Source organism: Pedobacter sp. GR22-6 (assembly GCF_037402555.1).
Lineage (GTDB): Bacteria > Bacteroidota > Bacteroidia > Sphingobacteriales > Sphingobacteriaceae > Pedobacter.
In genome coordinates this window covers 518,458-979,830 of the sequence record NZ_JBBEUC010000002.1, presented here as the reverse complement: position 1 = coordinate 979,830, position 461,373 = coordinate 518,458, and the positions used below count along the sequence as shown (strand labels likewise).

Annotated in this window: 401 protein-coding genes, 5 tRNA genes and 1 other RNA gene (2 of these 407 cut by a window edge); 171 read left to right on the top strand and 236 right to left on the bottom strand. The window is 43.7% G+C overall.

Translation table 11 applies throughout. The features are described from left to right. The 8 genes from WAE59_RS11810 to WAE59_RS11775 form a co-directional block, all read left to right on the top strand. Nucleotides 1-2,943, top strand: the 3' portion of a protein-coding gene (locus tag WAE59_RS11810; RefSeq protein WP_337856164.1) for a SusC/RagA family TonB-linked outer membrane protein. The gene continues 438 nt to the left of window position 1, outside the view; only the last 2,943 of its 3,381 coding nucleotides appear in the window; the start codon falls outside the window, past its left edge; it ends in the stop codon at nucleotides 2,941-2,943. Nucleotides 2,944-2,953: 10 nt separating this feature from the next. Continuing rightward, a complete protein-coding gene (locus WAE59_RS11805) occupies nucleotides 2,954-4,441 on the top strand; it encodes a RagB/SusD family nutrient uptake outer membrane protein (RefSeq protein WP_337856163.1) in 1,488 nt (495 codons plus the stop codon). A gap of 13 nt (nucleotides 4,442-4,454) precedes the next feature. Continuing rightward, the gene (locus WAE59_RS11800; RefSeq protein WP_337856162.1) at nucleotides 4,455-5,309 is read left to right on the top strand and encodes a DUF4843 domain-containing protein; all 855 of its coding nucleotides are present in this window, start codon (nucleotides 4,455-4,457) and stop codon (nucleotides 5,307-5,309) included. 11 nt (nucleotides 5,310-5,320) lie between these two features. Further along, nucleotides 5,321-6,754 (top strand): PKD-like family lipoprotein, encoded by a 1,434-nt coding sequence (locus WAE59_RS11795; RefSeq protein ID WP_337856161.1) that lies wholly within the window; start codon nucleotides 5,321-5,323, stop codon nucleotides 6,752-6,754. A gap of 11 nt (nucleotides 6,755-6,765) precedes the next feature. Beyond that, nucleotides 6,766-7,902, top strand: coding sequence for a TlpA disulfide reductase family protein (locus tag WAE59_RS11790; RefSeq protein ID WP_337856160.1), 1,137 nt, complete (start codon nucleotides 6,766-6,768; stop codon nucleotides 7,900-7,902). Continuing rightward, nucleotides 7,902-9,764 (top strand): protein-disulfide reductase DsbD domain-containing protein, encoded by a 1,863-nt coding sequence (locus WAE59_RS11785; RefSeq protein WP_337856159.1) that lies wholly within the window; start codon nucleotides 7,902-7,904, stop codon nucleotides 9,762-9,764. Before WAE59_RS11790 ends, WAE59_RS11785 begins: the two co-directional genes overlap by 1 nt. 259 nt (nucleotides 9,765-10,023) lie before the next feature. Continuing rightward, nucleotides 10,024-10,335 carry a hypothetical protein gene (locus tag WAE59_RS11780; protein ID WP_337856158.1) on the top strand — a complete coding sequence of 104 codons (312 nt, stop codon included), beginning with the start codon at nucleotides 10,024-10,026 and terminating at the stop codon, nucleotides 10,333-10,335. A gap of 132 nt (nucleotides 10,336-10,467) precedes the next feature. After that, the gene (locus WAE59_RS11775; protein ID WP_337856157.1) at nucleotides 10,468-11,178 is read left to right on the top strand and encodes a hypothetical protein; all 711 of its coding nucleotides are present in this window, start codon (nucleotides 10,468-10,470) and stop codon (nucleotides 11,176-11,178) included. A gap of 38 nt (nucleotides 11,179-11,216) precedes the next feature. Here the strand turns inward: WAE59_RS11775 and guaB are convergent, their stop codons facing one another. The 3 genes from guaB to WAE59_RS11760 all read right to left on the bottom strand — a co-directional run bounded on the left by guaB (nucleotide 11,217) and on the right by WAE59_RS11760 (nucleotide 14,646). After that, the gene (guaB, locus tag WAE59_RS11770) at nucleotides 11,217-12,686 is read right to left on the bottom strand and encodes an IMP dehydrogenase (RefSeq protein ID WP_337856156.1); all 1,470 of its coding nucleotides are present in this window, start codon (nucleotides 12,684-12,686) and stop codon (nucleotides 11,217-11,219) included. A 143-nt stretch (nucleotides 12,687-12,829) separates the two neighbouring features. After that, entirely contained in the window at nucleotides 12,830-13,117 is a 288-nt protein-coding gene (locus WAE59_RS11765) for a SelT/SelW/SelH family protein (protein WP_337856155.1), read from the bottom strand. A gap of 23 nt (nucleotides 13,118-13,140) precedes the next feature. Next, on the bottom strand, nucleotides 13,141-14,646 hold the full coding sequence (locus tag WAE59_RS11760) for a glycoside hydrolase family 43 protein (RefSeq protein ID WP_337856154.1): 1,506 nt from the start codon (nucleotides 14,644-14,646) through the stop codon (nucleotides 13,141-13,143). 156 nt (nucleotides 14,647-14,802) lie between these two features. Between WAE59_RS11760 and WAE59_RS11755 the strand changes: the two genes are divergently transcribed. Beyond that, on the top strand, nucleotides 14,803-16,767 hold the full coding sequence (locus WAE59_RS11755; RefSeq protein ID WP_337856153.1) for a transglutaminase: 1,965 nt from the start codon (nucleotides 14,803-14,805) through the stop codon (nucleotides 16,765-16,767). A 1-nt stretch (nucleotide 16,768) separates the two neighbouring features. Further along, complete coding sequence (locus tag WAE59_RS11750; protein ID WP_337856152.1) at nucleotides 16,769-18,664, top strand: DUF3857 domain-containing protein; 1,896 nt, start codon at nucleotides 16,769-16,771, stop codon at nucleotides 18,662-18,664. A gap of 16 nt (nucleotides 18,665-18,680) precedes the next feature. Here WAE59_RS11750 and WAE59_RS11745 read toward each other — a convergent pair whose 3' ends face one another. Further along, a complete protein-coding gene (locus WAE59_RS11745; protein ID WP_337856151.1) occupies nucleotides 18,681-19,955 on the bottom strand; it encodes a M16 family metallopeptidase in 1,275 nt (424 codons plus the stop codon). Further along, complete coding sequence (locus tag WAE59_RS11740; RefSeq protein ID WP_337856150.1) at nucleotides 19,948-21,192, bottom strand: M16 family metallopeptidase; 1,245 nt, start codon at nucleotides 21,190-21,192, stop codon at nucleotides 19,948-19,950. The genes WAE59_RS11745 and WAE59_RS11740 overlap by 8 nt, the downstream gene beginning before the upstream one ends. A 123-nt stretch (nucleotides 21,193-21,315) precedes the next feature. Here WAE59_RS11740 and WAE59_RS11735 point away from each other — a divergent pair, with 123 nt between their 5' ends. After that, the gene (locus WAE59_RS11735; protein WP_337856149.1) at nucleotides 21,316-22,440 is read left to right on the top strand and encodes a CofH family radical SAM protein; all 1,125 of its coding nucleotides are present in this window, start codon (nucleotides 21,316-21,318) and stop codon (nucleotides 22,438-22,440) included. A 65-nt stretch (nucleotides 22,441-22,505) separates the two neighbouring features. On the opposite strand, the gene WAE59_RS11730 is transcribed toward WAE59_RS11735, so the two are convergent. Beyond that, a complete protein-coding gene (locus WAE59_RS11730) occupies nucleotides 22,506-23,366 on the bottom strand; it encodes a ferritin-like domain-containing protein (RefSeq protein WP_337856148.1) in 861 nt (286 codons plus the stop codon). 18 nt (nucleotides 23,367-23,384) lie between these two features. Continuing rightward, complete coding sequence (locus WAE59_RS11725) at nucleotides 23,385-24,113, bottom strand: ferritin-like domain-containing protein (RefSeq protein WP_337856147.1); 729 nt, start codon at nucleotides 24,111-24,113, stop codon at nucleotides 23,385-23,387. A 227-nt stretch (nucleotides 24,114-24,340) separates the two neighbouring features. Between WAE59_RS11725 and WAE59_RS11720 the strand changes: the two genes are divergently transcribed. From WAE59_RS11720 to WAE59_RS11705, 4 genes are all read left to right on the top strand, one after another. Beyond that, nucleotides 24,341-25,126, top strand: a complete 786-nt coding sequence (locus WAE59_RS11720; RefSeq protein ID WP_337856146.1) for a LytR/AlgR family response regulator transcription factor — start codon at nucleotides 24,341-24,343, stop codon at nucleotides 25,124-25,126. Then, nucleotides 25,107-28,046, top strand: a complete 2,940-nt coding sequence (locus tag WAE59_RS11715) for a ligand-binding sensor domain-containing protein (RefSeq protein ID WP_337856145.1) — start codon at nucleotides 25,107-25,109, stop codon at nucleotides 28,044-28,046. The genes WAE59_RS11720 and WAE59_RS11715 overlap by 20 nt, the downstream gene beginning before the upstream one ends. 421 nt (nucleotides 28,047-28,467) lie before the next feature. Then, nucleotides 28,468-28,653: a hypothetical protein gene (locus tag WAE59_RS11710; RefSeq protein ID WP_337856144.1), complete on the top strand. Its 186-nt coding sequence runs from the start codon at nucleotides 28,468-28,470 to the stop codon at nucleotides 28,651-28,653. Nucleotides 28,654-28,724: 71 nt separating this feature from the next. Then, nucleotides 28,725-29,846: a GNAT family N-acetyltransferase gene (locus WAE59_RS11705; RefSeq protein WP_337856143.1), complete on the top strand. Its 1,122-nt coding sequence runs from the start codon at nucleotides 28,725-28,727 to the stop codon at nucleotides 29,844-29,846. Between the two features lie 8 nt (nucleotides 29,847-29,854). Here the strand turns inward: WAE59_RS11705 and WAE59_RS11700 are convergent, their stop codons facing one another. The 7 genes from WAE59_RS11700 to mce form a co-directional block, all read right to left on the bottom strand. Continuing rightward, nucleotides 29,855-30,184, bottom strand: a complete 330-nt coding sequence (locus WAE59_RS11700) for a helix-turn-helix domain-containing protein (protein ID WP_337856142.1) — start codon at nucleotides 30,182-30,184, stop codon at nucleotides 29,855-29,857. A gap of 32 nt (nucleotides 30,185-30,216) precedes the next feature. Further along, nucleotides 30,217-31,575, bottom strand: a complete 1,359-nt coding sequence (locus tag WAE59_RS11695) for a UDP-N-acetylmuramate--L-alanine ligase (RefSeq protein WP_337856141.1) — start codon at nucleotides 31,573-31,575, stop codon at nucleotides 30,217-30,219. Nucleotide 31,576: 1 nt separating this feature from the next. After that, complete coding sequence (gene prmA / locus WAE59_RS11690) at nucleotides 31,577-32,416, bottom strand: 50S ribosomal protein L11 methyltransferase (protein WP_337856140.1); 840 nt, start codon at nucleotides 32,414-32,416, stop codon at nucleotides 31,577-31,579. Further along, complete coding sequence (gene tpiA / locus WAE59_RS11685) at nucleotides 32,417-33,178, bottom strand: triose-phosphate isomerase (protein ID WP_337856139.1); 762 nt, start codon at nucleotides 33,176-33,178, stop codon at nucleotides 32,417-32,419. A 29-nt stretch (nucleotides 33,179-33,207) separates the two neighbouring features. Beyond that, nucleotides 33,208-34,380, bottom strand: coding sequence for a putative sugar nucleotidyl transferase (locus tag WAE59_RS11680; protein ID WP_337856138.1), 1,173 nt, complete (start codon nucleotides 34,378-34,380; stop codon nucleotides 33,208-33,210). Between the two features lie 71 nt (nucleotides 34,381-34,451). Then, nucleotides 34,452-34,700, bottom strand: a complete 249-nt coding sequence (locus tag WAE59_RS11675; RefSeq protein ID WP_099437417.1) for a type B 50S ribosomal protein L31 — start codon at nucleotides 34,698-34,700, stop codon at nucleotides 34,452-34,454. A gap of 93 nt (nucleotides 34,701-34,793) precedes the next feature. Continuing rightward, the gene (mce, locus tag WAE59_RS11670; protein ID WP_337856137.1) at nucleotides 34,794-35,210 is read right to left on the bottom strand and encodes a methylmalonyl-CoA epimerase; all 417 of its coding nucleotides are present in this window, start codon (nucleotides 35,208-35,210) and stop codon (nucleotides 34,794-34,796) included. A 122-nt stretch (nucleotides 35,211-35,332) separates the two neighbouring features. On the opposite strand from mce, the gene WAE59_RS11665 reads away from it, so the two are divergent. The 6 genes from WAE59_RS11665 to WAE59_RS11640 all read left to right on the top strand — a co-directional run bounded on the left by WAE59_RS11665 (nucleotide 35,333) and on the right by WAE59_RS11640 (nucleotide 41,431). Beyond that, a complete protein-coding gene (locus WAE59_RS11665; protein ID WP_337856136.1) occupies nucleotides 35,333-36,544 on the top strand; it encodes an IscS subfamily cysteine desulfurase in 1,212 nt (403 codons plus the stop codon). A 34-nt stretch (nucleotides 36,545-36,578) separates the two neighbouring features. Continuing rightward, nucleotides 36,579-36,992 (top strand): Fe-S cluster assembly scaffold IscU, encoded by a 414-nt coding sequence (iscU, locus tag WAE59_RS11660; protein WP_337856135.1) that lies wholly within the window; start codon nucleotides 36,579-36,581, stop codon nucleotides 36,990-36,992. Nucleotides 36,993-37,027: 35 nt separating this feature from the next. Then, the gene (locus WAE59_RS11655) at nucleotides 37,028-37,354 is read left to right on the top strand and encodes a HesB/IscA family protein (RefSeq protein WP_337856134.1); all 327 of its coding nucleotides are present in this window, start codon (nucleotides 37,028-37,030) and stop codon (nucleotides 37,352-37,354) included. 71 nt (nucleotides 37,355-37,425) lie between these two features. Further along, nucleotides 37,426-39,327: an AMP-dependent synthetase/ligase gene (locus tag WAE59_RS11650; protein ID WP_337856133.1), complete on the top strand. Its 1,902-nt coding sequence runs from the start codon at nucleotides 37,426-37,428 to the stop codon at nucleotides 39,325-39,327. Nucleotides 39,328-39,406: 79 nt separating this feature from the next. Next, nucleotides 39,407-41,128, top strand: a complete 1,722-nt coding sequence (gene lysS / locus WAE59_RS11645; RefSeq protein WP_337856132.1) for a lysine--tRNA ligase — start codon at nucleotides 39,407-39,409, stop codon at nucleotides 41,126-41,128. Between the two features lie 87 nt (nucleotides 41,129-41,215). Continuing rightward, nucleotides 41,216-41,431 (top strand): hypothetical protein, encoded by a 216-nt coding sequence (locus WAE59_RS11640; protein ID WP_337856131.1) that lies wholly within the window; start codon nucleotides 41,216-41,218, stop codon nucleotides 41,429-41,431. Nucleotides 41,432-41,440: 9 nt separating this feature from the next. Here the strand turns inward: WAE59_RS11640 and WAE59_RS11635 are convergent, their stop codons facing one another. Continuing rightward, nucleotides 41,441-41,980, bottom strand: a complete 540-nt coding sequence (locus WAE59_RS11635; RefSeq protein ID WP_337856130.1) for a DUF2892 domain-containing protein — start codon at nucleotides 41,978-41,980, stop codon at nucleotides 41,441-41,443. A gap of 158 nt (nucleotides 41,981-42,138) precedes the next feature. Here WAE59_RS11635 and WAE59_RS11630 point away from each other — a divergent pair, with 158 nt between their 5' ends. Both WAE59_RS11630 and ung read left to right on the top strand, forming a co-directional pair. Continuing rightward, nucleotides 42,139-42,651 (top strand): thioredoxin family protein, encoded by a 513-nt coding sequence (locus WAE59_RS11630; protein WP_337856129.1) that lies wholly within the window; start codon nucleotides 42,139-42,141, stop codon nucleotides 42,649-42,651. Between the two features lies 1 nt (nucleotide 42,652). After that, nucleotides 42,653-43,333, top strand: a complete 681-nt coding sequence (gene ung, locus WAE59_RS11625) for a uracil-DNA glycosylase (RefSeq protein WP_337856128.1) — start codon at nucleotides 42,653-42,655, stop codon at nucleotides 43,331-43,333. On the opposite strand, the gene WAE59_RS11620 is transcribed toward ung, so the two are convergent. After that, complete coding sequence (locus WAE59_RS11620; RefSeq protein ID WP_337856127.1) at nucleotides 43,330-43,800, bottom strand: Lrp/AsnC family transcriptional regulator; 471 nt, start codon at nucleotides 43,798-43,800, stop codon at nucleotides 43,330-43,332. The genes ung and WAE59_RS11620 overlap by 4 nt on opposite strands. Before the next feature lie 139 nt (nucleotides 43,801-43,939). Between WAE59_RS11620 and WAE59_RS11615 the strand changes: the two genes are divergently transcribed. From WAE59_RS11615 to smpB, 3 genes are read left to right on the top strand one after another with little or no spacing between them, the layout of a single operon-like run. Next, a complete protein-coding gene (locus WAE59_RS11615; protein WP_337856126.1) occupies nucleotides 43,940-44,593 on the top strand; it encodes a metal-dependent transcriptional regulator in 654 nt (217 codons plus the stop codon). 34 nt (nucleotides 44,594-44,627) lie between these two features. Next, entirely contained in the window at nucleotides 44,628-46,505 is a 1,878-nt protein-coding gene (locus WAE59_RS11610) for an Nramp family divalent metal transporter (RefSeq protein WP_337856125.1), read from the top strand. A gap of 23 nt (nucleotides 46,506-46,528) precedes the next feature. Further along, nucleotides 46,529-46,978, top strand: coding sequence for an SsrA-binding protein SmpB (gene smpB, locus WAE59_RS11605; RefSeq protein ID WP_337856124.1), 450 nt, complete (start codon nucleotides 46,529-46,531; stop codon nucleotides 46,976-46,978). Between the two features lies 1 nt (nucleotide 46,979). On the opposite strand, the gene WAE59_RS11600 is transcribed toward smpB, so the two are convergent. The 3 genes from WAE59_RS11600 to WAE59_RS11590 all read right to left on the bottom strand — a co-directional run bounded on the left by WAE59_RS11600 (nucleotide 46,980) and on the right by WAE59_RS11590 (nucleotide 50,597). Beyond that, nucleotides 46,980-47,636, bottom strand: coding sequence for a protein-L-isoaspartate(D-aspartate) O-methyltransferase (locus WAE59_RS11600; RefSeq protein WP_337856123.1), 657 nt, complete (start codon nucleotides 47,634-47,636; stop codon nucleotides 46,980-46,982). Nucleotides 47,637-47,736: 100 nt separating this feature from the next. Next, a complete protein-coding gene (gene priA / locus WAE59_RS11595) occupies nucleotides 47,737-50,214 on the bottom strand; it encodes a replication restart helicase PriA (RefSeq protein WP_337856122.1) in 2,478 nt (825 codons plus the stop codon). After that, nucleotides 50,214-50,597, bottom strand: a complete 384-nt coding sequence (locus tag WAE59_RS11590) for a DUF423 domain-containing protein (protein ID WP_337856121.1) — start codon at nucleotides 50,595-50,597, stop codon at nucleotides 50,214-50,216. The genes priA and WAE59_RS11590 overlap by 1 nt, the downstream gene beginning before the upstream one ends. Nucleotides 50,598-50,668: 71 nt before the next feature. On the opposite strand from WAE59_RS11590, the gene WAE59_RS11585 reads away from it, so the two are divergent. Together WAE59_RS11585 and WAE59_RS11580 are read left to right on the top strand one after the other, a co-directional pair. Continuing rightward, complete coding sequence (locus WAE59_RS11585) at nucleotides 50,669-52,276, top strand: hypothetical protein (RefSeq protein WP_337856120.1); 1,608 nt, start codon at nucleotides 50,669-50,671, stop codon at nucleotides 52,274-52,276. 31 nt (nucleotides 52,277-52,307) lie between these two features. Beyond that, complete coding sequence (locus WAE59_RS11580) at nucleotides 52,308-53,738, top strand: DUF5723 family protein (RefSeq protein WP_337856119.1); 1,431 nt, start codon at nucleotides 52,308-52,310, stop codon at nucleotides 53,736-53,738. Here WAE59_RS11580 and tsaB read toward each other — a convergent pair whose 3' ends face one another. The 8 genes from tsaB to WAE59_RS11540 all read right to left on the bottom strand — a co-directional run bounded on the left by tsaB (nucleotide 53,739) and on the right by WAE59_RS11540 (nucleotide 58,309). After that, complete coding sequence (tsaB, locus tag WAE59_RS11575; RefSeq protein WP_337856118.1) at nucleotides 53,739-54,422, bottom strand: tRNA (adenosine(37)-N6)-threonylcarbamoyltransferase complex dimerization subunit type 1 TsaB; 684 nt, start codon at nucleotides 54,420-54,422, stop codon at nucleotides 53,739-53,741. Between the two features lie 37 nt (nucleotides 54,423-54,459). Then, nucleotides 54,460-54,690 (bottom strand): membrane protein insertion efficiency factor YidD, encoded by a 231-nt coding sequence (yidD, locus tag WAE59_RS11570; protein WP_337856117.1) that lies wholly within the window; start codon nucleotides 54,688-54,690, stop codon nucleotides 54,460-54,462. Then, nucleotides 54,677-55,084 (bottom strand): ribonuclease P protein component, encoded by a 408-nt coding sequence (locus WAE59_RS11565; protein WP_337856116.1) that lies wholly within the window; start codon nucleotides 55,082-55,084, stop codon nucleotides 54,677-54,679. Before WAE59_RS11565 ends, yidD begins: the two co-directional genes overlap by 14 nt. 61 nt (nucleotides 55,085-55,145) lie before the next feature. Next, nucleotides 55,146-55,304, bottom strand: coding sequence for a 50S ribosomal protein L34 (gene rpmH / locus WAE59_RS11560; RefSeq protein WP_055133745.1), 159 nt, complete (start codon nucleotides 55,302-55,304; stop codon nucleotides 55,146-55,148). 87 nt (nucleotides 55,305-55,391) lie between these two features. Next, entirely contained in the window at nucleotides 55,392-56,132 is a 741-nt protein-coding gene (locus WAE59_RS11555; RefSeq protein WP_337856115.1) for a LytR/AlgR family response regulator transcription factor, read from the bottom strand. After that, a complete protein-coding gene (locus tag WAE59_RS11550) occupies nucleotides 56,110-57,171 on the bottom strand; it encodes a sensor histidine kinase (RefSeq protein ID WP_337856114.1) in 1,062 nt (353 codons plus the stop codon). The genes WAE59_RS11555 and WAE59_RS11550 overlap by 23 nt, the downstream gene beginning before the upstream one ends. Further along, on the bottom strand, nucleotides 57,171-57,527 hold the full coding sequence (locus WAE59_RS11545; RefSeq protein WP_337856113.1) for a DUF4288 domain-containing protein: 357 nt from the start codon (nucleotides 57,525-57,527) through the stop codon (nucleotides 57,171-57,173). The genes WAE59_RS11550 and WAE59_RS11545 overlap by 1 nt, the downstream gene beginning before the upstream one ends. 11 nt (nucleotides 57,528-57,538) lie before the next feature. After that, entirely contained in the window at nucleotides 57,539-58,309 is a 771-nt protein-coding gene (locus tag WAE59_RS11540; protein ID WP_337856112.1) for a LiaF transmembrane domain-containing protein, read from the bottom strand. A 544-nt stretch (nucleotides 58,310-58,853) separates the two neighbouring features. Between WAE59_RS11540 and WAE59_RS11535 the strand changes: the two genes are divergently transcribed. Continuing rightward, on the top strand, nucleotides 58,854-59,210 hold the full coding sequence (locus WAE59_RS11535) for a response regulator transcription factor (protein ID WP_337856111.1): 357 nt from the start codon (nucleotides 58,854-58,856) through the stop codon (nucleotides 59,208-59,210). A 40-nt stretch (nucleotides 59,211-59,250) separates the two neighbouring features. Here WAE59_RS11535 and mscL read toward each other — a convergent pair whose 3' ends face one another. Next, nucleotides 59,251-59,694 (bottom strand): large conductance mechanosensitive channel protein MscL, encoded by a 444-nt coding sequence (mscL, locus tag WAE59_RS11530; RefSeq protein ID WP_337856110.1) that lies wholly within the window; start codon nucleotides 59,692-59,694, stop codon nucleotides 59,251-59,253. A 142-nt stretch (nucleotides 59,695-59,836) separates the two neighbouring features. Between mscL and rpoN the strand changes: the two genes are divergently transcribed. Then, on the top strand, nucleotides 59,837-61,309 hold the full coding sequence (gene rpoN / locus WAE59_RS11525; RefSeq protein WP_337856109.1) for an RNA polymerase factor sigma-54: 1,473 nt from the start codon (nucleotides 59,837-59,839) through the stop codon (nucleotides 61,307-61,309). 15 nt (nucleotides 61,310-61,324) lie between these two features. On the opposite strand, the gene WAE59_RS11520 is transcribed toward rpoN, so the two are convergent. Genes WAE59_RS11520 through WAE59_RS11510 form a run of 3 tightly spaced genes read right to left on the bottom strand, consistent with a single transcriptional unit; the run spans nucleotide 61,325 to nucleotide 66,362 of the window. Then, complete coding sequence (locus tag WAE59_RS11520; RefSeq protein ID WP_337856108.1) at nucleotides 61,325-62,338, bottom strand: PorP/SprF family type IX secretion system membrane protein; 1,014 nt, start codon at nucleotides 62,336-62,338, stop codon at nucleotides 61,325-61,327. Further along, nucleotides 62,339-65,872 (bottom strand): gliding motility-associated C-terminal domain-containing protein, encoded by a 3,534-nt coding sequence (locus WAE59_RS11515; protein ID WP_337856107.1) that lies wholly within the window; start codon nucleotides 65,870-65,872, stop codon nucleotides 62,339-62,341. 22 nt (nucleotides 65,873-65,894) lie between these two features. Beyond that, complete coding sequence (locus WAE59_RS11510; protein WP_337856106.1) at nucleotides 65,895-66,362, bottom strand: response regulator; 468 nt, start codon at nucleotides 66,360-66,362, stop codon at nucleotides 65,895-65,897. Nucleotides 66,363-66,638: 276 nt separating this feature from the next. Here WAE59_RS11510 and WAE59_RS11505 point away from each other — a divergent pair, with 276 nt between their 5' ends. The 5 genes from WAE59_RS11505 to WAE59_RS11485 are packed head-to-tail and all read left to right on the top strand — an operon-like array spanning nucleotide 66,639 to nucleotide 73,295. Next, nucleotides 66,639-68,951: an Rv1355c family protein gene (locus WAE59_RS11505; RefSeq protein ID WP_337856105.1), complete on the top strand. Its 2,313-nt coding sequence runs from the start codon at nucleotides 66,639-66,641 to the stop codon at nucleotides 68,949-68,951. Then, nucleotides 68,941-69,666 (top strand): hypothetical protein, encoded by a 726-nt coding sequence (locus WAE59_RS11500; RefSeq protein ID WP_337856104.1) that lies wholly within the window; start codon nucleotides 68,941-68,943, stop codon nucleotides 69,664-69,666. The genes WAE59_RS11505 and WAE59_RS11500 overlap by 11 nt, the downstream gene beginning before the upstream one ends. Continuing rightward, nucleotides 69,663-71,801, top strand: coding sequence for a 7TM diverse intracellular signaling domain-containing protein (locus tag WAE59_RS11495; protein ID WP_337856103.1), 2,139 nt, complete (start codon nucleotides 69,663-69,665; stop codon nucleotides 71,799-71,801). Before WAE59_RS11500 ends, WAE59_RS11495 begins: the two co-directional genes overlap by 4 nt. Before the next feature lie 14 nt (nucleotides 71,802-71,815). Further along, a complete protein-coding gene (locus WAE59_RS11490; protein WP_337856102.1) occupies nucleotides 71,816-72,895 on the top strand; it encodes a hybrid sensor histidine kinase/response regulator in 1,080 nt (359 codons plus the stop codon). Next, nucleotides 72,885-73,295, top strand: a complete 411-nt coding sequence (locus WAE59_RS11485) for a response regulator (protein WP_337856101.1) — start codon at nucleotides 72,885-72,887, stop codon at nucleotides 73,293-73,295. Before WAE59_RS11490 ends, WAE59_RS11485 begins: the two co-directional genes overlap by 11 nt. A gap of 70 nt (nucleotides 73,296-73,365) precedes the next feature. Here WAE59_RS11485 and WAE59_RS11480 read toward each other — a convergent pair. Further along, a tRNA-Ile gene (locus tag WAE59_RS11480) sits at nucleotides 73,366-73,442 on the bottom strand. 68 nt (nucleotides 73,443-73,510) lie between these two features. Here WAE59_RS11480 and WAE59_RS11475 point away from each other — a divergent pair. Both WAE59_RS11475 and WAE59_RS11470 read left to right on the top strand, forming a co-directional pair. Continuing rightward, on the top strand, nucleotides 73,511-74,146 hold the full coding sequence (locus WAE59_RS11475) for an HAD family hydrolase (protein ID WP_337856100.1): 636 nt from the start codon (nucleotides 73,511-73,513) through the stop codon (nucleotides 74,144-74,146). A gap of 98 nt (nucleotides 74,147-74,244) precedes the next feature. Next, nucleotides 74,245-75,753 carry a catalase gene (locus WAE59_RS11470; RefSeq protein WP_337856099.1) on the top strand — a complete coding sequence of 503 codons (1,509 nt, stop codon included), beginning with the start codon at nucleotides 74,245-74,247 and terminating at the stop codon, nucleotides 75,751-75,753. A gap of 45 nt (nucleotides 75,754-75,798) precedes the next feature. On the opposite strand, the gene WAE59_RS11465 is transcribed toward WAE59_RS11470, so the two are convergent. Further along, nucleotides 75,799-76,983 carry a proline dehydrogenase family protein gene (locus WAE59_RS11465; RefSeq protein ID WP_337856098.1) on the bottom strand — a complete coding sequence of 395 codons (1,185 nt, stop codon included), beginning with the start codon at nucleotides 76,981-76,983 and terminating at the stop codon, nucleotides 75,799-75,801. Between the two features lie 98 nt (nucleotides 76,984-77,081). Here WAE59_RS11465 and WAE59_RS11460 point away from each other — a divergent pair, with 98 nt between their 5' ends. From WAE59_RS11460 to aroC, 6 genes are all read left to right on the top strand, one after another. Then, the gene (locus WAE59_RS11460) at nucleotides 77,082-77,288 is read left to right on the top strand and encodes an RNA-binding S4 domain-containing protein (RefSeq protein ID WP_337856097.1); all 207 of its coding nucleotides are present in this window, start codon (nucleotides 77,082-77,084) and stop codon (nucleotides 77,286-77,288) included. Beyond that, nucleotides 77,288-78,352, top strand: a complete 1,065-nt coding sequence (gene aroB / locus WAE59_RS11455) for a 3-dehydroquinate synthase (protein WP_337856096.1) — start codon at nucleotides 77,288-77,290, stop codon at nucleotides 78,350-78,352. The genes WAE59_RS11460 and aroB overlap by 1 nt, the downstream gene beginning before the upstream one ends. A 265-nt stretch (nucleotides 78,353-78,617) precedes the next feature. Then, nucleotides 78,618-79,451: a prephenate dehydratase gene (locus WAE59_RS11450; protein WP_337856095.1), complete on the top strand. Its 834-nt coding sequence runs from the start codon at nucleotides 78,618-78,620 to the stop codon at nucleotides 79,449-79,451. Nucleotides 79,452-79,504: 53 nt separating this feature from the next. Then, on the top strand, nucleotides 79,505-80,644 hold the full coding sequence (locus WAE59_RS11445; protein WP_337856094.1) for a chorismate mutase: 1,140 nt from the start codon (nucleotides 79,505-79,507) through the stop codon (nucleotides 80,642-80,644). A 2-nt stretch (nucleotides 80,645-80,646) separates the two neighbouring features. Next, entirely contained in the window at nucleotides 80,647-81,900 is a 1,254-nt protein-coding gene (gene aroA, locus WAE59_RS11440) for a 3-phosphoshikimate 1-carboxyvinyltransferase (protein WP_337856093.1), read from the top strand. A 34-nt stretch (nucleotides 81,901-81,934) separates the two neighbouring features. Continuing rightward, the gene (aroC, locus tag WAE59_RS11435; protein WP_337856092.1) at nucleotides 81,935-83,023 is read left to right on the top strand and encodes a chorismate synthase; all 1,089 of its coding nucleotides are present in this window, start codon (nucleotides 81,935-81,937) and stop codon (nucleotides 83,021-83,023) included. Between the two features lie 63 nt (nucleotides 83,024-83,086). On the opposite strand, the gene WAE59_RS11430 is transcribed toward aroC, so the two are convergent. After that, complete coding sequence (locus tag WAE59_RS11430; RefSeq protein ID WP_337856091.1) at nucleotides 83,087-85,510, bottom strand: alpha-ketoacid dehydrogenase subunit alpha/beta; 2,424 nt, start codon at nucleotides 85,508-85,510, stop codon at nucleotides 83,087-83,089. Between the two features lie 132 nt (nucleotides 85,511-85,642). On the opposite strand from WAE59_RS11430, the gene WAE59_RS11425 reads away from it, so the two are divergent. From WAE59_RS11425 to ssrA, 3 genes are all read left to right on the top strand, one after another. Next, complete coding sequence (locus WAE59_RS11425) at nucleotides 85,643-86,035, top strand: DUF1573 domain-containing protein (RefSeq protein ID WP_337856090.1); 393 nt, start codon at nucleotides 85,643-85,645, stop codon at nucleotides 86,033-86,035. A 63-nt stretch (nucleotides 86,036-86,098) separates the two neighbouring features. Then, nucleotides 86,099-87,298, top strand: coding sequence for a pyridoxal phosphate-dependent aminotransferase (locus WAE59_RS11420; protein ID WP_337856089.1), 1,200 nt, complete (start codon nucleotides 86,099-86,101; stop codon nucleotides 87,296-87,298). A gap of 77 nt (nucleotides 87,299-87,375) precedes the next feature. Continuing rightward, nucleotides 87,376-87,742: a transfer-messenger RNA gene (gene ssrA / locus WAE59_RS11415) on the top strand. Between the two features lie 82 nt (nucleotides 87,743-87,824). Here ssrA and WAE59_RS11410 read toward each other — a convergent pair. Next, complete coding sequence (locus WAE59_RS11410) at nucleotides 87,825-90,515, bottom strand: family 78 glycoside hydrolase catalytic domain (protein ID WP_337856088.1); 2,691 nt, start codon at nucleotides 90,513-90,515, stop codon at nucleotides 87,825-87,827. A gap of 475 nt (nucleotides 90,516-90,990) precedes the next feature. On the opposite strand from WAE59_RS11410, the gene WAE59_RS11405 reads away from it, so the two are divergent. Together WAE59_RS11405 and WAE59_RS11400 are read left to right on the top strand one after the other, a co-directional pair. Then, nucleotides 90,991-91,809: an SDR family NAD(P)-dependent oxidoreductase gene (locus WAE59_RS11405; protein WP_337856087.1), complete on the top strand. Its 819-nt coding sequence runs from the start codon at nucleotides 90,991-90,993 to the stop codon at nucleotides 91,807-91,809. 77 nt (nucleotides 91,810-91,886) lie between these two features. Next, entirely contained in the window at nucleotides 91,887-92,777 is an 891-nt protein-coding gene (locus WAE59_RS11400; RefSeq protein ID WP_337856086.1) for a helix-turn-helix domain-containing protein, read from the top strand. A 72-nt stretch (nucleotides 92,778-92,849) separates the two neighbouring features. On the opposite strand, the gene WAE59_RS11395 is transcribed toward WAE59_RS11400, so the two are convergent. From WAE59_RS11395 to WAE59_RS11380, 4 genes are all read right to left on the bottom strand, one after another. Then, entirely contained in the window at nucleotides 92,850-94,478 is a 1,629-nt protein-coding gene (locus WAE59_RS11395; RefSeq protein ID WP_337856085.1) for a glycoside hydrolase family 43 protein, read from the bottom strand. A gap of 7 nt (nucleotides 94,479-94,485) precedes the next feature. Continuing rightward, nucleotides 94,486-95,442 carry a glycoside hydrolase family 43 protein gene (locus tag WAE59_RS11390; protein WP_337856084.1) on the bottom strand — a complete coding sequence of 319 codons (957 nt, stop codon included), beginning with the start codon at nucleotides 95,440-95,442 and terminating at the stop codon, nucleotides 94,486-94,488. 89 nt (nucleotides 95,443-95,531) lie between these two features. Further along, nucleotides 95,532-96,827, bottom strand: a complete 1,296-nt coding sequence (locus WAE59_RS11385) for a gluconate:H+ symporter (RefSeq protein WP_337856083.1) — start codon at nucleotides 96,825-96,827, stop codon at nucleotides 95,532-95,534. After that, nucleotides 96,824-98,308: a gluconokinase gene (locus WAE59_RS11380; protein ID WP_337856082.1), complete on the bottom strand. Its 1,485-nt coding sequence runs from the start codon at nucleotides 98,306-98,308 to the stop codon at nucleotides 96,824-96,826. The genes WAE59_RS11385 and WAE59_RS11380 overlap by 4 nt, the downstream gene beginning before the upstream one ends. A 68-nt stretch (nucleotides 98,309-98,376) precedes the next feature. Between WAE59_RS11380 and WAE59_RS11375 the strand changes: the two genes are divergently transcribed. From WAE59_RS11375 to WAE59_RS11355, 5 genes are all read left to right on the top strand, one after another. Then, a complete protein-coding gene (locus tag WAE59_RS11375; RefSeq protein WP_337856081.1) occupies nucleotides 98,377-98,952 on the top strand; it encodes a Crp/Fnr family transcriptional regulator in 576 nt (191 codons plus the stop codon). A 75-nt stretch (nucleotides 98,953-99,027) separates the two neighbouring features. After that, on the top strand, nucleotides 99,028-99,447 hold the full coding sequence (locus WAE59_RS11370; RefSeq protein WP_337856080.1) for a VOC family protein: 420 nt from the start codon (nucleotides 99,028-99,030) through the stop codon (nucleotides 99,445-99,447). A gap of 26 nt (nucleotides 99,448-99,473) precedes the next feature. Further along, nucleotides 99,474-99,923: an SRPBCC domain-containing protein gene (locus WAE59_RS11365; RefSeq protein ID WP_337856079.1), complete on the top strand. Its 450-nt coding sequence runs from the start codon at nucleotides 99,474-99,476 to the stop codon at nucleotides 99,921-99,923. 4 nt (nucleotides 99,924-99,927) lie between these two features. After that, entirely contained in the window at nucleotides 99,928-100,776 is an 849-nt protein-coding gene (locus tag WAE59_RS11360; protein WP_337856078.1) for a VOC family protein, read from the top strand. 97 nt (nucleotides 100,777-100,873) lie between these two features. Further along, entirely contained in the window at nucleotides 100,874-101,608 is a 735-nt protein-coding gene (locus WAE59_RS11355; RefSeq protein ID WP_337856077.1) for a head GIN domain-containing protein, read from the top strand. On the opposite strand, the gene WAE59_RS11350 is transcribed toward WAE59_RS11355, so the two are convergent. Beyond that, on the bottom strand, nucleotides 101,609-102,667 hold the full coding sequence (locus tag WAE59_RS11350) for a carboxypeptidase-like regulatory domain-containing protein (protein WP_337856076.1): 1,059 nt from the start codon (nucleotides 102,665-102,667) through the stop codon (nucleotides 101,609-101,611). It lies immediately after the preceding gene. A gap of 63 nt (nucleotides 102,668-102,730) precedes the next feature. Between WAE59_RS11350 and WAE59_RS11345 the strand changes: the two genes are divergently transcribed. After that, nucleotides 102,731-104,629: an AAA domain-containing protein gene (locus tag WAE59_RS11345; protein WP_337856075.1), complete on the top strand. Its 1,899-nt coding sequence runs from the start codon at nucleotides 102,731-102,733 to the stop codon at nucleotides 104,627-104,629. Between the two features lie 294 nt (nucleotides 104,630-104,923). Here WAE59_RS11345 and WAE59_RS11340 read toward each other — a convergent pair whose 3' ends face one another. The 7 genes from WAE59_RS11340 to WAE59_RS11310 form a co-directional block, all read right to left on the bottom strand. Further along, complete coding sequence (locus WAE59_RS11340; protein WP_337856074.1) at nucleotides 104,924-106,807, bottom strand: alkaline phosphatase; 1,884 nt, start codon at nucleotides 106,805-106,807, stop codon at nucleotides 104,924-104,926. 47 nt (nucleotides 106,808-106,854) lie between these two features. Further along, nucleotides 106,855-107,037: a hypothetical protein gene (locus tag WAE59_RS11335; protein WP_337856073.1), complete on the bottom strand. Its 183-nt coding sequence runs from the start codon at nucleotides 107,035-107,037 to the stop codon at nucleotides 106,855-106,857. Then, nucleotides 107,021-108,094 carry a mechanosensitive ion channel family protein gene (locus WAE59_RS11330; protein WP_337856072.1) on the bottom strand — a complete coding sequence of 358 codons (1,074 nt, stop codon included), beginning with the start codon at nucleotides 108,092-108,094 and terminating at the stop codon, nucleotides 107,021-107,023. The genes WAE59_RS11335 and WAE59_RS11330 overlap by 17 nt, the downstream gene beginning before the upstream one ends. A 49-nt stretch (nucleotides 108,095-108,143) precedes the next feature. Next, the gene (locus tag WAE59_RS11325) at nucleotides 108,144-108,836 is read right to left on the bottom strand and encodes a DUF421 domain-containing protein (protein ID WP_337856071.1); all 693 of its coding nucleotides are present in this window, start codon (nucleotides 108,834-108,836) and stop codon (nucleotides 108,144-108,146) included. Next, the gene (gene ligD / locus WAE59_RS11320) at nucleotides 108,833-111,520 is read right to left on the bottom strand and encodes a DNA ligase D (protein WP_337856070.1); all 2,688 of its coding nucleotides are present in this window, start codon (nucleotides 111,518-111,520) and stop codon (nucleotides 108,833-108,835) included. Before ligD ends, WAE59_RS11325 begins: the two co-directional genes overlap by 4 nt. A gap of 78 nt (nucleotides 111,521-111,598) precedes the next feature. After that, nucleotides 111,599-111,928: a DMT family transporter gene (locus WAE59_RS11315; RefSeq protein ID WP_337856069.1), complete on the bottom strand. Its 330-nt coding sequence runs from the start codon at nucleotides 111,926-111,928 to the stop codon at nucleotides 111,599-111,601. A gap of 71 nt (nucleotides 111,929-111,999) precedes the next feature. Beyond that, complete coding sequence (locus WAE59_RS11310; RefSeq protein ID WP_337856068.1) at nucleotides 112,000-112,563, bottom strand: Crp/Fnr family transcriptional regulator; 564 nt, start codon at nucleotides 112,561-112,563, stop codon at nucleotides 112,000-112,002. 135 nt (nucleotides 112,564-112,698) lie between these two features. Here WAE59_RS11310 and WAE59_RS11305 point away from each other — a divergent pair, with 135 nt between their 5' ends. Next, nucleotides 112,699-112,827 carry a hypothetical protein gene (locus WAE59_RS11305; RefSeq protein WP_337856067.1) on the top strand — a complete coding sequence of 43 codons (129 nt, stop codon included), beginning with the start codon at nucleotides 112,699-112,701 and terminating at the stop codon, nucleotides 112,825-112,827. Between the two features lie 12 nt (nucleotides 112,828-112,839). After that, nucleotides 112,840-113,211 carry a DinB family protein gene (locus tag WAE59_RS11300; RefSeq protein ID WP_337856553.1) on the top strand — a complete coding sequence of 124 codons (372 nt, stop codon included), beginning with the start codon at nucleotides 112,840-112,842 and terminating at the stop codon, nucleotides 113,209-113,211. Here WAE59_RS11300 and WAE59_RS11295 read toward each other — a convergent pair. From WAE59_RS11295 to WAE59_RS11225, 15 genes are all read right to left on the bottom strand, one after another. Then, complete coding sequence (locus tag WAE59_RS11295; protein ID WP_337856066.1) at nucleotides 113,195-113,812, bottom strand: peptidoglycan-binding protein; 618 nt, start codon at nucleotides 113,810-113,812, stop codon at nucleotides 113,195-113,197. The genes WAE59_RS11300 and WAE59_RS11295 overlap by 17 nt on opposite strands. Next, the gene (locus WAE59_RS11290) at nucleotides 113,731-114,258 is read right to left on the bottom strand and encodes a hypothetical protein (RefSeq protein ID WP_337856065.1); all 528 of its coding nucleotides are present in this window, start codon (nucleotides 114,256-114,258) and stop codon (nucleotides 113,731-113,733) included. Before WAE59_RS11290 ends, WAE59_RS11295 begins: the two co-directional genes overlap by 82 nt. 15 nt (nucleotides 114,259-114,273) lie before the next feature. Then, a complete protein-coding gene (locus WAE59_RS11285) occupies nucleotides 114,274-114,918 on the bottom strand; it encodes a DUF6266 family protein (protein WP_337856064.1) in 645 nt (214 codons plus the stop codon). A gap of 115 nt (nucleotides 114,919-115,033) precedes the next feature. Continuing rightward, the gene (locus WAE59_RS11280) at nucleotides 115,034-115,294 is read right to left on the bottom strand and encodes a hypothetical protein (RefSeq protein WP_337856063.1); all 261 of its coding nucleotides are present in this window, start codon (nucleotides 115,292-115,294) and stop codon (nucleotides 115,034-115,036) included. Nucleotides 115,295-115,386: 92 nt separating this feature from the next. Beyond that, nucleotides 115,387-115,800 (bottom strand): type II toxin-antitoxin system VapC family toxin, encoded by a 414-nt coding sequence (locus WAE59_RS11275; protein ID WP_337856062.1) that lies wholly within the window; start codon nucleotides 115,798-115,800, stop codon nucleotides 115,387-115,389. After that, nucleotides 115,797-116,042, bottom strand: a complete 246-nt coding sequence (locus tag WAE59_RS11270) for a DUF6364 family protein (protein ID WP_337856061.1) — start codon at nucleotides 116,040-116,042, stop codon at nucleotides 115,797-115,799. Before WAE59_RS11270 ends, WAE59_RS11275 begins: the two co-directional genes overlap by 4 nt. Nucleotides 116,043-116,110: 68 nt before the next feature. After that, nucleotides 116,111-116,689, bottom strand: a complete 579-nt coding sequence (locus tag WAE59_RS11265) for an RNA polymerase sigma factor (protein ID WP_337856060.1) — start codon at nucleotides 116,687-116,689, stop codon at nucleotides 116,111-116,113. 261 nt (nucleotides 116,690-116,950) lie between these two features. Then, nucleotides 116,951-118,276, bottom strand: coding sequence for a serine hydrolase domain-containing protein (locus tag WAE59_RS11260; protein ID WP_337856059.1), 1,326 nt, complete (start codon nucleotides 118,274-118,276; stop codon nucleotides 116,951-116,953). A gap of 157 nt (nucleotides 118,277-118,433) precedes the next feature. Continuing rightward, entirely contained in the window at nucleotides 118,434-118,652 is a 219-nt protein-coding gene (locus WAE59_RS11255) for a hypothetical protein (protein WP_337856058.1), read from the bottom strand. Between the two features lie 106 nt (nucleotides 118,653-118,758). Next, nucleotides 118,759-118,971 (bottom strand): hypothetical protein, encoded by a 213-nt coding sequence (locus WAE59_RS11250; RefSeq protein WP_337856057.1) that lies wholly within the window; start codon nucleotides 118,969-118,971, stop codon nucleotides 118,759-118,761. A 65-nt stretch (nucleotides 118,972-119,036) separates the two neighbouring features. After that, entirely contained in the window at nucleotides 119,037-119,993 is a 957-nt protein-coding gene (locus WAE59_RS11245; protein ID WP_337856056.1) for a bifunctional helix-turn-helix transcriptional regulator/GNAT family N-acetyltransferase, read from the bottom strand. Nucleotides 119,994-120,236: 243 nt separating this feature from the next. Continuing rightward, nucleotides 120,237-120,320 (bottom strand) — tRNA-Leu (locus tag WAE59_RS11240). Nucleotides 120,321-120,341: 21 nt separating this feature from the next. Beyond that, nucleotides 120,342-121,106 (bottom strand): MBL fold metallo-hydrolase, encoded by a 765-nt coding sequence (locus tag WAE59_RS11235; RefSeq protein ID WP_337856055.1) that lies wholly within the window; start codon nucleotides 121,104-121,106, stop codon nucleotides 120,342-120,344. 38 nt (nucleotides 121,107-121,144) lie between these two features. After that, a complete protein-coding gene (locus WAE59_RS11230) occupies nucleotides 121,145-121,792 on the bottom strand; it encodes a LolA family protein (RefSeq protein ID WP_337856054.1) in 648 nt (215 codons plus the stop codon). Between the two features lie 17 nt (nucleotides 121,793-121,809). After that, nucleotides 121,810-124,389: an FtsK/SpoIIIE family DNA translocase gene (locus tag WAE59_RS11225; protein ID WP_337856053.1), complete on the bottom strand. Its 2,580-nt coding sequence runs from the start codon at nucleotides 124,387-124,389 to the stop codon at nucleotides 121,810-121,812. Between the two features lie 105 nt (nucleotides 124,390-124,494). Between WAE59_RS11225 and WAE59_RS11220 the strand changes: the two genes are divergently transcribed. After that, complete coding sequence (locus WAE59_RS11220; protein ID WP_337856052.1) at nucleotides 124,495-125,145, top strand: ankyrin repeat domain-containing protein; 651 nt, start codon at nucleotides 124,495-124,497, stop codon at nucleotides 125,143-125,145. A 3-nt stretch (nucleotides 125,146-125,148) separates the two neighbouring features. On the opposite strand, the gene WAE59_RS11215 is transcribed toward WAE59_RS11220, so the two are convergent. Genes WAE59_RS11215 through pyrF form a run of 4 tightly spaced genes read right to left on the bottom strand, consistent with a single transcriptional unit; the run spans nucleotide 125,149 to nucleotide 128,421 of the window. Beyond that, nucleotides 125,149-125,370: a PspC domain-containing protein gene (locus tag WAE59_RS11215; RefSeq protein ID WP_337856051.1), complete on the bottom strand. Its 222-nt coding sequence runs from the start codon at nucleotides 125,368-125,370 to the stop codon at nucleotides 125,149-125,151. A gap of 1 nt (nucleotide 125,371) precedes the next feature. Then, nucleotides 125,372-126,652 (bottom strand): DUF2851 family protein, encoded by a 1,281-nt coding sequence (locus tag WAE59_RS11210; protein ID WP_337856050.1) that lies wholly within the window; start codon nucleotides 126,650-126,652, stop codon nucleotides 125,372-125,374. Between the two features lie 33 nt (nucleotides 126,653-126,685). Next, complete coding sequence (locus WAE59_RS11205; protein WP_337856049.1) at nucleotides 126,686-127,594, bottom strand: DMT family transporter; 909 nt, start codon at nucleotides 127,592-127,594, stop codon at nucleotides 126,686-126,688. After that, nucleotides 127,591-128,421, bottom strand: coding sequence for an orotidine-5'-phosphate decarboxylase (gene pyrF, locus WAE59_RS11200; RefSeq protein WP_337856048.1), 831 nt, complete (start codon nucleotides 128,419-128,421; stop codon nucleotides 127,591-127,593). The genes WAE59_RS11205 and pyrF overlap by 4 nt, the downstream gene beginning before the upstream one ends. A gap of 260 nt (nucleotides 128,422-128,681) precedes the next feature. Here pyrF and rho point away from each other — a divergent pair, with 260 nt between their 5' ends. Both rho and pssA read left to right on the top strand, forming a co-directional pair. Continuing rightward, nucleotides 128,682-130,370, top strand: coding sequence for a transcription termination factor Rho (gene rho / locus WAE59_RS11195; RefSeq protein WP_337856047.1), 1,689 nt, complete (start codon nucleotides 128,682-128,684; stop codon nucleotides 130,368-130,370). A gap of 15 nt (nucleotides 130,371-130,385) precedes the next feature. Then, nucleotides 130,386-131,069: a CDP-diacylglycerol--serine O-phosphatidyltransferase gene (gene pssA, locus WAE59_RS11190; protein WP_337856046.1), complete on the top strand. Its 684-nt coding sequence runs from the start codon at nucleotides 130,386-130,388 to the stop codon at nucleotides 131,067-131,069. A 1-nt stretch (nucleotide 131,070) separates the two neighbouring features. Here the strand turns inward: pssA and WAE59_RS11185 are convergent, their stop codons facing one another. Both WAE59_RS11185 and folK read right to left on the bottom strand, forming a co-directional pair. Next, entirely contained in the window at nucleotides 131,071-131,448 is a 378-nt protein-coding gene (locus WAE59_RS11185; RefSeq protein ID WP_337856045.1) for an Hpt domain-containing protein, read from the bottom strand. A gap of 10 nt (nucleotides 131,449-131,458) precedes the next feature. Then, nucleotides 131,459-131,959 carry a 2-amino-4-hydroxy-6-hydroxymethyldihydropteridine diphosphokinase gene (folK, locus tag WAE59_RS11180; RefSeq protein ID WP_337856044.1) on the bottom strand — a complete coding sequence of 167 codons (501 nt, stop codon included), beginning with the start codon at nucleotides 131,957-131,959 and terminating at the stop codon, nucleotides 131,459-131,461. A 65-nt stretch (nucleotides 131,960-132,024) separates the two neighbouring features. On the opposite strand from folK, the gene sppA reads away from it, so the two are divergent. From sppA to WAE59_RS11155, 5 genes are read left to right on the top strand one after another with little or no spacing between them, the layout of a single operon-like run. After that, complete coding sequence (gene sppA / locus WAE59_RS11175) at nucleotides 132,025-133,797, top strand: signal peptide peptidase SppA (protein ID WP_337856043.1); 1,773 nt, start codon at nucleotides 132,025-132,027, stop codon at nucleotides 133,795-133,797. A 19-nt stretch (nucleotides 133,798-133,816) separates the two neighbouring features. Then, nucleotides 133,817-135,493, top strand: a complete 1,677-nt coding sequence (locus WAE59_RS11170; RefSeq protein WP_337856042.1) for a DNA polymerase/3'-5' exonuclease PolX — start codon at nucleotides 133,817-133,819, stop codon at nucleotides 135,491-135,493. Nucleotides 135,494-135,506: 13 nt separating this feature from the next. Further along, nucleotides 135,507-136,109 (top strand): DUF4254 domain-containing protein, encoded by a 603-nt coding sequence (locus WAE59_RS11165; protein ID WP_337856041.1) that lies wholly within the window; start codon nucleotides 135,507-135,509, stop codon nucleotides 136,107-136,109. Between the two features lie 3 nt (nucleotides 136,110-136,112). Further along, a complete protein-coding gene (locus tag WAE59_RS11160) occupies nucleotides 136,113-137,120 on the top strand; it encodes a glycosyltransferase family 9 protein (RefSeq protein WP_337856040.1) in 1,008 nt (335 codons plus the stop codon). Further along, entirely contained in the window at nucleotides 137,113-137,616 is a 504-nt protein-coding gene (locus tag WAE59_RS11155) for a SixA phosphatase family protein (protein ID WP_337856039.1), read from the top strand. The genes WAE59_RS11160 and WAE59_RS11155 overlap by 8 nt, the downstream gene beginning before the upstream one ends. On the opposite strand, the gene WAE59_RS11150 is transcribed toward WAE59_RS11155, so the two are convergent. The 9 genes from WAE59_RS11150 to WAE59_RS11110 all read right to left on the bottom strand — a co-directional run bounded on the left by WAE59_RS11150 (nucleotide 137,613) and on the right by WAE59_RS11110 (nucleotide 145,065). Beyond that, nucleotides 137,613-138,476: an AMP nucleosidase gene (locus WAE59_RS11150; RefSeq protein ID WP_337856038.1), complete on the bottom strand. Its 864-nt coding sequence runs from the start codon at nucleotides 138,474-138,476 to the stop codon at nucleotides 137,613-137,615. The genes WAE59_RS11155 and WAE59_RS11150 overlap by 4 nt on opposite strands. Nucleotides 138,477-138,536: 60 nt before the next feature. After that, a complete protein-coding gene (clpX, locus tag WAE59_RS11145; protein WP_337856037.1) occupies nucleotides 138,537-139,778 on the bottom strand; it encodes an ATP-dependent Clp protease ATP-binding subunit ClpX in 1,242 nt (413 codons plus the stop codon). Nucleotides 139,779-139,781: 3 nt separating this feature from the next. Beyond that, nucleotides 139,782-140,474, bottom strand: coding sequence for an ATP-dependent Clp endopeptidase proteolytic subunit ClpP (gene clpP, locus WAE59_RS11140; protein WP_337856036.1), 693 nt, complete (start codon nucleotides 140,472-140,474; stop codon nucleotides 139,782-139,784). A 146-nt stretch (nucleotides 140,475-140,620) separates the two neighbouring features. Next, on the bottom strand, nucleotides 140,621-141,970 hold the full coding sequence (gene tig, locus WAE59_RS11135) for a trigger factor (protein ID WP_337856035.1): 1,350 nt from the start codon (nucleotides 141,968-141,970) through the stop codon (nucleotides 140,621-140,623). Nucleotides 141,971-142,152: 182 nt separating this feature from the next. Next, nucleotides 142,153-142,234, bottom strand: a tRNA-Leu gene (locus tag WAE59_RS11130). Between the two features lie 302 nt (nucleotides 142,235-142,536). Then, complete coding sequence (locus tag WAE59_RS11125; RefSeq protein ID WP_337856034.1) at nucleotides 142,537-142,725, bottom strand: hypothetical protein; 189 nt, start codon at nucleotides 142,723-142,725, stop codon at nucleotides 142,537-142,539. A 231-nt stretch (nucleotides 142,726-142,956) separates the two neighbouring features. Further along, the gene (trxA, locus tag WAE59_RS11120; RefSeq protein ID WP_337856033.1) at nucleotides 142,957-143,253 is read right to left on the bottom strand and encodes a thioredoxin; all 297 of its coding nucleotides are present in this window, start codon (nucleotides 143,251-143,253) and stop codon (nucleotides 142,957-142,959) included. Nucleotides 143,254-143,362: 109 nt separating this feature from the next. Beyond that, on the bottom strand, nucleotides 143,363-144,052 hold the full coding sequence (locus WAE59_RS11115) for a DUF4397 domain-containing protein (RefSeq protein ID WP_337856032.1): 690 nt from the start codon (nucleotides 144,050-144,052) through the stop codon (nucleotides 143,363-143,365). Nucleotides 144,053-144,264: 212 nt separating this feature from the next. After that, nucleotides 144,265-145,065: an ABC transporter substrate-binding protein gene (locus WAE59_RS11110; protein WP_337856031.1), complete on the bottom strand. Its 801-nt coding sequence runs from the start codon at nucleotides 145,063-145,065 to the stop codon at nucleotides 144,265-144,267. A gap of 277 nt (nucleotides 145,066-145,342) precedes the next feature. On the opposite strand from WAE59_RS11110, the gene WAE59_RS11105 reads away from it, so the two are divergent. Next, nucleotides 145,343-145,636 carry an ATP-binding protein gene (locus WAE59_RS11105; RefSeq protein ID WP_337856030.1) on the top strand — a complete coding sequence of 98 codons (294 nt, stop codon included), beginning with the start codon at nucleotides 145,343-145,345 and terminating at the stop codon, nucleotides 145,634-145,636. Nucleotides 145,637-145,668: 32 nt separating this feature from the next. On the opposite strand, the gene WAE59_RS11100 is transcribed toward WAE59_RS11105, so the two are convergent. The 8 genes from WAE59_RS11100 to WAE59_RS11065 all read right to left on the bottom strand — a co-directional run bounded on the left by WAE59_RS11100 (nucleotide 145,669) and on the right by WAE59_RS11065 (nucleotide 154,877). Further along, entirely contained in the window at nucleotides 145,669-146,943 is a 1,275-nt protein-coding gene (locus WAE59_RS11100; RefSeq protein WP_337856029.1) for a glucose-1-phosphate adenylyltransferase, read from the bottom strand. A gap of 12 nt (nucleotides 146,944-146,955) precedes the next feature. Beyond that, nucleotides 146,956-148,362, bottom strand: coding sequence for a glycogen synthase (locus WAE59_RS11095; protein ID WP_337856028.1), 1,407 nt, complete (start codon nucleotides 148,360-148,362; stop codon nucleotides 146,956-146,958). Nucleotides 148,363-148,504: 142 nt separating this feature from the next. Next, the gene (locus tag WAE59_RS11090) at nucleotides 148,505-149,755 is read right to left on the bottom strand and encodes a sulfate adenylyltransferase subunit 1 (protein WP_337856027.1); all 1,251 of its coding nucleotides are present in this window, start codon (nucleotides 149,753-149,755) and stop codon (nucleotides 148,505-148,507) included. Further along, complete coding sequence (gene cysD / locus WAE59_RS11085) at nucleotides 149,755-150,660, bottom strand: sulfate adenylyltransferase subunit CysD (protein WP_337856026.1); 906 nt, start codon at nucleotides 150,658-150,660, stop codon at nucleotides 149,755-149,757. The genes WAE59_RS11090 and cysD overlap by 1 nt, the downstream gene beginning before the upstream one ends. Nucleotides 150,661-150,672: 12 nt before the next feature. Further along, on the bottom strand, nucleotides 150,673-151,377 hold the full coding sequence (locus WAE59_RS11080) for a phosphoadenylyl-sulfate reductase (RefSeq protein WP_337856025.1): 705 nt from the start codon (nucleotides 151,375-151,377) through the stop codon (nucleotides 150,673-150,675). A gap of 1 nt (nucleotide 151,378) precedes the next feature. Then, nucleotides 151,379-151,966, bottom strand: coding sequence for a precorrin-2 dehydrogenase/sirohydrochlorin ferrochelatase family protein (locus tag WAE59_RS11075; protein ID WP_337856024.1), 588 nt, complete (start codon nucleotides 151,964-151,966; stop codon nucleotides 151,379-151,381). 32 nt (nucleotides 151,967-151,998) lie between these two features. Further along, nucleotides 151,999-152,790 carry a uroporphyrinogen-III C-methyltransferase gene (gene cobA, locus WAE59_RS11070; RefSeq protein ID WP_337856023.1) on the bottom strand — a complete coding sequence of 264 codons (792 nt, stop codon included), beginning with the start codon at nucleotides 152,788-152,790 and terminating at the stop codon, nucleotides 151,999-152,001. Continuing rightward, nucleotides 152,787-154,877, bottom strand: a complete 2,091-nt coding sequence (locus WAE59_RS11065; RefSeq protein WP_337856022.1) for a HEPN domain-containing protein — start codon at nucleotides 154,875-154,877, stop codon at nucleotides 152,787-152,789. Before WAE59_RS11065 ends, cobA begins: the two co-directional genes overlap by 4 nt. Nucleotides 154,878-155,265: 388 nt before the next feature. On the opposite strand from WAE59_RS11065, the gene WAE59_RS11060 reads away from it, so the two are divergent. The 3 genes from WAE59_RS11060 (at nucleotide 155,266) to WAE59_RS11050 (ending at nucleotide 157,624) form a co-directional block, all read left to right on the top strand. Continuing rightward, the gene (locus WAE59_RS11060) at nucleotides 155,266-156,462 is read left to right on the top strand and encodes a metallophosphoesterase (RefSeq protein ID WP_337856021.1); all 1,197 of its coding nucleotides are present in this window, start codon (nucleotides 155,266-155,268) and stop codon (nucleotides 156,460-156,462) included. A gap of 176 nt (nucleotides 156,463-156,638) precedes the next feature. Further along, nucleotides 156,639-157,220, top strand: a complete 582-nt coding sequence (locus WAE59_RS11055) for a CDP-alcohol phosphatidyltransferase (RefSeq protein ID WP_337856020.1) — start codon at nucleotides 156,639-156,641, stop codon at nucleotides 157,218-157,220. After that, a complete protein-coding gene (locus tag WAE59_RS11050; protein WP_337856019.1) occupies nucleotides 157,220-157,624 on the top strand; it encodes a GtrA family protein in 405 nt (134 codons plus the stop codon). The genes WAE59_RS11055 and WAE59_RS11050 overlap by 1 nt, the downstream gene beginning before the upstream one ends. Nucleotide 157,625: 1 nt before the next feature. Here WAE59_RS11050 and WAE59_RS11045 read toward each other — a convergent pair whose 3' ends face one another. From WAE59_RS11045 to WAE59_RS11035, 3 genes are all read right to left on the bottom strand, one after another. Continuing rightward, nucleotides 157,626-158,864: a cation:proton antiporter gene (locus WAE59_RS11045; protein ID WP_337856018.1), complete on the bottom strand. Its 1,239-nt coding sequence runs from the start codon at nucleotides 158,862-158,864 to the stop codon at nucleotides 157,626-157,628. A gap of 7 nt (nucleotides 158,865-158,871) precedes the next feature. After that, nucleotides 158,872-159,414: a hypothetical protein gene (locus tag WAE59_RS11040; protein ID WP_337856017.1), complete on the bottom strand. Its 543-nt coding sequence runs from the start codon at nucleotides 159,412-159,414 to the stop codon at nucleotides 158,872-158,874. A gap of 92 nt (nucleotides 159,415-159,506) precedes the next feature. Next, nucleotides 159,507-159,579, bottom strand: a tRNA-Gly gene (locus tag WAE59_RS11035). 298 nt (nucleotides 159,580-159,877) lie between these two features. On the opposite strand from WAE59_RS11035, the gene WAE59_RS11030 reads away from it, so the two are divergent. Next, nucleotides 159,878-160,537: an HAD family hydrolase gene (locus WAE59_RS11030; protein ID WP_337856016.1), complete on the top strand. Its 660-nt coding sequence runs from the start codon at nucleotides 159,878-159,880 to the stop codon at nucleotides 160,535-160,537. Between the two features lie 9 nt (nucleotides 160,538-160,546). Here WAE59_RS11030 and msrA (WAE59_RS11025) read toward each other — a convergent pair whose 3' ends face one another. From msrA (WAE59_RS11025) to WAE59_RS11015, 3 genes are all read right to left on the bottom strand, one after another. Continuing rightward, nucleotides 160,547-161,038, bottom strand: coding sequence for a peptide-methionine (S)-S-oxide reductase MsrA (gene msrA, locus WAE59_RS11025; protein WP_337856015.1), 492 nt, complete (start codon nucleotides 161,036-161,038; stop codon nucleotides 160,547-160,549). A gap of 443 nt (nucleotides 161,039-161,481) precedes the next feature. Then, complete coding sequence (locus WAE59_RS11020; protein ID WP_337856014.1) at nucleotides 161,482-162,243, bottom strand: LytR/AlgR family response regulator transcription factor; 762 nt, start codon at nucleotides 162,241-162,243, stop codon at nucleotides 161,482-161,484. Then, on the bottom strand, nucleotides 162,224-163,252 hold the full coding sequence (locus WAE59_RS11015; protein ID WP_337856013.1) for a sensor histidine kinase: 1,029 nt from the start codon (nucleotides 163,250-163,252) through the stop codon (nucleotides 162,224-162,226). The genes WAE59_RS11020 and WAE59_RS11015 overlap by 20 nt, the downstream gene beginning before the upstream one ends. A gap of 144 nt (nucleotides 163,253-163,396) precedes the next feature. On the opposite strand from WAE59_RS11015, the gene WAE59_RS11010 reads away from it, so the two are divergent. Further along, entirely contained in the window at nucleotides 163,397-166,231 is a 2,835-nt protein-coding gene (locus WAE59_RS11010; protein ID WP_337856012.1) for an outer membrane beta-barrel protein, read from the top strand. Here the strand turns inward: WAE59_RS11010 and WAE59_RS11005 are convergent. The 7 genes from WAE59_RS11005 to WAE59_RS10975 form a co-directional block, all read right to left on the bottom strand. Continuing rightward, nucleotides 166,169-166,459, bottom strand: coding sequence for a sensor histidine kinase (locus WAE59_RS11005; RefSeq protein WP_337856011.1), 291 nt, complete (start codon nucleotides 166,457-166,459; stop codon nucleotides 166,169-166,171). The two genes, WAE59_RS11010 and WAE59_RS11005, sit on opposite strands and share 63 nt — an antisense overlap. A 208-nt stretch (nucleotides 166,460-166,667) precedes the next feature. Continuing rightward, nucleotides 166,668-169,106, bottom strand: a complete 2,439-nt coding sequence (gene galB, locus WAE59_RS11000; protein ID WP_337856010.1) for a beta-galactosidase GalB — start codon at nucleotides 169,104-169,106, stop codon at nucleotides 166,668-166,670. Between the two features lie 25 nt (nucleotides 169,107-169,131). Next, nucleotides 169,132-171,252: a membrane or secreted protein gene (locus WAE59_RS10995; protein WP_337856009.1), complete on the bottom strand. Its 2,121-nt coding sequence runs from the start codon at nucleotides 171,250-171,252 to the stop codon at nucleotides 169,132-169,134. A gap of 12 nt (nucleotides 171,253-171,264) precedes the next feature. Continuing rightward, nucleotides 171,265-172,305 (bottom strand): glycoside hydrolase family 53 protein, encoded by a 1,041-nt coding sequence (locus WAE59_RS10990; protein ID WP_337856008.1) that lies wholly within the window; start codon nucleotides 172,303-172,305, stop codon nucleotides 171,265-171,267. Between the two features lie 17 nt (nucleotides 172,306-172,322). Then, nucleotides 172,323-173,450 (bottom strand): SusE domain-containing protein, encoded by a 1,128-nt coding sequence (locus WAE59_RS10985; protein ID WP_337856007.1) that lies wholly within the window; start codon nucleotides 173,448-173,450, stop codon nucleotides 172,323-172,325. Between the two features lie 12 nt (nucleotides 173,451-173,462). After that, on the bottom strand, nucleotides 173,463-175,085 hold the full coding sequence (locus tag WAE59_RS10980; protein WP_337856006.1) for a RagB/SusD family nutrient uptake outer membrane protein: 1,623 nt from the start codon (nucleotides 175,083-175,085) through the stop codon (nucleotides 173,463-173,465). Nucleotides 175,086-175,102: 17 nt separating this feature from the next. Beyond that, nucleotides 175,103-178,039 (bottom strand): SusC/RagA family TonB-linked outer membrane protein, encoded by a 2,937-nt coding sequence (locus WAE59_RS10975; RefSeq protein ID WP_337856005.1) that lies wholly within the window; start codon nucleotides 178,037-178,039, stop codon nucleotides 175,103-175,105. 239 nt (nucleotides 178,040-178,278) lie between these two features. Here WAE59_RS10975 and WAE59_RS10970 point away from each other — a divergent pair, with 239 nt between their 5' ends. Then, nucleotides 178,279-182,343 carry a hybrid sensor histidine kinase/response regulator transcription factor gene (locus WAE59_RS10970; RefSeq protein WP_337856004.1) on the top strand — a complete coding sequence of 1,355 codons (4,065 nt, stop codon included), beginning with the start codon at nucleotides 178,279-178,281 and terminating at the stop codon, nucleotides 182,341-182,343. A gap of 189 nt (nucleotides 182,344-182,532) precedes the next feature. Here the strand turns inward: WAE59_RS10970 and map are convergent, their stop codons facing one another. The 3 genes from map to WAE59_RS10955 all read right to left on the bottom strand — a co-directional run bounded on the left by map (nucleotide 182,533) and on the right by WAE59_RS10955 (nucleotide 186,216). Continuing rightward, entirely contained in the window at nucleotides 182,533-183,330 is a 798-nt protein-coding gene (map, locus tag WAE59_RS10965; RefSeq protein ID WP_337856003.1) for a type I methionyl aminopeptidase, read from the bottom strand. Nucleotides 183,331-183,385: 55 nt separating this feature from the next. Continuing rightward, nucleotides 183,386-185,068, bottom strand: coding sequence for a S1 family peptidase (locus WAE59_RS10960; RefSeq protein ID WP_337856002.1), 1,683 nt, complete (start codon nucleotides 185,066-185,068; stop codon nucleotides 183,386-183,388). 80 nt (nucleotides 185,069-185,148) lie between these two features. Then, nucleotides 185,149-186,216: a glycosyl hydrolase family 18 protein gene (locus WAE59_RS10955; RefSeq protein WP_337856001.1), complete on the bottom strand. Its 1,068-nt coding sequence runs from the start codon at nucleotides 186,214-186,216 to the stop codon at nucleotides 185,149-185,151. A 264-nt stretch (nucleotides 186,217-186,480) separates the two neighbouring features. Between WAE59_RS10955 and WAE59_RS10950 the strand changes: the two genes are divergently transcribed. Next, nucleotides 186,481-186,930 carry a DinB family protein gene (locus tag WAE59_RS10950; protein ID WP_337856000.1) on the top strand — a complete coding sequence of 150 codons (450 nt, stop codon included), beginning with the start codon at nucleotides 186,481-186,483 and terminating at the stop codon, nucleotides 186,928-186,930. Between the two features lie 19 nt (nucleotides 186,931-186,949). Here WAE59_RS10950 and WAE59_RS10945 read toward each other — a convergent pair whose 3' ends face one another. From WAE59_RS10945 to WAE59_RS10885, 13 genes are all read right to left on the bottom strand, one after another. Further along, a complete protein-coding gene (locus WAE59_RS10945; RefSeq protein ID WP_337855999.1) occupies nucleotides 186,950-187,645 on the bottom strand; it encodes a hypothetical protein in 696 nt (231 codons plus the stop codon). Between the two features lie 34 nt (nucleotides 187,646-187,679). After that, nucleotides 187,680-189,320, bottom strand: a complete 1,641-nt coding sequence (locus WAE59_RS10940) for an ABC-F family ATP-binding cassette domain-containing protein (protein WP_337855998.1) — start codon at nucleotides 189,318-189,320, stop codon at nucleotides 187,680-187,682. 118 nt (nucleotides 189,321-189,438) lie between these two features. Continuing rightward, nucleotides 189,439-190,830 (bottom strand): alkaline phosphatase, encoded by a 1,392-nt coding sequence (locus WAE59_RS10935; RefSeq protein WP_337855997.1) that lies wholly within the window; start codon nucleotides 190,828-190,830, stop codon nucleotides 189,439-189,441. 357 nt (nucleotides 190,831-191,187) lie between these two features. After that, a complete protein-coding gene (locus WAE59_RS10930) occupies nucleotides 191,188-194,532 on the bottom strand; it encodes a gliding motility-associated C-terminal domain-containing protein (RefSeq protein WP_337855996.1) in 3,345 nt (1,114 codons plus the stop codon). A gap of 372 nt (nucleotides 194,533-194,904) precedes the next feature. Then, nucleotides 194,905-194,984 (bottom strand) — tRNA-Leu (locus WAE59_RS10925). A gap of 54 nt (nucleotides 194,985-195,038) precedes the next feature. After that, on the bottom strand, nucleotides 195,039-195,329 hold the full coding sequence (locus tag WAE59_RS10920) for a DUF3817 domain-containing protein (RefSeq protein ID WP_337855995.1): 291 nt from the start codon (nucleotides 195,327-195,329) through the stop codon (nucleotides 195,039-195,041). 26 nt (nucleotides 195,330-195,355) lie between these two features. Beyond that, the gene (gene hscB, locus WAE59_RS10915) at nucleotides 195,356-195,889 is read right to left on the bottom strand and encodes a Fe-S protein assembly co-chaperone HscB (protein WP_337855994.1); all 534 of its coding nucleotides are present in this window, start codon (nucleotides 195,887-195,889) and stop codon (nucleotides 195,356-195,358) included. Nucleotides 195,890-195,894: 5 nt separating this feature from the next. Further along, nucleotides 195,895-197,223 carry an RIP metalloprotease RseP gene (rseP, locus tag WAE59_RS10910; protein ID WP_337855993.1) on the bottom strand — a complete coding sequence of 443 codons (1,329 nt, stop codon included), beginning with the start codon at nucleotides 197,221-197,223 and terminating at the stop codon, nucleotides 195,895-195,897. A gap of 8 nt (nucleotides 197,224-197,231) precedes the next feature. Beyond that, entirely contained in the window at nucleotides 197,232-198,413 is a 1,182-nt protein-coding gene (locus tag WAE59_RS10905; protein WP_337855992.1) for a 1-deoxy-D-xylulose-5-phosphate reductoisomerase, read from the bottom strand. Then, a complete protein-coding gene (locus WAE59_RS10900; RefSeq protein WP_337855991.1) occupies nucleotides 198,410-199,909 on the bottom strand; it encodes a GH3 auxin-responsive promoter family protein in 1,500 nt (499 codons plus the stop codon). The genes WAE59_RS10905 and WAE59_RS10900 overlap by 4 nt, the downstream gene beginning before the upstream one ends. A gap of 6 nt (nucleotides 199,910-199,915) precedes the next feature. Next, entirely contained in the window at nucleotides 199,916-200,704 is a 789-nt protein-coding gene (locus WAE59_RS10895; RefSeq protein ID WP_337855990.1) for a hypothetical protein, read from the bottom strand. Continuing rightward, nucleotides 200,701-201,669 carry a glycosyltransferase gene (locus tag WAE59_RS10890; protein ID WP_337855989.1) on the bottom strand — a complete coding sequence of 323 codons (969 nt, stop codon included), beginning with the start codon at nucleotides 201,667-201,669 and terminating at the stop codon, nucleotides 200,701-200,703. The genes WAE59_RS10895 and WAE59_RS10890 overlap by 4 nt, the downstream gene beginning before the upstream one ends. Before the next feature lie 3 nt (nucleotides 201,670-201,672). Then, nucleotides 201,673-202,623: a glycosyltransferase family 2 protein gene (locus WAE59_RS10885; RefSeq protein ID WP_337855988.1), complete on the bottom strand. Its 951-nt coding sequence runs from the start codon at nucleotides 202,621-202,623 to the stop codon at nucleotides 201,673-201,675. 80 nt (nucleotides 202,624-202,703) lie between these two features. On the opposite strand from WAE59_RS10885, the gene WAE59_RS10880 reads away from it, so the two are divergent. From WAE59_RS10880 to WAE59_RS10845, 8 genes are all read left to right on the top strand, one after another. Next, on the top strand, nucleotides 202,704-205,010 hold the full coding sequence (locus WAE59_RS10880) for a redoxin domain-containing protein (protein WP_337855987.1): 2,307 nt from the start codon (nucleotides 202,704-202,706) through the stop codon (nucleotides 205,008-205,010). Nucleotides 205,011-205,134: 124 nt separating this feature from the next. After that, entirely contained in the window at nucleotides 205,135-205,884 is a 750-nt protein-coding gene (locus WAE59_RS10875) for a LytR/AlgR family response regulator transcription factor (RefSeq protein ID WP_337855986.1), read from the top strand. Beyond that, nucleotides 205,884-207,818, top strand: coding sequence for a histidine kinase (locus WAE59_RS10870; protein WP_337855985.1), 1,935 nt, complete (start codon nucleotides 205,884-205,886; stop codon nucleotides 207,816-207,818). Before WAE59_RS10875 ends, WAE59_RS10870 begins: the two co-directional genes overlap by 1 nt. Nucleotides 207,819-208,161: 343 nt before the next feature. Beyond that, nucleotides 208,162-208,836 (top strand): DUF4397 domain-containing protein, encoded by a 675-nt coding sequence (locus tag WAE59_RS10865; RefSeq protein ID WP_337855984.1) that lies wholly within the window; start codon nucleotides 208,162-208,164, stop codon nucleotides 208,834-208,836. 9 nt (nucleotides 208,837-208,845) lie between these two features. After that, entirely contained in the window at nucleotides 208,846-211,644 is a 2,799-nt protein-coding gene (locus WAE59_RS10860; protein ID WP_337855983.1) for a TonB-dependent receptor, read from the top strand. Beyond that, nucleotides 211,635-212,441, top strand: a complete 807-nt coding sequence (locus tag WAE59_RS10855; RefSeq protein WP_337855982.1) for a DUF4249 family protein — start codon at nucleotides 211,635-211,637, stop codon at nucleotides 212,439-212,441. Before WAE59_RS10860 ends, WAE59_RS10855 begins: the two co-directional genes overlap by 10 nt. Nucleotides 212,442-212,462: 21 nt before the next feature. After that, on the top strand, nucleotides 212,463-213,533 hold the full coding sequence (locus WAE59_RS10850) for a sensor histidine kinase (protein WP_337855981.1): 1,071 nt from the start codon (nucleotides 212,463-212,465) through the stop codon (nucleotides 213,531-213,533). Then, nucleotides 213,530-214,237 (top strand): LytR/AlgR family response regulator transcription factor, encoded by a 708-nt coding sequence (locus WAE59_RS10845; RefSeq protein WP_337855980.1) that lies wholly within the window; start codon nucleotides 213,530-213,532, stop codon nucleotides 214,235-214,237. Before WAE59_RS10850 ends, WAE59_RS10845 begins: the two co-directional genes overlap by 4 nt. A gap of 8 nt (nucleotides 214,238-214,245) precedes the next feature. Here WAE59_RS10845 and WAE59_RS10840 read toward each other — a convergent pair whose 3' ends face one another. Genes WAE59_RS10840 through WAE59_RS10820 form a run of 5 tightly spaced genes read right to left on the bottom strand, consistent with a single transcriptional unit; the run spans nucleotide 214,246 to nucleotide 220,367 of the window. Further along, nucleotides 214,246-214,791: a DUF4199 domain-containing protein gene (locus tag WAE59_RS10840; protein ID WP_337855979.1), complete on the bottom strand. Its 546-nt coding sequence runs from the start codon at nucleotides 214,789-214,791 to the stop codon at nucleotides 214,246-214,248. A 2-nt stretch (nucleotides 214,792-214,793) separates the two neighbouring features. Further along, complete coding sequence (locus tag WAE59_RS10835; protein WP_337855978.1) at nucleotides 214,794-215,471, bottom strand: hypothetical protein; 678 nt, start codon at nucleotides 215,469-215,471, stop codon at nucleotides 214,794-214,796. After that, nucleotides 215,464-216,726 carry a dihydroorotase gene (locus WAE59_RS10830; RefSeq protein WP_337855977.1) on the bottom strand — a complete coding sequence of 421 codons (1,263 nt, stop codon included), beginning with the start codon at nucleotides 216,724-216,726 and terminating at the stop codon, nucleotides 215,464-215,466. Before WAE59_RS10830 ends, WAE59_RS10835 begins: the two co-directional genes overlap by 8 nt. Further along, the gene (locus WAE59_RS10825; protein ID WP_337855976.1) at nucleotides 216,723-218,768 is read right to left on the bottom strand and encodes a BatA domain-containing protein; all 2,046 of its coding nucleotides are present in this window, start codon (nucleotides 218,766-218,768) and stop codon (nucleotides 216,723-216,725) included. Before WAE59_RS10825 ends, WAE59_RS10830 begins: the two co-directional genes overlap by 4 nt. Nucleotides 218,769-218,789: 21 nt before the next feature. Beyond that, the gene (locus WAE59_RS10820) at nucleotides 218,790-220,367 is read right to left on the bottom strand and encodes a L,D-transpeptidase family protein (protein WP_337855975.1); all 1,578 of its coding nucleotides are present in this window, start codon (nucleotides 220,365-220,367) and stop codon (nucleotides 218,790-218,792) included. Between the two features lie 225 nt (nucleotides 220,368-220,592). On the opposite strand from WAE59_RS10820, the gene WAE59_RS10815 reads away from it, so the two are divergent. After that, nucleotides 220,593-221,705, top strand: coding sequence for an ATP-binding protein (locus WAE59_RS10815; RefSeq protein ID WP_337855974.1), 1,113 nt, complete (start codon nucleotides 220,593-220,595; stop codon nucleotides 221,703-221,705). Between the two features lie 306 nt (nucleotides 221,706-222,011). Here the strand turns inward: WAE59_RS10815 and WAE59_RS10810 are convergent, their stop codons facing one another. The 5 genes from WAE59_RS10810 to WAE59_RS10790 form a co-directional block, all read right to left on the bottom strand. After that, nucleotides 222,012-222,461, bottom strand: a complete 450-nt coding sequence (locus WAE59_RS10810; RefSeq protein WP_337855973.1) for a GNAT family N-acetyltransferase — start codon at nucleotides 222,459-222,461, stop codon at nucleotides 222,012-222,014. 146 nt (nucleotides 222,462-222,607) lie between these two features. Next, complete coding sequence (locus WAE59_RS10805; RefSeq protein WP_337855972.1) at nucleotides 222,608-223,000, bottom strand: hypothetical protein; 393 nt, start codon at nucleotides 222,998-223,000, stop codon at nucleotides 222,608-222,610. A gap of 9 nt (nucleotides 223,001-223,009) precedes the next feature. Continuing rightward, the gene (locus WAE59_RS10800; protein WP_337855971.1) at nucleotides 223,010-223,387 is read right to left on the bottom strand and encodes a hypothetical protein; all 378 of its coding nucleotides are present in this window, start codon (nucleotides 223,385-223,387) and stop codon (nucleotides 223,010-223,012) included. 531 nt (nucleotides 223,388-223,918) lie between these two features. Next, nucleotides 223,919-224,338: a hypothetical protein gene (locus tag WAE59_RS10795; protein WP_337855970.1), complete on the bottom strand. Its 420-nt coding sequence runs from the start codon at nucleotides 224,336-224,338 to the stop codon at nucleotides 223,919-223,921. A 250-nt stretch (nucleotides 224,339-224,588) separates the two neighbouring features. Beyond that, nucleotides 224,589-224,993, bottom strand: coding sequence for a hypothetical protein (locus tag WAE59_RS10790; protein WP_337855969.1), 405 nt, complete (start codon nucleotides 224,991-224,993; stop codon nucleotides 224,589-224,591). 368 nt (nucleotides 224,994-225,361) lie between these two features. Between WAE59_RS10790 and WAE59_RS10785 the strand changes: the two genes are divergently transcribed. Then, on the top strand, nucleotides 225,362-226,171 hold the full coding sequence (locus WAE59_RS10785) for a hypothetical protein (protein WP_337855968.1): 810 nt from the start codon (nucleotides 225,362-225,364) through the stop codon (nucleotides 226,169-226,171). 3 nt (nucleotides 226,172-226,174) lie between these two features. Here the strand turns inward: WAE59_RS10785 and WAE59_RS10780 are convergent, their stop codons facing one another. Then, nucleotides 226,175-226,993 carry an energy transducer TonB gene (locus tag WAE59_RS10780; RefSeq protein ID WP_337855967.1) on the bottom strand — a complete coding sequence of 273 codons (819 nt, stop codon included), beginning with the start codon at nucleotides 226,991-226,993 and terminating at the stop codon, nucleotides 226,175-226,177. Between the two features lie 461 nt (nucleotides 226,994-227,454). On the opposite strand from WAE59_RS10780, the gene hisG reads away from it, so the two are divergent. The 9 genes from hisG (at nucleotide 227,455) to WAE59_RS10735 (ending at nucleotide 235,981) form a co-directional block, all read left to right on the top strand. After that, a complete protein-coding gene (gene hisG / locus WAE59_RS10775) occupies nucleotides 227,455-228,306 on the top strand; it encodes an ATP phosphoribosyltransferase (RefSeq protein WP_337855966.1) in 852 nt (283 codons plus the stop codon). A 136-nt stretch (nucleotides 228,307-228,442) separates the two neighbouring features. Continuing rightward, nucleotides 228,443-229,726, top strand: a complete 1,284-nt coding sequence (hisD, locus tag WAE59_RS10770; protein WP_337855965.1) for a histidinol dehydrogenase — start codon at nucleotides 228,443-228,445, stop codon at nucleotides 229,724-229,726. Between the two features lie 201 nt (nucleotides 229,727-229,927). Beyond that, nucleotides 229,928-230,986 (top strand): histidinol-phosphate transaminase, encoded by a 1,059-nt coding sequence (gene hisC / locus WAE59_RS10765; RefSeq protein ID WP_337855964.1) that lies wholly within the window; start codon nucleotides 229,928-229,930, stop codon nucleotides 230,984-230,986. Further along, nucleotides 230,987-232,120 carry a bifunctional histidinol-phosphatase/imidazoleglycerol-phosphate dehydratase HisB gene (gene hisB, locus WAE59_RS10760; RefSeq protein WP_337855963.1) on the top strand — a complete coding sequence of 378 codons (1,134 nt, stop codon included), beginning with the start codon at nucleotides 230,987-230,989 and terminating at the stop codon, nucleotides 232,118-232,120. 16 nt (nucleotides 232,121-232,136) lie between these two features. Next, the gene (gene hisH / locus WAE59_RS10755; RefSeq protein ID WP_337855962.1) at nucleotides 232,137-232,730 is read left to right on the top strand and encodes an imidazole glycerol phosphate synthase subunit HisH; all 594 of its coding nucleotides are present in this window, start codon (nucleotides 232,137-232,139) and stop codon (nucleotides 232,728-232,730) included. 1 nt (nucleotide 232,731) lies between these two features. Continuing rightward, on the top strand, nucleotides 232,732-233,481 hold the full coding sequence (gene hisA / locus WAE59_RS10750) for a 1-(5-phosphoribosyl)-5-[(5-phosphoribosylamino)methylideneamino]imidazole-4-carboxamide isomerase (protein ID WP_337855961.1): 750 nt from the start codon (nucleotides 232,732-232,734) through the stop codon (nucleotides 233,479-233,481). A 4-nt stretch (nucleotides 233,482-233,485) separates the two neighbouring features. After that, nucleotides 233,486-234,241 carry an imidazole glycerol phosphate synthase subunit HisF gene (hisF, locus tag WAE59_RS10745; protein ID WP_337855960.1) on the top strand — a complete coding sequence of 252 codons (756 nt, stop codon included), beginning with the start codon at nucleotides 233,486-233,488 and terminating at the stop codon, nucleotides 234,239-234,241. Nucleotides 234,242-234,488: 247 nt separating this feature from the next. Next, complete coding sequence (gene hisIE, locus WAE59_RS10740) at nucleotides 234,489-235,082, top strand: bifunctional phosphoribosyl-AMP cyclohydrolase/phosphoribosyl-ATP diphosphatase HisIE (RefSeq protein WP_337855959.1); 594 nt, start codon at nucleotides 234,489-234,491, stop codon at nucleotides 235,080-235,082. Further along, nucleotides 235,079-235,981 carry a WD40 repeat domain-containing protein gene (locus WAE59_RS10735; protein WP_337855958.1) on the top strand — a complete coding sequence of 301 codons (903 nt, stop codon included), beginning with the start codon at nucleotides 235,079-235,081 and terminating at the stop codon, nucleotides 235,979-235,981. The genes hisIE and WAE59_RS10735 overlap by 4 nt, the downstream gene beginning before the upstream one ends. A gap of 5 nt (nucleotides 235,982-235,986) precedes the next feature. Here the strand turns inward: WAE59_RS10735 and WAE59_RS10730 are convergent, their stop codons facing one another. The 4 genes from WAE59_RS10730 to WAE59_RS10715 all read right to left on the bottom strand — a co-directional run bounded on the left by WAE59_RS10730 (nucleotide 235,987) and on the right by WAE59_RS10715 (nucleotide 240,935). Continuing rightward, nucleotides 235,987-238,800 (bottom strand): TonB-dependent receptor, encoded by a 2,814-nt coding sequence (locus WAE59_RS10730; RefSeq protein ID WP_337855957.1) that lies wholly within the window; start codon nucleotides 238,798-238,800, stop codon nucleotides 235,987-235,989. A 17-nt stretch (nucleotides 238,801-238,817) separates the two neighbouring features. After that, a complete protein-coding gene (locus WAE59_RS10725) occupies nucleotides 238,818-239,219 on the bottom strand; it encodes a hypothetical protein (RefSeq protein WP_337855956.1) in 402 nt (133 codons plus the stop codon). Further along, complete coding sequence (locus WAE59_RS10720) at nucleotides 239,198-240,079, bottom strand: 6-bladed beta-propeller (RefSeq protein WP_337855955.1); 882 nt, start codon at nucleotides 240,077-240,079, stop codon at nucleotides 239,198-239,200. Before WAE59_RS10720 ends, WAE59_RS10725 begins: the two co-directional genes overlap by 22 nt. A 76-nt stretch (nucleotides 240,080-240,155) precedes the next feature. Further along, entirely contained in the window at nucleotides 240,156-240,935 is a 780-nt protein-coding gene (locus WAE59_RS10715) for a C40 family peptidase (protein ID WP_337855954.1), read from the bottom strand. 79 nt (nucleotides 240,936-241,014) lie between these two features. Here WAE59_RS10715 and WAE59_RS10710 point away from each other — a divergent pair, with 79 nt between their 5' ends. Next, a complete protein-coding gene (locus tag WAE59_RS10710; protein WP_337855953.1) occupies nucleotides 241,015-241,470 on the top strand; it encodes a universal stress protein in 456 nt (151 codons plus the stop codon). A 61-nt stretch (nucleotides 241,471-241,531) separates the two neighbouring features. On the opposite strand, the gene WAE59_RS10705 is transcribed toward WAE59_RS10710, so the two are convergent. Continuing rightward, on the bottom strand, nucleotides 241,532-241,882 hold the full coding sequence (locus WAE59_RS10705) for a 4Fe-4S dicluster domain-containing protein (RefSeq protein WP_337855952.1): 351 nt from the start codon (nucleotides 241,880-241,882) through the stop codon (nucleotides 241,532-241,534). Between the two features lie 77 nt (nucleotides 241,883-241,959). Here WAE59_RS10705 and WAE59_RS10700 point away from each other — a divergent pair, with 77 nt between their 5' ends. The 8 genes from WAE59_RS10700 to WAE59_RS10665 all read left to right on the top strand — a co-directional run bounded on the left by WAE59_RS10700 (nucleotide 241,960) and on the right by WAE59_RS10665 (nucleotide 249,911). Beyond that, a complete protein-coding gene (locus WAE59_RS10700; protein ID WP_337855951.1) occupies nucleotides 241,960-242,982 on the top strand; it encodes an acyl-CoA reductase in 1,023 nt (340 codons plus the stop codon). A gap of 65 nt (nucleotides 242,983-243,047) precedes the next feature. Further along, nucleotides 243,048-244,964, top strand: a complete 1,917-nt coding sequence (locus WAE59_RS10695) for a gliding motility-associated C-terminal domain-containing protein (protein WP_337855950.1) — start codon at nucleotides 243,048-243,050, stop codon at nucleotides 244,962-244,964. Between the two features lie 48 nt (nucleotides 244,965-245,012). Beyond that, complete coding sequence (locus WAE59_RS10690) at nucleotides 245,013-245,216, top strand: fructose-6-phosphate aldolase (protein ID WP_337855949.1); 204 nt, start codon at nucleotides 245,013-245,015, stop codon at nucleotides 245,214-245,216. A 2-nt stretch (nucleotides 245,217-245,218) separates the two neighbouring features. Continuing rightward, nucleotides 245,219-245,902, top strand: coding sequence for a cell division ATP-binding protein FtsE (locus WAE59_RS10685; RefSeq protein WP_337855948.1), 684 nt, complete (start codon nucleotides 245,219-245,221; stop codon nucleotides 245,900-245,902). Between the two features lie 128 nt (nucleotides 245,903-246,030). Then, the gene (locus WAE59_RS10680; protein ID WP_337856552.1) at nucleotides 246,031-246,606 is read left to right on the top strand and encodes a nucleotide exchange factor GrpE; all 576 of its coding nucleotides are present in this window, start codon (nucleotides 246,031-246,033) and stop codon (nucleotides 246,604-246,606) included. Between the two features lie 4 nt (nucleotides 246,607-246,610). After that, a complete protein-coding gene (dnaJ, locus tag WAE59_RS10675; protein ID WP_337855947.1) occupies nucleotides 246,611-247,777 on the top strand; it encodes a molecular chaperone DnaJ in 1,167 nt (388 codons plus the stop codon). 85 nt (nucleotides 247,778-247,862) lie between these two features. Further along, nucleotides 247,863-248,948, top strand: a complete 1,086-nt coding sequence (locus WAE59_RS10670; RefSeq protein ID WP_337855946.1) for an AI-2E family transporter — start codon at nucleotides 247,863-247,865, stop codon at nucleotides 248,946-248,948. 51 nt (nucleotides 248,949-248,999) lie between these two features. Beyond that, on the top strand, nucleotides 249,000-249,911 hold the full coding sequence (locus tag WAE59_RS10665) for a Ppx/GppA phosphatase family protein (protein ID WP_337855945.1): 912 nt from the start codon (nucleotides 249,000-249,002) through the stop codon (nucleotides 249,909-249,911). Here WAE59_RS10665 and WAE59_RS10660 read toward each other — a convergent pair. The 14 genes from WAE59_RS10660 to WAE59_RS10595 all read right to left on the bottom strand — a co-directional run bounded on the left by WAE59_RS10660 (nucleotide 249,897) and on the right by WAE59_RS10595 (nucleotide 260,125). Continuing rightward, the gene (locus WAE59_RS10660) at nucleotides 249,897-250,466 is read right to left on the bottom strand and encodes a Maf family protein (RefSeq protein WP_337855944.1); all 570 of its coding nucleotides are present in this window, start codon (nucleotides 250,464-250,466) and stop codon (nucleotides 249,897-249,899) included. The genes WAE59_RS10665 and WAE59_RS10660 overlap by 15 nt on opposite strands. A gap of 61 nt (nucleotides 250,467-250,527) precedes the next feature. Then, entirely contained in the window at nucleotides 250,528-250,953 is a 426-nt protein-coding gene (locus tag WAE59_RS10655) for a hypothetical protein (protein WP_337855943.1), read from the bottom strand. A 90-nt stretch (nucleotides 250,954-251,043) separates the two neighbouring features. Then, a complete protein-coding gene (locus tag WAE59_RS10650; protein ID WP_337855942.1) occupies nucleotides 251,044-251,571 on the bottom strand; it encodes a KdsC family phosphatase in 528 nt (175 codons plus the stop codon). A gap of 5 nt (nucleotides 251,572-251,576) precedes the next feature. After that, nucleotides 251,577-251,822 (bottom strand): Fe-S cluster assembly protein IscX, encoded by a 246-nt coding sequence (gene iscX / locus WAE59_RS10645; RefSeq protein ID WP_337855941.1) that lies wholly within the window; start codon nucleotides 251,820-251,822, stop codon nucleotides 251,577-251,579. Nucleotides 251,823-251,841: 19 nt separating this feature from the next. Next, nucleotides 251,842-252,174, bottom strand: coding sequence for a 2Fe-2S iron-sulfur cluster-binding protein (locus WAE59_RS10640; RefSeq protein WP_337855940.1), 333 nt, complete (start codon nucleotides 252,172-252,174; stop codon nucleotides 251,842-251,844). A 39-nt stretch (nucleotides 252,175-252,213) separates the two neighbouring features. Further along, on the bottom strand, nucleotides 252,214-252,975 hold the full coding sequence (locus tag WAE59_RS10635) for a Rossmann-like and DUF2520 domain-containing protein (protein WP_337855939.1): 762 nt from the start codon (nucleotides 252,973-252,975) through the stop codon (nucleotides 252,214-252,216). Then, the gene (gene ccsA, locus WAE59_RS10630; RefSeq protein WP_337855938.1) at nucleotides 252,976-255,444 is read right to left on the bottom strand and encodes a cytochrome c biogenesis protein CcsA; all 2,469 of its coding nucleotides are present in this window, start codon (nucleotides 255,442-255,444) and stop codon (nucleotides 252,976-252,978) included. Between the two features lie 5 nt (nucleotides 255,445-255,449). After that, a complete protein-coding gene (locus tag WAE59_RS10625) occupies nucleotides 255,450-255,860 on the bottom strand; it encodes a cytochrome c maturation protein CcmE domain-containing protein (RefSeq protein ID WP_337855937.1) in 411 nt (136 codons plus the stop codon). A 117-nt stretch (nucleotides 255,861-255,977) separates the two neighbouring features. Beyond that, nucleotides 255,978-256,631: a peptide-methionine (S)-S-oxide reductase MsrA gene (msrA, locus tag WAE59_RS10620; protein WP_337855936.1), complete on the bottom strand. Its 654-nt coding sequence runs from the start codon at nucleotides 256,629-256,631 to the stop codon at nucleotides 255,978-255,980. A 74-nt stretch (nucleotides 256,632-256,705) separates the two neighbouring features. Further along, complete coding sequence (locus WAE59_RS10615; RefSeq protein ID WP_337855935.1) at nucleotides 256,706-258,127, bottom strand: Glu/Leu/Phe/Val family dehydrogenase; 1,422 nt, start codon at nucleotides 258,125-258,127, stop codon at nucleotides 256,706-256,708. Nucleotides 258,128-258,272: 145 nt separating this feature from the next. Beyond that, complete coding sequence (locus tag WAE59_RS10610) at nucleotides 258,273-258,491, bottom strand: CcmD family protein (RefSeq protein WP_337855934.1); 219 nt, start codon at nucleotides 258,489-258,491, stop codon at nucleotides 258,273-258,275. A 1-nt stretch (nucleotide 258,492) separates the two neighbouring features. Next, nucleotides 258,493-259,152, bottom strand: coding sequence for a cytochrome c biogenesis protein (locus WAE59_RS10605; protein WP_337855933.1), 660 nt, complete (start codon nucleotides 259,150-259,152; stop codon nucleotides 258,493-258,495). 17 nt (nucleotides 259,153-259,169) lie between these two features. Beyond that, a complete protein-coding gene (locus WAE59_RS10600; protein ID WP_337855932.1) occupies nucleotides 259,170-259,460 on the bottom strand; it encodes a hypothetical protein in 291 nt (96 codons plus the stop codon). A 2-nt stretch (nucleotides 259,461-259,462) separates the two neighbouring features. Then, a complete protein-coding gene (locus tag WAE59_RS10595; protein WP_337855931.1) occupies nucleotides 259,463-260,125 on the bottom strand; it encodes a heme exporter protein CcmB in 663 nt (220 codons plus the stop codon). Between the two features lie 111 nt (nucleotides 260,126-260,236). Here WAE59_RS10595 and WAE59_RS10590 point away from each other — a divergent pair, with 111 nt between their 5' ends. Then, the gene (locus WAE59_RS10590) at nucleotides 260,237-260,752 is read left to right on the top strand and encodes a DUF421 domain-containing protein (RefSeq protein WP_337855930.1); all 516 of its coding nucleotides are present in this window, start codon (nucleotides 260,237-260,239) and stop codon (nucleotides 260,750-260,752) included. Here the strand turns inward: WAE59_RS10590 and WAE59_RS10585 are convergent. From WAE59_RS10585 to WAE59_RS10570, 4 genes are read right to left on the bottom strand one after another with little or no spacing between them, the layout of a single operon-like run. After that, complete coding sequence (locus tag WAE59_RS10585; RefSeq protein ID WP_337855929.1) at nucleotides 260,749-261,150, bottom strand: hypothetical protein; 402 nt, start codon at nucleotides 261,148-261,150, stop codon at nucleotides 260,749-260,751. The genes WAE59_RS10590 and WAE59_RS10585 overlap by 4 nt on opposite strands. A 4-nt stretch (nucleotides 261,151-261,154) precedes the next feature. Then, nucleotides 261,155-261,490, bottom strand: coding sequence for a gliding motility protein GldC (gene gldC, locus WAE59_RS10580; RefSeq protein WP_337855928.1), 336 nt, complete (start codon nucleotides 261,488-261,490; stop codon nucleotides 261,155-261,157). Between the two features lie 5 nt (nucleotides 261,491-261,495). Next, nucleotides 261,496-261,771, bottom strand: coding sequence for a hypothetical protein (locus WAE59_RS10575; RefSeq protein ID WP_337855927.1), 276 nt, complete (start codon nucleotides 261,769-261,771; stop codon nucleotides 261,496-261,498). Nucleotides 261,772-261,775: 4 nt separating this feature from the next. Beyond that, nucleotides 261,776-263,098 (bottom strand): DEAD/DEAH box helicase, encoded by a 1,323-nt coding sequence (locus tag WAE59_RS10570; RefSeq protein ID WP_337855926.1) that lies wholly within the window; start codon nucleotides 263,096-263,098, stop codon nucleotides 261,776-261,778. A gap of 52 nt (nucleotides 263,099-263,150) precedes the next feature. Here WAE59_RS10570 and WAE59_RS10565 point away from each other — a divergent pair, with 52 nt between their 5' ends. Genes WAE59_RS10565 through WAE59_RS10550 form a run of 4 tightly spaced genes read left to right on the top strand, consistent with a single transcriptional unit; the run spans nucleotide 263,151 to nucleotide 268,432 of the window. Beyond that, nucleotides 263,151-264,485 carry a dihydroorotase gene (locus tag WAE59_RS10565; RefSeq protein WP_337855925.1) on the top strand — a complete coding sequence of 445 codons (1,335 nt, stop codon included), beginning with the start codon at nucleotides 263,151-263,153 and terminating at the stop codon, nucleotides 264,483-264,485. Next, nucleotides 264,485-265,561 (top strand): DUF3810 domain-containing protein, encoded by a 1,077-nt coding sequence (locus WAE59_RS10560; protein ID WP_337855924.1) that lies wholly within the window; start codon nucleotides 264,485-264,487, stop codon nucleotides 265,559-265,561. The genes WAE59_RS10565 and WAE59_RS10560 overlap by 1 nt, the downstream gene beginning before the upstream one ends. Before the next feature lie 33 nt (nucleotides 265,562-265,594). Continuing rightward, on the top strand, nucleotides 265,595-267,454 hold the full coding sequence (gene dnaK / locus WAE59_RS10555) for a molecular chaperone DnaK (RefSeq protein WP_337855923.1): 1,860 nt from the start codon (nucleotides 265,595-265,597) through the stop codon (nucleotides 267,452-267,454). 33 nt (nucleotides 267,455-267,487) lie between these two features. Then, complete coding sequence (locus WAE59_RS10550; RefSeq protein WP_337855922.1) at nucleotides 267,488-268,432, top strand: zinc dependent phospholipase C family protein; 945 nt, start codon at nucleotides 267,488-267,490, stop codon at nucleotides 268,430-268,432. Here the strand turns inward: WAE59_RS10550 and WAE59_RS10545 are convergent. The 5 genes from WAE59_RS10545 to gldF all read right to left on the bottom strand — a co-directional run bounded on the left by WAE59_RS10545 (nucleotide 268,429) and on the right by gldF (nucleotide 273,506). After that, nucleotides 268,429-269,112 (bottom strand): DedA family protein, encoded by a 684-nt coding sequence (locus tag WAE59_RS10545; RefSeq protein ID WP_337855921.1) that lies wholly within the window; start codon nucleotides 269,110-269,112, stop codon nucleotides 268,429-268,431. The genes WAE59_RS10550 and WAE59_RS10545 overlap by 4 nt on opposite strands. Nucleotides 269,113-269,186: 74 nt before the next feature. Beyond that, entirely contained in the window at nucleotides 269,187-269,840 is a 654-nt protein-coding gene (locus WAE59_RS10540; protein ID WP_337855920.1) for a DUF4397 domain-containing protein, read from the bottom strand. Nucleotides 269,841-269,930: 90 nt separating this feature from the next. Further along, entirely contained in the window at nucleotides 269,931-271,055 is a 1,125-nt protein-coding gene (dnaN, locus tag WAE59_RS10535) for a DNA polymerase III subunit beta (RefSeq protein WP_337855919.1), read from the bottom strand. 34 nt (nucleotides 271,056-271,089) lie between these two features. Next, the gene (gene gldG / locus WAE59_RS10530; RefSeq protein WP_337855918.1) at nucleotides 271,090-272,727 is read right to left on the bottom strand and encodes a gliding motility-associated ABC transporter substrate-binding protein GldG; all 1,638 of its coding nucleotides are present in this window, start codon (nucleotides 272,725-272,727) and stop codon (nucleotides 271,090-271,092) included. 50 nt (nucleotides 272,728-272,777) lie between these two features. Then, the gene (gene gldF / locus WAE59_RS10525) at nucleotides 272,778-273,506 is read right to left on the bottom strand and encodes a gliding motility-associated ABC transporter permease subunit GldF (RefSeq protein ID WP_337855917.1); all 729 of its coding nucleotides are present in this window, start codon (nucleotides 273,504-273,506) and stop codon (nucleotides 272,778-272,780) included. A 163-nt stretch (nucleotides 273,507-273,669) separates the two neighbouring features. Here gldF and WAE59_RS10520 point away from each other — a divergent pair, with 163 nt between their 5' ends. Further along, a complete protein-coding gene (locus WAE59_RS10520; RefSeq protein WP_337855916.1) occupies nucleotides 273,670-274,266 on the top strand; it encodes an NAD(P)H-dependent oxidoreductase in 597 nt (198 codons plus the stop codon). Nucleotides 274,267-274,272: 6 nt separating this feature from the next. Continuing rightward, nucleotides 274,273-274,563 (top strand): putative quinol monooxygenase, encoded by a 291-nt coding sequence (locus WAE59_RS10515; RefSeq protein WP_337855915.1) that lies wholly within the window; start codon nucleotides 274,273-274,275, stop codon nucleotides 274,561-274,563. A 68-nt stretch (nucleotides 274,564-274,631) separates the two neighbouring features. Here WAE59_RS10515 and WAE59_RS10510 read toward each other — a convergent pair whose 3' ends face one another. From WAE59_RS10510 to WAE59_RS10465, 10 genes are all read right to left on the bottom strand, one after another. Next, nucleotides 274,632-275,168, bottom strand: a complete 537-nt coding sequence (locus WAE59_RS10510) for a hypothetical protein (protein ID WP_337855914.1) — start codon at nucleotides 275,166-275,168, stop codon at nucleotides 274,632-274,634. A gap of 114 nt (nucleotides 275,169-275,282) precedes the next feature. Further along, nucleotides 275,283-275,990 (bottom strand): ATP-binding cassette domain-containing protein, encoded by a 708-nt coding sequence (locus WAE59_RS10505; protein WP_337855913.1) that lies wholly within the window; start codon nucleotides 275,988-275,990, stop codon nucleotides 275,283-275,285. A 74-nt stretch (nucleotides 275,991-276,064) separates the two neighbouring features. After that, nucleotides 276,065-277,135, bottom strand: coding sequence for an alpha/beta hydrolase family protein (locus tag WAE59_RS10500; protein ID WP_337855912.1), 1,071 nt, complete (start codon nucleotides 277,133-277,135; stop codon nucleotides 276,065-276,067). Between the two features lies 1 nt (nucleotide 277,136). Next, nucleotides 277,137-279,065, bottom strand: coding sequence for a TlpA family protein disulfide reductase (locus WAE59_RS10495; protein WP_337855911.1), 1,929 nt, complete (start codon nucleotides 279,063-279,065; stop codon nucleotides 277,137-277,139). 14 nt (nucleotides 279,066-279,079) lie between these two features. Beyond that, the gene (locus WAE59_RS10490; protein WP_337855910.1) at nucleotides 279,080-280,612 is read right to left on the bottom strand and encodes a PKD-like family lipoprotein; all 1,533 of its coding nucleotides are present in this window, start codon (nucleotides 280,610-280,612) and stop codon (nucleotides 279,080-279,082) included. 12 nt (nucleotides 280,613-280,624) lie between these two features. Next, nucleotides 280,625-281,383, bottom strand: a complete 759-nt coding sequence (locus tag WAE59_RS10485; protein WP_337855909.1) for a DUF4843 domain-containing protein — start codon at nucleotides 281,381-281,383, stop codon at nucleotides 280,625-280,627. Between the two features lie 10 nt (nucleotides 281,384-281,393). Then, entirely contained in the window at nucleotides 281,394-282,791 is a 1,398-nt protein-coding gene (locus WAE59_RS10480) for a RagB/SusD family nutrient uptake outer membrane protein (RefSeq protein WP_337855908.1), read from the bottom strand. 11 nt (nucleotides 282,792-282,802) lie between these two features. Beyond that, nucleotides 282,803-286,255 (bottom strand): SusC/RagA family TonB-linked outer membrane protein, encoded by a 3,453-nt coding sequence (locus tag WAE59_RS10475; protein WP_337855907.1) that lies wholly within the window; start codon nucleotides 286,253-286,255, stop codon nucleotides 282,803-282,805. Between the two features lie 164 nt (nucleotides 286,256-286,419). Beyond that, nucleotides 286,420-287,391 (bottom strand): FecR family protein, encoded by a 972-nt coding sequence (locus WAE59_RS10470; RefSeq protein WP_337855906.1) that lies wholly within the window; start codon nucleotides 287,389-287,391, stop codon nucleotides 286,420-286,422. A gap of 146 nt (nucleotides 287,392-287,537) precedes the next feature. After that, nucleotides 287,538-288,131, bottom strand: coding sequence for an RNA polymerase sigma-70 factor (locus WAE59_RS10465; RefSeq protein WP_337855905.1), 594 nt, complete (start codon nucleotides 288,129-288,131; stop codon nucleotides 287,538-287,540). Nucleotides 288,132-288,222: 91 nt separating this feature from the next. Here WAE59_RS10465 and WAE59_RS10460 point away from each other — a divergent pair, with 91 nt between their 5' ends. From WAE59_RS10460 to WAE59_RS10430, 7 genes are all read left to right on the top strand, one after another. Further along, nucleotides 288,223-289,704 carry a glycine--tRNA ligase gene (locus WAE59_RS10460; protein ID WP_337855904.1) on the top strand — a complete coding sequence of 494 codons (1,482 nt, stop codon included), beginning with the start codon at nucleotides 288,223-288,225 and terminating at the stop codon, nucleotides 289,702-289,704. Between the two features lie 307 nt (nucleotides 289,705-290,011). Next, nucleotides 290,012-290,695: a CAP domain-containing protein gene (locus tag WAE59_RS10455; RefSeq protein WP_337855903.1), complete on the top strand. Its 684-nt coding sequence runs from the start codon at nucleotides 290,012-290,014 to the stop codon at nucleotides 290,693-290,695. Between the two features lie 32 nt (nucleotides 290,696-290,727). Then, nucleotides 290,728-292,656 carry an LTA synthase family protein gene (locus WAE59_RS10450; protein WP_337855902.1) on the top strand — a complete coding sequence of 643 codons (1,929 nt, stop codon included), beginning with the start codon at nucleotides 290,728-290,730 and terminating at the stop codon, nucleotides 292,654-292,656. Between the two features lie 2 nt (nucleotides 292,657-292,658). Then, nucleotides 292,659-293,150: a GtrA family protein gene (locus tag WAE59_RS10445; protein ID WP_337855901.1), complete on the top strand. Its 492-nt coding sequence runs from the start codon at nucleotides 292,659-292,661 to the stop codon at nucleotides 293,148-293,150. A gap of 91 nt (nucleotides 293,151-293,241) precedes the next feature. After that, nucleotides 293,242-295,029, top strand: a complete 1,788-nt coding sequence (locus tag WAE59_RS10440) for an aromatic amino acid hydroxylase (RefSeq protein WP_337855900.1) — start codon at nucleotides 293,242-293,244, stop codon at nucleotides 295,027-295,029. Between the two features lie 7 nt (nucleotides 295,030-295,036). Further along, the gene (locus WAE59_RS10435) at nucleotides 295,037-295,738 is read left to right on the top strand and encodes an SDR family oxidoreductase (protein ID WP_337855899.1); all 702 of its coding nucleotides are present in this window, start codon (nucleotides 295,037-295,039) and stop codon (nucleotides 295,736-295,738) included. Between the two features lie 62 nt (nucleotides 295,739-295,800). Further along, nucleotides 295,801-296,346, top strand: a complete 546-nt coding sequence (locus WAE59_RS10430) for a C40 family peptidase (protein ID WP_337855898.1) — start codon at nucleotides 295,801-295,803, stop codon at nucleotides 296,344-296,346. A 12-nt stretch (nucleotides 296,347-296,358) separates the two neighbouring features. On the opposite strand, the gene WAE59_RS10425 is transcribed toward WAE59_RS10430, so the two are convergent. Both WAE59_RS10425 and WAE59_RS10420 read right to left on the bottom strand, forming a co-directional pair. Next, complete coding sequence (locus tag WAE59_RS10425) at nucleotides 296,359-297,246, bottom strand: flavin reductase family protein (protein WP_337855897.1); 888 nt, start codon at nucleotides 297,244-297,246, stop codon at nucleotides 296,359-296,361. Between the two features lie 25 nt (nucleotides 297,247-297,271). Continuing rightward, nucleotides 297,272-298,267: a fumarylacetoacetate hydrolase family protein gene (locus WAE59_RS10420; RefSeq protein WP_337855896.1), complete on the bottom strand. Its 996-nt coding sequence runs from the start codon at nucleotides 298,265-298,267 to the stop codon at nucleotides 297,272-297,274. Between the two features lie 337 nt (nucleotides 298,268-298,604). Here WAE59_RS10420 and WAE59_RS10415 point away from each other — a divergent pair, with 337 nt between their 5' ends. From WAE59_RS10415 to WAE59_RS10405, 3 genes are all read left to right on the top strand, one after another. Further along, a complete protein-coding gene (locus WAE59_RS10415; RefSeq protein ID WP_337855895.1) occupies nucleotides 298,605-299,771 on the top strand; it encodes a homogentisate 1,2-dioxygenase in 1,167 nt (388 codons plus the stop codon). A gap of 31 nt (nucleotides 299,772-299,802) precedes the next feature. Continuing rightward, complete coding sequence (hppD, locus tag WAE59_RS10410; protein ID WP_337855894.1) at nucleotides 299,803-300,933, top strand: 4-hydroxyphenylpyruvate dioxygenase; 1,131 nt, start codon at nucleotides 299,803-299,805, stop codon at nucleotides 300,931-300,933. A 163-nt stretch (nucleotides 300,934-301,096) separates the two neighbouring features. Then, nucleotides 301,097-302,017 carry a YihY/virulence factor BrkB family protein gene (locus WAE59_RS10405; RefSeq protein WP_337855893.1) on the top strand — a complete coding sequence of 307 codons (921 nt, stop codon included), beginning with the start codon at nucleotides 301,097-301,099 and terminating at the stop codon, nucleotides 302,015-302,017. Here WAE59_RS10405 and WAE59_RS10400 read toward each other — a convergent pair. Continuing rightward, a complete protein-coding gene (locus tag WAE59_RS10400) occupies nucleotides 302,014-302,295 on the bottom strand; it encodes a hypothetical protein (protein WP_337855892.1) in 282 nt (93 codons plus the stop codon). The genes WAE59_RS10405 and WAE59_RS10400 overlap by 4 nt on opposite strands. Nucleotides 302,296-302,409: 114 nt before the next feature. Then, the gene (locus WAE59_RS10395; protein ID WP_337855891.1) at nucleotides 302,410-302,997 is read right to left on the bottom strand and encodes a porin family protein; all 588 of its coding nucleotides are present in this window, start codon (nucleotides 302,995-302,997) and stop codon (nucleotides 302,410-302,412) included. Nucleotides 302,998-303,102: 105 nt separating this feature from the next. On the opposite strand from WAE59_RS10395, the gene WAE59_RS10390 reads away from it, so the two are divergent. Next, nucleotides 303,103-304,863, top strand: coding sequence for a sensor histidine kinase (locus WAE59_RS10390; RefSeq protein WP_337855890.1), 1,761 nt, complete (start codon nucleotides 303,103-303,105; stop codon nucleotides 304,861-304,863). A gap of 49 nt (nucleotides 304,864-304,912) precedes the next feature. Here the strand turns inward: WAE59_RS10390 and WAE59_RS10385 are convergent, their stop codons facing one another. Continuing rightward, nucleotides 304,913-305,212, bottom strand: a complete 300-nt coding sequence (locus WAE59_RS10385; RefSeq protein WP_337855889.1) for a hypothetical protein — start codon at nucleotides 305,210-305,212, stop codon at nucleotides 304,913-304,915. A 141-nt stretch (nucleotides 305,213-305,353) separates the two neighbouring features. Between WAE59_RS10385 and WAE59_RS10380 the strand changes: the two genes are divergently transcribed. Next, nucleotides 305,354-306,397 carry a tetratricopeptide repeat protein gene (locus WAE59_RS10380; protein ID WP_337855888.1) on the top strand — a complete coding sequence of 348 codons (1,044 nt, stop codon included), beginning with the start codon at nucleotides 305,354-305,356 and terminating at the stop codon, nucleotides 306,395-306,397. On the opposite strand, the gene WAE59_RS10375 is transcribed toward WAE59_RS10380, so the two are convergent. Genes WAE59_RS10375 through WAE59_RS10365 form a run of 3 tightly spaced genes read right to left on the bottom strand, consistent with a single transcriptional unit; the run spans nucleotide 306,398 to nucleotide 309,493 of the window. Continuing rightward, nucleotides 306,398-306,982: a riboflavin synthase gene (locus tag WAE59_RS10375; RefSeq protein ID WP_337855887.1), complete on the bottom strand. Its 585-nt coding sequence runs from the start codon at nucleotides 306,980-306,982 to the stop codon at nucleotides 306,398-306,400. A 2-nt stretch (nucleotides 306,983-306,984) separates the two neighbouring features. Continuing rightward, complete coding sequence (gene accC / locus WAE59_RS10370) at nucleotides 306,985-308,475, bottom strand: acetyl-CoA carboxylase biotin carboxylase subunit (RefSeq protein ID WP_337855886.1); 1,491 nt, start codon at nucleotides 308,473-308,475, stop codon at nucleotides 306,985-306,987. Beyond that, the gene (locus WAE59_RS10365; RefSeq protein WP_337855885.1) at nucleotides 308,468-309,493 is read right to left on the bottom strand and encodes a threonine aldolase family protein; all 1,026 of its coding nucleotides are present in this window, start codon (nucleotides 309,491-309,493) and stop codon (nucleotides 308,468-308,470) included. Before WAE59_RS10365 ends, accC begins: the two co-directional genes overlap by 8 nt. Nucleotides 309,494-309,804: 311 nt before the next feature. Between WAE59_RS10365 and WAE59_RS10360 the strand changes: the two genes are divergently transcribed. Next, nucleotides 309,805-310,665, top strand: a complete 861-nt coding sequence (locus tag WAE59_RS10360; RefSeq protein ID WP_337855884.1) for an N-acetylglucosamine kinase — start codon at nucleotides 309,805-309,807, stop codon at nucleotides 310,663-310,665. A gap of 74 nt (nucleotides 310,666-310,739) precedes the next feature. Here WAE59_RS10360 and WAE59_RS10355 read toward each other — a convergent pair whose 3' ends face one another. Then, the gene (locus WAE59_RS10355; RefSeq protein ID WP_337855883.1) at nucleotides 310,740-311,429 is read right to left on the bottom strand and encodes an NUDIX hydrolase; all 690 of its coding nucleotides are present in this window, start codon (nucleotides 311,427-311,429) and stop codon (nucleotides 310,740-310,742) included. A 117-nt stretch (nucleotides 311,430-311,546) separates the two neighbouring features. Between WAE59_RS10355 and pfkA the strand changes: the two genes are divergently transcribed. The 4 genes from pfkA to WAE59_RS10335 all read left to right on the top strand — a co-directional run bounded on the left by pfkA (nucleotide 311,547) and on the right by WAE59_RS10335 (nucleotide 315,342). Further along, nucleotides 311,547-312,533, top strand: a complete 987-nt coding sequence (gene pfkA / locus WAE59_RS10350; RefSeq protein WP_337855882.1) for a 6-phosphofructokinase — start codon at nucleotides 311,547-311,549, stop codon at nucleotides 312,531-312,533. Between the two features lie 3 nt (nucleotides 312,534-312,536). Further along, a complete protein-coding gene (locus WAE59_RS10345; protein WP_337855881.1) occupies nucleotides 312,537-313,379 on the top strand; it encodes a hypothetical protein in 843 nt (280 codons plus the stop codon). 4 nt (nucleotides 313,380-313,383) lie between these two features. Then, a complete protein-coding gene (gene gap / locus WAE59_RS10340; RefSeq protein ID WP_337855880.1) occupies nucleotides 313,384-314,382 on the top strand; it encodes a type I glyceraldehyde-3-phosphate dehydrogenase in 999 nt (332 codons plus the stop codon). A gap of 153 nt (nucleotides 314,383-314,535) precedes the next feature. Further along, a complete protein-coding gene (locus WAE59_RS10335; protein WP_337855879.1) occupies nucleotides 314,536-315,342 on the top strand; it encodes a hypothetical protein in 807 nt (268 codons plus the stop codon). Nucleotides 315,343-315,381: 39 nt separating this feature from the next. Here WAE59_RS10335 and WAE59_RS10330 read toward each other — a convergent pair whose 3' ends face one another. From WAE59_RS10330 to WAE59_RS10295, 8 genes are all read right to left on the bottom strand, one after another. Further along, nucleotides 315,382-317,340, bottom strand: coding sequence for a heavy metal translocating P-type ATPase (locus tag WAE59_RS10330; RefSeq protein WP_337855878.1), 1,959 nt, complete (start codon nucleotides 317,338-317,340; stop codon nucleotides 315,382-315,384). Between the two features lie 5 nt (nucleotides 317,341-317,345). Beyond that, the gene (locus WAE59_RS10325) at nucleotides 317,346-318,590 is read right to left on the bottom strand and encodes an efflux RND transporter periplasmic adaptor subunit (RefSeq protein WP_337855877.1); all 1,245 of its coding nucleotides are present in this window, start codon (nucleotides 318,588-318,590) and stop codon (nucleotides 317,346-317,348) included. Further along, entirely contained in the window at nucleotides 318,591-322,958 is a 4,368-nt protein-coding gene (locus tag WAE59_RS10320; protein ID WP_337855876.1) for a CusA/CzcA family heavy metal efflux RND transporter, read from the bottom strand. It lies immediately after the preceding gene. Between the two features lie 71 nt (nucleotides 322,959-323,029). Then, on the bottom strand, nucleotides 323,030-323,350 hold the full coding sequence (locus WAE59_RS10315) for a DUF6660 family protein (RefSeq protein WP_337855875.1): 321 nt from the start codon (nucleotides 323,348-323,350) through the stop codon (nucleotides 323,030-323,032). A 65-nt stretch (nucleotides 323,351-323,415) separates the two neighbouring features. Continuing rightward, complete coding sequence (locus WAE59_RS10310; protein WP_337855874.1) at nucleotides 323,416-323,874, bottom strand: VOC family protein; 459 nt, start codon at nucleotides 323,872-323,874, stop codon at nucleotides 323,416-323,418. A 10-nt stretch (nucleotides 323,875-323,884) separates the two neighbouring features. Next, nucleotides 323,885-324,511, bottom strand: coding sequence for a class I SAM-dependent methyltransferase (locus WAE59_RS10305; protein WP_337855873.1), 627 nt, complete (start codon nucleotides 324,509-324,511; stop codon nucleotides 323,885-323,887). A gap of 43 nt (nucleotides 324,512-324,554) precedes the next feature. Beyond that, complete coding sequence (locus tag WAE59_RS10300; protein ID WP_337855872.1) at nucleotides 324,555-325,481, bottom strand: TIGR01777 family oxidoreductase; 927 nt, start codon at nucleotides 325,479-325,481, stop codon at nucleotides 324,555-324,557. A 43-nt stretch (nucleotides 325,482-325,524) separates the two neighbouring features. After that, entirely contained in the window at nucleotides 325,525-326,346 is an 822-nt protein-coding gene (locus WAE59_RS10295; RefSeq protein WP_337855871.1) for a DUF393 domain-containing protein, read from the bottom strand. A gap of 109 nt (nucleotides 326,347-326,455) precedes the next feature. Between WAE59_RS10295 and WAE59_RS10290 the strand changes: the two genes are divergently transcribed. The 8 genes from WAE59_RS10290 to WAE59_RS10255 all read left to right on the top strand — a co-directional run bounded on the left by WAE59_RS10290 (nucleotide 326,456) and on the right by WAE59_RS10255 (nucleotide 335,991). Beyond that, nucleotides 326,456-326,926 carry an FKBP-type peptidyl-prolyl cis-trans isomerase gene (locus WAE59_RS10290; RefSeq protein WP_337855870.1) on the top strand — a complete coding sequence of 157 codons (471 nt, stop codon included), beginning with the start codon at nucleotides 326,456-326,458 and terminating at the stop codon, nucleotides 326,924-326,926. A gap of 570 nt (nucleotides 326,927-327,496) precedes the next feature. Beyond that, nucleotides 327,497-328,744 carry an efflux RND transporter periplasmic adaptor subunit gene (locus WAE59_RS10285; protein WP_337855869.1) on the top strand — a complete coding sequence of 416 codons (1,248 nt, stop codon included), beginning with the start codon at nucleotides 327,497-327,499 and terminating at the stop codon, nucleotides 328,742-328,744. A gap of 6 nt (nucleotides 328,745-328,750) precedes the next feature. Next, nucleotides 328,751-330,232, top strand: a complete 1,482-nt coding sequence (locus WAE59_RS10280; protein WP_337855868.1) for a TolC family protein — start codon at nucleotides 328,751-328,753, stop codon at nucleotides 330,230-330,232. A gap of 8 nt (nucleotides 330,233-330,240) precedes the next feature. Then, nucleotides 330,241-330,909: an ABC transporter ATP-binding protein gene (locus WAE59_RS10275; protein ID WP_337855867.1), complete on the top strand. Its 669-nt coding sequence runs from the start codon at nucleotides 330,241-330,243 to the stop codon at nucleotides 330,907-330,909. A gap of 5 nt (nucleotides 330,910-330,914) precedes the next feature. Further along, nucleotides 330,915-332,135, top strand: a complete 1,221-nt coding sequence (locus WAE59_RS10270) for an ABC transporter permease (RefSeq protein WP_337855866.1) — start codon at nucleotides 330,915-330,917, stop codon at nucleotides 332,133-332,135. Beyond that, the gene (locus WAE59_RS10265; protein WP_337855865.1) at nucleotides 332,132-333,277 is read left to right on the top strand and encodes an ABC transporter permease; all 1,146 of its coding nucleotides are present in this window, start codon (nucleotides 332,132-332,134) and stop codon (nucleotides 333,275-333,277) included. Before WAE59_RS10270 ends, WAE59_RS10265 begins: the two co-directional genes overlap by 4 nt. Nucleotides 333,278-333,311: 34 nt before the next feature. Then, nucleotides 333,312-334,694: a sigma-54-dependent transcriptional regulator gene (locus WAE59_RS10260; protein WP_337855864.1), complete on the top strand. Its 1,383-nt coding sequence runs from the start codon at nucleotides 333,312-333,314 to the stop codon at nucleotides 334,692-334,694. Then, a complete protein-coding gene (locus WAE59_RS10255) occupies nucleotides 334,678-335,991 on the top strand; it encodes a sensor histidine kinase (protein ID WP_337855863.1) in 1,314 nt (437 codons plus the stop codon). Before WAE59_RS10260 ends, WAE59_RS10255 begins: the two co-directional genes overlap by 17 nt. 13 nt (nucleotides 335,992-336,004) lie before the next feature. Here the strand turns inward: WAE59_RS10255 and WAE59_RS10250 are convergent, their stop codons facing one another. From WAE59_RS10250 to WAE59_RS10235, 4 genes are all read right to left on the bottom strand, one after another. Then, nucleotides 336,005-336,754, bottom strand: coding sequence for a LytR/AlgR family response regulator transcription factor (locus tag WAE59_RS10250; RefSeq protein WP_337855862.1), 750 nt, complete (start codon nucleotides 336,752-336,754; stop codon nucleotides 336,005-336,007). A gap of 4 nt (nucleotides 336,755-336,758) precedes the next feature. Continuing rightward, on the bottom strand, nucleotides 336,759-339,545 hold the full coding sequence (locus WAE59_RS10245; protein ID WP_337855861.1) for a sensor histidine kinase: 2,787 nt from the start codon (nucleotides 339,543-339,545) through the stop codon (nucleotides 336,759-336,761). Between the two features lie 94 nt (nucleotides 339,546-339,639). Then, complete coding sequence (locus WAE59_RS10240; protein WP_337855860.1) at nucleotides 339,640-340,392, bottom strand: hypothetical protein; 753 nt, start codon at nucleotides 340,390-340,392, stop codon at nucleotides 339,640-339,642. Next, nucleotides 340,389-340,958, bottom strand: a complete 570-nt coding sequence (locus WAE59_RS10235; protein WP_337855859.1) for an RNA polymerase sigma factor — start codon at nucleotides 340,956-340,958, stop codon at nucleotides 340,389-340,391. Before WAE59_RS10235 ends, WAE59_RS10240 begins: the two co-directional genes overlap by 4 nt. A gap of 156 nt (nucleotides 340,959-341,114) precedes the next feature. Here WAE59_RS10235 and WAE59_RS10230 point away from each other — a divergent pair, with 156 nt between their 5' ends. From WAE59_RS10230 to WAE59_RS10220, 3 genes are all read left to right on the top strand, one after another. Further along, nucleotides 341,115-342,101: a hypothetical protein gene (locus WAE59_RS10230; protein ID WP_337855858.1), complete on the top strand. Its 987-nt coding sequence runs from the start codon at nucleotides 341,115-341,117 to the stop codon at nucleotides 342,099-342,101. 108 nt (nucleotides 342,102-342,209) lie between these two features. Continuing rightward, nucleotides 342,210-344,258: a DUF7849 domain-containing protein gene (locus WAE59_RS10225; RefSeq protein WP_337855857.1), complete on the top strand. Its 2,049-nt coding sequence runs from the start codon at nucleotides 342,210-342,212 to the stop codon at nucleotides 344,256-344,258. After that, nucleotides 344,246-346,945, top strand: a complete 2,700-nt coding sequence (locus tag WAE59_RS10220) for a CHAT domain-containing protein (protein ID WP_337855856.1) — start codon at nucleotides 344,246-344,248, stop codon at nucleotides 346,943-346,945. The genes WAE59_RS10225 and WAE59_RS10220 overlap by 13 nt, the downstream gene beginning before the upstream one ends. On the opposite strand, the gene glgB is transcribed toward WAE59_RS10220, so the two are convergent. From glgB to WAE59_RS10205, 3 genes are all read right to left on the bottom strand, one after another. Further along, the gene (gene glgB / locus WAE59_RS10215) at nucleotides 346,899-348,806 is read right to left on the bottom strand and encodes a 1,4-alpha-glucan branching protein GlgB (RefSeq protein WP_337855855.1); all 1,908 of its coding nucleotides are present in this window, start codon (nucleotides 348,804-348,806) and stop codon (nucleotides 346,899-346,901) included. The genes WAE59_RS10220 and glgB overlap by 47 nt on opposite strands. Continuing rightward, complete coding sequence (locus WAE59_RS10210; RefSeq protein WP_337855854.1) at nucleotides 348,807-351,272, bottom strand: glycoside hydrolase family 31 protein; 2,466 nt, start codon at nucleotides 351,270-351,272, stop codon at nucleotides 348,807-348,809. A 143-nt stretch (nucleotides 351,273-351,415) separates the two neighbouring features. After that, complete coding sequence (locus WAE59_RS10205) at nucleotides 351,416-354,277, bottom strand: TonB-dependent receptor (protein ID WP_337855853.1); 2,862 nt, start codon at nucleotides 354,275-354,277, stop codon at nucleotides 351,416-351,418. Nucleotides 354,278-354,716: 439 nt separating this feature from the next. Here WAE59_RS10205 and WAE59_RS10200 point away from each other — a divergent pair, with 439 nt between their 5' ends. Genes WAE59_RS10200 through WAE59_RS10190 form a run of 3 tightly spaced genes read left to right on the top strand, consistent with a single transcriptional unit; the run spans nucleotide 354,717 to nucleotide 358,532 of the window. Then, nucleotides 354,717-357,158 (top strand): penicillin acylase family protein, encoded by a 2,442-nt coding sequence (locus WAE59_RS10200; RefSeq protein ID WP_337855852.1) that lies wholly within the window; start codon nucleotides 354,717-354,719, stop codon nucleotides 357,156-357,158. 4 nt (nucleotides 357,159-357,162) lie between these two features. After that, on the top strand, nucleotides 357,163-357,516 hold the full coding sequence (locus tag WAE59_RS10195; protein WP_337855851.1) for a hypothetical protein: 354 nt from the start codon (nucleotides 357,163-357,165) through the stop codon (nucleotides 357,514-357,516). A gap of 26 nt (nucleotides 357,517-357,542) precedes the next feature. Continuing rightward, complete coding sequence (locus WAE59_RS10190) at nucleotides 357,543-358,532, top strand: LuxE/PaaK family acyltransferase (protein ID WP_337855850.1); 990 nt, start codon at nucleotides 357,543-357,545, stop codon at nucleotides 358,530-358,532. Between the two features lie 36 nt (nucleotides 358,533-358,568). Here the strand turns inward: WAE59_RS10190 and tyrS are convergent, their stop codons facing one another. Next, the gene (tyrS, locus tag WAE59_RS10185) at nucleotides 358,569-359,855 is read right to left on the bottom strand and encodes a tyrosine--tRNA ligase (RefSeq protein ID WP_337855849.1); all 1,287 of its coding nucleotides are present in this window, start codon (nucleotides 359,853-359,855) and stop codon (nucleotides 358,569-358,571) included. Between the two features lie 62 nt (nucleotides 359,856-359,917). Between tyrS and WAE59_RS10180 the strand changes: the two genes are divergently transcribed. From WAE59_RS10180 to dapA, 3 genes are read left to right on the top strand one after another with little or no spacing between them, the layout of a single operon-like run. Next, nucleotides 359,918-360,604: an ACP phosphodiesterase gene (locus WAE59_RS10180; RefSeq protein WP_337855848.1), complete on the top strand. Its 687-nt coding sequence runs from the start codon at nucleotides 359,918-359,920 to the stop codon at nucleotides 360,602-360,604. 17 nt (nucleotides 360,605-360,621) lie between these two features. Beyond that, nucleotides 360,622-362,634, top strand: coding sequence for an NAD-dependent DNA ligase LigA (gene ligA, locus WAE59_RS10175; protein ID WP_337855847.1), 2,013 nt, complete (start codon nucleotides 360,622-360,624; stop codon nucleotides 362,632-362,634). Between the two features lie 8 nt (nucleotides 362,635-362,642). Further along, entirely contained in the window at nucleotides 362,643-363,524 is an 882-nt protein-coding gene (dapA, locus tag WAE59_RS10170) for a 4-hydroxy-tetrahydrodipicolinate synthase (protein WP_337855846.1), read from the top strand. Between the two features lie 52 nt (nucleotides 363,525-363,576). On the opposite strand, the gene WAE59_RS10165 is transcribed toward dapA, so the two are convergent. The 20 genes from WAE59_RS10165 to WAE59_RS10070 form a co-directional block, all read right to left on the bottom strand. Beyond that, complete coding sequence (locus tag WAE59_RS10165; RefSeq protein ID WP_337855845.1) at nucleotides 363,577-363,753, bottom strand: histone H1; 177 nt, start codon at nucleotides 363,751-363,753, stop codon at nucleotides 363,577-363,579. 254 nt (nucleotides 363,754-364,007) lie between these two features. Beyond that, nucleotides 364,008-365,249 carry an aminotransferase class I/II-fold pyridoxal phosphate-dependent enzyme gene (locus WAE59_RS10160; RefSeq protein WP_337855844.1) on the bottom strand — a complete coding sequence of 414 codons (1,242 nt, stop codon included), beginning with the start codon at nucleotides 365,247-365,249 and terminating at the stop codon, nucleotides 364,008-364,010. A gap of 145 nt (nucleotides 365,250-365,394) precedes the next feature. After that, nucleotides 365,395-367,029, bottom strand: coding sequence for a cell division protein FtsZ (gene ftsZ / locus WAE59_RS10155; RefSeq protein ID WP_337855843.1), 1,635 nt, complete (start codon nucleotides 367,027-367,029; stop codon nucleotides 365,395-365,397). Nucleotides 367,030-367,158: 129 nt separating this feature from the next. Then, nucleotides 367,159-368,517: a cell division protein FtsA gene (gene ftsA / locus WAE59_RS10150; RefSeq protein WP_337855842.1), complete on the bottom strand. Its 1,359-nt coding sequence runs from the start codon at nucleotides 368,515-368,517 to the stop codon at nucleotides 367,159-367,161. Nucleotides 368,518-368,542: 25 nt separating this feature from the next. Beyond that, nucleotides 368,543-369,439, bottom strand: a complete 897-nt coding sequence (locus WAE59_RS10145) for a cell division protein FtsQ/DivIB (protein ID WP_337855841.1) — start codon at nucleotides 369,437-369,439, stop codon at nucleotides 368,543-368,545. Then, a complete protein-coding gene (murC, locus tag WAE59_RS10140) occupies nucleotides 369,432-370,787 on the bottom strand; it encodes a UDP-N-acetylmuramate--L-alanine ligase (protein WP_337855840.1) in 1,356 nt (451 codons plus the stop codon). Before murC ends, WAE59_RS10145 begins: the two co-directional genes overlap by 8 nt. Continuing rightward, complete coding sequence (gene murG, locus WAE59_RS10135; RefSeq protein WP_337856551.1) at nucleotides 370,777-371,898, bottom strand: undecaprenyldiphospho-muramoylpentapeptide beta-N-acetylglucosaminyltransferase; 1,122 nt, start codon at nucleotides 371,896-371,898, stop codon at nucleotides 370,777-370,779. The genes murC and murG overlap by 11 nt, the downstream gene beginning before the upstream one ends. Nucleotides 371,899-371,908: 10 nt before the next feature. Further along, nucleotides 371,909-373,075 (bottom strand): FtsW/RodA/SpoVE family cell cycle protein, encoded by a 1,167-nt coding sequence (locus WAE59_RS10130; RefSeq protein ID WP_337856550.1) that lies wholly within the window; start codon nucleotides 373,073-373,075, stop codon nucleotides 371,909-371,911. 2 nt (nucleotides 373,076-373,077) lie between these two features. Continuing rightward, complete coding sequence (gene murD, locus WAE59_RS10125) at nucleotides 373,078-374,421, bottom strand: UDP-N-acetylmuramoyl-L-alanine--D-glutamate ligase (protein WP_337855839.1); 1,344 nt, start codon at nucleotides 374,419-374,421, stop codon at nucleotides 373,078-373,080. After that, the gene (gene mraY / locus WAE59_RS10120) at nucleotides 374,421-375,668 is read right to left on the bottom strand and encodes a phospho-N-acetylmuramoyl-pentapeptide-transferase (RefSeq protein ID WP_337855838.1); all 1,248 of its coding nucleotides are present in this window, start codon (nucleotides 375,666-375,668) and stop codon (nucleotides 374,421-374,423) included. The genes murD and mraY overlap by 1 nt, the downstream gene beginning before the upstream one ends. Further along, a complete protein-coding gene (locus tag WAE59_RS10115) occupies nucleotides 375,668-377,125 on the bottom strand; it encodes a UDP-N-acetylmuramoyl-L-alanyl-D-glutamate--2,6-diaminopimelate ligase (protein ID WP_337855837.1) in 1,458 nt (485 codons plus the stop codon). Before WAE59_RS10115 ends, mraY begins: the two co-directional genes overlap by 1 nt. After that, on the bottom strand, nucleotides 377,126-379,228 hold the full coding sequence (locus WAE59_RS10110) for a penicillin-binding protein (protein WP_337855836.1): 2,103 nt from the start codon (nucleotides 379,226-379,228) through the stop codon (nucleotides 377,126-377,128). It lies immediately after the preceding gene. Next, complete coding sequence (locus WAE59_RS10105) at nucleotides 379,218-379,625, bottom strand: FtsL-like putative cell division protein (protein WP_337855835.1); 408 nt, start codon at nucleotides 379,623-379,625, stop codon at nucleotides 379,218-379,220. Before WAE59_RS10105 ends, WAE59_RS10110 begins: the two co-directional genes overlap by 11 nt. Then, on the bottom strand, nucleotides 379,622-380,527 hold the full coding sequence (rsmH, locus tag WAE59_RS10100; protein ID WP_337855834.1) for a 16S rRNA (cytosine(1402)-N(4))-methyltransferase RsmH: 906 nt from the start codon (nucleotides 380,525-380,527) through the stop codon (nucleotides 379,622-379,624). The genes WAE59_RS10105 and rsmH overlap by 4 nt, the downstream gene beginning before the upstream one ends. Next, complete coding sequence (gene mraZ / locus WAE59_RS10095; protein WP_337855833.1) at nucleotides 380,517-380,990, bottom strand: division/cell wall cluster transcriptional repressor MraZ; 474 nt, start codon at nucleotides 380,988-380,990, stop codon at nucleotides 380,517-380,519. Before mraZ ends, rsmH begins: the two co-directional genes overlap by 11 nt. Nucleotides 380,991-381,202: 212 nt before the next feature. Next, a complete protein-coding gene (locus WAE59_RS10090; RefSeq protein WP_337855832.1) occupies nucleotides 381,203-382,396 on the bottom strand; it encodes a phosphoglycerate kinase in 1,194 nt (397 codons plus the stop codon). Nucleotides 382,397-382,437: 41 nt separating this feature from the next. After that, nucleotides 382,438-382,872 (bottom strand): GNAT family N-acetyltransferase, encoded by a 435-nt coding sequence (locus tag WAE59_RS10085; protein ID WP_337855831.1) that lies wholly within the window; start codon nucleotides 382,870-382,872, stop codon nucleotides 382,438-382,440. Continuing rightward, a complete protein-coding gene (gap, locus tag WAE59_RS10080; protein ID WP_337855830.1) occupies nucleotides 382,865-383,860 on the bottom strand; it encodes a type I glyceraldehyde-3-phosphate dehydrogenase in 996 nt (331 codons plus the stop codon). The genes WAE59_RS10085 and gap (WAE59_RS10080) overlap by 8 nt, the downstream gene beginning before the upstream one ends. A gap of 97 nt (nucleotides 383,861-383,957) precedes the next feature. Continuing rightward, nucleotides 383,958-385,025 carry an MraY family glycosyltransferase gene (locus WAE59_RS10075; protein WP_337855829.1) on the bottom strand — a complete coding sequence of 356 codons (1,068 nt, stop codon included), beginning with the start codon at nucleotides 385,023-385,025 and terminating at the stop codon, nucleotides 383,958-383,960. Beyond that, nucleotides 385,019-385,768, bottom strand: a complete 750-nt coding sequence (locus WAE59_RS10070) for a glycosyltransferase family 2 protein (protein WP_337855828.1) — start codon at nucleotides 385,766-385,768, stop codon at nucleotides 385,019-385,021. Before WAE59_RS10070 ends, WAE59_RS10075 begins: the two co-directional genes overlap by 7 nt. A gap of 166 nt (nucleotides 385,769-385,934) precedes the next feature. On the opposite strand from WAE59_RS10070, the gene WAE59_RS10065 reads away from it, so the two are divergent. The 12 genes from WAE59_RS10065 to WAE59_RS10010 all read left to right on the top strand — a co-directional run bounded on the left by WAE59_RS10065 (nucleotide 385,935) and on the right by WAE59_RS10010 (nucleotide 400,298). After that, complete coding sequence (locus WAE59_RS10065) at nucleotides 385,935-388,235, top strand: polysaccharide biosynthesis tyrosine autokinase (RefSeq protein WP_337855827.1); 2,301 nt, start codon at nucleotides 385,935-385,937, stop codon at nucleotides 388,233-388,235. A gap of 18 nt (nucleotides 388,236-388,253) precedes the next feature. After that, the gene (locus WAE59_RS10060) at nucleotides 388,254-389,381 is read left to right on the top strand and encodes a glycosyltransferase family 4 protein (RefSeq protein ID WP_337855826.1); all 1,128 of its coding nucleotides are present in this window, start codon (nucleotides 388,254-388,256) and stop codon (nucleotides 389,379-389,381) included. Beyond that, the gene (locus tag WAE59_RS10055) at nucleotides 389,378-390,223 is read left to right on the top strand and encodes an ABC transporter permease (RefSeq protein WP_337855825.1); all 846 of its coding nucleotides are present in this window, start codon (nucleotides 389,378-389,380) and stop codon (nucleotides 390,221-390,223) included. The genes WAE59_RS10060 and WAE59_RS10055 overlap by 4 nt, the downstream gene beginning before the upstream one ends. A 3-nt stretch (nucleotides 390,224-390,226) precedes the next feature. Further along, complete coding sequence (locus tag WAE59_RS10050; RefSeq protein WP_337855824.1) at nucleotides 390,227-390,892, top strand: ABC transporter ATP-binding protein; 666 nt, start codon at nucleotides 390,227-390,229, stop codon at nucleotides 390,890-390,892. A 9-nt stretch (nucleotides 390,893-390,901) separates the two neighbouring features. Next, nucleotides 390,902-392,002 carry a glycosyltransferase family 4 protein gene (locus WAE59_RS10045; protein WP_337855823.1) on the top strand — a complete coding sequence of 367 codons (1,101 nt, stop codon included), beginning with the start codon at nucleotides 390,902-390,904 and terminating at the stop codon, nucleotides 392,000-392,002. Beyond that, entirely contained in the window at nucleotides 391,983-393,398 is a 1,416-nt protein-coding gene (locus WAE59_RS10040; protein ID WP_337855822.1) for an exosortase Y-associated Wzy-like protein, read from the top strand. Before WAE59_RS10045 ends, WAE59_RS10040 begins: the two co-directional genes overlap by 20 nt. A 1-nt stretch (nucleotide 393,399) precedes the next feature. Continuing rightward, entirely contained in the window at nucleotides 393,400-394,548 is a 1,149-nt protein-coding gene (locus WAE59_RS10035; protein WP_337855821.1) for an XrtY-associated glycosyltransferase XYAG1, read from the top strand. Then, nucleotides 394,535-395,902 (top strand): exosortase Y, encoded by a 1,368-nt coding sequence (xrtY, locus tag WAE59_RS10030; protein WP_337855820.1) that lies wholly within the window; start codon nucleotides 394,535-394,537, stop codon nucleotides 395,900-395,902. Before WAE59_RS10035 ends, xrtY begins: the two co-directional genes overlap by 14 nt. Further along, nucleotides 395,881-396,441, top strand: a complete 561-nt coding sequence (locus tag WAE59_RS10025) for a WcaF family extracellular polysaccharide biosynthesis acetyltransferase (RefSeq protein WP_337855819.1) — start codon at nucleotides 395,881-395,883, stop codon at nucleotides 396,439-396,441. The genes xrtY and WAE59_RS10025 overlap by 22 nt, the downstream gene beginning before the upstream one ends. Before the next feature lie 231 nt (nucleotides 396,442-396,672). Further along, on the top strand, nucleotides 396,673-396,891 hold the full coding sequence (locus WAE59_RS10020) for a hypothetical protein (protein WP_337855818.1): 219 nt from the start codon (nucleotides 396,673-396,675) through the stop codon (nucleotides 396,889-396,891). A 64-nt stretch (nucleotides 396,892-396,955) separates the two neighbouring features. Next, a complete protein-coding gene (locus WAE59_RS10015) occupies nucleotides 396,956-398,125 on the top strand; it encodes an HlyD family secretion protein (protein WP_337855817.1) in 1,170 nt (389 codons plus the stop codon). A gap of 7 nt (nucleotides 398,126-398,132) precedes the next feature. Further along, complete coding sequence (locus tag WAE59_RS10010) at nucleotides 398,133-400,298, top strand: peptidase domain-containing ABC transporter (protein ID WP_337855816.1); 2,166 nt, start codon at nucleotides 398,133-398,135, stop codon at nucleotides 400,296-400,298. Nucleotides 400,299-400,300: 2 nt separating this feature from the next. Here WAE59_RS10010 and WAE59_RS10005 read toward each other — a convergent pair whose 3' ends face one another. After that, on the bottom strand, nucleotides 400,301-403,213 hold the full coding sequence (locus WAE59_RS10005) for an outer membrane beta-barrel protein (RefSeq protein WP_337855815.1): 2,913 nt from the start codon (nucleotides 403,211-403,213) through the stop codon (nucleotides 400,301-400,303). A gap of 194 nt (nucleotides 403,214-403,407) precedes the next feature. Here WAE59_RS10005 and WAE59_RS10000 point away from each other — a divergent pair, with 194 nt between their 5' ends. From WAE59_RS10000 to WAE59_RS09985, 4 genes are all read left to right on the top strand, one after another. Then, nucleotides 403,408-403,812: a hypothetical protein gene (locus WAE59_RS10000; RefSeq protein ID WP_337855814.1), complete on the top strand. Its 405-nt coding sequence runs from the start codon at nucleotides 403,408-403,410 to the stop codon at nucleotides 403,810-403,812. Between the two features lie 212 nt (nucleotides 403,813-404,024). Continuing rightward, nucleotides 404,025-406,919, top strand: coding sequence for a beta-L-arabinofuranosidase domain-containing protein (locus WAE59_RS09995; protein ID WP_337855813.1), 2,895 nt, complete (start codon nucleotides 404,025-404,027; stop codon nucleotides 406,917-406,919). A 250-nt stretch (nucleotides 406,920-407,169) separates the two neighbouring features. Further along, nucleotides 407,170-408,180 carry a sensor histidine kinase gene (locus WAE59_RS09990; RefSeq protein ID WP_337855812.1) on the top strand — a complete coding sequence of 337 codons (1,011 nt, stop codon included), beginning with the start codon at nucleotides 407,170-407,172 and terminating at the stop codon, nucleotides 408,178-408,180. A 10-nt stretch (nucleotides 408,181-408,190) separates the two neighbouring features. After that, entirely contained in the window at nucleotides 408,191-408,955 is a 765-nt protein-coding gene (locus WAE59_RS09985) for a LytR/AlgR family response regulator transcription factor (RefSeq protein ID WP_337855811.1), read from the top strand. Here the strand turns inward: WAE59_RS09985 and WAE59_RS09980 are convergent. Then, entirely contained in the window at nucleotides 408,952-409,785 is an 834-nt protein-coding gene (locus WAE59_RS09980; protein WP_337855810.1) for a universal stress protein, read from the bottom strand. The two genes, WAE59_RS09985 and WAE59_RS09980, sit on opposite strands and share 4 nt — an antisense overlap. Nucleotides 409,786-410,065: 280 nt before the next feature. Between WAE59_RS09980 and WAE59_RS09975 the strand changes: the two genes are divergently transcribed. Genes WAE59_RS09975 through WAE59_RS09960 form a run of 4 tightly spaced genes read left to right on the top strand, consistent with a single transcriptional unit; the run spans nucleotide 410,066 to nucleotide 416,068 of the window. Then, complete coding sequence (locus tag WAE59_RS09975) at nucleotides 410,066-411,205, top strand: efflux RND transporter periplasmic adaptor subunit (RefSeq protein ID WP_337855809.1); 1,140 nt, start codon at nucleotides 410,066-410,068, stop codon at nucleotides 411,203-411,205. Between the two features lie 2 nt (nucleotides 411,206-411,207). Continuing rightward, nucleotides 411,208-414,357 carry an efflux RND transporter permease subunit gene (locus WAE59_RS09970; protein ID WP_337855808.1) on the top strand — a complete coding sequence of 1,050 codons (3,150 nt, stop codon included), beginning with the start codon at nucleotides 411,208-411,210 and terminating at the stop codon, nucleotides 414,355-414,357. Nucleotides 414,358-414,359: 2 nt separating this feature from the next. Next, complete coding sequence (locus WAE59_RS09965) at nucleotides 414,360-415,772, top strand: efflux transporter outer membrane subunit (protein WP_337855807.1); 1,413 nt, start codon at nucleotides 414,360-414,362, stop codon at nucleotides 415,770-415,772. Nucleotides 415,773-415,783: 11 nt separating this feature from the next. Further along, the gene (locus WAE59_RS09960; protein ID WP_337855806.1) at nucleotides 415,784-416,068 is read left to right on the top strand and encodes a hypothetical protein; all 285 of its coding nucleotides are present in this window, start codon (nucleotides 415,784-415,786) and stop codon (nucleotides 416,066-416,068) included. Between the two features lie 391 nt (nucleotides 416,069-416,459). Here WAE59_RS09960 and WAE59_RS09955 read toward each other — a convergent pair whose 3' ends face one another. The 8 genes from WAE59_RS09955 to WAE59_RS09920 all read right to left on the bottom strand — a co-directional run bounded on the left by WAE59_RS09955 (nucleotide 416,460) and on the right by WAE59_RS09920 (nucleotide 428,096). Then, complete coding sequence (locus WAE59_RS09955) at nucleotides 416,460-417,893, bottom strand: TlpA family protein disulfide reductase (RefSeq protein WP_337855805.1); 1,434 nt, start codon at nucleotides 417,891-417,893, stop codon at nucleotides 416,460-416,462. A gap of 8 nt (nucleotides 417,894-417,901) precedes the next feature. Further along, on the bottom strand, nucleotides 417,902-418,936 hold the full coding sequence (locus WAE59_RS09950) for a TlpA family protein disulfide reductase (protein WP_337855804.1): 1,035 nt from the start codon (nucleotides 418,934-418,936) through the stop codon (nucleotides 417,902-417,904). A 17-nt stretch (nucleotides 418,937-418,953) separates the two neighbouring features. After that, on the bottom strand, nucleotides 418,954-420,465 hold the full coding sequence (locus WAE59_RS09945; protein WP_337855803.1) for a PKD-like family lipoprotein: 1,512 nt from the start codon (nucleotides 420,463-420,465) through the stop codon (nucleotides 418,954-418,956). A 37-nt stretch (nucleotides 420,466-420,502) separates the two neighbouring features. Next, nucleotides 420,503-421,234 (bottom strand): DUF4843 domain-containing protein, encoded by a 732-nt coding sequence (locus tag WAE59_RS09940; protein ID WP_337855802.1) that lies wholly within the window; start codon nucleotides 421,232-421,234, stop codon nucleotides 420,503-420,505. A gap of 39 nt (nucleotides 421,235-421,273) precedes the next feature. Continuing rightward, nucleotides 421,274-422,707 carry a RagB/SusD family nutrient uptake outer membrane protein gene (locus WAE59_RS09935; RefSeq protein WP_337855801.1) on the bottom strand — a complete coding sequence of 478 codons (1,434 nt, stop codon included), beginning with the start codon at nucleotides 422,705-422,707 and terminating at the stop codon, nucleotides 421,274-421,276. A 10-nt stretch (nucleotides 422,708-422,717) separates the two neighbouring features. Next, the gene (locus WAE59_RS09930) at nucleotides 422,718-426,053 is read right to left on the bottom strand and encodes a SusC/RagA family TonB-linked outer membrane protein (protein ID WP_337855800.1); all 3,336 of its coding nucleotides are present in this window, start codon (nucleotides 426,051-426,053) and stop codon (nucleotides 422,718-422,720) included. A gap of 216 nt (nucleotides 426,054-426,269) precedes the next feature. Further along, on the bottom strand, nucleotides 426,270-427,430 hold the full coding sequence (locus WAE59_RS09925; protein WP_337855799.1) for a FecR family protein: 1,161 nt from the start codon (nucleotides 427,428-427,430) through the stop codon (nucleotides 426,270-426,272). Nucleotides 427,431-427,502: 72 nt separating this feature from the next. Next, nucleotides 427,503-428,096 (bottom strand): RNA polymerase sigma factor, encoded by a 594-nt coding sequence (locus WAE59_RS09920; RefSeq protein ID WP_337855798.1) that lies wholly within the window; start codon nucleotides 428,094-428,096, stop codon nucleotides 427,503-427,505. Between the two features lie 139 nt (nucleotides 428,097-428,235). On the opposite strand from WAE59_RS09920, the gene WAE59_RS09915 reads away from it, so the two are divergent. Beyond that, entirely contained in the window at nucleotides 428,236-429,069 is an 834-nt protein-coding gene (locus tag WAE59_RS09915; RefSeq protein ID WP_337855797.1) for an alpha/beta hydrolase family esterase, read from the top strand. A gap of 1 nt (nucleotide 429,070) precedes the next feature. Here WAE59_RS09915 and WAE59_RS09910 read toward each other — a convergent pair whose 3' ends face one another. Further along, nucleotides 429,071-430,414, bottom strand: a complete 1,344-nt coding sequence (locus tag WAE59_RS09910; RefSeq protein WP_337855796.1) for a glycoside hydrolase family 27 protein — start codon at nucleotides 430,412-430,414, stop codon at nucleotides 429,071-429,073. Nucleotides 430,415-430,574: 160 nt separating this feature from the next. Between WAE59_RS09910 and WAE59_RS09905 the strand changes: the two genes are divergently transcribed. The 5 genes from WAE59_RS09905 (at nucleotide 430,575) to WAE59_RS09885 (ending at nucleotide 436,015) form a co-directional block, all read left to right on the top strand. Further along, the gene (locus tag WAE59_RS09905; RefSeq protein ID WP_337855795.1) at nucleotides 430,575-431,750 is read left to right on the top strand and encodes an MFS transporter; all 1,176 of its coding nucleotides are present in this window, start codon (nucleotides 430,575-430,577) and stop codon (nucleotides 431,748-431,750) included. Between the two features lie 231 nt (nucleotides 431,751-431,981). After that, nucleotides 431,982-433,268: a kynureninase gene (gene kynU / locus WAE59_RS09900; protein WP_337855794.1), complete on the top strand. Its 1,287-nt coding sequence runs from the start codon at nucleotides 431,982-431,984 to the stop codon at nucleotides 433,266-433,268. 32 nt (nucleotides 433,269-433,300) lie between these two features. Then, nucleotides 433,301-434,260, top strand: a complete 960-nt coding sequence (locus WAE59_RS09895) for a tryptophan 2,3-dioxygenase family protein (protein ID WP_337855793.1) — start codon at nucleotides 433,301-433,303, stop codon at nucleotides 434,258-434,260. Nucleotides 434,261-434,315: 55 nt separating this feature from the next. Then, nucleotides 434,316-434,747 (top strand): SRPBCC family protein, encoded by a 432-nt coding sequence (locus tag WAE59_RS09890; RefSeq protein WP_337855792.1) that lies wholly within the window; start codon nucleotides 434,316-434,318, stop codon nucleotides 434,745-434,747. A 38-nt stretch (nucleotides 434,748-434,785) separates the two neighbouring features. Beyond that, complete coding sequence (locus tag WAE59_RS09885) at nucleotides 434,786-436,015, top strand: TCR/Tet family MFS transporter (RefSeq protein WP_337855791.1); 1,230 nt, start codon at nucleotides 434,786-434,788, stop codon at nucleotides 436,013-436,015. Nucleotides 436,016-436,025: 10 nt separating this feature from the next. On the opposite strand, the gene obgE is transcribed toward WAE59_RS09885, so the two are convergent. The 8 genes from obgE to WAE59_RS09845 all read right to left on the bottom strand — a co-directional run bounded on the left by obgE (nucleotide 436,026) and on the right by WAE59_RS09845 (nucleotide 445,406). Further along, nucleotides 436,026-437,036, bottom strand: a complete 1,011-nt coding sequence (gene obgE, locus WAE59_RS09880) for a GTPase ObgE (RefSeq protein WP_337855790.1) — start codon at nucleotides 437,034-437,036, stop codon at nucleotides 436,026-436,028. Nucleotides 437,037-437,110: 74 nt separating this feature from the next. Next, nucleotides 437,111-437,680 carry an adenylate kinase gene (locus WAE59_RS09875; protein ID WP_337855789.1) on the bottom strand — a complete coding sequence of 190 codons (570 nt, stop codon included), beginning with the start codon at nucleotides 437,678-437,680 and terminating at the stop codon, nucleotides 437,111-437,113. 78 nt (nucleotides 437,681-437,758) lie between these two features. Continuing rightward, nucleotides 437,759-438,658 carry an AraC family transcriptional regulator gene (locus WAE59_RS09870; RefSeq protein ID WP_337855788.1) on the bottom strand — a complete coding sequence of 300 codons (900 nt, stop codon included), beginning with the start codon at nucleotides 438,656-438,658 and terminating at the stop codon, nucleotides 437,759-437,761. 220 nt (nucleotides 438,659-438,878) lie between these two features. Continuing rightward, complete coding sequence (locus WAE59_RS09865; protein ID WP_337855787.1) at nucleotides 438,879-440,120, bottom strand: NAD(P)/FAD-dependent oxidoreductase; 1,242 nt, start codon at nucleotides 440,118-440,120, stop codon at nucleotides 438,879-438,881. A gap of 12 nt (nucleotides 440,121-440,132) precedes the next feature. Continuing rightward, entirely contained in the window at nucleotides 440,133-441,149 is a 1,017-nt protein-coding gene (locus WAE59_RS09860) for a 4-hydroxyproline epimerase (RefSeq protein WP_337855786.1), read from the bottom strand. After that, a complete protein-coding gene (locus WAE59_RS09855; RefSeq protein ID WP_337855785.1) occupies nucleotides 441,134-442,675 on the bottom strand; it encodes an aldehyde dehydrogenase (NADP(+)) in 1,542 nt (513 codons plus the stop codon). The genes WAE59_RS09860 and WAE59_RS09855 overlap by 16 nt, the downstream gene beginning before the upstream one ends. Then, nucleotides 442,672-443,607, bottom strand: coding sequence for a dihydrodipicolinate synthase family protein (locus WAE59_RS09850; RefSeq protein ID WP_337855784.1), 936 nt, complete (start codon nucleotides 443,605-443,607; stop codon nucleotides 442,672-442,674). The genes WAE59_RS09855 and WAE59_RS09850 overlap by 4 nt, the downstream gene beginning before the upstream one ends. Before the next feature lie 92 nt (nucleotides 443,608-443,699). Next, nucleotides 443,700-445,406 carry a M1 family metallopeptidase gene (locus WAE59_RS09845; protein ID WP_337855783.1) on the bottom strand — a complete coding sequence of 569 codons (1,707 nt, stop codon included), beginning with the start codon at nucleotides 445,404-445,406 and terminating at the stop codon, nucleotides 443,700-443,702. A 215-nt stretch (nucleotides 445,407-445,621) separates the two neighbouring features. Between WAE59_RS09845 and WAE59_RS09840 the strand changes: the two genes are divergently transcribed. Genes WAE59_RS09840 through WAE59_RS09830 form a run of 3 tightly spaced genes read left to right on the top strand, consistent with a single transcriptional unit; the run spans nucleotide 445,622 to nucleotide 448,895 of the window. Beyond that, nucleotides 445,622-447,382 carry a sensor histidine kinase gene (locus WAE59_RS09840; protein ID WP_337855782.1) on the top strand — a complete coding sequence of 587 codons (1,761 nt, stop codon included), beginning with the start codon at nucleotides 445,622-445,624 and terminating at the stop codon, nucleotides 447,380-447,382. Further along, complete coding sequence (locus WAE59_RS09835) at nucleotides 447,379-448,137, top strand: LytR/AlgR family response regulator transcription factor (protein WP_337855781.1); 759 nt, start codon at nucleotides 447,379-447,381, stop codon at nucleotides 448,135-448,137. The genes WAE59_RS09840 and WAE59_RS09835 overlap by 4 nt, the downstream gene beginning before the upstream one ends. A gap of 5 nt (nucleotides 448,138-448,142) precedes the next feature. Further along, the gene (locus tag WAE59_RS09830) at nucleotides 448,143-448,895 is read left to right on the top strand and encodes a hypothetical protein (protein ID WP_337855780.1); all 753 of its coding nucleotides are present in this window, start codon (nucleotides 448,143-448,145) and stop codon (nucleotides 448,893-448,895) included. Nucleotides 448,896-449,305: 410 nt separating this feature from the next. On the opposite strand, the gene WAE59_RS09825 is transcribed toward WAE59_RS09830, so the two are convergent. Further along, nucleotides 449,306-449,869: an RNA polymerase sigma-70 factor gene (locus WAE59_RS09825; protein WP_337855779.1), complete on the bottom strand. Its 564-nt coding sequence runs from the start codon at nucleotides 449,867-449,869 to the stop codon at nucleotides 449,306-449,308. 114 nt (nucleotides 449,870-449,983) lie between these two features. Here WAE59_RS09825 and WAE59_RS25860 point away from each other — a divergent pair, with 114 nt between their 5' ends. Further along, nucleotides 449,984-450,526, top strand: coding sequence for an endonuclease domain-containing protein (locus tag WAE59_RS25860; RefSeq protein ID WP_443147262.1), 543 nt, complete (start codon nucleotides 449,984-449,986; stop codon nucleotides 450,524-450,526). On the opposite strand, the gene WAE59_RS09820 is transcribed toward WAE59_RS25860, so the two are convergent. The 8 genes from WAE59_RS09820 to WAE59_RS09785 all read right to left on the bottom strand — a co-directional run. Continuing rightward, a complete protein-coding gene (locus WAE59_RS09820) occupies nucleotides 450,494-452,314 on the bottom strand; it encodes an ATP-dependent nuclease (RefSeq protein ID WP_337855778.1) in 1,821 nt (606 codons plus the stop codon). The two genes, WAE59_RS25860 and WAE59_RS09820, sit on opposite strands and share 33 nt — an antisense overlap. Nucleotides 452,315-452,447: 133 nt before the next feature. Continuing rightward, a complete protein-coding gene (locus tag WAE59_RS09815) occupies nucleotides 452,448-452,762 on the bottom strand; it encodes a hypothetical protein (protein WP_337855777.1) in 315 nt (104 codons plus the stop codon). Between the two features lie 311 nt (nucleotides 452,763-453,073). Beyond that, the gene (locus tag WAE59_RS09810) at nucleotides 453,074-454,324 is read right to left on the bottom strand and encodes an amidohydrolase family protein (protein WP_337855776.1); all 1,251 of its coding nucleotides are present in this window, start codon (nucleotides 454,322-454,324) and stop codon (nucleotides 453,074-453,076) included. Between the two features lie 15 nt (nucleotides 454,325-454,339). After that, a complete protein-coding gene (locus WAE59_RS09805; protein WP_337855775.1) occupies nucleotides 454,340-456,616 on the bottom strand; it encodes a Gldg family protein in 2,277 nt (758 codons plus the stop codon). A 2-nt stretch (nucleotides 456,617-456,618) separates the two neighbouring features. Beyond that, nucleotides 456,619-457,545, bottom strand: coding sequence for an ABC transporter ATP-binding protein (locus tag WAE59_RS09800; RefSeq protein WP_337855774.1), 927 nt, complete (start codon nucleotides 457,543-457,545; stop codon nucleotides 456,619-456,621). 85 nt (nucleotides 457,546-457,630) lie between these two features. Further along, nucleotides 457,631-458,746, bottom strand: coding sequence for a TlpA disulfide reductase family protein (locus tag WAE59_RS09795; protein WP_337855773.1), 1,116 nt, complete (start codon nucleotides 458,744-458,746; stop codon nucleotides 457,631-457,633). A gap of 1 nt (nucleotide 458,747) precedes the next feature. Beyond that, nucleotides 458,748-461,312, bottom strand: coding sequence for a zinc-dependent metalloprotease (locus WAE59_RS09790; RefSeq protein ID WP_337855772.1), 2,565 nt, complete (start codon nucleotides 461,310-461,312; stop codon nucleotides 458,748-458,750). Nucleotides 461,313-461,315: 3 nt separating this feature from the next. Then, nucleotides 461,316-461,373, bottom strand: partial view of a RagB/SusD family nutrient uptake outer membrane protein gene (locus WAE59_RS09785; protein ID WP_337855771.1) — the end only. Its footprint extends 1,358 nt past the window's final position; only the last 58 of its 1,416 coding nucleotides appear in the window; the start codon falls outside the window, past its right edge; its stop codon occupies nucleotides 461,316-461,318.

The window sequence follows — 461,373 nt, the reverse complement described above, 5'->3', positions numbered from 1 at the left end:
AACGCTATTGCAAGCGACGTCATCGTTTTCAGTTTCATAGGTTATGCATCAAAAGAAATGCCCGTTGGCAACAAAAAAGCGATAAATATCAGTTTAGAGGAAGAAGTAAACCAGATGAATGACGTTGTGATCACTGGTTATCAGACAATCAAAAAAGAAAGTTATACAGGAAATGCAGTGACCGTGAAGGGGGATGATTTGAAAAGAACCAATCCTCAAAACGTACTGAAAGCAATTCAGACTTTTGACCCTTCCTTTAGATTGATGGACAACAATTTGGCGGGTTCTGATCCTAATGCTATGCCTAGAATCAATGTCCGCGGTGCAACTGCCCTTCCAGGTATGCCTCAAAATAAAGATGACGTATTAGATAGAAATAACTTATCAAGCTCTTTCAATCTACCAGCCTTCATTATGGATGGCTTTGAAGTATCCTTGCAAAAAGTTGTCGATTTGGATATCAACCGCATTGAGTCGATTACAATTTTGAAAGATGCTGCGGCAACTGCAGTATATGGTTCAAGGGCAGCCAATGGTGTAATGGTCATTACAACCAAAGCGCCAGTTTCAGGTAAACTGCAATTGTTTTACAATAGCGAGTTGACGCTATCGGCTCCAGACTTATCAGATTATCATGTGCTTGATGCAAAAGATAAGATGCGTTACGAGCAAATGGCTGGATTATACCGTACAGGTACTCCAGGTGTTGGGGCATCTAATCAAGAATTGTTAGATCAAGATTTGTTCAACAAACTTAAGAGTGTAGCGAGCGGTGTAAATACTTATTGGCTATCGCAACCTTTGAGAAATGCTTATGCCCAAAGACAGACCTTAAATGTACAAGGTGGGGATCAAAGTTTTAGATATGGAATTGACCTTCGTTACCAAACCCAGCCAGGAGTAATGAAAGGTGTGACGAGAGACAGATATAGCGGAGGTATGGATTTTACTTACATGCCATCAAAAAAGCTCATATTCAGAAACAATCTTTCACTAAACCAGACCAAGGGCGAAAACTCTCCTTATGGCAGTTTTTCTACCTATGCATTGATGAATCCATATTACCCAAAAGCAGACAGTTTAGGAAGGGTAGTACAGGAATTGGCTAGCTGGAGAGTAGACAGGATGTACAATGATCCTACTAAAGGACAATTTAGAACTGCATATGTTTTCAACCCACTATTTGAAGCTAGCTTAAACAATTTTAGTACGGATAGCTACCTTGAACTCATTGATGCATTTTCGGTGGATTATAAATTATCTGAGAGCTTCCGCCTACGAGGATTAGCTAGTTTTAACCAAACCACAATGAAATCGGATCGCTTTGTATCTCCACTAAGCAGTAATTTCTATGCAACAGAAACAGACAAGCTAAACAATAGAGGCTCATACGATTACAATACAACAAATCAGTTTGGGATCGACGGGAATATAACCTTAAGCTACAATAAACAGCTTGGAGAGAATTTCTTCAATCTAGTTCTAGGTGGTAACATTATTGCCAGAAGATCAGATTACAAATCTGTTTCCGCTCAAGGCTTCTCTAATGACAACTTCACCAACATCGGATTTGCACGTATTTATAAAGAAAATTCCGCTCCGGGAGGAAATGTATTGATCCAGCGAACACTAGGTTCATTTTTTTCAGGGAACTATTCTTACAAGAATAAATTTCTAGCAGATGCTTCCTTTAGATTAGATGGTTCCTCCTCATTTGGATCTAATAGACGCTTTGCTCCATTCTGGGCCGCTGGATTAGGATATAATTTACACAACGAAGAGTTCTTAAAAGACTCCAGAATCGTAAGTCAACTACGTTTAAAAGCGAGTACAGGACAACTGGGATCTGTAGGGTTTGAGCCATACATGTCTCGTTCCATGTATCAATATCAAACAGGAAACTGGTATTCGACAGGTGTAGGTGCTACACTTCTTGGTTACGGTAATAATAATCTGGAATGGCAAAAAACAACGACCTACGACGCAGGAATAGATTTAGGGTTATTGAAAGACAGAATTGTGATTTCCCCACGCTATTACTACAAATTGACCAAAGGGCTAATCACAGACATTACGCTTGCTCCATCAACCGGTTTTACCACTTATAAGGAAAACCTTGGAGACATGGCCAATAAAGGATTTGAGGTTTACCTAACTGCGAATGCGTTTAGGAATAATGATTGGAATGTAAATGTTACCGGTAATGCTGCACATAATACCAATACACTCGTAAAACTTTCCAACTCCTTACAAGCATTCAATAACAAAATCAATGATATACAGAATGATCCAAGTAATAATCCGGAAGGAGAATTGGGTCTTGCAACGATGCCTATAGTCAGGTATACTGAAGGTCAGTCTTTATATACCATTTATGGTGTAAAATCACTAGGAATAGACCCAGAGAATGGCAAGGAAATCTATGTAAAAAAAGACGGTAGCCTCACTTACAACTACGACATACGAGATACACAACCAATTGGAGACAACACCCCTAAATTGGCTGGTAACTTAGGAAGTAATGTGAGCTATAAGGGCTTTATGCTTAGCTTTAGTCTTTATTATAGATTTGGAGGTCAAAGCTACAACCAGACATTGGTAGATAGGATCGAAAATGCTGATCCACGCTTCAATGTAGACAGCAGGGCACTCTCACAAAGATGGGTTAACCCAGGCGACAAAGCCATGTACAAAAACATTACCGATCTAAATCCAACTCGTGTGAGTTCAAGGTTTGTGCAAAAGGAAAACCTGATTGAATTACAGTCTATTTATCTGGCTTATGATTTTAAAAAGAACTTCATTAAAAGAGCAGGACTGCAAACATTGCGGGCGACTACTACCATGAATGACATTTTTAGATCATCCACTGTTGGCATAGAGCGAGGAATTGATTCACCATTTGCGAGGAACGTAACGTTTGGTTTACAAGCTACATTTTAAAAATATTGAAATGAAAATAAAATTATTATACATCGTAGCCTGCATGTTTGCTTTTACTTCATGCAAGAATTTTTTGGATGTTCAGCCAGAGGCTGATGTAACTAAAGAACAACTATTCTCTACGGAAGAAGGGTTCAAAGAGGCGTTAAATGGAGCTTATACTTACTGTAGCAGTTTGGATTTATATGGTGGCAATTTGACGTTTAGCAACCTAGACATCATCGCTCAGAACTATGAGTTTACAGATGTCAACTCCATGAACATCGCTGCTTTTAAATATTCCGATCCTCAATGGATCAGCAAAGCAGATCAGATCTGGATCAATGCCTATAAAGCAATTGGCAACTGTAATGCCATCCTAGAAGCTGTAGACGCTAAGAAAACAGTATTTCAGGGAAAAAATTACGAGATCGTGAAGGGAGAAGCACTGACTTTACGCGCTTATTTACATTTCGATATTCTAAGGATGTATGCGCCGTCATTTAAAAGCAACCCAGCAGCAATGGCTATTCCTTTTGTGACAAAGGTATCTAATACTCCTACACCATTTTCAAATGTAACAGAAGTGCTGAACAAGATTATTGCCGATCTGACCGAAGCGAAATCACTGCTTAAAGTTTCAGATCCAATATTGGCAACCGATTACATTGTTGGCTTCGCTGATAAAACATATGCTGCTAATGTTGCACAAAACAAAAGATCTACTGAAACGAGCAACCCGTCGCTCTTTCTTCAGAACAGAAGACACCGTATGAATTATTTTACTACTTGCGGAGAATTAGCCAGAGTATATTTATACAAAGGGGATGCTGCGAATAGCCTAAGTAATGCAAAGGAAGTCATCGATTCTAAAAAGTTTCCCTGGGCGGAAAGTGCAGATGTTTTCAATTCTAATAAGGAACAGAGAGACAAAATGTTTTATACAGAGATAATCAGTGGTTGGTTTGGGTCACAGGCTGTTCGGGATCACGTAAATAATAGATTTTCTGATCAAAATGCAGCGTTCTCACCTACTACACTTCAAAAAGAGCTGATTTATGAATTGGCAAATCAAGGGCAGAATGACTGGAGATTTCTTGCCTGGTTCGTTGATGATGTTGCTACAAAGAAGTCTAGATTACAAAAATATACCTGGAACAGCAGCCCGCAGCGTAATATGCACCCGGTAGTCGCACCTGCTATTCGGCTTTCAGAAATGTATTACATCGCAGCTGAAGCCAGCTTTGATACCGACCCTATTAAAGGAACAGCGTACTTAGACAGTGTCCGCACGCATCGTGGACTTGGCACACCAATTCCAAAAACGATACTAAAACAAGATTTCATCAAGAAGTTAACAGAAGATGCGAGAAAAGAATTCTATGGCGAGAGTCAGATATTTTTCATGCACAAACGTCTAAACAGAGAGATCATAAATGTAAATGGAATGATCTATCCCGCATCTGACAGAATTTTCGTCTTCCCGATGCCCCTAGATGAAATTGGTTACAGAAATTAAAGTTAACAGGATTATGAAAAAGAATTTAAACTACATATTGTTTCTTTGCCTGGCACTATTAGCCTGCAAGAAAAATGAAATACCGCGGTATGAAACTGAAAAAGACAACATCCGGTTTAACTATTTAAACAGTGATGGAGGACTCGATAGTACGCTGATCACATTTTCTTTCGCGGATAAACCAGGCTTAGCTAGCGATACTGTTTGGATACCAGTAAGCGTAGCAGGTAAAAGAGTTTCGCAAGATAGAAAATTTAGTATTTCTATTGTGGATAGTTCCACTACCGCCAAAGTCGATTTACATTACGAAGCACTAAAACCATACTATGTATTGCCATCCGACTCAGGTAAAACCAGAGTACCACTAATATTGAAAAACATTGACCCTGCGCTAGCAAACTCTTCTGTCATCATAGGCCTGAGGGTAAATGGTGGCGAAGACTTCGGCGCCTCCCTTCCTGTGAACACCAGATCTAAGAGATTTATGTTTTCCAATAGGCTCGAAGAACCGTCCTGGTGGTCTAAATGGTTGGGTAACCTTGGTCCATATAGTAGAACAGCTCACAAGTTATACCTTATTTCCGGAGGAGGAGCATTAGCGGACCTTAGTCAACCTAATGCTTACATGGAAATTCCCCGGACATTATACTACTTGGAAAATGCCAAAAACTTTACAAGAAATCCATTTGCCTGGCTGGAAAGAAATGCCGATAAGGGATATGTGTTGACTAAAAGATCAGACGGGACAGAGGATTACGATTTTTATCACAAAGATTCTCCTACGATAAAGACCTATGTCAAGTTCTTTCCACAAGTAAACGGCTATTTCTTTATTAATGAGAATGGCAATCAAATTATCATGAATTAAGCACATCTATCATGAAACAGAAATTTTTATACTTACTGGCTTTTGCAGCCATTTTATATACTTCCTGCAAAAAGGACTTGGGTAATTATACCTATTCACCTCCTTCCGAACCGATAATTAAAGGTATTGAAGATCAAAACATTTCTGCACTGATCGGAGATTCATTGATCATCAAGCCAGATGTTAGCCTGGCAGGCGCAGACCCAATGAAAGACCTGAATTTCGAATGGCGCATAACCATCCTTGAAGAACTAAGGGAACTGAGCTACACTGGGTATCCTTTTAAAATGCTTTTCAATCTTGGAACGGGCGAACGTGCGGCAACTTTAACAGTTACAGACAAACGGAATGGATTGATTTATAAATACAAATTTAAAGTAACAGGCATCTCGCAATTTTCAGTGGGAACTGTCATTTTGAGCAATGATGGTGGAAATGCAAAACTATCTTTCGTAAAACCTGATAACACAATACTCGCCAATCTATACGAAAACCTTCAATCGCGAATATTACCAAAAAACCCAACTCAACTTTACTACTCTAAGCCACTTCCTTATCAGTTGCTTAGCAAAGAAGAATACTGGGTACTTTGTAATGATCCACAAACTGGTAGCGTGATTGTAAACCCAAGTACCTTTTTGTATAAGGACAATTTTAAATCACAATTCTTTCTGCCCCCAACCACCATCATTCCAGGAAAACTAGAAACTTTCCAGGGCACTATCTCTCAAGGAGTAGTAAACGGAAAATTGTATATTGGCGTGCAATCAACAGCACCCTTTGCCCCGGACTATGGAAAATATGCTAACGAACAAGCTGGTGATTACCTATTATCTCCATTCGTGACGCATGCTGGCCCATTCCATTTTGGTTACGACACAAAGTCTAAAGCCTTTGTGGGATTTGATGGAGGGGGTAACTATTTCGGAAAAACTTACGATATCTTAGGGACAGGAACACCGGCATTTGATCCCAAAAACGTTGGCCTTTCAAATCTGATCTACATGAAGACAAGTATCTCTGGTACAACATATGCCTTCTTTAGGGAAGCAGATGGCGTCACTACAGAAATTAGTCTTGATAACCAGTTTGCCGCTAATCCAAAAGGGATCAGACCAATCCATAAGCGAGTTTTTGCTGGTTCCTCATCAGTTCAAGCTGATTCAAAATGGGTTAGAAACAGCATAAACGTATTCTTCTTTTCATCGAATGATAAAATAACGCGTTACAATCCGATCACTCAAAGTTTGGAGCCATTAGAGGCCAACTTTGGTGGTAAAAAAATAACCATGATTAAAATCAGTGCAGATGACAACAGACTTTATGTTGGCGTAGAAGGGGCTTTACATACACTTGATATTTCTGTAGGTAAAAACGGAAATATTTTAAGCACAATTAATGGTGTACCAGGTGCTCCTGTTGATTTCTTAACCAGAACAAATTAAACATCCTATACATGAAACTTAAATTATTCATCCTTGCAGCCTTCGCCCCTATGGCGCTGGCTGCACAAACTCCCAATTTTACCATCACTGGTAAAATTGGGAATTATAATAAGCCAGCTAAGATCTATCTGGATTATGGGTCAGATGGAAACGGCAAATCAGATTCCTGTGAACTGGTTAATGGTACTTTCAAGTTTACCGGCTCCATCACCAACATTGCTTCCGGCCGCATGACGCTCTCGCGTGAGGGCATCCGTGATAAGGAAATTTATGGTGCAGGTGGTATAGGTGACGTGATTTATCCGAGTTTCGGAAAAGAAAACATCCACATCACTTCTGCAGATTCATTGTATAATGCGAAATGGACAGGTTCTAAAGCATATGACGAATCCATTGCCTTCATTAAGGCTGTAGGTCCGCCGGTGATGACGATCCATCATAATGCAAACATAGCATTGAACCGTGCTACCCCTGAACAAAAAAAGGATACCCTGTTTTTCAAGGCATTGGATAAAAAGGTAAATGAGATGCAGGCATCCAGAAGAACTAAGATCCTGGAATTTGCTGCTAAAAATCCAGATTCCTACTTTGCTATGCACAGTTTGGCAGAAGCGAACTACAAAACTAAACCAGAAGTGATTTTGGCCGTATTTAATAAGATGAGCGAAAAACTCCGTCTTTCTTACGACGGGCAAAGCCTTTATAAGATGCTGAACGCTGATAAGGTAACCGCGATGGGTGCTGCCGCGCCAAACTTCACACAAAAAGACCCAAATGGTAAGGCTATATCATTGTCGGATTATAAAGGTAAGTATGTACTCGTAGAATTTTGGGCAAGCTGGTGTGCCCCTTGTCGGGCGGAAAGTCCTAATCTGTTGAAACAATACGCAGCATTTAAAGATAAAGGGTTCGAAATTCTCGGAGTTTCCGTAGACAGTGATAAAGCCAAATGGCTGGATGCGATCAAGAAAGACGGACTAACCTGGACACAGGTCTCTGATCTAAAAGGATGGGAAAGTGAAGCGCGTAAAGTATACGGGATCTCAGGAGTTCCCGCGAACTTTCTAATTAGTCCGGAAGGAAAGATCATCGGTTCGCACCTGATGGGCGAAGCCCTGAATAAAAAGCTTGCTGAATTAATGAACTAATGAAAAAGATAATCATCATCCTGTCACTCCTGATCAGTAGTCAGGTTTTCGCGAAAGAAAAGATTTCGCTGAAGGTTTTGTATGTAGGCTACAATCCAGAAAAACCCATGCCAGCAGATGTGGTCTATTACAGTACCTCGGCTAAAGTGGTTGCCAAAATGTACCAAACAAGAATGGCAGATTTCAAAGCTTTTTTAGAAGCCCGCTTCCAGGAGGTTAAGGTGATGGATGTGCGCGATTACCTTGCTGAAATGTCTAACGAAGTGGATGTGACGATTATGGACGCCGGGCCAGTTAAATTACCTGCCGATTTCAGTCGGCCAATGATTTTGATGCATGCCATGGCACCAAACGTGGGCTTACCCAAGGGGTTGAAATTCGATTGGTACTGCCAGTGCCTGGACGACGATGCTTTGAACATAAGAACCACGCACGCAATCTTCAACACCCCTAATAAAGTCAAATTGACATTGGTAAACAAGCCAACACCCAGCTCATTCTTTAATGGGCACCAAGGCGCGAAAACGCCTAAAAGCATGCCTATGTGGTCTGTAGTAAAGGCCGAATTACCTGCCGGGGAAAAGTATCTGATCGGTATGGTTTCTCATGGCGAGGGTTTTGATGATTCTCCAGATGCAGAAATAATCTCTGGAGGTGTTTGCCTGAAAAATGCGGAAGCTGTAGCATTAGGCCGTCAGGGAAATTATTTCATGTGGGGCTTTTCCGGATCTCCTGATTATATGACTAATGAAGCTAAAGATGTTTTCATCAACACTGTTTGCTATATTAAGAAATACGATCACATGCCTGCCATAGTCAAAAAAGTACAGATTGAAACCCGCTCGGGCATCGATGAACAGATCTACAGGATTGATCGTCGCTTATATGACAAAGCCATTGTGTCACGCAAGGAAGGAAATGAAAGACTCTTGAGGGCGCAAAAAGAACTCAGAGATAAAAAAGATGCAGGAGAAGATATCGGAAAAGGAAATGAAATGTTCCTTAAAATGCCCGTTACGAATGCAATGGAAAGCTTTGAAGATTATTTAAAAAATCAGGCCGGGGAAAAACTTTTTGCAAAATTTGGCACAAATACCAAATTGTACCATCAGTATTTTCGGGACAACTATGAATACTTCTATCCTGCAGGGACGTATTCTTTGCAAGTAGATGATGATGCTGCGAGGTTGAAAAAATCCAACCGAAAACCGGAAATATTGGCACAATGTATCCTGATGCTAGAAAGAAAACAGGATGAACTTGTTGCGCAACGTTTACTTACCCGTTATACTACTGAAAATTTCAGCACCGCAGCTGAGTGGAGAAACTGGTTCGATACGAATAAAGACCATCTGTTCTTTACTGAAGCTGGTGGTTTTAAATTCATGGTCAATACATTTGGCAAATCTGTCCAGCAAGACAAAACCGCTGCAGTACAAAGCGTAGAAAAAAATTCGGGCACAAACAATGAACCGACCATGGATGATCCAGTTGCAGTATCAGCAAAACTGGTCTACGGAGACAGCAAAAATACGGCTCAGCTGTTCATTAACGCTAAAATTTTAAAAGGATGGCACACTTATGCGATGGTGCCACAAGATAGCCCATTCATCATTACGAAAGTGATATTTGAGTTGCCAGAGGGGGCAAGGTTGATTGATGATTGGGAAGCTTCAGCAGCGCTCCCATTTGCCGGAAATGAGGGTGTTTTTGTATTTGAAGAAAAAGCATCCTTCTCTATCAATGTAAATATGGAAAAGGTAAAGCCAGGCACTATAATTAAATGCGGCCTCTCCTATCAGACCTGTGATGAAAACAAATGTTTTCCACCAACTGAGAAAATGATTGAATTACCTATTTGATTAAACAAGCGCTCCTAATGACAGAAGCCGTCTCCTATTGGAAGACGGCTTTCCTTTTATCTATGAACACCTTTCTTCGATGCGTTGCCGACACGCTCAGCAAAGTGTGGAAATATTCCACAGCAAAAACACTCGAACAAAAACACAATGTATTGGTAATCAAATATATGCCAAAAGCACTCTGCTATGGCACTATTATGAAGTATAGACTAATCAGAATTAATATGAATTATTAACTGAAACAATTAAAATATCTATTATGAAAAAGATCATCTTATCAGCAGCATTTTTAGCAGTAGCAGGATTAACGACAGTAAAAGCAAGCGACATCAAAACCCCGATTATAGTTGCTGTACAACAAGATAGTACTACCAAAACTCCGGTTGAGTTGAAAGATCTTCCAGAACCGGTTCAAAAAACATTGCAATCTGAGCCTGTAAAAGCGTGGACACCAACTGAAGCATTTTTGGTGACCAACGCAGACAAAACCTCTTATTACCTGATCAACGTTAAAAAAGAGCAGGAAACTGGATCTCTTAAAGTTGACAAAGACGGTAAAATCGTTGAATAATCAATTTAAACAAGAATAGCTAATGCCAACAAGAGCCGGAGGATTCCGGCTCTTGTTGTTTAGGTTATATTGCCATCATAATTTCCAGCATCAATTCGATTGAAATAAATGCTGGCATTTACCGTTAATAGCATGATGAAGATAAAAATGATCTTGTTACTCCTGGTCGCCGGTGCCACTAGTCAAGCGCAGAGTTTCAAATATCCTACACTCATTCAGCAAGGTAAGACCATCAAATCTTTAGCCCCCACACAATGGAAAGCTGTAGATTCCGTATATGGTGACCTTAACAATGACCAGGTAGAAGATTTGGCTGTAATTTTCGAATTTTATGCAGCAGTTAAGGAAAACCGGGCCTATGGTGACAATACTACAGAACTCATTACCGAAATACAGCGACCAAGGATTTTAGCGATTTATTTTAAATCGGGTAAGAGCTACCGCCTGGCCACTCAAAATAACCATTTCATTTTACGTTCTGAGGAAGGAGGATCAATGGGTGATCCTTTGCGGCCGATGAGCATTAGAGACAATAAGCTAAATATCGGATTTGAAGGTGGCGGTAATTGGCGCTGGAAACTGAATTATTCATTCAGGTATCAGGGTAGCGACTGGTTACTCACCAATGCAAATAACTATGCCTACCATACCGCCTCAGGGGAAATGAATGATAAGCAGTACGATTTTGTCAAAGGCACAAGAAAAATGATAAGTGGTAAAACGGGATCGGGCGACACAGATCAAATCGCCTCGGAACGAGCCTTTCCCCTAAAAAAAATGAGGAGTTTGTCTAACTTTAAAAAACCCTGGACCTGGGAAATTGGTCCTGATGAGTACTTATAAAAATGGCTTCCCGATTTGGGAAGCCATTTCCATATATATTAACGTGAATAATTCGGTGCTTCTTTAGTGATGGAGATGTCATGCGGATGACTTTCCCTCATACCTGCTGCAGTAATGCGGACAAATTTCGCTTTTTGAAGCTGATCGATTGTAGAGGCACCGCAGTAGTGCATGCCTGCTCTCAATCCACCCACGTATTGATAAATCACTTCTGCCAGCGTGCCTTTGTAAGGTACACGGCCTACAATACCTTCAGGTACCAATTTGGTTACCACATCAGTTTCATCCTGGAAATAGCGGTCTTTTGATCCCTGCGCCATTGCTTCAACTGAACCCATACCACGGTAAGATTTGAACTTACGCCCTTCGTAAATGATGGTCTCACCTGGAGATTCTTCAACTCCGGCAAATAAAGAGCCTGCCATGATTGCACTTGCACCTGCGGCAATGGCTTTCACAATATCACCCGTTTGTTTGATACCACCATCGGCGATCACAGGAATTCCTGTTCCGATCAGCGCCTGTGCACATTCAAATACGGCGTACAATTGAGGAACCCCTACTCCCGCTATGATTCTGGTTGTACAAATAGAACCCGGACCAATGCCAACCTTTACAGCATCTGCGCCTGCAGCTGCCAAAGCTCTGGCTGCGTCGGCAGTCGCAATATTACCTGCGATCACCTGCAACTCTGGCCAGCGTTGTTTTATAGCGATAACCATATCAATTACCCCTTTTGAGTGTCCATGTGCAGTATCTACAGTAACGACATCTACACCGGCCTTAACAAGCGCCTCCACCCTGTCGATATTGTCGGCTGCTACACCAACAGCGGCTCCTACGCGCAACCGGCCTTGCTCGTCTTTACAAGCTTTGGGGTAGTTCTTGAATTTCTGAATATCCTTGAATGTGATCAGACCAGCCAAATGACCATCTTTGTCGACGACCGGTAGTTTTTCTATTTTATAATCCTGAAGGATCTCCTCTGCCTGCAGCAATGTGGTTCCCTCGGCTGCAGTGATCAGGTTTTCTCTGGTCATTACTTCCGAAACTCTGCGTTGCATATCTTTCTGGAAACGGAGATCCCTGTTGGTAATGATACCGACCAGTTTATTATCTGCATCGATTACCGGAATACCACCAATCCTGAACTCTCTCATGATTTGGAAAGCCTCTGCTACTTTTGCATCTTCACTCAAGGTAACCGGATCCTGAATCATTCCGCTTTCTGAGCGTTTTACTTTTCTTACTTCTGCGGCCTGGCGCTCAATGGTCATGTTTTTGTGCAAGATACCGATACCTCCAGCCTGGGCAATGGCAATAGCCAATCCGGCTTCGGTTACCGTATCCATTGCAGCGGAAACGATAGGTACATTGATGCGTATTTTTTTGGTGAGGAAGCTCCCTGTATCCACGTCACGTGGCAGAACTTCGGAATAAGCAGGTACTAATAAGACGTCGTCATAAGTTAGTCCTTCGGCAATAAATTTATTGGGATCAAGTTGCATAGCAAATAAGTTTACGAGTTACTATTTGCCGGGCAAAGATACGATTATTGTTCATATTACGCAATAGTGTTGCTGATTTACGCCATCAATAGCAAAAGATTACACTCAGATTAATAACGCTTCGAAGGACGTTAAACGTAGCCTCAGTTCCGGTCTGAATGTCCCAAATTCTTTTCAGGACTCACTACATCCCTAACCAACTGTTTGAGTTCCTTTACTTCAGGAAAACGTCCTTCAGCTTTCCGATCGAAAACGACAAGATCATCTATGCTGACAATATAAGCTCCCCCTGTTTCACTCGGAATGAGCAGTACTCCGTAAATTTCATCTGTAAAAGTACTGAGTAGTTCCTGTGCCATATAAGCTGCACGAAGCATCCAGCCACATTTTGGGCAATATTCGATGCTGATTCTGGGTTTTGATACTGACATAAATACTGTGTTGGCTCGGATATTTACTTTGTGTAGCTCAGTTCGAAGAAGGAGAAGAGCGCAGCCTGATTGGCCGTACCGTTGAAATTTAATCCAACACGGGGACTTCTATCCCAGGGTGGAAGGAAATCAATGCTCGGAGTTTTCTCTACTGGCAGTTCCTGCCACTTCATATCAGCCTGTTTCCAATAAGCTCTAATGCTTAAATCCGGCTTTACAGACAGTTTCAGTTCAACAGCCAAATCTGTGGCAAGGTCAGAACTGGACAACACCGAACGCCTGTTTTCTCTCACGATCCAAAATTCAACTTTGTTACCGATCGCAGCGATCCCAATTGCAGCATTGGCATCACCATAAACAACCAATCCTTTTTGAGCACTATTCTGATTCAGTACCTCAGTACTCATTTCATAATTGATTGCCTGAGGGCGTACAGTATATGCTATTCCGCTTGGATTGCGTGCATTGACCGTACCTGATAAATGCAGTTCTCCTTTCTGCTGATAGGCATTAGGTGTCGAGTTTCTGAAATCCCATTGCCAATAATTACCCAATACCTTACCGGAAAAATCATCCTTGATGTTTAAATTTTTCGTGTTATTACCGGATAGTTCTTTAAAAACCGGCCAGCCATTCTTTTGTGGCCAACTGAGTTCAGCCAACATTCCCTGCCTCCCCGTATACACTGTGCTTATTTTATGATAAGCATGATACAAATAATAGCATTTGCCATTTGGAGCAGTTACAAATGTGCCATGACCAGAACATTTCCAGTCGGAATTCTCCTGCAACACAGGATTGTTTTCATAGTTTTCATAAGGCCCCTGAAGACTTTTGGATCTTGCAATCCTTACGTTGTAATCACATTTACTTCCGCAACAGGCACCGGCAGAATAGAAGAGGTAATAGTAATCATCTTTTTTAAGTATGCTTTGTCCCTCGAGACCAATGCCTTTATCGTCTTTCAACATCGTAAACAGGTCGCCCTCCAACTTCCTACCATCAGCGGAAAGTTTGCTTCCAAGGATTTCAATTGGCCTTCCGTCCAGACCATATGCTTTGAAAGTAATGTAAAGTTGCCCATTATCGTTGAACACAAAAGCATCAATTGCTTCTTTTCCGTGTTCTATAATGATGCCATGATCTTCAAAATCTCTGTCTGGATATTTTGAAGTTGCCACACCGATGTAGGAAACGTTATCTTTCCTCCTTCTTGCCGTGTAATAAATGAAATATGTGCCGTTGTGGTAATAATATTCAGGCGCCCAGAAAGAACCGGAAGTCCAATCAGGTGCTTTGTCGAACACGTATCCAGTTTGCTGCCAGTCTTTAAGATTACTTGATTTAAAGATTGGAAAATGTGGTGCCCACTCTGACGAGGTACCAATTGCATAGTACTGGTTGCCGACTCTGATCACAGACGGGTCTGCAAAATCGCCTGGAATCACAGGCTTAATTTGTGCATTCAGACGAGAACTGGCATAAAACATTGTAAGGGCAACTAACAGATATTTAGAAAGAGCTTTCATAAGTTAAGGTTCTATTGATACAGTAATGCCGCAATATATAAAAAGCCTTGGTTTTAAATTTTATCCTGAAGATTTATTAAATAAATAATTGTGTGACTGACGCTTTCTTTTTGTTTGCAGATATATTATTATTGTAAAAATTTAATTACTCGCTCAATGACTAAATCTACAGCGCTCCTCTTCTGCCTGCTCGTGTTGGGCAGCTATGCTTCTTACGCTCAAAAAACTGAAGCAAAACCCAAAGTGTTTAAATATGGAAAAGTTGATCCAAAGGAATTCGACACAAAGGTATCCGGACCTGATTCCGCAGCCTCGGCCATTGCCCTGTTTGACATTGGAAAGGGATATTTTGAGTATGGAAATAAAGGCATGGCCTTCGTATTTGAATGCCATACACGTTTTAAAATCATTAACAAAAATGGATATGACCGTGCCAATTTCGAACTACAGCTATATCAGCACAACGGTGTAGGAACAACACTAATGTCTATGGACGGGGCAACTTATAACATGGAAAACGGACAAATGGTAATCAGCAAGATCGGTAAAGATGCGAAGTTTTCCGAAAAGCAAGATAGGTACTATACGCTTAAAAAATTCACCCTGCCCAATGTAAAAGAAGGAAGCATTATAGAATATAAATATAAAATAAAATCAGACTATATATTTCAACTCAGGCCCTGGTTTTTTCAGCGCGACATTCCTACAGTGTTCTCAGAGTATAGCCTAAGCATCCCGGAATTCTATCGATATCGTTCGAGTCCAGGAGGCTTTGTCAATATTCATCCCTATAACGAAGCGGTAAATGGCGGTACTTTTTACCATTATTACGCCAGTAATGTGCCTGGACTGAAGAATGAAAACTTCGTGACTACTATGGACGATTACAAAAGCAAGATATCTTTCGAACTTAGTTCCATTACGGTTCCTGGACAAGTTTATCAGGACTTCAGTTCTTCATGGCCAAAAGCTGTAAAAAGCCTGAAAGAAGAAACTAATTTTGGACAGTTCATAGCAAAAACAAGTTATCACAAAACGGTAGTAAGCGGAATTACAAAGGGAATTGAAAATCCGGATACCACATTGCTTTTGATTTTCAACCATGTTAAGAATAACATCAAATGGAATAAAGAGATGAGCTACTACACCTCGGAAACCAATCCGAAATCTATTTTTGAGAAAAAAACCGGAAGTTCAGCTGACATTAATCTTTGTCTTCTGGGGCTACTTAAAGAAGCAAAGATAGAGGCTTATCCCGTATTGCTCAGCACTAGAAGTAATGGCTCCCACCCTGGATTTCCAGTACTCACCGCGTTTGACAACGTAGTCGTTTTAGCTAAAATCGGAGAAAGAAATATTCTTCTTGATGCCACCGACAAAAACCACAGGCCCGGACTGATTGCTTATGAAAACCTCAATCATCAAGGTCTCATGATCGACTTTGCTTTGGAAAATGCCCAATGGATAGGTATGGATGATGACAGCAACATCAGCAGAAAAAACTATACCTATTCCCTGAAATTAGATGAAGAAAATAAATTAACCGGCAACGGCTTTATTGCAAGTACTGGTTATGAAGCACTCAAGCGCCGGGCAGAATATCTATCTGCCACCAATGAAGCAGATTTCCTTAAAAGCTATAAAAGTGATAAGCCAGGCCTGAACATACTTAAATATGCCATTAATAACTTAAATAGTCCGGAAGAAAATCTGGTTGAATCCTTGGAACTTTCCATAGAAGACAACGTAGAGGAAGCAGGAAACTTGGCATATTTTACCCCATTACTTTTTGAACGAACTAAAGAAAACCCCTTTAGACTGGAAGAACGCAAATTCCCTGTTGATTTTGCTTATCCACAGGAAGAAAATTACCGGATTACTGTAGAATTCCCCAAAGGCTATGTGATTGACAAAATGCCAAAAAATGAAAAAATAATCCTACCGGGTGAACGGGCTTCCTTTACTTTCCTTTCTGCCGTTGAGGGAAACAGGCTGATGTTAAACAGTAAGATTGCGATTAAAACATCTGTATTCAGTTCCGAAGAATACCATGAACTAAAAGAATTGTTTATGAATGTAGTGAGAAAGCAAGCAGAACAAATCGTATTTAAAAAGAGCTGACATGAGATTTTTTTTGATGTTGTTAAGCATATTGATGCTGGGACAACTGTTAAAGGCACAGGGCAACTACGATGTTGCTAAAATTCCTTCAGAACTGAGCAAAAATGCTTCAGTAGTGGTTAGAAATGAAGAAATGACCTATGAGCTAAAGAACCCAGGAACTGCGGTGTATACACACAAAATGGCCATTACCATTTTAACTAAAAACGGGGAGGAGGCTTCTGAAATGCATGAATTCTACGATCCATTTTCTAGTATCTCCAACCTGAGGGCAACATTGTATGATGCCAGGGGCATAAAGGTTAAAGATTATAAAAGCAGTGACTTTAAAGACCGGAGCGCAGTATCCGATGGTTCTATGTATGAAGACAGCCGAGTGAAGTTTATGTATTTCATCCACCCAGACTTCCCCTATACCATTGAATACAGTTATACGGTAGATTTTAAAGGGATACGCTCCTATCCAACCTGGTATCCCGCCAACACCTGGGGTTATGCAGTAGAAAAATCCAGCTATACGTTTAAGATACCCGAGAGCATGACGTTTAAATACCTGAAAAGCAATTTATTGAAAACGGACTCCCTCAAATTAAAAGACAAAACGGAATACAAATGGGCTTGTGAAAATGTGCAGGCACTGGAATACGAACAAATGAGTATGGGATTAAACAATGTTGTGCCCTGGGTGTACATCGCCCCTAACCAATTTGAATTTGACAATTCAAAAGCCAATATTGAAAATTGGAATAATATGGGGGCATGGCTCTATACCTTGAGCAACGGACTCCAGGTACTTCCAGAATCTGCAAAACTAAAAATTCAGGAGCTCGTTAAAGATGCCAAGAACCCGCAGGAAAAAATCAGGATATTGTATAAATATCTGCAGAACAATACGAGATATGTGGGTGTACAGCTGGGCATTGGCGGGTATAAACCGATTGCTGCAGAGAAAGTGGCTGCGGTAAACTACGGAGACTGCAAAGCATTATCCAATTACATGAAGGCCATGCTTCAGGAAGCTGGCATTAAATCGCATCTTGTTGTCATCGGCAATGATATGCCTTCCCTAAATCCATCTTATGCCAGTATGAATCAGGCGAACCATATGATCTTATGTGTGCCCCTTGGTAAAGATACAACCTGGCTGGAGTGCACTAGTCCTTACACACCTCCGGGTTTTATTGGCAATGGTAACTCAGACAAAACAGTGCTTTTAATCACAGATGAAGGCGGTAAGTTGGCACATACTCCCACATATACACCAGCGGACAATACGCAGAAAAGATTAACCAAGGTTGAACTGGATGCCAATGGATCGGCTAATATTCAAATAGAGACAAATTATGCGTATGCTCAATATGAAGACAATCTGGGTATGTTGCTTATGGAACCTGTAGATCAGCGCAAACGAATCATAAATTCATTGGGAATCCCCAACATGAAACTCAATACATTAAACTATAAGCAACCAGATCAAAATATCGCCTTATTGAATGAAAAACTGAACCTGACCTGCTCTGAGTTATTGACTAAGGGTGGGGACAAGTTATTCCTGACACTCAATTTGCTCAACCGTCAAGGAGGAACGGTAATTCCAATAGAAAGCAGGAAAACTTATTTTGCTGTTGACTACAGTTACAGCGATGAAGATGAAATTATCTATACCGTCCCTGCAGGCTACAAGGTCGAGTTTGTACCGAAGGATATCGTGATCGATTCTGAATTTGGAAAATATACTGCTAAAGCTGTTGTTAAGGACAATAAAATAATATATACCAGAACCAAAAGCATGACTAACAAAAAATATCCTCCAGAAAAATACAACGAGTATGTTGCTTTTTCCAAGAAGATATTTCAGGCTGACAAACAAAAAAGCATCCTGACCAAAGCAGAATAGCTTTAGTCAGGATATTTTATTTTTTTCCGACAACGACTTTGCTGAACTGCGCTGTATCCAAATATGTGTTGGCCAATATTTTTAATTCAGCAGCAGTGATGTTTTTTACAGTTTTAATGTAATTATCATAGTAGCTGTAGTCCAATCCTGAGAAATAAACATTCTTAAACTTATCTGCATGAGAAAAAGCATTTTCTAAGCTACCTAACATAGAACCTAACATATAACTGCGCACCAAGCTCAATTCCTCTTCTTCTACCAGTTCTGTTTTCAGGAGCGTGATTTCTTTTTCAATCTCGGCAAGGGCACTTCCGCAAACCTCTGCTCCCACTTCAGTAGCGATAAAGAAGTAACCTGCATCCTTCAAAGAAACAACCGCCGAACCGATACCATAGGTATACCCTTTATCTTCCCTAATGTTAGCCATAAGTCTGGAACCAAAGTAGCCCCCAAGCAAACAATTCAACACCTGAAAGCCAGGGAAGTCTGCATGATGCCGGGTAATTGCCAGAGTCCCCATCCGGATAGCAGATTGGAGGGCATCCGGACGTTCAATTACAATCTCCCCTTTAGTGGGATTGCTGAAAGTAAATTCATTAATACTAGCAGCATCCTGGTTATTCCAGGGTCTACCGATGATTTCGTTTAGGATATTAAATTCCGTTGCTTCAAACTTTCCTGCAACAATAATTGTACAATTTTCAGGTTTATAAGCGGCCCTGTAATAATCGAGTAAATCGTCTCTTCGAAGCGCGTCGTAGTCGGCAGCTTCAATGTTTGAACCATAAGTGGTATCGCCAAACAGCGCATTTGCAAAATGTTTTCGGGACAGAAAATCATTTTTCTGCAGGTTTACCTGCAGCGACTGCTTCTGGTTTTGTACGAAGATGGCCAACTCCTGATCGGGAAAAACACTTTCGTTAAGAATAGCATATAAAATTGGTAATACTGAAGACAGGTGCTTATTGAGTGTGTAAAGCTTTACGGTAAGTTGATCTGCACCATATTCAGTCTGCAAAAAAGCACCATAGTAATCTACCTGATCGGCAATAGCTTTAGCGCTTAGCTTTTCAGTGCCATTATTGACCAGGTGACTTACCCCGATTGCCTGCACTGGTTTCGCAGGATCCCAATTGACGTTTTGAAAAATAAACTCTATACGGACCAACTCCTGAGTACCAGCATTAATGGTAAACACTGGGATGCCATTATCCAATTGTTGTTTGAGCGGTTCAATAAATCTGATCTCATCCACCTGTTTAGATTCAGGTGCTAGTGTACGGTTAAGCATCTTGGGAAGTTAAATAATATAAAGTGGAACACTGTTCTTTAATGAATGTAGCCTTGGCGGCCTGCAAAATTCTCTGAGATGTAATTGCCAGATATTTGTCTATTTCGGTGTTGAGATCGGCAGCGTCACCAAGCAACTCATAATAGGCTAGATTCATGGCTTTATCGAGCAAGCTCATCTCGGCAAACACCATTATAGACTCTGACTTATTTTTCACTTTTGTGAGCTCCTCAGCGGTAACCTCTTCGTTGCACAATTGCTCTAACTCTTTCCATACTGCAGTCTCAGCAGAGGCAACACTCACTCCCTGCACCAGTTTACCTTCAATGATAAACAAACCTTCATCTATGCTGCTCGTGATATAAGCGTGAATGTCGCTAAAAAGCTGTTGTTCCTTAAGCAGACTATTATAGAGACGTGAGGACTGTCCCTGTGATAGCACATCAGCTATCAAATCATAGGTCTGATATTCTGGATGCTTTCTATCCGGCATTTTAAAAGCCATATAAAGTGCATTTAAGGGCACTTCAGCATATACAGTTTCTGATCGGGCCTCAATCTGCAATGGTTCTTCAGGTAAATCACGTTCGTATTTCTCACCAGCCGGGATTGGGCCAAACCATTTTTCGGTGAGGGCCTTTACTTCCTCTGTTTTCACCTGTCCGCCCACAACCATGATTGCATTTTGAGGATTATAATGTTTATGAAAAAATGCTTTTACATCTTCCATTTTTGCATTTTCTATCTGTTGTAGATCTTGCCCGATTGTTGCCCATTGGTATGGATGTACTTTATAAGCCAGCGGCCGCAATTTTAACCATACATCTCCATAGGGCTGATTAAGATAACGTTGCTTAAACTCTTCACATACTACGTTGCGCTGAGTCTCCAGACTTTTTTCCGAAAAGGCAAGGCTAAGCATACGGTCACTCTCCAGCCAAAAAGCTGTTTCGAGGTTAACTGCAGGAAGAGTAATGTAATAATTGGTGATATCGTTGCTGGTGAAAGCATTATTTTCACCCCCCACTCTTTGCAGAGGCTCATCATAACTTGGAATATTGACAGAGCCTCCAAACATAAGGTGTTCAAATAGATGCGCAAAACCGGTCTTATCCTGTTCCTCATCACGGGCCCCCACATCATATAGGATATTTAACACCGCCATAGGTGTAGTGTCATCTTCATGTACCAAAACACGAAGTCCATTCGCTAATGTAAAACGATTAAAATCTACCATAAATTTTATTAATAGCGCCAAATATAGGAATTATGGCAAGTCGGTTTGTGATAATTATGTCTTTTTAAAGTCCTCCTGCAATGGATCATTGCTCCTTATGTCAATTTTATCTAAGTTTGCGCTATGAATACGACGGATCTATTGCAAAGGGCTTTACAATTCGATTTCCTGACTAAGGAAGAGGGTGTTTTTCTGTACAACAATGCCGCTACTTCAGAACTGGCTTTTGTAGCAAATGAACTGAGGAAAAAGCAGGTACCGAGTGGAAAAGTGACCTGGCAGATCGACCGTAACGTAAACACTACTAATGTATGTATCGCAAATTGTAAATTCTGTAATTTCTTCCGCAGACCAGGACATGATGAAAGTTACATTACAGACATCGAAACCTACAAGGTAAAGATTGAAGAAACATTTAGACTGGGCGGTGACCAATTGCTGTTACAAGGCGGACATCACCCGGATCTCGGATTGGAATTTTATGCAAATCTTTTCAAGCAGCTCAAAGAACTATATCCAGATTTAAAGCTGCATGCTTTAGGCCCACCTGAAATCGCGCATGTGGCCAAACTGGAAGGCATTTCTCATACAGAAGTATTAAAAACACTAAAGGCTGCAGGTATGGATTCCTTGCCTGGTGCAGGTGCAGAAATACTTAATGACCGAGTACGCAGGCTAATCTCTAAAGGAAAATGTGGAGGCCAGGAATGGCTGGATGTCATGCGCGCTGCCCATCAGCTGGACATCACTACTTCTGCAACCATGATGTTTGGTCATGTTGAAACTATCGAAGAGCGTTTTGAACATCTGGTTTGGATCAGGGAAGTTCAAAGTGAAAAACCGGCAAATGCTAAGGGCTTTCTGGCTTTCATCCCCTGGCCTTTCCAGGATGATGGCACACTTTTGAAAAGATTAAGAGGGATCAGCAATAATGTCTCTGGTGATGAGTACATCAGAATGCTGGCGCTGAGCAGAATCATGCTGCCAAATGTGATCAATATACAGGCTTCATGGCTCACTGTAGGGAAAAATGTAGCAGAACTTTGTCTGCATGCCGGAGCAAATGATTTTGGTTCAATCATGATCGAAGAAAATGTAGTTTCTGCTGCAGGAGCTCCGCATCGCTTCACCGCAAAAGGTATTCAGGAGGCGATCAGGGAGGCTGGTTTCGAGCCGCAGTTACGTGGACAACAGTACAATTATCGAGACTTGCCGGAACATTTAGAAGAACAAGTGATCAATTACTAACATTTCGTATAAAAGAAAAAGGGGCATATCGCCCCCTTCCCATCTTAAACTTAAACAAACTGTTTTTATAATTTGAAACCGGTTCTGAGGAATTGGTTAGCAATCGGTACAACTTCATCTTTTGTTAATGCTTCATCAAACGATTCTACAGCTACTGCTTTAGATACACCCGTAGCGATGCCGGTAATGGTCACATTTGCTTGTACGTCAGTATTCTCACGTACATAAACTGCATCTACCTGGGATATACCGGTGTCATTAGAAACACCACCTGTTCCCAGACTGATCCATGGTTTTAAAGCAGAAGCTCCTGTTACAGATGCTGCCACCATCTGACGAATATGAGCAGCATGACGTGCTTCAACAGAATGGATCTGCAAAGCTGTAGTCAAAACATCCAAGCCTTTCAGTTTCGTAGCCTGACCTTTATAAGCCCTTACTCCGGTATCTTCGAATGCGAGTGCTACTTTCAGGAAAGTCTGATAATTTTCATAAACATTACCAAAAACACCTCCGGCTGTGAAATCAGTCATTGCATAAGTGATCTCAGCTCTCGCTGAGGCACCTAAAGCACCTTTAAGCAAATCTACGTGTGCTTTTTCATGATTACGGATGGTAGTGATCGCAGCTCGCGAAGCAGTTGTCGGGAAAATCAAAAGAGGGGCTGCCTCCAGTGCGTGGTTATAGTAGTGATACTCCAAATATTCCAATGAAAGCGCAAAGTTCAAAACCTCAGTAACTGCAGTTGGCAGGGTTTGTCCATATGCTTTTTGAAATACAGATCCCAAAGCCAATGGCATAGCAGCCAATGATATTTTTTTACCCATATTGAAGAAATCCTTCATGGCTGCACGTCTCGGGTTCAATCTTTCATAGACCTCACCATCAACTTTTTCTATTTCGTCTAATATATTTACAATATTCATGTTTTCTAGGTTTAGGGATTACAGATTGACTACGTTTACTTTTGTTTTAATATATTTACTGGCTGCAGTAAGTACTTTATCAGGAGTCAATGCCCCATCCAATCCACCTGCATTGTTAGATCCCAATCCGGCCAGATCGTTTAAGTCAGAGAAACTTCCAGGTGAGATCATATCCCTTACGTAAGCTGCGTGACGGGCCTCTACAGATACAATCTGCCCGGCAACTACAATATACGCATCTGTCGTCAGGCGTTTCCCTGCTCCATTATAAGCAGCAACACCAAGATCCTCAAAAGTTTTCGCTGCTCCGAGAACACCAGCACGTGTGGTAAAATTGATACTTGAAAAATCAACTTCCAAACTTCCTATTGCGGCTGTACTTAATGCTTTTTTGAAAAATTCTCTATGTGCAATTTCATGAAACTGAATATCCTGAAAATATGCTTTTTCAGATGCGCTAAAATCCGAAGGTGGATTCGAGGCAACCTGAATATAAAATGCTGCTTCAAGTTGCTCCAGGGCATATGCATAATTCAACACACCGAAATCGTTCTTAAAATCCAGTGTGACACCATCCATAGTTGGAATCGTTGGCCTGTCTTTTCTACAGCCAGCAGCTACTAGTGCAACACCTGCTGCACCAGCTCCCGCATACTGAAGGAATGAACGGCGTTGTAGAGGTGCAGTGAAGATGCTGCCTTTGTCCTGCAGTCCTTCTTGCTTTTCTTGTTCTTGTAAGTTTTTCATAGGTTTTTTAATTAAATTAAGCATTTGCGAAACCTGCTTTCACAAATTCCGAAGGTTTAAATTTTTTCAAGAGTTAAGGATCATTGGCAGAATGATGTGAACCTTGTTTTCACCCTTTACATGATGACGTACGAAAGAAAAAAATATATGGTTTTCGCCTTTCGGAAATTATATTCGCCTATCATTCATTTTTTTAATTAAATTCACCATAATAAAAAAACACCGCTGTGCTAAATGCTATTATTGTAGATGATGAAGAATTTGCCCGCTCTTCGCTGTATTTCTTATTACAGGAGAATTGCGAAAATATCCAGATTTCGGGGATAGCCAAGTCTGTGGCAGAGGCGCGCAATCTACTGTTAGCAAATAAGATAGATTTGATTTTTCTAGACATAGCAATGCCTGGTGAGAATGGTTTTGAACTCATTCCTCAAATACAGGAAAGTAAGGCTCACGTGATCTTCACTACTGCTTATGATCAATATGCGCTTAAAGCCATAAAGGCAAATGCGCTGGATTATTTGTTGAAACCTATTGATATTGATGAATTGAAAGCAGCGGTTGACAAAGCTTTCCGGCACATTGAGCTTAGTAAAACCAGCACAAGTAAAAATGAGAATCTGCAGAATTTAAGTGCCAACCTTTCCGATCGATCAGAAATCAGAAAAATTAGCTTACCAAATGGTCAAGGATACAGCCTGGTTAGTATTGACGACATTATACATATTGAAGCAGACAGTAACTATTCAGTTTTCTATCTGAATAACCGTGATAAAATCACTGTATCCAAAGTTTTAAAAGAATACGAAGAAATCCTTCCCGCAAACCAGTTTGTAAGGATTCATAAATCCAGCATTGTAAACCTAAACTACTTGAAAGAGTACAACTCCAGAAACGGTCTGGAAGTGATGCTTAAAAATGGAGCTAAAATTGCGGTTTCCCGAAGACGTGCAAGTGATTTTGTGGATAAGGTTAAACTGTATACGAGTTTTGATGGTGATAAATCCTATTAAAAAGCCCCTCCTCCTGCTGTTCTTCTTTTTTACGGCATTTACCGCCCAGGCGCAACGCAGCTACCTGCAGCACTTTAGCACAAAAGACGGGCTTCCAAGTAACAATTGCTTTTATACGTTACAGGATTCGAAGGGCTATATTTGGGTCGCATCTGACGCTGGAGTTAGCAGGTTCGATGGTAAACTATTCGAAAATTTCTCCGTAGATGATGGTTTGCCAGATAATCAGATCCTCCAGCTTAAAGAAGACAACAAAGGCAGAATCTGGTTTCTGACACTTAACGGTCAACTCAGTTATTTTTATAATGGTAAAATCTACAACGACACCAATAACAATCTCCTTAAACTACTTAAATTCAATGCAGTAGTAGTTTCATTTTTTCAGGATTCAAAGGGCAGGATTTGGCTGGGAACAAATAAAAATATATTGGTCATGTGGGATGGAAAATCCATTATGAAGTATATTTCCGCCAACGACGATCGACAGTTTATCAATACTTTCATCCATGAGGATAAACAAGGAAGAATATGGGCATATAGCAATCGGTGTGTAAGGCTTTTAAATGGGAATAAGTTCGAACAAGTCGCTCATGGTACGTTACCCATTTCTTATAAAACTGCCCTAAATAGCTACGACAGAACAATGGCCTATCTCGATAAAACCGGATTGGTTATCAGGAAAGGTGCTATTGAAAGCAGAGCTTATGCTATAGATACCTCTATCTTAAACGACAATCCTGGGTATTTTCATTTGGGACGTAAACAAGGCATTTGGCTAAGTACGGGTTCCGGAATTTATCATATCGACCAGGGAGGAAAACTTCAACGATATCTCGAAGGCATATCAAGCAGTCAAGTCATCCGGGATACGAAAGGAAACATGTGGTTTACGACCAATAATGGAATTTATATGCTGCCACAGAAAAATGAGCGCCTATATCAGGTTGGCGAAGCCGAAGGCCTCAGCAGTGATGTGGTAAAAAGTTTAACCAAAGACGACAAAAACAACCTCTGGCTGGGATTAAGTGAAGCAAGTATCAACAAGTTAAACCTCAACACCTTCAAAGTCGACAAGAACAACCTTCCCGACAAACGAAAATATAACACCATCAAGCAATTGAGCTTTGACAGCGCCAACCATTATATTTATTTTGCTTCAGATTATGGCTTAGGTCGTTTCAAATCCGACGAAAACCAACCGGGCATCAATTATCTGAGAGAATCCAACAACTCAATGTTTGTAATCAAAAGCTTTAGCATTGCAAAAAAGACAAGTCTTGCCATGGCTTTATCCTCAGGAGTTGTCATTTTACCTGACCGTTTGAAAAAATTTGAATTTAGCGCGCTCAATTTCAAACAGGGGCCAGATTTCTTCAACAACAGATCTTACTGTGTTTTTTATAGTCAGGACGAAAGTTTGTGGTTCTCCAATATTAATGGACTATCTCAATTGACAGATAAAATGCTCTTCAGTTATTATGAGAAAAGTCCGCTGCTCATAAGAAGGATCAACGACATTAAAGAACTGCCTAATGGAACTATCGCACTGGCGACTGACGGCTATGGGATCGTATTTATCAAGGATCAGAAAGTGATTAAAGTAGTCACCCAACGGGATGGACTCGCAGACAATATCTGCAAAAAACTCTTCATTAAGGACAATAGTGTATGGGTTGTCACCAATAATGGAATCAATAAAATTACCCTAAAAGATAAGACAGTTGAAGTAGAAACTTTTGAATACACAAATGCATTATTAAAAGATGATGTAAATGATCTCTATATTGATGCAGATTACGCCTATTTTGCCACAAGTAACGGCCTCGTTTACTTTCCTGTAAATGTGATTAGAACCACCAATGAAGCTCCAAAAGTATTGATTTCCTCAATTATTAATAACAAGGTTAAACTTGGCCTAAACGAAACACGCCATACCCTGGACCCTTCAAACAACAACATTAGTTTTTACTACAGTGCAATAGACTTTCAAAATAAAAACATTACTTACCGGTATAGACTAAAAGCCGATGCAAACTGGACCGAGACCAAAAATAGAAGACTGGAATTTTCTTCGCTGGAACCCGGCACATATATATTTGAATTAAGTGCAAAATCAAATAACAGCGTTTGGAGCAAACCAGCTACTGTAAATTTTGTGTTGGAGGAGCATTTTTGGCAAAACACCTGGTTTCTTGTTTTGATTTCCTTTGGAGTCGCAATCGCATTTTATAAATTGGCTGTTATTGTCACTAAAAACCAGAAGAATAAAGAACAGGAGCAATTGTTACTTAAGAACAAAATTCTAATGCTGGAACAGCGCGCTCTACAAGCCATGATGAACCCACATTTTGTATTTAATGTAATGAATTCCATACAGCACTACATCAATACAAAAGACCCTGCATCGGCAAATAAGATTCTTACAGGATTTGCGAGGTTGATCCGCAAAAACCTGGATATCTGTACAAGAAGTTACATTACACTCGAAGAAGAACTAGAATATCTCGAGCTCTATCTGAGCTTAGAAAAGAAAAGATTTGGAGAAAAATTCAGTTACGCTATTCATGTAAACAGCCACATTGACAAGGAAGAAACGATGATTCCGTCTATGCTACTTCAGCCCTACATAGAAAATGCAATCTGGCATGGCATTATGCCGAAAGAAGAAGGCGGTAAAATTGATATCGACATTAAGATGGCTACAGAACATCAACTACTGATTCGCATCATAGATGATGGCATCGGGATTGACAATTCATTACGTCAGAAAAAAGGACAACATATCAGTAAAGGAATGGATCTGACCAAAGAACGAATTAATTTACTCAATCAAGTTGAAGCAAATCCCATACAAATGGAGATCAGGCAAAATGGTCGTTCAGGAACATATGTGTCCATTTCTATACCATTAGTTCCTTAAAATACCGTTTACTCAAATTTTACTACCACTTACTAAGTAAAAAACAGAGTAAGTTAAAATTGCATTATACTTGTTATAGATATTAAAACAAACAGCAGTTTGTAAAAAGCGTTCTTATAGAATTGATCAAAGATATTTTACCTAACCTAAAACTATATCTCAATTCAGGTTTCATTTGTGTGTTAAAAAATGGTAAAGCTTCAACTTTACCATTTTTTTTTGCCTCTTTTTTTGCAGTTCGTCAACCAAGGTTAGCTTCTTTTAAAAAACATTATTTTGCAAATAAGTATTTCTGTAATTCCTTTTTTTCTTATTTTTGGTCTATCAAAAAAACATAAAAAAGACCACCAGTTCTATTTTAAAAAGATTTTTTGTAAATTTAAATCATAAATAAAAACCTCAGGGAATTATATTTTTTGTAATGAAAACTCCAAAGAAACCAACTAAGAAAAGTGAGTTCGTTGATCCAGAAGAAGAGATGGAAGATTCACAGGAACAAACAACTAAAAGTAAAAAATTCGACGATGATGATGACGATTTTGACATGCCATTAGACGACCTGGATACTTTTGATACCTTCGGAGACGATGATGATGATGATTATTAATAATTAAAAACATAAGAGTTACAAGCATCCCAATGGGATGCTTTTTATTTTAATAGCCCTAATACAAAAGCATGACCATATCACCCGTATCTGACCGAGTAAGCCGAAGAGATTTTTTAAATGTTGCACGTTCCATTTACAAAAACGACAAGAATTGGATCTGTCCGCTGGATCAGGACATTGAGGACATTTTTAGTGCCAATAAAAATCCATTTTTTAACCATGGCAAATGCGGCAGATGGGTATTAAAAAACGATCAGGGACAGCTAATTGGAAGAGTCGCAGCTTTCATTAACGAAAAAAAAGCCTATCAGTACAATCAACCAACCGGAGGCATGGGCTTCTTCGAATGCATCCACGATCAAAACGCGGCTTTCCTGCTATTTGAAACTGCTGAATCGTGGTTGAAAGAAAACGGAATGCAGGCTATGGATGGACCAATTAATTTCGGTGAAAATGATTCTTTTTGGGGCTTGCTTGTGGAAGGATTTACACCTCCATCTTATGGAATGAATTACAATCCACCCTACTACGCAGATTTCTTTAAAAATTATGGATTTGAAACCCAATATCAGCAGATTACAAACCATCTTGCGGTAAAAAAGCCATTTCCAGAGCGTTTTACAAAAATTGCCAATTGGGTGGCTGGTAAACCAGGCTACACTTTTGAACACTTCGAGATTAAAAATGCGGACAAATATGTATCAGATCTCATGGAAATTTACAATGATGGATGGAAAGACTTCGACAATTTTGTTCCTATAAAAAAAGAAACGCTGCAGGAAAGCTTTAAAAAAATGCAAACGATTATGGATGAAAAATTAATCTGGTTCGCTTATGTCAACGGCGAGCCTGCATCCTTTGTGGTGATCATCCCTGATGCCAATCAAATGATCAAAGACTTAAATGGCAAACTTGGCTTGATAGAAAAGCTAAAATTTGTATACAAACGCTGGAAAGGAGTCAACAGAATGCGTGCGATTGTTATGGGGACAAAACAAACTTATCAAAAGCATGGACTCGAATCTGCGTTATTTATCAAGTTAAAGGAATATGTTCTTCCACTTAATCAATATGAAGAACTGGAACTCTCCTGGGTAGGTGATTTTAATGATAAGATGCTATCTATTCACGAAGCAACAGGCGCCACTTTCGGAAAGAGGCACCTGACGCTACGTAAAATATTTTCTTAAGGGAGGACTTATTTTTCGCGAATCTCTTCGTAGAGATCAATGACCTTTTTTTGAAGTTTGATAATTTCCTCTTCCCTTTGAGCTAATTTTTCTTTCAAACTATTGATCTCTTCAAAATTAATGGACTGAGGATTCTCTCCCTCTTTTGAAATGATGTCCATCGTAGATACTTCAAATAAATTAGCGATTTGTGCCAGTCTTGAAATGTTTATATCGGTAATTCCCGTTTCTATTTTTGAAAATGCAGGAATCGAAATATTTAAACGTTTCGCAACCTCACCCTGACTCCATCCATTCTTCTGGCGCAATTGTCTAATGTTTTTACCAATGATATTCATATCGTAAATTTAGGTTTGTTATTCTGTTCTTTTTAGGATAGTGTATTCAACTCACGTGCCAATATACTAAGATCCAAGCCACCAAAGTTTCCAGAACTCATTAGTAACAGATTTGTTTCGTAAAAATTCATGCTTAATAAGTAATTCGACAACAACTCTGAATTATTAAAAAACAGTATCCGGTCACTATTGAAAGCAATCTGAACATCCGTTTTTGTAAAAGGTGTTAATTTTTTATGCTCAAATGTTTTCTCATCTATATAAACTATTGCCAGGTCAGCTTCCTTCATCGTATCGGCATATTGCTCAAGAAATTCCTTATTCAGACTGCTAAATGTATGCAACTCTATACACGCTACGAGCTTTCTTTCCCCAAATTGTGTTTTAACAGCATCAATAGTGGCCTTTAATTTTGAAGGAGAATGGGCGAAATCTTTGTATACATTAGTTCCAGGAACCGCATTCAAAAGTTCCAGACGCTTAGCTGCACCTGTAAACGACGATATGGCAATATCAAATGCATTACTGTCTATTCCTAATTTGGCACACACCAGTTTGGCTGCATTTAAATTCATCAGGTTATGATCTCCAAACACACGTAAGGGAGTACGCTCAGGCAATAAGTAAGTGATACCATCTTTTACTTCGTGTGTGGGGATTTCGTAACCTATCTTCTCCAGTTCCGGATGAGAATTAACAGCAATATCTGCTAAATCTTTGTCCACACTACAATAAATTAATGTACCACCTGGCTGTATGGTATCGATAAAAATCTCAAATTGCCGTGTATAATCCGCGTAGGTTGGAAACACGTTAATATGATCCCAGGCAATTCCACTTATTACGGCAACATTGGCTTTATACAAGTGAAATTTAGGTCTCCTGTCAATTGGAGAAGCTAAATACTCATCTCCTTCAATAATGATCAAAGGGGCCGATTCAGTGAGTTTTACCATCGTATCGAAGCCTGTTAGCTGCGCACCTACCAAATAGTCAAAGTTCTTCTCACAATAATTGAGGACATGTAAAATCATAGAAGTAATGGTTGTTTTCCCATGACTTCCTCCAATGACTACGCGAAGTTTGTTCTTCGTTTGCTCATATATATATTCCGGGTAAGAATATATCTTAAGTCCCAGTTCCTGTGCTTTAAGCAATTCAGGATTATCCTTAAGCGCATGCATACCAAGAATCACCGCATCTAAATCCATCGTAATTTTTGCCTCATCCCAACCCATTTTTTCCGGGAGAATTCCGTGCTTGGCTAATCTGCCGGCAGAGGGTTCAAAAATAACATCGTCTGATCCGCTAACCTGATAACCCTTCTTATGTAAAGCAATGGCCAGGTTATGCATAGCACTGCCCCCTACGGCTATAAAATGTATACGCATATTAATTCTTTTTAAAATGGGCCGCCACCCAATCGCCAATCTTAGAATGTCCGATATAGCTGATCCGATGTTTATTACATTCTGCTGTGATCATTTCTAAATCAGGATGCTCATAAAAACCACTAAAATAAATACTGCCAGCCGATTCTAATCTTCCTGCGTAATCGGAAATCTGATCCAACAGAATATTTCTATTGATGTTCGCAAGTATGACATCAAACGTAGTTTCTGGAATTATTTCTTTTCCTCCACACAACGCTGTAATATTGCTGATCCCGTTCAATGCTGAATTTTCAATCGTACTTAAATAACACACCTCATCATAATCGATAGCAACCAATTCCTTCGCTCCCTTCTTTGATGCCAGAATAGCCAGTATTCCTGTTCCACATCCCATGTCCAGCACTGTCTTACCTTCTAAGTCCGACAGCAGTACATATTGCATCATCATCGTAGTGGTCTGATGGTGGCCAGTACCAAAAGCCATCTTGGGATCAATAACAATTTCATACTTATACTCTGGTCGAGGTTGATGAAAAGTTGCTCTTACATAGCATTCATCTGAAATGATCAGAGGCTCGAAATTCTTTTCCCATTCTTCATTCCAGTTTTCCGCAGCAATCTCTTCCACTGTATAAATATATTCCAGTTCGTCCTCGAACTGGAATAATAATGCTTTCAACTCCTCTTCATTGTAATGATCAAAATCAACAAAGGCTGCGAACCCATCCTGAGTTTCTTCAAAGGTATTATAGCCAATCCCGGCTAATTGATCGATCAACAAATCCTTTTGAAAATCTTCTGCCCGGGTAAAACTGAAAGTAACCTGAATGTATTGCATCTATGAATTGAAAGTTTTAACAATGTCAACAAAATCTCTTGATTTCAATGACGCTCCGCCGATCAATCCGCCATCAATATCCTTTTGAGCAAATAGTTCAGCTGCATTCTTCGGATTACAACTTCCACCATACAGAATGGTTGTTGCTTCAGCTACTTCCAGATCATATTTTGTAGCGATCTCATTTCGGATAAATGCATGAACCTCTTGAGCTTGTTCTGATGTAGCCGTAAGACCTGTACCGATGGCCCATACTGGTTCATAAGCGATCACAATTTTACTAAAATCTCCAGCTGTTAAACCAAATACACCTTTCTCCAATTGCCCCTTCAATACGTCAAAATAACTTCCATTATTTCGCTCATCCAGGGTTTCACCGATGCAGAACAATGGGGTAAGGCCATTTTGCAAGGCAATTATTGTCTTCTCTGCAAGTAATTCATCACTTTCCGCGAAATATTGACGCCGCTCAGAATGGCCGATAATGACATACTCGCAACCAACGGATTTGATCATTTTAGCGGAAATCTCGCCAGTATAAGCTCCACTTTCCTTCTGATGGCAATTTTGAGCACCGATTGCAACAGTAGTACCGCCTAACTGAGCCAAGCTATTCAGGTGAATATAGGGTGCACAAACGATAGCCAATTGATCACCTTTTTTTTCGTCCTTCACCATATTTACAATTTCCGAAAACAGAGCTATACCTTCTGCATACTCGAGATTCATTTTCCAGTTTCCTGCTACTATTTTTTTTCTCATTTTTTTAATTGTGTTTTATAATTTAGGTTCTAAAAATGTCTATAAGTCTTTGTGTCTTCAAAGACCTGGGTTAATATCTTTCGTTCGACCTCGTCGAATATTAAATTTCTGCGTTCATAAACTTTGACTGCCGTTTCGAACATCTTGTTCAACGTGTAAACCTCAAATCCATGAGCCCCGCCCCAGGCAAAATCAGGAATAAAATTCCGTGGAAATCCTGGGCCAAAGATGTTTGCACTCACGCCGGCGACGGTACCAGTATTAAACATGGAATTAATCCCACACTTTGCATGGTCTGCCATAACCAAACCACAAAACTGTAATCCGGTCTTTCTAAAGCTTTCTTTTTTGTAATCCCAAAGCCTCACTTCTGCATAGTTGTTCTTCAAATTTGAATTATTGCTATCAGCTCCAATATTACACCACTGACCAAGGACTGCATTACCAAGGTAGCCATCGTGTCCTTTGGAGGAATATCCCCAAATTACTGCATTACTGATCTCTCCTCCCACCTTGCTAAAAGGACCAATTGTAGTTTCGCCATAAATCTTTGAACCCATCTTCACCTGGGAGTCATGACACAGCGCAAAAGAGCCTCTGATATGACATCCTTCCCATACCTGTGCGTTTCGACCAAGGTAGATGGGGCCGTTTAAGCTATTGAAACTGGAACATTCGGCACTTGCTCCCTCTTCAGCAAAAAACTGATTACCTATAAATGTATTCGTTGAACTGAGTGTTGCTGAAACCCTGCCTTTAGTGATCAGTTCAAAATCGAGCTTTAATTCAGCATCATTGAACTTGAAAAGATCCTCCGGAAAAACAATCTGATTAAAATTAGCTTCGTAAGCTATGATATCCAGGGATTCCGGCGTATTTGTAAATGTTTCAATATCTCCCAGACAGGCAATTATTAAATCGTCTTTTTTTAAACACTGACCCGGTTTTAGTTTTGAAACAGCCCCAGTTAGGTGATCTGTAGGGCATACAGACCCATTAATAATTAAACCAACAGCCCCATGAATAGGCGGATATTTCTCCGAAAGGTAATTTTGCGTAAGAAAACCTGCAGTAGCATTCAACCTCTTTTGCCATTTTTCAGCTATAGTAAGGATCCCAACTCTTAGATCAGCAACGGGTCTGGTAAAAGTCAAAGGACGCAAAGAAGCCCAGGCAGCGTCATCAAATAAATTGATAGTCATAAGCAGCAAAAATAAAAAAAGTCCCGTAGCAACAGCTACGGGACTTTAAATAATTTTCTATTTTGGTAGAATTACTTCTTAGCGTAACGAGTTTTGAATTTATCGATACGACCAGCAGTATCAACCAATTTCATTTTACCAGTATAAAAAGGGTGAGAAGTGTGTGATATCTCTAATTTATACAGAGGATATTCGTTACCATCTTCCCACTGAATAGTCTCTTTAGTATCTACACAAGATTTTGTTAAGAAAGAATACTCGTTAGACATATCTTTAAACACTACAAATCTATAGTTTGATGGATGCAGATCTTTTTTCATATTATTATATACTTATTTGTCGCTTATTTTGAGGATGCAAATATCAGAATTTTATTTTTCAATCGCAAACCTATGTGGAAAAGATTTTTTACATTAGCCGATTTGTGCCGTTGGAATCTGCTGACAAAGCTCTATCAGCACGCCATTTGTACCTTTTGGATGCACAAAACAAACCATTTTATCATCCGCCCCCCGCTTAGGTTGCTCATTAAGCAATTGAAATCCGGCAGCTTTCAAACGGCTCATCTCACTGAGAATATCATCTACATCAAAGGCAATATGGTGTATTCCCTCACCTTTCCTCTCTAAAAATTTAGCGATTGGACTCTCTTTTGTAATCGCAGCGAGTAACTCGACTTTGTTATCGCCAGCCTTGAAAAATGCGGTATGTACACCTTCTGAAAGCACATCTTCTGTCTTGTAACAGCTGACGCCAAGTAATTGCTCGTACAAAGCTGAAGCTGCGCTCATATCTCTCACCGCTATACCAATGTGTTCGATCTTCTTCATATACAAATAACGTTAAACAAATGTAAAAATGCGAGTTTTACCTATAGGATCATAGCGATTATTTATAACTCTTGGCGATCTTTTTTCGTATCTTTGTACCTTATTAAGCATAAACAAAAAAGATGGAACTTCCTATTTACTTAGATAATAATGCGACTACTCCCCTTGACCCAAGGGTTTTAGAAGCGATGTTACCTTATTTCACCAATAAATTCGGAAATGCTGCAAGCCGGAATCACGCATTCGGATGGGTAGCTGAAGAAGCTGTTGATTATTCACGTGAACAAGTAGCTAAACTGATTGGCTGTACTGAAAAAGAGATCATATTTACTTCTGGTGCTACGGAGGCAGACAATCTTGGCATCAAGGGCGTTTATGAAATGTATCAGGATAAAGGTAACCACATCATCACTGCGACCACTGAACACAAAGCTGTATTAGATACTTGCAAACACCTGGAAAAACTAGGTGCTAAAGTTACATACCTTAAAGTAAAAGAGGACGGACTGGTTGACCTTCAGGAATTGGAAGCAGCAATGACCGAACAAACGATCCTTGTAACCATCATGTACGGCAACAATGAAATCGGTGTAGTTCAGCCTATAAAAGAAATTTCCGCGATTGCACATAAATTTGGTGCGTTATTCATGACCGATGCGACACAGGCTGTGGGTAAAATACCAGTGAATGTAAATGAAGACGGCATTGACTTGATGGCATTTTCTGCTCATAAAATGTATGGACCAAAAGGTGTCGGAGCTTTGTATGTACGCCGCAAAAATCCAAGGGTTAAGGTGACAGCGCAAATGGATGGTGGTGGCCATGAGCGGGGAATGCGTTCAGGGACATTAAATGTACCCGGCATTGTTGGACTCGGAAAAGCATGTGAACTTTGCAGACTGGAAATGGATGAAGAAGCTAAGCGTCTTTCCGGTTTGAGAGATAAACTAGAAGGTGCATTGAGCCAGATGGAAGAAAGTTATGTAAATGGCAATATCGATCATCGCTTACCTCATGTAGCCAACATCTCTTTTAAATATGTAGAAGGAGAAGGTTTAATGATGGCAATGAAAGACCTCGCGGTATCTTCAGGCTCAGCTTGTACTTCTGCTTCTTTGGAACCATCTTATGTATTGAAGAACCTCGGACTTTCTGATGACCTGGCACATTCTTCAATTCGTTTCGGATTAGGCCGCTTCACTACCGAAGAAGAAATCGACTACGCCATCGAAAACACTAAAAGTGCAGTAAACCACTTAAGAAACCTTTCTCCACTTTGGGAAATGTTCAAAGAGGGAATTGACCTGAGTAAAATTGAGTGGGCGGAACATTAAGATAAACAAGAATCATATATTAATCTAAAATATCATGGCATACTCTGAAAAAGTAATGGAACACTATACCAACCCGAGAAACGTTGGTACTCTAAATAAAGACAGTAAATCAGTAGGAACAGGTTTAGTAGGCGCACCAGAGTGTGGAGACGTCATGCGTCTTCAGATCGAGGTCGATGAAAACAACGTAATTACTGATGCAAAATTTAAAACTTTCGGTTGTGGATCGGCAATTGCTTCGTCGTCCCTGGCTACTGAATGGTTAAAAGGTAAAACTGTAGATGAAGCATTGACCATCGACAATATGGATATTGTTGAGGAACTGGCTTTACCTCCAGTGAAGATCCACTGCTCAGTTTTGGCTGAAGATGCAATTAAATCTGCCATTAACGACTACCGTGTAAAAAATGGACTGGAGCCAATTGAATTACCTAAATCTCATCATTAAGGAGTTTAGAACAGTATATCCTAACACGTATAACAATGATCACGATAACAGATAAAGCAAAAAGTAAAATCGATAACCTGATGCAAGATTCGCAACTGGATGAAAGCTATTTTTTGCGCGTTTCGGTAAAAGGTGGCGGATGTTCGGGATTATCATATAATCTGGATTTTGACAATGAGGAGAAAACGGGAGATCAGTTTTTTGAAGACAGAGGTATTAAGATCGCATTAGATATGAAATCTTTCTTGTACCTGGCTGGTACTGAACTCGATTTTACGGATGGCCTCAACGGCAAAGGCTTTAGCTTCAATAACCCAAATGCCAGTCGTTCTTGCGGCTGCGGCGAAAGTTTTTCAGTTTAACAGACATTCACTATATTTGTAAAGGGCACCCAGGTGCCCTTTTTTAGTATAGCTATAAAACGACGCAACATATGGTATCATTCAATGAGTCTTCTACGGTTCCTAGCTTATTGCGGAATGTGGTCACCAATATCCATAAACCTGAAGAGATTTTTCTGATCGACAAAAAAAATACGGAATGGGAAGAAATCTCTTTTAAAACTACACTTGAAAACGCTGATGCTGTATCTGCGTTTTTTTTGGATAAAGGAGTTGGCAAAGGAGACAGAATGGGTTTAATGATCGAGAACTCTCCCGAATATGTTTATTACGATCAGGGCATTCAACAGATCGGTGCAATTAATGTTTCAATATATCCCACACTCTCAGAACACGAAGTAGAATACATCATCAATGATTCAGGCATCAAAGCAATCCTAATCGGCAATACTTTTCTTTTTAAAAAAATTCTTAAAGTTGCTGCAAACTGCAAAAACCTTGTATATATCATACCCGCATTTCCGGAGTATCTCAAGATACCCCTTCCAGATGACCTACAGGCAAAAGTATTTAGCTTCGCAGATATCCTCAACTCAAGAAATAGCATTACTCCCGAAAAAATTACGGAGATCAAAGTTATTAGAGAATCTCTACTGCCATCTGACATCTCCTCTCTGATATATACTTCAGGGACGACAGGTACTCCAAAAGGCGCCATGCTCTCTCATTACAATTTCGTGGAAAATGTAAAGGTATGCCTGGAACAAATACCAGTAATAGACGAAACAGAGACTTTCCTGTCTTTTTTACCACTTTCTCACGTTTTCGAGCGTACAGCAACCTATCATGTGTGCTGCGCACAAGGATGTAAAATTGCTTTTGCACAAAGTCTTGAACTATTGGCAAAAAACATGGGCGAAATCAGGCCGACCGTAATGAATTGTGTACCTCGTCTACTGGAGAAAATACATGATAAAGCGATTAAAAGTGGAACTGCTGCAGGTGGATTGAAAGCCAAAATCTTCCTTTGGGCGTTAGAAACCGGACAAGAATATCGTAGAAGCGAAAACCCGGGATTATTACTCTCCGCAAAAAAAGCTATCGCGGAAAAACTGGTCTTTAGTAAAATTAAGGAGAAAACCGGTGGCCGTCTGAAGTTCATGATCTCTGGCGGAGCTGCCTTACCTAAAAATGTAGGAGAATTCTTTGGTAATCTTGGCATCAAAATATTGGAAGGTTTTGGTCTTACGGAGACTTCGCCAGTGATGGCTGTTACCGAATATCACCGTCAGGTGTATGGCACTGTAGGCCGGGTCATACCTGGTATCGAAATCGGCATCCAGGATATTGAAACCAGAGAAATGATCAGCATACAAACGCACCATACTTTTCAAGAGAACTTTGAGTGCGTAGAGGGCGAGATCATTGTGAGGGGGCATTGTGTAATGCAGGGATATTTTAATAAACCGGCCGAAACTGCAGAGGCTATTGACAAAGATAATTGGTTCCACACCGGAGATATTGGCAGATTCTATCAGGGAAATCTTCAGATCACGGATCGTCTGAAGAATATGATTGTAAATGCATACGGTAAAAATGTCTACCCGACACCTGTTGAAAACGTTTATCTCAAAAGTCTAAAAATTGATCAGCTTTTCCTGATTGGGGACAAAAGGGAGTACCTAACTGCTATTGTCATACCAAATAAAGAAAATTTACAGGAAGCATTCGATCTACCAGAATCATTCTTTCAGGAGGAAGAAGTTTTTATTACTACTCCGGAGATCCTTGATTGGATCGGAAAAGACATTAAAAAATTTTCTAATGAGCTGGCCAAATTCGAACGCATTAAAAACTTTAAAGTAAAGCGCAATCCATTCAGTATGGAAGATGGGGAAATCACTCCCACACTCAAAGCGAAAAGGAAGGTGATCGAGAATAAATATGCGACAGTGATCAACGAAATGTATGCCGAATCAGTAGAGGCAGATTAAAAACAAATGCCTATTTTTGCCTAATTTTTAAATTATACACCAATCAGCTTATATGGCGACACGCCGTATATCACAAAATATGAGTACAGGACTATCAGAACTAGAGTTGTTGCGCAGAAATTCGCTCAACCAACTCCGTGAATTGGGTATTGACCCCTATCCTGCAGAAGCATTTGACATCAATGCCAATGCAGCAGATATTTTAGCAAACTACGAAAGGGATAAAACCGCCTATAAGAACATCAGCATTGCTGGACGAATCATGTCAAGGAGAATCATGGGAAGCGCAGCCTTTGTGGAACTTCAGGATTCAACCGGCCGTATACAAGTTTATCTGAAAAGAGATGACCTTTGCCCTGATGAGGACAAAACATTATACAATACTGTCTTCAAAAAGCTACTGGATTTGGGCGATTTTGTGGGCATTAAAGGTTATGTTTTCACCACACAAACTGGCGAAATCTCCATTCACGTCACTGAGTTTAAATTGCTCACCAAATCTTTAAAACCACTGCCCATCGTTAAACGCGATGAGGAAGGAAACATATTTGATGGCTTTACGGACCCTGAGCTTCGTTATAGACAAAGGTATGTAGACCTAACCGTCAACCCTAATTTCAAGCAAATCTTCATCAACCGATCAAAAGTGATCAACACGATGAGGAATTATTTTGACAATCAAGGTTGGATGGAAGTAGAAACACCTATTCTACAGCCGATCCATGGTGGAGCAGCGGCCCGTCCTTTCGCTACGCACCATAATACACTGGACATGCCATTGTACTTGCGTATCGCCAATGAGCTATACTTAAAAAGATTGATCGTTGCTGGTTTCGATGGTGTTTATGAGTTTGGAAAAATGTTCAGAAATGAAGGAATGGACCGCACTCATAATCCCGAATTTACCTCTATGGAAATCTATGTGGCTTATAAGGATTATATCTGGATGATGGCCATGGTAGAAGAATGCCTTGAAAAAATTGCATTAGCCATTCATGGCAGTCCAATCGTTGAGGTTGGCGGAGAAAAAATCAATTTCGAGGGGCCGTACGAGAAACTATCGATGTATGAATCCATTCAAAAGTATACTGGTATCGATGTTTCCAATATGACGGAAGCAGAGTTGCAAGCGACCTGCAAAAGCTTGAATATCGAGATTGACGATTCAATGGGCAGGGGTAAATTGGTGGATGAAATATTCAGCGAAAAGGTAGAAGCCAATTTGATCCAGCCAACTTACATCACTGATTATCCTATAGAAATGACGCCGCTGGCCAAAAAGCACAGAAGCAAGGAAGGACTCGTAGAACGTTTTGAACTCTTCGTCATGGGCAAAGAAATTGGCAATGCGTACTCAGAATTAAATGATCCGATTGATCAACGCGAACGCTTCGAAGATCAGTTGAAATTAGCCGAGAGAGGCGATGATGAGGCAATGGCTATGGATGAAGATTTTGTTCGTGCATTGGAATATGGCATGCCTCCTACCTCAGGCTTGGGGATCGGCATCGACCGTTTGGTGATGTTAATGACCAATCAGTCGACCATACAAGAAGTACTTTTCTTCCCGCAGATGCGACCAGAGAAAAAGGCTAAAGTTACCACTGATGAGCACTTTATCGAAGCAGGGGTGCCCGCAGAATGGGTTCAGGTGATCCGCAAGATGAACATCAATACAATAGAGGAATTGAAAGCAGCCAACCCTAATAAGGTATTTAATGATTTGGGGGGAATGCGTAAGAAACTGAAACTCGAACTTAACATGCCTTCCAAAGAGGAAGTAATGACCTGGTTTGCTTAACACAAACATAACAAAAGCTTAAAGGCCTGCTATATAAAAAGATAGCAGGCCTTCTTTATTTTTATGGCGTATTAAAATCTGAAAAATATGAATACGTCAAGCCTTGAAATAACCGAAAACGAATATTGCATCAAATTAAACAAAGAATCATTTGATCTAACACTTATTCGTCAATTGATCACCCGAATTCAATCAGAGCAAAAGTTCTTTAGTAGAAAGAAGGACTATATGGAAGATGACATCATCAGTCGCTCCTCAGACTTCGACCACAATGAAAATTTCGACAGATTGAGCGAAAAATAAAAAAGGTACTTATCTGTACCTTACTTGCTGCTGTCTGTCCATCATTCCCATCTGATCTTTCATTTGCTTAATCTGGTCAGCCAGTAATTTATTCTTATCAGCTTTCTTTGCTTCAGTCAGGTACATCTGTGCCTCACGTTTGTTGCGTTTAGCCATTGCGATTCCAGCAAGGCTCAATTTCGCAAGGGCCACGTTGTGGTCCATGTGCAAACCTAAAGTCAACGATTTCTTAAAATATTTCTCTGACTGCATAGGTGCTTTTCTCGATTCGATCAAACCAATCAGTAAGTTATAATAACCGTGTTGAACGCGGATCAATTGTTTTTCATAATTGGTAATCTTTCTCAGATATACCTCCGCTTTAGCCATATCGTCTTTTCTTAAAAACCATTGTGCAAGCAGCATGTTCTCATGAAAGAAAAAAGTCACAAAAACCAAAATGCTCAAAAGCACTCCCAAAATACCCCAGCCCCAAACATTGGTGAAAAATATAGCTATAGAAGCCCCCAGCAGCACACCACCTATAATCAGACGAACGAAATTTGGCATATCCTTATTTATTTTTTTTTGCAAATATCGTGTTTAAATACCAAAAAACAGACTTAAAACAAGAATTTTAGTAAAAAAAAGAGGGCACATTATTGCGCCTCACAAACATTTTTCCATTCATTAACTTATAAATTTGTAACGTACAAACCTTCATTTAAATGAGAAGAATCATTACACTTGCATTAATGTTATTTGCCATGAACTCTATTGCACAAGATTTAAATCAAAAGTTCGAAGACCCGGGCCGGAACAAAATGGTTCTGATCAACAGGTGTACCCGTAATGCAATAATTTCTTTTCCTGGTATGAAGGAAAGATACGAAGAGCAATATCCGGTATATCACCCCGACTCATCCTTCATTCGAAAGCTGCAACCTTTAATTTCCGGAAAAAATATTACCGTCGTTTTAGGGACATGGTGTGGAGACAGTCAACTTCAAGTTCCCCATTTTCTAAAAGTGCTGGACAAGTTAAACGTCCCAGAAAAAAACGTCACATTCATTTGCGTTGATGGCCATAAAAAAGCGGCTCCTGGATTAATAGATCGACTCCAAATCACCAATGTACCAACCTTCATTATCCTGGAAAAAGAAAATGAACTTGGCAGAATCACGGAACAACCTCAACTTAGTATAGAACAAGATTTATTCAATATCCTTCAAAAAAAATAAAATGTCTGTAAACCTGGAAGAAAGCTGGCTTAAAGCCATTGATGGTGAATTTGAAAAAGATTATATGAAAAATCTGAAGGCTTTTCTGCTGGAAGAGAAACAACGCGGCGCAACTATATATCCAAAAGGCACCGATATTTTCAATGCTTTGGCACATACTCCATTTGACAAAGTAGAAGTCGTAATTTTGGGCCAGGATCCATACCACGGAACAGGACAAGCTCATGGCCTGTCTTTTTCTGTACAGAAAGGCATGACTATCCCACCCTCACTAAAAAATATTTATAAGGAACTTGAAGCCGACATTCCTGGTTTCAAAACTCCCGGGCATGGCAACCTTACGAAGTGGGCAGACGAGGGAGTGCTACTTCTAAATGCAACTTTAACAGTCCGGGCACACGAAGCCGGTTCACATCAGGGAAAAGGTTGGGAAATCTTCACAGATAAACTCATTAGTACATTATCTGAACAGCGCAAAGGCATCGTTTTTCTGCTATGGGGCAGGTATGCACAAAACAAATCGGCACTCATAGACGAAAGTAAACATACTGTTTTAAAGGCGGCTCACCCATCACCCTTTTCTGCTTACAACGGCTTCTTTGGTTGTAAGCATTTTTCCCAGGCCAATGCTATCCTGATTAAAGAAGGTAAAAAGCCAATTGACTGGCAGATCACAGATTAATATTCTAAAGGAACAATTGGTTCTTTTTTGGTGGTCGACATGATCATCATGGTCTGAAAGGTTTTCACCACGGAAATCTTACTAATTTTATCCATGATTAAGCGTTCATACGCTTTGATGTCATTTACATAAACTTTCAGCAGAAAATCAGCCTGCCCAGTTACGTGATGGCATTCTGTTACTTCTTTGATCTGGTTTACTTCATCCAGAAAAATCTGTATGGTATTGTTCTTATGAAAATCCAATTGAACCTGTATAAAGGTTTTGATGCCAAGACCCAATTTTTCTTCATCTACAAGAGCATGATAGCTTTTTATAAAACCCGACATTTCCAGTTTCCTCACGCGTTCTAAGGTAGGAGCCGGTGACAGCCCTATCTCCTGAGATAATAGTAAATTGGTAATTCTACCATTTTCCTGCAATAACTTAAGGATCTTAAAATCGGTTTTATCTAATTCTGCTGCCATCTTTATTTTTGATATGCTGCAAAGGTAGAATAAGAAAACATTATTCACCAAATTTTATTCTAAAAATTATGTCATTATTTATAGTTTATTTCCTCTGATTTTTTTAGATTTGTCTAAACTAATAGTTAGGCAAACAAAAATGCAATCCTTTACAGAAGAGAACTACCTGAAAATCATCTACCATCTTTCACAACATACCGCTCAATCGGTACAAACAAATTCCATAGCGGAAAGAATACAGACTAAGGCCGCATCTGTGACCGATATGATGAGAAAACTCTCAGAAAAAAATTTGGTTGATTATAGAAAATATCAGGGTGTAAAACTGACGGAAAAAGGGAGGTCAGCGGCCATTAATATTGTTCGCAAACACCGGCTCTGGGAAGTATTCCTTGTAGAAAAGCTGAACTTCAAATGGGATGAAGTGCATGACATTGCTGAGGAACTGGAACACATCAACTCTCCTGAACTCGTGGACAGGTTAGACGAGTTTCTGGCTTTCCCAAAAAACGACCCTCATGGCGACCCTATCCCTGACAAAAACGGAAAATTTGACAACGATACCTTTATCAAACTAAGCAAATTAAAACAAGGTGATCAGGGTATCATCCTGGGAGTCAGTGAGCACTCCGCATCTTTCCTTCAACATTTGGAAAAGATGGGACTGACCTTAGGCAAAAAACTAAGCATCCTGGACACAATCGACTTTGATGGCTCTGTAGAACTTCTTCTCGAAAATAAGAAAATCAATGTAAGCAGGGAAATTGCCAAACACATTTTAGTCAAGTTATAACCGTGAAAAACCTAAATGCCTCAAAAAATAAAAAATGAAAAACCCAGAAGTTAAAAAAAATGCAGAGTCCTTAAGTGAAGTGCACCAGAGCGTAGACACGAGTAAACGTAAAGGCTGGCGGCGAATTCTGGCATTTATAGGTCCGGCTTACCTGGTAAGTGTTGGTTATATGGATCCCGGAAACTGGGCTACCGATATTGCCGGAGGTAGCAAATTCGGTTATCAGCTCATCTGGATCCTCCTCATGTCAAACCTCATTGCCTTATTGCTACAATCACTAAGTGCCAGACTAGGTATTGTAAGGGGGCTCGATCTGGCCCAGGCTTCCCGCAATGCTTACCCCAAATGGGTCAATATCCCCCTTTTTGGTTTGGCTCAAACTGCAATCATTGCCTGTGATCTCGCCGAAATCATCGGTATGGCCATCGGATTAAATCTATTATTTGGCTTACCCCTTATCTGGGGTATCAGCATCACTATCTTCGATACCGTTTTACTTTTGTTCCTGCTCAATAAAGGAATGCGAAAAATGGAAGCTTTCATTGTATCTATGGTATTCATCGTTGGCCTTTCATTCCTCGTTGAAATGTTCATTGTAGAACCTTCTTTAAAGGAAGTCATACGTGGATTTGAGCCCAGTATGCTTTCAGGGGAGGCACTATATATAGCCATTGGTATCATCGGAGCTACAGTGATGCCCCACAATTTATACCTTCATTCTTCACTCGTGCAAACCAGGAAATTCGAGCGTGACGAGACTGGCATTAAGGAGGCAATCAAATTTAATTTTATAGATACAGCAGTAGCGCTTAACCTGGCCTTCTTTGTCAATGCAGCCATATTGATCCTTGCAGCAACGGCCTTTTACAAAAACGGATTGCACGAAGTCGCTGAGATTCAGGATGCGCATATGCTTCTTCAGAATATTTTTGGGAACGTAGCCCCTGCCCTTTTTGCCATCGCGTTGATCGCTGCCGGACAAAGTTCTACGGTGACCGGAACGCTTGCAGGTCAGATTGTTATGGAAGGTCACCTAAAGCTGCGTATACAGCCCTGGCTTCGTCGGATGATCACCCGCCTGCTGGCTATTATTCCCGCCTTTTTCACCATTTTATGGTTTGGCGATGATGCACTGGGCGGCTTATTGATCTTAAGTCAGGTAGTGCTCAGTCTGCAACTTGGTTTTGCAGTGATTCCTTTGATTCATTTCACCTCCGACAAGACTGCGATGAAAGGCTTTGCCATTAAGCCATGGGTACAAGTATTGGCCTGGATCAGCTCTCTTGTGATTGTTTCCTTAAACGTAAAACTAGTTATTGAAGAAATAGCTACATGGGGTGCCGACGGCGGATGGTATGTATATGTGATCATTGTTCCTTTAGCTATACTGATAGGAGCACTTCTTCTTTTTGTATTTATTTACCCAATGCTGAAATCTCAACGTCTTGTTGGCATTGTTGCCCCTCATGGCGGCGCGCTGAACATTTCTGAAGTTGAAAAAATCAATTATACGCGTATTGGCATAACCGTCGATTTTTCAGAAAATGACCGAAATACCATTAGACATGCACTCATACAGGGAGGAAAAACAGCACATTACCACCTCATCCATGTAGTAGAAACAGCTGCTGCGCGTTATCATGGCGATTCAGCAATGGATCACGAAACCCAAAGCGATACAGAAAATCTTCAGAAATATCAATCAAACCTCGAAGAACTCGGATATCAATCTACCCCCCATATTGGTTATGGAGGCACCGTGAAGGCGATCGTGAAGATTAGTAATACTGCTCAACTGGAACTATTAGTCATGGGCGCGCATGGTCACAAGGGCCTGAAAGACCTGATACTAGGTACTACCGTGAATTCTGTGCGTCATAAAGTAGCTATACCTGTATTGATAGTAAGATAAAATTCAGATATTAGCCGCTTCTTATGAAGAATGATATCCAAATAAAAAATAAAAGGGCCTATTTTGATTACCACGTTGTAGAGAAATTTAATGCGGGTATTGCTTTATTAGGTACAGAAATCAAGGCTATCCGTCAGGGAAAAGCAAACATGACCGATGCTTTTTGTATGTTCATTGGCAATGTTCTATATGTACGTAACCTCCACATTTCCGAATACAGCCATAGCTCATTTCATCACCACGACATCAAGCGAGACAGAATATTACTTTTACAAAAACGTGAACTCAAAAAGCTAAAATTCAGAAGTGAAGAAAAAGGTTATACCATTGTTCCCTTGAGGATTTTCACCAATGAGCGTGGCTTTGCAAAGATAGAGATCGCACTGGCCCAAGGAAAGAAAGAGTTCGACAAACGTGATAGCATCAAGGACCGGGAATCCAAACGCGAGATGGACAGGGCCATGAAACTATAGGTTACCAGGCTTGATCTCCTACCAGCGGCACAAACCTAAAGGTATCCAGTTCAATTCGCTCGTAGTCCGTTTCACTCACTCTGATTACTGTAACCATTTTCTGAGAATGTTCATCACCAACGGGGATCACCAATATCCCTCCTATTTTTAGTTGCTTTAGCAAAACTTCAGGCACAAACGGTGCACCTGCAGTAACGATGATCTTATTGTAGGGAGCGTATTCGGCTATCCCCTTCGAACCATCTCCAAAAAAGAAATGTGCATTATACCCCATTCCCGGTAGCACCCTTATAGTATGCCTATAAATACTTTCCTGACGTTCAATGGTATATACGTTCGCACCGAGTTCCATCAAAATGCAGGTCTGATAACCGGATCCAGTTCCAATTTCCAACACTTTATCACCTTTCCTAATATGAAGAAGTTCGCTTTGGTAAGCCACCGTATAAGGCTGTGAGATAGTTTGACCATCCCCGATCGGGAAAGCAATATCTTTGTAGGCCTGATTCCAAAAAGTTTCATCAAAAAAGAAATGACGCGGCACTTTTCCAATTGCTGCCAGCACATTTTTATCTTCAATACCTCTTGACTCCAGATGAGCTACCAATTTCTTTCTCGCGCCCTGTTCTCTGTAGTTATCAACAAACTTATATGCCATACCACCTCAAAAATAGAATTTACCCCTCATTTTCGCGAATAAACTTATCCCCATTCAGGTGAAAACATCTTAATCTGCACAGAATCAATTGCTATAAAAACTAATAAGGATCTACATCAATCTGGAAGTTTACAGACCTAAACTCTTTTTCTGATTGAAATTGCAGCATCACTTCTTTCAATATCGATTTCACTTTAGGCAATGACGTACTCTTATCGCTTTTGATGATTATCTGTTTGATATAATAATTGCGCACCCGGGATACCAAAGGCTGTTCAGGTCCTAAAATGCGGTAACCCAGATGGGTCCGCAGGGAATTGGCAAATTCTTTGGAAGCAATATTGAGGAGATCCGCGTCCTTATGTCTGATATTGATAAAAATCAATCTGGTAAATGGGGGATACTTGAACTCACGCCTTTCATTAAGCTCCGCGCGGTACATCTCTTCATAATGATTGCCAATCACCTGGTTGATGATCCGATGATTATCATCATAGGCCTGAATGATGACCTTTCCTTGCTTATCCCGCCTGCCGGCTCTGCCTGCCACCTGTGCAAGCAACTGATAGCTCCTTTCAAAAGCCCTAAAATCCGGATAGTTCAGCAGCGTATCTGCATTGATTACGCCAATCAGTGTCACATTGTCGAAATCAAGTCCTTTTGCGACCATTTGAGTACCGATCAATATAGCTGTCTTCTTCTCCTGAAACTCTGAAATGATCTGCTGAAGTCCATTTTTCGTACGTGTACTATCTACATCCAGCCTGGAGATCTTCACATCTGGGAAGATCAGGCTCAGTTCTTCCTCAACCCGTTCCGTACCAAAGCCCTTTTGTTCCACATGCACCGAACCACAGGCCGGGCAAATGTTGATACTACTTTGATGATACCCGCAATAGTGGCAATGGAGTTTTCCACTGGTCTTGTGATAGGTCAGAGATACATCACAGTTCACACATTTCGGCGCATAGCCGCAGGTCGCACAGATCAGTATCGTAGCATAGCCTCTTCTGTTTTGAAAGAGGATCACTTGTTCGCCTTGTTCCAGCGTAGCCGAAATCTCTTCGATGAGCTTGCTGCTGAAATAAGAAACCATTTTCTTTCTCTTGGTCTCTTCGGAAATACTGATCACTTCCTGCTCAGGCAGCGCTACGCCACCGAAACGCTCAGTGATGGTCACCAGACCATACTTCCCTCCCAGGGCGTTGAAATAGCTTTCTATGGCAGGCGTTGCAGAACCCAGCACTACCTTTGCCTTGTGCAGATACGCCAGGTAGATTGCTGCATCGCGGGCCTGATAGCGGGGTGCAGGATCCTGCTGTTTATAAGACGACTCATGTTCTTCGTCCACTACAATCAGTTTCAATTCTTTAAAAGGCAAAAATACCGCAGACCTGGCTCCAAGCACCACCCGATATTTACCGTTCAACACTTTGTTCCAGATTTCTACCCGTTCATTATTATTGAATTTCGAATGGTACACACCAATGGCATCCCCAAAATAACGTTGGATCCTTTCTACGATCTGTGTAGTTAATGCGATTTCCGGCAGCAGGAATAAAACCTGTCCGCCCTTCTCTATCGCCTGCTCAATCAGTTTAATGTAAATCTGCGTTTTTCCCGAAGCCGTCACGCCATGTAGCAACACGACGTCCTTTTCCACAAATCCCTGCTCAATTTCCTTCAGCGCCTTATCCTGAGCTTCACTCAACTTGAAATTGAGGATAAAATCATCTGAATACTCTTTCAGCCTGCTTACCGGGCGTTTGTAGACAGTAAATATCTCTTTATCTATTAATGCCTTTAGTGCTCCGGCGCCACAGTTGCTCTCATCCAGCAACTGTTGTTTAGATACCATTTGCTGTTGCTTGGAGACTTTCAGATAGGCCATAAAAGCGTCCAGTTGTTTCGGAGCACGCTCCAGAACAGCAAACAATTGTTTCAAGTTTTCCTCGTCCTGGTAGAAAGGATTTAGGCTGACAAAAGACTTCATCAGCGGTTTGTATTTCTCCACTACTTCTTCAGCAATGTATACCATTCCTTTATCCAGCAGGGAATTGATGATTGGATAAACTGTTTTCTGTCCCAACAATGCTGAAACATCATCAATAGTCAGGCGTGGCCTGCTTCTCAATGCGTTTAATATGGCTTCCTCTTTATCTGTAAATACCTGTACTTCCTCTTCCTGTACTAATTCTTTCAGCGCAATGATCGTCTCACTGGCCAGTTTCAGTCCGGCAGGAAGCGCGGCAGACATCACATCCCCCTCATTGCAAACGTAATAAGCAGTCATCCAGTCCCACAGTTCCAGCTGTTCAAGCGTAATGATTGGATAGGCGTCCACCACGTCAATGATGTATTTCGCTTCATAAACGCCTGGAGCTTCCTTACTGACGGTCTTGATCAAGGCCGTATAAATCTTATTCTTGCCAAACTGAACCACCACACGCTTACCCACTGCAATCTGGCCATTGAGTTCAAAAGGCACCCTATAGATGTAGTTCTTGGCCAGCGATAAAGGCAAGATCACTTCTATAAAAAGTGTCTCACGCTCCGCAAATTCTTCATCCTCAAACATTATTTGCTCCTTACTGCAGCTAAAAATACCGACAGCCAGCCAAGAATAAACAGCAAGCCACCAATTGGCGTCACCGGACCGATAAAACCAGTGGAAATACCCAATAGTTCAGTGGTCGACAGTAAATAAAGTGAGCCTGAGAAAAACACGGTACCAATGGTAAAAAACCAATAGGCTAATCGTTGCAACTTAGTTTCTTCTGTTTTCCATTGTGAAAGGAACAATAAGGCAAAGGCATGATAAAACTGGTACTCCACTCCTTTGGCCCATATTTCCAGGTCCGCAGCATCTACTACTTTTTTTAAACCATGCGCTCCAAAAGCGCCAAACATGACCGCAATAGCGCCCAATAGAGATGCTGTTAATATTATACGTCTACTCATCGTTACCGGCTTTTTTACAAAACAAACTTAGATAAAATTGAGAACTTTCTCTAAGTTTGCCTACACAGCAAATGAAAAAGATTCTCGTACTGATAATTACACTTTTTATAGCCATAGTGTTGATGGCCTACCTCTATTTTAGCGGTCTTAATGCAGATCAGAAGAATAGCGATAGCAGTCTCTATGCCGCTACTTTTAATTCTGCCTTAGTGCTCTCTTTCGAAAATGACAAAAGCATTATAGACATCCTGTCCAGTCAGGGGATTTTCAGGGAAATCACCGGTGAAGAAAAATACGCGGAACTGGAATCCATCAAAAAGTACCTGATTGCAGTCCCTGTGCTCAACAAAGCGGTAGAAAAGCAGGCCATTTTTATAAGCCTCATTCCCAATGGTAAAAGAGAGATGGACTTTCTCTATAGTACTCAGCTCCATTCCGGAAGCAACAAAACCCAACTCAGTACTGCACTGAAGCTACGTGGACTGAAATTGAGTGAAGAGCAAGATTTCACGAGACTCACACTTCCTGATAGCACTGTGTTATATTTAGGCATTAAAGATCACGTACTATTGCTTTCATCCGGCAAAAAGACGATGGCAGATATAATGCAAGCAAAATTCAGCAACAATAAGTTTTCAGCGTATATCAAAGCCAACAATAGGGTCAAAAAAAGTAGTCTTGCAGAATTATACATCAATTTTGAAGCCCTCCCCGATTTACTCAAACAAACCATGCCTGCTAAACTGAGTGGCGAACTCGCAGCACTGGACGCACTACATGCTTTCGCCTCACTCAGTTACAATTTCAGTAAGGAAAAAATGTTGCTCACTGGCATCACCTCAGTGGAGGAAGGCAGTAACTACCAGAAGTTGTTCGACAAGATCAAACCTCAAAAGATCAGCATTACCAACATGCTTCCTTCAACCACTGCAAACCATGCAATTTTTGCCCTGGATAATTATTCCAATTGGCAAAGTGACCTTCAGGACTGGTTCCATAAGAACAAAGAAGATCTGCAAAGAAAAAATGCCATAGAAAACTACAATCAAAAATACCGCATTAACCTGGATCAGGTATTCCCCAAATATTTCAACAATCAGTTCGTCAGTTTCCAACTTAGCAGTTCAGAAAAACTAGGAGCCATTTCACTCGTTAATGGCGATAAACTTGGGCAATTGCTGCTTGACCTGAGTACCGACTACAGCCCGGAAATCAAATCATTACGGGAAGACAATCTACTCTATTATTATTTTGGTGCACCTTTTAAACAATTCAAACGTCCTTTTTATTGCATTATAGACAACTACATGGTCTTTGCAAATCATCCAAGCACCGTTCAGTTCTTCCTGAACAACTACAAAAACGATCAGCTGCTCATCAATGACAAAGATTATAGCGAAGCAGCCAATCAACTTGCCAATACTGCCAACATCAGTTATTATATAAGCTTTGAAAACTCAACTGACATCTTTAGAAAAAACCTCTATCTCCCTTATTACAGGCAACTGAGAAACGAAAAAGGTATGAAAGCTTATACTGCCTTCATCTACCAGTTGAGTGGCGACAATGGAAAATTTCAGACCAACATATTGATGAGCAAAAAATCAACTCCCCAGGAATCGGCAGATGTCCCTTTTACTGTTGATTCCTTAACAAGCATTCCTAAAACAGAGAATTAATTATTAGCTTTAGCCAAACATCTGGTACCACATGAACAGAATATATTACCTGTCCCTCTGCTTTTTACTTTTCACTTCACAACTAAATGCACAACAATATGGGCTGTTCAATACCGGAACAATGTTTGACGGCTTTGAGAATCCTGCACAGAAAACTTTTGTGCTTGATTATTCAAGGGAACTGGCGTCTAATTTCTTCATCCCTACATTCAGCATAAATGCAGCCAATAAAGGTAACAACGATTTTATCCGGTTGCTTGCCAGCGAGGGTAAATACACGGCAAGAGAAGTTCCTCTAGGCACTAAAAAGCTCAATTCCATCACGCAAAACTCCAATACCTATATCGCAACGTTAAAAATTTTTAGGTCCTGGAAATACCAAAAGGAAATTGGCCTGTCCTGGCAGGTACGGACGGACGCCCGCATGGATTATACAAACGAAACCCTTGCTCTTCTCGACACTTACAGGCGTTTTGAGGAAAGTGGGTTGACAGATTTTGATGAAGCCTTCAACAATAAAGGTTTGGTACAGAGCTATCATCAATTCAGCCTAAGTTATCGCGAAAACTACGATAAGAAATTGGCCTTCGGGGTCAAACTCAGCCTGCTGAGTGGAATATCCTATAACCGCCTGAACATCACAGAATCTAATTTTAGCCGCCAACCCGATCCTGCTCCGGATGTCAGTGGAGACATCGCCGTAAAACTCTCAGGTTATTACAAGGCCAGTTTCTTAAAATGGGACGAACTGAAACAAAAAGACGTCGCCCCTCTTTTTAAAAACCCTGGTGCCTCAATCACAATGGGAACAACTTATACCGCAAAAAATGGAACTTTCATCATGGCCAATATCAAAGACCTTGGTTTGATCAGATGGAGCAGTAAGTCCGCAGTAGCTAACTTCAATCGCAGTGTTGCCATCAGCAATCCAGATACAATGAGCAACAAAGAAGTAGAAAATAAAATCACCGATGTAGTGCTCCTTACTGCTAAAAGGCAGGGCTTTTTTGCTCCTACCAATGCTAAGGTAGATTTCATGATTTCTAAGCCTTTCAATCGATACACCCCAAGCCTGATCATTTCTAAAAATATATTTTATCAGGGTGGGGACGCGGCGTTCGTCAACCGCTATAATTTCGGCGAGTTCTCGCTGAGCGCCATTCCAGCATACAATTTCGACGGTCTGTTTCTTTTTGGTGCACAAGCCCTTTACAAGACACCTAATTTTGAATTCTTTCTCGGGTCCGACAATCTCTTTAAGACTATCACACAGACCAATGCTAGTACCAAACAAGATGCGACAATAGGAAGCGGTTATAATGGCATTTCTGCCTATATGGGACTGGGAATCAAGTTCGGAAGAACAGTGGAGCATCCACAAAACAGTAGTTTTATGCCTGGCATCAACGACAATGAAGGGAGCTTCTTCAAGCGCCTATTTGGTCGGAAGTCAAGAAGATAGTTACTTTTTCCTGGGTGTAGTCACTACAAAATCTTTCAGATAGAAAGGTTCAAAGTAAGCCAGGTCCTCAAATTGGGCATTCACATAAGCCTGCTGAGCTAAAGCACTCATATTTCCAGCTGAATTATAGTTACGCTCAGAAAATACGGCATTCACATGTTCAAGTGTTGTGCTGCATTTAGTTGCACCATCACCGATGAAAGTCACTAATCCCCTCTCCAGTTCATCATCATAACTTTGTCCGTCAATGATTTTTGCCGTAGTTTCCCCTATAGCATCACCTGAAGCATCAAACAAAGCAGTGAAGACTTCCATTCTCCGGGCATCAATCATCGCACACACAATGCCATTGTAACCGGGCTGTTCAGCAATAAAGCCAGCCGCCATCATCTGCAAGGTAGGAACAGCGATCAGCGGTTTCTCCAAAGCATAACACAAGCCTTTAGCAGTCGATACACCTATACGCAAACCAGTATATGAACCTGGCCCTATGCTCACGGCAATGGCATCCAGATCAGCATACGATAATTTAGCTTCATCCATTACATCTGCTATAAAAAGTGTCAGGCTGCCCGCGTGAATATTACTCGCCATCAATTCTTTTAATGCAATGGTATGACCATCACGCGATAACGCAGCGGAACAAACGGATGTAGCGGTTTCGATCTGGAGTATAGTAGCCATTTAAAATTAGTATTGAATCAACAAAAATAAAACAAATTCAGGGAACCGGGTCATGACCATGACTTCCCCAGGGGTGACAGCGACCGATACGTTTGAGCGTCAGCCAGCCGCCTTTAAAGGGGCCATGCTTTTTAATGGCCTCTATCCCATATTGCGAGCAAGTTGGCGTAAAACGGCAACTCGCGCCTAACAATGGCGACAAAAACCATTGGTACAACTTGATCAGCCCTAAAAACAACCAGCCAATTACCTGCTTAATGACTTTCATCCTGGCGTATTTTAGCTGACAGAACTGCCAATAGTTTTTTCAATACCGCATTAAGCTTTTTCTCAAAAAAATCATACTCATAAATCTGCTTGCCAACATACTGTAAAGACAGCAGCAATAAGGCTTCGGATTCTGGCAATAGTTCGTACAGTTGTTTTTGTTTTTGTAGCCGGTAAGCTTCCCGGCTCCTTCTTTTGATCAGGTTCCTGTCAACAGCCTTCTTAAAGCGCTTTTTGGATACATTGATCACTACCTGCACTGGGAATTGGTGCAAAGTATCTGTATATAAATACGATACTCGAAAGGGGTATAATAAAAAAGAAGAACCGTTCTTAAATAGCAGATCTAGTGATCTCCTGCTACATAACCGTTCTTCTTTGTGAAATGTGTTCATGTTTTTGATCGCAATTATGCAGATTTTCTGATCTGCAACAAAGAATTGCTGCAATCAAAAATTATGCTTTATGACGACGTTCGTCAGAAACTGATAATCTTTTTCTTCCTTTTGCACGACGAGAAGCTAATACTCTTCTACCGTTTGCTGTAGCCATTCTTTCGCGGAAGCCGTGTTTGTTTCTTCTCTTTCTTTGCGAAGGTTGGAATGTTCTTTTCATAACTGTATTATATCTTAACTATTTTTTTAAATAAGAGGTGCAAATATAGTTTGATTTTTTTCTAATTGCAAATAGAAAAACAAATTTCTACATGCCCAATGCGGCTTTTAGTTTTACATAGCCAGTTTTACTTACAGGCAACCAAATATCAGATTTTAAAAGTACAATATAATTGTCTTTTTCTTTCAATTCAATTTTAGTCACCTGAGCCAGATTTATAATATAAGAGCGGTGAATGCGTATAAACTGGCCCGGATCTAGCGTTCTCTCAAAAAAACTCATCGTCTTATTCTTATGGAACACTCCTTCTGTTGTGCTCAATTTCACATAGTCATCATCTGCCTCCAGATAATGAATATCATTCACAGAAATGATTTTGATCACCCCATTTGTTTTCACCACCACTCTGTTATTTTGCGCCGGACTTAGGGCGGCGCTATCCAACAGTTCTTGTGTTGCACTATTGTCACCGCTGTTTAGCCTGCCTGGCAGCTTCTGTATCGCCTGCTCAAATCTCGACTGTTCTATTGGTTTCAACAGGTAATCTACCGCATTCACCTCAAAAGCTTTTATCGCGTATTCGTCGAAGGCCGTAGTAAAGATCACTGCGGGTGGTTTTTCTACCAGTTCCAGCATCTCAAAACCATTGATTTTAGGCATTTGTATATCCAAAAAAATAAAATCTGGCTGATGTTGTGTAATGGCTTTCAATCCCTCAAATCCATCGCTGCATTCGGCCACCACTTCTATATCCGGAAAACTGCTCAGGTAGTGTTTTACAATGTCCCTGGCTAGCGATTCATCATCAATTAGTATCGTTCTCATCATTTGCTTGAGGTATTTTAAGCGTTGTTATGTAAATATTTTCAGGGGTCGAATGGGTATGTAGTAGTTTTTCATCAGCAAAAAGCAGGTATAACCTCCTCTTAATCGCCGTCAGGCCGAATCCCGTGCCCCCTGTAGCCTTCATTTCCGGATCAAAGGGATTTTGCACCTGTACCACAAGCGTCTGTTGAATTACTTTAACAGAAACGACAATAGTAATGGCTTTTGCAGTATTGTATAGTCCAAATTTGATTGCATTTTCCACAATCGGCTGTAGCAATGTACCTGGCAATTTCAACCCCAGCGTTTCATCAGCTATAGAAATATCTATATTGAGTCGATGACTGAACCTTACCTTCTCGATATCTAAATAGAGCTGGATGTATTCCATTTCTTCAGCTACACTTACCCATACATCATCGTCTCTCTTGAGTGTTCCCCTTAAAAAAGCAGCAAGCTTAGTAATCATTGTACCCGCTTCCTTGGGATTTACAATCGTTAGTGCATATACCGAATTGAGACTATTGAATAAAAAGTGAGGCTGTAACTGATGCCGTAGCTTATTCAGTTCTGCTTCTTTGGACAGATTCTGTGCAGTCAGTAAACGTTCTTGTGTGGCAGACTGTTCTTCCAGACGATACCATAAGATGTTGGCTAATGCGCACCAGGCCAGGAACACAAAGATTATGATAAAACGCAGCAACATAGAAAGATTCAGAAAACTCTTGTAAGTCAGCTCATCCACAAACATGACTTTTAGCATAAACTTGCTGATCAGCGTTACAATCAACGCCAGCACAAGGGTCAGCACCAGCACAAATAAGATCGTCTCATTTTTTGGCTGATAGTAGCCCAGCATATTACTCAAAATGATACATCCCAAGCCCATCAGGCCGTTGGTGATCAAACTATCGGAAATAGAGATCAGTAAGCTAAAGTTTAGTGTATAGTAAAATAAAAATACAAAAACGGCTACCCAGGCTATAAAAATAGTCCCGGCAACCCGCTGTATTCTCCCTATGGACAATGGACTTGTCGTCATTATTTTTGCAATTCCTGCATAGCCAAGCGGTTGATTAAAAATACCCTTCGCTGATCTACATAATTTAAAAATCCCTGAACATCGTTTGGTTCATGCACTACCGAACTCACTTCAGCGCCGTCTCCAGGATATTCTATTTCATACATGTCAGCTATCCCGACAAACTTCCACTGTACCGTTTCGCCCTTATAATTCGTAAAAGGCATATGAAAACCTTGTGCCAGCCCTTCTGCTTTTCCAAAAGCATCGCCAAAACTCAGGGCTTTGATCAATCTCAGCTGTTCATCAAATTGTGCTTTATAGGTACCTACTCCGCTAATAATCTCATAAATATACTTTACTAAAAACCATTTCATATGCATTGGGATTAAAAATTTCTAATATCTACTCCGCCAAATAAGGCAACACCTTTAATGATGATCATTTTGCGCGGCTCCTCAAATACCTGGCCCAATGCACGCTTGTCGTCTATTCCTCCAAATATTGCCGTCACCTCAGACTTCACTTCCCAGCTAGGGGGGATGATGATCTTGATACCTCCAAATATCGCTACCACATCCAGGATAATTGTACCGGTAAAGTCAGCCTGGGTCAGGTTGATATCCGCTCCGCCAAAAATTGCAATGGCATCTCCGCCCTTGAAATTTTTGGAATAAATGTTCTGGTGGCTGCCGCCAAATACATTAGTGGTGTCAAGAATATCATTTTTATCGATGTCATAGAAGGTCTTTTCTTCTTCTCCCACCTCTTCAGTAGCGTATTCATTAAAATCTACAGATTTCTTTCCAAATTTGCGTTTGAAACGCCTCTTATCAAACGAACTCTTGGGTTTCAAGATCAGGTACATACCAATCAGAATAAAGATCAATGCAAAATAATATTTTGACATGTCTATTTCCATAATGGATTCAACAGTAAAAAAGCCCCCTATCACCAGAAAAAATATCCAGGGTCCACCACTAAATTTTCGTTTAAAACCGATCAGTAAACCAATGGCAATCATCCCTGTAGGCCAACTGATCAACCAATCTGGAATATTCACACCAATGTTATCTAAAAAAAATACCAACCCCACTACAAGAATCACCAATCCTGTACACACTCTGCTGGAATTATTTGTCTTATTCAACTTATCCATTTCTAATCTTGTTATTTAGCAATTGTTATTTGCCTGACCAAATGTAACCAGCGCCGACCGATAAAAAAATGCATCTGATTCAGATAACGGATAAACCTCGGTAAACAGCTCCATTTTATCGGTAAAAAAATCGAATACAACTTAAAAGAGATCCTATTCTTATACACCACGACATCTTTTGGTCTGACTAAGCGCTATGGTCCAAACCCTCTCCGCTCCGTCTTTTCTCCGTCTCCTTTACGTCTTACATACGTCAGGAAGAGGAAATGAGACGGTCCTGGGAGGATGCTCCATCATAAGGATTTATGACTCATCTAAGGCTCAGGAATCGACAAACGAAAACGATCTGTCTCCTGAATCCGGAACCATACCGAACTCGTATCTTATAAAGGGTATTTAGGAGTGCGTATTTTTCAATAAAATTTAAACAAAGTTTGCAGTGCTTAGTTAATATTTAAATATTTGATATTAGCCTGCCCTGACGGTCAAGCCTTATCTGCTAATATCCCGACGGTAAATTGATAGAAAGAGAGGAATCTGGAAAATGAATAAAAAAGTGATGGTTTGTGACGACGACAAAAGTATCCTTGAAATGATGGAAATGATCATGCAGGAATTCGGATATCATGTATTCACAGAATCCAATAGCCTGAATGTATTGAAAGACCTGGAAGAAGAACAACCAGATCTTTTACTTTTGGATATATGGATGCCTGCCCGCTCCGGAGACCAGGTATTGAAAATGATTAAGACCGAACCAAAGTTTTCAGAATTGCCTGTAATCATGTACTCTGCAAGTGCAGAGGGTGTTGCTATTGCAAAAAATTCCGGAGCAGACGATTATATCGCAAAGCCTTTCGACCTGGATATGCTGGAGAGTAAGATCAAGGCGCTAATCTGATCTGTTGCCAGCTTATCAGACATCCAAAAGGCGCTATTGTTTACTTTGCCTTCAGCAAATCGCGAATCTCAGTCAGCAAAACTTGTTCTTTTGAAGGTGCTGGTGGTACCGATGGCGCTGCCTCCTCTTTGCGCTTCATCCGGTTGATTGCTTTTACCATCAGAAAAATAATGAAAGCAAGAATAAAAAAGTTGATCACCTCAGTTGCGAAATTGCCCCATGCAAACACGGGACCAGCTTTTTTTGCATCTTCCAGGGAAGCATTTGGGTTTGTAGCCACAAACGCTCTTACCTTATCATTCAATGGGACATAAAAATTAGTGAAACCCTTATCGCCGATCAAAAGGCTGATTGGCGGCATGATCAGATCGTTGACCAATGAGGTTACGATCTTACCAAAAGCCCCTCCAATGATGACACCGACAGCCAGGTCGATCACGTTACCTTTGATCGCAAATTCTTTAAATTCTTTTACAAATCCCATAGTGATATACGTATTGATGTACCTAAAAATAGAAAGTTTTTCGCAAAAAAAGGGCTTTTAAAGTAATATATTTGTGTGATTACTTTTATCAGCCCGAAATGTGTATTTTTGGACAGGTATAAAAATATCGTTCGTACTATCTATGCTAAAACAACATTTACAACAAAAACTCCTTCAAAAACTATCACCGCAGCAAATTCAATTCATCAAATTGCTGCAAGTACCTACCGTTGCATTAGATACACGTATCAAAGAAGAATTAGAAGAAAATCCTGCTTTGGAAGATCCCAGCCTTATGATTGCTGAAGAACCAAAAGGGGAATATGACGACCTGAATGATGGTCCCGATGATTTTGAATCATCTTCAAAAGAAGAAAGTACTGACGAATTTAATGTAGACGACTATTTACAGGATGATAGCGTCAATGACTACAGCACTTCGTATAACAATAGTGATGACGATGAAGAAAAGAAAGAAACACCAATAGCCATTGAAAGCACTTTCTTTGAGAGTCTGCAGGAACAACTCGACCTCGTCCCGCTTTCTGACCAGGACTTCATCATTGGTAAACAAATCATTGGAAGTCTGGACGACGATGGGTATCTGCGGAGACCAATTACATCGATGATAGACGATCTCGCTTTTTCTCAAAATGTAATGGTAGAAGAAGAAGATGTGTTGGAAATGCTGAAAGTGATCCAAAGCTTCGATCCTCCGGGAATTGCTGCGAGAGATCTACAGGAATGTCTTACACTTCAATTGAAACGTAAGGATACCGGCAATCCAATAGTCTTAAAGGCCATTGAAATTGTAGAAAACCACCTGGACGAGTTTACACGCAAACACTACGATAAGCTGGAAAAGTCACTGGGGCTGAACAGTGAAGATCTTAAAGAGATTATTGCAGAAATACTGCGTTTGAACCCTAAGCCTGGAGATTCCAATCAGGTAACGACCAAGCAATTGCAAATCATACCTGATTTCCATGTATCCAACAATGATGGAATATTAATCCTGACGCTAAATTCCAAAAATGCGCCAGAACTGCGGGTCAGTCGTTCTTATATCGATATGTTCGACCATTACGATAAAGCTTCGCAAAAAGATAAAAAACTGAAAGAAGCGGTTCAGTTTGTGAAGCAGAAACTGGATTCTGCAAAATGGTTTATTGATGCCATTAAGCAAAGGCAACAAACACTCCTCAAAACAATGAATGCGATCATGCAGTACCAATATGAGTACTTGTTGACAGGCGACGAGCGTAAAATGCGTCCGATGATCCTGAAAGATATTGCGGATAAGATCGACATGGATATTTCTACGGTGTCCAGGGTGGCAAATTCCAAATATGTACAGACTGAGTTTGGCACTTTCCTCCTGAAATCCTTTTTCTCCGAAGCCATACAAACGGAAAGTGGTGAGGAAGTTTCCAATAAAGAAGTTAAAAAAATTCTGGAAGATTGTATAGGGAATGAAGACAAACGCAAGCCATTGGCGGATGAAAAGTTAACCGAAATCCTGAAAGATCGGGGTTACAATATCGCCCGTAGAACTGTAGCCAAATACCGCGAGCAGATGAATATCCCTGTTGCGCGCCTTAGAAAAGAACTATAAGGATTTAGCAGAATTCTACCACATTTTCGCTTTGCTCATGACTTCGTACACGTTGTTCAATTGAATTCCAAGTACGATTTCATGAGTCCCATTGCTTACCCTGCTCAGATCCGAAGTAATAAAATCATACGAGTAGGTAAGGTTGAGCAGTTTACTAACATTGATCCCCGCAAGTGCAGAGAAAGAATCATTCCGGCGATAGCTCCCTCCTACCCAAACCCTGTCCTTAAATGCAATTTTTAGATTTGCGTCAATAGACAAAGGGGTTGGACTTACCTTTCTTACCATCACAGAAGGAAGAGCGGTGATTTCCTCATCCAGAAACAAACGGTAACCGAGGGTAAAGAAATAGTGAGGCACATCCTTTCCCGTATTATAAATGGGCTCACTCGTAAATTTCAGCTTCTGTGGCAGCACTTGTTGTACAGATGCCCCTGCAAAAAAACTTGCCCCGTACAACCATACACCCAAACCCAAATCTGGTTTGATCTGACTGAGGTATGCATTTTGAATCACCTGGTCCGGGCCTGTCTGAAATTCCAGGGCATTTACGTCGAGTCCTATCCTGCTGATGCCTGCTGCAACACCAACAGAAAAATTCAGCTGATCGGTCATTTGCAAATGGTAGGCGTAAGTAAGACTCGCATCCAGTCTGGAGATTGGCCCTGCCTCATCGAGCACAGCGATAACTCCCATACCATGATGAGCCGGCGAAGCGGTATAGTTCTGCATATAATTCCGGCTCATTGGATCATCTGTATTTTCCGGGAGTGAAAGTGCATTCTTCCAGAGATACTCGTCGCCAAGCTTCCAGTGAGCAGAGACAAAAGACGTTTTCGGCGCATCCTTGATGCCTGTCCATTGCTGCCGGTAACCTACTTTTATGTCAGTATAATTTTCTATACCACTTATCGCGGGATTGACCAGGTAATTATTGAATATATACTGAGTATACTGAGGTCTTTGCTGCGCGTGCAGAGCAACAACTGATAACATCAGGAGCCAGAATACATAAATTGAATATCTCATTTATCTAATAATCGTTAGAGAGCCTGTTATTCTTTTTCTACCGGTATAATTGGGATTGATGATGTAGTAGTAAACGCCTACCGGCAAAACCTCTCCTTTATAATTCCCATCAAAAGGTAGAGAATATCCACGACTAAAAAAAACAATTTCTCCGCTTCTGTTAAAAACCTGAACTGTAGGATCGGGATAATCGGTAAGGTAAGGAATCTGCCAGTTGTCATTTACACCGTCTCCGTTTGGAGAGAAGGCACTAGGCGGCTTGATTTCCTGCAGCACCCGGACCCAAACTTCGGTGGTAGCCGGGCAACCGTCGATCGTATAGACTGTGAGGGTATATTTGGTATCTTTCTGCGGAGTAGCGATTGGGTTAAGCACATTGTCTCTATCGAGCCCCAAAGCAGGACTCCATTTATAAGTAACCCCGGCTCCGGTTGTTGCTGTTGCATTGATCTTCGTACTCATACCTGAGAGAATATATACTGTCGGGCCTGCATCTGCTACTGGGGACCTCAGCACAGTGATGCTTTTCGTAATGGAAGCAGGACAACCGTTCAATCCAGTAAAAGTATAGGTTACCTGATGTATCCCTGCCTTTGCCAATTTAGCATTGAAACTTCCATTGCTGCTGACATACGGCCCGCTATAAATACCAGATGCCATCTGCATCCCCGAGGTTTCGCTGGCTTTTGCTACAGATATGGTCCCTTCATTTTCACAGACTGGCAACAAGTTATCAAAAAAAAGCTGGGGAGATGGATTTACTGTAATTACTTTAGAAACTTCTTTGAAACACGCTGTACCGGAATATGCGACAAGCCGAATCGTAAAATCCCTGGAACTGTTTCCACCGAAATCCTCATAATTAAGCGGAATATCCGCACCTGTTGGATATTGAACCGTTATAAATTCCGAAGGTTTACCCAGAAAATCTTTATAGATTTCAATTTTAGTGATTTTACCGAAGAAAACGGAAGAGGTGTTGTTGATTAAAACGGGAGCTTTGCTGCATAGGGATGTCAAATTTTTAACCGTAAAATCAGCCTTTTCTACACCTCCATTTACAGTAAATGTTTTCTGAACACTCACTTCGCAACCGTTTGAGTTTCGGACAATCAAGGTGACCTGATAATTTCCTGCGACTGAAAATTGATGTCTTCCATTTTTCAATATAGACCGATTGGCAGGCAATGCCGGATCACCATCAGCAAATCTCCATTCGTAACTTAAACCATTTTCTGTCTGGTCTACATTGAGGGATTTATTGGTAAATACGGCTACGGCATCTTCGAGGCAAACATCTGGCATATCAAAGTCGACCACAGGCAAGGCGGTTACCGTAATTGAAGTTATGTCAGATGTAATAGCGCAATCGTGGTCAGATACAGCAGTAAGCCGAACCTCATAAATGCCTTGCTTTTCAAATGAATGCAATACAGGACTGGGGTCTGTCTTTTCAATATCAGCACTGCCATCGCCGAAGCTCCAAATCCATTTTACGATATTTGCACCACTGGAGATGGTCGATCTATCTTCAAATTTGATACTTGTGTTGATACAGGTTAATGCTTTTGCAGCGATGAAACCGGTTTGAGGCACAGGATAGACAACAATTTTTTTCTCATATACATCCGAGAAACAACCTGTACCGGCTTTTACGGAAAGTTTCACGAGATACTCACCGGGATTTGAAAAAATATGCGCGGGATTCTGCTCAGTAGAGAGATTCGCGGGAGAACTGGGGTCATTAAAGTCCCATCTCCATTCTGTAATGGTAAAATCTTCAGCGTTTGGATTACTTTTATCCTTAAATGCAAAAGCTTGCCCAACACATCCTGTTGCCAGTTCCGTTTCAAAGTCGGCAATAGGGTGTTCATAGATATTAAAGACATAACCCGTGGTTACCTCCCCCGTAATGCAACTGTTGGTATTGGCACTGATACTGGACCTTACTTCAATTCGGTGTTCTCCTACTTCGGGAAAGGCAAGATCCGCGGGTAAGCTATAAACATAAGTCACTTCATTGCCCGCAACTTTTATTTCCGCCTGAGGAAAAGTGAGTATAATTGGCGGCCGGTTATCCAGAGTCCAAATCAATCTGTCTACAGGATAGGGGAGATTGATCTTAAAGTCAAGTTGATCGCCGATGCAGCCATCAGCGCTTTCAGTATTGCCATTATTTTTATTGACTACTGTTAGGTAATTGTTGGAAGACAGGTTGGTGCCTGCAGAATATGCATAGGACTCATGGTCGCCAAAGCCATAGGCAATGGCGTTAAATCCGTCTGAAGCGGTAAGCGTAAGGCTTTCGGCGAACACTGGCAGTTGTGCGTACACAAACAGCGGATTATCTGTCAGCGGCTGCCAGGTAACAGCAGGCTGATTGCCATTGATCCTAAAGCTCTGAGCGGCTGCCTTACGAATAAGAACATTGATGTATCTTGCGTTTTCGCTGATATTTTGTTTGGTAGAGGAAAATACGGTAATGCCCTTTATACTGAATTCGATCGGATTGAGCATTACCATTTCAGGATCTCCGATCAGGGATTGCCCGAAAGCCCCGGAACAGGACTGGGTAAGGGAGAATTGTGCAACGCTGATGACTTTGTCGGCACTTATATAAATGGCGTCGGTCAGTTTCCCCGTTTCAATAAACTGGCCCTTCCCGATCACTTTTGTCGTTCCATTAAAAGTAACGGAAGTGTTGTCATCCTGAGCCATGATCCGAAGGATATAATTGCGCTCAGCAAACGGAACAACACCATAATTCTTTCCCCAGCTGTTGACCGGATAGAGTTGTTGATACAGTGGATCATAGCTGTGGTTTGGAGGTGTTGGGCAATCTCCGATATCGATCATCGTACTTCCGGAAAAGACAGCGAATTTTTTGCAAGGTGTACTGGGGTCTATTTCTGTAAAAACACCCGTTAAGTCATCTCCGCGGTTCATATATTGATAGACATCGCCTGCCTTTGGCAGGTCTATGGTAAATTCCGGACCAGACTTGGGATGAACCCTGATCTTCGTGTCATCTTCCACTGCCATCAGAACCATAAAATTGTCACCAAAATTACCCTGGGTATAATTCATAGAATAATATTGTTGACCCATGGTCTCGAAAGGAAGGATAAGAGAGGCGGCGGAGCGTGCACCTGCATATATGTGCGCATATGCCGACACACTAGGCATTCCATCAGCTACTTTGACATGGATTCCGCGATTGCCAAGCGCTTTATTCGCATCAATCAGATCGATGTAGGCCTGGGCTCTGGGTATTTTAAATTCAACTGCAGTATTAGGCGCGATGTCTTGACTGCTGCTGTAGGTGCCGCAGGAAACGGTAACCCTGGTGTTTGCTTTTGCAGTTACGAAAACTGACAATTCCGCCAATTGAGGGCCATTATTACTGTTGCTTGGCACATGAGTCGGGAAAACCGCCCAAAAATCCGTTCCTTCACTGGATACAGTCTGAGCGTTGGTTTTTACTGCAGTCAGAGAAAGAATGAATACGCAAACGACTAATATCCATCTGTTCATCTTAAATCATCCCTTAGGATAACTAAGATAATAGATTTTGACGTAATAAAAATTCTAATTGTTTGTTTGCCAATAATAATTGTTCTGTGAGCTCCCTGTTCTCTTTCCTGAGCGCATAGATCTCGTAAGCTTTTTCGATATTAATCCTAAGGTCTTCATCCATCCATGGTTTTTGAATGTATTTATAAACCTGTCCTTTATTGATCGCATCGATAACTGCATTGATATCTGCATATCCGGTAAGCAGGATACGGATAGGGTCAGGGAAATCCGGAATGATAGATTCCAGAAATTCAATTCCCGTCATGACCGGCATTCTCTGATCTGTAATGATCACCTGAATGTTTTCAGCTTCAAGTATTTTTCTGCCCTCTGCCGCCGATTCTGCGACAAAGACGTTAAATAACCTTCTAAAGCCAGCTTTAAAAGAGTTCAAATTATGAACCTCGTCATCTACATATAGAACGTTTATTAATGCATCAGAACTCATACTTATCTAGAATTTTTTGTTAAATATATCGCTTTTATGAGTTTTAAAGAACTATTATCTATGAAAAAATATTTCTTCAAAAAATTTTGTATCATTTGAGCAAGTAGCTCTTAATCTGATATTGCTCATAATCAGGTCATAATTAGGAAATGATTAATTTAGCCAAAATAAAAGTTAAAGATACATTTTCATTATAGGCTTTAAAAGCATAATTTTATTAGATATTTAGCTTATTGCTAGATATACTTGCAAAAAGGGCCAACATTGATAAACAAAATGTATTTAAGTAAAGATAATTATAATTCCATTAAGGAATTAATTTCCGCAACGCAAAATTACAATGATATCTACCAGCCCACATTCTTCAGACTAAATAATCCGGACGATGTGGAAGCGCTAAACACATTATTACAGGCCAAACCCTATGTACAGGTATTTGACACCATCACCAGCCAGTTGAAAGACCTGATCAAAGGTCTAAATCCGACTAAGATCCTCAACGAGGAAGGCATTAGTGAAGCGATTGAAAGGCACCTAAACGGAAATGATCTTTTCAGTTATGGGGTTTGGGTCTACTACCCATGGCTCGAAAAATTGGTACATATCCTTGATGAAAGTGAATATATACAGGTACGCACCAACAGGAACAAGCATAAAATCACTCAACAAGAACAAGATTCGCTGGCCCAAAAAAAGATCGGTGTAATCGGTCTTTCAGTAGGACAGTCTGTTTCGCTTACCCTTGCGATAGAAAGAGGTTTTGGTGAATTAAGGATCGCCGATTTTGACACACTTGATCTGACCAACCTAAACCGTATCCGTTCCGGGGCGCACAACATAGACCTTAAAAAAACTGTAATAGTTGCCAGAGAGATTGCAGAAATTGATCCATTTCTCAAAGTAGTCCCTTTTCATGAAGGCATCACAGATGATAACCTGGAGCAATTTCTAACCGAAAATGGAAAACTGGATCTCCTGATCGACGAATGCGATAGCATTGACATTAAAATTACCTGCCGTGTAAAAGCCAAAGAACTACAAATCCCCGTGGTGATGGAGGCGAGTGACAGGGGAACCATCGACATCGAGCGATTTGATCTGGAACCTGAACGCCCAATACTACATGGTTCAGTAGCGCACCTCGACATCAGCAAGGTAAAGCACCTCAAGACCAGCGAAGAAAAACTGCCTTATATGGTTCCCATATCCGGATTGGAAACGTTATCTCCAAGGATGAAGGCGTCTGCTATCGAAATCATGCAGACCATTACCACCTGGCCGCAGTTGTCGAGTGCCGTAACGTATGGAGGTGGTATTACTGCAGATCTTTCACGCAAGATATTACTGGATCTCCTACATGTTTCCGGGAGGTTCTTCATCGACGTAGATGATCTGATCGGTGACCCTGCCGAAGACAGACCGATCCCTGAAAGTTCAGCGAAAGTGCTCAGCATTCCTGAGATGGACATTATGGCGTCAAAGACTACGCTTAGGGGAAGCGAAGCACTGACTACCACACAATTAAATTTTTTGGTAACAGCTGCCAACCTTGCTCCTTCCGGCGGAAACAGCCAGCCCTGGAAATGGCATTACAAAGATCGCATCCTTCACTTATTTTACGATAAAATCAGCTCAGAAGCTTTTCTTGATTACAACGATACGTCATCGCTCATTTCATTGGGTGCAGCAATAGAAAACCTGCTGCTAACTGCAGAACAGGAAGGTCTTTCTGTACATTGGACGTACTCGACATCGGATTTTCCGACACATATTGCTGCATTCAGCTTTGAAAAAGCAGAGATCAGGAAATCTGAACGCTCAAATACGCTGGCTGCCCAGATTTCTAACCGACATACCAACAGGAAAAAAAGTATAAGAACAGTGATGACACCTGAAGAGATCGGATATCTTTCAGGTGTAGTAAATGACATCCCCGGTACAACTATCGAATGGCTCTTTGATGAAGACAAACAACGGGTCATTGGGGAGATCATTGCCGAAACCGATCTTATGCGTTTCTTCACACCAGATGCACACTATGATTTCGTACATAAAGAAATGCGTTGGAGCCCTGCAGAGGTAGAAACAAGAAAGGATGGAATTGGTGTTCACACCCTGGATCTTGGGATGAATGACCTTATTGGACTTCGCCTGCTCAAAGATACCAAGGCAATCGATTTCCTGAAAAAAATCAATGGTGGAACGGTATTTAAAAAGGTATCCCTGACTCAAATGACAACAGCATCTGGAGTAGGCCTGGTGACTATGCCCGGTACCTCCGATAAAGATTATCTGGAAGGTGGGCGTGCCGTTGAGCGGCTTTGGCTGGCAGCAGCTAGCTTAGGTTATCAGATGCATCCCCTATCTGTGCCTTTAGCCTTCTTCTACAGAAACATCCATGGAAAAGGCATTGGATTGGACCAAAATACCTCGGTCCATCTGAATCAGCTCAGGGAAAAATTCACTGGCATATTTAATACTGACGATCGAAAAGGGGAAATATTTTTATTCCGGTTGTTCAAATCGACCGATTCGGAATTTAGAACGATACGTAAACCAACAAAAGAAACACTGAGCATTGGAAACTAACAAACCAAAAATAGATAAACTGTATTTCAAAGCTTTCAGAGCAGTTGATGACAGACAGGCCTGCCTCAGGTTCATTGAGGGACACACAAAAGTGCTCGAAATCTTTGGGATCACTCAGATTACTTCTGCAAAAATCGACTGGATGTTAAATCCCAACGTCTATTTGGTTGTCGTAACCACCGACAATGACGATAGAATCCTGGCCGGAGGAAGAATACAAATTGCTGGCGGGAACTTTCCGCTACCAATCGAAGATGCCGTTGGATATATGGACGACCGGATCTATCCGATGATCTCGGAGCAAAAAGAGCTTGTTACTGGCGAGTGCTGCGGACTGTGGAATTCATGGGAGGTGGCTGGACTTGGCATCGGAAGCATTTTTCTGGGACGAACTTGTGTCGCTATCACCGAACAACTAAAAATGAAGTCACTTTTCGCTCTTTGTGCACCTGCAACATATAGAAATTGCATTAGGACGGGTTTCCGGGTCATCGATTCGATTGGAAATAAAGGCAAATTTTATTATCCAAAAGAAGATTTGACAGCGACAGCGCTGGTCATTGACGATGTGATTACATTGGACAACACCTTTCCTGATGAAAAAACGGCCATTATGGAGCTCCGAAATAACCTAGTAATGAGTCAAATAGTAGATACTAAGCACGGTGCAATCGAGGTACACTTCGATTTGCGCATCAAAGGAATTACCTCGTGAGAAGAACCCTGTTCATAGCCTTTTTATTGGCTACATTGATTTCGGCAAAGAGCTTTGCCAACTATACTTATGCAGACCCTAATAGTGACCTGATTACCGATGTGGGGCAAAGCACCTGGCTGTTGAAACCATCCCCAGCCAACACTGACATAAAAGCGGTATTAAAATCAGATAAGTTCTACAAAAGCGAAACTAAGGTCATCAACTTTGGTATCTCTGAAGATGCCGGCTGGGCGAGAATGAACATTACCGCTCCAGCTACCGAAAATAGCTATTTACTCATAGAACAGTCCAGGTTGATCAATCCGGAATGTTATATTTTGTTCAACGATGGCATCTTAAAAAAAATACCCTTGGTCGCTATCAAGGACCTAAAAGACCAGCAATGGCCTGGAACTGGTTTCATAGCGAAACTTCCAAAAATGCTCCATACAGATTCTTACCAACTATTCGTAAAGCTGATGAGCCATGAACTATTGGTGACCACCTTAAAAATAGGCAAGAAGGATTCTTTTAGCGACGAACTGATTACTAAAGAGATGCTTTTTGGTCTCTATTCCGGAATTATGTTTGTAATGTTGATTTACAACTTGTTTCTTTATCTGTCTGTTCGTGACCGCAGCTACATTTACTATGTTTTTTATATCCTATCGATTTGGTTAACGCAGATATCTATTTCTGGATTTGCAGCCAAATACCTTTGGCCTGGAAGTGAGTGGCTGGGATTGAATTCAGTTAGCATATTCTCCTCGCTTACAGGAATCATGGCCTTTATCTTCATTAAAGAGTTCCTAAACATCAGTCGTGGAAGAAAGCCTTTGTCCGGTTATATTTATTTTAACCTGCTGACTTTCTCAATCAGCCTGCTGTTTACCTTTGCGGGAGCCAAACACCTGGGCTTCATTACCATGCAGCTCGCAACGTTTGTTGGTTCTCTTTTTGCGCTCTACATTGCATTTATCGTTTACAAGAGTGGCTTTGCCCCTGCCAAATACTTCCTGATTGCATGGTCATTGCTGCTGATCGGTGCCTGTCTGTTCATCATGAAGGACTACAACGTTATTCCTTATAATAACTTCACGGTATATATCCTACAGATAGCCTCAGCGACTGAAGTAACACTTCTTTCCTTTGCCCTTGCTGATAAGATCAATATCTTTAAAAAGGAAAAAGAGGAATCTCAGGCTGAAGCACTAAAGATATTGACGGAGAATGAGAAACTCGTAAGAGAACAAAACGTCCTTTTGGAAATCAAAGTAAAGGAACGTACAGAAGCTCTTGAAAACACAAATGAGACGCTGAATTCCACCCTGACCAATCTAAAAGAAGCACAGTCCCAATTGGTGGATGCGGAGAAAATGGCCGGACTGGGTCAGCTGACTGCGGGTATTGCCCATGAGATCAACAATCCGATCAATTTTGTGACCTCAAACATCAAACCGCTGGAACTGGACATCAACGAGCTCAATGATGTCATCAATATGTATGAGCAACTTGACTTAACGGGAGATGTACAACAACAACTTCAGGCTATAGAATCCTTCAAGAAAAGAATAGACATCTCCTTTGTGAGGGATGAGATCAAATCATTGCTCTCTGGTATAGGCGAAGGAGCCAAAAGAACTGCTGAGATCATCAGAAGTCTGAAAAACTTCAGCAGACTGGACGAGAACGACACCAAGCCAGTAGATTTAATCGAAGGTCTGGACTCCACACTGGTACTGATCAGAAGTACATTCCCTCAGAATCTTACCATTGTAAAAGACTATCAACAGATCTCAGAGGTTGAATGTATGCCAGGTAAGATCAACCAGGTATTCATGAACCTCATGACCAACGCTGTACAGGCGATCAAGTACAAGCAGAACCATGAAGATGAGCAGTTCATTACACTGAAGACCTGGCAGGAAGGGAATATGGTGAAGATCAGCATCAAGGATTCAGGAACCGGAATGACCGATGAGGTGAAACAAAAGATATTTGAACCCTTCTTCACGACCAAAGATGTTGGAGAAGGCACAGGGCTTGGATTATCCATTGTTTTCCGGATCATTGAAAATCATCACGGTACGATAGACGTAATTACAAAAGTAAATCAAGGTACCGAATTTATTATTACCTTGCCTGTAAACTAAAAACAATCTTTACTATGAATGCACCTACTATACGAGTGCTGTATATTGATGATGAGGAGAACAACTTAAACGCATTTAAGGCGGGTTTTAGGAGGCAATATGAAATTTACACCGCGATTTCTGCTGCAGATGGTTTAAAAATACTGGAAAATGTTCCAGTTCATGTCATTATAGCGGATCAGAAAATGCCCCAGACCACGGGGGTGGAATTTTTCAAGAGCATAGTAAAGACCTTTCCCGATCCGATCAGGATATTGTTGACAGGATATACCGATATAGAAGCGCTTGCAGATGCGATTAACCATGGGGATATCTATAGATACATTACCAAGCCCTGGAATGATCTTGAACTGCATAACTCCATTAAGAATGCCTATGATGCTTATAAAGCAAAAATAGACCTCCGTGATAAGGTTGCAGAACTTGAAAAGACAAATGATGAACTCAATAGGTTTATCTATAGCATATCTCATGAACTGAGAGCCCCACTGGTGTCGGCAATGGGTATCGTCAATGTGGTGAAAATGGAAAACCTTTTTCATTCCAGCGGAGAATACTGGGGTATGATTGAAACCTGCTCAAATAAACTGGATTATTATATCCAGAAAACCCTTCAGTACTACAAGAATAACAAATTAGTAAATGAAAATACACCGATTGATTTTAAATCACTGGTGGCAGAGCTGATCGAACTTTATTCCTATACAGACAGGGAAACTAATTTCAAGGTCAATATCGAACAAGATATTCCTTTCATTGGTGATGCCTTCAGAATTGAAGTGATTTTAGGGAATCTGATCTCTAATGCGATTACGTATCAAAAAGAAGATGAGCAACATAAAATAGTAGATATTCAAATTCAGGTTAAAAAAGATGTTGCTGAGATTTCTATCAGTGACAACGGGATGGGTATTTTAAATGAGCATTTGGAAAAAATCTTTACCCAATTCTTTAAAAGTAAGACCAATCATGGAAGCGGTCTAGGCCTTTTTATCGTAAAGGAAGCCTTGAATAAAATCAATGGAAAAATTTCAGTAAGCTCAAATCTACAAGACGGTACAACTTTTAAAATAAAAATCCCCAATGTTAAATAAACCCAGAAAAGTAATGCTGATAGATGACAACGAAGTTGATCTTAAAATCAATTCGAAAATCATCACGATATCTAAATTATTTGATGAAATTATTCTTTGCATGTCTGGCGAAGAAGCACTTACCTATCTAAATGATCATATAGACAACGACAGTGCTTTGCCTGATTTTATCCTGCTGGACATACAGATGCCGGAAATGGACGGCTTTGAATTTCTGGAATTCTATAAAAAACTTCCAAAATCAGTCACAGAAAAATGTCTGATCGCCATACTTTCATCCACCTTGGATTTTGGTGATATTAAAAAGGCAGAAGCCAGTCCTTATGTCATTAAACTATTGAAGAAACCTTTGTTCCCGAAGGAGCTGGAAGAAGTACTAAAAAAATATTTCATTCTGTAGGTAGTTATTAAACCCCTGAAACAGATGTTCACAAAAAAGCCATTTCTATTGCTAGAAATGGCTTTGTAGTTGGTGGGCCATGATGGGCTCGAACCATCGACCAAAAGATTATGAGTCTTCTACTCTAACCAACTGAGCTAATGGCCCCACTAAAATCTTATTAGATTTTGCGAGTGCAATGTTACATATTTGTATTCAATTTTAAAAACTGTTTCATGCAAAAAATTAAAAATATCATCTTCGACTACGGCAACGTCATCTTTGAGATCGACTTTAGAATCGCGCAAAAAGCTCTTTCACAATTAGGTATCCCAGATATTGAACACTTTTTTGGCCATAAAGGGCATGATCAATTATTTAGCGATTTGGAGACTGGAGCTATATCCGCGGCAAGCTTTAGAGAAGGAATTCGCAAATTTGCCTGCAATCCAGATTTAAAAGACGAAGATATTGATGCTGCCTGGAACAGCTTGCTCATCGGGGTTCCGGAAAAAGTCCACGATACTCTGCTTCGGGTGAAGGAAAAATACCGGACATTCCTACTCAGCAATACCAATGAAATTCACCTGGACTACATTCTGAAATATCTGAAGAAAGAATTTGAACTGGAAAATAACGACAGTCTCTTCGAAAAGGCCTACTATTCTCAGCAAATGCGTTTACGCAAACCTCATGTTGAAATCTTTGAGCGCGTTATCCAGGAGAATAACCTGATTCCGGAAGAGACACTTTTTATTGACGATAGCCCTCAACATCTTGAAGGAGCCAAACAAGCCGGACTTCACACCCTTTTAATGGATAGGCATCCCCGCGATCTCAGCCAGTTTTTGGCCGATCAGGGCCTGCTATAGCCTATAATAGAATCCCTCTATATTCATATAGAAAATAGCAGTTTGCGAGCGCTATCCTTTATCCATAGTTTTATCGAAATACTAAAAAAAGATAAACTATGACAGAGGATAGCCCAAACAAACAGAAGCTGACAACCGCTTCCGGAAGACCATACGTAGAACATGAGAATACACAATCTGTAGGCAACAGGGGGCCTCTCTTGCTGCAGGATTTCATCTTGCATGAGAAAATGGCACACTTCAATCGTGAACGCATTCCAGAACGTGTTGTTCATGCGAAGGGAACGGGCGCATATGGAACTTTTAAGGTAACACAGGACATTAGCCAATATACCAAGGCTAAGATCTTTAACCAGATTGGTAAAGAATGCAAAATCTTCTTACGGTTTTCCACAGTTGGCGGCGAAAAAGGAAGTGCTGACTCGGAGCGGGATCCACGCGGATTTGCGCTCAGGTTATATACAGAAGATGGCAATTGGGACATTGTAGGAAACAATACGCCTGTATTTTTCGTGAAAGACCCAAAAAAATTCAGCGATTTCATCCACACACAGAAACGGGATCCCAGAACCAATTTGAAAAGTCCGACCATGATGTGGGATTTCTGGTCACTAAATCCTGAAAGTCTGCATCAGGTCATGATCCTGATGAGTGACAGGGGAACTCCATATTCCTATCGTCATATGGATGGATTCGGAAGTCATACCTTCTCCATGATCAATGCAGCAAATGAGCGGGTATGGGTAAAGTTCCATTTCAAAACCCAACAAGGCATACAAAATTTTACAGGACCGGAAGCTGACGCAATGCGAAGCCAAGATATGGACCATGCACAGCGAGACCTGGTCGATGCCATCGATCGCAAAGAGTTTCCGAAATGGTCTGTCAAAATACAGGTGATGACTGCACAGGAGGCCAAAATCTTCCGCTGGAATCCCTTCGACCTGACTAAGGTTTGGCCACACGGAGAATTCCCTTTGATCGACGTTGGTGAAATAGAGCTCAATGAAATTCCAAAGAATTACTTCGCACATGTGGAACAGGCAGCTTTTGCTCCTACCAATCAAGTGGATGGCATCGGTTTCTCGCCCGACAGAATGTTGCAGGGCAGAATCCTGTCCTACCCCGATGCAGCAAGGCATCGTCTGGGGGTCAATTACGAACAGCTATCGGTAAATGCCTGCCCCTTCATCACCAACAATTTTCACAGGGACGGTGCTATGAGATTTGATGACAATGGGAACGACAGTCCGAACTACTTTCCAAATAGTTTTGGGGACGTAGCTCCTGATTTAGCTTATAAAGAGCCTGCACAGGAACTGGATTCCAGTCTAGCGGATTGGTACGACAGGAATCATGGAGAGGGCGATAATGACCATTACACCCAACCTGGAAACCTATACCGGAATGTCATGAATGAAGCTGAACGCAAAAATCTCGTCAACAATATTGTGACAGCCATGAGCGGTGTGAGCGGTCCTAAGCGGGATCAGATCATTAACCTACAGTTGTGCCACTGGTTTAGGGCAGACATTGCACTGGGTATGGCCATAGCGAAAGGACTGGGTGTAGATGTCGAAAGTGCAGTACCCAAACAGCACAGCTAGTCCCATAAAAAAAGCGATCCTTCAGTGGGATCGCTTTTTTTCCAATTATAATTTTCTTCTTTGCTTCTCTTTAATGATGAGGCCGAGCTCACGGCTGGTCTGCCCTGCGATAGATGTGTTTTCCTGAGCTCTTCTGAACAAATAAGGCATCACAGCCTTAACCGGTCCATAGGGCACGTACTTAGCTACATTGTATCCTGCATCAGAGAGGTTGAAACTCAGGTTATCACTCATACCCAATAACTGTGCAAAATATACATGCGGATGATTATGGTCTATATCGTATTCGTCAAGCAACTGTGCCAGAAGTCTGCTACTTTGCTCATTATGCGTCCCGCAGACAATGGCTATTTCATTGATGTGCTCCATTGAATATTTCAACGACTCATCGTAATCTCTGTCAGACGCCTCTTTAGTGGGCTGTATTGGGGATGGATAGCCCATTTCCTCAGCGCGTTTACGTTCTTTTTCCATATAAGCACCCCTAACCATCTTCACTCCAAGAATAAAACCTTCCGCTCTTGCAATCAGGTGATCGGCCTTCATATCTGCCAACTTATCATGACGGTACATCTGATAAGTATTGTACACAATGATCTCCTCCTTATTGAAAAGACGCATCATGTCCAGTGCCAACTGATCAATGGTATCCTGAATCCATGTCTCTTCTGCGTCGATCATTACCGGAACCTTTTTATCATACGCAGCCCTGCAAATCTTTTCACACCTGGCTTGTACCTTTTTGAATTCGTCCTGTTCTTCAGCATTTAAGGCTTTACCGGCATCCAATTTCTCCAACAAACCAAATCGTCCGATACCTGTAACTTTAAATACGGTGATCGGAATGCGGGTATCGCCTGCAGCCCGCTCTATTGTCCTGATGATCTCCTCGCAGGTAAAATCAAAAACGGCCTCTTCCTCTTCCCCCTCTACAGAATAATCCAGAATGGTTCCTACCTGTCCGGAATTCAGTTGTGCGACAGTACTTTCACATTCAGCGATCGTTTCCCCTCCACAAAAATGTTTAAAAATGGTGGCTTTAATGATCCCTTTGATCGGCATACCAATGTTCATGAAAAAATTGGTGATCGGTGGGCCTACTTTAGTCAGAAAATTACTGCTGATGATCTTGAAAAGCCAATAGGCCGCATTGAGTTCTCCATTGGATTTGCTGCGAAAAGCTACTTCTGTGTTGTCAAAATTAATTGACTTTCTGGGGGATATTTTCATTCCTAAATGATCTGTTTGATAAAATCGTTGGCAAAAATATATATTCCTTGGTTAGGAGTGATAAAACACTTTATAAATAATTGTAAGTTTGCCTTATAATGATAGAATTTAAATTAGAAGGCGAATTTATTCCCCTCATTCAGTTGTTAAAAGCGACCGGACTTGTACAAAGTGGCGGTGAAGCACAAACGGTTGTAGAAGACGGTCTGATCAAATACAATGGAGCGGTTGATTACCGCAAGCGCTTAAAAGTGCGTGTCGGAGATGTGATTGATTTCATGGGCCAGAAAATAAAAGTAATTTAATGAAGACATTAGACAGCGCAGGTCACAGCATCCATTTCGAAACGCAGCTTGCTTCTTTAGCCCAAGTATTCGAATCTGGAAAATACAGTAAGGTATTTGTTTTCGCGGACGGCAATACTGCTATACACTGTTTGCCGCTCTTTCAGGAAATGCTGGATGACTTCAGCGGCTTTGACCTGATAGAAACCGATCCGGGTGAAGAGAATAAGAATATTGATTTCTGTATAGGCATATGGAAAACTTTGTTGGATTTTGGAGCAGACAGAAAATGCCTGATGATCAATCTCGGTGGAGGTGTGGTGACCGATTTGGGGGGATTCGTTGCTTCCACTTACAAACGGGGGATTGATTTCATCAATATTCCAACTACCTTACTGTCACAAGTAGATGCTTCTGTAGGCGGTAAGACCGGCATAGATATCGACAATGTGAAAAATATGGTCGGTACATTTACACTCCCTCAGGCGGTGTTCATCGAAACTGCATTTTTAAAGACTGTACCTTCACGTGAATTGCTTTCCGGTTTCGCCGAGATGATCAAACACGGGCTGATTGTAGACGAAGTCTATTATCAGGAGCTGAAAAATGCGGACTACGAGCACATCACTGCTGAAGCGATCTACCGTTCTGTAGCAATTAAAAATGAGGTAGTCACCGAAGATCCTCACGAAAAAGGATTGAGAAAGATATTAAATTACGGGCACACCATCGGTCATGCGGTAGAAACTTATGCGCTGACCAATGATGCTAAACCGCTGACACATGGTGAAGCCATTGCGATAGGGATGATCTGCGAAGCCTATCTTTCCGTTAAAAATAACACGCTGAAAGAAACAGAACTACAAGATATATCCACCTACCTGTTGAGGCTATACCCCAAATACCATATCCAACAAGAGAGTTATGACCAACTGCTGGAACTGATGCAAAGCGATAAGAAGAATGAAAACGGGTTGATCATGTTTTCATTACTGAGCCGGATCGGTGCCTGCGACTTCAACTGCAGGGTTTCCGAATCGGACATCCGCGACAGTTTGAGCTATTACAATAGCCTGAATGCCTAATTAATTTGAGTGTCCGGAGGACGCAGAAGCAGACAATAAATTATTTTTTTAAAATAACTATTGACAAATTAAATTTTGTTGCTACATTTGGAAAAACAAAAAAAGAAATTTTGAACAACATCACTACATATTGGTTTGGTTACTTCTACTACTTTAGTAAGAGCCGGGACTGATATGCAATGAATCAAACAAGATAAATGTATACGAAAAGTCCCGGCCTAAAGCCGGGACTTTTTTCGTTTAAAGCAATAACGCAGAAAAACAAATGAAAAAAGGAGTAAGAGTAGCAATTCAGGGTATCAAAGCATCTTTCCACGAAGAGGCAGCCTTTAAATTTTTCGGAAAAGACATTCAAACCATTGAGTGTAATTCTTTTAAACTGACCTGCGAAAGTCTGGAGAATGATGAAGCTGATTTTGTGGTCATGGCAATAGAGAATTCGATTGCCGGAAGTTTGCTACCTAACTACACCCTAATCCGTGAATATAATTTCGCTATCGTAGGTGAAGTTTACCTACCCATCCAACTCCACCTGATGGCACTTCCCGGCGTAAAATTTGAAGATGTAAAATTCGCCACCTCCCACCCTATTGCCATCCGTCAATGTGTCGATTTCCTGGACGATTTCCCTAACATTCAAGTCATCGAAAGCAATGATACTGCAGCATGCGCCAAACGCATCAGAGATGAGCAGCTGAAAGATACCGTAGCTATCGCAAATGCACTTGCCGCGGAGTTATACGGCCTCAACATTATAGAAAGAAGGATCGAATCCAATAAGAAAAATTTCACCAGGTTTCTGATCCTGAAAAAAGATAAGACAGCAGAAGTCAATGACATCAACAAGGCTTCTATCTGTTTCCAGGTAGGCAACCACGTAGGTGCCTTGTCAAAAGTACTCAACATCTTCGCCGAACAGCAGGTCAACCTCACCAAAATCCAGAGTATGCCGGTATTGGGCAAAAGAAATGAATACTATTTCTATGTAGATATGGAATGGAAAAACATGGAAGATTACGACAAGGCCATTCGTCAGGCGCTAAAATATACGGTGAACTTCAACATCATGGGCGAATACCTGAAAAACGATAAAGTTTAATCCACAGAAAAAGAGAAAATTAAAATATTAACACAATATCAAACCCCAAAACAATGAAATTACAATTAAACATTCAGCCGATCAGCAGCTGGCTTGACATCAAAAATGAACCTCTGATCATCTCAGGACCATGCAGTGCAGAAACTGAAGAACAATTGCTCACTACAGCACATTTACTTGCAGCAACAGGTAAAGTATCTGTCCTGAGGGCAGGAATCTGGAAGCCGCGTACCCGTCCGGGAGAATTCGAAGGTATCGGCAGCATCGGTCTGGAGTGGTTGAAAAGAGCCAAAGCAGAAACAGGTTTACCAACTGCAGTAGAGGTAGCGAATGCAAAACACGTAGAAGAAGCTTTGGCAGCTGGCGTTGATATCCTTTGGATCGGCGCACGTTCCACTGTAAACCCATTTACCGTACAGGAAATTGCTGACGCCTTACAAGGTGTAGACGTCCCTGTATTGGTAAAAAATCCGGTAAACCCAGATCTTCAATTGTGGGCCGGTGCATTAGAACGCATTAACCGTGCTGGTATCACCAAATTGGGTGCAATCCACCGCGGGTTTTCTTCATTTGAAAAAAGCTCGTTCCGTAACGAACCAATGTGGGAACTCGCCATCCAATTGAAAACTTTATTACCTGACCTGCCTATCATCAATGATCCAAGTCACATTTGCGGTAACCGCGAACTGATTCCTTACATTGCTCAAAAAGCGTTGGATCTGGACATGCAGGGACTAATGATAGAATCACACGTAGATCCTTCCGTCGCCTGGACTGATGCAAAACAACAAGTAACTCCTGCTGCTTTGGGAGAACTGGCAGACCGTTTGACTGTACGTGAACCAGAATCTAAAAACGAAGCTTTCACTGATCAGCTGGCTGACCTTCGCAAGCAGATTGATAAAATCGACGACCTTCTGTTGCAAAAACTGGGAGAACGTATGGCTATTGTTGGTAAAATCGGTGAATTCAAACGCGATAATCAGGTTACTATTCTTCAGGTAAACCGCTGGGATGCCATCATTAAAAAAGGCATTTCATTTGCAAAAGCCCTTAAACTGGATGTAAACTTTACAGAGAAATTCCTCGAACTTGTTCACGGAGAATCTATCCGTAAGCAAACAGAGATCATGAACGCAGGTAAAGCAGAAAAAGGAATTGCTGCAGAAGCACACACTGAAGTTAAATCTTAATAATGAGTAAACATGCGCTTGTTTCCTTCAAAGGAAACAAACCTATTGAGACAGCGATTACCCTAACGGGTTCCAAAAGTGAATGTAACCGTGCATTGATCATCAGTGCATTGAGCAGGGGATCGGTGGAGATCGAAAACATGTCGAACGCAGCCGATACCGTCACTTTAAACCGCATACTCCAAAGCATTTCGCAGCAAAACCCACATCAGCAAACTGTTGATGTGGGACCTGCGGGTACCGCAATGCGTTTTCTGACAGCCTTTCTTTCTGTGCAGCAAGGTGATTTTTTATTGACAGGAACAGAAAGAATGAAACAAAGGCCAATCGGTATCCTGGCAGAAGCGCTCAGAGCAGTTGGGGCTTCCATTTCCTATGCCGGCGCGGAAGGTTTCCCTCCTCTTTCTATCCAGGGTCCCTTGCAGCAAAGTAATGACCGCGTAAGCATCAAAGGTGACGTAAGCAGCCAGTATATTTCAGCCCTGCTGATGGTTGCCCCCACACTTTCACAGGGTTTGACACTGGAGATTGAAGGTGAACTGACTTCGGTTCCTTATGTAAAAATGACTCTGGACATGCTGCAGGAAGCTGGTATCAGCCATACCTGGAGCGGCAACAGCATCAGTATTCAGGCGCAGGATTTTGGGACAGCCATTCTTGCAATAGAACCAGATTGGAGTGCAGCATCTTATTGGTATAGTATCGCCTGCTTAAGTGGTTCAGCTAATATCGAATTGCCCTACCTGAAAGAGAAAAGTCTTCAGGGCGATAGCCGGATCAGGGAAATCATGCAGGCTTTTGGTGTCAGCACCAGCAAAACAGAAAAAGGCATTTTAATCCAGTCTTCAGCAAAAGACTTCAACAAAGAAATACTAAATCTAAAGGATTGTCCGGACCTTGCGCAAACCATCATTGTATGTGCAGCGGCGCTAGGCAAAGACCTGGCATTTACCGGTCTGGAAACTTTGAAGATCAAAGAAACCGACCGCGTACAGGCATTGCAAAACGAACTCGCAAAGATTGGCGTATTGTTGAAGGAAGATAACCTGATTTATACCCTTGATTGCACAAACCTTCATTTCCCGGAGAAAGTTACTTTCGGAACCTATGAAGACCACAGAATGGCTATGGCTTTTGCACCACTGGCTTTGCTCATCAATGAAGTGGAACTGGAGGAAATGAATGTGGTAGAAAAATCCTATCCCGACTTCTGGAAGGATCTGGAAAAAGCAGGCTTTACCGTACAAGAAGTTTAAGCCCAATAAATCGTAAACCTAAAAACGTATATCAATGGCAGGCAATACATTTGGTCAATTATTTAGGATCAGCACTTTTGGAGAGTCACATGGAACTGCCATAGGTGTCATCCTGGATGGCTGTCCCGCACAGTTACCTATAGATCTGGACTTTATACAATCGGAACTGGATAAACGCAGGCCAGGGCAGTCTAAAATCACTACCCAACGCAAAGAAAGCGATACTGTACAGATCCTTTCAGGAACTTTTGAAGGGAAAAGTACAGGTACACCAATAGCGATGCTGATCCCAAATGAAGATCAGCGCAGTAAAGACTACAGTCACAATACAGATGTTTACCGCCCTTCCCACGCAGATTATACCTATGATGCGAAATACGGGATCAGGGATTACCGTGGGGGAGGCAGATCCTCTGCCAGGGAAACCGCAGCGCGGGTTGCCGCAGGAGCGATAGCTAAGCTCCTCCTTAAACATCATGGCATTGAGGTATTTGCACATGTTTCAGCCGTTGGGCAGATCCAGGCACCAAACCTCGCGCACGATGACATTGCCGAACTGCTGATCTCCAGGGAGGAAAATATCGTACGTTGCGCAGATCCGGCGACCGCCAACCAGATGATCGAATTTATTGATGGTGTGCGCAAAGATGGAGATACTGTGGGTGGAAAGGTAAGCTGCATCATCAAGAATTGTCCGGTTGGACTGGGAGAACCAGTATTCGACAAGCTCCATGCCGATCTGGGTAAGGCGATGCTTAGCATCAATGCCGTTCACGGCTTTGAATATGGCTCTGGCTTCCTCGGCAGTGAAATGCGCGGTTCAGAACACAATGATGTATTTCTGGTCAATGGAGGCCAACCCAAAACCCTTACCAATTTTTCCGGCGGGATACAGGGGGGGATTTCAAACGGGATGGAAATCAACTTCAGCGTTGCTTTTAAACCTGTTGCAACAATTATGCACAACCAGCAGACGATTAACGCTGCAGGAGAAGCTGCAGAAATCAAAGGAAAAGGCCGACACGATCCCTGTGTAGTACCAAGAGCAGTAGTAATTGTTGAGGCAATGGCAGCATTGGTACTTGCAGACCATTTACTGAGGAACAAGAGCAGTAAGCTTTAACCCGTTATTTCATTAAAAAGGGCTGGGAAAAAATTCGCAGCCCTTTTTAATGTATATCTTTCTTTAAAAAATAGATGGAAATTTCGTAGAATTATGGTCATGCATCATCTGGTAAACCAATTCTACAACATCATCTACAGACGGTTTGCTAAAATAGTCTCCGTCTGAGCCATAAGGCGGGCGGTGTGCCTTTGCAGTTAGCGTTCTTGGTTGTCCGTCCAGATGATAGTAGCCATTCTGTTCCTCCAAGATCTGCTGGAGGATGAATCCTGCTCCCCCGCCGGGTACATCCTCATCTACGACAAGCAGTTTATTCGTTTTGCTCAGCGAAGCAGCACAAATCTGATGTTTATCAAAAGGCAACAAGGTTTGGGGATCAATGATCTCTACCGAAATACCAAATTGGGCGAGTTCCTCTGCAGCTTCCTGCACCACCCTTAGTGTAGACCCATAGGAAACTATGGTCACATCTGTTCCCTCTTTAATCACCTCCGCCTCACCCAAAGCAACGGTATATTCACCGACATTATCGGGCAATTTCTCTTTTAAGCGATATCCGTTTAGGCATTCAATAACAAGCGCAGGTTCATCTGAGCGAAATAAAGTATTGTACATTCCGGCAGCCTGGGTCATATTTCTTGGCACACAGATGTGCAGACCTCTCAAAGAACCCAGGATCATCGCCATAGGAGAACCTGAATGCCATACACCTTCCAGCCGGTGCCCGCGGGTCCTGATGATCACAGGTGCCTTTTGCCCTGCCTTTGTGCGGTAAGACAAGCTTGCTAAGTCATCGCTAAGAATATTTAATGCGTAGAGAAGGTAATCCAGATACTGAATTTCAGCAATCGGCTTAAGGCCTCTTAGTGCCAGGCCTATGCCCTGTCCTACTATGGTCATTTCTCTGATTCCGGTATCCGTAATCCTTAACTCTCCATATTTTGCCTGAAGCCCTGCAAAACCCTGATTCACATCGCCTATCGCACCGAGATCTTCCCCGAAAGCAACTAAACGCTCATCACGCGAAAAATTAGCATCGAAACAGGCGTTCAACAGTTCCCTTCCGTCTACCATTTTACTTTCGTCCGTGTAAACGGCGCCTACGCGGTTCACTAAAAATGGGCTGTCTATGCCATCAGTAAATAATTTAGAGTTATAGCGTTCCTGATTCAGTTCACTTTGCTCAGCGTACCATTTTAGCAGTTCATCCCTCACAGCAGATGGTTCCGCGGCGCTTAAACGGAGTGCTTTTCTAGCTGCAGAAATGACTTCCTTACGCAAGGCATCCGGGGTACCGGAGAGTTGACTTGCAATTTTTGATATAGTTGAATTTCCTTTGGCAACTGAATTGATCAATGCGATCGCCTCATCTTTTTCTACCTTTATACTGGCCAAAAATTCGTTCCATGCTTCTATCTGTGTATCCTTAACCAGCTTTTTGGCTGCCGCTTCCAGGAGAATAAGCTCTTCTTCGGTAATGATTGCAGATTCCAGCATCCATTTACGCATTTGAAGGATGCAATCATATTCCTTTTCCCAATCCAGGCGGTCTTTATCTTTATAACGTTCATGCGAACCCGAAGTAGAGTGGCCCTGTGGCTGGGTTACTTCTGTCACATGGATCAGTACGGGCACGTGTTCCTCGCGACAAACATCTATCGCTTTCTGATAGATCTCGCAAAGTGCAGGATAATCCCAGCCCCTTACCTTATAAATTTCATAGCCGGCAGCATTTTCGTCACGCTGGAAACCTTTAAGAATCTCGGAGATGTCTTCTTTCGTAGTCTGAAATTTCGCGGGTACGGAGATCCCATAACCGTCGTCCCAAATGGACATTGCCATTGGAATCTGCAGCACACCAGCAGCATTAATGGCTTCAAAAAATACACCTTCTGAAGTAGAGGCATTTCCTATAGTACCAAAAGCTACCTCATTCCCGTTTACCGAAAAGTTCTTTAAATAACTGAGTTCAGGGTTTTGTCGGTATAATTTTGATGCATATGCCAGTCCAACAAGCCTGGCCATCTGCCCGCCTGTTGGCGCGATATCTGATGAACAGTTTTTGATCTCAGTAAGGTCTTTCCAGCTTCCATCTTCATTGATGGAACGCGAAGCGAAATGACAGTTCATCTGCCTTCCACCAGAAGCCGGATCAGCGGTTATGCTTGGATTTGCGTACAATTGCGCGAAAAACTCTTTGAGTGTACAAATGCCTGTAGCAAAAGCGAATGTCTGATCCCTGTAATAGCCAGATCTCCAGTCGCCATTCTTGAAAGCCTTTGCCATTGCAATCTGCGGAACCTCTTTACCATCGCCAAAAATACCAAATTTGGCTTTCCCTGTTAACACTTCCTTCCGGCCCAATAAACTCGCCTGTCTACTTTCAAAGGCGATTTTGTAGTCGTTGATCACAATTGTTTTGAAGTCGTCAAAACTTAACTCTGAAGCGTCAATAGGATTAGTCGTCAGTTTCACATTTGGCGTCATAAGCAAATCGGTTATGTGCCAAAGATACACAAAATATAAAGTATGACTTACGTGTGTAATGGAATTAATATGTTGGAATACTTTTTGAAATACCAATGAAAAGATTAAATTTGTTTTAAAACCCCATTACAAATGAAAAAGCTATTCTTATTATTTACACTGGTGATAGGCATTACCGCCGCTGCGAATGCTCAGTCTAAACCTGCGGAATTTAAATTCGATAAAGAGACTTACGATTTTGGTAAAATCCCATTGAACAAACCAGCTTCGGTAGAGTTTAAATTCACCAATATTGGTGATCAGCCACTCATCCTGAGCAAAGTAGAGACAACTTGCGGATGTACTGTACCTGAATATACGCAGACTCCTGTAAAAAAAGGTGAAACCGGTACCATTAAAGTAACCTATAACCCAACAGGTGCTGCATTGCCATTCAGCAAAAGCATTACGATCACTTCTAACGCAAAAACAACTACCAAAGTCCTTTACATCAAAGGAGAAACGGTGGCTGCAAGTACGAAGTAGAAATCCAGAAGATATTTTTAAATTAAAACCTCGTTAATCAACGAGGTTTTTTATTTTTGCGCCATGCCAAAAATATCAGAAAAAGGGATTCAAATGCCCGCTTCACCAATAAGAAAGTTAACGCCTTTTGCTGATCAGGCTAAAAGGTCAGGTAAAACTGTCTACCACCTGAATATCGGACAACCAGATATTGCCACTCCGGAAGGGATGCTCAATGCAATCAAGAACATCGATTTTGATGTATGGGCCTATACTCCATCAGAAGGAACACTGGCTTACCGGACTAAACTTGCTGAATATTACAACAAACTGGGCTACAACATTACGCCTGAAGATATACTCGTTACCGTAGGCGGATCTGAAGCCATCACCATAGCGATGCAAACTTGCGTGAATGAAGGTGATGAAATCATTATCCCAGAGCCTTTTTACGCAAACTACAATGGATTTGCCTGCATGAGCAATGTGGTGGTCAAACCGATTTTGTCTTATATAGAAAATGGCTTTGCATTACCACCGATTGCTGAATTTGAAAAACTGATCACAGATAAGACCAAAGCGATCATCATTTGCAATCCCAACAACCCTACTGGTTACCTGTATTCGAGAGAAGAACTGGATGCATTAAAGGCACTTTGCCTGAAATATGACCTGTTCCTGTTTTCCGATGAAGCTTACCGGGAATTCTGTTATGATGGCCGGGAGTTCATTTCACCAATGCACCTGGAAGGTTTAGATCAGAATGTGGTGGTGATGGATACAGTCTCCAAACGTTATAGTGCTTGCGGAGCACGGTTGGGCTGTTTAATCACGAAAAACAAAGAAGTGATCCAATCGGGTTTGAAATTTGCCCAAGCCAGGTTAAGCCCGGGTATGGTAGAACAAATTGCAGGTGCAGCAGCGGTAGATACCCCTGACAGTTATTTTGAAGCGGTAAATAAAGAATATACCCTCCGCAGAGATACTTTGGTGAAACGGCTAAATGCCATTGATGGCGTATTCTGCCCTAACCCGGGCGGTGCATTCTACGTGGTAGCCAAATTCCCGATAGATGATGCTGACAAATTCTGTCAGTGGATCCTGGAAAGTTTCGAACATGAAGGTGCTACTGTCATGATGGCACCAGCAACCGGATTTTATTCTACTGCGGGATCAGGAAAGAATGAAGTCAGGATGGCCTATGTTCTGAATACAAATGACCTTAACAAAGCCATGGACTGCCTTGAAGTTGCTTTGCAACAGTATCCGGGTAGGACAGTGTAAATCGGCATATTATTTGTATATTTGTATCCCGGTTGAAAATCTTATGAAGTTATGCATAGGTATTTAAACTTTAAAATGGGGCCGTTTTGGATTTGACAGGGTGGCGCTGAGTATGTTAGCATGCAGTGCGTTGTACGGAGAGCACTTAAAAGAGAACGTTCACACTATAATTGGCGAAAATAACTACGCCTTAGCTGCCTAATTTAGAATTAGCTTAGCTTTTGTCCCTCTAACTGCTGCGATGTTAGGTTAGAATATGGGGCATCGAAATAACAACGCTGGCAATTGTAAGGTGTGGTACAATTGTGAGATAAAGCACCTAAGGTGAACGGTTAGGTCGGTTTCCAGCCCGCCAGATCCCTACAATTAATTGGAAAATAAGCATGTAGAAGGCATAATTTATCACACAACTGGACAAGGGTTCGAACCCCTTCGGCTCCACAAAACACAGAAGCAGCTCAAATGAGCTGCTTTTTTAATTAATAGCCCTCAAAAAACTGTATCTATCTACCAATCCCCAATAGGCTCAATTGAGCTCAAGCTTATATACACCCGATGGAAAGGTAGCCTGAAATTTTCGCTTCAGTTTTTGAACAGGGACAGCCTGACCAGATTCATCTATGATGCTTGTTTTCCCGGCCGGCAAAACGAAAGTTGCTGAGGAATTTACCGGAATTTCAATCAGGATGTACATTTTGCCATTGCTTTCTTTTTTCCATTCCGAGCGAATTTTACCGTAAGGGCTATCATAGGAAGACTTACAGAAGCTGAGTTCTGCAACCGGTTTTGGTTCGATCCAAAAATGCTGCATACCCGGATATTTCTGATCTGGTTTTATTCCTCCGATCGCATAGTAGAACCACTCTACCACACTGCCAAACATAGGATGGCTTTTGGAGCCCTGCCCGTCCCAGGTTTCCCAAAGCGTGCTGTTCTTCGGATCCAGAAGGTAGCCAAAGCCGGGGAAACCTTTCTGATCCATGATCTGGTAGGCAAGATCATCCCTCCCCTGCTCAGAAAGTACTTTCAGTAGCAATGGGGTGCCCAAAATTCCGGTATCAAAATGATAATTGAGGCGCTTTAACTGAGCCAGTAAGGAATTGAAGACAAGTGTCCTGTCTTCGGCAGGAACCAGGCCAAATGCCAGTGCAAATACATCGGCTCCCTGTCTGCCTTGCCAGTAGCTTCCTTTCGAGCGGTCGTAATAGGCCTTATTGAAATCAACCCTGATCTTATCTGCAAGCTGCCTAAACTTAATCTGCTCTTCCTGTTTACCCAAAACAGCCGCTGCCTTGCTCATGATGTCGGTTACATGGTAGAAGTAGGCCGTATTTACGAAGGCTTCAGGAATTTCTATGTTGTTGGGCGTGCACCAGTCGCCCAAACACCATCCCTTTGGCTCCTCCCGGTCTACCAGTCCTGCTTGATTTGTCCTGGTTTGCAGATACCTTACCCATCCTTTCATGCCCGCATAGTGTTGTGCTAAAATGCTGCTGTCCCCGTAAAAAGAAAAATAAGACCAGGGCATGATTACATAGGCTGAGCCCCAGGCAGGGCCACCTCCCCCACCTCCAAATGGAGCAGTATGCGTTACGAATCCGGTTTTCTTGTTTCTGGCATCGCCCATATCGTCGAACCATTTACGATAAAACCGGCGCATGTCGTAACTAAATATGGAGCTCGCCACCAGTACTTGTCCATCGCCGGTATACCCTAGCCGTTCCCTATGCGGACAGTCGCTACTGATGCTTCCATGGAAATTGGCGTTCTGCGTCCTGATGTAGGCCGATTTTATTTTATTGAGGAAAGCATTGGAGCTCTCGAAAGTCCCATTAGACCGCACTTCTGTATGTACTTCCCTGATGATCAAGCTACTCTTATCCAGTACTATATCCCTTGAAATCACTTCAATACGTCTGAATGCATGCCAGGTAAATTTAGGCTCCCAGCTTTCCACTCCTGAACCCTTTACGATGTAAGTATCTACCTGACCATAATCATCTCCCTCCTCGCTGATATACCTGATTTTCAAAATGCTCCCCGCTTTACCTTTCAGGCAAATGGCCGCCCAGCCCGATACCGTTTCATCCAAATGGTAGGTATACAATGAATCCTTAGACCTGCCTTCAAAAATGGGACTAAGGGTACGTACAATTTGATCAAAAGGCGCATGCTGTGCCCTTAAAATACCTGTAGGAGGACTGACCAATACTGCGTCTTTCCATTTTGAGTCCTCAAAACCTACTTTGTTCCAGGGGCCAAACTCCAGGCGGGCATCATACTTTTCACCTGTAAAAATTCCGTCTTTAATCAATGGTCCATTTGCAGTCTTCCAACTTGGATCAGAAACAATTATTTCATTTGTACCATCTTCATATTGTATTTCCAGCTGGAAGATCAGTTTCGGGTCGTCATACCACATATCGCCCTCTACCCGCCGGTCCCTTTGGTTGTACCAGCCGTTGCCAAGCTGCATTCCAATCGCATTCTTCTTCGCGCTGAGCTGGGCAGTCACCTCAAAACTATTGTAAAAAACACGCTGTGTAGATTGGTCATCATATGGGTAGAGTAAGTTCTGAAGTGGCCTGTGGTCGTAATTCGTTACTGCCGGTGCCAAGACTTGATCCCCTATTTTATTCCCATTGAGCGAAAGTTCATAAAAGCCCAGACCACTGACATGTACAATGGCCTGCCTGACCTTCTTTGCAATCTGAAATTCTTTTCGAAAGAAAGGCGAGGGATAAGTAAAGGAGGGGTTCTCCCTGGGGGCATGCGCCGAACCGATCCATTTAGCTTTCCAGTCTGAGGCTTGCAATAAGCCCATAGACCAGGAAGAAACCCGGCTCCAGGGAGATGGCAGATCTTTTTCATCCCATACCATTACCTTCCAGTATACCCTGTCACGGGAAGATAGCGGCTTCCCCTGGTAAATAACCTGGCTCGAATTGTCAGAATTGATTTTACCCGTATCCCAATAGTCACCTTTGTTTTGTTTTAGTAAGGAAGCACTGCTTGCTACGATAATGCGGTAGGCTTTTTGGGACTTGGCTTTATGAGGGGAAATCAAATACCAGCCCAGGCTTGGATGTCCAGTTTCAATAGCTAAGGGGTCTGTCATGTGTTCGCATTCAAGACGTTCAATCTCAACCTCTCCCCTTGCAGCGGCGGGCAAAATTGAAAAAGAAAGGAACAAGGCAATCATGAGCATTAATTTCATGGCATACGTGGATTGAATAAAATAAATCCAAGCTACGAATATATTTACAGCTAAGCATAGAAGAAATAAATATGGAAAAAAAGACACCGCAGTTCCCATCCAAGACACTGCAATGTCCACCAAATAAATAACCCCTTGGGGATTAATTCTTAAACCGGCTTAGCCTCGCCTAAATTAAGCGATCCAGCGGCATCGCTTTGTTCATCCTTTTGCCGATCTGTCTCAATTTCCATATGCATTTCCAGGTAGAACGCTCAGGTATTTACTTTCTCATATGGCCTAACCGACAATTCACTCAGGAAAATTTTCAGCTTGTCCACTCTAAAACCGACCTGGATGGTTGGAATTGAACAACAACATTTTCAGGGATGGTGCTTCAGGGAGCTGTTCCTCCCTTTTGTATCAATATTACCCCTTTCTGTATAATTTTCGGAAAGTCAGCCACTATACCTTTGTGTTATCAATTACAAAGACAATGGCAAAAACAATTTTAATAACAGGTGCATCAAGGGGTTTTGGAAAACTCTGGGCAAAATCATTTCTAGAACGCGGAGATAAAGTAGCTGCAACAGCCCGCAAACTTTCAGATCTGGATGATCTGGTAGAAGAATTTGGCGATTTGGTCAGCCCCATCCAATTGGATGTGAACGACAGGACAGCAGTTTTTGAGGCTGTAAAGCATGCAAACTCTGCAATGGGCAGCATCGATGTTCTAATCAATAACGCGGGCTTTGGCCTTTTCGGCACTATAGAAGAAACTACCGAAGCGGAAGCCAGACAGCAAATAGAAACAAATGTATTTGGTCTGCTCTGGGCAACACAGGCTGTCCTGCCCATCATGAGGAAGCAGGGGAAAGGCCACATTATCCAGGTATCCAGTATACTAGGCATCACGACACTTCCAACCCTGGGCATTTACAACGCCTCTAAATTTGCAGTGGAGGGATTGAGCGAAACGCTGGCTTCTGAAGTTGCTGGATTTGGCATCAATGTCACCCTTGTGGAACCAAACGGTTTCTCTACCGATTGGGCCGGGGCTTCTGCTACCCAAAGTACGGCAATGGAAGAATATGCCGGGGTTCATGCCGCTTTCCAATCTGGGCTTACCGCGGAGAGCTTTGGCGATCCGGCAGCTACACCCGTGGCCATCCTGAAACTCGTCGATAGCGAGCAGCCCCCTCTGCGCTTATTCCTCGGAAAGGTTGCCTTCCCATGGGCCAAACAGGTGTACGAACAAAAACTCGCTACCTGGGAAGCATGGAATGATGTGGCAGCAGCGGCTCATGGTGCCTAGCAACCGGTCCATAAATTTAAATTCAACTGACATAATCTACGCCGCAAAGGGCGTAGATTTATTTATATTTTTTTGACATGAAACATTTTAAGTCCTTAAATGAACTGCATCGGACAAACGGTTTTACTTTACCCGAAAATCCCCTGATCAGTCTGGTCAAATGTGGGGGTCAGTGCAGCACGGCCGACATCGCATTCAGTACAGATTTCTACATGATCGGTTTTAAGAAACTGCAGTCGGGCATATTCAGTTACGGCAAGACGAAATATGACCACCAAAACGGCTCTATGTCCTATGTAAAACCGGGACAGGTTGTTTCGTTCCAGGATCTGAGGTTTGAGGAAAACGGCTTCCTGATCTTCTTCCACGAGGATTTCTTAATCGGCCATTCCCTTTACCAGGAAATCAAAAAATACAGTTTCTTCGATTATGATGTCAACGAAGCCCTGCACCTTTCCCCAAGCGAAGAGAAGATCATCTGGGAGCTTTACGACAAAATCCAAACGGAATACCTGAACAACCAGGATGAATACAGTCGCGAGATCATGATCGGGCATATCAGTTCGATTCTCAAATATTCACAGCGTTATTACAAAAGACAGTTCATCAACCGTAAAGAATTGACCGGTAAAATCGTTTCCAAATTCAATCAGTTGCTGACGAGCTATGCAGAAAGCGGCTCCTTAAGAGAAAACGGCTTTCCTTCGGTTAAGCATATGGCAGAACAACTGAACATCTCTGCACATTACCTGAGTGACCTGCTCAAACAGGAGTCCGGAAAGACGGCACTGGAATTGATCCATATCTTCCTGATCTCGGAAGCTAAAAATTTATTAAAGGGAACGGGCAACAACATTACAGAGACGGCTTATACCCTGGGTTTCGACAACCTGCCTTACTTCTCAAGACTTTTCAAAAAGGAAACCGGCATTAGTCCCAAGCAGTTTCAGAATCAGATCTGGAACTAGTTTACCTCGGCGAGCATAGCGATGCATTGTTTTATATAAATAGGGCCGACCACATCGGCCGGCCCTATTTTCTTAATTATTTTTCAGTTCGAAACTTTTAAAAAGTCCTTTCGCTGTTCCTTCGCCTTTGACAACGATACCAGCCCTGTATCCCATACCCCAAGGTACATATTTTGCGGCATTAAAGTCAAGGCTATGGAATTTCTGCCATTCCGATCCCTCGTTTTTATAAAGGAATTCGATCAGTTTCCCTCCGTTGCGGATCTGCATTTTCAGCGTTGCGGTACCTGACAGCGATTCCCCGGACTGCTTCAGGACTGTATATTTCCCATCAAAATTGTTGAAAACGGTATAGCCGCCTTTACTGGCTGCAATTCCGATCCCGCCCAGTTCTCCGGGCCATTTACTTTTGAAAATGGCACCGCCCAGGCAAATTCCTGTAGCAGCCGTGCCAGCTTCTACTTCCGCAACGATGTCAAAATCCACCGATTTAATGTACTGCCCCAGGAAAGTCCCCAATTCGTGATTTTCATTGGAAGCGGCCAGGTTCAGTCCTTTATCGAAGCTCATAGCAGGCTTTTGCAATTTTGAGGGCCATTGCCATGCCAGGTCCAGCTTTTTGTCTTTCTGGAAATCCTCGAAAAAATCGAGTTCTGCTTTCGGACGGTTGGCTACTGTCGCATTGTGCAGTACAGGCCAGCCATCTGCACCCATTTTCAATTCTTCGATGATGCCTTCGCGACCGACAAACACATCGTAATTTTTATTGAAGGCGTGGTACAGCATAAACAGCCTGTCGTCGGCAGAGCGGACCACGGTTCCGTGACCAGGACAGTTCCAGCGCTCATTGCTCACCATGATCGGATTCTTTTCGTATTTCTCCCAGGTACCGTTAGCCAGGCTCTTGGTCCTGGCAATCCCGGTCTTGTAATTGCACTGGGCATCGCAGCAGCCACCTACTGCGTAAAGGCTATAGATATAATCGCCCATCCTGAAAAAGCAGGCACCTTCCACCAGGGCAGTTTCCCATGGCTGACTGTTCGTATAGGCTTTCTTTTTCTGGCCCAGCAACTGTGTACGGCTTTCGTTGATTTCCTGCATCCAGATCCAGCTTTCTTTTCCACAGCCATTGCCGTCATTTTTCCAGAAGGCATAAATCTTGCCCCCATCCTGGAGTTCAAACGCATCGATCGCACCGCAGTCATCCTCTATGATCACCGGGCCATTGTCTGTAAATTTACCCGTTTCAATCTGATCTGCATCAATCCAGGCAATACCGCACTGCAGGCCTGGATTTCCTTTCACCTCACGGTTATGTGCGGTATAGTAAGCATAGATGCGGTTTTGTTTGGCATCGTAAGCAAGTTCAGATGCCCAGAAATTATTTTCTCCCCATTGATTTTTCATGTCCTTGAAACCTTCTGGAAATACATGATTGACCAGTTTCCAGTCTTTCAGGTTGGTAGATTTATAAATGGTGAAATAGGGTGCCCATTCATTGGTTGTAGAGGTCGCGTAATATACCTTTCCTACCCTGATGATGGATGGATCGGGATTATCTCCGGGCAAAGCGGGGTTGACAAGTGGGGATTCAACCGGACTGCCGGTCGTTCTTGAGGCATCTTTCTTCTTTACACCACAGGATAGCAGCGTAAGCGTCAGTAAAAAATATAGTAGTTTAGTGTTCATCAGTGAATTCATTCTGTATTTATTTTTCAGTCAAAAATCTCCAGCTCTTGCTGTCCATCTGTAATACTTCTGTCTGGTCTGCCTGTTTTACAAACTGCGCAGATATGAGGGCCGTTCTGCGCTTTCCTTTGGGCTGCTCATTGGATTCATGGGTATGGAAAATGTAGTTCAGTTTTCCTTCAGCATCTGTAAAAAAATCGCCATGTCCGGAACCGTTCTCTCCCGTCTGGGCTTTGCTCAGTACCGGGCTGCCCGCGTACTTTTTCCATGGACCTACAGGACTGTTGCTCGTGGCGTAACCTACTGCATAATCCGGATTGCGGAAGTCATTTGCAGAATAGAACAGGTAGTACAGCCCCCCTCTTTTTAAAACGGTAGGCCCTTCAGTAACCGGCCAATCCGTTTTAGCAGTATTTTCCCAATGTTCAGTACCGCTGATGCATTCTTTTGCTGTTTCTTCTTTGATGGAAGAAAGGTCATCATTCATCTCCGCTACAAAGATCCTGTTGCCATTTTGCAACCTCACATGGTAAAGGTAAATTTTATCACCATCGAAGAACACGAAGGGATCGATGAGCTTTACAGGCGCATCAATGGATTTTTTTACTTTTTGTGTAAAGGGTCCCAGGGGACTGTCACTTTCGGCAATTGCTATATTTTCATTGGCCACATAGGCCATGTAAAATTTATTCTTGTATTCGAAGACCTGTGGTGCCCAAAAACCTGCAGTACCAAAAGCATCTCCTTTCCTGAGTGCTTTTCCATGGTCAGTCCAGCTTTTTTTGTCCTTGGAAGTATAGACGCTAAATCCGCCGCCTGAACCCGCTTCCATGGTGCCGTAGAGGTAATAGGTCTGATCGTGGTAAAAAATGGTCGGATCAGCGAAAGTAATGGTCCGGGCTTTTTGGGCTTTGAGGGTTAAAGAAATGAGCGCGACAAATAAAGTGAGGCAAATTTTGAAACTGTTCTTGAGCATATGTGATAAATTGACTGCAATATAATAGTTAAACTAGATTATTGTGCAATTTATCCCAAAAGCAGGCAGGAAGGCCGAGGCAGAAAATCCTAAAATAACAAGTTCTGGAGCAACAGCACACCAAATAGTCCAAGCAGGGAAACAATCGTTTCCATAGCAGTCCAGGTGCGAAAGGTCTCCGGAAGACTCAAATTGAAGTACTCTTTAAACATCCAGAAACCGGTATCGTTGACATGGGAAAACATCAGACTACCGGCACCAACAGAAAGGACCATCAGTTCAGGAGAGGCTTGAGCTCCCAGCAGCGGCAGTACCAGTCCGGAGGCCGTTAGTGCCGCAACGGTAGCCGAACCCAGTGTCACACGCAGCGATGCGGTAATCAGCCAGGCCAAAAATAGGGGCGATAAGGCCAGGCCCGCTGTAATTGCCTTTACAGTCTCTCCCACCCCACTGTCGATCAGAATCTGTTTGAATGCACCGCCCGCCGCGATGATCAAAATGATCATTGAAATGCTCTTTACACCTTCTGTGCAGGATTCCATTGCTTCCGTGATGGAAAAGCGATAAGTGCTGATGCTGATCAGTACGGCCAGCAGCAATGCTGCAGCAGGATCCGCAAAAAAGACGAATACTGATCTTAGGGGTTCTGTGGCGATAAATGTGCTACCCAAAGTACCAGCGATGATCAGGAACACGGGCAGCAGTGCCGTGATAAAGCTCTTTACTGCGGAAGGGAGCCCGGCATCTTCTTCAGGCAGGATCAACAACTGGCCTACTGCCATTTTGCCTTTCAGGATAAACCGGGGAAAGACCACACCGGCGATGGTGGCTATGGGTACACTCAGCAACAGTCCATAAATCAGTGTTTTTCCGATGTCTGCTTTAAAGATCGCGGCCAGTGCTATAGGTCCCGGATGTGGCGGCAGAAAGCCATGTGTGACTGAAAGCGCCGCAGCCATAGGGATTCCCAGGTATAATGTGGGTAGCTTCGTGGCAGAAGCGATCGCAAAAACCAGGGGGATCAGCACCACAAAGCCTGCGTTGTAAAACAAGGGAATGCCCACAAGAAAGCCCGTGAGCAGTACCGCCCACTGGATATTTTTGGTTCCAAAAGCTTTCATCAGCACCAGGACGATCCTTTGAGCGGCGCCGCTATCTGCGATCAGCTTACCCAGCATCGCACCCAGTGCTAGCACCAGCACCATGCCCCCCAAAGTGCTTCCAATGCCGTTGCCGATCGAAGTCATCACTTTTTGTACCGGCATCCCCAGCAATAAACCTGTAGAGATGGAAACGACAACCAATGCGATCATTGGATTGAGCTTTTTAACCGTGAGGAAGATCAGCAGTAAAATGCCGAGCAAAACGATAAATAGGGACATCATGAATTGTTGAGTTGAGAAAGGTGGTGCATGCTGCTCTTCAGGTCGACATAGAGCTGTTTAAATAAGTTGAAATACCTGGAATAGCTGTGGTGATGGCCGGGGTTTGGATGCAGAACATTTTCAGTTGGTTCTGCGGGACAAGGAATTTCCATGCCCAGAGATTTGGCAGAAAAATAAGCTGCCCCGATTGCCGAAGCATCTTCGGTATGGACCAGCACGATCTTCTTACCGCTGATGTCGGCCAGGATCTGCAGCCATACTGCCGAACGCACAAAGCCCCCGCTCACCTGCAACTGGACGATGTCTCCGGAAATTTCTGCTAAGCCTTCCAGTACATCGTAAAGGGCAAAACAGATTCCCTCCAACAGGGCTCGTGCGAAATGGGCTTGCGTATGGATGAGCTTTAGGCCAAAAAAGGTTCCGGAACTTTCTTCGTCCCAGATGGGGGCACGCTCCCCCGTCAGGTAAGGCAGAAACAGCAGTCCATCGCTGCCCGGCTTCAGTTCTGACAGATCCGCGAATACTTTCTCATAGACCTCTGCGCTGACTTCTTTTACTGCGAATACTTCTTTCAATAGCCATTGCAGTGCCATTCCCCCGTTATTGATCGCCCCTCCACAGATATAAGTTTCTTCATCCAGGATATAGCTAAATGGCATCCGGGCCCTGTTGAGCAGCGGGCTTCTGCTGGCAATGCGAACCGCGGCACTGGTGCCAATCGTCAACGCAGCGACACCGGGCTGCAGGGCCTCGCTGCCGACATTGGCCAGGCAACCATCTGTAGCCCCGATGACAAATGAAGTCGCGGCGAGGGAAGCGGATAAGTGAGCGGCGGCGGCACCTTTTCTGCGGTAACTGGTGGAAACCGGTCCGGAAAGCTTTTCGGAACTGATCCCCGCCATGGCAAGGGCCGGAAGGTGCCATTCCGCGGAATGGATGTCAAACAAGCCGGTACAGGAAGCCATGGAATGCTCTATTTTAAATTCCTGAAAGAGCTGGTACCAGATGTACTCTTTTATGGAAATGAATTTGTGGGCAGCCGCAAAGACCTCCGCCTGGTTTTCCCGCATCCAGATCAGCTTGCAGAGCGGAGACATGGCATGCAGGGGTGTCCCTGTAGCCAGATAGATTGCAATACCTTCCGCTGTTTCTTTCAGGCGCCCGGCGATCGCTGCACTTCTGGAGTCTGCCCAGGTCATCATGTCGCCAAGCGGTCGGCATGCGGCATCAACGGCAATCAAGCTATGCATGGCCGCACTGAGGCCTACTAAATCAGGTGCAGTACCCATTTTGGAAATGACCTCATCAAGGCAGGCCAGGAACGCCTCCCAGATCAAGCGGGGGTCCTGCTCGCTGTAACCGGCTTGCCGCTGCTGCGTTGGGTAATGAAACTGCGCGGAGACCAGCGGTTTAAAGTCAGCCCCCAGGGCCACGGCTTTTGTACTTCCTGTACCAATATCTATCCCAAGTATGTATTTCATCAACATGAAGATACATCTTTTTAATATATTGATACATTTGTGTGAAACCAATAAATAAACACGAAAGTATGTCTTCCTTACGCGACGTCTACCAGCATCCGCTACTCAAACCTGATGAGCTTGAGGCCATTTATGCCGCCCATGAACCGCTTAGCTTTCAGAAAGGGGATTTTTTACTGAAAAAGGGCCAGGTGGCCAATTCCTATTTCTGCATCGAAGAGGGACTCATCCGTTCCTATGTGTACGACTATGATGGAAATGACATTACCACCGGTTTCATCGGGAAAAATGAGATTGCGATTGATGTGGTCTCTCTTTTTCACCAGGTCCCTACGGTAGAATATTTCCAGGCACTGACCGACTGCAAATGTCAGGTTATCGCCCTGGACCGTTTCCAGGTGCTCTACCATTCGATCAAAGGCTTCAACGAATGGGGCCGGGCATGGATGTCAGAAAGTCTGTTCCAGCTGAAACAGCGTACGATCGCCATGATTACCGATTCTGCCGCTGAACGCTACCAAAGACTACAGCGCCAGCACCCTCAAATCCTGCAGCAGGCACCTTTAAAATTCATTGCCAGTTACCTGGGCATTACAGACACATCGCTGAGCAGGATCAGGAAAGAACTGGTCAGGGAAAGCTGAGCCATTTCTTGCCTTATGGCAAGCCGACCAAACCGCTAATCTCTTAGTTTTGTTATAAACAAAATAACCAAAGCTATGAAAGTTAATCCGTATTTAAATTTTGAAGGGAAAGCAGAAGAAGCTTTCAAATTCTACCAGTCAGTTTTCGGCGGCGAACTGTTCATCCAGAAAATGAGCGATGCACCGGGCACAGAAAACCTCAGCGCCGAAGAAAAGGACTACGCACTGCATGTTTCCCTGCCCATTGGCGATGGGCAGTTCCTGATGGCCTCCGACTGTGTGTCTTCCATGGGTCAGGTGCTACAGCTGGGCAACAACAATTACATTTCTATTTCACCAGATAGCCGCGATGAAGCCACCAGGATCTTCAACGGACTGTCTGAAGGCGGAAAAATCGAAATGCCTTTGGATGACATGTTCTGGGGCGATTATTTCGGATCTTTCAAAGACAAATACGGCGTCTGCTGGATGATCAATTACGCGAACAAAAAATAGTATTTTTCATTTTTAAATCTGAGACTATGGAACGGGTACAATTTAAAACCAGTATCAATGCTGGTGTGAAAAAAGTATATGACACGATGTTGGGCCAGGACACATTCAAACAATGGACCGCTGCTTTCAACCCTACTTCCGACTTTGAAGGCAGCTGGAAAAAAGGCAGCAAAATCGCATTTACCGGCATCAGTAAAACCGGAAAACGGGAGGGAATGCTGGGCGTCATTGAGGAAAACATACCTGAACAATTTGTATCGATCAAATATTCAGGCCTGATAGACGGCGACCGGGAGATCACTGAGGGACCGGACGTGGCAGACTGGGCAGGAAGCCATGAGAACTACACTTTCGAAGAAAACAATGGCCTCACTGAGCTGACAGTAGACATAGACATCAACGACGAAATGCGAGAGTATTTTAAAAGCACCTACCCTAAGGCACTGGCCCTACTAAAAAACCTTTGTGAAGCATAAAACTATGAAACAAACCATATACCCCTGCATCTGGTTTAACGGGGATGCCAAGGAAGCAGCTGCACTATATAGTGCGGCATTTCCAGATGCCGAGATGAAAATTTGCAGCCCCATGGTGGTGACCTTTCAAATCAAAGGCAAAACCATCATGGGTCTGAACGGTGGTCCGCATTACAGGCCCAATCCCTCCATATCCTTTTTCAACAACTGCGAATCGGCGGCGGAAATCAATCAGGCCTGGGAAGTTTTGTCGGAAGGCGGAAAAATACTGATGCCATTGGACAGCTACCCCTGGAGCAACAGGTATGGCTGGTTGGAAGACAGGTACGGTGTCTCCTGGCAACTCTCTTTGGGAACAGGTACTGAACAACAGCCGGCAGCACTCTTTCCCAGCCTGATGTTTACCAATGAACAGAATGGTAAAGCGGAAAAAGCCATCAATTTTTACACCTCTCTTTTTGAAGATTCTGCGATAGAATTCATCGCCAGGTATGAAGCCGGCGAACAGGATGTGGAGGGACATGTCAAGTTTGGAAAATTCAATATCGGCGGTTACAGCCTTTCTGCCATGGACAGTTCGGGCGCTCATCAGTTTAATTTCAACCAGGGAGTTAGCCTGGTCGTCAATTGTGATACGCAGGAAGAAATTGATTTCTTTTGGCTCAACCTGAGCGAAGGAGGTGAGGAATCCATGTGCGGCTGGTGCAAGGATGCCTTTGGTGTTTGGTGGCAGATTGTGCCTTCCATCCTAGGCAGCCTCATGAGCGATCCGGAAAAAGCACCGAAAGTCATGGAAGCATTCCTTAAAATGAAAAAATTTGACATTGCAGCCCTGAAAAAAGCAGCAGAATAAATTCCATTTTATCATGTGCATGCAACAATCTGTCAATGTATGCGTCTTATAGGTACAAAATAAGATGATTTACTAATTTTACAGCATATTTATACACATGAAAACATTCCTGCCTTTTATATTCGCCTCTTTTGTCCTGATCAATCCCATAATGGCTGAAGAAGGGCGACCGATTACCATCAGCTCCTCGCGGCTTTCAGATGACGAACGCATCGTTAAGAATTTCAATGGAGTAGCTGCCGGCGGCCCAATCGATGTGGTGATCAAATTTGGCGATAAAGAAAGCATCCGTTTTGAAGGTGATCAGGAAGCCATCAGCACCCTGATCAGTGAGGTGAGAGGAAGCATCCTGATCATCAGGCCACAAAACAGCTGGAAAAGCTGGGCCAAAAAATACGAGAACAAAAAGATCACCGCATACGTGACAGCCAAACAGATCAGCAGCATTACCATGAGCGGAGATGGCACCATTACAGTAAATGGCACGGTCACAGCAGCCGAATTTGCGACGACACTCAGTGGTTCAGGTGCCATTAAAGCAAATGTAGAGGCCGACAAAATCACCGGCGTACTCAGTGGCTCTGGCAGTTTAAACCTAACCGGGAAGGCAGAAGAAGCCAGCGTGACCTTAAGCGGATCTGGTAGTTTCGGCAGTAAAAGCCTGGCCATAAACAGCATCTCCACACGCATCAGTGGTTCCGGAAATGTGAACGTACAGAGTAATGGAAAAATAAAAGCGGTAATCAGCGGTTCAGGACATGTGTACTACAGCGGAAATGCCGAAGTGAACGAGACTGTGCTGATCGGCTCAGGAAGGGTGAGCAAGCAGTAATCAATCCGGCAGTATATATTCAAAGGGCAGCTGATCTCCAATTCTTCTGCTGCCCCAATAACCCTGAATAAAAAAACTCTTATAGTCTACATAACTCCCCTTCTCGTCCAGAACCGCCTCGCTGAGGTAAAGCTTCAGGGTACTCCCGCCGGTAACTATAGATTTGGCAGGACGCTGCCCAATCGGCTGATAGGCCTTTAAGGCATTTTCTTTATCGTAGCGAACATAAATAGGATTGATGTAATGCAGGGAAACAAAATTACTGTCGATCCGGCTGACTACTTCCTCAACATACTTCAGTTTCAGACCTACGCCATTTTGATCGTACGTGATAAAACCTTCTTCCCTGCTGTTATTGTGATATACAGTCCTGAGGTAATGCATCAGGGAGCCGAGATATGCTTTTTTCCGGTTGACCAGCCACTGTGTTTCTGCTGAAGCTGAACCTTCCAGCTGTTCAAAGATCACCTCCCCGTCATAGCTCGCAACACGGGTCTGACGGTTATACCTAAAGGCCCTTAGCAGGTATTTGATCCTGAACCCCAGGTTCTTATTGATGATGATCAGAAAATCGTCGGATGTTGCCTCCAGAAGACCAGTCTTCTTGTCATTCACAAAGTCCAGTATTTCTGTGTTCAGGATCTCACAAGCAACAGCGTTTTCGGTATTGCCCAGAAAATTGCTGATAAAGAGCTCCAAAAATGCAGCACGTTCAGAATTGCTTTTGATCACGACTTCCTTCAGTGCAAATTCCTTTACTTTCAGCGTAATCATCAGTGCTTTGGAAGTTTTTTCGAGGTTGACCGTTTGCTTTACGGAATGGTACCCCACCATATTCACCACTACCTTATAAGTGCCGGGATTCAGTTCAGTAAACCTAAACTGTCCCAACTCATTGGTCGCGGTAATCTTTTTGGAGCCGTCGATAAAAACGGTAGCTGCAACAAGGGGCTTGCCCTGGGCATCGGAGACTACACCAGTGATGCTGAGAAATTCGGCTGCAGAGGTGGCCAGGGCACTACATATGAACAGGAAAAGAAACAGGGAGATGCGTTTCATAAAAATCACAGATATATTGGTTGGTACAATATATCGATTTTATATTATGATATCTTTGCGGCAATGGATTATTTCAACAAGCTGCAGGATCTGCTCAGGACAGAGCGCGAGGAAGATCTTCGTTCTTACACCCGATTGACCGCATCAGCCTCAGTGGCGGAACGCCGCAGCAATGGACTCAGTTGGTACCCCATAGCCATACGAGGTACGGAGATGAGCAAAGGCGACTACATTACAGTAGAGATAGAACGTACTACCCATCATGAGATTCCTCACCAGCTCCGTTTCGGTGCTTCCGTTGCCTTGTTTTCCAACCACGACCCTAAGGACCGGATCGAAGGGACAGTGACGCACCAGAGCGGGAATAAACTTAAGGTACTTTTCCGCACAGAAGAACTTCCGGACTGGAGCCGGGATGGTAAACTCGGTGTCGACGTATTGTTTGACAACAACAGTTACGATGAAATGCAGCAAGCCCTGAAACAGGCTGCCGCAGCTGAACCCAATAGTCCTGGCGGAAAATTCGTCCGGATCCTTACCGGTGCATTAAGTCCCTCCTTTCAGGAAATCCACCACTATCCCATCCCTGTGCTAAACGAGGTACAACAACTGGCAGTAGCGCAGGTCCTGGCTGCAAAAGAACTCGCTATAGTTCATGGTCCTCCCGGCACCGGAAAAACCACGACCCTGGTACAGGCGGTAAAAGCCTTACTGAAACAGGATAAACAACAGATCCTTGTGGTGGCACCTAGTAACACGGCCGTGGACCTGCTGAGTGAAAAGCTGGCGGAAGAAGGGCTGCAGGTATTGCGTGTCGGCAACCCATCCAGGGTTTCGGCAAGGCTCCAGGACCTGACCCTGGACAGTAAAATGGCCGCTCACCCGGAAATGAAATTGATTCGGGGACTAAAAAAGCAAGCGGCTGAATATAAAAATATGGCGCATAAGTATAAGCGCAATTTCGGAAGGGCAGAAAAGGAACAGCGGAAAGCACTTTTTGATGAGGCGCATAAACTGATGAAAGAAGTGTCGAAGGCAGAGCAGTACATCATAGACGACGTACTTGCGAAAGTCCAGATCGTCACGGCCACACTGGTCGGCGCTAACCACCATACCGTACGCAAACTGACTTACAAGACCCTGATCATAGATGAAGCAGGACAGGCGCTGGAACCCGCCTGCTGGATTCCCATCCTGAAGGCCGAAAAGGTGGTACTTGCCGGCGATCACTGTCAGCTTTCCCCGACCATCAAATCAAATGAAGCGGCGCTGAAAGGCTTACAAAACACCCTACTGGAAAAAGCGATACAACATCACCCTCAGGCAGTCACACTGCTCGAGGAGCAATACCGGATGCACCGGACCATCATGGGCTACTCTTCCAAAGTCTTCTATAATAACCAGCTGAAAGCACATCCTTCCGTAGCAGAGCACCTGTTATTTGAAGGTGATGCAGCACTTTCCTTCATCGACACGGCAGGCTGCAGCTTTGAAGAAAAACTGGAGGGTACCAGTCTCAGCAATCCCGACGAAGCGGCATTCTTATTTCGCCAGTTGAGCAAGCTCGTGTCTGAACTGCAACTCCGCTACAAAGCAGAAGATTTTCCCACGCTGTCTGTCATCTCCCCCTACAAACAGCAGGTCCTGTACCTGCAGGAGCTCCTGCTGAACAGCCCCGATCTGGAGCCCCTGCAGAAAAAGATCAGTATCAATACCATCGATAGTTTTCAAGGACAGGAGCGCGATGTGGTTTTCATCAGCATGACCAGGAGTAATGACGAAGGAAGCATTGGATTTCTTTCAGATATCAGGAGAATGAATGTGGCCATGACCAGGGCGAGAAAAAAACTGGTTGTCATTGGCGACAGTGCCACCCTATCACGTCTGCCCTTCTATGCGGACTTCATTTCCTATGCGGAACACCAGAATGCCTATCAAAGCGCCTGGGAATTTGTCGATTAGTGGGGAATATCCCACCTCAATATGGTGAATTATCTCCATTGTCTAAGAAAGACCATCCTGCCTGACAACCATTTTAAGGCCCTTTACGTATATGGCTATATGTTTGCATAAGTACATATAATGGCAGCAGCCTTTTAATAAGACTTCGTAAGAAAAATTAGTTATAGGGAGCTAAACGAAGAATTGAGGGGAGAAGAGGGGGAGTAAAGTGATGATGTGTGGCGCATCCATCACAATGAGCTTAAGGGCGGGTGTTGTTAGGGTTACATCCGCCCCGGCTCAATTTTCAAGATGCTATTTTTGACCAGTCATCGCATTTATGATTTTTCTGTAGATCTCTGTATTGTTATAGGTTCCTATGAAAGTACCGGACTGGGGACCATAAGCGAAGACGGGCACCATGATGTTGGTATGGTCATCGGTACTGAAATTGCCCCTGACCATTCCTTTTTTATAGTCGGCATCCAGGAGTGAAAGCCCGCCTGTTTCGTGATCCGCAGTGACAATTACCAATGTTTCTCCATCCCTGTCTGCAAAACGCAAAGCCTCAGCTACCAAACGGTCGAAATCATGCTGTTCCGTGACCACATAAGGGAGGTCATTGGCATGCCCGCCATGATCAATTTGAGCACCCTCCGCCATGATGAAAAACCTTCCTTTATTTGCAGAAAGCAGTTCAATGGTTTTCAACAGGGAGGTCTTCAGCATATCACCTCTCCCATCCAGCATGTGTCTTGTTACAGAATCGTCCAGCAGCACCAGTTGTTTGCCTCCTTTAGCGGCTTTAAATTCTTCCAGGCTTTTGGAATAGGCATAGCCCTTTTTCGCCAGCGCATCCATCAAGCTGGTATTTTTATTGGCCACAAAGCTTTTTCTGTTGGCCCCCACCAATATGTCTACATGGCTGTTGAGCAGATCTGCAGCAATTTCCTGAGACATCGTACGCTCCACCTGGTGTGCATAAAAGGCGGCAGGAGTAGCATCCGTGATGTCGCCACTGCTGATGATCCCGGTTTTTACCTGATGCAGGGCCAGGGCATCCGGAATTGCGCTCAGCGGCTTACCTGCAGTATCTGTACCGATATAACGGTTATTGGTTTTCTCTCCGCTGGCCATTGCGGTAGCTCCCGCGGCAGAATCTGTAAAATCGGAATTGACCGCTTCTGTCCGGGACAGCCCGATATATCGGATTTGCTGCAGGTTGGACTGACCAAAATTTGCACTAAGGCCAGCCTGGATCTGTGCCAAGCCCATTCCATCGCCGATCAGCAGAATTACATTTTTCACCTTAGCAGGCTTGCCATCGCTTTTGTAACTGGGCTGATAAGGTTGGTAAGCTTTAGGCTGGATGTATTCCAGTTTATCCCTGTGGCTGTAAAATTCCTTTAATTTCTCAGGATGGTCGGTGCCGATCCAGTCGGCCCCCATATTTTCCAGTTCCTTCCAGGTATTGGGATTGTCTTTTGTACCCCAAAAGCGGAAGGATTTCTTTAAAGCATGTGCTTTGGCCACTACTGCCCTTAATTTTTTAAGGTCGGGAGGTGTAGGTGTTCCTTTTCCGTTCCAGACTGTATAGGAACTGATGTCATCACTGATCATCCCGATCCGGCTCAGCTGATCGGGAGTATAAGTTTTGTACGGACGGCCGTCGAATAAAATGTAATCGGGATAATCCTTAAAGTTTTCTGCCGGGGGAACATCACCACTGATTAAAATGCTAACGGCATTTTTATTTTGCTGCTTACTAAATACATCAAGGTAAGGTTTTAGTTCCGTGACAAGTTGTGCGAGCACTTCCTTATGGTTTGCTTTGATGTCAATGAGGAGCTGGAGCGCTTTAGTGGTATCAGCATAGGCATGCCCTTTGTGTTCCCTGAAAACTTTAGCGATTGGCTTTAAGTACAGCGATTCCAGGGTCTTTTCCGGATCTGTGTCCTCTTCATTATGGGCCACCAGAAGTTTGCCATTCTTTAAAAAGACATCTGCCTCTACTGAACCCATACCGGAATAATAAGCCTGAAAAAAAGGAAAGTTCTGGTGATAGTCGTTATGACTATGACCAGAATTTCCTGTACGCTTCAGCTGCTGCGCCAGCGCAGACAGTTGAAGAAAACATACGAATAATGCTGTCCACAAAACTGAGGAATTGAATGCGATGCGATTTCCCTTGATCTCCATATTCTGCAAAGAACATCTGCTCCCATTAAGCTAAGATTACGCGAGTGTTACTTTTTGACCGTAATTGTTCTCCCCGTCACCAAATGAAAATGATATACCCGGTACAGACCATCGTCTGTGATCTCTATTTTTTCTACCAGGCCGGTTTTACTGAACGTATCTGTCACCAGATTTCCTTCTCGCACATCCTGTAACACACTGGAGGGGGTATCGTTATTCAATCTTATCATGATTTCTTAATTCTATTCTTGTCCGCGGCAAGCTTTCCGGGTAGTTTTCACGGATAAAGGTAATCATATGTTCCCTTACAAAGCAACGCAGGTCGAATGCTTCTCCGGATGTCCGGGCACTCATCAGGAAACGTACTTCGATGTGGTCTGCTTTATTGTCCGTCACCTGCACCACATTCACCCGCTGGTCCCAGAGCTGGTGTGCCTTCAATACTTTCCCCAGTTCTTCCCGGAGCACAGGAACCGGAATGGTATAGTCCAGGTAAAGGAATACCGTACCCAGGAGCTCTGCTGAGACCCTCGTCCAGTTCTGAAAAGGCTTTTCGATAAAATACGTGATGGGTAGGATCAATCTCCTCTGGTCCCAGATGTTGACGACCACATAGGTTAAAGTGATCTCCTCTATCCTGCCCCATTCGCCTTCTACGATCACCACATCATCAATACGGATGGGCTGGGTAAAAGCGATCTGGAAACCGGCCAGTAAATTCCCCAGCGATTTCTGCGCAGCAAAACCGATGATGATCCCACCGATCCCCACACCGGTCAGCAATCCAGCACCGATTTTGCGCATGCTTTCAAAGCTCAGGAGTACGATGGCTGCGGTTATGATGACGATCAATGAGATGGTAAATTTACGAACAAACTGCAACTGTGTCCTGATCTTTCGTTCCTTAAGGTTATCGGCTTTGTTGAGGTCATATTTATGGTAAAAATAATCTTCGCAGACCTTAATGATCCTGACGAGGATCAGGGCGACCAGAATGGTCAATGCAATTTCCAGTACCTTATCCAAAGACCGCAGGTATCTGGGGTCCATTCTCATGAAATTCAGGGCTCCGTTGAGCAACAACAATGGAATGAACACATTGATCGGACCCTGCAGCCTTCTGATGATCGAATGGATGACAAAAGTGAGCCAGATCTTAGAAAAGATCATAAAGATCTTTCGGCCAATATAACTGATGATCATGCCGATGATTATGGCGGCGATGGCAAGGATCACATTGTAAGCATAATCGTGAATTTCGTAGTTCAGGTACTTTTCTACATCCATGATTTAAGAACAATAGATCCTCTAAATGGTTTTCCCGAGGTTCTATCCCTTACTTAATCCTGCATGTCTTCAAAGCCTTTACCCATTTTTTACGTCCGCATCTATGACATTGATGGGATTTTACCGGCTGAAGCTGTTCTACATTCCCACAATGCGCGCAGGCAAATTTGCCCGCTTCCCGCAACTCTTCGCTGGCCTGGTCAAATAGCGCCGGCATGATCGGAAGACCATATTTAACCTGATCGTCCGGGTAATAAAAAATGCTCAGGTTTCCGGATGTTTCCAGAATAGCCGTTTCCACCTGACCAAGATGTGATACGCTCTGTTGTCTCAACTCAGAAAAGAACTCGTCCTGCGCAAGGCCTTCCTTATTGAACTGATCTATGGAAAACTCCCCATCGATAATAAAGTGAACACATTTCCCTTCTACCAGGTCATCTATTTTTTTACTTTTCGCCATCAGCATCGTCGTTAAACGGTATGCCGCAACGATGATCCCGAAAATGACCACGGGAAACAGAAGCCCGATCTCCTTGTAAAACATGGGATCACCTGCTGCGGAGCCCAAACTGATGATGACGACCAGTTCAAATACAGAGAGCTGCCGCACTCCCCGTTTCCCCAATAAGCGCAGGCCAATCAGGATGATAAAATACATGATCACGGTACGCAGGGAAATCTCCAGCAGAAATTCCCAGTCCTCTTCTCCTAAGAAAAACTTAGTCCAGTCTATCTGACTCATTGAAATACCTCCTTCGCTTTCTTCACTGCTTTTTCCAGGTCAATCCCCTTACCAAGCACCCCCTTGAAGAGGTCGCCGGTTTCTTTCAATCGGTCTACCGCATTGAAGATGTTAAAATCCTGCATCTTCATGCCAGGCTTCACTTCATCCCAGGATAAAGGCATGGAGACTGTAGCACCCGGCTTAGGCCGCAGAGAATAGGGTCCGGCAATGGTTGCCCCCGGCCTGTTCTGCAGGAAATCCAGGTACATTTTACCTTTGCGGTTGGACACGGTGCGTTCCAGACTGGTAAAATCGGGTACTTGCTGGTGTACGAGGTTCACAATCAGCCTGGCAAACATTTGGGACTGGTCATAGCTGTACTTCGCAGCCATGGGGATGTAAATGTGCATGCCGGTGGAACCAGAAGTTTTGACATAAGCAGGTACATCGATCTGGTCCAGCAACTCCTTAACCAGGCAGGCCACCTCGATCACCTGGTCGAAGGTATTTTTGTCGGGATCCAGGTCAATGACACAATAATCAGGATTGTCCGGACTTCCGGCTCTTGAAAACCAGGGGTTCATTTCTATACAGCCCAAAGAGGCCATCCAAAGCAATGCCGCTTCATCGTTGCCCAACAGGTATTCCTTGCGTTCGCCCTCACTGGTGGTATAAGGAAAGGTCTCTGCCCATTCCGGTGCCTTTCCCTTTACATCCTTTTGGTAAAATCCCTTGCCTTTGATGCCGCCGGGGAAGCGGTTCAGCGACATAGGCCTATCCTTGAGATAAGGCAGGATGTACTCCGCGACCTGGTAGTAATAGTTGAACATATCCCTTTTGCTCACTTTATCTTCCGGCCAGTATAACTTGCTCAGGTGCGTGAATTTGAGTTCATGCCCCTTTACCTTGCGCACCTGGGTTTCGTCCTTTGGGTTGAGCAGCGTTTTGCGGCTCCGGTTCTTCGGCGCAGCGATTGCCCCGGCATGCTGGTCTTTCTGCAGTGGCCTGGTATCTGCCTCCTCAGGCAGCTCTGCATGGACAATCGCCTTGATTTCCACTGCCGCCTCCCTTGTCACCTCTTTTGCCTTCTTGTCGATCCGCATGCCCTGGAAAGAAGGGTGCCTGAATACCCCATCGCTGGTCACTTCCGTAAAAGCCACTTCACAGACCAGTTCAGGCTTCAGCCAGGTGGCTTTGGCTTTCGGCGGATTTGGCCGGAACCTTGAAGGTTTGTTGACATCAGGCAGTGTAGCAAAAGGACTTTTCTCTATGATCAGGGATTTGAACTGTGCCATCATTTCCTTCTGGTCCTGCACATTAAATCCAGTGCCCACCTTACCCACATATTGCAGCTCCGAGCCTTCATATACACCTAGGAGCAGGGAACTGAAAGCCTTGGGACTGTCGGCATTCTTAGTAAAACCTGCGATCACCACCTCCTGCCTTTTGCTTACTTTGATCTTCAGCCATTCTTTAGACCGGTTATTTTTGCTGTAAGTGCTGTCCGACCGCTTTGCGATGATACCTTCGAGACCCATTTTCTGTGCTGCCTTAAAGAAATCTGTGCCCTTGGCCTTAAACACCTTGCTCAACCTCACGCGGTCATCGTTCTGTGGCAATACCGCCTCCAGAATTTCCTGCCGTTCACTTAAGGGAAGTGCTGTCAGGTCTTTTCCTTCATACCAAATGAGGTCGAACACGTAATAAACCAGTTCACCATCCGCTTCGCTGCGCCAGTTTTGAAGGTCGCCAAAATTGGAAACACCTTTATCATTGATTACCAGGATTTCGCCGTCGACAACAATATCTGTTTTCCAGCTTTGCAATACCTCACATATGGGATAAAACTTGTCATTGAACTGCTTATTGTTCCTGGAAAGGATCTGGACATCACCATTTTTCAGACAAAAGCCCAATGCCCTGTAACCGTCCCATTTCACCTCATACCTCCAATCCGGATCGTCAAAAGGCTTGTCCACAAGAGTAGCCAGCATGGGTTTCATCCCGATTGGTATTTTAGATTTCGTCCCCTTCTTCAAGAGTTTTTTGATCACAGCGGAAACCTGTTGTTTTGCCGGAGCAGGTGCTATAGCCTCCTCATGACCATGTTGCCATACCTTCTCGCTGCTTTTTTCCATCTGCTCGATGGTCTTTTCAGAAAGCACCGATTTGTCTTTTTTGGTAATGTCGGTCACCGCCGCATGATCGTCCTTATGCTTGATCAACAACCAGCCATTTTCCCCCATGCCATGGGTTTTCACCAATGCGAACTCCCCTTTCAGCTTCTGGCCATGGAGCACGATCTTTAAAGAACCTTCTTCCAATTGTTGCAGGAGGTGCTTTTCCTGCGCCTTTTTGGTTTTTAATTTTTCAATCGGTTCATAAGTTCCCTCATCCCAGACGATCACTGTGCCGCCGCCATACTCACCTTTAGGAATGATGCCCTCGAAACTTTTATAATCAAAAGGGTGATCCTCCACCATCATCGCCAGCCTTTTGGTCTTTGGATCCGTAGAAGGACCCTTGGGCACCGCCCAGCTTTTCAGCACTCCGTCCATCTCCAGTCGAAAATCATAATGCAGTCTTGAAGCGTCGTGCTTCTGGATCACAAATTGAAGTTTCCCCGTCGGTTTGGGTTTGCCGGCTTTGGGTTCAGCCGTTTTGGTAAAATCCCGTTTTTTGTTGTACTTCTCCAGGCTCATGTTCAAGAAATTTTGCAATAGCTATAACAGCCCGGAATCATATAAGTTTTGGGGAGAGCATCTCCCCCATTTCAGCCGCTAGCTATGAGATACAGCTTTCAGGCCAATGATGGATCCGATGAGTGTAAAGAGAAACAGCAAACGCAGGAAGGTGGCGGTTTCTTTGAAAATGAAAATCCCCACCAGCACAGTGCCTACCGCACCTATACCGGTCCATACGGCATAGGCTGTTCCAATGGGCAGGGTCTGTGTAGCTTTGATCAAAAGTCCCATGCTGATGCAAAGCGCAATTAAAAACCCGGCATACCACAGGTACATTTCATTTCCAGAACTGTCTTTGGTTTTTCCCAGACAAAAAGCGAAAGCGACTTCAAACAAGCCAGCTACAATTAAAATGATCCAATTCATAATGTTGTTTATGAATGCAAAAATCGGCAACCAGATCGGCTAAACCTTTTACAAATGTTAAAAAATGAGGCTCAACGCAATTCTGCGCGTATCCTGCTGAGGCTGACCTGCGACATCCCAAGGTAGGAAGCGATATAACCAAGCTGTACCCTGAGCAACAAGCCGGGTTGCTTGCTGATCAGCTCTGTATAGCGCTCCTGTGCCGTTTTGAACTGCATGCCAATGAGACGCTCTTCGGTCTTCACCAGTTCCTGTTCAGCCAGTTTTCTGCCCCAGTTGGCGAGCTGCAGGTCTTTTTCGTACAGGTTCCTGAGCTCGATGATATTCAGCTCATACAGATCACAGTCTTCCAGCAGTTCAATATTTTCATAACTTTTGTCGCCCGAAATGTAACTTTTCATAGAAAGCACCAGATCCCCTTCCTGACCGAACCAGAAAGTAACCTGCTCGCCCGCATGGTCAGCATATGCCCGCACCATGCCTTTCCTGATGAAATAGATGTTTTTCTCTACACGCGCTGCTTTCAGCAGGATATGCCCTTTGCGGTAAGATACCTGCTTAACCTTAGCCTGCAATGCGGCCATTGAAGCCTCAGGCAATACAGAAAGCTTTAGAATAATGTCTTCGAGATCCATGGGCCCTGATATTTGTGTAAAAGTAGGTAAATTACGACAAGCCCGGTCAGATAAAAATCTGCCGGGCGGAAAAGTGGCCGGAACAAAAAACGGAGAACAGTTGTTATTCAGTGAGTTAAAAACAAAACAATAAAGATGATGATACTGCAATCGCTATTGGGAGAATTTGAACAGGAAGTAAAGAGCACTAGAAAATTACTGCAGGCTGTTCCTGAAAAAGACCTGGGCTACAAACCTTCGGAGATGTCCTGGACCATGGGCTAACTTGCCCAGCACATCGCCACGATCTACTATTGGTATGTAGGCACGCTTACCAAGGATGTTTACGACATGGCCGCCGACAATTTGGAACGTGGCGAACCGGGGGACATTAAAGCTACTTTAGCACTTTTTGAAAGTAATGTAGAGAAAGCCAGGCTTGCCCTTCAGTCGCTTACAGAGCAAAAACTACTAGACAACTGGACCATGAAGGTCGGGGACAAAGTCGTTTTAGGTCCTTTGCCCCGGGGTATGGTGTCGCGAGGCTTTCTCTTCAATCACATCTACCACCACCGTGGTGAAATGATCGTTTACCTTCGTGCTACCGGCAATAAAGTTCCGGGAATGTATGGCCCTACCTATGAAGACAGTGTCAATTCCGTTTCCTGATCCAGTCCGCATAACACCTGATGCTGCGCTTGTGGCGCAGTTTTCTCCACACGCCATCGCCGTCGCGTTCGTTGGCCGCCGAAGTATTGCCCTCGATCGACATGATGTACGATCCGTTGACACGCTCAATGATCCCGCAGTGCCCCAGGCGGCCTAGATGGGCGAAATAAATACCCAGTACGAGGCCATCCCTCGCCTCCCTGACCTGTCTCGAAGCAGGAAACAAGGACGGGCACCAAGCTGTCTTAGGCTGCGCATAGCCTGCCTGTCCAAACACATAAGAAAGCCATGCTGCACACCATGGAGCGGCTGTTTTGATGCCGACATAGCTGAGGTAAGCAGATACTTTTGGCCCAGTGTTCGGAACATTGCCCTCACGAGTGCCGATTTCCTTTCTGGCGGCATCGACAATGCGCCGATAATGTTCATCAACATTGTGATCAGTTTTGAAATTCAGGATATGTCTCCCGTCGTTGACATAGAGAGCAGTTCCGATAGGATGGTAAGCGTTGGGCTGTGCTAAATAATTGCGCTCAGTACCCCCACTGCAGCCAGTAAGAGCAAAGCAAAAAGCGCAAAGCAGAATTTTAGCTGTTGCCATGATTGCAGGTTGTTAAATTTTGAAACCATCGTATTCATTTCGGGTAGCCCCAACGCCTGGCATATGGTCCGCAACAGCCAGATGCTGATGCCGAGCAACAGGAAATAGCTGATGATGGAAAAGATCAGGAGCATCCATATGCTGGGATCCACCGCAGCGGCCGTCGGATCAAAGCGCCCTATGATCCCCGGCACCGCAAACCAAATCAGGAGCAGCAGTCCGAAGAACAAATAGGGAAGTTTGGCTAAGATCAAGTCAGGAAGACTTGATCCAGTATATCGTTTCAGGTCTTCAGCACTCTGTTTCAAGTCTTCACGACTCTGTTTCAGGTCTTCAGCATTCTGTTTCAGGCCTTCACGACTCTGTTTCAAGTCTTCAGTACTCTGGTTCAAGTCTTCAGACTTGGAACCGGTATAAAATTTCGAATTAACGCTTAAAATTTTCATGATTTAATTATTTGATCAATTGATTTCTTCCATAAAACCTACATATTGGCTATTACTCACTTCATACCTGTCCTCACTGATGAAAGCCAAATAACAATGTAACTCCTTTTGCAGCCTGAGTGCATCCAGTGCCAAAAACACCGTCCCTTCCTGTCTTTGTCCGGCATTCAGCATACATAAGGCCTCTGGCCCTTCCGGAAAATACACCAGGACCATTACCCCATGATATCTGTCCTGATAGTCCATGCCGGTATTCTCCCAAGTAAAGCGAAGTCCATCGACTTCCTTGTTCAGTAGAAGATTGGAAGCAGGCAGCAGGTTCCCTTTACTGAGCACTATCTTCGCATAATTCAATTTCACATCCGGATACGCACCAACCGTAGCCTGTTGCAGATTGTATTTTACTGCGGCATTGTAAGGAAAAGCCGCAGTGCCTGCCACCAGCTTTGCAAAACCCGCATTGATGAAAGCTTTTACAGGTTTGAAAAACACACTGAGCACTTTCAGCCTTTGCCTACAGGTCTGCTGCGCAGGCGTAGCGGGCTTTTCGATCTTGCCCAGTTTCCGCGCTACTTGTTTCCCGTTGCGCACATAATAAACCGTATTTTGGAGATTTCGGAGATAGTATCCACCTCTTTTCGGGCCAAAGTGTCCAGTCAATTTTCACCCAACGCTTTCTGGATCCCCTGGACCTGGCGCTAGGTATTTCTGCCTGATAAATGCGCTTAGATAAGCGTTAGTAGCCTCCCCAATTCAATTCTTTATAACTCTGTGTTTAGAATCCAGATTTTACCCTATTTTCAGTACGCTGAGCTTTCTGAAACTGCTCAGCAGACCAGGAATGCAGACCCCATATAAATGATGATTCAAAGCCTTTAAAATCAGTCAAGTGGATACTTTGGCTGAAATTAGTGGACATTTTGCAGCGAAATGGCTGGACAGCGGATTCCGAAATCAGGTGGACAGTATTGCCGAAACCTCCAGTCTTGCCTTCATGGTATCTGTTCAATAGCGCTTTAAACTCTTTTGCTTCCATATCTTATAGGTTTTTCGACCTTCTAATATGTAAGACGTTTCAGAAATGAGAAGTGGGGATAGGGTGTGAAAAAAAAATTATAGCACACTTAGCTATAAAAAATTGATTATTTCATCTGGTGGTAGCACAGCTATTCCTGCATCTTTAAAATCTTTTAAATTCCTGGTAACGATAAATTCGATATCTGGAACTGAATTTGCAGCATATATTTGAATTGCATCTTCAAAATCTTTATGATTGGATAATAGGCTTTTTTTGATAATCGAAATATCAACGGAAATTACGGCTATAAAATCAAGAAGAGCGTAAAGCACTTCTCTTAATTCTTTTTCACCAATGTGCTTTTTCAACAAATAATGCGTTGTAGCAAAAGAATGGGAAGAAGTATAAAGTTGAACTTTCTTCTGCTCTGCCAAATCAAATATTTCTATTGCAAACTTACTGAAAGGAGGCCTATCAGCGAGAAGGTCGATTAAAATATTTGTGTCAACAAATACATTTCTCATAGGTGCTTGCTTTCAAAATAGGTGCTTAACACTTCCTTTTCATCGAAATTTGCTGGAAGTTTAACCGATCCCACCAACTTTTTAAGCTTAGGAGAAATCTCTTTTGTCCCCTGGTGTTCAGCTATTAGTGTCTCTAAATACTTTTCAATTAACTCAGATAAGCTTCTGCCAGTTTGCTTTGCATAAGATTTTGCTTTCTTTATAACGCTCTCTTCTACTGTTAATGTTAATTTCGTTGTCATGCACGTGTGTTTTAAACAAAAATACGTATTCTCTATAGGAAATAAAAATAATACTATCTGCGTAGCGATCACTTTATTAAATACATCATCACCAGCATCAGCCCTATCCTTGGCTTTAATGTCCTGATCGCCTTTTTCATTTGGTCCTTCACGGTATGTTCCGAGAGCCCCATACGCTCGGCAATTTCTTTGTTGGAGAGGTTTTCAATTCTGCGCAGGTTAAAAACCTCGCGCATGCGTGGCGGCAAAGCCGCGATTTCAAGTTCAATGATCGCAGAAAGCTGCCTTTCCCGCACCAGCGCGTCCGTCTCCACATAGTTTCCCTCCACAAATTGACCATAAGAGGCCGCATAATGGTCTACATGGCTCTTTCGCCGCAGCAGGTCGAATACCGCATTGCGGGCAATGGTGTAGAGGTACGCACTCAGGTTTAGCGCATCTTCATTCAGTTCTTCATGCCGGCCCCAGAGCTTCGCGAAAATTTCCTGCACAATGTCTTCAGATTCCGCAGCACTGCGGAGTTTATTGTAGGTATGTTTATAGAGCAAGGGACTGTAACGGTTGAAAACTTCTGTAAAAGCCAGCCTGTCCGCCTGCTTTAACAAAGCAACCAGTTCCTGATCTGTATATGCGCGATAAGCAGCCATGGTATATAAATATCCCTTGAACTAAAATAAGAAATTGTTTCGGCAATGTTACTTATATCTGATGGGATAATGGTAATGTTTGCAGATTTTTTTTCCTAAACGAGTATTCTGATCTTGTTAAGAAAGCTTCCTGCTCTGAAAGGGAACTGCTCCAGATCCGCCTCGTAGCAACTTCATAATTGCTACATTCCGGCCAGAAGCGCAGATCTTCATGACAGGAAAGGGATGCGAAGGCGCGCTGTTCCAGACCCTAAGCTTGCCCTACCTGACCAGCACATACCTATAGCTTTTCCCAGCCTGCACTAAAATCATTTCCCTTTTGGCACGGTCGAACTTCAGCAGTACGTCAAATTGTGCACGCTTAAAATCATTTCTGTTTACGGTTTCCAGTGAAAAAGCTTGCTGACCGCTAGCCTGGGCAACTAAGGTTGATCCCGACTTGGTGATGGAAATTTTTAAAGGCATTTCTTCGCTTTGATAATTTCCGAGCAATTCATCCAGGTCTTCGGTTTTCAGTTGTATGGGTAGCTCGTAAGGGCGGTTATAATAGGCTTTGAGCAGCACGAGCAAAACATCATTCAATACGTAATTCATCCCATTGGTGGTGATCGCAAACGTAACGCCATCTTCCGGAGCCAAGTACACGACACTATAACTTCCATAAGTACCACCATTGTGGCCTAGCAGCATTTTTTCGTAAAAAGGCGCCCTGATCAGCCCCATCCCGAATAGGTTATTGCCATCGAAAGTCTTCATCTGATTGTAGCTCTGCGCGCTAAGCAATTTTCCTGTAGCGAGCGAGTTGATAAATACGGACAAATCTTGCGGAGTAGACAGGATATCACCGACTCCAACGATATTGGGAAAATAGATGTCCTTGATCGGCAGCCAGGACCCGTTAAAGGAATAAGGTCTGGCTTCCAGCGTCTGGCTGTTATTGATTGTTGCTGCAACAGTGCTTTTCAAGCCAATCTTGTCGATGATCCTTTGCTTCAAGGCTTCTTGATAGCTCTTGCCACTAAGCTTTTCTATGATATAACCAAGCAGCAGGAAACCGCCATTGGAATACTGCTGTTTTGTTCCCGGCTCAAAATGCGGTTTAACACTCGCAATTTTATCCAGCAATTCTGCCCTGGTATGCGCATCGGTGATCCATTCCCGATTTTCACTGACATGATCGGAAAGGCCGCTGGTATGGCTCAGCAGGTGCGCCATGGTAATGCGATCTGCATTGGGCATCTGGGGAAAAAACTTGGAAAGCCTGGTGTCCAGCGTAATTTTCTTTTCCTCAATCAGTTGAAAGATCATCACCGCGGTAAAGGTCTTGGAAATAGATCCAATCCGATATTGCGTTTTTAAGGTAGCGGGAATCTTCTTGTCCCCCTCGACTTGACTGTAGCCGATAATTTTTTCGTAAACAGACTTGCCTTCTTTGGTAATTAGTATACTGCCCATGACCTGATTGTTGGTAGCGAGGGCCTGGAAGAAGCTATCGAGTTTGAGTTTATTAAACTGCTGTGCCTGGGTATTACAAAAGATAATGCTCAGCAGGAAGATTAGGATTGGAGCGATGTTTTTAGTCTTCATGGGATATTCGGAATTGTGCAGTAAGATAAGGATTTATATCAAAGTACGCCGCATTGTTTAGTCGAGCCCGAAAGCGGCCAGCATTTTGTAATGAATCAAAAAAAAGCCGCTCTTTGAAGCGGCTCGCAGGATTTTTACTATTTTCTTGTATGATTTATTATTTTTTCGTACCCAGTTCAGCTCTGATCTGCTGAACAAATTCTAATGACACCTCTGCAATTTCTGCGGCATTTTCATCGGAGAAGCCAGCCTTGGTGAGCAAGTTTTCAACGACAGCACGGGCTTTTTTAGCCCTTCCGGTTTGCTCGCCGAGTTCTTTTCCTTTGCGATATAAAAAGTCTTTTTCTTCTTTAAAAAATGTGGATATGGACTGCATAACTTTATTTAAAGGTTGTTCAATATGTGTACGCAACTGTACAAATATACGCAATTGTTTAAAATATTTTTCTTTTGTGAGTTCACTTACTGTGCCCTTGTTGATCTCACTTACAATGGATTGCAGGGCAGTTTACTTTTTTCAGTGCATCTGGCTTTCGCTCCTTGGTGTGCTGTATGTCGTCCGGTATTTCCTCGCTGTAAACAATATCAAGGTGCAGAACATCCCTGATGATCACCGGCATGGTTTGTTCTAGATTTTCCTTTAATAACTTATCGTACTGGTTGGTCTGGAAGCCATTTTGTTTTTTATCTGGCATATTTAAATTTTGATAAATTCGAATATGACCAGAAAGAGGTATTGACTGGTAAAGCTTGATGAGATTTAATTGGTTAATATCAATTCCATTTGAATATTGCAACGCACATAAGGTGTTGACCGTCCGACAACTTTTTTAAAACCCAGTTTGTGGTATAAATTGATCGCTGGTTTTAATAAAGTATTGCTTTCTAAATAGAGTTTTGCTGCGCCCAGACTCTTCGCTTCGGCAACTACGGCCTGTCCCAGCAACCAGCCTATACTTTTACCCTGTACATCAGGAGAGACAGCCATCTTTGCCATTTCATACTGGTAATCAGGATCATCCATCTTAATTAGCGCACATACACCTACTGGCTGCCCTTTGTATAATGCCACAAAGATTTTCCCTCCTTTATCCAGAATATAAGATTTGGGATTGTCCAACGCTTTAGTATCTGCCTCTTCGATTTCAAAATAAGTAGAAATCCATTGTTCATTAAGCGATTTAAAAGCAGTTTGATATCGTTCGCTATAGGGAACGATCTGAACATCTTTGCTCTCCCGAAGCTTACGCTGCTCCTGTACTCTTTTGAGCAATGATTTCTGTTCCAAAAGAAATTCCCATTCTGCCAGGGCTTCCCACAGGTTGTGCCGGGCTTCACTAATCACCCCTTCTATCGCAGCATCTACATCTGCTAATTGCAGCGTCAATTTAGCTGAAAATGATCTACCTTTTTCAGTTAGTGCCACCACATTGCGGCGTTTATCAGAAGATTCCTGATTTTCCTTTACCAGCCCGGCATTTGTCATTTCTCTCACAATCTTACTAACAGAGGGCTGTGAATGTCCGATTTCAACTGCGATTTCTGTAATGGTTTTTTCACTGTCTTGAGCCAGCACGAAAAACACCGGAAACCATTTTGGGGCAAAATCCAGACCGTACCATTTGTAAATTTTTGCCGCATCATCGGTAATCATAGAACTAAACAGCCTCAATCGACTTCCCAAAGCAGATTTGCCAGTTTTTTCAAATATCTCCATATATCATTACTATTTACATAACCAGTTATGCAAAATTAAGAATAGTTTTGAACAATGCAAGAAAAGCTCGCTTTTTAAAGATCCAAACGTACAGTTGTCAAGCATTCCTTGATAACTGCTAAAGACGGGAAGAGATATAAGTTAACAGTGAAACAAAAATGCCCTCAGCATCAACTGAAGGCATTTTATAAATCCGATGCAATTATCTTCGGAGAACTTATCCAATATTGGATAGGTTGAATGTACCCGAGAGCAGATTCGAACTGCCACGCCGTTGCCAGCGCCAGCCCCTCAAGCTGGTGCGTCTACCAATTTCGCCACCCGGGTATTTGGAGTTGCAAACATAAACTATTCGCTGTATAATGTCAAGCCATCATACGCTAATTTTATATTTGGCGGTAAATCTTTTTCCACAGATTCATGTAAACCCATATTATGGCTAATGTGAGTTAGATAAGTTGTTTCAGCTCCAATTTTTGCAGCGAATGCTATGGCTTCGTCCAACGTAAAATGAGAAATGTGCTCTTCCTTCTGCAAGGCATTAACAACCAATATTTTAGTCCCACGAACTTTGGCTACTGTTTCATCAGAGATGGTCTTGGCATCCGTGATGTAGGTAAATTCGCCAATTCTGAATCCAAGGATCGGCAATCTGTAGTGCATAATCTCTAAAGGGATGATCGGTGTTTCTCCAATGTTGAAAACATCCCCATCGATGGTATGCATGTCAATTTGTGGTAAACCAGGATACCTGACATCGGAAAATATGTAAGAAAATTCTTTCTTTAATGCCTGTTGCACCCGCTCAGTAGCGTAAATATCAATATTCTTTTTCAGGAGATAGTTGAATGGCCTGATGTCGTCCAATCCCGCGACATGGTCTTTATGCTCATGGGTATATAAGATCGCATCCAAGTCCTTCACACCCGCACGGAGCATCTGGTACCGAAAATCAGGACCACTGTCGATCACCATGGTCTTATCGGCGGTCTCAAGCAGTATAGATACCCTTAAACGCTTGTCTTTGTGATCTGTAGACCTACAAACGATGCAATTGCATGTAATAACTGGAATGCCTTGTGAAGTACCTGTACCTAAAAATGTGATTTTCAAAATGGAGGAGTTATGATCGTATCTTCAAAAATAGCAAACTACCTCAAATCAACAACCTCAACCCCAGGATATTTTTTAGTATCAAACACAAATATGCTTTCAGGCAACCTCGGTGCAGCTGAAAAGGATTTTACATTGTAGGTATACTTGTTGCCATTTTTATCGAAAATCAGCACATTTGAGATTTGCTTTGCGGCCTTGTCTATGCTCAGCCGGATCTTAAAAAAAGACTTCTTGGTATCCAGTGGAGAAAGGTCGATCATCTGATAGGTTTTATTACCAGATTTGGTATCACCTGTATAGAGGTACTTGTATCCGCTCTCGTAGAGTGTAAAGATCTTCGCCGGGTTCAGCGCGTCGCTGCCATTGTCTACATCGGTCACCTGAACTTCATTATCATCTTTCAAATAAGTCCATTGGCTCCTGCCGTCACTCAACAACTCCTGATCCGTCATGCTCACTTTATACTTGTTGGCCTTGGCTTTCACGAGTAAAGTACCTTGCTGACTTTCTTTAATTTTTGCCTGCTGGTTATCCAGCGTAAAAGTAAAATCTGCCTTTACCATATCGTAAGAACGGTATTTCTTACTCACTCCTGCTAAAATCGCTTTGGCTTTTGCATCATTCTGCGCGTAAGCAGTAACTACAAAGCCCATCATCACTAACAACAACACGATCTTCTTCATCTTTCTCTTTTTAATTATCAATTGTTGTTTAAGTCATTCAAGAACTGTTCCAAAGCGTAATCATCGGGAATCAGTACCTCTCTCGCCTTACTTCCCTCAAAAGGTCCGACCACTCCCGCAGCCTCCAATTGATCGATGATCCTTCCAGCCCTGTTGTAACCCAATTTCAACTTGCGCTGGATCAGTGAAGTAGATCCCTGCTGGTGCATAACGATCAGTCTGGCAGCATCTTCAAACATAGAATCACGGTCATTAGGGTCAAATTCTACCTTAGCGTTCTCAGCTGCTTCGTCAATGTATTCCGGCAACTGGTAGGCTTCAGGGTATCCACGCTGTACACCGATAAATTCGGAAATCCGGTCAACCTCCGGCGTGTCTACAAAAGCACACTGCAAACGAATCAGGTCGTTTCCTGTAGACAATAACATATCTCCCCTACCGATGAGCTGATCTGCACCACCGCTATCCAGAATCGTCCTGGAATCGATCTTAGACAATACCCTAAAAGCAAGTCTGGCCGGAAAATTCGCCTTGATCGTACCCGTAATGATATTTACAGATGGCCTTTGTGTAGCCAGTACCAGGTGGATTCCAACGGCACGTGCCAATTGTGCCAAACGGGCGATCGGTGTTTCCACTTCCTTACCTGCTGTCATCATCAAATCCGCAAACTCGTCGACAATTAAAACAATATACGGTAAGAAGCGGTGTGAATTATTTGGATTCAGCTTACGCTTGATGAATTTCTCATTGTATTCCTTCAGGTTCCTCACCTGTGCATCTTTCAAAAGGTCATAGCGCTGATCCATCTCAATACACAACGAGTTTAACGTGTTGATCACTTTCTTCGTATCTGTAATGATGGCATCTGCTTCTCCAGGTAGTTTAGCCAAAAAATGGCGCTCAATCTTATTGAACAGTGTGAGCTCTACCTTTTTAGGATCTACCAGCACGAATTTGAGCTGCGAAGGATGTTTCTTGTACAACAAAGACACAAGAATGGAATTGATCCCCACAGACTTACCTTGTCCCGTGGCCCCCGCTACCAGTAAATGGGGCATTTTGGACAGATCGGCAATATACACTTCATTGGAAATGGTCTTACCCAGGGCGATCGGCAGATCCATCGTAGTCTGCTGAAATTTCTCCGTAGCCAGTATGCTCCTCATAGAAACCATCTCGGGATGCATGTTCGGAACCTCAATCCCGATAGTTCCCTTACCCGGCATCGGTGCGATGATCCTGATCCCAAGTGCGGCCAAACTCAAAGCAATGTCGTCTTCCAGATTCTTTATTTTTGAAATCCTGACGCCTGGCGCAGGAATGATCTCATATAAGGTCACAGTCGGACCAATCGTCGCCTTGATCTTATCGATCTCTATATTGTAATGGTTCAGAGTCTCGACAATCTTATTCTTATTGGCCTCCAGTTCTTCTGCATTCACAGAGATCTTATTGGAACCGTGGTTCTCCAGCAAATCCAAATGCGGATACTTATAACTGGCTAAGTCCAATGTAGGATCATAGGTGCCAAACTGCTCAACAAGCTCTTCAGATTTTTTGTCTTCCTCTGTTTTCTCTATGGTGAGTTCAGGCTCTGGCTTATGGGACAGATCTACGACCGGGTTAAGTTCAATTGGAGGAGTAACCGCCAGAGGAGGAACAACCGCAGCTGGCGTATGCATGACATTCACCGCCGGAGTAAATGTCGGAATGATCGCTTCTTCTTCTACTTTCTCCTCAAACCTGGAAGGACTGATCACAATATTCTGCTGTTCTTTTTCCTTTTTACGGGAATTGGCAAACCTGTCGTTCAAGGTAAACTCAACAGGCTCGGAAAGCACTTCATTCTCCAGTTCAATGTTTTCCGGTACTTCGGGCACAACCTCCTTGCTGGTCCTTCGTTCCGGTATCTTAAAATCAATATTGTAGGCAACAACCAGGACGCTTAAGGCCAGAAAGGCCAGTAAGCCGCCAACACCTGTAATGCCGACCTGTGCTGTCAGCAGTTTATTGCTCCAATAACCAAACTGACCTTCAAGATAATGAGGGGCGTCGGAAATGAATGCATGAAAAAAGCCCAAGCTCAGGGAAATAAACAGCAAAAAGAAGAGGCTATAACCCAGCGTTTTCTCGAGCGCAAAGATCTTGACCTTAAACAACAGACGATAGCCGATTACAAAAAAAACAAAAACAAACAGGAAGGATGAAACACCAAACCATTCGTAAATGAACTGGTGCGATAACAAAGCACCAAACTTGCCCAACCAGTTTTGCACCACTGGCGGGATATTGACCTGTTGAAGTTCCTCGTAGCTTTTAAACAGATTAGACCATCCCCCATTCGCATCAATTACATAACTATGGTCGTCCTGCCAGGTGAATAAATAGGAAGTAAACGCAACCAGGAAGTATAACGTGAGGACGATAAAAACGAGACCAATGATCTTAATGAAACGCCCATCCTGAAAATCAAAACGGGGCAGTATCTCCTGACGTTCCTTAAACTTTCTGGCTCCCGGGGATTTCCCAGCCTGCTTTTCATCTGAGTCGCCTTTGAAAGAATTGGATTTGAATTGATTACCCCTTACCGACATTTTCTCTAAGTATTTATTTAACAAACTTAGATAAACTGCCTAGCATTCATGAACATTTTTTAAAAAAAATTTACATAAGTTTGTCCATTCAAACTAACTTTCAGGATGGACATTTCAACCCTAGAGGCTTTAATAGAAGACAATAAAATTCAGGAAATCTATGACCTTCTGAACCAGATGCCTCAACTGGCAGACCAGCAAACCAGTCATGGCATCTCTCCGGTTCTATTGGCTTGCTACTACAGAAAGCCACAAATGGCCGCAATGATTGCCGGTTTTTCCACTGAAATTACTTTGTTTGAAGCCTGCGCTTTAGGTCAGGCTGAACATACCCTGGAACTGATTACTGAACAGCCCTCCCTGGTGAATGCCTTTGCCAGCGATGGTTTTACACCTCTGGGACTCGCGGCTTATTTTGGCAGGGAGGAAATTGTCCGTATCCTCATCAACAAGGGAGCGGAGGTCAATGTTCCAACCAATAATGGCTTTAACGTGTTCCCTATCCACTCCGCTGTAGCTGCAAAACACTACAACATCACAAAAATGCTGCTTGATGCCGGTGCGGAAGTCAATGTCAAACAAAAGGCTGGTTTCACTCCCCTACACGCTGCTGCACAGTATGGTGATATTGAAATCCTGATCTTGCTATTGGAACACAATGCTGATGTCTCGATCAGAATGGAGGGTGGCAAATTGCCGGCAGACCTGGCAGAAGAAAAGGGTTATAGTGATATTGCGGCAATTTTGAGGGAATAACGGTTAGACGTCCCAGATCCGCATCCTGATTTTTTTCATATACCTTCTGACATCGAGCACCAATGCCGCCAGCACGTAGAAGATGATCGGAAAACCTACCGCCAGAAATGAAGAATAAATAAAGAATAGCCTGATCTTACTGATCGACATATTTAATCGGACCGCAAGATAGGTACACACTCCGAAACTTTGCTTTTCAAAAAAGGTAACAATCCGTTGAAACATCTTATCTATTTAAAATTTTAACTCCGACACCACAATTTAAGCATTTTTTTTGATTGCAGTAGTATTTATTTAGCTGTAGTATGGCCTGACTCATCATCGCATTCTCCGGCTTCAATCCTGATCTAACGTATTGAGCTATAATTGTATTGTGCTCGGGGGCTAAAGATGTTAAAAAAGAAAAGGCCCGGTCGGACAGCATTGCATTGCCGGTATACCTCCCATAGCTAAACAGCAGCTGACAGATGGTATTGATCACTATGCCGTGTATGGAAGAACGCCCCAATTGCAAACTCACCTGCTTTGTGGCTTTATTGAAATGATAATGCTGCTTCCAATAAGGGTTGACCGGGAGGTTTTCGAACAAGCGGCAAACATCCGGCAGCTCCTCCAGTTCCAATATGGTGGAAAATAAATGGCTACTACTCGCCATCAGCGAGGCGAACTGGGCCAAACGTATGGTAGGAAAATTCTGGGGCCGCATTCTCATAAATTTCCAGGCCTCCGCATTGATCTCCTGAAGGCGGTATTTTTTACGTAAAAAAGTATACTCAGCGAATAATGCCCGGGGGTAGGTATCGGTGAAATCTGATCTTAAAAGGCCCGACTGTCCGAAGGTCAGTGCTTCGATCTGAAATTGACTGTTTTTATGTTTTGCCATAATTTGCTGGGGCAAAGATGTTGCGAGCATTTCGAAGGGCTGCGCATTTACGTTAAACCCAAAAGCCCGGGCAATGAAGAAATAAAATGTCTCATCCCAATTGCCTTTCAACAAGTCTAACCGGTCTAAAATTTCATTCGATTTGTCTTCGAAACGCTCGGCAATCAACCTGCTTAGTGTGCTTTCCACGATGATCGGATCGACAATCTGAAGCTGATTTGCACAGGGAAAGGCTTGTTTTTCATTCAGGAGCAATTGATAACGCGCTAACAGTCCGGCAGGAAACCGTTCCTTCAATACCAATACCGGGATCAAACTCCCATCCTTGCGGCAGATTTCCCGGTCGTGCTCATATACGACATGTAAGATAACCGATTCAAAGGCTGCATCTTTTTGATGGTGATGAAGATACCAGTCCGACGACCGCAAGTGAATTTCTACATTGCCTACCCATAATGTCCCGTCGATCAACAGCTTTGCTTTACTGAAATCAGGACCTGCATTTTGATTCAGGAGGCCGGGACTGACTACTTCCAGCAGTTCTCCCCCCACACATGAAAGTCCCTTAAAGTCAAACAACCTGAACTGCCAAATGAAAAATAAAAATTGCTCTGTGAATACCATTACAGCGAACCTAGCCGAAATGGAGCAAACCGACTAAATGCGCTGTATTTTTTTTTGCTTTTGATAGTTGGTGATGAAAACACCCAATATGATCAATCCCGTAGCGATCACAATATCAAAAGTGATGATCTCATCAAGGATCAGCCAGCCCAGGAACAATGCAATGATGGTGTTGAAATAGGAAAGCACCGAAACTTCAGTAGCCGTAACTTTCTTCAGGGCATAATGATAGCAGAAAAATGCGATCACGGAACCAAAAAGAGCAAGGTAGACTACGGCCATCATGCTTTTTCCACTCCAGGCCTGTATATTTACCTGATCTGAAAAAATGAAAGCAAGTACAAACTGAGCCAATGCAGAAAAAACAAACTGATAAAAAAGATCTAAGAAGATCTGGTCAGACTTGTGATTGTTCTTTTTCACATAGAGTGTACCTAAAGTCCAGCCCGTGATGGCTACGCATAAGAAGGCAATACCCATTTTATAATTGGGATCCAGTAAGGCACTGAATCCATCCCTAAAAATAAAAGCAACACCTAGAAATCCGATGATTACGCCCAAAAAGCCTTTGAGCGTTGGCTTTTGGATTCCGATAACTACACTACCGAGGAAAACGAATATCGGGTTCAACGCATTGAGCAGGGAAGTCAAACCGCTTGGAATACTTTGTTCCGCAACGGTAGTCATTCCGTTAGCGATCACCAGCATCAGGGAAGACAGGATCACTTGTCGCCTGAGGTGTGCCCAGCCTTTCCAGGCCAGTTCTCCCTTTCGCAACAACACGACCAATAAGATCAGTGAAGCGATGCTCTGACGAATGGCCGCCACAAACCATGGTGGAATGGTCTCAACCGCGATCCTGATGCCAAGGTAGGTAGTACCCCAGATCAGCGCTACAGCAACCAGTGCAGCCACCAGTTTGAAATCTATGGTTTTATTCATATCAGATTTGCGGCAGTCAGGATCTGCTCCATCTCCTGCTGCACTTTCAATGCTTCCTCACGCGCTTTCTCTCCAAAATCTTCTCCATTGCCAGCATAAATAATGGCCCTCGCAGAATTGACCAGCAACCCGCATTCCTTATTGAGGCCATATTTACAAACTTCAGACAAACTCCCGCCCTGGGCACCTATTCCGGGAACCAACAAAAAATGATCCGGAGCCAGTCTTCTGATATTTTCGAATTCGGCCCCTCTGGTTGCCCCAACGACGTACATCAACTGGCCACTATCTGCCCATTGGGAAGAAATACGGATCACCTCCTCATACAGCTTTCCGTCCGGGGTCTGGTGCAACTGAAAATCACTATGTCCTGCATTGGATGTGAGGGCCAGCAGAATCACCCATTTATCTTTGTAATTCAGGAAAGGTCCGACAGAATCACTTCCCATATAAGGCGCGACAGTAACTGCGTCAAAGCCCATTCCTGATTTTTCTTCATTAAAAAAAGCATCAGCGTACATAGCAGAAGTATTCCCTATATCTCCTCGCTTTGCATCAGCAATGCTCAATGTATCTTTTGGTAAATATGCCCAGGTTTTCAGGAGGGTATCCCAGCCCTTTAAGCCCATAGATTCATAAAAAGCAGTATTCGGTTTGTAGGCCACGCAAAGATCTTTTGTTGCATCTATGATTTGCTTATTGAATTCCAACACTGGATTTTCGTATTTTAGCAGGTGCTTTGGAAGATTTTCCAATACAGGGTCCAACCCTACACACAAAAAAGATTTCTTGATTTTGATCTGCTCAAATAATTGGTTTTTATTCATCAGGGGGTAAATTTGTGGCACAAAGATGCCAATTTTAACAGGGATTTAATATGGCTTTTGAAAAATTGACTATAATTTATTTTAAACAATTTGAAGTTTTTCTTGGAGATTAAGTTACAAATACATACAATTGCAACATAATTCTCTAAAAGTTTATCTGACCATTCCAGAATATCTTCATAAAATTTTGTTATTCACCATCTTTTATTGCTGCATTTTCTGCTTGGTTAAATTTTTAAAATTTTCTCTACATCTATATAATGTTTAATAAAACAGAATTGAATGAAAAACTCACTGCTGAACTGCGTGAGATTGCAAAAACACAAGGGATACTAAATGCAGATGAGTTACGCAAAGCGGAACTTGTTGAAATAATTGCTCAGATCACCGAACAGGAAGCATCTGTAGCAACTGATCCTGAGCCTGTAAAAGCTGATACCCCCGTAAAACCTGCTAAAGCTAAAGCTGCAAAAGAAACTAACGGAGAGAAACCTACAAGAAAACGTATTCGTATCTCCGCAAAAGAGGAAGAAGCACCGAAAAACATGCCTTTTAACAGGGCTTCATTATTTGATGCACAACCTGCATACGAAAAGAACGAAAGCGCTGTACAAGTTGAATCGGAAGAACCTGTTGAAGTTTTAACAGAAGAAACTGCACAACCAGAAACAGTTGCGGCCCCCGTTAAACCTCAGTCAACGCCTGCTGCACCCTTCATCGATAAAAAGAATAAACCGCTAAGGGAAGAAAATAGACCTAAAAACCCGAATCAAAACAACGGAAACAATACCAATAGCAAACAGCAGATTGAAAATAGCTATTCGAACCTGGATTTCGACAACACCATTACCAATGAAGGTGTGCTGGAAATTATGCCGGACGGATATGGTTTTCTAAGATCTGCCGACTACAACTACCTGTCTTCTCCGGATGACATCTATGTTTCCCAGTCACAGATCAAGCTATTTGGATTAAAAACCGGTGACACAGTTAAAGGAAGCATACGTCCACCTAAAGAAGGTGAGAAATATTTCCCATTGGTAAGGGTAGAAACGATCAACGGACGTCTGCCTGCCGATGTAAGGGACCGCGTACCTTTCGATTACCTGACCCCGTTGTTCCCAACGGAAAGATTGAACCTTTTTACGGAAACCAACAACTACTCTACCCGCATCATTGACCTCTTTACGCCTATAGGTAAAGGTCAGCGTGGTTTGATCGTTGCACAGCCGAAAACTGGTAAAACGAACCTACTGAAAGAAGTAGCCAATGCAATCGCTAAAAACCACCCGGAAGTATACCTGATCATTTTATTGATCGACGAGCGTCCGGAAGAGGTAACCGATATGGCACGTAGTGTAAGAGCGGAAGTAATCGCTTCTACATTTGACGAACCGGCAGAGCGCCACGTTAAAATCGCCAATATCGTTTTAGAGAAGGCCAAAAGATTGGTAGAATGTGGACATGATGTGGTGATCTTACTGGATTCCATTACACGTCTGGCCAGGGCTTACAATACTACTGCTCCTGCATCGGGTAAAATCCTTTCAGGTGGTGTGGATGCAAATGCCCTACACAAACCAAAGCGTTTCTTCGGAGCTGCACGTAATATAGAAAAAGGTGGTTCATTGACCATTCTAGCTACAGCCCTGACAGACACTGGTTCGAAAATGGATGAGGTGATCTTTGAAGAGTTTAAAGGTACCGGTAACATGGAGCTCCAATTGGATCGTAAATTATCGAATAAACGTATTTTCCCTGCCATTGACATTACAGCCTCAAGCACCAGAAGGGACGACTTGTTGCACGACAGAGATACTTTACAGCGTGTATGGATCTTGCGTAACCACCTGGCAGATATGAATGCACAGGAAGCCATGGAATTTGTACAAGGTCAGATCAAGGGCACCAAATCAAATGAAGAATTTTTGATTTCCATGAACAGCTAATCCATATAGCTTTTTATGATCAGAAAACATATCCCCAATGCCATTACCTGTGCAAATCTGTTTTCAGGTTGTATAGGGATTGTTTATGCATTTAAAGGAAACCTGGAAGCCGCCGCGTATTTTGTGCTGCTTTCAGGTATCTTTGATTTCTTTGATGGTTTCGCCGCCCGGCTCTTAAATGTGAAATCCAATATTGGAAAAGAACTGGATTCACTGGCAGATATGGTGAGCTTTGGCTTTCTACCTGGTGTGGTGATGTTTCAGTTGCTGGCGCAAAGTGATTACAATTCAGAATATTCTCCTTATTTCGGCTTCATCATTACCGTATTTTCAGCGCTTCGACTGGCCAAATTCAATATTGATACCAGGCAAACAGAAGATTTCATTGGCCTCAATACGCCGATGAATACGTTATTCATCGTGTCCCTACCTTTCATCAAAACAGACTACCCGGCCATACTGGGTTCTTCGGCTTTGTTAATCGGGCTTACGGCTATATTAAGTGTATTGCTGGTGAGCGAGATCAGGATCTTCTCTATGAAATTCGGCACTAAAGGATGGAAAAACAACCGTTTGAAGTACTTATTCCTGCTGCTTTCGGTGGTTTTAGTTGTTGCACTTCAATTCGTTGCAGTGCCCTTTATACTGATGCTTTACATCGGATTATCCATTCTGCATTTCAGACAGATTCCCCGTTAACCTATAATTGCTTTTCCAGTTCTGCCCTTGCAGTATCTAATTGCCGGTAAAGTACTTCTGTAAAGGCGGTGATCTCACTGCAGGCCCATGGTAATGTTTCCAGGTCTTTCAATGCATTCGCATTGTCTTCTATCATTTGCATATGTGCTTTGGCATCTTCACGCCCAACATAGACAAAAGTTGGCTTTATTTTGTGGGCAACTCCCGCTGTTTTAGCCCAGTCCTTTTCATTGACTGCCGCTTGTAATTCCGCAATGTAAAGCGGGGTCTGACTTTTGAATAAGTCTATCATTTCTATAATAAACTCTGCGCTGTCACCGGACATTTCTCTCAAATAAGAAAGATCCAGGGGTTCATTATTTTTATCCAGGTTGATCATCTAAGCAAAACTATAAATTAATTTTTGATACTGATAATTTATCCGCTAAAGATCTCAATATATCTGAGACTGTTTTGTTAAGTATGGGGTGTAAATGATCTGGCGCAATCTCTGCAAGCGGTTCCAGCACGAACTTCCGGTTTTGCAGCTCCGGATGTGGAATAACGAGTTTTCCCGGGATTTCAATCACTTCATTATGGTAGAAAATCAGGTCAATATCAATCACCCTTGCCCCCCATCGCTCTAACCTTACCCTACCCAGCCGCTGCTCTATCTCTAGAACAGTATCTAAAACCTGCTCAGCCTTCTGTATCGTCTCTACCGCCAAAGCCATGTTGATAAATGAAGGTTGGTCTTCCTTTCCCCAGGCAGCAGTCTCATAAGGGGCTGAGCTAGACAAGACCTTACCCACTTTACTTTCGATTTCCCGGACGGCTGCATTGATCACTTCAATGCGATCTCCCATGTTGCTTCCGAGTAACAAATAAACTATTTTCTTCTCCAATACCATATCAATTATCAGGGTAAACTCAGCATCGTTTACTTATATTTACAAATTAAATATTAAACTGCCACATGAGAGAATTTTTCAAGTATGTTTTTGCTACCGTGATTGGAATTGTAATATCTACGGTCCTCTTGGTCCTTTTATTCGTTGTCATTGTAGTCGGGGTCGTTTCTTCAATCGAGGGCGACAAAACGGTAATCGTCGACAACAATTCGGTACTTTTCCTAAACCTGGACCAGGCGATCACGGAACGCACTCCCGATGATACTTTTGACAACCTGCCTATACTCGGTTCCGATGGAGCTAAGAGCATTGGTTTCAATGACATTATTAAATCACTCAAAAAGGCAAAAACAGACGATAAAATTAAATGTGTATATCTCAGCGTATCTTCCCCAAATGCCGGCTTCGCAACCATGCGTGAGGTAAGAAATGCCCTGTTGGATTTTAGACGCGGCGGCAAAAAGATCATTGCCTATAGCGAGGTATATACTCAGGGGGCCTATTACCTGGCTTCTGCAGCCGATAAAGTTTACCTGAACCCGGAAGGGGCACTCGAATTTAAAGGATTGAGTTCTCAACTGATGTTCTTTAAAGGTGCTTTGGAGAAACTGGGAGTAGAAGCACAGATCATCCGGGTCGGCACCTATAAAAGTGCAGTGGAACCTTTCATCAATGATAAAATGAGTGACAAGAACCGGGAACAGGTAACGGCCTATGTTTATGGCTTGTACAATACTTTCCTGGACGGGATTGCACAAAGCCGGAAGATCCCCAAAGATTCACTCCACCGCATTGCCGACGATTACAAAATCCAGCAACCTAAAGATGCCCTGTTCCACAAGATGGTCGATGGCCTTAAATATAAAGATGAAATACTGGACGAACTAAAATCTCTGAGCGGCACGGAAAAGAAGAATAACCTCAAAACGGTTACCATAAACGCCTATGCCAAAAACGTGAACGCAGAAAAGGCGATCGATAACGATACCAGAATTGCAGTGATCTTTGCCAACGGGGATATCAATGGCGGCGAAGGCAACGATGAGAGCATAGGGTCTGAGCGCATCTCCAGAACGATCAGAAAGGCACGCCTGGATAAAAACATCAAAGCAATTGTACTGAGGGTAAACTCTCCCGGTGGTAGTGCGCTGGCATCAGATGTCATTTGGCGGGAAATAGTTTTGACCAAAAAAGTAAAACCCGTTATCGCTTCTTTCGGTGATGTAGCCGCCTCAGGAGGTTATTATATTGCTTGTGCAGCAGATTCTATTTTTGTACAGCCCAATACAATCACCGGTTCCATAGGTGTATTTGGTGTCATCCCCAATTTCCAAAATCTGCTCAACAACAAACTGGGCATCACCTTCGACGGTGTTAAAACAGGAAAATATGCAGACATCATGAGTGTCAATCGTCCCCTAACCGATGGGGAAAGGCTCATCATTCAAACTGACGTCAACCGTGTATACGATAGTTTCATCAGCCGCGTGGCGGAAGGACGTAAAAAAACAAAAGCATATATAGACAGCATTGGAGGAGGCCGTGTCTGGATCGGTACTGATGCCGTTAAGATTGGTCTGGCAGACCGAACCGGAAGCTTCAACGATGCGATTACTGCTGCAGCTAAAAAGGCGAAAATAAAGGACTATAAAATTGTGGAATATCCTGAAATGATCGACCCACTGAAATCGCTGATGGAAAATAGCTCAGATAAGGTTAAAACCTATTACGCGAGAAAAGAACTCGGCGAACAGTACCACATCTACGAACAAATGAAATCGGCCATAGCCAAATCTGGTGTGCAGGCAAGAATGCCTTTCGAGATCAAAGTAAAATAGTCAAAGCATTACATTCATAATGGAAAATAAAGCGATTGCACGTACCTTAAGACTGTTATCCCAGTTGATGGAACTGCACAATGAAAACCCTTTTAAAATCAAGTCGGTTGCAAATGCCGCATTTAAAATAGATAAACTGCCCTTCCCAATCAAAACAAAAAATCTCGAAGAAATCGGACAGGTGGATGGATTGGGGAAAAGCATTTCAGCAAAGGTCTGGGAATTGCTCCAGACCGGAACCATGACTGAATTGCAGGAAATACTGGCCAATACTCCTGAGGGGATCGTAGAAATGCTGGGAATTAAAGGCATAGGCCCAAAAAAGATCGCAGTAATCTGGAAAGACCTTGGTATAGAGAATATCGGCGAACTCTATTACGCCTGTAATGAAAACCGTCTGATCGAAGCCAAGGGATTCGGCCTGAAGACCCAGGAAGAGATTAAAAAAGTAATCGAATTTCAAATGGCTGCCCATGGCAAATTTCTTTATGCGCAGACAGAACCTTTGGTCAATAAATTGCACGCAGACCTCTCTCTTTGGCTGCAGGGTTTCCCGGCCGAGCCTTTACTGGGAGTTGCAGGTGATTACCGTCGTTGCCTGGAAATCATTGAAGAAATTGAACTGGTGCTCGGGGCTGAAAACCTTACAGAAATCGAAGAAAGAATCACTGAATTCGAAGCGCTGACCTTCGAAGCATTTTCAGAGAATGTATTCATGGCCTTGAGCCCATTTGGATTGAAGATCAAGCTGAGTCTGGTTGAGAAAAAAGACTTTTACCTCAGCTGGTTCAAACTTACGGGTAATGATGCCCATGTAAGCGAAGTACTTTCCCTGGCAGGAACGGGTCCTTTCGAAGATGAATATGCCATTTATCAGAAAGCCGGCCTCGCATTCGTGGCGCCGGAGTTGAGGGAAGGACTGGATGAAATCGCTCTTGCAAAAAACAATCAACTTCCCGAACTGATTAAATATGACGACCTTAAAGGTAGTCTGCACAATCACTCAACCTGGAGTGATGGCGTGCATACCCTTGAGGAAATGGCCTTGTATTGCAAAGATACACTTCAACTCGAATATCTGGGGATCTGCGATCACTCCCGTTCTGCATTCTATGCCAATGGATTGAATGAGCAGCGGGTCTATGCACAACATCAGGAAATAGCAGCGCTAAATGCCAGATTATCCCCGTTTAAAATTTTTAAAGGTATAGAAAGCGACATTCTGAACGATGGCGCACTGGACTACAGCGATGACATCCTCAAAAGCTTTGATTTCGTTGTTGCTTCGGTACACAGCAACCTCAGAATGGATGAAGAAAAAGCCACTGCCAGGTTGATCAAAGCGATAGAAAATCCTTACACGACCATTCTCGGACATCCGACAGGTCGACTCCTGCTAAGTAGAAAGGGATATCCTATAGATTATGCAAAAGTTATAGATGCATGCGCCGCCAATAAAGTAGTCATTGAGATTAACGCCAATCCACTCCGTTTGGATCTCGACTGGCGCTGGCACCGCTATGCCCTGGAAAAGGGTGTGCTGCTATCCATAAACCCGGACGCACACAGGACCGAAGGATTTCACGACACCCGATTTGGCCTTCTGATTGGCAGAAAGGGAGGGCTTACTGCTGCACAATGCCTAAATGCCATGTCAGTTCAACAGATCACCGAGTACTTCGCCAATAAAAAATAGTTACCTTTGCCCCATGATTAGTAAGCTTTGTAATAAAATTTTCCAGGATGCGATCAATGACTATCACATTCACAACAACATTGATCAAGCCATTCAAAACTCATATAGAACTGGCACACTGGAACATTTATTATACCTGAAGTGCTGGATCGATACAGTACAATGGCACATGGAAGATGTAGTGCGCAATCCGGATATAGATCCTGTGGAAGGCTTGCAATGGAAACGCCGAATTGATACTTCAAACCAGGAACGTACCGATGTAGTCGAATACATTGATAGCTACTTTCTCGAAGAGTATAAGGATGTGGTACCGCTCTCCAATGCCAAAATCAATTCAGAAAGCCCTGCCTGGGTTGTGGACAGACTCTCTATCCTCGCCCTGAAGGTATTTCACATGAAGGAAGAAACACAACGTGACAACGTTTCTGAAGAACATATTCAGAATTGCAGTGACAAACTCAGGATTCTACTCAACCAGCAAACAGACCTTTCCAATAGTCTTGACGAATTGATCACCGACATTGAAAATGGTGTCAAATACATGAAAGTATACAAACAAATGAAGATGTACAATGATCCGGCACTGAATCCGGTACTGTACAATACCAAATAAAGGATGTCCAACACCGCAAAAATACTTGTCATTCGCTTCTCAGCCATGGGCGACGTGGCCATGACAGCACCGGTGTTGACAGCTTTTTGCAGGCACTATCCGGATACAGAACTGCTCATCGTCAGTCGAGCAGCCTTTGAGCCATTTTTTAATCAGCTCCCAAATGCTGGGTTTCTTGCCTTCGATCCCAGGCAAAAACATAAGGGATTTCTCGGATTGATCAAACTGTTTTTTGAACTTAAAGCGGAGAAAATCACGGCTGTCGCAGATTTGCACAATAATCTGCGCAGCAAAATATTGACCCTCCTTTTCTTTCTTTTAGGTGTCAGATCAATTTCCGTCAACAAAGGCCGGAAAGAAAAAAAACAATTAACGTGCAAGGACCACAAAATATTGGTTCCGCTCAAACTGACAGTACAAAGATATGCGGAGGTTTTTCAAAAACTGGGATTCCCTTTTCCCTGGGAGAATCAATTGCAACCCGCGGATAAAAAAGTCAGACGAACATCTAAATGGATTGGGGTCAGCCCCTTCGCTCAGCATTTACAAAAGGTCTATCCATTGCATAAAATGGAAAAAGTGCTCCTCAGCCTTGCGAACCATGGTCACCAGCTTTTCATTTTTGGTGGAAGCCAGGAGGAAGAAATCAGTGCTGAGAGCTGGGCTGCCAAACACGAAAATATCCAGTCCATGGTCAAAAAAATGAAATTGGATGAAGAATTGGAATTCATTTCCCAGCTTGACGTTATGCTGAGTATGGATTCTTCGGGAATGCATCTGGCATCACTCAAAAATATTCCTGTGGTATCGGTCTGGGGAGCAACACATCCTTATGCCGGATTTATGGGTTACGGGCAATCTATTTCGGATACTGTACAAATAGATTTATATTGCAGGCCCTGTTCCGTATACGGCAATATTCCCTGCTATAGGGGAGATTTTGCCTGTATGAATAATTTGCCGGAAGAGAACATTGTTGATCGGATATTAGAGAAATTAAACGATGACTAAAAAACTATTTTTAATTAGACATGGCAAATCTGATTGGGCTGACATCCAACTGTCAGACTTCGATAGGCCACTTAATGCAAGAGGAAATAAAAACGCTCCGGAAATGGCGGAACGGATTCTAAAGAAAGAACTCGTCCCCCAATTGATCGTCAGCAGCCCTGCTTTGAGGGCATTGTTCACCGCACGTCATTTTGCCCAGGTATGGGGAAAATCTACTGGACAAATTCAGCTGGAACTTGACATTTATGAGGCAAATGCTACTGCACTGCTGAAAGTTGTAAACGAACTTAGTGATAAATATGACCATGTTGCATTGTTTGGCCACAACCCCGGACTGACGGATTTCGCCAATTACCTTAGTGACGCCAATATCTACAACGTTCCTACGTCAGGGACCGTTTTGATGGAATTTGATGTAAACAAATGGTCTGAGATCAGCTTCCATAGCGGCAGACTGATCGAATTTGATTACCCAAAAAGTGCAAATGAGGATTAAAAGTGCAGGTGTTTTACGGTTAGGCCATTGTTTATCAACTGCTTCAGAGAATCAACACCAATTCTTAAATGTGTTTCTACATAATTGGTAGTGACTGAACTGTCGCTTTCTGTAGTTTTTACACCTTCCGGGATCATCGGCTGATCTGACACGAGTAGTAATGCACCTGTTGGTATTTTGTTTGCAAACCCCGTAGTGAAAATCGTCGCAGTCTCCATATCTACAGCCATTGCGCGCAGCGTTTTCAAATACTTCTTAAATTCCTTATCATGCTCCCATACCCTGCGGTTGGTCGTATAGCAGGTACCTGTCCAATAATCTCTGGAATGGTCACGTATCGTCGTAGAAATTGCTTTCTGCAACGCAAAGGATGGTAAAGCTGGCACCTCTGCTGGCATGTAGTCATTAGAGGTCCCCTCACCTCTTATCGCTGCAATGGGTAGTATGAGGTCACCCAATTGATTTTTTTTCTTTAAACCGCCGCATTTACCCAAAAACAACACTGCCTTTGGTGCAATAGCAGTCAGCAGATCCATCATCGTTGCGGCGAGGGGACTACCCATACCAAAGTTGATGATTGTGATTCCATTGGCTGTCACACTTTGCATAGGCTTATCGAGCCCCATTATTGGCGCATCATCATTCCATTCAGAGAACATCTGTACATACTTACTGAAATTGGTTAGTAGGATGTACTGTCCGAAATCTTCTAAAGGTCTACCTGTATAACGCGGCAACCAGTTCTTAACGATGTCTTCCTTGGTCTTCAGTCCTTTTTTGATGGGGGAATTTACCTCTTTGATCTTCTTTGCCTTTGCAACGATTTCTACATCTTTTTTTACATCTTTTTCTTCATTCATATTGTATTCCTTTTTTTTAAGTTAAAAAAAATCCCCGGTAATTTACCGGGGATAAGATTTTTATGCAGCTTTCAACTTCTTAAAGTCAGCCTTTTCGAATTTCTCTACGGCATAATCCAGGTTGATCACGAGCTCCTTGACCGTTGGATCGGAAGGAATGTCGAACATCGCATCCAACATAATCGCTTCGCAAATCGACCGCAAGCCCCTCGCCCCCAACTTATATTCCATCGCTTTATCTACAATAAAATCAAGCACTTCATCTTCAAAAACGAGTTTAACGTTTTCCAATTCGAATAATTTCACATACTGACGGAACAATGAGTTTTTAGGCTCCGTGAGTATGTTGCGCAAAGCAGCTTTATCCAAAGGATTTAAGTGGGTCAGTACCGGAACACGTCCGATCAACTCAGGGATCAATCCAAAAGATTTCAAATCCTGAGGAGTGATGTATTTGTAAAGATTTTTCAGGTCCAGATCCACGTCATCTTTTTTCACCTTGTAACCCACTGCCTGCGTACGTAACCGGTTGGCAATCTTTCTTTCGATACCATCAAAAGCACCGCCACAGATGAAAAGAATGTTGTTCGTATTCACTGGGATCATTTTCTGGTCCGGATGCTTACGCCCACCCTGCGGGGGTACGTTGACTACAGTTCCTTCAAGTATCTTTAGCAATGCTTGCTGTACACCTTCTCCGGAAACATCTCTGGTGATTGAAGGATTGTCGCTTTTACGGGCTACCTTGTCTACCTCATCTATATATACAATACCTCTTTCCGCAGAAGCGACATCATAATCCGCAGCCTGCAAGAGACGTGTCAGGATACTTTCTACATCTTCCCCAACATATCCTGCTTCAGTTAATACTGTAGCATCACAAATACAGAACGGGACATGCAGAATCTTGGCAATAGTCTTAGCGAGGAGTGTTTTGCCCGTACCAGTTTCCCCCACAAGCATGATATTGGATTTCTCGATCTCCACTTCATCCGCTACGTCGACCTTTTGTCCCAATCTCTTATAGTGGTTATAAACCGCTACAGAAAGTACTTTTTTCGCATCATCCTGACCAATAACATATTGATCAATATGCGCTTTAATTTCCTGTGGCTTCAATAAAGTGATTGACGTATCCAGGGGCTTTGATTTCTTACTGCCCAGTTCCTGCGCCAGGAGCTGGTTGGCCTGGGTCACACACTTATCGCAAATGTATGCATCAAGCCCTTCAATAAGCATCAATGTATCCTGTTTACCAGAACCACAAAAGGAGCAACGGGAATCTTTATTTTGTTTAGCCATTTTTTAGTCTTTCTTTGTACTACCGAGTACCTCGTCAATCATTCCAAACTCTTTCGCTTCGTCAGCTTTCATCCAGTAGTCACGATCGGACGCCTTCTCTACCCATTCATAGCTCTGCCCTGAGTGATTAGAGATGATGTCATATAATTCTTTTTTCAATTTCAGCATTTCTCTCAGATTGATCTCCATATCAGAAGCTACCCCTTGAGCACCTCCTGAAGGTTGGTGAATCATCACACGTGAATGCTGCAACGCAGCACGCTTGCCTTTAGCACCGGCGACTAACAATACAGCACCCATAGAAGCTGCCATACCTGTACAAATTGTGGCTACATCTGGAGTGATATACTGCATTGTATCATAAATACCCAGACCCGCATAAACTGAGCCACCTGGTGAGTTGATGTAAATTTGAATATCTCTGTTGTTATCTACCGATTGAAGGAACAACAACTGTGCTTGTATGATGTTTGCATTTCCGTCATAGATGGCATCCCCTAAAAAGATGATGCGATCCATCATCAAACGGGAGAACACGTCCATCTGAGCAACGTTCAGCTGACGTTCTTCAATAATGTAGGGCGTCATGCTTTTTGGAGAAACATTCGTAGCTCCTATATAACGATCTACATTCAATCCGTTTATGCGGTGATGTTTAACTGCGTATTTTCTGAATTCGTCTTTATCTATTTTCATGAGCTTTTTATTTTTATGTATAAAACTAAGTTGGCAATTTATTATTGTATTGTAAAATCTATAGATCTTTTTATATAAGTAAGGCGGCCCAAAAGCCGCCTTAAACAATATGAATACTTAAAGTTATGCCAAATATTACTTAGCGTTTACTTTAAAAGATCTACAAACTTATTGTATTCGATCTCTTTTTGGTCAATTGTAGCAACCGACTTGATGTGTTCAAAAACTTTGATCGCTTTTACTTCGTCAAAAATACGGTTGGCGTTGTCTTTCTCCTTGAGGAAAGTTGCAGTGTACTGAGCCAATTGATCTTCCGGCATTGGAGCTGGACTATACATTCTGAACTGAGCATCTAGGCGTTGCTTAGCAGTCTGGAAAACATCTTCATACTTAATTTCGATGCTATTGTCTTTGATCAGTTTGTTCTCAATCAAAGTCCATTTCAGGTTCTTAGCGAAGTCATCGTAACCTTCAGCCAATTCTGCATCAGTCAACTTTTCATTCGTTGCTTTTAACCATTTGCGCAAAAATTCATCTGGCAAATCCATTTTTACACTCTCTAGCAATTGCGTGTATATGTCGTTCTGCAACTTACGGTCAGCATCCTGATTGAACATTCCTTCGATCTCTTCCGTGATCTTTTCAGTAAAACCGGGCTCGTCTGTAACTGTACCTGCACCAAATAATTTATCAAAGAACTCCTGGTTTAAATCAGCTTCCTCTAAACGGTTTACATTTTTAACCGTTACCTGGAATTTTGACTTTAGATCCTTAGCGTCTTCTTCACTGATGTTTAATAATTTAGCGATGATCACCTCATTTTTATCAAAAGCTTTCTGGACATCCAATTCAACTACGTCATCTTTTTTCAAACCAATTAAGGTTTTCAAAACCTTTTTATCTGCTACCTGATCCAAACGAATAGACCCTGTTGCAGCAATGCCACCTTCAAAAACTGAACCATCAGCAGAAAGTTGTGCTAAATCGGCATAAAGGACATCTTCTTCTGCCGAAACTTCAGGATTTGTCATTTTGCCATAGCTTTTGCGGATGTTTTTGATCCTTGCAGCCAAAGTTTCAGCGTCTGCTTTTACTACATATTGTGTAAATTTATCTTTTGAAGTGATATCAACGTCAATAGCAGGTGCTAATCCCAATTCGTAATCGAATTCGAATTCGTCTGTATTATCCCATTTGAATTCTTTCGTATCATCCATCACAGGCAAAGGCTGACCGAGGATTTCAACTTTATTATCAGTTAAATATTTATTTAAAGTTTCACTCAAGAGGTTATTGATTTCTTCTACCAGGATACTGCGACCATACATCTTCTTGATGTGTGCTGCAGGAACCATCCCTTTGCGGAACCCCGGAAGGCTAGCTTTCTTCGCTTGTTCTTTTATAGATTTATCAACCTTTTCAGTATAATCTTCAGGTGCAATTTTGATTTTTACAATTGCGTTTAGGTCGTTAATTTTTTCCTGTGTAATGTTCATTTTTCTGAATCAATTTTAATAACCGTCATTTTAGGAAGATGCAAGAGTATATCACTCTTTACCATTTCCTTTAGAGGGCGCAAAACTAGTTTTTTTTATTGTATTTTTTATATATTATATCAAAAATATGGCTGGCCTGACCAGAAACAGAAACAGCCTCATAAGAGGCTGTCGTGTCATTGTGCGGAAGAAGGGACTCGAACCCCCACGCCGTGAAGCGCCAGATCCTAAGTCTGGTGCGGCTACCAATTACGCCACTTCCGCAGTTAGGATGTATTTGTTTCGGATTGCAAAGATAGATATTGTTTCTAAAACTCAAAACTGTTTTAAAAATATTTTGGCAAAAACAGCTTAAACAATTGGCTTACAGGAGAAATGTTTTTCGGCGCAATCAGTCAGGATCTATTAATTCGGACCAACTACGCGAGCCATACTTGTGCTATTACAGCAGCATTCTTGCATATTTGCTGGAGGAAAGACACCCTTTTTTCCCAACGAATATGCAGTTAAATCATTACTAATATATATTTATGCGAAAAAAGGTAGTCTATAGTACAAATACTAATTTATGCCGAACCTTTAGTCTCCGATTGAGATTCCGCACTTATTTTAATCTTGTGATCGGCCAAAGCGGTTTTATATCCCAGAGAGTAATTGATCGTGCCCCAGGCCGTCAACATAGTGATCAAATCCTCTTCCTTCAATGGCCCTGCAATCTGTGACTGACAATAGGCCAAATATTCTTTTTCTGTCATGATTTTTCCGGTTAATCTCAACCTCCAAAGTAAAGGTAAATCTTCGGTTTTAGATGTCAACGCTGTAAATTTAGAATAACCCAAATACATCCAGGCATCTAAGCATTTCGTTAATAAACAAATAGCCCATGAAAGCAATCGCAGACAACTACTTACAAAAAGAATTGGATGACAGGGTTACCAAACCGTAATCCTCGACAATAGTCTGACCCCAGATAGACTTGGAGCTGCTTAAGTATGCTCCATAATCAACTGCTTAAGTTGAGACACTGGCACAACTCCAGATTGTCGCCATACAATCCTTCCTTGTTTAAATAATATCAAAGTCGGTACGCCTTGCACGCTGTAAGCGGTAGCAGCAGACTGATTTTTATCTACATCAATTTTAAGTACTGTGGCGGCTTCCCCAACCTGATGTTTTAATTGGTCCAGCATCGGCGCCATGGTTTGACAGGGTCCACACCAAGTGGCATAAAAGTCCACCAAAACGGGCTTAGTTCCTTTAATGAGTTCTGAAAAAGTAGCCATATTAAAAGTTATTTTAATACTATTATACAAACAGAATGCCATTTACGCACGAACAGAACACAAAAAAAGCGGTCTTCACAGGCCGCTTTTTTGCTCAGTTATCTTGTTGCTAATTATGGCTAATTTGCCTTACTGAGATGCTATTTGTTGTTGAACCTGTCACATAGACAGTGTAAATTTTCCCAGAGGCAAATGCAGATAGATTAAAAGATCCTGCACTGGTAGTCCCTCCTGCAGGGTATACTTGCAGTGAGGAAAACCCAGGGTTTACCTCAACATATCCGCTCGCATTATCACGTGCCAGATTTGCTGCGATGTTCGTAGTGGCATCAGTCCGGATATCTACGTTGGCAGGCGCCGCATCACTTAGATGCACAAACCTTACTTTTGCTTTACCACTAGATGGTGCGGCCATGTCATCAGTAAAAACTTTTACCCTAGCTGATTGCCCGTCACCAGCCAGAAATACGGTATAGTATTTACCCTTGTCGAAATTTGCATTGGTGCTTGCGTAAGCAGCACTAGAGCCGTCATTCCTAAACTGAAGCGTTAGATTATTACCAGAATTAGCCACAACGTATCCATCGGAAGCGTTACCAAATGCCAGTCCTCCCTGAACAACTGTTTTATTAGCTAGATAGAATCCTTGTGGAGAAGAAGTTGTCGAAGCATTAACAACCTTCACATTGGCAGATCCAGTTTCATCGATGTCGTCCTTCTTACATGAAGTCATTCCCGTAGCGATGGCCACGACAAATGCACCTGCGAACAGGCTTTTAAATAGAGATTTTGTTTTCATTTTACTGTTTTTTATAGGTTTAAGATAGATCCGGATATCCCAATCCAGGTGGAGAGTTTACTGCAAAAACCAATCCGTCATTGTGAAACTGGAGTAACACCCACGGAAAAACAATACATTAATCAACTAATAGACAATTACTTATAACAAAAACAACTGCATTACATGACAGGATAAATAGCAGTATTGAAATTGTACTAAAAATAATACAATCAAGATCTAATTTCATTCTGGAGCTGAAAAAGATATTGAACTGCTTTCACCAGCCGACTGCCATACCAGGAGAACATTTCCCCATCGACCAACATGACATGTGATTGGGGTAGTGCAGATTGAATCTGTTGCAGATGCCTTGTTTTAAAAGGATAAGGCTCTGACGACAAAAAAACTAAATCCGGTTTTAAAGCAACAAGGGTTTCCAGGCCAATCTCTGGGTATCGCTCCTGTTCAATTACATTACGTAGACCATTCATAGCTAACAAATCATCTATAAAAGTCGATTTTCCGGCAAGCATAAAGGGTTTCCTCCAGATCATGTAAGCCACTTTCTTGTCGATGCCATTCCTTAAAGACAAACTTTGAAGATCCGTGAACCCCCCATGAATGAGGTGAACGAGGTAAGCTGCTTCCGGCTGACGGTCGACCAGTTCACCCACCTGGAGAATCATTTTTTTTGCCTCTTCCAGAGTATAGATATCACTCATCCAGACAGGAAACTCCACCATGAGTTCCTCGATCTGATCCTGCTGATTTTCTTCCTTATTGCCGATGATCAGATCCGGCTGAAGCGCCCTGATCATATCTATGTTTAACTTCTTTGTGCCCCCTACTTTTGCTGTCGAGGCAAACTTAGCGATTGGATGTACACAGAATTTCGTGATGCCCACAACCTCCTCGTCCAATCCGAGCTCGAATAACAATTCCGTTTGTGAGGGAACCAGGGAAACAATCCTTTTAGGCGGGAAGTTGATTCTGATTTCCCTGCCGAGTTGGTCTGTGAAACTGTGCTGCATAAGACAAAGATAGACTTCTGAAAAGAAATCTGACTACTCGTACTTCAGGGCATCCACAGCACTTGCTTTTACAGCATTGCGCACCCGGAGAGTTACGGTAATTGCCGTCGCTAACATGGAGATGCAAAACGTGATATGCCTTTAATGCAAACAATCCAATCAATGAAAGGAAGATGGAGAGCACCGAAAATACTGATACCATTTTTCCAAATCGCCCATGCGCTACAAATAAATTTCTGTAATCATCTTCAAGGTAGTACAGACTCCAACCAAATTGATGCTCAGCATAGACCTGAAACTCATAGAACAGGCATTTATTAATTTAATAAGCAATAGCATATCTGCCCTGAAAAACATAAATCAACCTATGATAGCGATTGACTATAGGCTTGACAAGCATAAATTATATCTGGAAGTTTCCGACAATGGAAAAGGCATAAGCACAGAAACGAAGGAAAAGATTTTCGTACCTTTTTTCAGCACAAAAAAAGAAGGTTCAGGAATCGGATTGACCATTACCCGAAATATTATGAAAATGCACCAGGGAAAAAGTAGTTTCAATTCCTTTTGAAAGAACTACTTTTTCCCTGGTGTTTAATATGACTAATTGATCACGGTACCATCCGGAATGACTGCTCCTTTTTTGACAACTACAATGCCATCTTTAACAGTATACAAACTATGCTCTCCATCTTCCAGATGTGATCCACCGATGATTTGTACATCATCACCGATACGGCTGTTCTTATCTACAATAGCGTTTACAATCTTACACCTGTCGCCAATACCGATCATTGGCTTGCCATGTTCCTTGTCTTCTGCAATCTCTTCCAGGGTCTGGTATTTATCACTGCCCATAATATAGCAGCTCTCTATATGAGTACCCACACCTATTCTGGAACGGATACCGATCACCGCATGTTTAATCGATTCTGCCTGCAGGATACATCCTTCTGCTATAATGGTTTTATCCAATGTAGTTCCAAGTATTTTCGAAGGCGGCAACATTCTTGCACGGGTAAAAATACTATGATTATGATCAAAAAGGTTGAACTTTGGAATATCGTCGGTAAGGCCGAGGTTGGCTTCAAAGAAGGACGAAATATTTCCTATGTCTGTCCAGTAACCCTCATATTGAAAACTCAATACATCGTATTCTTGAAGCATTCTTGGAATAATCTCCTTACCAAAATCCTTTTCATCTGCATTTTCCGAGAAGATCTTAATCAGCAAATCTTTGTTAAAAATGTAAATCCCCATGGAGGCAAGGTAATCCCTACCCTCTGCCTGCATATCGGGTCCGGTATCAGAGGTCCAGTCTGCCAGCAGTTCCGATTTAGGTTTCTCAATAAATGAGGTAATAATATTGTGTTCATTAGATTTCAAGATTCCAAAACTCGGCGCATCTTTTCCGTTTACCGGAATGGTGGCCAGCGTAATTTGTACACCACTTTCGATATGTGCATTAACCATTTCGTTGAAATCCATTTGATATAACTGATCGCCGGAAAGGATCAATACATATTCAAATTCATGGTTTAGCAAATGGTGCATAGTCTGCCTAACCGCATCTGCTGTCCCCTGAAACCAGGTTGGATTTTCTGGTGTCTGCTCTGCAGCAAGAATATCCACGAAGGCCGAACTGAAATGACTAAAGTGATAGGTATTCTTAATGTGCTTATTTAGTGAAGCCGAATTGAATTGGGTCAGGACAAACATCCGATGGATACCTGAATTTAAACAGTTCGAAATTGGTATATCTACCAATCTGTACTTTCCTGCAATCGGAACCGCAGGTTTGGAGCGAGTTTGTGTAAGAGGGGCTAATCTAGAGCCCTGGCCACCGCCAAGAATTACACCTAATACTTTGTCAGTCATGTCTATTGAATTTTATATTTGGTACAGATCGATATATTGTTGCGCTGCCTGATCCCAGGAATGGTCCAGTTGCATCATTAGCTTCCGTATTTCTTTTATTCTTTTATTGTCTCTGTAAAGGTCTAAAGCACGCCCCATCGCATGGTTTACATCCCATACACTGGTTTGGTCATGACAAATACCAAATCCTCCATCACCTATATCAACTACGGTATCCTTTAAGCCACCGATTCTTCTTACAATCGGAATAGTCCCATACCTCAGGGCATACATCTGGTTCAGCCCACAAGGCTCTACCCGACTTGGCATCAGTAAGAAATCTGCTCCGGCATAGATTTGGTGGGAAAGTTGCTCATTGTAACCAATAAATACATTGTAATTTCCCGGAAACTGTCCTTTCAAATGGTTCAGCCTACCTTCCACCTGTGGATCACCAGATCCCAATACCAAAACATTCATTTCTCCATTTGCTTGCATCAGTGCATTATAAAATATATCAGGTAACAGGTCTGCTCCTTTCTCTCCAACAAGCCTTCCTATAAAAGTAAAGAGTGGTCTGTCAGGATTCAGGTTGAAAACACGACAAAGGGCTTCTTTGTTTGCCTTTTTTCCACTATCTGCTGTTCTAATCGCATATTTTTTCTCCAGCATCGGATCGGAATGCGGATTCCAGACTTCATTGTCTATCCCGTTAAGGATTCCCACTGATTTGCTGCGCTCTTGTGCCAGCAAGCTTTCCAGTCCATTTGCATGGTAACTGATTTCATCCAAGTAACTGGGTGATACGGTAGTTACCCGCCATGAAGCTTTAATTGCGGCAGCCAATGGATTGATTGCACCCGTCCAGCCCAACTGACCCGCATGCCACAAATCAAAAGCTGGTATATAATGTAATTTATCCCAGCCAAATTGTCCCTGGTACTGGGCATTATGTATAGTGAGTACACTGGGGATTTGGCTAAGTACCCGGAATTGCTGACAATTGGCCATCATAAAAGGTACCAAACCTGTATGGTGGTCATGACAGTGTACTACGTCCGGACGATGTTCCCATTGGGCCATCCAATCCAGCACAGCAATCTGATAAGCGAGAAAGCGTTCAGTATCATCAGTATAACCATACACCATGTCCCGGTCCATCAATCCAGGTATGTGTACCAGGAAAAGATCAAAACCTAATTTGTTGTTTTTCTCACGCAAGATCCTTACTGGAAAACTATGAAAACCCAGTTTGCTCCAACCATCGTATACAGCTTCAAATTCATTTTCTCTTAAGAATTTACTTTGGTAGGCTGGCATCACGACCTTAGCGAAATGTCCCAACTTATTTTGATACTTGGGTAAAGCACCAACTACATCGCCCAAGCCCCCGACTTTAGCAACGGGGTAACATTCTGCACTAAGGTGTATAATCTCCATATGTTAAGCTTTTAAAAATTGTCTTAAAATAGGCAATACAATACGTAAAGCAAATGTTTTAGAAAAGAAAATTTAAAAAAAAGAAACCCAATTATCGCAGTACTATGCGACAATTGGGTTTCCGTAGTTAGCTCTATTTTGACTAATCTGCAACCGCCCTGAACATCAGGGCAGCAGCAGTCAGATTTGTTCTGCTATCAATCAAAATCGCAGCACCGTTAGCCTTATTTTCGGTATAAAAATCGAATGCAAGAGCATCTGCGGTTTTCAGCACCACACGGCCAATATCATTCAATCTGAAATCATAAGCGTCCTGCTTTTCCAGCGTATTAATGTCCACTTTATATAGAATCTCTCTGATTTTGCATTTAGTCACCTTGCTATTGTGCTGCAGCAAATAGGTAATGTTCTCGTCCAAAGGGCGGGAATCCATCCAGCATACATCAGCCTCTATGAGCTGTGAACTTTGTGGCAAATGATCGGAATTAACCAGTACATCGCCTCTGCTAATGTCTATATTGTCCCTCAAATGGAGGGTTACAGATTGTCCGGCATGTACTTCTTCGGGCCGCTGATCGAAAATCTCAATCCGCTCTATAACGGAACTGGTTCCTGAAGGTAAGACTGTCACACGGTCATTCAACTGAAAGGAACCGCTTAGTACTCTTCCGGCATACCCCCTGTAGTCGTGCAGCTCATCTGTTTGCGGACGTACTACCCACTGTATCGGCATCCTGGCCAGGTTATATTCTGGTCCGGATTCAACATCTACACTCTCCAGAAAATGCAACAGGCTGCGCCCCTGGTACCATGTCATGTGTTCAGATTCATTGACCACATTATCTCCCTTAAGTGCGCTCACCGGAATGAAGGTCACATCCTTCAATTTCAGTTCTGCAGCAAGGGCTTTATATTTATCTGTGATTGCATCGAATACGGTTTCACTATAGTCTACCATATCCATCTTATTCAGACAGACCACCACGTGCTCTATACCCAATAAGGAAACCAGATAGGAATGCCTGACGGTTTGCTCTACCACACCGTTACGTGCATCGATTAGGATAATAGCCAGCTTTGCGGTAGAGGCTCCGGTCACCATGTTCCTGGTATACTGAATATGTCCAGGTGTGTCTGCTATGATGAATTTGCGATTGGCAGTCTGAAAATATTTGTAGGCCACATCGATGGTGATACCCTGCTCACGCTCTGCGCGAAGTCCATCTGTTAGGATAGCCAGATCAATCGTACCATCATCATTTTTACGGTTGCTCTGTTGCAGAGCTTCCAGCTGATCAGCCAAAATGGAATCTGTATCGTATAACAACCTACCAATCAGCGTACTTTTGCCATCATCAACACTCCCGGCTGTAAAAAATTTTAGTATATTCATTAAAAGTATCCTCCTTTTTTTCGGTCTTCCATAGCAGCTTCAGACACTTTGTCGTCCATGCGGGCACCACGTTCACTAATTTTTGAATCACTGATCTCTGCAATGATATCATCCAGCTGATCGGCATTAGATTCAACCGCAGCGGTGCAACTCATGTCACCCACAGTGCGGAACCGGACTTTCTTATATTCGACGATATCGTCCTCATCCATATTGAGGAATGGCGAAGCAGCCATCAACTGACCATTGCGTGTAATTACATCTCTATCGTGCGCAAAATAGATAGAGGGAAGTTCTATCTGTTCACGTTTGATATAATTCCAAACGTCCAACTCTGTCCAGTTACTGATCGGAAATACCCTAACGTTTTCTCCCTTATGGATTTTTCCATTGTAAATGTTCCATAGTTCAGGACGCTGGCGTTTAGGATCCCATTGTCCGAATTCATCACGCACCGAAAAGATACGTTCCTTAGCACGTGCCTTCTCCTCATCGCGCCTTGCACCGCCTATACAGGCGTCAAAGCCATGCAGGGCAATGGTGTCCAGCAAGGTAACGGTCTGCAGAGCATTTCGACTTGCATTTTTCCCAGTCTGTTCTACAACTTTACCTTGATCTATAGAATCCTGTACATGGCCTATAATGAGTTTCTCCCCTATTCGCTCCACCATACGGTCGCGATAGCTGATGGTTTCCTCAAAGTTGTGTCCGGTATCAATGTGCACCAGGGGAAACGGAAACTTACCCGGCCTAAATGCTTTTTCAGCAAGCCTCACAAGCGTAATGGAATCCTTTCCTCCTGAAAACAGCAAAGCTGGCTTCTCAAACTGTCCTGCTACTTCACGTAAAATATGAATGGCTTCAGCTTCTAATTCGTCTAAATAATCTAATTGGTACTTACTCATGTTTTGTTGCAATTACGTTGTGGCATGCAGTCCACATTCCTTTTTCGACTGGTCTTCCCACCACCATCTCCCGGCCCTGAAATCTTCTCCCGGCCTTACAGCCCTGGTGCACGGCGCACATCCTATACTAGGGAATCCTTTGTCATGTAATGTATTGTATACAATATTATTTGCTTTGATATAATCTTTCACTTCTTCCAACGACCAGTAAAAGATCGGATGGAATTTGATCATTTGATTTTGCTCGTCCCACTCCAGATTAGTCATGTCATGCCTGTTGATAGACTGCTCTGATCGGATACCGGTAACCCATAACTCGTTTCCGGACAGTGCACGTCTTAACGGTTCCAGCTTGCGGATTCCACAACATTCCTTACGGTTTTCCACAGATTCATAGAAACTGCTTGGTCCTTTTCTATCTACCATTTGCTGTAAATCATTAGCATTGGGAAAATAGGCTTTAATAGGTTTTTTGTAGATTTCCAGTGTCCTGTTCCATACATAATAGGTTTCTGGGAACAACCTTCCGGTCTCCAGTGTAAACACGTCTATAGGAATATCATTGGCAAAGATCATGTGTGTAATCACTTGATCCTCCCAACCAAAACTGGTAGAAAAAACAACCTTCCCAGGATACGCATTGGCAAAATACCTTAATGCTGCCACCGGTTCCAGTGCTTGAATGTCTTCTGCTATTGATGTCAACTGCGCTTTCATCTTATTTTTTTAAATCCCTGGTCAGGATTTCTGTTACCTCATTTAATTGCTTCACTTTCGAGCTGAAATCTCCACTAAGGGTTTCTCTCAGGGCACTCATTTGCTGTAGGGTAATGTCCAGTTCCGCTGGAATGCTTTCGTTAAGCACTTCTTTCAGTCTTTTGGCCACCGTTGGTGATTTACCATTGGTAGAGATCGCAATTTTCAAATCCCCCTTTTGCACGATAGAACCCAGATAAAAATCGCAGAGTTCTGGCTTATCCGCTACGTTGACCAACAGACCCCGCAGTTTCGCAGCTGCTTTGATCTTCAGGTTTAATTCATGGTTATTGGTAGCGGCTACCACTAAGTTGGCCTCATTCAGATCACAAGGTTCAAAACTCTTTTCTTTTAATTCAACTTGCGGATAGTCCTTTGCAAGATCCCTCAATGCATCAATAATCTGCTCCGCAACCAAGGTAATCCTGGCGGCATGACTGTTAGCCAAAATGGCTGTCAATTTTTCCAGACCCACAGGCCCTCCCCCAATTACCACCGTGTTCAGGTCATTGAGTTTGATAAATACCGGAAACAGTTGATTACCTTCCATACTACTTTTTTGTCTGAATATACAGAATATACCTACAGTTCTTCTTTCAGGGCCTCATAAAATTCCCGGATCGGCTGGAATGAAGGGTGCAGAGAAACCACTTCTCCAAACACCAGCAATGCAGGTGCTTTTATATCTTTCTCTTCTACCAATTCGACGATCGTATCGACGATGCCGATCGCAAGCTTTTCGTTTTCCGTGGAACCGCTTTGTATCGCCGCTACTGGAAGCTGATGCTTTCCTTCATTCTGATAAAGCTGTACAATTTCCCTCAGTTTCCCAAGCCCCATAAGCACTACAACTGTGGCTTTGGACCTTGCTGCCTCATAAAGATCATTGGAAATCATACCTGACGAAGTTGTGCCAGTGACCACCCAGAAACTTTCACTCAAGCCCCTGTGGGTTACAGGGATTTGTTGCAGTCCTGGAACAGATATCGAACTGGACAAGCCCGGTATCACAGTTACCGGAATGCTATAACCAGCTGCGAAATCCAATTCTTCGTATCCTCTGCCAAACACAAATGGGTCACCGCCTTTCAACCTCACCACATGTCCATAGTTCAGCGCGTAATCAACCATCAGCTGATTAATCGCATCCTGACCATACGAGTGTTCTCCTGACCTTTTGCCAACATATACCTTAATCGCACCTGAAGCTGCATAATCCAAGACCCCTTCATTGACAAGTGCATCATATAAAATTACATCAGCTGTTTTCAGGGCATTGGCTCCCTTAATCGTCAGTAATTCCGGATCTCCTGGCCCTGCACCTACTAAGGTTATTCTAGGTTCCCTTACCACCCTGTTCTTATCTATGATCATGATATTCTCTCCTCTCTCTGCAATTTAATTCCATTATAAAACACCTCTACTGAGTTCAGATACGTAGTTGCAAATTCCTCAGTAGGTTCATGCTTATTAATCTGTAATACAAGGTCATTGAAACTTCCTTCCAGTTGCAGTTCTCCGGTTTGTACATAATGATTGTCAAACTCCCGGATCACACCAATCTGTGTACTACTGTTTACTCCCTTATCCAGCAACAAGGCTTTAGCGGCACTCACATACACTGCATAACTGTGATAGATCGCATCCGACCAAGCCCCTGCTGCGTAGGATGCCCTCGCCCATTCCAGCTTCTCTTCAGATTCCAGCAGCAAGGTCGCTACCAGATCGATCACTACACCTGCACATTCTCCCACTCCAATTGCAGTCACAAAAGTTTCCTCATGACCCCAGTCGACAAATTCCTCATCTTTTAAATTAGTCAGATCAGCCAGAGGCTTCAGCAACTGATAGAAATAATCTTTAGTCTGCCGGTCGTAGTATGCATGAAAACTTTCATTTTCCAAGCTGTTTGCTGCATAATCATTTAATAAAGATCTCAATACATCGGTTGCACGTTTAGACGGCGCCTTAATTACACGCTCTGCAACTCTCCCTTCTCCATCGCCTACCGTACCGCCGCCCAGCATGACCTGTACTGCTGGCACCACTTTACCATTGGCTTTGACAGAGCTTCCATGAAACCCAATATGTGCGAGTCCATGCTGTCCGCATGAATTCATACAACCGCTGATCTTGATTTTAATGTCTTTTTCATAAACTAGCTCAGGATATTCTTCATAAATCAGTTCCTCAAGTGCTACGGAAAGCGACATGGAGTTGGAAATCCCGAGGTTACAAGTATCCGTTCCCGGGCAAGTGGTTACATCCGCCACACTGTCAAAACCTGGTTTTGCAAAACCCAATTCCTTAAGCGCTACGTATAAACCTGGCAAAGCCTCCGCCCTGGCAAATTTGAGCATCAAGCCTTGATTCTGAGTCACACGGATTTCATCTGCAACGTATGGTCTGATTGCTGCTACTAATTTACGCGCCTGATCTGTAGGAATATCACCTTTGGTCACTTTAATATATACGGAAAAGAAGCCCTCTTGCTTCTGTGGAGCCACGTTAGTCGCTCTCCAATGCCTATAATCTAAACTCTCTATTACATCAAGTACCGGGTAATCAATCAAAGCTGGTGGCTCCGGCTGGGGCACAGCATCGCGGTCAATCTTAAAAGATTTCACCTTATTCGCTATACGTTCTTGTTCGATCAGGCTTAATACTTCCTCTAGTCCCAGTTTCTGTACCAGGTATTTCAGGCGGGCTTTATTGCGGTTACTGCGTTCACCATAACGGTCAAATATACGCAACATCGCTTCCGCGTAAGGAATGATTTGATCTTCATGCAGAAATTCATGGACGATATTAGCCAGAAAAGGTTGCGCACCAAGTCCGCCTCCCAGCATCACTTTAAATCCACGTTCCCCCTGCTCATTGATCTTGGGAATAAATCCCAAATCATGAATATAGCTGAATGCGGTATCCCGGTCATCGGCGGAAAAAGAAAACTTGATCTTTCTTCCCATCTCCTGGCAAATCGGATTGCGCAGAAAATAAAGAAAAAATGCATGTGCATAAGGAGAAACATCAAACAGTTCATTCGGATTAATTCCAGCATCCGGAGAAGAGGTGACGTTCCTCACCGTATTCCCACAGGCCTCCCGAATGGTCACATCATCCTGCTCCAGCTCCTCCCAAAGTTCGGGGGTCCTATCCAGGCTTACATAATGAATCTGAATATCCTGGCGGGTCGTAAGGTGCAGGTTGCTGCTTGCATATTTGTCGGAAACATCAGAGATGCGAAGAATCTGCTTAAAGGTTACCTTCCCGAAAGGCAATTTAATGCGGATCATCTGTACACCCGGCTGTCGCTGTCCATAAATACCACGCGCCAAACGCAGGCTCCTGAATTTTTCGTCGTGGATTTTACCTTCACGGAACTTCCTGATCTTCTTTTCCAGATCAATGATGTCTTTTTCGACAACAGGATTCTCTAACTCTGTCCTAAAACTTTGCATGTCAAATTGTTTGTTTAAAAAAAAACTCCTCTGTCTGGGAGACTGGAGAAGTTCTGTGTATCTAATCTCAACAGCCGTAATATCAACAGTACATGCAGTGCATGTTCAGGGAATTACAAGTATTGATCGTTTTGTTCATAAAGCAAATATATAAAGTATAGAGGACTAGTAGTACATTTATTTGTAAATAATATGTAATCTATTTAAAAACACTAAATTAAACCACTATAAGAACTAATTAAGCATCTACTTGAATACTCGATAATCACGTAATTATTTAGTCATCGACTTTTCACAAGCGCAACAAGTAAATTATAGCCTGAATGTCATATAATGTAACAGCGATTATACTTTGTTATCCAAGCTGTAATTTTGCTCACTTATATACATGAAAAGAAAAATAAACTTGTTGCCTTTCGCAATCATAGCTATCCTATTCTTCCTGATCAACAGTTACCTGCTTTCCGGAATTCATAGCCTACTCGCTAGCTCCCTCGTCACTCCACTCTTTTGGTTATTTATATTGGGCGTTACTTTCAGCCTTTTCTATGCCATACGACGTATGCAGAAAAAGGGTATGGATCTTTTTTTTAAGATTGCAACCCATGCCTTCCTGGTGCTATTCGTAGCTGAACTGATATTTAGCCTGATCCTGTTGCCCAATGACCTATACCGTCTTGCAGCCGGCGTCCCGCGTAACTTGTATTGGCTAGAATTTGCCTGGCTGATGTTTTTCTTAACCATTATAGTTTTTATTTACGGTATAGTGAAGGGAAAATATGCTTATCGTGTAATCAGGCATACATTGTATTTCGATGACCTGCCGGAAAACTTTGATGGTTTTACCATTACACAGATCTCCGATGTGCATGCCGGAAGTTTCAACAATCCCAAAGCGGTGCAACGAGGTGTCGACCTCATTAAAAAACAGCAATCCGACCTGTTCGTCTTTACTGGCGACCTTGTCAATAATCAGGCTGAAGAAATCAAACCCTGGATCAATACATTCAGTCAGGTAAAAGCTCCTTATGGCCAGTTTTCTGTACTTGGTAACCACGACTACGGCGACTACATCAAATGGGAAACTGAAACAGCGAAACAAGCGAATCTTCAGCAGCTAAAAGATTATCATAAAGAACTGGGTTATAATCTTTTGCTCGACGAGCATGTGACCATTCATAAAGATGGTCAAAAGATCATCCTCGCAGGGGTAGAAAACTGGGGTATAGGCTTTGGAGAACGTGGAAATTTGAAGAAGGCCATAGCGAATACCAACACCAGCGATTTTAAGGTATTGCTTTCTCATGATCCCACACATTGGGCTGCAGAGGTCATCAAATCTCCTTCAAAAATCCACCTGACCTTATCCGGCCATACACACGGGATGCAATTTGGTATTGAGGCTTTCGGGATCAAATGGAGCCCTGTAAAATACCGTTATGCACATTGGGGCGGCATCACCAGCGACCAGGGTGTCTATCTGAATATCAACAGGGGCTTTGGCTTCATTGGCTTCTCAGGAAGAATCGGCATATGGCCGGAAATAACGGTAATTGAATTGAAAAGAACTTCTGGAATAAGTTAAAATACCTACTTTTGTACCTCAATAATAAAATGCAGCATCTGCACACCTGAATGGAAGACAGCAAAACTCTAAAAAGAATATTTCAAGATAGAAAAAGGACAAACATTTTAAGGAGCGCTGAACAGGCTACGATTTCCTTCCTCGTTAAAAGAGTACCCGCCTACATTACGTCTGATATGCTTACTTTTTTAGGTACCGTCGGTTCATTTATTGTCCTGCTGGGTTTTTTACTCGCAACTTTTTACGACCGAACATTTCTTCTATTGGGAATAGTGGGCTTGGCCATTAACTGGTTCGGAGATTCTCTTGACGGCAGGATAGCCTACTACCGCAACATTCCTCGCAAATGGTATGGCTTTTCACTGGACATCATCATGGATTGGGTGAGTACTGTTTTAATCGGCATGGGTTATCTCGTTTATGCCAGAAATGAATACGAACTCATCGCCTTTGCTTTCGTTGTACTTTATGGCTGGGCAATGATCATCTCACAGCTTCGCTATAAGATAACTGATGTTTACAGTATTGACTCAGGCGTAGCTGGACCTACAGAAATCCGAATCATTCTTGCCATAATGCTCATATTAGAGGCAGCTTTTGGCCATGTGATTGAGTATTTCGGGGCTATACTGTGTACAGTACTTTTTATCATCAACATCATCGACAGTCGCAAGTTACTAAAAATGGGAGATGTCCGCGACCATGCAGAACGAGCTGAGCGTTTGGCTAAAGCAGAAAAAGAACACCTGGCAAGCTAATGGTCAAGAAGAATTCGGTCTATATCTTTGCAAAAGCACAGTTGTCTGCCTTCACAGGTGGCATTGTCGATTATCTGACGATGATCTTTTGCACTGAATTGCTGGGCGTCCATTATACCATTTCCATCGCCATTGGCGGAATTATAGGTGCGGTAGTCAATTTTTCGGTAAACCGTTACTGGACATTTGATGATAACAGGGCCAGTCAGTCGCCGGTAGGAAAACAGCTACTGAAATTTATCTTCGTAGTCGCAGGAAGCATCGGGCTGAAGTCTGGAGGAACCTACCTCATGACTACAGGCCTGCATCTCGATTACAAGATTAGCAGAATCTTTGTAGACATCATCGTTTCCCTTAGCTTTAATTACGTCCTGCAAAAATACTGGGTATTCAAAAAAGCATAATCTACGTTTCCCTCCCCTCCTTCATTGCCATCGTTTTAGCTGCAGATTCCACAACAAACGAACTTACACCACAACTCACCAGGATCAGCAAAATCGTTCCATTGAGCACATCTTCATTCAGCAAGCGTATGGGTTCACCTGAAGCAGTCTCTCCAATTATGATGTTATAGCCGACCAGGATAATTGCCAGGGTAGCAGCGGCATGTGAAGAACTCAACCCAAAGATCATCTTTCCCTCCAACGGACTGAGCTTAAATATCTTCTGTGTGCACCAGGCAGCCAGATATTTTGTCAACAACGCCACAAAAAGTATGATACCAGCAACCTTCAAAGCCCCCCAGCCCCTAATCAATACCGTGATATCCACTAGCATACCTACACTGATCAGAAAAAAGGGAATAAATAAGGCATTCCCCACGAAATCTATTCTGCCCATCAGGGGCGATTCATGTGGAACAAATTTATTGAGCACCAGTCCAGAGAAAAAAGCGCCAATGATCGCTTCCAATCCCGCTGCCTCCGCCATAAATGAGGCTAGAAACACCATAGCGAGTACGAAAATATATTGTGAAACACCATCCTCAAAATGTTTAAAAAACCATTCGATGACCAATGGAAAAACAGCGAACACAATGATCACAAATACCATCGTTGATACGGTCAGCTGTAACCAGAAGGCAGTGGACACATTTTCCTTAGTCATGCCGGCTACTCCCGCCAGGATCAGAAGTGCTAGGATATCAGTAATCATAGTCCCTCCTACCGTCATACTCACCGCCCGGTTCCGGATCACGCCATATCTACTAAGAAGGGGGTAAGAAACTAAAGTATGTGTAGAAAACATGCTAGCCAGCAGCAAAGAAGACAAAAAACCAAAGCCCAGCAGGTAATAACTGGCCAATGTGCCAACCAGCAACGGAAACAGAAAGGTTAGCATACCAAACACGAAAATCCGCATCCGGTTCCGTTTAAATTCCGCCAGATCTATTTCCAGTCCCGCCAGGAACATGATATAAATTAATCCCACAGTTCCAAATAATACAATGCTACTATCCCGCTTCAACAAGTTCAAACCATAAGGTCCAACAATTACCCCAGCAATGATCAGTCCGATGATGTGTGGTACTTTTATTTTATGAAAAAGTATCGGTGCAAATAAAATAATAAAAAGCACCAATGAAAAAATGACTACGGGGTTTCTTAGTGGTAAAGAAAAGTCCAGTGAACTCAGTAGGATCATAAGCATTCTATTTGGCCCGCTCAGCACTGATTGAATAAGTGATCTTACAGTCTTTTTGCTTGACTTCCCGGGTTCCCTCTACACGCTTTAAGGTACTGAAATTAAGATCGGCACTAATGACCGCATCGGTACCTGGATTATCATCTGCCACTTTCAATACCTCGTTTTCGTAAGCACCGATATAAACCCTGGTGAGCACCACACCAGAATAAGCCTTTACAACAACGGCATTGCCTTTAAAACTGACAACCCATTGTTCAGTTTTTGTATCTCCCAAAGCAGAGCCTTCACAATTGGTTTCTATACAGGTCATCTTTACGGCCCATCTACCGCTGATTTCCGGATGATGTGATAACGTGGTGTCCGCATCGGAATTTGCTTCCTCGAGTGCCATTTCTCTTATCTTCAATCGTTGCTCCCATTTGAGCAGTTGCTGTTCTTTGCGGACCATCTCCTGCTGTGCTTTCTTCAGATTCTTCTCACGTTCACTTATCCCACAACCTTGAAGAAAAACCAAGGAGATCATTAAAAAACTTAAATGATACCTCATCTTGCTAACATACAAAAATAGCATTAAAATCGGGATAAAAATGAAAGATTAAGTGAGTATATATGATGACTGAATTGTCTGAAAACAAAAAGAGCGAAAGACGAGATTCGAACTCGCGACCCCGACCTTGGCAAGGTCGTGCTCTACCAACTGAGCTACTTTCGCTTTTAAGTTGTGCGAAGATAGGGCTTGTTTCGATATTTTCATACTCTAACTTCAAATAGATGTGAAATGAACTGAATTTCAAGGAGTAAAATTTCATTTCATAAAAACCTTACTCCATTTTTAGTGCCATTCTTAGCCAGGCAAGTGCTTTCCGCTGTCTGAATAAGCAATTTCTTCCGGTAAAAAAAGCTACATAGCAGCAGTCCAGATCCAGAGATGCATCGATAAATACCATAATTTTACAGGCCAATAGTATTTCAAGTTAAGAACTGAACCAAAGAAGCATTAACTTTGCCGCATGAACAAAGAAATAGCGGTCATTTTCGATATGGACGGTGTCATCTGCCATACCAACCCTTACCATTCCCTTGCCTTCCGTGAATTCTTTTCCTCCAGAAACCTGGCGCCTACCGATGAAGAATTTGCAGCCCATATGTTTGGAAAAAGTAACAGTTATATTTTAAGTCACTTTTTCAAACGTCCTGTTACTGGAGAAGAATTGTTACAACTGGAAGAGGAAAAAGAAAGTCTATTCAGAAAGATTTATGAACCGCACATCGACCCAATTGCAGGAATCATGCCCTTTATCAATGACCTGGAAGCAAATCATGTCAAACTGGGCGTGGCCACTTCTGCGCCACGTGCAAATCTGGACCTGATTCTGACGAAAGTGAATATCCGGAAAAAGATGACTTCGATACTGGCCAGCGAAAACGTAAGTAAACATAAACCCGATCCGGAGGTATACCTGAAATCGGCGGCCAATCTTGGCCTTCAGCCCGATCAATGCCTGGTCTTTGAAGATTCTTTCTCTGGTGTATCGGCAGCACTCAATGCCGGTATGCGGGTTGTAGGTGTGCTCAGCTCCCATAGCCGGGAAGAATTGCCACCCTGCAATCTGTATATCAACGATTACAATGAGCTTTCGTATCAGAAGATTTTGACATTGTTCGGCTAAGCTATCAGGCTAACTCAATTTCCATTCCGGCCTCTCAAAGTGACAGGTATATCCATAAGGGTTTTTCTGCAGGTAATCCTGGTGCTCCTCTTCTGCATTCCAGAAATCTCCTGCGGGAACTACTGCTGTAACGATCTTTCCTGGCCAAATACCGGATGCATCCATTTCGGCAATCAACTGATTTGCTGTTTTCTCTTGTTCTTCATTTAGAAAAAATACCGCCGAACGGTAAGAAGTACCGATATCATTACCTTGTCTGTTGACAGTACTTGGATTGTGTATCTGGAAAAAATACTCCAATAATTTTCTATAGGATAAAACAGCCGGATCGAAAACGACTTCAATTCCTTCTGCATGCGTACCATGATTCCGGTAAGTTGCATTCGGTACGTCTCCGCCTGTATAGCCCACAACTGTTGAGATCACTCCCGGATAGTGCCTGATCAATTCTTCTACTCCCCAAAAACAACCGCCCGCCAAAATGGCTTTTTCAGTATTCATAATATCTTCCTTTTTTAAACCTCTAATTTACGCTACTTCCAGCTAAACGGCAAGGGATGACCATTCCTAACACAAACATTTACTTTATTGTGTATAATATAATGCCACCATGATTTAAATGAATGCAGTTAGACTCAGTTTAAAAACCTATACTGCTTTCGCAAACAACTATAGCAAACAAACCGTCCTAAACGAAGCCAGGGAGCCCATATTTTCAAGGCTTTCGGCCTCGGGATACGAGCCAAATCCTGGCTTTTGCAATACTTACACGTACAGCTTTGAGAGGCGTGGGATGTCTGGTTTACGCTCATACTATCTTATAATAAAAGGAAATTCGGAGTAATGAACCAAATTTAACCCTCAAAACAGCCCTAGCTCCTGATATTTAAGTGAGTGATTCAATTTACGTGTTGAAACATCCATTTCAGCAAATGAAATGACAACTAATGTTCGATCCAGTACAAAAAATCAGGAGACCTCAATCTGCTTACAATGATCTTTACTGGTGGTTCCACCTGCAATTTCAGGACAAGTCTGCGGTTAAAATAGTGCTCAATGGACCGAATGCCATTTTTGTTGACGATAAACTGTCTATTGGTCTTAAAAAACAGTTCCGGGTTGAGCATGACCTCCATTTGATCAATCGTATGGGGAATTACATAGCTCCGGTTATCCAAACTGTAGAGCATGACTACGCCATTTGCTGCATATACAAAACAAATGTCCACCACCTTTACAGGGATCATACTTTCCCGGTAGTAGACTAGGATCGACTGTCGATACCCTGTATCCATCTGCTTCAAAACCTTACCTATATTTTTCTGAACAACTGCGGGATCGGCATAGTGGCCTTTTACAGCACGGTATTTCCTAATGCTTTTTTCCACCATAGCCTCTTCTATAGGCTTCAATAGGTAATCCACACTATTGGATTCAAAGGCCTGGATCGCATATTGATCATATGCTGTACAAAATATAATTGGAGCATTGATAGATACCTCCCTGAATATTTCAAAACTTAGGCCATCTCCCAACTGTATATCCGAAAAAATAAGTTCAGGTGCAGGATTTTCTTTTAACCATTGAATTGCCGACGAAACAGAATAAAGTACTGTGACCACCTTCGCCTCCTTATCCACACTTTCGATAATGGACTTCAATTCATTTGCCGTCCTCAATTCGTCTTCAATGATGATAATTTTCATAACTTGTCAATGGTAATATAACAATAAAGTGTTCAGGAGTACGGTTAATGGTGATGCTCTTGCCAAAAAGCAGGCGGAACCTGTCACCTATATTCTGCAGACCCAGCTTCGTACTTTCTACGGGCACCTTTTTCGCATTACGGGTATTGCAAACCTGAAGGGCTACATCCCCAAATGTTGTGATGCTGATCCAGATGGGAGTATCAACAGAGATGGCGTTGTGTTTAATCGCATTTTCTACCAGCAACTGAACTGACAAAGGAGGAATCAGCATGGATTCACAAAACGCCGGCACGTCAATTTCTACGAAGAGGGCAGCCTCAAAACGAAGCCTCATGATGTAGAGATAGGAATTCACAAAAGCCATTTCTTCAGATAAAGTGGTCACCTGCTTGTCTTTCAGACTAAGAACATACCGATAGATGTGAGAGAGTTGAAGGACAAAATCCTTAGTGTCCCTGTCGGCGGCAATAGTCTTCAAAATGCTGAGCGAATTGAATAAAAAATGCGGACTGATCTGCTCTTGTAAGGAAATCAACTGTGCACGGAGGTGTTCCTGTTTCAACTGCTCGTTCTCAAGCATACTCCGCTGAAGAAAATCACTGGTTTCTAATGTATTGTAGGCTATGCTACAGACCATGCACAAGAAAAAGCTTCGAAACAGCCTTTGAACCATATTCAGATATTCAGGCTCCAAATGTCTCAGGGGGGTGAGGACTGTAGGGGGTACTAGCCAGGAAAACAGGTAATTCAAGATTAGTATGGCTAGAATGCCAAAAAAAAGAGCAACAGCAATCCTGGAATTACCTTCAAGTCCCAAAAAGGGATGGTATCGGAAGTATCCCTGAATCAACCATGCGACAATTCCGTAAATCATCACGGAAAGCAAATGCCCCAGGCATTGAAAAAAGTCCAGAAGCACCGTATCTCCTATTCTTAAGGCCAGAGTAATGAATGCAACAAATGCCGTAAAAAGAAAACACGACTTTAGCTGGTATGACTGAAACATGCGCGAAAATAATCACTTAAACCTAAGTACGAGCATCTCTTACGATAAGATGTGCAAAACAAGTATTCAAATGGCCAATTTTGCTTCTGAAATTTCTATATATTGTTCAGGAAAAAATATAAGTTTGTATAACAATCCTGTGTTTTGGAAAAATTTTGCGCTTTCACTCTCTTATTCCTGTGCTATTGCTGCTTTCAGTCATCTGCTCAAAACCGAAGAATTTCGGGTTCAGTAACTGATTCTACCAGCTCATCTATCTCCGGTGTAAATATAATGGTCATTTCAGGAAAGGACACCCTGAAAACGACTACTGACCAGGAAGGAAATTTCAGCGTTTCCAAGCTCAGCGGTGAAAAATTTTCTATACAGATTGAAAGCATGGGCTACTTCAGCCTGCATGCAGACTATAGTTTTGCAGAGAAAGAAAAACACAAAAAACTGGAAACATTTGTCCTGAAAACCTCCAGTAAAATGCTGAAAGAGGTGGTCATCAAAGCTAAACCTAATCCGGTACGCTTCATGCAGGACACCGTAGAATATGATGCCGCTGCCTACCGCATCAATGAAGGTGACAATGTGGCCGATCTCATAAAACAGTTCCCAGGCATGGAGGTAGACGCACAGTATAATACCAAAACGATGGGTAAAGAGATGGTAAAACTCCGCGTAGATGGTAAGGATTTTTTCACCAATAACATCAAGGATTTCATCGGTAGACTCCCCGCAGGTATAGTATCCAAAATCCAGGTCATCGATGATTTTGGAGACGAAGCCAACTTCACAGGCATTAAGGTTGGTGAACCGGTCAAGATGCTCAATATCGTTACAAAACCAGGAATGAACAGAGGGGCCTTTGGCGGTGCATCTGCCGACACGGGGACCAATGATATGATCGGCAGCCAGGCAAATGTCAACCTTTGGAATGCAAGCAGGCAAAGTTCGGCAAATGCAAACGCCAACACCCAGAATAACGGTGCCGGCAATAGCAGAAGCATGGGCATTGGATTAAACCACAATGATAAAATAGGTAAAAATGCCAGTGCTGGATTTGGCTACGGCTTCAATAACAATGGCAGTGCATTCTCCAACGAACAGGTGATTGAATCCCTCAATCCGCAAGGCAATTTCAGTAGTAAAAATCAGAACCAGGGAAAAAATGGGGGAATGAACCACAGGGTCAATAGCAGCCTGAACTACACCAACAACAAATTCTACCTCAACTCTGAACTCAGCGGCAGCTACACTAGCTCAGATAATCAAAACACCTCCCTGAGCAATCAGTCTGGACTACTCCGTCAGGACTTAAAAAACAGTAACGCATCTGCTGGCTCGTCACCCAATATAGGTGCTAGCATCTCCTTATCTAAAAAGCTTAAGAATAAGACAAACTCTTTTTCCGTCAGGTCTTCATTCAGGCTTTCCAGCAACAATAACCAGCAAAACATCAATACAAATACGATCTACTACGACAAGACAACTGGGGCATTTCTGAAAGATTCCCTCTTGAACAGGGACCTTAGCAGTACGGTAAAAAATCAAAGTGCCGACTTCGGTTTCAACTATAGTCTTGGATTGAAAAAACCCAAAGATACGCTGGCCAGACGGAGTTTAAATTTAAGTTATCATGCCGCCTTGTCTAGCTCAATTAACGATGTCGTAACCTTTGCACTAGACAATAAAAGCAATGAAAGCTCATTTGTTGATTCCCTAAGTACGTCATTCAGCAGCATTTCTTTCAGTCAGTCTATTGGTGGAAATTACAATTACAATTCCAATAAAATGAGGTTCAACCTCGGCATCAATGCGAGGCCGGTGATGCTCAGCAACCGTGACCTGAAACTCGCCCAGACTACCGTAAACAACAGCTTCAATTATTCACCAAATGTCAACTTCAGCCGGACGATAACAAAAACCAAGACAATTTCAATCAACTATCAGGGATCCAACAATAACCCCTCCATCAATCAACTACAGCCCATCAGAAATACGCAAAACCTGCAAAATATTGTAGTAGGTAACCCTGATCTGAAATCCTCGTTCAGTCACAACCTGAGTTCCAACTTCAACTACAATCATGCTAAATCAGGTATTTCCCTGCAAACCGGTATCAGCACTGCTGCAACACAAAGGGAAATCATGAGCCACGTGATATTGATACCCGACACGCTGAGCAGTCTAAAACAAATTACCCGTTACGAGAATGTCAATGGCAACTACCAGATCAATGGAAATTACACCCTCTATCTACCATTCAAAAAAAACAAATTTGGCTTAAGCTATTCCGGATCCATTGGCTTCTCCAACAGGGCTGTGCTCTTTAATAACCAAAAAGCTTTTGGAAAAGGGACGAACTTTTCCCAGGGATTTAATGGTAACTTCTCATTCAAAAAGCTATTCCTGCACGGCAATATCAACTACTCGGTCACGAATAATAATGACGTCAGTTCACTCTACAGTTTCGCGAATCTACTACCAGTAGGCATTGGACAGATCAGCGCCCCGGCTTTTTTCAGGACAAACAATTTTTCCAGCGGACTAAGCGGCGAGCTGAGGCTAAAAAGTATGAACTTTAGTAGTGGCCTTAGCTACAGCAGCAACCACAACAGTGCCAAGGTCGAACAGCCGATCCGAAACACCAGCACCCTTAATATAAACCTATCTGGCAGATTAACCTTCCGAAAATCCTACCACCTCAATGTTAATGCATCAAAAACGACAAATTATGGATACAGCCTGGCCAATTCCAATCCATTGCTGATCAATGCAATCCTATCAAAAAATTTCTTCAAAAATCAAGCTTTACGCATGAGCCTCCAGGCCAATGATCTATTGGCACAAGGCAACAATATCTCGCGTACTGTAACTGGCAATACAATCATCGACAATCGCAGTCAGCAACAGACCAGGACCTTTCATTTAAGCTTGAGCTACAGCATTTCCCGATTCGGCGGAAGGCATTTTCGGGTAGATCCCGACTAAGGGCAAAAATATAGAAAATTGGGAACCTTCTCCGGGATTACTATTAAACGCGATATGACCTCCCTGCCTCTCGGTAAATTCTTTACAAAGCACAAGCCCAAGCCCCACCCCTCTTTCATTATTGGTACCAAAGGAAGGCTCTGCTTTAATGGAAAAAATATGTTCCTGTTGTTCCCCAGGAATTCCCTGACCACTGTCGCTTACAGTAATCCTGCATGTTCCGGACACAGCTTCAGCTTCAATATGAATCAGCCCGCTATTTGGGGTAAATTTAATGCTTTCTTTAAACTGGCGCCAGTGAGGATATTGAAATTAAATTTTGGCATGAAAAATATTCGCTCCGTATAATCTGTGACTGATAGTCAGGAGTAAGTTAACAGTAGCTGTTAAATTTAACATTATGGTGTTCAAAAATTTACATACCAAGGGTTTATTTTCAGTGTTGTTTCGTCTTAGATACCAAATGAAGTTGAGCCGCTTTTACAGCAGATCCACTCACCCGGAGTTCGATATCTCCGGATTTTTTCTTCGACTGAACCAGTACGACAAGCTTCCCGCTAAAAAGTTTCATTTTGGGCTGCTCGAAACTTTCCAGTGAGGTCGCATCGCCGTTGCAAACTGCTTTAAATACACCCGCTCCCCTTACATTGAATTCCAATGGTAAAGTTGCTGTCGGACAAGGGTTCCCATCTTTATCCACCACAGATACTGTCACATAGGAAATGTCATTTCCATCAGCATCTATTTCCTTCCTGTCTGCTTCCAGCACAATCTGATGGGGCTTACCGGCGGTTAGCACTTTTTCTTCTGCCACTGCATTGCCTGTACTATCATAAGCCACTACTTTCAGTGTTCCAGGTGCATATTTGACATCATTCCACATTAGTCTGTAGCGATTTTGCGGTGTGTCTTTATTCTTTTTTTGTATGCCCAGACTTTTTCCGTTAAGGAACAGTTCAGCACTATCGTAACTGGTGTAGACAAATACAGGTGTTGTCTGCCCTTCCCTACCTTCCCAATTCCAATGGGGGAGGATGTGTAGCGTCGGTTGTTCCTTGTTCCATCGGCTGCGATACAAATAGTACCTGTCCTTCGGTATCCCCGCCAGGTCACAGATTCCGAAATATGAACTTCTGGAAGGCCACATTTCATCATAAGGGGTAGGTTCACCAAGATAGTCGAAACCAGTCCAGACAAATTCGCCGATCACCCAAGGCTTATCATCCTGCAACACGAAATCATCATCCGGCAGGTTAGACCAGGAACAGTATTCCAAGTCATACGACGAACTTTGCAAATCTGGATACTGTATGTCTTTGCCTTTTACTACCGGAAATTTATAAATCCCTCTTGAGCTTACTGTGGAAGCAGTTTCAGAACCTAAGATAAATCCCTGTGGAAAAGCCTGGTAGGCTTCAGAATATAAGTGCACACGGTAGTTCAATCCGGGCACATCCAATAAGGCTCCAAATCCGGACTGCATGGTGGCCTTCACTTGGTCCATTCCGACGGTAACCGGGCGCGTAGGGTCTTCTCTGTGAAAGATGTCCTGCAGCCATTTGGCACGTTTCACACCTTCAGCGCCCCATTGATCAGGAACTTCATTACCTGAACTCCACATCACAATGCTTGGATGGTTACGATTGGCCCTCACCAAATTTACTACATCTTTCTCCGCATCTGTATCGAAATAGAGGTGGTAACCATTTTCCACTTTGGGCTTTGCCCATTCGTCGAAACTCTCAGCCAGGAACATAAAACCCATCTCATCGCAAAGCTCCAGCTGTTCCGGTGAAGGCATGTTGTGCGAACTGCGGATCGCATCACACCCCATATCTTTCAGAATGGTCAATTGCCGCTTGAGCGCTGCTGTATTGATCGCAGCACCCAATGGGCCAAGGTCATGGTGTAGACAAACACCTTTGAATTTACGTACTTTACCGTTTAGACTAAAACCTTTATTGGCTTCGTAACGGATCTCCCGGATACCGAAGCGGGTTTTCACTTCATCCTTCAACACATTGCCTTCATACACTTTTGAAACGGCGGTGTACAGGTATGGACTTTCAGGGCTCCAAAGTTTGGGATCCATAACTCCAATATTCTGCTCGAACTCCAGTCCAAAGCGCTCCTCCGTGCTTGATACGCACAGTTCATTACCCTGCTGGTCTAGTATGTGCGTCTCCAGACGGACCTTATCGCCTATTACCTTCGTCTTGATGTTTACTTTAGCGAGTTTTGCATCAATCATTGGAGTGGTAATAGACACTCCCCATTGCTCAATGCTTTGCTGATCCTTAATGATCAGATGTACATTACGGTAGAGCCCTGCCCCGGGATACCAACGGGAAGATTTTGGCCGGTTGGACAAATGCACTGCTAGCGTATTCACTTCTCCGGGCAAAGCCTGTTCCGTGACATCCAGGTAAAAACTATTGTAACCATAATTCCATTGTCCGACCAACTTACCGTTAAGGTAAACCTTTGGCTCACTCATTGCCCCGTCAAACACCAACAAACTTCGTTGCCCCTTCTTTAATGCAGGTATTTTAAGATCGTTACGGTACCAACCCTCGCCCGTATATGGCAAGGCACCCGTGCGGCCGGTTTTTTCAGTTGGCTTGGTTTCACCATTCTGGGTTATGGCTACCATTTGTTTATCAATTTCTTTATCGAAAGGTCCTGAGATGGCCCAGTCATGCGGAACTTTGACAGCTTTCCATGTCCGGTCATCGTACGTTTTTTCAAAGGCATTGTCGTTTTTACCTCGGTAGAATTTCCAGTTTTCCGTAATGGGAAAATCTACTCTTTGGGCATTTGCCGATAATACAGTACACAATGCGCTCAGCAGCAATATATTCTTAAGGATGTTCATGTGCTTGGATATGGGTGGTATAGACTTATTTCAAATAAATAGATGAGACCTCAATAGCCTGCTCAAAACAGAGTTCCAACTTCTCAAGGAACTGGATGTTCAGTCTCTGATTCTCGTTTGTGGGCTGATGATGGAGTGGCTGAAAGCCAGGGTATGGTCTGGGTAACAACAATTGAGCTGATGGCTTTAACAAATTTAAAGGAATTGCAATTGATTTAAATTCTGTAGAAAGATCCAGTTCAGTTGCAAAAAAATGACTTTCACGGTCGATGAGCCCTAGTTTGACCCGGATAGCTTCGCCTTTTGCTACTCTTGCGCGGATGACCAGGCTATCTGGGATCAAACCCGCGGAGCCTAGCGAGGCGACCCGATCGCCGCAATACGCTTGAAAAGCCAGTGTCGGTGCATCTTTGTCCCAACCTAATTTGTAGAGCATCATCCTATCGGCATCTCTTTGAGAATCGAACAGGAGAAGCCCGACATGCTGTTTTTCTTTAGGTGCCACAAATTCAGACAATTGAATGTTTCCGAATTTACTTTCTGCATTCAAGTCAGTGCTGACACCCGCTCGCGTCAGCAGGTAAGTGCCTGGATTAATCTTAAATGCACCTCCGGCCGCAGTGGCCTGGAAGGTATTCCCTGCGTTCAGAGCTTTGATGCTGAAAGCCTGGCCAATATCGGGCAGATTTTTAACCTGCATATCCTGAGTGGTCCAGCGAACAGCCGTGACCGTTTTTTCTGCGCTCGTACGTTCGAATGGATCGCTTAAATAAATCGCATCGGGCATCACTTCCAAACGCCAAACCCCCTCCGTAAGTTTATCTAAAAAGTAAGCTCCTTTACCGTTATAGTGGACTATCGGAGAGTTGCCTAGCCCTGCGATATGCTGTAATTTGAGCGGATCAACTGGTTCGGAACTGGTAGCATTAGAATGATAAAATTCATTAGGCGTATTCATCTCACTCAGAGAAGCTGCAGCACTCAGACGAAATGCACCAAATACGGTATCAGAAGCCTGGGCTTCTGCCCTCGGCAGTCGGTGAAATACTTTAGAAGCGATCAGTAGGCTGATGGCTTTAGATGGGGTGTAAGCCATGTTCAGGTAATGCGTCTGATACTCGGTATTGCCCTGCGCGGTAGCCATTGGATCATAGGCAAACTGCGTGGCCCATTGAAAACCGGCTACCCGAAAACTTTTGGCCATTGCGGGATACATATAGGAAGCCATGACATCAGCCGCGTCAAATTCATAGACCATTTTTGCCCGATTTTTAAAGGCCGGAATGGTATCAAAAGGAATCTCATACTTAGATACATGCGGAAGGTAATTTCCATTTAATGTATGTCCAGACACAAGGCCCGTAGGATACCATTGAAAGCTATGCCCCTGTACATCTGCCTTAACAATGGCAGCTGCATATTTTGGAGATTCGCTGATGTTGTAGAATATCGGCTTAGTCCATCCCGTTCCTCTGATGGCTTTAACCATACGATTGATGTAAGTGGTAGTCAAGGACTCCGGACCACTATGCTGAGGTTCATTGTTTACTTCCGCTGCTATGATATCCGGATCGTTTTGGTAGGTCAATCCTGTATAAGGATTCTTGTGTTGAAAGAATTGCTTTAAGTAACGCTCTTGCGCGAGGAATGCAGGCTCCTCTAGGAGCGCCCTCTGCTTCCCGTATTTACCGGAGAAGCTGCCGGTATTGATGTCTTTTTCAGGATATCCATTACCCCAAAAAGCAATCGGGGTAATGAGCGTCTTGATCTTTCTCATCTTCAGCTCAGCGATCAGAAAATCAAAAAGCCTGAGGTGTTCGTTATTGATCAGATTGCCTAAGCTATCGGAGATCTCCACATCCCAGACGTGGACACGGAAAGCATCTAGCCCTAACCGGGAAAAGTGGTAAACATCATCCTTTATAGCCTGTTCTACGGATATTCCGCTTCGCTGAATGGAGCGGTAGCCATAAGCGAAAGGAGCGGTATAATTTACTCCAAAAAAGCTGGCTTCTTTACCGTCTTTCTGCCATCGCATTATTCCGCTTTTGTCGACAAAAATACCTGTCTTCCCCTTTTTAGCTTGGGCGAAAGCGGACAGGCTAAGCACAGCCATCCAAAAGAATATCAATATAGCTCTGAGCATCTTCGTAATATATTAAGGTAAAAAAGCATCCATCGCTACAGTCGGCTTGCCGGTATCATCAAAAGCCGCGAGGCCATATCCGTTCCAACTGCCGTAGGACTGAGGTTCCCAATAAAAAACGCCAAGTCCTTTGCTGTTGGCCAGTGATTTATTTTTGGCGATAAGATCGCTAATAAAAGCTTTAGACGCAACAGGCTCCGAGGCAGGCATGCCGATCTCGCTGATCATCACTTCGGATCCATAGCGGCTTACCATGTCGTTCATATTGGCCAGGCACTGCGTATTTTTTGCAGCCCAGTCGCTTACACTCGGATACAGTGACATTCCGATCACATCCCATTTCGCACCATTGTTCTTCAGGCCGTCAAACATCCAACGGAACAATGCATTATCATACCCATTGGAAATGTGAACGATTACCTTAGATGTCGGGTTCACGGCTTTTACAGCACTATATCCCGAGAGCACGAGCTCCGCAAAGTTTTTCATATTTGCAGACGCTTTTCCTTCCTCCCATAACATACCGTTATTGGTTTCATTACCTACCTGTACCCATTCCGGAACGATGTATGCGTTTTTCAAGGTATTAAGCACTTCAGTAGTATGTTTATACACAGAGGCCTTCAGGGCAGTAATATCTTGTCCAACCCATGCCGCAGGTTTAGCCTGATGGGCAGGATCCGCCCAGGTATCGCTATAATGAAAATCGATCATAATGCGCATATTGGCAGCCCGGGCTCTTCTTGCTTTAGTAAGCACATCCGCGGTATTGTTGTAGCCCGCAGCTGGGTTTACCCAGACCCTTAACCTTACTGCATTGATCCCTTTGTCTTTTAAGATTTTGAACAGGTCCTGTTCTACACCAGCGTTGTTATAAAACTTCTTTCCGCCAGCTTCCATTTCACTGACCCAGCTCACATCTGCACCTTTTGCATAAGTGCCTATCGGATCAGGTTCAGGATAAAACATCGTCTCCCCTGTTGGTGTCTTCTTACATCCAGTACTTATTGCTATCAGCAACGCTATTATCGCGAACCACTTGGTTTGTCTCATCGCTTTATATTTAAATGTTATTTAACTGAATACGTATAATTTCCTTCTCCACCGCTCATGTCAAGTGTTACGGTAAACACTCCCGTTTTGGCAACGGGAATATTAACTCCACCCCAGGTAGGCGCTCCGGCGAACGCAAGCACACCACCTTCTTTATCCAGCTTATAGCCAATCTCATAACTACCATTAGCGGTAAATTGGAAAGACTTACCTGCCGTTAGTGCAACATTTGAGGCTACCCAAACACCGGTCGCGGCATTGTAAATCATCGGCGTAGCTGATACGCTCCATCCATTATCTTCACCCGTGACATAAAACTTAACCGGCGTATAAGCAACTGTAAGGGCATCCAGATCTACATTGACTTTCATATAGTTTGGTGCGGGTGTAAGCCATAAACCACCATCTCCGGCACTTGTTACCACCTTAATTGTAGTCGCACTGCTTCCCCAGCCATATTTTTTAGCATCCGTAGTAGAAACCAGTTTAAATCCGTCGCCGCCCCAACCATCTGCATTCGGCAAATTCAGGAAGCCTTCATATTTGGCATTGAATTTTGAAGAGGCCAACAAATAACCGTTGGTACGCGTAGCTGGTGTCTTCCAGGAGTTAGCACCCTCTACCAGCAATGCCGGATATTCGATATAAGAGCGGTATGGATTTACCACCATGGTCAGCGTAGAATAAATAGGCTTCACATTAGTCGCTAAACCGGTATTCTGGTTAAGATCGGTTTTCAAGCGAACGGCAATGGTACTGTTCACTCCTATTGGCACCAATAGTTGTGCTGCAAGGATGGTATTCAGTTCCTTCCCGAGAAACGCCCTATGCAGACTGTCACCCGACAATTTTATATCCACCGCATTGGCCCAGGCATTGGCGCCCGAGGTATCTGAAGGCAAATCAAATTGCAGGGTATAGGTGGGTACAACTTGAACCCCATAATTTGGTGCACTGAAGCTGAAAGTAACTACCTTATTGGCTGCTACGGCTTCTGTGAGCGCGACGGTACTCACAGAGCTTTTAAAAGCTAATGTGGAAGCCGATGGAACAGCGATCACGTTCTGACTTTCTTCCTTCTTACAACCACTTAGGATAAAGACGCTAATCAGGAGAAATAAAAAACTATTGATGAATTGTTTCATGATCTAATGAGATTAATAACCAGTATTTTGGATTAGGTTTGGATTCGCCGACAAATCCGATGGTGGCAGTGGAAATATGTTGTATTTGTTTGCAACCGACGCACCTGCCTTTACACCGCCTTTCCATGCCCACAAATAGGCGGAGGTGGTAAATTTACCAAAACGGATCAGGTCAGTACGTCTTACTGCTTCGTAATAAAGTTCCCGGCCTCTTTCATCCAGGATGAAATCAAGCGATAACGCGGTGCTTCCAACATTTCCGGCGGTACTGCCATTGTATGCACGGGTACGCAATGAATTGATATATCCCAATGCAACATTTAGGCTTCCACCCGTTCCTCCCCGCAATACGGCTTCTGCGTAAGTGAGGTAAGTTTCTCCCAAACGGAACAATGGAAAATCGATATCTGAAAAATCCTTTGCGGCATCCTGATGCGGAGCCGGCCCACCTGACCTGGTTTTATTCCTGTATTTCGTGGTACTGTAGCCAGCAGTAGACAAATACAAATCCGTCATCTCCATAGTCTGTCCGGCGGTATAAAATTGCGCACGGGTATCTGTAGCACCTGTTTTGTCCGCAAAAAGGTTGACAAAGTTCTGTGTGATCCTCAGTCCGCCCCAGTTTCCATTTGATCCGGAAACATCAGCAGGTACCGCAGCAGGACCATGCATTAAGTAGGTAGTCCCACCAAAATTCTGTGTACTTGTACCGTCGTAATTGATGGTCAGGATATTTTCGTCTGTATTGAGGTGATTGTCTGCGATGGTCAGTTCCCTATAATTGTTATGAAGGGCATATCCTGCAGCGGTGATTTTGTTGCAATAGGTAATGGCGTCAGTATACCTGGCTGTGCCTGTATATACCTCCGCATTCAGGTATAATCTCGACAATAAAGCCCAGGCGGCTGCCCTATCGGCCCTACCATATTCATTTGTTTTTGCCGCAGCAAGGTCGTTTTCGAGTGCTTTCAGTTCCGATTCTATGTAGACGAACAGGTCCTTACGCTGGATTTGTTTTGGAAGGTCCTTCCCTCCAATGACCGTATTTTCGGTTACCATCGGTGGATTGGCGTACAAATCCATCAATACCCAGTATTGATAGGCCCTCAAAAAGCGTGCTTCGGCACGGTACAAACGTATATTATCGGCATCAGCGCCGCTAATTCCTCTCCTAGAGAGATTAGCGTCCGAGGACTCATTGATAAAATTGTTGCATACCGTAATCTGGTAATAAGAGCGGTAGTAGAGACCGTTGATAATGGAATTAACCGATCCCCAGCTGAGCTCGTGTAAACCCTGGATACCGGCATCACTTTGCCATGACCACGCTGCCTCGTCAGTAGTAAGTTCCTGCAAGTTCCAGTACAAACGGAGGAAATCGGAGTTTCCTTCATCTTTGATGATTTCCACCGGAATATCCTGCTGCCCCGTAGTCGCATTCCCGGTTAAGGCAAAAGCGCCATAGACTTTAGCCAAAGCCTGCTTGTAGCCCTGTGGACTATCAAATACATCCTGAGCAGTGAGGTCATTGGTGGGTGTTAAATCTAATTTATTGCAGGAGGCTGTTGCCAGCATCGCAAAGCAAGCAAGCAAAGCTACTTTCAATGTCCCGTATGTTGTCTTAAAATCCTTCATCTTCTTGATCACTAAGGTTAAAAATTAAGGTTTAAACCGAGAGAAAACACCCTTGGTCTTGGGTAAATGTTATTGTCGATACCAGTTGCCACTTCAGGGTCCAGTCCACTATATTTCGTGACGGTAAAGACATTTTGTACACTTGCGTTCAACTGAAGCGCCGCTGCCGTTTTGAAGACCTTGCCAAAGCGATAGCCTATGTTGATGTTGTCCATTTTCAGGAAAGAAGCGTTTTCAACGTAGTAATCGCTAAACAGCTGTTGTGTATTGAAATTCGTAGTCAGATAGCTCGGATTGGCATTGAGCAGGTTTGCTGCTCCTTTGATCTGCGCAAGGTTTCCGGTCTGACTGCTTACGTTGTTGTATACATAATTACCCAGATTGGCCCTCACCGTAAAGCTAAGGTTCCACTGTTTGTAGCTTAGGTTATTGCTGAAACCCAGGAAAAGCTGGGGATCGGCAGGTTTACCCCTGTTGAGGTCATTTTCGTTGATGATGCCATCACCGTTTTGATCTACGTATACACCTTCAATTGGTTTGCCCGACTGGTCATAAACCTGTTCGAAAAGGTAGAATAGATTTTTGCTCATTCCTACTGAACTGATCAATGCATTTTGTCCGCCAACACCTCCGGCAATTCCTCCTCCGGGAAGGCCGATATAGTTGGCATCGTTAGGCACTACAGTCAGGTTTGTGATGGTATTTTTATTGTATGTGGCATTAAGACTGAAATCCCAGTTGAGATCTGTACTTTTCAAAGGCACAAAATTTAGTGTCATCTCCACACCTTTATTTTCCATACTACCTACGTTGACCACAGCCGAGGCTGAGAAATTAGTCCCCGCTGGCTGAGGCACGCGGTTCAACAAATCGCTGGTTTTCTTTTGATACAGTTCCAGGGTTCCTGAAATTCTATTGTCCAAAAATCCGGCATCAATACCCACATTCGTTGTCGCCGTCTGCTCCCATTTAATATTGGAAATGTACGCCGTAGGACGGTACATCTGGTAGAATGTATTGCCAAACTGATACGAGGTAGTTGGTGTACTGTAGCCGTAAGTAGCCAGATAACCATAATTATCTATTCCGTCCTGTTGACCAGTAACGCCATAACCGATCCTAAGTTTTAAAGCAGACAGCGTTTTGCTATCCTTCAAAAAGGCTTCATTTTTTAGCGTCCAGGCGAGTGCTACAGATGGAAATACTGCATTTCTGAATTCAGAAGAAAAGCGGGAGGAACCATCACGACGTACAGTAGCCGTTAACAGGAAGCGGTCATCGTAACTGTAGTTTAAGCGGCCGAAATATGAGATCAACCGGTTTTCAGGTTTATTGTATGGAAAGGCAGGATCAGAATTGACCACTTTCTCTCCGTAGCCATTATAGCTGGCGTAGTTGTAGGCAGTGGTCAGGTAATTGTTATAAGAGTAACCAGCCGTTGCATCGATCCTGCTCTTGAAGGAAGGAAATTCCTTCACATAATTTAGGTAAAAATCGAGTACCGTGTTATTCCTGGTTTGCCTGTATTGGTTATTATATCCTTTTTCATTGAAATTAATGGCCGCCGTAGGGTTGACATACGTCGTTCCTTTTCCATTGGCGATATCATAACCAGCGTTGAGGTTTGCACGCAGTTCCGGAAGGAAGTGGAATTTGTAATCGAACTGGATGTTACCGATACTCCTCAAGGGATTAGAGCGGTTCTCTGTTTGCTCCAGGAGACCTACCGGATTTCTACCCACCAAATTGACCAGTCCACTTGGCGTGGTATTGTCCAACCATTCCCAATAACCGTTATAATCGGGTCTATTGGTATAAACTGCCTGTGTGGGATCAAAGCTCTGTGCAGCGCCGATAGCAGCGGTATTCGCAAACCTGGTTTGCTGCATACTTCCTTTTAGGTTGATATCTACTTTCAGGTGCTTATCGAAAAATGTTGGATTTAATACAATCGCAGCTGAAGTTTTCTCCAACTCATCAGTTCTTAAGATACCTCTTTGGTTCTGATAGCCGAGGGAAAGACGGTAAGGTAAGCCCTTTACGCCGCCGCTGAAACTTAAATTGTTGTCAGTAGCCAAACCATCCTGATAAATCAGGTCTTGCCAGTCTGTATTGAAAGTACCCAATTGGGCTTTTTGAGCTGCCGTGCCGCTGGCATTCACAATTTCGCGAATCTGATCTGCAGTAAGCACATCTGCTTTCGCAATAATCCTCGATAAAGAATTCACTGATGAGAAGCCAACCTTCAGATCTCCACTCAGCCCTTTTTTAGTTGTGATGATAATAACGCCGTTTGCTGCTCGTGCACCATAAATAGCTGCGGCAGACGCATCTTTCAATACCGTAAAGGACTCTATGTCGTTTGGATTGATAAAACTCAGGGGATTGGAAGCACCAGACATGGCTGTATTATCCAATGGCACTCCATCAATCACGATCAGAGGATCATTACTGGCACTCAGTGACGCCCCTCCCCTGATGCGGATGGTACTTCCAGCACCAGGCTGACCACTGTTGGAAGTAATGGATACTCCCGATACTTTACCAGAAAGCATTTGTTCGGGCGTGGTGATACTGCCCTTTTGAAAGTCTTTGGCAGAAACTACAGCGATGGAACCTGTGAGATCCTGCTTCCTGGTGGTACCATAACCGACCACCACAACTTCACTTAACGCTGCGGCATCATCGACTAGCGAGATATTTAAAACATGAGATGCTGGAATGTTTACTTCCTGAGTTTTATAGCCTACAAAACTAAATTGTAAAATCCCGGTTCCGGCAGGAACTTTAATAGAGAAACCGCCATCAGGTCCGGTCACTGCACCAATTTTAGTGCCTTTAAGCACTACACTGACACCTGGAATTCCCAGGTTATCTGATACGGCTTTTACGGTACCTGTAACGGTAACCGGTTGTTGTGCCTGAAGCGCTGCTGTGGTTAAAAGAAAAAGCATCAACGATAAGCTGAGCTTAATACTAAATGTAGAAATTCGCATACAGTATTTGGTTGTTTATTTACTGGTACAAATGAAAAGCTTATTCCTCTTTTTCATTTGTGCTATCGTGTTTATTTTTTGTTCTATTTATCATTTTAATGTACCACCTACGTAAAAAAATGGCCGAGGAGGGCGCTTGAGTCCCAATTTCTGCTAACTTTATAGAAAATCCAACCAAGTAACTGTATGCACATCTAATGAGTTCATTCTTTAAAACTGTTCTGTTAATTGTACTGGTACTTACCTGTAAGACTGCTCATCCGCAGAATCTAAAATTTAAGCACATCGGTCTGAATAACGGACTTTCCAACAGTACCATAGAATGCATACTGCAAGACCATCGGGGATTCATTTGGTTTGGTACACGCGATGGCTTAAACAAGTACGATGGCGAACAGATCACAGTCTACAGAACACGTAAAGATACGAACACTTTGTCTGACAACTTTATCCGCCACATCTATGAAGATAAAAATAAAAAACTTTGGATAGGCACTTCAAATGGATTAAACCGATTCGATCCGGAAAACAACAGATTTCAACGCTATTCCCAGAAAAACAATGATAAAAAGTCATTGGGCAGCAACGACATTCGGGCGATAGAGGAATATGGAGACGGACTATGGATTGCAACTGCAGGTGGACCGCTTGATTATGTAAATGAAAAGACCGGGGCCATCCGTCATTTCAACTATTACGCTAATGATATTCATACAGACAAAAAAGGAAATTTGTGGATTGCTACAGAAAAGGGGCTGTACCGGCTTGATCCTAAAAAATCTGCCTTTTCTGGCATCTCAGGGCTTTCGAATTATAACCTGCGTGTAATCGCAGAATCAGCTGATGGCACTTTATGGTTGGGCACCGAAGAACAGGGCATGATTGCCTATCACCCTGCCGAGCATAACATTCGTTTATATAAACACCAGGAAAAAAACAGCAATAGTCTGGGTAGTGACCTGGTACGGTCGATCATTGTAGATAAAGCACAGAACCTCTGGATTGGTAGCATAAACGGGGGGCTGGACCATTTCAATACCCGTACAAATACGTTTAAAAATTACCAGTATGAGCCCGGTAACTCATCGAGTCTGTCGCAGAGAACCGTGTCGGCTATATTCCGGGATAGACAGGATAACCTTTGGGTTGGAACCCACCGTGGGGGCGTGAACCTTTATACACCCGGTTCTGAACGCTTCAACCTGGTCCAGCAGGAACTCAATAAAAATAGCTTAAGTTACAATGATGTAAAAGCCTTTCATGAAGACAAGGATGGCAACCTTTGGATCGGGACAGATGGCGGTGGACTAAATTTCTACAACAGGACCAGTCAGCGATTCAAACATTATAAATTTGACCCCTTTCGACCTGAAAGCCTGGGATCTAATGCTGTATTAAACATTACCGAAGATCAGTATCAACAACTTTGGATTGGTACCTGGGCAGGAGGTCTAAATTTGATGAACCGACAAACGGGGACATTTACCAGATTTACCAATGATCCTTTAAACCCCTTCTCTATCTCCTCCAATTATGTCCAGAAGACATTTGAAGACAGCAAAGGCCAGCTATGGGTAGGAACCTACTACGGAGGGCTCAATCTGCTGGACCGGGCCAGCAAAAAATTCACACGCCTGATTCAGGGCGCTGGCAATACCAAAATAAGTGGCGAAAACATCATATCGATTGTGGAAGATCAATACCAGAACCTCTGGATCGGGACGGATGATGGTGGACTAAACTGTTACAATTTGAACACCAAGGTTTTCAAACATTACTTTCTGGATGAAGAAAAGCGACCAGATCTACGTATTATTTTCATTGATAGTAAAAAGAGATTATGGATTGGACAAGCTGGCTTGTACCTATTCAATCCGGTAAAAAACAGCTTCTCGATCTATAGCGATAAAGCTGGTCTGTCCACTGATTTCATTAAAGGCATTACCGAAGATGAGCAAGGCAACTTCTGGATAGCGACCACAAGAGGCCTTACCAAATTTAATCCCGAAACATTGAAATCAAGCTCCTACAATCAGGCTGACGGCTTGCAAGGTCAAGAGTTTGAAGCAAACGCCTTCTTGAAAACGAAAAGAGGTGAAATGTTCTTTGGCGGAGTAAATGGTTTCAATTATTTCTTCCCTGCCGCAATAAAGACCAATCACTTTATTCCTCCTGTGTACATCACAGAATTTCAAATCTTCAATAACAAGATACTTCCAGGCACGAAGGATTCTCCGTTGGATCAAGACATCAGCTTTACCAAAGACATCGAACTTACACATAGGCAGTCGACTTTCTCTTTCAGTTTTGCAGGACTAAATTATACCGCTCCTGAGAACAATAAGTATGCTTATAAGTTGGAGGGCTTAGACAATGACTGGAACTATACGGGCAATACGACAAAGGCATTCTACACCAATTTGGACCCCGGCGATTATGTATTTAGGGTAAAAGCATCCAATAACGATAACAATTGGAATACTACGGGAACCACGATCAACATCCACATTTCACCACCATTCTGGGCCACTTGGTGGTTTAGGCTGTTCATCGCAGCCACGGTCATCAGCATTGCTTACGCTCTGTTGAGCTTTAAAAGAAAAATGGAACTTCGCGCACTTGAAGAGCAAAAAAGAGAAGAGATGCACCAGATCCAATTGCAGTTCTTCACCAACATATCTCACGAATTCAGAACACCCCTCTCCTTAATCCTGGGACCGATAGACCGCTTGCTAAAAGAAGACTCCAAGGCGGCTTTCCTCAATTATTACAAAACCATACACCGCAATGCGAACCGCCTGCTGAGCCTCATCAATGAACTGATGGATTTTAGGAAAATTGAATCAGGAGCGCTACAATTGAAAGTAATCCAGGGCAACATCAACCTGTTCATTGACGAAGTCGCTGAAGAATTTACGGAGATGGCAGAGGAAAAACACATTGATTTTAAAGTCAATAACACCCTACAACCTGCTGACACCTGGTTTGACAGGCAAGTGATCGAAAAAATCGTCCTTAATCTGATCAACAACTCCCTGAAGTATACCAAACCCGGGGGTAAGATTGTGTTGGAGATTTTAGACAATATGAACGAGTTGCCGCCTATGTTTGCAAACCAAATGCACATCAACAGTCAATATCAGGGTAAACGATATGTTTATATTCGCGTTACAGATAATGGCATCGGGATCTCTAAAGAGTCTATAGATCACCTATTTGAACGGTACTACCGCATTACGGAGTCGCACCTTGGCTCGGGTGTAGGCCTGGCCTTTGTGAAAAGCCTGACCATGCTCCATAAAGGAATTATAAAGGTATCCAGCGAGCGGCACCAAGGCACAGAGATCACCATTGGCCTGCCTTGTAGCCGGGAAGATTATCAGGCCCATGAACTCTGGGGACAGAGCAGCGAACAGGGCGGAACCCGTTTGGAGAGCATCAGCTATAAATCTGACCAAATCCTCACTATAGAACAACCTGTCACAAATGAGGGGTCAACCATCAATAAACATATACTTATTGTAGACGATAATGAAGAACTGCGTTCATTTTTAAAGGATACCCTCAGTCCGGCTTATCACATCTCTGAAGCAGCAGACGGTTACGAAGGACTGCAAAAAGCAAAAGAAGAATTTCCAGACCTGGTGATCAGTGATGTCATGATGCCCGGAATGAATGGCACGCAATTTTGCAAAGCGTTGAAAGAGGACATTGATACAAGTCACATTCCTTTCATCATGCTTACTGCCAAGAACAGTGTAGAAGCAGAAATAGAAGGTGCTGAATCAGGCGCTGATCTTTATTTCAGTAAGCCCATCAACATCAATCTGCTGCAAGTCAACATCAGGAATATTTTCGAGCAGCGTCAAAAATTAAGAGACCATTATTCGAAAGACCACCAGGCAGAACTTATAGAACTTGTACATTCTACGAAGGATAGAGAGTTTATGGAAAAATTACTGGGAATTATCAACGATCACCTGGTCAATCCTGAAATGGATATAGAATTTCTCTGTTCCGAAATCGGTATGAGCCGGACAAAACTCTATCAGAAGATAAAGACCATTACCGGACAGCCGATTGGTGAATTCATTCGCTCAATCAGGCTAAGAAAAGCTGTGGAAATCATGACCCAGGAAGATGTCCTGCTGACAGAGGTCATGTACCGGGTCGGCATCCAGACCCAATCTTACTTCAGCAAAGCATTTAAAAAAGAATTTGGTAAAACACCAAGTCAGTACCTCCAGGAAAGGAATACTTAACTCAGCCAAACAGAAGAGGACACCTTTTGGTGCCCTCCCGGTAAAAGCGTGTTAATGTCCTGCTTGATTGCGTTGCTAATCAATACGGAACAAACTTATCTTTTTTAGGAATTAAAGTATCCGGCTTTTGTTAATTGCCGGAACAAATCTGCTAAGCGCTGGCTTTCAATTAAAATCTGCCAGGCTCTACTAACCACAAAATTTAAGATTAACGTTATTTTGCTCGGCTGCTTCTATGATTCCATAATCGGATAAAATAAATGCTTTCCCCTTCTTTACGCAAACATCATGTTCAAAATGGACTGAAGGTTTACCATCAATCGTCCGAACGGTCCAGCCATCTTTTTCAATAAACACATCTTTTTTCCCCAGGTTAATCATCGGCTCTATTGCCAATACCAGATTTTCTTTGAGCAGTAGTCCACTCCCTCTTTTTCCATAATTAGGAACTTGTGGATCTTCGTGCATGCTTTTACCAAGGCCATGGCCCACAAAATCTCTAACCACACCATACCCCTGTTTTTCATTGTGATGCTGAATAGCAAAACCAATATCTCCCAATCTCTTACCGGCGATAGCTTCATTTATTCCAACATAGAGCGACTCTTTAGTGGTGCGAACCAGCTTTAGAATTTCTTCACTAGCATCACCGATGACAAAAGTATAAGCATGATCGCCATGATAGCCATTTTTAATCACCCCCACATCAACAGAAATGATATCACCGTCTTTCAATGTTTCACTACCAGGGAAACCATGTACAACTACATCATTTACGGATGTGATAATATGGTGAGGAAAGCCATTATAATTAAAAAATGACGGCACGGCACCATGATCTAAAATAAATTCATTGGCCAGTTTATCAATTTCAATAGTTGCCAAACCCGGGCGTAATATTTTCGCTATTTCAGAAAGCGTCTCGCTCACCAAACGCGCACTGATTTGCATCAGCGCTACTTCTTCATCTGTCTTATAAAAAATCATCGATACAAATTTAGCAATTAGTTTGTGAATGATATTCTATGAAGAAATATAGGTTCTAATTCTCTACGCCACAACCTTCAATAAACTTTCTAATCTCTGCGACAGTTACCGCAATACTACTCGTTCTGCTATATCTGGCCATATTAATCCCCATAAACTTACCATAAATATCGAAAACTGGTCCTCCACACTCAGTAGGCTTCAACTTAGCGTCATGTACAAAAGCATTGGCAAAGCCATCTCTACGCTCACTCTTTCCATCAGTGAATTTTTCAGCAATGTGATTAGAGGCTATCATCGGACGCTTTCCCAATTTGATCGCTAATGTATCTACTTTGTCGCTTTTCATGACCACTAACTTCAAAATATCATCCGGTTGGTTCTTCTGAACAGCTTTCACAAAGGACTCAGGATCGCCTAAGGAGAGGCCATTTACACTGACAATCTGTCCCCCGACTTCCAGCTTTGCTAAACTTGCAGGACTGTTCGGAGCAACCATGCTCAATACCAATCGGGCATCTTTGATCTCTACTCCTGCACCAAGATAACCGGCACTGTACATTCCTTTCAGATCGAATCGCTGAGTGGACACACCACTCCATTCACCCTCATTATCAGGCTGTGGAGAAATCAGTAGAGCGCCAAGATCCTTAAAGGTTAGCGTATCGGTAGGAATCTTCCCAATCTTAATTCCTTTTTTTAGCTTCACACCCAATTCCAGCAATACCAGGTCACTTTGCAGATCACGATGCACAATTTTTGCTGATATAAGCCTACCCTTCCCTAAATCTACTTTGGGGTCTGCAGCAACCATTGAATTCTTACTTAAAAGATAACTTTTGCCTAAAATGTCATCCTTACTCTTTATTCCATCAAGTGAGATCAACGTACCGAGTATCGTTTTACCCGAAAGTGTATCACCACTAATGATTTTAAAGGCAGCTGCTTCCATCTTAGTTTCTAACTTTGGAATACCTTCCGCGATGAGCTTCATATCCCCAATGTCCGCTTTACCGGCCAGCAAGGGATCCGCAGAAATGACATCTTCTGAGGGCAAGTCTTTATAGGCAACAGGCTTTTGTAAGGCTGTCCAGTATTTCCGGTAGAAGTCTACCGGGATTTCATAATTGTTTTCAAGAGAATTGTCTATGCTGCTGTGCAAGCCTACAACTCTACCGTAAAGATCAAAAACAGGGCCTCCCGAATCACCTGGCTCCATCAGACAAGTGCTTCTGAACCTCCGTCCGCGCTGAGCATCCAGCTGTGCGACATAGCCAAGTCTAATCACCTCCCGTTGTGGTATAAAACTACCTGGGTAAGCAATACTCACAACAGGTTCATTGACCTTCAACGAAGAGGACCATCCCATTTCTGCATATGGCCATTTGCCAGCCTCGGTGATTTTCATTATGGCGACGTCCAATCTGCTAATGCTACCAAGCCCCCTTGCAACATACTGTTTTCCATCAGGGAAGGTCACCTGATAATATTTTTCAGGGGAGCAGGCATGCGCAGCTGTCAATATCCTGCCCTCGCCATCGATCACCACTCCGCTAAAACGTCCCGAAGACGGCCTTTTTGTCTGAGGATCGTAATTAGCTATAAACACACTTGCAGGGTGCCCTTTTTCAATGGCACCCTGAACCTGTGACTGGAGTTTAGTCAAACTCTTGCTTTGGCCTGTCGCGATAACGCTGTAAAATAGCACAGTGACACAACTGAGTATAAATGCTTTCATATAAATTGCTTAGTCTGAATTCAGACTGAAAATTTAATGGAGGGTTTATTGGCACAGCGTAACAAGATGATGACAATTTTTTATGGTGCTGGAGTGTTAATCTTTCTCCCAACCGCTTGCAACAAGCTATAGTTTCCGCTGACGTCTTGAGACAGCTCCCAGATCATCACCCCTTTGATGTTTTGCGCAGCATATTTTGTCTTCGCCTCTATTGCCGTAATGCAATTGTATTTATAACCGTCATAGGTATCTACGTAGGCTACGGCAGAGCCATATTGGGCAAGCAATTCTTTCCAGGCTTTGTAGCCCGTTCCAACCGTAGGTTTATAACCATAGAACGGAACACCCAATACCAATTTCGAAGCAGGAACACCAGAGGTCAAAAACTTATTAATATGCTGTATAGCGGCATCATAAGAAGAGTGATTTGCCGTACCACCCCAACCATTATCATAAGACATGATGCTGATCAAATCAAGGTAGGAATAGGAAGATGCTGGAATCTCTCCACCATTAAATGCTGCGGTTGCAGCTGTAACCAATTTCCCCAACGGATTGATCTTGTTTCTCAAGGCCGACACAAAGGGTGCATAATTTTGCTCTGCTTTAATCTGATCTAAAGTTCCACCCTCTACATCGATGTCTATACCATCAAGGTTAAAATAAATAACAAAATCAGAAAGGTTGTTGATGAAATTGGTACGGTTAGCTGCACGAAACTGTACTGCGATACTTCCAGCGTTTGGATCAGGATCTCCACCACCTAAAGAAGCTAGCACCTTTCTGCCTTGTGCATGCGCCTTGGCAACAACATAATTGATTTCTGCAGCATCAAAATCGCTGAAAAGCGGTTGTCCGTTTGACATCATACTGCCTGATGAACTTGGCGCAAAAAAAGCTAGATTAACATGCGTCACAATACCGAAATCTATCGAATTGGTTAATGTTGACACACTACTTGCCCAACCTGGTATGTATCCGATTACGACCTTGTTGGGATTTGTCACTACCGATTGCAGGCTTCCTGAAGCGTTTGCTACTTCCGCGTTCGAACTTCCTTCGGAAATAACTTCCGCCCCCTCTCGTTTACTGCAGGAGAGTACCGAGAATACGGTTAGAATAACCAATAAGCTTTTCAATTTTTTCATTTCTTGTTTTAGTTTAGTGAATGGATGAATGTATTGCGTTAGCGTACACGTAAATTAAGTTCAGGAAAGGGGAAATTCTACTAAAAAATTAACGGCTTAGTTAAAGGAGGCATTTAAATCTATCGTGTACGTACACAAATATAATTGATTGTTTCAGAAATACAAATTATATTGGATATTTCGATGCACCAAAACTATTACAGCCATGCCTTTACCCTGCTGCCCGAATTTCTGATTAACTTTGCTTTTCAGAAACCATTATTTATGTTAAAAGAATCCTTACAATCCATCTTTACCAGAGAACTGAATAAGTTAAAGTCAGAAATAGAACAATATAAAAACGAGCAAAATCTCTGGCTGATTGAAAAAAGCGTAGCCAATTCTGCAGGGAACCTTTGTTTGCATCTCATTGGTAACCTGAATACCTATATAGGGGCTGAGCTGGGCCAAACCGGTTATGTAAGAGACAGGCCACTCGAGTTTTCGTTAAAAAATGTTCCAAAGCCGGAACTGATCAGCAAAATTGAACTGACCATTCTTGTTGTAAACGCTGCATTTGACGCCTTAACAGATTCCGACCTGGAGACTGATTACCCCCTGATCAAGGTTGTGGAGGGTGGAAGTTCAATTGGCTTTATGCTGATACACCTCGCCGGACACCTGTCTTATCACTTGGGACAAATCAACTACCACAGGAGACTCCTGGACTTTTAAAATAAATGTGCTTTAAACTTTAGAACTTAATTGAAAGGTTTTCTGTGATTAAATTGTTGTCTTTGTAATATTCGAAAAACCAATTGTTGTCTTTCTTGAAAACAATTCCTTTTGTACTGTCTTTCTCTGCAATGAAATAATTTGCGACAGAAGTCTTGAAAAGGCTTAGAACGATCTTCGGTGTATTGTCAATCAACTGAAAACCAGTAACGGTTGGTTGTGCATACAAAGTAGTTGCCACTGGGGCATCCGGTGTATTTTGCACCACTGTAGCGACGGCTGCAGCAGTATCAGGGCTAATTTTATCTAAAGAACCTACAGCATCCATTAGCGCAAATGTATAAGCGGGCTTGTATTCCTTATCCCTACTTTTACCTTCCTTACTTTTAACGATGATATTTCCTTTGCAATCCTTCAGCACAAGTGTGAGGTTTGTACTGAACATGCTATTTTTTTCCAGCAACTCCGCGCTCAAAGCAATGCATTTATTATTTGCAATCTCCGAAGGCAAATCAGTATCATCCAGGTAAGCGATATAACCTTTCTCCTCTAATAAACTTCTGAGCCGGCTATTTAAATTATATTGGTTCTTTTCCTTCAGGAAGCTAAACCTTTCGGGCACCAGCACATATTTGTAGTTAGGTACAGGGATTCTATTTTGAGCAAAGCCCGAAAAAGAGCACAACAAAAGGAATAAGAAAAGACACTTTTTCATAGCTAAACATTTAAATCTATTCAAAAATAGCTTTTTACTTTTTGATTTGTTCAATCTCTTTTAAGCTATCCATTTTCTTGTAAGCCAGAAAGCCTTTAATATCCTCAAAGTGCTCGCGCACACGCTTGTTTCCAAACTCAAATACTTTTTGGGCCAATCCGTCAAGGAAATCCCTATCGTGAGATACCAAAATCAAGGTACCATCAAAATCTTTAAGCGCATCCTTGATGATATCTTTGGTTTTCATATCCAAATGGTTGGTTGGCTCATCGAGGATCAATACATTTACCGGCTCCAGCAAAAGTTTGATCATTGCCAAACGGGTTTTCTCCCCCCCGGAAAGTACTTTAACCTTTTTAGTAGTATCATCTCCGCTAAACATAAAGGCTCCCAAAAGGTCTTTGATCTTTATGGTGCCATCACTCAATGGAATCTGGTCTATAGTTTCAAATACGGTTAAATTCTCATCCAGTAAGGCAGCCTGATTCTGAGCAAAATAGCCGATTTTAGAATTGTGCCCTACTTTCAGGCTTCCATCAAAATCAATCTCACCCATAATGGCTTTGATCATGGTCGATTTCCCTTCACCATTTCTACCAACAAAAGCTACCTTTTCTCCACGCTCTATCACCATGGAAGCTTTCTCAAACACGACATGATCACCATAGGTTTTTGTCAGCTCTTCTACCATCACAGGATATTGACCTGAGCGTGGTGAAGGTGGAAACTTCAGTCGCAAAGCTGATGTATCTACTTCATCAATCTCTATGACTTCAAGCTTTTCAAGCATTTTCACACGCGACTGCACTTGCAGGGTCTTGGAATAAGTCCCTCTAAAACGGTCTATGAATTCTTGGTTATCTGCAATGAACCGTTGTTGTTCCTCATATGCCTTCAACTGGTGTACACGCCGATCTGCACGCAATTGCAGGTAATGACTGTATTTTGCTTTGTAATCGTAGATCCTGCCCATAGTTACCTCGATCGTACGGTTGGTGATATTGTCTACAAAAGCACGGTCGTGAGAGATTACCATTACTGCCTTTGCAGAATTGATCAGAAAATCTTCCAACCATTGTATACTCTCGATATCCATATGGTTAGTAGGCTCATCTAATAAAATAAGATCAGGCTTCTTTAATAAAATCTTTGCAAGTTCTATCCGCATACGCCAGCCACCGGAAAACTCAGAAGTCTGCCGATTAAAATCCTTACGTTCAAAACCTAAACCCTTTAATACCTTTTCGACCTCTGCGTCATAATTGACTTCCTCAATCGAATAAAATTTCTCGCTCAGTTCAGATACTCGTTCGATCAGTTTCATGTAATCGTCACTATCGTAATCTGTACGGATGGTCAACTGCTCATTCAGCTCATCAAGTTCCGTCTGCATCTGATTTACCTCTTCAAATGCCTTCATAGTTTCTTCAAACACAGTTAGCTTATCCTGGGTTAGTAAATGCTGGGGCAAATACGCAATCACAGCATCCTTAGGCCCCGTTACATTTCCAGAAGTAGGTTTTGCTACATCTGCGATAATCTTCAAAATTGTCGACTTGCCCGCGCCATTTTTGCCCATTAGGGCAATCTTATCATTTTCGTTGATGGAAAAGGTAACGTCGCTGAAGAGGGTGGTTCCGCCGAATGAAACGGAGATGTTATTTACATTGATCACGATTGCAGGTATTAAATTTGCGGCAAAGATAATGGAATTTGGCACAAATCCGGAAATCAGAAAAGCCTCTGATTTCCATCAGAGGCTTTTGCCAATCCGTAAAAGATACACCAGAATTTTAGATTCCGCAGGCCTGTAACATCATATGATGTAAATCTGTATTCTTTACAAATGGCTTCAACTGCTCGCTACCCGGACCATACATTGCCAGTTCCACATAATCTGAAGAATGTCCCATAGAAGCAAATCCAACTGAGGTATACTTATATTGAATCTCAGCCAGTAATTTGAATGGAAGCTTTTTCGGATTATATAAACCTTCGCCGTCTAACTTCACAAAGTGCTCCAGCAAAGAGGCTGCCTCAGCTTCTTTGATCACCAGTTTCTGAGCAGCTTCAATTTTCTCTACCACTTGTTTTGCCGTATCGCCGGGAGAGATGCTCCTCAGAACACGGTCGTTGGTTTGTTTAAAGGACTGAATCTTGTCAAAGTTCTCGTCATCACCAAACAGCCCCGGATTGGCGTTACCATGATCGGTCGTAATAATCACAAGTGTATCTTTATTTTGATCCGCAAATTTCAAAGCCACTCCTACCGCTTCGTCAAAAGCAATTTGGTCATAGATCAGTCCGGCGGTATCGTTGGAATGAGCGGCCCAATCTACCTTACCTCCTTCTACCTGCAATACAAATCCATTTGAATTGTGCTTCATCTGGTTAATTGCGGCGGTAGTCATTTCGGCCAATGAAGGAGTACTCTTTGCCAAGGCTGCATCCTGTGACCTGTCTAGACTAAATGGCAAACCATCTTCATGAAAGATGCCCAATATCGGCTTGTCAGCCGGCAAGCCTTTTCTCATTTGTTCGGCATCGGTCAGTACTGCAAATCCTTTCTGATTGAAAAGACCCAATACATCCTTCTTATCTTTCCTTTTTGCCGCACTGAAAAATTCCGATCCACCTCCCATCATCACATCAAAACGCAAATCAAGGTATTGCAGCGCGATACCATCCTGATCACTTCTCGCATCACTATTTACACAAAAGCCAGCAGGTGTGGCGTGTGTAATTGGAACTGTTGTCACACAACCCACCGATTTACCCGCAGCTTTAAATTTTTGAAGAATAGGCTTATGCAAAGTACCATCTGGTCCCACATTTAATGCCCCATTATTGACACGAACACCACCGCCCCAGGCTGAACTGCCCGCAGCAGAGTCGGTCACCAGGGCGTTGGCAGAAGCCGTATCCATAAATGCTCTCCTGCCTTTTTGCTGCTCGTACAATGAGATCCAATTGCTCACCCGCCCCTCCTTCCGGCGCAGGTATAGATCGGCCATATTCAAGGTTCCTGTACTCATTCCGTCACTCACCAGGAAAATGATATTCTTAGCAGTCTTACCTGCAAAATCTTCATGATTACTCAGCTCTCCCGCTATAGAAGTTACAGGAGCCAATGCAGTGCCTGCTACCAGTAGACTACTGTTCTTAAAAAAATCTCTTCTTTTCATTTTATGTTGTCAAAAACCCAGAAGGTCTCAACGACAAACATAATTCTAAGACATTACGATCATGTTAAGATTATGCAATGCTTTAAGGAACAACGGCTCAACACCAGATCATTTTTCTTCCACTACATTTAATATTGAGCCAGGATTTCCGACATATCAAAGACAGGAAACAAAGAAAAATCTGATTTTCATGAGGTGCTTAATTTGCAAAAGTTTGATTTAAGTCAAGCAAAATTATCATTATATTGGAGTGTTCAAATGGCTTTAGCGTTGAAATATCGAACTCCATTGGAATTGCATTGTTAATGATTTGGATTTCAATAAAGTTGCCTATATTAACTCATCTAATGTTTAGATTTACCTTAGCAAGAATAAACTACCACTAATCTCTTGACAATTAACGCCTAGTTTAATCACATAATAGTAAGTACCCAAGGGCAAAGGTTCTCCACCTTTTGTTCCATCAAATGCAGTAGTATAGTTGTTAGCGGTAAATACCACAGCACCATAACGATTAAAAATAGTAACCCTCGCTTTTGGAAAATTCTCTATGTTTTTAATTACCCATTTATCATTTATTCCATCGCCATTAGGGCTAAAGGCATTGGGTGCCTCGATACCACCCTGTACTAGCTTAATTTGTATGGGAGTTCTTTCGCTCTCACACTCGGCAAAAGCATAAGTCATGTACAGTGTTTTGTTATCTTTGATATTTAAGTTAAACACGCCTGTTTTATTGATTGCGATTGGGTTAACGGCATACAGGTCATCATATAATCTATAAGTTCCAGTTGTAATGTTTGCGGCAATAATCGTTGACTCCCCTAATGCGCAAATATTTACAGATTCTACAATTGGCATAGGTGGCGCTTCATTGATATTTGAAATAACAACCGTTGCACTTGCGGTATTACAGTTATTGCCACTGGCATCAGTAACTGTTAAAGTGTAAGAGCCCTGTTTCACTTTAGTTAAAACCAACTCATTACTAACCTTTACGTTAAATTCATTTTTCCACTCATAAGTATAGGGTCTTACCCCACCAGTAACTGTAAGCATAGTTACGGCGGCCTTTCCACTTTCACATTTATCCATTTCAATCCCTGCATTGTTGATACTGACATCAAGCGGCTCTATTCGATCAATGCTATATTTTTGGTAGAAACTTTCGCAGCCATTAATATCTGTAAGATATAAATCATAATCACCATCTTTTAAACCTGTAATTTCGGGCGTATCTCCAATTATTGATCCGGTTGGCCCTACCCACTTCATGGCTTTGATGAATGGAGCACTTGGTCCAGGTATTATGCTGATGCTTCCATTATCCAAATTACAAGAAGCAGAAGATTTTGAAAAGGCAAAAACCGGATAAACAGTAGACACCTGATTTTTAATGATATATCTTTTGCTGTCCTTAAAACAGGTACTGTTAGCTACTCTTAGGTGATAAATCCCTGGTTTGGCGTTAAGCAGTTGCGGGGCATTGCCAACGAGGGTATTGGTTTCATCAAACCATTGGTAAGTGAAGTTGGCGTCTGTAGAAAAAGCGCTAATGTTGCCAATCTTACCGTCGTTTTCTGCGCAGCTAGCATTGCTTACTTGTACAGCTTCCTCATTAAGGTCAATGCTATTTAATTCGGGAATAGAATAGGTGGTAATAGATGTACATACACTTTCATCCTTAACTTCGAGTTGATATTTACCTGCAGGCATACCTATAAGATCTTTAGTGTAACCAACTATATCTTGTTTTTCATTTCTCCATTTATAGCTAATTGCTCCAATACCTGTTACGCTAATTTTTTTAATACTTCCTGTGGCTGATGAACAATTAGAATGAGTAACTTCAATTGCTGAATCATCTATAAATGGGGCGCCGATGCTTTTGATCTGTACCGGACCATAAACCATTTCACAGTCATCTGTCGTTACGATTTTTAAAGTGTAAGTGCCTGCCTTTAATTTTGCGATAGACAGCGTATTACCCATTACTTCGTTTAGCTCATTTGTCCAGGTTAATGATCTGATGGCGTAATTGCCTGCATTAATTAATGATAATCCGTTGATAGACCCATTTTCGTCATTACAACTAGCGTCTATCTTTGAAATGAACCTATCTTCTATCTTGGGTTGTGCGTCAAGAATGTTAAAGAAACGTTTTTCCGTCTTGCAATTAGGCCCCATATAAGCAGTAAAAGCGTATGTACCTGCTTTAAGATTTGAAATATCCAGGTTGCCTCCAATGTTGTTATTATCCGCATCTAACCATTCATATTTAGTAGCTCCGGCAACTTGAATACCTGTGATCGACCCATTTGCTAGGCCACATGTGGATTTGTTAGTAACTACATTGCCAAAGTTTACGCTTAGGCCTAAAAACTGTGAAGTTCTATTGTTTAAGGTTGCAGAAGCGGTAAAACCTGTACTATTGGCTACCGCTATTGACCAAGTCCCATTCGCTGCGGCGAAGGTAGTACCTAAGTATGCTTTTGCTTCACATTGCAAACATTCTCCATCTGAAAAAACTTCTATTTCGGCATTGGGGGTTGCAGTACCTGTTATAATGCCATTGTTATAGCCTAAAATTTCTATTTTAGGTATCTCTACCCTTGAGTTAAGCGAACTGTATAAAATGGGTGCAGTAGAAACGCAATATATGGAATTTCTTTCTATCACTACATCGCCACAATCACTAGCATATATCCCACTGGTTCCAGATCCAAAATTTACGCGGTAAGCCATTACATTAGCCTCACCTAGATTTTTACCACCAATTCTGATATTGTTGCAATTTTGCAATTCAATCATTGAGTAGCAATACGCTTTGGTCATGTCACTATTTAATCCTAACCTATTGCCTTGTATCAGCCCAGACGTGGAGATGTTTTTCAAGCTGAACCCACCACTCAAAACTACATTGTTGCCAACAATTTCGATTCTTTTAAAATCTTGAAAATTATTAGGGCTGCCTATTCCGGAAGGAAGTCCCTCTGTACCGAAGTTATTGTTTTTAACTTTACAAAGCTCACCTACACTTTCTACAGCTTGCGTAGCTGGGTTAACTCCAGAAATATGGACACCATAGTTTCTGAAGCCCCATGAATTTCCTTCCGCCTTTGTTTCTCCGCCTAAGATGATGTTGTCACATAAGCGAAGATCAACCGTACCGCCAAAAGCAGTTCCCACTACATTGGTTTTATCTGCCGTAATACCAAACCAATTCGATGAAATTTTAATTCTATTGGTTCTGAGCATATAGATATCATAGTCGCAAAGAAGAAATATGTTTCCTTTCCCTACACCCCCAATGGTAATGTCTGCACTGCCTGTGATGTTGATTGTTCTTATTCCTCTTTGGGCGGCGTTGAAATTTGAAAAACAAAGACCGTAAATTTCTACATGATTGATGTTTGTACCATTAAAGGCGCCCGTCTGATTGCTAAGATATTCATTTAGGGTTTCTATGGTAACTTTGGCATCGGAAACACCCAGTTTGGCACCAGGAAAACTTGTGCCATCTATCACCAAAGAAGAGGATAAAATTAATGGACTTGTAGTACTAATTTTACCAGCCGTTAGCGCAAAATAAACATAATCAGTTTCTGTAGTGCCATTTGCAGCTGCCAAATTTAATGCTTCTCTTAACGTTCCTGAACCGCTATCTGCACCACTTGTAACTGTAAAAATAGCTGCTTTCATATTTAATGCAGCAAATAGAAAGGTAAGCAAAAATGAGTAGCGAAGCATAGATTGTTAAATTTGCAATTTAATTTGAACAAATGGAATAAAAAGATAGAAATTAACAGAGTTCAATCTAAGGAAAAGGAGGATAAATGTGCTATTAGTTATCCGTGTATGTAGTCTATAGACTATCGATATTATTAATGATCCGAAATAATCTGAATAAGGATGCGGTTGCTGATGAAATAAATATAAAACTGTATAGAAATACAAAACTATATTTTATCGCCTGCTCTACAATAGGCATGACACCCAATCTATTTGATAAACAAGGATTTAGATCATAAAAAAACCGGAAAGAATGTTTCGAAAAACTATCTTTCCGGCAAGTACCCGGAGCCGGAGTCGAACCGGCACGGTTTCCCACAGGTGTTTGAGACCAGCGCGTCTACCAATTCCGCCATCCGGGCATTTCCTTCGTTTGCGGGTTGCAAAGATATCGATTAGAATTTAACTCGCAAATATTATTTCAATTTTTCTTCTTTCAATTGTTTGTCCACCCAAAATGGCGCAAATGGGATCAACGAAGCACCGCCAAAAAGCACTCCCTTTTTAAAGCTCCATTTGTATTCTACCCATGCCATGATCAGAAACACAATATAAAGCATAAATAAAAGCCCGTGTGCCCATCCTGTATATTTTACAGCCAAAGGCATGTCCGCCCAATATTTCAGGGGCATTGCAATGAACACAAGGAAAACGTAAGATAGTCCTTCCGCAACAGCAATTTTTCTAAACAACGACAAAGTATCCATATCTATTCATTAGGCCTCAAGGCCAGTTATTCAGCAGCAATCTTCGTCAGACGCTCCCTGATTCTCAATAAGTATTTATTTCTATAGTAAAGGTCTTTCACAGCCAAAAGCGCCGCCCCTTGCTCATCCGCCGATTTAGACTCAAATCCGGTTGTCAATTTACCTATCTCATCAGAAATACCCACTTCAAGCTCTCCAATTTCCAGTTTAAGCGCTGCTAAACGCTCAGCATCCGGCTCAAACTGCAGATCCATGAGTGCCTCATTTACTTCCATCATATCCATCAGAAAGCTTTGGGGCAATACGTAATGTTCTCCTTCTTCTATTAGACCTTTCAGTTCAAGTATGTAATTCAAGCGCTTCTGAGGATCTGATAACACCTGATAAGCTTTATTATTGACGGTGCTCATGTCCAATACCTCAGCCTGCTTCTCCTCACTTTCATTGATGTAAAAATCAGGGTGATACTTTTTACTCAAAGCGTAAAACTGTTGCTTTATGAAAGCCACATCAGGTTGAAAACTTAGCGGTAAGCCATAAAACTCAAAATAATCGGTCATGGTCACTAATGCATTATGGCCTTGAAGATGTCATTCCCCAGCACGAAGACCATTAACGACAGCAACAAGACAAAGCCTACAATCTGTGCACGTTCCATAAATTTATCACCCAATGGTTTACCTTTGATCATCTCAACGATCAAAAATACCACATGTCCACCGTCCAATGCCGGGATCGGCAATAGGTTCATAAATGCCAGGGCGATTGAAATGAAGCCTGTAGAAGCCCAAAATCTGGCCCAGATCCACTCACCGCCATATACCTTACGCGCAATCTCCACTGGTCCTGAAAATGCTTTGTTGGCTTTGATCTTTCCAGTCAATACTTTCCAGATTCCTTTACCATTATCGCTGAATACTTTCCAGGCCTGGTTTACCCCAATCGGGAAAGAAGCAAGCAATCCGTATTTGATGGTTTCTTCTTTGATTTCACTGACATTAAAACGGATACCTACCGTACCCGCAGTGTCTACAGGTACATCAATGGCCAAAGCTGAACCATCACGGATCACATCAATGCTGGTCAGCTTGCCCTTGTTTTTCACAATCTGTGCTTGTGCATCCACATCATAGATTACCGGAACACCTCCTACCGCTGTAATGCGGTCACCGGCTTTTATTCCAGCCTTAAACGCGGGCTTATTTGCCGGTACGCTATCAATGGTCGCAGTACGCAGCGGCATTCTGCTGATGAATTCTTCTATACCCAAATCAGACACCTTATTTAAAATGTTGTCCGGAACTTTAATCTCCATCGGCTGTCCAGCACGGATAATGCTCAATGTGGTATTGCCAAGCAATACTTTAGAACTAATCAGTTCTTCAAAACGCACTACCTTTACACCATTAACGGCAACAACCTTATCTCCTTTTTTCAAACCGATCTCTTTACCGATCTGACCAGGATTGATTCCCAAAACAGAATCATTTGGTATAAAGGTTTCCCCATACTTGAAAGTCAGCATCCAGAAGATCAGGATACCTACAATAACGTTGACAATGATACCACCCAGCATCACGATCAAACGTTGCCATGCTGGCTTCGACCTGAATTCCCAGGGCTGTGCAGGCTGTTTCATAGCCTCTGTGTCCATCGACTCGTCGATCATACCAGTGATCTTCACATAACCGCCCAATGGCAGCCATCCGATCCCGTATTCGCAATCCCCTCTTTTGAAGCTGAAGAGTTTGAAACCCCAGGCATCAAAAAACAGGTAAAATTTCTCTACTTTAATTCCAAAGGCACGCGCCGCCAAAAAGTGTCCCAATTCATGTAAAATTACTAGTATCGATAATCCCAGAAGTAACTGGGCCGCCATAATCAGTCCGCTCATATATAATTTTAATATTTTATGTTTTGATTGTAATTCAGTTGTTTTGTTACGAGTTCGCCGGCAAATATACGCGTATACCGGTCGGTTTCTAAATAATTATTAAGGCTGGCTTCTGCCACAAATTCGATACCTTCCATACAGGATTCGATCACATCGCTCATTTGTAAGAATCCAATCTGATCCTGCAAAAAGGCATTAACCACCACCTCATTGGCTGCATTGATGATACAGGGCATATTTCCACCCCTGCGCATCGCGAGATAAGCCAGCTCCAGATTCCTGAAGGTTTCTTTATCAGCCTGATGAAAGCTCAGATCGGGATAATCCATAAAGTTAAAACGCTTAAAATCACTACTAATTCTCTCCGGATAGGCCAGGGCATAATGAATCGGCAGTTTCATATCGGGCAGCCCCATCTGAGCTTTCATCGAACCATCATTGAACTGTACCAGGGAATGGATGATGGATTGCGGATGAACAATTACGTCAATCTGATCGGGCTCCAGGCCAAACAGCCATTTGGCCTCTATCACTTCTAAACCCTTATTCATCAGGGAAGCAGAATCTATCGTGATCTTGGCACCCATGACCCAGTTGGGATGCTTCAGCGCTTCATTCTTCGTCACGGTGGACAAAAACTCAGGGCTTTGGCCTCTGAATGGACCGCCGGAAGCAGTCAGGTATATTTTTTCTATGCTACTTTCTTCTTCACCCACCAGACATTGAAAGATCGCCGAATGTTCTGAATCTACCGGAATGATGCGCACTCGGTATTCTTTCGCCAAAGCAGTGATCAAATCTCCTGCCACCACCAAAGTCTCTTTATTGGCCAAACCGATATCTTTACCGGCTTTAATCGCTGCAATGGTGGGCTTTAGACCGACGGCCCCCACCACCGCAGTCAGTACCAGATCTGCTTCAGGCAGGCTCGCGGCTTCGCAAAGACCGTCTTCGCCGGACAATACTTGTATGGTGGTACCCGATAATGCTGACTTTACTGTTCCATATTTGCTGTCATCGCAGATCACGACCATTGCAGGCTTAAACTGCAATGCCTGGGAAATCAGCAAATCGGCATTGGATTGGGCGGTAATTGCGGTAACCCGGTATAGGTCTGGATTAGCGGCAACTACAGATAATGCCTGGGTCCCAATAGAACCGGTGGAACCTAAAATGGATATATTTTTCAATCTATAAATCGCTTTAATTCTTCTGCAATCTTCCTGTCGTTAGATAATCTCGGAACCTTATTTTGCCCACCAAGTTTTCCCTGGCTGCGCATATAGTTCACAAAAGCATCTTTTTGCAACGACCGTATGATCAAAGGTTGCAGTATCTTCCCTTCAATGAGGTCAAAATAGTAAATATTCTTCTTTTGTAAGGCTTCATCTACCTTTTTACTAAAAGAAATTAAATCTGTAGGCGGCACTGCAAACTCCACGAACCACTCGTGGTAAGGCAATTCTCCCGCCGGCGTAGCTACTTGTGGTGCTACGGTAAATTCGGTAATGCCTATACCTGCTTCATTGGCCACGGTCAGCAGGGCATGCTCTACCTCTTCTCCGATCACGTGCTCGCCAAAAGCAGAGATAAAATGCTTGATCCTTCCGGTGACCACAATCTTATATGGATTTTTGGAAACGAACTTAACTGTATCCCCTATGCTATAACCCCAGAGGCCGGCACTGGTATTCAAAATCAACGCATAGTTTTGTTCCAGCTCTACTTCTCCCAGGCTGAGCCGCGTGGGATTGTCATTGTAATATTCGTCCGCAGGAATGAATTCATAAAACATGCCCGCATTAGCCAGCAACAACAGGCTTTTATCGTTTTGAGTATCCTGATAAGCTATAAACCCCTCAGAAGCAGGATAGGTTTCTATCGTATCGATCTTCTTGCCGATACTGGCTTCAATCTTTGCCCGGTAAGGTTCGTAATTGACCCCTCCGTAGACGAAAAGGCTGAAATTTTTAAAAATATCCTTGATCTGCTTTCCGTTAGCTTTCTCCTGGAGTTTATCAAAATACATCTGCACCCAGGGCGGTATCCCCGAAATCAGGGTCATGTCTTCATGGTAGGTTTCTGCGACAATAGCATCTACTTTCTCCTCCCAGTCTTCTAAGCAATTGGTCTCATAGGAGGGCAACCTGTTCTTTTGGAGATAGCCTGGCACAAGGTGCGCTACAATGCCCGACAAACGCCCAACGTTGATGCCATTTTTCTTGGTCAGCACCGGACTGCCCTGTAAAAAGATCATCTTTCCATTCACAAAATCAGCCTTCCCGGTTTCGTGGATATAAGTCAATAGTGCATTCCTGGCTGCCTTAACATGCTCTGGCATCGATTCTTTAGAAATAGGAATGTACTTCACTCCGGAAGTTGTACCCGATGTTTTCGCAAAATACTGGGGCTTGCCCTTCCACATCACATCGGGTTCACCGGCAACTACCCTATCGATATAAGGCCGCAGTTCTTCGTAATCCCGTATCGGCACCAAGCGCTTAAAATCCGCATGGTTGCGGATTTCCGAAAACTGATGATCTTTACCGAAAGCAGTGTGACTGGCCGATTCAACCAGCTCCAGCAGCGTCTTCTGCTGTGCAGCTACTGCATTTGCCTTCCACTTATTGATGCCCCGCACCACCAGGGCCGCAAATGGCTTACTTAATGCCGCTTTTAAGCCCATATTTTTTTAAACAATATTATGTAAGATATCTGGCTCACCCTCACCTTTGTAATCACTCATCATCTTACGGTAAGCTACGGTAAGTGCCACACTGGCCAGAGGAACAATGATAAAGGCACTGAGCACATTCACAAAGAAAGCAATCAGCGGCCAGTGAATATAACCAAAGAACAGGTTCAGCAAATGGAAACCTGCCAAAACCAATAACAATAAAAAGATCTTCGTAAAGTTTCCTTTTGTAGTGGCCAGACTATATTTGATTGAGGCAAAAGGCCCCAGGTTTTTGTCAATAATGAAGAATGGAAAAAAAGAAATCCTGACCCAGGTAATGAAGATGGCGACAATACCCACTGAAATGGCCACATTAGTAATGATCTCCATTCTAATTCCGGTATAGATAAAGGGGAATGCGACTAAAATCACTACAGAATACACCCCGATGATACACAACATGAAGTACAAAGTCGCAATCAGGAACCTGATGATCTGCTGCCTGGTCGGAATGGTGCTTACAATACTCACATCATGTTCCTCATCATCCAGCAGGTGGAAAATATACCTGAACAGGGAAAGATTGATCGTAAAATAGAACATGGTGAAAATAAATGACATCAGCATCCTGAGTGCCAAATGCACCTCACTCATGAAAAATGCCATCAAACTGGATGCAGCATAGGTGATGAACATCAAAAAGCACAGCGTAGCAATCGAAAAGTAATTTCTCTTCGTCACTGCCCAGGCCTTTACAATCACCTCATTTACAGTAAAAGTACTGTCCTTTAAAAACTCTATCATTGTCGGTTGAGTACTACACGTTTAATTAAATCCTGCATAAATCCCAGTCCATAAGCAAACAGCTGGATGAACGCAGCAATAATGCTCAAAAATGCAACTTTTAATGATTTATTAACCTGCCAGGAATGAAAAAATATCAACATAAAGTATACCAACATCAAAAAATTGCATACAAATGCCAAAGGCCAATAAAAGATATTGATGAGTAGCGTAAAAAAAAAGCCACAGGTGAATACGGCAGGAAAGAAATGCACCAATTTTAGCTCTTTAGGAAAATGTTTATAAATATTGATTCTTGCCCTTCCGAAGAAATGCAACTGCTTATAAAACTGTGCAAAACTCGTCCGGCGCTTATGGTATACCTTGGCTGCCGGGATCAGTCCGATCTTGAATCCGGCTTCATGGATCCTGATGCTGTACTCTATGTCCTCACCCAGCCGGGTCAGAATATAGCCTCCTACTTTTTCCCATACTTCCCGGGAAACGCCCATATTGAAGCTTCGGGGATGGAACTGACCAAGGTGCTTGGCATTTCCCCTGATCCCACCCGTCGTAAATGGTGAAGTCATGGCATAGCTGATTGCCTTTTGCACTGGCGTAAAACTTTGGTGTGCAGCATCCGGTCCACCATAAGCATCCAGCTTATGCTCAAATAAATAATCCCTTACAGTTTCCAGGTAGTCTTTAGGAATCAGACAATCTGAATCAAATACCACAAAATAGTCGCCTTTTGCACGCTCGAATCCGTAGTTCCGGGCAAAACCTTGCCCGGCATTGGGCTTTACATAATAATGAAGATCCAGGGCATTGGCATATTTATCGATCACGGCCCCGGCATCTTTCACAGAGCCATCCTCTATCACCAACACCTCAAACTGCATATAAGTCTGCTGTGTAAGGGTATTCAACAGTTCATTTATCTCCTGCGGACGGTTGTATAAAGGGATTACAATGGAAAAAAACATGGTTTAAAGGATCTCCTTTTCTATCAGGTATTGGTTACGCTCCGGCGCGTTTCTGGTCACCAATTCTGCCACAAAACCAGTCAGGAAGAGTTGTGAACCTACAACAATGGCAACCAACGCAATATAAAACAGTGGTTGATCGGTAATGTCACGGTATTTCACGTTCATCGAGATCTCATAAAGTTTCACCGCGATCAGCCAGATCGTGATGAAAGTACCTATCAAAAAGCTCAGCACTCCCATAGAACCAAAAAAGTGCATAGGGCGTTTACCGAACTTACCCACAAAGAAAATCGACAATAAATCCAGAAAACCATTGATAAAACGGCTCAGACCGAATTTAGTCACGCCATATTTCCGCGCCCGGTGTTCTACCACCTGTTCACCGATTTTTTTAAATCCTGCCCATTTGGCAATCACCGGAATATAACGGTGCATCTCCCCATAAACTTCTATGGTCTTGATTACATCCTTACGGTAAGCTTTCAGTCCACAATTAAAGTCATTAAGCTGAATACCAGACATTTTTCGCGTTGCTGCATTGAACAATTTGGTAGGAATGGTCTTGGAAATGGGATCGTAACGTTTTTTCTTCCAACCGGAGATCAGATCCAACTGCTCTTCTTTCAACCTGCGGTAAAGTTCAGGAATCTCATCAGGACTGTCCTGCAGATCCGCATCCATCGTAATGATGACCTCTCCCTCTGCTGCTTCGAAAGCCACATTCAGTGCTGCTGACTTACCGTAATTCCTTCTGAATTTAATCGCTTTCACAGCGGGAAACTCGATTTTTAAAGCTTCAATTACCGCCCAGGAATTGTCAGTACTCCCATCGTCTATGAACAATACTTCATAAGAGAAATTGTGCTCCCGCATCACTTTCGCAATCCAGGCGGTCAATTCCGGTAAAGATTCATCTTCGTTATATAATGGGATTACTACAGAAATATCCATGTGTGCCTACGACGCTTAAAAAACAATTGCAAACTTATATTTATTTTATTTTATATTTAAACAATTAACGATAAATCTCTATGAAACACCTCATCAGACATTCCCTGCTACTTTGCTGCTTTTTATATACTACCGGCAACCTCTGCGCACAGAAGATCAACTTTCCGAAAGGAAAGAAGTTCTACTACCAGACCAGTTACCAGGACAAACTGTTTAAACAGGACAAGCAGTATACCTACAGCATCGAGTCCATGGGTAAAGATCCAAATGGGAATACCGTAATGGAGTGCAAAATCGTCAAAACACTGATCAGAAATGACGGAAATACATTACTTAACACGGATTCTATCAGGAATACAAAGTTCAATTCTACAGAAGTGCTCTTCCCACTTGCATTGCAAAATAAGCCTATAAAGCTAATCATTAGTCCAAAGGGGAAAATCCTCAGTATGGACGGTGTCATGCAGCCGCTTAGTGCTGCGCTGGATCAATGGGATCTGAATACCGATATCAAGAGCAACATCTTAAAAGATGGCCAGAATAATTTTATGGAAACCCTGCAGCGTCTCTTTTTCCAATATCCTGATAAGGATATCAACAAAGTTACCGAATGGGAGAATAAAGATTTGGGTATGAAATACAAACTGACTACCGACAAAGGAAAACAGCGAATCATCAGTTCTGAAAAAAACAGTGCACAGGACATGTACGTTAAAAACCGATACGCATTAGATCCCGCTACCGGACTGATACAAACCGGGGCAGAGCAATATAATTTCATTTCTAAATCAGTGGACGGGAACGGTGATACCATCCGTAATCAAGGGGAAGTACTGTTTACTCAAAAAATCATCAATCCACCTACACCGCCAAAAGCCGATCCTGACTGGGTAAACATGGCCACACGTCTGAGTTATTGGAGCAATGCCCTCAAATTGGATCCCAAATCTGATACACTGAAATTACTACAGACCATCGCCAACTACGGCACATCTTTCCCTGATGATCCTTATTACCTTGTGGCGAAACTAAATAAGATTCAGGAAAGCCGCAATCGGAACAATTACAAGCTATACTACGATGCACTGATGGCTACACCAAATAAAGTTTTACGTGGTCAGGATAGCCACCTGCACAATAAACTTGGAGAAGCATTGAGTAAAGAGGGTGCTGCCAGCGCCATGGACGTCAGTAAGTATGTATACGATAAGGAATCATTCAGCAGCTGGCTGCAACAAAGCTTCGCACAAAATTATATTTATGAACACGAATTCGATGAGCGGGCGAAAATTGAAAAGGCAAGCGATGAATTGATTGAACTCTTTGCTGCTGAAAAAAAACCGGTATATCAGGAGAAAGTCGGGGCAATGTATCTTTGGGTAAAGGCAAAAAAGGAAAAGCAAAATGCGGAACTACAGCTCAGCACCGCTAAGAAAATCATCGGCCTGAATGATCGCCAGATGCTGGAAGGCAATGGCGGCCGTTATGCGCTTTTGATTTACAGCCAACTCCTGCAGTTAGACCAATCAAAAGAAGCTACAGCCTTGCTCGATACCACCATCAGCAAGTTGATCCGCTACAGCAGTGATGAAAAGAATAGAACGCGCTATGAAAATCAAAATATACTTGCACATGCTTACTACCTGAAATATTTGTCGGCGCTAAAACAAGATTCGGCCAATGCCATCATCTTTCTCAGCAAAGCAGCAGCGTACTCCCCTAAAAACAATAGGGAAAAAGCATACGGCAGTTTCTACGACCGGGTTTTCCTAAAGTCAAAAGAGAGTTACCGTCAGGATTATATCGACAGATTGATGAACTCCGGCGATGAGCAACAGGCGCTTAAAATGATTGCTGTAGACATCAATGCCCATCCGGAAAATCTTCCGGAAATGCAAAAAACCTATACCACCCGATTCCCGGACAAAGATTTCAAATCCTTTTTTATTCATGACATTGTTGGTTCCTGGAGCAAAGCCCCGGATTTCAAGCTAAAAAATATTGACGGAAAAGAGCATTCCCTGATCGACTTTAAAGGTAAATGGCTGGTACTCGATTTCTGGGGAACATGGTGTGGCCCCTGTAAAGAGGAACTGCCATCAGTCAACAAGTTCTATACAGAACTGGCTTCTGGTCAGCACGGTGACATCAACTTCCTCAGCATTGCCTGCCATGACCAGGAAGGAAAAGTAAAATCTTTTATCGCGCAAAACAACTATACAATGCCTGTTGCCATGTCCGACGATAAGGTGGAGCGTGATTACCGGATCACTGGCTATCCCTCCAAAATTCTGGTATCACCTGATGGTAAAATGCTCAACGTGCAGTTCGGAAAAGACTGGAAAGCAATTCTAAAAGAACTGAATACCATTTATGCCGCCAATTGAAGCGGCGGATAATTGCCTGTCCCCGGCAAATAGAAAAACATCATGTGACAAATAATCGTTATGTGGGGAAAGAATCGCGAGAAAAAGTATTTTGCATCCTGATTCCCTAAACTAACGACAGACCATGATCCGTACCCTGATTATCGAAGACGAACCCGCAGTACGCAAAGAAATAGAATTCCTGGTCAGCCAGGAGGAAGAACTCAACTTTTTAGGTGCAGCGGCCAGTGTCAAAGATGCCCTGGTACTCATCCGGGCCACCAATCCCGAACTCGTTCTCATGGACATCCAGCTCACTGACGGCACCGCCTTCGATATCCTGGAGCAATTGAACGAAATCAAATTCAAGATCATCTTCATAACCGCTTACAATCACTTTGCCATCAAGGCCATCAAATATGGCTCATTGGATTACCTGCTAAAACCACTTGATGAAAATGAACTGAAACAAGCGGTTGAAAAGATGGTATTGCAAAGGACTGATCTGGCCCTTCAGGATCAAAAACTGCAGTTCATTCGCAGCAACCACCAGCCCAGCGAACGGACAATGGAAAGCCGCATTGTACTGACCACCCAGGAGTCGCTTCAGGTCATCCAGCTCAAAGACATTGTTTATTGTCAGAGTGAAGGCGGATACACCTGGTTCTTCCTGGCCAATGGCGATAAGATCCTCATTTCTAAACCACTCAAATTCTATGACGAGCTGCTTCCTGAAGATTGCTTCCTGAGGCCGCACCAATCCTACCTGGTCAACATCATGTATGTAGACAAATATTTGAAAGTTGGCGACCTTATCCTGAAGGACAAAACGGAAATCCCGGTATCCACGCGTAGAAAAGACCATATCGTTCAGCGCATCATGACCATCAACTAATGAAAAGACTTTTTTATTGCCTGCTGATCCTTGTCTTTTTCGGCTGCCACGAAAGTGAACCTTCTCATCCCATCAAAAATTCCACGAAAGAACTCATGTTCGGTTTACAACATGATGCAGATGAACAAAAGAAAAATCCGGACCCTAATGCACGACTGGAATTCTGGTACAAAAAACTTAAAAAAAACAGGTACCACCGCGATTCTGTGCTGAGTTCCAAGATTCACTACAACATCGCCGGTGCCTTTTATAGCCTCAATGAGGTCGATTCCCTAAAAAAACACATGCAAATCGCCTGGGAACTCATGGAAAACCAGCGCAACTTCCAGGAACATAAAGTACTGCTCTATTCCGGACTGGGCAATGCCGCTCATGCCGAGCAAAAGATCCACCAGGAAAATTATTACTACAATCAGGCCGCACAAATGCTCCTGGCTGATACTTCCCTGCAAGTGACGCCAAAGCAAAAAATGATCATCTTTCTTGCTGCAGGCCAATCCTGTGAACAACTCAAGCTGACCGATAATGCACTGACGATGAACCGCAAGGCCATGGAGCTCCTGCCGTTGCTCCCAGACGATGTCAATGCCAAATTCAGGGTCTACAGCCAGACCGCAAATTGCTATTATCAGCTGGTGGACAACACCGATTCGCTTTTTAAATACATCAATAAAATGGTCGATGTCTACCGCACCGAACCGGACATTTCTAAAGAACGCTTCATTGCCGACCGGAAATCTACTTATTTCGAGCGCATCGGAAATGTTGATTCTGCCATTTATTACCATAGAAAGGGACTCGCCATAGACCTTGCAGAAGAACAGGAGAAAGGAGCCTCAGCATCTTCCGTCAGGACAGGCAATTTATACACCAACTACGCAAACATTGCCGGAGCTTTCCTCAGGGCCAATCGCATCGACAGTGCCGAACACTACCTGCTTGAAAGTGAAAAACTGGCCGAAAAATATCCTGGCAAGGCCGATGAAAAAGACATCATCACTTATCGGCAGAACATGCTGGATTATTTATTTGCTACTAAGCAATATGGGAGGGCGCAACGGCAACAGGAACTCCTGATCGACGAATACCGAAAATTGTATGAGGCTGAAAATGCACGTGCCATCGCCGAAATGTCTACCGTCTACCAGTTGATCGCCAAAGACAAATCCATTCATCACCTCAATGAAACCGTGGGCATTACCATCGATAGATTAGAAAGCAACCGCTTATGGTTACTCATCAGCACACTGGCAGCCCTATTGTCGATCAGTACTGTACTCTTTTTGTATTATTTTCAGAAACAACGCAAACTCCGCAACGAAAAAGAAAAGGCACAATTGGAACAGCGCCTGCTGCGCACGCAAATGGAGCCCCATTTCATCTTCAACACGCTTTCGGCACTACAAAGTTTCGTCCGCTTTGATGAAAAAGAGAAAACACTGAAATACCTAAACCAGTTTGGCCGGCTGCTCCGGAGCAGCCTGGAACTTTCCAGGGAAAGTCAGGTACCGCTAAGTGAAGAGATCGAAACCCTGGAGAATTACCTGAGCTTGCAGCAGATGCGTTATGATGAAGCTTTTAGTTATGCGATTGAGGTCGACGATAATGAAGACATTGAAAGCATATACATCCCTCCCATGCTCATCCAGCCCTTCGTAGAAAATGCAATCATGCATGGGTTTGACCAAAACAAACGGGACGGCAAACTCCATATCCGTTTCGACATCCAGGATCAGGTGCTGCTCGTAAACATTCAGGACAACGGCAGAGGGATCAGCAGCAAACAAACAGATTCGGGACACAAGTCGCTATCCACCGCCATCAGTAAAGAGCGTCTGGATATTTTAGCCAAAGAAAGCGAACAGCCGGCAGGATTTACCATCAGCAGTACCCCACAGGGCACACTCGTCATCATCACCATCCCTTTTAAATAAAAATAGCCTCATACTTCAGCATGGGGCTATTTTCTTTTGTCCGGCATACGCCTTATGTTTTGCCTGCCCTCCGCGGATCACCCGCTCACAGGACTTTTTTTCTCTTTTATATTACCATAACAATTTACGCATAATGAAGTTTCATACCTAACAATATTTATAAACAATTTAACATTTTTCCACCCTTTCCAAAAAACGCATTTTTCATTTCTTCGCAGAAAACAGCATTTACAACATACATTTTCAACCTTTCGTCGCAATTAACATTTGTTAACACTCTATTTTCTAAAATTCACCTCGTCAAACACAATCAAGAGGATAATTATTAAATAAACCACAAGCGATGAAATTTTCTACAAAAGCCCTGTTAATACTCTCCCTGATCCCATTTCTTTCCTGTAAAAAGACGGACACTTCCGATACGCAGCTCGCCTACCTGAGCATCGTGAATGCTTCTCCGACCATCGGCACCTATTACGTTTATGTCAATGGTAGCCTGGTCACCGCCGCTGCGCTCCCTTTCGGAGGCACCACCGCGTATGCGGAATACCTAGCGGGCGACTATCCCATTAAATTGACACCCGAAAGCAGTATTGAAAACCTCATGAGCAAAACCCTAAGCCTGAGCGGCAATACCATTTACTCCTACTTCATCATCGATCAGCAAGAAAATCTGGATGGACTGCTCGTTACCGACAACCTGTCGGTAACTTCTACTGAAAAGGCTTACATCCGCTTCATCAACCTCTCAGCTGATGCGCCAAGCCTCGACCTCGCAGCTGCTGAGGCAGAAAATCTGATCAGCGGCAAAGCTTACAAAACGGCAAGCGATTTCATTGCCGTCGACCCCAAGGCCTATATTTTCCAGATCAGGGACTCCAGCAACGCTACCATTAAGACGACTATGGAAAGCAACACCCTGGTTGCCGGAAAGTATTATACCATTCTTGCACGTGGCCTGCTAAACCCCGGCGAGACCGACAGGGCTTTTAGCGGACAGCTCATCACCAATTTATAAGCCACAGCTATGAAAAGATTGTTATTTCTAATGGGCTTTACTGCGTTCATCGCAGCCAGTGCTTCTGCCCAGAGCAAACTCAGCACCACAGCCAGCATCAGCGGCTTCTATAGCATGTCCATGACTGAAATGCTGGATACCCTGGCCACCAAATCCCAGCTCAGGATCGTCTATGATGCAGCAATGATCAAGGATTATATGGTCACTGACAGATACATGGAAGAACCGGTAAAAGATGTGCTTGCCCAGATTTGCCGCGACAATAACCTCTACTACTGGCTGGACCCCGACCAGAGCATCTACATCATCCGAAAACCTGCTGATGTGACCCGCATCAAAAAAATGGTTGCCGAAAATAAAGCAACAGTGGCACAGGACCGCAGCAAATTGGCCCTGGTCCGCAAAGACACCATGACCGAAGGACGGAAACCTATGGTAATGCAAGCTTTTAAACTGTCAGGGAGGGTGATCGACCACAATACGGGCGAATCCCTACCCGCTGCTATGGTACGTGTGCGCAACACAAATATCGTCACCAATACCAATGCCGACGGTTATTTCACCTTACTTAATGTGCCTGCAGATACTTGTGTGCTGCTCATCAATTACCTGGGTTACCAGGCGGATGTTTTTGCACTGAACGGAGCCAACATCAAAAGCGAGATCCTTATCCGTCTGTTCTCCGCTTCCAAATCCCTGAATGAAGTGGTCATTCGTGATAAAAAGAAAGACAATGCCATGAGTACCGACAAAAGACGCGTCAGTGTGCTGCAGATCTCCCCTGCCAAGCTGGAGGAACTGCCCAACATCGGTGAAAAAGACATCCTCCGCTCCTTCCAGCTGATGCCCGGCATCAGTGCCAGCAATGAATCCTCTTCCGGTGCTTATGTGCGTGGTGGCACCCCTGATCAGAACCTGGTACTCTTTGACGGTTTTACGGTTTACCAGGTAGACCACCTATATGGTTTCTTCAGCGCCTTCAACAGCAATGCCGTGAAAGACGTGACTTTATATAAAGGTGGCTTCTCTGCCAAATATGGCGGCAGGCTTTCCAGTGTTACGGATATCGTCGGCAAGGAAGGCAACAGCAAGGAGACGAGCATTGCCAGCGACCTCAGTCTCTTAAGCGCGAATGTGTTCCTGGAAAAACCGATCAATGACAAATCGACCCTCTTACTCGCCTACCGGCATTCTTATCAGGGCCCGTTATATAACAAAATCTTCAATAAATTCAATACAAGTACAACCATTTCAACCGGCTCGGGGGCACGCATGGGCGGTGGACCTCCGGGGGGCGGTGGCGGAGGGTTTGGCGGCGGTGCTGCAACAGCTACCACGCCTTCCTCTTCGTTCTATGACCTCAATGCAAAATATACCTACGCGCCCGACGATAAGAACCGCTTCTCCTGGAGTATTTATCAGGGCAATGACAACCTGGACAACAGTCGTGATGTGACCTTGCCTTCGGGCATTTCTGGGGGTGGTGGCATCAGTTCTACCGACAAAACCACCTATGGCAATCTGGGTTCCAGTTTCAAATGGTCGAGCCGCTGGAACTCCAGGTTGTATTCCAACACCCTGCTGAGCTATTCAACCTACCATAGTGACCGCGACAACAGCAATGAGATCACGGTAAAGGACAGCGAAGGCAATGACCAGACTGTCTCCACAGGTACATTCGAAAAGAACAACCTGAAAGATTTTAGTTTAAAATCCGACTGGGAACTCCAGTTGGCAGGTAAAGTAAAACTGCTCTTCGGTGGCTTTGGCTCCAGGCAAAATGTAGCCTACGAAAACAGCCTGACAGATACCGGCACACTCATCAATCAAAATACCAAAGCCTTTACCGGTGGCGGCTATGCCGAGCTGGAGCTTAGCCCTTTCAATGCCCTTCAATTGAAACCCAGCATCCGCAGTACCTATTACGACCTGACCGGTAAACAATATTATGAACCGCGCTTTTCAGCTACCTATACCCTTACAGACAACCTGACTTTAAAAGGAGCTACCGGCAAGTTCTATCAGTTTACCAACAGGGTCATCAAGGAAGACATCCTGGCGGGAAGCCGCGATTTCTGGGTGCTTTCCAATGGAAGTACCATTCCCGTCAGTTCTGCATTGCACTACATTGCTGGCATCAGCTACGAAACCAACAGATTTCTATTCGATGTAGAAGCTTATTACAAAAAACTCTACAACCTGAGCGAGTATTCCCAGCGCCAGACCGGAAGAAGACCCGGCTCGGAAGGCACGCTGGAGGAGCATTTCTACAATGGCAATGGTTATACAAAAGGGATAGAGTTCCTGATGCAAAAAACCCAGGGCAGGTATACCGGATGGATCAGCTATACTTTATCAGAAGCCACCAACAATTTCGAGGTGTATGGCGGAGCATTTGCTGCCAATCAGGATACCGGACATGAATTTAAACTGGTCAACGTGTACCACACCGGAAGATGGACACTATCGGCCACCTGGATCTATGCAACAGGTAAGCCCTACACCGCACCGCTGACCAGTTATACCGTCAACGATTATACCGGCCGAAGCCATACCTTCCTAACGATCAGCGCCAAAAACTCGGAACGCATGCCGGCCTACCATCGCCTGGATGCAGCAGCGACTTATGACCTGATCAAGATCGACAGCCGCAAGACCGGCAGCATCGGATTCTCCCTGTTCAACATCTACAACAGATCCAACGTCTGGTATAAACAATATTCAATCGTCAACAACCAGGTAATTACCTCCAATGTCAATTATCTGGGTTTCACCCCCAACATTACACTCAGCCTGAAATGGAAATAAAGACCCACAAACCCCGCCTGCTCTTCCTTACCCTGCTGATCACTATCGGCCTCTTCGCCTGTAAAAAAGAAATCGTCTCCACCAACGGTTACGAACGTCCTGTCGTGGAAGGATTTCTCGTCCCCGGAAAGTCAGTATTGGTCAAGGTCTACTACCAAAAATACCTGGACGATACCATTTCTTACGGTTTCCCCATCACCGGCTTGAAACTGAATATTTCTGACGGGGGTAAAACCATCGAGCTGACAGAAAGCAGCAGCGGGAGCTACACCTATGCAGACACCAATTTCGTGGCGCCGAATAAGAGCTATGCGCTAAGTTTCGATTACAACAATACGACGGTCAGCTCCAAAACGACCGTCCCCTCCAAACCTGAAAACTTCGTTGCTTCAGATTCCCTTCAGCAGGTTCCTGTCTTCAGTTTTGGCAGTACCCCCGAAACATTTGTTCCTGTAACGCTCAGCTGGACCAACACCAGTTCTGGCTACTACCTGATGGTGATCAAGAACATGGAAACCAGCAGGACAAGTTTGAACCCACGAAACAGCTCTTCTTACCGGGATACCGAACTTACGCTAGGGCAGGTATCCAGCTATCAGACGCGGCAGATGATGTTCAATTACCTGGGCCGCCACCAGCTCATCCTTTTTCATATCAATAAGGAATATGTAGATGCGCTGAACAACAATGGCGGCAGTTCTTTGAACCTGACCGATCCCTACACTAATGTGAACAATGGCCTGGGCATTTTTACCGCCATGCAGGCCGACACGCTCCAGATGCGGGTGTACCAATAGATTTATTTACATTTGATCAACATGAGAAAAACGAAATACTGGAAAATATTGGGCCTTCTCGCCCCATTACTGATCGGTTTGCCGCTGCTTACCCTCCCCTTTTTTAACCGGGGGGGCAACTTGCCGGCGGAAATCCGGCTGGAAATGCTCAGGGGCTCCATCTTTTCCAATATCTTGCTCATCCTCATATTTTACCTGCATACCTACCTGATCTATCCCCTGAGGGAAAAAAAGAATGGGATGCTCATTTACATCGGATTACTGCTCAGCTGTCTGGCCGTATTTATGCTGGCCAGCAACCTGCTCATGCCCGACATGCCCCGGTTCCACCCTAAAGATTTCCCTCGTCCACCGGATATGGGCAGAGGAGGCAGAGGCCCCGGATTTCTGCACATTCCTTTTCTGGGTATGCTGCCCTTCTTGTTCGTGATCCTCGCAAGTTTCAGTTACCGTTTATATACAGATAAAGTACAGCGTGACAAGCTCATAAAGGAACGCGAGAACATCCACCTGAAAACAGAACTGGAATTTCTCTCCTCACAGATCAGCCCGCATTTCATGTTCAATATCCTGAATACACTGGTCTCTATGGCACGCAAAAAATCCGAACTGCTGGAGCCTTCGCTCATTAACCTTTCCCAACTGATGCGCTATATGCTGTACGATACCAATGGCGGACAGATCAGTCTTTCTGACGAGATCGACTACCTCAGGAATTACATCAACCTGCAGTTGCTCCGCTTCGGAGACAGTGTAAAGATCGTTCTCTTCTTTAACGGATCTTTTCCAGGCAATACCATTGCGCCTATGCTGCTGATCCCCTTTGTAGAGAATGCTTTCAAACATGGCATTGGCACACTGGAAGATCCTGTGATCGATATTTCAATAGAAGTCACACCAGAAAAAGTACTCAAAATGAAAGTCCTGAACGGCATCTCCAGTCCAGCAAACTCGGCCGTGAGGGATTCAGGCATCGGCCTGACCAATGTACGACGCCGCCTGGAACTGCTTTACCCTTCCCGGCACCAACTGCACATTGAAGAAAAAGATGGTACTTTTACTGCTCAACTGGAAATCAACCTACAGCCATGAAATGTATATTGGTAGATGACGAAAAACCGGCGCTGGAACTGCTGGAAGACAATGTTAGGCAAATCCCTTACCTTCATGTAGTGGCTACCTGCCGGAATCCCATGCAGGTGCTGGAAGTACTTCAAAAAGAACAGGTAGACCTGTTGTTCCTAGACATACAGATGCCCGGGATCAATGGACTGGAGCTCATCCGATCCCTGAAAAACCCACCAATGGTGATCCTTGTGACGGCCTATCAGGAACATGCATTGGATGGCTTTAATCTGGATGTGGTCGATTACCTTGTCAAGCCTGTCCCCTTTCCCCGCTTTCTGAAGGCTGTCCAAAAAGCGCAGGAACTGCATCAAATTCGTCAGCCCCAAAACAAACCCGCAATACAAGAACACGATCATGTCTTTGTCAATGCCAACTATTCTCTGGTGAAAGTCATGCTGCAGGACATCACCTTCATTGAAGGACTCAAGGATTACGTAAAGATCAACCTCAGCGAAGCTGCTCCGGTAATCACTAGAATGGGCTTGAAAGCGATCGAAGAAAGGTTCAGCACAGACAAGTTTATGCGCATCCACAAATCCTACATCATCGCACTCGACAAGATAGAATCGGTGCAAAAGACACAACTGATCGTAGCAGGTGTAGAAATCCCCATTGGAGATGGCTACCGACCTGCCTTACAAGCCTATATCAGCGGCAGAAATTTATAATGAAAAGCCTATTCGTATAGTGGCTGCTCTTTTTTTACGATTGCTGCACTGATCAGACTGATGATCAAACCCAGAAACGTATAGTTGATCGCAAAACCAAAACAGATCATCGGCAACATATATGGTTTCATCATTTCCACGCCTTTGATTTTGTTTTCATCATCACCTGCTGCCTGCACAGCGGCTTCCGTCATTTTCTCCAATGCTCCGGTATCCAATACCTTATAATACAAAAGCATCAGGATCGCAATCAGCAGTCCGGCATAAACAGACAGCCTGAATCCAGCTGAAAAAGCCTTACCGAAACTGATGAAGCCACCAAGTTCATTTCTGAAAGTAAGTTGTACATAAGCAATTGCCAAAATAAAAGGTACATAAGTGGCCACCGAGCTGATAACCTTCTCTGCTATACTCATGTTCACATCATTCTGATCCAATCCGATCAGCTTGAAAATATAGATCAATACGAGAAAATAGACAGCGTAGGCAGCCGCGCCTTTAACGGCCAATGAATGTGCGCTGTTTTTTACAGGCAGGACTTCTTTTTCTTCCATGGTTAATTCTGTTGTATGTTAAAGTGAGCAATCAGGCTGTAAACTGCTACATCAAATTCTTTATTTGCACTAAACTCTTCCAGCTCAGCCAATACCTTGTCATTGGATTTAGGCTGATAGAAGAATACCATAAAAGGTACAAATAGTTCTTCCATTTCTTCACCCAGTTCAATCATTCCGGCATGACTGCAGATATCTTCTACACTGCTTTCCACCAGGTTCTGGTTACTGATCAGGTCTTCGTAGATGTGGAATTCATCCTGAAACTCATCTTCTTCCACCAACAGGAATTCTTTTAAGAAATCGCCCAGTTCAGGCTTGATCTTTTCGTCGTGGCACTCATTGATGTACAATAAGAGGTTTAGCAATTCAGTTCCCCTGTCAATAGTTTCTTCTTCAATGTTTTCCCACTCCGGCGAATCCAGGTAATCCTCTTCAAGTTTCTTCACATCGGAAGTAAAGAAGTTGATCATCAGCAAATCAAAAAAGACTTCCCTCAGTTCATCAAAGTCCGGATATTCGTCGAACACCTCGTCAAATTCCTCTACCTTTTCCAAAAAGCCAAGATCTTTACTGAAAACCTCCACAAGACCGTCTTCCAGCTTGATTGAATCTTTTCCCGATGCCGCAGCAAATTTATCCAGTGCTGCGATCAGCGCAACTTTTACCTGATTATCCATATGATTGTACTTGTTTATTGTTATATACCAACTGAACTTTGCCGATCAGTTTTTTATTTAATAAGGGAGAATTAGATGATTTCGAAAAATTAGCTGCACGATCGTATACCCATTCCTGCAAAGGATGGTAAACCGTGAAATTGGCTTCTTCACCTTCTGCAATCACCGGCACAGTAAGCCCCAGTAATTTACGTGGATTGATCGACAGTTTCTCTGCAATGGTACCAGCATCGAGTCCCGCTTTCAGCAATAAGGGAAGTACGGTTTGCAAAGCGATGATGCCATAAGAAGCAATCTCAAACTCTACATCTTTGTGTTCGATCTCATGCGGACGGTGCTGTGATGCTACCGCATCTATGATGCCGTCTTTCAATCCCGAAATCAGGGCTTTGACATCAGACTTACCACGCAGTGGTGGCTTCACTTTATAATTGCTGTCGAAATCGTTCAGCAGCTCTTCTGTAAATACCAGGTGATGCGCAGCTACATCGCAGCTGATCTTTACACCATCTCTCTTCGCCCGCTTGATCAGGGCTACCGAACCGGCAGTAGAAATGTTGCTGATGTGTACAGGTGCATCATGATAAGTAGCGAGGAAAATATCCCTGCTGATGTGCATTTCTTCAGCCAAGGCAGGTAAGCCTTTCATGCCCAGCAATACGCTGGTCTTGCTCTCATTGATCTGCGATTTCCCGGCAATATATTTATTTTCCGGATAAACCATCAGCAAACCGTTGAAGCCCTGTGCATATTGCAAGGCCCTGCTCATGAAGCCATCATCTGCAATCGCTTTGCCCCCATCGGAAAAAGCAACCGCACCGGCCTGCTGCATATCATACAGCTCGGCCAACTCCTTACCTTCCATTTCGCGACTTACCGCTCCGATCGGAAGTACGTCCACCAGGCTACCTTTGGCTCTGTTGATGATGTATTCCACTTCGGCTTTAGACTGTACTACAGGCCTCGTATTCGGCAATACCGCGATTCCGGTAAATCCTCCTGCTTTCGCAGCAGCGGTAGCCGTTTGAATGTCTTCTTTCGTCTCGAAACCCGGGTCACCGATGGAGCAGTTCAGGTCAAAGAAGCCCGGCGACAAAATTGCTCCCTCAGCTGCAAAGACCTGCTCATCTCCTGATGTTTTCAAGTTAGCGCCAATTGCAGTGATCTTTCCCTGCTCTACACGCACATCACATTTCTGTTGGTTGAAGGGGCTGTTTGGATCGGCAATGGTTATGCCCGTGATGAGAAGATTCATGATAATGGTATGGTTTTTTTATGATTAAAAAATCTGATCAATAGTATTTCAATGGCTAAAAAAACAATACCTAAAATTAGGCAAAGTTTCCATAACTCAGTGCTGTTATTTTGAGCCAGTATGTTCAGAGAATTGGCGTCTTTTTTAGAATTGAAGACTGAAGCCTGTTGTTTACCGAATAAGCTTTTCAGCTCATCTTCATCGGCATAATGCATATCAGACTCCGTCCGGTTGTCGTTGAAGGCAATCACAGCCAGAGTCGAATCGCCCTTCATCAAGGAATAAAAGCCAGCTTTTTTCACCTGATCGGCTACATAGAGTAAAGTTTTATCTGCTGTCTGCCGCAGCTCAGGAATCACTTCATAACCCTCAGAAACGAGCTTTAGCGATTGGTTCTTCAACAAGGTAATGCGCTGGCTTTCCAGCAGGTCACTATTTCCGGTAGTATAGTATAACGGCTGTTCACGTGCGCTGGCAAAAGCCGCTTTGTACATTAGGGGCAGGAATGTCGGGTGCTTTGGCAAATTGCTGTCTTTCAGGTTCAATGATACGGCAGAAAGGTAAACCTTACCCGCCCCAAGACCATAAGCTGCAAAAAGGGATTTGTTCAGGGGCAATTGCAGAATATCCTGTTTCGCAGACCTGCTCTGATCCTGGTAACTGAAATAACGGTTCACCACCGGCAAGTCCATATTTTTAGGAATTTCCCCGAAGACTTCTTTAAACATCGGGTTCTTTAGATCTATGGTACTCGTTACTGCAGCCCCGGCATTCAGCTCCTTTACCGCAGGCAGGGTCATCGCGTTTAAAAAAGCCGTGTATATGTTGCTTCCTGCTTCCAGATCCGGAAATACCACCAGGGAACCTCCATTTTGCACATAAGTTTTCAGTTGCTGTGCCAGACCGGAGGACGGTTCCTTCAATCCAGTCAGTACAATGAGGCTATACTCCCCAAACTCCGAATAACGGATGTTTGCTTCCTGCATCACACTCAGCTTAAAATAGGGGTCTGCGCCGTACAGGGAAGAAATGAAATTTTCTGAAAGGTCACCTTTAAGCTCCAGGACCTTCATTTGCTCCTTCACCTGGAAGCTGAAGTTCAGCTCATCGTCAAAAGTGAGGGGAAAGTCCTTAATGCTCAACACAGCTTTTTGCCAGCCTGCTTTAAGTCCACTAAAACGCAGGGTATCTTTCAGCGATTGTCCGGCCGCAACAGCCACATTGCTGATCGCTTTCTGTTGCCCATTAATGCTCAGCTTTAGCGGCAGGCCTGTTGCTTCTTCTTCTCCATAATTGCGCAGCTGTACCACGAGTTGCTCTGCCTGCCCTGGCTGATGTACGGGAGAAAGGCTCCATACACTATCTACGGCAATGTTCGGCAGCTCATTGGCATTCAGTTTCACAAAATGATATTGCAATGCTTTATGCAATTGCAGCGGCTTGGTGCCAACGAAGCTTTTTTGAAAATCAGATAAAAAATAAGTCAGTTGATTTCGGTTCGGCGCCAGGTCGGCCTGTTGCCTGTTGATCACCTGTTGTAAACTTCTGCTGGTCGCAGAGATTTTCAGTTCATCCAGTAAGCGAATGAACTCTTCTCTATTGACCAGGCGCTGGTGCCTGCCCTCAAAATCGTTGCTCAGGAGTTGGAACTGATCATTCAGTCCATAAGCCCTTACAATTTCCTTAGCCTTGCGTTTCGCTTCATCCAACAGGCTCCCTTCTTTATTCACCGACTCCATACTATAAGAATTGTCGATGTATACCGTGACCACATTTCGCTGCCCCGGGGTAACCCTTGCGCCGGAAGGAATATAAGGTCTGGCAAAAGCAAACACCAGAAAAACTACAGCCAATATCCGGCTCAGCAAAATCAACAGGTGTTTGAGCTTCTCCCGGGAGGAATTCTGTTCCTTCGCCTCTTTCAGAAAAGCAACATTGCTAAAATAAACCTTCTTAAATTTTCGGAAATTGAACAGGTGAATCGCAATAGGAATCGCTATTGCCAGCAGCGCTAAAAGAAAACCTGGGTAGAGGAAATTCATTAAAAACCAAAGGTAGAACTTTTAAAGGAATTTCCTCATTGCATCCCATAAAGTTTCGTCTAAACCATACACATCCGGGCGAAATACTATTTTTCCATGGTCAGACCATGCCGTCACGTAGTTGATGAGGATCGGGAGCGGCTTCCTGACACCAAACCATTTTGGTTTCAGCTCAAAGACATTTACGGTATCGGCCTTTTTCTCTAGCTTTTTCTTGTACACCGTCATGCGGGTCGTATCTACAGGTGGCAGGTTTACCTCCATCCTCAGGTCATCGTACTGGTATTTGTCCTTCACCAGGTGTTCTGCGAATTCCAGCGGACGCTCTACACGCACACAACCATGACTAATCGCCCGGTTACTTAGCTTAAAGCCATTTTTGTAATTGGTATCGTGCAGGTAAATGCTGGAACCATTTTCAAAGACGAACTTGAACTTGCCCAATGCATTGTCATTACCAGAGCCTTGCTTGAACTGGAAAGGCAATTTCTCCCTTGGATATTTATTCCACTGGATGGTATCCGGATCATTGATCAGCTTTCCTTTATAATAGACTTTGATGTTGTTGTTGGACAGATAGTAAGGATCTTTCCTGGCCATCCAGTAGATCTCGCTCCGGGCGATACTTACCGGTATATTCCAGATTGGGTTTACCTGTATGGAATTGAACTTGCTCAGCAGGATCGGCGTCTCATGGTTCTTGGGTTTATCGTCGAGGTTACCTGAAGCAGCGAACAGCTTTTGTTTCTCTTTATAGTCCTTTTCCCGTTTGCCACCCACACATACCCGCATGTGCGTTACGGTATCCTGCTTATTGAACCAGGTGAGCGTAAAATCAGGAATGTTCACTTCTATATATTCCTCTCCCAGGTCCGGCATTTTCCAACGCAGGCGTTCCATATTGGCCAGCAGGGTTTTCGCAGTAGGGTTATTTGCCCCCGAGTCCTGCTGTAAGACCAGATATTTTTGCTGCAGTCTGCGGTAGGTATCGGATTTTGGCTGAATATCAGCGAGTAAAAACTGCAGGTCTTTGGTCGCCAGGACTTCAGTTACGCTCAGACTGTCCGGACGTTTCACCTGTACGTAGTAACGACTGAAAACTTTCTTAGGGTTCAGCACACCATAGGTCAGGAAATTGCTGTACTTAATTAAGGCCTCCGCAGCATTGAGTTCCAGATCTGCAATAACCGGATAAACGTCCTGCATATCCTTGAATTTATTAGCAGATAAATCTGCCAACAGCTCCTTTAGTTCCGCATGGCGGAACAATTTAGGATTAAAACCATGATCCCTGCTCCTGCCCGTATAAGCAACCAGGGCCTCCAGTCCGCCATTGGCAAAAAATTGCGTCACCAATACCGGTTGCAGTTCCTTACTTTTATAAAACGCCTTTAGGGTCTTAGGATTGGTGAATTTACCCACCAGGCTATCCATGTGTTTTTGGAATACCAGATTATATTCAGCAGTATCAAATTTCTTGTAGCGCTTATCGTTAAAATGTTCAGACAGCACCAGACCGATTTCAGGGGTTTCCCTAAACCAGTTACAAGAAGCCAGCAACATCAAGAGCGGAATAATAAATAGCAGTGTTTTTTTCAAGACGGTAAACCTATAATAGCTGGCAAATTTAACCAATTAAACCCAGTACTGCGAATACGATGCCAGCATCCTGAAAAAATAAAAAAAGATCGAATTACAAATTACTCAGTATAATGAGTAATTTTACTCAGTACACTGAGTAATTTGTAATTTATGTTCCAAAGACCTTATTTAAAGAAACTTACAGCACGAATCAAAGAACAAAGAAGATTCATTCAAGTGGTTATGGGACCACGACAAGTAGGAAAAACCACTTTGGTGAACCAACTTTCCGAGCAGATCGACATGGAAACCTATTTCGTATCTGCAGATGCAGTGCCTTCTTCCGATACTTCGTGGTTGGCCCAGCAATGGGAAACTGCAAGGCAACAGATGCAGATCCACCAGCGTACTGAATTTCTTCTAGTCATTGACGAGATCCAAAAAATTCATAACTGGAGTGAAATGGTGAAACTCCTTTGGGATACTGATACCCGGGAAAACCGCAAATTGAAGGTCATCTTGCTCGGTTCTTCCAGATTATTGATTCAAAAAGGACTTACCGAATCACTTGCAGGGCGTTTTGAAGCCACTTATATGCCGCATTGGTCATACCAGGAGATGAGCACTGCCTTCAACTGGACACTGGACCAATACATTTGGTTTGGTGGGTATCCAGGCTCCGGAGATTTGATCAGCGATGAAGAACGGTGGAAGAACTACATCAACAATTCCCTGATCGAAACGAGTATCTCAAAGGACATCCTGATGCTGACCCGAATTGACAAACCTGCATTGATGCGCAGGCTGTTTGAACTCGGCTGTCTGTATTCCGGACAGATCCTCTCCTTCACCAAAATATTAGGCCAGCTCCAGGATGCCGGAAATACGGTGACACTCTCCCACTATCTGGAGTTAATGGATACCGCGGGGCTATTGGGTGGCATTGATAAATATGCAGCGGATGTAGTAAGGAAACGTGCATCCAGTCCGAAATTCCAGGTACACAACACAGCCTTGATCAGTGCACAAAGCAATGATCTCTTTGAAAACATCAAAAACGATCCCAAAGAATGGGGCAGAATAGTAGAATCAGCTGTCGGTGCACATCTGCTCAATTCAGGACTAAGTGAGGGCTTTAAAGTTTATTACTGGCGCGAACGCAATGATGAAGTTGATTTTGTGCTGGAGCGTAGAGGTAAAGTCATCGGACTGGAAGTGAAAAGCGGAGCCGATCAAAGCAATTCCGGCTTAAGTGAATTCCAAAAGAAATTCAATCCCGACAAGGTATTGATCATCGGCAAGAGCGGCTTAAGTGTCGAGGATTTCTTAGGTATGAATCCAGTGGAACTTTTTTGATAAATTAACTAAATCGCCTTTTCCAAAGGCGGTAAAGTTTTATCAATACCGTCGTAAGAAGGAAAAAGAATGCTAAATCTACTAAAAGATAACTCAACCTGAACCATTTGATTAAATCACAATCAAAGCATTTACCGCTCGTGTCTTGCAGAAAAACAATTGGAAATCCAATTCTGGTAAGTCCATCATGAACTCCATAAAATGTGCTCATCATTAAAGTAGTGGATAAAAATAGCAGAATCGACAGCGTCAGCGTTTTTACGGAAGAAATCATTTTTCGATCTTAGGATTGATTGGAGGATGGGTTTATGTCTCTATAGAGGAAAGGTGTCTTTCTAGCTTTTTACTAAAATATTTTCTTGATTCAGTATAGCCTTGCCTTTCATAAAACCGGTGGGCATCCGTTCTCCTGATATTACAATGCACCTGTATACGGTCACAATTTCTTTCAGTAGCCAATTCAACGCAATATTCCTCTAAGGCTTTACCTATACCTTTACTACGTGAGTTGGCATCTACTGCCAAATAGCTGATGATCGCAAAATCACCAACCAATGCGAGTTGAGGCACGAAATGTATAGACATCACAGACTCCACATCTCCCCTCTCTTCATACACGACGAGTACATGGCTCGAGTCTCCCAACAATTGGAGAATTTTTTCCCGCAGAAAAACCGGCTCAGTCGGATAGCCCAATTGCGCTAACAAATCGCCGATTTTCACTATATCTTTATCATTTGCTATTCTGATTCCCATTGTGATTTATTGTCTTGATATTTCTGGATTATAATATGTGATGTATTTTTTGATACACTTGTCAAATCTAGAACTTTTGACTTCAAACATTTTAACCGTATCGATTTTATCCGAGTTGGGTTGATCAGCATCTTTCTCTAAATACCTCAGATCGAATTTGTGTAAAACCAAAACTCCTCGACAGAGAACCCGTTCAAGTTGACACCGTATTCAAATAAATATTCCAAATCTGGATCAGTGACTACTAGATTCCGTTCTACAAAACTGTTAACCACAACAATTTCCAAGAGTTGATGCTTTTTTAACTGACCGACTTGAGCCTCAAACTCTTTGGAAACAAACATCATTGGATATTTCTTCCATAGGTAAATCGAAAGTTTTCCTTCATAATCAACTGTAGCCCAATTTTCCTCGCCTGCCCAGTGGTTGGGAACTAGACCTTGACTTTTGATTTCATTAATGAAATCAAAAAATATACTTACTGACCATGTGTTCTCTATATTAATAGCCTGTCGTATCTGAAATGTGATATCTTTCATAAATTACACTCACATTGGTATGGGATAGCTTAATAGTTTGATTTTATCAAAAGTACCGTAAAAATAAACTTTATCATCTGAAACTCGATCAAGCCAGATTAGCCGCTGAAGTTCTCCTATAAAGGTAGACTCTAAAGTTTCAATATTGATTTTCGTTAATCTAAAAGATGTACCAAATAATTTCCTAATCTGCATGGGAACATATATATATGTTTCGTCAGCGAGTGCCGGTCCGCCAAACTTGCCGACAAGCCGCCTACTATTAATTGAAAGTGAGCCTACGACCGGGCCTCCCTGGGATATTTCCATGGTGTCCAGAAACTCAATGGTGACTCCCAGGTTGACCTTTAGTGTATCAAAATCTCTTGGCGTTTCGAAATTATTCATTAGCTGGTAGTTTACAAGCTTAGTTGAGCCGGGTTTGTCAAGACTAAAATCATCTAGTTGACCCACATCAGCTATTTATTAATTAGGTTCATATGTTCTCCATGTGGAGATTTCGGAGATAGTATCCACCTCTTTTCGGGCCAAAGTGTCCAGTCAATTTTCACCCAACGCTTTCTGGATCCCCTGGACCTGGCGCTAGGTATTTCTGCCTGATAAATGCGCTTAGATAAGCGTTAGTAGCCTCCCCAATTCAATTCTTTATAACTCTGTGTTTAGAATCCAGATTTTACCCTATTTTCAGTACGCTGAGCTTTCTGAAACTGCTCAGCAGACCAGGAATGCAGACCCCATATAAATGATGATTCAAAGCCTTTAAAATCAGTCAAGTGGATACTTTGGCTGAAATTAGTGGACATTTTGCAGCGAAATGGCTGGACAGCGGATTCCGAAATCAGGTGGACAGTATTGCCGAAACCTCCACATAACCTGGTAAATGGCCTTCAGGGTTACCTATCTAACATACATATTAAATCAACACTCCAATATTTCCTTGAACACACGTTCATTTACTTTAATAATTTTATATAGTATTGGTGTCGTTAATGCCAGTGAAATAACAATCGGCATAATAATATTATTGGTATAAACTCCGAATGTTGTAACTAGCATCACTGTAACAATGTAATACGAAAGTGATGTCAAATAAATTAACTCTAAGTATATTCCATCATCAGTTTTCTCGGTAAATATAAATTTACCTTCCCCTATTCTGTTGTGAAAATCTGATCTTGATTGTCTCCTGTTACTAAATTCGTCTTCCATAAAAATTATATACCCTGGAGCCCTCTCGACTATTCTATAATGGTTATTTAATAGATATGTATTTATCTTTTCTTCTAAAACTTTGGGGTCAATTTTGAGCGACTTTTTGATTTTGTATTTGAATTTCATTTAATTTATCCTTACTCAAAATAATTCTTTTATACATTTTATTTGTAAGAACACGGTTGATGCCATACTTTTTTAACGTGTCAGTTCTATATAAATAGCATAATCAATTTTCTCATAATTAATTGTGATCCTTATACCACATAAAATTTTAGTATTCTATCAATCATAACTTTTGGATCCTTTGGAGGCTCATAGGAACAAGCATTTTCTCAAAAAGAAGACCGTCGTTTATGGTAATAAATATATTGTCTTAAACCAAATCATCATCTCTCAAACCCACCTTGCCAAGAACATCTATTAATACAATACGCTCACAACCAAACTCTATTATTCCATTTTCATAATCTTGAATCTTAAAGTTAATCTTTTCAAGACCGCTACCTGAAATATCCCATATATCAAATCCTGTAACTTGCTGCAATTGTGAGGTTCCGAAATTTAGAGAAAAATTGGAAACGCTATCAAAACGAAATTTTAATTCAAAGAAATTACTGAATAGGTCAGGCCAGTTATGTCTGTCCTTTCTAGACTGGCAATATACCTCCATTAAAATATTTTTATCAAACCATTTTATACTCTTAATAAACGCAACATTTGATGGATCCCATTGAGGATATATTTCCAAGATTTTATTTAAGTCTATTATCTTATTCATTTATTAAAAATCATGAACCCAAATAGGTTAATCACTAAACATTTAAGGCGCTCTTTGATTTAAGCCGTCTTCCGGAAATGTACATAATCTTTATAATGCGCTCCAAATTTTTCCAAACCTAATCCTGCTTTCTACTCTTTCAAGAAATCTAGCCTCCCCAGCAGCTCAATTTTAACACAAAATCCATATTAACAATAAAGATAAATTACTATCAAAATACTTAATGAATCCAAGATGAATCCAAGATGAGTCCAGGTTGAGTCCAAGTTTTACTAGAAAAACTTGGACTATTTCTGTTTTCATATTATATTTGTTTTGCTTTCATTTAAACAGACTTGAGTTGTGATTTAGGAATTAATTAAGACACTATGGCCAAATTTGACGGAAAATATTTAAGAGGGATGGCAGGTCCCGTGACCAACCGGGAATATCGGGGAATGCAATTGGTGCAATCAAACCCAGTATTCGGTCCAAGTAGTCAAACTGAAGGAACAAAAACTGCATCAGGTATTTTTGGCCAGGCAAGTACCCTTGCCTGCTCTATAAGAGATAATCTTGAACCATTTATTAATGGGTTTTATCCGGGCCCTATGATTACCGATTTAAACACTGAAGTGCTCTATTGCCTACGAAACTGCATTAATGAGAGCGGAACAGCCTACGCCCCCAGCCACAATAGCTTCAATAAACTGGACGGCTTTGAATTCAATGCTAATTCTCTAGTGATCAACCATCTATTGACTGATCCGGACCTGAGCCTGCAGGGAAATATATTGAGCGTAAACCTCCCGGATATTTATAAAACTGACGCTATCCAGTTTCCCAAAACAGCAAAGGGTTGTTATGTTCACGTCGGGTTTGGCTTTCATGACCTCCAACATAAAAAAATGACGCTCAGCCCGGTACAGTCAATCAAGATTTCGAAGGCTGAGCTTAGCGGAGTCGATTTATCTGCCCATTTTGATTTTGAAGTCCAGCCTGGCTGCCTGTGTATAGCGGTCATCTCCCTTGAATTTTACAAAACCACCCTCTCTGGCGAACTGTCTTTAAACAGCAAAACCATGAACCCGGTCATGATCCTCGCTGCTTTCATGGCCGAAGGGAATACTAACCCAGACATTACGAAAAAATGGAGCCAGGATATGAAATTCAAGCTCGAGATTAAAAACAAGTTTTAGCCATCATTGCAACTTAAAGCCGATGGGTATGGTGTATCGTACCCGCACGCGCTTTCCGTTTTGAATCCCGGGGATCCACTTTTTACTGGCCCGTAATACCCTCATGGCTTCCTCATCAGTGCCTCCCCCCAGTTTTCGCTCCACGCGCACATCCGTCAGACTTCCATCCTTTTCAACGGTAAAAGAGACCAATACCGTACCCTGGATGTTGTTTTGAGTGGCCATATCGGGATACCTGACAGCCTTTCCTACATAATCATAAAACTTTTCCATACCCCCGGGGTAGACAGGCTGCTGCTCCAGGCTCTGAAAATCGTATACTTTGGTGTCCTCCACTACGGCAGCTTGCTTGGGACCATCTCCCGCAGCCGTTGCGATCACGATATCAGCATCCGGATCTCCGGCGATGGTCTTCTGTCCGGGGTCGGCTTTCTTCAGGTCTTCGATAGTGGGTGGCTCTTCATCGCGCACCAGTTCATCCGGCTTCACGATGGGCGGTGGAAACTTCACCTGATCCTGCTTCGGCGGCGGCGGCTCCACAGGAGGTGGCGGCGGAGTTTCCGGGTTCACTGGTGGCGGTGGCTGTACAATCACTTCAACCTGCTTTACCTCTTCTACCATCGGTTCCTCCGCTTTAAAGAAGGACGCAATTTTAGGCGAAAGGAACAGGAGTACAAAAGCCGTGGAGGCGATCAGCAAAGATTTGGCCATATTGGAAGCACTCCTTTGGCGCAAATCATAAGCACCATAGTCTTTGTTCTTTCCGGCAAAGACCACGTCCAGCCAGTCTTTTTTCAATAAGTCGATTTTCTTTCCCAGCATCTGATTGAGTTTAATTTTTGAAAAGGGTTAATTACATCAGCATCAAAGGCTTGAATTTCAAACTCCCCATTCACTCCACACCAGATTCAAGCATAAACAAACGTATAACTAAAATATTAGTTATGCAAGAATAACTAACTAAATTTTTAGTTTTTAGATATTGGGGTGCTTTCCTACAGCTTCGTCAGTATGCCTGAATGTATTAAACTACTGGCTCAGAGGCTTTTTCAATTTAAACCCAATTTAATTTGGATTTGCATTTGCATTCTATATATTTGCATCGCCTCAGCATGCTAGTCATTGTTGATAAGGAACTTAAATAATAAATGAAAACAACTTTGAACCATCACTTACATTTGCACCATCGCCAATTGGCGATGTATATGTAATGTTTTGTACTTCAAAACTTGTTTCCGACCTTATTTCCTTGTTCAGTATCCAACAATATCAAACCAGCATCAGTGAAAACACTCAAAATTGCTATCCAAAAATCGGGTAGATTAAACGAAAAATCAGTAGAGATCCTTAAAAATTGTGGTTTATCATTCGAAAACTACAAAAGCTCATTAATATCAACAGTCACTAATTTTCCTCTGGAAATCCTTTTCCTGCGGGATGATGATATCCCTGAATATGTTCAGGATGGTATTGCCGACCTCGGTATCGTAGGTGAAAATGTCATCGTAGAAACGGCGGCAGATGTGACCTACCTGCAGAAACTGGGCTTTGGAAAATGTACCCTAAAAATTGCCATTCCCAACGAAAGTCAGATCACAGAAGTGGCGCAACTGGAAGGTAAAGCCATCGCAACTTCCTACCCTGTCATCCTGGAAAAATACCTGAAAGACCAGAACGTAAATGCCGAGGTGAGGACCATCTCCGGCTCTGTAGAAATAGGTCCGGGACTGGGTCTGAGCGACGCGATCTGCGACATCGTTTCTACCGGCGGAACACTCAAAAGTAATGGCCTGAAACCTTTCTCGGAAGTGATGAAATCGGAAGCGGTACTGATCGGAAAAGAAGGCTCTGAACTCTTGCCTGAAGTACAAGAATTGCTGCAGCGGATCCGCTCGGTACTGCGCGCCAAAGAGACCAAATATGTAGTGTTGAACGTTGCCAAAACCAACCTCCAAAAGATCGTCGATTTACTGCCAGGGGTAAAGAGTCCGACGGTAGTTCCTTTGTTCGATGAGGACTGGGTAGCGGTTCACTCTGTCATAGCCGAGTACGATTTCTGGGAGAAAATCAACAGCCTGAAAGCTGCCGGTGCAGAAGGAATTGTGGTGATGCCAATCGAGAAAATCATCGCCTAGGATTTGGTTGCAATGCCTACTTCATTGCGAGCAACGCAAAGCAAACTCAGCTGTGATTGCTTCGTCGTTCCTCCTCGCAATGACGCAAAAACCACAAAATCTCATTAACCAATAGTTAAACTAAAAACATAACACATTGAAATTCTACAGTTATAACAATTTATCTCAAGATCAGATTGAACAAATCTGTTTGAGACAACTGGAAGACGACAATAGCATCCTGGAGCGGGTAAAGGAGATCGTGGCCAAAGTGAAAACTGATGGCGACCAGGCTTTGCTCGATTACGCAAAGGCTTTCGACAAGGTGGAACTGCAACAGTTATTCATCGGCAAGGCAGAAATCGAAGGCATCGCTGCGACGATCCCTGCTGAAGCAAAAGCAGCGATTGATACTGCATATCAGAACATCCGGACTTTTCACGCTACACAGGCTCATATGGAGCCTAAAGTGGAAACCATGGAGGGTGTGGTATGCTGGCGCGAAAGCAGAGCCATTGAAAAGGTAGGCCTGTACATCCCCGGAGGCTCGGCTGTATTGCCAAGTACCTTCCTGATGCTGGGCATCCCTGCAGTGCTTGCAGGCTGTAAAGAGATCGTGGTTTGTTCACCGCCCCAGCAGGACGGCAAGACGAATTGCTACGTGGCTTACAGCGCCCTGAAACTGGGCATCGAACGCATCTTTCTGATGGGTGGTGCGCAGGCCGTAGCAGCCATGGCTTATGGTACGGAGACGGTGCCACAGGTCTACAAGATCTTCGGTCCGGGCAACCGTTATGTGACCCAGGCGAAGCAATTGGTACAGTCGGCAGCAGGTACTGCGATCGACATGCCGGCGGGCCCTTCTGAGGTTTTGGTGATTGCAGACGACACTGCCATTCCGTCATATGTGGCTTCGGACCTCCTGGCGCAAGCAGAACACGGAGCTGATTCTCAGGCGATTTTAGTTGCCACCTCAAATGAAATCATAGCTAAAGTAATGAAAGAAGTTCAACTGCAAATTGAAGCACTGCCCAGGAAAGCGGTAACGGCCCTGGCCATTGAAAATTCCTATGCCGTATTGGTAGATGACCTGCAACAGGCGATGGCTTTCAGTAATGTTTATGCACCGGAACACCTGATCCTGGCTACTGAGCGATTCGAATCACTTATTCCATTGATAACCAATGCAGGTTCCGTATTTTTGGGCAACCTGACGCCGGAAAGCGCGGGAGATTATGCTTCGGGAACGAACCATACATTGCCAACAAGTGGCTTTGCCAAAGCCTATTCGGGGGTATCACTTGATTCTTTTGTGAAGAAGATCACCTTCCAGCACATTAGTCCCAAGGGATTGAAGAACATAGGCGGCACAGTAGAGGTCCTTGCGGCAGCGGAAGGACTGGATGCGCACAAGAACGCGATCAGTATACGGCTAAAATAGATGCAGAGTCATCCTAATGCGGCAAGTGCGGTCGTCATCCTGAGTTTAGCTCAGGATCCCGCACATGATTAAACCGGCTTAAACGAGATCCTGAGCTAAACTCAGGATGACGAAAGCTTAACTCAAGATGACGAAAGCTTAACTCAAGATGACGAAAGCGAGACTCAGGATGATGAGAACAAACTCAATTAGAAGTACAAAATGGATATTAATAATTTACAACGAGAAAACATCAAAAACCTGAAACCGTACTCTACGGCAAGGGATGAATATAAAGGGCAGGCCAGCGTATTTCTGGATGCAAATGAGAACAGTTTCGGCTCGCCGCTTGCTGAGCAGGATGGCATGACCAGAAGCTATAACCGCTACCCTGATCCACTGCAACTGGACCTCAAAGATGCGATCAGTAAGATCAAAGGAGTACCCATTGAAAACACCTTCCTGGGCAATGGCAGTGATGAGGCGATTGACCTCCTCTATCGTGCCTTTTGTGAGCCCGGAAAAGACAACGTGATCATCCTCCCTCCTACCTATGGGATGTATGAAGTTTCGGCGGGAATCAACAATGTGGAAGTCCGCAAAGTGAACCTCCTCCCGAACTTCCAGCTGGACCTGGATGGTATCGCCGAAGCAATCGATGCGAACACCAAACTGATCTTCATCTGCTCTCCCAACAACCCTACCGGCAACTCGATTGTCCGCACCGATATCGAAACCGTACTGGCCAATTTCAAAGGGCTGGTGGTGATCGATGAGGCCTACATCAACTACGCCAAACAGCGCACTTTTATCCAGGAGCTGACGGAGTATCCGAACCTGGTGATCCTGCAGACTTTTTCCAAAGCATGGGGCCTTGCCGCATTGCGCCTGGGTATGGCATTTGCCGCCCGTCCGGTGATCGACATCTTCAATAAAGTGAAGCCGCCGTACAACATCAATCAGGCTACACAGGACATCGCTCTGGAAGCTTTGAGGAACATCGCACAGGTGAACGACTGGATCAAGGTGACGGTAGCAGAAAGGGAGCAGCTGAGTGCCGATCTTGCGGAACTGGAAAGCGTTAAAAAGGTATACCCTTCGGATGCGAATTTCATCCTGGTAGAGATTGAAAATGCGAATGCAGTGTATAACGAATTGGTGGAGCAAGGCATCATCGTCAGGGACCGCTCTAAGGTAACGCTCTGCGAAGGATGTCTGCGCATCACGATCGGAACCCCGGAAGAAAACAAAACGCTCGTAGCGGCGCTTAAAAATAGATAAATGAAGAAAGTACTTTTTATAGACCGTGACGGTACGCTGATCAAGGAACCCGCGGATGAACAAATCGACTCTTTTGCGAAACTGGAGTTTTATCCGAAGGCTCTGTATTACCTCTCGAGGATTGCGGCTGAACTGGATTATGCCTTGGTGATGGTGACCAATCAGGATGGACTTGGCACCGACTCCCATCCGGAGGAAAACTTCTGGCCGGTGCACAATTTTATCATGAGCACTTTTGAAGGTGAAGGTGTACGCTTCAATGAAGTGATCATCGACAAGACCTTTGCCCATGAGAATGCGGTCACGCGTAAACCAAACACGGGACTGCTGCAGCATTTCTTCAACGAAGGTTATGACCTGGCCAATTCTTATGTGATTGGCGACCGCCTGAACGATGTGATCCTGGCCAAAAACCTGGGCGCAAAAGCCATCTGGTTGCGCAACAATGACCTGCTGGGGGCCAATGAACAAATGGAAAAAGCGGAAGTTCTGGGAGATTACATCGCCCTGCAGACTTCAGACTGGGTAGACATTTATACGATGCTGAAAGCCGGAACCCGTGTGATCTCACATGAGCGCAATACCAATGAGACGAAGATTGCGATTAAGATCGATCTGGATGGTACGGGAAAGGCCGACATCCATACGGGACTGAATTTCTTTGACCACATGCTGGACCAGATCGCCCGTCATGGCAGCATCGACCTGACCATAAAAACGGATGGGGACCTGCACATCGATGAGCACCATACCATTGAAGATACAGGTATTGCATTAGGTGAAGCTTTTGCCAAAGCGATTGGCAATAAACTGGGACTGGAAAGGTATGGCTTCTGCCTGCCGATGGACGATTGCCTGGCGCAGGCGGCCATTGACTTTGGCGGCAGGGCCTGGATTGTCTGGGATGCGGAGTTTAAGCGCGAAAAGGTGGGCGACATGCCAACGGAAATGTTTTACCATTTCTTCAAGTCCTTTACCGATGCGGCGAAGTGTAACCTGAACATCAAAGCAGAAGGCGACAATGAGCACCACAAGATAGAGGCGATTTTTAAAGCTTTTGCCAAAGCGATTAAAATGGCGATTAAACGGGATGCGGAAAAGTTAGTCTTACCGAGTACCAAGGGAGTCTTGTAGTAATAAGAACATAATCATGATAGGAATTGTAAACTACGGTGCAGGCAACATCTTCTCGCTGACTTCAGCGCTGGACAGGTTGAAACTGCCTTATGGGATGGTGAACACCGAAGCCGACCTGGACAATTACACCCACATCATCATTCCCGGGGTGGGCCATGCCGGGGCGGCGATGGACAAGCTGGAGCAGACCGGATTGGTAGGGCCGATCAAGGCACTGAAGAAACCGGTACTAGGCATTTGTGTGGGTATGCAGCTCCTCACGGAGCATTCTGAAGAAGGCGATGCGGAGATGATTGGCATCGTACCCGTCAAAACCCGCTTATTCGATAAGGCTCAGGGAGTTAAAATCCCGCACATGGGATGGAATAATATCAGCCACAAAAACAATTTATTATTTGAAGGTGTTGAAAATGGGGCACAATTTTACTTCGTGCATTCGTACTTTATTGAATATAACCCTATTTTTGACATCGCAACTGCGGAGTACGGTCTGCCCTTCTCTGCGGGGGTGCAAAAGGATAATTTCTATGGCGTGCAATTTCATCCGGAAAAATCCGGTGCCGCCGGCGAACGTTTATTAAAGAATTTTTCAAACTTAAAACAGTAAAATGTACATAATTCCAGCAATTGACATTCTAGATGGAAAAGTGGTTCGCCTGAGAGAAGGCGACTACGACCAGAAAACGGTATACGATGTTTCCATCGCCGAAATGATCGAAACTTATAGGTCTAACGGTACAGAATTCATACATATTATTGATTTGAACGGCGCTAAAGGTGATTTCAGTAACCAGGCCGCACTGTTTGACATCATCAAGAAAACCGACATGCGTGTGCAATATGGTGGCGGAATCCGTACCATTGAGCAGGTGACCAGCCTCCTAGACGCTGGGATCCACCGGGTGATCGTGGGCACACAGGCCATCACCAATCCGGATTTCCTGAAAGAGCTGAGCACAGAAGTGGGCAAGAAATACGACTATGCCAACCGCATCGTGATTGCGATCGATGTATTGGATGAGGTGATCAAATACTCCGGATGGATGGAAAGTTCGCCAATCAAACTGATGGACTATGTGGACAAATGCCTGCAACTGGGCTTTTTCCGCTTCCTGTGTACCGACATCAACAAAGATGGTAAACTTGGCGGCGCGGCGATTGACCTGTATAAAAAACTATTGGAGCACAGTCCGTTCATTAAACTGATTGCTTCCGGTGGGGTAAGTTCCATGCAGGATATTGAAGAACTGGATCAGCTGGACATCCGTTCTGTAGTGGTGGGCAAAGCGATTTACGAGAACCGCATCACCATAGAGCAGATCAAAGAATGGAACCTGAAGCAAATGACTTCGCTGTAAGGGCATGCTGAGTAAAAGAATCATTCCCTGTCTGGATGTGAAAGACGGAAGGACGGTAAAGGGAGTCAACTTTGTAGACCTGAAGGATGCCGGAGATCCGGTAGAACTGGCCTGGCAATATGCGCAACAGGGTGCCGATGAGCTGGTCTTTCTGGACATTACGGCCACGCATGAACGCAGGGGAACGACCATAGAAATGGTGAAATCTGTAGCCCGTCAACTGAACATTCCTTTTACCATAGGCGGCGGGATCACTTCCGTAGCCGATGCGGAAGCTTTATTGAACTCCGGCGCAGACAAGATCTCCATCAACTCTGCAGCTGTTCGCAATCCTGCGCTGATCGAAGATCTGGCAAAGGCATTTGGGGTACAGTTTGTGGTCCTTGCAGTAGATACCAAACTGGTAGAAGGCCGCAATATGGTGCATTTGAACGGAGGCAGGTTGATCACTGAGCTGGAAACAGAAGACTGGATTGTTCGTGTGGAAGGTTTGGGCGCCGGTGAGATTTTGCTGACTTCCATGGACCATGATGGTACGAAGAACGGATTTGATTGTGGTTTGCTGGATAAAGTGGCTGGCTCGATCAACATTCCCGTGATCGCCTCAGGCGGTGCAGGGAAAGTGGAACATTTTACAGAGGTATTTTTGGAGACGGGTGTAGATGCGGCTTTGGCTGCATCGGTATTCCATTTTGGCGAGATTCCTATTCCGTATTTGAAAGAAGAATTGCGGAGGCAGGGTGTGCCTGTGAGGTTGTAGTTCAGTTTCCTAGGGCCGCGTCGTCATTGCAAAGGTATAGTTGTCGTTGGAAAAGTGTAGCCGTCATTGCAAAGGGATGGTAGTCATCGCAAAGGGATGGTCGTCATTGCGAAGGTTAGGTCGTCATTGCGAGGTACGAAGCAATCTTATGCGGAGATTGCTTCGTACCTCGCAATGACGGGAAAGGAACAAGACGGATGAGTACACATAACAAGTGAATAGTGGGCGATTAGATTAAAGAATTAAAATGAACATAGATTTTGAAAAAACACAGGGCCTGGTCCCTGTCATTATACAGGATGTACAGAGCCTTGAGGTTTTGATGCTGGGCTACATGAATGAAGAAGCCTGGACCAAAACACAGGCTGAAGGAAAGGTAACTTTCTTTTCGCGCTCCAAGAACCGGCTCTGGACTAAAGGTGAGGAAAGCGGAAATTTTCTATACGTGAAAGAAACGCACATCGACTGCGATAAGGATACCATCCTGATCAAGGCAAGTCCGGTGGGTCCTACCTGTCATACCGGCTCTCGCAGCTGTTTTAACACCAATTACAACCAAAACTTCATCTTCCAGTTGGAGCAGATCATAGAAGAACGCTATGCGAACCCTTCGGAGGCCTCTTATGTGAACAAGCTTCGCCAGAAAGGACTGAATAAGATCGCACAGAAAGTGGGTGAAGAAGGGGTAGAAACGGTGATCGCGGCATTGGCTGAAACGGATGTAGACTTTGTGAACGAGAGTTCTGACCTGATCTTCCACTTATTGGTATTGCTGAGGGAAAAAGGGAAAACCCTTGCGGACATTGGCCTTAACCTGGAAGGCAGACACAGCAAATCATGAAATTAACGCATTTACATACACTGAGCGGACACCAGAACCCGGTTTATGCCCTGGCCAATTCGACCCAAACGGGTTTGTTTTATAGTGCGGGAAACGATAAGGGTGTAGTGGAATGGTCGCTGGATACCATGGCCTTCGTGAAGGTTTTGGTACCGGTTCAGAGCTCGGTGTATGCGATGCACATCTATGGCGAACGGCTCATCATCGCCCAGCGCAGTGGTGTGATCCTGGTGTTTGATCTTTCAGAACAGCGGGTGATTGCCCAGCTCGCCTTCCATCAGAAAGGGGTCTTCGACCTGAAGACCATTGCCCATAAAGAAGAGCTGCTGAGCACTGGTGAGGATGGTCAGGTAGCGGTCTGGTCTTTAAAGGATTTCTCTTTACTGTATCATTTCCCGGTGCTGGAAAATACGGTGCGGGTGATTGCCATCAGCAAGGATGAAAAGGAAGTGGCGCTGGGCTGTAAAGATGGCCTGATCCGCATTTACAATTCCGACGACTATGGCCTGCTGCGCGTTTTAGAAGGGCATAAATTTGCAGTCACGGCGCTGCAGTACAGTCCTGAAGGAAGCCGACTCATCTCAGGAAGCAGGGATGCGCAGCTGAAGATCTGGGGCTTGCCGGATTATGAATTGGTCAACAATATACCGGCACATATGTTTAGCGTATATGCTGTGGCCTTCCACCCTACTGAGCCTTATTTTGCCACCTGCAGCCAGGACAAAAGCATCAAGCTCTGGGGCGCGTCAGATTATAAACTGTATAAAATCTTGAGTCTGGAGAAGCAGACTGAAGGGCACCGGCATTCGGTTAATAAATTACTTTGGAGCCCTGACGGCAGGTATCTGATCTCTACTGGTGACGACAGGCAAGTAATGGTCTGGGGCTTTGAAGCCTGAGCTTTCTACTTTCCAAACTTCCTTGGGAAATAGGCCAGCGTAAGCATGAAATACTGCTGCAATACATTGACAGTTCCGGTGCTGGTACTGTTGTCGCCTGAGTAATTGATCACGCTTTTGTTTTGTCTCAGCAAGTCTAGAGCCGAGAATTTCAGTTCCGCGTTGTTGCCCTTCATGAACCGACAGCCCACATTGGCATTCCAGATGGTAAAATTAACAGGTTCTGCAAAAGAGGATATACTCTTATTATAGGTGATGTTGCTGCTGACATAGATTTTCCTGGGAAGATTGACTCCTGCTGCAAAATTAGTGCTCCAATTTCTGTTGTTGAAATCCTCTGCATTTTTACGACTGCTGCTATAAGTGTAAAGACCCTGGGTCATACTCAGCCTCAAAGCATCTTTCATGCTGTAATTCAAAGAAAGGGAGTGCGTACTGTATACATTAGAAGAGAGAAAAGCTTCACCATTGATGAATAGCGGGTTACGTGAGTAATTGAAGAAATTCATCAGCTGCAGCTGAATCTGATGGTTTTTAAGCTTGAAAGCTTTGTCCAGATGATGGTTGAAATCCAGCTCCCGGTGACCAAATGCGTTCACATAGTAGTGCACATTTCTGCCCAGTGCGTCGTAATTGTTGCTATCTGCAATGTAATTGCGGATATTCTTTAGTTTCAACCCCATTCGCCAGTTAAAAGTATTTGTACCAACACCGGAACGACTGAAATTGAAGCCAAGTTCATGGCTGTAGGTAGATTTGAGGTTAGGATTACCAAGATTTAGAAAATATACATTGGAGCTATCTACCAAAGGAGCAATCTGCCCCAGCCCGGGGAATCCGTTGGATGTGAAATAGCTGATACTGTAACTACTGATATAGACGCCTGACTGCTCATAATCGTACCTGATGCTGGCCGAGGGTAAAATATTATTGTAAGACCGGTCGATCCGCTGAAAGGCTTTATCGGAACGATTGCTCTGATTGAAGTAGCGGGTTTCCACCGTTGCATTCAACCGGAGGTTTTTTCGGTAACGATTGTCCAGATTCTTCGAAAAATTGCGGCTTAGGCTTAGGCCGGGACGCGCATCCATGGTTCGGTAAGTATTGTTATTACTCAAAAAGGAATTGACCACGTTTTGGCCATTGGCGTCATTCAGGTCGGTAACCAGGTCGCTGCCTTTAGCCTGATGCCAACTTAGCGAATTTCTGAACTCAAGCCTGGACCGAGGGTTTTCCATCCACAAAGCTAGGAGGTTTGACGTACTGAACCTGGAGCTGTGGGTAACCCTATTATAGTCACTCAGGTATTCCCGATTGAAATACTGATCGCTCTGCGGATTGGTGACAGAGCGGAAATCTGTAGTCCGCCAACTGTTGTTGTGACCGTTTTCTTCATTGAAGTCATAATCGATGTTGAAGCTTAAAGATTTTTTCTTTGATTTATCATACATCCAGTGGCTGGCATAAGTAGCCTTCAGGTTTCTTGCGTTTTGCAGGTTATCGAAACGTTGTTCCGCCTGGTTCCGGCTTTCTTCCTGCGTCGTTGTATTGATGCTGTGCTGATTCTGTGTATTCAACCCCTGAGTGCTGTTGCTTCGGAGGCTATAATCGGCCCTGAAATCCGTGTTTTCACTTTTATAATCGAAGCTTCCTGTAGAACGATGGCTGATGCCGTCATTTTTGGATGTGCCTTTATTATCTCTCAACAACTGTTGATCTCCAGTGAGCGAAACAAGGGTAGACAAATTCTCAATCGTCTCTTGCCTGGTGTCCACGGGCATGTAATCAGCCTTCAGGATTTTATTCCTATTATTCTGCGGTGTAGTGAGGCCTAGAAAATCGTGTTGCAGCGTAAGTCCAGCCGAATGAAAAACATTGAGGCCCTGCCGTCTGAAATCCGGCTGGTAGTTCTGATCGATACCTTCCCCCTTGAAAGAGCTGTAATTCATAAGGGTATTGATGTCGCTGGCCGTTTTGTTGACATTATTGGAACTACCAACGACGCTGAGCTGGGTTTTAGTACTGAATTTGCTTAGCATTCCATCAGTAGCATAACGGTCGTCGGTCCCATATCCCCCTCCTATTTTGCCGAAGAAGCCAGATTGTTTGTCTTTTTTAAGCACGATGTTCATGGTTGCCGGGGGGGCTTCATCAGTCTTTTTTTCTTCCTGATACACCTGGATTTTTTCGATGGCAGTGACACTGATATTTTGGAGTGCGACTTTAGAATCGCCCCCAAAGAACTCCTTGCCATTGACTTTTAAGCTGGAAACCTGCTTTCCATTTACGGTGATTTTCCCATCTGCCCATAAAGTAATGGCCTTTACCTTACGAAGGGCGTCTTCTGCCACGGCAATATTGGTGTCCAGTCCCAGGGCATCCACAAACACCTCCAGTGTATCGCCATTCATCTGCATAGGAGGCCTGCCTACAATAGCGACCTCTTTCAGTTGATTGTCGGCCCGCAGCACATTAAAAGTCTTGAAGTCGACCTTTTTAGATTCTGCTGAAATGATAAATTCGTGAGTATAGGGCTTATATCCTACATAAGTGACCACTGCTTTTAGCTTCATGGCTATTGGCAGTTCCGTCACGCTGAACCGTCCAAAATTATTGGTCAGCTGGAAATTGATCAGGTGATCGTCCGCAGCGCGGTAGATGGACACCGTAGCCGACTGCATGACGTAATTGTGTACAGAATCTCTTACGAGGCCAGTGACAATGCCTACATGGATAGAATCTTTTTTTTGTGCATTGCTGCGCTCGGAAAAAAATAGAAATGCTGTAAAAAGCAGGAGCAGCTGAAAATATCTGGTCAAAATGGAGCGCGGTTAGCTTATAAAACTTGTTTTGGTTTGACTTGGATAATTACAGGATTATCTTTTCTGGAGCCTTTTGTAAAATACTCCTGCAAATGCGGAGGATACTTGATGTTTTTGTCTTTATGCTCTTCCAGAGCTTTGAACATGTCCAAAGAAGAAAAATCACTGTAGACATACTTTCCATCACTGGTGAAGAAACTATTATTGGCAAAATCCAGTCCTTCCCACAGGGGCAGGAAATAATTACTGTCATCTGGGCTAATCCTTTCGTAAGAAATCAGTGTGCCGGACTTCAGGTTGTAAATTAGATTTTCGTCTTTATTTGCTACATCAGAAGTATGGGTTTTAAATATCAGGTTATTTCCCAGTTCAAAGTAACTCCCGATGGCGTAGATCAACTTTTTGTGCTCCTGCACATACTTAATATGACGGTCGGCAAACTCCTTACCATAGAGATAATCGGCTGGCAGGCTCTGCTGCATTGGAAAATAAAGCGATACCTTAATTTGACCACCTGAGGAGAGACTTCATACATGAGATAGTCCGGAGCAGTCACGAGCAAGAAGGTATCATCTTTTCCTGCATGGGGCAGCAGACCAGCCGTATTTGCACTGTAAATATCGCTATTAGTCTTTAATCCGACTGTGTTGTAGGGTATTCCTTCTGCAGAAACCTGTTCCATCAATCCTTTGCCGTACTGGACGAGATAATTGATTTTTGTACTGTCTTTGGGCTGGTCATTGCTGTAATCCTCTATATCCAGAATTGCATCTTTTCCAACAAAACGATAGTCGTTCCAGTAGTACAATCCTTTGCCTTTTATTGGAACTTCAGAAAGCAGTTTCGCATTGAAATCATAGTAAAGATAACCACCAGGTCCATTTCGCTTCACCACCAATTGCCGGGTCCATTTGTTCAAATGAAAGGCCTGTAACCTTTTCCCGTCATTCAGCTGATAACTACCTCCATCTATCTTCGCATGAAATTTACCGTTCTTTTTAAAGAACAAAATGCAGTTGGTCGTTTCGTCCCTGATCACAAAATAGTCATCTGTGACCTCCAGCTGGTCGATTCTCCCAAAAGTGCTTTCTCTGGTACTTTCTAATGGAATATAGTTGAGCTCTTCGAAAACGTCTGAGGCATTCCCACCAATAGCATGGCTGGGGTCTATCCGCAGCGTATCGATTTTGGAACTGTCTACAGGGATAATTTTTTGTGCATGGAGCATAGTTGTACTGAGCAGGGCAGCCCAGAAGAGCATTATAGGTTTGATCATTTGGCTAAAACGTTTGTTTAAAGATAAGAAAGAATTTGATATGATCACCTAAATTCTATGAATCTAGAGGAAGTAATTAAGTATAGCGCTTAATAATTCTCAATTTGTGTGTGTACTTTCCCAAATCAGCATTGTAAATACCCTGGCTGTCGAGCTTGTCTATGCGAACTTTTCCAGAGGCATGGATGATCTCCGTACTGTTCAGCATGATGCCTACATGGGTGATCCGGCCTTCCTCATTGTCGAAAAAAGCCACATCACCGGGCTGTACTTCCTGCAGAAAATCCACAGTTTCGCCTTGCTCAGCCTGCTGCCAGGCATCCCGCTTTAAAGAGATCCCATTGAGCTTAAAGACAATCTGCGTGAAGCCCGAACAATCCATACCAAAAAGGTTTTTTCCGCCCCAGAGATAAGCCGTATTCTGAAAAAACTGAGCCATCCCGATGATGTCCTTCTGCATTGTTGCGGAAACCTGCAGCGGTTCGAAATTGACTTTGAACATTTCTTCCCCGATCTGGCAAAAGCCGTCTTTGTAAAAGGGAAGCGGAGTACCCGGGGAAAGCAGATACGGATGGCCATTCTGATCCGTTACAGTGGTACCGTAGCCCGCAGGCACCAGGTAAAGATCCTGCTGTGCCCGGAGGTAAACTTCATGGTTGACCGGCGCCAGCTGTTTGAAATCTACCCATCCTTCATACCCGTCGCCGGCATTGCGGACCTGCCACCACTTCTCCGTTTTTTGGAGGACTTCAATCGGCTCGCCGAAAAGCAATTGGGTACTGATTTCGGCCTTGTCAGATGGCTCTGCCCTCAAAGGGGCAACGGGAACTTTGCAGATGGCGTATTGTGCTTCCATAGTTTAAATGAACGCATAAAAATAAACTTTTATGTACTTAAATTGTTATTTTTATGTACAAACCTTAATCTATAAGCAGATGAACCTCAAGAAAATCCTGATCGCGGTAGACAATAGTACCTGTTCGGAAAAAGCAGCTAAAGTAGGCTATGAAGTGGCCAGAACTTTCGGTGCTGAAGTGGCATTGGTCAATATCATAGAGCCTGTTCCGGCAAATGTAAATCCGGACCTTACGCTGGCCCCGGTATTTTTAGATACTTACGACAACAGTGAAGAGAACAGCCACTTGCTGCTGAAAGAGATCGAATCTAAATATGGCAATGGAATCCCGACCACTTACCTGAGCGTGATCGACAGTGCTGCACATGGGATCATCCAGCAGTCTGATGAATATGGCTCTGACTTGATTGTGATTGGCACTTATGGCCGTACGGGCCTTTATCATTTCCTGATGGGCAGTGTGGCCGAGCATGTGGCGAGAAAATCGGCTTGTCCGGTTTTGATCGTGCCCAATAAATATGAAGATAAAGATTGATTATAAATAAAAAAAAGGACGTCTGGTGCAGACGTCCTTTTCTGTATAAGGTTGAAAAGTACTAGTTTTCCTGGTGTAACCAGGCTTTTTTAGCCAGTAATTCTTCTTCTGTTTCGCGGATGTCTTCGTCGTCCACGCAGCAGTCTACCGGACAAACGGCAGCACATTGAGGCTCATCGTGGAAACCCTTACACTCCGTACACTTATCCGATACTATATAATATACTTCGTCTGAAACAGCCTCCATAGAAGCCTCAGAATCTATCTGTTTGTCACCGAAATCGATGATCCCATGTAAATTGGTACCATCAGAAAATCTCCAGGCGGTGCCTGCGTCATAAATTGCATTATTAGGGCATTCAGGCTCACATGCTCCACAGTTAATGCATTCATCTGTTATTTTAATCGCCATGTCTTCGTCTAAATCTATTTGCTAAGATTACCTTTGTAACGCAAATATAACACTTAAACTTTAAAATTGTTGAAATTATGCCAATGCTTACCGCCGAAAAACTAATTATTGCATTCAGAAAACTTGGAGACTTTATGGCCAGTCCAGATGAGGACTTCAAAAACCTGATGCTTTCGGCACAGGGCCGCAACGCCTGGTTCACACCGGAAGAAGTAGAAAAAGCGCTATACTCCCTGCAAAGCATGTTGGCTGAGGCAGATTTACAGCAATGGTTTGCAGACATCCGCGTAAGCGAAAACCCTAAAAAGGTGGGATTGATCCTTGCCGGAAACATTCCCATGGTGGGCTTTCATGATGTACTTTCAGTTCTGGCTACCGGAAATATTGCATTAATCAAACTTTCCTCTTCGGATGATAAACTGCTGCCTGCCCTGCTGGCCAGGCTCATTGCGATTGAGCCCCTGCTGGCCGAGCATATTGTATATGTAGAGCGATTGAAAGATTTTGATGCGGTAATTGCTACAGGCAGCAACAATACTTCGAGGTATTTCGACTACTACTTCGGCAAGGTTCCAAACATCATCCGCAGGAACAGGAACAGCGTTGCAGTGCTAACAGGAAAGGAAAGTGTGGAGGAGATCAGTGCATTGGGCCATGATATTTTTGATTACTTCGGGCTGGGCTGCAGAAATGTTTCCAAAATTTATATCCCTGAGGACTATGAGATCAGGCATTTCTTTGAACCACTGGAAGTGTATAAAGAGATCATCAACCACTTTAAATACAACAACAATTACGACTACAACAAATCAATTTACCTGGTGAACAGCGCCGCACATTACGACAATGGATTTTTATTGCTGAAAGAGGATGCAGGTCTGTCTTCCCCCCTTGCGGTCCTTTATTATGAGCGCTATCAGGACCTGGATGCCTTGAAAGAAGAACTGGCTGCCATGGAAGCGCAGATCCAATGTGTGGTCAGTATTGCAGATTTGAAATTGGATAGTCCGGTACTGGCTTTAGGAGCGAGTCAGCAGCCTAAGCTCTGGGACTATGCAGACAAAGTAAATACGATTGAGTTTTTGAACGGATTAAGATAGGGAAACCGGAGGGAGATTAGTTGATCCCGCATTTAATGGCTATATTCAACTGCTAATAGGTTGGAATGAAGTCTGCGATTGATTACCTCTTTTTCTTGTTTCTGGCTGTATTTACTTTACTGTCGGGCAGAGCCATTTCCCAGACCTGTAAGGGCGCGCTCGGGGACCCAATCATCAATATTGATTTCGGAAGGGGATCTGCTTCGCGTGGGCCCAGCCTGGGAAACGCCACAGGTTACAACTACACGACAGGAAATGTAAGTGACGGTTCTTATACCCTTGCAAAAAGTACCGCTGGTTTGAACAACGGTTGGTATACGCTATTCAACCACACACCTGACGACCCTAATGGCTATATGATGGTGGTCAATTCGGATCCCAATCCGGGCGTATTCTACGAATCTGACGTCGCCATTGAGCTCTGCCAGAATACCACTTATGAATTTGCAGCATGGGTGGCCAATATGCTGCGTTACTCCGGACTGAAACCTAACATCACCTTCGTCATCCTGGACGAAAACAACCAGGAACTGCAAAGTTACAATACAGGGGACATCCCCGATGAAAATCCCAGCTGGAAACAATATGGCTTCCTGTTTAGTACAACGACAGTGAGCCGGGTGAAGATCAGGATGATCAATAACGTAAGGAATGCCTCCGGCGCGGGTGGAAATGACGTTGTGCTGGACGACATCACCTTCAGGGCATGCGGCCCGGATGTAACAGCCACCATCAACGGCGAAGCCAAACAAATGGAAGACATTTGTATCGGCGATTCCGAACACTACGACTTCTCTGCCATCGTGAGTCCGGGTGTGTACAACAGTCCGGAATTCATGTGGCAGAAAAAACGTGATGATGGCGCCTGGGAAGACTTGCCCGGAGAACGTACGCAGCACCTGGGGGTCGATTTCGACAATGCGCAAGAGGGTTTGTACCAGTATCGATTGCTGGTAGCTGAAAATGGCAACATCAACACCCGCTGCAGAACGGCAAGCTCCCCTTTTACCATTCGCGTGAATGCGCCTCCACAGGCAATCGGCAATGGCCCATTGAGCATATGCCGTGGTTTCCCAATCAATTTAAACGTAAGTGCTGCGCTCAGGTATGAATGGACGGGCCCCAATGGCTTCAGTTCTAATGAGCAGTCGCCCCGCATCTCCAGCGCAACAACAGTGATGGCCGGTACCTATTCGGTCACCCTTTGGAACGCAGCCGGCTGTAGCGCTACGACATCGGTAATAGTAAGTATCGTGGAGCCGACAACAGCGGCAATAGTGCCCATCATGCCCATCTGTGAAGGCGCTTCAATAGTCCTGCAGGCCAGCGGAGGGCCGACCTATAGTTGGTCGCCGGCTACGGGTTTGTCTGCAACGGATATTCCGAATCCCATTGCGCGTCCGACCCGTACCACCTTATATACGGTACGCGTCTCCAATGGATCCTGTGAGACGACAGCACAGGTAAATGTGGTGGTACTTCGAAAGCCTACTGCAAATGCGGGAAGCGATAAAAAGATCCTGGAGGGGGAAAGTGTAGTATTGAACGGGACTTCCGGTGGGGATGGCACGGTATTGAGCTGGTCGCCGGCAGAGGGCTTGAGCAATCCGGGGATTTTGAATCCTGTCGCCTCGCCAAAAAAAGACATGACCTATACCCTCAGTGTTTCTTCTGTATGTGGTGTAGTGACTGACCAGGTATTTGTGCGGGTGTACCAAACGGTAAAAATCCCAAATGTATTCAGTCCCAATAGCGATGGACTGAACGACACCTGGAAGATCGGCGCCATTGAGAGCTATGAGCAACCTATTGTGCGGGTGATGAACCGTTCCGGCGAACTCGTTTTTGAAAGCACTGGCTATGACCAGGACTGGGACGGCAAACAGGGGGGTAAAGACTTGCCGGTAGGTGTCTACTACTATGTGATCCGACTGGCAGAAGACCTGAAACCACAAACAGGCTCAGTCACCATCCTCAGATAAATGAATCACATGGTACATTTCTCAATTTGAAATACTATTTTTGACCTGATGTATGTTATTAAAGTAAAAGGCATTGCCAAAATCCCGGATTATGTACAGCTGAGGGACGAGAAGTTTACACTTCTGGCCTACTTCCGGGTAGACCGGCCCGATAAATCACTGGATAAACTTGGGCTTGGGGAAAAGCTGCCTCTGATTATGGATTACATAAGGGAACTGCCTTTTGGGCAGATCGGTAAAATAGATATTTAAAGATGACAGGAAACGCAGTTATAAATTTAAGCAGTGTAGATGTATTTCAACAGAAACACCTGGTATTGTCCAATGTGAACCTGAATGTGGATAAGGGTGAATTTGTGTTTTTAATCGGCCAGACAGGCTCTGGTAAAAGCAGCTTGCTTAAGATCATTTATGGAGACCTTCATATTGGCAATGGAAATGGCCTTGTGGCTGGATTTGACCTGAAAAACCTGGCGATCAAAGATGTGCCTTTCCTGCGCAGAAAACTGGGCATCGTGTTCCAGGATTTCCAGTTGCTGACAGACCGGACGGTGGAGAAAAACCTGGAATTTGTGTTGAAAGCAACAGGCTGGAGCGATAAAGCACTGATCGATGAACGCATTAAAGATGTATTGGAAAAAGTAGGTCTGCGTTCTAAAATCAGGAAGATGCCTCATGAGCTTTCGGGTGGTGAGCAGCAACGCGTAGTGATTGCAAGGGCTTTATTGAACAATCCGGAAATCATCCTTGCGGATGAACCAACCGGTAACCTTGACCCGGACACTTCCGAAGAGATCGTACTCTTACTGAAACAGATCAGTCAGGGCGGAACGGCAGTGCTGATGGCCACGCACGATTACCACATCATCCGTACTTTCCCTTCCAGGATCATCAAATGTGAAGGCGGTATCGTACATGAGGATGCCCAAATTGTATAAAGTAAAAAATCTGACAAAACATTCCTTTTCAGTCATTCTGGTCAGTTGACTACACATAAAACTGACAGCATGACCGATATATTCTATTGGCAAAACTTTTGAGTTTACCACCAAAATTCTACTATACCATGTTTAGCAAGAAGAAAAAAGACATTAACGAAGAACCGATTGTGGAAAATAACACTGAAGAGCAGTTAAATACTGAGATCCCTGCTGATGAGACTGCAGCGACTGAGACTGAAAGCGTAGAGCTTTCAGCTGAAGAAAAATTAAAAGAGGAAAATGCAGCATTGAACGATAAATACCTGCGCTTGTTTGCTGAGTTTGACAATTATAAACGTCGCACACAAAAGGAACGTGTAGAGCTTTTACAAACTGCAGGTAAAGATGTGATTGTTTCCCTGCTGGCTGTGTTGGATGATTTTGACCGGGCAAATAAGGCTATGGAAAATGCAACGGACATTAATCCGATCCGTGAAGGAATTGCACTGGTGCACCATAAACTGAAAAATTTACTGGCCCAGAAAGGTCTGAAAGAGATGGAAAGTATCAACACTGTTTTTGATACTGACAACCATGAGGCCATCACAAAAATACCTGCACCGAACGAAGATTTAAAAGGAAAAGTAATAGATGAACTGGAAAAAGGTTACACTTTAAATGATAAAGTGATCCGTTTTGCCAAAGTTGTAGTGGGCAGTTAAGATTATGAGCAAGAGAGATTATTATGATGTACTTGGTGTCACCAAAAGCGCATCTGCCGAAGAGATAAAAAAGGCTTACCGTAAAATGGCCATCAAATATCACCCGGATAAAAATCCAGGGGATAAACAGGCTGAAGATAATTTTAAGGAAGCAGCCGAAGCTTATGAAATATTGAGCAATCCGGAAAAGAAGCAGCGGTATGACCATTACGGACATGCTGGTGTAGGCGGTGCATCCGGTGGTGGATATGGCGGTGGCGGCATGAACATGGATGATATCTTTAGTCAGTTCGGCGACATCTTCGGCGGCGGCGGTGGTAGTCCCTTCGAAAGCTTCTTTGGCGGCGGCGGGCAACAGTCACGCGGCGGCCGCAGGGTAGCTAAAGGAACCAATCTGCGCATCAAGGTAAAATTGACACTTGAAGAGATCGCCAACGGTACAGAGAAAAAAATAAAAGTAAATAAGCAGATTACCTGCAAAACCTGCGATGGCTCAGGAGCAAAAGACCGTTCTTCGGTCAGCACCTGTAAGACTTGTGGTGGCAGCGGAGCAGTACGCAGGGTAACCAATACCATCCTGGGTCAGATGCAGACGACCTCTACCTGCCCTACCTGTAATGGAAGCGGACAGCAGATCACTGCGAAATGTAACTCCTGCCACGGTGAAGGTATTGTACGCGGTGAAGAAACCATCACCATCAACATCCCTGCTGGTGTGAGCGATGGTATGCAGCTGAGCATGAGCGGAAAAGGTAATGCAGCCCCTAATGGTGGCATTCCGGGCGACCTGATCATCCTGATTGAGGAAGTCCCTCATGAGACCTTAAAACGTGAAGGCAATAACGTAGTTTACGACTTACATGTTTCTATTGTGGATGCAGCATTGGGCTACAGCGTAGAAGTACCTACTATAGATGGTAAGGCGAAGATCAAGATCGAACCAGGTACGCAGAGCGGAAAATTACTGCGCCTGAAAGGTAAAGGTATTCCGGAAGTGAACTCTTACCACAGAGGTGACGAGATCATCCACGTGAACATCTGGACACCTAAAGCGCTGAGTTCTGAAGAGCGGAACATCCTGGAGAAATTGAGGGATTCCCCAAACTTCAAACCTCAACCTGGTAAAAATGACAAAAGCTTCTTCGAGAAGATGAAAGAGTATTTCGAATAAATAATAATTAATTTTTATTAAAAGCTGCCCTATGGGTGGCTTTTTTTATGCAACAAAATTGAGAAACGGATGTTGTTAGGGAAATATGGACAAACTACAACGCAGCATTTACGTTCTGCTCTTCTTTTTTCTCAGCTTTGCGGGCTTGTATTTTTCAGCCGAATTTCTGATCCCTGTAGCCCTGGCAGCTGTATTTTCTATGCTGTTCATCAGGCTTTGCAACTGGCTCGAACAACACCGGATCAAAAGAGGCCTGGCCTCGCTGATCTGCATTCTTCTTTTTGTTTCGGCCATAGGCCTGATTGTCTTCCTGCTGTCCTGGCAACTCAGCGGACTTGCCGAAAATCTGGATGCCATGAAAGAAAGGCTGACCTCTCTGCTGAGCAACCTTCAAAACTGGCTGAAGGAACAGGTAGGTATCAGTGCCGTTCAGCAGAAGAAAATAGTTGAAGAACAAAGCAAGGGCGCTGGTGGGGGTGCGGGAAGCATGCTGGCGAGCTTTGCAGGTGGAATAATGGGGATCCTGGTCAATACGGTATTGGTGCTCGTATACATGTTCCTATTCCTGCTCTACCGCTCACACATCAAAAAATTCATCCTGAAACTAGTGCCTGGAGGTGAAAAAACTGAAGCGGACCATGTGGTACATAAAGCAGGAAAAGTTGCCCAACAATATTTAAGCGGACTGGCAGCCATGATTGCAGTATTGTGGGTCATGTACGGAATTGGCTTTAGCCTTGTCGGTGTGGAGAGTGCCATATTCTTTGCCGTGTTATGTGGCATCCTGGAAATCATTCCTTTTGTAGGCAACCTGACCGGGACTTCCATTACTGTTCTGGCTGTTCTTGCACAAGGTGGCGATAGTAAAATGCTCATTGGCGTGCTGGTCACGTATATGCTGGTCCAATTCATTCAGACCTATATATTGGAACCATTGATCGTGGGGGAGCAAGTCAACATCAATCCCCTCTTTACCATCCTGGTCATCGTCCTTGGAGAAATGGTATGGGGAATTGCGGGAATGATCCTGGCAATCCCACTTCTGGGCATAGTAAAGATTATTTGTGACCATGTACCGGAGCTTCAAGCCTACGGATTTCTTATTGGTCCTGAGAAGAAAAGCATCAAAAAAACGGGAGTCATAGATAAAATAAAGGGACTGTTCAGTTAATATAAAATAACACCTATATTTTAATAGATTTGCGTCACCAACCAAACCAATATGAAAGTAGCTGTCATTGACTTGGGTACGAATACGTTCCACCTCATTATCGCGGAAATCTCACCTGAAAAAAAACTGAACATCATTTATAAGACCAACGAGCCTGTGCGGTTGGGACAAAGTTCCATCAATGAAAACATCATTATACCAGAGGCTTTCGAGCGGGGGATCAATACGCTTAAAAAATTCAGGCAAGAGATTGACAAGCATGAGATTTCGGTAATCAGGGCCATTGCCACTTCAGCCGTACGCTCTGCCCGTAATGGGGCTGACTTCGTGAGCTCGGCCAAGGAAGAAGCTGGAATTGACATTACTGTCATCAATGGAGATCAGGAAGCCGAATACATTTACGAGGGCGTGTGTGCCAGCGGAGCGATCAAAGGCAGTTCACTGATTATGGACATCGGCGGGGGCAGCACGGAATTCATCTTATGCAACCAGCACATGTCTATATGGAAAAAGAGTTACGATATTGGAGCAGCCCGATTGATGCAGGCATTTTTTCATTCTGATCCTTTAAATAACGAAGATAAAAAGGCCATCATCAATCACCTCAACGAAAGCATAGATGAACTAAAGACGGCTTGTTCGATTTATAAACCCACACACCTTATTGGTTCCGCAGGGGCATTCGAAACCTTTGCAGGTTTAATCCTTAAGGGACAAAATGTAAAGGAAATGAAAAGTGTGGAAATCCCCATCGATGAGTACCGAATTCTTTCTGAACAATTGATTGCGTCCACCCATGAGGAGCGGGAGCAGATTCCCGACCTGATCAAGCTTAGGGTCGACATGATCGTAATTGCCGCAATACTGACGGATTATGTGATCAAAAACTGTGGCATCAGGGAATTGAGCTTATCTACCTACGACCTGAAAATGGGTGTCTTGCAGTGCTTAAAACGTAGATAAGGCTTTATAGAGCTTTTCCGTAGGAAGTCCCATCACGTTGGTATAGGAACCTATGATTTTCTCCACTGCAATGAATCCGATCCAATCCTGGATTCCGTAAGCACCTGCCTTATCAAATGGGTTGTAGTTGTTTACGTAATGCCCGATTTCTTCGGTAGTTATTGCATTGAAAAAGACTTCTGTGACATCAAAGAATGAATGAACCTTTTCCCCTAAGGAAAGGCTCACACCCGTATATACCTGGTGGTTGGTGCCCGATAACTTACTGAGCATTTCAATTGCATGGGTAGCGTCTTCCGGTTTGCCCAGGATTTCATTTTTATAGGCAACTATCGTATCTGCAGTGATCACGATGTGATCCTGACGCTCCTGGGAAAAGGCAGCAGCTTTTTTTTCCGCAATGTAGACCGCTACTTCGGCAGGAAGTAATTGCTCCGGATAGCTTTCATCGACATCCTTTAATACGACTTTAAAGTCGAGCCCCATCAATTTCATGAGTTCATGTCTGCGGGGGGATTTAGAAGCCAATAAAATGGGAAGTTTTTGTTTATACATCCTGCAAAAATAATAAAAGCGGCCCATAGCCGCTCCTATTATTTAAAATGGTTTGTATTGGTTATGGTTTTGGCGCACCTGGTCCGCCCTGACCTCTACCTTCCATTCTTTTTTTCATTAGCTCTTTACGCTCTTCTTTCCAGGTAGCAAAAGCTTTTTTCTGATCATCGTTTAACAAAGCAGTCACTTTAGTATCCGTAGCTTCATTTGCTTTGGCCATAGCAGCCGTCATTGCAGCACGGTCGCCTTTGGCTTCTTCACGAAGTTTCGCCATGCTTGTACCTTGTTCAAGATAAATTGCAGATACCTTGGCTTTTTGATCGTCAGACAATTTCAATTTCTCAGCTAACTGCTCGGTCTGTCTTTTTGCCCGCTCTTCAGGAGTTCCCATTCCACGACCACCTTGCCTTTGACCTTGTCCTTCTTGTGCCTGTGCAAACGTTACTACACTGAATAACAATCCGCAGATAATCAATAATTTTTTCATAATTCTTTTTGCTGTTTTGTATGGATTAGAGGCCAAACAGCTAGAGAGGTTTAAACCGCGAAAGGTAACAAACCTGTTGCAGTAAATAGATTATTTACCTGAATCCACCGCAGAAGGGGCTTCATCGAACCATTGATGTTGTACCCTGAGTACTTTTTCGATAATGTCACGTACCGCTGTTTTACCACCAGTGTAGGGCGATATGTACTGAGACAGGGCTTTGATTTCAGGTACCGCATCAGCAGGACAGGTAGGCAGGCCAACCAACTGCATGACTTTGAGATCCGGAATGTCATCCCCCATATAGAGCACCTGCTCAGCGGAAATCTGATGTTTAGCGAGTAAGGAATTGAAAACAGCGACTTTATCTCCTACGCCAAGGTGAATTTCCTGGATTCCCAAGCCCTCAAAACGCTTTTGCATGGCTATACCTTTTCCACCTGAGATGATACAGATCAGGTATCCGCGCTTTACTGCAAGTTGCAGTGCGTAGCCATCTTTGATATTAAAAGTCCGCAGAAACTCGCCGCTATCAGACGCAATGATGTCTCCATTGGTCAATACACCATCCACGTCAAAGATGAGCGTGGTGATTTCTTTAAGTTTCTGCAGGAACATTGTACTTAATCCTGGTTATCTCTCCATTCGTAAACCCAGGCAGACTGGATTTGCTCGAGGTGACCTTCGTTACTTTCTTCTCTGGTTCCCTTAAAATTAGGCAAACTCAGTACCCATTCTACCAATTCGGTAAATCTGATGCGATAGATTTTCGCCTCATTAAAATCATCGCCAAATTTCTCATAAAGTTCCTGGGCAATGTCTTCGTGATCATTCCAGTGAATTGGCAATGCAAATTTATCTTGTATCATGCTGTCGTTTAATTGATTATTAATGGCCTAAAAACTCAGATTGGTCGGGAATGGTCACCTCGATATCCCCATCGATTACTACACACTGACATCCTAGTCTGGAAGTAATTTTCGGACTAACTGCCCTGTCAATGAAATCTTCCTCTTTATCTGAAATCTCCTGGATATTATCCATTCCTTTGAGTACATACACATGGCAGGTACTGCATCCGCATACCCCACCGCAATTGTGCTGTAATTCTATTCCGTGATCCATGCAAGCATCTAATACCGACTCTCCTCCAACTATAGGAAGTTCAATCGACTCTTTCCCTTGCTCTTCAAAATTTATCTTTAACTTAAAAATACTCATAATTATCTCCAAAAATAAGCAGCAAAATTGGCAATCATGCTATGAATGCGTTTTTTTAATGCTATTACTTAATGTCTCATAAATTCCCTGCAACTCCGGCGTCAATGTCAGCAAGTCCAGGTGATTCATCATGGTTTGCTGATCTCCCCTGACAGCTGGCCCTGTTTGCACATTTACAGGTTCTGCCGACTGTACCTTTAATGCTGTTTCCAGGATCAAAGGCCTTAACATTTCAAATTCAAGGCCATGGTGTTCCACTAAATCGGCGCTCAGGGTGTAAAGCTGATTTACAAAATTGCAGGCAAATACCGCAGCAAGATGCAAAACCCTTCGCTTTTCGCTATCTGCCTCGTACACCCGATGACTCAATTGATCTGCTATTGATTTCAAATCCGAAAATACGGCCTGGTTTCCGGCCTCTATAAAAAGTGGAACATTCGAAAAGTCAATGGCCCTGGATTTCGAGAAGGTTTGCAAGGGGTAAAGCACTCCGTACCGTTTACAGTTCTTCAATACCTGGATATCTGTGGCACCAGAGGTATGGAGCACAAGACCAGCAACATCTTCCAGAGACTGGACAATTTCTGTTATTGCATCATCTTTAACAGCAATGACATAGAGGTCTGCATCTCTTCTAATCAAGCTGAGGTCAGCTATAGCCTGGGCAGCTGTTTTCTGTGCCAGTAATTCCGCGTGACTTAGATCTCTACTAAATACCTGCACGACATTTATGCCCCTGGCATTGAAAGCCTGTGCCATATGTGTGGCCACATTTCCAGAACCTATGCAAACAATCTTCATTTAAACAGTCTTGATTTCTTTTTGCCTTCTGAATATGGAAATCAAAAATCCGATCACCATCACAATGGTTCCCAACCAATACAGGTTGATATAAGGAAACTCAATGGATTTGAATACGACCCAGTCCTTAGCCTGCTGAGGTTTTTCATAGACCTGTAATTCCATTTTCCCCTGATCAGGCAGTACCTTGGTAAACCTAAGCCTCAAACCTAACTCATCGATATTGCGTGCAAAATCAAAAATGTTATTTCCTTTGATCAGGAAAATGGGTTCTGCCTTGTAAATTTTTCCGCTAACTTCTATTTCTACAGGGAGTCCGACTGCAAGATCACCTTTCGCCAGCACCAGGTCTTTGGCTGCTGGTTTAGGATTTATTGCCTTTACGGTAAGTACCCCGCTACTCGTATGCAAAGTATCACCCACACTTACATTAACGATACGCGGCGCCTTATAATTCTCCTCTTCCGAATGTCCCTCATGATCGGCATGGTCCTGTTCTTCCTTTGCAGGTGCACTGGTAATGTGGGTATAAATATCGTAGGTTAAATAGTGTTTGGTATCCGGAGAGGCAATGAGCCCCATTTTCTCATTGGATTGAATGTGCGGATTCAGCTCGAAATCTTCTTTTACCTTACCTGTTTCGTCAATGACTTTGAAATTCAGTTTAAAGAAGGTGTTAGGTGCAACGGTTGTATCACTGATGTAAGTGACGGTATAGCGGCCCATTTTTTTAGGTTCATTCTTGTAAAGTACAATGTTCTCACCCGGCTTGTCTGCTTTCTCAAAATCCTTAACAGGTATAAAGTTAGAGGTATTGATAGATATTGGTTTATTTGTAGCAGCAGCAACCAGGGCACCAAGCAGCAGCACTGCAAAGCCGATATGCGCAACTGCTGCGCCCACCAGTTTACGCTTGCCACCGAAAGCCAGGCCAATGATCCTCGCGTTACAGAGGACGGCAAAAACACAACTGAAGGTCAGTAAAATGTACATCAGGTTGTTATAAACCTCAGTAACATAAACAAACCCGGCAGTGATCAGCAATGCAAATAAAACAGAAGCAATCAGGCTGCTATAAAATTTGCGCAGATCTGTACGCTTATACTTCATGTACTGTGTAAAGCCTGAGATAATGGTTACTAAAATGGCAAATGGCGCCTGAACCTTATTGTAGTGCTTGATTGCATCTAATGGAGGTGCAAAATTGGTTCCGAATGCAGCGTTAAAAACGGGAACTGAAGTAGAAAAGATGATCTGGATGCAGGCAATGGTGATCACTAAAGCACCAATGAACATCCAAAACTCCCTCGAATAGGTTTCTTCATCTTTATTCGTAATGGGTAATTCCTTCCATCTAATGACCAACAAAACTATGGGTAATACCAGGAAAACTACGTTGTAAGCGATCAGATGACCAAACATACCTAAATCCGTAAAAGCATGTACGGAGGTTTCCCCAAGAATACCACTACGGGTTAGAAATGAAGCATACAGTACAAGAATGAAGCTTAAAAAAACAAGCATGATGGCCGTAAAAAAAGCGTGCCCTGTATTTTTAAAGGCAATCATGACGTGGAGCCCCGCAACTAAGGTCAGCCATGGAATGATCGATGCATTCTCCACCGGATCCCAGGCCCAGAATCCACCAAAGTTCAAGGCCTCATAAGCCCAGAATGAACCCATAATGATACCTGTACCCAAAATCATTACAGCAAATAGTACCCATGGAAGCGCAGGCTTTACCCAGTCCTTATATTTCTTTTGCCAAAGACCGGCAATGCCATATGCAAAAGGCACAATCATGCTGGCAAAACCGAGAAACAGCGTAGGCGGATGAATGACCATCCAGTAATTCTGCAATAATGGATTCAATCCGCGCCCATCGGTAATGAAGCGCAGGTAATTTCTAAAATTTTCAGGATCAGCAAATACCACTGGTGCCATCTCTTTCAGGTTGAGGGCCTCGCGCAGTAATATAAAAGGTGAACTACCAATCCGTTCGCCAAACAGCTCTACCCCCAACAACATGGAAGTCAGGAACGCTTGTGAAAAGGCAACAACCGTCATCACCCCATTTTCCCAGGTTTTGGCCTTCCAGATCAATATACCTCCAAGCAGCGACTGCCAGAATGCCCATAGCCAGAAACTTCCCTCCTGCCCTTCCCAAAAAGCAGAAACGATGTAATAAACAGGAAGTTCTTTGGATGAGTGTGAATAGACGTAGTAATATTCGTTATTGTGGTTCAGGATCAGGTAAAAAAGCGTTGCACCGATACCAATGACACTGGCCCAGTTGATCAGAAAAGAAATACGACCTAATTTTGTCCAGGACTGATCTGAAGTATCTTTGTTGCGCGTAGCGAAGAAATAAGAAATGCTGGATAATAATGATGCCCCAAACGCTAAAACAATAAAAAATTGGCCGATTTTACCCGGAAGGAGGTGCTCTCCAATAAATTGTATGTCCATTAAGATTATTTGTATTTTTTCACTGTGCCGTCCTGCTTCACTTCTACAAGGTCATTGTTGTATTTGGATGGACACTTCATCAGGATCTTTGATGCATAGAAAGTGCCTTCTTTCATTTCGCCTATTAATACCAGTTTCTCTGAGCGCTCAAAATCCTGGGGTTTGGTGCCGTTGTAGACCACCTTGCTCAGCACGCCATCCTGATCTTTCATAAAAAATGAAAAGTGGTTGGCATCTTTTTGCGCGTCATAATACATACCTTTTGCCTTTTCCCAATAGCCCATCACGTGAAACTCGCGTGGATTTTTAGCAGCTTCAGTAAACGTAGAATAGCTATTGGTATCGGCGCTCAGACTCACTAAGAATCCCACACACAAGGCTATTGTAATTAAACCGATAATTGCACTTTTTCTCATAATGGAACTTAAAATTAAAAAGGAACCCCACAAAGATAAAAAATATAAGTACCTGTAAGCCTTTGAAATCGGCTAATGTACTATGATGACAGTTTATTGACCATGAGTCCCAGGCCCCTAACGGAGGTATTCGGGTTTGATAAACTCAGGCATTTCCTTTCTCAATTTCAACACCTTAGGTTTGGAAACGTTCATAATGTAACTGTCCCAGGTATTTTTTGGATAGTAATCCTGATGTTCCGTTTCTGCCGGATAGATTACTTTGAAAGGAATGATTTCAGTAGCAATTGACTTTGTAAAATCATTCTTAACAAGCAGCTGTTCTACCAGCTGATGGAGAATCCTGCGCTCTTTTTCATTACGATAGAAGGCAATAGAGCGGTAGTCCGAACCGATATCAGGACCTTGTCTGTTGAACTGCGTAGGGTCATGCGAAGCAAAGAATGCCCTGCTCAATTGCTCATAGCTAATTTGTTTTGGGTCATAGTAAACCTGCACAGCTTCTGCATGTCCGGTATTTTTAGCAAGTACTTCTTCGTAAGTTGGATTGGCTTTGCTTCCGCCAGCATAACCGCTGATCACATTATGGACTCCCTTAAGCTCTATCATACATTCTTGCATGGCCCAAAAACAGCCACCGGCATATGTGGCTACTGCTTCATCCGGCTTCGCTGCCCTAATCACCGCAAAACCATTCCGGCTTTCCAATTTTTGACCGCCATTACAGGAGGCGAGGATAATACTCAGGAAAAACAAAGCAGTCCATCTCATAGCTTTGAATATACAAAAAAAGCTGCCCAAATCCATGGGCAGCTTCCTATATAAAATTAGAATGTATTCAAAAATTATGGCCAAACGCCAAGGTTCATGTAAGAAATTGCGATCTTATCAATTGAACCTACAAATGCTGCCGTTCTCAAGGTCTCTACACCTGGTTTAGTCACCAGATTTTCCCTGATCTCATGATAAGAGTGGATCATGGTATCTTCCAGACCTGAATTGACCAGTTCCATCTCCGAGGCACCTTTAACAATCATCAGACGGTGCTCTGGTGGAATTTGTTTACCGGTCAGGCTTTCCAGTGTATTGATCAGGTTGGCATTAGAGTTTTCTGCATAGCGGTTTTCCATACGGCCAAAGGCTACGTGTGACAGATTTTTCAACCATTCGAAATAGGAAACAGTAACCCCACCCGCATTGCAATACATATCGGGAATGATGATACCACCCATTTCTGTAAAGATCGCTTCAGCTTCCGGAGTACAAGGGCCATTTGCGCCTTCGGCAATGATCTTTGCTTTGATATTTCTGATGTTATCTGCTGTAATCTGATTCTCCAGTGCGGCAGGAACCAGGATATCACAAGGCTGCTCCAAACCTTCCATAGAATTTTTGAAGTCTGTTGCGCCAGGGAAACCTAAAATAGATCCCGTGTTTTTGCGGTGAGCAAACACCTCGTCAATATTGAATCCATTGGCATTGTAAATGGCACCTTCAAATTCGCAGAGCCCTACGATTGTTGCACCAAATTCTGCAAGAAACTTAGCGGAGTGATATCCTACGTTACCTAAACCCTGGACGATTACTCTTTTATCGCCTAAACCAGCTTTAAAGCCCAGCTTAGCCATATCTTCAGCTACGTTTACACATTCTCTTGTAGCATAAGCTACACCGCGGCCTGTTGCTTCCTTACGGCCACGAATACCATGTAATGCGATCGGTTTTCCGGTAACGCAACCCAAAGCATCCAGCTGACCAGGATTCATGGTCATATAAGTATCTGCAATCCAGCTCATCTCTCGTTCACCTGATCCGTAATCCGGAGCAGGAACGTCAATTCCAGGACCAATAAAATTCTTTTTAATCAATTCAGTGGTATAGCGACGGGTGATTGTCTCCAATTCCGCCACAGAATAATTTTTAGGATTAATACATATCCCACCTTTTGCGCCTCCAAAAGGTACATTTACAATTGCACATTTATAAGTCATCAGTGCAGCCAAAGCCATCACTTCATCCTCATTTACCATATCGCTGTAACGGATACCACCTTTAGTTGGGCTCATGTGGTGAGAGTGCTCTACACGCCATGCATCGATCACTTCAAAACCGTTTCCTCTGCGGATAGGAAATTGAAAACGGTACACACTGTTACAAGCTTTAATCTGATTTAGTAAACCTTCCGGATGGGAGGTAAATTTTGCGGCACTGTCAAAATTACTGCATACATCTGCAAAAAATTTTGTCTCATTTGCTGTATTAGCCATTATTCGTTTTTTATGAATTTGAAATAATTCGTTAGTGCTGCAAAATTGCATTAAAAAAAACGATTAATACAAATTCAAAATCACTTAGTGTATGGCGCACACCACAGGCACAAAAGCTCAAAAACGGGCTTTAAAGCGTTTAAAATTAGTTTTTATCCGAAGATTTTTTTTCTAACTTTTTTAATCTTTTTTCTATAGAGAATAGAAAGAAAAGCAGTCCCAGCAAAATCAGCACAATACAGGCAACAACAACGTAGATTTTACCCGATGTGTACAGGCTATCTGAAATTGCGTTGCCATCCTGCCGGGCAAACAATTTTACAGCGATCATCATCATCAAAAGGGTAACCGAAATCTTCTTCATGTTATTGGGTATTGTTATTTTCTAATTTACGGACTCTGAAACGAATGGTATAAATCCAGCAGCCGATCAGGATCCAGCCCAGACATGCAGGATAGAAGACCATGCGCATCCGGCTGTCGAGATCATAAGCGTTGAAGCCGGGATTCCCCCCGTTTCCGGGATGTAGCGAATCTGCAAGACGTGGCAAAACGAACAGCAGTACCACCATGATCGGAAAGGCAAATATGTTGTAAATGGCAGATATTTTAGCACGCTTCTGTTCTTCGTCGATGGCATTGCGCAAAACGATATAGGCAAAATAGAGCAATAAGGCTATTGCTGCAAAATTCTGCTTTACGTCAAAACTCCAGGCCTGTCCCCAGGTAAATCTGGCCCAGATGGCTCCGGTAACAATCCCCAGGATCCCATACACCACACCGACATTGACGCTCTCTACAGCTTTGACATCGTCGTCGGGATCATTGCTGCTCAAATATTTAATGCTGTAGTAAACAGAGATGCTGAACAAAACAATCATTCCAAACCACATAGGCACGTGAAAGTACAGATTCCTGATGCTTTCATGCAGGATCGGTAAGGCAGGGACCGTTGACAAGAAGCCCCACACAGTTGAGTAAATCACCAATACCGCCGCCAATATTTTCCACCAGTTCTTATACATTCAAATTATTTTAAACCTCAAAGATAATAAAGTTCAACCAACTGTTCCCATTCTTCGTCCAAAGATACAGTGGGTCTTTTTTGCCCCGCTCTGCCATACCAGTAATCTGCATTCCAGATATCTCCTTCCTTGCGGTGCAGGTAGGCATGTACATGGGCAGATTGACGGTCGCCCAGCTGGTCGATCAAGGCATGGGCCTGATACCAGTTTCCCGCTCCATCATGCCATAGCGCCTGAACGGGTAACGATAAGCCGGGAGGCATCATTTCTTTGACAATAGTGTCTTTAAAAATAGTAATCACTGACATAGCTAATCTCTCCACAAATATGGGAACAACAATACACTTACGGCTGCCACCAGCAAATTAATCACCAGCAGCAGACCTATTTCATCCAGACTTACACTTCGGTCCAGGCCATCAATCGCATTCTTAGTTAATTTGATCAATACGATCAATACCGGAATGATCACCGGAAAACTCAAAATAGCCATCAGCATCCCTCCATTACCTGCTTTAGAAGCAATCGCAGAGATCATGGTAAAAATGGTTGAAAAACTCAGACTGCCCAATACCGTAGCCAAAAGGTAAAGCGGAAGGTCCTGGGGTATGTAATCAAACACCAGGCTATAAAAACCCAGAGCAATCAGGCTGAGGACTGTCATCAAAAGTACATTGTAGATGGTCTTGGAAATGATGAGGGCCAGCGGGCTTGCAATCGTGTAGATGTAGATTTGTCTCCCTTTACTCTCATGAAGGAAACTTTTAGAAACTGCATTTAGGGAGGCAAATAGCATAATGATCCAGAATAAGGCATTCCAGGTCACAGGCTGAGAAATTCCTACAAAAGAAAGAAAGCAGACAAAAATAGTAGAAACCACGTAGAGCAATACGCCATTCAAAGCATATTTTGAACGCCATTCTAACACTAACTCTTTTTTTACCAGGTATTTTACCTGCCTGATCAATTGCATACGTCAACAAATATAATTTAAATCGGATATTTTATAGAAAAGCCGGTATTTATAACTCAAAATATCTCTAATATTGTAAATGGTTCAGACCGCAGCACCATCCGTAAATCTATGAACGAATACCTGGATATTGTTTTAAGAAGCCTCGCCGTATATGCATTTATGCTCATCGCAATCCGGATCACAGGTAAAAAAGAGCTCTCCCAACTCAATACCACCGATGTGGTACTCATTCTCCTGATCAGCAATGCAGTTCAAAACGCTATGGTTGGTAATAATACCAGTCTTTCCGGTGGAATTGTCGCGGCAGCTGTGCTGTTCATCTTAAATTACCTGCTCAAGAAACTCATGTTTAAAAATAAGCTGCTGCGGGACCTGATCTCGCAGCAGCCTGAAATTTTAATCCGAAACGGAAAATTAAACTTTGAAATGCTCAGTAAGCTAGACATTACCAATGAAGAGCTGGAAGAAGCAATGCGCGAACATGGTGTAGAACACTACAAAGAGGTGAAGCTAGCTATCCTGGAAGTAGATGGGAACATCAGCATCATCACTGGTGATCAACACCTGAAGCAATCTCAATACAAGCGCAAAAAGAAGCACAAGTCTCTTGGAGATTTGAATTAAACCGGGTTGACAATTACTACCTTAGGTTTCCTTACGCTGACCAGAATCAGTATACCTGCTCCGATCACAAACCAGCCCCATTTATAGGTGACCATTCCTGCAGCAAAACTGACCAGCTTTTTGAAATGTAAAAAGCTGAAAGAATCATGTGCTTTAAAATAAATGCCCGCTAGTGTAATCAACATCAGCACAAGGCCGCCCCAGCCTGCAGTTTTGATCAGCGCAGCTTTTCCGGCAAAAGCGCCGATAAAGCCGATCAGCACCAGTACATAAAAGGCAATGGCCAGTCTTTGATCGATATCGAAATAATTCCAACTACCAATGATCGGGATGTGCATCAATGGACACATACCTCCTGCCGCTAATAATGCGGAACCAATAATTCCCTGAGCCCTCATCCTGCTATCCTTGTGTATTGATCCCCATTTTATCCGCAAAATGCGCACAGTAATCGCGCAGGTCTTCCACGATAAGTGTTTCCCCTGTAGCTTTCAAAAAGCTATCGCCCATTGTCTGCAAGGTCTCGTAAAAAAAGCGCTTCATTTCATCGACAGGCATATCCTTGGTCCACAAATCAATACGCATCGAATTTTTATAATTATGGTCCCAGAGGGCGAGCATCATTGATTTCACCGGAACTTTTTCCTGAGATTCCGCATCTGTTGATTCCCAAAGGATATTTTCAGGTACATTTTTATCGTCGAGCTCGACTGTAATTTTGATTTCTGCTTGTTTCATTGATTTTATAAACTAACTTTTATGATAATGATTAAAATGATGACAAATGAGATCAAGACCAATTGCACTGCCCAAAGTCGGCCGAGGCTGGGGATGATCTTTCTGAAAATGAGATCTGAAATGAAGGCCACCAAAGCGGCCAGTAAGCTAAAGCTAACCAAAATACCTTTCACCGGAAGACCGGACTGAATCGCAATCGCCTGTTTATCCATCAGGATCCAGACACCAAAAACCAGGCATAAGGCAGATACGATATTTAATGGCGTCAGTTTGATTTTCAAGGTCTTACTTTTTAAACTTCTTTTTCTTCCAGGCAGGTTGCTTGTTGGTTTTGTTTCTTGCTGCCGCAGCAATCGCAGCTGCATGCTTTTTCTCATGGAATGCTCCCTTAAAATCCGGATCTTCCTTACGTTTCTGGTCATCTATCGCACGTGCAATAGCCTGACGTTCTTCATAAGGGGTTTCATCCACGAAAACTTCCGCCGGCAAAGGTAACACAGGAATTTCTTGTCTGATTAGTTTTTGTATTTTCTCAATGTAATATTTTTCAGCAGGTGTGCAGAAAGTAATTGCATCTCCGGTAGCATAAGCCCTTCCGGTGCGACCGATGCGGTGCACATAATCTTCTATGATGATCGGAACATCAAAATTGATGACATGGCTTACATCAGTTACGTCGATTCCTCTGGCTGCCACATCCGTAGCCACCAAGACCCGGATGTTTCCTTCTTTAAAGCTATTGATGGAATTGATCCGGGTATTCTGACCTTTGTTGGCATGGATGACCCTGACTGCGTCGGCACCGAAGCGCCGCTCTATGAAGCTAAAAATGTTATCTGCAACTGTTTTTGTCTTGCAAAAGATGATCAGGCGTTTAAATGCCTCATCGTCCTTCATCAGGTGTTGTAAGAGATTGATCTTTGTCTTGAAATTCGGCAGCTCATACAGGCGCTGCGTAACAGTTTGTGCCGGAGTGGCCTGCTCACCTACCTCGATAATGGTAGGATGTTTCAGGAAGTCACCTGCGATCTTTTGTACCAGGTTACTCATCGTAGCAGAGAACAACAGGTTCTGACGCCTGCGTGGGACGATCTCCAATATTCTGTGGATAGAGCCGATAAAGCCCATATCCATCATTTTGTCCGCTTCATCCAGCACCAAAAACTTCAGATACTGTGTATTGATGTGTCCTGCCAGGTAAATATCTAAAAATCTTCCGGGGGTAGCCACAATAATATCTACCCCAGCCTTGATCTGTTCAATTTGGGTTTTAGGTCCCAATCCGCCATAGACCACCACTGTACGCAGGTCTGTATACTTAGAAAACAGCTTTACATGTTCTGTGATCTGCATGGCCAGTTCCCTTGTGGGTGCCAGGATCAGCGCACGTGCAGCATCGCCCTGTGCATATTTCAATTGCATCAAAATGGGCAATACATAGGCAGCAGTTTTACCTGTTCCGGTTTCGGCAATGCCGAATAGATCCTGTCCCGATAATACGGGACCTATTGCTTTTTCCTGTATCGGAGTGGCTTCTGTAAAGCCTGCATCTTCCACAGCATTTAAGATCTGTCGGTTAAGGTTAAACTCTTCGAATTTTTTTGGCATGCGGCAAAAATAGACAAAATTTAGTTAAAACATTTTTTATAGCTTTGATCCTATGAACAGCATTCTGATAAAAGCCGCTTCAATTGTCAATGAAGGCCGAATCATCGTAGCCGATGTACTCATTAAAGAAGGATTTATTTCAAAGATCGCAGCTACGATCGATGAACCTGCAGACCAGGAGATCAACGCAGAGGGACTGCATCTTTTTCCTGGTATGATCGACGACCAGGTACATTTCAGGGAACCGGGACTAACACACAAAGCAGATATTTTCTCGGAAAGCATGGCCGCCGTGGCAGGTGGCATTACTTCCTATATGGAGATGCCCAATACAGTTCCCAACACCCTGACGCAACAATTGCTGGCAGACAAATATGAAATTGCCTCGGGTGTATCCCTGGCCAACTACTCCTTCTTCATGGGGGCATCCAACGACAATATCGAAGAGGTGCTCAAAACCGACCCGCTCAACGTTTGCGGCATAAAGGTTTTCATGGGCTCTTCTACAGGAAATATGTTGGTCGACAATGAAAAAGTACTGGAAAATATCTTCCGTGAAGCCCCGATGCTCGTTGCTACGCATTGTGAAGATGAGCAGACCATCCGCAGGAACCTTGCCGCATACCAGGAAAAGTATGGCGAGCAAATCACCATAGATATGCATCCCCTGATCCGCAGTGCGGAGGCATGCTACAAATCTTCGTCTATGGCTGTCGGGCTGGCAAAAAAATACAATACCCGTCTGCACATCCTGCACATTTCTACAGCGCGTGAGGTTGCATTGTTCGACAATAATATACCGCTTACAGAAAAAAGGATTACTGCAGAAGCCTGCATACATCACCTTTGGTTTGATGACCAGGATTATGCGACGAAAGGCAACTGGATCAAATGGAACCCTGCCGTAAAAACAGCTGCAGATAAGGCTGGCATTTTAAGCGGTGTGCTTGACGGACATATTGATGTGATCGCGACAGATCATGCCCCACATACCATCGAAGAAAAAGAACAGCCATACCTGCAGGCACCATCAGGTGGCCCCCTTGTACAGCATGCGCTTTCAGCCTTGCTGGAAATGTATCACCAGCAAAAGATCAGCCTGGAGACGATCGCTGAAAAAACCGCTCATAATGTGGCCACTTGTTTCAATATCGATAGAAGGGGCTTCATCCGCGAAGGCTATTGGGCCGACCTTGTATTGGTCAACCTTAATGATCCGGTTAAAGTAACCCGCGCCAATGTATTGTATAAATGTGGTTGGTCGCCATTCGAAGGACAGACCTTCCAATCAGAAATCACACATACTTTTGTATCCGGAAATCTCGCTTATCAAAAAGGGAAATTCACCACAAATGAAACTGGAAAGCGGCTAGCTTTCAACAGATAATGAACAGGATTTACCAGGTACAACTGGGCCGCTTTACGGTATTGACCGTTCTTTCTGTCATTACTTTTCTGGCGGGTTTCAGTAGCAGGCTTGTCCTCCATGTGTATTCAGAAGGCACTTATTCGGTCAGCTCTGTAATTCAGCGCTTTATTAGCGGGATTGTCCCTTTCCCCCTGGGAGATTTTCTTTACCTCATCCTGATCTTGTACATTATCAGGAGCATTTATCTCTTCGGTAAGAAGATCAGCCTTAAAAGATTGAAGAATGGTGAGGGCATCAAAATTTCTTTACAGGTACTGAACTTTATTTTGCTGCTCTACCTGCTTTTTAAAGTACTCTGGGGACTCAACTATTCCAGACCCAGCGTTACCAAACAACTGGCCATAGGCAATGAAAAATATACGACAGCGCAACTGGTAGACCTCGGCCGATATTTTATCGCACAGCTCAATGCTTTGCAGCATGTTGAAAAAATCAGGTTCAGTGTCGCGGAACTGCAAAATGAAGCTAAAGCAGGTTTTCAATCTATGGAACAGGTCAATCCATTTTTCAGTTATCCCGCTCCGGTGGTAAAACCGGTTTTGAACAGCTGGATCATTACAAAGATCGGCATAGAAGGTTACTACAATCCCCTTTCCGGGGAAGCCAATGTAAATATGCGGCTGCCAACTGTAGCACTTCCATTTGTCACCTGCCATGAAATTGCGCATCAGCTCGGCATTGCACGGGAAGATGAAGCCAATCTGATCGGCTACCTGGTGGCCAGTCATAGTAAGCAACCTTACTTCCGTTATTCTGCTGCATATGCGATGTTGAAAAGCATATTGTTTGAAATCCGGATCAAATCACCGGGCGACTATGAGAAACTTCAGCAAACCATCAACAGCACTACACTAAGGGACTTCAAAAATGACCGGGAATTCTGGCGAAGATACAACAACCAAATGTTTGGTTATCTGGATGTAGCTTTTGACCGGTTTCTGAAACTGAACAACCAGGCCAAAGGCACGGATAGTTACCAGGACATTGTACTGTGGTTATACAATTACCACAAAGATGACTTAACGAATAAATAAAAGGTCAGAAAACATTCCTAAATTTGCCGGACTATGGCAAAAATATCCATTAACCTGGCAACAGGTTCATTACAACAAGAAGAAATCATCGTAGGAATTGACCTGGGCACCACCAACAGTCTGGTGGCATTCATCAATCCTGATAAGAATGCAGTGGTCATCAATGACACCGGAAAAGGTTTACTGGTGCCTTCGGTCGTGCATTTTAACGCGCAGGGCGATGCGCTTGTTGGCAATGAAGCCAAAGAATACCTGATCACAGACCCCGCAAACACCATTTTTTCTGTAAAAAGATTACTTGGCCGTTCTTATAAAGATGTTGCTTCACATCAGGATACTTTTTCTTATAAGATCATTGATGATGAAAATGATTCGCTGGTCAAAATCAAGGCTGGAGAACGGTTTTATACCCCGATCGAATTGTCTGCAGAAATCCTGAAAGAACTGAAGGCAAGGGCCGAACATGCCCTAAAAACACCTGTGAACCGTGCAGTAATCACCGTACCCGCCTATTTTAATGACAGTCAGCGCCAGGCAACCAGAGATGCAGGTAAGTTAGCAGGATTAGATGTTCTGCGTATTGTCAATGAGCCTACCGCCGCTAGCCTTGCCTACGGACTGGGACTGGATCCTGCACAACAAAAAACCATTGCCGTATATGACCTGGGTGGAGGCACCTTTGATGTTTCTGTGTTGTCTATACAAAATGGCATATTTGAGGTGTTGTCTACCAATGGCGATACTTTTCTGGGCGGGGATGACTTTGACCGGGCCATTGTCCACTACTGGATAGAAAAAAATCAGTTGGATGCCGTTGAGCTGGCTAAAGACAGCAGTTTGATGCAGTCGCTCCGACTTCAGGCAGAAGCGGCTAAAAAAGCACTCAGCACACAAAATTTATACAATGAAAAATTAGGAGAAATTTGGTGCAGCATCGATAAACAAACTTTTCAGGAACTTATCGCTGCAAAAGTAGCTGAAACCATAGCGGCTTGTAAAAGGGCGCTATCGGATGCCAAGCTCAGCATTACTGACATCGACGAAGTAGTATTGGTAGGCGGGTCTACGCGTACGCCTTATGTCAAACAACAGGTTGCTGATTTCTTTGGCAGACAGCCCCATGACCAGATCAACCCGGATGAAGTCGTTGCCCTTGGTGCTGCAATACAGGCTGATATATTGGCAGGTAACCGCTCTGATATCCTGCTACTGGATGTAACCCCGCTTTCTCTGGGGATTGAAACTATGGGTGGACTTATGGACGTGATTATCCCGAGGAATGCCAAAGTACCTACGAAAGCAGGCAGGCAGTATACAACTTCACTGGATGGACAGGTCAACATGAAGATATCTGTCTTCCAGGGCGAGCGCGACCTGGTACAGGAAAACAGGAAACTCGCAGAATTTGAGCTGAAAGGTATACCAGCTATGCCGGCAGGGTTGCCAAAGGTCGACATCAACTTTATCCTGAATGCCGACGGAATCTTAACCGTACAGGCTATTGAATTGAGATCAGGAGTAAAGCAGGAAATCGACATCACCCCGAGTTATGGCCTGAGTGATGAAACGGTAGAAAAAATGTTGATTGACAGCATTACCCACGCCCAAAGCGATGTTGCACAGCGCATGCTGATCGAAGCCAGAAGCGAAGGTGAACAGCTTGTATATACCGCCGAGCGCTTCATTGAAAAGCATGGAAGCTTCCTCAGTGCAGAAGAAATTACGCAGACCCGGCTGCACATCCAGTCGCTGAAGGACGCACTGCTCAAGGCGGAAAAGGATGAAATCCTGAAAAAAGCCGATGAGTTGAATGAATTTACCAGACCCTTTGCAGAAAGGGTGATGGATGTGGCTGTATCGGCTGCTATGAAAGGCAAAAGTATCGATCATTAACCACTCAATAGGTTTTAAGCACTAATTTAGCGGATGAAACAAATGGTTTTATCCGCTTTTTTATTTACAGGATTGCTGACTTTGACATCCTGGGGCTTTTACGCGCATCAGCGCATCAACAGGATGGCAGTATTTACACTCCCAACGGGGATCAATCGCTTTTATAAGGCCAATATTGATTACCTGTCGACACATGCAGTAGATCCCGATAAGCGCAGATATGCCGATACTGCGGAAGCTCCAAGGCATTACCTGGATGTGGAACGTTATGAAACGCACATAGACAGTATACCCCGGAAATGGGAAATGGCAGTGCAAAAATATGGCATCCAAAAGCTAAACAGCGACGGCATTTTGCCCTGGCAAATTCAACGCAGTTATTATAAGTTGGTAAATGCCTTCAAGAATAGAGACTCCGGTATGATCCTGATTTACTCCGCTTACCTTGGTCATTACATTGCAGATGCACATGTCCCCTTGCATACCACTCAAAACCACAATGGGCAACTGACCAATCAGGTGGGCATCCATGCATTTTGGGAAAGTCGTGTTCCGGAACTTTTTGCCAGCGAATACCAGTTCTTTGTAGGCAAAGCCCGCTACATAGAACACCCTCTGGAGGAGAGTTGGAAAATCATCAGCCATACACACAGCCTGGTTGATTCTGTATTGGATGGAGAACGGAAACTAAATACACAATTTCCGGCATACCGAAAGTACAGCTTTTCTAAACGCAACAATATGGTGGTAAGACAATACAGCAGGGAATACGCCGCCGCTTATCAAAGCCAGTTGAATCACATGATGGCCCGTCAAATGCGGGCCTCCATATTAGCTATAGGTTCATTCTGGTACTCGGCATGGATTGACGCTGGTCAACCTGAGTTGGAAAACATGATCAAGAGAATTCCGGAACCAGAAGATTTACTACTGGAGAAAAAATATCAAAAAGGAAATATTATCGGCAGGGAATATTAAACTTCTTCAGAAACAGAAGACGTTTTCGCAACAGCCTTTTTCTTGTTCAGCTTGGACTTGATGGCCGCAAATATCGCCGGGAAGAAAGTGACAACTGCAATTACCACGATAACCAGATCGAAATTCTTTTTTACCACCGGAATCTGTCCCAATAAGAAACCAGCAAGCAAAAGACTGGAAATCCATGCAATACCACCAATCACATTGAACATAGTGAATCTGGCAAAAGGCATTTTAGCGATGCCGGCTACGAAAGGGGCTATGGTTCTGAAAATCGGCAAAAAGCGACTGAAAATGATGGCCTTACCACCATGCTTCTCGAAGAATTCATGTGACTGATTGTAATATTCGAGTTTTAAAATCTTGTTCGTTTCCTTGAAAACCTTCACTCCAAAATAGCTCCCGAGTTGATAGTTCAATGAATTGCCCAATATTGCGGCTACAATGAGCAGCACCAGCATGAGCCAGATGCTCAGACCGGTATTACCACCGGCAATCAAAGCACCCATAGCAAACAATAAAGAATCGCCGGGTAAGAATGGTGTAACTACAAAACCTGTTTCGGCAAAAATAATGAGAAATAGAATGGCGTAAGTCCAGGTGCTATAATCTCTGATGATTTCTTCGAGGTGCTTATCAATGTGCAGCAGGAAGTCTACTAAAAACGAAAAAAATTCCAAGTTCTATAAATTAAGCCCAAAAGTAAAAATATCATGTCAATAAACACGATACTTTTACTTTTAAAATGTCATAATTAATTTTGAGTGATTGTATAGTAGGTCAGCTCCGTTGCGCTAGGGCCGCTCAACCAAATGGTGTAGTTCTTGCCTGCCAGCAAACCAGCATCTACAACTGGTACTGTAGTCACTCCCGTTGCGGTCAGCGTAAATTTAGTCCCCGGTTCTACGGTATAATAAGGAGTTGAACTGGCAAAACCAACTCCTGCAGTTAATGTTTCTCCTGCTTCATTTTTTATCGCTACTGAAGCATTCAAAAAGGAATTGAAATGCAGGAACCTGACCTTAGCTTTTCCTGCAACCACTGCATTGTCTTCCATCAGACCTACGGCTGCCGGCTGTTGAAGTTGGGTCTTGAGGTAAAAAATAGAATAACTGGCACCGATCTGTATCGTACCACCAGTACCTTCGTTTATGGTAGTGGAGCCTTCATCGGTAAAAACAAAACTATTGTCGCCCGAAGTAATTGTAATCGAATTGGAAGAAGCACCATAGATTAGTCCACCATTGTTCTTTTTTTGTGAATTTACATAGCAATCCTGTGCGCTTGAGCCCAGTGCTGCATTGGTAAACCTTACTTTTGCCTCACCTACAGGTACAGGTGCCGGCTTTTTTACGCAGGAGCTCAGCATTAGCATCAAGCCCAGGCATGACAAAATCGTTCTTTTCATAGCTCAATTCTTTGGGTAATAATATTTTAACTGTTATAAAACAACAATGGCTCGGTCAAAAACCAAGCCATTCCGTATGTGTAAGCTGAATTAATTGTAATTGTTTAACATTACCGGCATCACCAACATCAGCACATCTTCGCTTTCGCTATTGGTCTGAGGGATCAGTAGCCCGGCCCGGTTAGGTGTAGAGAGTTCCAATGTAACTTCTTCGCCACTCAGGTTACTGAGCATTTCGATCAGAAAGCGGGCATTGAAGCCAATTTCCAGATCCTCACCTTCATATTGACAACTCAATCGCTCATGTGCTTCGTTTGCAAAATCCAGATCTTCTGAAGAGATGTTCAACTCACTACCGCTAATCTTTAAGCGCACTTGATGGGTCGTTTTGTTAGCAAAGATCACAACCCTACGCAAAGTATTTAGAAACAAAGCCCTGTCGATCACCAGTTTATTAGGGTTATTCGCAGGAATTACCGCTTCATAATCAGGATAACGTTCATCGATCAGACGACAAACCAAATTGATGTTTTCAAATTTAAAGAAAGCACTGGTGGCATTATAATCTACAGAGACATTTACATCTGAAGAAGGCAATGCGGCTTTTAGCAAGGTTAATGCTTTTTTAGGCAGGATGAAAGATGAAGTTTTATCTGCTTTACTATCCATTCTTCTATACCTCACCAATTTGTGTGCATCGGTAGCTACAAATGTGATGAATTGCTCAGAAAGCTGGCAAAATACGCCTGTCATTGCCGGACGCAGTTCGTCATTACTGACTGCAAATATGGTCTTGGTAATGGCCTCTGTCAATACCGAAGCAGGTAAGTTCACGGATGAAGCATTTTCAACTACCGGAATTTTAGGAAAGTCATCCCCATTCTCCCCGCTCAACTTATATTTTCCATCACCTGCACTGATTTCAATAGAAAAAGTATTGTCATCAATATTGAAAGAAATGGGCTGATCTGGAAGCGTTTTTAAAGTATCTAATAAAATCCTCGCCGGCACAGCTACTTTTCCGCCTTCTTTGGATTCAACTGGCAAAGAAGTAGTCATACTGGTCTGCAAATCCGTAGCAGATATTGTCAAACTTCCGTCTTTGATTTCAAAAAGGAAATTTTCCAGTATAGGCAAAACAGTACTGCTGCTTGATGCACCATTTACCGTTTGCAAATGTTTTAATAACGTTGATGTGGATACAATAAATCTCATAGTATGATTTAGTCAGTTCTCAAAAATATAAAAATTACCTCGCATACTTGCGTTTGCGGTAATAATGTTGAAAAATTGCAAATGATATCAACAATAATAAAGGAAGCAGTACACTAAGTAGTTGCCAATTCAATTTTTCGGCCTTAACCAATGTCCTATCCAGCAATCTTACTTTGATTTCCTTACTGCGCAGGTCAATAAGGTTTTCTTCATTAGCCAAATAGTCTGCGATATTTAACAGGAGCGCTTTGTTTCCAAAATTCCGCTGTGTATACCGGTCAAAGCCAAGGGGAAAAACAGAACCATCCCTGCTGCTGATCTGATTTTTAAACACATCTCCATCACCGATGACGATCATTTTTGATGCTTTAGCCCCCGCTGGCAGGCGATAGTCGGCCTCGATTCCCTCTGGCAGCGACCTATTGATAAATACTGATGGAAAAACACCTTCTAATAGCACCCCTCCCGACTGTGGCACACTTGCATAACTGCGGGGATCGGGTTGTTCTTCTACCATTTGCAAGGAGAGCATCTTAGGGGTATTGTGCAGCTTATTGAAAGGAGAGCTGCGCAGGATGACTTGTTTTTTGATGCCTGTTACTGCAATGGTATCCACCGTACTGGCAAATTCTGTCCTGATGCCGTCAATGTTCCTGACCAGTGAAGTAGCGGTATCTGGCATCAGCAAAGGATAATAGACCCAGGGCGCCATCTGGATTTGCTGCTGTGTACCCATGCTTAGTGGGATTTCTGCACAATTGGCATCGGCAATCAGGTTATAGTTCACCCTTGCCCCATACATGAACAACATATCATCCAGGTTTAGCTTCCTGTTGAATGCCAGTTGTTCACCAGGCCTGGCTCCGCTCCTGCCCATGCTATCCAGCTCTGCCGCAACCTGATCCAGGCACCATACCACACGCCCCCCATTCATCACAAAATAATTGATCTTATATTTTTCCGCTTCTGTAAACTCCTTCTGCGGTTTCACGATAAACAACACTTTCAACTTGTCCAGGCCATGCTGATCAATCAGGTTTAAGTTTACACGACCTACCTCGTAGCTCTCGGATAGACTCTTGATCGCATCATCCAGCTGCAGGTCATTCAGTTCGCCATTTCCCTCACTAAAACCAATCCTCGGATACACCCCGCTTAAGATTTTTTGGATTGCTGAAGTGAAAGTATACTCCAGGTTCTGTATGGAGTTATTGATGTTCTGTTCATAATTACCCGAAGCATCCAGGTTCTGCAGCAGCTTAACCGGCATTCCATTGCCATTTCCCTCAACCATCGCCATTGGAAAAATGGTTTTCTGTGCGAAACCATTGTCATTTTTGATGTTTAATGTGGTGGGTTCTATTCCTGCCTGATAGAGCCGACTGATCACCGTATCTTGTTCGGCACCTGCCGACAATCCGGATAGCGGATCTATAAAGATGATGTTTACATCGGAACCCGAATAAGCTTTATAGTCGGTCAGAAGATCCTTTACAGCACTGCGCAATCGCTTAAAAGCAGCAGGCATTTCCCCCTCGAGGTAGACGCGAATGGTGACGGGCTTTCTGGCCTGTCTCAATATATTTTTCGACTGTTCAGTCAGGGTGTAACGCCCTTCCTTTGTAAAATCAATCCTCGCAAAAAAATACTGCCCCGCGATGTTTACGATCAAAAGGGCAAGTAAGAAAAAAATTGCCCCAATCCAGGTCTTTTTGTGCTTCCCTACCATTTCCTACCTCCCAAAACCAATCGGCTGACACCGTTAAAAATCAGGATAAAACTAAAAAAATAAATCAGGTCACGGGTATCCAGCACCCCCCTGCTGATGGACTGGTAATGCGTATTCACACTAAAGGCAAGCAAAAAAGATTCTGCGGCAGACCAGGTAAAAATCTGGCTGACGGCATCCAGTCCGCTGTAAGCAATGAAACAGATAAAGACTGCTACCGCAAAAGCGATGACCTGGTTTCTGGTTACCGAAGAAGCAAATATCCCAATGGCTACAAACGAAGCCCCAAGTAAAAGCAAACCTAAATAGGAGCCAATTATCGCTCCCATATCTACATTTCCCTTTGGCAGGGCCAATTGGTTCAGGACATATACATACACTAAAGTTGGCAATAAAGCAAAACATACCAGCAGCAGACAAGCGAAGTATTTGCCCATGATGATCTGCCATTCAGTCAATGGCCTGGTAGCCAACAAAACATAAGTACCCTCTCTACGCTCTTCCGCAAAAGACCGCATGGTAATCGCCGGAATCAGGAACATGAATAAAAAAGGTGCAAGACTGAAAAAGCCATTCAGCTCAGCATATCCGTAGTCCAAAATGGACGATTCGGGAAAAACCCAAAGCAGTAAGCCCATTGCCAGGAGAAAAACCCCAATGGTGATATAAGCCATCAGCGAATTGAGCAGACTAAATAATTCACGTTTAAAAACTGCGTACATGCATTTGAATTGATGATGCCGAAGTTAGAAAAAAAACTCATTTCTTTCCAATACATAATCCCCTCATCAAGTATCACAATTATAATAGAAACCCATAGTTTAAGTTATTTTAAGGAAACAAAACTGAGCCGTAATTTTGTAACCGTTATTAAAATACAAAGACATGAAACACATATTTATCATCAACGGCGGACAGGTGTTTGAGCATTCCGGAGGCCTTTTCAATAAAACTTTATCCGCAGCAACGCTTGCTTATTTCAATGAAAAAGAAGGCTATGAAGTTCGGTTGAGCGACGTCAACGAAGCTTATGACCCGCTTCAGGAAGTCGAGAATTACAAATGGGCAGATGTCGTCATTTATCACACCCCTATCTGGTGGTTCCAACTGCCACACGCATTCAAAAAATACATAGACGTGGTCTTTACAGAAGGTCATCAAAAAGGCATTTATAAAAGCGATGGCCGCAGCGCCGCAAATCCAGAGATCAATTATGGAACAGGTGGAATGCTACATGGCAAACAGTACTTGCTCAGCACTTCCTGGAACGCTCCTGCAACCGCATTTACTTTACCAGGAGAATTTTTTAATGAAAAAAGTGTGGATGAGGGTCCGCTCTTTGGATTCCACCGCATGAATGCATTTACCGGAATGACCCCACTGGAAAGCATCCATTTTCATGATGTAGAAAAAAATGCAGATATTCCGAAAGATTTAAAACGCTACCAGGAACACCTGGACAAATTATTTAATAAGAACTGATACCGCATGAAAATTTATTTAACCGCATTAATCAAAAGTAAAGCAGACAGGACAGAAGAGATGAAGGGCTATCTACTCGAGCTTTTGGCTGCCTCTACTCAAGAAACCGCCTGTCTCCAATACGAACTGCACCAGTCTACTGAAGACGAAAGTCAGTTCATCTTCCACGAAACCTGGGCCAGCGAGGAAGGCCTCGACCTACATAACGTTCAGCCACACATCCAGCATTTTAGCCAACAGGCTGGACCGATCATGGAAGGTCCTGTAAAAATCATAAAGACCACAAAGATCAGGTAGCTAAAAATTCGACTATAAAAAAAGAGATGACCAATGGTCATCTCTTTTTTTATATAGATTAGTCTAGCTTACAAACCGAAGTTCCAGGCAGCCCTAAGACCGATAAAAGACGCTGTTCCATTTTTGGACCATCCTTCATAACGTCCGCCCAATTCAAGTGTAGATTTGTCGGCTACTGGAAATTCTACACCAATACCTGGTGAGTAAGCAAAAGCTGTCCCAGCACCGTCTTGTGTACCAAACACTGCTCCCAATTCACCATTTACAAAAATATTTTCAGCAAGGAAATACCTTAAACCAGCTTTTACCGGAATAAACCCAGCAGCATCTAATTTTACAGTCCCAACTACAGGATAGGTAACCTCCTTACCAGTAAAGCTCAGGTAACCTGCACTACCAGTAAAATTCAATTTATTAGCGATTGGATGCTGGTACAGTAAGGAACCACCGACACCTAGGTTGCGAACATCGCCAAAGTCACCCATTGGGAAACCAAATTCTGCACCAATACCTAATTTAGGCCCGGACATCGCAGCATCTTGTGCCTTAGCGTTTGAAAATGCGAACATTCCTGCAATTGCTGTCAATAAAAATAACTTTTTCATGCTTGTTTAATTTAAATGTGTTTTTAAATAATAAGCATAAGACACAAAAACTTGGCCAACAGTTACACAAAAGATCAAAGAAAAAATCATTCTGTTTAACTAAACCACAGATAATTAAGCAGTAAGCTTCCTGAATATTTCCTCTAAAGAGTCAGTTTGATGTTGTTTTTTTAGCTCAACAATACTTGAATTTGCTACAATTTGTCCTTTATTAATGATGATCAGGTTATCGCAAATGGCCTCTACTTCCTGCATGATGTGGGTTGACAGGATCACCGTTTTATCTCTGCCCAGTTTTCTGATCAGTTCCCGGATCTCTGCAAGTTGATTGGGATCCAGTCCGGATGTAGGTTCATCCAGTATCAGCACCTCGGGCTCGTGAATGATTGCCTGCGCCAGTCCAACCCTTTGCTGATAGCCTTTAGAAAGCATATGGATTTTTTTATGCTGCTCCATCTGCAGTCCTACGAGTTCGATGGTATCCTGCACACGTTTCGAAACATCCGACATTCCGTAGCTCTCTGCCACAAAAGACAGGAATTCCTTCACATACATATCTATATACAGAGGCGTATTTTCAGGCAGGTAGCCAATTCTGCGCCGGACTTCCAGCGACTGGCTTTGGGTGTCGTAGCCACAAACCAAAGCTGTGCCAGTATCGGGCTTCAGATAGCTGGTTAGTATCTGCATCGTGGTAGATTTCCCAGCCCCATTAGGCCCCAAAAAGCCTAATATTTGGCCTGGATTGGCATCAAAACTGATGCTATCCACAGCCTTTTGTTTACCGTAATGCTTGCTTAGTTGTCGTACTTGAATGCTCACCTGGGAATACTTTAAATACAAATATAGCCATGCATTCTTCAAATGCATGGCTATACCGATAATTTTCAAAAGGATTATTTGCCGAGTTTCCGGCTGAGCAACCATTTACCGATCTCATCCAACACTGCAGGCGCGATTGCCTCTTTTAAGGACGCATATTCCTGAGGCTGACAAGTTATGCAATGTTGCAACAAATGGTTTAAGTTGGGTATCAGTTTTGTAGTCACCTGCTTATTCCCTCCGCTTGCTGGTAATTCTTTCCAGTTAGCCAAATTGATCTCAGGCCGAACCATTAAATCTTTATCCCCATTGATCGCCAGAATGGGTACCTGTACCTTGGGTAAAAAATTTGCCGGATCAAATTTCAGAAAGTACCGGTACCAGGGCTTCACTGCGTTCATCACATAGCTATATACCGGGAAACGAAAATGGTCAAACTGAATGTTCAGTGTTTTAAAGTAAACATCGTCCTTCTTCTTCCATTCATTGTACGTATCATTCAGCTTCTGTTCCATATTGGCTGAGTCCACGTATTTTCTGGCCACAGCAAACATCAGGTTATTAATTTCATTAGACCTCTTTCGGTCATAATCCTTTAATTGAGATGCAGCTATCAAATCCTCATTTTGCGTTTTCAATGAAGTCATGCCGTCTACTGCCAAGCCTGCTAAACTGATGATGAATGCTACGTCTTTAGATTGAGCCGCAGCTATTGCACTTGCAGCTCCTCCCTCACTGTGGCCCACCAAGCCTACTTTTTTTAGCTTAAGGTCTTTTCTCGACAACAGGTAATGTACTGCGGACAAAGCATCTGCCGCAAAGTCAGCCGTAGTCGCCTGATCGTACTGTCCTGTCGTCTTGCCCACACCCCGGTCATCCATCCTGAGTACAGTCAGGCCCCTGGAATTGAAGTAATCTGCCAGCACCTTAAACCAAAGGTGCCCCGCCATCTTACCATCCCTGTCCTGCATGCCGCCTCCCGAAACAATCACAACTGCATTTCTACTGTTATAGCCAGTAGGCACAGACACCGTGGCACCAATGCTGATATCGCCGACAGCATTTTTAAATTCCACATCGTTACTTTGCCCGAATGCCGTATTCAAACACAGCAATAACGAAGCTGTCCATAAAATTCTCTTCATCTTAGCCTCCTTTACGCGCCAGTTCTATCATCATACTGATCTCATCTACGAGTTCAGAGGGGCTTCCCATGTAACCAACTTCCGAAAAACGAAGCATACCGTTTTTATCCAATACCATTTTGTGAGGAATTGCACCTACACCATAGCTTTTCGACATCTTTGCGTCCGCATCAAACAACACATTGAAATCGAAATTACGTTCTTTCAAATATTTGCTGACATAAGCCTCATAATCTTTCATTTTCTCCTGTGTATCCACAAAATAAAAGACCACATCTTTATCATCTTTGTATTTCTCTACAGCCATGTTCATCCCGGGGAATGCGGCCTTACAAGGCGCACACCAGGAAGCCCAAAAGTCGAACACCACAATCTTTCCTTTCAGATCACTTAGCTTCACCATTTTACCAGCTCTATTGCTCTTTATATTGAAATCCGGAACAGCCTGTTTGATCATAGACTTCTTTACCTTACTTTCCAATGCAGCATCCAGTTTGACATCCTTCAAAGATGTCAAATAGGCGTTATAGCCGGTTTCACTACCATTTAAGGCAACATAGTTTTTCTTTAGCATCTCCAGCATGAGCGGTGTCATCTGGTTCTTTTTCATGCTGCTCTCCAGCACAAATTTCAATTTATCTTTCTGACCTCCCCTTTCCAACAGTATAGCAGATACTTCATTTAACGGTGAGTTTTCATATTGATATTTTTGTTGTGCAGCAGTAGCAAAGCCCAAAGCCACCTCGTCCTTTTTCAAATGCATCAGGATATCCGCATATATAGCTGCATTACTCATGTAAACATCCATAAAGCCTTCAGATTTGGCATCATTAAACTGCAACAAACGTCCCATAATTGGACGAGCGTATCCATAAGCTTCCTCAGCGGTAAATGTTTTAAGCGATACATACGGGACTTGCATAGCCTTATAAAAAATATTAGGCAAGCTGGCAAAAGGTGCTTTTGCGACATACTTTTTGAAAGTAGCTGAATCTTTCTCTACAGATGCGATAATTGCAATAGCACTATAAATCTTACTATAGTCGATCCAATTGGCTTTATCGAATGCGCGATCAGCCTGATACATCGGATAGCGATCCAGGAAACTGATGTTCAGCGGTAACAGTTTTTTATAATCGCGTTCTGCGCCCATAGCTTTAAATGCGGCCAGTTTTTCAGGATTTCTAGCCTTTATTGCCGTAGAGTCAATAGATGCAATGACCTTGGTTATAGAATCTGCTGATGCAGGCTGGTCCAAAATCTCCGCATACACTTTTTTAATATTCTGAAGATCTTTAAAGGAAAGATCTGTCAGGTTATTCATGTACTGAATGTCTTTTAGTGCGTTTACTTTCGCTTTTTCTGCATCTACCTTTTTCAGGACTTTCAACCGGGGGTAGAAGATTTCCCTTTTAGTTGAAGGCTCGTGTCTCACCTGTTGATCCATCCAGTAGACCACCACGTCATCACCTATCAAGGATTTACCATCTGTATAGTCTGTAGACCATTCAGGGACTGAAGTATTTCTCAGGAAAGCCCAACCCGCATAGGCACCAGGAACGTTCCTTTCATTTTTATCAAATAGTAACCAACCGTAACCGTTGCCGATATCGGTTAATTTCCCACTCTTGAATTTGAATGCCACTAAGGCAGCATCATTAGCTAACTGATAATCGGCAGTCCAAAGGCTGTCTTTTTTTACAAGTTTGATCTCCTTTTTACGCCATTCGTAATTGCAAAACTGATACACCGTGGCACTGATGTTCTTCTTTTTTTCAAGCACTGTCCCCTTAGGGTTATAGCTCACATTGATTTTCTCTCCGGCTATTGCTTTTTCCGGGCTGATTGAAAAAGGTTTTTGTGCCTGAGCCAATAGGGTATTTGTTGCGAGTACCATGATGGTACCCGCAAGGATGATTTTTCTAAACATATATTTAATTTTTATTATAATGTACCTGCTCCTCTTCCTTTAGCCGTGATATCTACTATACGGCCAAAGCCTTCAAATTTATTCAACACCGTCGGCTCAACCTCGCCACTCACGGCATTGATCCTCAACTCATAGACACGACCAACAGCACCATCCCAAGTACCTATATACAGCAACCTGCCATCAGTAGCTGACAAGTTGAAATTGGGTTTTGGTTTAAAGATCTTCATACTGGTAATGGTCTCCGCAGCGGGAACACTGAATGCTTTTTTAGCCGTGTTGGTTCCTGCATAATCATAGAGATACACATCATGAGCGGTAGCGTAAAATGCCGCATAGCCATATTCACTCGATCTGAAAATCGTTGCATTCGTCACATCAGGTAAAGCAGTCATGTCGTAACGTGCTACCGCCATTAAGCCATCGTCTGCCTTGTTGAAATTGGTCACATATAACCAACGGCCATTCCCGGTCAGGTCCTTAAAGAAATTCAAAGTTTGGTTAGAGAATCCCCTGTCCATACCTATAATTGTCTTTCCAATATTGGTTAAATCAAAGGGTTGAGTCGAAGCAGCCGGCATCCTGAAATCTACCATTACATTGGACGATACCGGATGCATGAACTTCAGTTTTTTGGTATCATAGACCGCACCAACTATACTGCTTGCAGATGCTTCCGCAATGAACGGCGCCAAAGAATAGTCGCCAGTTACCGCACCCGGGAAAATTGCAGCCCTTGGATCTGTCGAATTGATGAAATACATCCTATTGTTATTGATCAGCATGTCAAACAAGCTGGTTGTGCTCAGGACATAGGCCTGAGGATTGATGACCTCAGCCGGACGCAGGAAGTAACCGGCATTCTCTCGTATGAAACCAAAGTCAGAACCACTTACCCTCGTGATTTGCGTAGAACTCGCAACGTTGATCCAGTTTTCCGTAGAGTTAGATTTTCTGGATTGCTCTATAAAACGGGCATCTCCCGGCAGCGTCATTCCCTGTGACTGTGAGTAAATGTTCTTCAACCAGCGGTCGGCAGTTACTGTCGGAACCGCATTTCTGGTAATGAGGAAATCAACATCTCCGCCATTACTCCTCGTATGCAGCACCATCACCCCATATTCGAGGTTTGTGGTGATGTTCAGGTTAAATATAACGTTAGATTTAAGGTCATTTTTTGTATCCGTGACGACCAGCTCCAATTGGTAAGACCCGATTGGCTCACCAATAGCGGTGCTTAGTCTGCGTGAATTACCGATGACTTTCGTCGCTGGTGGTTCCGTCACACTTCCGGACAGGGCCTTGTACAATAACCACTGGTAATTCAGGCGTCCGGTGTCTGCAGCGTTGAACTGAATGCCCGGATTTATGGTCAAAACTGCATAACGTTCAATGGAGAAGTTTGCCGAAATGCCCGTAGTATCCAGACGAGGTACGGCTGTATCGGTGTACTCATAATTCCCCAGGTCCTTTTTACAGGAATAGGTAAGCCCCAGAAGAAGGAACATCAGCGTTCCTCCAATATATTGATAGATCTTAGTGTTCATGTGCATAAAACTTTAGTTAGGAAAAGTTACCAATACTCCATTTTCATCCGTAAGTGGCGTAGTATGGGTATTGTTGTAAGTTGCCAAGGCCTCTTTCATCCGATTCTTGAAATCGATCATCATGGCGCTCGAATACTCCCCTTCTGCGAGTGGTACACGTGCACTTTGCTGCAATTTGAATTCGGTTATGCCCAGCACATCGATGATGAACCGGTATTTTGTGGTACTATAGGTTCCAAAAAAGGCAGATAAACTGATGAATCCATCCCAGTTGGAGGGTTTCACCAGGTTATCGCTCCAGCTGACACTGAAGAAATTGTCTTCAATTACACCGGGTTTGAAATCCTTGGTTTCTGCTATACCCAGATTGAGCTGAAGACTCCGTGACTTAATGTCAGCAGTGCGGTACAAGAGAATCCACAGCTGTCCTTCTACCTGACCGGCTTTGACCACACCGTCTATAAAATCAAAATTAACGCCTTCGACGGCAGTAGTGCCTTCAGCGATCAGTTTGCCCCGAACTACGCGATCATAATCGGCCGGATAGCCCATCGTCTTTACTTTGATCTTCAGGGTATCTTTGGTTACCGTGGAAGGGAAAGACATAAAGGAAAAAGACTTGGTAGTAATCCTTGTTTTATTTAGATCTGTAGCCCGTTCAAAGAAATATACCTGTGGCTGGTTTTCATAAGGTTCCAAATCTTTCGCGCAGGAGCTGACCAGCAATACGAAAAGCAGGCATAAGATATAGTGTATTTTAAAGGTCTTCATAACATTCGTTTTAGTTTCCATACTTTAATTCATCCTCTGGTAAAGGCAACACGTAAACTGAGTTGTTAGGGGTAACTGCTGTGTATTCTATGCTTGAAGCATTCAATCGTTTATAATAATAAAACAATTGTCCCTCGGCTAAAAATTCACGCCGGTATTCTCTGAAGATCTGGTTTTGCAGTTCCGCATCGGACACACTAGCGGGAACATCTGCCGACAGGTTCCGGGCATGCCTGACTGCATTCAGGTATTCCAAAGACTTCGTCTTGTTGCTTTGTATCAGGCATTCAGAAGCGATATAATACATTTCAGACACCCGGATCACCGGCATCTTATACAAATAACCCAGCGGAGAACTGGCGCCGGCCAGGTATTTATTAGAATAGGTTAGCACATTACCTGCAGTATTGCTTGTGAGAATGGTATACCTGTAATCTGAAAGGGTCAAGTCAAAATCGGCCCTTGCGTCATCATAGCGTTTGGCCAAATTTTGGGTTTCATTACCAAAGTACCCCGTCGCATAGGTATGCAGGTCATTCATGTTCAGCGAGAAGATCAACTCTGAAAGAAAGATCTTGTTCTGCCCACTCGTGATGGTTGCTGAACTGGCAAATGGGAAGGCATTGGAGTTGATCACTTCCTCTGCACAGGCCCGTGCATTGGGCTTGTCCCCGGCATAAAGATATACTCTGGCCTGCAGCGCCTTAACTGCATAATAATTAAATTTATAATACCGGTCTCTAAGATAATTGGTGGCGGCAGGATTACCGGCAACTATGGGATCGGAAGTTTTCAGCAGTTCTGCCGCAGCGTTCAGATCAGCTAGTACATTTCCGATCACCGATCGCACATTACCACGGGCAACATTCTCCGCGCCGAACTTGGTAACATAGGGAATCGCCAATGCATCCATTCCACCATTCGAAGCAGGAGCAGGAGCATATAACCTCAGCAAATCGAAATGAATGAAGGCACGAAGACCCAGGGCCTCTCCCTTGATCACATTGTAGTTAACCCCGGTAAACTGCGGCCGGTCCGTGCGGTCCAGATTGGCCAAAAGATTGTTGGCGTTTGCAACGCCATTGTACATCTGTTTCCAGATTGCTGCAATCCTTGTTTTCGCAGTGTCTAACTGATAGTTGTAGGAATCAAAATTGGTATAGACGCCTGTAATGGAATTGTATTGGCGACCGAGCACGTCCAGCATTCCAAAACTCAGTTCTTTTCCATAAAGACTTTTCCCGGTTAGTTTAACATAAATACCGGTCAGGGCCTGCTGGTAACCTTTCTCATCTTCAAAGGCCACATCAGATTCAACCTGTGTTTTAGGTTTCACGTCCAGAAATTTCTTACAGGCAGTAAAACTGAGCATCAAAGGCAGTATAAGTATATAATAAACGCTTTTCATAATCGTAAATGTTAAAATGTAGCTTGTAAAGAAAGAGACATCGTTCTGGCGAAAGGATAATCTAAACCTCTTTCCGTCCTCACCGTTGAGAAACGCGCAAGGTCATTTAAGTTCACATTAGCAGACACCCTGCTGTTCTTCTGCTTTCCGAAAAACCGGAGTTTGTCAAATTCGTAACCTAAGCTGATCGAAGATAAGATCAGTTCATCCAGGTTCTGTACGAATCTGGAACTCAGCTGAGTGGTGGATAAATCTGCAATATCCTTGTACAGTGCAGCTTGTCCCGGCGTCTTCCAGCGATCCTCTAAGGCCCTGACATCCACATTATAGGCAAAATCAACATTCTCTACCCTTTGTACCAATGTGCTATTGTATTGCTGGCCACCCGTACGGAAGGTAAATGCAAAGTTTGAAGTGAATTTGCCCAAACGCATGTTGGCGCCAAAGGTTCCGGTCAGAGATGGATTGGAATCGCCACTGTTCACCAGATCATCAGTCGAGTACACATAAGTTTGCGTACCATCTGCTTTCAGATAAATTTCGCGGCCATTGGAGGGATCTATACCCAGTGAAGGTACGGCCCAAATGGTACTCATCGATTGATTGGGAACATAGCGTGCATAGGGACGTTGCAAACGCAGGCGACGCTGTTCTAAAGTCTCACCGGGTCTTTGAGCTGCATTATCGTTAGCCCGATTGAGTTCCATGATCGACTCCGAAACTTTTCTGATTTTGTTCGTTTGATGTGCAACATTCAGAAACACACTCAGTGAGCGGCGGTTCGCAGCAATCAGGCTCATGTTTATTCCTGCCTGATAGCCTTTATTCCTTACTTCACCGATATTTTCTTTATAACTGTCAAATCCTAAGGAGGGTGGTGTAAACTGGTCTGTCAGCAAACCTTTAGTATCCTTAATGAAATAGTCGAACCGGAAACTCAAGCGCTTGAACAGAAACATGTCCAAACCAATGTTTTTGTCCAGAACCTTCTGCCACTTCAGGTTTTCATTAGGCATGGCCATCAGCTGCAGGGCGATATCTCCATTGTAGTTCTGTGTAGTCACATACTGATAAGTGGCTACGGAAAGGTATCCGTTGGAAACCGGGGAACCCGTATTTCCAATGCTACCGCGTAATTTCAGCTGATCTACAAAGGTTAGTGATTTCAGCCACTCTTCATTATGCAGGTTCCAACCTAAACCCAAAGAAGAAAAGCTTCCCCAGCGGTTATTGACCCCAAACTGTGAACTGGCATTGTTGCGATAGGAAACATCAGCAAGGAACCTGTTGTCGTAGGAATAATTGACCGCACCAGTGAGGGCAACTGTCCTCACCGTATTTTCTGTTCCCGAAGCCTTGCTACCTGGAGCATATTGATTTCCGAATGCGATATCGTCTATGTTGTCATCAGGAAATCCGACCATCACAAAGCCGGTGTTGGCAGTACTGTTGCTGTTGATGGATCCGATCGCATTCGCAAAGATTTGGTGCTTACCGATCAATAAATTATAAGATGCACCCAAATCGGAACTTAGGATCGTTTGCTTCCCGTTCGTTTGGCTATACCGTCCGCGATTCTGGTATTCAGGTGTATTGGGCTGTATGCCCAGAAAGTTTGTATGATTAGCCGGCAGAAAGTTTTCCGCTGTATTGTTCTGTGAAGTAATTCCCACACGTCCCGTAAAACGTAAATTCTTTTGAGGAGACCACTCTGTGTAGAAGTTCTCCGTCACATTCCGATAGGTAGAAAAGTCTTTGGTATTTAGCGTTGCATTATACAGCGGATTGAATACTGTAATACCGAAACTCTGGTAACTTGGAATAATTGCGCCGGAGGCATCGTAAATTTGCCAGTAAGGGTTCATTTTTGCATAATCACCAAAAGAACCATAAGGTGAATTGACCGCCTTGTTGTTGTCTATTGTCAATATGTTATTGAAAGCAAAGTCTTTCAACCGGTATTGCAAATTGACCGAGCCCGTGAGGGTACTCCTGTCGGAGCCTTTCATTACTCCCGTGATGTTGTTATAATTCAGGTTGACTGCATAACGCATGGCCTCGTCACCACCATCCATATTCAGGGAATGTTGCTGACCATAGCCATTCTGCAAAGGCTGCGACAACCAGTACGTATCTACGCCGTCCAGTCCAGCTTTGAGATTCTGTGCATATTGCCTTGTTAAAGCGGCCTGCTGCGCAGGAAAGGCATTGGTATATTTGCCCGACAAACGTTCTGCCTCTACCTTCTCCAGGGAATTGGTCAGGTGATAGCTGCTCAGGTCAGGTGCAGTCAGGTTTAAACTTCCCCTGTAAGATACGCGCAATGCACCCGCTTCTGGTCTGATGGTCTCGATCACCACTACCCCATTTCCCGCCTTGGCTCCATATATAGCTTTCGCAGAAGCATCTTTCAACAGAACCACGCTTTTGATGAGGTTAATGTCCAGATCATAAACGCGCTGTAAAGTGGCTTCAAATCCATCAAGGATGAAAAGTGGCTGGTTTGGCTGATTAGCATATTCTGCAGCTGGATCCGGAATACCAGTCTGCCCACGTAACTGGATATCCGGCAATCGGTTTGGATCGGAACCGAAGTTGTTGTTCTCTACTATTTGAAAAGAAGGATCCAGAATGGCCAAACCTTTTAAAATGTTCTGATTGGTCACCACCTTCAACTGCGCACCAGTGAAAGTAGAGACTGCTCCCGTAATGGAACCAACCTTACGGTCAAACAAACCATTATTGATCACTACTTCATCCAGGTTCTGCTGGTCTACTTCCAGTTGAATCAATTTATAAGCACCCGATTTAATGCTGATGCGTTTATCCTTATAGCCTACATAGCGTATTTCAAGTATGCCTGTAGAGTCAGGTACTCTAAGTGAAAAGTTACCGACACTGTTTGTTGTAGATCCTATTTTAGTCCCCACCAGCCAAACACTGGCACCCGGTATGCCCACATTATTTTCATCGACAACTTTTCCGGTCAGGTTAATTTCCTGCCTCGCAGTATTGATGGAATTTGTGTAAACGTTTTGTTCATTCGTAGTCGTTGAGGTGATTTCTGATTTTTTAGTAATAACAATGTGCCTATTCACTTGCTTAAAGCCTAGGGAAGAGTTTGCGAGCAGCGCTTGTAGCAACCGGTCCAGTGTGGTCGTAGTTTCTACCAGGTTTAATTTTCCGATCTCGCGGATTTCTTCACTGCGGTACAGGAAATGAAAAGGCGTTTGCTTTTCTATTTTCTCCAGCGCGTCCGACAGGCTTTCTCTGTTCAACTTCAATTTCACGCGTACATCTTCCATTTGTTGGCCCTTAACATTGGAAGCGATCAGCATTTGCGCCGATATCGTGATGGTCAGAATGATAAACGAAGTAATACGCATAAAATCAATCAGGATTTTTGTTGGTATACGGCAGACATACCCGTCCCCGTATTTAGCTGCAATTGCAGAAAAATTCATATATTCGAATGTTGGTGTGATTTAAATACCTTATGAGAATTACATTAAAAAGGGTCTTCCTCCGCAAAGGGAAGCCCGCTGAGGTTCTGCAATAGTTCCATACCGCAAATATGTAGCTATGGCAGGGCCTTTTTGGTTATGATGGTCTAGGTCTGTTCATGGTCTTAGTTTTTTGGTTTAATTGTTACTTGTTTAGTGAGTGAATCGTAAGTATATACGGCATTGTTGAAATCGCAGATCAAATCCAAGCACTCCTTAAGGCTTTGATTTTCAAATAGTGTGGTTGTAAATGTCTTAGCAGCCAGGGCTTCAGTCTCCAGCGCTACCTTCACCCGAAAACGATCCTGCAACAGCAAGGCAGCATTACTCAGCGTCACATCGTTGAATACCAGGTCTTTTTCGCGCCAGGCAATGGTCTTTTCTGCATTCGTGGTGTTCAGTTCGGTCAGGTCCGTGTGAAAATTGTACACCACCTGTTTATTTGGCGTCAGTGTACCAAGAGTTTTCCCTTCTTTCTGCACCACTACCTTTCCACGGATTACAGTCACAGTCACTTTTCCACTCCGTGAATCGACATCAAAAGCCGTCCCCAAAACCTGGGTATTTACCTTCCCTGTACGCACGATGAAGGGCTGATTCTCCAGGTGTTTGATATCAAAAAAGGCCTTGCCGGTAAGAAACACTTCACGGATAGGCTTGCCATCAAAGCTGCCTGCATATTTTAACTGGCTACCCGCACTAAGGATGACAGTACTTCCGTCAGGCAACTGAATCAGGTCATTGGTCTTTGAAGCGGCACTATTGCTTTTGGACACCATGTCCTGCGCGGTAGCCGCGCCTTCTCTATTCATAAAAAACAATGCCGCCCCTGCTACCAGCAACATTATTGCTGCCGCGGTCAATACCCGTTTCCATCCGCTGTTTAGTTTCCTGACCGGAACAGCATCTGCAATGGCCAGGTCTATGGCCTGATACAACATTTCTCCACGCACCTGTTCATCCCCCATCTCCGCTTTATCCCAAACCTTTTTCGTTTGAAAATGCTGGAAGTACTGATTGTACAGATCCAGCTCTGCATCAGTTGCAGTGCCATCATTTATTTTATCTGTAAGCTGAAAAAATGCTTCTCTTTTCATTAGAATCTCTCTTTTTTAAAGGGACAGCACATCTGCCTGATGCCCCATTTATTATAAGGCACTTAAAAAGAGAACAACCCCACAAATAAAATCACAAAAAGTTTAAATTATTTTAACATTGTCAGAAAAACAACATCCAGGATCAACTAAAGCATTAAAAAAAGCAGAATAGAAAACAAAAACAAGCGCATCAACGAAACCTTAAGCCTTTTTAAGGCAATTGTCATCTGCCTTTCCACCGCTTTTTCAGAAATCCCCATCTTTTGAGAAATTTCCTTATTACTTAAATGTTCATTTCTGCTCAAATCGAAAACTTCACGACATCTATCAGGTAATTCTGCTGTAAATTGCAGCAAAACTTCTCTGAGCTCCTTCAATTCCAACTCACTGCTTACATTATTGAAGGAAGGCTCCTCAGTTTCAATCTGATCGAAGAAAGATTGACGCAATTTCAACTTACGAATGACATTTGCCACCTTATATTTTACCGCAGAAATGAGATATGATTTCAAGGAAAGGATTTCCAGACTACCCCGCTTGTTCCAGATCCAGACAAATACATCCTGGACCACATCCATGCAAGCATCTTCATCCTGAAGCATATTAAAAGCCGCGAGGTACATCGCAGACCAGTTTCTACGGTATATCTCGTCAAAAGCCTCCCTGCTACCCCCATTTAACAGGTCGACCAATTCCGCATCTGAACAGCCCTTATACATCGACATTATAATATGTTGCAAATCAAATTTAATAAAATATATTTATATTTCGCTTCGCGGACAATCCGCTTAACTTGATTAACTAAAGCCAAATCTCTAAGTTTGCACCATTATGGCAAAAAACAATAACGACGAACAATTCAAGAATGTGATCTCCCATGCCAAAGAGTACGGTTTCGTATTCCAAAGCAGTGAAATATATGATGGCCTTAGTGCAGTATACGATTACGGGCAACTGGGCGCTGAACTCAAAAACAACATCAAAACGTATTGGTGGAAAGCCATGGTGCAAATGCACGAAAACATTGTCGGCATCGACTCTGCCATTTTCATGCACCCTAAGATCTGGAAAGCCAGCGGTCACGTAGACGGCTTCAACGATCCAATGATCGACAATAAAGATTCTAAAAAACGCTACCGTGCTGATCAGCTGCTGGAAGATAAAATCGCGCGTTATGAAAAGGACGGTAAAACTGATAAAGCAGCAAAACTGCAGACAGACATGGACGATGCCCTGAAAGCTGAAGACCTGCCACGCTTAAAAACCCTGATTGAGGAACATGAAATTGCCTGCCCGGTAAGTGGCACCAAAAACTGGACAGACGTGCGTCAGTTTAACCTGATGTTCAGCACCCAGTTTGGCGCGATGGCCGAAGGTTCCGAAGAAGTATACCTGAGGCCAGAAACTGCACAGGGAATCTTTGTTAATTTTCTGAATGTACAGAAAACCGGCCGTATGAAGATCCCCTTCGGTATCGCACAGATCGGTAAGGCCTTCAGAAATGAGGTCATAGCCCGTCAGTTCATCATGCGCATGCGCGAGTTTGAACAGATGGAAATGCAATTCTTCGTCCGTCCGGGTGAAGATGAAAAGTGGTTTGCGTACTGGAAAGAAGCACGTTTAAATTGGCACAAAGCATTGGGTACGCCTGCAGAAAAATACCGTTACCATGACCATGTAAAACTGGCACATTACGCAAACGCGGCCACAGATATTGAGTTTGAATTCCCATTTGGCTTCAAAGAGGTAGAAGGTATCCACAGCCGTACAGATTTCGATCTTTCGCAGCATCAGGAATTCTCCGGAAAGAAAATGCAGTATTTCGATGCAGAACTGAATGCCGATGGCAAACCATATGGCAACTATATCCCTTATGTCATCGAAACCTCCATCGGTCTGGACAGGATGTTCCTGCTGACCCTGATCAATGCTTTGGAAGAAGAAGACCTGAGCACAGAAGAGCGCCAGGACAGCAGAACCTTACTGCGCCTGCACCCTTGTCTCGCCCCCATCAAGGTTGCCATCTTCCCATTAACGAAGAAAGATGGTCTGCCAGAAAAAGCAAGAGAAGTAATGGATGCGCTGAAATTGGATTTCAACTGCATATACGAAGAAAAAGATGCCATTGGTAAACGTTACCGCAGACAAGATGCCATTGGTACACCGTTCTGCTTAACCATCGATCACCAGACTTTGGAAGACAACACCGTAACCATCCGTCACCGCGATACCATGGAGCAACAACGCATCGAGATCAAAGACCTGTTCGACATCATCGGAAATAAAGTCAGCTGGAAAAACTTATTGAGATAGTACCATTTCACAAAAATTCAAGCTCCCTTGACGGCCTCAAGGGAGCTTTTTTATTTACAGGCTGATCGGCTCGGATAGCAGAGAAACTGCAGTCAAACTTATAGCTGCTTCACACCTTGCTCACACTTTGTTGACAATAAAGCCACAAAAGAGTACCTTTTTGTGAAGGAAATGTGATTAAAGTGTGTTTCATGTGAGCACGAGCTATAGCGTGTACTGCTTTTTATTCCCAATCCATGTGATACGAGCTCAAAATAAGAATGGAGTAGCATTACCAAAATGGCTTGGCTTTTGCAATAACCTCTTCATGAAAGTGTTTAATGTTGCCTTATTTCTACTGCTCTACGCTTACCTACCAGCTTCCGCCAGGCTGCAAAATCGCCCTACCTGGTCTAAAGAAGAATTGACAATGGCCAATACCGCGAAAACCGCAGCGTATTTGACAGGCGAAGAGAAAGACATGGTAATGTACATGAACCTCGCGCGGATGAACGGGGAGAAATTCTTTTTAACTTTTTTCCAGGACTTTGTGGAAAGCCACAATAAACAGATGTCGGCATACAGCAATTACAACAGCCTGCGCATCGAGCGCAGCAGTAGCTACTACCGCAGTCTGGAAAAAGACCTCCAAAATGTGAAAGACCTGCCCATGCTTTATCCCGATGAAGCAATGAGCTGGGTGGCACGCCAGCATGCAAAGGATATGAACAAATATAATTATGCAGAGCATACTGCCAGGGACGGAAGAACAGTTAAAGACAGAATTACCGCCATGTACCCTAAAAAAGCCTGTGGTGAGAACCTTGCGTTTGGTTTTTCTTCAGGCCTGGGCAATATTTGCATGTTATTGCTGGACAAGGGCGTACCAAACCTGGGCCATCGAAAAATCATCATTGACACTTCCTATAAATTCAACTATATCGGGGTGAGCATACAGCCGCATAAAAGCTATAAATATTGTTCAGTTACGGATTTTGTCGCCCTTCCATAAAATGACTAAATTCGCTGCCTGAATTTACAGCATTGAACACTAAACCAAACACCTCAGTTAACCTATATTTCGCGCTCGCCTACCGTTTTTTTCTGCTACTGGTCATTTACACCTTATGCAGGATTGGCTTTTATGCATTCAACCAAGATCTTTTCCAGCACATTACCCTGAACAAATACCTGTACATGCTCTATGGCGGCATTAAATTCGACATCTCCGCACTGCTGTACATCAACCTGCTCTACATCCTGCTGAACATTATTCCATTCCCATTCCGCTATGGCAAGGGCTATCAGAATTTTTGTAAATGGCTTTTTGTCGTCTCCAATAGCCTCGGAGTATTCGCCAATTTTGCGGATTTTGCGTATTATCGGTACACACTTAAACGGACTACTGCCACTGTATTCAGCCAATTCAGTCATGAACAGAACAAGTTCAAGCTTTTTTTGAATTTTATGGGCGACTACTGGTACCTGCTCCTGCTGTTCATTGCCTTCATCTGGTTGTTCATTAAATTATACGACCTGGTCAAGCTGAAACCAATAATCCCTTTCGGCTGGCCACAATACCTGTTTCATACTATATTACTTGGCCTTATCGCATTTGCATGTCTGGTCGGCATCCGCGGTGGATGGGGATTTGGCACCCGGCCGATCACCCTGAGCAATGCCGGGGAGTTTGTAGATACCCCTGATCAGATGAGCCTTGTGCTGAATACCCCCTTTAGTATTTTCAGAACGCTCAAAGCTTCAAAGCTCGATGTACTGAAGTACTATTCAGAGGAGGAACTAAAAGCAATCTACAATCCGGTACACCTGCCGGCAGATACCGGCAAATTCAAAAAACTGAATGTCGTTTTCCTGATTATCGAAAGTCTGGGCAAAGAGCACGTGGGCAGTTTGAATAAAGACCTGGACGGAGGCAACTATAAGGGCTATACGCCTTTCATAGATTCCCTGGTGGGACAAAGTTACACCTTTACGCATACCTATGCCAATGGACGGAAATCCATTGACGCCATCCCATCAGTGATCACAGGTATCCCTTCAATACGCGAACCCTTCGTTTTGTCTGTATATTCCGGCAACAAGACGACCAGCATTGCCAAATTACTAAGCGATGAAGGCTATGAAACCGCTTTTTTCCACGGGGCACCAAATGGATCAATGGGTTTTTCTTCTTATACACATCTGGCAGGGATCAAACATTATTTTGGCATGAATGAGTACAAGAAAAACGGAGATACAGACGGGACGTGGGGCATTTGGGACGATCCCTTTATGCAATACATGGCAGAAACCATGAATACCCTGAAAGAACCGTTTTTCTCCAGCTTCTTCTCCCTTTCCTCCCATCATCCTTTTCGCCTGCCTGAAGAATACAAAGGAAAATTCCCGGAAGGGCCACTTCCGGTACAGGAAGTAATTGGCTATACAGACATGGCCCTGCGCAATTTTTTCAACAAAGCATCTAAAATGCCCTGGTATAAAAACACGATTTTTGTACTCTGCGCAGATCACGCAACAGTCTCTTATTTCCCTGAATACCAAACCACTGCAGGGTATTTTTCAATACCCATCCTGTTCTATTACCCTGCTGGCGATCTTCGGGGAAAATCAGACAAGAATGTGCAGCAGATCGACATCATGCCTACTGTACTGAATTATTTACATTACGATAAGCCGTATTTTGCACTTGGTTTTGACGCCTTTGCGAAGCGGAATGATAACTTTGTGGTCAACAATCTGGACGGTGGGTTCAGTTTTTACCAGGGCGATTACCTTTTACTGACCGATGGAAAAATCAGCACCGCCTTATACGACCTGAAGAACGACAGATTGATGGCCCACAACATTTTGGACAAAACACCGTTAGTTGCAGAAAAGATGGAAAAATACTTAAAGGCCTTTGAACAGCAGTACAACAATAGAATGATCCGTAACCAATTAACCGTCCAGTAAGCATGCGCAAAGCCTTGTTGAAATTCATCGATTTTTTCTACCCCCCATTTTCACGCTGGATCCCGATCCATACTTTCCGTTACCTCGCTTCCGGTGGTTCTACCGCTTTATGTGGGATCGTTTCCTACTACATTGCCTACAACTGGATCCTGCACCAGAAAAACATAGAGGTCGATTTCATGTTTTTACCGCAGTTGGTTACCGCGCACTCTTTGGCTTTGGTCATCAGCACTTTTGCTTCTTTTTTATGGGGCTTTATCCTCAACAAATACCTGGTCTTTACCCAATCTAACCTAAAAGGAAGGATACAGATTTTTAGGTATGCAATTGTTGTTGCAGTGAATTTCGGACTGAACCTTGCCCTTCTGAAATACATGGTGGAAGGCCTGCATTTCTATCCTTCAATCTCCCAGACGTTCATCACAGTGACCTTATCGCTCTGCAGCTATTTTCTACAAAAACATTTCACCTTCAGGGTCAAGAAAAATAAGTGATCTGTATCACTTGAGGGTCATTGCGTCGCATTTAATTTGTTAAAAGCTCCGTATTGAAGTATATTAGGCTCATCAATAAGCATAATTTACAATGAGCGATTTTAATGACTTTAACAATGAACAAGTAGCCAAATTGCCCAAACACCTGCGGCAATTTATCGTGGAGCAGAACTATAAAAAATACACGCCTGTAGACCAGGCGGTATGGAGATATGTCATGCGCCAGAATTACAGTTATTTAAAGCATGTCGCTTATTATCCGTATATCAAAGGCCTGCAACGTGCAGGTCTGAGCATTGAGTACATTCCTGATCTGCAGACCATGAATGACAACCTGGGCAAAATTGGCTGGGGTGCCGTTACCGTGGATGGTTTTATTCCTCCTGCAGCATTTATGGAATACCAGGCGTATCGCGTTTTGGTGATCGCTGCTGATATCCGTCAGATCAACCACATTGAATATACACCTGCTCCGGATATCATCCATGAGTCGGCAGGACATGCGCCCATCATTGCTGATACGGACTACAACAATTACCTCAGCTATTTTGGTTCTATCGGTGCTAAAGCTATGTTTTCTTCCAAGGATTTTGAACTGTATGAAGCCATCCGCCACCTTTCCATCCTGAAAGAATCTGTAGATGCAGACACACATGAGATTGCCAGGGCAGAGCAGCATTTGCAGCAAATCTCCGAAAACATGGGAGAACCTTCTGAAATGGCATTACTAGGCCGTTTGCACTGGTGGACAGTAGAATACGGATTGATCGGCACATTGGAAAATCCAAAAATCTATGGTGCCGGCTTGCTTTCATCCATTGGGGAGAGCTCTTCCTGCATGAAGGCAGATGTAGAAAAGTTGTGGTACAATATGGATACAATCAATTACAGTTACGACATCACCAAGCCCCAACCGCAACTCTTCGTCACCGAAACTTTCCAAAACCTGATCGATGTTCTGGAGGCATTTGCAGATACCATGGCTTTCAGACGTGGAGGCAGCGAAGGAATCATTAAGGCGATCGAATGCAAGAACCCCGCAACAGCAGTCTACAGCTCTGGCCTGCAGGTAACTGGCATATTTACCGATATGGGTATCGACCAGCAAGACGGGCTAACTTTCATTAAAACTACAGGCCCCTCAGCCCTCGCTTTTGACGGCGAAGAACTGGAAGGTCACGGAAAGATCTACCACAAAGATGGTTTCTCTTCTCCGGTTGGCAAACTCAAGGGAATTGACACCCCGATTGAAGCTATGGATTTCAGGCAGTTGCTGGATTGTGGTATCAGACCGCAAAGCATCGCACTGCTGGAATTTGAAAGTGGCATCACAGTGAAAGGACTGGTGACCATCATTCATCAGGACGATGAAGAACGCACCTTTATGATCACTTTTGAGGACTGCACCGTAAAAGAAAGCAATGGCAACATCCTCTTCCAACCGGAATGGGGAGTATATGATATGGCAATTGGCGAGAAGATTGTTTCAGTATTCAATGGAGCTGCAGACAAAGATGCCTACGAAGAGCTGACCCATGTGAGCGACCAGCAAACACACAAAATTGTGTATGACGAACAGACTTTCAAGCTCCACCAACTGTATAAATCCGTACGGGCCATGCGTGAAAATGAAAATGGCTACGAAGCTTTACCTGAAATTTTTGAAGCTTTGCGCAGCGAACACCGTCAGGACTGGTTATGTGCACTGGAAGTATTGGAAATCCTATACCACAAACAACTATACCCTGAACTGGAAAAGGAAGTACGCATTTACCTGGAACTAAAGGCCGCCAGCGAGCCAGACCATAACAAACTGATCAATGATGGCCTGCATGTGATTGAAAATCCGGTAAGCCAGCTGATCACTGAAGAAGATTAAAGAACATATGAACATCATCATTACAGGTGCCAGCAGTGGAATCGGCTTTGAGACCGCACTGGAACTGACTTTAAATAGCGCAAACACGGTAGTTTGCATTGCCCGCTCTGCGGATAAGCTGAGGAAACTGCTGGAAATCGCCAAAAGCATCAATCCAGACTGTAACCTGCTGCCCGTAGAATTTGATATTGTGAAGGACGACTATGCGGCTTTAGTGCCTTTTTTGGTGGAACGTCTGGGAACGGTGGACATCCTCATCAACAATGCGGGTGCCCTGGTGAATAAACCCTTTCTGAAAACTACCGAAACAGATATGTGGCATATGCTGGAGAGCAATGTGATGGGGCATTTCAACATGATCCGTCATGTGGTACCACTAATGACTGCAGGCTCACACATCGTCAATATTGGCAGCATGGGCGGTTTCCAGGGCAGCGTTAAATTTCCCGGACTAGCAGCTTATTCTGCTTCCAAATCGGCACTGCACACCCTTACAGAATGCCTGGCTTATGAACTGGCAGAAAGCGGCATTAAGATCAATTGTCTGGCTTTGGGCTCTGCCCAAACCGAAATGCTGGAACAGGCATTCCCCGGCTATGAATCGCCGGTACTTGCCTTCGAAATGGGTAAGTATGTAGCTGATTTTGCCAGGACCGGACATAAGTTCTTTAATGGAAAAACCCTGCCTGTTGCAGTAACCACGCCATAACCAACAAGTTATCAACATTTTTAGGGTTAAAGGATATTTTTGATAACTTTAACCCTATTGATATGAAGCAAACCATTATTCTTTTTAGTATTTTCTTCTGCAGTGTGTGCGGCCTCAGGGCGCAAACCACCATACCGCTTGAATACAGGGAGCTGGTAAATAAGCTCAGTCAACAGGTTCCGTTGGAAAAAGAAAAGATCAGCTTACCTGAAACCTCTCCCAATAAATTACTGGAATTTGCGAAATCCATGTTGGGTATCCGCTACCGAACCGCATCCAGTAGCCCTTCCAGGGGATTCGACTGCTCAGGCTTTGTCAACTACGTATTTAGCAACTTCGGATTTAAAGTCCCGCGTTCCTCAAGGGATTTCGCAGTAAGCGGCTCTGCCAAGAAACTGGAAGATGCGAAGATCGGAGATGTCATCCTTTTTACTGGAACCAACAGTAGATCCAGAACTCCAGGACATGTGGGCATTATCTATTCTGTTGAAGGGGACGAGATCAAGTTCATCCATTCTTCTTCAGGCGCCAAGCGCGGGGTGACGATCACCAGTCTGAATGAAGGCTTTTACAGAAAGCGCTTTTTAAAAGTGGTGAGCATTCTATAAACCCGAGCTCCGCTATAACAATACAATTTTCAGTGCATCCGCTACATTCCCTGCGTTCAGAAAAACCTTTGCCAATTCATGTAGTTCTCTTTCGCGGTTGCCAGCATCCCCAATAGTCGCATCAAGAATTTCCTTTACCTGTGGATGGATGTGCATTGCATCTACTTCTTCGTCAGTTGGAAGCTGCTCTACATTGCCCAGCATCCCGAGGTCATTGCCTGTGAGTACCATAGAATTGCGAACCGCATGAGGCAGCGCATCTACACCTACGCCAAGAGTAGTCAGCGGTTTCGCTACCTTGAAAAGATTTTCAGGAGTCACACGGCAATACCAGTCGCCCCCAAGCCGGGCCACCAGGTCGATCTTTGCCTGATCGATCTTCCCTTCTGTATCTAAAATTTCTTCTTTAATGTGGATCAGTTTAATTTCCGCCAGAATCAGGTTTCCGGCACCGGGATTTTCACCCAACGAAATGACTTCTGTAATGAGGCATTCCATTTGTACCGGCGCTTCGGCAACACGGGGCGGCTTAACCAAGGTGGAAGGCAACATGCTAAAGCCGGCTTTGTCAAATTCATTGATGCCTTTGGCATATTCGGTGCTCGACAGGCTCATTTGCTGCACCATCGGATAGTTCACAATATTGATGACACATTCCTTTACCTCCAATACATTTTCCAATGTGTGTTTCGTGGTATTGTCGCGCACCCGCCGCGCAGGAGAAAAAATGCACATTGGCGGATTGGTGCTGAAGAGGTTGAAGAAACTGAAAGGACTGAGGTTGATGTTACCTGCCTGGTCAATGGTGGAAGCAAAACAGATCGGCCTCGGCGCAATGGCATACTGGAGGTAGTTTTGCAATTGCGCCGGGGACAGTTCTGAGGTATTGATGGTCAGCATAAGGATTTTTATGAGGGAATATGAATTATTTCTTCAAAGCAAGGATAGAAAAATCAGTATCTGCTTTTTTGATGGTATTGCTCAGGCGGCCCAGCCCGGTGATTTCCATTTCTACGATGTCCCCATCCTGCAACCACTGTGGTTTAAAGCCGGGATTATTTAGCAAACCCGTACCGTTCAGTTCCAGGAAGCAACCTGTACCAACGGTTCCCGAGCCGATCACATCTCCGGGCAAAATATCTGCACCATAAGCGCAACGTTCGATGATTTCTGCGAAAGTCCAGTCCATATCGCCCATACTGCCTGCCGAGACTTCCACTCCATTTACCGTACAAGTCATTTTCAAATTATAGTTATTGCCGGTATGCCCTGATTTTGCCGCTACTTTGTAGGGCTCAAGTTCATCTGGTGTGACCAGCCATGGACCGATCACCGTGGAAAAGTCTTTGCCTTTTGCCGGCCCCAGGTTGAGCAGCATCTCCTCCATCTGCAATGTCCTTGCACTCATGTCGTTCATGACCATATAGCCTGCGATATAGCTATCGGCCTCGGCAGCGGTGACATTACGTCCCTTTTTACCGATCACCACTGCTACCTCCAGTTCAAAATCCAGTTTCTGAAAATGATCCGGCATACACTCAATCTCCCCAGGCCCCTGAATGGCGTTGTGATTGGTGAAATAAAATATAGGATATTGGTCGAATTCTGCAATCATGTCAACTTTACGGTTGCGGCGTGCCGCAGCTACATGCTGACGAAAAGCGTAGCCATCGCGGCAGGAAGTTGGATGCGGAACAGGTGCCAGCAACTCATAAAAAGCTTCTTCCTTTGGCTCAAGTTCTCCCGATTTGATCTGGGCATCGATCTTCTTCGCACGTTCCATCAACACCTCACCACCTTGCAGAAAGGCATTCATTTCATCCGGCAATTGCTTGTCGCAGGAATTTAAATTATAAATATGTCCGTTTACAAAAACACCCAGGTGCTCTCTGTCTTCTGTTTTATAGGATACCAGTTTCATATTTTTAGATTTTAAGTAGTCGTGCCAAATCTATATAAAATTACAGCAAACCTCTTCATAAAAAAATTCTGAGCAGAATATTTGATCCATAGTTTGGCTAATGTTAGATATTCTATTTACTTTAGCCCCAGCAAATAAGATGACACATAGCAGTTTCATATACCAGAACCAAATTGCGAGGCAGGCCCTCGCCTCTTTCAGGTATGCCATGCTTTCCAAACTCATCTTTGCCCAATACTCCATATAAGCCTTTCTTTTCCTGATTCGCTTCTTTAAAACGTTTTGTACGTTTTAATCGTTATTATTTATATCATTTTAACCATATATAACCTTAGCTATGCCAATTTACCATACGTTAGGAACTATACCTGCTAAAAGACATACGGTTTTTCGTAAACCGGATGGTAAACTGTATGCGGAAGAGCTGGTTTCTACAGAAGGATTTTCCAGCCTATACTCGCTGGTCTATCACTGTCACCCCCCAACTATTGTTAAATCCCTGGGCGAGCCCTATTCCGTTGAGCCGAAGATCGCCCGTGAGAAACACCTGCGACACACGAGCCTCATCGGATTCAACATCAAGCCGGAGGATGATTACCTGCAGAGCCGTAAAGCTGTACTGGTCAACAATGACCTGCACATCTCACTCGCTGCACCACGTAAGTCCATGACCGACTATTTCTACAAGAACAGTCAGGCTGACGAAGTAATCTTCATCCACCAGGGCAGCGGTACACTCAAGACCGGATTTGGCAAGATCAAATTTGCTTATGGCGATTACCTGGTGATCCCGCGCGGTACCATTTACCAAATGGAATTTGACAATGAAGACAACCGCCTGTTCATCACCGAAAGTTTCAGTCCGATCCGGACGCCCAAGCGTTACAGGAACGCTTTCGGACAACTGGAAGAACATGCGCCCTATTGTGAGCGCGATATCAGAAGGCCGCAGAACCTGGAGACCTTCGATGAATATGGAGACTTCAAGGTGCTGATCAAAAAGCAGGGCATCATGTATCCTTATATATATGCCACCCACCCCTTCGATTTTGTGGGCTGGGACGGCTTCCATTATCCATGGGCATTTTCCATCCATGATTTTGAACCGATCACAGGCAGGCTCCATCAGCCACCCCCGGTACATCAAACTTTCGAAGGCCACAATTTTGTGATCTGTTCCTTCGTACCCCGGAAATACGATTACCATCCTTTGTCTATACCCGCGCCTTACAACCATAGTAATGTAGACAGCGACGAAGTGCTGTACTACGTAGATGGCGATTTCATGAGCCGCAAGAGTGTGGTCAAGGGTCAGATTACATTACACCCGGGAGGTATCCCACATGGACCGCATCCAGGTACTGTAGAGAAATCCATCGGAAAGGAAAGTACTGAAGAACTGGCCGTAATGATCGACCCCTTCCGTCCGCTCATGCTGACCGAAGATGCCATTGCCATAGAAGATGAGAACTACCACAAAAGCTGGCAGGAGAACATCGAGTAAAAAGAACTTATTATTCATAAAATAAATTGAAATGTCAACACAAACATTTGCAGAGAAAATAGCTAAGGCCCAGGATTTCCTTCCCATCAATGGAACAGACTACATTGAGTTCTATGTCGGGAATGCCAAGCAGGCTGCGCATTATTATAAAACAGCTTTCGGCTTTCAGTCTGTGGCTTACGCCGGACCGGAAACGGGTGTACGTGACCGTGCTTCCTATGTATTGCAGCAAGGCAAAATCAGACTCGTACTTACTACAGGTCTGAAATCTGACAGCCTGGTTGCAGAACATGTAAAAAAACACGGCGATGGTGTGAAAGTATTGGCCCTATGGGTAGACGATGCCTACAGCGCCTTTGAAGAAACGACCAAACGTGGTGCGGTGCCCTACCAGGAACCAGTAACCCTTACAGATGAGCATGGCGAAGTACGCATGTCCGGCATTTATACTTATGGAGAAACGGTTCACATGTTCATAGAACGCAAGAACTATAACGGATCTTTCCTGCCAGGTTATCAGGACATGAAAAGCGATTATAACCCGGAAGAAACCGGATTGCTGTACATCGACCATTGCGTAGGTAATGTGGGATGGAACCGCATGAACGATACTGTAAAATGGTATGAAGATGTGATGGGTTTTGTGAACATCCTGTCTTTTGATGACAAACAGATCAACACCGAATATTCGGCGCTGATGAGCAAGGTGATGAGTAATGGAAATGGCTTTTCGAAATTCCCGATCAACCAACCTGCAGAAGGTAAAAAGAAATCGCAGATTGAAGAATACCTGGAATTCTATGAAGGCGAGGGTGTGCAGCACATTGCGGTAGCCACCAAAGATATCCTTCACACCGTAAAAGCCTTAAAAGCCAGGGGAGTAGAGTTTCTAAGCGCACCTCCAGAAGCCTACTACAACATGATGCCGGAGCGTGTAGGCGAGATTGACGAAGAGGTGGCGCAACTGAAAGAACTGGGCATTTTGGTCGACTGCGATGAAGAAGGCTATTTACTCCAGATTTTCACCAAGCCGGTAGAAGACCGTCCGACCTTATTCTTTGAGATCATCCAGCGCAAAGGGGCACAATCCTTTGGTGCAGGAAATTTCAAGGCCTTGTTTGAATCTTTAGAACGCGAACAGGAACTGAGAGGAAACTTATAATTGTAGACTACCCTTTCAAAGGGGTTTGATTAGGGGTATTTACATTATACAATACGTCGCGCAGCGACATTAAAGGGTGAACTGAAACAGCGGTCACCCTTTTTTATTGCCCCTCTTTTAAAAAAAATAATTAATTTCGGACTTTAAGGTCAGCTATCGTGGAATGGAAATCAAGATCATCAGCAGAATAACTCTCTTTTTTATGCGTTTCAGAATGGCTTTCGGGCTATTTCAGAAAAATGATCCCCTTCGTCTTGCTGGCGCTACTGCCTTTTTTGCCAATTTTGCCTTGCCTCCTATTCTATTGATCCTCATTCGACTATTTGGGTTCTTTATGGACCGTAGAATTCTGGCTACCCGGCTTTTCGAAAGGCTGGGAAATATCCTGGACGATGACAGTACCGGTCAGATCAGGCAGACCCTGAGGAACATCCGGGGGATCGATCATCAATGGTATGCTACCCTGATCAGTTTTGTGTTTTTCCTGTTTGTGGCCACTACACTCTTCAATGTGATTAAGAACTCCATGGACCAGATCTGGTCCATCGGAAAAAAAGATCATGTAGGTATTATGTTTACGATGAAACTCCGGGCCAGATCGATGGTAATCATCCTGCTGGCGGGCATTTTGTTTTTATTAGGTTTCGTGACAGATGCGATACAGGCTTTTATAGGCGGCTATATCAATACCGCATCACCAACTTTCGGTAAATTCTTTCTGTCCATCCTCAATCAGTTGCTCTTTGTAGTAATCGTGATGGCCTGGTTTACTGTATTATTCAGATACCTTACCAATGGTCGCCCGAGCTGGATGCTGGCCATGAGGGGCGGTCTGCTCACAGCGGTTTTGTTCACCGTCGGTAAATACATCCTGCGCATTCTTCTTCCGATGAGCGGGATCGGCAACGTATACGGAACATCGGGTTCCATTGTGCTGATCATGCTCTTTGTATTTTATTCATCCTTCATCTTTTATTTCGGTGCCTGCTATGTAAAAGTGTTGAGTGAAGACAAAGACATGCCTATACGTCCCATTAAAGGAGCATATAACTATGAAATTAAAGAAGTAATGAAAGATGTTTAGCAGGCCTGCGCAGTGTTTATTTTTTCGAAGCCCTGCATCTCAAAGACTGCCAGTTTATTCAGCAGGTTGTAATGTAAGGTTCCGAAGAAATTGACGATCCCTTCGTTATTCTTACCTTCAATACAAATACTTTCCTTGACGATCTCTTTGTGTTCAAAATTCTGTTCAGTCAATATCACATCTTCGTCCTGAATTTTTACATCATCAGCAGCGATAGAGAACTGTTTCAGCAGCTCTGAGAAGCTTTGTCCGTTTAGCAATAGTTCTTTGATATTCATACCTGTATAGTTTAGGGTTAGGGAAGAATTGGATATCAATATTAAGGCCAAAAAGAAAGGGTAAACACTTAATGTTTACCCTTTTATCAAAAATGTGGATAACTCGCTTTTCTGCTAGAACAGACGGTAAGCCAGACCAAGTGTAAACAAACTCAATTTTTGTCCATCATAGTTGTCTTTGCCTATTTTAGATAATCCCTGTTCGTATCTGAGGTCGATACCCAATTTGGAGATATCCAGACCTGCACCGAACTGCCATGCGATATTCTGCCCCTTAAAATTTCCGTTAAATACGTTACCTGCAGCATCTGAAAAAGACTGGTCATCGCTCAGGATAAAAGAAACTACCGGACCTGTGTTCAGACGAACACCTATCCCTGCAGCACCTATTTTGGTACCCACCAATACAGGCACATCCAGACTGGTGAACTTCACATCATTTTCCTGCCCGGCGTCATTCTTCAGGGTGGTGTTTTTACCACTCAGGTATAGTTCAGGCTGCAAATGGATTCCTGCGGCACCAATGCGTGCCCATAGTCCGGCATAGTATCCAGCCCTGTTGTCGCTGCTCAGAGTATTCTCTTTGCTTAATTTAGACAAGTTGGTTCCTCCTTTCAGACCGAACTGAAAACTTGGCAATACCTGGCTGAAAGCAGCAAGATTAAAGCAAATGAATAATGCCGACAAAATGATTTTTTTCATAATACAATGATTAGTGTGATATTAAATTATCTATGTAAAACTAAGTATATTTTTAATTCAAAACTAAATTACGTAGTTTTATAATAATAACACGCAACCCGAGCATTGGATTTAAATTTTAATATTTATTCTCTCTTTTTAATCTTCTTCGGTTTAATTACCATCATTTTATCTTGTTACATCTATAAAAAAGAAAGCGGTGCTGTCCGTTTTTTTGGATTCATGATGTTCTCCAACTCCATATGGTCGATCGGTTATGGCTTTGAACTGGCCTGTACGCAACTAAAGGATGCGGTCATCTTCAACAATATAGAGTATATCGGCATTGCATATATGCCCCTTCACTGGATATTGTTTTGCACAAGGCTCACCGGAGTTGAACTCCTGAAGAAAAGCAGGGCCAGTTTTGCACTGCTTGCTTCCTTTTCAACAATCGTATTGTTGCTGGTTTGGACCAATCCGCTGCACCATTTTTATTTCAGTAATTTCTCCATGGAACACGGCGAAAAAATTACGCTTTTGAACTTAAACATGGGCCCCGGTTATTGGATCTTTACTTTCTATTTTTATGGTGTGCTTGCTTATGGTTGTTACTTACTGCTTACCAAGTTCCGAAAATCAGATCCTCTATATAAAAATCAGCACTACAGCATCGTAATTGCATTGAGCATTCCGCTATTTGCCAACATACTGTACATGATCGGCATCCGGCCATTCGGAAACCTGGACCTCACACCCTTTGCTTTTACGGCATCTGTGCTGCTCATAACAGCAGGCATCTACCGCTTTAAGCTGTTTGACATCGTACCGGTGGCGCGTGAACGTGTGCTGGAACTGGTAGAAGACGGCTTTGTGATCCTGGATCATAAGAAGCGGATCATCGATTACAATAAGGTTTTCGGAAAGTACCTGGAGGATTTTGCACGGCAGCAAATCGCAGGGAGCTTCATTTCTGAAGTATTGCCGGGTCAAACAGTTCTTTTTGATTTTCTGGAGCACCGCCAATCGGGAATACTGGAACTCAATTTGACAAAAGGCCAGGAGTCACTGGATGTAGAGGCTGATGTCCGCTACCTCAACGAGCACCAGACGGGACACGATGTCATCATCATCAAGTTCCGGGACCTCACCCCTATGAAGGAGGAAGCGTTAAAAATTCGTCTGCAGGCCATAGAACTCCAAAAGCTCAACCAATTGAAAGACCGGATTTTTTCCATCATTTCTCATGACCTGAGGGGGCCATTGGTCAACCTTTCCGAGGTGCTGAAGATGATCAACAACAATGAGATGTCGGCAGAAGAGTTCAAATTGCTCTCTCCTACCCTCAATAAAGACATCATCTATACCACCGATCTACTGGAAAATATACTCCACTGGTCCAGAAGTCAGCTGGAAGGATATGGCATCCGAAAAGAATTCTTTGACCTGAAAGCCGTGGTGGTCAACGAAGTGAGCTATCATGCTGCCGCCGCCACTGCAAAAAAGATAGAGATCATACAGGATGTTTTTCCAGGGGCACAGGTCTATGCAGATGTCCTGATGATCCAGATTGTCATCCGAAATTTATTGAGCAACGCGATTAAGTTTTGTCATGAAAATTCAGTAATCCAACTCAGTTCCGTATTTACAAAAGATAATTTCATGCAGTTGCACATACGGGACACGGGTATCGGGATCTCGAAGGAAGTCCTGGACAAACTTTTTAGCGGGGAAAACTATTCCAGTCGCGGTACCATGAACGAAAAGGGAACAGGACTAGGCCTGGTTGTCTGTAAAGAATTCATCGAAAAAAATGGGGGTAAAATGAGGGTCGAGAGTGAACCTGGAAAAGGCTCCAGTTTTTACATCGACATACCCGTTGCATAAAAAAGCCACCTTATTTACATAAGGCGACCTGAGTTCTGACATTTCAGGATCAATTGCCTGTAACTTCGTTGATCGCTTGTTGTTCTTTTAGCGCGTCTACATTATTCTTATTCCCAAAATTCTGGGTTTTCTCCGCAAAATAATCAAGAATGCTTACAATGGTATCCAGGTTGTCTGCTACCCTTTGGTGCATGTCCGGAAGGTCCTTTTCTAACTTTTTATCACCCAATTCTATATTGTCCACTTCGATCTTTCCGATCTTCTGGATGATGGCTTGCTGGCTATGTTGAAGGTCTTCCAATTCCCTTACGATCTTCTGCATCAATTCGAACTTTTTTAACGTATCCATATGCTTACTGAATTTAGATTAATATTCTGTTTTCTATTTTAATGAACCAATTACCCTGCCAATATGTTTGATTTAAGATTTGTTATCTGGATTATTAGCCTTATACTCGTAATTCAATTGTTTATTCAGCCTTGCTATTTTATGAAGAAGTTGCTTTTATTTTTCCTGTTGTTCAGCCCGTTCCAGTTTGGTTTTGCTCAGAATGCGACGCAGGGTGACTTACCAAAACTGGCCTATGAGAACCTGCGTACAGGTAAATTGATTGAAGCAGAACAACAATACGCAAAACTTTATGCCGCCGATTCCGGCAATGTAGATCTGATGCTGCAGCTTGCCGAAATCAGCAGCAGACGGGGTAACCAAAGACAGGCACGCAGTTATTACCTTTCAGTGCTCAATAAAGACAGCAGCAATTTCATTGCCCATAAACAACTCGCGCTTTTAGCCAAAAGCAGGGCAGGAATTCCCAATATGGAGCTGCTGAAAAAAGCCAATCAACTGAACCCTGGAGATGCTGATGTGGTTGTAGAATTGTGTCAGCTCTATTTCAAATCGAACGCTTTCGCGACGGCAGAAAAACTATTGGAGCCCGCATTAAAGGCAGATACCGCCAACCTGCGCCTTTTGGAAATGAAAATGCCTATAGGTGTTGCGGCGAAGCGTTACAAAGAAGTGATCGCCACAGGAAATCAACTGCTGGCGGCTGGCGATAGTGCTACAGTGGTACTCAACAATCTGGGAAAATCTTATTTCATGATACTCGACTACAAAAATGCACTGAAAAATTTCCTGGACATTAGAGATACCCTGGACAAAGAAATCCTCTTCCAGCAGATCGCAGCAACCTACAGGGGCTTAAAAGACTACAAGAATGCGATCGGCGCCCTCCAGGCTGCTATAAAAGCCAGTGTATCTACCAGGACGGCCACTTATTACGGACAACTGGGTGATTCTTATGAAATGAGCGGAAAGAATGAAGAGGCCAATGCAGCTTATAAGAAAGGGCTTCAGTTTGAAAACAATGGAACCCTGTATTACAATATCGCCCTGCTTTACGAGACCAAGCTCAATGATAAAAAGAATGCAGCCAGCTATTATGAACAATACCTGGGCACACTCAATGAAAAAACCCAGGGCAGACAGATCATCTTCATCAAAAGAAAGATCGAGGAACTGAAAAAATAATTATCTGCGCGTAAGACGGGCCACGTATTTACCGATGATGTCGAATTCGATATTCACATGATCACCTTCCTGCACTTCCTGCAAATTGGTGTGTTCAAAGGTATATGGAATGATGAAGACTGAAAACTCATCGTCCGCAGATCCAACCACCGTCAGGCTGATCCCGTTAACGCAAACCGAGCCCTTCTCCACGGTGACATTTCCTGCAGAAGCATCGTATCTGAACCTGTACTCCCAGCTGCCATCCAGCTCGGCACGCTTCACGCATACTGCAGTCTGATCCACATGGCCTTGTACAATGTGACCGTCCAGTCGGCCATTCATCTGCATACAACGCTCCAGGTTCACCTTACTGCCTTCAAAAAGCGAAGCCAGATTGGTCTTTTGCAGGGTTTCATCTATAGCAGTCACGGTATGGCTTTCGGCATCCAGGGCCACCACAGTAAGGCATACCCCGTTGTGTGCCACACTTTGGTCGATCTTCAGTTCATGACTAATGGCCGATTGTATCGTATAATGACGGTTGCTGCCTTCTTTACTGATCCGGGTTACTTCACCCAATGTTTCTATAATGCCTGTAAACATATTTACGAGTTAAACTTAATTCTATTTTTTCTCCACACACCTGAGGCCGGCGTGGTTGCGCTTGCTGTTTTCGCCACAGTCTTCTTCTTAAACGACTGCACTGCAAATATTGCGGCGAGCATCGCTTCATCCTCTGCCTCCGCCTTCAGACTGTCCGAACTAAAAAAGTTTCCGACAAAATGCGTATCAAAGCTACCCGTCCTGAAGGCAGGATGCTGCATCACAAATTTCCCAAAGTTTAAAGTAGTTTTTATACCGGTAATGTCATATTCATCTATGGCACGGATCATCCGTTCAATAGCTTCTGCCCGGTCGCCGCCGTAGGTGATCAGTTTAGCGATCATCGGGTCATAGTAAATGGGAATTTCCATACCCTGTTCAAAACCATCATCTACCCTTACGCCATTACCTTTCGGTGTCCTGTAGGTTTGCAACAGGCCAATATCAGGCAGGAAATTATTTTCCGGATCTTCGGCGTATACCCTCAGCTCAATGGCATGTCCCCTGATCTCCAGATCCGATTGCCCATAGGACAAGGCTTCTCCCCTGGCAATCCTGATCTGTTCCTTCACCAGGTCCAAGCCGGTAATCAGCTCAGTAACCGGATGCTCCACCTGCAGACGGGTGTTCATCTCCAGGAAAAAGAAATCCAGGTTTTCATCCAGGATAAATTCTACAGTACCTGCCCCCGTGTAATCTACAGCACGGGCAACATCCACAGCACAGGCTCCCATACGCAGCCTGATCTCTTCTGTAAGCACACTGGAGGGCGCTTCTTCAATCACCTTCTGGTGACGGCGCTGAATGGAGCATTCCCTTTCAAACAGGTGAACAATATTGCCATGCGTATCGCCGAGTACCTGGATTTCAATATGACGTGGGGAAGAAACGTATCGCTCTATAAATACAGAGCCATCACCAAAGGCAGATTTAGCTTCACTTACAGCCAATTGCATCTGTTCTTCAAAATCCTCTGCTTTGTCGACGATCCGCATCCCTTTGCCCCCACCTCCCGCAGCAGCCTTGATCAAGATGGGAAATCCAACTTCTACCGCACGCAGTTTGGCTTCCGGCAGATCGGTAATGGCTTCTTCCGTACCCGGTACCATCGGAATGTTGTATTTCAGCGCAGCAGCCTTGGCCGAAAGTTTATTGCCCATGATTTCCATCGCCTCAGGGCTGGGTCCAATTAAAATCAAGCCGGCATCTCTTACCAATCTGGCAAATGCTGCATTCTCCGATAAAAACCCGTAGCCTGGATGGATCGCTTCCGCCCCGGTCAGTTTACAGGCTTCAATGATCTTTTCGCCCACAAGGTAAGACTGACTGGATGCCGCCGGACCGATACAGACTGCTTCATCGGCATACCGCACATGCAGGGCATCTCGGTCGGCCTCGGAATACACCGCAACGGTTTTGATACCCATTTCACGCGCCGAGCGCATAATACGCAGCGCAATTTCACCACGATTGGCAATCAATATCTTATTCATACTGGAATGATTTAATCGTTTCTATCGTTCTGTCGATCATTTCCGCCGACAGATCCAGGTGAGTAACCATGCGGATCGCATCCGGTCCCATCATGCTGCAAAGAATCCCTTTATCGGCAAATTGCTGAACAAATGCTGCTGGCTTCAGACCTTCCACAACTTTGAAAATCACAATATTTGTTTCTACCGGCAATATGGAAGCCACGTAGTTTTGTTCCGACAAAGCCATAGCCAGTGCAGCTGCATGCTGATGATCTGTGGCCAGACGGCCGATATGATGATCCAGCGCATATATCCCCGCTGCCGCGAGGAAACCTGCCTGCCGCATTCCACCGCCAAAAGCTTTTCTGATCTTTGTTGCTTTCCTGATCATCTCCTTTGAGCCCAGCAATACAGAACCCACGGGAGCCCCAAGTCCTTTAGACAAGCAGATCGAGATGCCATCAAAGTATTTCCCATAGTGCTTCGCCTGGTCGCCTGTAGCCACAAGTGCATTAAAAAGCCTTGCTCCGTCCAGATGAAGTTTTATCCCTTTAATGTTACACAAAGTATGAATGGGTTCTATTTGCGGCAAACGATAACAGGCTCCACCGCCTTTATTGACTGTATTTTCGAGCACAACGAGACTGGTGTTCGGGTAATGGATGTTCTCTTCATTGATTTCAGGCTCGATCAGTTCCGGGCTCAGGATTCCCCTTTCTGCATGCAAAAGCCGGACCGATGCACCAGAGTGAAAGGCAATACCACCACCTTCGTAACGGTATACATGCGCAGTCTGATCACAGATCACCTCGTCCATCGGCTGAGTAAAACACTTGATAGCGAGCTGATTGGTCATGGTTCCGGAAGGACAGAACAATCCTGCTTCCATGCCCAGCATGGCAGCCAGTTTACGCTGCAGCTCATTTACTGTTTCATCTTCCCCAAAAACATCATCGCCAACCCGCGCAGACATCATGGCATCTAGCATGCCGGCTGTGGGTTTTGTTAGGGTATCACTTCTTAAGTCAATTTTCATGTATCAATTTTAAGGAGCCAAAAGCATTATTTTTTCGCTTAAAAACATCGTTGTTGCGAATATAATCGATAGCTTTCAAAAGCTCGTATTTTAAAATTTGGATTTTAAAATAACAAGCGTATTTTAGCTTAGTGTTTTTTTAACAATATGGTAACCTAAAAATCACGAGCAAAACCTTAAAAAACACTGTTTTTGAAGTAATAAAGGCAGAAAATCGAAAATCAACCAAAATAGAAAATTAAAATTTATGAAAAGAAACCATACAAAAGAGTTAGGATTATTTACTTTTATCCCGAAAAAAACAAATTAAGATGATAGTTATTGCAGATGGTGGTTCAACCAAAACCAATTGGTGTTTAATTAATGAAGCTGGCAGAAAAATTCTGTTTAACACAGAAGGATACAACCCTTATTTCTCGAGCACAGAATACATTATTGAATCTCTGAACAAATCCCTTCCGGATTTCCTGGAGACCGAAAAACTAACAGAAGTAAACTATTATGGCGCAGGCTGTTCTACAGATGCTAAACGCAAAGTAGTAGCTGACGCAATGAAACAGGTATTCCCTAATGCCGAAATCAATATCGGACACGATTTACTGGCTTCATGCCGTGCATTGTTGGGTGACGAACCTGGCTTCGCAGCAATTCTGGGTACTGGTACCAATAGCTGCCTGTACGACGGAAACGACATTACCCTGAACATTGACTCTCTGGGCTATTTCCTGGGAGACGAAGGAAGCGGATGTTTCATCGGTAAACGCATTCTATCTGACTACATGAAAGGTTATATGCCTAAAGGATTGAGAGAAAGCTTTTACGATAACTTCGCACTGACCAACGAAGATATTTTCGATCACATTTACAATAAACCATTGCCTAACCGTTTCTGCGCCGGTTTCAGTAAGTTTCTGTACGACTTCAAAGACAACTACGAAGATTATACATTCGCGACTGTAGAGTATGCATTTACAGCATTTTTCGAAAACCTGGTGGTGCATTATCCAAACTACAAAGATTACAAATTAAACTGCGTAGGATCTGTAGGATACAGCTTCAGGGACATCCTGAGTGTAGTGGCCGACAGGTACGAAATGGGTATCGGAAAAATCATCCGCTCACCTATAGATGACCTGGTAGAATACCACCTGCATACCGCAAAAAAAGCATAAGGAGGTATACCTAATAAAAAAATCCCCGGAGCAAAAAGCTCCGGGGATTTTTTTTGAATGGGCAGATCCGGGATTTAAAAAGAAATCTCCTTGCCAAACAGTTTGGCATATTTCCGTCTGTCGAACTTATACAACGTTGCAGCCCTAAAGGATACCCCCTGTTGCTTTTCTTCCAGGTCTTTCAGCACGCCAAAGCTCAGCATTTTCTTCCTGAAATTTCTTTTGTCCAGTTTCTTGCTCAGGATGACCTCATAGACATTCTGAAGCTGGGTAAGTGTAAACTTCTCCGGCAACAATTCAAACGCGATCGGCTGGTGCTTGATCCGCCTTTTGATTTTTTCCAGACCTTTTTCAAAGATCTGCTGATGGTCAAATGCCAGTTTAGGCAATTCCTTCACATTGATCCAATGGGCTTGTTTAGCATAGGTGCTTAGCGGTTTGAGTGCTTTATCTCCGCCCAACCTCAGCAGCGCATAATACGCAATACTCACGACCCTTCCCTGAGGGTGCCTGTTCACATCACCAAAGGTGTAATATTGTTCCATGTAAATATTGGTCAGACCCGTGAGTTCATTCAGGATCCTGGAAGCCGATTGATCCAGACTTTCGTTTTCTTCAACGATATTACCAGGCAGGGCCCACCAATCCTTAAAAGGTTCCTCGTTCCTTTCGATCAGAAGAATTTTCAATTCTCCCTCATCGAAACCGAACACCACACAATCAATCGAGAAAGTGGAATTAAACTTTGGTAAGACTTCTTTCAAAATATTAATTTTATAAATATTAAAGCAAATAAATATACTTGTTTCCTAATAACATAGAAAAATAAAAAATAAATTACTTAGTGTAAATAATACACCTTATATTCGTATAAATAAATCATGAAACCAAATATCAAAAATATAGCTGTATTAACATCAGGCGGAGATGCTCCCGGAATGAATGCCTGCATCAGAGCAGTAGTACGTACCGGTATTTACAATGGTATAAATATGTTTGGAGTTTTGCAAGGATATCAGGGATTAATTAATAACAACATTAATCCGATGGATGCAAGATCTGTAAGCAACATCATTCACCTGGGTGGTACAGTTCTAAAAACAGCACGTTGTCTTGAGTTCAAGACAGAGGAAGGACAAGAAATTGCCTTTCAGAATTTACAATCGAGAGGTATTGACGGCCTTGTGGTCATTGGTGGCGACGGAACATTTACTGGTGCGCAACGCTTTGGAAAAAAGTATGGCGTACGTGTAATGGGTGTACCGGGAACCATCGACAATGATTTGTACGGTTCTGACTTTACTTTGGGTTATGATACGGCCATCAATACGGTCATCGAAGCCATCGACAAGATCAGGGACACCGCAGACTCACATGACCGCTTATTTTTTATTGAAGTAATGGGACGCGATTCCGGGTGTATTGCATTGAGAAGTGCAATCTCCAGCGGAGCAGAAGCCGTATTGTTGCCGGAAAAGGAAACCAGCCTGGACGAACTGATCACTCAATTGGAAGCAGGTGCTTCTACTAAGAAATCATCCAGTATCGTAATTGTTTCTGAGGGACACAAACAAGGCGGCGCCTACGACATCGCAAAAAAAGTTAAAGAGCGTTTTAACCATTATGATACAAAAGTAACTATCTTAGGCCACCTTCAGCGCGGGGGCAGTCCAAGCAGCTTCGACAGGATACTGGCAAGCAGGTTGGGATTTGCAGCTGTAAATGAACTTTTGAGAGGAAATACCATGCAAATGGTAGGATTAAGGGGTAACGATATCGTCACTACAGACATTGAAGAAGCCCTGACCAAACACTCGTTCAAGTTGGAGAGCGACTTATTGGAGATGACAAAAGTATTATCTATATAACGTATGATTGCAGTAGTTTATAGCGGATCGAAAACGGCATTCTGGAAAATAGCCAGAGACGGCAAGACTATTGCCGAATGTACCATGCCGGGTATCAATCCATGCTTTAACGACCAAAAATCAATCCTTCAGGCACTCAACAAAAAAGTGATCCTGATCAATCATGCGGAAAGCATCAAAAAGATCTTTGTTTTCGCAGCAGGAGCATCTTCTCCCGAAAGGAGAAATGAACTGGCTGAAACTTTGGGAATGTTCTTTAAGTATAGCAAGATTACTGTAAAAGACGACATCAGCGGCGCTGCGATTTCAGCCTGCTACAATAGTCCTGGTATCGTGGGCATCCTGGGAAGTGGTGCACATTGCGCTTATTTCGATGGTAAAAATCCAGAACAAAATAATTTCGGTCTCGGCTATATCCTTGGAGACGAAGGTTCATCCAATTACCTGGGAAAGATCGTACTGAAAAACTTCATCCAGCACAAATTGCCTGCAGACCTGCAAAAGCAGTTCGAGGCAAAATATAACCTGGACAGGCCTCAGATCCTGGAACGTGTGTACAAAAAACCCATGGCGCAGCAGTTCCTAAGTTCTTTCTTTGATTTTTTCCTGGAAAACAGGGAACATAAATACGTGAAAGACACCGTGAATTCGGCTTTTGACAGGTATATCAAAACCTATCTGCTCCCTACACAGGAGAAACATCCGGGAAAAGAAATCCATTTCGTGGGTCTTGTTGCGGGAAGTTTCCAGGATGAACTCAGACAAGTTGCGCGTGACAACAACTTACAGATTATATCAATTACTAAAGAACCCATATACAATTTACTAAACTACTATTCAAATTAATAAGATGAGCAAAATTGGAATAAACGGCTTTGGCCGTATCGGCAGATTGGTTTTCAGAGCCGCATTAAAAAGAGGATTAGATATCGTTGCAATCAATGATCTTGTAGAGCCGGATTACATGGCTTATATGTTGAGATATGATTCTACACATGGTCGTTTCGACGGTACCATCGAGGTAGAAAACGGAAACCTTGTAGTTAATGGAAAAACAATCCGCATCACTGCTGAGAGAGATCCGGCTAACTTGAAATGGGATGAAGTAGGTGTAGAAACTGTAATCGAATCTACCGGTCTTTTCTTAACTCAGGCAGATGGTCAAAAACACATCACAGCAGGTGCAAAAAGAGTAGTATTCTCTGCTCCGGCAAAAGATGATACCCCTACTTATGTAATGGGTGTAAACCACCAGAAATTAACTGCAGACCAAACTATTGTTTCGAATGCATCATGTACTACAAACTGTTTAGCACCAATTGCTAAAGTATTGAACGATAACTTCGGTATCGTAGAAGGTTTGATGAGTACTATTCACGCAGTAACTGCAACTCAAAAAACTGTTGATGGTCCTTCTGCTAAAGACTGGAGAGGTGGACGTGGTGGTTTCTCTAATATCATCCCTTCATCAACCGGTGCTGCTAAAGCAGTAGGTTTGGTACTTCCTGAATTGAAAGGAAAATTAACTGGTATGTCTTTCCGCGTTCCTGTAGCCGACGTTTCTGTTGTCGATCTTACTGTACGTTTGGAAAAACCTGCTACATATGAAGACGTTAAAAAAGCCATGAAAGCTGCCTCTGAAGGTGAGTTGAAAGGCGTATTGGCATATACTGAAGACGAAGTGGTTTCTTCTGATTTCATCGGCGACGATCACGCATCAATTTTTGATGCAAAAGCTGGTATTTCACTGAATGACAACTTTGTTAAGGTAGTTTCTTGGTACGATAACGAATGGGGCTATTCTAATGCATTAGCTAAATTCGTAGAATACTACGGAAACTTAAAGTAAAACCCGTTCATACAGGTTTATATTTGGTTAGAAAAGGGATGCGCGTGGATGCGGCATCCCTTTCTTTTTTCTTGGATATTCGATCTCAAAGCTTACTTTTGTCGAAACAAAACTGCTCTGTAGAGCCAAATACCAATAAAAATTACATAACCAATGAAAAAATTATTTTGCGCACTCGCAATTTCAGCTGTTTTCGCCAGCTGCCAGAGCACTCTCAACACAAAAACTTATCTGCCAAGAACCATTTCAGCGAATGAAAAGTTCAATGACCCACAACCTGAATTAGACAGTGCTTTTAAAGTAGTACAAATCAGCGACGATAAGCGTGCCGGCACACCTGAAGATCCTAAAATCTGGTACCAGATCAAAAGAGGTGACACGACCATAAAAATTCAGACCAACCCCTCAGATGCAGCTTCAGGTGTAATCGATTTCAAAGATTTCACCTTTGTCAATACACAGAAAACTTGTCTCCTTGCCCAGGTAAAAGATAGTTCAGGCCTCACCGCCCCTTTTTATCTGATTGCTTTTAAAGACGGAAAAGTAGACATCGTAAGTCTATATCGCGCCTCCAAAGGAAGCCAGGATGATAAATTGATGGGCTTAAGCCGCATTGGAAGAGATGGCTATGTCATCAACCATGATTTTTTCATCACCAACGTAAATGCAAAATTATACTTCATCAAAAGACCTGATGAAAATGAGCGCATCAAAGGACAATTCATCGTCAAGTCACCAGATAAACAAACACTGGTATTTTTAATGCCTTCATCTGACCTTTATCAGGTAAATTACATCACCAACGATACTTACACGGTTCCACTTGGCATCAAGGCAGATCTGGAAGGCGTCTATACGCACATTCAGACCAAGTTCCGCTGGGACAAAGACAAAAAAGGCGTTCAGTTCCTGAAGCCAGGCAACGATGACCGAATCGTTGACATCAGCGAATTCAAATAAGCTTTAAACGGTGCAGCCCAAAGGTCTGCACCGCTTGTTTTACAAGCGCATCCGCTGGATACGCACCGCATTTAAGATTGCCAATAAGGCTACACCAACATCAGCAATAACAGCTTCCCAAAGTGTGGCCACACCACCCGCTCCCAGGATCAGTACCAACACTTTGACTGTCATCGCCAGGATGATATTTTGCCAGACTACATTCCTGGTCAGCTTCCCAATCTGTATCGCTGTGAATATTTTAGAAGGCTGGTCGTTCTGAATGACGATATCTGCAGTTTCTATGGTCGCATCACTCCCGAGTCCGCCCATCGCTATTCCTGCATCAGCCAGGGCTACCACGGGGGCATCATTGACCCCATCGCCCACAAAGGCAAGGTACATTCCCTCTTTTTTCAATGCCGATACCTTTGCCACCTTATCTTCCGGAAGCAGGTCGCCAAAGGCCTGGTCGATTCCCAGTTGTTTGGCTACATGGTCGACAACACTTTGTTTGTCCCCACTCAGCATTACTGTTCTTATCCCATGCGCATGCAGATCCGCAATTGCTTTGCCTGCATCTTCCTTCAGCTCATCAGCAATGCTGATAAAGCCCGCGTATTTACTATCAATGGCTATGGCAACAATGGTATCTGTTTCCTTTTCCAGTTGAGGGTCATAGTCGATCCCAAATTTCTTCAGCAATTTTACATTTCCAGCCAAAACTTCCTGTCCCTCAACACTCCCTTTTAACCCATGTCCGGCAATCTCTTCGACCGATTGGGCAGCAGGTAGGCTCATAGGGACTCCTGCATACCTGCTGATGGCCATTGCGATGGGATGGCTGGATTTACTTTCCAGAGCTGCAGCCAGTCGGAGTAGTTGATCTTTTTCCAGCCCGATCGACAGGACCTGCTGCACCTCAAATACACCTTTGGTGAGGGTACCTGTCTTATCCATAACCAGGGTATTCACTTTAGTCATCACATCCAGGTAATTGGAGCCCTTAAACAGGATCCCATTTTTAGAGGCCAATCCGATCCCGCCAAAATAACCCAGGGGGATAGAAACCACCAGCGCACAAGGGCAACTGATCACCAAAAATACAAGTCCCCGGTAAAGCCAGTCGCGGAATACATAATCACCGACAAAAAAATAGGGAACCGCTACAACCAGAAGGGCCAATAAAAATACAATCGGGGTGTATACCTTCGCAAAGCGGGAAATGAACAATTGGGTCTGCGATTTTCGTGCAGTAGCATCCTGCACCATTTCCAGGATCTTACTCAGTTTACTGTCAGTAAAGACTGCGGTAACTTTCAGGTCGACCAACTGGTTGAGATTGATCATCCCTGCAAAAACAGCATCTCCTTTCCGCTTCGTATCGGGCTTGCTCTCCCCGGTAAGTGCCGAGGTATTCAATGCGGCACTGTCCGACAAGAGTTCGGCATCCAGCGCCACCTTTTCTCCTGGTTTTACCTGAATCACTTCTCCTATAGCCACTTCCTGGGGTTTCAGTCTCAGCACCTGCCCCTCACGGATCACAGTGACCTGATCAGGCCGGATGTCCAGCAAAGCTTTAATGCTCCGTTTTGCATTACTTACCGCAGTGTCCTGGAACCACTCACCGATAGAATAGAAAACCATCACGGCAACGCCTTCACTGTAAGAACCAATGGCAAAAGCACCTATCGTAGCCACACTCATCAGAAAGAATTCATTGAAAAAATCCAATCGGAACGCCTTTCGAAAAGCCAGCAGCAGCACATTGTATCCCGCCAGCAAATAAGCAGGCAGAAAGATGATGAGCTGAACCACTTGACTAAAAGTGACCTGAAAACCATATTCCAATACCATCATTACGATCACGACCAACAATGCCGTTAGCAGAGGCCAATGAGCTAACCAGCCCTCGGCTTCCACCGAACCGTGATCATGGTCATGATCGTGGTCATGCTCCTCCTCCGATGTATGTTTTGGCTGTTCATTCGAACAGCAATGTTCATGTTGTTTTCCCATATTCATTAATGGTTATGTTCCGCCGGACCCGAAGATTTAGACTGCAAATAAAAGGCCCCTTTCTTCACCAGCTTTACACCCTCAGGTAGTTTTTCCAATGGAGTTATGGCAGTATACCCCAGTTGGGTAACACCTGTCCTCACTTCCACCTTTTTGAAATGTACTGATTTTTCAGCATTTTTCTCCTGATGGCTTCCCGATTCTACCTCATCATGACCATGCGCTTCTTCAGCTTCATCCTCAGCAATGAAAATGTATTCCCTGCCACCGGAACGCACCAGGGCCTCTACGGGTACTGCATCGCTCAATTGCGTACCCACCCCGATCAGCCCTGTCACATACATACCCGGGATCAGATTGGCGCCTGGCTTTTGGATCACTGTATGCACCACTACGCCTTTGCTGTCATTCTCAAAAGACTTATTGATTCCATAGATGACACCTGCGATAGGCTCATTCTTTTGATTGGTCAGCTGAAAATCCACTTTCTGACCTACCTTAATGTTTGCCAAGTCTTTTTCAAAGACCACTAAATCCGCATGGATCTTGGAATTGTCTACAATATCCATAATGGATACGCCCGGTTGTGCATAAGAGCCAGTCTCCGCATTAATCTTACCTATGGTACCATTGATGGGGGCCAGCACAGGCACCTGGGTACTCAGGTTCCCTGCTGCAAGTTTGGCCAAAGAAATCCCATATTGCCTCAACTGCTGTTCCAGTGCTTTGATTTTAGCCTTTTCCGCATTGTAATTCGCCTCCGCAAGTTGTTGAGCTTTACCCGTCCCCGCGTTAGCGGCTTTGAGTTGTTGCTGACGGTTGTACTCTGCTTCCACATAGCTAAAACCTCCTTTGGCTGTCAGGTATTCCTGTTGTAGTTGCAGCAGTTCCTGGTTTTCTATGGTAACCAAAACCTGACCCTTTGCCACGCGCTGCCCCTCGATCACATTGATCTTCCGGATGATCCCACCGGAAAGTACATTTACCTGTGCTGCATTTTGAGGCGGCACAGCCAGCTGTCCGCTGGCCTTCACCACTGCGGTCAGGTTCTTCTTTTCCAAATCTCCAATGAGGATGCCAACTGCCTTAATTTGTGCTTCACTGAGCTCCAATCCTCCTTCATGCCCATGTTCTTCGTGTGCTTGTTCAGCGGATTCCTGTTCCTTTTCTTGTTTACCCCCACAAGCCAGCAAAACCAGGCTCAGCGCAAGCAGCGTAAAAAATTTATTGATGACTGCCATCTTGTTCATTTAATTTCCTTTTAAAAATTCCAATTGAATAACTGATTGATTGACTTGCTGTACCGTTTCCAGGTAGTTTAGTTTGATTTGTAAAGCAAGGGACATGTTCTGGATAAATTCCAGGTAGCCGATCTCTCCCAAATCATAAGAAACCTGTGCGATGCGGATCTGCTCATCGGCTTGTTTCAGGCCAGAGTCCAGGTAATAATCCGCCATTTTCCGATTCCGCTCATAATTTCGAAGCTCCTTTTCATATTGAAGTTGCAGGTCTGTTTTTACCCGATGATAATCGGCCTCCGCAATCTGCCCAGCAATTTTTTCCTGACTAACCCTGGCCCGCCCAGCACGGTTGAATAGCGGTATGCCAATACCTAACTGCAATCCGGCAATGCGGGTTCCGGGTGTATAATCCCTGTTCAGATTGGCAGGATCAAAGGACTTGATGACCAACTGCTGGGCATAGCCGACCGTAAAGTCTGGGAGTGATTTAGACTTCTCCACCTCCACTTTCGCTTTGGCCAATGCAATCTGCTGCTCATATATCCCAAGTAATGCATTCTCCGGAACACCTGTTGCAAGGGGTCCCTGCAAAACTTCCAGGCTATCTGTCAGGGGTAGAAAAGCCCCGGGAAGGTTTAGCAATTGGCGTAATAGCGCCAAATGGGAAGCTATATCAGCGTCCACTGACTGCCGGAGGGCTTCAATTTCCTGGAATTTATTCTTTGCCGTGATCAGTTCCAGCCTGGAGCTTTCCCCTACTTTCAGTCGGAGTTCCGATTGCCTGATGAAGTGCCGGTAAATACTGTCCTGCAAAACCAGGGCTTTACGGGTGTTTAAGCTGAATAAATAGTTGTGGTAGGCGAGCCTGACTTCCCTGATAACCATCGCGCGGGTTTGCCTACCGGATTGCTCGCTCAGCTTGGTCTGCTCCTTAAGCAAACGCTTCTGATTGCTGTAAAAGCCAGGCCAGGCGAAATTCTGTGATATCCCCAGTGAATTGTCATTTCCACCGCCACTGCTAGGATCCTGGGAGAAATTCAAATTGGTCTTCCCGGGATCAAAAGCCGTACGTTCCATGATTTTTGCCTGGTCCAGGGAGAGCCCCGAAGCTTTCAGTTGAAGGTTGTGCTCCAGCGCCTTTTCCAGCATTTCTTGCTCCGAAAGCCGCAAAGTCTGCGCCTTCGCCGTACTTCCTCCAAATCCAGCCAAGCCAACAATGACCAGCAAAACAACAATCCGCGGATTCGCCTGCAATCTCCCTGCCTTTTTAAATCGGCTCAGCAGAATATATAAGCAGGGCAACACAAAGAGTGTAAGTAAAGTCGCGGAGAGCAAGCCACCGATGACCACCGTAGCCAGAGGCTTCTGCACTTCAGCACCGGCACCATTGGACAGGGCCATTGGGAGGAAACCCAATGAAGCTACCGCAGCGGTCATGATCACCGGACGCAGCCTGACTCCTGTTCCCAGTATCACCCTTTTGTACACATCTTCAATTCCCTCCTCTTTCAACTGATTGAAGTAGGAGATCAGTACAATGCCGTTCAGCACCGCAACTCCAAACAGGGCGATAAAACCCACACCAGCGGAGATGCTAAAGGGCATATCCCTCAGCAGCAGGGCGAAGACCCCACCTATGGCCGATAAAGGAACAGCCGTAAAGATCAGAATGGTCTGACTCAGCGACCTGAAGGTAAAATACAGCAAGGCCAGGATCAGCAACATGGCTACTGGTACAGCGATCGCCAACCTGCTTTTTGCTTCTTTCAGGTGTTGAAACTGTCCGCCATAACTGAGGTAATAACCCGAAGGCAGGCTCAGCTTTTCGTCCAGCAACTGGTTAATTTCCGCTACAGTCCGCTCTACATCCCTGCCCTTTACATTGAATCCCACATAAATACGCCGCTTTCCATCTTCTCTGGAAATTTGTGCCGGCGCTTCCTCCAGCGCTACCCGGGCCAGCTGATTCAGCGGAACCTTATTCCCCGAAGGCAGGGGAACATACAGGTTTTCGATGCTCGAAATGTTTTCCCGCAAGTCGCGCTGCAAACGAACTACTATCTCAAAACGTTTCTCCCCTTCAAATACCACTCCCGCCACATTACCTGCAAAAGCGGTCTTCAACAGATTATTGATGTCTCCTATAGTGAGCCCATATTGGGCGATCTTATCACGGTCATAGTCTACAATCACTTGTGGAAGACCAGCGACCTGCTCTACGAAAGGTTCACTGACTCCTTTTACCGGTCGGATCAGCGCAGCTACCCTTTCCGCCTGTTCTGCCAGCACATCCAGGTCCTCCCCATAAATTTTGATGGCCACATCCTGCCGAACGCCGGTCATCAGCTCATTGAAACGCATCTGCATGGGCTGCGTAATTTCCACACTCACACCGGGCAGCACCGATAAAGCCGCTTCCATTTTCTCGGACATTTCTTCCTTGGTACTGGCACTCGTCCAGTCCTCCTTAGGCAGCATGGCCACCATCATATCACCACGCTCCACCGGCATGGGATCCGTAGGGATCTCGGCACTGCCGATCCGGGTCACGACCTGCCTTACTTCCGGAAATTTATCCTTCAGGATTTTCTCGGCCTTGCCGAAGGTTTCCACGACCTGACTCAGCGAAGTGCCCTGCGACATGGCAATCTCCACAGCCAGATCGCCCTCCTCCAATTGCGGGAGAAATTCGCCGCCCATTTGGTTAAATAACCATGCACTGATGGCGAATATCAGTATAGCGATGGCTACCACCAGTTTTTTGAAACGTAATACTGTTTCCAGCAAGGGGCGGTATAGGTTCTTTAGCCCTTGCATGATGCGGTCTGAAAAGTTTTCCCGGTGAAGGGTACTTTTACTCAAAAAGAGGGCTGAAACCATGGGCACGTAAGTGAGCGACAAAATAAAAGCACCTATTATCGCAAATACGACAGTCTGTGCCATTGGCTTGAACATCTTACCTTCTATACCTACCAGCGACAACAGTGGCAAATAGACGATCAAAATGATAATTTCACCAAAAGTAGCACTTGCCCTTATTTTGGAAGCTGCTGTAAAGACCTGCTGGTCCATTTCTTCCTGATTCAGCAATGGCTTGTCTTTAAACAATTTCGACTCCGTCAGGCGGAAAATAATCGCCTCCACAATAATCACCGCACCATCTACGATGAGTCCGAAATCAATGGCGCCCAGGCTCATCAGGTTGCCCGATACGCCAAAAAGCCGCATCATCGCAAAGGCGAACAACATGGATAAAGGAATTACTGATGCCACGATCAGACCTGCTCTCCAGTTACCCAAAAGCAATAAGAGGATGAACAGCACAATAAGCGCCCCTTCGATCAGGTTTTTCTGAACCGTACTGATAGAACGGCCAACCAGCTCTGTACGGTCTATAAAGGGCTCTATCACCACTCCTTCCGGCAAAGATTTCTGAATCTGCACAATCCTTTCCTTCACATGTTCAATCACCTCATTGAAATTCTCTCCTTTAAGCATCAAAGTGATCCCGGCTACCACCTCGCCTGTACCGTTGCGGGTCACTGCCCCATAGCGTGTGGCACTGCCAAACTGTACATCGGCCACGTCGCGGATCAGTACCGGTACGCCGCCCGCCTGCTTCACTACAATCTTCTCAATATCGTCGAGGGACTTCACCTGCCCCAGGCCCCGGATGGTATAGGCATTACTCTGCTGTTCAATATACGAACCTCCGGTATTTTCGTTGTTGTTTTCCAAAGCGGCATAGATCTGCGCAATGGTCACATCATTGGAATTGAGTTTCTCATTGTCCAGGGCAATTTCATATTGCTTGACATAGCCGCCCCAGCCACTCACTTCCGCAACGCCCTTCGTTCCTGCCAATTGCGTCCGGACTACCCAATCCTGCAAGCTGCGGAGGTCAGTAGCCGTATATTTGTCCTCATACCCTTTTTTGGCATGCAGCACATACTGGTAAATTTCCCCAAGTCCCGTTGTAATGGGTGCCAAAGCAGGCTCGGCAAGTCCCTTTGGGATGTTATTTTCGGCCTCCTTCAATTGTGCAGAGACCTGTTGCCTGGCCCAATAAATATCAGCATCGTCCTGAAAGACAATGGTGATCACAGAGATCCCCGACCTGGAGATTGACCGGCGTTCGATGACTTCCGGAATATTGGCCATGGCCAGTTCAATGGGTGCGGTGATGAACTGCTCTACCTCCTGCGCGCCCAGACTTGGTGCCTGGGAAATGATCTGCACCTGATTATTGGTGATGTCCGGCACTGCATCAATCGGAAGATGCCGGATGGAATAAGCGCCCCAAATAATCAGGACAAAGACCATCAAAGCAATGGCCAGCTTATTTTTTATAGAAAACTGTATGATTTGATCAAACATGTTGATTAACCTACTAAAATTGAAAAATACAAACCAACACTACAGCCTCAGGCTGGTGTTTATCCCATGTATTAAGCCAATTTAGGCGGTTGCCAAACAGAGAGACTGACATCGATAGAACGCGACGTCAAATGAGGCAAAGATAAAATCTGATGAACCGGAAAAGGCGCAGCAAGGCTGCTTTCAATCTTCAAAACGACAGAAGCCGCACAGCAGGAACAATGACAGAAGGGCGTACAGGCATCATCTGCCTGATCACTGTGCCCATCTTCAGTAGCTGTAGCAGCTACAGCAGCAGTCAGGGAAGGAGCTACAGACTCATGCGCATCAGCACAAGGCACCATATTCAGTGCCATTACCAGTAATACACAAAAGATTGAAAGTAGTCTCATTTCCTTATTGATCCCTGCAAATATATTTTTTTTAGATTAATACCGGCACGATCTACGGTAAAATTTTAATGATCGTCGTTGATCTCCAGCCAGTGCCCATCAGGATCCTGTATGTAAATCTGCTGAATGCCGTCCGGCCTTTTGGTGATCGCACCGGCTTTTCCTGCCCAATCTCCAAAGTCCACCTTATTCACTTTCAGCTTCTCAATAAATTCGGGTATAGAGGCTACGCTAAAACAAAGGTGATCGTTTTTATCATGTACAGCATCCGTTTTTGGGCTCTGGATCAAGTGCATTTGTCCGGCAGCGCCCAATGTAAACCAGGTATGGCGATTGTCTTTAAAAGGTTCCGGGATTTGCTCAAGATCAAAAACAGTCGCATAAAATGCAGTGGCTTTAGCGAGATCCGCCACATGTACGGCGATGTGGTTTAATACGGCTGGCTTCTTTTGCGTCTGGGACATGGCTTTTTGAACTGGGTGGATAAGGATTAAAGACAATACGATCAGTGTGGCTATTTTCATGTGCTTATATTTAAACTTTCTTCAACAAGATCGTCAAAATCCTTGGGATCTGCGTTCTGTTGTTGTCATCAAAATACTCATCGAGTTCCACCAATACCAGTCCGTGCTTTTTTCCGGCCTGAATAAAGTCCGATACATTGTGATTGAAGCATTCCACCAACTGTGTACCCTCGTCGGTATCAAACCTCGCTTTCGTACCAGTGTACTGCTTAAAAGGATGCAGTTCGCCGATATATAAATAACCTCCCGGATTCAGGGATTTGGCAACCTCATTGAAAACATAGTCAAGGTTATCAATGTGCTCCAGTACCAGACTGAAAGTGACCAGATCATACAAGCCGTCGCGGAAATTCCAGCGTGAAGTGATGTCGGCCTGTTTGAACTGTACGCGGTTAGAACTGATTTTATCTTTGGCCCTTGCCAGCATTTGTTCAGAGAAATCCACAGCAGTGATCAGTGCCGCCTTTTCCATCAGCCATTCCGTATTCTTTCCTGTTCCGCAACCGATTTCCAGCACCTTGTTGAAAGGTACACTGGCCAGGGAAAGTTTCAATGCCAGGGCTTCAAGGTCCCTTGTTTTATTGCTATTGGTATCATATTGCGCAGCCCAGATGTTATAAGCTTGTTTTGTGTTCATATGCGGGGTAAAAATTACTGCCGCAATATAAGGATAAAAACAATCATACCCTGAGACTGAGGATATCGTGTATGGCATATTTTGCCTCAGAAAACTGAAATTTAAAGCCAGATTCCAATAGCCGTTTCGGACTTACCCAACGGCTTTTCAACACCAGCTCTGTTTCAGAGCCAATCAGCCACATACCGATCTCTAAAAGCCACTGCGGACTCGGAAGCCCAAAGGGAATACCATAGGCTGTCCTGATCAGCTGCATTAGCGTAGCATTTTTTACCGCAAAAGGTGCTACACAATTGACCATACCTTCAATCTCCTGCCGGGACAGCAGCCATTCCGTAGACCTCGCCACATCCTGTTCATGTACCCAGGAGACATATTGCTGTCCATCGCCCTGTCTGCCTCCCAACCCACATTTCACCAGGTTCAGCAAACGCGGAAAAACACTGTCAGAGCGACCCAATACAATCCCCATCCTCAGCGCAACCTTCCTTGTTCCGGGGCTTTTCGTCTCAAAAAAAGCTGCTTCCCATTGCTTACACACTTCTATTGAAAATCCATAACCAATTTCACCATCATCCTCATCCTGAGGCCGGTCTTCTGCATGTCTATATATTGTAGCAGAGGTAACATTAATAAATAGCCTGGGTGGCCGATCCAGGTCCCCGACTACTTTATTGAGCAACCTGGTCGGCACCGTACGTGATGCGATGATCTCTTCCTGGTTTTTCAGCGTATACCTGCAGTTTACATTTTTACCGCAAAGATTGACCAGCAGATCAGCATCCTGCAAAGATGACTTCCAGTCCCCTTCTGTTTTCCCATCCCAGACCAGCGTCTTTACATTGCCAATTTGAGCCGCAGCTTTCCGGCTCAGGATGATCAGCTGTTCTGTCTGATCTTTATAATAATCGGTCAACACCTTGCCCAGGTAACCGTTACCACCAGCAAGTACAATTTTATGGTATTTCATGAGCATTTATATTTAATGACATCCACAACTAAACCCACACAATTCATATAAAAAGTATAAGCAACAAGATTAGCAAGCGGTACACCAACCAGCTTAAAGTAGGCAGATGCCCCACTTGAAGCAATTGCATCCGCCTGAAGTGTTCTAAAAACATCAATCCTGCTACCAAAAGAAAGTACCCTGCATAAACCAGAGCCGGCAACTGCACGAAGCTGCTCAAGGTAAGTGCAGGTAATAACAACAGGGCTCCTGCGAAAGAGATCGTCATCATATTACCCAGATACTCCCAGGTTCGTTCCCTTGCAACAAAACGGATCATAGCCGCCTGGAAAAATAGTTGTCCTGCGCAGATGAAGTACTCCCTTAAATGTCCGCCTACGGGAACAAGTCCCGTAAGTAATACCGCATATTTTGTGAGTATAAAACTCGCCATGAACCAGGAAAATAACAAGTAGCTCAGTCGGTAGCCGACCCGAAAATCAGGTTGCAGCTGCTTATTTTGCGCATCCAACCCTACAGGAATAATGACCTTCCTGTTGTAGGAAACGAAAGCATATACTTCTGTCATCAGCCAAATAAAGGGGCGGAATGCAAAAAGCGGGGCAAATACCGGGATCGAAGTTCCCAATACCTTAAATAAACTATGGATTCCATAGCTCACCTGACCCGTAACATGGTCTACAAGTGCAATTTCATTGACTGCCCTTTTCTGGTCTACAAAAGCACACACCGTCTCCGGCATCTGCTGATAAGGCTGGGCTCCGCGCTCATCAAGCATACCCACCTGGGTAAAAGCTTTAGTATACATCCTGCACATGGGGCATTCCGCATCATAGAGTATCGTATGGTTTCTTAGCGTTTTCATAGATCAAATATAACTATACTTAATTAAACTTTCAATAAATACTGAAACTTTAATTAAATACAATAAACTGCTGTGTGGAGCTTTATTTATTTAATTATATTTGCAGGGTATGAAAATCAAATACTTAATTGTACTGGTCGCGCTGACAGCCAGTTTCGCAGCCTGTAAAAAAGGCAAACCATTAGATGTGGAAGCACAATTCAAAGCTGACACTACAGCCATTCGCAGCTACGTAACTGCCAACAACATTTCTGTGAAAAAGACTTCAACAGGCATCTTCTATCAGGTAATTGCTCCCGGTAGCGGATCGGTAAATTACTCAAAATCAACACAAATCTCTGCGGATTACCAGGGTAAAATCATGGATGGTTCTGTTTTTGACGATTCAAAAGGAACGCCTGTGACCTTTCCATTGGGTGGCGTGATCGAGGGCTGGCAGATCGGAATTCCCCTGATTCAAAAAGGCGGAAAGATCAGGTTGTTCATCCCTTCCTTTTATGGATATGGTGCTTCAGGTAGCGGTCCGATTCCACCGAATTCCATATTGGATTTCAACATTACACTCGTCAACGTCCAATAGATTTATCAGACGATATTCCTGCCTGCGCTTTGCCCGCATCCGGCTCCGCTCCGTCTTTCCTCCGACTCTGCTCCGACTATTTGCGTGTTTTGACGGTAAGGGCACGGACAAGAACCACCGTATAGAAACGTCGCGGCAAAGCGCAGATCAGACATTGATTCGATTCCTCATTTCACAACAAAGGCCAGTAGATCATACCAGCCTTTGCATATTATAACGCCTAAATTTTACCTCTAGCATCCACTATTCGGTTCAGTAAAATTGACAATTGTTATTGTGATTTACAATGAACAACAATAATTCCATAAATTTTTCGGAAAACAGACACTTAATTATTCTTTTTTTCAATTTAGCTCTTCAGTTCGGCTGCTTTCCTGTCTTTTTTTCAATTTGCAATTAGCACCTTCATCCCGCCTTCTCTTTCAATACGCGCCCTAATGATGTCCGTAACGGAACACCCTGTCCATTATGGAACAATATGAGCCAGTCTTAAAAACAATAACAAACTAATAATCAACAAAATAACACTGGCATCATCCTTGAATTTCAGGCTTTCCAAATTCAACACATATGGACAGGGAATTGTCAGCATCATTCAAGAAAAAGAGACTCCTAAAAAGCATCGGCTTTGTTGCATTGTTGCTCTTTGCACTTTTTTCTGCGGTTCTCATGCTAAGGGGATCCATGGAGCCTACAGCCAGCCGTGCTGAACTTAGTCTGGCGAAGGTAACGGAAGGCAGTATTGAGGCAACCCTTAACGCATCCGGACAGGTGATGCCTGAATACGAATTTCTGATCACCAGCCCTATCCATGGAAAAATTGAACAGGTAATCCGTCATGCCGGCGAAAGTGTGCAGGCGGGTCAGTCCATCCTGCAGTTGAACAAAGAAGAAACGCTGAGTAATTACCATAAAATGCTGGATGAGCAGGCGGCCAACCACAATAGAGAGGAACAACTGGAGCTCAACCTGGAAAGAAGCGTCAGCGAACTGAATACACAATATACCATCAAACAAATGCACATACAAGGTTTGGAGACTGCTCTGGAACATGAACGTGCTTTACTCAAAATCGGTGGCAGTACAGATGAGAAAGTAAAGCAGGCGAATCTGAACCTGGAGATTTCCCAATTGGAACTCCAGCAGTTGAAAAAACAAATCAAAAACCAGCAAAAGCTGATGCAGTCTGACCGTAAAGGACTGGGTTATCAAATCAGCATCCAGCAAAAGAACATAGCTGCCTACGGTAAAAAACTGAACGAAGCAGAAGTGCATTCGCCCGCGAAAGGGATTGTAACCTGGGTAAACAGCAAAATTGGTGCAGAGGTAGGCGAAGGCGCTGAACTGGCCAGAGTGGCAGATCTGAGCAGCTATAAAATCGAAGGAAAAATAACTGATGTTTATGCCGGACAACTCAAAAATGGCACTGAAGTGATTGCTAGAATTGAGGATCAGGAACTTCGTGGTGTCATCAGCAATATACAGCCGGAAGTAGAAGGCGGTATGGTCAAATTCTTTGTCTCATTGAAAAAAAACAATCACCCCCTGCTGCGCTCCAATCTCAGAGTGGAACTGTATGTGGTGACCTCCATCAAGCATAAAGTATTGCGCATCAAAAATGGAGCGGCATTTACCGGTGCCGAACAGCAACAGGTTTTTGTAATGAAAGACGGGGAAGCACTGGCCAGAACCATCAAGGTCGGGATCAGCAATTTCGAATCTATAGAAGTACGATCCGGGCTTAAAGCGGGGGAAGAGGTGATCATCTCTGAAATAAAGAACCTGAATAAGGTGAAAAAAATAACGATAAAGGACTAGGGGCATATGAACAAGCAAGCTTTACACTTTCTTTACTTATTGCTCCTGCTGCCAACTGGCAACAGTTTTGCCCGGCAAATGAAGCCCGTGGTGCAGCAACTGAGCCTCAAGGCGGTGATTCTCCTGGCACGTGAAAATTCTACCGCTGCACTGCAGGCAGCTACGCTGAAAGAAAACAAGTACTGGCAGTACAAGAACTTCCGTTCGAATTATTTGCCGCAGCTCAATCTGGATGGGCGTTTGCCTGACTTTACACGTGACAATGTTCCGGTGACGCAGCCGGATGGCACTGTACAGTTCAGGCCGGTGGCCAATGACAATTCCCAGTTGAACCTTGGAATTTCGCAGCAGATTGGTGCTACCGGTGGGCAGGTATTCCTAAACTCGAATTTACTGAAATTCACAGATTTTGACCGCAAGGAAACCCGTTATTCCGGCAATCCGCTTGTATTGGGATTTAGTCAGCCGCTATTCGCTTTCAACGCCCTTTCCTGGGACAAAAAGATAGAGCCCCTGCGTTATGAAGAATCCAAAAAGAAATATCTGGAAGACCTGGAAGAAATCAGCAGAAATGCAACAAGTATGTTCTTTGAGCTGCTGATTGCACAGATCAACCATGAAATCGCGCAGAAAAACAAAGAAAACAACGATATGCTCTACCGGATCGGCGAGGCAAAGTCCAGCATGGGCAAACTATCCAGGGACGAATTGCTGCAGCTGAAGCTGGCCGCCCTTAATGCAGACAAGGCCCTGGCTCAGTCCAACCTGTATGTAGAAAGTGCTATGCTCCGCCTGAACTACTTCATTGGCGACAAGGAAAATACGGCTATAGAACTCCTGCTTCCAGACGAGCTTGCCGTGTTCGACATCGACATCAAAACGGCCATCCGTGAAGCGCGGAACAACAAATACCAGACAGTAGAATTCAGGAGAACTTTATTAGAAGCCAGAAAAGAAGTCGCAAGGGCACAGGGTGAAAATGGGTTGAACGCCAATCTCTTTGCTACTTTTGGCCTCAGCAATCGTGCTACAGATATTCCCGGGATCTACCGTGATCCGGTAGATCAGCAGAGCTTGAGGATCGGTTTTCAGATTCCTATTGTAGACTGGGGAAGGTCAGCGGCCAGGATCAAGACTGCGGAGGCCAATAAAAAGCTGACCGAATACAGTGTGGCCCTGCAGGAGACAAATTTCGATCAGGAGATTTATACCCAGGTAAGGCAGTTCAGCATGATCCGAGAGCAGATGCAGGGCAACATCCTTGCAGACCAGACTGCACAGGAGCGTTACGGGATTGCGAAACAACGGTACTTGCTGGGCGACCTGAGTATTACCGATCTGAATATCGCCCTGCAGGAGAAAGACCAGGCAAAAAGAGATTATGTGCTGGCCTTAAAAAATTTCTGGGATGCGTATTTTAACATCCGGATTCTGACACTTTATGATTTTGAAAAAGGAATGAAAATAGGAAACGACCATTTAAACTAAACATACAGATGATTAAACTTGAAAACATAGAAAAGGTATACCGGACGAGCAGCATCGAAACCTTGGCCCTCAATAAAGTGAACATCCACATCAAAAGAGGCGAGTTTGTTTCCGTCATGGGGCCTTCAGGATGTGGCAAAAGTACCCTGCTGAACATCATGGGACTGCTGGATGAACCTAGTTCCGGCAAGATCACCATTGCGGATATGCCAATCACAGGCTATGCCGACAAAAAACTGGCCCATATGCGCAATGAAAAACTTGGCTTTATCTTTCAAAGTTACCACCTCATTAGTGACCTCTCCGTGCTGGACAATGTAGAGATTCCTTTGTTGTACCGCAAGGGGATCTCGGCTTCGGCACGCAGAAAGCTGGCTTTGGAGGCGCTGGAAAAAGTAGGCCTGAGCAGCAGAACCAAACATTTTCCAGGTCAGTTGTCGGGCGGACAAAGACAGCGTGTGGCCATTGCGCGTGCCATAGTAGGCAATCCGGAGATCATCCTTGCAGATGAACCTACCGGAAACCTGGATAGTGTGATGGGCGAAGAAATCATGAACATCATGCTTCATTTGAATAAAACAGAAGGTACAACGATCGTAATGGTGACACACGACGAACACATGGCCAACCAGACACAAAGGGTGATCCGGTTCTTTGACGGCAGACAAGTAAACTGAGCAGGATGTTAAAAAACTATTTTAAGATCGCCTTTAAGGTGATGATGCGGCAAAAGTTCTTTACCTGCGTCAGCTTGTTTGGTACCAGTTTTACCATTATGATCTTCTCGATATCGGTAGGCTTGTTCAGTTTATCTTATGGAGACCATGCGCCCGCGCTACACCGCAGCCGGACCCTGTACCTTGAAAGTCTGTCGTTCCTGTCTGACAAGAATTCACAGGGCTACATCCACTTATCGCTGAATGATCAATTGTATACCCGGTTGAAGAAATCTCCGGAGTTGGAAGACCTCTGCATTTACCGAACGGGTTTGGTTAAGGTTTTCAGAAAAAACAAAGTGATCAGTTTTAGCGTCGCTTATACAGATGCATCGCTATGGAATATTTATCAATATGAATTTCTCGAAGGGCGGGCCTATACCCCAAAAGACGTGGCCGAGGGCAAGCAATATGCTGTGGTTACAGAATCCATTAAGAAGTTCTACTTTGGTGAAGGATCTGCGCTGGGAAAGAAGGTTGGGGATGAAGGAAAATTCGTTGTGATCGGTGTGGTTAGAGATGGCATCGTATTGAATGCCATCGGACCAGAGGCGGCAGAAATCTTTGTACCCTACCACGTTAATAATGTGGGATACTACGAAAGCAATAGTGCGATACTATTGGCAACCAGTAAAAGAGATATGCCCAAAATCAAAGAGCAGCTGGAAAAAACGATCAGGAAAAGTGATGAATACAAAACACTTAAAGGAACTTGGGTACGTGTGGCAGCAGAGACTGTTTACGAGAAACAGCATTTCAGTCAGGGTTCAATGTTTCTCGGTGCTTTTTTATTTTTCATTGTGGTTATCCCCGCTTTAAATCTGGTGGGACTGAACGTGAATCGCATTACAGAAAGGAGTTCTGAGATTGGCATCAGAAAGGCATTTGGCGCGTCCTCCAATGTACTAGCGGGACAGTTCATTGTAGAAAACATCATTTTAACCGCAATAGGTGGTTTACTGGGAATTTTACTCACCTACTTCGTATCTGACTTCATGATTGACGTCCTGTTTTACGATGAGGCAGAATCGGTAAATGCAGTTAGTAATTTTCTAATGAACTGGGATACCATACTTGCCGCCATATTCGCAATCCTATTTTTCGGGCTCCTGTCCGGAATTTTACCGGCCTGGCGCATGTCGAGGTTACATCCCATTAAAGCTTTGAAAGGAGGCAGCAACTCATGATCAGACATTTATTCTTATTGACCTGGAACAAAAGAAACCAGCATATTTTTTTGCTCGCAGAATTATTTCTCTTTTTTCTAGCCAGCAGCTTTTTAGCCTTTGCCCTGGTTTCTTCCAGGGCATTTTATTCGGAAACCAAAAATATAGATGTCGATCGTGTCGTTGAAGTCAGATGGAATGCCTCCGGTCCGCAAGAAAAACGCCTGATCAAGGAAAACTATTTGCTGATGAAGAGCGTCCAATCTGTCAGTCATACAGATTTTATACCCTACCGGTTTGGCTTTTCTCAAATGGTGGTCGGCGTTGATTCTACTATTGATAATGCCTATCAAATTCATGCGGACGAGGACCTCCAAAAAATGTTAGGCTTTAAAATACTGGAGGGCAGATGGTTTAAGCGGGACGACATTTATTCACCCGGAGGTGTCATTATAATTGGGCAGAACATGCGTAAGGGATTTTTCCCCAATACTTCCGCAGTCGGCAAGAAAGTGACGATTGGCCAAATGCATCCGATGGTCATCGGCGTATCGGAAGATATAGGAGACATCTCCAGGGCCTCAGACATCAAGAACTACTATTTTTGGATGGATACCATATCAGGATACGGTTCCATGCTGGTAAAACTGAAAACACCACTGAATGAAAAGATCTATCAGGAAATGCGCCAGGTACTTAAACACACGATGACCGGACCTAATGATTATGATGGCATCAACCCCATTAGTCAGTATAAACAAGATAAAGAAAACAATACCAAATCTTTTTTCAGTGTATTGTCTATCGTAGCCGGTTTCCTGATTGTCAATATCGTATTGGGCCTGTACAGTACACTCTACCAGACGATCAACAAGCGAAAAGGCGAAATAGGGATCAGACGAGCTGCAGGCGCTACATCAGGGGATATTTACCGGCAGATCATTATGGAGGTATTGGCACTGACTACCCTGGCACTGGTGCTTGGCATCATAGCCGGATATCAATTCATGCTGTTCGACGTGCTGGAGGGTAAACCCGTAGATTATGTGATCGGCATGATCACCGCAACCGTATTCATTTATGCTTTAGTGAGCCTATGTGCACTTTACCCGGCCTACCTCGCAGCAAAGATCCATCCTGCAGAAGCCTTACACGATGATTAAAATTATGTTATTTTAGCCTATTATTATAAGAACGATGATCCTGATTATAGACGATGACCTGGCGGTACGCACTTCATTGAGCCTTTTTCTGAAACATGAGGGCTGGACTACGCTGACTGCGGCTGATCCTGAGGAGGGCTATGCACTCATCGCCGAAAATGAATTGAAAGCAGTCCTGCTCGATATGAATTTTTCCAGGGAAACCTCTGGTACAGAAGGCCTGACTGCCTTAAAACACATCAAGGAGCTAAAGCCAGAGCTGCCTGTGATCCTGATGACGGGATGGGGTTCTATCCCAATTGCGGTAGCAGGTATGAAAATCGGGGCAGCGGATTTCATCAATAAACCCTGGGACAACCAGAACCTGTTGAATTCACTCAAAACGGCCATTGGTCTGTCGGCATCGGCTGCTGAGCTGCCTGAGGGCTCTGCAAGCCGTAAGCAGCTCAATGACAAATATGGTTTTGAGAATATCATTGGCGATGATCCGCAGCTGCAAACGGTATTGAAAACCATCGGAAGGATCAGTTCCACCGAAGCTTCTGTGCTGATCATCGGCGAAAGCGGCACTGGAAAAGAACTGATTGCAGAAGCCATCCACCAGAATAGCTCCAGGAGGAACAGACCATTTGTAAAAGTAAACCTCGGCGGCATCTCCTCTTCGCTTTTTGAAAGTGAGATGTTCGGCCACAAGCGGGGTTCATTTACCGATGCCAAAAACGACCGCATGGGCAGGTTCGAAATGGCACATAAAGGCACTATTTTTCTGGATGAGATCGGCGATCTGGACCTAAACAGCCAGGTGAAACTGCTAAGGGTACTGCAGGACAGAACCTATGAGGTGCTCGGCGACAGCCGCACACGAACAGTAGACGTTCGGGTGATCTGTGCAACCAACCGGAATTTGAAGGAGATGGTGGCAGAGAAAAAGTTCAGGGAAGACCTATACTACCGCATCAACTTGATTTTAGTGAACCTTCCCCCCCTGCGGCAACGCTCGGGTGATATCCCCTTGCTGGCCAATTATTTCTTAAACAACCTCAAAGCATTGTATAATCGATCTGGCCTGAAGATTAGTCAGAAAGCCCTCAGCTGGCTCAAGGAGCTTTACCTTTCCGGCAATATCCGGGAACTGAAAAACATCGTGGAGCGCACCGTATTGGTATCAGAAAAAGACACTTTAGAAATTAAAGATTTCGAACAGCAGATGGAATGGGCGAGTAAGCCTTCGGCAGAAGCTGGCCTGCCGGCAGTTGGCAGCATGACGATTGACGAAATGGAGCTTTCGATGATCCGCAAAGCCATGGAGCACCATCAGCAAAACATCAGCAAGGTAGCACGTTCGCTCGGACTCAGCCGTGGCACACTTTACCGCAAACTGGAGAAATACAACATTCCATATGAAGCTCAGAAATAAGTTCATCCTTTTCACGGTGCTCATGCACCTGATCCTGCTGCTGCTTTTGGTCAGTCTGCCCGCAGAAAAGCGTCCTGTTTTTGTAGCCGGAGAATTGTTGCTGGTAATCTCCCTGGCCGCTTCAGTCTGGCTGTACCGGGGAATCAGTCAGCCCGCGAAGCTGATCTCATCTGGCATAGAAGCCATCAAAGACCAGGATTTCAACAGCAGACTGGTGCTGACCGGGCATACTGAAATGGATGAGCTCATTGGGGTATACAACCAGATGATCGATCAGCTGCGCGAAGAGCGCATCAAGCAAAGCGAAAAAAACCATGTACTGGACAAGCTGATCCAGGCCTCTCCTGCCGGGATAATTATGCTGGAGGAAAACAACCACATCAGCACTTTCAATAAAGCCGCAGCTCAAATGATGCAGCTGGACAGTTTAAGTTCCAAGGGCATGGCCTTGGCGGAAATACCTGGTCAATTGGCACAGGAAATCTCCAAACTGGGTAATGGAGCATCTTCCATCATTACCATCAACGGTTCGGCCATCTACAAATGTCAGAAGGCCCATTTCGTAGACCTGGGCTACTCCCATCATTTCATCCTCATTGAGGAACTGAATGATGAAATCTATAAAAAGGAGAAAAGTGCTTACGAGAAGGTGATCCGGATCATGTCGCACGAGACCAACAATTCTATTGGCGCCATCAACTCCATCCTGTCTACAGTGATCCAGTTTAAGGATCAGCTGCATCCTTCCAACCGCGTAGACTATGAAAATGCACTAAACGTAGCGATCAACAGGAATAAAGCCCTGACGGAAGTGATCTCTAATTTTGCTGAAGTGGTAAAGCTACCTGAGCCTCAACTACAAAAACACGACCTGAATCAGCTGTTGAATTCTGTACAACTGTTGATGGAGGCAGCAGGAAGAGAGAAAGTGGTAAACTGGGAGTTGCAGCTTTGTCCGGGCGAATTGTGGCTAATGATGGACAGCATACAAATGGAGCAGGCACTGATCAATATTTTTAAAAACGCATTGGAGGCGGTGCAGATGCAGGGTACCATCCGCATAGAGAGTCTACGTGAACCTGCGATGCTTTGCATCTCAGACAATGGATCCGGTATCCCCGGCGAAATCAGTCAGCAACTTTTCACACCTTTTTTCAGCACCAAAAAGAATGGGCAGGGTATTGGATTGACCCTCAGCAAAGAGATCCTACTAAACCATCAGCTGAGTTTTTCCTTGCAGACTGAGGGCGAATGGACGAATTTTAAAATCGCAGGTTTTTCTGAAGCTGAAGAGTAGCGATGTAACCAGCTTAGCGTAAAATACGGGCAAGTACCTCTTCCCGCTTCTGACGGGATATGGGGACCTGACTGCCATCTTCCATAGCGATATAGCCTCCTTCTGTCTTGACATAAGCCGAGATCTTACGGAAATTGATGAGGTGCGACTGATGGGTGCGAATGAATTGATGGGATTCTAACAATTCCTGGTATTCTTTCAAAGTTTTGCAGACCAGGTGGTGCTTTTCGCCTTCGAGGTAAAAATGGGTATAGTTGCCCTCAGCTTCCAGGCGAATGATCTTACCAATGGCAATGAACTCAATCTTATCGGTCAGGGGGACAGCGATCTTTTGCTCCTCGTCCTTGCGGTCGATATTTGCCACCAGCTCTTTCAGACGCTCATTTTCCTTTTTGGGACCGATCTGCTGGATCGCTTTGTTTACTGCATTACTCAGTTCCAGGATGTTGATGGGTTTCAAGAGGTAATCTATAGCACAGGCCTTCACTGCCTGAATGCCGTATTTATCAAAAGCGGTGACAAAGATCAGTTCAAAGCTCTGTTTTCCGTTGAGTAATTTCAACAGGTCAAAACCAGAAAGCTCGCCCATTTCTATATCGAGGAAAAGCAGGTCTGGTCGATGTTCCGCGATAAGCGGCAGTGCTTTAGCGGCCGAATCGGCTTCCGCAATGACTTCTACTGTAGGGCAATATTCTGCGAGCAGTTGCTTTAGGTTACTCCTGCTTTTGGACTCATCGTCTACAATAATACTTTTGATCTTCATTTTTTTAATCTATTGGAATGGTCAATGTTGCAGTAACGCCACTTTCATTTTCCCCTAAATTAGGGCTTATATTTAATTTCCCATCGGCGCCCTGTTCATTCAATAAATTCAGGCGTTCCATGACCAGCTTTAAGCCGAAGCCATTTTGTGGAGTTGTGGTGATATCCTTTTTCAAACCAAGTCCATTGTCTGAAACTTCAATTTTAAGGTATTTGTGCTCAGTGCTGATCTGAATTTCCAGTTTCCCCGCAGTTCCTTTCTGTGCAATGCCATGTAAAATTGCATTTTCCACCAGGGGCTGAATGATCATACCCGGTATTTCTATCAGATCAGTATTGATGCCTTTATCAATCGAAATGCTAAAGACAAAATCAAAACGCAGTTTTTCCAGTTCTCCGTAAAGCGTGACCGCTTCCAATTCGTCGGACAAGCTGACAAAGCTCTTTTCTGAATTGTTAAGCACCCTCCTCATCAGTAAAGAAAACTTTTCCAGGTACACATTTGCTTCCTTGTATTGGTGGTTATTGATCAATGATTGAATAGAATTTAATGCGTTGAACATGAAATGCGGGTTCATTTGGGAACGAATGGCTTTTATCTCCAATTCCTTGATCTGTCTTTTTAGCACCTCTTTTCTTTTGACATTCGCGATCCTCACTTTATAGATCCAGAAGAAGACAAAACCGGCAAATAGTATGGAGCCCAGGCTCCATACTATCGTTTTTATCAATTCAGCTTTATCTGCTTTGCTCATCTTTTTTGGGGATAGCGCTTTTTGGATTGCTTCTTCGAAGGTTTTGTCTTTGGGAAGGGTATTTGGCCTGTCGTCGATGTTGTCTTCCACGATCAGTAGTTCAGGATCGAGGACGAACGTTTTCATGTCGAAGTTATTCAGCAAAACCGCATCCTCTAATTCTTCATTTTTACTGGATATTTCTACATAGGTCACCTGCGGCAGCTTTTTCAATTCCTCTGCGACGGTAGATGGCGGAAAGCCGTTTTCTTTCAATTGTACGATCAGGAAATGAATATTTTTAGCATCTTGTTTTTTGATCCGCTCCAGCAACCGTTTCATTTCATCTGGATAGTGATAACTAAAGGTAATGCTCAACGCTTTGCCTTTGAATTTAGACAAGTCCATGATACTCCCATCAACAAGTTTAATATGCTTCAAAGGAAGTGGTTTTCCGGGAGCCCAGGTAGAAAGCGTCTCCCATTTTTCTTTCACCACACTAGTTAAAGCTGTATCTCCACAATTGTTGATGAAATCATCATAGTATGGTTTTAAAGTCTGTCCAGCTTTCCAACTGTTGCTGCTCAGTTCATTTTCAAAAGCATCGGCCAGAGATGAGTACAGCGGGAAACGTCTGAAGTAGTTCAAAGACAAAACGTAATCTCCGAGAAAGAATCCGGATGAGCCACCATTGTATTTTCCAGACTTCCAAATGGTGTACATCTTATACGAATTGAGAAAAGAACTGTACCAATTGGTCTGCGTGTAATCGACCATTAGGACGGGCAGCGTATCTATAGCCTGGAAGAATCTGTCCGGAAAGCCTTCAAAAGTTTCTCCGGCACCAGGATTCGGTAAATATTGGGTCTTGCTTAGAAAATCTAAACGGGCATTGGCTTGTTCAAATGCAAACCTAAGCGTATGAAACTGATAAGATTCTTTACTGACCAGTGCCCTACCATCCCTAAGCACTTTAAGGAAAGCCGCGCGGTCTGATTCCTGCGCCTGCATAAAATCCTGAGCAGAAAATGAAGTGGGGGAATAGGAAATTTCCGGCGTTTTCTTGTGCTGGACAACTTTAGCCAGTGCTAAGCTCAGCGCAGCTGCAGGAGCAGCACTGCCCTTAAACTGAAGGCTATTGATCAGGTCATTCCCATCTGCACTGATGTTTAGGCTATCACCTGGTCTTAAAAACAAAGGTATTTCCCATTCCTGCACAGCCCTCACTACATCTACTCCATTTGGGTGCGACTGATCAGCGCGCTCACCTTTCATTGAGAAACGGTAGCGTAGGGTAGCGGCGGTGCCTTCCGTAATGAAAGCAGCCAATTTAAAACTCCCATCTTTAGCAATCTGAAATTCCTGATCTGAGTTTGGCAGGTATAGACTCAGACCATCTCTAACTTGCTGATTGACATTGCTGATCTTTCCTGCTATCCGCAGGTTGTGCTGAAGTATGAAGGAGGCTGAGCTGACCAGGAAACTAAGTCCCGAATCCTTATATAACTGGCCATTATGCCAATCCTTTTCCCCATGACTAATTGCAGTAAAGATGAGCTGGGAAATATATTTCGCTGTTTCTTCATGGATAGGTTCAAACTCTGCGGCACTTCCTCCATATTCCTTCCTTGAACTGATCTCATGGAGTTCCATCTTGGGAAAGATCCCCTGAGGCACAATGCTCAGGATTTTTCCATTCTGATCTGCTTCTGTGATAAAGAAAGGTTTCTGTGATTTCTGTAACAAACCTTGTTTATAAGGAGGATAATAAGAGTCATAACCCAAAGGCATACTCTTCCCAATCGCAGAAATTACCCTTACCCGCTCAAAAGTCACCGCATATTCCTTGTGGCCATTCGCCTCAACTTTCTTTAACAAGTACCTGACGTTGTAGCGGTAGCTTTCATTGTTGGGTTTCCTTGCGGTATCTGATACAAGCACTTCAAACCAGTCACCGGCTTTCATCTTCAAGAAATCTTCACGCTTCTGTGCGAGGAGTAATTGTGGCAGCCATAGTAAAGCGAATACCAGGCCGCATAAATGTTTTTTCTGTTTCATAATTCTAAGATTTGAAACAAAAAAACATAAAGTACTGCTGCGTAGGCCCAGTCATCTAGCAGAGAACAGGTTTGACTGATTATTCTGCAGCATTTCAGTTCAAACGGTCGATCAACTCCTGTGCTTTGTTGTAATTGGCCGTTCCTTCAGGGATTTTATGCAGCCAGATCAGCGCATCATTATTCTTATCTTCTTTTAAGAAACTCAGTGCAACATAATAGGCCGCATCATATTTAAAAACAGATTCACCCTCATGAAGTTTCATCAGCACAGTTCTCGCTTCGTATTCCTGTCCGGTCTCTATCAGCGTGATGGAAAAATAATAGGACAACAATGGATTGTTGGGGTTCTCCATATACTGCCTTTGCAAAATCTTACGTGCAGCGGCATAGTCTTTCTTATTGAACAAAGTTGCGGCCTGTCCCAATGGCTCTTCCTGACCGATACCGCGCTCCGCCACCGACATTTGTCGGCTGATCGCATACTGCTCGTACAAATTCGCCGACCATGGTGCCCATACCAGCAAACCGATGATCAATACCGCAGCAACGCTGATCCATTTCAGGTAAGGTTTCATAGAAAAGACCTTCAGCTCTGTCTTTTGCGGTAGTACCTCTGCTTTAAAGTACTCCCGGTTGAACTGCTGAAGTGTTTGCTGCACCTGCTGATCCTGTGCATCGGGTGCCAACTGCATTTTTAAGGTCTGATGAATGTCTTCATACTCCCTCAGGATTTGCTGCAGTTCTATATCTGTCTGAAGCTGTGCTTCGAATCCTTGCTTTTCCTCCTGCTCCATGTCGCCCTCTAGGTAACGTGCAACAGCTAATAATTTCTCCTCATTCATCATTCTTCCGTTTTAGTAGATTGAACCAATTTTACCAGAGTTGCCATGCATTCCGACTTCTTTTTCCTCAGGTAACCATAGGTCACACCTAGAGTTTCGGCTACTTTTTCCTGTGCCTCACCCTTCATGCTCCATGATATGATTTCGCGGCAGCGTTCACCTAATTTTTCAAATGCACTGAAAAACAGCTTCGACTGTGCTTCCTGATTTTCCAGATAGTCTGCGTTTGCAAATGTATCTTCTCCGATATGTAATAAATCCTCCTCGTTATTTGTTACCGGCAGAATTGATTTTTTCTTGATTTCATTGAGCCATTTTCGCTTACAAACCAATAAGATATAGGGTTCGAAGGGGCAGGTCAGTTCCAGACCTTTATACTTACCCTGTTTATAGACATCCATCAGGGCCTCCTGAAAAATATCTGCAGCATCATCTTCAGTCCCATTGTTGAACAGGATCCAGGATTTAATTTTTCCTGCACAGCGCTTATAGATCTCGTTGATGATCGCGCTGTCATTTTGTACCAGTCCGGTAATTAAGCGTTGATCTGAATGTATGTTTTTGGCCATTGGCGTGGGGTATATATAGGATACCGCCACTAAATTAAAATATTTTTCGAAACAGGGGGTAACAAAAGTTGGGCGGTGCTGATATCATTACGAATCACATAAATGGCGGACGCTGAAAAGCCTGAAAAGAGTAAGCAAATTTAAAAACGAAACATCATGAAAACTTTAAACTTAACCTCAGCATTATTCATCTTCTTAATCGCGCTTGGCGTAGCTTGTAAAAAAGAAAACAGCGACATCAAAACCAATACGGTCAATAGCGCCAGCGAGTTCACTGCTAAATTCGGTGCACAAAAACAACGTAAAGAAATCAATGCATCGGCATTGCCACAAACAGTAAGCTTTTTAGATGGTACAAAAATCACCTTCCCTGTCGGCTCCCTGACCAAAGGTGGTGTAGCAGTAACAGGAACAGTAACCGTAGAAGTATATGAAGTACTGAAAAGAAGTGCGGTGATCCTGACCGGTTCCAATACCAACCATTCTTCAGGCGCACCTTTGGTATCCGACGGTTTCATCTTTGTGGATGTGAAAGCCAACGGTGTTAGTGTAGACCAGAACCTGGCCGTTCCGATTAAAATAGCCATTCCTGCCAAAAGAGATGGAGCCACTCAACTCTGGTTGGGCGTAGACCAAAACAACCAACCACTGGTAGCTGGTGCCGCAGCACAAATGGCCTGGGCTGCTCCGAGGAATGCCAATGGTGTAGGTATGAAAGAAGTAGGTGCTTCACAAGCTGCATTTACCTTTGATTTTGGAAACCTGGGCTGGGTAAACTGTGATACCTTTTACAACAACGCCAATCCAAAAACTACCATCAGGGTAGAAGTATTGAATAACCCAGGCAGCATGGCCAGCTTCCACGCTTATAGCGGCGAAACTTTTGTATACTTCTGTGCAAAAGGTGCCAACGTAGTAGCACAATTGTATACTCCTGACGGTGCAAACAAAGTGAAAAGCTATGACAATAGCATGCCAATTGGATCGGAAGGCCGCATGTTCTCTTTCTCTATCAAAGATGGCAAATACTATTACGCAGCAGTAGAGACTACCCTGACTGCTAACCAAACCATCAACCTGACTTTAACTGAAACTACTGAAGCCGCCGTACAAGCAGCGATCAGCAGCCTCGATAACTACTAATCCGTTCTTACCATCTGCTTATAAAAACGAAAACTGAGATAAAGTCCTGTAACCGGGACTTTATCCTTTTTTAGTTTTACAGAAATTTTTACTAATATTACTTATAGGATGAAAGGCTTTCTTTTTACAATTTGTTGTTTGTTTACGCTGAGTGCAGCAGCACAAAAGCCGTTGAAGCCCAAGGCTGGTCCGGCAGTGGTACTGCCTGCTGATACTGTGCCTGCTCTCATCAACCACAGAACTGAAAACGGCATTGTGAAATTCAGTTCGGTTCTTCGCCCGCTGCGCCAGATCGCCGGGGCTCTTGAACCCTTCTATACTTACTTCTGGGAATTTGGAGATGGAAAATTTTCCTTTGAAGAAGCACCTGAGCACATTTATCCGGATGACCTGCTCTACAATGTTAGACTATTTGCCACGAACAGCTATGACGATGGAAAACCACCTCCCTCCCGTCCGAAACCTTTAAAGCCGGGAAGTAGCAGACCAGTGCTGGCTGCTGTGAATACAACTGAGCCGGCTTTCTTTAAATCCGCAGGATCCATCGAACTGAAAACGAATTGCATGCCTAAGCCAGGCGAAGACATGATGCTGGTATTGGGTTATAAAAACAAACGGGAGAACGGCATTGACAGACTCAACGGAACGCTTTCCGTTTTATACAATGACAAGGAATTCAGCAAGGACAATTTCGAGCTGATAGAAACCCGGCCTTACCATGGGGAGAAAAAGACCGTACTGGAAAAACAGGCCAACTTCGCCGCCTTCAAAACAGTAAACGAAGAGGCCTCATTTTATGCCAGTCTTGCAGGGCCTCAATTGCCAAAAAACCATCAGTTTGTGTTCGATGAGCAAGGTACTGCGCTGATCAAAGAAAAAATGGAGGCTTTTAAGAGCTCCGAAAGCTGGAAATTTGAAAATCTAAAGGCCGGCGAGGAAAGGTTTTTGTTTCTGCAGTTCAGGACTACACCCGATATGCTCAAGGATACCAATGCTGTACTAAAACTGACAGGTATGTTTGTGCCGGACAACCCCCTGGCCAGTACTGAGTTTTTCACGATGGAACTGCAGATCGTAGCCTCCCACGATCCCAATAAAATGATGCTGAAAAACAGCCGCATGAACTTCCGCTTTGTGGGCAAGAAAAAACAGCTTACTTATAGGGTACGCTTTCAGAATACCGGTAAAGGCCCTGCAAAAAAGGTAGATGTAGGTGTAGTAATTCCAGGAGCACTGGATGCCAGCTCGATCCGCATCCTGGACTCCAAGCCCAAACTGATCATGGCCGATTCAGCCTATGCCAATCAGAGTGCTATGGATACGGTACATACTGCAGACAGTGTACATTTTGTATTTAAAAACATTTACCTGCCGGGCATGAAACAGAAAGGTGTAAAGGATGCCGATTCTACCATGGGCTATGTGGAATACAGCATTGGCTTCAAGGAAAAACCTAAAAAGCTGCCCTTCAAAAGCGGTGCGGCAATTGTGTTCGACAAGAACGAACCGATCTACACCAACCGCGCAACTGGCAAATATAAGATGGGGCTTTCACCTGGCATCATTGCGGGCTACGGATTTCCCTTCGAAAGCGGGAACACGCCCTTCTCCGGACAAAAGAACCATACTTTTGGTCTTAGTCTGGCTCCTTATGCGCCGCAGCGCTACTACTGGCAGGTAGAACTTTATGCGAGTACTTTCGCTGAGAAGTCCTATCTCGTGAAACGGACACCCGGAGATGGGACCATCATTTCCTATGCGGGTGCCGACGGCAGAAAACAGGAGGCAAGAATCAGTTATATCGACAGCTTAAACAAAACTAAAATCATCACCTTAAACCTGGTACCTTTACAGATCCGGAGAAACTTCAATAAGTTTATTGGCGCAGGACTGGGGACATTGGTGTCCCTGAACCTGGATAAGCAAGTGCTGCCTTCCAGAACTGGCCTGTTGGAATTGCTGCAATCGGGCGGCACAACCAGCGTAAGTACTTCCTACGATAAAATCAAAAGCAGTTTCAGCGATTTCCAAAATACCCTTTTTGCAGATGTGCAACTGGGTAAAGTCAGGGTTGGTCCTTCCATAGGCTTCCGCTACCTGTTTACCCTGCAAAGTGCCGACAACCGATTGATCACTTACCTCACGTGGAAATTCTAAGCCGATTTCTGTGGATTTCCTTATGGGTGTTTAGCCTGGTACAAACACCCGAAATAGCCGATCCGCAACTCCGGCACCAGCTTGACTCCCTGAAAAAAGAAGACAAGCTCAGTGACTGGATCTATACCAGGATCGACTACAGTAACCTTAACCGGAGAAAATACCTGACTTTCCTGATGAACTCAGAAAAAGAGGCCTGGCGCAAAGCCAGCGCTACTGATGAGAAGGAAGCATGGTTGATGCTGCTCAGCAATCAGGGCTACAACCAATTGTTCTCAGGGAATGTGCTGGCCTCCATCAACAGCTATGAACAGGCCTATAACTTTTGGTCGGAGCACAACCTGAACATCGACATTACCGACTATGTCCTGAAGCCATGGGCAAATGACTATACGCGACTTGGCGACTATGAGCGGGCATTATTCATTCAGCAAAAAATACTCGACTTCTCTGTCAGGGAAAAAGACCGGCTGCTGGCAGCCTCTACCTATAACAATATGGCCATCTCCTACCGTTCCCTTGGCAATCAGAAAAAAGCCATGGAATGTATTCAATTGGGCTTTGCACAAGCAGGGCAAGATGCCCATTTGAAAATCCTGCTTGGCAATACACAGGCCGATATCTACAAAGACCTTGGCCAGTTGAAAGCAGCGGAAGAAGTGATCGGTAAAAATATCCTGGTTCAAAGGAAACTGGCACAGGACCTGCAAACTGCCTATTGGCTGCTCAGCAGCTATATCACTGCCGGAGATGTACAATTTGCGAAAGGGCAATACCAACAAGCACAAAACTACTACATACTGGCAGTCCAGATCAATGAGCAATATTACAAAGGCAACAGACTGAGGGAGCAGGCCTACATCCTCACACAAATCGGCAAGATACGCCTCAAACAAGGCTTTGCCGCAGAGGCGATCGGCCATTTTAACAATACCCTAAATACATTGGGTGTTCTTGACGAGAAGCTATTGTTGAACAGAAACAAGATTTACGGGGACAACCGCCTGGTAGATGTTTTTTACCAAAAAGCCCTGGCCAGCCTGGATTTAGGAAAAGAGGAGCAGGCATTGGAAAACATCAGGCTTTCACTGTTTGCGGCCGACCAAATCCGTCTGGAACTGGCCGATGTAAAAACCCGGCAACGCTTTCAGGCAGAGAGCAGAAATATGGCTGAGAAAGCCATTGCCATTGCTTTTGATCTCTTACAAAGAAGCAGTAAACAGCAATACGCAGAAATCATCACCGACATCATCGAAAAAGCTAAGGCCCGCAGCCTGCTGGACGACATCCGCAGGAACCAGCAGCAACTGACCCTCCAAACCAAAGACACCTTATTTTCCGTAAAGCAAAGCCTGGAACGGGCCATAGCCTATAACGAGAGTCAATTGCTGCGGGAACCAGAAGAGATCAGCTCCCTGACCAAACACAATGCAGAACTGCAGTTCAAACTAGAGGCTGTAGAGAAAAAGCTGCGCGATAAATATCCTGCGATGAAGGCATCCACACTGAATGAGGAGGGTGTTGCAGAACTGTTTAGAAAGCTGCCGGCTGGACAGCAGCTTATCGAATTTTTCATAGGCAGCGACGATTTATATGCCATTGAGCTCTCCAGACAAGGGGTAAAACACATCAGGCGTGTTCGCAATGCCAGCCTGATCCGGCAGGGAATCAGCGATTTTGTAAACCGCTACTATCAGCATGGTCCGGCGGCCATGACCAATAATCCCAAAGCCTATTTCAAGTCATCTTATAATTTATATGAGTTGCTTCTGGGTTCCTTCCACATCCGGAAAAACGACCGTTTGATCATCATTCCAGATGAGGTGCTGGGCTATCTTTCCTTTGATGGCTTAGTAACCAATAATCGGTATACTGCGGCAATCTCAGGATGGCCTTTCCTGATTAAAAAAGCAAGCATTGCTTATGCTTTTTCTATCCGGACCCTGCTGCAGCAATCCGATCAGAATGATCCTTCAGCTCAAGGTTTTTCGGGTCTGTTCATCACCCATCAACATAAGGGCAAGCAGTCTATCCCAGCAGTGGCAAAAGAGGCAGCGGCATTGAAAAACCTCATATCCGGAGATTTCCTCATGGATGCAAAGGCAACAGCGGAGCAATTTTTTCAGTCCTTCGAACAATCTTCTGTGCTTCACATCAGCACCCATTCCTATCTTTCCGGCATACAGCAGGAACCGACATTAGCTTTCGAAGATAAACCCGTATTTCTTTTCGAACTCTCTGCCAGAAAATCTGCTCCTGATCTCGTGGTACTCAGTGCCTGTAGAACGGCAGACGGTATGATGGCAGAAGGTGAAGGAATCATTAGCCTGAGCAGGGGATTTGCGGCGATTGGCACGAAAGGGACCATTGCGGGACTTTGGAATGTGAATGATCAAGCCGCAGCTACCATCACTTCAGAGAGTTATAAAAACCTCATTAAAGGCCAAAGCGTCAGCGAGGCTTTACACCATTCGAAACTGAGCTGGCTCTCAGGCGGACGGAATGCAGAACAGGAATACCTGCCCTACTACTGGGACGCACTGATCTATATGGGCCACGACCAACGCATAGCCCTTAAAGCTGCGATACTTTGGCAAGACTGGATCATTCCCTCAGGAATCGTGATCCTGGTCCTGCTCGCTATTTTCCTTGCTTTAAAACGATGGCGGCCAAGGGCGGTACGTTGATTTCGATAGAGAATTCCCGGCCGTGGCAGTTTTCCTGCTCAGGTAGTAAAGTACCGGTATTCAGTTTACCACTACCAAAAAACTCCTCCTCATCCGTATTGAAGATCTCTTTCCATTTGGCTTTGAAAGGCAGTCCGACCCGGTAATTTTCACGGTACACGGGGGTAAGGTTTAAGATGACAATGAGCGTATCCTTTGCCTTCTTACCTTTGCGGATGTAAATGTAAACGGAATGGTCGGCATCATCTGCATTGATCCATTCAAATCCTTCATGAGAAAAACTATACTCGTATAGTGCAGGCTCCGACCGGTACAGCTTATTGATGGCCCTTACCGTTTTCTGCATTCCCAGGTGTGGCGGATGTTGAAGCAAATGCCAGTCCAGTGAATTTTTAAAGTCCCATTCATGAGTCTGAGCAAACTCATTACCCATAAACAGCAGTTTGGTGCCAGGCTGAGTAAACATGTATGCGTACAATAACCGGAGATTGGCGAACTTCTGCCATTCATCGCCAGGCATTTTATAGATCATGGACGACTTTCCATGTACCACTTCATCATGTGAAAAAGGCAGCATGAAGTTCTCGCTGAAAGCATAGGTAATGGCAAAGGTCAGCTGATGGTGGTGGTGTTTTCTATTGATCGGGTCGTTCTTGAAATACTTGAGTGTATCGTTCATCCAGCCCATCATCCACTTCATTCCAAAACCCAGTCCACCAGCATACACGGGATGCGTTACGCCAGGGTAGGTACTGCTCTCTTCGGCAATGGTCTGAACGCCTTCGAAGCTTCCATAGATCGCCTCATTCATATCTTTCAGGAAAGCAATGGCTCCCAGATTTTCCCTGCCACCGTGCTCGTTGGTCGCGGCGTCTTCAGCTTTTCTGGAGAAATCGTAATACAGCATAGAAGCCACAGCATCCACACGTAAGCCATCTGCATGAAACTGATCGAGCCAGTACATCGCATTGCTGATCAGGAAAGAGCGTACCTCGTTCCTGTCGTAATTGAAAATATAGGATTTCCAGTCGGGATGAAACCCCTTGCGCATATCGGCGTGCTCATACAAATGCGTACCATCGAAGTGATACAGACCATGCTGGTCTCCGGGAAAATGTGAAGGTACCCAATCCAGGATCACAGCAATATCGTGTTTGTGCAGTTCTTCAATCAGGTACATCAGTTCCTGCGGTGTACCATGCCTGCTGCTGGCTGCAAAATAACCCGTGATCTGGTATCCCCAGGATGGATAAAAAGGATATTCCATGATGGGCATCAGCTCCACATGGGTAAAGCCCATATCAATCACATAAGGTACGAGGCTTGCTGCGATTTCCTTGTAAGTCAATACCCGTTTAGGCTCGCTGGGATCACGCTGCCAGGAGCCCAAATGCAGTTCATAGACCGACATGGGTTTATTGAGTGCATTGATCTTTACGCGCTTTTTCATCCAGGATTTATCGCTCCACTGGTAATCGTTTTCCCAGACGACAGAAGCAGTTTTTGGTGGATGTTCCCACTTGATTGCATAGGGATCCCCTTTTTCAACGAGTTGTCCTTCGAAGCCAAGGATTGCATACTTATAGACCTCCCCTTTTGCAACACCGGGAATAAAGCCTTCCCAGATACCGGACGAATCCAGCCTCCGATTGAGCGGATGCGCTGTTTTACTCCAATGGTTGAAGTTGCCAATCACATGGACTGCCTGCGCATTGGGTGCCCAGACAGCAAAATAAGTACCTTTCGTTCCGGCTACCTCAATGAGGTGTGCCCCAAATTTTTCGTACAACCGAAAGTGCTTGCCTGAAATGAATAATGAAATGTCAAAGTCGCTGAATAAGCTATAGGCAAGCACCCCCATTTAGTTGTATATTTTTATTGTTGTGAAATTTTTATTTGATTTGAAACGCAAACAGTTGCGTTCATCGAGTGTATAATCTGTAACATCAACGTCGTCGACCGTGATTTTGTTTACACCAAATGGCAATCCGACCACATTATAGTTGTAAAGTTCATAATTCGGGGTATATAAGCCATCTCTGGTTTGCTCAATTGACAGCGAGGAAGCTGTTCCTTTTACCATGAACTTCTTCTCCGAATAGATGTCCTGCTCGTAGGCAAAAGTATCTCCATGATCTTCGTACAGGAATGAATTGACTTCATAGTCGGCAAAGTACACATTCAACAGCACTTCTTCGATGTTCTTTTCGCCAACATACTGCATCACCGGATATTCCGGGATCACAGATCCTGCCCTGACGAACAGCGGCATGTGATCCAGAGGCGTAGCGATCGTATGCTCACTCTCCCCTCCAAGAACCTCATGCGTCCAGAAATTATACCACTTGCCTTTAGGCAGGTAGACCACACGTGAAGAGGCTCCCTGCTCTAAGACCGGACAAACCAGGATCTTGTCGCCAAAAGTAAACTCATCCTGACGGAAGCTGGTGCTTGGGTTTTCCTGTTCCAGCATCACTAAAGGCCTCAGGATCGGGAATCCATAACGGTGATGTTCCCAGAATACGGAATAAAGGTAAGGCATCAAACGGTACCTCAGTTCTATATAAGTCCTGTTGATGCTGGTATAGGGTTCTCCAAAGCTCCATGGCTCTCTTTCTGCGGTATCACCGGCAGAGTGCGCGCGCATGAAGGGAGAAAAAGTACCCAACTGGATCCAGCGTGTAAACAATTCCGGATCAGGCTCTCCGCTGAAACCTCCGATATCCGTTCCGCAGAAAGGCACTCCGGAAATAGACATCCGCTGACACTGGATATTACCAATTTTAAGGTGCTCCCAGGTAGCCACATTATCCCCAGTCCATACACATCCATAACGCTGCATACCAGAGTAACCCGCGCGGGTAATGGTAAACGGACGTTTATTGCGCATCAGTTTTTTCAGTCCATCGTAAGTAGAACGTACCATTTGCATTCCGTAGACGTTGTGCGCCTTACGGTGCGAACCGCGGTAGCCATCGTAATTGTGCCTTACGTCATTCGGAAAAGTACCTGATCCAAACACGGCAGGCTCATTCATGTCGTTCCAAACTCCGGCAACACCGATATCTACCAGTTCTTTATACAGACCACCCCACCAATCCCTTACTGCAGGATTAGTAAAGTCAGGAAACTGGCAACGGCCAGGCCAAACGTGACCTTCCATAAAGTAATCATCGCTACGGCGACAGAAGAAATTGTTCTCTTTACCTTCCTTGAATACCCAATAGTTGTCGTCAACTTTAATTCCGGGATCGATCATCACGACGGTTTTGAAACCATCATTGGCCAGTTCCTTGATCATTCTTTTTGGATCAGGAAAATGACTTTTATTCCAGGTAAAGCAACGGTAACCATCCATATAATCGATGTCCAGATAGATCGCATCACAAGGAATATTTCTGGAGCGGAATCCATCGGCAATTTCTTTCACCTTTTTCTCAGGGTAATAACTCCAGCGGCACTGGTGATAACCCAAGGCCCATTTCGGAGGCATGGGGTGTGTGCCGGTCAGGCTTTGGTATCTTTTGACCACATCCATTAGATGCGGACCGTGAATGTAATAATATTGCAGTTCACCACCATCTGCCCAAAAGCTGGTCTTGCTATTGTCTTCCCTTCCAAAATCGAAATAAGAACGGAAAGTATTGTCGAAAAAAATACCGTAAGCAGCTTTATCGTGCACTGCGGTATAGAAAGGAATGGTACGGTAAAGCGGATCCTGGTCCCAGCCAAAAGAATAGGCGTCGGTGTTCCAGTTCTGGAAATGGCGCCCCCGCAGGTTCATATTTCCGGATTTATCGCCAAGTCCGAAGAAATTTTCTTCCGGTTGACATTTCTTGGTTGCGTAGACGTAGTAACCGCCAAACTCCACATTCTCTTCCCAGTGCATAGGGAAAGCGTCTTCGCTCATGACCATCTGCGTCTGATTTTCAGTAAAAGAGACCAGGAAATCGGCTTTGCGGATCTTACATGTGACTGTATTCGTGGCGATAGCGTAATATTCATCCAGCTCTTCCATTTTAAAGGTAGTGACTTTCTGATCTACCACAGGAACAGCATAGGAGAAATCGTCGAGGAACACACCATGTGGTGCGAGACGAACCCTGATGATCTCGTCGCTCACTACACGTACTTCTACCCTTGCACTGCCATCGCCGAAAAAGAACCTGTTCCCTTCGGTAACCACTGCTTTTACCTCGCCAAGGTATTTCTTTACAATAGGCTTCAGGTCGGTGACAGGGTTATTCAGGTGTTGAATAATTTCCTCTGTTTCGGCCGCATTTATATTTTCTATTAATTCTTTTCCCTTTTCGTTTGTCTCTTCCATGAAAAATCGCTTTAGTACCTAAAAGTGTTAAAATTTCCATTAAAACCAAAGGATTATTATGAGATAATCACTGCACAAAAAAAGGCCCTGACATGGAGATCAGGGCCTTTTTAAGAATTATAAAGATTTTTTAAGTACTAATTTTAAGGGTTATAGGTAAAGCCTATGTAATACAAAGCGCCTACAGCCGGATTTCCATAGGAAGTAAAGTAGTATTTATTGAGGATATTGGAGCCCCCAATTTTGATCATCGATTTCACTGAAGGAACTTTTAAGTTAACTTGTGCATCGACAGTGCTAAATGATGGAACCGTACCGGAAGCGAAAGAAGAATTCCAGTAAAACTCATCCTGCCAGCGGTAGTTGACATTGAAGCCTACATTTTTGATAACCTCTTTGTTACCCAGTCCCAGATTGTAACGGATCTCCGGAGTATTGAAATCATTGATGTAATTTGCCGGAAGGTCACCGATCTTGTTGTAAGATACGTTTCCACTTAAGTTGTAGCTACCGAGCAAGTAGTCTATACCTAAAGCGCCACCATAAGTATCTACTTCACCCTGAGCATTTATAGGAACACCAAATTTAGAAAAACTTGTTCCGTTTTGCTGATAAACCTCTACTGAAGTAATGAAATTTTTATAGGTATTGTAATAAGCATAAGCATCGATCAGGAATCTTGTTCCTAATAAACCTTTATAGCCGACCTCGTAAGCTTTTACGCTTTCAGGACGTACACCTCTCGCATCAAATTCATACGTCTGCAATAAAGCAGGATTAGGTGTGCCCGTTGCGGCGGAAGCAAGGAAAGCGCGATAGCTGACATCAGTAAACGCTTTTTTATTAGTCAACAATCCGTATTTATTCAACATAGATGGCAGACCACCAATCAGGCGCTGCACACCACCCGCAACAGATAGGTCGATGTATTGATTTTGGGTTGTAGGGTTACGATAACCAGTTTGATAAGAAACCCGCAGGTTGTTGTTTGGCGCTACCGTCAACACTCCAGATATCCTTGGCGTAAACCTGCCATCAAAATTGGTACTCTTATCATAACGTCCTGAAACAGATAGTTTAAATTTATCGGCAAACAATTTTTTCGCCAACTGGCCAAACGCACCATATTCATTAATATCTAATTTAGTATTCAAATCATCGAAAATGGTTCCTCCGGACCTCAATTGGTACATGCGGTAAGAACCCCCAACTTGAAATTCTACTATGTTATTGAGCACATTCGACAGGTTATACATACCCTCGTAGTGGTATAAATTGGTCTTGTCGTTGAATTTAGCTCCAAAAACATTATTAGGAATATCTGTAGCGACAATAGTCGTATTCATAATCCGATATTTCATTGCATCAAATTGCGGAGTACCCGGGATCAGTCTTCCCTGATCGGCAGCAGCTCTGGCCGCTGCATGAGCTTGCGCATCGGTCACTGCAGGATTGGATGCCCTGGCACCAATATAGTTGCCCACATATTGAGGATACCAGTCCTGAGATTTCTTGGAAGCTTCGTTCATGAAATTACCCAGGATAGAAGAAATATATGAATCGCCAGATCTTTCCTGTGTAGTGTATCCACGAACAAAAAAGTCTTCACCTTTCAATTCCAATTTGTATTGACCGATCCTGAAGTTACGCAATGAATATCTGTCGGATCCAGTATACACTGATGTACCCATCCCCCAGTTCAACTGCGCAATGGCTTGGATTGTGGACGTAATTTTGTAATGCAAAGATCCTGATGCTTTCAGAGATTCCGTATTATAATCAACTAAAGACCTTTCTTCATAACCAGTTCTGGAAACATCCTGACTAGGCAATAAAGCGGGGTTTGCAACCACACCCAAATAAAAAGGTCTGGTCTGTGCGTTGGTACTTAGGAACGTCGCTATTTGCGTAGCAGATGGAACCAAGCCACCAGTTGCAAGACCGTAGTTTGTGATGTATTGTTGCTGGCCGGCGCTCAGGACAGCCTGAGCTACGTTGCGCATATTTTGAGCACCCTCATCTCCATAAACATTCACGCCGTCATATGCCGGATCTGTAGTTCTATTTCCAGATTTGAAGGTACGGGCTGCTCTGTCAAAGTTATCATAATTATCAGCCTGCCAATCCTTTGCCTGCAGAAAAGAGAAAGTTCCTTTTACAGCCCATCTGTTGTTCCAGGCTTTTGCCATTCGAACATCTAATTGATTGTACTGCTGGTTCCCTGTATTGTTGTCATTCAAGTGATTTACACCTGTCTTGAACTGAAAACTCGCACCCTGATAATCAAATGGATTTTTAGAAGTCATGAGCATGGTACCGTTGATACCACCCGCCCCGTAGAGTGCCGATGATGCACCCGGTAATAACTCTACGTTTTCCACATCTAAATCTGAAAGTCCTATGATATTGCCCACAGAGAAATTAAGTCCCGGAGCCTGGTTATCCATTCCGTCTACAAACTGATTAAACCTGGTATTTCCATTGGAGTTAAATCCACGTGTATTGATTGACTTGAAAGTCAAACTCTGTGCACTCGTCTCTACTCCCTTTAAATTATTCAACGCGTCATAAAAGGAAGGTGCAGAAATTTCCCTTAGGGCTGCGGCACCCATTCTTTCAATAGAGACGGGCGATTCAAGAATCCGCTCAGGCGTTCTCGATGCAGAAACGACCACCTCTTGTCCTAGTACGGTACCAGACTCCAATTCAAAATTCAAATTGGCTGCATTTCCCGTGATTTCTTTTTCAATAGAGGTATATCCGATAAAAGAGACTACAATTGTGAAAGGTGCTTTTAGGTTAGTAGTAAAAACAAATTTACCATTGTCATTCGTGGCAGTACCTGAAGTTTTCCCCTTGACAGTAATCCCAACACCTGGTATTGGCTCTTTAGTGGTCTTATCTGTGACAAGCCCGCTAATGGTTACACTTTGAGATTGTGCGCCAACTGCGGTAGCAAACAATAGTAAAAGTGTGAAGATTGCTTTGGTAAAAGTTTTGCTCATACGTGAAGTTTTATAATTGGTTAATTTTATTCTAATCTAATACAAATTTTTAATTTCACAAATTGTATTTAATGTTCCGTTTCAACTATTAATTTCTTCATCGATCTCTCGCAGCAGTCAGGTAAGGACACTGCTCATACATCATTTATGAAGCCTGCTGTGGTGATTGAATTTCACCCGGAATTTTGCATGGATTTCACAGGCCTGTTACCAGGAAATTGCCCCTGTGAAGTCCCTGTTATCCCCCTGTTATTCCCCTGTTAGCTCCTTGTTACCAATAGTGTCAGTATAGGGAGATTATGGCGGTCTTATATGGGGGTTTAGAGCGCTTTATACAGGCAATGCAAATTTCATTGCAATTGATTTAAGTTTTATGTTAAATTGCAATCCAAACCAAATATTGTAATTATCCAGGAATAGGCAAAACCTTAATTGAATAATGATGAATAAAATCAAAGCTTTCATTTGCATCCTCATCCCAATAGCATTGACCTATCTCCTGAATACAAAATTTGGAGATACGCCGCCACTGCTGAAATTCCTGAACCCCTATACCGGGTTTTGGCAAAATGCGGAAAGCCGGTCAATACAAACTTCAAAAAAAATTGCGCTGAAAGATGCCCATGAAGTTGTAGACGTTCTGTTCGACGACCGCATGATCCCACATGTTTTTGCAAAAAATGATCACGATGTTTACTACGCACAAGGTTATGTAACAGCCATGCACCGGCTCTGGCAAATGGATTTCCAAACCAGATTTGCAGCGGGCCGTTTATCGGAAGTCGTAGGCAAAAAAGCGATCGAACTGGACCGCTACCAAAGAAGGATGGGAATGGTTTATGGTGCAGAAAAGTCGCTGGAAGGCATGATGGCCGATCCCCATTCCAAAGAAATGATCCTGGCCTATACCGCAGGCATCAATGCCTATATCCGTTCTTTATCGCCAGCTAAACTTCCACTGGAATATAAATTGCTCGACTTTAAACCGGAAGACTGGACGCCTATAAAATGTGCTTTGTTATTGAAACAAATGTCGGCAGTACTTGCCATGGGATCAGATGAGTTCTACATGAGCAACATCCGAAAACAGTTTGGCACTGAGGTAGTGAAGGATTTATTTCCAGACTATCCTTTTAAAGAGGACCCTATTATCCCTGTCGGGACTAAATGGGATTTTACGCCACTGGCTGTACCTGAAATGCCTTCAGGCTCAGACCAGTCTTCAACAACCAATAACATACGTACCAAACAAAAAGAGGAAGGAATAGGGAGCAACAACTGGGCATTGTCGGGAGCGAAAACTGCTTCCGGATACCCAATTTTAGCCAATGACCCGCATCTTGACCTTAGCTTGCCATCCATATGGTATCAAATCCAGTTGCATGCACCCGGACTGAACTCCTATGGTGTGTCCTTGCCTGGTGCCCCCGGAATCATCATTGGCTTTAACCAGAATATTGCATGGGGCGTCACCAACGTCGCAGCTGATGTGCTTGATTTTTACCAGGTAAAATTTAAGGACAGCAGCCACAGTAGTTATTGGTACGACAATCAATGGAAAAAGACCAGCATCAGGCTCGAGAAGATTGGCATCAGGGGTGAAAAAGCAGAAATTGATACAGTTTACTATACACATCATGGGCCAGTGGTATACTTGAAAAAACCGGAGAAATTTTCCAGAGTCCAAAATATCCCGGAAGGCAGTGCGCTCAGGTGGATCGCTCATGAGCAGTCCAATGAGCTAAAAACTTTTTACCTGCTGAACAGGGGAAAGAATTATGCAGATTATCGTAAAGCACTGACCTACTATACTGCTCCGGCGCAGAATTTCATATTTGCTTCGGCAGAAAATGATATCGCCATCACGGCCAACGGTAAGTTTCCCTTGAAGTGGAAAAATCAGGGAAAATTTGTTCTTGATGGCAGCGACCCTAAAAACGACTGGAAAGGCTGGATCCCAGCGGCGCAAAATCCAACGGTCAAAAATCCACCAAGAAATTTTGTGAGTTCTGCCAATCAGTCCTCCACGGATCAAAGTTATCCTTATTACATCAATTGGGAATTTAGCCCATATGAGCGGGCAAAACGCATCAATGACCGCTTGACAGTAATGACCGGCGCTACGGCAGACAGCATCAGGCTGATGCAAACCGACAATTACAGCATTTATGCCCAGAATGTGCTGGCTTCCCTGATCAGCAAGCTAAATCCCTCTGGACTGAATGCCACCCAAAAAGAAGCATTATCCTTATTGAATAACTGGAATAAACGTTACGATGCAAAAGAAGTGGGTGCCAGCGTATTCGACCTTTGGAACAAGCGTTTGCAATACAACATTTGGGACGATGAGCTTACCATTGAGGGAGTTTCTATGCGATATCCTTCCAGAGACAGAACACTCCAGCTCATTTTAAACGAGCCGAACTCCAAATGGATAGACAATATCCGGACACCTGTAAAAGAAAGTTTAAATGACCTGGTCAATGAGGCCTTTAAATACAGCTGCGATAGCCTGGAGCGTAAATATGGGCCTATCGGCGAACCCTGGCAATGGGCAAATGTAAAGCACAGCAATGTACCTCATTTGGCTAAGGTACCGGGACTGGGTTCTAAAACCTTAATGATAGGCGGAGGAAAAATGACCATCAATGCCATGAGTGAAAGTAATGGCCCCTCCTGGAGGATGGTGGTGGAGCTGGGCAAAACGCCTAAAGGACACGGGGTATTTCCGGGTGGCCAATCTGGAAATCCGGGCAGCCAATTCTACGACAACATGATCGATACCTGGGCTAAAGGTGAACTGTACGATCTGTTTTTCATGCAGTCCCCGGAGGATCCTTCCGCCAAAATAATCACAAAACTCAAAATAGCTAAAAAATAAGATCATGGTATTCCTTGTCATTTTCACCGCAACCGCCGTATTGCAATTGTTCTTACCCTGGTGGATCATTGTGCCTATTAGTTTCGTGACTTGCGGAATCATCGGAAAAACCGGAAAAATCTCTTTATGGGCACCGTTCTTTGCAATTCTACTATTGTGGACTGGTGTAGCATTGCTAAAAAGCATTCCAAACCAAAATGTACTTGCCAGCCGCATTGCCGAAATGCTTGGTGTAAAAATATGGGAACTCGTTCTCGTTTTGAGTGCTTTGCTCGGCGCTTTCGTCGCAGCAATCAGCGGCTATTGTGGTTATCATTTCAGAAAAGCAGTTCTCATTAAGAGAAGCACTACCGCATAATTGAAAGCTTTGCTTATTTTTGCAGCGTGAAGCATTTATCAGGGCAGATTTTTTCAATTGCGACAGCAGAAGAGTTCGAGCGTACTTGTCTGGAGGTATTCAGGTATCAGGTTAAAAACTGTAAAATATACCGGGACTATGTATCTCATCTCCGCGTTGATATTGAGGCTGTTAATTCCAGCAAGGATATCCCCTATCTGCCGATTTCCTTTTTCAAATCGCATGAGGTGCTCAGTTCCCCAAAAGAACAATCCGTTGAAATCGTATTTAGTAGTTCGGGCACTACAGGTATGTCGCAAAGCCGGCATCTGGTGACTGACCTCTCTATTTATGAGAAAAGTTTCCGGGCAGCTTTTGAGCTTTTTTATGGAAATATTGAGGAGACTTGTCTTCTAGCCCTCTTACCCTCCTATCTGGAGCGGGATGGCTCCTCACTCATATACATGGTAGATGCCCTGATCGCAGGAAGTAAACATCCCGACAGCGGATATTATTTGCACAATCATCAGGATTTATACAATAAGTTAGAAGAGTTAAATAGAGCCGGGCAGAAAACGATATTGATTGGCGTGACCTACGCCCTGCTTGATTTCGTAGAGCAGCACAGCATCCAATTCCCAAACCTGACCGTGATGGAAACGGGTGGCATGAAAGGCAAACGCAAGGAAATGGTGCGTGAAGAACTGCATGACATCCTGAAATCGGGCTTTGGCGTAAATGCCATTCATAGCGAATACGGCATGACGGAGCTGCTTTCTCAGGGCTATTCTGATGGGGAAGGTATTTTTAACTGTCCACCCTGGATGAAGATCCAGTTGAGGGATACGAATGATCCTCTGAGCCTGGTGGCCGATGGAAAGACCGGAGGCATCAATGTCATAGACCTGGCCAACATCAATTCCTGTTCATTTATTGCCACTCAGGATTTGGGCCGTCTGTATCCTGATGGCTCGTTTGAAGTACTCGGCAGGTTTGATAATGCCGACATCAGGGGTTGCAATTTGTTGGTCAATTAAAATCAAAGCAAGCAAAACACCTGCTTTGCGTTTAATTTATTCTGCGATGAGTAAAAAGTAATTTCTTCTGCCTTTCTGCACAATGATAAACTGATCATTCAATAGATCTGCCTTTGTGAATATAAACGCAGCATCTGTTAATTTTTCCTTATTAACGGATACCCCGCCTCCTTGGATAAGTTTTTTGGCCGCGCCTTTTGATTCCAGTATAGTTGACTTCTCAGCCAAAAGTGTTGCAGCATCAATCCCTGAGGCAAGCTCGTTTTTAGAAATCCGGTGTTGAGGTACACCCTCGAAAATTTCCAATACCTGTTCTTCATTCAAGGTATTGAAAAACTCCAATGAGCCATTTCCAAATAAAAACTCTGAAGTCTTGATTGCGGTCTCCAATGCTTCTTCAGAATGGGTTCTTATGGTAATATCTTCTGCCAGTGCCTTCTGCAATATTCGCAGGTGAGGGGCTGCATCATGCTCTTGTTCGAGGTTCTCGATTTCCTCTTGTGTTTTTAGGGTAAAAATCCGGATCCATTTCTTCGTATCATCATCAGAAGCATTTAACCAAAACTGGTAAAATTTATACGGTGATGTCTTTTGAGGATCTAACCATACGGCTCCGCTTTCCGTTTTTCCGAATTTAGTCCCGTCTGCCTTTTTGATCAATTGGGTGGTAATCGCAAAAGCAGTTCCGGCATCCTTACGTCTGATGAGCTCTGTTCCGGTGACGATATTGCCCCATTGGTCAGAACCCCCCATTTGTACTAGGCAATTCTGGTTTTTCCACAGGTAGTAAAAATCGTAACCCTGGATCAGTTGGTAACAAAACTCGGTAAAGGAAAGTCCAGAATCGCCGTCCAGCCTCCTCTTCACGCTGTCTTTTGCCATCATGTAATTGACAGTGATGTGCTTGCCCACGTCCCGGATAAAGGTAAACAAGTTCATATCTTTGAACCAATCGTTGTTGTTGACCATGACGGCACCGTTACCTGCCTCATCGAAATTCAGAAACTTCGACAATTGACGCTTCATACCAGCCAGGTTATGTTCAACCATATCTTCGGTCTGAAGGTTACGTTCATCGGATTTCCCTGAAGGATCGCCCACCATTCCGGTTGCCCCACCTACTAGCGCGTAAGGCTTATGCCCAGCACGTTGAAAGTGGATTAAGGTCATGATCTGCGTAAGGTGCCCAACATGCAATGAATCTGCAGTTGGATCAAAGCCGATATAACCGGAGGTCATTCCTTCATTGAGTTTCTCCTCAGTTCCAGGCATCATATCCTGCAGCATGCCTCTCCAACGTAATTCTTCAACAAAATTGGTCATATTTTATCCTTTTGCGGCAAATATAGGAAAAGCACTCAACAAAATTTCATACTTTTAAATCCATGAATTTCCTATCCCATTTCTATTTCGACCGCTACAATGACAATGAAAATATAGTAATGGGCATCGTTTTGCCGGATTTCATTAAGAATGCACAAAAGGACTGCAACTTGTACCCGCTCAAAGAAGCACATCTATTTGCTAACGATCCTTCAGAGCTGTCGATATTGAGCGGCTGGGCAAGACACATACAAGTAGACAATATTTTTCACTCTTCTGAATTTTTCAAGACACAAAGTCACGAGTTGAAACTGATCCTCCTGCCGATTTTCGGAGAGAGTCCGGTAAAACCCTTCTTTCTGGCACACATTGGCCTGGAACTGATCCTCGATCACCTGCTGACCATTGAAGGCATCATTAACATCAACTCATTTTATGAGCAGCTCCAAAAAGCGGATAAAGCAGCTCTGGAATCCTTTTTAAAACAGGCCGGGATGGAAGACACTTCCCTGTTCTTCAAATTCCTCGAAAGTTTCCTGTCCAGCAAGTACCTGTTGAGCTACCAGAAGATCGAGAACATCTCCTATGCGCTTAAACGGATTTGTATGAGACTGTGGGACAATCCATTTACAGAAGAACAGGTTCAGCTGCTGACGGATAAGCTCATACTATTCAGAGATCAGCTAAAACCTCATTACATGAGTATTTTTCAGGAAATTGATCTCAGTTTAAATCCTTTACAAGCTTAGTTTGTATCTTCGCTCGTATGTCACTATTTGATGTAAAAGACAAAATGGATGCTTTGGTTAAGGAGCTTAACCAACATAGCTATAATTACTACGTATTGGCCATGCCAACCATAGCTGATTATGAGTTCGATAAGAAGCTGGAAGAACTGGGCAAACTTGAACAAGCGCATCCGGAATTCGCTGACCCGAATTCCCCTACCCTTCGGGTTGGTGGCGAGATTACCAAGACCTTTACTACCGTAAAACACAGATGGCCAATGCTATCTCTGGGCAACACGTACAATGAACAGGATCTGCGTGATTTCGATGAACGGGTCAGAAAAACGATTGGTGATCAATTTGAATACGTCTGTGAGCTTAAATTCGATGGACTTTCCATCAGCCTCACTTATGAAGATGCCAAACTGGTTCGGGCTGTGACGCGAGGTGACGGATCTAAGGGCGATGATGTGACCACTAATATCAAAACCATCAACAGGATACCTCATCAGTTGAAAAGTCCTGATGTCCCTCCCCTCTTTGAACTCAGAGGTGAAATACTCATGCACCGTGCGGCATTTGAGCGGCTCAATAAAGAACGCGAAGAACTCGGCGAGGTATTGTATGCGAATCCGAGAAACTTTGCAGCAGGAACGGTTAAAATGCAGGATTCTAAAGAGGTAGCAAGACGCCCCCTGGACTGTTTTCTCTACTCGCTCAATACAGATAAAAATTATTTCAGGACCCATTGGGAGAGTCTCCAGGGCTTATCCTCATGGGGGTTTCATGTATCGGAACACTCCAAGCTTGTAGATAATATTGATCAGGCATTGGATTTCATCAGATATTGGGACGATCAGCGTTTCAAATTATCTTATGACATCGATGGAATTGTTTTAAAAGTAAACAGCTATGCCCAGCAGCAGGAACTGGGCTTTACAGCAAAATCTCCACGCTGGGCCATCTCTTTCAAATACAAAGCCCAGGAAGTGGAAACTATTCTGGATAGGGTCACTTACCAGGTTGGACGTACTGGAGCAGTTACACCCGTTGCCAATCTGAAACCGGTTCAGCTGGCTGGCACTACGGTAAAACGTGCTACCCTGCACAATGCCAATGAAATTGAGCGGCTCGACCTTCACGAAGGCGATAGTGTTTTCGTAGAAAAAGGTGGTGAAATCATTCCAAAGATCATCAGTGTAAACCTGGATAAGAGAAAAGCGGGTGCAGCCAAGGTGATATATCCCGTAGCATGTCCGGAATGCGGTACAGAACTCATTCGAAAAGGAGCAGAAGTTGCATTTTATTGCCCAAATGACGAAGCATGTCCACCTCAGATCGTTGGTAAAATACAACATTTTATCAGCCGCAAGGCAATGAATATTGATGGCTTGGGCGACGAAACTATAGAGACTTTCTATCAACGCGGACTCGTAAAACACATTAGTGATCTCTATACTTTAGATGAAAAGGCCGATGAACTAAAGCAAATCGAAAGGTTCGGGGAACGCTCGATTGAAAACATGCTAAAAGGTATAGCCGAGTCTAAAAAAATGCCTTTTGAAAAGGTACTCTTCGGATTAGGAATACGATATGTGGGAGAGACAGTAGCCAGGAAACTTGCCTACGGGACAAAAGACATTGATACGCTCATCCACGCAAGTGTAGAGGAGCTGACCGCCATAGATGAGATCGGGGAACGCATAGCTGAGAGCATCAAAGAGTATTTCGGCAAAAACGAACATTTGAAACAAGTTGAGTTGCTTAAAGCCAGAGGATTGCAATTTGAGGTGATCGAAAGTGAAATAGCACTGCAAAGTGACAAGTTAACTGGAAAAACATTTGTAATTTCGGGAGTTTTTGAAAATTACAGCAGGGAGGAACTGAAAGATTTGATCGAAAGCAACGGTGGTAAAATTTTGAGTGGCATATCTGCCAAGCTGAATTACTTGGTTGCAGGAGAAAATATGGGACCTTCCAAGCTGGAGAAAGCTAAAAAACTAAATGTACCCCTGATTTCAGAGCAGGATTTATTAGCGTTATTGAAGTAAAATTAAGAATGAAAAAATTTCATGGAACCGGTGTAGCTTTAGTTACACCATTTAAAGCAGACAGATCAGTAGATTTTGAAGGGTTGAAAAACCTCATCAACTACATGGTAGATGGAAAGGTAGAATACCTGGTATCTTTAGGTACCACTGGCGAAGCATCAACACTTAATAAAGACGAGAAGAAGAAGATCTGGGAATTTACTGCAGAGATAAATGATGGCCGTTTGCCTTTGGTGGCTGGCATTGGCGGCAACGATACGGCTTCCGTGATCAATGACATCAAGACTTTTGAAGCGAATGGTTATAGTGCCGTTCTTTCTGCAAGTCCTTACTATAATAAACCTACCCAGGAAGGTATATACCAACATTATAAAGCCATTAGCGAAGCCAGCTCAATGGACCTTTTATTGTATAACGTACCGGGACGGACTGCAAGTAATGTGAGTCCGGATACAACTTGCCGCCTGGCTTCTGAATTCAAAAACATCATTGGAACCAAAGAAGCTTCGGGAAATTTCGACCAGTTCAATCAAATTATGAGAGACAAACCGGAAGATTTTTTATTGATCTCCGGAGATGATCCTGTGGCTTTGCCAATGATCTCACTGGGAGCCGCAGGGGTGATTTCTGTAGTCGGTAACGCATTGCCACTACAGCTTTCCGAAATGATCAGGTTATGCCTAATGGGAGATTATTCGGCTGCTTTACCACTGCATTTGAACCTAATTGAATTTACCAGACTGATATTTGCTGAAGGCAATCCCGCCGGTGTAAAAGCTGCCTTGAGACATTTCGGGATCTGCGAAGACCACCTGCGCTTACCGCTTGTACCTGTATCTGAGACCCTACGTCATGCAATCATAACCGAATCCAAACGAATCACAGCATAAAAAAGGGCGTCACGATAATCGTGACGCCCTTTTTGTTTAAAAACAAGGTTGGTTAAGCCTTATTTTTTGTTTCCTGAATCTCCAAACGGATAGCCTGAGCTAAGTTTTTAAGATCCTGCATACCTTTCCGTACACGTGTGCCCGCAGCGCTGTTCGCCTTGTTGTAGAACTTGTCTGCATCAGCTTCTAAAGATGCTACAAGCTCCTTTACTTCATTGAATTTTTTCATCGTTAATTTACTCCTTTTAGGTTTAAGGTTTTGATTAATACTCTGTTACTAAAGTAAGATGTTTATTTTAATAAAAAAATTTTTCGAATAATAAATGGATTTCCAAAACCCTGTTTTTTTCCACAATTAAAGCGGTTATTCACAAGAAAAGAGCAAAAAAAATACCCAAACATCTGTACAACAAGTATTTAAAAAAACAAATTAAACAAAAACGGCCTCTAAATCACTTTAGAGGCCGTTCGATTAAAAAATTCTTATGCTATAGAAAACTGATTTTCTTTGTAGTAACCACTCTTCAATTTGTCAGATACTTCGCTAAATGCGTCGAGTGTACGTTGCACATCTTCCAACGTATGAACCGCAGTTGGGATTAGCCTTAATTCAATTAATCCTTTCGGGATAACAGGATAAACAACAATTGAACAGAATATGCCGTAGTTTTCTCTCAGATCCATTGTAAGCGCTGTCGCCTCCAAAAGCTCGCCTTTTAAAAAGACAGGCGTAACCATCGTATTCGTTACCCCGAGATCAAAGCCACGTGCCCTCAATCCGTTTTGAAGTGTAGTCGCTATTGTCCACAATTTCTCTCTGAGCTCCGGATTATTTTTAAGCAGCTCCAGACGCTTTAATAGTCCTATAACCATTGGCATAGGTAAGGCCTTAGCAAAAGTTTGAGAACGCATATTATAACGGAAAAAGTTAGTAATTTCCTCTGTTGAGGCCACAAATGCTCCAATACCTGCCATTGACTTAGCAAATGTACCAAAATAGACGTCTACACCATCGATGCAGTTTTGCTCTTCGTGTGTACCTGCTCCTGTAGGTCCCATCGTGCCAAAACCATGAGCATCATCGATGAGTAAACGGAAATTGAACTCCTGTTTTAGATCAACCAATTCTTTCAACTTACCCTGAGCACCAGACATTCCGAATACACCTTCTGTAATCACCAAAATTCCACCTCCACTCTGCTCAACTAATTTAGTCGCGCGCTCCAGTTGCTTGCGGGCACTGTCAATGTCGTTGTGCTTATACACAAAGCGCTTTCCCATATGCAAACGCAGACCATCTATAATACAGGCATGAGATTCAGCATCATAAACAATGACATCATTACGATCCACCAAGCTATCAATGATAGACACCATACCCTGATACCCATAATTGAGTAAGAATGCATCTGGTTTGCCTACAAATGCAGCAAGCTCCTGCTCCAATTGCTCGTGGTATTTGGAATTACCAGACATCATACGCGCACCCATCGGGTAGGCCATACCAAAATCAGCTGCTCCCTTTTGATCCGCCTCTCTAACTTCAGGATGGTTAGCTAAGCCTAAATAATTGTTCAAGCTCCACACCAAATGCTCTTTACCGCGAAAATTCATATGAGGTGCGATATCGCCCTCTAATTTGGGAAATGAAAAATATCCATGAGACCATTTGTGATGTTGCCCGATCGGCCCCATATGCTTCGCTATCTTTTCAAAAATATCCAATGTTATATGTATTTAGTTTTTATTCTTTTCTTGCAAATTTAAGCTTAAAATGCTTGATAAACAATATAGATGTCCAGCCACAGCATTATGCTAAAAAAGCCTTAACAAATTTTGCTAAGGCTTTTCATATTATCTAAAACAATATCTAGTCAACGTTATCGTGTAAGAATGAATTGTTAGGTCTGATTTCAGTAGAACCATCTTCATCATTGCTCAAGGTAAACCTTGAAACCTGGGATTCTGAAGAATGCTGAACCTGCTGCAATTGCATCTGCTTGCGTTTGTAAGCTGGTTCGTTCTCTAACTCCTGAAGACCGTTGCTGGTCCTAAGTTTCATGCTCAAGTCTTTTAACCTTAAGATTCTTTCCTTAGATTTTCTGAGTTGATCTTCGATAGAATCATCATTTTTATCATCATCAGCACCTTTTTCAGTGATTTCCTCTCTCTGAGGTTCCACGTCATTGTTGAAAACAGCAACTGGCTTTTCGAATACAAAATCGGTTTCGGCCAATTTAACCTCAAACTCAAATCCTGATTCCTGCGGGGCTTCCTTAACAGGAGCTTCATCTTCAATTAGGGTATGCCTAACAACGATATTCTCAGGCTCTTCAGTTCTCCTAGGTTTGTTGATATTGAACAAGTCGCCAAAAAGATCTGACTGTTTAATCTCTTCTTTAGCCTTCATTACAGGTTCTTGTAGCGGAGTTTCTACCTTAGGTGCGATGAACGAATTTACCGGTTCAACTGGTCTAACCAAAGGAGCTTCTTCCGGAGTAAGCAATGAGATTTTCTTCACATTCTTTTTATCCTCTTCGCGCTGTTCCTTGGTTTGGAAACCTGTGGCTATGATCGTTACCGAAAGCATGTCCCCTAAGTTTTCATCTATACAGTTACCCCAGATCAAATCAGCAGATAATCCTGCCTTATCCTGGATGTAATCCGTAATGATGGTCACCTCATCCATAGTCACCTCTCGGATTCCCGAGCTGATATTTAAAAGGATGTACCGCGCACCTTCAATCTCATTATCTTTCAATAAAGGAGAAGCAAGAGCTCCTTCAACAGCATTCAGTGCCCTGTTTTCACCTTCGCAGGCAAAACTACCCATAATGGAAACACCACTGTCTTTCATCACAGTACGCACATCTTTAAAATCTACGTTGATATAACCAGGCACAGTAATGATCTCTGCAATTCCTTTGGCGGCAGTAGTCAAAATATCATCAGCCTGAGCAAATGCGGAACCCAATGTGAGGTTACCAAAAATCTCCCTCAATCTATCATTGGAAATCACCAGATAGGAATCTACATACTTTTTAAGTTCATCCAATCCGTCATTCGCCTGCATTTTACGCCTCTTACCTTCAAAGGCAAATGGAGTAGTAATGATTGCTACAGTCAGGATATCCAATTCTTTCGCCGCCTTAGCAATAATAGGGCTTGCTCCTGTTCCCGTACCACCGCCCATTCCTGCTGTAATGAACAACATTTTGGTTGTACTTCCCAGCATCTGCTTGATATCATCGATATTTTCGATAGCCGAATTTTTCCCAACTTCAGGAATAGAACCCGCTCCCATACCTTCAGTCAAACTGGCACCTAGTTGTACCTTATTAGGTATAGGACTAAATTCTAAGGCCTGGGCGTCTGTATTACAAATAATAAAGTCTACACCAGTAATTCCTTGACGGTACATATGGTTTACCGCGTTACCACCACCGCCACCAACACCAATTACCTTGATGATTGATGACTTATCTTTTAACATTTCGAACTGCATATCTTTATGAATCAGTTATTTAAAAATTCGTTTTTCCTGTTCATCTCTCTATGTAATATTAACACTTTTTTAACAGGCGTTTTCCACAAGTGTTGAAAATGTGGAAAAATCATGTTTTGTGGAAAAATACTACGGTTTTATATAATCCTCATCACTGACGTTCATGTCATCTTTAATAAAGTCCTTGGTTTTTGCCAGCAATTTATCAAACAAGCCACCACCGGACCGCTTTGTTTTTTCTTTGTCTTTTGGTCGCTCAACAAAAACACCGGGTTGCTTCATTTCCTCCAATAGTTCTTCCGCCTTCTGAATTCCTTTAATTAACAACCCCACACTCGTTGCATACATCGGGCTTTTCAAATCATCGTAAATTGTCTTTGGCATATCTTCATATTTCGACAAATGCTCATTGGGATACCCAACACGGCAATCCAATCCCGTTACATATTCCACAAGTTGCGAAAGATGCTTCAACAAAGCGCCCCCTCCTGTGATGACTACACCTCCGATCAGTCGCTTTTCATATCCAGAAGACTTAATTTCATAATAAACGTGCTCAATGATTTCCTCCATTCTGGCTTGAATAACATAAGCAAGGTTTTTAACAGAAATCTCCTTAGGTTCCCGGCCTCTCAATCCAGGAACACATATAATTTCATTTTCTTTATTCTCTTCAGCAAGGGCAGAGCCAAAACGCGTTTTCAACAATTCTGCCTGATTCCTCATCACAGAGCAACCTTCTCTGATATCTTCAGTAACACTATTACCGCCAAAAGGAATTACCGCTGTATGACGGATGATACCTTCATGGAAAATCGCAATATCCGTAGTTCCACCACCGATATCCACCAGCGCTACTCCAGCTTCTTTCTCTTCATCGCTCAACACCGACTCAGAGGAAGCCAATGGCTCCAGAATCAATTCCTGAGTCTGTAGCCCAGCATTTGTCACGCACCTCATGATGTTTTTCACAGCAGTAACCTGACCAGAGATGATGTGAAAATTTGCTTCCAGTCGAACACCAGCCATACCAATCGGATCTTTGATTCCCGGTTCATTGTCGATAGTAAACTCCTGAGGTAGCACATGAATGATCTCTTCTCCTGGGGGCATTACCAGTTTAAACATATCATCAATCAGCTTATCTATATCTTTTTTACCGATTTCGTTATTGAGCTCTCTGCGCGTCAAGATACCGCGGTGCTGCAGACTTTTGATGTGTTGACCAGCAATACCCACGTTTACAACGCGAATTTCTACATTAGATTGCCCGCTGGCGAGCTCCACTGCCTGAGAAATTCCCTGTACCGTTTTTTGTATATTAGATACTACACCTCGAGTTACACCCGCCGATTCTGCCTTCCCTATACCTAATACTTCTATTTTTCCATGTTGTGTTCTCCGTCCAACGATTACACAGATTTTAGTAGTACCAATATCCAATCCTACTACTATTGGAGACTGAGTGGTTAATTTTTCTTTGCCCATAACTATATCGATTTTGTTGAGTTTATTAATTGTTTTTCTTGGTATCTGTTTTTGTTGCTTCAAATTCTTTTCCTTCACCTGGTTCCTCATGGCTCAACGAGTCTACAGGTTTAGGGGTAATCTTCAGATTATTTGCAGAGGAATCAACTTTATTCTTCTCGCAAACCACCTGATTGGTATATTTTATATTGATCGTTTTATAGGTATCCCAGCCAACTTTAGGCATCGCTTTTTTATAAAACGCAAGTAAATTTCTCATTTTCAATTCCAGCGAATCTGCTACCCCAAGGACAATACGTTGATTTCCTACTCTGGGAATAAACTCAATATCACCCTGCTCATCTACAAATAATTGCTCTATCTGTGCATCCCATAAGGTATCTCGCTTGATAAATAGCGCAGTCTTATAGAGGTCTTTAGCCATTTTTGTAATAAGCGTATCTACTCTACCGCTAAAATGCTCCAATATCTTACCATTTGCGACCAATACATTTGCTGTAAAGTTTGGTGAAACCGGCATCTTTAATCCGTCTTTGTCAATGTAAAAATCTTGATCACTGGCATTGATAACCCTCAATATGGGTTGACGCTGCTGTATTTCTATATGTATCACACCATCCATATCAGCATAAACTTTTGCAAATGCGATGTAGGGATTCGATTTGATATTTTTTTCAATGTCCTCCAAATTGATCTGTTCCAAGTTACGCCCTATCAAGGTACCTTGGTTCTGTTTCAGAATGGCATCGATTTCTTCCCGCTCTATAAAATTATCAGCGCCTGGAATCAGTATTTTGACATTGGTACAAGTCACAGTCTGTTTCTTCACTCCCACAAATCCCATAAGCACCACCAAACCGCTGAGACAAACAGTCCAGGCAAAACATTTAAATAACAATTTCCAATTTATCCGCTTAATCATCTGTCATCAATTTTTTAAGTGGTTGTATCAATGTATCAATATCTCCTGCGCCAACAGTTAAAAGTAATTCTGGCCGCTCATTTTCTATGCGCTCAAGCACACTATCTTTATTGCACAGTGATTTTTGTTTTGAATGGATTTTTTCCAGCAAAAAAGTTGAGTTGATTCCTTCTAAGGGCAGCTCCCTTGCAGGATAAATCTCTAACAACAATAATTCATCCACAGTACTTAACACTTCAGCGAAGCCATCTGCAAAATCACGCGTACGTGTAAACAGGTGAGGCTGAAAAATTACAGTGAGTTTCTTTTCAGGATAGAGTTGTCTTACTGCATCAAAACAAGCCCTCAATTCCTCCGGATGATGCGCATAGTCATCTATATAAATTTTGCTTTTTGTGTTTACAATATATTCAAAGCGCCTCTTCACGCCTTTAAAATTTGCCACTGCTGATTTTATTTTCTCTACAGAGATACCCAATTTCAAAGCTACAGCTATAGCAGCCAAGGCATTCTCTACATTATGGTTACCTGGCAACATGAGTTGCAGACCTACTATAGTAATATCTTCAGAAACATAGTCAAATACAAAACTCGCATCCTCTACCCCTATATTGGCGGCCCTAATATTCGAATCGGACCCAACGCTATAGGAAATCCCATGATCCAAAGGCAAACCTTGTTTTTTAAACAGGGAGCCTCCGCCCTTCAACTGTTTAGCAAACAACTGAAACGACTCATGTAACTGAGCAGCATCTCCATAGATGTCCAGATGATCTGCATCCATAGCAGTAATTACAGTAATATCCGGATGTAAGGTTAAAAAAGAGCGATCGTATTCATCCGCTTCAACTACCACCACATTATTATCTGACAATAAGAAATTACTATTGTAATTTGTCGCAATCCCACCGAGGAAAGCAGTACAACCATAACCACTATCGGTAAGTAAATGTGTAATAATAGAGGATGTAGTCGTTTTTCCATGAGTACCAGCAACAGCAATGCAAAATTGGCCCCTGCTAATGATACCTAAAACCTCTGACCGTTTTTTCAATGAAAAACCAGACTCACTGAAATAATGCAGCAAGACGGATTCCCTTGGAATTGCAGGAGTGAAAACGATCAATGTATCCGACTCCACCTTCAAAAACGGCTCAGGCAAAGTAGCTACGTCATCCTGATAAGAAATATCCATTCCTTCTGCTTCTAATGTTGCAGTTAAATTGGTTCTCGTCTTGTCATATCCGCAAACCAGACATCCTCTGTTTGCAAAGTATCTTGCGATCGCACTCATTCCGATACCTCCAATACCAACAAAATACACTTTATGAATGGCGTTAAGCTCCATACGCTCCCCCTTTCCCAGCCAGGATCATTACCTCTTTAGCAATCACTTCATCAGCATTTGGCAAGCCCATCTTACCGATGTTCTCTGCTAAGACAGCGCTCCGATCTTTGTCCTTTAACAAAATCAGTGCTTCTTTTACCAACGTATCTTCAGCAGAACGATCCGCAATTAATAATGCAGCATTATTTTGGACCAATGCAAGCGCATTTTTCGTTTGATGGTCTTCAGCCACATTAGGAGAAGGAACCAGAATCACCGGCTTCTTAATCAAACAAAGTTCTGCGATAGTACCTGCACCTGCCCTTGAAATGATCAAATCTGCAGCCGCATAAGCCATGTCCATTTTATTCAAAAATTCCAAAATCCTAATATTGGGGTGGACATTCAGCCCTACTCGTTCCAATATTCCTTTATAGTATGATTTACCAGTCTGCCAGATTATCTGTACATCTTCAGCAATTATTTCAGATAAGTGTTTTTCTATACTTTTATTAAGTGTTCCTGCCCCAAGGCTTCCTCCTGTTACAAGAATTGTCCTCTTCAATGGATCAAGCCCCAATAGTTCTGCTCCCGAATGATGCTTATTAACGATGTTAGCGACATCCTTACGAACCGGATTACCGGTTTTCAGAATCCTTTGCAAAGGAAAAAACTGATCCATATGGTCAAATGCCACACAAATCTTTGAGGCTTTTTTACCCAACCATTTATTTGTGATTCCTGCGTACGAATTTTGTTCCTGAATCAAATACGGAACCCCTTTCAAAGAAGCCGCAAACAATATCGGTCCAGAAGCATAGCCTCCTACTCCCACAACCGCATCAGGCCTAAAATCCTTAACGAGCTGCATAGCCTTACTTAAACTCGAAAAGACCTTTCCTGGTAACGTTAAATTCTTCAATAAAGATCCTCTCTGAATCCCACTGATATTTAGACCAACAATTTTATATCCGGCAGCAGGAACTTTTTCCATTTCCATCCGTCCCAGAGCACCAACGAACAGTATTTCACAGCCAGGCTCTATACGCCTCAGCGCATTCGCTATGGATATCGCAGGAAAAATATGTCCTCCCGTACCACCACCTGAAATAATTATTCTCGTTGCTCTCATTCTATTTTTCTTATGCCATTGCAGGAATGTCACCCACAATCACCTTTTTACTCACACTTTTCTCCTCCACATCCTTGCTCACACTCAATATAATGCCAAAAGCAATACTGGTAAACAAGATTGAGGTTCCCCCCATACTCACCAATGGCAAGGGTACCCCGGTAACCGGACCTAAACCTACAGCAACTGCCATATTAGCGAAGGCCTGAATCGTTAAACTAAAGCTCAGTCCAGCAGCAAGTAAAGCACCAAAAGCTTTGGGACTTTGCGTAACTATCCTAACACATCGATACAATAGTACCAAATAGAGTACAACAATAGCCAGCCCCCCGATAGTCCCATACTCTTCTATGATAATGGCAAAAATAAAGTCAGAATATGGGTGAGGTAAGAAGTTTCGTTCTGTACTATTGCCGGGCCCCTTTCCAAACAAGCCACCGGTAGCCAAAGCAATCTTCGAATGGTCTGATTGGTAAGTTTTGTCAGAGTGCTGCAGTTCAGGATGCATAAAGGCATCGATCCTTGAACGCCATGTACCAGCCCGTTCTGTAGTCAGAAAAAGAATGAAGATCATCACAATTCCGCCGGCACAAACCAATGAAATCTGTTTGATACTCACACGTCCAACAATCAACAGCAATACACTCACACCAAAAAGCATCAGTCCTGTCGACAGATTCGCTTTCGCAATTAGCCCGAAGACAATCACAACGGAGCCCATAATCGGCAAAAAAGACTCCTTTACATCCTTGATATTCTCCTGTTTCTTAGTTAACATTCGGGCTAAAAATGTAATCAACGAAAGCTTGGCTAAATCTGAAGTTTGAAATGTTAAGCCAATCACCGGTACCTGAACCCAACGCGAGGCCCCATTGATCTGACCTGTAAATAAGGTGTAAATTAACAATGGGATCGTGATGATCATCAGGACTTTTGAAATGCCAGCATAATACTTATAGTCTAGCAAGTGTGAAATGTAGATCATACCTATACCCAGAATCACAAAAATCACGTGTTTGAACAATAAATACCGTTCTACAGTAACTCCCTTATTATACGCAATATTACCGGTTGCGCTATAAACCGTTAATATGGAAATCATAGACAACAGAATAATGATCAGCCAAATCCAGCGATCACCCTTTGTCTTGTCGAGAAGTGTATTTATAGCTAACATCATTATAGTTCTTTTACAGCAGCCTTAAATTGATTGCCTCTATCCTCGTAATTTTTAAAAAGATCAAAACTGGCGCAGGCTGGAGACAACAGTACAGTATCTCCTTTTTTTGCCAGATGATAGGCTACCTGAACCGCCTCATGAGCCGAAAAGGTATTCACGATTATTTCCACATCGTCTTCAAAAGCCTCGTGAATCCGCTTGTTATCCTTACCCATGCAGACAATGGCTTTTACTTTTTGATGTACCATATCTTTCAGCATCGCGTAATCGTTCCCTTTATCAACTCCACCCATGATCAAAATCACTTCACTTCCGACACTCTCCAGCGCATACCAGGTAGAATTTACATTGGTCGCTTTGGAATCGTTAATGTAATCGACACCTGAAATCTTCGCAACGTGCTCCAAGCGATGTTCAATATTTTTGAAATCTCCCATACTTTCACGAATGGCGGAATTTCTGATATCTAATACTTTCGCAACTATGCCCGAAGCCATAGAGTTATAAATATTATGCTTGCCCTGAAGGGCTAACTCTGTAATAGACATGGTCAATGGGTTATTTAGGTTTATATTTATGTGTATATTATCGCTTTCTAAGTAGGCCCCTTCTTCTATTTTTTTCCTGATGGAAAAAGGATAGCGTTTAGAGGAGGGCTTGATCTGTTTCATAATCTTAAGCGTCTCTTCATCATCGGCGCAATAGATAAAAACATCATCATTTTTTTGATTTCTTGTAATTCGCATTTTCGAAGCAGCATAATTGCTCATTTTATAATCATAGCGATCCAAATGATCGGGCGTGATGTTAAGCAATACGGCTATATCCGCTTTGAAATCGTGCATGTCATCCAACATAAAGCTGGACAACTCTAAAACATACCAATCAAAATCGGAGGTAGCAACCAATGCGGCAAAACTATTCCCTATATTTCCTGCAAGACCTACATTTAAACCCGCATTTTTTAAAATGTGATAGGTTAGCATCGTTGTTGTCGTTTTCCCGTTCGATCCGGTAATGCAAATCGTCTTGCCTTTGGTGTAACGCTTTGCGAATTCTATTTCAGAAATCAAAGGAATTCCTTTTTTCCGAATTTCCCGAACTATTGGGACTTGATTAGCAATACCCGGACTCTTAATCACTTCCGTGGCTAATAAAATTTGATCAGTGCTATGTTGCTTTTCCTCAAAGCGTATATCGTGTTCAGTTAACTTCTGTTTGTATTGGTCTGCAATGATGCCAAAATCCGACACAAAAACATCAAAACCTTGTTTCTGCGCCAGTATTGCCGCACCCACACCGCTTTCACCAGCTCCTAGTATGACGATCAGATTCTTTTTCATTACCTCAATTTTAATGTGATGATAGTGATGATTGCCAACAAAATCCCGATGATCCAAAAACGTGTAACAATCTTTGCCTCATGGTAACCTTTCTTTTGATAGTGATGGTGAAGTGGCGACATTAGAAATATTCTGCGCCCCTCTCCAAATCGCTTTTTTGTATATTTAAAGTAGGATACCTGCATGATCACAGATACCAATTCGATCAGGAATATTCCACACAGGATCGGAATCAATAGCTCCTTTCTGATCATAATGGCATAAGCAGCGATGATCCCGCCTATAGCTAAACTTCCTGTATCACCCATAAATACCTGGGCAGGGTAAGAATTGTACCAAAGGAATCCTACGCAAGCCCCCACAAAAGCGCCGGCAAAAATCATCAGTTCCCCGGAATTGGGAATGTACATGATATTTAGATAATCCGCCATTTGCGTATTCCCGGAAACATAGGCCAATACCCCCAAAGTTACCCCAATCACAGCAGATGTGCCGGTTGCCAGCCCATCAATTCCGTCGGTGATGTTTGCGCCATTGGAAACGGCTGTAATAATGAATACCGTAAAAGCCAGAAAGATTAAAAATGCATATTTCTCGTAGTCCCCACCTATAAACTTAAGGACTTTGGCGTAGTCAAATTCATTGTTTTTATAAAAAGGGATATTCGTTTTCGTAGATTTTACATCCTGTGTGTAGTAAAAGGTCTCTCCTTTTTGACGGAGAACCATTGGTGCGGTCGACTTACTTTCTACATTATCCTGAACCGTAGTCCTGACTACAATATTTGGATGAAAATACATAGTACAACCAATAATGATTCCCAAGCCAACCTGTCCGACCACCTTGAACCTACCCGCAAGTCCTTCCTTGTTCTTACGGAAGACCTTAATGTAGTCATCCAGAAAACCGATGGCCCCCATCCAAACCGTGGTTACCATCATCAGGATCACATATACATTGCCAATATTTGCAAAAAGCAAAGTCGGGATCAAAATGCCCAGCAGGATAATAATACCACCCATTGTCGGGGTACCTTGTTTTTGCATTTGTCCTTCTAAACCCAAATTCCTGATCGACTCTCCCACCTGCATTAACTGCAAATAATTGATAATCCTGCGACCGTAAACAGTGGTGATGATCAGAGAGACAATGATCGCCAATGAAGTACGGAAGGTGATGTACTGAAACAACCTCAATCCAGGAAAATCGTAATGCTGATTTAGATACTCAAATAAATAATATAACATTAGCTGATCAGGTTAAATTGTTCCTTTAATACTTCTTTATCGTCAAAGTGGTGTCTAACACCATTGATTTCCTGGTATTTCTCATGCCCCTTTCCCGCCAGTAGAATGATATCTCCAGGATTAGCCAGATGGCAGGCAGTTTTGATTGCTTCTCTTCTATCTGAGATCGTCAAAGTTTTTCTTTGATTGCTTGGCGACACACCTTTTTGCATATCTGCTAAAATAGCCTGGGGATCTTCCGTGCGTGGATTATCAGAAGTAAGTATTACTTTATCACTCCAATCACAGGCCACCTGAGCCATTATCGGTCTTTTTGTTTTATCCCTGTCTCCGCCACAACCAATAATAGTGATGACTTGCTCGGTACCTTTTCTGATATTTTGGATCGTAGTCAACACATTCTGCACCGCGTCAGGAGTATGCGCATAGTCGATTATTCCAATGATATTTTGCCTTGAAGTCAGGTAATCAAATCTACCTTCTGCACCCGTCAACATACTCATTGCGGTCAACACAGTCAGCTCATCCTGTTCCAAAAGCATCGCTGTTCCATATACAGCTAAAAGATTATAAGCATTGAAAGAACCTACCAATTTGAAGAAGACATCCGCATTATTGATATCCATGTGCAGGCCACTGAAACTATTCTCAATAATCTTAGCCTTAAAGTCAGCCAGTTGCTTCAAAGCATAAGTTTTTTTATTTGCTTTGGTATTTTGAAGCATTACCATGCCATTTTTGTCATCAAGATTAGTCAAGGCAAAAGCAGATTTTGGCAAGGCATCAAAAAAACCTTTTTTTGCTTTTATGTAGTTGTCAAAAGTGACATGAAAATCCAAATGATCATGTGTAATATTAGAAAACACACCACCTGCAAAACTCAGCCCTTCAATCCGATGCTGCACCACAGCATGCGAACTGACTTCCATAAAGCAATAATCACAACCTTCTACAACCATCTGATCCAGCAAATGATTTAGTGCAAGAGGATTAGGTGTAGTATGCGTCGCAGCGATAATCTGATCATCAATCTGGTTCTGAACGGTAGAAATCAAACCAACTTTATAGCCCAATTCACGAAACAGCTTAAACAATAAAGTCGCAATAGTAGTCTTGCCATTAGTACCTGTAATGCCAATTAGCTTTAATTTCCCGGAAGGGTTTCCATAAAAATTAGTGGCCATAATCCCGAGTGCAACAGCACTATCCTCCACCTCAATATAAGTGACTCCTTCTTTTTGCTGATCAGGAATCTGCTCGCAGATAATTACATCAGCTCCCGAAGAAACTGTAGCCTCTATATAATCGTGACCATCTGAAAGCGTACCTTTTATTGCAAAAAATACGCTCCCCACATTCACCTTACGCGAATCAAAGACCAAATCCAGCACTTCCCGATTGGTTGTACCAACCAGGTTCTTTATTGCAATTCCATATAGTACTTCCTGCAACTGCATCTATTGTAATTCTAATTGTACCAACAAACCTTTTCCTATCCTGCTGCCCGCAGCAATAGATTGCCCAGTCACTTTTCCACGTCCCTTAACCTTTGTTTTAAGACCGGCATTTCCCAGCAAATACAAAGCATCCTTCAACCCCATACCGTTCACGTTAGGCATCACTCCTTTCAAAGAAGTAAAATCTTCGTAGGCGATACCATTACTCGTATCTATTTTATTGAAATAGTCAGACTTGGCAGCATAGAGCGTTTTAATGCCAAAGGCTGTATATACCTTTTTCACTGCCTTACTTTGCCCTGCTTTCGCTTCAGGATTATTCGTATTACCTACCAGATGCTCTGGGATATTATTATACATCTGTATATCCCTTGCGTAAATACGGTCAGCAATCTCCTTAAAAACCGGACCGGCGACCTGCGCGCCATAATAACCATTCTTAGGACCGTTTATACTCACCATAATAGAGTACTTAGGCTTATCCGCAGGAAAATAACCACAGAATGATGCCTGGTAACTTTTTTTGCCACGATACCCTCTGTTATCATCCGCCACCTGTGCAGTACCCGTTTTTCCTGCCACACGGTACAGAGGAGAGCCCATTTCCTTACCTGTTCCCTTTGTCACTACGCTCTCCAGCATCGCCTGTAATTTCTTTATAGTCTTCGGTGAGCAGATTTCATCTTTAATTACCCTGGCACTGAACTGTTCGATCGGATTTCCCAAACGTCTGATTTCCCGTACAAAAATCGGAGAAATGTACTTACCATCATTAGCTACTGCATTGTAAAATGCCAGCATTTGAAGTGGAGTAATCTGCATTTCATAGCCATAAGCCATCTGAGGAAGGGTCATGTTTTTATTCCAGTCCTTGAACTTAGGATTTTTAATGATCGGCTTTGGTTCTCCAGGGATTTGTAAGCCCAGGCGCTCATTCATATGGATATCATAAAAATGATCTGTAAACTCAGAAGGATTTTCCTGATAGTGCATATTCACCAATTTAGCAACCGCAGTATTCGCCGATTGCTCAAAAGCTTTCATTACCGTAACCGTCCCGATACCACCATGCGAATCCCTGATTGTATGGGAAGGGATCCTATAAGTTCCATCACCAGTTGCAACCATAGTATTCGTATCCACTTTATCGTCTTCCAATAAAGCCATATACGAAGCGAGTTTAAATGTTGAACCCGGATCCTGACTACCCCCTATTGCGTAATTGAATTTTTCTTCATATACACCCTCTTTAACACGGGTATAGTTAGCCACAGCCCTCACTTCTCCTGTAGTTACTTCCATTAGAATCACTGTACCGTGGTCAGCATCACTAATCTTCAACTGCTTCTCCAGGGCTTTCTGAGCGAGATCCTGCATATTAATGTCAATAGTAGAAATGATATCAGCACCTTCTTTTGGTGCCACTTCTGCTTCATCATTGATCGGCATCCACACACCACCCGAAATCCGCTGCACTAATCTCCTACCACTTTCACCATTGATGTATTCTCCATAGGCACCTTCCAGCCCTACACCATTACTCACATTTTCGTTCTTGTAACCAATAGTTCTCGCAGCCAGATATTTAAAAGGTCTTATCCGCTTATTCTGCTGAACTGCAATCAATCCGCCGGTATATTTACCTACATTATACAAAGGAAAACTTCTGATTACTTTTAGTTCCTGATAACCTACTTTACGTTTGATCAGAAGGTAACGGACACTATCGCGCCTGGCAACACGCAAATACCTGGAATATTCCTTAGGTGTTTTATCTTTAAAAAATTGCGATAAACGCAATGCCAGAGAATCAACTTTTGAATTAAATAAATTATCATCTGCTATACCACCAGCATACATATCCATACGCAGCTCATATTCAGGTATCGAAGTCGCCAATAGACTACCATCAACGGAATAAATATTTCCACGCGCAGCTTCTACATTGATATACTTTGTAGAGAGACTATCGGCCATGGCACGCCATTTATGTCCCTCCACAAACTGTACATCGCATAGCCTGATGAGTACTGCCACGGCAAACAGCACTATCAGTCCGAAAGACAGATAAACACGCAATAATATGTTAGCTCTAATATTCATTACTGTTTATAATAATTTTTTTTGGTGGTTCAGTTAATTCTTTAATACCTAAAGTGTCTACCTTCTTCGCAACCTCAGTTAGCTTACTTTTGAACATCAAATCTGCTTTCAGAGATTTGTATTCCCAACTTAATTCCTTTACTTCCTTATTTAATTTATCTATATTCCTAACATTCTTTACCGCCATATGGCTATTGCCGATATACAACATACACAGCACCGCAAGAAAGATTAAAAACGGCAACATCTCCGTTGCCGACTCTTTACTTACCACCCCTTCGGTAAATAACTTCCTGAAAAATGCACTTTCCACTACGGGAGACTTACTTTTCAGTTTTATATCCAGCTCTTCTTCAACCTCCTGCTCATCTGTCTGTGTCCTAAACTGGTTATTCATATCTTTTCTCCTATCCGCAGTTTAGCACTCCTGGATCTGCTATTGCGTTCCAGCTCTTCTTCATCCGCCACAATCGCCTTCCTGGTAAGCACCCTGAAAGGCTTAATTTCATTACCAAAAAAGTCCTTTTCTACTTCACCTCTAAATTTCCCTTTAGACAAAAAATTCTTAACCGGCCGATCCTCCAATGAATGGTAAGACATTACGACCAGCCTCCCCCCCTCATTCAATACTTCCGCCGACTGTACAAGAAAGCTCTCCAAGACATCGATCTCTGCATTAACTTCAATACGCAATGCCTGAAAAACCTGAGCCATATACTTATGCTCCTTACCTTTTGGAATATGCGCTGCCGCAACCCTTTTGAAATCACTGAGCGTCTCTATAGGACGCTCCACACGACCGGTAACTACAGCTTTTGCAAGCGATTTTGCATTTTTCACTTCACCATAAATCCCAAATAGTTTATGCAACTGATCTTCAGAATAAGTATTCAATACACCTGAAGCGGTCAGCTTACCTTGCTGATCCATACGCATATCCAGAATTGACTCGAAACGGGTTGAAAAGCCTCTCTCAGCTTCATTAAACTGATGAGAAGAAACACCCAAATCCGCCAGGATGCCATCTACTTTTTTAAAACCCAACAAGCGCAGGTTATTTTTAAGATAGGCGAAATTCTGATCAACAAAACGAAATCTTGGGTCAGCTATTCTATTTCTTTGAGCATCAGGATCCTGATCAAAAGCAATCAATACACCATCAGCACCTAAATGTTTTAATATTTCACGGGAATGACCACCACCACCAAAGGTTACATCAACATACACTCCATTCGGCTTGATGTTCAAACCCTCAACACAAGCATCCAGCATTACCGGCACATGATAGTTATTTTCCATCTTCCCCCCTTTTTAAACTACCCATTACCTCTTCAGCCAACCTCGCGAAATCTTCTGGCTCTTTATCAAACAAAGCCTCGTAAGCCTTCTTGGACCAAACTTCCACCTTATCAAACTGACAGGCCAACACCAGATCAGTATTGATTTCAATACCAACAGACTCCAATAAAGACTTTGGAAGATTCACCCTACCTGCCGCATCCAATATCAACTCGGTTGCACCACGGGTAAAATAACGTATGAATTCTCTTGTTTTTTGCTCGTACGGGTTCAACTTACCCAAGTCCTCGACAATACCCTCCCACACTTTTTTAGGATAGATCACCAGATGCTTTTCAAAACCCCGGTTAATCACAAGTCCCTCTTGCTCAACATTAGGCAATTGCTTTTTCAGACTCGAAGGAACCATCAAGCGGCCCTTCGCATCCAATTTACAATCAAACTCTCCTAATAATTGAACCATATCAATATGTGCACTTTTTATGTAGTGTAAAAATAGGTACTTCTACCACTTTCTACCACATTCTACCACAAAAAGTTTTCCACATATTAAATCATTACCACTTTCCCCCATTTTAGCCAAAAAAAGGCCTTATTTACTGGTGGGAGAAAGTGGGCAAAAAAAACAGGCGTATCGTAAAAACGACCGCCTGTCCTTAAAACTATTCAAAACACCTAGTCGTTAATTGCCTTAACACCAGGAAGTTCTTTCCCTTCCATATATTCCAATAATGCTCCCCCACCTGTTGACACATAACTCACTTTATCTTCCAGGCCAAACTTCGCAATAGCAGCAGCAGAATCACCTCCACCGATTAGTGAAAAAGCGCCATTTTCTTGTGTGGCAGCCACAACTGCATTCGCAATCGCACGGGTTCCCTGCTCAAAATTCTCCATCTCAAATACCCCCATCGGACCGTTCCACAACAATGTCTTGGAACCCTTGATCACTTCAGAAAACAACTCCACTGTTTTGGTACCAATATCCAAACCCATCCAGTCCGAAGGAATCTTACCTGAATCGACAGCATCTTTTCTCGCTTCATTATCAAATTTATCAGCGATTATAGTATCAACAGGGAGAATCAGGTTTACACCCTTATCTTTTGCTTTCTGAATCAATTCCAAACAAAGTGCCATACGATCTTCTTCCAGCAATGATGTGCCAATTTCGCCACCTTGCGCTTTCGCAAACGTATAGGCCATCCCACCACCGATGATCAGGTTGTCCACCTTGTCAAGCAGGCTCTCGATCAAAAGAATTTTATCTGAAACCTTTGCCCCACCCATAATTGCAGTAAAAGGCTTTACAGCACCATGATTTACTTTCTCCGCATTTTTCAATTCTTCAGCCATCAGATAACCGAAATATTTGTTTTCAGGAAAAAAATCAGCAATAATCGCAGTGGAAGCATGTGCACGATGTGCAGTTCCGAACGCGTCATTTACATATACATCACCCAATTTGGATAATTTTTCAGCAAAATCACGGTCACCTTTTTCTTCCTCTTTATAAAACCTTAGATTCTCTAATAGCAAAACCTGGCCAGGGGTAATATTTGCTGCTTTTTCAACTGCCTCTGTCCCGATACAATCATTAGCAAATTGCACTTCTAAATCTAGCATCCTGGACAAATCACCCAATATATGTTTCAAAGAATATTTATCTTCCGGACCGCCTTTTGGCCTGCCCAAATGAGACATTAAAATCACACTTCCACCATCATTTAAAATCTTGGTGATGGTAGGCAGCGCAGCACGCATCCTTTTATCATCGGTAATATTGAATTCTTTATCCAAAGGCACATTAAAATCTACTCTGATTAAAGCTTTCTTATCTGAAAAATTGCATTGATCTATTGTTCTCATCTTTTAAAAAAATTATTTTATAGTATGGTTTTGGTGGTATTTTATGTATTTAAATTTCTGATCATATTAAAGTGCGGACCTATCCCGGAAATTTCGAACTCTTCGGAAAGCATCTCAAAGCCCAATTTAGTATAAAATGCGGTCGCGGAACTCCTTGCATTACACCAAATATAAGAAGCATTAGCAGATGTAAGCATTGAAAGTGCAAATTTTATCAACTCAGTGCCGCAGCCACTTCCCCGATAAGCAGTCCCTGTAGCCATCCCCCTTAGCCTAAACCCCAACCCTGGTCGTTCAGGATAGTTGTCCGGAAAAAGCGTTGCTACACTAACCAACTGCGTACCGACAAAAAAACCCAAATGAAATACCCCCTCTTGCTCATCTTCAGGGAAAACACATTCTTCAAATGGCTTACCATTTCTCAATATAGCACTTCGAAGCGGCAACGTTTCTCTTGCAGAAATGCACCTAACCATGGACCAACTGGATTTTTTGCACCAAATCTACCAGCCTGGCTGAATAACCGGACTCATTGTCATACCAACCGACCACTTTAACCAAATCCCCAACAATCGAGGTCAGCTGGGCATCGAAAATGCAGGAATAAGTATTATCCAATATGTCAACTGATACAATTGGATCTTCAGTATAAGATAAAATGCCCGACATTTGGTTTTGAGCTGCATTCTTAAAGGCCTCATTGATTGCCTCAATTGTGGTTTCCTGTTTTAATATGCAGGTAAAATCTGTTAGTGAACCATTCAGCACGGGCACTCTGATTCCCGCTCCCCCAAGCTTCCCTTCCAGGTGCGGAAATATACTGGTGATGGCTTTTGCAGCGCCGGTGCTCGTGGGTATAATGGAAGCAGAAGCCGCTCTTGCTCTTCTTAAATCCTTGTGAGGGGCATCATGTAGGTTCTGGTCGCCTGTCATAGAGTGAATTGTCGTAATGTACCCATCTAGTATTCCCCAATTGTCGTCCAATATTTTTACCATCGGAGCAACATTATTCGTCGTACATGAAGCATTCGAAATCACTGTTGCCCTTAAATCTATATCATCATCATTCACTCCAAGAACTACCATTGGAACATCCTTGTCTGCCGAAGGCGCAGAAATCACTACTTGCTTCGCACCAGCCTTTAGATGACGCTCTGCAGCAGATCTCCCGGTAAATTTTCCGGTTGCCTCAATGACCAGATCAACATTAAGATTCCTCCAAGGTAAACGCTCAGGATCAGATTCTGCAAATACGTGGATATGTTTTCCGTTAATGATCAGGCTTTTTTCATCAGAGTCAACCTCTCCTTTGAACCCACGATGCACCGTATCATATTTAAAAAGATGAGAGAGCGTAGCTGGATCTCCAAGGTCGTTTATAGCCACCACATTGATGTTTTTTTCGATTGCCCTTCGTAAAAAAATACGCCCGATCCGGCCAAATCCATTGATTGCGATATTCATTTGCTCGTTTTGTTTATAGGGGCAAAAGTACCTATATTATGGTAGTTGCGGTAGTTTTTCATTGGTAATAGTATTATATTTTACAACAATATTAATTTCACTTGCACCGGAATGTATCTTTCATCAAAACATCTTTCAGGCGATATCCCTTATCAAGCCGTTTTCCTATTCGGTAAGTAATCAAAGTATTGATCAACATACAAGTCACAAAGGTTGCTGTCATTACAAACAAGCTTCCTCCTGCGCTCAAAAACAAACCAATCAAGATCATCCAGATACTAAAACAAACAAGAACCCATACAATTTTCTTATCGTCCATACCCAAAAACTTCAATCTGTGGTGAATGTGATTCCTATCTCCGATGAAGGGCGACCTGCCATGAAGTATTCGGATCACAAATAGCCGGAATGTATCAAAGATTGGGACAACCATCACCGACAGACAGAGTCCAAACGCAGATGTTGACCAAATGATAGGATCTTCCGACACCGGACTATTGATCGAAATTAACTTGAGCGCAGAGCCCGCACTGATTATTCCGATTAGCATTGCCCCCGAATCCCCCATAAAAATTTGCCCATGGTAATTGTACTTTAAAAACCCGCAGACAGCTCCAGCGAACGCAAAGGAAATCAACGACCAACTTGTATAGCCTTCCCGTAAAAAAAGCAGACCAAATAAGCAGTTAACCAAAAGTCCAATAGTACCCGCCAAGCCATTTAGCCCATCAATCAAATTAAAAGCATTGATTACCAATAAAGTGATAAAAAGATAAATAGTCATCCTGGTACCAAATTCCAATCCATATCCACCCCATAAAACTAAAATAGCAGAAACCGCAAATTGTAAGGTAAATTTTCTCATTGGACATAATCCACCGACCAGATCATCCCGCAAACCTACTATAAAGATGAGCGTAGAAGCACAGGTAAGCGCCCAAATTTCAGAGCTAACCATATCAATGCTGCACAATAACGTGAGGGTAAAGGAGGAAAAAAAGCTCAAGCCACCCAATCGGGAAATTCCGTATACGTGCTCCTTCCGGTGGCAATCTGACTCATCATACAGTCCATGGCGCTCGCAAAAAGCAATAATCAAGGGTAACTTCAAGACTGCTAAGGCATAGGCGAAACAAAAAACAGATACAACAGCAAATACTACCATAGTCGAAGTTGTTTTAATTTACCTACCTTCTTTACAAAAAGCGCCTTCAGTGGAAAAGGAATTTTATTGCGCTTTAATGCATGATAATCGGTCCATAAGGTCAGGCATCGTATCGAAACAGACCTACTGCTCATCCCACCCGATCGCATGACAACAAGTAACCTGTTCAGAAAAAAACTCTTGATCTTCCTGACATAGAAAAACCTAAGAACCAACTCATAGTCTGCACTACAGCCCAAAGTCAATACATAGTTACCGAAGGACTGAAACAGCGCCCGCTTTAAAAACAGTGCAGGATGAGCAGGCATCCAGCCTGATTCAATATCTTCCCTCGTAGCTTCCTTAGAATTCCAGCACCTCAATATTCGTCCTACTTCTGTACGACTGACCAAATTGAGGTTACCGTAAACTGCGTCGCAGGAATTTCTCCGAAAGCAATTTACTATAGCAGAAACTACTTCATCGTCGGCAAAAAGGTCATCAGAATTCAAAACTCCAACAATTTCTCCGGAAGCCAATGCAATTCCTTTATTTAACGCATCATAGAAACCACAATCTGAGCCGATTTCAAAACGATCAATTCGGTCCAGATAATTATAGATCACAGCCAATGTACCATCTGTAGAACCACCGTCTATAACAATATACTCGATGCATTGATAATTCTGAGCTAAAACGGAAGCGATGCACGCTTCAATAAAATTGACTCCATTAAAAACACAAGTGATGATAGTTACTTTCATAAATAATTAACATATTTGCCAGCAAGATTATATAAAATAACTAATTAATCAAATTAAATTATCAAATAAAAATATTGTTATACTTTTAAGAATTTTATGGAATTCACTAAAAAACTGAAGAACCGTCTTAAAACTTGGAATTTTTATAAAAATATTGGAGGAGACTATGAGAAAAGAGCTTAGCTATTTGAAATTAGTTGTTATTCTGAGCAGCAAATGGCCGCTATTACTTTTGTCAGCGATTTTGGGTACACTTTTCGCCTACGGTTATTTATGCTTCTCCAGTCCTGTCTATATCTCACGCACTTCATTAAAGTTTGAAGATCGCCGTTCTGAGCTCTCAGAACTCACTAGCATCAGAAATTTATATGATCGGACAAATAAGACCGAATCGGAAAAACTAATTATCCGCTCTGATCAGGTGATCAGAAATGCCTTTAAATCCCTAAATTATCCGGTATCATTTTATGTCCGAGAAAATTTTAAATTAGTTAACTGCTACCCTGAGAAGTTATTGGATGTGCGTATTCTTCAAAAGAATACGCCATTAGGGAGTACAACATGTACTTTCAAAGAGGTCAACAAACAGCGATATCAGCTTTCTTTAGAGGATCGGGAAGGTCGTATAACAGTGAGCGAATATAATTATGGAACAACGATTAGCCTTCCCGAAGCGACTTTTCGTATACTGAAGCTTAACAGCGAGACCAACAAACCCGTCATCTTCCGTTTTAATCATGAGGGTGATTATCTGGAAAAAATCAATCGATCCTTAAAAATCGACGATCATTTAAACGTAAATGTCCTTAAGCTAAGCATGTGCGATAGCAACCCCTATTTCGCCACAGATATATTAAATGCCATTGTAGATCAGTACCTAAATTTTGACCGTTCCCTTCGTTCTTCCTCAGCAGTCCAGACCGAAAAATTCATCACGGATATTCTTGAAAGGCTTGATACAAATACCAGAATTTCCAAACTACAAATTCAAAAATTCAAAGTTGCCTATCCCTTTCTGAAAAGAGAAGATCTCATCGCCAAATTAGAGATATTAAAAGAGGAACAACGGCAGCTCAAATTAAAAGAAATCCAAATTAATTTTATAAAGACCAAGCTTCCTATCCTAACCGAATCGCTCAATCAGGATCTCTCAGGCATGACTGACCCTCAACTCCTCTCCCTGATTGGTAAATTCAACGAACTCTTCATCCAAAAGCAGGAAAAACTAAGTCAGTTTACACCGACAAATCCCTCAGTTATTGAACTGGACAAACAAATTACCAACCTTAAAAAAAGCATAGAGAATAACCTCAAGAATCAACTGGCAAATCTCAGTATACAAAATGATTACCTGGATACCGAAATGCAACATCTGATAACAATAGTCAAAAAAAGTCCGAATTCAGAAGGTACTTACATGGATCTGGAATCCAAGCTCGCTGTTCAGGAAAAAGTCAATACCTACCTCTCAGAAAAAAAACTGGAAGCCCAGATTTCAAAATCAGCAGTTACCGCTGGAGCCAGCATAATAGATCGCGCGATGCCGGCTTCAAATCCATTATCGCCTGTTCCAAAAAATGTCTATATAAATTTCATTTTGTCCTGCTTGCTGTTGACTTCAATTGTCATCCTGGGCATTCGTATGGCCAATATCTATATTTATAATCAAGATGAAATAACAGCAGGCACCTCAATACCGCTCATCGGTGTCGTGAGGTATCATAAATCATTACCTGACCAGCCATTTCTGCTATTGGACGAACCAAGGTCTCCTTTTTCAGAATCCATTCGCGGGCTTAGGAGCAACTTGGCTTTTCTTCAGACCCACCATCGCTGCAAGATCATCCACACCAGTTCCGAAATTGCCGGTGAAGGAAAATCTTTGATCACCTTAAACCTGGGAATTGCGATCTCTCTAACAAAGAAACGTGTGCTTTTAATCGCCGCTGACTTAAGAAAACCAAGCTTACACCACCGGCTAAAAATCAGCAATCAGCATGGCCTCAGCAACTACCTCGCCGGAAATGCTCCTTTAGAGAAGATTCTAACAACCACATCGATCAGCAATTTAGATTTTATCCCAGCGGGTACCTTAGCCCCAAATCCATCAGAACTACTGTTAAGCGCTCGGATGACAGACCTACTTGAGCAACTACGATTGGAATACGATTATATATTATTGGATTCTGCCCCTGTAGGTTTAGTCTCAGATGGAAAACCATTGATCAAATCAGCAGACATCAACCTTTTCGTACTTCGGTCCGGCCTATCCAGACATCATTTTATCGATACCGCGGAACGACTCAAAAATGAATTTCAACTCAATAATCTGGTATTGATATTAAATGGAGTTAAAGAAAGTCCTTTTCACGATTCATATTACAAAGGTACGGGTTCCAACAGACAGACAGCCTACCAGTACCCCACACAACATCCCCATCAATACAATGACTATTTCGAGATATAACGAAACGCCAACTACATCATGAAAGATAAAAAACAGATTTTATTACTGAGCCTGAATACTTTTAGTCAAACGGGTGGAATTCCACAGGTATGTAAAACACTAACGCATGCGCTCTCCGAAATTTGCACAAAAGAGAAATCCAACTTCTGTGCACTTGCTTTACATGACGGCAAACCAGTTATTCGATACACTGAAAACTGTGAATTCAGGGGCTTCAAGCGAAACAAATTCAAATTTCTGAAAGAAATTATAGTTAAACAGTTTAGCGCAGGAACAATCATCCTTAGTCATGTCAATTTACTACCTGTAGTTCCCATCATCAGGATTTTTAATCGAAAGACCCCTATCATCTTAATTGCTCATGGAGTGGAAGTTTGGCGAAAACTAAATACTTGGCAGAAACACCTTCTCAATACTGAAGTGCTCGTTTGGTCAGTGAGTGAGTTCACAAAACATACCATGATAGAAGAACATTCGATATCAGAAGGCAGGATCAGTATCCTTAGAAATTGTCTCGATCCTTTCTTCAGCATTCCTTTAACCTTTAACAAACCAACATATCTCAAAGCGCGATATCGGTTATCGCAACAGAAAGTCTTAATGAGCATTACCCGCATGAGCAGTCATGATGTTCAGAAGGGATATGATAAAGTGATTGCTGTCATGCCTGAACTATTGCAAGATTTCCCAAATCTGCAATACTTACTCTGCGGAACGCAACAAAAGGAAGAAACAGAACGACTCCATCATCTCATCCGGCTACTCAAACTGGAAAATCACGTGAAGCTGATAGACTTTATCCCGGAAAATGAATTAGTGGACCACTACTTACTCGCCGACATTTTTGTGCTCCCCAGCAGGAAAGAAGGTTTCGGAATTGCTTTCATAGAAGCGGCTACCTGCGGATGTGAAGTCATTGCCGGAAATGCGGACGGTAGCAGAGAAACATTGCTCAGTGGAGCTCTAGGCTCGACGGTGGATCCCGACAATCTTCATTTACTCCAGCGCACAATCAAACAAACATTAAACAGTCCAAAAAAAATATCAGCAGAAAATCAACAACGGATATGCTTAGCTCAGTTTGGCTACCCGAATTATGAAAAACACATCGTCAAGCTACTTGAAAGCCTGAAATCCAACCTATGAAAAACAAACGACAATACTGGACAATCAAGCCTCTAAAATCCCCTGTCAACCTGGATATGGGCGCTATATTTTCTCATCGATATCTCTTACTAAAATTAGTACAACGTGAGATTCGGGCACAATACCACCAAACCTTGCTTGGCCCAATTTGGTTTATCCTCCAGCCGATACTCAGTACCCTTATTTTTACATTCAGTTTTGGGAAACTTGCCGGAATTCCAACAAATAATATTCCTCCTTTTTTATTTTATCTATCAGGGATTGTGATGTGGACTTTCTTTGCAGAGAGCATCAACAAAACAGCAAATATCTTTAAAGACAACGCCAAAGTCTTTAGTAAATTCTACTTCCCCAGAGTATTGGTACCTCTTGCGACAATCGGTTCCTTACTATTACGTTTCGCGATTCAACTGAGCGTTCTCTGCTTACTTTCCTTTTTGTATCATTTAAAAGGATACCCCATCCAGCTTCGTATGCATTTACTTGTTCTTCCAATACTATTGACTAATGCAGCTGCTCTGGGGCTCGGTATAGGGCTGATCGTATCTTCAATTACCATAAGATACAGAGACTTCAGTTTCCTTGTTGCGTTTGGCATTCAACTGATGATGTACGTAAGCCCGGTCATATTTCCTCAATCGGCAACACCAAAAAAGCTATTGATATTCATCAAACTGAATCCTATATCTACCCTTCTTGAACACTTTCGATATGCCTGGTTCGGCAAGGGAAACCACGATATGAATTCCCTGCTATACACGACTACATTTGCTGTGATCATATTGCTATCCGGACTTGTAGTCTTTAAAAAAGCACAACAAAATTTCATAGACTACTTCTAAAACATGAACCAAAATACTGCGATCAAAGCCGAAAACCTATGCAAAAGCTACGTTTGCACCATGAGCAACCGGAACTCCGGAAAAGCTAGAAAACAAGTTTTTCAGGCACTCAAAAACATCAATTTCGAGGTACAAAAAGGAGAAATCATCGCACTTTGCGGAAGTAACGGCGCTGGAAAAAGTACCTTGCTAAAAATTCTGAGCAGGATCACTGCACCGACAAGCGGAATCGTAATGGGGCAGGGAAAGGTCTCCAGCCTCCTGGAGACAGGCATGGGATATCAGGGGGACCTTACGGGACTGGAGAATGTATACCTCAACGGAGCAATGCTTGGCATGAGAAAGTCTGAGATTGACAGATGTATAGATAACATCGTCCAACTCTCAGGACTAACAAATGCCATTCAACTCCCGGTAAAAAAATATTCATCAGGAATGCATATGCGACTTGCATTTTCAGCCGCAGTACATCTGGCGACAGACATCCTTATTCTTGATGAGGTAATGGCTATCGGAGATCATTCCTTCCAGCAATTCGCAATACAGAAAATCGTGGAAGTCAACAGAAATGAAGGAAAAACAATCATTATTGTGAGCCATAACGGGTCTCAACTTGATCAACTCTCCAACAGAAAAATCACTTTAGTCCAGGGTGAGATCGCAGAATAAAAGGAAATCATGAAACTAGCCATTGTCATTCACCACCCTGTTCCTTATTACAGCCCCGTATTCAGCATGCTGGCCAGGAGAACAACAATCAAAGTGTTTTACACAGACACCCGCAAGCAAACCTATGATGCCAAATTCCAAAGAAGCATAGCCTGGGACATACCTTTATTTGAGGGCTATGAGTACGATTTTCTACCCAAACGCAATACGCTACAACCCATAGAGCGCTTCAAACCTACACATTTGCTAATCTATGGATGGGCACATCTCAGACATCTACAGATCCTATATAAGTTCAGCAAAAAGATTCCCATCGGTTTACGTGGTGATTCGAATATGCTCAAACGAAACGGCCTGTTCAAAAATGCGTTAAGAATCCTAATACTCCGATCCATTTATAGATATGTCGACCATGCCTTTTATGTAGGAAGTGCTAATCGGCATTACTTCAAAAAGCTTGGATTAGGAGACCATCAGCTTCATTTTGCACCACATGCCATCGACAACAAAAGGTTTGCACAAATCACGAATGAAAAGGATAAAGAAACCAGCAGCCTTCGAAAAAAACTAGGAATTCCCGAAACTGAAGTTCTCGTACTTTTTACAGGGAAGCTCCATCCCAACAAAAACCCAATATTATTACTCAGGGCATTTTTGGAGATCAACTATCCAGATGCAACCTTATTATTTGTTGGTAGTGGTATTCTGGAATACCGTCTTAAAACAATCGCACGAAAGTACAGTGTTAATAAAGTATTGTTTTTACCATTTCAAAATCAAAGCAAAATGCCTCAGTTCTACCAGGCATGTGATCTATTCTGTATGCCATCTTTACATGAGACCTGGGGACTAGCCATTAACGAAGCGATGGCCGCAGGAAAAGCCATCCTGGCAGCAGAAACCGTTGGATGCACTGCCGATCTTATTCAGGACGCTAATGGTTGTACGTTCAAAAACAACAGTCTGAAGGACTTAAAAGAAAAATTGAGCATCATGATCAGTAGCAAATCCAAACTCCAGAAGCAGGGTAAAGCATCATTGGAGATCATTGGCAATTGGAATTTTGACAAACAAGTAAATGGCATACTAGATGGAATTCAACAGTTTTAACACACAGACAAAATTAATTCCTGCACTATTCACACCCTGGATAGCATCCATTTACCTGGACTACAACCCAATAGCCTCCTATTTCATTGCATGGACAGGTTCCCTAGTCATCTTTTACCTGAGCATCTTCTCAGGCTTGAGTCCCTGTAATTCTCAGCGACCCTTTCGCTTACAGGTCATGCGGCCAATTATTATAATTCAATTGATCTTCGCAGGCTTCATGTGCTCTAGTTCTATCTTTTATTTCTTCAACCAAATTGACGATTTAAGTGAAGAAAGTATACTACTTGCAGCATCAGATGAACAGATCATTCTGATCGCGCAATGCCAACGATACACCTTACTTGCACATGCAGCATTGGTTACTGGCATTGTGGTAGTCAGGCCTCCCCAATCCCTCAAAAAATATACACTAAAAAAAACGCCTCATCTGGTGATCAAGCTCGCGTTCTCGGCCATAACATGCTCAAGCATCCTCAATTACATCCCCGGTCTATCTCAGTTTAAATATCCATTGTATAACATCAGCATCGCGTGCACCATTTATTTGCTCATCAGAGGTCTGAAAAAAGGAGCGGTCAGAGACTGGCTTCCAGGATTGTTATTATTTATTTATCAATTGTTTAATGCTGCTTCTACCGGATACAAAGAGGTAATCATCGTGCAATTCATCCTCCTTATATTCATGGCATTTCCGTACTATCCCAAAATAACTGCACTCGCCGCTCCCATTTGCGCTCTGCTCCTACTTTACATACTTCCAACTTTTACGGGAATCATTAGAACTCAAGCCTGGATTTTAGGTAAAAAACCTCAGGAGGCAAGAACAAATGCATATCAAATCTTCCTTGAGCATACGGAAGGAGATCTTATCCTTAACAACAGCAAGGAATTTCTCGACAGCAGAATCAGCGAAATGGATATGTTTATACAATATGTAAAATACAATACCGACCACCAAGAGCTAACGCTCCAACAAATGATCCTACAGTCCCTCTACGCACTCATCCCCAAGATGATCTGGGCAGATAAGCCCTCTACTGAAAAAATTGCCATGGAAAGAGTCTATCGTTTTGGTGTAGTGAACCGCGATTCGCCCGTCTCAGCTAAAACCCGTCCCGTAGTAGATGGCTATTTAATGGGAGGCGCAGCTGGGATATTTATTTATATGTTTTGCTACGGGATCACATGTCAATTTCTCTGCAATACCTCCGTCAAACTATTTGGAGGGCACCAGCTTGGTTGTTGCATCATCTTCAACAGTATATTCCAACCACTTTGGAGGGGTAATAATATAGAGTTTTTGCTGAATAATCTATGCTATGGAATCATACTGCTGCTCATCATACACCAATTCATGATAATAACTAAAACGATCACAAAAAATCCGCTATAACATGAAAATCATACATGTAATTCCCGCATATAAACCCGCTTACTGTTATGGCGGCCCCACACAGTCCGTATCATTTCTTTGCGAGAACCTGGTAAAAAATGAACTGCAAATAGAAGTACTGACGACCACTGCGAATGGAAAGTATGAACTCAACGTACCAAGAAACACACCGGTTTTCATTAATGGAGTTAAAACCTATTATTTCAGGAGGATCAGCAAAGACCACTCTCACTTTTCTCCGAAACTCCTGTTCAATCTATATCAAAAAGCAGATGCCAAAACCACAATTATACACATTCATTCCTGGTGGAACCTGGTCTCAATACTGTCCTGCATTATAGCCAAACTAAAGAAGATACCAGTGGTACTATCTCCAAGGGGAATGTTATCGCCGTATAGCTTTGGGACTGGCAACACCACCATTAAATACCTGCTTCACCAGCATATTGGAAAAGAACTGATCCGTTATTGTCACCTCCATTGCACCAGCGAGCAGGAAAGAAGAGAATTATTGCCTATTCAGCAGGTACAACACATTTCCACAATCCCTAACATGATCGACACCAGGCCCCACATTCCCCTGAATAATTCAAATTTTGACGATGCAAGTTTCAAAATGATCTTTCTTTCCCGTATCGACCCTAAGAAAGGTCTCGAAATATTATTCTATGCATTGAATCTCCTTGACTATAAATGGACGTTGACCATTGCCGGAGATGGCTTAGAAACTTATATCAAAGTGCTAAAAGAATTAGCTGGTGAATTGCGTATTGCTGATAAAATCAACTGGACTGGGCCTGCAACCAATTCCAACAAATATGCAATGATCGCTCAACACCATTTGCTGGTGCTCTTTTCCCACAATGAAAACTTTGCCAATGTTATACTCGAAAGTCTTATTACAGGAACACCAGTTGCCATATCTGAGGATGTTGGCCTTGCGAAATACGTAAAAGCAAACGAACTGGGATGGGTAGCCCCTGCCAACCATATAAAGATTGCATCGGTGCTCAAAGCGGCTCATCACAATAAAGCAAAAAGACAAAACATCAAAACGATTGCACCTTCCCTCATTAAAGAACATTATAATCAGGTCCTACTTACACAGCAATACATCAATCTTTACCAACAAATTCGTGAAAAACACTGATATTTCCATTATCATCCTTACGTACAATGAGGAGCTACATTTGCCAAGACTCATCTCCTCTCTGTCCACTCTTCACGCTCCCACGTATGTGCTGGACTCTTATAGTAACGATCGTACGCTTGAAATTTGCAAAGAAAACCAGGTTATCTTTGCCCAGCATCGCTTCCATAACCATCCGCAACAGTGGGATCATGCACTAAAAGTCTTCCCAATCAGTACGCCATGGGTAATCTGCCTGGATGCAGATCAGGTATTAAGTAATGAACTGATTGGCTTACTGAAGGTTTTTAGAAATGAAGCGCATTCAACAATTGACGGAATCTATTTCAACAGAAAAAATTACTTCAGAGGCAGTTGGATCAAATATGGAGGGTATTTCCCAAAATACCTACTGAAAATGTTCCGTTATGGAAAAGGCTGGTCAGATCTAAATGAAAATATGGACCACCGGTTTATAGTTACTGGAAAAACGAAGGTTTGGAAATCCGGCTACCTGATCGAAGAAAATATAAAAGAAAACTGCATTAGTTTCTGGCTCACCAAGCACAATAGGTACAGTGATCTACTTGCAGAAGAGGAACTATATAAGCGAAAATACCCCATCTTGCCCAGTATCCATCCCAGTTTGTTTGGTGCGCCTAACAACCGCAAATTGTGGCTCAAAAACCTATGGACCAAACTTCCTCTCTACCTTCGCCCAGCTTTATACCTCTTTTATCGCCTCATTATTCGCGGAGGCATCTTGGACGGAAGAACTGGCATCATTTTCCACTTTTTACAAGGGTTTTGGTTCCGCCTGGTCGTAGACATGAAGCTGGAAGAACTACAGCATAAGGAGAATCAACAAAGAAAAGATAACTTTCTAATCCGATTTGTAATTCTGTTCTCACTGCTTTATGGCACCCATATATTTTTTATTGCGGTCAGCACCCCGGGAGGTTTCTACATTAAATGGTTTGATCAGCATATCAACTATATCAAAGCCTGGCGCAAACTCGACATTCATGCCAGCGCATTTCTACTTAGGAATTTCGGATATACTGTCTACACAAACGAAACAGGCCTCTCCGTCCGGCATTATTCTGGCTTCCGGTTGGTTTATTCCTGTCTCGGCTATGGAATTATGAGCAGTTTTACCGCCTTCGTCCTGGCTTTCCCTAAGCCGCTCAAAACAAAATTCGGATTCATCTTCCTGGGCGTCATAACCATACAATTAATGAATATCCTCCGACTGGTATTAATTGCTCTTTTTTACAAATCCGACAACTTCTTCGATCATCACCTCTTGTTTAATATTAGCATATACCTTCTCATCGCTTTATTCATTTACCTATGGACCGACACACCCAACTAAAAAAGAACTTCGACAAAGGCAATTTCCAGGTCGGGGCATCCAGGCTAAAGCTTGCCGTTTGGTATTTGAGCAATCTTCTGTTCTTTAGGTCTGGACTGATACCCTCTAGCACAATACTCGTTGTTATCCTAAGATTATTTGGGGCCAAAATTGGCAGGGACGTAAGGATCAAACCTTTTATTCATATTAAATACCCATGGAAACTCAGCATAGGTGACCATTCCTGGCTTGGCGAATGTCAAATTGAAAATCTGGACTATATCAGTATTGGAAAAAATGTATGTATATCTGCAGATGCAATACTATTAACAGGAAATCACAACTATACCTCAAACTCATTTAAACTGATTACTAAGCCTATTGTACTTGAAGATGGGGTTTGGATTGCAACCCGGGCAATTGTCTGTCCGGGAGTCACCGCTAAAACCCATTCCGTATTGATGACTGCTGCTCTGGCGAATACAGATTTATTGGCCTATACAGTTTACAGGGGCAATCCTGCACGTCCGGCGCGAACCAGGGTATTGCAAAGCCCTTAACTCCACAGAAACACTACTTTCCCCAACTTTATTCATTTCATTTGCTCGAAAAATTCACAAATCTCTCCAACTGAACAACTTGAACGAATTGACTTAACACCGATACCATTACATTCGTCTTGATGTTTGGCCAAAACAGAGGCGGAACCTGAAAAGCCTGTAACGAGTAAGGAAAAAAACTACCTCCTATTATAAGTTAACAACCCTATTAAAACTAAATTTTATAGACCCATGAAAAATCTAGAATTAAACCAGCTGGGTGTTCAGGAAATGAACTCCACTGAAATGAACACGCTTGAGGGCGGAGGACTGCTAAGCGGTCTCCTTGGTGGACGTTTAAACGGTGTATTGACACCAGTAACTGATACCGTAACCACAGTAAAGAACGACACCTTTGCTTACCTCAGCAAACAGGTAGACTCCGTGATCAAACTAGTCTGGAATCTTTAAAACCCAAAAAAGAGCCAGGTACTGCCCCCCAGTACATTGGCTCTTTTTTTAACAAACTGGCCACATGTCCATTTCCAGGTATTCAACTGAAACCATTGCCAACAACGTACTGGTGTATCGTGCCCAAATTAGTCAGTCGACCCGGCTCATATACCTGACCACATTATTCACCATCTTTATTATACTCCTTTTATTACCCTTTATCAAAACCCCTATCAGTGTCAAAAGCGCTGGTTCTCTTCAGTCTGCCCTAGAGAAAACAGAGCTCATCATTCCCGTAAGCGGCAGACTAGTCCAACTCAAGATCTCCGACAATAAAAAAATAAAGCAGGGTGACCTGCTACTGGTCATCGACGCTGCCCTCCCCAAACAACAGGGGGCAATAGTTCAAAACCGGCAACGGCAGCTTCAGCAATTTCTTCAGGACATCCGCATATTGATGGTCTATATCAATAGAAATGGCTATAGCTATCCAAGCCTCCAGACAGGACAATACCGGGCTTCCTGGCAGCAGTTTGCTCAAGAACTGGAAAATGCGCGCAATGCGCAAAAACAAGCAGAGAGCACATTCAACAGATACGATAAGCTTTATCAGAAAAATGTGCTCACCCAAGCCGAACACGACCGCTACCGCTATGAACTTCAGCAAACTGAATCCTCCTATAGAATGGTCAGCAGTAAATACAGAACGCTCTGGCAAACCGAAGCCAATCAATATCGAAATGAACTTAGCGAACTCTCTGGCCAGCAGGCCGACATCAACGAGCAGAAGAAACAGTATTCGCTCAAGGCTCCAATTGATGGATCACTTCAGAACCTGACCGGTATTCAAAACGGCGCTTATGTATTTGCCAATCAAAAAATCGGCGAAATCTCTCCGGACACCAGCATCACGGCTTTCTGCTACATCAGACCGGCAGATATTGGCCTGATTAAAATTGGACAAGAAGTACGGTTTCAGGTCGACGCCTTCAACTATAACCAATGGGGACTTGCCAATGGAAGGGTAACAGACATATCAGACGACATTATCCTGGTCAATGAACAGCCGGTTTTCAAAGTCAGGTGCAGCCTCAACCAGCACTACCTGATGCTGAAGAACGGATACAAGGGCTACCTCAAAAAAGGAATGAATTTCACCGCACGCTTTACCGTCACCGAACGCAGCCTGTACCAATTGCTATATGATAAAGTAGATGACTGGGTAAATCCGAACCTCCGAAGTAACAGCTAGAAAGTCCATGAGCATCAAAATAAAACAACGAGACATCACAGATTGCGGTGCGGCCTGTCTGGCTTCCATTGCAGCCTATTATAAATTAAACTTACCTGTAGCCCGAATCCGCCAACTTGCAGGCACCGATAAAAAAGGGACAAACATTGTAGGTATGGTTGAGGCCGCTCAGAAATTGGGTTTTGAAGCAAAAGGAGTCAAAGGTCCTTTCGAAAGCCTATTCAAAATCCCTAAACCCGCAGTCGCGCACCTCATCATAGACAGCATCTTGCAGCACTATGTCGTCATTAGGAAAGTCACGCAGAAATACATTGAGGTCATGGACCCAATGGACGGACAACTTCATCGAAAAACACACGAAGAATTTAAAACCGAATGGACAGGTAACCTGATCATCCTTCTCCCTTCCGATAATTTCCGTGCGGGAGATCAAAAAACATCCATGTCCAGACGCTTCTGGCTCCTCATCAGGCCGCACCGCAGCATCCTTGTTCAGGCACTGTTCGGTGCAGTCCTGTATACGATACTTGGTTTGTCGACTGCAGTTTTCGTGCAGAAGATCGTCGACTTTGTATTGGTCGACGCCAATCGTAATTTACTTAATCTCATGGGACTGGCCATGATGGCGATCTTGTTTTTACAGTTATTCATCGGCACAGCCAAAACCGTATTTACGTTGAAGACAGGTCAGATGATTGATGCACAATTGATCCTGGGCTACTACAAACACCTCCTCAAATTACCGCAACAATTTTTTGATACCATGCGTGTAGGCGAGATCATGTCCAGAATCGGCGATGCAGTAAAAATCCGGGCCTTTTTAAACGACGTTAGCATCAATTTCCTGGTAAATGTTTTTATCGTCTTCTTTTCTTTCATCATGATGTTTACCTACTATTGGAAACTGGCTCTTTTCAGCCTTGCTGTCATCCCGGTCTACAGCTGCATCTACTTCATCACCAATAAGCTGAACAGGAAAGCTCAACGCAGATTAATGGAAGATTCTGCGGAACTGGAATCTCAATTGGTAGAAAGCCTGAATGCCGCAGGCACCATCAAACGCTTTGGACTGGAAAACTATGCCAATGAAAAAACAGAAGAACGCTTCATCAAGCTTCTTCAAACTGGTTTCCGATCCAACCTGAACGGACTGTTTTCCGCAACTTCCACAGAATTTCTATCCCGTGCACTCACGATTAGTCTGCTTTGGCTGGGCGCAGGTTTTGTGCTCGACAATGAGATTACACCAGGAGAACTTCTTTCCTTTTATACATTGATTGGCTACTTCACAGGCCCCGTCTCCTCACTCATAGGCATGAACAAGACTGTGCAGGACGCCGTTATTGCCGCCGATCGGCTCTTCGAAATTATGGATCTGGAACGTGAAGAAGAAGCCCATCAAATTGACATCCGCAGAGAGCAACTCGGGGACATACGTTTTGAAAATGTAAGCTTCCGTTATGGCAGCCGGACACCCGTGTTTGAAAACCTATACCTAAAAATACCGCTGGGTAAATTTACTGCTATTGTGGGCGAGAGTGGCTCAGGCAAATCGACCCTCATGGCCATCTTACAAAACCTATACCCGCTACAACAAGGCAATGTCAGCCTCGGCCAGTATGACCTCAAATACATTAAAAACTCTTCTCTTCGTGAACTCGTAGCGGTGGTTCCTCAAAAAATAGATCTTTTTTCAGGCACTGTGATCGAAAATATCGCTATCGGCGACTATGAGCCTGATATGCAGAAGATCATCGACATCGCTACCCAACTGGGAATAATAGATTTTATAGAAGCGCTGCCTGCCGGATTCCAAACTCATCTCGGAGAAAATGGAGCTACCTTGTCCGGGGGACAACGTCAGCGGATCGCTATTGCCCGGGCACTTTACCGCGACCCGGAGGTCCTCATACTTGATGAAGCCACTTCTTCCCTGGATTCTGCTTCTGAACAATATGTACAGCGCATGATCAATGTGCTTATGGCAGAAAACAAAACGGTGATCGTAATCGCCCACCGTTTGAGCACCCTGCATAATGCAGATCAGATCATTGTGCTGGATAAAGGTCATGTAATAGAGCAAGGTACCCACCGGGAATTGCTAAGCCGTGTCAGTTCCTTTTATGCCAATTTATGGAAACTCCAAAGTCCAAACCATTTCAGCAGCAACTGATCCTACATGAAACTACCATCTCCCCTTCTTCTCACAGGCCCTCCATTCCTTCCCGAAGCACCTGTCCATTTTTGCAATCTCATGCTCAGTTTCAACATGAAATAACGGCTTAACGCATTCGACTTCGTATCCACATATCCACCATTATCTAAGATCTCGCGCGTTACAAAGTTGTTCTGATTCAACACATCAAAAGCCTGGAAAGTAATCCTGCCTCTTCTGTTGAACAGTTCCTTTTCGATAGCAGCATTGATTACGAATGGATTATTCGTCACATTGGCTGCAATCCCACTCACATAGTTCTTACTGGCATTGTAGTTGAAAATCCAGCTATCCCATAAGATCACCCTGCCATCTACATTCAGTGCCAAAGTATTCGTCGAATAATTTGCGTCAGAAAGGCTACTTTTTGAGTCGGTGTGGTTATAGGAAACATTTGGATTAATTTCAAACCATTCAGTTGGATTGATCCTTGGACCAAAACGCTCTACAAAAGTCCAGGTATCAGTAGTTGTCAATAAGTTATTACTCATAGCCACACCATGGTTAAAGTTGACATTACCGCTTAACGAAAGGTTATATTTTCTATTACTCAATTGTTTGCTGACTGAATAGTTACCGTTGATACGATATATACCATCTGCGTTTATAAATCTGGTCTCTGTAATCAGCCTATTATCTTCACTTGTATACTGTACGTTATTTCTAATCACCGAGTTTTCTAAAAACGAAGCATTGAAATTCAGGGAATAGTTTAATTTGGAATTGGCGATGTAGTTATTATAATTTCCGTTAATCGAGTGGGTAAAACTCGCCAATAGGTCCGGATTACCTACTATTGGATTTTGCGGGTTGATCACGTCACGCACGGGCTGTATCTGATCAAAGGTTGGTTCAGTTGCCGTCCCTGAATAGTTAAGAGATATCCGGTGCTGACGTGAAAAGATGTATTCAAGCCGTGCTATTGGGATCAGGTTAAAACTGCTTCTGCTGGTAGTCGTACCCAGGCTTTCTTTCGTTCCGGACAACACAGATGGAATACCCGTTAAGCCGAGAGAAAATCGCACTTTAGACTCACTTTTCAAACCATAGCGGAAGTTCAATGCTACCCGGCCTTGCGTAAACGAGTATTTATAAATGTTACTCAATGAATCGATAATTTGCGACGCAGCTCCCGCAGCCGCATCTCTTGTTGTAGCATTATTGTCGTAGCCATTATAATTCAATTGTGCATTGAATTCCAACTGCGTATTGAGACCAAGGGGTTCCACATAGGTTAAGCTTCCCCGGTAGTTACTTTGCAAATTTTTGCGCAGGACGATTCTGTTTTCCAAGGTCTCTTCTGGGCTGCCAACAGCGTTATAGGTTGTGAAATTGGTAATTTGTTCCTGCTCATTTTTTGTTTCATTGCTATTGATGTCTGCCTGGAAAGAAAAATTTCGTCTGGGCTTATTAAATGTATGTTGGTAAAAAACCGAAGCACCCAATCTTGGTGTCGTATTTTTGGTGTTATTAAAACTGATCTGATCCTGACGAAAGTCTTCCCCTCCAAGTGTACCATTTTGATACAGCGAATCCCTTCTCAAGCCATTAGTAGAGCCATAGTTAAGCGTAGGAATGAATCTAAGGAAATTGTTGCTATCTAAATCAGCTTCCAATTCCAACCTCAGGTTGTGGCTCCTCGTATCATTCTCACTTAAATTACCACGTGTCGCGAAAATTCGTCCGGCAGAAGTCACCTCAAGAGAACTACTGCTATTCAATGAATTTACATCCGTCCCCGTGTACCCATAGTTAAAATTAACTGCCAACTTTCCGAATTGATCACGCATACTTACCGAAGCATTACTGGCAGTAGTTGTACCTCCAGTTCCACTAGATGCACCTGAGCTAGACTGCCCCCCTGACGCCCCTCCTCTTCCTCCGCCACCCTGGCCACCGCCCTGATTTCCGCCACCTTGTCCACCTCTTCCGCCGCCACCCTGACCTCCGCCAGAAAAGCCACCAGAAGCATTTCCTCCCCCACTATTTCCGCCCGCTACACCATTCACGGTATTGTTCAAATTAGCATTTACACCTATATTCTGATTCCCATTAATTCGTGTACCAAACAATCCGGCTTCATAACGCTCATCGTTACCTGCTCCGGCATTGAGGTTCAACATATTTCCCACCGATTTATCCGTCCTGGTTGTGATGTTCAGTACCTTTGAAGCGTCGCCATCCTTCACTCCCGTTCTCGCCGCCTGATCCCCATAATCATCCACAATCTGGATCTTATCTACGATCTCTGCCGGTAAGTTCTTTATGGCATTAGCAATATCCCCACCCAAATAGTCCTTTCCATTTAAGCGAGCTTTCGTCACCGATTGCCCCTGATGCACCAAACTTCCATCACTACCCACTTCCATCCCCTCCATTTTCTTCAGCAACTCATCTACGGAAGCGTTTGCACGCACCACATAGTCACTAGCCTTATATTCTACCGTATCCGTTTTGTAGGTAATTGATGGGATTCCGTTGATTACAACCGTGTTCAGCGTATTTTTTTCCTCCTTCAGAAGAATCGGATCCATCACGATACGTGCGATCATATCATTTTGCTTGTAGCGCATCACCGGCGTTTTGGTGTACCCTATGCTTTGCACCACTATGGTGTAAGTTGCCGACTTCACATTCTTAAACACGAAGATTCCGTCGTTATTCGTCGATGTTTTTAAAGTATCTTTATCCGAAGTAAGTGATACTGTAGCCCCGATTACTCCCAAATCTGTACTGTCTTTTACAATTCCGCTGATCTCTCTTACAGGTAGCGGTGGTGGTGTCGTTTGAGCCGGTTGATCTTGTGCAGTCGCACTTGCAGCACCTATGGTCATCAGGATTAAAAATGTAATTCGGCTAAGGTACTTCTTCATGTTGTATCGTTCTTTTTTTTGGCTTTAGGACAGCCGAAGCCTACATAGGTTTAATCAGGTTAAACAAGATTTAACATTTGCGGTTATTTTGTTACAATACCCATCGATGCAACAATTAAGTTACCAGCCCCAATTAAACCTATTGCATTTCTGAGACTCCAAGCAGCAATTAATAACCAAAAAACTTTAAGAAAATGAAAAAATTAATGATGATCTGCATGCTTGTTTTTGCTGCAACTACATTCGCACAAGCACAACAAGGCCAGGGTGGCAACCGGATGGGCGGTACACCTGAGGAAAGAGCTAAAAGAAACGTAGAGCAATTGAATGAAAAAGTAAAACTAACTGAAGATCAGAAAACTAAAGTCACTGCTTTATATCTTGAGCAAGGCACTAAAATGGCAAAGGTTTTCGAATCGATGCAAAACGGTGGCAACCGTGATTCAGTTCGTGTGATGATGACTAAAGCAAACGAACAAACTAATGCCAAAGTTGCTGCATTGTTGAACGATGAGCAGAAAAAAGCATTCACTGCATGGCAGGCTGAACGTGCTGAAGCGATGAAAAAACGCATGCAAGAACGTTCAGGAGGTCAGTAAGCTGACAACCATTAAACGCAAAAAAAGCCTCTGAACAGTCTCGTTCAGGGGCTTTTTCATGAATATCCCATCTCCACAGAGCGCTTGACTAACTGCTAATATCAGGTAGAGATCAGCTAAAATATACTTACTCAAGAACGAGTAATCTTCCTAGTTTTATGACAACGATGCCCCCTCAGTTACGGGGAGAGTTACTCAATAGATGATTCAAAATGACGACACACCATATATTATTCCGGATTTTCCTGCTCACAGCCTGCTTAATTCAGGCCACACAAAACACTCAGGCGCAAAATGGCGATCAGATCCTGGATGGAATTGGCGAAACAGGAATGATTGCGCGCTATTTATTCAATGGCGACCTGAAAGACTGGTCCAGAAATAACCTACATGGCAAATCTCCGGGCAAAGAACCGAAATTCGCAGTCGACAACCGTTTTGGGAAAGTACTGTCGCTCAATGGAGACAGCAGTGTTTCCATCACACTTCCCGCAGAAGTCCTTACAGACGTAGAATCGGTCAGCATATCTGCATGGATATACCTACGGTCAAATTTTAAGCTTTTACCGGCTGTACCACCCAACAAATGGATACACCTGAGCATGGTGGTAGATGTCCCCTCAAAATCCGTAGTCACTTATGTGGATGCCAAGCCGATCGGCCAGGCCCAGCACATCCCCTCAGCATTCAAAAAGTTGATCGGCCAGCAAGCCGTACTACCCAACCTGAATGCCATGATCCACGACTTCCGCATCTATAGGATCCCACTCAGCAAAAGCCAGGTTGCAGGAATTTACAACAAGGTCATGGGCAATAATCCAATTACAACAAGCCAAACCAAAACGGAGGATGATCTCCCCGTCTTTCCGAAGGCCGAAGCACAGCTTTACAACATTTACCTAACACAGGTAGCTGATGTGAAGGTGGAGACTGAAACTGGAACTTTGCCCCGACTACCCAGTTATGTAGATGCAACTTATAAAAACAACTTCAAAGGTCCCAGAGTCCGTGTGATCTGGCCTGCGGCAATTGACAATAGCGCGGTACTAAAACCCGGCACCTATACCCTTACCGGCCGGGTAGCCGGAACGGAATTTCAGCCCAAAGCATTCATCACGGTAAACAAAGCCGGCAAACCGGTCACACCGGCTTTAAAACTGGAAACCTTTCCGCTGGACCAGGTCAGCTTAAATCCGGATGCACATGGACATGAAAGTAAATTCATGGAGAACCGCGACAAATTCATCAACACCCTTGCCGGCACCGACCCAAATTCCTTTTTATACATGTTCCGCCATGCCTTTGACCAGCCGCAACCTACAGGTGCAAAACCTCTAGGTGTGTGGGACACGCAGGATACCAAACTGAGGGGCCATGCAACAGGGCATTACCTGACCGCAATAGCCCAGGCCTATGCCAGTACTGGCTACAATAAGGCACTTCAAGCCAATTTCTCCAGCAAAATGGAGTACATGGTTAACACCCTCTATGACCTGGCTAAATTATCCGGACAAGCGAAGGCAGGCAAGGCTGCACAGGTATCCGATCCCGGACTCGTACCCTATGGCCCTGGGAAATCGGCCTATGACTCTGATCTCAGCGACGCTGGTATTCGCAGCGATTATTGGAACTGGGGTACAGGCTTCATCAGCGCCTACCCACCAGACCAGTTCATTATGCTGGAAAATGGAGCTAAGTATGGCGGACAAAAGAACCAGATCTGGGCGCCCTACTACACCCTGCACAAAATCCTGGCAGGATTAGTAGATATTTACGAAGTCAGCGGCAATAAAAAAGCATTGGAAATTGCTACAGGAATGGCCAACTGGGTGCATGCCCGCCTGAGCAAACTACCTGCCAAAACGCGGATCATGATGTGGAATACCTACATCGCCGGTGAATTTGGCGGGATGAACGAAACCCTGGCACACTTGTACCGGATCACAAAAGATCCAAAATTCCTACAAACGGCACAGCTATTTGACAACATCAAAGTGTTCTTTGGTAATACTGCACACAGCCATGGACTGGCCAAAAATGTCGATAATTTCCGCGGCCTGCATGCCAATCAGCACATCCCGCAAATGGTAGGCAGCATAGAAATGTACCACGTGTCCCTCAATCCCGAATATTATAAAATCGCAGATAATTTCTGGTATAAGGCTGTAAATGATTACATGTACAGTATCGGCGGGGTAGCCGGTGCACGTAATCCACCGAATGCAGAATGCTTCCTGACTCAGCCCTCCACCTTATATGAAAATGGTTTCTCTGAGGGTGGACAGAATGAGACCTGCGCTACCTACAACATGCTGAAACTCACCAGCGACCTCTTTCTTTTCGATCCGCGTGCCGAACTGATGGATTATTATGAGCGTGGCTTGTACAACCATATCCTGGCTTCGGTAGCCGAGCATAGCCCAGCCAACACCTATCATGTTCCCCTTAGGCCGGGCTCCATGAAGCAATTTAGCAATGCCGACATGAAGGGTTTTACCTGCTGCAATGGCACTGCCATAGAAAGCAGCACAAAGTTGCAGAATTCCATTTATTTCAAAAGCAAAGACAATAAAGCGCTTTATGTCAACCTCTACATCCCCTCTACCCTGACCTGGAAAGAACGTGGCATTACCCTGGAGCAGCGCACCAACTTCCCGAAAGAAGACCACACGCAGCTGACAATAAGAGGTGCTGGAAAATTCGCCATCAATGTGCGTGTACCCGGCTGGGCTACCAAAGGCTTCTTTGTGAAGATCAATGGCCAGGGACAAAAGCTGGAGGCAAAGCCAGGCAGCTACCTGCAAATCAACCGCAGCTGGAAAGATGGCGATGTTGTAGAATTAAAAATGCCTTTCCAATTTCACCTGGACCCTGTAATGGATCAGCAAAACATAGCCAGCTTGTTTTATGGCCCTATCTTACTCGCCGCCCAGGAACCTGAAGCAAGAAAAGAATGGCGCCAGGTAATTCTCGATGCAGAGGATATCAGCAAATCAATAAAAGGTGATCCACAAACGCTAGAATTTAGTATTGATAATATTGTTTTTAAGCCCTTTTATGACAGCTATGGGCGCCACTCTGTTTATCTGGATGTTAGGTTGAAGTAGATTCTCCAGGGATGGTCATCAAAGTTCCCGGGAACAGATATTCTAATTAGAAATGAAATCCAATTACGATTCAGCATTGCCATCAGGCGATTTAACCACTGTTTTTGGCGAATGAATAAGATAGCAGCTTCAAGCGCTCATTTAATCTCTATTTTTGTGCTGATTGAAGTAATTATTGAGGAAGGACAACCGGGAAACTTTTCTAACCAACAAGGGGCGCAGGATACTTTTTATCCTCTTCGCCTTTATCATGCTTTACCTGATTTCCTACCTGATAGATCCTTACGCAAATTACTGGAAGGAGTTCTTCTTCCGCCCTGTCAAAGTCATTCTCATAGAACTTCTCTTTTCTTTATTTTTCTGCATCCTCATTTCTGAGGCAAGCATATTCATCAACACCAAATTCAATGGCTTAATTTCCTGGATGGAACGGCCAGTGCTGCGCCTGGCGCTTCAGACGCTTTCTACACTCGTCTGTACAGCCCTCATCATTTCCATGGAATTTACACTTGGCTACTTCTTTGACGACAAAAATATAGACATCGGCCAAGAGGAAATCAGAGGTATTGGCCAGTGGCTGATTGTGAGTACCATCATCGCCATAATGATCAGCGGCATCAATACGGCCAATTACCTCATCAACAACTGGAAGAATACCTCTCTCCAGGCAGCAGAATTTAAACAGGCTGCTGCAGAAGCTGAACTACAAGCACTTAAACTTCAGGTCGACCCGCATTTTGTGTTCAATAACCTCAGTGTACTCTCGGAACTGATCCTGGAAAACCAGCAACTGGGATACGCGTATGCGGAGAACTTTTCCAAGGTATACCGCTATTTGTTGTTGAATGCCAAAAAAGACCTCATCAGCCTTGAAGATGAACTCAAGTTTGTGCAAGCTTATATTTTCCTCATTGAAAAGCGGGTCGGCACCGGCGTAGTCTTTGACATTGATATAGCTCCTGAACACCTCCATTTACAGCTGCCGCCGCTGACCATGCAGATCCTGATCGAAAATGCGCTTAAGCACAACAAAACGCTCAAGAGCGTGCCACTAAATATCGACATTAAAGTTGACGCAAACAACCGTTTGGAGGTCTCCAATAACCTGATCCCTCTGGAAAGAAAGCCCCTGGCCTCGGGTGTTGGGCTCATTAATATCATCAACAGGTACCGTTTACTGAGTAACGAGGAACCAAACATCCAGGAAGACCAGTCGACCTATAAGGTAAGTATTCCACTACTGAAGCTTGGAAATTATTAAAGACAATCACATGCAAACGAAGAAAAACATATTGATCGTTGAAGATGAAAAACCGAATGCCGACAGGCTCAGGCGTTTCATCACTGAATTGCGCCCATCTTATCACATTGCAGAAGTACAGGAAAGTGTTGCAGATGCAGTTAGCTGGCTACAGAGCCAGCCCCAACCTGATCTGATGTTGCTGGACATCCGGCTGTCCGATGGGCTCAGCTTCGAGATTTTTGAACGTGTCAAAGTATCTTGTCCTGTCATATTCACTACTGCCTACGACGAATACGCGGTTAGGGCATTCAAATTCAACAGTGTAGATTACCTGCTCAAACCTATCGATCAGGAGGAACTGAAAAATGCTTTATTGAGATTGGAAAGCTACCAGGATGGTGTACAACCTTCCGTAGAAGAACTGCTGTCATTTCTGAAACGTGAAAAAACCGACTACCGCAGCAGATTTTTATTGCCCTACAGAGATGGCTACAAAACACTATTGGTTGCTGATGTTGAGTATTTCTTTCTCGAACAAAAGATCATGTACGCCAAACTAAATCAGGATGGCGAGGAAGTGCTCCCTCAAAGCATGGAAGAGCTGGAACAGCAGCTGGACCCCAAATTGTTTTTCAGGGCCAACCGCCAAATGATCATTCACATAGATTCCATTGGCCAGATCGTAAATACTTTCAACGGCCGGCTCAAGCTGACACTCAAAAAAAGCAGGCACATCGAAATTTTCATTAGCCGCGACAAAGCTCCCCAGTTCAAAGCCTGGATGGACTCTTAAGCCCCTCCAGGTTTGATCGGTAGTGAAAGTAATGGTACACTGGCACCTGCCGCCATTTCCCTGGTTTTGCTCCGGTGTACCAGACTGTTCCAAAATCCATACCTGTGCGTAAGCATGATCAGTAAGTCTGTATTGCTGGCGAGAAGCTCAGACCTGATGGCTGCAACGATCTTGTTGGAGGCTACCCCTTTGTAAACATAACGTATCCCCGAAAGCTCATGGCGGATCAACTCAAAATTTTCCTCTAGCTCCATTTCCTGCAAAGCCTGAACCTGGTTCTGAACATGAAATACTTCTACCTCTGCCCCTAATAATTTTGCCAGTTCCCGTACCTGCAGCAAGACCTTTGTCTGAACCCCGCGCATGACATCGCAGGCGAAAAGAATCTTTTTGATCTCCCTATAGCTCGCGGTCAATGGAACAGCCAGTACAGGAATGCTCAAACGGTCAATGGCCTTAGTGGTAGTGTTGCCCAATAAATCCTGTTCCAGCGATTTCTGTGGCATGCCCAACACCACCAGTTCTGCCCGGTATTTTGCCTGGCACCTTTCTATTTCCTCATAAAAATCACCGGTAGCCAGATCGGGCACTACTTCTATTTTATATTTGTGAACAAGCTTCTGCGCAGCTTCAGCAACCATTTCATAACACTGGATGATGATGTGGTCGAATGTGCTTCCAGGAAGCCTGGAGTTGAGTGCGTGTATAGATACGTTCTGAAGGGAGAACAGGATGATCCTGACACCCAGTTGCTGAGCAGCCGTAGCTGCGTAGATCGATGCATTTTCTGCTTCGGCCGAAAAATCAGTGGCAACAATGATGGTTTTCATAACTAAGGGTTATTGATAATGCTCCAAATCTAGGCAGCCGCTGTGCTGACCGATAGGGATTTTTTGCTGAATGCCGAAAAGATGCACCTAAACGGTAAACCTGCCTCTGCTCAACCGTAAAGCGCTAAAAAGAGCGCTTTACCTTTAAAAGATATGGCCTCGGGGATTCGGAATCACCCTGCTTCGATTCAAGTTCAATTATCTACGATTCAGCAAAGTATTTCAGATTCCGGGCGCAGGACTCCTTTACTTTGCTCCTTAAATTATAATCAAGAAAAAAATGATTCAGCAAATTATTCAGCGTAGAAGAACTTTAAACGGACTCTTATGTCTTACTGCTGCTATGATAATCAGTGCCTGTGGAGGAGGCCAATCACATGATGAGGCAGCTGCTGTCCCAGCGCCCCAGGTAGACTTTTTCGAAGCAGGTACAGCCACAGCTGGCATCCAGAAAAAATTCCCTGGAAATGTAGAGGGAAGCGTTAGCGTAGATGTGAAGGCCCAGGTCAGTGGCTACCTCGATGCCATTTACGTCAAAGAGGGCGATTACGTAACCAAAGGACAAAGCCTGTTCCAGATCAAATCGGCAGTGTTCAATGAGCAGGTCAACAATGCACAGGCCGTGCTGAAGTCGGCCATAGCCAATCAGGCCACAGCGAAAATAGAAGTCGAAAAGATCAGGCCGCTTGTAGATGGAAAGGTGGTTTCCGAGATCCAGCTAAAATCTGCCCAGGCGGCCTATGAGGCCACATCTGCCGCAGTAGCGCAAGCAAAAGCAGGTGTAGGTTCGGCGCGCCTCAATGCAGATTTCGCCTTGATCAAGGCGCCTGTAAGTGGTTACATCAGCCGGATTCCAAAACGGATCGGCAACCTGGTGACTCCTTCAGACGAACAGCCACTCACCACACTGGCCGACATCAATACTTTGTTTGTGTACTTTTCCATGAGTGAGGCGGAGTACATCGGTTTCCGTAAGGATGTAGCGGCCGATCCCGGTATAGTCAATAATGTAGAACTGGTCATTGCCGATGGAAGTACTTACACCCAAAAGGGAAAACTTGAAACTGCCAGTGGAAACATAGATCCAACTACAGGAAGCATTACCCTGAAAGCGATATTTCAAAATCCCGACAAACTGCTAAGGTCGGGTGGATCGGCCAGAGTGGTCATCAATCAAACAGTAGCATCCGCATTGAGCATCCCGATGGCCAGTGTAAAAGATATCCAGGACAGGTTTTTTGTGTTCACATTGGGTGACAGTAACAAAGTTTCCATGACCCCGCTGCAGATCGCCGGAAGATCGGGCCAGAATTATTTGGTAAAAAGTGGCATTAAAGCCGGAGACAAGATCGCATTAAACAATATAGATGTCCTTGTAGATGGCATGCAGGTGAATGCTCAGATCGTTAAATCAAAATAGAAATGTTAAAAAAGATAATAGACAAGCCAGTAATGGCTACGGTAATCTCTGTAGTCTTGCTGATACTAGGTATCCTGGGTCTTACTAAACTTCCAGTAACCCGCTTCCCGGACATTTCGCCACCTACTGTGATGGTGAGCGGAAGCTATCCGGGTGGGAACAGTGAAGCCGTGATCCGTTCTGTAGTGACCCCCTTGGAAGAGCAGATCAACGGAGTTGAAAACATGCAGTACATCAGGTCATCGGCCAGTAACGATGGTTCCTTTTCCATTACAGTAGTGTTTAAGCAGGGTGTAGACCCTGATCAGGCTGCTGTAAATGTGCAAAACAGGGTGCAGCAGGCCACACCAATTCTGCCCCAGGAAGTAATCCGAATGGGACTGACCACTTCCAAACAGCAGAACAGTATGGTGATGATCTTCAACCTTTACACCGAAGACAACAGCAAATATGATGAGGTGTTCTTACAGAACTACGCCAACATCAACCTGATCCCACAGGTAAAGCGCGTTCCGGGAGTCGGACAGGCACAATTATTCGGTGCCAAAGATTATTCTATGCGCGTCTGGCTGAACCCCAGAAAGATGGCCAGTGCAGGTCTTGTGCCAGCCGATGTGACCAACGCTATTGCCGATCAAAGTTTGGAATCTGCACCGGGGAAACTGGGCGAAGAATCTGATGCCGCTCTGGAATATGTGATCCGGTATAAAGGTAAAAAGAATGAGCCTACCCAATATGAAGACATGGTCATCCGTAACAATGGTGCCAATGTCATCCGGTTAAAAGACGTGGACAGGGTAGAATTTGGCTCTATCTCTTACAGCGGCAACAGTTTATCCAATGGAAGAACAGCGGTAACCATCGCTATTTTGCAGACTTCGGGTTCCAATGCCAATGACATCGAAGTTGGGATCAAGGCAGAGCTGGAGAAATCGGCACGCTCCTTTCCTCCCGGCATTAAGGTGGCCAACCTCATGAGTACCAAAGACCGTTTGGATGAAGCAACATCGCAGGTAAAACATACCCTGATCGAGGCATTCATCCTGGTATTCATCGTCGTGTTTTTGTTCTTGCAGGATTTCAGGTCCACCATCATTCCGGCCATTGCGGTCCCGGTGGCTATTGTAGGTACCTTTTTCTTCCTGTTTGTACTCGGTTTCACCATCAATATCCTGACGCTTTTCGCACTGGTACTGGCCATAGGTATCGTAGTGGATGATGCCATTGTGGTCGTGGAAGCCGTACACAGTAAAATGGAAGGAAGTGACCTGTCTGCAAAGGAAGCCACACATGGCGCCATGGAGGAAATCACGGGTGCAGTTATTTCCATTACCCTGGTCATGTCGGCAGTATTTATCCCGATCGGTTTCATGACCGGCTCATCGGGTATATTTTACAAGCAGTTTGCTTATACATTGGCCATAGCGATCATCATCTCGGCAGTTAACGCCCTGACGCTGACTCCCGCCCTATGTGCATTGTTGCTCAAAAACACCCATGCTGCAGGTCATCACGGCCAGCCCAAGAAAACCAGCTTCAAGCAGCGCTTTTTCATGGGCTTCAACTCGGGCTTCGACAAGCTGACCAGAAGGTACATCAGCGGACTACGTTTTCTTGCCGCAAGAAAAGCAATTGCTGCAGCTCTGGTATTGCTGATTTCAAGCATCGCCATATGGATGATGGTCAGTACACCCAAAAGTTTCGTACCGATGGAAGACGACAACTTTATTCTATATAGTTTAAGTATGCCTCCGGGTACCGGCTTAGACCGTACCACTGCTGTGCTCCACAAAATAGACAAGATATTGAATAACAATCCTGCGGTTGAAAATAACAATAGTATTTCGGGTTACAATATCCTCAGCAGTAGTGCAGGTGCTGGCTATGGAATGGGCTTCGTGAAACTAAAGAACAAAGAAGACCGGGGCGAGATCAAGGACATCGAAGCCGTATTGGCTGATATTACAGGCAAACTCAGTTCTATAAAAGAAGGAACTGTGATGGCCTTAAGGATGCCACCTGTAGAGGGCTATGGCGTAACTGGCGGAGCAGAGATCGTTTTACAGGACCGCAACTCGCGTGAGCCAGCTGTACTGAAAGCAATGGCTGATAAAGTGATCGGACAGATCATGCAACAGCCAGGCGTACAATACGCTTATACCACTTTCCGGGCAGATTATCCACAACTAGAGTTGGAAGTAGACGAAGACAAAGCCAAACAAATGGGCGTAAGCGTGAGCGGAATGCTTGGTACTATACAAACCTATTTCTCTGGCGATCAGTCGCTGAATTTCTCCAGGTTCGGTAAGTTTTACCGTGTCAATGTGAAGGCAGACGGTGTATTCCGTACAGATGAGGAAGCCTTCAATGAGATCTTTGTCCGCAATGACAAAAACCAGATGCTACCGGTCAAATCAATGGTCAGCCTGCACAAGGTATATGGACCTGAATCGGTAAATCGTTACAACCTGTATAATTCCGTTACCATCAACGCGGTGGCCCTACCCGGTTTCAGCAATGGACAAGTCATGGAAAACGTAGAAAAGGTATTGAACGAACTGCCGGCAGACTACAGCTACGAATGGACCGGGCTCAGCCTGGAGGAAAAGGCTTCTGGAAATCAAACGATTTTCATATTTGGCCTTTGCCTGCTCTTTGTGTTCTTCCTTCTTGCAGCACAATACGAGAGTTATCTGTTGCCGCTGGCAGTTCTTTTATCAATCCCTACAGGTATCCTGGGTGCCTTTGCAGGCATCAAGATGGTGGGACTGGACAATAACATTTACGTACAGGTGGGACTCATCATGCTGGTCGGACTTCTGGCTAAAAATGCCATTCTGATCGTTGAGTTTGCAGTACAACGCAGGCGTACCGGGCTTTCCATCCTGGAATCTGCTTTAGAAGCATCCAAGGCCAGGCTTCGTCCGATCATCATGACCTCGCTTGCCTTCATTGTGGGGATGATCCCGCTCATGATCGCGACCGGTGGTACCGCTGTCGGTAACCGTTCAATCAGTACAGGAGCTGCAGTAGGGATGTTCAGCGGAGTCGTATTGGGCGTCTTTGTGATCCCATTATTGTTTATGTTGTTCCAGTACCTCCAGGAAAAAGTTTCCGGAAAATCACCGGTAGCCTCTGATCAAAACGTTTAATTATGAAAATGAAATTGAAAGCATTGGCAGCCTATATGATGGCTGCCATTACACTCTCTGCCTGTGTAGTTGGCAAAAAATACCACAGGCCGGATGCGGCCCTACCGGATCAATACCGCGAGCAAAGCGTATTGGCCGGCGATACTACGCTGCTGGAATGGAAAACCTTTTTCAAAGATCCATTGCTGGTCAACCTGATTGACTCTGCGCTCCAGCGCAACAATGAAGTCAACACAGCAGTACTGACACTGGAGCAATTGGATCTTTCCCTGAAACAGGCGAAGTTATCCATCTTGCCATCGCTTAGTTTATTGTCATCTGCAAACAGGAACTACCTGTCGAAAAACTCCCTGAACGGGTCTCTGGCAGGACAGGTAACGGGTGGCGGAAACTTCCTGGATGATTACAGCGCCAGCCTGTCCCTGTCCTGGGAGGCAGACATATGGGGCAAGGCCGCTATGCGTACAGCCGGGGCACGTGCCGATTATCTTGGGCAGAAAGAAAATCTGCGTGCCCTAAAAACTCGGCTCATCGCTCAGGTTGCACAAGCATATTACAACCTGCTCAGCCTGGATGAACAACTGGAGATTGCTGATAAAAACGTATCCCTGAGCGACAGCACCCTAAGAATGGTCAACTTACAGTTTTCTGCCGGACAGATCAACTCATTGGCCGTAGAGCAGATCAAGGCACAGAAGAATACTGCCGAACTTTTGGTCCCATTAACTCAGCAGAATATCGCCGTTCAGGAAAATGCGCTGAGTATACTCTGTGGAAGATATCCAGCTCAAGTAGAGCGCACTGATCGTTTGGAAATCCCAGCTGCCAATGTATTTTCCGCTGGAGTACCTGCGCAGTTGCTGAGCAGAAGACCAGATGTACGTGTGGCTGAGTATGCGCTGGTATCTGCAAATGCAAAAACAGGACTGGCGAAAGCGGCAATGTACCCTGCACTGAGCATCACTGCCCAGTCCGGAGCAAATTCCTTCAAAGCCAGTTCATGGTTCAACATTCCAGCCTCACTCTTTCATAACCTCGGCGCCAACCTTGCACAGCCTATATTCCAAAGAAAGGAACTGAGCACAGCCTATAAAACTGCACAGTTGGAGCAAGAAAAATCAGTGATCCAGTTCAAACAAACCCTACTTACAGCCGTAGGTGAAGTCTCGAACGCACTGAGCCAGTCAAAGGCTACTGATGAACGACTGGAAATCGTCGCCAGGAAAACCGCAGCGCTGAGTAAGGCAAACGCAGATGCATTATTGCTTTACAAGAGTGGCATGGCTACTTACCTGGAAGTGATCACTGCGCAAAACAATTCATTGCAAAATGACCTGGAATCGGTAACCATCAGGAAAGATAAACTGAATGCTTTAACCGATTTGTACAGGTCACTGGGGGGAGGGATCAATTAAACTGATATCATATGGAGAAGTATATCATTGTCATGTCCCTGGATATTTGGAAACCTCATTATTTAAAGATCGTTGCCAGAACAATCACACTCTTCAAAAGTGTGATTGACTGGTCAATTGATCTGGATGATAAGGAAAAAGTACTCCGCGTAACTGCAGAGAAAGATGTAAGTACCAAACTAAGTGCCTATTTGGGGATGTTTGGTGCAGAATGCAGGGTATTGGAGGTATTTAAAGACCCGGATGATAATCGGGCTCATGGTCGTGGTTACAGTGCTGATCTATTTTTGGTTTAAAAGAATGGGCTGGTTATAATCGTCTCAGGTAGAAAGCAAAAAGAGGCCTTCGGTCAATCAAATCGCGACGAAATAAACCCCCTCAGTCTACTTTTTCCTCCTCTAGCTCAAATTGTATTTTAGTCGTAAATTTTCTTTTTTGTATATAGTGTAATATTTTCGGAGGAGTACCGGGGCCAAAGACGATTTCCAAGACTTCAAAAGTCATTTTTTTCGATCGCTACACGTCATAGCTCTGGACATAAGGTAACTATATAGAATGATAGCTAATGAATCCAAGATGACTCCAAGATGAGTCCAGGTTGAGTCCAACTTTTCCGTTAAAAAGCTGGACTCAACCTGAATTCATATCAAATTAAAATCGGAAATATATAATACTAATCTTATACATTTACTTCCCCAATGAAGCTGGCGTTTTTGCCAATTGAATCATGGTACTCATTTCTTCCACAAAGGCATCGTCGCCGGCAGCACTATTACCCATAGAATTAAAGCGGATATTACCTTGGCCATCGATCACAAATTTTGCAGGTATGCCTTTCAGTTTATAACCTACAGCGGCGCTGTTGGATTTTGTGACAGGATCTTTTAGGTCAATGAGTACATTGAAGGTGTATTTATTATTTTTCACATAGTCACCGGCACTTTTTACCGGATTGGCATCTGTTTCCCAGGTATGAATGAACAGGAAAACTACAGAAGGGTCGTTTTTAAACTTGTTGACCGCAGCTTGCATGTGTGGGAAAGAAGCTTTACAGGGGCCACACCAGGTGGCCCAAAAATCAAGGATTACCGTTTTCCCTTTATAATCTGCTAGGGAAACCAACTTTCCATTGAGGTCTTTCACCGTAAAATTGAAGGCTGGCTCACTGATCATTTTTTTGAGCAGGCCTGCTTTAATGCTTTCTTTCAAGCTGCTTTGTAAACTGGCCTCAAACACAGCAAAGTCTTTATCACTACCCTTCACAGCTTTGTAAGCATCTTTTAGTTTAGCCTTTACCAATTCAGATGCTCGACCTTCCCTTACGCTTTCTTCCATCATAGGAAAAGCTTCCTGGTATTCGCCTGTGCCCACCAGCAGATTCATATAGGTATCAGCGAATGCCTTGTCCTTCTGATCGCCTTTGGCTTGCACGATCCTGGCGTATTTTAATCCTTCCGCATATTTCTGATTGGCATTCAAGGCCGATGCATACTGTTTTAAATAAGTGAAATAGGCGGCCGAACTTTCGTCCTTGCGCTTGGCCAGGTCATTCAAAGATTGCCTAATCAGTTGCTCTGCCAGCACATATTCTTTCCTGCCATAAGCTTCTCTGGATGCATAAGAAAAAGCCTGGGTTTTATAAACGGTGTCCTGGATCAGGCTCAGGTACTCCATTACTTTTTTAGGGTTGTTGCGGAAACTAACTGCGGTATAATACCGACTAAAATCGAAAAACTTATGACCGGCTAGTTTTGGATTTTTAGAAAAACGGGCCATCAGGTCATTGTAGTTTTTCTCATTTACAGCACCATCTGTTTCTGTATAGATTTTATTGAGTGCCTGATCAAAGGCACCAAGTCCGTTTGGATATTTGCTGGCCGAAAGCTTTTCTATTTCCTCACGTTTTGGGCCGTTTTGCTTGGCATTGTAATAACCGATCAGCAAAGTCAGGTCTTCTTCCTGGTTGGTTTTGAGTAGCGAATCCAATTGGCGGTTTAACGCCGTACTGTCTTTCTGACCCATCAGGGCAGTCATCTTGGGATTGGCCGGACCACGCTGTGCGTACAAGGCTGCTGCCGGACACAATAGTGCAGCGGCCAATAATAATGTTTTTGTGTTCATAATCGGTTTTATTTCTTAGGTGCTTCTTCTGCCTTCTTGAGAAACTCTTTTGATTTTGCTTCATCGCCAGCAGCCAGGTACAGTTCTGCCATACTTTTGTAGGTTGCGGCAAAGTCCATGCTCCAGGGGTATGCGTCGAGTTGCGCTTGATAGCATTCGGCCGCAAAAAGGTACAATTCCGGAATCAAACCTTTCTTTCCATGGACAGCATCTGTCACGGTCGAATATCCAGGATAATCATTGGCTGCAAACCATGCTCTCCCGAATTCGATGGCTTTTTTCTGATTTGTTTTGGACAATGCATAAAAAGTGAAATGCCCCATTTTCGGGAAGTATTTCAGTCCAGGTTCAACTGTTAGTATACTATCTATCTTTTTCAGTGCCGCTTCTGGTCGCCCGGGATTCCCCATGTAGGGATTCATTGTCGTGACTACAAAATTGCCATCTATTGGAGTCAATCGCTGCGCTTCTTTTCTTTTTTGAATAGCAAGTTCCATATTCCAGCTACCGTTTATGACCTTTGGCAAAACTTGATCTAATCCTTTCGGGGGACCACACCAAACTATGCGACCTGTTTTGTCTATTACGAATGAAAACGGAATTCCTCGTTCGCCATAGGCTTTCATCCAATGATCTGCCATCAGCTTTCCGGATTCCGCAGCCACATTGTAATCCATCTTGGTACCTTGGCTGGCCACAAATTTCTCTATGTCGGGCATCGTAGTAGCGGCCCTTTCCATGATACTTACACCGATAACGCTTACGTCTTTTTTATACTTACGTGCAAGTTCAGATAGGTGCGGCATACCAGCTATACAAGGTTGACACCATGTAGCCCAAAATTCGACTACGTAAACACGACCTTTTTTGAACTCGGCAATACTGTCGCCCTTGAGCCATTTGGCGATATGGAGAGCCGGTGCCGGCTCTCCTAGATTTTTAAATTGTACCGCTGAACTTACCTCTTGGGCGGTACCCGTAAGTGCAGCGTAGCATAAAACTACCGTGCACAATAAAGATTTGATGAAATAATATCTTTTCATAGTTAATTGGTTTCAGACTATGCTGGCTTTAAGCACATTTCTTTAATTTTCCCAAATCCGGTATACACCTTAAGCGGCGTGGCTGTAAGGGCCCCGCTTGTGGGATTGGCATTCAACAGGTATACTTTTCCGATCTTCGTTGCTGCATTCCAGGTAGCCACGTACAGTAGACGATTGCTTTTACTTTCGGACCCGGTATATCCACTACCTGCTTGCTTAAGCAACTTCACACAAGTGATGAGCTCACCCGCAGGTGCAGTAAATCCGGCCGTTGAAATGCTGGCTGTATTTGTGGCTGTATTGAAGGTAAAATTGTACAGTACCTGATCCGTAGCGTAAAATGCTACCGAACCCAATGTACCAAGTTCGAAATATTTGGCGTCAAAAATTCCAGGCATACTACTGATATCGATCATACAGAGATCTGGCTGATCCGGGAGGGTGAAGTTCATCCCATAGAACCAGCGTTTGCTTTTATCGATGTCCTGGAAAAAGGCATACTTATAGGTATCCGGATTAGAGGAAACACCATTCTGACCAAAACCAATCCCTACGTAGACCAGGTCTTTGCCGATATTACTCAAGTCAAACCGGGAGGTAGAACCGGACTTGGGACTTGGATAGGTAGCAGCCTGGCTCACTTGTTGGTCCATGTAGATGAAACGCCTGTTTAGCATGTCGTAAAACCCACCGTTTTTGCCATATAGGGCATAACCGTAAGGGGCGGCCTTATAGCCTTTGGTATCCACAGAGATCTTTCCGACATATAAACCGCTGTATTGCCAATACACCTCACCATTGTTGATCAGGTGGTTACCGAAAAACGGCACCTCCATCACTGCTTCCGGCTTTGGCGATGGCGCTCCTGCGACAAACAACTGGTTGAAATCCTGGAGTTTTTTATAATCCGGCCTGTTCAGCCGAACACCAGCTTGTGTAGTAAACAACATGTCTGCTGTCGGACTGGAAACATTACTGACCATACCTATAGGAGCTCCCGCAAGTGGCCCTCCATTCACAGCACTGTAGATGTCGCGCATCACCTCGTCCGTGCTGATCGTCTTAATGAGTTCCGTAGAACGAATGAGTGAAACATCAGTGCTTCCCCCAGCTACAGTCTCGTAAGCAACAAGCCAACCATAGGGACGTGGCGAATTGACAATAATTGAATAGCGCATCAAAGCCTTAATTCCAGTGGTTTTCTCAGTCACCTGCAGTTCTGCAGTATAGGTGCCCGGGTTATTGGAAATCACCGAGCGGAATTCTTTTACCTTGCTGACGGTGTCTGGAGTAGTTCCATATACGCGCCACAGGTAAGACAAATTGGACGCTTCACCATCATAAACCACCTTAGGGCTGATCACTACTGTACCCACACTTTGCTGGGTCTCGAAGGTCTTTTGTACCCCCACGGTATCCACATAGAAGCCGGGAAGCTCCTTTACTGATGTATTGCTATGGTCTTTTTTACAGGCAGCAAATACTACTGTTAAAAGAAGCATGCAAATCAAATACTTTAATAATTTCATCTTTATATATTTTAATGATTTATTGTCTGAACATCATTTAATCACAACTGCTGCAAATGCCTATCGTAATGCCTCCCTCGCTTTTCAAGGGATTTCCAGGATGCGCCGCATTATAAGTAGTAAGGTCTTCCAATGCCCGGCTGGCGATGTAAAACAGGGCATTATAATTACCACTCAGTACTGCGAGGTTTTTGTATTCGGTAGCATCTACAATCAGGCGATGTTTTACTTTGCTGTACTTCCCAAAATAGAAACCCACAGAATTTGCTCCATCCCAATTGGTCGGCTTGGTCAGTTCATCTGTCCAGACCATACTGAATGTACTCTTCGGTGCGGGTTCAAAATTGGTATTCCCAGCTACTTTCAGCGCAAGCTTGATACTGGCATTCTGGATTCTTGCACTGCGTTTCAAGGTGACCGGAATCCTGGCTGTTGCAGATCCTGCTTTTACAATAAAGCTGGCGGGAAGCACGTACTCTGCCGGTAAAGCGGTAGTTTTAGCGGCATCTATTTCCAGCTTAAACTCCCTATCGGTAGTCGCTACAGCACCCATTACGGTGCCAATCACTGAAACGTTTGCTTCTGAGGTACCTGCCGGATAAACGGCGAAGCTGAATAGAATGGAATCTGCCGTCGCATATTCCAGCGGATCTCCGGCAATGCCGATCCTGTTGACATCCTTATAGGCTTTATCCTGTTCATTTTTCTTACAACCCATAGACAATGCAATGAGCATAAGCAATGCTGATAATGTATTAAAGTTTTTCATCCGTTTATAATTTGCTTTAAGGGTGATGAAATGTTCATGTTAATAACCAAATTCTGTTTCCAATTGCGGTAAAGGCAATACATACCGGGCCGGTGGATAACTTCCTGAAACACCTGGTACAGCAGTACTGTTCATGCGTTTGTGGTAGAAGAAAAATTGTCCTTCTGAGGGCATTTCTTTCCAATATTCTTTCCTGATCTCCTCCTGGATCTGTACTGCTGTAGAAGACGCATTGATTGTAGCGGTAACGCCACGCGCCGCCCTCACTGTGGTCAGATAGGCTATGGCTTTTGCGGGATCGGTATCTTTCAGACACTCTGCTGCGATGTAGTACATCTCCGGAATCTTGATCAGCGGCATCCGTTTAGAAAAGGCTTCAGTAATGCCCGCAGCCTGATACAGTTTGCCAAAAAAGATTTTGGGAGTAGCTAATCCTGTCAGGTTCCGGATCAGGTATACATTCCTGTAATCGGTAGTACCTACCGAGGCTGTTTCAAATTGTTCGGCTAATCTTGCCGCGGTAATGATCAATGTAGTGGTAAAGCGGGTACTGTCTAGCAGGCTTACGTAGTTTTGAGCCAGTTTATTGACATACAAACCAAAGATATGTTCTGTGGTAAACACCCTGTTTCTTGCTGCTTCATTGCTGGAAGCGACGGCAGACTGCAGCACAAAAGGAAATTTAACCGGCGCGGCTGCAATTACCTCTTCCGCCGCTGCCAGGGCAGCAGGCTTGTCATCTTTCCATAGCGCTACGCGGGCTTTTACCGCTTTGACTGCGTAGTAATTGAATTTTAAGTCCCTCTCCAGATTTACTGCAGCGTTGGTAAATAATGGGTCGGCCTTCAACAGCAGTTCTGCAGCATCCAAATCGGCAGAGATTTTTTCCAATGTATTTGCTACAGTTAAGCGGGGCGTAAGCACCGGCCTGTATTGTGTGACATAGGGAACACCCGGCTTATCGAGTCCGGCATTTTTAATGGAAGGTGTGTAGAGACGGAGCAAATCGAAATGCAGGAAAGCCCTTAGTCCCAATGCCTCTCCTTTAATCAGCTCGTACTGATTTCCGATGAACATAGACCGGTCGGCAGTTTCTAATTGCTCCAGAATGTTGTTCAGGTTGGAAATGGCATTATAACTGTTGGACCAGATGCCTTCTATGATCGGACGCGGCCCATCATTCTGATAAGAACCGGCAAAAGCATCTCTGTAAGCTACAGAACCATTTGAGGTGGAAAGGTTATACATGCCACCCAATACATCTGCAAGCCCGAAGGTCAGTTCCCTTCCGTACAAGGGGGTAGTTCCTATTTTGATGTAAACTCCGTTTAGTGCTTCCGTGAAGCCCTGCACGTTGGCAAAAAAACGTTCATTTTCAATTTGTGTCTTTGGTTCCACCTCAATCCATTTCTTGCAGGATAAGGTCAGCAGCATCAAAAAGCAAGTTGCATATAATAGTTTAGATCCTTTCATTTTCCTGATTTTAAAAGTTTGCATTTAATGTGAACTGAAATAAGCGTGCAAAAGGGTAACTGGTTCCACGTTCGACCTTTACCGTGGAGAATACAAATGCTTCATTGGTTTGAAAGCCTGCCCTCAGCCTGCTAAAGCCCAGTTTCTTGATGGAAGCAAAACGGTCGAGTTCGTATTGGACCTGCATGGAAGCAAAAGTCAATTGGTTGTTGTCCTCTACAAATCTGGAGGTGAGGCGGGTATTCGTCCGGTCGGCAATGTCTTTAAAGAAACTGATGTCGCCGGGCTTCTGCCACCTGTCTGTCAATACCCTTAGGTCGACATTCTGGTAGATATCGGCATTTTCCACACGGTTTACCAGTGTGGTATTGTAGATCTGCGCCCCAAATGTGTAACGGAATGTGGCATTGACCAGGAAACCTGCATATTGGAGATTGAAACCGAAATTACTGTTGATGTCTGGCAGGCTATTACCTACTACCACCTGATCTTCGGCCTTCCAATCATAGGTCACACTTCCATCCAGTTTCCGATATACTTCTTTTCCGGTTGCCGGATCTATTCCCAGGGAAGGAACTGCGTAAATGGCATCCATGGATTGTCCTTCTATAAAACGTACCCTTGGCGTGTTGGAACCAGCTGTAGCCGGATTGCTACTGATTACATCCTGTCTGTTGTTGTAACTGCGCAAGGCATTGGAGATTTCCTTTAATGTATTTTTATTGTGGGACACGGAGGCAAACAGGCTCAGTGAACTGCGGGTAGCCGATTCCTGGAATACGCTGTAGCGCAATCTTAGGTCAAAACCGCGGTTCTCTACCTTTCCGAGATTGGCTTTATAGGTGGCAAAACCAGCAGAAGGGGGAAGTGTGATGTCTGTCAGCAAACCATCGGTATAGGAGATATAATAATCCATATTCAGGTTAAATTTCCGGAATATTCCAAGGTCCAATCCAAAGTTATGGTCCTGCTTCCGCTGCCACTTCAAATCCGGATTAGCGAGTCCAATCAGGTAAGCACCATTTTGGTTGGCATAAGTATCGTCCAGGTAATAGCGCAGTGTACCGAGACTCATGTAAGAATTGAAACCCTGGGAACCCGTGAAACCGGTAGTCGCGCGCAAACGTAACTGATCAAGAAAGCTCAGCGCTTTGGCAAAGTTTTCATTGTGCAGGTTCCATCCCAGCCCCAGAGACCAGAACTTACCCCAACGGTTATTTTTCCCAAATTGAGAGGACTGCGTAGCTCTGTAAGAAGCATCGAGTAAATATTTTTCATCGTAAGCATAGTTTCCAGCAGCCAAAACACTCATATCCCGTACGGTACTTTCGGTTCCTGCAGGGCGTGTGTTTAGCATATACTGAAGTCCTAATGAAGGCAGGTCCAAACGGTCGTTTGGAAATCCCTCTACAATGTAAGAATTGCCCGTAGAACGGATGCTCGACATGTCGTAGGCCGCGTTCAGTGTAAGGGCATGTTTGTTGATCAGCTTGGAATAGCTCAGGGTAAGGTTTCCGATCACGTTGTTCAGGTCTCCATTTCCCTTGGTATACCTTCCTTTTCTGAAGACACCTGCTCCCGAAGTGAATTCTGTGGTTGTAAATGTAGTGTGGTCTGCAGGCAGGAACACGTCTACTTCATTGACCTGTTTGGTGAAACTAAAGCGTCCCACGGCCCTTAATGAAGGGATGATGAGCCAATCTACGCTGGTATTGTTGGTGATATCGGTATAGTTAGTCCTGTCGAAGGTAGATAAGGTCGCATTGTATGCTGGATTGTAAACTGGGCTTGAAGTCAGGTTTGGTGAACCTGCTGGTGGTTTCACTACTGTATTGGCAATCTTCTGAATATTTCCATTGGCATCTGTATAGTTCAGATAAGGGTTCATGGAAACATACTCCGAGAAACTTCCCCATGGGGAATTGTTGGATTTGGTAGATTGTAAGGTCAATACATTATTCACGTTGAATGCTTTCCTGCGGTAACGGAGGTCTATCGCACCGGACAGGATGTTCCGGTCAGATCCTTTCATGGTTCCTTTAATGCCGTTATACATTGCATTTACCCCGTAAACCAATTGTTGATCTCCACCTTCTACCCTTACCGAATGCCTTTGATTCAAACCATTTTGAATGGGTTTCGACATCCAGTCGGTGTTGACTCCACTTTCTATTGCCCTCAGGTAATTGTTGTATTCCGTTGCCAGGGTATATTGATTGGCCGGAGAGGTACTTCTGTATACACCAGCTGCAACCTCTGCCTCGAGTTTCTGACGTGCATTGGTCAATTTATAGCTGCTTAGATCGGCCACTTCCCAACCGATCTGCGTATTATAACTAACCATTAGCTGCCCCGATTGCGGACGGAGGGTTTCAATCACGACTACTCCGTTTGCCGCTTTGGATCCATAGATCGCTTTTGCAGCAGCATCCTTCAACAAGGTTACACTGCTCACACGGTACATATCCAGATCGATCACTTTCTGAAGCGTGGTCTCGAAGCCATCGAGTATAAACAAAGGAAGATTCGGATTGGCTGTATATTCTCCGTTCAGATCCGGTAAGCCAGACTGTCCCCTCAACTGGATATCTGGCAGTGCATTTGGATTAGACCCCATCGTTATGTTTTCTACGATGGCAAAAGCCGGATCTAAGTTGCGTAAGCTCTGTACCAGATTCTGGCTGCCTGCTTTTAACAGTTGGTCCTGATTGAAATTCGTCTGTGCCCCGGTTGCAGTTGCAGCTTTACGGGTAAACAAACCATTGACCACCACATCCTTCATCTCATTTACTGCTTCTTCTAACGTAACTACCAAGGGAGTTCTGGCAGATGAGATCACCACTTCCTTGGGCTGATATCCTACATAGCTGAATAATATTACAGCGCCCTTTTCTCCATTGATACTAAATGAGCCATTGGCAGTAGTTTGAACAGCACCTTTTCTATTCTTATTGGACACATTGACTCCGGAAATCCCTTGTTTGGTCAGTGCATCTATTACTCTTCCATTAATTACGGAATCCGCGAGTATCAGTTTTGTGGAGTTAAGTGCTTTCTGTTTGATGACCACAAGTTTATTATCGATGGTATAAGTGAGGGACAAATTGTGCAAACTCTGATTGAGCGCCTGCTCTACTGTGCCATTTACCACATCAAGCCGGGCAATGGTGATGCCGTTGATCAGGTTTTCATTATATACGAAATCATAGCCACTTTGTAACCTGATTTTCTTTAGGATACTCGAGAGCGCTGCATTCTTTTCTTTTAAGTTGATATTTTGCGCGTAGCTGACATTCGCTTTGACCTGCAAAATGGTCGCAAGAATAATAACAACGATTACCTTCATAGTCAAAAGGATTTTTTTGGCATAGCACGGACACGTACCAAAATAGTTGGTAAAAATTTTATACATTTAGTTGGTTGGTTTAAAACGTACCTCTGGTCAAGAGTATATACGTTGATTGATAATGTCTGTTATGGTTCTTTATCTGATGCCAATCACTCACCGGGTTCCGATTACCGTCGGAACCTGGCTTTTAAAAGGATCATCCATTTTAAGTAGTTATTTAATCACCCTGATCCTCCTTCCCTCGACTTTAAATTTAACACCATCTATTTCCTGAAGTCTATTTAAAACCTCAGTGATACTTCTCCGTCTGGAGACCTGTCCGGAAAGACGCAGTCCAACAGGTTTATAATCGTAAATGATCTCCACATCATACCAGCGCGCAATCATATTCATCGTGCTTTCAAAGCTGTCCGGATTAAAGATGAATTCTCCGTTCTTCCAGGCCATCGCTGCCTCTATGTCTGCATTCAAAACCTGAATCTTCTCATTTTTAAGCAGGGCTTGCTGTCCGGGATTTAAGAATACATTTTGATTGATTTTAACAGCACCTTCCAGCAGTGTGGTCCGCAGCGCATCTTCTTCTAAATAGGCATTGATATTGAAATGCGTCCCCAACACCTCGATTTCCTGTCCCGGACTTTTCACAATAAACGGATGGGCACTGTCTTTGGCAATCTCGAAATAGGCCTCGCCGCTTTTCAACTCAACGGTTCTGTTCGAACTGCCGGAAAAAGTGGAAGGAAACTTCAGAGTAGTGGCTGCATTCAGCCATACGTGCGAACCATCAGGCAACACAAACTCATAGGTCCCACCGCGTGGAGTACTTGCCGTGATCAGTTGCGCAACCGAAGCAATGGCTTGTCCTCCCCCTTGCAATAACGAACCATCTTCGTAGGTTACTTTAGTACCGTCGATTATTACTCCACTCTTCGCATCACTCAGTCCGATCACCTTACCGCTGGCAAGGGTTAAAGTAGCTTTGTTTCCACCGGGGACGATCTTGTATTCCTTAGATTTTGTCAGCACGGCGGGTGTCTCTTCTAAATGGTTAAAATAAAACAGCCCCACACCAAAAATAACCGTAGCCACCGCTGCTGCAACGGCCAACTTCCATTTCCTCAGCAATAGTGTGGTCCTGGCTTTCTGATCAAAACGGGCATCGATTAAAATACGATTGTATATGACATCCAGTTCCTCCTCCGTGTGCATGTCTTCTGGCTGTATTTCTTCAAAAACCTGATCCATTGCAAGGCCCAGCACATCCTTGTACACGGGATCTTTAAGCAGCAACATCAGTTCAGCGTAGTCTGCTCTTGAAATGTTTCGCTGTGCATAAGCATCCATCAGAAAATTGAGGCGGTCTTGTGTAATCATGTGGTGTTTCTTTTATCCCTCTTTTATATGCTTTACACGGCAAAAACAAAATAGGACTAGTTGAATTGAAAATTATTTAAAAATAATTGCCGACAACAATATAAAGTAAGCGGTATCCGATTGTCCGAAGTGGGTCCTCAGCGTTTTTAAAGCTGCGACAAGATGATTTTTCACTGTATTTCTGGAGATATTCAATTTTTCTGCAATTTCATCATAACTTAAACCCTCATAACGGCTCATTTTGAAAACAATTTGCTGCTGAAGCGGCAAACTCTGCAGCGACTGTTCCGTAAACTGCTTCAAATCGCTCAGCAAAACAGCTTCTTCAGTCTCATTACTCAACTTTTCCATAGTTACCCATAATCGATCCATTGCTTTTTGCGAAGTAGCCACATCCCTCAGCGCATTTAAAGCCAGACGTCGCGTAATGGTATAGAGATAGGGTAAGACAGAAAGTTCAGCATTTAATTTTAGCCGGTTTAGCCAGAGGTTCAAAAGTGCATCATGGACAATTTCTTCTGCTTGTTCTTTATTTTTTAAAAAACGGAAGCTAAAGGTGTGCAGTCGCTTAAAATGCAGGTCAAACACTTTTCTAAAAGCAGCCTCATCCCCTGCCTTTAAAGCAAGCAAAAGTTCCTTTTCCTGAAATTCTGTATTGGCATTCATTCCCCTAGCTAAAATATAGAAATACTTTTATTAATCTACACAGTGGAGCGCAAAATAATTCCAATCTCTTGCCAGGGCTCCAGTAAAAAACAAACGCTTTTTGCTTAAACCTTTCCATGGGTATTGCACTCTAATCAACATGTTTACAAAAACAAAAACCCTGATAGTCATCCTCACCGGCTTCTTGATAAAGAGCCAATCTGTTGTCAGCCAGCAAATCACAACTCCGGCACCTAAAGTCCTGGAATGGAAAGTTGAGGGTACATCGCGGAGCGCGTTGGTATACATCCCCGAAGGGTCAAAAAGTAAAAAGACACCCATCATCTTCGCCTTCCATGGACATGGCGGAAGCCAGGAACACATGTACAGGACCAGGAGATTTGACCAATTGTGGCCCGAAGCCATATTTATATGTCCTCAGGGACTGAATACTCCGGGCCTGCTTACCGATCCCGAAGGAAAATCCTCAGGCTGGCAAAACCGGTCAGGCATCCTGAACGACAGGGATCTGAAATTCTTTGACACCATGCTGGCCTATTTCATAGCGCAGTACCAGGTAGATCAGGACAGGGTTTTTGTCACCGGGCATTCCAATGGAGGTGGTTTTACTTACCTGCTCTGGGCAGACAGAGGGAAGCTTTTTGCCGGCCTTGCGCCTACTGCGACAGTGGCTGGCAGAAACAGGAACAAATTAATCCCGAAGCCTGTACTGCATTTGTATGGCGAAAAGGATCAACTGGTTCCTGCAGAAAGGCAAAAAAATACCTGTGAGTTTTTATTGAAACTGAATGGCTGTACCGAACAGGGAACGCGCATTACTGAGAACGCAACAAGCTTCTCCTCTGAAACAGGCAATCCGGTCATCATTTATAAAAGTCCGGGCGGACACAACTATCCACAATCTGCCAACCAGGTCATCATCGACTTTTTTAAGAAAACAAAAAAAAGGGAGACTAAATCTCCCTTTCACTGAATTATTTAATGCTATACAACTTACTGCCATGCGGCACGATTTCCTGAGAAATGTTAGCAGCTGAACTCTGCGTCACTTTACCGGTCCACAGTTCTTTGATCTTATGCTTGCCACTGATACCCAATTCGCTCAGGTTTACAGATACGGTTGCATTTTCTTTATCTCCCAGATTGAAGAAGGCCAGATAGCGTTCGCCTGTTTTTTTGTTGCGTGAAGTAATGGCCACTTTGCCATCCTGCATGAACAGCTGCTTTACTTCTATACCCTCTCTGTGCATTTTCAAGACCTCTTTATTGGTCAGCAGGGAAAGTGTAAATTCATCATTGGAAGGCATATCGCCACCGAACATCAGCGGTGAACGGAAAATGGTAAAGAAGGTCATTAATGAATATTGTTCCTCTTTGGTCAGGCGGGTCATGCGGTCTTGTCCGCGTTCGCCCCGTACAGAGATCCTGCCCAATGGGATCATGTCGCAATCTGGCCAGGTGCCTTCTGAGATGTAGGGATACCAGCCTTTAGCTACGTTCATGAGGTGTACCAGGTCTTTCCATACATCCCATACATCGTCTACCATGCGCCACATATTGGCATGTTCCTTTACATGTTCGGCATTCTTAACCGGGGTTTCGCCAGGCGAAGTACTCAGGACAATGGGTCTGCCGGTACGGTCTATCGCTTTGCGGATCAGTTCGATCTCACCCTGGTGGTATGGGCGCGACAAGTCGTCTACTTTGATGAAGTCGACACCCCATGAAGCATACAGCTCCAGAATCGAATTGTAGTATTCCTGTGCTCCCGGCTTATCGGCCAGGATCGTATAGTTGTCGCGCAGCCAGGTACATTGTAAATCGGTGGTATAAATCTGGTCAGCAGTGATGCCATTGGCGCCTTTGATGGGCAGCTTGCGCTTCACGGCCTCTACAGGGATGCCCCGCATGATGTGGATCCCGAATTTCAGGCCCTTGCTGTGTACGTAATCTGCCAGTGCCTTGAAGCCCTTGCCGTCTGCTGCTGAGGGAAAACGACCTGTAAAAGGTAGGTACCTTCCATACTCATCCATCACATATCTCGGATCCGTCTGGTTGTACCCCCCTGCTTTGTCATTCTCTACAAACCAGCGGATGTCTACCACAATGTACTCCCAACCGAGCTTCTTCATCTTTTCCGCCATATAATCGGTATTGGCTTTCACCTCCGCTTCGGTTACGGTAGAACCGAAACAATCCCAACTGTTCCAGCCCATAGGTGGCGTTTGAGCCCAGCTTTTGAATGTCGATTTGCTTTGTGCCTGTGCAAAAATTGTGCTAATGGAGAAGGCGCTAATGAGGAGTATTTTTCTTAACATATTACGTTTAACATTTGGATTGATCGAAGATAAATAATAAACGTCACACTAACGCTTATTTGACTACATTTTTTAAACCTGCCTTTCAACTTCGTTACAATTGCTCGCTTTTCAGCAGAAAATTCAAAATTTGTTTAACATTGTATTCTACTTCCCATTTATGCCGACAACAGCACTTCAAGCCAAAAAAGCCACTAAAGCCATTTTTCTCGTCTGCGGACTGGGCATTTCAAGTTGGGCACCCATGGTGCCATACGCGAAGGACCGCCTGGGACTCAACAATGCGGATCTGGGACTGCTGCTGCTCTTGCTGGGCGCCGGAGCCATCGCGATGATGCCGGTAAGTGGTTTTATTGCCCACCGTTACGGCAGCCGGATCGTGATCAAATATGCGGCATTGATCGTGGCAGTCACCCTTCCCCTGCTCTTGCTGATCAGCTCCCCGATTCTGATGGGACTGGCCTTATTTATTTTTGGAAGCGGTGTTGGCGTAGTGGATGTGGCCATGAATGCACATGGCGTACAGGTACAAAATGACCTGGAAAAACCGATCATGTCCTCGCTGCACGGTTTGTTTAGCGTAGGTGGCTTACTGGGTTCACTTGGATTGGGTTTTTTAATGAAATTCGGACTGAGCCCAATTACTGCGGCCACCTGTATTTCGCTTTCCATTGTCCTGATTCTGTTCTGGAACTACCGTTTTCTCTTTGATGTGGTAAAAGAAAAGGAGGTCATTGCCAGATTTGCGGAAACACCTTCGGAAAAAGCGGGTACGAACAAATTGTCCTGGCTCAAGGGCACTGTACTCTTCCTCGGTTTCATGTGCTTCTCTGTGTTTTTAAGTGAAGGGGCCATGCTCGACTGGAGCGCCATTTTCCTGCGCGACAATAAAGGCATCAATCCGGAACTCGCAGGGATGGGTTATGCGGCCTTTTCTGTGGCTATGGCAGTGATGCGCCTGCTTGGTGATAAAATAGTGGCCCGACTAAATGGCAAAACGGTAGTTGTGGCCGGCTCACTCATTGCTGCCGCAGGTTTGTTTATCGCGATATTCAGCCCCTGGATCGCTACAGCGCTATTGGGATTTGTGTTGCTAGGTATCGGTGCGGCCAATATTGTTCCGGTATTTTTTAGTGAAGGCGGCCGCGTCAAAGGCGTTCCGGCCACTATAGCCATCCCGGTGATCAGTACGATGGGTTATGCGGGACAGCTCGCAGGACCGGCCTTACTGGGCTTTATTGCCTTCCAGTTTTCCTTAAATGCGGCCTTTGCTTTCATTGCTGCGCTGCTCTTGCTAGTTGCCATCACCTATGGCTTAAGACGAACTAGTGCCTAAACCGGAAAAAAACATCCTGAATTTGCTGAACCAATATTTTAGTATTACTTTAGCCTCAGCAATATACGAATGGTAAATATTCTAAAAAATATCATCAGCAGACCTTCTTAATTCGGGAAATCCCTGAATCCAACCGGTATATTTATACCAACACCAATTTTAATTTTTATTCAGTTGCATCTGGCCCTGAGGCTAAAGATGTCATTTACGTTTGATTAATCTTTTTGAAAAATGATTTTTGAAAATAACCTGGCTTTTGCGCAAAGTCTGGACCAGCAGGATCCACTCAGCGCATTGAGGAACGAATTTCTATTCCCTCAGCAAAACGGCAAACCTTTTATTTACCTCTGCGGCAATTCATTGGGACTGCAGCCAAAATCTGCAAAGCAATATGTAGAGGAGCAACTCGGCAACTGGCAAAACCACGCGGTAGAAGGTTGGTTCGAGGGCGACAGCCCATGGATGTTTTACCACAAAACACTCAAAGAACTGATGGCTCCGATCGTTGGTGCCAGTCCTCAGGAAGTATGTCCCATGAACACCCTCACGGTCAACCTCCACCTGCTGATGGTGAGCTTTTACCGACCATCCGGAGGCAGGTTCAAAATCATCATGGAAGCTGGTGCCTTCCCTTCCGATCAGTATGCCATCGAAAGCCAGGTCCGTTTCCATGGTTATGATCCCCGGGAGGCGATCATCGAAGTAGCACCAAGATCAGGAGAATACACCTTACGGACGGAGGATATCCTGAAGGCCATCGCCGATCAGGGGGAAGAAATTGCCCTGGTATTATTTGGTGGGGTCAACTACTTCACCGGCCAGTGGTACGATATGCCCGCGATCACCAAAGCCGGACATGAAGCGGGTGCCATTGTAGGTTTTGATCTGGCCCATGCGGCAGGTAATGTGCCTTTGAAATTGCACGACTGGGATATCGATTTTGCCTGCTGGTGTTCTTACAAATATCAGAACTCCGGGCCGGGTGGCATTAGCGCCATCTTTGTGCATGAAAAGCATTTTCAGGACGAGCAAATGCAACGATTTGCCGGCTGGTGGGGCTATCAGGAAGCGCAACGTTTCAAGATGACCAAAGGTTTTGTACCGGAAGCGGGCGCAGATGGCTGGCAGGTAAGCTGCACGCAGGTAATCCCGATGTCGCTCTATTATGCATCCTTACGCATCTTCGAAAAAGCAGGGTTCATTGAACCCCTAAGGGAGAAAAGCATCCAGTTGAGCGCATACCTGTTTTACGTGATCGGGGAGGTCAACAAAAGCCTTGGCGAGGAACAATACCAGATCATCACACCGGCCACCGCGGCCGACCGTGGCGCCCAGGTGTCTATCGTAGCCAAATACAAAGCCAAAGAGGTTTTCAATGCTTTGATGGCAAACAACGTTCTTGGGGATTGGCGCGAACCTAATGTCATCCGCCTGAGTCCTGTGCCCTTATACAATAGCTTTGAAGATGTATATACTACAGGTGAGCATTTACTGAACATCAGCAAGTCGCTGATCTAAAGCACACATTTGAAATCGAATAAAGAAAAGAGATGGAAATTACACCAGAAATTACCGACCGCCTTTCCAAGCTTCAGGAGAAGTTTACAGCAATGGGTCAGGATATCAACGCCTACCTGGACGGACTACTCTATGCAGATTACCTTACCTATTGGGATTACATCCACTTAGATACGCTATTGAGTCTGCAAACACCCAAAACCCCTTTCCCGGATGAAGAAATCTTCATCATGTACCACCAGATCACAGAATTGTACTTCAAACTGACTTTGCATGAATGCAAGCAGATTGCCGCGCATCCTGCATTGACTTCAGCATTTTTCGCGGAAAGGCTGAAGCGCATCAATGCCTATTTTACCGCATTGGTGTCCTCATTTGACATCATGGTCGATGGCATGGACAAATCCCAGTTCCTGAAATTCAGGATGTCGCTGCTGCCGGCCAGCGGTTTTCAGTCGGGCCAGTACCGCATGATAGAAATTCATTCTACAGACCTCATCCGCCTGGTGGATAAAAGCAAGCGTGAGGAATTGGGAGCTGCCAGTGTAGAGGAACAGTTCGAATACCTATACTGGAAATTCGGTGCTTCTGAACTTTCCACCGGAAAGCAGACACTCACCCTACAGCAGTTCATTTCGAAATATGCAGCGCAGTTCCTGCGTCTGGCAAAAGACAGTACGGAAAGCAATTTTGCCGCGCTTTACCGCAAGCTGGTAGCAGAAGGTCAGGATGTAAGCCTCGTTGAAGAGGAATTGCGCAAGCTCGACCTCTTTGTGAATGTGGAATGGCCGCTGTCGCATTACAAATCGGCGGTGCGCTACCTGGAAAAAGATCCGGCCGATATTGCCGCTACAGGAGGTACCAACTGGCAAAAATATTTGCCTCCGCGTTTTCAGAAAAGGATCTTCTTTCCCTTCCTGTGGACAGAAGAACAAATTGAGCAATGGGGCAAAACCTGGGTGATGAACGTGCTGAAGAGTTACAAGATATAACAATGAAAAACCTTTTTCATGCGTTTATAGTTGTAATAGAAGAAATAGAAAGCTTATGAACACTACCCCTATTTTAATTGAAAGAACATTTGATGCGCCTGTTGCTGAAGTCTGGGCAGCTATTACTGATGCCGACAAAATGCGGGAATGGTATTTTGACCTTGAAGATTTTAGACCTGAAGTGGGTTTCAAATTCCAGTTTATGGCTGGAAGCGAAGAGAAACAATACCTGCATATCTGTAAAGTGATAGAAGTGGAAGAAGGTAAAAAACTGTGTTACTCCTGGCAGTACGACAATTACCCGGGACAATCCCATGTGACTTTCGAACTCTTTGAGGTAGGAACCAAAACGCGGCTTACCTTAACGCATACAGGCACAGCTTCTTTCCCTGCCAAAGACGATCCTTCTTTCAGCAGGGAAAGTTTCAGCGCGGGCTGGACGCATATCATCGCAACTTCACTAAAGGAATATCTGGAGAAAGAATAATTTTTATAAATTGCGGGGCTAAATATATCTGATCCGTTATGGCAAAATCCCGAAAGGCAGCCCTCAGTTTTATCTTTGTTACCTTACTCCTGGATATTGTAGGCATCGGCCTGATCATTCCGGTATTCCCTCAACTGATCGAACAGCTCATTGGTGGCAACATCAGTCAGGCTTCGCAATGGAGCGGATGGCTCACCTTTGTTTACGCCATCATGCAGTTTGTGTGCGCGCCGATTGTGGGCAACCTGAGTGACAAGTATGGCCGCCGACCGGTGTTGTTGTTGTCTTTACTGGGCTTTGGCGTCGATTATATCTTCCTCGCCCTGGCGCCTACCATTTGGTGGCTCTTCTTGGGCCGGATCATTGCGGGCATGTTTGGGGCGAGCATCACAACAGCTACAGCTTACATCGCTGATATCAGTACCGATGAGAACAGGGCACAGAACTTTGGGATGATCGGTGCTGCCTTTGGCGTCGGTTTCATTATTGGTCCTGCCCTTGGCGGAATACTCGGTGAACTGGGACCAAGAGTTCCTTTTCTTGCAGCAGCAGCACTCACTTTACTAAACGTGGCTTATGGCTATTTTGTACTCCCGGAATCCCTGGATCAGGCACACCGCAGGAAGTTTGAATGGAAGAGGGCAAATCCCCTGGGCTCTTTACTGCAGTTGAAGAAGTACAAAGGATTGGGCGGACTCGTCATTGCCCTCGTGTTTGTCTACATCGCGAGCCATGCCGTACAGAGTACCTGGACTTTCATCAATATAGAGAAATTTCATTGGAGCAGTTTTACGATAGGGATTTCATTGACAGTGGTCGGCGTATTGGTTGCAGCCGTACAGGGTGGACTGATTCGCGTCATTAATCCCTGGTTGGGCGATGAAAAGAGTATTTACATCGGCCTGGCGATGTATGCCCTCGGACTGGTCCTGTTTTCTTTTGCCTCGGCAAGCTGGATGATGTTTGTATTTCTGGTCCCTTATTGCCTGGGTGGAATCGCGGGCCCGGCACTGCAATCGATCATGTCCGGCAATGTACCACAAAATGAGCAGGGTGAACTGCAGGGCGCACTGACCAGTCTGATGAGTGCCACGGCAATTGTTGGTCCCTTACTCATGACCTACCTGTTCTCCTGGTTTACAAGTCCGGCCGCCTCCATCAAGTTTGCAGGCGCACCATTTCTCGCAGGAGCAGTGCTGATGCTGATCAGCGCCGTAATTGCCTATAGAACGATGAAAGGACATGCCTTCCTGAACAGGAAAGCATAATCCGCTAAGATTAAGCTTCGCTGTGTTCGTTGATCGCTCTCCACAGCATATCCTTGAGTTCGGTGATGCCTTTTTGAGCTACAGAAGAGATAAAGATCGATGGCACATGCTTCGGCAATTCCTGTTTCATTTCAGCGACGAGCTCTTCATCCAGCATATCTGATTTGGTCACGGCAAGGATGTGTGGCTTTTGCATGAGTTCGGGATTGTAATCCTTCAATTCGGATTTCAGGATCTCATATTCCTCAGCAATGCTGCGGTTGGTATCTGCAGGCACCATGAACAGCAGTACAGAATTACGTTCGATGTGTCTCAGAAAACGAAAACCCAATCCTTTACCTTTAGAAGCACCTTCTATGATCCCGGGAATGTCGGCCATCACAAAAGACTTGCTGTCACGGTAAGAGACAATCCCCAGGTTGGGTACGATCGTTGTAAAGGGATAATCAGCAATTTCCGGTTTAGCGGCAGATACCACGGAAAGTAAAGTCGATTTACCCGCATTCGGGAAACCTACCAGACCTACATCGGCAAGCACTTTCAGTTCCAGTACCATCCATTCTTCTTTTCCTGGCTCACCCGGCTGGGCAAAACGTGGCGTCTGATTGGTAGGGGTCTTGAAATGCCAGTTGCCCAGACCACCACGGCCACCAGGGGTCAGGATTTTGGTTTCGCCGTCTTTCGTGATCTCAAAAAGCACGTTTCCGGTTTCTGCATCTTTGGCAATGGTACCCAGGGGTACATCCAGGATTTCATCCTTACCTGATTTACCGGTAGAGGTTGCACTGGAACCCGGTTGCCCGTCCGGAGCAATGATGTGTTTGCGGTATTTCAAATGCAGGAGTGTCCAGAACTGGGAGTTTCCCCTCAGGATGATGTGGCCGCCACGACCACCGTCACCACCATCCGGACCGCCTGTAGCAGTCCTTACATCACGGTGCAAATGTGCAGAACCTGCCCCCCCTTTACCGGAGCGACAGCATATTTTAACATAATCTACAAAATTGGAACCCTGCGACATAATTTTCTGTTTTTTTATAAATAACAATAGCGGGCAGCATTGTGTTCTGTCCCGCTATCGTGGTAATGTGTAAATTAGTATTGATCGATTACAGCACTCAGCTCAGCGAAGATGTCATCGATCTTTCCGATGCCATTCACTTTACTCAACTTTTGCTGTCCTTCGTAATAAGGCAAAACATGGATGGTTTTGCTGAAATATTCTTCAATGCGTTTTTGCAATTTATCGGCCTGATCGTCTACACGACCGGTCTCCAGCTGACGTTGCGCGATGCGCTTGGTCAATTCATCCTGATCTACGTCCAGAGCGATCACTCCGGCCAGCGCAGTTCCTTTACTTTCCAGGAAAGCATCCAGGGCTTCTGCCTGAGGCACCGTACGTGGGAAACCATCAAAAATAAATCCTTTGGCCTGTGGGTTTTTGTCCACTTCCTCTTCCAGCATCGCAATCGTGATGGCATCAGGAACCAATTGTCCTTCGGCAATCAGGGCACTGACCTGTTGTCCCAGGGGGGATTGATTTTTAATATGGGCCCTAAATAGGTCGCCTGTAGAAATGTGAATCAATTGATATTTCTCAATTAATTTTTCAGATTGGGTGCCTTTGCCTGCACCCGGTGGGCCAAAGAGAACAAAATTCAGCATTTGGGTTGTCTTTAAAGTTAAAAAGCCTTCTGCTTTTCAGAGGTTACTTTTGAGGCTGCAAATATATAAAATTTTAGCTTATATGCTTGCCCTATGCGAATTATTGACTTTGTGATAGGTATTTACATAATCTTTAGGTGAACTACCTACTACACTTTTGAAGACCCTGTTGAAATTGGTAATGCTGTTGAAACCCGCATTATAGGCCACTCCAGAGATGCAATCGGCCTTTTTGCCCGATACCAGGTTTTTACAGGCCTCATTGATCCTCACTTCATTCAGGAAGGAAATGAACTTGCGGCCGGTGTGTTTTTTGAAGTAGCGACAGAAAGCCTGAGGGGTCATAAAGGCGACATCAGACACGTTTTCCAAAGTGATCGGTGTATTGTAGTTCTGCATGATGTAGTTCAGGATATTGCTCAGGCGGATCCCCTCATTCTCCGAAATATCTGAAGAATACATGGCCGGACAAAGCGGTTCTGCATCTTCTATCGACATAAAATCTTCAAACAGCTCCAGGAACTTAAAAAGCAGGTCGGTACCCGCCGATTGGTGTACGGCCAGTAATTTGGCTGCTATTTCCCTGCTGTATTCTTCAGGGATCTTAAAACCATGCTTGTGGTTTTGCAGAAAGGCTTTCGAACTTTTCATTTCCGGCAGATCAAACAAGGATGCCATCACCCCTTTCGGATTGAAATATAAGGAACAGGCTTTGATCAGCTTTCCACTATCGGACACAAAATATTCCGGATTACTTTTAAACAGATGCGGTAGATTGGCGCCGATCAGGAAGACATCTCCCGATTGAAAATCGTGCATGTTATTGCCGGCAATCAGCGTGCCCTCCCCTTCTTCAATCCAGGTGATCTGACACTCGTCGTGGCGGTGCAGGTGCGGATAAAAATGAGGGAGTTCTACTTGTTCAGAAATGACACTTTTATCATCTGGCACTAACAGTGTAAATGGTAATACTTTCATGCTTGTAGGTTTGGTTCGATAATTTGAATATACAGATATTAACAGAAATCTCAAACCAAAGCGCTATATCGGTTAAAATACGGTTACAATCAGACAATTATTTGTCAGTATGACGCTTAATTGGGGAGGCTTTGATCATAAATATCAAGGCCGCACATTGTTGATGGGCTCAACAATGGCGGCCTGAACAACCGATCACACATGGTATTTTTTAGCAGAATTACCTTTGAGGTAAAAATGCCTGAATGTCGATTTCCGGTCTTTGACCTGAAACAAGCTGACTGACCAGCAAACCTGTAGCCGGACCCAAACTGAGCCCCATCATGCCATGACCAGTAGCCACTACAAGATTGTTTAATTTCGGACTGCGGCCGATGTAAGGCAAGCCATCGGGCGATGAAGGTCTGAAACCATACCAGATATCTTTTAAGGCAGGCACAGCCGGCGTAAGATCCGGAAAGTATTTCGGAACCGAAGCGACAATCCCTTCTACCCTGTTCATGTTCACCTGGCTATTGATCTTCGCGATCTCCATGGTACCCCCATACCGGATCTGCCCGTTCATTGGCGTGATCGCCACACGCGCTTCACACAACAATGCAGGAATGCTCATGCGCTGTTGTGGCTCATCTTCCATAAAGGAATAGCCTTTCCCGGGCATCAGGGAAATGTTCAATCCTAAGAGTTTGGCTACGGCCGGCGACCAGGAGCCGGTGGCCAGTATGTACTGATCGGCTTTCCATTCCTTCGTTCCGGTAAAAACCGAACTGATCTGGCTACCATTGGTCGTCATTCTCGTCACTTCCTGATTGCGGACGATCTTTACGCCTTTTTGCTCCAGGTATTTTATCAGCGCCTGCATCAACTTTACCGGATACAAGTGTGCATCGCAACGGTAATGCACCGCACCGAGTACATCCAGCTTCAGTTTTGGCTGCAAGGCTTCGCATTCCGCTTTGCTGAGCACGGCCATATCCAGGCCAAGTTCTATTGCTCTTTTGGCCAGATGGGCTTCTTCTTCCGCCGCTTTCTCCGTTTTGTAAAAGGCCAGGATACCATTGTTGCGCAATTCGAAATCGAAGTCGGGTTCTTTGGCCAAATCCTGGAAAAGTTGCTTACTCAATAATGAAAGGTCCCGAAGCGGCAATGCCGATTCCTCCACATGCCTCTGCGTAGATTTCTTCAGGAAGGTGAGTCCCCATGCAGGGAGTCCGCCACCAAGCGAAGGCTTTACATAGAAAGGGCTCTTGCTGTCGAACATCCAGCGGATGCCCTGACGGATCATTCCCGGCGCAGCAAGGGGTACAAAATGACTTGGCACAATCATACCCGCATTGCCAAAAGAGCAATTGTCGGTCAGGTCACCTTTGTCGATGACCGTGATCTGGTGCCCCTGTTTACTGAGGTAATAGGCGGAACTGAGTCCGATGATGCCCCCACCAATAATGATGATGTCAGCCATATATTTTATCTTTTAAATGACCTGAAAGCCATGGGCATAAGGGTCGTTATTGTCTATTTTAATCGTATTGTAACCGTACACGCGGGCCCAGCCTTCTATACTCGGGATGATGGCATCATATTGCTCCATTTTGACCACATCTTCTACCTTTCCGGTGAATTTACTGCCGATGATGCTTTCATGAATGAAGAGATCGCCCTTTTTCAGTTTCCCTTTGGCATGCCACTGTGCCATGCGCGCAGAAGTACCCGTTCCACAAGGTGAACGGTCGATGGCCTTATCTCCATAGAACACCGCATTTCTGGCTGTGGAAGTTGGATCGATGGTGTCGCCCGCCCAAAGGATATGACTGCAGCCATTGATGGTGGCATCCTGAGGGTGCACAAAAGCATAGGCTTCGTTGATGCGCTTGCGGATCACCTGGCTCCAGCTGATCAGCTGGGAGGCCGTGAAATCCTGGATACCTGCAAAATTCTCCTGCGGATCTACGATCGCATAGAAATTTCCGCCGTAGGCGACATCGAAAGTCAGCATACCCAAATCCGGACATTCCACCTGCAGGTTTTCCGCAGCCAGGTAGGCAGGCACATTGCGCAGTTTCACCGAAGTTACTTTACCATCCTGTTCCTTGTAATCAATCAGCACCAATCCTGCCGGTGCTTCCATGCGGATCACGCCCGGAGTTTTCGGTTGGATCAGCCCCTCCTCTACCGCGATGGTAATGGTACCTATAGTACCATGCCCGCACATCGGCAGGCAGCCGCTGGTTTCTATAAACAGCACAGCGACATCATTTTGAGGGTCGTGAGGCGGGTATAGGATGCTGCCCGACATCATATCATGACCCCGGGGTTCAAACATCAGACCTGTACGGATCCAATCGTATTCTTTCAGGAAATGCTGGCGCTTTTCGCTCATGTTGGCCCCATTGAGATTGGGGCCGCCTCCTGCTACCAGTCGTACCGGATTTCCGCAGGTATGTGCATCTACACAGAAAAAAGTCTTGCTGTCCATTATTCCTGAGTCCATTTATTGTCTACCAATCTGAATATATGAAGTGGATTACCATCCTTCAGTTCATCAGGGAGCAAATCCTTGTCCCAATCCTGCCAGGCCACTGGTCTCGCAAAACGCAATACCGCTGTACTTCCTACAGAAGTGAAGCGCGAGTCGTTGGTCGCGGGGAATGGTCCGCCATGTTGCATCGCTGCACAAACTTCTACGCCCGTTGGTACACCGTTTAGGATCAGCCTGCCCGTTTTGTCGCTCAAGGTATTGATAAGCGCAGCATATTCTTTCAACTCTGATTTTTCGGCCATCAGGGTGATGGTCAGCTGTCCCTGCAATACATTTGCAATCTCTTGCAGCTGCGCCGCATCCTCTACTGCTACCAATAGGGAATAAGGACCAAAAACCTCCTCTTGCAAGTCGGGATTGTTCAAAAACTCAGTTCCGCTTACCCTGGCTACTTTTGCCAAAGCCTGGTTTTCTGCGCTTTCATTTAGGTTAGCAGATGCACCGAGCAAGCTTACGCCCGTTTGTTCAACTGCCTCAGTAGCCAGTTTATTGAAATTGGCACAAATCCCTGGTGTCAGCATGGTCGCTGAAGGTACTGCACTGATCGACTCGCCCAGTTGCTGAGCAAAGCTTTCCAATGCAGGAGATTTCAGCCCGATGAGCAAGCCCGGATTGGTACAAAACTGTCCTGCCCCTAAGGTAATGGAACCCGCATAGGTTGTTGCCATCTGCGCCGCCCTGTTTTCCAAAGCTGCTGGCAAAAGGAATACCGGATTGATGCTGCCCATTTCTGCAAATACGGGAATAGGCTCTTTACGCTGTTGCGCGAGTTTCACCAATGCCATCCCCCCCTTGTAAGAACCGGTAAAGCTGACCGCCTTTGTGGCCGGATGCGCTACCAAAGCTGCACCTACTTCATAGGCATCATCGAAAAGGATGGAAAAGATACCTTCAGGAAGGCCGCTTGTTTTTACTGCGCGCTGGATAGCCTCTGCCACAAGTGCGCTGGTACCTGGATGTGCGGGATGTGCTTTGACCACAACAGGGCAACCCGCAGCGAGTGCGGAAGCCGTATCGCCACCGGCAACAGAAAATGCCAATGGAAAATTACTCGCCCCAAAAACCACGACCGGTCCGATAGGAACCAGCATACGCCGGATGTCGGACTTGGGCAATGGTTTGCGTTCCGGTTGTGCCGTGTCAATCACTGCATTGACCCAGGAGCCCTCTTCCGCCTGATTGGCGAAAAGGCGCAACTGGCCTGTAGTACGGCCCATTTCACCTTGCAAACGGGCAAGCGGCAGACCACTTTCCGCCGAAGCCTTATTCACAAGAACGTCACCTAAAGCTTCAATTTCGCTGGCTATGTTTCTTAAAAACGCAGCCCTGCTTGCTCCGGAAGTATTTTTATAAATCAAATGCGCAGCAGATGCCGCGGCCATAGCGGCCTCGACATCTGCTGTTGTTGCAATCGTATATTCACCATCAAGAAAAGCTCCTGTAGCAGGATTGACGGCTTTAAAAGTTGTTTTTATCATGCGGTCTGGCTTTCTAAAACACCCCAGCTGTTTTCAGGCAGTTCAGGACGGTTAGCCAAAGCGTCGTTGATGGTTTTCAAAACGCGCTCACGCTCTTCGCCTTTTAGTGCCAACCTTGGTGCCCTTACGTTTTCTGTACCGATACCAGTAGCCACTTCCGCCAGTTTGATGTATTGTACCAGCTTAGGATGGATGTCGAGTTCCAATACCGGCAGGAACCAGCGGTAAATGGTCAGTGCTTCAGCAATCCTGTTTTCTTTTACCAAACGGAAAATCGCCACAGTCTCTCTTGGGAAGGCATCTACCAAACCAGCTACCCAGCCATGGGCACCCATTACCAAACTTTCCATGGCTAGAGGATCTACTCCGGTAAAGATTTTGAAACGGTCGCCAAAGCGGTTGATCATCCGCGTTACATTAGAAATGTCACGGGTAGACTCTTTCACAGCTTGGATATTCGGATATTTAGCCAGTTCCTCAAACATGTCGAGGGTAACTTCTATTTTATAATCTACCGGATTGTTATAGATCATGATCGGCAGCTCTGTGCTTTCGGCAATGGCTTTAAAGAAAACCAGTGTTTCTTCCTGATCTGCGTAGTAACGCATAGGCGGCAACAGCATCAGACCGCTGGCACCCAGTTCTTCCGCTTTTTTTGCGGTGGCGATGGCTGCCTTTGTCGTTGATTCTGCAATGTTCAGTAAAACTGGAACTTTACCCGCTACAAAGGCAACGGTATGTGCTAGTAATTCATACTTCTCTTCATTTGTAAGCACACTTGCTTCACCCAATGATCCACCCAGGATCAATCCTTCGGCACCTGCTTCCAGTTGTGCCTCAATGTTTTTTTCGAACGCGTTAAAATCTAACTGATCGTCGTCTGTAAACTTAGTTGTTACAGCAGGAAATACGCCTGACCATTTAATCTTCATAGTATTTTGTTTTTATTCAAAAGTAGGCCGATGAAAAATGGAATTAGCAGTGGAAATTAGCAGGTGTTACCAATAAATTAACAACATTGGTGTTACCATACAGCTGCCTGATCCTTGCTGACCTTTACATAGTACATCCTGGAAACTGCCTCAGCCCCAAAGCCCTGTAAAAGGGTTGGTTTCACCTTACTGCTCTGCCAATTTTCAGTTGGGTTCAACTTCAGGTTTTCCGACCCGATCTTTAATGAAATGGGCAGATTAAAGCCTTTTACACAATCGGTATAACGGTAGCTCAGTTGGCCATCTGTTATTTTATACTCCAGCACAGGAATTTGTACCGTCCTCAAATACTGGTCGAAGACCTTGCTGTAATCGAAACTGGCTTTTTTTGAAATATAGCGTTCTACCTCTCCTGTGGTTACCGTTTTATGGTAAAATTCCTTGTTGAGTCCCCTTAAAATCTGACGAAACAATTCATCATTATTGATGCTGTGCCTGATGCTATGGATCAGGTTTCCTCCTTTAGGGTACATGTCGCCACTGCCCTGTGCGTTCACATGATAATCCGGAATAATCGGTTTGTTGTTCTTTATTCCTGTCCGTATTCCGTAATTGTATTCATTGCCGGCTTGTGTACCAAAGTGATAGTCGACAAAAAGCGTCTCGCTGTAATTGGTGAAACCTTCATGCACCCACATGTCTGCCAGGTCATTGGTGGTAATGTTGTTTCCGAACCACTCATGCCCGCTTTCATGGATGATGATGAAGTCCCATTTCAGGCCCCAGCCATAGCCGGACGCATCGCGGCCCAGATAGCCAAATTTGTATTTATTGCCATAGGACACGGCCGATTGGTGTTCCATCCCGGTATGGGAGGCATCGATGAGCTGGTAGCCATCCCTGTAAAATGGATAGGGGCCAAACCAGTGCTCCATGCTCTTGAACATCTTATGTACCTGATCAGGCATATAAGTTTTTGCTTTCTCCAGGTTGTAGTCAAGCACCCAATAGTTGACATCCAAGGCCCCTTTTTCACCAGGATAGACCTCTTTGAAGTTGACATACTTTCCGATATAGGGAATAATGCAGTAGTTGCTGATCGGACTGACCACATTGTATTTGTAGCTCGTCGTGCCATTACCGTTGTCACGTTTGTATTCCAGGCGGCCATTTGCTACGGCAGTCAGGCTGTCCGGTACGGTCATGGTCAGGGAAGCACCCTGATCCGGCTCATCACTTTGATGGTCTTTATTCGGATACCAGATGGAAGCGCCGAGGCCTTGACAGGCGACCGTCATCCATGGCCTCCTGAGGGAATCCAGTCCGAAGATGAAGCCCCCGTCCCATGGTGGCCGGATCGCCTCATGTACCTTCCCATGATAGTGGATGTTTACATTGTTTGTCTTACCTCGTTGCTGGGCAGGCACCTCTATGTACCAGACCGTTCCTTCTTTACTGAATTTCAAGTCCTTCCTGTCATTATAGATCACACTGTCGATGATTAATGGAGCTGCAAGATCGATCTGCATCCTGGCCTTTCCATCATTAGCCTTCAGGACTTTATACAGGATTTTATTGGACCCCAACAGGTTTTTGGTATTGAAATCAGGTTTGACGGACAATTCGTACCGTTGTACATCCCACCAGGTTCGCTCCGGTGTCAGACTGCCCCTTAGGGTATCGGCATGGGTATAACTGGCACCAGGAGTTTGCGCCTGTACAGCAGAAATCGGCAGCAAAAAAGTAAACGCAATGAAAATTGCAGGCAAGATGAGTTGCGGTTTGAAGGGTACGCTCATTTGAACAAGTTTGGATCCTTTCCAAAATTAAAGTGAACTACTGTTACAGAACTCACGTTTATTAGCTGTTAGTAGTTAAATATTAACCGGGAGAGCCATCGCATTTGGATCTGCTCCGGACGAATTGGCCATTATCTTACCTGATTCAAAATAACACCTGCCAGATTCAAATCTTTTTGTACAAGGAAAGCTGTAAAGGCTTTACTTTGATGCAAATGTTAGTAACCAGATATATGCGCAACTCGATCACCATCCTTCTTTTACTCGGCTGCCAGATTTGCACTGCACAAAAGCTGGAAATGGAACTGGACCGCATCCATCCCAGCATTGCGCATGATAGTCATGGAGATTCTATCCGCAAATATTTCTCCTACACCTTTCACAGCAAAGACGGCAGGCTTTTCAAGGAAAAGAACTTAATGATGATGGCTTTCTTTTCCAATAGACTGGCGGTTAATCATGAGCATGTGCTCTCAAAGATCCCGGAACTCAAGTTGATCCGCAGTCCGAAAGCTTTTGAAACGATATCGAGACCGATGAATAGTTACGCAGGAGCTTACGCGATACCCATACTCGATTCTGCCGGAATTATCATCACGGTGAATGGTATCAACCGGAAAAACGCAGGGCAATATGAGTTCAGGGTCCTGGAAGACAACAAAAGGGTGGTTCTGCCGTGGAGGAAACCGAGCTTGTTCGCGGAAGCCTATATGATGACTAAAATTGCAGATTCAACAATTATAGATGATTCTACAGCCTATCTGGGTCGTTTCAAAGGAAATTACGGTACTTCACTGACCTTTCAGGTTAGAGACATCCGCAATCCTGACCACATCAATACTTCAATGACTGCATATTGGTTAAAATGGAAACCCAAGGTAGTCGGAGTATTTACCTTTTCCCAACTCCCGGATTTCCTGACCATATTCAAACAACAATGGAAAAGAAGCTCCGTCGGCGAGACACCTACTGACTGGAGTGCAGACACTACGCTGCTGAAACGCAAAAAGAGATTCCGTAACAACGAAAATAACCTGATCTTCTGCCTGGACGACATCGTTATCTCCAAAAAAATCATTGAGTACAGATTGCTTCGTGGAAGCGACACGACCAAATGGACGGTCAACGACTTCGACTTCAATCTAGTTTGGCTTAAAAACCTTGCCCCCGGCAAGTACGAATTACAAATCCGCTATAGCGTACAGCGAATGAATGTTTGCAAATATACCTTTACCATAGAGGCAGCCTGGTATCAGAGCTTGCTGGCCAAGATAGGCTTGACGGTGTTGGTCCTGCTGGCCATCGGCTTTGTGGTGTTGCTTTGGCGGTCCAGGAAACAAGCAGAAAAACTGAAAGCACAGGGTACATTAAAGCAGCTGGTGCAAACCGAACTCAAATCTATCCGCTCTCAATTTAATCCCCATTTTGTGTTCAATGCCCTGAGCTCTATTCAGGGCTTGATCACAAAAAATGATGCTGAAAATGCCTCCAAATACCTGCTGGAGTTTAGCAACCTGATGCGGGATTCCTTAAAAGCAAGCAACAATGAATTTGTGAGCATCTCTAATGAAATCAAGATCCTGGAGAACTACCTGAAATTGGAAAAGTTACGCTTTGGTTTTAGTTACCAAATCCTAGTTACGGAACAAATCGATACCAATGCTATAGAAATACCGAGTCTGTTCCTCCAGCCATTAGTAGAAAATGCAGTAAAGCATGGCATATCTTCCCTTCAGGAAAAAGGTGAATTGATGGTCTACTTCCAAAAAGCAGACAATGACATGGTGGTACAGGTGACCGACAATGGTAAAGGATTTGACGAGCGCAGGGAATCTGCCGGATTCGGCCTGCAGCTTACAAAAGAAAGGATCAAATTATTAAACCAGACGCTTCATCAACAGGAAATTAGTTTTGCAGTACAGCGCCTGGACGAAAAAACACAAGTAATTATTCATTTTAAAGATTGGTTGATATGATCAGGGCGGTAATTATTGACGACGAAAAGAACAACATAGATAACATCGTAGGCCTACTGGAGAAACATGGACTCCCGGTAACGATCGTAGGAACAGCAACAAGCGCAGAGGAGGGCATCAGCACAATTACTGCAACAGCACCTGATTTGCTGTTTTTGGATATACAAATGCCAGAGAAGAATGGATTTGATGTACTGAAGGCCTTACCGCACTACCAGTTTGAGGTCATTTTCGTCACTGCATTTGATCAATACGGGATTCAGGCAGTTAAATTTTCAGCAATAGATTATCTATTAAAGCCTATAGATCCCGAGGAACTGAAAGTAGCCATCCGTAAAACGGCATCAAAACTTCAACAGAAAAAGCAGAACCATCAACTTGAAAACCTCATGAACCTGATCAGGGACAAGGACGCCAGAAAGGAGCACAAACTAGCCCTGGCCTCTACGAAGGAAATCAGGTTTGTCAATACAGAGGAGATCATCCGTTGCGAATCCTCAAATGCCTACACACAATTTTTCTTAACTGATGGAAATAACATTCTGGTTTCTAAACCCATATTTGAATATGAGGAACTGCTGGCCGATTATGAATTTATCCGCTGCCATCAATCGCATTTGGTCAACACCAAATTTGTGAAGAGTCTGCTGAAGGAAGATGGAGGATACCTCCTGCTTAACGACAATACACGCGTACCCATCTCCCGGGCGAAAAAAGAATTAGTCCTGAAAGCCTTAAATACACTAAAAAAATAAACGCTATGAAACACCTCTTAATTCTCCTCATGCTATTTTCATATAGCCAGTTAAATGCCCAAAGTGGCGCTCCACTTGCTATGGAGGATAAAAAAACAGATGCCTACCTGATGAGCCGCAAACCTGCTAAGCTCATTGTCGAAATTTTAAATCTACCGGATCCAGGTAAAAAAATCAATATTACGTACACACTCGTTCAACTGGGCATCAGCATGCAAAGCACAAAACATGCGGAGACCAATGCGGAGGGCCGGGTAGAGATCTTGCTGGATCAAAACCTGCCTTACCAGCAAATCTGGCTCAATGCGGACAAATACTTATATGCAGGCATCTATGTAAATGAGGGCCTGACTGTGACTATCGATGCAAACAAAGTACCTGCTAATGGCGCCTACATGATTGGCGAAGGCGTGCTCTACTCGGGCATCGACGGCGAACTGAATACCGTGATGAACAAAAGGGTATTATTTAGAAAGCCTGAAAGGGAAAAATTAAACGGCATCATTCAAAAACTGAGGACAGAAGCTGGAAAACACACTCCAGACGCAGTTCTCATCAAGATTGATTCTGTACGGAATGAACTTACAAAATTAGACGAACAATTCTGTCTTGATTATCCTACATACAAATGGGCAGCCAGGAACGAGACGCTTTCCGAGCTTTTCGGAGAGCTCTGTCTGTACTATTCAGCTGTAGGCATGCCAGCTAAATTATTCCAGGAAGTCAGCATGGAGGTTTCGGCAATACTGTCCACCTGATTTCGGAATCCGCTGTCCAGCCATTTCGCTGCAAAATGTCCACTAATTTCAGCCAAAGTATCCACTTGACTGATTTTAAAGGCTTTGAATCATCATTTATATGGGGTCTGCATTCCTGGTCTGCTGAGCAGTTTCAGAAAGCTCAGCGTACTGAAAATAGGGTAAAATCTGGATTCTAAACACAGAGTTATAAAGAATTGAATTGGGGAGGCTACTAACGCTTATCTAAGCGCATTTATCAGGCAGAAATACCTAGCGCCAGGTCCAGGGGATCCAGAAAGCGTTGGGTGAAAATTGACTGGACACTTTGGCCCGAAAAGAGGTGGATACTATCTCCGAAATCTCCATGCGGGATGCTGAAATAAATTCAGCATGACGAATTAGGCCATTATACAATGTTACTCACCTCGCTACATAAAGAAATTGATCCAGAAGTACATTTTGCCCAATTCCCCGCGCAATTTGTTTAAAGCCCGCATGATTTGAACCGAAACGGTTTTCTCTGAAATCCCCAGTTTTCCCGCTATTTCTTTATTGCTCAAGTGCTCTTCCCTGCTCATTTTAAATATCTCCCGGCATTGTTTGGGCAACTGCTCAGTAAAGCTCTTGATCACAGCTTGCAGTTCCTGCAGCTCCAGGCTTTCCTCGTTCACTGAAAAGCTTTCTTCCACATGGGCCAGCAGGTAGTTTTCCCTTACTTTGCTGCTTCGGATATAGTTGGCCGTCTGGTACTTCACCGCCATCAGCAAATAACCTTTGATGCTGCTCATGCTGTGCCTGTCCCTGTGCTCCCAAAACCAGGTAAACACCTCCTGCACAATATCCATACAAGAATCCTTATCCCTGAGCACATTATAGGCCGAGCGGAACAAGACATCAAAGCAACGCTCATGAATCTCATTAAAGACATGTCGATCCCCCCGCTTCAGCAAAGCAACCAGTTCCTGATCCGTATATGTGCTGTAAGCGTTCATTCGGCTAGCAATCTCAAACTAAAATACTGAAAATATTTCGTCAAAAAAACGGGCACTTGTCCTCAAGACAAATTGCCCGTCATAAATTAATGCTCTTTCAGACGAAAGTATACAATATCGGAGCAGACCACCAAATTTTACATTAAAAAAAATTGCATTCCTCTCTCCCCTAAAGGGCATCTCTTCCCGGAGAAAGAGAGGAATGTCAAAATAAAAACCAACCATTATGACACCAAAGAATTTAGAAAACACTTAAGACAAGAGATGACTCCAGTAGAAAAAACACTATGGTACGCATTAAAAGCCAAACGCTTCGAGAATACAAAATTCCGTAGACAGCATACCATCAGCGATTACACAGTAGACTTTTACCATCACCCAAAAAAGTTGTTTATTGAAGTAGACGGTCTATTCACACCGATCAGTACCGGGAAATATATGACATGGAACACTACATACTCCTATCTGACCCCAGTTATAAAGTCCTACGATTTGACAATGAAGATGTACAGCAGTGCTTTCAACAATCCAAAAACACATCAACTGAATCCCTCTTCTCTTTTTTATGTTAGACCTCTCTCCCCTTGGAAGAGAGGTCGGAACGACAGAGAGGGAAACTATGAATTATCTAATCTTATCTACAAGGAAAGCCAATAGTTTTCTAAAATTCTCTTGAGTTTGTTCAGAGAATTCAAACTTCCGCTTCTTTGCTAAGTTCTCTTGGACCGCTCTATTGAAATGCGTTTTATTGAATTTTGCTGTGTCTGGATATGTAGTTTTCTGAAATTTCAAAAGCTCATCTTCTAAGAAAAGCTTTTCCATAGCTATACTGCTCCAAGCAGAATCTACACTCTCCATCGTAAATAACCTATCCTCAATCGAAATACCAAATGCTTCTTCGTAACGTGAATGCTGCTTTTTACCTTCCTTGTCGGAGTCAAGGAAAACGATAAATTCCTTACCCCAACCTAGGTATAGGCTTATTAAGGTATCCATATTGCTGGAACTAGTACTCGGTGACATATTTAACTTCTCCTCTATTTCCAAAATCACATCCTTGAAGTAGGCAAGTGTATAATAATCATTCTTACCTTCTAGAAACACACAATTAGGTACATTCTCAAGATTGCTTGGTGCATAGTCAAGGACGTCTAAAATCGGTTGAAAATATGCAGTGTTATGAGGATGATTCGTCGCAAAATCTCGATACGATTCGATTCGGATATCTGTTTTCTTACTGTGGAATTCTTCAATTTTCTCTAGAACAAAACCTTGGTTCTTTACGACGTATGTGCTCTCTAGCCATTTTGGGTTTATCAAATGATGGCTATGTGTAGTGTAAATGATCTTTCCGTTACCTATTAGATTTTCAAAGCTTTTCAAAAGCTGCTTTTGTGCTGAAGAATGTAAATTAGAAGCGGGTTCATCAAAGAGAAAGATTACTCCTTCGGGCGAATCTTTTCGGTGTGGACGAAACTGCGTGAACAAAAGAAAAACGAAGAACCACCTAAAGCCTAATGAACGTTCATTTATCTGGTATATCCCATCATTCGCTTCGATCTGAAATTCTAGAAATGTCTGCTTATTTATATCAATATCGTAATCAATTACGACTTTGGTATTCAGGACTTTTCTTTTAAAGATTACATTCCAGGCATCAAAAATAACTTCTGTAATCTTTTTTTCCATTTTTTGGATTAAACTGTCAAGACTACGCTTATCTCCTCTATCGTTGCTTTTAATTCTTGAGATGAGATGGTCTGACAAATTAGTTCCGTTATCCAGCGAATTCAGTATATCTTGAATAAGGGCGATATAAAAACTATCTTTCGGGTCAGAAATACCCGGTGCCTCAAGCATAATCCTATTGGGAAAATCGAATAGAAAATTCGGAAAATACAGGATATTGGGCAGTAGCTTTAAGCAAATACTAGCTAAAGCGAGGTTTACTTCGGGATGATATTCGTTGCCAATTGCTTTATAAATGTTTTTTTCTTCTTTTGTGCAAGCACTAAACCCACTCCATGTCAATCCTGAATCTTGAAATTTAGAATCTTTGTAGTTGAAACTTCTTGTAAATCTCAGCTCGCCTTTATTCTGGATATTTTTGAAAATTGTCTTTTCATTGAGATATTCATTTACTTTCTTTTTGTCATCAGTTTCCAACTTAAGTGTAACTTCAATAGCAATCTTACCGTTAAAATTATCTCGTTGACTTATCGGAATTAAATCATTATAGTCAACTACAGATGCATCTGGGAGCATTAATTCATTTAGTCTTGGGTCATCAGCGCAAAATAAGTGCATCGCCTCTAGAATAGTAGTCTTACCACTTTCATTCAGTCCAACAAGGGTGTAAATGTTTGCATCGGGAGATTTATCGAGGTCAAATGTCATGTCCTCTATTCCTTTGAAATTTTTAATTTTGAATTGCTTGTACTTCATAAGAGCTTTATGGTTTATCTTGGTCGGCCAAGATTACAAATCTTTTCATAAAAAGCAAACATGCTTGTCGAATCTCCCTCTCTCCCTTTGGAAGAGATCCCCTTTAGGGGAGAGAGGGATTTTAGCTCAAAACCTATATCTTTTCGATCTCCTGGATTACACCTGTGCCAACCACCTTCCGTCCTTCCAACAAGGAGAAGGAGTCTCCAACTTTTAAATGGTGACTAACGTGCTTTGATGGCAACAGCTTCACTTTCGCAGTTGCAGTTTCTCCTGGTTTCAATTCATCCAAACCGGGAAAAGAAATCTCCCCAGAAAAATGATTTATAGAATTGAAGGAAAAAGACGGTCTGTAATTATCATATATAGGACGCTTTCTTTCGCCCTTTTCAGTAGGGAACAAAGACAAGATATCGGTAAAACTACATATTGTAAGTTGACTCATCATAACAATTCCTTTTAACAAACTTTTAAAATGTTTTCGACGAAAATATATAGAATTGCAAAAAATATCACCAAAATAACCGGATATCTTTAGTTATTTTCCCTGTATATCATACGCCCCTCTCTCCCCCTAACAGGAGATCTCTCCCATAGGGAGAGAGGTCAAACAGCCTAAAGGCTAAGGTTCCCTTTGCTTCCGGAAGGGATCTGCAATATATCATCAAGATAATTGGAATATATTTGCGATACCCTGGTATAATGCAAACATATCGCAAACATATTCCAGTTATATCGCAGACCCAAACGCATCTTTAACTACAGTCTGATCTTTCCGGATTTAATCACCATTTGAATGTTTCTCAGTTCAGCAATATTCTGAAGCGGATCCCCATTTAATACAATGATATCCGCTTGCTTTCCCTTTTCTATGGAGCCAATGTGCTTTTCTTGTCCAACCACTTTGGCTCCTGTAATGGTAGCGGAACGTATAGCTTCAGCATTAGTGAATCCGCATTGCTCCACAAAATACCTCAGTTCGTCCAGTAAGCGCGGATAAGGTCTGTTGACATCTACGATCTGGTCAGTCCCTGCGGCAATCTCCACACCGGCCGCATGGACCCGTTTCAGCAAAGGGAAGACCCATGGATCGCGTTCTTCTGAAACACACAATGTCGCATCAAGAATCGCTTTTTTCTTTTTCATCATCCTGCAAAAAGTGCTGATATACAACTGGGCGATTACGCTGTCCTTATAGGCCAAACTGGTCTTCCTTCTAAAGAACAAGGTATCAGTGGTCAGGTTCTCCAGCATTGAAACATGAGAAAGCACTTCCAGACCTGCCCCTACCACCTCAATTGGCTTTGCAGGATACATCATCGTATGCCCCCAGGTTTTTAAACCATGCCTCTTGGCCGCTGCAATCACTTTTGGCAGAAAATCCTTATCGAAAGAATGGTACAGTTTTACCCCTGTAGCACCGCAAGCTTTAGCGGCAGCCATTGCGCTGTCCAGATCAGTTGCCGGTGTCAATAATTGCTCCCAGGGCTGATAGGGCTCCTTCCTCAGGTGCTGATCTCTGTTGAAATACCAATCGCCGGCCATGAACGCCGCGAAGTAAACATCCGATCCGGAACGTTTACCCAGCCGGATCTCTTCCTGTGCCAGACGAAGTGCGCTGCCGTCTCCGGCTGCATCTCTTACAGAAGTGATGCCATGCCGCAGGAAATAGTTCAGGTGACTATAGGTATTTTCAATGTTATTCTTCCTGTTGGCAGTGACGTGAACGTGTGCATCGATCAGGCCTGGGATGATGTATTTTCCCTGAAGGTCGATCACCCTGGCGCCTTTCCATTTTTTCAGGGATGTGGTCAAACTGCGAATTTTACCGTCTGATATGACGAGGTGCTTTCCTTTGATGAAATGAGCTCCCTTGGCATCAAGTATATTGGCATTGGTCAAAATAAGTGTGGTGGTATCTATTGGCCCGGCAGAATGCGCGCTCGCCTTGCCAGACTTCGTGATCAGCCCAAACAGGGCAATCAACATTAACATCGGGTATTTTTTCATAATGCTGTTTTTTCCTTATCTTCTTTTTCGAGAAATCAACATCCAGGATACTGAAAGTGCAATGAGACCCGGGAGAAAGCCCAGTAGTCCCCAACGGATCCAGCTCAACTGGCTATTGTTGATCGTAAGTTTATTGTCTTTGGGCTCTTCTCTTGTGGTATCAATAGGAAACTGATCCATACTCAGCCAGCGGAAGAGTTCAGTGACAAAGGAGAAGTTCAGCGAATTGGAGTTCTGCCGGCTCAACTCAGCATTGCTCATGAAATCGGCATCTCCGATCACAAAAATACGTTGTTCCTTTTTGCGCATGGCAAAGGCTGTGGTATAAGGATTTCTGTCGCTATTAGCACGGGAATCTACCAGTGCTTTTGTCTTATCCACTACCAGACTTGGCTGCAACCAGGTATTTGCGGATTGTGTCTGTAGTATGGGCTGTAGTTCAAAGCCCAGATTGGCCTCCATTTGAATCGGTGCCGCTGTCGGTGTCGTTACTGTTGCGCTATCCCGTTTGGCAAAAACAGTGTTCTCTACCAGTTGAGACCAATTTTTATTGGCTAAGCTGCTCAAGATAAAGGCTGGCTCAAAATTGGCACTTTTCTGTACCAACAGTCCCTCTTGAAGGGAAAGCCCCAACAAGTTCAGTACGGGATTAGAAATGGCCTGTGTCCCTGGTTCTGCCGCTATCAAAAGGTTGCCGCCATGCTTTATGTAGCTATCCAGCTGCTGGATTTCGGTTGCGTCATAAGCTGTCAGCGCATCGGCAAGGACGAGAATATCTATCTTTTTATTCAGTCCAGGATCTTTCAAAGAGATTTCCTGCACTTCAAAGCCCTGGTTGACCAGGGAATAACGGAAACTAATCTCCCTGGTAGAAACTTTGTAATCCCGGTCTCCGGAACGATTGATGTCCCGCTCGCTATGGCCACTCACGAAGCCAACTCTAGGCGAATTGACCACCAACCGTTTGAAAGCAGCAGTGATTTCTTTTTCTCCGGGCTGCTTAAACATGTCGTCATAAATACGCAGAAAAGTGGTTTTACCTTTGTAGGAAACTGTACGCACTGACCGGTTACGCTCCGCTTTCAAATCGATCAGTTTGCTGATCTCCTCCGGACGCAGGATTTCATCGAAGTTCAGGTGGTGGGTAGTGGCCATTTTTTTCGCCAGCTGCTCATCATTTAAACCCGGATTTCCCTCATAAAGACGAACATTTTCTGAGTGTGCCCAGAAGAATACATACTCCATACGCATGTGTGGCAGGAAGCGATAATACATGTCGAAAATACGCTTGTCGCTGTTCTGGTAGGCAGGCAGGCCAAAGAAGTAGTTTTCGTCCAGTAGGTTTACATAAGTTGTAATCACTACCGGGGCATCGATCTGATCGATCAGCGCTTTACTTTCTGCAGTAAGCGTACGGCTAGCCGTAGCAGTCATGTCTTTATAAAAGATAAATTGTGGCCTTGAACTCAAATAGCCAAATAGCAGCATACATGACAACAGTGCAAGGTAGCGAACCAGTTTAGCAGGTAGGGAAATGGTCCTGCGTTCAAACTCGAGCTTAAATAATGTCAATCCAATGAACAGGGCAATAACAATCAGGAAATAAAAGATGTCATTACTGGCCAGCAGTCCGTTGATCGATTCTTCGGCCCTGCCCGACATGGACAGGAAATAGGTAATGTCACGTACAAAATTGATGTCCTGCCATAGGCTGCCGATAAAGTTTAGCGCAGCGAGTACGACCAGGGTGCTGATGGCTGCCACGACCTGATAACTGGTGAGACTAGACATGAATAAACCGATGGCCGAATAGGCACAGATCAGCAGATACAAGCCGATGATCCCCGAGAGGATAAAGGAGAAATCTGCCTGGTCGATGGTAAATAATGAAATCACTCCGATCCCCAATAGTACACTGATGAGCATGAAACAATAACTGATCATAGCCAGGTATTTTCCCATCACAATGTCCATCACCCTAATCGGCGAAGAATAGAGCAATTTGATGGATCCGCTATGGGTTTCGCGGCTGATGAGCCCCATGCTGAGCAGTGGGATGTACAGGTATAGGTACTCCTGCATTTTTGGATATAAACTGCGGAAGCCAGCAAAAAACCAGTTGGTCAGGTTTCCCGACTGCTGGCCCAGTTGCTGTGCGGTCTCCATACGCTCCAAAAGCGAAATGTACTGCCAGCCTGCCTGGAAAATAAATACCAATAGTACAATCCAGGCCACGGGTGAGTAGAACAATTGACTAAGCTCGATGCGTGCAATCCTTAATATATTTTTCATGTCTAAGACTTTTTATTTGATAATTGTGCGAAAATCTGATCCAGCGAACTTTTTTCCAGGCTGATCTCGCGCATGCGCCAGCCTTGATCGGTACTGATCTGAATGAGACGTTCGCTGATCTCCTGTCCTGCATCAAAACGAACCCTGAACTTAGTAGTACTCAGCACTTCTACCGCATTCACCCCACTCAGGCTTTCTATTGCACTTACTGCGGGCGGCTGAAGCAAGGTCATAATCAAGCTATCGGGTTCAATGTAACTGTCAAAGGCATCCATGGTATCGGAAAACACCATCGTTCCGCTCTCTATCATTTTGACCTGACTACAAGTGGCCTGAATTTCCGAAAGGATATGCGAGGAAAATATGACTGCCTTCTCTTCCCCTACTTCTTTGATGAGCTTGCGAACTTCAAAGATCTGGTTGGGATCCAGTCCGTTTGTTGGTTCGTCCAGCACCACCAGCTTGGGCTCGTGAATGATCGCCTGAGCAATGCCCACCCGCTGCTTGTAACCTCCGGAGAGGTTCGAAATGAGCCGGTTTTTGAAATGCGACACACCGCATTTGCCCATAGCCTTGTCTACTGCTGCAGGTACCTTTTTGGCATCTATGAGGCGCAGGAAAGCACATTGGGTAAGGTATTCTTTTACCGTGAGGTCCATGTACAGTGGTGCATTTTGCGGGAGGAAGCCGATAAGCTTTTTGGCAGCAATCGGATCCTGGTTCATGTTGTAGCCGCCGACTTCTACGCTGCCTTCGGTCTGGTTCAGTACACCGCACATGATGTTCATGGTGGTTGACTTACCCGCCCCGTTGGATCCGAGTAAACCGAGTACACCCAGTTCATTGATCTCGAAATTGATGTCGCGGATGGCCCATGCGGTTCCGTAGCGGTGGGAAAGGTTGGTTATTTTTACAATCTTATTGTCCATTCGGTTGAGAATTGTGGTTCTTATAAATGTGTGGCTGAGCTTTTATAAAAAACGCAGCGGCATCCACCAGCTGCGTTTTTAATTATTAACTACCTAATAGGGTTCTTATCTTTTCGGCCAGTGCCTCACCACGAAGGTGGCTGGCAATGATTTTTCCGTTTTTATCCAGCAGAAAACTGGCTGGTAAACTCTTAATGCCATAGATGTCGGCAAGTGGACCGCTCAGTGCCTGAGGGTCTCCCAGCTGCAACCAGGTCAACTGGTCGTCGGCCACAGCCTTACGCCATGCCGGATCTGAAGAGTCCATAGAAACACTGAGGAACTGGATCTGATCATCACCATATTTTTTGTGCAAAGCACGCAACATGGGATGTTCAGCCCTGCAAGGCGGACACCAGCTGGCCCAAAAATCCAGGAATACATATTTGCCCCTGAAGTCCGAAAGATGATGTTTCTTTCCTTGCAGATCGGGCAGGTTGAAATCAGGAACTGTATTGCCGACCGACAAACGTACATCTGCACTGGAAAACTGCTGTATCCTCTTCGCATAGAAACCCTGTTTCCCTTTATTGCTCAGCCAGGTATAGGCTTTAGCTGCAGCCTTACGATCTGGATTGGTTACATAGCTGTCTATGATGGCTAGCGCAGCCGCAGTACTGCTGGCATAAGTATGCACAAAGCTGTTTAAGAGGCTATCTACACGCTCCCGATAGCGGAGGTAAGCCGGACTAGCATGGTCTTTTCGCCCGGCTCCGCTCTTTTCCAGGTCTTTTCTAAATTCTTGCGAGATCTGGCCATAACCGGCATTGTAAATCCGATACAAACTGTCCTGAATACCGCCTTTGAGTTTCAGATCGAACAATTGATTCATACTCCCGGAGAATGACAATTGGGTATTTTCGGCAATAAAGATCCGAAGTTGCTGATTCTGCGAATTGCTAAGCGTACAGATCAGCGGCTCCGGCAATTGGCCACGGAATACGACCTGCCCATTTTGGTATATTGTTGAATCCTTGAAGGCTTTGCCGCCGTACAAATAGCTCAGGAAAAAACGTGTTCCCTCCTGGGCTTTGATATTGGCTGTAATGACATAACTTGCAGCAGGCCTTTGCGCGCTTTCAACAAAGCCCATCAGCAAGGCAGCAGTGGTACAGGCTGATCCTGCTAAAATATGCTTTAGGTATTTTCTGTAAACAAACATATCAGTAATTTAATCCTGGTATCGGCGATTCATTCACGATCTTATCCAGCATCTGTTTTAGGTATTCCAGGTGAATCTTAGTATCTCTATCTGCTGTTCTACCAATACCTGCACCGATCTCCTTCCGCAGATCTTTGAGGTGCGCAAAAGCTAGTGCTTTGACATTCGAATACAAAAGCACATCAGTTGGCGTTACGGAAGCCAGAATATTATCCGTTGATCCCTGTAAAGCAAATCGCTTATTGTACATCGTAATAATGCTACCCACATACATCTTTTGTAGCGCCCTGCGGTACTCATCAGCTGAGGCACCTGTAGGCAGTTCCGTAAATATCCCTTTCTTAAGATCATTCAACCACTCAGCGGGAGAATAAGCACCTTTCCCATAGTCCCTCTGATTAACGATCATGCGGTATAACCGGCTTTGTGAAGTTACGGCGCCGACTATCCCTTGTTGCAATTTCTGTACTTCATTGAAACTGTATCCAGGATCTATTTTATTCAATATCTGCTTGTCCAGCAACCAGGTTGGGGTTTTGAAGATCTGCTCATTAAAGAATTTGATGGCTTCCTTTTGTTTCGCCAGACTTACCGGCTGATATACAGCGCCAGCCTGGTCGTAAGTTTTTTCTGTCGTCATTACACCGCCCATATTTTTCATGACATGGAAGGCATAACGGTCCAGCTGACCTACCACTTCTTTATACATGGTTTTTAACTGCGTGTAACTTTCTCCATCTTCCCTTGTCCAGTTGATCAGGTTCGGCACAATGCGTTTCAGGTTCTTGATTCCATACAAACTTGCTTTGATGGCATCATCGCCCAAATCCTCAGACTGCGAACGCGGATCATAATCCTTGCCTTCGCCACCAAACCACAGCCGCTTATTGTTGGCCAGGCTGTCCTTAGTGATGACGTTCAAAATTTTACGTTCCGCCTCGGCATCCCGGGTATCTAAAATCGGACGGTAACCCCATTGGATGGCCCATTTGTCGTAATCATTGATCCGTGGGAACAATCCTTTCTCGGTGATTCCGTCTTCCGGTTGCGCCACATAGTTGAAACGGGCGTAATCCATGATCGAAGGTGTGTGTCCGTGTGCTTCTACCCATGCTTTGTCTCTCAGTTTTTCTACCGGCACAGTGCTGCTCGCGCCCATATTATGGCGTAGGCCCAAGGTATGTCCTACCTCGTGGGAGGAAACGAAACGGATTAATTGACCCATCAACTCGTCATCAAACTTGTTTTTGCGTGCACGCGGGTCTACTGCTGCACATTGCACCATATACCAGTTGTGCACCAGGGTCATCACGTTATGGTACCAGCCGATATGGCTTTCCAGGATTTCACCAGTTCTGGGATCGGCCACATTTGGTCCGTAGGCATTTGCTTTTGGTGAAGCGAAATAACGGATCACCGAGAAGCGGGCATCATCCAGGCTCATGGTGCTATCATTTTCCGGCCATTCTTTTCCTACGATGGCATTTTTGAAGCCAGCTTGCTCAAATGCCTTTTGCCAGTCGTTAATTCCTGCGATCAGGAAAGGACGCCATTTTTTTGGTGTTGCGGGATCGATGTAATAAACGATTTGCTTTTTGGGTTCTACCAATTCGCCTCGTCTGAATTTCTCCTGATCTTCATCCTTTACTTCCAGTCTCCAGCGGTGTACAAATCCCTCGGTTTTTACGGCCTGCTGGTCATCGGAGAACTTGTAATAACCACTCGCGAAGTAACCCACCCTCGGGTCATAGTAACGCTTGCGCATCGGATTTTCCGGCAAGAGTATAAATGAACTGTTCATCTCTAAAGTCACCGCTCCGGCCTCACTAGTAGCGGGAAGTGGTCCCGCTATCGAATTGTAAGTACGCATGGTTTTGATTTCCGTATTGATCGGAAATGTCTTTACACTTGCGATATAGGAGCGGTCTGTAGCCTGTGCAGCCAATCCGTAGCTTTTCTTACTTTCCGGATCGAAGGCCATAAGCAGATTTTCGCTCAGCAGGAAATCAGTAACATCGATCACCAAAGAAGCCGAGTCTTTGCCTAAAGCTCTTATAGGAAATGCTGCAGTAATGGGATTGATGTTTGAATTGCTCACTGCTTTTGAGATCATATCTGTAGAATCTGCTACGCTGACCAAAGCAGCCACACGTAAGAACAATTTATTATCCGGTCCCTGCTCCCAGTAGATCATTCTTCTGCCTACCTCTTCTCCACCGAAATTGCCAGCTCCGGGAGTAGAACCGCTAAGGCGTGTAACGACCAGAATTTCTTTTTTCAGGAGTTTTTTAGGGATTTCAAAAAAGTATTTTTCAGCCAGCTTGTGAACTGTCATTAGCCCATTTTGCGTTACTGCCTTCGCCGTAATGACCTCCTTGTAAGGCTTCAGGGTATTCTTGAGGCTATCGGCTTTAGGTTTTACTGCAGTCGCTGAAATGGAGGCGGCAGCCTTTTTTTTCGACTTCTTAGCCTTGAAAAGCGCACAGGAATGTAGTCCGGCACTAAGCAAAAGGGTAGCAATAGCCAGGCTAAAAAGCCTGGCTTTGTTGTTCATATTATTGATCATAAATTAAAGGTATCCTTCGTTTTGAGTAAGGTTAGGATTGGCATCTGTAGCGACCATCGGA

Coding starts and splice junctions, on each gene's coding strand:
- WAE59_RS11805 (WP_337856163.1), top strand. CDS start 2,954: ATGAAAATAAAATTATTATACATCGTAGCCTGCATGTTTGCTTTTACT.
- WAE59_RS11800 (WP_337856162.1), top strand. CDS start 4,455: ATGAAAAAGAATTTAAACTACATATTGTTTCTTTGCCTGGCACTATTA.
- WAE59_RS11795 (WP_337856161.1), top strand. CDS start 5,321: ATGAAACAGAAATTTTTATACTTACTGGCTTTTGCAGCCATTTTATAT.
- WAE59_RS11790 (WP_337856160.1), top strand. CDS start 6,766: ATGAAACTTAAATTATTCATCCTTGCAGCCTTCGCCCCTATGGCGCTG.
- WAE59_RS11785 (WP_337856159.1), top strand. CDS start 7,902: ATGAAAAAGATAATCATCATCCTGTCACTCCTGATCAGTAGTCAGGTT.
- WAE59_RS11780 (WP_337856158.1), top strand. CDS start 10,024: ATGAAAAAGATCATCTTATCAGCAGCATTTTTAGCAGTAGCAGGATTA.
- WAE59_RS11775 (WP_337856157.1), top strand. CDS start 10,468: ATGATGAAGATAAAAATGATCTTGTTACTCCTGGTCGCCGGTGCCACT.
- guaB (WP_337856156.1), bottom strand. CDS start 12,686: ATGCAACTTGATCCCAATAAATTTATTGCCGAAGGACTAACTTATGAC.
- WAE59_RS11765 (WP_337856155.1), bottom strand. CDS start 13,117: ATGTCAGTATCAAAACCCAGAATCAGCATCGAATATTGCCCAAAATGT.
- WAE59_RS11760 (WP_337856154.1), bottom strand. CDS start 14,646: ATGAAAGCTCTTTCTAAATATCTGTTAGTTGCCCTTACAATGTTTTAT.
- WAE59_RS11755 (WP_337856153.1), top strand. CDS start 14,803: ATGACTAAATCTACAGCGCTCCTCTTCTGCCTGCTCGTGTTGGGCAGC.
- WAE59_RS11750 (WP_337856152.1), top strand. CDS start 16,769: ATGAGATTTTTTTTGATGTTGTTAAGCATATTGATGCTGGGACAACTG.
- WAE59_RS11745 (WP_337856151.1), bottom strand. CDS start 19,955: ATGCTTAACCGTACACTAGCACCTGAATCTAAACAGGTGGATGAGATC.
- WAE59_RS11740 (WP_337856150.1), bottom strand. CDS start 21,192: ATGGTAGATTTTAATCGTTTTACATTAGCGAATGGACTTCGTGTTTTG.
- WAE59_RS11735 (WP_337856149.1), top strand. CDS start 21,316: ATGAATACGACGGATCTATTGCAAAGGGCTTTACAATTCGATTTCCTG.
- WAE59_RS11730 (WP_337856148.1), bottom strand. CDS start 23,366: ATGAATATTGTAAATATATTAGACGAAATAGAAAAAGTTGATGGTGAG.
- WAE59_RS11725 (WP_337856147.1), bottom strand. CDS start 24,113: ATGAAAAACTTACAAGAACAAGAAAAGCAAGAAGGACTGCAGGACAAA.
- WAE59_RS11715 (WP_337856145.1), top strand. CDS start 25,107: ATGGTGATAAATCCTATTAAAAAGCCCCTCCTCCTGCTGTTCTTCTTT.
- WAE59_RS11710 (WP_337856144.1), top strand. CDS start 28,468: ATGAAAACTCCAAAGAAACCAACTAAGAAAAGTGAGTTCGTTGATCCA.
- WAE59_RS11705 (WP_337856143.1), top strand. CDS start 28,725: ATGACCATATCACCCGTATCTGACCGAGTAAGCCGAAGAGATTTTTTA.
- WAE59_RS11700 (WP_337856142.1), bottom strand. CDS start 30,184: ATGAATATCATTGGTAAAAACATTAGACAATTGCGCCAGAAGAATGGA.
- WAE59_RS11695 (WP_337856141.1), bottom strand. CDS start 31,575: ATGCGTATACATTTTATAGCCGTAGGGGGCAGTGCTATGCATAACCTG.
- prmA (WP_337856140.1), bottom strand. CDS start 32,416: ATGCAATACATTCAGGTTACTTTCAGTTTTACCCGGGCAGAAGATTTT.
- tpiA (WP_337856139.1), bottom strand. CDS start 33,178: ATGAGAAAAAAAATAGTAGCAGGAAACTGGAAAATGAATCTCGAGTAT.
- WAE59_RS11680 (WP_337856138.1), bottom strand. CDS start 34,380: ATGACTATCAATTTATTTGATGACGCTGCCTGGGCTTCTTTGCGTCCT.
- WAE59_RS11675 (WP_099437417.1), bottom strand. CDS start 34,700: ATGAAAAAAGATCTGCATCCATCAAACTATAGATTTGTAGTGTTTAAA.
- mce (WP_337856137.1), bottom strand. CDS start 35,210: ATGAAGAAGATCGAACACATTGGTATAGCGGTGAGAGATATGAGCGCA.
- WAE59_RS11665 (WP_337856136.1), top strand. CDS start 35,333: ATGGAACTTCCTATTTACTTAGATAATAATGCGACTACTCCCCTTGAC.
- iscU (WP_337856135.1), top strand. CDS start 36,579: ATGGCATACTCTGAAAAAGTAATGGAACACTATACCAACCCGAGAAAC.
- WAE59_RS11655 (WP_337856134.1), top strand. CDS start 37,028: ATGATCACGATAACAGATAAAGCAAAAAGTAAAATCGATAACCTGATG.
- WAE59_RS11650 (WP_337856133.1), top strand. CDS start 37,426: ATGGTATCATTCAATGAGTCTTCTACGGTTCCTAGCTTATTGCGGAAT.
- lysS (WP_337856132.1), top strand. CDS start 39,407: ATGAGTACAGGACTATCAGAACTAGAGTTGTTGCGCAGAAATTCGCTC.
- WAE59_RS11640 (WP_337856131.1), top strand. CDS start 41,216: ATGAATACGTCAAGCCTTGAAATAACCGAAAACGAATATTGCATCAAA.
- WAE59_RS11635 (WP_337856130.1), bottom strand. CDS start 41,980: ATGCCAAATTTCGTTCGTCTGATTATAGGTGGTGTGCTGCTGGGGGCT.
- WAE59_RS11630 (WP_337856129.1), top strand. CDS start 42,139: ATGAGAAGAATCATTACACTTGCATTAATGTTATTTGCCATGAACTCT.
- ung (WP_337856128.1), top strand. CDS start 42,653: ATGTCTGTAAACCTGGAAGAAAGCTGGCTTAAAGCCATTGATGGTGAA.
- WAE59_RS11620 (WP_337856127.1), bottom strand. CDS start 43,800: ATGGCAGCAGAATTAGATAAAACCGATTTTAAGATCCTTAAGTTATTG.
- WAE59_RS11615 (WP_337856126.1), top strand. CDS start 43,940: ATGCAATCCTTTACAGAAGAGAACTACCTGAAAATCATCTACCATCTT.
- WAE59_RS11610 (WP_337856125.1), top strand. CDS start 44,628: ATGAAAAACCCAGAAGTTAAAAAAAATGCAGAGTCCTTAAGTGAAGTG.
- smpB (WP_337856124.1), top strand. CDS start 46,529: ATGAAGAATGATATCCAAATAAAAAATAAAAGGGCCTATTTTGATTAC.
- WAE59_RS11600 (WP_337856123.1), bottom strand. CDS start 47,636: ATGGCATATAAGTTTGTTGATAACTACAGAGAACAGGGCGCGAGAAAG.
- priA (WP_337856122.1), bottom strand. CDS start 50,214: ATGTTTGAGGATGAAGAATTTGCGGAGCGTGAGACACTTTTTATAGAA.
- WAE59_RS11590 (WP_337856121.1), bottom strand. CDS start 50,597: ATGAGTAGACGTATAATATTAACAGCATCTCTATTGGGCGCTATTGCG.
- WAE59_RS11585 (WP_337856120.1), top strand. CDS start 50,669: ATGAAAAAGATTCTCGTACTGATAATTACACTTTTTATAGCCATAGTG.
- WAE59_RS11580 (WP_337856119.1), top strand. CDS start 52,308: ATGAACAGAATATATTACCTGTCCCTCTGCTTTTTACTTTTCACTTCA.
- tsaB (WP_337856118.1), bottom strand. CDS start 54,422: ATGGCTACTATACTCCAGATCGAAACCGCTACATCCGTTTGTTCCGCT.
- yidD (WP_337856117.1), bottom strand. CDS start 54,690: ATGAAAGTCATTAAGCAGGTAATTGGCTGGTTGTTTTTAGGGCTGATC.
- WAE59_RS11565 (WP_337856116.1), bottom strand. CDS start 55,084: ATGAACACATTTCACAAAGAAGAACGGTTATGTAGCAGGAGATCACTA.
- rpmH (WP_055133745.1), bottom strand. CDS start 55,304: ATGAAAAGAACATTCCAACCTTCGCAAAGAAAGAGAAGAAACAAACAC.
- WAE59_RS11555 (WP_337856115.1), bottom strand. CDS start 56,132: ATGATGAGAACGATACTAATTGATGATGAATCGCTAGCCAGGGACATT.
- WAE59_RS11550 (WP_337856114.1), bottom strand. CDS start 57,171: ATGACGACAAGTCCATTGTCCATAGGGAGAATACAGCGGGTTGCCGGG.
- WAE59_RS11545 (WP_337856113.1), bottom strand. CDS start 57,527: ATGAAATGGTTTTTAGTAAAGTATATTTATGAGATTATTAGCGGAGTA.
- WAE59_RS11540 (WP_337856112.1), bottom strand. CDS start 58,309: ATGGATAAGTTGAATAAGACAAATAATTCCAGCAGAGTGTGTACAGGA.
- WAE59_RS11535 (WP_337856111.1), top strand. CDS start 58,854: ATGAATAAAAAAGTGATGGTTTGTGACGACGACAAAAGTATCCTTGAA.
- mscL (WP_337856110.1), bottom strand. CDS start 59,694: ATGGGATTTGTAAAAGAATTTAAAGAATTTGCGATCAAAGGTAACGTG.
- rpoN (WP_337856109.1), top strand. CDS start 59,837: ATGCTAAAACAACATTTACAACAAAAACTCCTTCAAAAACTATCACCG.
- WAE59_RS11520 (WP_337856108.1), bottom strand. CDS start 62,338: ATGAGATATTCAATTTATGTATTCTGGCTCCTGATGTTATCAGTTGTT.
- WAE59_RS11515 (WP_337856107.1), bottom strand. CDS start 65,872: ATGAACAGATGGATATTAGTCGTTTGCGTATTCATTCTTTCTCTGACT.
- WAE59_RS11510 (WP_337856106.1), bottom strand. CDS start 66,362: ATGAGTTCTGATGCATTAATAAACGTTCTATATGTAGATGACGAGGTT.
- WAE59_RS11505 (WP_337856105.1), top strand. CDS start 66,639: ATGTATTTAAGTAAAGATAATTATAATTCCATTAAGGAATTAATTTCC.
- WAE59_RS11490 (WP_337856102.1), top strand. CDS start 71,816: ATGAATGCACCTACTATACGAGTGCTGTATATTGATGATGAGGAGAAC.
- WAE59_RS11485 (WP_337856101.1), top strand. CDS start 72,885: ATGTTAAATAAACCCAGAAAAGTAATGCTGATAGATGACAACGAAGTT.
- WAE59_RS11475 (WP_337856100.1), top strand. CDS start 73,511: ATGCAAAAAATTAAAAATATCATCTTCGACTACGGCAACGTCATCTTT.
- WAE59_RS11470 (WP_337856099.1), top strand. CDS start 74,245: ATGACAGAGGATAGCCCAAACAAACAGAAGCTGACAACCGCTTCCGGA.
- WAE59_RS11465 (WP_337856098.1), bottom strand. CDS start 76,983: ATGAAAATATCCCCCAGAAAGTCAATTAATTTTGACAACACAGAAGTA.
- WAE59_RS11460 (WP_337856097.1), top strand. CDS start 77,082: ATGATAGAATTTAAATTAGAAGGCGAATTTATTCCCCTCATTCAGTTG.
- aroB (WP_337856096.1), top strand. CDS start 77,288: ATGAAGACATTAGACAGCGCAGGTCACAGCATCCATTTCGAAACGCAG.
- WAE59_RS11450 (WP_337856095.1), top strand. CDS start 78,618: ATGAAAAAAGGAGTAAGAGTAGCAATTCAGGGTATCAAAGCATCTTTC.
- WAE59_RS11445 (WP_337856094.1), top strand. CDS start 79,505: ATGAAATTACAATTAAACATTCAGCCGATCAGCAGCTGGCTTGACATC.
- aroA (WP_337856093.1), top strand. CDS start 80,647: ATGAGTAAACATGCGCTTGTTTCCTTCAAAGGAAACAAACCTATTGAG.
- aroC (WP_337856092.1), top strand. CDS start 81,935: ATGGCAGGCAATACATTTGGTCAATTATTTAGGATCAGCACTTTTGGA.
- WAE59_RS11430 (WP_337856091.1), bottom strand. CDS start 85,510: ATGACGCCAAATGTGAAACTGACGACTAATCCTATTGACGCTTCAGAG.
- WAE59_RS11425 (WP_337856090.1), top strand. CDS start 85,643: ATGAAAAAGCTATTCTTATTATTTACACTGGTGATAGGCATTACCGCC.
- WAE59_RS11420 (WP_337856089.1), top strand. CDS start 86,099: ATGCCAAAAATATCAGAAAAAGGGATTCAAATGCCCGCTTCACCAATA.
- WAE59_RS11410 (WP_337856088.1), bottom strand. CDS start 90,515: ATGAAATTAATGCTCATGATTGCCTTGTTCCTTTCTTTTTCAATTTTG.
- WAE59_RS11405 (WP_337856087.1), top strand. CDS start 90,991: ATGGCAAAAACAATTTTAATAACAGGTGCATCAAGGGGTTTTGGAAAA.
- WAE59_RS11400 (WP_337856086.1), top strand. CDS start 91,887: ATGAAACATTTTAAGTCCTTAAATGAACTGCATCGGACAAACGGTTTT.
- WAE59_RS11395 (WP_337856085.1), bottom strand. CDS start 94,478: ATGAATTCACTGATGAACACTAAACTACTATATTTTTTACTGACGCTT.
- WAE59_RS11390 (WP_337856084.1), bottom strand. CDS start 95,442: ATGCTCAAGAACAGTTTCAAAATTTGCCTCACTTTATTTGTCGCGCTC.
- WAE59_RS11385 (WP_337856083.1), bottom strand. CDS start 96,827: ATGATGTCCCTATTTATCGTTTTGCTCGGCATTTTACTGCTGATCTTC.
- WAE59_RS11380 (WP_337856082.1), bottom strand. CDS start 98,308: ATGAAATACATACTTGGGATAGATATTGGTACAGGAAGTACAAAAGCC.
- WAE59_RS11375 (WP_337856081.1), top strand. CDS start 98,377: ATGTCTTCCTTACGCGACGTCTACCAGCATCCGCTACTCAAACCTGAT.
- WAE59_RS11370 (WP_337856080.1), top strand. CDS start 99,028: ATGAAAGTTAATCCGTATTTAAATTTTGAAGGGAAAGCAGAAGAAGCT.
- WAE59_RS11365 (WP_337856079.1), top strand. CDS start 99,474: ATGGAACGGGTACAATTTAAAACCAGTATCAATGCTGGTGTGAAAAAA.
- WAE59_RS11360 (WP_337856078.1), top strand. CDS start 99,928: ATGAAACAAACCATATACCCCTGCATCTGGTTTAACGGGGATGCCAAG.
- WAE59_RS11355 (WP_337856077.1), top strand. CDS start 100,874: ATGAAAACATTCCTGCCTTTTATATTCGCCTCTTTTGTCCTGATCAAT.
- WAE59_RS11350 (WP_337856076.1), bottom strand. CDS start 102,667: ATGAAACGCATCTCCCTGTTTCTTTTCCTGTTCATATGTAGTGCCCTG.
- WAE59_RS11345 (WP_337856075.1), top strand. CDS start 102,731: ATGGATTATTTCAACAAGCTGCAGGATCTGCTCAGGACAGAGCGCGAG.
- WAE59_RS11340 (WP_337856074.1), bottom strand. CDS start 106,807: ATGGAGATCAAGGGAAATCGCATCGCATTCAATTCCTCAGTTTTGTGG.
- WAE59_RS11335 (WP_337856073.1), bottom strand. CDS start 107,037: ATGATAAGATTGAATAACGATACCCCCTCCAGTGTGTTACAGGATGTG.
- WAE59_RS11330 (WP_337856072.1), bottom strand. CDS start 108,094: ATGGATGTAGAAAAGTACCTGAACTACGAAATTCACGATTATGCTTAC.
- WAE59_RS11325 (WP_337856071.1), bottom strand. CDS start 108,836: ATGAGTCAGATAGACTGGACTAAGTTTTTCTTAGGAGAAGAGGACTGG.
- ligD (WP_337856070.1), bottom strand. CDS start 111,520: ATGAGCCTGGAGAAGTACAACAAAAAACGGGATTTTACCAAAACGGCT.
- WAE59_RS11315 (WP_337856069.1), bottom strand. CDS start 111,928: ATGAATTGGATCATTTTAATTGTAGCTGGCTTGTTTGAAGTCGCTTTC.
- WAE59_RS11310 (WP_337856068.1), bottom strand. CDS start 112,563: ATGGATCTCGAAGACATTATTCTAAAGCTTTCTGTATTGCCTGAGGCT.
- WAE59_RS11305 (WP_337856067.1), top strand. CDS start 112,699: ATGATGATACTGCAATCGCTATTGGGAGAATTTGAACAGGAAGTAAAG.
- WAE59_RS11295 (WP_337856066.1), bottom strand. CDS start 113,812: ATGGCAACAGCTAAAATTCTGCTTTGCGCTTTTTGCTTTGCTCTTACT.
- WAE59_RS11290 (WP_337856065.1), bottom strand. CDS start 114,258: ATGAAAATTTTAAGCGTTAATTCGAAATTTTATACCGGTTCCAAGTCT.
- WAE59_RS11280 (WP_337856063.1), bottom strand. CDS start 115,294: ATGGAAGCAAAAGAGTTTAAAGCGCTATTGAACAGATACCATGAAGGC.
- WAE59_RS11275 (WP_337856062.1), bottom strand. CDS start 115,800: ATGAGAAATGTATTTGTTGACACAAATATTTTAATCGACCTTCTCGCT.
- WAE59_RS11270 (WP_337856061.1), bottom strand. CDS start 116,042: ATGACAACGAAATTAACATTAACAGTAGAAGAGAGCGTTATAAAGAAA.
- WAE59_RS11265 (WP_337856060.1), bottom strand. CDS start 116,689: ATGGCTGCTTATCGCGCATATACAGATCAGGAACTGGTTGCTTTGTTA.
- WAE59_RS11260 (WP_337856059.1), bottom strand. CDS start 118,276: ATGAAGACTAAAAACATCGCTCCAATCCTAATCTTCCTGCTGAGCATT.
- WAE59_RS11255 (WP_337856058.1), bottom strand. CDS start 118,652: ATGCAGTCCATATCCACATTTTTTAAAGAAGAAAAAGACTTTTTATAT.
- WAE59_RS11250 (WP_337856057.1), bottom strand. CDS start 118,971: ATGCCAGATAAAAAACAAAATGGCTTCCAGACCAACCAGTACGATAAG.
- WAE59_RS11245 (WP_337856056.1), bottom strand. CDS start 119,993: ATGGAGATATTTGAAAAAACTGGCAAATCTGCTTTGGGAAGTCGATTG.
- WAE59_RS11230 (WP_337856054.1), bottom strand. CDS start 121,792: ATGAAGAAGATCGTGTTGTTGTTAGTGATGATGGGCTTTGTAGTTACT.
- WAE59_RS11225 (WP_337856053.1), bottom strand. CDS start 124,389: ATGTCGGTAAGGGGTAATCAATTCAAATCCAATTCTTTCAAAGGCGAC.
- WAE59_RS11220 (WP_337856052.1), top strand. CDS start 124,495: ATGGACATTTCAACCCTAGAGGCTTTAATAGAAGACAATAAAATTCAG.
- WAE59_RS11215 (WP_337856051.1), bottom strand. CDS start 125,370: ATGTTTCAACGGATTGTTACCTTTTTTGAAAAGCAAAGTTTCGGAGTG.
- WAE59_RS11210 (WP_337856050.1), bottom strand. CDS start 126,652: ATGGTATTCACAGAGCAATTTTTATTTTTCATTTGGCAGTTCAGGTTG.
- WAE59_RS11205 (WP_337856049.1), bottom strand. CDS start 127,594: ATGAATAAAACCATAGATTTCAAACTGGTGGCTGCACTGGTTGCTGTA.
- pyrF (WP_337856048.1), bottom strand. CDS start 128,421: ATGAATAAAAACCAATTATTTGAGCAGATCAAAATCAAGAAATCTTTT.
- rho (WP_337856047.1), top strand. CDS start 128,682: ATGTTTAATAAAACAGAATTGAATGAAAAACTCACTGCTGAACTGCGT.
- pssA (WP_337856046.1), top strand. CDS start 130,386: ATGATCAGAAAACATATCCCCAATGCCATTACCTGTGCAAATCTGTTT.
- WAE59_RS11185 (WP_337856045.1), bottom strand. CDS start 131,448: ATGATCAACCTGGATAAAAATAATGAACCCCTGGATCTTTCTTATTTG.
- folK (WP_337856044.1), bottom strand. CDS start 131,959: ATGGTATTGGAGAAGAAAATAGTTTATTTGTTACTCGGAAGCAACATG.
- sppA (WP_337856043.1), top strand. CDS start 132,025: ATGAGAGAATTTTTCAAGTATGTTTTTGCTACCGTGATTGGAATTGTA.
- WAE59_RS11170 (WP_337856042.1), top strand. CDS start 133,817: ATGGAAAATAAAGCGATTGCACGTACCTTAAGACTGTTATCCCAGTTG.
- WAE59_RS11165 (WP_337856041.1), top strand. CDS start 135,507: ATGATTAGTAAGCTTTGTAATAAAATTTTCCAGGATGCGATCAATGAC.
- WAE59_RS11160 (WP_337856040.1), top strand. CDS start 136,113: ATGTCCAACACCGCAAAAATACTTGTCATTCGCTTCTCAGCCATGGGC.
- WAE59_RS11155 (WP_337856039.1), top strand. CDS start 137,113: ATGACTAAAAAACTATTTTTAATTAGACATGGCAAATCTGATTGGGCT.
- WAE59_RS11150 (WP_337856038.1), bottom strand. CDS start 138,476: ATGAATGAAGAAAAAGATGTAAAAAAAGATGTAGAAATCGTTGCAAAG.
- clpX (WP_337856037.1), bottom strand. CDS start 139,778: ATGGCTAAACAAAATAAAGATTCCCGTTGCTCCTTTTGTGGTTCTGGT.
- clpP (WP_337856036.1), bottom strand. CDS start 140,474: ATGAAAATAGATAAAGACGAATTCAGAAAATACGCAGTTAAACATCAC.
- tig (WP_337856035.1), bottom strand. CDS start 141,970: ATGAACATTACACAGGAAAAAATTAACGACCTAAACGCAATTGTAAAA.
- WAE59_RS11125 (WP_337856034.1), bottom strand. CDS start 142,725: ATGACAGAAAAAGAATATTTGGCCTATTGTCAGTCACAGATTGCAGGG.
- trxA (WP_337856033.1), bottom strand. CDS start 143,253: ATGGCTACTTTTTCAGAACTCATTAAAGGAACTAAGCCCGTTTTGGTG.
- WAE59_RS11115 (WP_337856032.1), bottom strand. CDS start 144,052: ATGAAAACAAAATCTCTATTTAAAAGCCTGTTCGCAGGTGCATTTGTC.
- WAE59_RS11110 (WP_337856031.1), bottom strand. CDS start 145,065: ATGCAGCACAGTTTCACAGACCAACTCGGCAGGGAAATCAGAATCAAC.
- WAE59_RS11105 (WP_337856030.1), top strand. CDS start 145,343: ATGCTCAGCATAGACCTGAAACTCATAGAACAGGCATTTATTAATTTA.
- WAE59_RS11100 (WP_337856029.1), bottom strand. CDS start 146,943: ATGACTGACAAAGTATTAGGTGTAATTCTTGGCGGTGGCCAGGGCTCT.
- WAE59_RS11095 (WP_337856028.1), bottom strand. CDS start 148,362: ATGGAGATTATACACCTTAGTGCAGAATGTTACCCCGTTGCTAAAGTC.
- WAE59_RS11090 (WP_337856027.1), bottom strand. CDS start 149,755: ATGAATATACTAAAATTTTTTACAGCCGGGAGTGTTGATGATGGCAAA.
- cysD (WP_337856026.1), bottom strand. CDS start 150,660: ATGAGTAAGTACCAATTAGATTATTTAGACGAATTAGAAGCTGAAGCC.
- WAE59_RS11080 (WP_337856025.1), bottom strand. CDS start 151,377: ATGAAAGCGCAGTTGACATCAATAGCAGAAGACATTCAAGCACTGGAA.
- WAE59_RS11075 (WP_337856024.1), bottom strand. CDS start 151,966: ATGGAAGGTAATCAACTGTTTCCGGTATTTATCAAACTCAATGACCTG.
- cobA (WP_337856023.1), bottom strand. CDS start 152,790: ATGATCATAGATAAGAACAGGGTGGTAAGGGAACCTAGAATAACCTTA.
- WAE59_RS11065 (WP_337856022.1), bottom strand. CDS start 154,877: ATGCAAAGTTTTAGGACAGAGTTAGAGAATCCTGTTGTCGAAAAAGAC.
- WAE59_RS11060 (WP_337856021.1), top strand. CDS start 155,266: ATGAAAAGAAAAATAAACTTGTTGCCTTTCGCAATCATAGCTATCCTA.
- WAE59_RS11055 (WP_337856020.1), top strand. CDS start 156,639: ATGCTTACTTTTTTAGGTACCGTCGGTTCATTTATTGTCCTGCTGGGT.
- WAE59_RS11050 (WP_337856019.1), top strand. CDS start 157,220: ATGGTCAAGAAGAATTCGGTCTATATCTTTGCAAAAGCACAGTTGTCT.
- WAE59_RS11045 (WP_337856018.1), bottom strand. CDS start 158,864: ATGATCCTACTGAGTTCACTGGACTTTTCTTTACCACTAAGAAACCCC.
- WAE59_RS11040 (WP_337856017.1), bottom strand. CDS start 159,414: ATGAGGTATCATTTAAGTTTTTTAATGATCTCCTTGGTTTTTCTTCAA.
- WAE59_RS11030 (WP_337856016.1), top strand. CDS start 159,878: ATGAACAAAGAAATAGCGGTCATTTTCGATATGGACGGTGTCATCTGC.
- msrA (WP_337856015.1), bottom strand. CDS start 161,038: ATGAATACTGAAAAAGCCATTTTGGCGGGCGGTTGTTTTTGGGGAGTA.
- WAE59_RS11020 (WP_337856014.1), bottom strand. CDS start 162,243: ATGAAAATTATCATCATTGAAGACGAATTGAGGACGGCAAATGAATTG.
- WAE59_RS11015 (WP_337856013.1), bottom strand. CDS start 163,252: ATGTTTCAGTCATACCAGCTAAAGTCGTGTTTTCTTTTTACGGCATTT.
- galB (WP_337856010.1), bottom strand. CDS start 169,106: ATGAACATCCTTAAGAATATATTGCTGCTGAGCGCATTGTGTACTGTA.
- WAE59_RS10995 (WP_337856009.1), bottom strand. CDS start 171,252: ATGCTCAGAGCTATATTGATATTCTTTTGGATGGCTGTGCTTAGCCTG.
- WAE59_RS10990 (WP_337856008.1), bottom strand. CDS start 172,305: ATGAGACAAACCAAGTGGTTCGCGATAATAGCGTTGCTGATAGCAATA.
- WAE59_RS10985 (WP_337856007.1), bottom strand. CDS start 173,450: ATGAAACAATTCATCAATAGTTTTTTATTTCTCCTGATTAGCGTCTTT.
- WAE59_RS10980 (WP_337856006.1), bottom strand. CDS start 175,085: ATGAAGGATTTTAAGACAACATACGGGACATTGAAAGTAGCTTTGCTT.
- WAE59_RS10975 (WP_337856005.1), bottom strand. CDS start 178,039: ATGCTTTTTCTTTTAACCACAGCAGCGCTTCAGGCACAACAACCGGTT.
- WAE59_RS10970 (WP_337856004.1), top strand. CDS start 178,279: ATGAGTTCATTCTTTAAAACTGTTCTGTTAATTGTACTGGTACTTACC.
- map (WP_337856003.1), bottom strand. CDS start 183,330: ATGATTTTTTATAAGACAGATGAAGAAGTAGCGCTGATGCAAATCAGT.
- WAE59_RS10960 (WP_337856002.1), bottom strand. CDS start 185,068: ATGAAAGCATTTATACTCAGTTGTGTCACTGTGCTATTTTACAGCGTT.
- WAE59_RS10955 (WP_337856001.1), bottom strand. CDS start 186,216: ATGAAAAAATTGAAAAGCTTATTGGTTATTCTAACCGTATTCTCGGTA.
- WAE59_RS10950 (WP_337856000.1), top strand. CDS start 186,481: ATGTTAAAAGAATCCTTACAATCCATCTTTACCAGAGAACTGAATAAG.
- WAE59_RS10945 (WP_337855999.1), bottom strand. CDS start 187,645: ATGAAAAAGTGTCTTTTCTTATTCCTTTTGTTGTGCTCTTTTTCGGGC.
- WAE59_RS10935 (WP_337855997.1), bottom strand. CDS start 190,830: ATGAAAAGAAGAGATTTTTTTAAGAACAGTAGTCTACTGGTAGCAGGC.
- WAE59_RS10930 (WP_337855996.1), bottom strand. CDS start 194,532: ATGAAAGCAGCTATTTTTACAGTTACAAGTGGTGCAGATAGCGGTTCA.
- WAE59_RS10920 (WP_337855995.1), bottom strand. CDS start 195,329: ATGGATACTTTGTCGTTGTTTAGAAAAATTGCTGTTGCGGAAGGACTA.
- hscB (WP_337855994.1), bottom strand. CDS start 195,889: ATGACCGATTATTTTGAGTTTTATGGCTTACCGCTAAGTTTTCAACCT.
- rseP (WP_337855993.1), bottom strand. CDS start 197,223: ATGAGCGGACTGATTATGGCGGCCCAGTTACTTCTGGGATTATCGATA.
- WAE59_RS10900 (WP_337855991.1), bottom strand. CDS start 199,909: ATGGGCTTAAAAGCGGCATTAAGTAAGCCATTTGCGGCCCTGGTGGTG.
- WAE59_RS10895 (WP_337855990.1), bottom strand. CDS start 200,704: ATGATAGAGTTTTTAAAGGACAGTACTTTTACTGTAAATGAGGTGATT.
- WAE59_RS10890 (WP_337855989.1), bottom strand. CDS start 201,669: ATGTTTTTTTCCATTGTAATCCCTTTATACAACCGTCCGCAGGAGATA.
- WAE59_RS10885 (WP_337855988.1), bottom strand. CDS start 202,623: ATGGATATTTCTGTAGTAATCCCATTATATAACGAAGATGAATCTTTA.
- WAE59_RS10880 (WP_337855987.1), top strand. CDS start 202,704: ATGAAACACCTCATCAGACATTCCCTGCTACTTTGCTGCTTTTTATAT.
- WAE59_RS10875 (WP_337855986.1), top strand. CDS start 205,135: ATGATCCGTACCCTGATTATCGAAGACGAACCCGCAGTACGCAAAGAA.
- WAE59_RS10870 (WP_337855985.1), top strand. CDS start 205,884: ATGAAAAGACTTTTTTATTGCCTGCTGATCCTTGTCTTTTTCGGCTGC.
- WAE59_RS10865 (WP_337855984.1), top strand. CDS start 208,162: ATGAAATTTTCTACAAAAGCCCTGTTAATACTCTCCCTGATCCCATTT.
- WAE59_RS10860 (WP_337855983.1), top strand. CDS start 208,846: ATGAAAAGATTGTTATTTCTAATGGGCTTTACTGCGTTCATCGCAGCC.
- WAE59_RS10855 (WP_337855982.1), top strand. CDS start 211,635: ATGGAAATAAAGACCCACAAACCCCGCCTGCTCTTCCTTACCCTGCTG.
- WAE59_RS10850 (WP_337855981.1), top strand. CDS start 212,463: ATGAGAAAAACGAAATACTGGAAAATATTGGGCCTTCTCGCCCCATTA.
- WAE59_RS10845 (WP_337855980.1), top strand. CDS start 213,530: ATGAAATGTATATTGGTAGATGACGAAAAACCGGCGCTGGAACTGCTG.
- WAE59_RS10840 (WP_337855979.1), bottom strand. CDS start 214,791: ATGGAAGAAAAAGAAGTCCTGCCTGTAAAAAACAGCGCACATTCATTG.
- WAE59_RS10835 (WP_337855978.1), bottom strand. CDS start 215,471: ATGGATAATCAGGTAAAAGTTGCGCTGATCGCAGCACTGGATAAATTT.
- WAE59_RS10830 (WP_337855977.1), bottom strand. CDS start 216,726: ATGAATCTTCTCATCACGGGCATAACCATTGCCGATCCAAACAGCCCC.
- WAE59_RS10825 (WP_337855976.1), bottom strand. CDS start 218,768: ATGAATTTCCTCTACCCAGGTTTTCTTTTAGCGCTGCTGGCAATAGCG.
- WAE59_RS10815 (WP_337855974.1), top strand. CDS start 220,593: ATGGGACCACGACAAGTAGGAAAAACCACTTTGGTGAACCAACTTTCC.
- WAE59_RS10810 (WP_337855973.1), bottom strand. CDS start 222,461: ATGGGAATCAGAATAGCAAATGATAAAGATATAGTGAAAATCGGCGAT.
- WAE59_RS10805 (WP_337855972.1), bottom strand. CDS start 223,000: ATGAAAGATATCACATTTCAGATACGACAGGCTATTAATATAGAGAAC.
- WAE59_RS10800 (WP_337855971.1), bottom strand. CDS start 223,387: ATGAATAATTTCGAAACGCCAAGAGATTTTGATACACTAAAGGTCAAC.
- WAE59_RS10795 (WP_337855970.1), bottom strand. CDS start 224,338: ATGAAATTCAAATACAAAATCAAAAAGTCGCTCAAAATTGACCCCAAA.
- WAE59_RS10790 (WP_337855969.1), bottom strand. CDS start 224,993: ATGAATAAGATAATAGACTTAAATAAAATCTTGGAAATATATCCTCAA.
- WAE59_RS10785 (WP_337855968.1), top strand. CDS start 225,362: ATGGCCAAATTTGACGGAAAATATTTAAGAGGGATGGCAGGTCCCGTG.
- WAE59_RS10780 (WP_337855967.1), bottom strand. CDS start 226,993: ATGCTGGGAAAGAAAATCGACTTATTGAAAAAAGACTGGCTGGACGTG.
- hisC (WP_337855964.1), top strand. CDS start 229,928: ATGGATATTAATAATTTACAACGAGAAAACATCAAAAACCTGAAACCG.
- hisB (WP_337855963.1), top strand. CDS start 230,987: ATGAAGAAAGTACTTTTTATAGACCGTGACGGTACGCTGATCAAGGAA.
- hisH (WP_337855962.1), top strand. CDS start 232,137: ATGATAGGAATTGTAAACTACGGTGCAGGCAACATCTTCTCGCTGACT.
- hisA (WP_337855961.1), top strand. CDS start 232,732: ATGTACATAATTCCAGCAATTGACATTCTAGATGGAAAAGTGGTTCGC.
- hisF (WP_337855960.1), top strand. CDS start 233,486: ATGCTGAGTAAAAGAATCATTCCCTGTCTGGATGTGAAAGACGGAAGG.
- hisIE (WP_337855959.1), top strand. CDS start 234,489: ATGAACATAGATTTTGAAAAAACACAGGGCCTGGTCCCTGTCATTATA.
- WAE59_RS10735 (WP_337855958.1), top strand. CDS start 235,079: ATGAAATTAACGCATTTACATACACTGAGCGGACACCAGAACCCGGTT.
- WAE59_RS10720 (WP_337855955.1), bottom strand. CDS start 240,079: ATGATCAAACCTATAATGCTCTTCTGGGCTGCCCTGCTCAGTACAACT.
- WAE59_RS10715 (WP_337855954.1), bottom strand. CDS start 240,935: ATGGAAGCACAATACGCCATCTGCAAAGTTCCCGTTGCCCCTTTGAGG.
- WAE59_RS10710 (WP_337855953.1), top strand. CDS start 241,015: ATGAACCTCAAGAAAATCCTGATCGCGGTAGACAATAGTACCTGTTCG.
- WAE59_RS10705 (WP_337855952.1), bottom strand. CDS start 241,882: ATGGCGATTAAAATAACAGATGAATGCATTAACTGTGGAGCATGTGAG.
- WAE59_RS10700 (WP_337855951.1), top strand. CDS start 241,960: ATGCCAATGCTTACCGCCGAAAAACTAATTATTGCATTCAGAAAACTT.
- WAE59_RS10695 (WP_337855950.1), top strand. CDS start 243,048: ATGAAGTCTGCGATTGATTACCTCTTTTTCTTGTTTCTGGCTGTATTT.
- WAE59_RS10690 (WP_337855949.1), top strand. CDS start 245,013: ATGTATGTTATTAAAGTAAAAGGCATTGCCAAAATCCCGGATTATGTA.
- WAE59_RS10685 (WP_337855948.1), top strand. CDS start 245,219: ATGACAGGAAACGCAGTTATAAATTTAAGCAGTGTAGATGTATTTCAA.
- WAE59_RS10680 (WP_337856552.1), top strand. CDS start 246,031: ATGTTTAGCAAGAAGAAAAAAGACATTAACGAAGAACCGATTGTGGAA.
- dnaJ (WP_337855947.1), top strand. CDS start 246,611: ATGAGCAAGAGAGATTATTATGATGTACTTGGTGTCACCAAAAGCGCA.
- WAE59_RS10670 (WP_337855946.1), top strand. CDS start 247,863: ATGGACAAACTACAACGCAGCATTTACGTTCTGCTCTTCTTTTTTCTC.
- WAE59_RS10665 (WP_337855945.1), top strand. CDS start 249,000: ATGAAAGTAGCTGTCATTGACTTGGGTACGAATACGTTCCACCTCATT.
- WAE59_RS10660 (WP_337855944.1), bottom strand. CDS start 250,466: ATGTATAAACAAAAACTTCCCATTTTATTGGCTTCTAAATCCCCCCGC.
- WAE59_RS10655 (WP_337855943.1), bottom strand. CDS start 250,953: ATGAAAAAATTATTGATTATCTGCGGATTGTTATTCAGTGTAGTAACG.
- WAE59_RS10650 (WP_337855942.1), bottom strand. CDS start 251,571: ATGTTCCTGCAGAAACTTAAAGAAATCACCACGCTCATCTTTGACGTG.
- iscX (WP_337855941.1), bottom strand. CDS start 251,822: ATGATACAAGATAAATTTGCATTGCCAATTCACTGGAATGATCACGAA.
- WAE59_RS10640 (WP_337855940.1), bottom strand. CDS start 252,174: ATGAGTATTTTTAAGTTAAAGATAAATTTTGAAGAGCAAGGGAAAGAG.
- WAE59_RS10635 (WP_337855939.1), bottom strand. CDS start 252,975: ATGAAGATTGTTTGCATAGGTTCTGGAAATGTGGCCACACATATGGCA.
- ccsA (WP_337855938.1), bottom strand. CDS start 255,444: ATGGACATACAATTTATTGGAGAGCACCTCCTTCCGGGTAAAATCGGC.
- WAE59_RS10625 (WP_337855937.1), bottom strand. CDS start 255,860: ATGAGAAAAAGTGCAATTATCGGTTTAATTACAATAGCCTTGTGTGTG.
- msrA (WP_337855936.1), bottom strand. CDS start 256,631: ATGAGATGGACTGCTTTGTTTTTCCTGAGTATTATCCTCGCCTCCTGT.
- WAE59_RS10615 (WP_337855935.1), bottom strand. CDS start 258,127: ATGGCTAATACAGCAAATGAGACAAAATTTTTTGCAGATGTATGCAGT.
- WAE59_RS10610 (WP_337855934.1), bottom strand. CDS start 258,491: ATGAAGAAGATTTCGGTTACCCTTTTGATGATGATGATCGCTGTAAAA.
- WAE59_RS10605 (WP_337855933.1), bottom strand. CDS start 259,152: ATGTATAAGAACTGGTGGAAAATATTGGCGGCGGTATTGGTGATTTAC.
- WAE59_RS10600 (WP_337855932.1), bottom strand. CDS start 259,460: ATGTCAGTGATTACTATTTTTAAAGACACTATTGTCAAAGAAATGATG.
- WAE59_RS10595 (WP_337855931.1), bottom strand. CDS start 260,125: ATGCAATTGATCAGGCAGGTAAAATACCTGGTAAAAAAAGAGTTAGTG.
- WAE59_RS10590 (WP_337855930.1), top strand. CDS start 260,237: ATGAACGAATACCTGGATATTGTTTTAAGAAGCCTCGCCGTATATGCA.
- WAE59_RS10585 (WP_337855929.1), bottom strand. CDS start 261,150: ATGAGGGCTCAGGGAATTATTGGTTCCGCATTATTAGCGGCAGGAGGT.
- gldC (WP_337855928.1), bottom strand. CDS start 261,490: ATGAAACAAGCAGAAATCAAAATTACAGTCGAGCTCGACGATAAAAAT.
- WAE59_RS10570 (WP_337855926.1), bottom strand. CDS start 263,098: ATGCCAAAAAAATTCGAAGAGTTTAACCTTAACCGACAGATCTTAAAT.
- WAE59_RS10565 (WP_337855925.1), top strand. CDS start 263,151: ATGAACAGCATTCTGATAAAAGCCGCTTCAATTGTCAATGAAGGCCGA.
- WAE59_RS10560 (WP_337855924.1), top strand. CDS start 264,485: ATGAACAGGATTTACCAGGTACAACTGGGCCGCTTTACGGTATTGACC.
- dnaK (WP_337855923.1), top strand. CDS start 265,595: ATGGCAAAAATATCCATTAACCTGGCAACAGGTTCATTACAACAAGAA.
- WAE59_RS10550 (WP_337855922.1), top strand. CDS start 267,488: ATGAAACAAATGGTTTTATCCGCTTTTTTATTTACAGGATTGCTGACT.
- WAE59_RS10540 (WP_337855920.1), bottom strand. CDS start 269,840: ATGAAAAGAACGATTTTGTCATGCCTGGGCTTGATGCTAATGCTGAGC.
- dnaN (WP_337855919.1), bottom strand. CDS start 271,055: ATGAGATTTATTGTATCCACATCAACGTTATTAAAACATTTGCAAACG.
- gldF (WP_337855917.1), bottom strand. CDS start 273,506: ATGTACGCAGTTTTTAAACGTGAATTATTTAGTCTGCTCAATTCGCTG.
- WAE59_RS10520 (WP_337855916.1), top strand. CDS start 273,670: ATGAAACACATATTTATCATCAACGGCGGACAGGTGTTTGAGCATTCC.
- WAE59_RS10515 (WP_337855915.1), top strand. CDS start 274,273: ATGAAAATTTATTTAACCGCATTAATCAAAAGTAAAGCAGACAGGACA.
- WAE59_RS10510 (WP_337855914.1), bottom strand. CDS start 275,168: ATGAAAAAGTTATTTTTATTGACAGCAATTGCAGGAATGTTCGCATTT.
- WAE59_RS10500 (WP_337855912.1), bottom strand. CDS start 277,135: ATGAAGAGAATTTTATGGACAGCTTCGTTATTGCTGTGTTTGAATACG.
- WAE59_RS10495 (WP_337855911.1), bottom strand. CDS start 279,065: ATGTTTAGAAAAATCATCCTTGCGGGTACCATCATGGTACTCGCAACA.
- WAE59_RS10490 (WP_337855910.1), bottom strand. CDS start 280,612: ATGAACACTAAGATCTATCAATATATTGGAGGAACGCTGATGTTCCTT.
- WAE59_RS10485 (WP_337855909.1), bottom strand. CDS start 281,383: ATGAAGACCTTTAAAATACACTATATCTTATGCCTGCTTTTCGTATTG.
- WAE59_RS10480 (WP_337855908.1), bottom strand. CDS start 282,791: ATGAAAAGCGTTTATTATATACTTATACTGCCTTTGATGCTCAGTTTT.
- WAE59_RS10475 (WP_337855907.1), bottom strand. CDS start 286,255: ATGAATTTTTCTGCAATTGCAGCTAAATACGGGGACGGGTATGTCTGC.
- WAE59_RS10470 (WP_337855906.1), bottom strand. CDS start 287,391: ATGAAAAGAGAAGCATTTTTTCAGCTTACAGATAAAATAAATGATGGC.
- WAE59_RS10460 (WP_337855904.1), top strand. CDS start 288,223: ATGGCAAAAAACAATAACGACGAACAATTCAAGAATGTGATCTCCCAT.
- WAE59_RS10455 (WP_337855903.1), top strand. CDS start 290,012: ATGAAAGTGTTTAATGTTGCCTTATTTCTACTGCTCTACGCTTACCTA.
- WAE59_RS10445 (WP_337855901.1), top strand. CDS start 292,659: ATGCGCAAAGCCTTGTTGAAATTCATCGATTTTTTCTACCCCCCATTT.
- WAE59_RS10440 (WP_337855900.1), top strand. CDS start 293,242: ATGAGCGATTTTAATGACTTTAACAATGAACAAGTAGCCAAATTGCCC.
- WAE59_RS10435 (WP_337855899.1), top strand. CDS start 295,037: ATGAACATCATCATTACAGGTGCCAGCAGTGGAATCGGCTTTGAGACC.
- WAE59_RS10430 (WP_337855898.1), top strand. CDS start 295,801: ATGAAGCAAACCATTATTCTTTTTAGTATTTTCTTCTGCAGTGTGTGC.
- WAE59_RS10425 (WP_337855897.1), bottom strand. CDS start 297,246: ATGCTGACCATCAATACCTCAGAACTGTCCCCGGCGCAATTGCAAAAC.
- WAE59_RS10420 (WP_337855896.1), bottom strand. CDS start 298,267: ATGAAACTGGTATCCTATAAAACAGAAGACAGAGAGCACCTGGGTGTT.
- WAE59_RS10415 (WP_337855895.1), top strand. CDS start 298,605: ATGCCAATTTACCATACGTTAGGAACTATACCTGCTAAAAGACATACG.
- hppD (WP_337855894.1), top strand. CDS start 299,803: ATGTCAACACAAACATTTGCAGAGAAAATAGCTAAGGCCCAGGATTTC.
- WAE59_RS10405 (WP_337855893.1), top strand. CDS start 301,097: ATGGAAATCAAGATCATCAGCAGAATAACTCTCTTTTTTATGCGTTTC.
- WAE59_RS10400 (WP_337855892.1), bottom strand. CDS start 302,295: ATGAATATCAAAGAACTATTGCTAAACGGACAAAGCTTCTCAGAGCTG.
- WAE59_RS10395 (WP_337855891.1), bottom strand. CDS start 302,997: ATGAAAAAAATCATTTTGTCGGCATTATTCATTTGCTTTAATCTTGCT.
- WAE59_RS10385 (WP_337855889.1), bottom strand. CDS start 305,212: ATGGATACGTTAAAAAAGTTCGAATTGATGCAGAAGATCGTAAGGGAA.
- WAE59_RS10380 (WP_337855888.1), top strand. CDS start 305,354: ATGAAGAAGTTGCTTTTATTTTTCCTGTTGTTCAGCCCGTTCCAGTTT.
- WAE59_RS10375 (WP_337855887.1), bottom strand. CDS start 306,982: ATGTTTACAGGCATTATAGAAACATTGGGTGAAGTAACCCGGATCAGT.
- accC (WP_337855886.1), bottom strand. CDS start 308,475: ATGAATAAGATATTGATTGCCAATCGTGGTGAAATTGCGCTGCGTATT.
- WAE59_RS10365 (WP_337855885.1), bottom strand. CDS start 309,493: ATGAAAATTGACTTAAGAAGTGATACCCTAACAAAACCCACAGCCGGC.
- WAE59_RS10360 (WP_337855884.1), top strand. CDS start 309,805: ATGATAGTTATTGCAGATGGTGGTTCAACCAAAACCAATTGGTGTTTA.
- pfkA (WP_337855882.1), top strand. CDS start 311,547: ATGAAACCAAATATCAAAAATATAGCTGTATTAACATCAGGCGGAGAT.
- WAE59_RS10345 (WP_337855881.1), top strand. CDS start 312,537: ATGATTGCAGTAGTTTATAGCGGATCGAAAACGGCATTCTGGAAAATA.
- gap (WP_337855880.1), top strand. CDS start 313,384: ATGAGCAAAATTGGAATAAACGGCTTTGGCCGTATCGGCAGATTGGTT.
- WAE59_RS10335 (WP_337855879.1), top strand. CDS start 314,536: ATGAAAAAATTATTTTGCGCACTCGCAATTTCAGCTGTTTTCGCCAGC.
- WAE59_RS10330 (WP_337855878.1), bottom strand. CDS start 317,340: ATGGGAAAACAACATGAACATTGCTGTTCGAATGAACAGCCAAAACAT.
- WAE59_RS10325 (WP_337855877.1), bottom strand. CDS start 318,590: ATGAACAAGATGGCAGTCATCAATAAATTTTTTACGCTGCTTGCGCTG.
- WAE59_RS10320 (WP_337855876.1), bottom strand. CDS start 322,958: ATGTTTGATCAAATCATACAGTTTTCTATAAAAAATAAGCTGGCCATT.
- WAE59_RS10315 (WP_337855875.1), bottom strand. CDS start 323,350: ATGAGACTACTTTCAATCTTTTGTGTATTACTGGTAATGGCACTGAAT.
- WAE59_RS10310 (WP_337855874.1), bottom strand. CDS start 323,874: ATGAAAATAGCCACACTGATCGTATTGTCTTTAATCCTTATCCACCCA.
- WAE59_RS10305 (WP_337855873.1), bottom strand. CDS start 324,511: ATGAACACAAAACAAGCTTATAACATCTGGGCTGCGCAATATGATACC.
- WAE59_RS10300 (WP_337855872.1), bottom strand. CDS start 325,481: ATGAAATACCATAAAATTGTACTTGCTGGTGGTAACGGTTACCTGGGC.
- WAE59_RS10295 (WP_337855871.1), bottom strand. CDS start 326,346: ATGAAAACGCTAAGAAACCATACGATACTCTATGATGCGGAATGCCCC.
- WAE59_RS10290 (WP_337855870.1), top strand. CDS start 326,456: ATGAAAATCAAATACTTAATTGTACTGGTCGCGCTGACAGCCAGTTTC.
- WAE59_RS10285 (WP_337855869.1), top strand. CDS start 327,497: ATGGACAGGGAATTGTCAGCATCATTCAAGAAAAAGAGACTCCTAAAA.
- WAE59_RS10280 (WP_337855868.1), top strand. CDS start 328,751: ATGAACAAGCAAGCTTTACACTTTCTTTACTTATTGCTCCTGCTGCCA.
- WAE59_RS10275 (WP_337855867.1), top strand. CDS start 330,241: ATGATTAAACTTGAAAACATAGAAAAGGTATACCGGACGAGCAGCATC.
- WAE59_RS10270 (WP_337855866.1), top strand. CDS start 330,915: ATGTTAAAAAACTATTTTAAGATCGCCTTTAAGGTGATGATGCGGCAA.
- WAE59_RS10265 (WP_337855865.1), top strand. CDS start 332,132: ATGATCAGACATTTATTCTTATTGACCTGGAACAAAAGAAACCAGCAT.
- WAE59_RS10260 (WP_337855864.1), top strand. CDS start 333,312: ATGATCCTGATTATAGACGATGACCTGGCGGTACGCACTTCATTGAGC.
- WAE59_RS10255 (WP_337855863.1), top strand. CDS start 334,678: ATGAAGCTCAGAAATAAGTTCATCCTTTTCACGGTGCTCATGCACCTG.
- WAE59_RS10250 (WP_337855862.1), bottom strand. CDS start 336,754: ATGAAGATCAAAAGTATTATTGTAGACGATGAGTCCAAAAGCAGGAGT.
- WAE59_RS10245 (WP_337855861.1), bottom strand. CDS start 339,545: ATGAAACAGAAAAAACATTTATGCGGCCTGGTATTCGCTTTACTATGG.
- WAE59_RS10240 (WP_337855860.1), bottom strand. CDS start 340,392: ATGATGAATGAGGAGAAATTATTAGCTGTTGCACGTTACCTAGAGGGC.
- WAE59_RS10235 (WP_337855859.1), bottom strand. CDS start 340,958: ATGGCCAAAAACATACATTCAGATCAACGCTTAATTACCGGACTGGTA.
- WAE59_RS10230 (WP_337855858.1), top strand. CDS start 341,115: ATGAAAACTTTAAACTTAACCTCAGCATTATTCATCTTCTTAATCGCG.
- WAE59_RS10225 (WP_337855857.1), top strand. CDS start 342,210: ATGAAAGGCTTTCTTTTTACAATTTGTTGTTTGTTTACGCTGAGTGCA.
- glgB (WP_337855855.1), bottom strand. CDS start 348,806: ATGGGGGTGCTTGCCTATAGCTTATTCAGCGACTTTGACATTTCATTA.
- WAE59_RS10210 (WP_337855854.1), bottom strand. CDS start 351,272: ATGGAAGAGACAAACGAAAAGGGAAAAGAATTAATAGAAAATATAAAT.
- WAE59_RS10205 (WP_337855853.1), bottom strand. CDS start 354,277: ATGAGCAAAACTTTTACCAAAGCAATCTTCACACTTTTACTATTGTTT.
- WAE59_RS10200 (WP_337855852.1), top strand. CDS start 354,717: ATGATGAATAAAATCAAAGCTTTCATTTGCATCCTCATCCCAATAGCA.
- WAE59_RS10195 (WP_337855851.1), top strand. CDS start 357,163: ATGGTATTCCTTGTCATTTTCACCGCAACCGCCGTATTGCAATTGTTC.
- tyrS (WP_337855849.1), bottom strand. CDS start 359,855: ATGACCAATTTTGTTGAAGAATTACGTTGGAGAGGCATGCTGCAGGAT.
- WAE59_RS10180 (WP_337855848.1), top strand. CDS start 359,918: ATGAATTTCCTATCCCATTTCTATTTCGACCGCTACAATGACAATGAA.
- ligA (WP_337855847.1), top strand. CDS start 360,622: ATGTCACTATTTGATGTAAAAGACAAAATGGATGCTTTGGTTAAGGAG.
- dapA (WP_337855846.1), top strand. CDS start 362,643: ATGAAAAAATTTCATGGAACCGGTGTAGCTTTAGTTACACCATTTAAA.
- WAE59_RS10165 (WP_337855845.1), bottom strand. CDS start 363,753: ATGAAAAAATTCAATGAAGTAAAGGAGCTTGTAGCATCTTTAGAAGCT.
- ftsZ (WP_337855843.1), bottom strand. CDS start 367,029: ATGCAGTTCGAAATGTTAAAAGATAAGTCATCAATCATCAAGGTAATT.
- ftsA (WP_337855842.1), bottom strand. CDS start 368,517: ATGGGCAAAGAAAAATTAACCACTCAGTCTCCAATAGTAGTAGGATTG.
- WAE59_RS10145 (WP_337855841.1), bottom strand. CDS start 369,439: ATGATTAAGCGGATAAATTGGAAATTGTTATTTAAATGTTTTGCCTGG.
- murC (WP_337855840.1), bottom strand. CDS start 370,787: ATGGAGCTTAACGCCATTCATAAAGTGTATTTTGTTGGTATTGGAGGT.
- murG (WP_337856551.1), bottom strand. CDS start 371,898: ATGAGAGCAACGAGAATAATTATTTCAGGTGGTGGTACGGGAGGACAT.
- WAE59_RS10130 (WP_337856550.1), bottom strand. CDS start 373,075: ATGTTAGCTATAAATACACTTCTCGACAAGACAAAGGGTGATCGCTGG.
- murD (WP_337855839.1), bottom strand. CDS start 374,421: ATGAAAAAGAATCTGATCGTCATACTAGGAGCTGGTGAAAGCGGTGTG.
- mraY (WP_337855838.1), bottom strand. CDS start 375,668: ATGTTATATTATTTATTTGAGTATCTAAATCAGCATTACGATTTTCCT.
- WAE59_RS10115 (WP_337855837.1), bottom strand. CDS start 377,125: ATGCAGTTGCAGGAAGTACTATATGGAATTGCAATAAAGAACCTGGTT.
- WAE59_RS10110 (WP_337855836.1), bottom strand. CDS start 379,228: ATGAATATTAGAGCTAACATATTATTGCGTGTTTATCTGTCTTTCGGA.
- WAE59_RS10105 (WP_337855835.1), bottom strand. CDS start 379,625: ATGAATAACCAGTTTAGGACACAGACAGATGAGCAGGAGGTTGAAGAA.
- rsmH (WP_337855834.1), bottom strand. CDS start 380,527: ATGGAAAATAACTATCATGTGCCGGTAATGCTGGATGCTTGTGTTGAG.
- mraZ (WP_337855833.1), bottom strand. CDS start 380,990: ATGGTTCAATTATTAGGAGAGTTTGATTGTAAATTGGATGCGAAGGGC.
- WAE59_RS10090 (WP_337855832.1), bottom strand. CDS start 382,396: ATGAGAACAATAGATCAATGCAATTTTTCAGATAAGAAAGCTTTAATC.
- WAE59_RS10085 (WP_337855831.1), bottom strand. CDS start 382,872: ATGGTTAGGTGCATTTCTGCAAGAGAAACGTTGCCGCTTCGAAGTGCT.
- gap (WP_337855830.1), bottom strand. CDS start 383,860: ATGAATATCGCAATCAATGGATTTGGCCGGATCGGGCGTATTTTTTTA.
- WAE59_RS10075 (WP_337855829.1), bottom strand. CDS start 385,025: ATGGTAGTATTTGCTGTTGTATCTGTTTTTTGTTTCGCCTATGCCTTA.
- WAE59_RS10070 (WP_337855828.1), bottom strand. CDS start 385,768: ATGAAAGTAACTATCATCACTTGTGTTTTTAATGGAGTCAATTTTATT.
- WAE59_RS10065 (WP_337855827.1), top strand. CDS start 385,935: ATGAGAAAAGAGCTTAGCTATTTGAAATTAGTTGTTATTCTGAGCAGC.
- WAE59_RS10060 (WP_337855826.1), top strand. CDS start 388,254: ATGAAAGATAAAAAACAGATTTTATTACTGAGCCTGAATACTTTTAGT.
- WAE59_RS10055 (WP_337855825.1), top strand. CDS start 389,378: ATGAAAAACAAACGACAATACTGGACAATCAAGCCTCTAAAATCCCCT.
- WAE59_RS10050 (WP_337855824.1), top strand. CDS start 390,227: ATGAACCAAAATACTGCGATCAAAGCCGAAAACCTATGCAAAAGCTAC.
- WAE59_RS10045 (WP_337855823.1), top strand. CDS start 390,902: ATGAAACTAGCCATTGTCATTCACCACCCTGTTCCTTATTACAGCCCC.
- WAE59_RS10040 (WP_337855822.1), top strand. CDS start 391,983: ATGGAATTCAACAGTTTTAACACACAGACAAAATTAATTCCTGCACTA.
- WAE59_RS10035 (WP_337855821.1), top strand. CDS start 393,400: ATGAAAATCATACATGTAATTCCCGCATATAAACCCGCTTACTGTTAT.
- WAE59_RS10025 (WP_337855819.1), top strand. CDS start 395,881: ATGGACCGACACACCCAACTAAAAAAGAACTTCGACAAAGGCAATTTC.
- WAE59_RS10020 (WP_337855818.1), top strand. CDS start 396,673: ATGAAAAATCTAGAATTAAACCAGCTGGGTGTTCAGGAAATGAACTCC.
- WAE59_RS10015 (WP_337855817.1), top strand. CDS start 396,956: ATGTCCATTTCCAGGTATTCAACTGAAACCATTGCCAACAACGTACTG.
- WAE59_RS10010 (WP_337855816.1), top strand. CDS start 398,133: ATGAGCATCAAAATAAAACAACGAGACATCACAGATTGCGGTGCGGCC.
- WAE59_RS10005 (WP_337855815.1), bottom strand. CDS start 403,213: ATGAAGAAGTACCTTAGCCGAATTACATTTTTAATCCTGATGACCATA.
- WAE59_RS10000 (WP_337855814.1), top strand. CDS start 403,408: ATGAAAAAATTAATGATGATCTGCATGCTTGTTTTTGCTGCAACTACA.
- WAE59_RS09995 (WP_337855813.1), top strand. CDS start 404,025: ATGACGACACACCATATATTATTCCGGATTTTCCTGCTCACAGCCTGC.
- WAE59_RS09990 (WP_337855812.1), top strand. CDS start 407,170: ATGCTTTACCTGATTTCCTACCTGATAGATCCTTACGCAAATTACTGG.
- WAE59_RS09985 (WP_337855811.1), top strand. CDS start 408,191: ATGCAAACGAAGAAAAACATATTGATCGTTGAAGATGAAAAACCGAAT.
- WAE59_RS09980 (WP_337855810.1), bottom strand. CDS start 409,785: ATGAAAACCATCATTGTTGCCACTGATTTTTCGGCCGAAGCAGAAAAT.
- WAE59_RS09975 (WP_337855809.1), top strand. CDS start 410,066: ATGATTCAGCAAATTATTCAGCGTAGAAGAACTTTAAACGGACTCTTA.
- WAE59_RS09970 (WP_337855808.1), top strand. CDS start 411,208: ATGTTAAAAAAGATAATAGACAAGCCAGTAATGGCTACGGTAATCTCT.
- WAE59_RS09965 (WP_337855807.1), top strand. CDS start 414,360: ATGAAAATGAAATTGAAAGCATTGGCAGCCTATATGATGGCTGCCATT.
- WAE59_RS09960 (WP_337855806.1), top strand. CDS start 415,784: ATGGAGAAGTATATCATTGTCATGTCCCTGGATATTTGGAAACCTCAT.
- WAE59_RS09955 (WP_337855805.1), bottom strand. CDS start 417,893: ATGAACACAAAAACATTATTATTGGCCGCTGCACTATTGTGTCCGGCA.
- WAE59_RS09950 (WP_337855804.1), bottom strand. CDS start 418,936: ATGAAAAGATATTATTTCATCAAATCTTTATTGTGCACGGTAGTTTTA.
- WAE59_RS09945 (WP_337855803.1), bottom strand. CDS start 420,465: ATGAAATTATTAAAGTATTTGATTTGCATGCTTCTTTTAACAGTAGTA.
- WAE59_RS09940 (WP_337855802.1), bottom strand. CDS start 421,234: ATGAAAAACTTTAATACATTATCAGCATTGCTTATGCTCATTGCATTG.
- WAE59_RS09935 (WP_337855801.1), bottom strand. CDS start 422,707: ATGAAAGGATCTAAACTATTATATGCAACTTGCTTTTTGATGCTGCTG.
- WAE59_RS09930 (WP_337855800.1), bottom strand. CDS start 426,053: ATGAAGGTAATCGTTGTTATTATTCTTGCGACCATTTTGCAGGTCAAA.
- WAE59_RS09925 (WP_337855799.1), bottom strand. CDS start 427,430: ATGATTACACAAGACCGCCTCAATTTTCTGATGGATGCTTATGCACAG.
- WAE59_RS09920 (WP_337855798.1), bottom strand. CDS start 428,096: ATGAATGCCAATACAGAATTTCAGGAAAAGGAACTTTTGCTTGCTTTA.
- WAE59_RS09915 (WP_337855797.1), top strand. CDS start 428,236: ATGTTTACAAAAACAAAAACCCTGATAGTCATCCTCACCGGCTTCTTG.
- WAE59_RS09910 (WP_337855796.1), bottom strand. CDS start 430,414: ATGTTAAGAAAAATACTCCTCATTAGCGCCTTCTCCATTAGCACAATT.
- WAE59_RS09905 (WP_337855795.1), top strand. CDS start 430,575: ATGCCGACAACAGCACTTCAAGCCAAAAAAGCCACTAAAGCCATTTTT.
- kynU (WP_337855794.1), top strand. CDS start 431,982: ATGATTTTTGAAAATAACCTGGCTTTTGCGCAAAGTCTGGACCAGCAG.
- WAE59_RS09895 (WP_337855793.1), top strand. CDS start 433,301: ATGGAAATTACACCAGAAATTACCGACCGCCTTTCCAAGCTTCAGGAG.
- WAE59_RS09890 (WP_337855792.1), top strand. CDS start 434,316: ATGAACACTACCCCTATTTTAATTGAAAGAACATTTGATGCGCCTGTT.
- WAE59_RS09885 (WP_337855791.1), top strand. CDS start 434,786: ATGGCAAAATCCCGAAAGGCAGCCCTCAGTTTTATCTTTGTTACCTTA.
- obgE (WP_337855790.1), bottom strand. CDS start 437,036: ATGTCGCAGGGTTCCAATTTTGTAGATTATGTTAAAATATGCTGTCGC.
- WAE59_RS09875 (WP_337855789.1), bottom strand. CDS start 437,680: ATGCTGAATTTTGTTCTCTTTGGCCCACCGGGTGCAGGCAAAGGCACC.
- WAE59_RS09870 (WP_337855788.1), bottom strand. CDS start 438,658: ATGAAAGTATTACCATTTACACTGTTAGTGCCAGATGATAAAAGTGTC.
- WAE59_RS09865 (WP_337855787.1), bottom strand. CDS start 440,120: ATGGCTGACATCATCATTATTGGTGGGGGCATCATCGGACTCAGTTCC.
- WAE59_RS09860 (WP_337855786.1), bottom strand. CDS start 441,149: ATGGACTCAGGAATAATGGACAGCAAGACTTTTTTCTGTGTAGATGCA.
- WAE59_RS09855 (WP_337855785.1), bottom strand. CDS start 442,675: ATGATAAAAACAACTTTTAAAGCCGTCAATCCTGCTACAGGAGCTTTT.
- WAE59_RS09850 (WP_337855784.1), bottom strand. CDS start 443,607: ATGAAGATTAAATGGTCAGGCGTATTTCCTGCTGTAACAACTAAGTTT.
- WAE59_RS09845 (WP_337855783.1), bottom strand. CDS start 445,406: ATGAGCGTACCCTTCAAACCGCAACTCATCTTGCCTGCAATTTTCATT.
- WAE59_RS09840 (WP_337855782.1), top strand. CDS start 445,622: ATGTTAGTAACCAGATATATGCGCAACTCGATCACCATCCTTCTTTTA.
- WAE59_RS09835 (WP_337855781.1), top strand. CDS start 447,379: ATGATCAGGGCGGTAATTATTGACGACGAAAAGAACAACATAGATAAC.
- WAE59_RS09830 (WP_337855780.1), top strand. CDS start 448,143: ATGAAACACCTCTTAATTCTCCTCATGCTATTTTCATATAGCCAGTTA.
- WAE59_RS09825 (WP_337855779.1), bottom strand. CDS start 449,869: ATGAACGCTTACAGCACATATACGGATCAGGAACTGGTTGCTTTGCTG.
- WAE59_RS09820 (WP_337855778.1), bottom strand. CDS start 452,314: ATGAAGTACAAGCAATTCAAAATTAAAAATTTCAAAGGAATAGAGGAC.
- WAE59_RS09815 (WP_337855777.1), bottom strand. CDS start 452,762: ATGATGAGTCAACTTACAATATGTAGTTTTACCGATATCTTGTCTTTG.
- WAE59_RS09810 (WP_337855776.1), bottom strand. CDS start 454,324: ATGAAAAAATACCCGATGTTAATGTTGATTGCCCTGTTTGGGCTGATC.
- WAE59_RS09805 (WP_337855775.1), bottom strand. CDS start 456,616: ATGAAAAATATATTAAGGATTGCACGCATCGAGCTTAGTCAATTGTTC.
- WAE59_RS09800 (WP_337855774.1), bottom strand. CDS start 457,545: ATGGACAATAAGATTGTAAAAATAACCAACCTTTCCCACCGCTACGGA.
- WAE59_RS09795 (WP_337855773.1), bottom strand. CDS start 458,746: ATGTTTGTTTACAGAAAATACCTAAAGCATATTTTAGCAGGATCAGCC.
- WAE59_RS09790 (WP_337855772.1), bottom strand. CDS start 461,312: ATGATCAATAATATGAACAACAAAGCCAGGCTTTTTAGCCTGGCTATT.